The organism is Gillisia sp. Hel_I_29 (assembly GCF_000744275.1).
Lineage (GTDB): Bacteria > Bacteroidota > Bacteroidia > Flavobacteriales > Flavobacteriaceae > Gillisia.
Map to the genome: position 1 here is coordinate 1,787,819 of NZ_JQLP01000005.1, position 461,373 is coordinate 2,249,191.

Here is a 461,373-nt window from a genome sequence, read left to right on the forward strand (position 1 = left end):
GCTCTTAATCTATAATATTTTGTGCTTTCGCAGTCCTTAAAAACTACTCTTTCCTTTCACTTTCATATATGCGTTTAAAGTAATTTCAGGGCGGTTTTTTGCCTGAGGTTACTTAATAAAATTAGGACGATCATATCTTTTGATTCTTAGCTAATTATAAGAAATAACTCTTAACTGGACAATTTTACCAATCATATAAATATAATATAATGAGTGCAAATAGAAGAGATAGAAGAAAAAATAAAAACCGGAAAAAGACAAAATACAAGAAAGATACTATTTCTAAAAAAGATAAAATTTATGGTATTCTTGCTTTGGTTATTTTATTTTTCGCAGCCTTATTTGCTGCCATTTCTTTTGCTTTTATGGCTTAGAGTATATATTTAAAACCTAAATTATGATTAATACTCTTTATCGAGTTATCAATTTAAGTTCCATTTTAAATGACCAGAATAATGCGGGTACTTCTAAATAATTTAAGATGTTTGGGCCTAATGAATTTACCTTAAAGACATATTTATATTATATTATGCCACTAATCCACGAATACTTTCTACAATTTATTGGTGGATTCGTGGCTCCTTTGCGCATTTTTGGGCAGACTAAGAATATTCTATGGTCCCGGTAATTAACTTTATAACTCCAACTCTTTATATTAAAAATATGGTGTGTGCACGCTGTATAAGCTCAGTCGCGTTTATCTTAGATAAGTTGAAAATTTCTTACAGTGTCATCAAACTGGGCGAAGTATATTTAGAATAAGAATTAAATGAACAAACAAAAACCTTTTGAAAAAAGAACTTCGGAATTCTGGTTTTAGTCTAAAAACCGATCGAAAAAGTCAACTCATTGAACAAATGAAAAGCCTGGTAGTGGAAAAAATTCACCACTCCAATAAGTTACTCGATATAAAATGGCCAGAATTTATAAGTGAAAAATTACATCTTAACTATAAGTACCTTAGCTCTTTTTTTCTGCTGTAGAAGGCATAGCATTTGAGTTATACATCATCAACCAGAAAATTGAATGTGTTAAAGAATTCATTGATTATTATAAATTGACTTTAAGTGAGATAGTTTTTAAACTAGATTATAGTAGCGTTGCCTATTTAAGCAATCAGTTCAAAAAAGTAATGTACTGAGCGTCACCGGGTTTTACCTCGCACGTAATATGAACGTGGATGTATTTCCAGACCTTACCGCGCCTACCGTGACCATACTAACGGAAGCACACGGAATGGAAAGTGAAGAGGTAGAGAAACTAGTGACCTATCAGCTCGAAACCGCGATGAACGGTTCGCCGAATGTAAGAAGGATTCGTTCTTCCTCAGCCGCCGGGATCTCCATCGTTTGGGTTGAATTCGACTGGGGTACTGATATTTACAAGGCAAGACAGATCGTAAGTGAACGTATTCCAATGGTTCGTGAAAACCTACCCACAGGAAAAGGAGCTCCTACTATGGCACCCATTTCCTCGATTATGGGAGAAGTAATGCTATTGGGAGTCACTTCAGATAGTTTGAACCCAATGGAACTAAGAACATTATCTGACTGGCAGATACGTCCACGGATCAAAGCCATCGGAGGGATTGCAAACGTGGTGGTGATTGGAGGAGATTATAAACAATACCAGGTTTTTGCCGATCCCGGAAAAATGAAATATTACGATGTAAGTCTCGAAGAATTAACCGAGAAGGTTAAAGAGGCAAATACGAATGCTCCCGGTGGTTTTCTGAATCAATACGGAAATCAATACATCATCAAAGGAAGTGGTAGGGCTTATGCGATAGATGATCTGGAGGAAGCTGTGGTAAAACAGGTAAACGGTCAGAGTATTAAAATAAAGGATATTGCGGAAGTACAGATAGGCGCTGCCGATAAGATCGGGGATGGCTCCCTGAATGCGGAACCTGCGGTTATTTTGACAATTTCCAAGCAGCCCGATGTCAATACGCTGGAACTCACGGAAAGACTGGATGAGGCCATTGCCGAACTGAAAACAAGTCTCCCTGAAAGCGTGGAGATCAAAAGTCAGATCTTCCGACAGGCAGACTTTATTGATGCTTCCATCAGTAACCTGAATATGACCCTGCTGGAAGGTGCCTTTTTCGTGGTCATCGTGTTATTCATATTCCTGATGAACTGGCGTACTACCCTAATTTCGCTATTGGCGATCCCAATTTCGTTACTGGTATCGATTATCGTATTAAAAATGCTGGGCTATACCATCAATACCATGAGTTTGGGTGGAATGGCAATTGCAATTGGAGCACTGGTAGATGATGCTATTATTGATGTGGAGAATGTTTATAAACGCCTGCGCGAGAATATTCGAAAACCTAAAGCTGAAAGGCAGTCGGTGATCACCGTGGTAAGGGATGCATCGGTGGAAATTAGAAGTTCCATCATCATAGCAACCCTTATCATTATCGTCTCTTTTGTGCCGCTGTTTTTCCTTGGCGGAATGGAAGGCCGATTGCTGAAACCTCTGGGAATTGCTTTTATCACTTCAGTATTGACGTCGCTGATTGTAGCGGTAACCGTTACTCCCGTGCTGTGTAGCTATCTTCTGAAAAAGGAGAAAATGCTGAAAAAGCAGTCCGAAGGAACAAAAGTGGAAAGATGGTTACAGAAGGCCTACGCCGATATTCTAAATCGTGCCTTAAAGATCCCTAAAACCGTGATCACGGTAACAGTGGTTGCTTTTTTACTGAGTATTGCGTTATTTACGCAATTAGGAAGAAGTTTTCTTCCTGAATTCAACGAGGGATCACTAGTGATAAGTGTGGTGGGGCCTCCATCCATGTCGCTAGAAGAAAGTAATAAGACTGGAAACCAGGTAGAGCAATTATTGCTTGAAATGGCTGAAGTGGATGTGGTTACCAGAAGGACTGGTAGGGCTGAACTGGACGAGCATGCCCAGGGAGTAAATGCCGCCGAGATCGATGTACCATTCACCCTGGAAGATAAATCGAAGGAGGAGTTTTTTGAAGAGGTACGGAAGAAATTAAGTATCGTTCCGGGGGTTAATATTACGCTGGGGCAGCCCATTGCTCACCGTATCGATCATATGCTTTCAGGTACGAGAGCCAATATCGCAATTAAGATCTTTGGACCCGATCTTCAACAGCTATATGAAATAGGTAAAAACGTGGAGGAGAATATTACTCCTATCGATGGGCTTGCCGATGTAGCTGTTGATCAGCAGATCGAAGTACCACAGATCAAGATAAGCCCAAAACGACAGATCCTTTCAGCTTATGGAATGACCGTAGGACAGTTAATGGAGCAGGTAGATATCGCCTTTGCCGGTCACGAAGTTGGTGAGATTTATGAAGGTCAGAAGTATTTTGACCTGGTGGTGCGTTATAAGGAGGATGTTAGAAACAGCATTGAAAAAATCAGAACTGCCTTGATAGGATTGCCAAATGGTTCACAGGTTCCATTGGAACAGCTCGCTAGTGTTTCTTCTGTAAGCAGTCCTAATACCATTAGCCGGGAAGATGTGCAAAGGAAAATCGTTGTTGCTGCCAATGTGCAGGGTCGGGATTTAAGAAGTGCGGTGGAAGAGATCCAGGTAACCGTGAATTCTTCAGTGACTATTCCCGAAGGTTACAGGGTACAATATGGCGGACAATTTGAAAGTGAATCCAGAGCTTCACAAATGCTGTTGATCACTGCCATTATTGCAATCTTCGTGATTTTCCTCCTGTTGTATTTTGAATTCAACAATGTGAAACTCGCTTTTGTTGTGCTTATCAATTTACCCCTGGCTTTGATTGGTGGAATCTTAATCGTATACTTTACTTCAGGAATTGTAAGTATAGCTTCCACGATAGGTTTTATCAGTTTATTTGGGATCGCGACACGAAACGGAATTCTGCTGGTTTCGAGATATGAAGATCTGCGGAAGGAAGGCCTTAGGGGTTATGAGCTCATTAAATCTGGTGCGCTCGACAGGTTAAATCCAATTCTGATGACCGCGTTTACCACAGGACTGGCACTTATTCCGCTAGCTTTAAAAGGAGGCGAACCGGGAAGTGAGATTCAAAGCCCAATGGCGGTGGTGATACTTGGAGGATTGCTCTCAGCAACGGTACTAAACCTGGTTGTGATACCTTGTGTGTATGAATTAGTTACGAGGGAAGATTAATTCATTTCTAAAATTTTAAAAAAAATTGGCGGGCTCGATGTAGAGTCCGCCATTAATTAATGTTCTTTAAAACTCCCTTTTTCCGGCTAATAAACCTGGGTGATATTTAATTTCCACTTATTAGTTAAATTACCGTCTTCTTCATCCTGAACTATCCCTTTTACTTTTACAATTCCGGGTTTTAACCTGGAACGTAAGTTGGTAGAAGTTGCTTCAGCTATCTTAAAAGTTTCTTTCCCGGTTTGTATTGCATAAGTGCCATCCTGCTCAACGAAGTTGCCCTTTATAACTATTTCGGCATTCTTAGCTGAAAAACCATTCTTTTTTACTTCCTCCTGAATTTGCCTAAGGCTCAAGTTATTGTTATTTGCCAAATCAAGATAAGCTTTACCGTCATTCAGGCTAACCTGCACTTTTTCCAGGCCATCCAATTTTTCAAGACCTCGCTCCAGTCCATAAGCACAGGGGGCACAGTCCATTCCAAACACTTCCTGATCTATTTTCTGAATCTGGGCATTGGAACTAAAACTTCCAAATACAACAACTACAATTAATAATACTATTTTTTTCATCTGTTTATTTTATTAAATTTATTTATACTATAACCAATAACTTAAATTAATGGATACCCGATAGTTTTCTTTGATTGCCTTTGGGGTTAAATCCTGTACCACTGGAAACAGCGCTCCGAAAGAAATACCCCAAGCCCCGTAAAGTCCTAAGAATGAAGGTCCCACTAATACTTTTTTGCTACGTTCGTCTGTAAAATTTTGTTGACCGGTATATTTATTGTCTCCTGGAAACTCGACTAATGATTCAATAAAAACCCGCCAATCGGGTTTAGGATAATCCCCCATAAAAACATCGGGACGATAACCTATCACCATGCTTGCATAGGGTAAATCGCCTAATTGCTCGTTGTCCTTTTCAAAATAATATTGGTAACCGCCACCTAACCAGGCGTACCAGGTACGTGAGGCATATCCCGTAGAAATGGCCCCATGGATAGAGTTCCCTACATTCACCTGTCCGCGAACATCCTCAGTAGGGGCAGATACACCTAAAATTGCTGTGGATTCAAACCTCTTTCCTACCCCAAAAGCATTTGAAAAAAAACGATACCACAAAGCAGCCTCGATATCTCCATTGGAAGGCATCATACTATTTCCACGGGTTCGTGGAGCATTTTCCAGACGCTCAATCACAGTAGGAGTGGTAAGGGTAACCTGTAAATCTTCCGTAATGCCATAGAAAAATGTATACCGAAGCATATAAGAGGCCTCGTCTTCGGTCGCTATACTCATTCCGGAAGCGTTCATGTTTATACCGCCTTTTGCCAGGGTGGGGGTTTGTAATCCATAAATTGGGCCATGCCCCTGGGCTTCTACTTTATACAGTGTCGATAACCCTATGAATAGGATCAAAAAATAATTTTTCATGTTTTGTAAATTTAAACTTCTAAAAATCTTTGAATGGGCAATAGTAAATAAGCAGCAAACAATCCAAGGACATAAAGGCCAAAGGAAAACCAAAGAATGGCTTTGCTCCATCTTGTTGCTGTATCACATGCGGTCTCATTTCCGTTTTCATCGATCTCGCAGGTTTGGTTTCTTTTTCTTCCGTAGAACAACCAGAAATTAAAGCCTATCATAATCCCGGCAATCAGGAAGGTCCAGTCTTTATATTTGCTCATGGTAATGAGCCAGGGCAGGTCAGAAGCCAATCCCGCAACCACAGCTCCCATTCCCAGGGCAACCAGTAGCGAAGGCAGGGCGCAACACAGTAAGGTGGAAACCGAGGTAAAAAGGGATCCTATACTTACGAAGTCTTCTTTTATTTTAGCAAACATCTTTATTGTTTTTATACAGGTATCTCTATCCGTTTACAGAAGCCCCCTTTTCGGTTACAACTTCCACTTCAAACCCACGGTCTTTGATAAGGGAGAGTATCTTTTCTTCTGAAATCTGCTTTGGATCATATTCAATTATCGAGGAGCTTTTATCAAAGCTTGTTTCACTTTTAATAATGCCTTTTTGCTCCTTCAACATTGAATCGATACCATTAGCACAACCGGACTGGCAATGCATGCCTTTAATTTTTAAGTGTAAGATTTTTTCCGTCATCTCCTTTTGGATTTTAAATTCAATTTGATTTTCATTTTTCTGATCCATAGCGCTAGCGGTATTTCCAGAAAACGCAAGGGTCGTTCCGGTTAACAATACCGCGAATAATTCTTTATGTAAACCTATCATCTTATAATTGATTTTTAAAAATTAACTATGTCAAAATTAGGGGCAGCAGGGGGGTGGTAACCAAATTAGATTTTATTTTTTTCTTTAAAAAAATCCTACTGCTTAATCTTCTAAAAATCTGAAATATTCTTTTTTCATTTTTTCTTTCGGATAGTATAATGAATGGTCTGGGCAATTATCAGCCCCTCGCGCACTATGTAGGAATCTGCTCCGTCATCTATTTGTGAACTGTCTGAATATGCAGTCCATTCCAGAAAAGCTATTTCATCTTCAAAAAGAAAATTGATATAGTTAAACTCCGCTTCGGGGAAATCCTTTATCAGCATTTTATTTAATTCCCTTAGTCCTTCATGTCCTTTATAAATACCATGCGTAGTAAGCAGGATCAAATCTTTGGAAAAGTTTTTCTGCAGATCCTCTTCTATAGATCCCTTTTTAGAAAGTTCTAGATGATCTTTTAATACTTCTTCTGTAGTTCTCATAGGCTAAAAATTTTAAATTTAAACTAGGCTTTAAAAAATTGTTTGCAGCACATTCTATTTTTCGGGATTAGCCCTTATGGATACCTTATTTGTTGTTGAGACCCAAATATTGATCACTGCTGCCAGTATAATTATATTTTTCATTACATATTGACCTTTCATAGTTAATACAAATGGGAAATGGGAGAACATTTTTTCGGGAAAAATGAAGAAGGTTGAAAAAGTTCCTAACATATGCAGGAAAAGTAAGCCTAAAGCCCATTTCAAAAACTTCCCCGATAACAAGCATATGCCAATAAGGCTTTCACAAATAGCCAATACAGGCATACAACTTCCTTGTGGAAAGAAATGGCCGCTCAGGGTACAAATGGTTGAGGAAGCTAAATCTTCCGCCGGGCTCAGCCCAACAAAAAATTTAACCATCCCAAACCAGATGAAAATTATGCCAATGCTCCACCTTAAAAAGGTTATGGCCTTACCAGAATCTAAATGGTTGTTGTAGCTTATCATTTAGTTGATAATTTTATTTCTGTCTTTAAAAGTTTTGCGGCTACAATCGTAAATACTACCTGTACAACCGCAAAAATAATTAACGCCTGATCTAACCCTAATTTCAATAATTCCCCAAACAATAAGCTCCCAAGGCCAAAGCCGGTAAACAATGCAAAAACATTCAGTCCCATGGCCTGGCCTCCCTTTGTTTTACCACCCAATTCGGTTACTATACCTGCAAATAGAGGTTGAGTGAGGTCGTATCCCAAAGAGATCAAGGTGACTGCAAGGGCCGCGACAAGAACGGGTATTTCCAGGGCGAGACTGGCTGTTGCTATGGCCGCTGTTGCCAAGCCTGTTAAAATAATAGGATATCGCCCCCTGCGATCGGCTGCGCGCCCTATAAGGGAACCAAAGAAAAATCCTGGCAGGCCATAACCCAGAATGGCCAAACCAATTTCTATTGGCCCCAGATCATACTTTTGTACAAAATAGACCCCTAACCAGGTATAAATACCTGAATGGAAGATCCCATTCCAGAATACAAATAAATAGGTCCTTAACCCGCGTGGGAAAGCAAGTAGCCTGTAAAACCCACCTACCATTTTTTTGAATGAAGTACGATTGGATTTATGAGGTTCCTGTTTCCAGCCCATTCGGGCTACCTGTATCCACAAAGCCAAAGCGGCCAAGAGGGCAGTTGCCAAAAATAACATACGCCAGCCTGTATAAGGTTCCAACATTACCCCGGCGGTAGAACCTAAAGCCATTCCCCCTTCCATAGCGGCAAATAAAAGTCCCAGGGGTCTCCCTCTCTCTGAAGGTTTGAACATATCTCCTACAAGTGCCAGGGACATTGGCACCACACCGCTTGCCCCTAAACCCGTTAGCAATCGTAACAGGATGAGTTGTGAAGCAGATTGCACCAGGGCGGTTATCGCTGTTAATACAATAAAAGCCAGTAGGGATATTTGAAGTATGCGTTTTCTTCCAAATTTATCGGATATGAAACCATAAAACAGGACTGAAACTCCGTAAGCCAGCATATAAGCTGGTACTATAAGACCAATCCGCTGTTCTGATACATTAAAAATAGTTGCCAGTTTAGGAATAAGTGGCGCTATCATATACGCCTGAAAAAATATTAAACCCGCTGCCATGGCCAGGGGAGCAAAAATGGTTTTTAAGGGTTTATTTAGATTGTCCATTATTGGAAGGTTTTGAAATTTATATTCATTTGGCTTTTTGAATAAACTGCCATCTCACAATTAGCAGAACAATCCCGATGATCCCAAAAATAATATTCAGATAAAAAGTATGGGAATTGGTATCAAAACTTAGCATGTTTTGTAAAGATTCAGGGCGTGCTGTGGGAATTGCATTAAAAACGGCAAAAAGATAATGTACGGTTATCCCGGCAGCTACCATACATACGTATAGCAATAGAGACATATAGATGGTAAATTTCCAGCCGTAGTACTTTGCATTAAGATATATTACCGTAGCCGCAACCAGGTCTGCTCCCAGGAAAGCCATTACCCCGGCAAAAGAAGCATTTTTTGACCATAAGATCGCCGCCAATGGTATATTGCCCAGGGAACCAACAAAAGTAAAGACAGCCAGGATAGGAGCTACCAAAGCATGTTCCACTATTGCGAGGAAAGACTGGGTTTCGGCACCACTTTCAAGAAAAATTGAATTCCAAAAACTGTCGGGTACAAAAGCCGAAACGATTCCTGCAATGGTAAAACCTATCAATACTTCTTTGTAGGCCATTTTCCATTCTCCAAGAAATTTATAGCTGATGATTTTAATCCCTTTCTTAGAAGTAAGCTTTTCATACCATTTCATTCCCTCGGGAGAAGGGTGTTTCAATTCTTCGGCTTCCAGTTTTTCGGCATGTTCCTTTCCGGCCCGGGCAACTTTTTTTGATATAAAAAAGCGGTACAATAAATAAGCATATATAATCATTATTGTCCCGAGTGCGAAATTGGCAACAACAAATTTCCATCCTACCAACAGCCATAATACTATTCCTGTTTCTATTACAAGATTGGTAGTGGCTATTAAAAAAGAAATAGCATTTTTAGGATGGGCACCCTTTACCATTACTGATCGCGTGGCCGCCAGAGAAGCGAAAGAACACGAAGAAGATATAAAACCAAAAAATCCGCCAAGACTCATTTGCTTTATCCCGGTTTTACCTAACACATTGGACATTTGTTCCCTGGTGACCAAAGTTTGGATAGCAGCGGAAAGGATATAGCCTAAAATAAAAGCCCATAAAGTATACCATATTAATAATCCGGTAGTTTTTAAAGATTCGACAAGGAGTTGTAAAATATTTGATTCCATAATGGGTTGGTTTTGATAAATATTTATTTAAAAATGCATTAAACAAAAATTAAAGAGGTGCCAAACATAAAATCGAACATAGGGTGGTATCCTAATGTTAGCTTTCTTTATTAAAAAAAAGGAGCAACTTTTTAGCCGCTCCTTTTTACATTTTTTTTAAGCTGCCATTTCTTTACAGCTTTCGGCACAGGTTCGACATTTTTCTGCGCATTGCTGGCAAACTTCACTGTCAAACTTTGCACATTCATCAGCACAGGCTTTACATAAGTCGGCACAAATGGCACATAGACGTTTTGAATAATCAGACTGGCTTGCAAGTAGTTGAACACAGGCTGTGCATAAAGCAATACAATCCAGACAAAATTTGTGGCATTCTTTCATGTCTGGTTCCCCCAAATGTTGGTCAAGGCAAATTCTCGCCGCAGTAATGCAGGCGTTGCAATCATCGATACATTTTTGCATTTCTGAACTTAATGGTTTCATAATTTAAATGGTTTTAGTTACTTCCTGATTTGCTCGGAAATCAGAAATAAAAGATTAAGAGCCGAACCTCTTTTCAAATATCGACTCATAGCCCGGGGGGTAGGCAAGCCGATTAATAAAGATTTAACATTTTAATTTGATTAAAAAAAAAGGCAGCCAAAAATGGCTGCCATAAAAAGTTTCAGATTTTAATTTCAGTACGATGGTTTTGCTAACTGGCTTTTCCTATTCCTGCTTCGATAAGTTTTTCTTTGCTTATACCATTGTTTGTACAGCACTCAAGCAATTTTCCATCAACCGCCACCGCGGGAATTCTCTTTACACCGTACTCCTGCACTTTGTCTATACAGGTCTTATCCTCACATTGTTCCACCAGGTTATAGGTGGTAATCTCGCAACTATCGCAGGACAACTCTTTCACCATTTTTACAACCGGATCACAAACCGGACAATTTGCCGTAAATATTTCTATTTGTCTTTTCATTTTTTTTTGAATTTAAATTAACAATCAGTTTTATCCTTCTTATTAAAGAACAATCCAAAGATAAGAGCGGAACCGGGGTGGTCTCCAAATAAAAAAACCTGCTTTTTTACGACAGATTTTTATTAGTATTAAAATTAAATGGAAAATTTTTGAATGTTTTACTCTGATCTATTTTCGGAAATGTAAGATTCCAGCCTTCGTTTAAGTTCATCAATCTCCTTCATTTTATCGGTAAGGCTGTTAAGCTCAAGGTCGGGAAATTGTTTGCGAATAAATTCAATTCGCTCTTCATTACCGCAATTACCGGGACAGGCTTCCACAGTTTCTGAAATTGTGATCGCCAGCGCTTTGCGGTACACTTCATCTAAAAGAAGAAAATGCGCCTTATCAAGTCCTTTTTGCGCCGCTTTGAACTGGATCAGAATCTTTTCTGGATCTTTATTTTCATCCAGCATTTTTATAAGTCCGTTAAGCTGGCCGCTGATGCTCTGCAAGCGAGTTTTTATATCTTTACTTAGATCTCTAGGAATCATACTTTTAATTTTCAGCAAGATACATCTGGAGTGGGGGAGGTCACCAAAAGTATTTTAAATTTTTAGCAGCAATTTGTTCCTTCCTGAATGGGTGGACAGGCAACATTACCATAAGAACAATAAACACAGCAATCACCTTCTTTTGGTTTTAATAAATGCTTGCAATTATCACATTGGTAAAAAAACTGACAGGCTGTTGTGGGCATTTCCTCTTCTTTTGTGTGTCCGCAACCAGGACATGTAATGGTAGAAACTAGTTCTATTTCCATAATCTATTTATTTTTAAAGCATATGAGGGATATCTGATGACAGAGTTGGATACGTAAATATCATCGTCCTTAACTCATTAATTTTCATTTTGGTCTTTATCGCCATGGCGAATAAATTGATGGTTTCTTCCGCGTTAGGGCCTATTAGATGTGCGCCAAGAATAGTCTGATTTTCTTTATTAATGATGGTTTTATAGGCATATTCCTTAACATTCAGTCTTTTTGCATTGAACCAGCTTTCCGCATGGTTATAATTGACCTGATATTCTATCTGTTTTGATTTGGCTTCTGCTTCGGTTAATCCTACTGATGCCAGGGTAGGCAAAGTAAAAACTACAGAAGGCATTGGGGGATAATTGACTTTTTTCTTGTTCCCGTTGATGATATTTGATGCCACAATATGCCCTTCCATTACTGCAACAGGTGTAAGGGGTAATCCTCTTGAATCTGCCGAATCTCCCGCTGCATAAATATTAGGGTTAGAGGTACTTTGAAGGTATTCGTTTACCGTAATTCCTTTTTTTGAAAAAGAGATGCCAGCTTTTTCCAAATCTAAATCAAAGATAGCGGGAGGACGACCGGCTGAGTTAAAGACAGAGTCAGTCCTATAATTGACCTCTTTTCCATTTGATTTTCCTGTTACTACGTAATGGTCTTCTTTCTTTTCAATTTTAGAAACTTCGGTTTCCAAAACCAGTTTAATTCCTAGCTTTCGGGTTGCATGCACAAGATGTTTAACAATGTCACGATCAAAGTTTTCCAATGGATGATCACCACGATGTAATATGGTTACATCGGCACCGGCCCGCGCAGCGATATGGGCAAATTCAAAGGCAATGTAGCCACCACCGATAAAGAGCAGTGAGCTGGGCAATTCCTCCAAATTAAGGAAATCTGTACTTGAAAGTGCCAAATTTCCACCTTCAAAATCCAATACCCGTGGTTTTGCTCCGGTTGCGATCAGGAATTTATCAGCTTCAATAACTTCATCTCCTACCTGCAAGGTGTTATCAGATAAAAATTTAGCTGAAGTGTGATAGGTATCTATGTCTTTATTCTTATATCCTTTTTCAATTTTAGGAGGCATGGCATCCACAAAAGATTGCTTAAAAGCCATAATATCTTCCCAATTGACTTCAGGCACGGTATCTATTCCATTTCCTTTAAGTCTTTGGGCAAAATCACGTACTTCAGTTGCTCCTATGATCACCTTTTTAGGATCACAGCCTCTTAGGGCACAGGTTCCACCGTAGGGAAGTTCATCGGTAATGCCAACCTTAAGGCCTTTGGAGGCACATTTATTAGCAACGGTCATACCTGACATCCCGGAACCTATTACAAATACATCATATTTTTTCATCTACTTCTCTTCTTTATTTTCTGTATCGATTGCTTTATAACCAGTTTTATTTATTGCTTCTCGAATTGCGACCAAATCAACTTTAGCTTTATCATATTCCACTACGGTATTAGTATTTGCGTAACTCGCCTTGACTGATAAAATACCATCCAGATTATTTACCTCACTTTCTACGTGGGCTTCACATCCTGCGCAGGTCATTCCCTCAACTTCAAAGGTGTGCTTTATTATGTTTGATTGAGAAACATACACTATATCCTTGCTGGGCTGTGCATAAAATATATTGGAATAATAAGGGAAAGCCAGCATCAATCCGGCAAATACTGTAACTATGAACAGAAAATTTTTGGACTGCCAAAAAGATGGTTTTGCTTCCTCGTCGCAGGCACAATCTATTTCTTCTTGTGTTTTCGGTTTTAATTTTAAATACCAGGCCAAACCAAGAATTCCTATGGTAAGTGCAACCAAATAGGGACGAAAAGGTTCTATCCATGAGAACATGGTTACAAATCCACTACTACCTGCTAAAATCGCCAGGAGGGGAGTAATACAACATACGGAAGCAGTTACCGCAGTAAGTAAACTAACAAAAGCTGTGCTGTTTGACTTATTGGACGATTTCATTTTAGGCAATTTTTTTAACCATTTTGATTGTAGTGAAAACAGCATCAAGTACAGCTGTTTTATCCTTCATTAATGAATAGTACAAGGTTTGTCCATCTCTTCTTGAGGAGATAAAACCTGCATCTTTAATTTTCCGGATGTGTTGAGAGATTGCTGGTACGCTCATTTCTAAAATATCAGCAATATCACAGGGACATAATTCGTCTTCCATGTTCAAGAGGAATAAAATTTTTAAGCGTACCTCGCTACCAGCAATCGATAGTAGTTTGGTCATATCCTGAAAATTATCATCCATTCTTTCCAAAGTGTTTTTGCAATTAAGAAGTTGTTGATGATCAGCCTGAGCTCTTGTACACGAAATTTCCATGGTTAATCTATTATTTAGAGATCAAAAGTATAATAAAATACGTATTTAAGCAAATTCTTAAATAATAGTTAGTATAAATATTCTGCTTCATACATTTAAGAGATTATGACCACTAATTTCAAAGACCTTCTGGTTGTAAATCGGTCAGCACATTACCGCTTCATTCTGCGAAATGCTCCATTTCGGGTAAAGAGCTTCCCTAAGAATATCTTGGGCATCCTTTTTATTTTCCTAATGATGTATCCGCTATATAGTAGTTACCGCTCTTCGTGTAATCTTATACTTAATTAAGTAAAAAAGGACGCCCGCTAAATCGGAATTCCATTCTTGCATTTACTTCGCTTCCAGTTGTTTTTCAATTTCAGTATTTCCATTTCCTTCCCGGCCGTTGCTGTCCCTACCTTTTTTGTAATGCAAAATACCAATATTTAGAAGTTAGTCCAGGTTGCATAAGCCAGTCGCTTACTCCTTTTTATAAACCTTCCCTAATTCTAAATATTGAAAATGTATCAGCATCAAAAAAGGTAATAGCAAACGGCGCTATAGGAAGTAAATCAACAAATAAAAATTATGAAATCATTTCAAAACAACATACCCGGAAGCAAAGTGAAAAAATCAAAAAAGGAAAACGCTCCGGATATAATAAGTAAATCAATGTTTAATCAATCTGCTTAGAAAGCAGGTATCTAAATCTTTTAATTATGAGTAATCTAAGAAACCAAGTACAGTTAATCGGAAATGTGGGGAATGCCCCGGAAATCAAAAACTTTGAAAGTGGTAAAAAAGTAAGCAGTTTTTCACTGGCTACCAATGAGTACTACCACAAGGAAGGGGAGAAAATTCAACAAACCGACTGGCACAATGTAGTGGCCTGGGGAAAGCAGGCTGAGCTTATCGAGAAATATGTTGATAAAGGTAAAGAAGTGGCCATCCGCGGAAAACTAACTTCCAGATCCTATGAAACCGAAACAGGAGAAAAAAGATATGTAACTGAAATTTTAGTAAGTGAAATCCTGTTTTTAGGTAGTAATGAAAGTTCATTTAATTAAAATATCGAAGATCTTTTAATTCTTAATTATCAAAAAAATAAAGAGGGCGCTCCCTTCGAAAGTTGCACCCTCTTTTAATTAGTAACCCTTTAAATAAGATAATAATGAAATCCAAAGTTAATGAAATAGCGATAAGCTACAACGGAAGTTTAAAAACAAATTTGCTACCCAAAATTTCAAGTTCCAGAAGTGCAGCAGATTTAGCGTTCGCACAATGGAATAAAAATGATATAGCACTGCAAGAGACTTTTAAAATAATGCTACTTAATAATGCTAATAAAGTAAAAGGTATTTACGAAGTTTCTAAAGGAGGTATTACCGGGACACTGGTCGATGTTCGAATCTTATTCGCAGTTGTATTAAAGTCTTTAACCACGGCACTAATCTTATTGCACAATCACCCCAGCGGAACCCTTAGACCAAGTGAAGCGGATAAAAGCCTGACCAGGAAAATTAAAAATGCGGCATCATTTTTTGATGTGAAAATCCTGGATCATATTATCCTTATGCCTGATGGTAATTACTACAGTTTTGCAGATGAAGGAATTTTGTAATTTACCTGGCACATTCTAACTAGATTGTAAGCACTTCTAATTTTAGAAGTGTTTTTTTAGGCTCAAATATTTCAATGAATCTTCTAAGCAAAGCAGTTCTATAAAAGGTCATATAAAAATAGCTTGGTTGGTAGTGCTTAACAGTAAGGAGCATTTCAAGCTCAATCAATTAAAAAAGGGAAAATTCGCTGTTACCTGAATTTTCCCTTTCTTTTTAGGTCATTGAAACCTACTCAATAAAGATAAAAAAAATCTTGAATCCGGACACCCTTTTGAATAAGAATTATTTATTACTCGCTACCTGTTACTAAAAAAATCCTTATATTTATTTCGCTGAACTTCAGCATTCAAATTTACGCAGGGCTATCCATTTTTGACTTTCGCCGATAAACCTGCACAGCAAAAAATTATTAATTCGGAAATTTTTTCCGGGAATTGGCAAGTGGCTTTTGACTGTCTATTAGGACAGGCAACAGGTCAAATTGTACGGAATTTTTGTCCCGCGCTGCGGGACAAAAAGGAGTAGCAAGAGGGTAACACGCTGCGCGATGTTAAGCACTCCTTTTTGTTTTTAAGTAACTGTAAATCAGTTGCTTAAAATTTATTTAGATTCCTGATTTTAAGCAATTTGCGACAAATGGCCTGCCAACGCCCATTTTTAGGGAAGAATTTGCGACAAATCGGCGAATTATGGACTCATTTATCGGCATCAGGTTTAAAAAGGAAACAGCAAAACGTTTTCAGGAATTTTCAAGAACACACTTCAAATCACACACCGAAGCCCTGGAAACAATGCTCGACTTTTTCTTCTATAATGAAATTTCCCCCCACGAAAGATTGGGTCCAACCGGCAGGACTATCGAAGCTTCTTTTAAGAAACGTATCAATGCAGTTATTGCCATTATGCGAGATATGGAGAAAACCCAAACCAAACCCACCGCAGCGATGATCGCCTCACTCTTCCAAACCGAAGTGCCCAAGCAGAAACCCTTGATCCTGGAAAAGAAAATCCTCCGGGAGAAAAAGGATGGTGTTTCAAAGCAGGAACAAGTTGGGTTCGGCTCGAGTGATAATTCTGATAATAACCTGTAAAATTTTCTGTTATGTATATCACGATCACACCTCAAAAATTAGGTGGGAATTACTCCCAAAGTTCGGCCGGTTTTGTTAGCTACCTGGAAAAAGAAAATGAAGGGATAGAAGAAGGGGTAAAGGAACATTTCTTTAATCAATATGAGGATGCCATTACCCCTGAGAAAGTCGTCAAAGAAATTGATAATAATACCTCCAAGCTCAAAAAGAAAGAACCCAAGTTCTATTCCATTACCGTTAGCCCTTCCAAATATGAATTAAAACGCCTACAAAGCAGTAGTAAGGATCTAAAAAAGTACACCCGGGAATTGATGAAGGATTATGTGGCCTGCTTTAACCGTGAAATAGACGGAAGGCCAATTAATGTCAATGATATTAAATATTACGCTAAAATTGAACATAGCCGGAGTTTTAAAGGTACAGATCGCCAGGTTCGTGAAAACCAGCCTTATGCCACTAAAATCCTTCAACTCAAAAGTGAAATCCGAAAAATAGAAACCGGGCTGATGCAGGGAAGTATTCAGAAGCGGGAAAAGGAAATTGAGAAACTGGAAGCAAGGGCTCCACATCGGCAAGATGGTAAGCGAATCGTACAGGGAATGCCCAAATCGGGAAACCAAAGCCATATTCATATTATCGTAAGTAGAAAAGATGCTTCCAATTCGGTTAGCTTATCCCCGGGAAGTAAATACAAAGCTTCGGAAGTTAATTTTAAAGGTAAGACCGTTAAACGCGGATTTGACCGGGACCGCTTTTTTGAAAAAGCAGAAAAGACCTTTGATAAAACCTTCGGCTATCAGCGCAATTTTGTGGAAACCTATACGGCTCGAAAGGAATTTATTAAAAACCCGAACCACTATTTTACCGCGCTAATGGGATTACCGGCTAACGAAAAAGCACTTGCTTTTAAGCTTATCCGGGAATCAGGGATCCCGATGATGCCCAGCATTCCAACTTCCCAGGCACAACTTGCCCTCAAAATTTTTAACAGGCTTAAGAAAGGGGTGGAGGTAGCCGTTAAATCAAGTTCAATCGGTATTTAATTTTAATTATTATGGACATAGAAAATCTTGTTAGACTGCTTCTGATCATCGGGCCGGTAAGCATATTGTTCTATATATGTTTTAGGCTGATCAACCGCTTTGCTTTTATTTTGAATTTATTGCTGATGGTGGCCCTTGGCATTTATGGGGTCCAGGATAACCAGTGGATTCCGGCTTTGTTATTCCTGGGTTGTCCGTTGCTCCTGATCAATACCCTGATGTATGTTTTTTTACATACTCACCAGGATAATAAAAAGATCAATAAAAAATACCAGGTCGGTTTTGCAACCACCAAAGGAAAATTTAAACTGGAAAATATTAAACGGGGCGCTTCCGTTATTGGCTCTGCCGGAAGCGGGAAGACCGAAAGCGTAGTGTATGGCTTTTTAAAGCATTTTCAACAGGAAAATTTTTGTGGGGTGATCCACGACTATAAGGACTTTGAGCTCACTGAAATGGCCTACCCGCTTTTTAAAGACCGGGAAATTCCTTTTAAGGTGATTTCCTTTGATAAAATCATCCATAGGGTGAATCCCATCGCTCCAAGATACCTGGAAAACGAGGAAAGCGTCAATGAAGTCTCCCGGGTACTAGTGGAAAACCTCCTCGAACAACGGGAATCAGGTACCTCGGGGACTACAAAATTTTTTAATGATGCCGCAGAAGGGCTAATCGGAGGATTGATCTGGAAATTAAAAACTGATTATCCGAAGTTTTGTACCCTCCCGCACCTTATCGCTATCTACCAATACCTGGATACCGATAGCCTGATCCAGTTTTTGGAAACCAATACCACCTCCCGAGCGATGGCCGATGCCTTTATTAGCGGTAAAGATTCTGAGCGGCAAACGGCCGGGGTAAAAAGTACCCTGGCCAATGCCCTTAAAAGGATCAGTACCCAACAGATTTTTATGGTCCTTTCTAAAGATGAAGTACCACTTCATATTAATAGTGAGCAAAACCCTTCGGTTATTTCCGTAGTGAACAATCCCAAATACGAAGCTTCCTACTCTCCGGTCATAGCCACCATCATCCATACCATAACTAAGCAAATGAGTGTGCGTAATTCCAAAGCTTCCTTCCTGCTGATGGAAGAGGCACCGACTCTTCGTTTGCTGAATATGCACCGCATTCCGGCCACTTTGAGGAGTTATGATATCGCTACAATTTATGTAATGCAGGATAAGATCCAAAACGATATGATGTATGGGGATAAAGCCAGCAAGGCTATATTAAGTAACCTGTCCTATCAGTTTTTTGGGAAGGTTAATGATCCCGACACCGCGAAATACTACGAGCGCTTTTTTGAAATTGTGAAGAAACCCACCACCAGTGTGAATCGCGGGTACAGTCTTGATTTTGATACTCGGGTAACCACCGGAGAGAAGGAAATCCCAAAAATCCGTGCCGATGTTTTCTTCCGTCTGAAACAGGGAGAGTTTATAACCTACGCCGATGGTAAGGATAAAAAAATACAGTTTAAACTGCAGAAGATTGGGCGAGATCTACCTTCGGCTAAAGAACAAAAACCTTATTCTAAAGCTGATTTGGAATCTAATTTTGAAAGAGTTTATAAGGAGGCCAGGTCTATATTTGAGTAAGCGGAAATAGTTATTAATTATTACTATTCATTTTTACAATATGTCAAGTAAATACTGTAAAAAACTTGACATTTTATATTTTAATTCACTATCTTTGTGGTGCTATGAATATTGCGACATCCATAAAGTCTAAAGTAGATCGTATAAATACCGGAAAGGTATTTACCTATGATAGCTTATCTATTCCCCAAACCGAATTTTCTGCTGCTGCAAAAGCTTTAAGCAGGATGGCTGCCAGGGGTGTGATTAAAAGATATAAAAATGGGATGTATTATAAGCCCAAACAAACTATTTTTGGGGAAATAAAACCAAGTGAGGAAGAATTACTTTATAGTCATCTTTTTGAAAACGGTCAGCCAATGGCATACATAACAGGCACTCGGTTATATAATGAACTTGGCCTTACTACTCAAATCCCTACTACGGTAAGAGTGGCCAGTTGGGATAAGGTGATAAAAACCAAGATAGGAAACCTTGTTGTAAAGCCTGCTAAAAGTTATGCACCTGTATCCAAAGAAAGTATTCCCTTCTTGCAATTACTGGACGTAATGAAGGATTTTAAGAAAATTCCAGATTTGGATAAAAAGAAGGGGGTTAATTTTTTAAAGAAAAAAATCAAAGGGCTTTCCGATACCGATAAAATACAACTAGTTGATCTTGCTAAATCTTATCCTCCCAAAGTAAGGGCATTGTTAGGCGCTCTTCTTGAGGCACTCTCATTTAACGAGGTGAGTGAACCTCTTAAAAACACCCTTAATTATTTAAGTAAGTATGAATTCGGAATACCCGAAAATATATTGCCCACCATTTCAAACTGGAAGATCTCCTGATGAATTTACATAATTATAAAACTGCATTTCAGGGAGCTATTGTAGCTACTGCCCAACACTTTGGGATTTCTGAAATCTATGTAGAAAAGGACTATTGGGTTACTTTAGCACTTAAAGAGATTTTTACTAATAAATCAACCAGGCAACTCGCCGTGTTTAAAGGTGGAACATCCCTATCTAAATGCTTTGGCATAATTGAGCGCTTTTCCGAAGATATCGATTTGGTCGTTATAAAAGAGGAGGGGGAATCCGATAATTCCTTAAAGCGAAAACTCAAAAAAGTCACTGGTGCACTGGAACCTGTTATGACTGTTATTCCCGACCATCCTTTAGAAAATAAACGGGGCAAAATTAGAAAAGTGGTTTATGGTTACGATAAAGTAGGCGTGGCGGGTGCCTTTGGCCAGATCCGGGATCATATTGTAGTGGAAGCTTCAAGTCTGGGCAAATCCCATCCATCGGAAATAGTCAGTGTCCATTCCATGATTGCGGCTTTTATTGCCACGACTAATAATGTAGACCTTATCAATGCGTATCACCTGGAACCTTTTAAGGTTACGGCATTAAGTATAGAACGTACATTTTGTGAAAAAATAATAAGCCTGATCAGGTTTTCCTATACTGAAAATCCTTTAGAAGATTTAAAAGATAAGGTTCGCCATACCTATGATATCCATCAACTGCTGCAACGAGATAGAATTTCATCGTTTTTGCAATCAGATGATTTTGAAAAAATGTTGCTGCAAGTGGGGAAAGATGATGATAAGGCCATCCCCAATGATAAGGAATGGTTATTGGCACATCCATCCCAGTCCCTGTTCTTTAACCAAACAGAGATGGTTTGGAAATCCTTGGGCAAAACCTATTCTGGTTCGTTTAGGGAGCTGCTAACCGGAGATCTTCCTGAAGAGGGGAAGGTATTAAAATCCATGATGAGGATTTCCGTAAGGTTAAAGGAAGTGAAATGGGAAATTTAAAACTACCTCCGTTCAAACAAGCCAACAACTAGTTAATATTTAAATTAACAACCTATGTGCTAATCCGGTAACCAAATTACCCTGCAAGAGACCCCGCAAGTCACCCCGCAAGTTCAAGACCTCTTAAATGTGATTAATGGTGAAGATAGCAGAAGTGAGATGCAATATCATTTAGGACTTTCCGATAGAGAAAATTTTAGAAAAAATTATTTGCAACTTACCCTTGCCGAAGGCTTGATTGAAATGACCATTCCCGAGAAACCACAAAGTAGTAAACAGCGTTATAGGCTGACTTCCAGGGGTGTAAACGCCAGAAAAATTTAAACTTTTAAAGTCGGAATTTTTCAAAATTATCAATTAGGGTTATTAATAAACCGATGGGAGATCTTTAGTTTTAAATTACGTTCCCCATCCTTTTCATTAAGTTCCAATATCGCCCTCCTTTCTTTAGACAAGGAAAATTTTGGCAACACATAAACCAATCTTGCGGTTTGGTTTTTTCCAATCTTAGCCGGTAAATTATAGCTGAAAACCGGTTCCTGGTATAAGCGTTGTAAGGATTTCTTCTTTCCTTTTTTACGGGTTTCAATCGCCAGGTTTAAGAAATTAAGATCATAATCCAGGCTGGATCTATTCTCAATTTCGATCACAAAATAGAGCTGCTCCTTATTAAAAACGATATTCTCAACACTTAAAATAATACCGTTCTTGCTTTTTTTTATGCGGCCCAGGCGCTGCTTTTTACTAAGCAGGTAGCTGCAGAATCTGCGGTAATGATCTTCCTTCTTGTTTAAGTTCTTTTGCGGTTTTTTGTCCTTAACTGAATCCTTGACAACTGGCTTTTCTTTTCCAATACTTTCCGCTTCAGGGATAAAATAGTTCAGCCGGGAAAGCTGTTTTTTATACTTCAGGATATAGGAGAATACCGAACCATTTGTTCCGATAACAAGTAAATTACTTTCTCTGCCGGGCTTGGCCTGCAGCAGTCCGAAGTGTTGCTGCTTTTCCCGGTTGTAGGTAAAGACAAAATGCTCAGCACCGATAAGCCCCTGGCTAATCGCTTCAGGAAAAAATAGCGCAACATTTTTATGATCATTAGCGTAGATAGTGTCCAGTTTTTCCTGGGTTTGTGCACTGGTAATAATAAAAACTAGTAGAGAGGCCTTGGTTAAAATATACTTTTTCATAATGATTGTTTTATTGGTTAGCCAATCCCCAGTTTGATTCAGGTCTGCTGGCCTTGAGAATTAATCTGTAATTATTTAGAATGGTTACTTTTACATTTCGGTTATTTCTGCGAAATACTTTGCTTATTCCACTGACCTGGGGTACACTTGGGATATTAATATCACCGATTACATCATCCAGGACTTCCGTGGCTACTTCCGCCCGGAAATTATTCTCGATGTAAATACCTTCGCTACCATCTTCAAGGTCAAAGGCTTTTAAGCTAGTTTGATGCTTATTGATATTTTCGATCTCGATCAGGACCCGATTTGGCTGAAAACTCACAAAGCCGAAAACCGGGGTGTTTTTGGGGATAAATTTGTCACCAATACTGGCAGGCTGGGCAAGCCGCATTCGAAGCCTGGAATTGGCTTTGACTACCTGGGTGCCATCGATCACCACTTTAATTTCCTTATCGGTAGTACTTGTTATACGATCCTTAGCTTCTTTGGGAGCAGATGCAAAGAATAATTGATGTTCCAAACCCATTTCTTTGGCTTCGATTTCTCGCTTTTCTTCAATTTCCGCAGTATCTACTTTTGGTACTGTTTTTATTAGGCTCGGGCTGCTATTCTCCGGAGGGCTGGTTAGCCGGGTTTGTGTAAGGTTTGCAATTTGTGCTTGCCGGGCTTTTCCCAATTCATAAATACTATCGATCTTGCGCTCTTTTTCTTTTTCCAAAAGCTCGGTGTCGTAATAGCCTAAAGAGTCCAAAAACGTTTCATCATAAATACTTGGCGCATTCTTATCCCGAACTTCTTTGAGGTTATCAATAGCCTCCAGTTTAGAATCATAGGTTTGCTGGCTTTCTTCTTCAAGGGCTGGGATTTCCGTTTGCCTGAGGTTTTCCTGTTGCTCTTCATCCTCCCCGGTGATCATTATGGTATAGGTGACAAGAAAAATCACAATGACCACCAGGACGCTAATGAATACGATTTTGTTCTTTTCAATTTTCATCGGTTCTAATTTTAATTTTGTGAGGGTACTTTTCTTAAACTGTTTTCGAAATAATCCGTAATGAGGAGCCCGTGTGGGTTATGGGGGAAGTGACGATCTACGATGAGTAGTTTTCCCGTGGTAACCAGTTCGTAGGTATCCACAATGCTGCCGCGGTTGATCTCGAAAATAACGGTAGTTTTAAAATGAAACGATTCCTCCTTTTCTTCCAGCTGCGAATCGATCGTTAATACCTTTTGGACCAGCGAGTACTGCAATAAGCGGTTGTAAACCCCTTCGGCCTTTTTCTGCCTGTATAGGTTGTCTACCGAACTATTGCCCAGCCATAATGCTTTTTCCAGGTTTTTCTCATAATTGCTGGCATCAATATTATAGAAGTAGGTGTGAAACAGCTCCAAATGAGCCAGGGCTTCTACTCGGAAGTTTTCTTTTTGGGTCACCAGCTTTAAGGGAATGATGCTCCCATCGGTATTGATGGCAAAGGCGCTGTTTAATGCCATATTCCTTGTGGAGATGGCCATCCAAATAGCAAAGACACTACAAAACAGCGAACAAAGTACTACGGCCAGTACTATAAAGCGGTTGAGCCTTAATATCGAATAGATATTTTTATATGGTGTTTTCATTTTTGAACTATTTTTTATGACTAAATAGGTTATATCGAAGCTTATTAAAAGAACCATTTTAGATTCTCTTTATAGGCTTCACGTGGTGAACAGTCTTAGGGTAAAAGAAATGGCCCGTCGGTAGAGTTTGAATTTTAAAAACACGATAAAAACTATCGAACCCATTTCTATAACCGGGGCGAAAAAACCGCTCCCGTAATCTGTACCAAATAGGTTTTCCCAGAAATTGGTGTTGATTTCCGTATAAAGGGCGTTGATAAACACATTAACCAGGAAGAAAGCCGGAACCAGCATATACACTGCGGCATACAACCTGAAAAATCCATAGGCCATCGAACGGAACTTTTCAATTACCGCCAGACTAAGCACCAGCGGAAAAAAGGCTTGCATAATTCCAAGGAGGAAATAACGCTCTGCCAAAAATAGCGGGTAGATGAATAAATCAAGGATCCATAAAAACAGGCTGATTAGAAATGCAAAGGTTTTAAAGCCGTAGAGGGGAGTCACCAGGGCTTCATAAAGTAAAGCCATGGCTTTACGCATCGCCCCCATAGGGGAGACATCTTCCTCGATGGGAATTTCCTGCATTTGCAAGGGGAGAAGGGCAGGGGCGGTATCGCGGTACTGATTTTCAATAGCTACGAGAATACTGTCAAAGAACCCCAGGATTTGGGTTGAGAAAATAACCAGCAGTACCACTGCAAAATTTTTAGCCAGATCCCCGGGTGAAAGCCCCCAGGTATAGCCCTGTCTATCAGCTACGCCTTCATTATACTTTTTAAGGATGTTTACTAAAAAGAAGAGTACCGCCAAAGTTTTCATGCCCACGATGGTGTACTGTGAAAACTCGCTCTCCTGGATGGTTTGGAAAACGCTATCGAGATATTCGACGCCTACAGCCAGTATGATTACCCCGCTAATCATCAAAAGCCTGTTTCCCGGTTATTGATCTTATCCTGCATTTTCCTAAAGGAAATGATCTCGCGGTAGCGTTTAGTCTTTAACCGCACATCGATGACCATTTCTTTGGACTCGAGTTCTTTTTGTTTTAAAACTTGAGCCCGCTCGGCATCACTCATTTTTAAATGATCACTCGATAAAATCTCATCGATAAAGCTTGCGGTCTCCAGGGAGTTTTCAACCACGGCACTGAAGGATTCGGTAACACGGCTTACTTCTTCTGGCTTGATATAGGGGGAGTTCAAAATATCCCGAAGGTCGTCCTGCATCACCGCAATAAGACGCTGATTGTTACGACCGATCTCGCGCACAGCTTTTAAATTCTGTACCACGCTATTGACTTTTTCAATATTTTCCTTCTGTGCTTTTAAGAAGTTAACGGTCTTGACCAGGTTGGCGGTTTGCTTGGCCGATTCCACCAGGGATTTGACCAGGCTGACAAAGTTCGTGTTATCGTACACCGGCATCCCCTGGCAGGCAGCGCCTGCGGGCAAGCATAATGCTAATGCCAGTGTGAGTAACCAGGTTTTGTGATTGTTTTTCATATCGAATTGTTTTAAATATTAAGGAGTGTTTAGGATTGCCTGATGAATTCCTTGATAGCCTTTTCCATATTTTTTGTCTCATTATAAATGGCCATGATGGCCTCGTTTTCGGTTCCGTCGGTGAGATAGGCAGCATAAACTTCGGGTGGTACTTCCAGGCGGAAAATGTTGCTTTCCTTGCCGATCTTAATGAAGATCTCGGTGTACTTGCGCTTGCCGGTCAAATTATTCCTGATCGATTTCAACTGGTTGAGATCGTGGCTGGAGAGGCTTAAGCGCCTAGCTAGTTCTTCATAACCTTTTTCATTGTTCAGGCTGTAGACCACCTGGGTGTTTTCCAGGATGCTTGAGGAAGTAGCGTTATTAGGGAGCTGGTTTATGGATTGTAGGATGATTCCAATGGCCCCGTTTTGTTTACGAATCGCCTGGTAATAGAATTCCACGCTTTCCAGGACATTTTCAAACTTGAGTTGTTTGGCAAATTCATCAAAGAGGATAATTCCTTTTTCGGCCCGGTTTTTCCAGATGGTGCGTTGGATGGCCGATTTTATCAGTTTGAGCATCACCGAGAGGATCTCTTTATTGTCTTTGACTTCATCGAGTTCAAAGACAATCAGCCGCTTATCTTCGATCTTGTAAGTTTGATCTTCGCTAACTTCAAATAAGAAACTGTATAGACCATCGCCGACATACTCCGAGAGCACGTGCAAAAAGTTGGTTACATTGAAGTAGTCGGGATGGATTTTAAGGGGTTCCAGCAGCTCATCTTTTCGCTGCTCGATAAAACGGTAAAAACTATCTAAGGAATGGTTTTTCGTGGTGTTTTTGTAATAGTAACGGAGGATCTTTTTAATGGCTACGGATTGTGCTTTGGTAACTTTATCATTTGCAGCAATGAGTTCTAATAGAAACACCGAAAGATCTTCCAGCCACTCAGGACTTACATCGTCGGGATTGGATATGTAAAAAGGATTGATCCCTAAGTTCTTTCCGCTCTGGTAGCGCAATACAGTGTAATTATCAGGATAGAGTTTAGCGAACTTGGTATAAGAACCCCCAAGATCGATAATCACCAGCCGTACCCCGTTTTCAAAATATTGACGTAGAATGTTATTGGCCAAAAAGGATTTTCCTTCCCCGGTCGGGGCAAAAATGGCAAAATTGCGCGCCTTGATCCGTTTCTTCCCCTTGTCCCATACATCTTTTAGTACTGGAATGTTATGCTCACGGTCATTAAAAATGATGCCGGTAGGGTCCGATTTGTAATTCGTGTTATTGATAAGGAGGCACAAGGCATGTTTCAAATCGGTCACATAAAGATCTTCATCGGAAAAATTGGAAGCGTGGCAGCAGTAGCTGTTCAGTAGGTAATTCTTTCGTTCCTCGCCGCGTGGAGCATAAGGGATGATATCCAGTTCCTTGAACTCAGCCTTAATTTTAGAGGCAATGCCTTCCAAATTACGAGGATCCCGATCCCAAAAAATGACATTAAGATGGCCCCGGATAATCCGCGCGTTCTCATCGCTATTGATCTTCTCCAGGATTTCCTGGATCTTTCCAAGAACAACTTTGTTATGAGAGCCAAAGTTGGAACTTTTGCTAAGCTCTTCTACTTTTTTATCCAGTAGCTTGCGCCACTTGTGTTTATCATCCAGGTAGAGGATATGGTTGACTATATGGTTCTCTCTTAAATGAAGCCCCAGCCCATCAATAAACCCCTGGTGAAATACAAAATCATCGGATGTGAATTTCTCATTGGTTTTGCTCGACTGTACCCTTTCGCCAAAGCACAGCTCGCTATTGATAGCCAGGGCATCAAAATAATTGTCCCCCGTTTGAATATGTTGTTTTTGGAGTAGGAAATCGGTATCGAAACCCTCATTGAAACCATTGAAGTACTCGGAAGTTAGGCTGGTGATTTCTTCTGATGGTATTGCTTTTATAGAAACCTTTCGGCTGTTAGCAATAAAGGAAACACAATCGTTTACCGAGCCGATAAAGCTTTTAACGTTGGCATCCAGTTCCCTGACAATTTCTTTGGAAACTTTTCGAAAAGGATTTACATATTTGGAGTTGTTTAAAGCTTTGTTCCTGGTCAGGGTAAAAAATATTAAAGAGCGGTGTGCTATATACTCCCGATCTTTAAAATAATCACTGGTGGCCTTTTCCAAAAAGGTTTTGTTTGGTAGTGTCGCTGCAGTGAATGCCTTTTTCTCATAAATATCCTGCTTATGCACTACTGTACCCACCGGCAGGGATTTAAGCGCCTGGAACCAGGTGGCGTGCAGGTCTTCAAAATCTTTTTCCGATAAGGAGTAAATTTCAGGTAGGTCCAGCTGATAACACAGCACAACGTTACCGTTTCTGGAAAAAATGATATTATCCCGGATATCGGCAATTGGCCAGTGGGAGGAAAGATTAATCTTCTTCATAATCGATACCTGAGTTTCTTTTATTACTAATCATTTTTGGAAATACCCCGGTCATCTGTAGAAAATCCAGGAGCCTGCTGATAAGGTTTAACCCGATATACAAGAATGCATTAAAGAGCAGGGCGCTGATAATCACACCCAGACTGAAGGAGAAAATGATCACCAGTAGGGACGCGATTATCGAAAGCATCATTAGTGCAAATAGGGGAAGGGAAAGCCCAAAGATGATGGCACCCTTTCGAATATTCCTATAAGGAGTATATTTTTTCATAATTGTTCCTTTATTTCTTTAAATGTCGCTTAGCGACCGACTTAAACTACAATGCTGATCAAATAAGTGAAGATGCCTACCACGGCGCCTGCGATAAGTACAAAGACCAACACCCGGGTTATTCCTTTTTTGAGATCGGAATTTTCCCCAAAGAAATGGCCGGCATTAAAAAGGAACCCGACCAGGAAGATTACTCCAAGGATGATTGGAAATATATTCCTTATAGTATCGGAAATATCGGCAACGGAATCTTCGATCCCACCGATTTGCGCAAAAACGCTCGTAGAAAGCAACGATAAAACAGTTGCCATAGAGATAGATTTTTTCATAACTGAAAGTTTTAAGTTTTGACTCGTTTTCGTTATGAGAAAATTAGAAATTTAATGTCTTAAATAATTGAAAATCAGTAAATTGTGAATAAAATATTATTTATATAAGATTGATTTTCAATGATTTCATTTGGCATTAAATTTTATGGGATTATAGAAGGAGGTGGTTAATAACTCGGAAAATGAAAATGAAAAAAGTGCTCAAAAACGTCAGTTTTATGATTTTGCTTCTGAATATGTGCATCATTTTTAGACAGGAAACTGGATTAAAAAAAAGAATAGTAATTAATGTGGGTCAGGGTGGAAAAGATTCCGGTGCCATCGGAATAAATGGAATTAAAGAAAAGAATGTTGTGTTGAATATTGGCTTGGAAATTTTAAGGCTCAACGAAAAGTCAGAGGCACCATTGAATTTATACTTGATTCGGTATAACGACACGCTTATTTCATTATCGGATAGAACAAAACTTGCTAAAGTTCTGAATGCTGACTTGTTTCTTTCGTTGAATTGTAATCATTCTCATAATGCTATTGCAAGGGGGATCGAGGTGTACGTTGGAGAAACTCACTCTGAATATTCAAAAGAGTCTGTTTGGTTTGCCTATCAATTGCAGAATCAAATTAAAAAGCATTTAGGCTTTGATGTAGGGGCTTGAAGTTTACTAATTTTCAGGTATTGCGGGAAACGATTAATTATTTTCCTTCGGTATTCGTAGAATTGGGGTTTTTGAGTAATGGAGAGGAAAACGGTTATTTTCAAAAGCCTAAGAACCTTCAAGTTTTGGCATTCGTGATATGGGAAAGTTTAATCAAAAATTTAGAAAGTTATGAGAGAATTGGGAATTGAGGTGATAAAATGTATTCGCAAAATAGTACTAGAAATAATAGGGCATATTAGAAGTCGGAAGGTCTTATGAATTTTTGCATTCGCTCATGTTCTGCGTGATTATGTTCTGATTGAATTATCTTTTTTATAAATGCTTTGATTGGAATGATCTCAATCACCATTTTGGATTTTTCGACTATGGCCAGAATCCTTTCCCACCTTTTTGCGTGTAATACACCCCAATTAACCTCACCCATTTGTACTCCTGGATTTCCTGGCCAATCTATTTGTTTGAAAAATTCTACATTGCTATTTAAATCAAGAAAGAAAAGTAGTAATTCTTCAAATTTATCATTGAATTGCTTTCTGATTATATCAAATATGACTTCAATCTGTTTACGATTTTCTTGATTATTTGTAATATATGATTTCAAGAAATTTAAGGCGTTTTTAGACTGTATTGTATCCAATTCATTAAATAATACGGATACGGAATGACCACCCAAACCAAAATAAGGTTCTGCATCTACTAGAAATTCGATTACAGCAGATATTTCTTTAAATCTATCTGAAGTGTCCCATATAAATCCAATTTTCAAATTGTCATTCCTACGCCCCAAATCATATTTCGAATAGAACACGTTGAAGAAATCAAATAAGAATTCAGGATAGGATACATAGAGGTTTTTAAATCCTTTCTTTTCATAATCAAAAGTAAAACTGGTCTTACCTAGTGTGTATTGCTGAAAATATAGTTTGCTCATTAGAGCGTAATCATCCTTAAGTTGATCAAAGCCATCCGTATATGGATATTCTGAGGTTCGTAAATTAATCCCTTCCTCAATTTTCTGCGATATAATATATAAAATTTCTTTTATGGCATCCGTTTTAACCAAGTTGAACTTTTTGTATTCTTGAATATAGAGATATGCGTTACAGTCGATGCTCTTAAGAGTGGATTTTAAATTATCGTAATAATTATTGTTGACGAAATCCGAAGGGAGTCGTTCGAAAAAAGTCAATTTCCAATAAATGGAATTCTCACCGCTCCAATTTTCTAATATGCTCCAGAGTTTCTTAGAGTTTAGTTTGGAACTTTTTACAATGACACTAATAGTTCGGTAAAGGCATCTAATCTTATAATTCTTGTTTAAATATTCTTCTAAAAGTTGCAATCCTATATCTTCGTCTTGCAAAAAATTTTCTTCGAAAATTACCTCTAGCGACTTTTCTATCTGCGAATGATTTCGATCAATAATTGCCTGAGAATTATTTATACAATCAAAAAAAGCAGGAAAATCATTAATTGATTGAAAGGTGAAATTCTGTTTTAAATCATCTGACTTTACTCTCTCATATTCACGCCAATCTTCAAATTCATATTCCTCTTTGTCCCTGAACCTATTCCAATCCAATTTTCTAAAATTTTTGTAGGCTTTTGTATTAAATGCAGATTCTAATTCATTAAAAATCTCCCCATCAATTCTATCTTCATTTTTTAATGATATTGATAAGTCATTTGCCGAATGAGATTCAATAAATGATTGGGGGGAAAAATTTTCTAGAATAAAAGGTATAAGAAACGACAGGTCATATTCCAATAGCTTGGGAGTTCTTTTTCTATATCCAGGGCGAAAATTATTTATTGATTTAATAACCTTGCTTCGGTAGTTGTCAAATAAAGTAAAGAGCGTTTTCCAAATTGTAGCCCTTAGTAATTCTATTTCTTTAGTCTGAGGTATAGGATAATCGTAAAAGGTAATTGTGTGTTTTCTTCCACCGTGTACTATATGAAATGAATGTTGAAGAAATGTTTCGGAAACAGCAAAAAAAGCTATACAGAAATGCTCTTTTCCTTTGGCAATTCTTGAACACATAAGTTCTATGAATTTACTTTGGCGGGCAAAGCCATACCGTTCGTCACGTTCATCGAATAAAAGAGTTTCCCGAATCCTTCGAATGAATTCTGGCAGATGTTCTGGCTTCTTTCTTATATATTCAAATGCCAGTATTACTGCGGGTTCAAAAGATTCAGTTTGATGGCGAAAGAATCTGGTTAGAAAATCAAGAGTTTGTTCTTTACTATGTACAAAATCATTCGTTTCATATTCTGTAAGATATTTTGGATTCTCTGGCTCCGATAGATTATTTATTTTCTGCCCGAAATAACTTAATACGTCTTCAGGTTTATAAAACCAAAATTGGTCCAAAAAAGTCAAAGTTTTGTTTTCATCATTTTGAATTCTTACCAAATATTTATCTAGTGCAGGATTTATTTTTGAAAAAACCTTATCGTATCCAAAAGAATTGTTGGCTGGAATTATTGTATCGGTATACCTATGTTTGTAACCATCAAAATAGTTAAAGAGTAATTTGTCAAAAGATAAGAGACCATCTTTAATAAAGACCAAGTAGAAAAAGTATGTGGCCATTACCTGTTCAGATATCCGAATGTGGTTGTATTGAACTTCTACTAATTCTTTTTTATGCAATTCCTCTACAGCTTCATTAAATTTATAGTAGTCAATCTCAAAATTCTCTAAAATCGTTTCAATTACATCTTTGTCTTCCCTATTTATTGTGAAAAAGAATGAAATCAAACCAAGAACTTGCATCTGAACCTTATTCTGAAATATATCTAAGTCTGAAGTTACATTTTTAAAATATGTATCATAGAGCTCGGTAACATCTCCTGCTAAGAATTCATATTGTTTATCGAGTGCGATTTTAGCACCCATTATGGCTAGTCTTGCATTGCCATCGGATAATTCGACGATTTTCTTCTGATACTTAGAATTCTGAATACCAAATGATTCACTTTCAAGTAATTGAACAATCTCTTCGTCTGAAAATTTTGGAATGTCAATTGTTTCATTATCAAAAACAAACGATTCTTTAAGAATGTCTGTTAAGGCATAATTTCTGACAGTTAAAACTAATTTAATTTTCCCTTTTCGGACTTCTTTAAAGACACCAAAAAGTTGTTGTAGGTTTATAAGTTGTCTGTTAGCATCATCTACAAATAAAATGTAGTCATTATCCTGTTGTAATTGTATTTTTAAATCTTCGTAGATATCCACATCCTTTTTAACAATAACATAGGGAGTATATGAGGTATTCTGCTCTAAAAACTGGTCAATTGATTTAAGAGCAATCTTTGTTTTTCCAACTCCTGCGGCTCCAGAAATAATTACGAGGTCTGATTCATTAATCGCATCATTTATCTGTTTCAATTCATTTTCACGATGCAGAAATACGTTATCTAGTGGAGTAGATAAATTATTCGCTTTGTTATTGTATTCTGCTATAAATCCTGAAAGTGTTTGTATTTGTCCTGTTTCTAATTTTATGTCCAAAAATTCTCTAGCGAGGAGGAGGTATTTGGAGAGTATTTCAAGAGCTAATGTATCGACTCCAATCAATTCCAGTTTTATATTTTTGGATTGAGCATATTCCTGTATTTTAACCTCTTGGGCAGTTTTTAATCTTCCGTTAAAACAAATTATAATTCTGTCTATTTGTTTAGAGGCAACTTTGGTAATTGATCCGTCCAAACACTTATCAATATCCTCTTTCATTTTTTCTGGTAATGAAGAAGATTGCGTTGTGTGTTCAACATAACCCAATTTATTGTTAGACAAACGGATAAATGAATCCGGCGTACCTTTTACGGTTTTCTCTTTCCCAAATTGGCTGCCAGTACGTTCAATACTTGTAAATTCTCGCTCTCTTAGGACTAAGTATGTATCGCAAAGATTTTGAAATCTTGCACTGTTTATTTGGTGAAGTCTATTCTCAATATCTTGAAGTCTACCAGACATAATATTCAATATTTGAAATTAAAGATAGATCCAAGTTACTAAAAACTCATCTACTTCCTCTTATCCCCAGCATTCCTATCAAAAGCTACTAAATTAAATAATTCACGCATCCGGCTACGAACACGGTTACCATATCGTTCTTCCAGTTCTTCTGCATTTAAATTCGTAGTGGCGTGGGTCCTTAGCTTTTTACGGGTCTCAAGGAAGAGTTCATACCGGGATAACAGCACTTCACCCATAACGTTTAGATCCTTACCATAGAATCTTCCAGGGGGTTCTACGCCAAGGTCATCAAAACAAAAAAACTTAGTATCGCCATAATCCTTAATAGTTTTATAGCCTATATGGTTGAAACTAAATGTAACATTTCGGCAGGGAATCATTTCATAAGGACGCTGCCTGGGAGCCAAATGCCTTAGGAGCTTCATTAGAGAAGTCTTACCACATCCTACAGGCCCGGACAGTAATATTCCCTTTTCTAGATCGAGACCATATTTTTTACAGATTGCTTCATCCCGGATGAAATAGGAGGTGAGTTTTAAGAGAATAGCCTTGTCTTCTTTGTAAATCTTAAATTGCTTTCCAAAAAGTAGCTTGCCCTTAGCATCGAGATATTTTAAAATTTTGGGAAAGTCATAATGAACGCAAGTCCCATCGAATTTCCCCAGGGAATACTCCACACCGCCTTCGGTTATTTTAGAGGGGTTGTCCATAATCTTTATTTTTAGTGGTTCGCAAGTTGTCCCGGAAATGGGACACCTCCTGCTTTTTATTTAATCTATTTTTTTCTTTCATAAACGATTTTTGTTCGACCCAATATTTTGCTAGAGCTCTCCAATCTCTCACGTCAGAACCATCGCTTGTCTGCCACTGCCTGTCTTCATAGTACTCGTAAAACTCTTTTCCATCATCAGGATTAAAATTTTTATCATTAAAAAAATCTAAAACTATCTGCAAGCTGTTTGGTTGTTTATTATGTTTTATTGGTTTAGTATTGTTTATAGTAGATACCAATACTTGTCCACCTGAGGGACGCTGCGAGTACACAGCTTGTTCATTATTGGGAGGGTACCGGTTCACTACTGGTTCTCGTATGGGATGGTAGCGTTCCGCAAGATGTTCTAATTTGGGATCGTAATAGTCTTCTGCAGGTTCATCACCTGTCCCAATAATGGCCATCTTAATTTTACTGCCTTTGTAAGGATTATTTGATGGGAAGTAGCAAAGGTATTCCCAGTTATCAAGATCGGTTACACACCTGTGATAGGTAGATTTAGAACCGATCTTGGCTACTTGCATTAAATCCCTGCGGTTTACAAAAAAATCCTTTGCAAACCGGCTACTATTCCATTCCTGGAATAAGGCCATATATAAGCTAATATGGGTAGGATTCAAGCGATCATCATAATAGAACTTCTCAAAAGCGGCGTTTAATTGCTTGATATAGTTCATTGCTATAGATCTAAATTAAGTACACGATTCTCTTCCATGACCTTTTGAATTTCAGCAGCATCGTAATAAATAATACCTCCTATCTTAGTATAGGGTAGCGTCCCATTTATTCGTAAATTTTGAAGCGTTCCCGGGCTTATTTGTAAATAATCCATGACCTCTGCAGATTTCAGGTATTTTTTTATTTTACCTGATTTTTGCTGGTTCAACAGTTGTTTAATGTCTTCGAGTAATTCCATTTTGAAATCCTGAAGATCGTCTGTAGTAATAATTGATGTTGGCATAATAGAACAAATTTTATGGCTCGGAACATTTCATTTGTTTGTTCCTGACCTGGTTTATAATTGTTCTATAAAATTGAAATTGTTTGCAGGAAATAATTCCCTAGGTTTTTCGTAGTACGAAAAAGTTTAACGTTTAATAGAAAATGACGAGGATTGCTATAATTTGAGGTAAAGGTAGGAGGGAAGTAGCAGAAATTCTTTGTAAAATTAATGTAGAGCTGATTTTCGTAGTTACGATTTACTTCGAAAATTCACCTTTCATCATCCTGGCGCATTTTTGCTTCCAATTTTGCAGCTATTTGGTGAAGATATTTACTTCTAGGATCTTTTCTGGCTCTCATCTCACCATATGTTTTATGATAGTTATCGAGCTTAATATTAAAAAAATCTTCAAAGGCAGAGATAAGCGTTTTAAGATCCGCAGTCCCATGGTTGATATCTCCTTTAAGATATAAACTATAGATTACCTCTACTAAAGAAGTTTTGGATCCGGACCATCGTAATAAATTTGGTTGGCGTTCCCGGAAATTCCCAATGCTTCCGGGCTGTATCAATTCTAATTTCTCTCGGATATAATGGATGTACCTGTATAAAGCCTGGACTTTAGACCAAAGCATATCGTGGCTGGTCGAAAATTCAGGATTTTGATAATAGTTAATAGTTGGGCTAAAGGAGAAATCCATTTTTCCACTGCGACTGAAAAATTGTGGATCCAGGTAATTGTGGTTTTGCTCCATATAGTTGACAAAACTGTTATTTTCAGAAAAAAATCTATTGATCTTTTTAATCTCCTTTTCCAAATAACGAACTTTATGAGAGTTACCGACTTTCGGGAGCTTTAATTCACAAGACCTGACTTCGGTAAAATAAATAAGATAGCTCATCGGGAAAGGTTTTATATTTTTAAAAAACTCAATTTCCGCTTGAGTATTTTCAAAATCATTCTTATCAACTTGCTTTTGTAATTTGGAAAGAATTTTAATACATAAACTAATGCCATCTTCAGCTTTCTTCAAATCAGATTTACCTGACTGAATTAGGCTTTCAACATTTTCGCTGAATATAGACATTGTTTTCTCGAACATGAGATTTGTATTTAATAAAAACAAATAATGCCTTTGCTGTGCTATTTTCAATACGGCTTTTTATAGGGTAAATATTAAAAAATATGCTTCAAAGGGGGGGTGTTAATCTTTACGTAACCAATCTAAAGCTTCAAGACTAAAGTTGTCATCCGCTTGAACATAGGCTATTTTAGGTATTAAAGTGGCTCCCAATTTCTTTTTTTCAAAACTGGCGCTAAGGCCAAAATTAATTTTTTCGAACTTTAAAATCCCGGCCGTTTTTATTGCCTGGAGTAAAAGCTGGCGATAGACATTTAATTTTTCATTATATTCATAATCCACGCCTACAAAAGCGGGTATGAAAGTTTTTCCAGATCGCGTTATAAACATCACACCTACGATCTTATCCAATGCGTCGGGATTATCTGCTTTAAGATATAATGTTAGAAAATCCCACTTCGGACTTTTAACCATTTCAGTAAATAGCTTTTTAGGAAATTTAAAAGTGTTAATTCCTAAATTGTTACTCCAAACCTCTTCAAATAACTGGTAATATTTGTCAATTTGTTCTGGGGTAGGGGAGCATACGATCCTGGTTTTAAAATAGTTCTCAAATGCCTTGATATCCTTTCTGAAATGTTTCCTGGAGCGTTTACTGAGTGTGGAAATATATTGTTCTTCATTTCGCCAATTGAAATTGGCAATTTCACAGGAATCGGGCATATCTATGGAAATAAAACCTTGTTTGTGAAGAAAAGTGTTCAACGTATTTGTTTTTTTAAAATCCCTTAAAATGATGAGTTTAGCCCTCACCTTGGCCTTTATTTCATCAATTTTCTTCAGAAATAACCGCATCGAGCGAATATGTAATGGATGATCATCGTCTAAAAACAAATGGGCTCCCTCTGAAAAAACCGAGCCTAAGGATAGAACGACATCGGTCATATAATAGGGATCCTGTTCACGAATTTCTTCAATGGCTTTCGAGGTATTTGCATCAGAAAGCATATCATTTTTTAAAAGCGCACTGGTAAGGGGTGCCGCCAATATCATTTTTCCTGTTTTGTCCTTTATCGTAATGTAATGGAAGCCCCAGTTATGCTCCTGTAAATTATTATTGGTAAACACTTTCTCCAAAAAATCAAGACCATCCCAGTCAAAAGTACCTTTCCCGGAAAAGCAGGTATCCCATTCCAGTTTATTTGTTTGTTGAATGGTTTCGAAGTATTCCAGGTTTAGCTCATCCATTTGAGTAGTTGGAAGATTGGTTTTTTCGGTTGTTTGAATTCCAAATGATTTGTAAATCCTGTTTAAATCAGTATGGGTTTCTTCCATTGCTATGGGAAAGTAAAAGCTCATCGCATCTACCAATGCTTTTATATTTTTCATTTCATTATGTCTGGAAATCGTCACCCTAACCCCGGTATTTTTAACCGGAACTGCCGGAAACAAACCAAGATTGACAAAAAAACCGGCCTCCATCATTTTGCTTACAAAATTATACCCTGTAGCCGGGAGCCCTGTACCAATATAAAATACCGGGGAGGTATTCTTATGTACCAGGGGTAAATTCGAAGTCTCTAACAGTTGATTAAAGTAATCAATTTTAGCAGCTAAATCTGACTGTAGTTCATAGATTTCAGGGGAGAGATGAATCTCCGCAGAAGCAGTGGCAGCAGCAACTGAAGCAGGTTCTAATTGGGCTGAAAATGTAAGGGGTCCTCCGAAATTTTTAATTTTTTTATGCAATTTTTTATCAGGACATACCAGCACCGCACCACTAGCCCCAAAAGTTTTACTCAAAGTGCCGAATAATAGTATATTCTGCGGAAGCTCTTTCAATTCAGACATAACATACCCCGAACCGTGTTTTCCTTTCCAACTCATTCCGTGAACATCATCAATGTAAAGATGTAACTGCGGGTACTTTTTGGATAACTCCATTAAGTCTTGTAAAGGGGCATAATCCCCATACATGGAATAAACCCCGTCTGCCATATACCAAATTTTATTGGCCTTATTTCTTAAGTCTTTGATATAATGTTCCAACATATCCATATTGTTATGCCTGATCATCCTTACTGTTACCCCTTTTGATTTTAAAACCTCCGTGGCACTTTGTACACTCCAGTGTACCTGGTGATCCAAGATCACCGCATCACCAGCTCTTACAGCAGTGGGAATGACTGCTAAATGTCCAAGTGTACTATTTTTTGTAATGAGTATGGGATGCTCGTACATTTGGAAAATTTTTTCTTCTAAGGGCGCATAGAGCGGGTGCGAAATATATGTTTTGGACAAAGGAAACTGGGTTCCGTATTTTTCAATAGCATTTATTGCTGCGCTTTTTAACCTTTTATCTTGTTCAAGGCCTAAATAACCCGTTGTACCGAAGTGATAAGAAGGTTTCCCGTTGATGGTTATACGCCGTCCGTTTAATTCATTGCCTTCTGCATGGAGATGGATTACCCCGGCATTTGTTGCATTGGTGATTACTTCATCAACCGTATCCAGGAAATTATTGTGTTTAACCTTAGCCATAACTTTTGATATGAAAATTTCCATTTCAAGCTATGATAAATATCTATTATAATTCTGTGCGTTATAATAAAAAGTCTTTTCAGAACAGTTATTCGGCTTTTCGTTCAAATGCCATTAAAACCTATGAGAATAACTTTATAACATAGTGCATAAAATCAAGGAAAATGTTCTGGTAAGACGTATTGAAATTTTGTTTTATATTAGTGATATCCAAATTATTACGGGATGGTTGTGGATGGTACCTATGCAAAAATGTGGATTTCCAGGGGGATCCTTTACTTTGTCTATAAAGAAATTTATGAGATCAATAGGAGTATGGCCAAACAGATCGTAAGCCAGCGGTTACAGCTGCAAAATGAAAATTCATATCCTATATTTTGTGACCTAAGGGCTGTCACCATCGCACAAAAACAAGCCAGGGATTATTTGGCTATTGAAGGTGCATATATGACAACGGCACTCGCCCTACTCGTTGAAGATGAGCACGCCATGGCAATCGCCCAGATGTATATTAAAACAAATAACCCGGCTTATCCTACCCGAGTATTTACTGATAAGGAAAAGGCGCTTGCGTTCTTGCAGGACTATAAAAAGTAACCATTAATAAAATAATAATTATGGAAAAGGAAATCAGCAACGAAGAGAAAATGAGATTCAATTCTTTGTACCAGCAGATCATTGAAATTGCCTGTGGTAATTTTATGTTACGCCAGGAACCGTCCGGTCGTAGGGATCCGCTAGACACTATTGGTGTATTGCTAAATATGATGTCCGAAGAAATTTATAATTCCTGTTTCAAACCCCAGCAGCGGGAAGAACACCCGGAATTCCATTTTTCAATATTCCTGGATGAAAATTATCATATAACTTCCTATACTAGCGAAACTCCCAAGATCCTGAAATGGGATGAAAAGAAAATTAATAGGCCAGTTTCAGAAATTCTTTCCAGTAATTCGGTAAAAGTTTTAAAAGAGGAATTGGAATCAAATGGTGAAAAACCTTATCAGCGATTAATCCCTTTAGACTTTCTAACTGAAAATAAAAGCCTTTACAGAGCTTCTTGTACGATTCAGAAGATGACGGGCATTAATTCAGACTGTTCTTTTGCAATTACCGCTTTTCGTTTCGGAAATAAAGATGAGGAGGATGAGAAAGATAGGAATACCGCCCGGTCTTCAAAACCAGGAAAAAAGGAAAGTGCCGCAACAAAATTACTCCTAAAACAAGTGCGTCTCTATATTCTCCGGAACCTGCATACGGAGCTGCCCTCCCTTAAGGAATTAGGACTTATTCACCGTACGAACAAAACTAAACTCAAAGAAGAATTCAAGAAAATGTATGGGACTACGATACCCAGGTTCCATATGAAAAAAAGACTTGAAAAAGGTGCCCTTTTAATTCGAAGTACGGAATTGCCTATATCCATAATTATGCAAAAATGCGGTTTTAAGGATCATTCACATTTTTCTAAAAATTTCAAGCTCCAATATGGTCCGACGCCTTCGCAATATAGAATGGAGAATGCCTGGTCAATTCAATAACAGAATAGTTTTTCGGCTTTAGCGACCATTTTCTTTGAGCTTATTTGATGAAATTTACTATTGTAAATGATAGTAGCCATAAGCTTATACTACTTTCAATTTTCAGTAATGCACTGGAATATTTACACCATAAAAGAAACGTTATAAATCTTTTTGCGCAGAAAGTAGGAGAAGCCGAAAATCCTTCAAAGAGTAGGTATATATTAAAACTTTATATTATGAAAAAGTTATTTTTAATTCCAGCAATGGCCCTTCTTGTTGTTCTAGGCATGTCCTTTACAAGCGAGAATCCAGAACCAGAAGTTAAAGACCAGGCAAATGATTATTTGCTGATTAATGGTGAATGGGAAGAAATTGCCGAGCAACCGTGTACAACTTCCGGGCCTGAGGATTGCCGGGTACAACTTGGTGAAAATGGACCGATTTATCGCGTTTACGACGAGATGGACACCTCTACCTTAAAAAAGAATGACACAGGTGATCCAATTGTGATCGCTCCACCATTCTAATGGTCAGGTAGAAGTTTAATGATAGCACATTGTATCTTCATACAATGTGCTATTTTTATTTTAAGGTACTTTAAAATTGTTGCTTACTTTTACTTTTCAATTCATATTTAAACTCGTTTTTAAAATATTTTTGCGCTGTTTCCTCAATATCCTCAACAGTTAAAGAAGATAAAAAATTCTGGATTTCGTCGACCTTAATTATTGGCTCATTATATTTATAATGACGATACAAGGATTCATTATTCCAAAGAGATAAATCTTCAAATTGCTGATATTGAGAAATCAATTCTTCTATTGCTTTTTGTAAATAACTTTCCGAGAAATTGCCCCGTTGTATATCATCAATAATATCCTTCGTTTTCTTTTCTACCAGGGACAGTTCTTCTTGAGTACAGTTAAGCCTAAACTTTAATTCATATCGGCCCATAGCGCGGTTGTAATATCCCCCAGCTGAAAAATAATATAATGCGAGTTCCTCCTCATTTCGCAACCTGTATAATAAAGCATTTGCAACTTTTCCTAGTACCTTTACTTTTAACTCCTCTTTCCAATCACCAATGCTTTCTTTTCCCTTTATATAAGCCAAAGCATAATATGCATTATCCGCATTTTGTGAATTTTCCAGGTTAATACTTTTTGAAATAGGACCCTCCGCTAAACTTATAGGTTTCCCAGGTTCGCATACTATTTCAGAATCTGATTTAAAATGTGTAGGTAGATTGCCAAGATATCTTTGGATGATAGGAAGTAATTTTTCTTTCTCAAAATTTCCGGTAATAATAAAAGTTAATTCTCCGGGACGAGTAAAAAGCCCATTGTATATATCTAAGGCTTTATTCAGCTCAACCTCTTTTATCGCCTCAATCCTTTTGGCACCAATTGGTGGCGCACTTTTATCTTCAATTAATTCGTTGAGTTTGTTATTTAAGTCATTTATCGGGTTGATTGCTGTTTCAGAAAAAAGTAACTGCTCTCTTTTCCAGTGCTCATAAGCCAACTGATTCTGATGGGGCTTGGATAAAAATAGATAAATCAATTGCATAAGGATTTCTAACTCGTCGTTATTTACACTTGCCTTCAAACCCGCTTCGTTATAATTAACATAAAGATCCACACCTTTTTTTAAAGAGGTGGTAGTTTGATAGAATCGGTTTAATTCAAATTTATCAAATTGTCCTGCTCCAGAATTTTTAACCAAAGAAGGAGCTAGAATCGCCGAATTATGATCTTTTTCTGGAAAACAAGATGCTCCATTTTTAGAAAATCCACGAATTGTCATTTTATCACTTTGCGAATATTTATCAGGCTTTAGAATTAATTTTATACCATTGGATAATACATACTCTTTACTTTCTAAAACACCATCATTTATGGACATTGGATTACCAATCTTCAAGTTTTGTTTTTCCTCTGGAGAGATTAGATAGTCAATAGTTTCAGGAAGTTCGTAAGCAGTAACTGGCTTACTAAATGATTTAGAGATATAGTTTCTAGTGAATTTTTCAGAAATTAATTCAGTCTTATAGTATTGAGGAAGAATTATACCTATATCTTCAGGCATACCGGAAACAAAATCATAGGCAAATTTATTGATTTCCTCAAGCGATAAGTTTTTTATGAATGATCTTATCTTGGAGTTCTTATGTTCTGGAAGCGATTCTCCCCTGATAAAATGATCCCTTATTTGTTGCTGCCAATAGCCATAATTACTATCGCTAATAAGCGGATACTCACTTAAAAGTTCTTTTTTCGATTCTTGGAATTCAGATTTTTTAATCCCGTATTTTTTTAGCTGTTTCAAATGTCCAATACCATCCTGTAGGGCTTTCTTTTTTTTTAGCGTATCTGTCCTAATAACAACTTTGAAATTGTTATTGATTTCTCTCTCCTCCAAAAGTTCGACAAACGGCCTATACATACTATAAAATTCTGAGGATTTGTGGAAAGAGTTTTGTAGTTCCTTGAAACGCTTATTTAACACCTTACTAAGTAAGTCGGCTTGTATTTTTTGTTCGATACCTGACATCATTCTGCTATCTTCCGGTGTTATTTTATTTGCGTAATTCAGGTGAATTTCAACCGAATGTTTTCCCGAATTATTAGTATGCTGTACTTGACTTTTCACGATCCCGAATCCCGGTCTTTTTTTCAAAGACCTAGTAACCACATCATTTTTCGAATTTGGTGGTGTTGTTGATCTTGGGGTTTCAAATTGTTTTTTAATAAGGCTTTTTAACTGTGCTGGATTTTGAATCTTCCCAATGATACTAAGAGCCGCCCTATCCGACCTGTACCATTTTTCATAAAACATCTGTAAATCCTCATAGGGAAAATTTTTATTATGCCAGACAAAATTTTTCCTATCAGAGATCCAGGGAAATAACATTGATTTTAACTGGTTCTTGATTCTATTGCTTCCACTTTCATTTTGTTTTAATAAATATTCCTGTAAGAGCACCCCCCTTTCTCTATCAACACTTTGCTTAGAAATATCAAGACCAGACATAATATCGCTAAACCAAAGAATACCGGTTTTCAGAGCTTTTTCAGTTACCGGGGCTTTTAAAAAATAATTAGTCTGATCAGCACCAGTCATACCACCTAAGTCTTCCGTACTCATTCCTAAAGCTGACAACAGCTTTGTATTCCCGGCTAAGCCTTTTTGCTTCCGAAAATTTTTTGTGGCTCTAAAAGACAGGTGTTCAACGGCGTGGGCGAAATTTACCTCTTCATCGCTTTCATAGTATGAGCCTACTTTAACCATCAAATTCATTTTTATATCAGGTAATGAATCAACTGGTTTTATATAATAAGTAAAACCATTATCTAACACCCCATAGATGATACCCCCATCAATTGTACTGGGATCCATTGGTAATTGTGTTTCTTTGTTTATCTGGGCATTCACGGAAGAATAAACCAAGAGGAAGAATGGTAAAAAGCATTTATAAATAATTTTCATATTTTTAAATTTAATATCCGGGATTTTGTGAAAGGTTGGGGTTTTTTAAACGCTCCTCCTGGGGAATGGGGAATAATAAATTTGTTTGCTCCCAGGAGGGTTTGTTATCGCCTAAAACTTTTTCTGCCATTTCTGTACGTTTTAGGTCCAACCACCGATGCCCCCATTCGGCAAACAATTCCCTTCGTCGTTCTTCAAGAATAATGGCTATTAATTCTTCCTCCTCGGTATTGATATTATCAAGAGAAAGGGATCCAATTCCTGCTCTATCACGTAATACATTTAAATCTTCCAGACCGGCTGATATATCATTTTGTTGGAATTTTGCCTCAGCCCTTATCAGGTATTGTTCAGCAAGTCGAAATACCATGGAGTATTCTACTATAGGAAAGTCACTGCTATTCCTTATTTTATATTTATGAGGGAAATATGCGTCAACAGGTTCGCTGTAACCGAGCCATTCCATTAGTCTTTTATCCTCAGAACCGAAGGCAGCATATAGATCTCCGGATATTTTAACCGAGGCAAAAAAATAAAGTACCGGATCAATGATAAAAAATTACCCTCACGTGTATGTGTGGTCATCTCTCCATTCCCAATAGGCGAGATCTGCCAAATTGCCTCCGAACTATTTGCAAGAAATACCTCATTAAGATTATTTAAAATTTCATAGCTGGAATTCGCCTGAATAACCTCCGTGCTTAAACTTTCTGCCAGACTCCAGTTTTCCAGGTATAAATACACCCTGGATAATAATGAAGTAGCCGTGTAATAGTTCGCGTGTATTCTTTCACCTGTAGGGTACTCACTCTCCAGGACTTCCCTGGATATTTCCAAATCTGCGATTATCTGGTTATAAATTTCATCGGAAGGAGTACGGGATGCCAACTCATTATTACGATAATTCGAAGAGAGTACCAGCGGAACATCCCCATAGAGGTTAACCAAATAAAAGTAGGCAAAGGCCCTCACAAATCTCGCTTCGCCCTCCAGGCGTAATTTCAGGTCAGTAGGTAAATCTTCGGCAGATGCAACGCCTTCCAGAAATGAATTGGTAAGATATATTATCTGGTAGGCTCCCTGCCATAATTCGAAATTGCTCTGGTTATCAGGCGTAAGCTCATTTTCCTGAAATTGCATCCATTCTACATTGGAGGTTCTTAAGCTCTGGATATTGTCTGCAGATAAACCAGCCAATACTGTGACGCTACTTTTCGACCCATTACAAAAGGCCGCAACAAATAATTGATTGTAGATGCCTTTCAGGGCACTAATTGCAGTTTCTTCACTTCTAAATACATCATCGCGAATTAGTTTATTATTAGGTGCTGGAACTTCAACGAAATCGTCACACGAGAATAATAAAAAACCAAGCAATGCGATTACAGTCTTATAGGTATATATTTTAATTTTCATCTTTAGTGATTTATAAATTAATTTGAACTCCTGCCGTGATAGTTCGCAGGTTCGAAAATCCTGCCCCCGATACGGCCTCGTCGGGGTCAAGTCCATCGTAAGGGGTAAAGGTTAGTAGGTTCTGTCCGTGAAGAAATAACCTGAAGTTCTCTATGGCACTTTTTCCTATTAGGGCCTCAGGTAAATTATATCCAAGCGATAAGGTCTTCAGTCTCAGATAAGAAGCATCCTGTATTGAAAAATCGGTATTAACCACATTCATAAAGGCAGTTGAAGCCTGGGTTGATTGGGAATATTGTTGGTAGCCTTCGTCGGTTAAAACCTTGTCTATTGGGTTGGAATCCCTGCCTGCATTAAATAATGTATGGCTCCCCTGCTGTTTTACAAACTGCCATAGAAATTGTAAAGAAAAGTTCTTGTAAGTAAGGTTATTATTAATCCCCCCGTAAAATTCCCTATTAAGATCCTGGATATTTATTCGATCTTCATAATCTATACTACCATCCTGGTTTACATCACGCACGGTATAAAATCCTGTTTCGGGATCTAAACCTGTATAATCGTATAGGAGGGAAATATTTAACGGATGCCCAATGCGATAAGTATTGGCATAGGATGATTGCTCAATACCGGGATAGCTTATTAACTCGTTCTTTGGGAAAGTTAGGTTAAACGAAGTTTCCCATTGAAAATTCTTATTGGAAAAATTTCGGCTGTTAACCTCAATCTCCCAACCTGTATTTTCTACGGTGGCAGGTAAATTGGCCTGGACGGAATTAAAACCGGTAATATAAGGTAATGCGTATCCAACTAGCTGGTTGGAAGATCGATTTCGATACCGACTAAGATTTACCTGTAAATGATTTTTTAGAAAACCCAATTCAATACCTACTTCCAGCTTTTTATTGGTTTCCCAGGAATAATCAGGATTAGATAAGGCGGTAGGGTACAAACCGCCAGGACCTACGGTAGCTTCATAAGCATCCAAAAAACCATAATCCCCAATCTGGTCATTGCCTGTTATCCCATAACTTCCTCTAATTTTGCCAAAGCTTAGAAATGAGAGGTTGTCACCTATAAAATTTTCATCGCTAAATATCCAGGAAGCACCAATAGCTCCAAAATTTGAAAATCTTTTGTTAGGTCCAAAGCGGGAAGAACCGTCCCTTCTGCCGGTTAAATTTAGATAGTACTTCCTATCCCAATTTATTCCCACTCGTGAAAAGAGGGCAGCATACCGGTAAACTGAATTTGCATTGCTGGCGTTTATAATATTTTCAGCCGCAGCTATATTCCCGATAAGTGCTTCAGAAGCATAACCGCTTCCCTGAAAGCTTACCCTGTCTGTTGTATTTTCCTGGAAAGTAGCTCCTACAATTGCATTTAGATTGAATTTTGAAAATGCTAAATCATAAATTAACTGGGGTTCTACAATCCAGGATTTCCGGGTTGAACTAGTATGGGTAGATATATTGGGGAAACTACTATCAGGACTGTAAGACCTGCTGGGCAGCATCCAAAATTCTTCGCTGTTATAATGCGTATAGCCCAAATTGGTTTTAAGCCTTAATCCTTTAAAGAACTGGTAGGACAACGAAGCGTTGGAAATAAGGTTATTGGTCTTGGTTTCACTTTTATTAAAATTCCCTTCAAGAGGGTTGTTTAAACCAGCTACAGCCCAATCCTCCCAATTCAAGGAGCCATCACTATTAAATACTTCCGGTGCATTTGGGGGGAGGCGGGATACTGATGAATTTAAACTAAGGTTACCCACCAGGTTATTAATATCTACCCCGTAATTTACCGATAGGTTTAAATTGAACCTGTTGTTTGCCGATCTATGGTTCAAGCTAAAATCTCCAGTGACTTTATTGTAATCATAATCTCCCGGGTAAACCGTTCCCTGTTTAAAATAAGATCCCCCAAAGCGGAAAGAGGTATTATCATTCCCACCAGAGAAGGTAATATTTGCATTGGTGGTTTCCGAGGTGCCCCCATAAAGAAAATCCTGCCAATCGGTATAGCGGTCCTGGTCCCATAAAACTAAATCATAGGCATTGTATTGTGTAGGTTCCACGCCGTCATTTTCAAAAGCAGCCCTCCTGACTTCAAGGTATTCCTGGGTATTCAATAAATCCAGCCGGTTGGGCACGGTTCCGGCACCCTTAAAAAACCTGGCTTCCAGACCTGTTCCACGTTGTTTCTCGGTTTTAGTTGTGATCAAAACAACCCCATTGGCCCCACGCGACCCGTATATAGCAGTAGCATCAGCATCCTTTAAGACTTCTATGCTTTCAATGTTGGAAACATTTAAATTGTTTAGTGGGTCTAAACCGGCAGTACCTATTATTGAATTGGTTTCTACCGGGGTAGAATTAATAGGAACCCCGTCAATAATATATAAGGGGTAGTTCCCTTCGTCACGAAGGCTGTTTGTACCCCTTATTCGAATTGTTGAAGCTGTACCCGGATTACTGCCTCCCAGAGTTATCTCTACCCCAGCCATTCTCCCTTGGAGTGCCTGAATAGGACTCACCACCGGTTGTAGTTCTATTTCCTCAGCAGTTACCCTAGAAATATTACCTGTACTCTCGCGCCTGGTAGTATTATAGTAACCAGCATTAATTTTTACTTCGCCAAGCGCAGAAACATCCTCCTCTAATTGAATGCTAATTTCTTCGTTGTTATCTACCAGGATTTCTACAGTTTTATATCCTATATAGGAAAAGACCAAAATGCCATTGGCAGGAGCAGTGATGTTGTACTCGCCATCCAGGTTAGTTATTGTTCCTCTGTTGGTATTTTTAACTGTAACGGTCACCCCAGGTATAGGAATCCCGTTTTGATCTTGTACTACACCTGAAATTTCTTGCTGTTGCAAGGGCAGTGGGGCAGTGGTTGCCGCATTAGCAGCACTAGCAAGGAAGAAGAGTATCCCGCCTATAATAATTAGCGCCACCCATTTAAGGCGCGAGTAATTATTTTTCATAATTTTACGTGTGATTTTAAGTGAAACATTGTTTTACTTAAGCTTAGGCCTTCCCCTCCAGACGCCAATCTTCAGGGAAGGCTTTGAGCTTAATTCAAATAGTCCCTTTACTCTCGATGGAGGAGCAAGGGTATCCCGGCTCCCTATAGCCGAAACTGCAAACCTATTACTAATGTTCCCAAGCCCTTTTAAGGCTTTTCCCAACCCACGCTGTAAAAAAAAATAGGGTATCACAGCACCCACGGGATTGTAAAAATTTTGGCCTGTCCCGCAACAAGCCTAAGATTAGACATACTTTAAGATAACCAAAACAGTTGTTTTGGTGTTGCGAGACTTAAAAAATTGTAGAAAATCACTTTGAAAATTAAGAAGAGAAATGACGTAGTTCGAACTAAAAAATAGACGTGGAACTCAACTTATTGTATAGGAGGTACTGGCGGTACCTTTACCACAAATAAGTGAGCCCACGCCGTTTTATGAGCGTGAGCATGATCACTTATCATCCCGTGGTAATATTAAAACGCCAGTTTTCCTATACGAGATTCAAAGCGTATGCTTCTATATTTTTAGAAGTAAACGCAAATATAATATCACTCAAATATATATAAAAATTTTTAAGTGCGTACGATCGTGCGCAATTATTTTTCAAAGTTCCTCTTCTTTTGTTATATGGCTGGTATAAATTTTATTATTTGTGATTTTATAAATAGGGAGTGGATAAAGCCATGGCTTGATCAGAAACGATCGCAACGTTCTTTCGCTGATAAATGTAACGTAGAAGAAGGAATCATAAGAAAAATTAGAGGAAAAGCAGAATATCGTATTCCGGTGGAAACTCTCGAAAAAATTTGTGATGGTCAAGGAATTACCCTTCATAATTTTTTCAAGAAATTGGGGAAATAATTATTCAATTTCGAAAAAATAAGCTTCACTAACTGGTCTAATTGTTTTTGTAGAAATAATTCTGGTATACCTCAACTTCAAATTGAAAAGTCTATAGTTCCAACTGATTGCTTATTCTCTAACTATACTCACAACTCTTTTCTTTACGGTTTTCCGTATTCTTCTATTATTTTAAGGTTTTATATTTAGTAAAACTGGGTTTATCCTGGTATTTTTTTTAATTAAAAGGGTATTTTAGGTGGGGAGTTGTGCAACATATTTAATGAAAATTCAACTTCAATATAAAATAATTGTATTTTTGATTTGTGGAAAAAATTGGTGACATAGAAATTAGAGTCGTAGGAAAGTCTGGAAATCTTGAATTAAGTCCAGACAACTATGATATTAAGCAGATTGCATCCATTTTGCAAAATGTCGAGGATTTGTTGTATCCAAATAATAAAAAAGATAGACCGATTATTACCTATGATATAGAAGAAGGATCGGTTCGCCACATTTTTAAAACTTCTATTCAAGCGGTTATTGGATTTAGTGCTTTACTTTCTCAAGTTCAAGCGCAAAACAATATTGATTTTTTAGAATTAAAAACTGCAAGGGCCTTAGAGGAAATTCAAAAAATGTCTCGTCAAAAGAATTATGAATTTCAAATTAAGACTTCTTTAGAAAAGGACTATGAATTAAAGATTAATCCCTCCACAAAATTCTTTCGTACAGAAAATATCTGGTCGGATGCAGAATTTTATTTCTATGGTGTTTTAAAAGATGCAGGAGGAAAAAGTAAGGCTAACATACATCTAGATACAAAAGATTACGGTTACTTATCAATAGAAACTGGAGAAGAATTTTTGAAAGAAAGAGAAGAAAACCTTTTATATAAAAAATTCGGTGTTAGAGCATCTGGAAAACAGAATGTGGAAACTGGAGAAATTGACACAAAATCTTTGAAATTACTAGAATTAATAGATTACAATCCAAAATTTGATAACGATTATCTGAATACATTAATTAATAAAGCAAAAAATAATTGGAGAGGAATAAATGCAGATGATTGGTTGTTAAATATGCGGGGAGGTTATGAAGCATAGCGTTTTATTAGACACTAGTTTTTTTATTCGATTACTAAATGACGAAGATCCCCTTCATAGAAATGCAGTAGGTTATTACAAATATTTCTTGGAGAACGATGTAACCTTGAAAATTTCAACAATTTCAGTTGCAGAATATTGCGTTTTAGGCAAATTAGAAGATTTACCCTTAAAAGACCTTCAAATTATTCCATTCAATTTAAAAGAAGGAGAAAGAACTGGCGAATTTGCCAAAATCATTTTTAGTGAAAATAAAATTGAAACTGAAAAATTAACTCCTAGGGCTATAATTCCAAACGATTCAAAATTATTTGCGCAAGCCGATTTAGATAAAACAATATCCCATTTTGTGACGTCTGATGTGCGATCAAAAAACACTCTCGCACTATTAAAAAGAAGGGTGACTCCAAAATTTTCGATTATTTCCATTGATGTACCTCACACAGAAGCTTTCGGTATTTTAGATTTATAGTAAAAATACGTTGCACAACAAGTCGGTTCATCGCAAATAAAGACGGGTGTTGTCGAAAAAGCGTAATTTAGAAAACCAGGAAACAAAAACGGTAAGTCGGCAAATCCGCTTCCCTACTCCGCCAACTTGCGATAGTGTGCCGACCAAGCAATGACCGGCAATTCAGGCAAGAATCTGCTCAATCTTTAGAATCCTTTAACATTAGAAAGATTTTTCCTAAATTGCTGCGGCTTCTTACCCTACTTCATGAAGCTATTGAAATATTTACTTGTAAGACCCGAATTTTAATAATGGCCAAAAAGAAAACGAGCAAAGAAAAATCGATTGAGGAAAGTCTGTGGGATGCTGCCAATAAACTTCGTGGCTCCATTGAACCTTCAGAATACAAGCACGTAGTACTCGGGCTTATCTTCCTGAAATTTGCTAGTGACAAATTTGAGGTCCGCCGCGAGGAGCTTATTGCCGAAGGCAAAGAAAAGTACCTCGAGATGAAAGACTTCTACAATATGAAGAATGTCTTTTTCTTAGCTGAGACTTCCCGGTGGAATTATCTTATTAAAAATGCAAAACAGGACGATATTGCCTTGAAGATTGATACTGCCTTAAACCGGATAGAAAAGAACAATCCTTCTTTAAAAGGTGCATTGCCGGATAATTATTTTTCCCGTTTGGGACTGGATAAAAGTAAGCTGGCTTCCCTGTTGGACACCATTAATAAAATCGATACCCAAAAAGACAAATCCCAGGATATTGTGGGGCGTGTATATGAATATTTCTTATCCAAATTCGCCTTGGCGGAAGGAAAAGGAAAGGGAGAGTTTTACACGCCAAAAAGTATTGTAAACCTTATTGCCGAAATGATCGAACCCTATAAAGGGATTATTTATGACCCGGCTTGTGGCTCTGGTGGTATGTTTGTGCAGTCTATCAAGTTTATAGAAAGCCACCACGGCAGCAAACGGGAAATTTCCATTTACGGCCAGGAATACACAAATACTACTTACAAACTGGCCAAAATGAACCTGGCCATTCGGGGAATATCGGCAAACCTGGGGGATAAAGCTGCCGATACGTTTAGCAACGACCAGCATAAGGATCTGAAAGCAGATTATATTATGGCCAACCCGCCATTTAATCAAAAAGACTGGCGCGGACCACAGGAATTAATCGATGATCCTCGCTGGCAGGGCTATGAAGTGCCTCCAAAAAGTAATGCGAACTATGGTTGGATCTTAAATATGGTTTCCAAATTATCAGATGATGGGGTTGCCGGATTTATTCTGGCTAACGGATCGCTTTCGGGTGGTGGTGAGGAATATAAAATACGGAAAAAACTAGTGGAGAATAACCTGGTGGAAGCCATTATTATCCTGCCACAAAATATGTTTTATACCACGAATATAAGCGTAACTGTTTGGATCCTGAATAAAAATAAAACTGCCCATACCCGTTCCATTGGAGACGAAGTCCGCCACTACCGCAATCGGGAAGAGGAGGTGTTGTTTATGGATTTGCGGCAAATTGGAGAGCCATTTGAAAAGAAATTTATCCAGTTTAGTGGAACGCAAATTAAAGATATTGCCAGGACTTACCACGATTGGCAACAGGAAGACACGGATTATAAAGATATCCCGGAATATTGCTACAGTGCCACTAAAGCCGATATTGAAAAGAAAGATTTCTCCCTGGTGCCCAGCAAATATATTGAATTTGTAAACCGGGATGAAAACATCGATTTTGATACCAAGATGGCAGGTTTACAAACCGAACTTACAGACTTACTACAACAGGAAGAGCAATCTAAAAAAGAATTGTTGGACGTTTTTAAAGAGCTGGGGTATGCCATCAAACTATAGGCCTATAGGCGATTATATACAATTGGTTGATGAACGTAATAAGGAGTTAAAAGTCACTACACTTTTAGGCCTAAGCATATCCAAAGAGTTTATTCCTTCCGTGGCCAATACGGTAGGAACAAATATGCGCAACTATAAAATTATTCGTGAAAATCAATTTGCCTGTAGTATTATGCAGGTTAGGAGAGATGGTAAAATGCCCGTGGCATTACTTGAAGATATTGAAGAAGCCATTATTTCTCAAGCTTATCCTGTGTTTGAAATAATAGATACGGAGGTTTTACTCCCCCAATATCTAATGATGTGGTTTTCCCGTTCTGAATTTGACAGACAAGCAACATTTCACGCAGTTGGAGGTGTTAGGGGGAGCTTGGAATGGGAAGATTTTTTAGCTTTTGAACTTCCCGTTCCTTCCATAGAAAAACAGCGGGAAATTGTAAAGGAATATAATGTGGTTAAAAACCGTATAAAATTAAATGAAGAAATAAACCAGAAGCTGGAAGAAACTGCCCAGGCCCTTTATAAACATTGGTTTGTTGATTTTGAATTTCCTAATAAAAAAGGTAAGCCTTATAAATCTTCCGGTGGAAAAATGGTTTATAATGAAGAGTTGGATAAGGAAATTCCAGAAGGGTGGATCGCTGGTAGCATTGATGAAATTTGTGACATCGAAGATGGAGATAGAGGGAAAAATTACCCCAAAAAAGAAGAATTCTCAAATGATGGTTATTGCCTATTTCTAAATGCCGGAAATGTAACAAAATCAGGTTTTGATTTTAGTAATAATAGTTTTGTGACTAAAGAAAAGGATGAATTACTGCGAAAAGGAAAATTAAAAAGAAAAGATGTCGTAATGACCACTAGAGTTACGGTTGGGAATATAGGTTACTACAATGATAAATTAGATTTTGAAAATGTCAGGATTAATTCGGGAATGGTGATTTTAAGAAATCCCAGGATTTCATTCTTTTTATATACAAAAATGAAAAGTGCGGAAATGAAAGATCTTATTATAAATCATTTATCTGGATCTGCTCAGCCACAATTGCCGATAACAGACATTAAAAGGATGAAATTTCCAATGCCTGGAAACCAAAACAATCTAACAGAAAATTTTAATTCAAAAGTCACTCCATTGCAAAATTCAATAGATGATAAAAATTTGCAAATTAGATATTTAAATCAACTTCAAAATCTTCTGCTTTCCAGAATTGCAAGGGTAAAACAAGAAAAAATATCTCTTGCCTATGAGTGAAAATTTACAAAAGAATCAGGAAATTAAGGATAAGAAACAAAATATCCCTTTTAACTCCCTTTCTCCAGTTAGTGATCCAGAAAAGCATGAATTTTACTGTGATTCTTTAGAATGGGCTCTGTCTAATCGGAAAGAAAAAGACATAAAAAATATCGCGCTATCTGGAACCTATGGTTCCGGCAAAAGCAGCATTTTAAAAACTTTTCAGAAAACCAATAAAAATGAAAGTTTAAAATTTTTAAATGTTTCATTGGCGACTTTTAAAGAAGAGAAAAGGAATGACACTGATAAATATGCACATTTAAGAAGTGAAAACATAAATAGTGACAAACTTTCAAAAAATGATCAGCTTCGATTAGTAGAATTAAGCATTCTTCAACAAATCTTTTATCACGAAGAATATGATAATATACCTGATTCCAGGTTCAAGAAAATAAGAAGTTTGAATCCCAAGGAAGTTCAGGAAACTACTTGGTTAGTATTCGGACTTATCTTTGTATTATACACTTTTTTTAATTTCCATTTCCTTAGAACCCTAATTAATTTGCCAGAACCAAAATTATGGTTCGCATATATTGTACAGGGCTTATTGGCTATTGGAGGTTTAGTTCTTTCATTTTACTTTCTACGTGCTGTGGTAGGATTTTCTCAAAAACTTACGATTAGTAAATTAAATTTTCAGAATCTTGAAATCCAGGTAGCTGATAAAATAGACAAATCTATCCTGAATAATCATCTGGATGAAATTTTGTATTTTTTTGAGGTAACAGATTATAATGTTGTAATCATTGAAGATCTGGACCGTTTTGAGCAAACAGAAATTTTCACCAAGCTTAGAGAAATAAACCTTCTAATTAATAATTCAAAATCGATTAATCGTACCGTAACATTTATTTATGCTATTCGCGATGAAATGTTTAAGGACAAAGACCGGACTAAATTTTTCGATTTTATAATCCCCGTTATACCAGTTATCAACTACTCTAATTCCAATGAACAATTAACCCGGGCATTAGAAAAATTTGATTATTCTTTATCCACAGAATTGATAGATCAGGTCGCATTTTATGTAGATGATATGCGGCTTCTGTATAATATTGTAAACGAATTCCATATTTACTTTCAAAAATTTAAAGGTGAAAAATATCAGAATAAACTTTTTGCAATAATCGTTTATAAAAATATTTATCCTGAAGATTTTGTTATGCTAGGAAAAAATCAAGGCATTCTTTATAAAAACCTTGTAGAGAATAAGTTGGATTGGGTGAATAGTGCAATAGAAAAGATTGAAGAAGACAATTCTAGCTTAAAAATAGAATTAAAAACGCTAGAAGAATCTTTACCTAGAAATTTAGAGGAATTAAAACGCATTTATCTTTTTGAATACATACAAAAGGTTCCAAATCTCATGTATTTTAAAATTCAAAATAAAAATTATACTGTTCAGCAAATGCTTGAAGAGGAAAATTTTGAAAAATTAAAAAGTGGATCTATAAGCTATCGAGAAAGTCAATATACCAGACCGTTCAACTTTAAATTTTCTGATGTAGAATCTCGTCTTGATCCGGAAAAGTCTTACTTGGAAAGAAAAACTGAAATTGAAAGCAAAAATACCGGGAGGGTAAAAGATATTAGAGATAAATTAAAGAAGAATGAAGAAGAAAATAGAAGAATAAAAAATGCAAAGATAAAATATCTTTTAAAGGACAAAAAAATTGCATTGTCTTCAGAGCCCTCCAAACAGGAACAGTTAATAATTTTATTAATTCGTAATGGCTATATAGCTGAAGATTATCTTAATTATATTTCCTATTTCTATCCGGGAAGTATTACTGAAAGAGATCACTGGTTTTTGATGAATGTAAGGAATGAAATGGATAGTAAATTTGATTATAAGCTGGATGAAGTAGAAAATGTTATCAAAAAAATAAGTGAATCAGAATTTGAAAGGAGATTTGTTTTAAATTATAGTCTTCTAGACCAGTTTTTAAAGAGTAAAAAATTTCCCTTGAAAAAGGAATTATTTTTGAAGCAGCTGTCAAACGAATCAAATGATTCTGTCAAATTTATTTACTCTTATATCAAAGAAGGTAAAAATTCCGGATTGTTCATAAAAGCTTTATGTAAAAGTTGGATAGACATTTGGAAGTTTATTGAAGAAGATAGCTCGCTTTCAGAGGATGATAAATCAAATTATCTCTCTCTCCTTCTTAACAACGCAGAAATTGAAGATATAGAAAAAATAGCTTCTACCTCCCAATTAGAGGCAGTTTTAAACCAAAAGGCAGATTTTTTATCAATAGTCAATGATCCAAAGAAACAGATCCAAATCATCGACCAATTTGACCTGAAATTTACATCCTTAAATTTGGATGAATCCTCTGAGGAAATAAAGGAATATATATATTCTATGAATAACTATGCGATCAATACATACATGTTGAAAAGAATGATCAAGGAATTTGGAGAATATAGGGAGGATGATTTTAATCGGAGTAATTATGCAGCCATTCATTCGTCTGGCTGTGATAAATTAATTGAGTATATAGAAAAGAACATAGAGAAGTATATCAGTTCGGTATATTTAAAACTCAAAGATAACTTCAATGAAAAACAGGAATATCTACTTAAGCTACTAAACAATTCAAACATCAAAAAAACTAGCAAAGAAGATATAATATCTCAAACTGAAACTCTGTTGCCTTCTATTTCTGAATTAGAAGATTCTAAGGAATTGAGTGATTTTTTGCTTAAGAATTTAAAGATAGAACCAACCTGGAAAAATGTTATTTTCAACTATCAAGAAAATGAAAATAAATTTTCGGAAACACTAACTGGTTATTTAAATAATCCAAAAATTGCTGAAGTCCTAGTAAAAGAATCTATACCAACAGATAAGGAATTAGTAAGTTTTAGACGTGATTTCTTGTTAAACAATAAGATTCAAGATGAATTGTACAACTCTTATCTAAAAACAGTACCGCTAGCATTCAAAGATTTAAACTTTGAAGATTTATCGTTTAAAAAAGTAGAAGGATTAGTAAATGAGCTAAAATTATCATTTAATCAAGAAAATTATACCAAACTAAGATCAAGTTTTTCTCCCACACATCTCATCTTTATTATCCTGAATATTTCAGAGTTTTTTAAAATATTTTCAGAAATAGTTCTATCAGAATCAGATTTGGCGGAAATCCTGGAAAATTCTATGTTATCTGATTCTCATAAAATAAAATTAATAGAAAAATTCGAAGCTGATAACGCTATTTCGGATCAGAAGGCACTTTCTTTAATAGGAAAAATGGCCTTAAAACACAAAGAACTAAAATTGTCTGATTCAAATATTTCTTCAATTCTATTAAAATCTGCTTTAAAGACTAATGAGAAAATTGAGCTTTTTATGAACAATCTTACTTCCTTTGATAAGGAATTTATAAAACCGTTTTTGAATTCGTTAGGGGGAGATTATAAGCAATTAAATGCAAAAGGTCCTATGCCGTACTTTAAAAACTCTGCCCTTTTGCTCAGTTTTTTTCAATATTTAAAACAAGAAGATAAAATATCTAAAATCAAAGAAAAAAAAGACCATATCCAAGTTACAACATTTAGAAAATAAATGATGCCCGAAACCAACCGTATAGAATATAAACGAAAACTTTCCGGAAATCTGGAAAGAAGATTAAGAATAAGGTGAAAAAGGATTAGCAAAGTAATTTTTGATACGCTTTCCCATAGCACAAGATTAAATACAACATGAAAAACGGCCTACATAATAACCTGGTAAAGGAGTTAAGCCAGCTTATAGAACAGGGAAAACATCAAATCGCGGTACAGGTAAACAGTACCATGACTTTAGTGTTTTGGGAAGTAGGTAAACGTATAAATAAAGAAATACTGCAATATGTACGGGCAGATTATGGCAAAAACATTGTGACAACAGTGTCGTCACAATTGAAAAAGCGCTACGGGAATAGCTTTGGAACATCTAATAAAAAAACCGGAATAAAAATAAATACTGCGATGGTCGCAGCGCGCGAACGTATAGCACAGAAAAAATTGCAATAAACCAGGAATGAGTAAAAAGTTTACCGAAGCACAACTGGAAAGCGTTTTTGCCACACAGCTGGAACAGGAAGGTTATCAGCATCAGTTAGGAGGCAGCATATCCCGAAAGGAAGATGAAGTTCTTATTGAAAGTGACCTTCGGGAATTTCTGATGTCAAGGTACCGGGAAAACGGGATCACCAAAAATGAAGTAGAATCCATCATTCTCAGGCTCAAAACCCTTCCGGCTTCAGACCTTTATGAAAGCAATAAAGGATTTATGCAAATGCTTTCTGATGGTTTTTCGCTAAAGCGGGAAGACCGTTCCCAAAAAGATATCTGGACCTATTTAATTGATTATTCAGCAGAGAACCGCAACACTTATAAATTCGTCAACCAGCTGGAAATTACCGGAACCCAAAAACGTATTCCTGACGGGATACTTTATATCAACGGAATTCCGGTGGTTGTTTTCGAATTTAAAACCGCCATTCAGGAAAACACCACAATTTATGATGCTTACAAACAATTAACCGTTCGTTACCAAAGGGATATACCCGAACTTTTTAAGTATAACGCGTTTTGCGTGATCAGTGATGGCGTAAATACCAAAGCAGGTTCCTTTTTTGCCCCTTATGAATTCTTCTATGCCTGGCGCAGAATCGCAGGGCTGGTAAAAGAGGTTGATGGCATTGATAGCATGTTCACCCTTATCCAGGGGATGTTGCATCAAAACAGGCTTCGGGACATCATTAAAAACTTTATTTATTTACCGGACAGCTCCAAAAAGGATGAAAAAATAGTATGCCGTTATCCTCAATATTATGCGGCGCGGGCTCTATTTGAAAATATTCAGAAAGCTCAAAAACCGGCCGGAAACGGAAAAGGAGGCACCTATTTTGGAGCCACCGGTTCCGGTAAAAGTTTTACCATGCTTTTTCTGACAAGGCTTTTAATGAAAAGCGACCACTTTGAAAGTCCCACTATTATTCTAATTACAGATCGAACTGATCTGGATGATCAACTTGCAGGACAGTTTACCAATGCAAAATCATTTATTGGCGATGATGCTATCGCCAGTGTGGAAAGTCGTGTAGATCTTCGGAAACGCATAAGAGGAAGGGAAAGCGGCGGCGTATTCCTTACCACCATTCACAAGTTTACGGAAGACACAGAATTGCTTACCAATAGAAGCAACGTAATTTGTATATCTGATGAGGCTCACCGGAGCCAGACCAATCTTGACCAGAAAATAAAGATTACCGAAAAAGGGGTTCAGAAAACTTTCGGCTTTGCCAAGTACCTTCACGATTCTTTACCTAATGCTACTTTTGTAGGTTTTACCGGAACGCCAATCGACGCTACTTTAAATGTTTTTGGAAAAGTAGTAGATGAATACACTATGACGGAATCTGTAAAAGACGAGATTACCGTTCGCATAGTCTATGAAGGAAGATCGGCGAGAGTGGCCCTGGAAAACCGGGAATTGCAAAAAATTGAAGATTATTATAGAGTAGCTGAGGAAGAAGGTGCCAATGAGTACCAAGTGGAAGAGAGCAAAAAGCAGTCGGCCAACATGAACGCAATTCTGGGTGATCCCGATCGTTTACAGGCCATAGCAGAAGATTTTATCCAGCATTATGAGAAAAGGCTGAAGGAAGGCGCTACCGTAAAAGGAAAAGCAATTTTTGTAAGTAGTAGCCGGGAGATAGCTTACGAGCTTTATAAGAACATCATCGAACTAAGGCCGGAGTGGGCAAAGATCAGAAAAGCAGAAGAAGGTGCCGAATTAACCGAAAAAGACAGGAAGCAGCTTAAGCCTATTGAGCGCATAAAAATGATCATGACTAGAGGAAAAGACGATCCCAAAGAAATGTATGATCTGTTAGGTACAAAAGAGTACCGGAAAGAGCTGGATCGTCAGTTTAAAAATGAGAAATCGAATTTTAAAATTGCCATTGTAGTCGATATGTGGCTCACCGGTTTCGATGTTCCGTTTTTAGATAGCATCTATATCGATAAGCCCATCCAGCAGCATAACCTAATCCAGACGATTTCCCGGGTAAACCGGAAGTTCCAGGGTAAAAACAAAGGACTGGTAGTAGATTATATTGGCATTAAAAAACAAATGAATTTAGCACTTGCCAAGTATAATAAGGGGGAGCGGCAAAATTTTGAAGATATTGCAAAGTCCCTGAAAATAGTAAGGGACCACCTGGATTTATTGGGAAGGATTTTCCACAAATTTGACAGCACCGATTATTTCCGGGGCGACCCTTTGAGCCAGTTTAACAACCTAAACAAAGCCGTTGAATACGTACAACAAACCAAAGAGTTGGAAACGCGCTTTATGAATTTGGTAAAACGCCTGAAAGCCGCCTATGATATTTGCGCTGGAAGTGAAAAGTTAACTCAGGAAGAACGGGATTATACTCATTTTTATTTAGCTGTAAAGTCTATAGTCTTTAAGCTTACAAAAGGGAACGCACCGGATACCGCCCAAATGAACGCCAAAGTAAGGGAAATGATCAAAAATGCCTTGGCTAGTGAAGGCGTAGAGGAGATCTTTAAAATGGGTGACCAAACCAATAGCCAGCAGGACATTTTTGATGAAGATTATCTGGCAAAGATCGATAAGATCAAACTGCCTAATACAAAAATCAAACTTTTACAGCAATTACTGGCCAGGGCCATTGATGAGATAAAGAAGGTGAACAAGGTAAAAGGAGTTGATTTTTCCAGAAAAATGGAGGGCCTGGTCTCCAGGTACAATGAACGAAAAGGAGATGTGTTACGCAGTGAAGTTTATGAAGAAATGGCGGAACAGCTTACCGATCTTATTTGGCAGGTACAAAAAGAGTTTTCGGCCGGGGAAATGCTGGGAATTGATTTTGAGGAAAAAGCTTTCTACGACATTTTAAAAGAACTATGTATAAAGTATGACTTTCAATATCCGGAAGATAAGCTTATCGAGCTTTCGAAAGCAGTAAAGGATTTGGTGGATGAACAGGCAAAATTCCCGGACTGGAGCAAGAGAAACGACATTAAATCTGCTTTAAAAGTCGGGCTTATCCTATTACTCGATGAGCACGGTTATCCCCCGGTGGAACGAGACGAGGTCTATGAAGAAATCTTTGAACAGACTGAAAATTTTAAGAAGAATAGACCAGCCTAGAGGAATTCCTAAATTTTAAGGCCTGGCACTAACGGTGTAAATATTTAACCGCTTAAATAGTAAAAATACGTTATAAAAAGTTTTTGAATTTGTATTACTTTGGCTTTCGATAAGACCATTCAGGGAATGGTTCATAAATTTTAAGTTTTTCCATGAACCTCTCCAGGTTATTATATATGTACCCAAGATCTTCATTATCGTATAAATATTCTTCAATATCTGAATCCCAAAAAAAATCACGAAGAATCGCTATCTTTCTCAAAAATGGCATTCTTGATCCCCTTTCAAGATGTTCGAGTAAAACTAATTGACGGTGTAATTCAAGTAATTTGTCAATGACCTCTTTCCTGAATTCATCGTGAAATTGTACTTCTTTAAATGCTCCCTGCTCTTCCATAATTATTGAAAATTTGGTGATTACTAAATATACTACATTGATTTAAATGGTGATATTTGAAAAAGAATACATAATTTTGAATACTTTTTTATGCTTCAAAGTAACCCAACCAGGAAAGGGACAGGAATAGAATTATGGGGTGATTACGGTGACTTAACAAGCCTGTATGAAACGATTCACAAAATAGGAGAGCGTTTAAATGAATATAAGAAAGAAGAGAAGGGACAATCAGATATAATAATGGGCTTTGCTTATGAGGTTCGAAAGACTTTCCAGCATTCCAGGTTGAAAGAAAATTTTGTTTTTGATTCGGAGAATAAGGTTGAATATTTAGGCTTTAGATACCTATGGACAGACTTACTTTATTTGATTTCTGTTCTTCGTTACAATGCAGGTTATGTAGTGTTGGATGCCCTGGATCAGGCGAACCTTTATATCCTCGAATTTAATTGTAAGAAAGCCTTATTTGATTATGATCCCCAGGGCGCACAACGAATTCAAAACTTTATAGGTCAAAAAATTGACATACATAATGACCTGGTTTTTTTAGTGCTCCAGGCTATTAATATAGAATATTTGAGCAAGACCCCGGGAAAAAGAAGATTTCGGGGACTACCAGATTTATTAATTGCATATTCCCAATTTTCGCCAGCCTATAAGATGTGGAAGTCTGATATGGAAAGTAGTGCTAAGGCTTTAAAATGTGAAGTGCACGAAATAAGTTATGATAATTACCCTGAAATAGTTTGGTAATGGAAAAAAGCAGCTCATCAGAAAGATTTGATTTTTGAAAATCTACAAACTATCTAAAGCTGCTTTTTTAAACCTTAAACCGTCGCGTAAGGAACTGCAATCCAAAGTCGCATTTAAGGCTTATATAATAAGTCTTATACCATCACTAGGGAAATACCATTGGAGGCTGAATATAAGACTTAAAATTTTAACTGCCGCTCCAAACAAAAAAGGCATCAGTGTAAAATCTTCTTTTTTGGAGGTAATTTAATCCTCGTTTAGAAAAAGGAGCGGCTTGGAGGCTTTCACCTCCGCGCCACATAAATTTAAGCCCGCACTTAACACGGGACTTAACTGTAGATTAATATCAGATAGCGCCGTCCTTATCAGCCGAAAGTTGCCCCCGTCATCTGCCAGGTGTTGGCCACTCCTTAACCGCTATCTTCAACTTAGGATAAATATAATAATTTTACTAAATAGTTTATATATGTTTTTTAGTGGATAAGAAAAAAGAGAAGAAGATATTATTCAGCCTGCCATAATTAAAATCTTACCTTTTTGATTTTAGAAAAATGTGCTTAGAAGTAGGAGAATTTACCGTTGCATGGTGGGGGAGTGGGAAATAATGATCTTGGGTATATTCAATAACGACTATAGGTTACATCGCGAAACTGTTTGGTGGTACAAGTTTTCTCCTGGTAAACCCATAGTTATATTGAAAAAGATTGCCTTCTAAATTAGATTTTCCAGAATAAACCTAAAATTCAGTTTCAATTGCTATCAGTTGGTAATATTTCAAATGACTCCTAATGAATTATTGAAAATAGATCAAATTCTGTACTTATTCTGTACTAGGTACAAAAATAAAAAGCCTCACATCTCTGTGAAGCCTTGTTATTACTGTAGCGAGACCGAGATTTGAACTCGGGACCTCCGGGTTATGAATCCGACGCTCTAACCAACTGAGCTACCTCGCCAAAAGGTAAATGATTTCAAACTAGTATTTTAACAGAGAACCTTTATGAATAAAGAGCTTCGCTGCTCAAAGTTTGCGGCTGCAAATATATAAACAATTTGAATTGAGGCAAACTTTATTTTAAAAAACTTTTAAAATCTTTTCTTTTAATGTTTCCAATTAATATTTATATTGCCCAAAATCTAACAAATACAGCATGGAAGATAAAGTTAAGTACGAAATGGAATTTCCTATTCAGGCATCTCCTTCGTTATTATATCAATATATTTCAACCCCTTCAGGATTAAGTGAATGGTACGCAGACAACGTAAACTCTCGTGGAGAACTATTTACATTCATCTGGGATGGCTCTGAAGAGAAGGCAAAGCTGGTAAGTAAGAAGAATGGAGAGCGCATTAAATTTAGATGGATAGAAGATGAGGATACCTCATATTTCTTCGAAATTAGAATCCAGGTAGACGATATTACAAAAGATGTTTCAATTATGGTTACAGATTTTGCAGATGATGAAGATGAAATTGCAGAAGGAAAAATGTTATGGGAAAATATGATCTCTAACTTAAAACAGATATTAGGTTCGGTTTAGAAATCCTTATATAAATAGTATCTTTGCCCCGTTTCTAAAAACGGGGTTTTTTTATGATGAATTTTAATGGAAGTTTAGTAGAGAAAGAGCAAGCAACAATTTCACCAAATAACAGAGGTTTGGCTTACGGTGATTCTGTATTTGAGACCATTCGTGTAATATCAGGAAAAATAATGTTTTGGGAAGATCATTATTTTAGACTTATGGCTTCTATGAGAATCATGAGAATGGAAATTCCTTCAAATTTTTCTCCGGAATTTTTAGAATCTGAGATTTTAGCGTTGGTTAAGGCTAATGATCTGGAGACTTCACCTGCTCGCGTAAAGTTTACAGTTTGTAGAATGGAAGGTGGATATTATAGCCCAACAACCTTAGAAGTAGATTATTTTATCCAAGCATCACAACTGCCCAATTCTTTTTATCTATTAAATCAGGATCCATATGAAATTGAACTTTTCAAGGATCATTACATCACAAGCGGACTTTTATCTACAATCAAGTCTAATAACAGAGCTGTAAACGTTCTAGGAAGTATCTACGCTAAAGAAAATAGTTATAACAACTGCTTGCTGCTAAATGAGAAAAAATCTATTGTAGAAGCTTTAAATGGGAATATATTTCTAATTAAAGATAATAAGATCAAAACGCCTCCTCTTACTGAAGGTGCTTTAAACGGTATAGTGAGAAAACAGCTTTTAGCTATTATTAAAACTCTTCCAGAACTGGAAATTGAAGAAGCTGCTATTTCACCTTTTGAACTGCAAAAAGCAGATGAGCTTTTTATTACTAACGTTATTGTTGGAATCCAGCCAATAACAAAATATAGAAAGAAAGAATTTAAGATCGAGGTAACAAAAGAAATACTTTCTAAACTTAACGTAAAAGCTAGATTAGGTTAAAAGATCTTAGTTATAACTTGGATTTTCTGGTGCATTGGACCAAAGCATATAATTTCCACCAAGTTCTATCATCTTATCTTTCCAGAAAGATCTATAGGGTCTTTCTATAATATCTTTAGCGTCTTGGTGAGCGGTGATTATCCAAGAATTAGAATTTAATTCTTCCTGTAATTGTTCTGCGTCCCAACCTGAATATCCTAAGAAAAAACGGATCTGTTTTTCTGTGATCAGACCTTTAGAAATTAATTCTTTTACCGCATCAAAATTTCCTCCCCAATAGATGCCATTTGCTATTTCTATACTGTCGGGAATTAGGTCTGGAATTTTATGAATAAAATATAAATTATCCTGTTCTACAGGCCCGCCATTATATATTTTAAAGCTCTTGGTAAGGTCTGGAATTAGTTCCTGAAGGGTAAAATCTAAGACTTTATTTAAAATAAAGCCTATAGATCCATTTTCTGAATGTTCTGCTAGAAGTACTACAGACCTATTAAATGAGACATCTCCAATTATTGAAGGTTCTGCAACTAATAGCAATCCCTTAGTTGGTTTTAAAGCTATCATAAGCCTATCTTTTGTTTAAAGCTAAAGATTTATTTAACAAATTCAAATTTTAACTAATTTTTTTTCCAAAAAAAAACTCTCCCGGAGGAGAGTTGTACTTTATAATTGTGGTAAATTCTTAGTTTACAGCTTTTTGTAAATCTGCTCCGGCTTTAAATTTAACTACATTCTTAGCAGCAATTTTAATAGTATTTCCGGTTTGTGGGTTTCTTCCTTCACGTGCAGCTCTTTTAGATACTGACCAAGATCCGAATCCTACTAAAGATACACGATCACCTTTTTTAAGAGACTTTTCAACGTTCTCTAAAAATGATTCTAATGCTTTTTTTGCGGCAGCTTTCGAAATTCCTGCATTCTCAGCCATTGCATCGATTAAATCTGTTTTGTTCATAATTTGAATTTTAAATTACTTGTTGGTTAAACATTCTGTTAATTTGCTTTACAAATTTATGTGGATATTTCAGCCGTGCAAGTAATATCAAGGGAAAAGCGAGTTTTTGTTAATAACTTAGGTAAATTGTTAATAACATTTGCTTTAAAAATCTAAAATTTGTTCATTTCACTATTTATAAGGGTTCACAGAACTTTCGCCTCTTCTTCAAAATTAAATCCGTTTAAAAGCTGCTTCACTTCCATTTTTCGTTTTCCGGGTAACTGAATTTCTTTAAAAATTATATATGCATCTTTAACACTCACTTTTAAGGTCTTATTCTCTACTACTAATCTTCCTAAAGGCTCATTGTGATCCACATCTTCGATCTCAACTTCAAAAACTTTTACCTTCAACTCTTCATTTCCATTTTGTATCAATGTCCATGCAGTTGGGTATGGGTTTAGTCCTCTTACGTGATTCTTGATATCTTTCGCATTTCTACTCCAATCTATTTGAGTGTTCTCTTTAGTGAGTTTTGGAGCTTCCTTGAGATCGTTATTATCAATTTGTTTGGTAGTGCTAATCTTATCTTGTTTCAATAGCTGTAATGTCTCTGTTACGAGCTTAGCTCCTGTGTTCATCAATTTATCGTGCAGATCTCCTAAATTATCTTCCGGTAAAATCTCAACCTCCTTTTGTAAGATCATCTCTCCTGTATCTATCTTTTCATCTATAAAAAAGGTGGAAACACCTGTTTTGGTCTCCCCATTAATAATAGCCCAATTAATTGGAGCTGCACCGCGATATTGCGGTAGTAGTGAGGCGTGAAGGTTAAAGGTTCCAAGTGCCGGCATCTGCCATACTGCTTTTGGAAGCATTCTAAATGCTACAACTACCTGTACATTTGCATTCAGTTCTTTTAATTCTTCTAAAAAACCTTCAGATTTTAAATTGGTAGGTTGCAATATTTTTAAGTTGTTGGCAACAGCAAACTCCTTTACAGCACTTTCTTGAAGTTTTCTTCCTCTTCCCGCAGGTCTGTCTGGGGCGGTAATAACTCCAACTACGTTAAATTTATGTTCTATGATCTCCTTAAGGGTTGAAACCGCAAACTCCGGAGTACCCATAAAAATTATTCTTAAATCTTTCATGTATTTTTTATTTTGAATGTTTTATTGGGGTTTAAAACAATGATATCTTTATCTAATAATAGTTGAAGAACTTTTAAAATGCCATTTTCTGGATAGGGTAAAGATGCTACCAATTCTCGAGAATTTTTCTCCTGCATTTCTAAGGCTTTAATAATGGCCTCATATATCCGTTTAATCGTTTCTTTTTTAACCTTTTTTTCCGGAGTTAGGCATACCGAGCAAATACCACAATTGGTAGTGACCTTTTCACCAAAATAGGATAATAGCTGCCGGCTTCTACAGATCTTATCATTTTCTACATAATTTAAAAGCGCTGTAATCTTATCTTTTTTATTCTGGCTTTGGGATTTTATATATTTAGAATAGGGGTAAATGCTGCTTTCATCTTCTCTTGGAACAAGAAATGTAATGGAAGCATCATTTTGTTGATGTTCAAATTCTGCAATCCCATCTTTTTTTAACTGCTGAAGTACTTCAATAGCTTCTTTCTCTATAGTGCCAGCTTTAGAACAAATTGCAGCCAGGTTTATAGCTACTTTATTTTCAAATATTCCTCCGTATGTTCTTAGAATTGATTTTACTATTGTGTCAAACTTTGGATTTTCCTCAAGATAATAGAATAATGCTTTATTGGAAATTATAAACTGAAGCTTTGCTGACTTCTCAAATTGTTGAGATAATTTTAATACACTAATTCTATCAAGTAGCTGAAGGGTATTATAAGCTTTGAGATAGTTAAGTTGATATCTATTGCAAAATTCTGAAAAATTAAAATCATGCGTTGTGTCTAAACCCTCTCCAAACGCAATTTGAAAATAGGAGGTAAGCTTCTTATAAACCAATAACACAAACTCAAGATCTGGTAAATTATTTAAGAACTGACTTTTTAAATGAGGAATATCGCTATTATTTGTGATAATTGTAGCTGTAGCGGGTTTTTCATCTCTTCCTGCTCTTCCTGCTTCCTGAAAATAACTCTCTATACTTTCCGGAAGATTTAGATGGATTACATGCCTAACATTTGCTTTATCTATTCCCATCCCAAACGCATTAGTAGCTACCATGATCTTGGTTTTTTCCTGTAGCCATGAGTTTAATCTTAAAGATTTCTCAGAAGAAGACAATCCACCATGAAATGCCTTGGCAGTGTAACCATAATGGGTTAATTCTTGAGCGATCTCTTGAGTAGCATTTCTACTTCTTACGTAGATTATGGAAGATTCTTCTTTATTATTTAAGATAGTTCTTAGCCTATATGTTTTATCTTCAGTTCTCAATACCTGAAATGCAATATTCTCTCTCAAAAGGGTTTTTTTATAAACCTTAGGAGAAGTTAGAAGTAATTGTTTTCTAATATCTTCCACCACTTCTTTTGTGGCAGAGGCTGTTAAAGCCATTACAGGCGTTTCCGGATGTAGTTCCCTTAGAAGCGAAACATTTAAATATGCAGGTCTAAAATCATGGCCCCATTGGGAGATACAATGGGCTTCATCTATAGCTATTAAATTAACCGGCATTTGTTTTATACGCTGTTGAACTAGATCTTGCTGAAGGCGTTCTGGAGAAAGATATAAGAATTTATAATTTCCGTAGATGCAATTATCTAAAAGCGTATCCAATTCAGAATAAGAGATACCGCCAGTTATGGCAAGTGCTTTGATGCCTTTTTGATGGAGTGTTTTTACCTGATCTTCTATTAATGCAACTAAAGGGGAGACAATAATGCAGATTCCTTCTTTTAATAATGATGGGATCTGGAAACATATGGATTTGCCGCCACCTGTAGGTAAAAGCGCAATAATATCATCCCCCTTATAGGCCGCTTCTATAATTTCTTCCTGTAACGGTCTAAAAGTGTGATGTCCCCAATATTTTTTTAATATGTCTCTTGCTTCCTGCAAATTTATTTTCCCAGGTTACTTAAAATAAAGTTACTACGTTCATCTACAGAGAGTTTTGGAACTTCAATAGGATCGTAGCCGTAGTTAATATAAGCTTTTTTTAGAAACTCATGTATTAGAACGGCTTGCTCAAAAGATTCATAGCGCTCATTGTCAGTTTTATAAATTTCTTGCCAAGGTGGCATCAGGAAGATCTTAGTGTAGGTATGATGCTCACAGGCTTTCGTAAATTCTTTAGGATATTCTGTTCCAAAGTAATCCATATAGGCTACTACATCTGGGATACCGCGATCTATAAAGATTATTTCTTCTGAAATCTCTTTAGCCTGCAGATGTTGATTTACCCTGGCTTCTAATAATTTCTCGCTAAATAATAGCGGTTGGTCTAAAAATAATTGCTCAATTCCTTGTCTTTGAGCTTCAAGCGTAATCTCTCTAGAAACTTCATGAAGGCATGAAAAGCCTTTATTTTCTAGATCTACTATTACTGATGATTTTCCGGTACCGGGACCGCCGGTAATTACAATTCTTTTATTTTGCACTTTGCAAATTTCGGTAATTGTAATTGATAAAAAAAATGAATCATTACTTGTATATTTGTAACCTAACAGATTAAATAAGATTATGGAACCCTCAAAGAATCCTGAAGATTTTTACGCAAAGTTAAAATTGCAATTGCAAGACACAGCGCTTTGGCCTACAGAATATCTATATAAGTTCATAGTGCCAACAAGTGCTTCTAAAGTAGAGCAGATACATGATATTTTTGATAACCTTGGAGCTGTAATTACCACTAAGAAATCCAAAACAGAAAAATATACCAGTGTCTCTGTAAATGTGAGAATGAAAGATGCAGATGCTGTGATAGAAAAATATAAACAAGTAGGTTCTCAGGTAGAAGGGGTAATATCTCTATAATATTATCGTTTTGGGAATGATAAGGTTTGATTTTTATTCATTTTAAACAATAGGGCAGTTGAATAATATTTAGTATTTTGCAGCCGATATAATTTCTACCAAGTTAATTATCACCTTTAAATTTCAATTTTGACATACGAATTAGAATATAACTCTGAAAGGAGCAAGTTGATCATTCCAGAATATGGAAGGCATCTCCAAAAAATGGTGGAACACGCCGTTGCAATTGAAGATGAAACCGAACGTAATAAAGTTGCCAAATCTATTATTGCGGTAATGGGTAATATGCAGCCGCACCTTAGAGACGTTCCAGATTTCCAACATAAATTATGGGATCAGCTTTTTATAATAAGTGATTTCAAATTGGATGTAAATTCTCCATACCCGAAGCCTTCAAAAGAGCTTTTAGAGGAGAGGCCGGAAACAATGACTTATCCTCAAAATTTCCCTAAATATCGTTTCTACGGAAATAATATTAAGAGAATGATAGATAAGGCGTTACAATGGGAAGATGGAGATCTTAAAGAGGCTTTGATCTATGCTATTGCTAACCATATGAAGAAATCTTACCTTAATTGGAATAGAGAAACGGTAGATGATGAAGTGATCTTTGATCATTTAAAGGAATTGAGCGGTGGCAAAATAAATCTTAAGAATAAAGAAGAAGATCTTAGTGAAGCAGCAAATCTATTGCGCGGTAATAAGAAATTCAAGAATACCCCTAAAAAGAGTACACGTAACAACAATCCACGCGGACGCAAGCGTCATTAAAATATTATTACCCTATGGGAACTTTTCAAATTGAAGGGGGCCACGCCTTAAGCGGAACTATTCAGCCTCAAGGTGCCAAAAATGAAGCCCTACAAATTTTATGTGCCGTTTTATTAACACCAGAAAAGGTCATCATCAATAACATTCCAGATATTGTAGATGTGAATAAATTGATTACCCTTTTAAAGAATCTTGGTGTTAAAGTTGAAAAACTTAAAAAAGGCAGCTATTCTTTCCAAAGCGATGCTATCAATTTTGATTATTTAGAAAGTGAAGCTTTTAAGAAAGATGGGAGTGGATTAAGAGGATCTATTATGATCGTTGGTCCGCTATTGGGGAGATTTGGAAAAGGATATATTCCTCGTCCCGGTGGAGATAAAATTGGAAGAAGAAGACTCGATACCCATTTTGAAGGATTTGTTAATCTGGGTGCAAAATTTAGATATAATAAAGAAGAACGTTTTTATGGAGTGGAAGCTCCAGACGGACTTCATGGTGCAGATATGTTGTTGGAGGAAGCTTCTGTAACAGGAACTGCTAATATCCTAATGGCTGCAGTTTGGGCTAAGGGAAAGACAACAATTTACAACGCTGCTTGTGAGCCTTACTTACAACAACTATGTAAGATGTTGAATTCTATGGGAGCCAAGATTGAAGGTGTAGGTTCTAATCTTTTGCATATTGAAGGAGTAGAAAGTTTTACAGGTTGTGAGCATACTATTTTACCAGATATGATAGAAATTGGTTCTTATATAGGTCTAGCTGCTATGACCAAAAGTGAGATCACTATAAAGAACGTAGGTTGGGAACATTTAGGAATTATCCCTAGAACATTTGAGAAATTAGGAATTACCTTAGAGAGAAGGGGAGATGATATTTTTATTCCTGCGCATACCAATGGTTATGAGATCCAGAGTTTTATTGATGGTTCTATAATGAATATTAGCGATGCTCCATGGCCGGGATTTACTCCAGATCTTTTGAGTATTATGTTGGTAACAGCAACTCAAGCAAGAGGAAGTGTGCTAATACATCAAAAAATGTTTGAGAGCAGATTATTCTTTGTAGATAAATTAATTGATATGGGAGCTAAGATCATTTTGTGTGATCCACATAGAGCCACTGTTATCGGTCATGATTTTCAATCTCAGTTAAGAGCAACAACTATGACCTCTCCAGACATACGTGCGGGAGTGTCATTATTGATCGCTGCCCTTTCTGCAAAAGGAACTTCTACTATTCATAACATAGAGCAAATAGATAGAGGATACGAAGATATTGATGTAAGATTACGTGCTATAGGAGCAAAGATCACTAGAATAGATTAGATAATAGCTCTTATAATAATAACATAAAAAAAGCGGTTTCAATTTGAAACCGCTTTTTTTATGCACTAAATAGAAATAATCTATTTTGCTTTTTCTTCTATTTTGGCCTCTTGATATCCAAATAGATGTTGATCCTTGATCATTGATGTTGTTCTTTCCGGTAACATATTTTCCCAGCCAGATTTTCCTTCAGAAATCATTTGCAATACTTCTCTAGAGAAGATCTGTAGAATATCCGGATTGAAGTTTTCTATATCTACAACTTTTCCGTTGTATTTAAAGAATTTATAGAGTTCCTTCATTCTAGGATGTACCTTAAGGTTTTCACTTGTTATAAGCTCCCCAGTATCTGGATCTTTTAGCGGATATAGATAAACTTTAAGATCTTTAAAGAATAGCTTTCCAAAAGCTTCTAAGATTCCACCACTTAAGTGACGGTAATATTTTTCATCAAATATATCTACCAGATTATTAACTCCCATGGCAAGACCCATTCTCTCTTTAGAGTATCTAGAGAAATATTCTACTACTTTATAATACTCCTGAAAGTTGGAGATCATTACTGTTTGGCCGAGTGAGCATAATAATTCTGCTCTATCCATAAAGTCTCGTTCATCTATTTCTCCTTCAGCACGTAAATTTGAAAGCGTAATTTCAAAGATAACTTCAGTATTTTCTTCTTCTACCTTACGCTCTTTAATGAATAACTCTAAAGAACGTTTATACATATCCATGTTCACCTTTGTTACAGGTCTGTAACTTCCTCTTAATGCAAGGATATTCTTTTTGTAAAGAATCTTAGCAGGCAAAACGTTATTTCCATCCGGGGCAAACATAACCGCTTCTGTCATACCATTTTTAACAAGTTGCAAACTCATAAGTCTGTTATCTACTTGCTCAAATCGAGGTCCGGAGAAATTGATAGTGTCAATTTCTATTTGATCTTTATCTATATGATCATATAGATATCTCAATAATTTCTTAGGATTATCATACTTATAATAAGCACCGTATATGAGGTTTACTCCAAGAATTCCTAAGGTGTTTTGTTGTAAACGAGCATCATTTTCGTGAAAACGAATATGAAGACTTATTTCATTATATGCTTCATTAGGATCTACCTGATATCTAATTCCAACCCAACCATGACCTTTATATTGCTTGGCAAAATCTATGGTTGCTACGGTATTTGCGTAACTAAAAAATAATTTATTGGGATGTTTCTCTCGGCTAATGCGTTCTTCGATCAAATTGATCTCATGAGAAAGCATCTTTTTAAGTCTATTTTCTGTTACATAGCGCTTATCATCCTCTACACCATAAATAGCATCACTAAAGTCTTTATCATAAGCGCTCATAGCCTTTGCTATGGTACCGGAAGCACCACCAGACCTAAAGAAATTCCTTACAGTTTCCTGACCTGCACCAATTTCTGCAAAGGTCCCGTAAATATTCTCATTTAGATTAATGCGTAATGCTTTACTTTTAATTGAAGGAACATTTTCAAATTCTCTGTCCCCCATAATGGTAATGGGCATATATATATCTTTTAATAACAACGTTATGTTGGACAAAGGTACTAAAACAGGATACTATAGAAAAAAATTATATTTACTTTTGTAGAAAAATAAAACTTTTGGAAATCATATTTTTAGGAACAGGTACTTCACAGGGCATCCCTGTAATAGGAAGCACTCATCCTGTATGTTTAAGCACAAATTCTAAGGATAAGCGCTTGCGGGTTTCTGTGATGGTTAAATGGGAAGACTATAATATTTTAATAGATTGCGGGCCAGATTTCAGAACTCAAATGTTAAACCATAATATAGATCATTTAGATGCCATTCTCTATACTCATGAGCATAATGATCACACGGCAGGTCTGGATGATATTAGACCTTATTTTTTTAGACAGGGAGATATTCCTATATATGCGCATAAGCGAGTGCTTATATCATTAAAAAAGAGATTTGAATATATCTTTCAAACAGAAAATAAATATCCAGGTGCACCTAGTGTAGCGGTGAATGAGATAACCAATTCAAACTTTACTTTTAAAGATCTTACTATAACTCCTATAGATACTATGCATAACCGTTTGCAGGTATTTGGTTTCAAAATAGAAGAATTTGCATATCTCACAGATGTCAAAACCATCGAAAAGGAAGAAATAGAAAAATTAAAGGGAGTAAAAGTATTGGTAATAAATGCTTTAAGGAAAGAATCTCATCATTCACATTTTAATTTGAAAGATGCTCTAGAATTTATAAATAAAGTGAATCCAGAAAGGGCGTATCTCACTCATATAAGTCATTTAATGGGATTTCATGATGAAGTACAGGCAGAGTTGCCAGAGAATGTTTTTTTAGCTTATGATAATCTTAAAATTAAAATGTAATGCGCAGTAAAATTTTTATGTATATGTTCATTTTTATGTTGATGCTTACGATCTTCATCTACGTAAATGATAAAAAAATATTGGAAGCTAAACAAAACACCATAGAACTTTTAGATGCAAAAGTGAAAGGCTTGCAGACAGAAAATGACTCTTTATTAAGCAAAAATTTAGATCTCAATTATTTCTCTCTAGATCAAAATGAAGAGGCTATTACGTATTTTGAAGATAGAGGTATTGATGCAAAAGAATTATCTCAAAAAGTTGAAGATGCTATCATAAGTCGAAATCGTGCAGAAGATGATAATGAGTTGATTCCATTTGCAGGAATGGAAGGGGTAATGCGAATAAATAAAGTAAAGATCTTAAACCATAAATGGATCATTGCAGATTTCACTGATGGAACTTATTGGGGAGAATTGTTGCTCTCATACGATTTGGATGAGAACAACAATCTTATTCTTAATACTGAAAAATCTTTCTTATACCCTCAGGATTAGAGACGCGTTCTCAGCCATTCTTTTAGTTCCATAAAATTTTGTGGAGCAACACCATGGCCTACGGGAAATTCTGAATATTTATGTTCAATATTTAATTCTGAAAGTAGTTCTGGAGCCTTCCTAGCCCAATCTATAGGAATTACCTGGTCTTGACTTCCATGAGAAGCATAAACAGATAACTTTGAAAAATCATTTTGTTTAAAATTATCTGCTATAATATCAAAATTCACATATCCACTTAGGGCAATTAAATTCTTAATTTTCTCTGGATGGCTTAAGGCCACAGCATAGCTAAGAATTGTTCCCTGACTAAACCCTAACAAGGAGATATTTTTCGCATCTATTGGATAATATTCTAAAGCTTCATCTATAAAATTTGCAATCTTATCTCTAGATTCAATGGCTTGTTCATTGTTGCTAAATTTATTCTGATCTGCATCAAAGTTAATTGCATACCAAGCATTCCCGTATGGCTGTAATGGGTAAGGTGCTTTTACAGAAATAATGAATAGTTCTTCGGGAAGTTCACCTGCAAAGGAAAATAGATCATTCTCATTACTTCCATATCCATGAAACATGAATAAGACTGGAGCTTTTTCTAGCTGCCCGATTGGAGCTTTAATTATGTGTTGTAAGGAAAGTTGTTTTGTAGTCATAAATTAATGTATTGTACTAAACCATTTTTGAAAATGTTCGCCTAAGAGCGGAATTGGTCTATGCTCTCCTTGGATAGCGGTTATTAAACCATAAATTCCTAAAACTAGTATAAAGATCCAAAAAGAATAAGTGATCATCCAGTTATCAAATATGCTTACCAGCGCTCCTAATAGATAGAAAGCTAGATGTATTCCTAAAGCTTGTCTTATATGAAAACTGGCAAATGGATTTTTCGAATCGTTATTTATAAAATAGGCTATAATGGTACCTACAATTGTAAAATAAGCTACAATTGCAGCGGTTTTTCCATCATTTGCAACAGGACTGTTCATAGATGATAATTTTTGATTGATTATTGCACAAAGTTACGTAATCTAAAAGATTAATCTACCAGTACTATCCTATCTCTATGCACAATACCGTAAGACTTACCCTTTAAGTTTCTTTGTAGAAATAAACTATTCTTAGAAGTAGAAAAAATATCAGATTCCTGAAACTGAAATGACACTAGCGGATTGAACAAACTTAAATTGGCTGAAGCGCCTTCTTTAATTTGAGGTTCAGAAATATGGAATCTACCTCTTCCTTTAGTGAGTAGATCTATAGTTTCTTCTAATGGTAATATAGAATTTAGTGCGCCAAAAGAAGATTCCAAACCTAGAGTTCCATTCAAGGCATTCTCAAATTCTACTTTTTTATGCTCAATGTCTATTGGTGCATGGTCTGAAGTAACCATGTCTATAGTTCCTTCTTTAAGCCCCTTTAGCAAGGCTTTAATATCTTTTTTAGTTCTAAGTGGAGGAAGCACTTTGGCAGCCGTTGGAAATTCTGCTAAAACATCATCTGTAAAAATAAGATTATGGATAGCAACACTACAACTTACATTAAGCCCTCTTTTTTTGGCCTCTTTTATAAGCTTTACAGATTTTTCAGCAGAGATCGTAGGAATATGTAATTTACCACCTGTATATTCTAGTATGGTAAGATCTCTAGATATTTGCAATTCTTCAGCAAATGCAGGTATACCTCTTAATCCTAACTTGGTACTATTATTTTCTTCATTAACCAGTCCATGTCCAGCAATGTCATTATCTTGAGGATAAGATTGTACTAAACCATCAAAATTCTGAGCGTAAAGTAAGGCAAGCTTAAGTAAGTTGGGATGCATTACTGCACTCTTATAATCACTGAAAGATACAGCTCCGGCCTGATACATATCATACATTTCTGCTAGATCCACCCCTTGAGATCTTTTTGTTAATGCACCAATTGGATAGATTCTTACCGCCAGATCTTTGGCTTTTGATAGCACAGAAGTTATGGAACTATTATTATCTAGAACAGGGTCTGTATTCCCACTTAAACAAATTTCTGTATAACCACTAAGGGCTGCGGTTCTTATTCCGTTTTCTATTGTTTCTCTTTCTTCAAAGCCCGGTTCTCCAAAACTTACGCTGCTATCAAACCATCCTTTAGATACATGAAGATCTTTTAAGTTGATCTCTTTATCAATATTTTCAGCTTTTATAGAATTTCCAATTTTTTCAATAATACCATTAATGATTAAAATATCTACTTTCTTTTTATGAAATTCTGAGGTACCATCTATAATGATAGCAGATCTAATTAGTAGCTTCATTTAAAATATTTTAAGAGTAGTGTTTCTATTATTAAAAAGAACAATGCAAAAGTAACAAACCATTTCCAAAAAGAATCTACTTCTTTTGTAAAGCCGGAGATTTTAGTGAATTCTGGAACTGATTTTATTTCCTGTATTTTACTATCATTTTCTAAACGTATCGTATTCAAAATACTTTCTTCTCTATCTACATTATAACTAAGATCATAAACTACAGTATTTCCATAAATAACCTCATAATTTCCAGCTTGTTCGGGAAGTTCTTTGGTGTTGATCTTAATTTGGTCTTCAAACTGTTGCTGCCTAGGAATAAAGCTTTGGCTTTCAGCTTTTAGAGTAAGTATATTATCACCACTTTTTTTAATTGGGATATCTATAACATTATTTTTTCCAAGAGAATAGTAAAGTTGAGTTGGTTGTAATGCAGAAAGGCCAATATTGTAAAAGCTTAGGACTATGAGTGGAGATTGCTGGAAATTAGAATTATCAATATTTAAAGGAGCTGTAAACGTATAGTTATTATCTGATGCAATCAGGAATGGCTTTAGATCTTCATAACCTAAGATTGGAGAGCCAAAATTGGTATTAACTATAAAAGATTTTTTTACTGTAGGATAGTCAAAATTCGAGATCTGTTTATCAAAAGCATTTTTAAAAACAGGATGTTGGAAAGTTATTTTGGTAATTAATTTTTCCTTTTCATAAATTGAAGTGAATTCTGGTAATTTCAAGTTTTGATAAAGCGTCTTTAAATTACTGTCTATTAATTTTAAAGAAGGAATAGTAATAAAGACAACATCATCCTTTGCTTTTTTTATCAAATTATTCTTGAGAGAATTCGAAATTTCTGAAAGTTCATTCAGTATCACAACCTGAGCATCCTCTAACTCATTGTAATCTACGTTTTTTGATGCAGCTGAAATAAAATTGAACTGGGGTTGAGTATAGATATTCTTTAAAAATGAATCTTCAACTTCAGTAATGCTAATAACTTTAATTGGTGCAGGTTTATTAATATTAAAATAGAGCGTGTTATCAAACGCCAGATTATTATCTTCAATTTTAATGATTCCCTTAGTAATAGAGCTATTTTGAAATTCAAATTGAAGAAGTGTATCGCTCTTATTTTCAAAATTCACACTGCTTTTGCCAAGAAGTTTATCCGCATTATAGAGTGATAATGAGGTAGTAGATTCATTAGTTCCGTAAGAAGTGAGCTTTACAATTAAAGTTTGTGTAGTTGGATTGGAATTGGATAGATATGCGGTATCTATCGCAATATTGCTAATAGTCTCTTTTTCTAATTCTAATTTAAAGAGGTTTATATCATAATTTTTTAAAGATATGTTTTCGTCTGAAAATTGGAGATCTGAGATAAGCAGAAGATTGCTTTGGCTAGTAGCTTTTGGTGTAATTGATTTTGCATTCAATAAAATAGATTCTAAATCTAATTGATTCGAGGAAAATGAGATATTCTGAATCTCATTTTTGGTAACGTCTTCAAAGATTTCATTATTGGTAATAAGTGCGACCTGTTTATTCTCTGGTAAAAATCTAATAAGTTGACTTTTACAAGATTCCAGTAATTGTCCGGATTTGCCATTGGCTTGCATGCTATAGCTATTATCTAAATAGATAATTGTATTAGCATTAGGAACGGTGTTATCAGAACGAAAATAAGGCTGCGCAAATGCAATTATTATTGAAGAAAATAGGAGAAGCCGAGTAGCAAGAATCAGCCATTTTTTAATACTAGAGCTCCTACGAGTTTTTGCACTTACTTCTTTTAAAAATTTCACATTAGTGAAATCTACTTTCTGAAATTTTCTAAGTCTGAATAAGTGAATTAAAATAGGAATGATCAGCAGGAAGAGCGCATAAAGAATTTCAGGATGACGAAACTGCATAGAAATCTACTATTTCATCAAATATACAAAAGCTAAAAGAATTTTGATCGCTATAAGCGCTTTACACTAAAGTCAAAAGTGCTTCCTTTTCCTATTTCTGAAGAGACCTTTATCTTACCACCCATATTGGTTACCAACTTCTGAACGGTGGCAAGGCCAATACCACTTCCAGGATTTCCATCTCTATCATTAGTATCCAACGTAGTGAAAAGTTGAAAAATCTTATTAATATCTCCTTCCTGTATTCCATTCCCATTATCTATCACTTTAAAACGATAATAATATGGAGAGTCTTCAAATTGAATTTTTACATTTCTTTCTTTCTTGTTATTATATTTAAGAGAATTGCTTACTAAATTCAATAATACTTGGGTAAGTGCAGATTTGTTGACTTTATGTAAAGTTATATTCTTAGGATATTCCATAGAAACATCTGTAGATATATTAAAGAGTTGTACAATGGTTTTAACGATCTCTTCAAGGTTTACATTTTCATAATCTTTATCGAGCATTTGCTCACTCTTATAGAAAACTAAGATCCCATCTACATAATTTCTAAGTGAATAGGAAGATTCTACAAGGTAGTTTAGGTATTCAACATTTTCGGCATCAAGTTTTCCTTTATTCTCTTCTCTCAACAATTCGGTGAGGGAAATAATGTTGGCTAATGGAGATTTAATATCATGAGAAACTAAGCTGGCAAACTTTTCTAGTTCCTGATATTTCTCTTTTAAACTGTTTTGGATCTCCTGAAATTTTTGATTTTGAAAACTAAATTCTATAAGCTTGTTGCATTGATTTGCAAGTGCGTGAAAAGCCTTTAGATCGCTTCCGTCTAAAGATCGTTCCTCAGAATCTAAGATGCTAAGAACGCCAATCTTCATTCCTAAATTATTCTTTAGCGATACCCCGGCATAAAATTTAATATCCCTGTCATAACTAATCCCAACCTGTTTAAATAATACTGGGTCTTCAGAATAATTAAGTACCGTTACTTGATTGCTGGATTCTAAGGTGCGGTGAGAAAAAGAATTTCGAAGTTCTTCCTTATCAAAGTTGATTCCTGTAGAATATTTACAATGCATATAATCTTCTCCTATCAAACTCATGCATGCCATTGGCACATTACACAATTTTGAAGCTAGAAATATAATTTGATAGAAATCATTGTCTTGAGAAGACAGTAATTGCTTTAATTCTTTGGAATTATGGGTAGGGTTTTTCGTTTCAATAGAATAGTCATCTTTCATACAGCGTTGCTCTACACATTTGCAATATCAATAATAACACTTATTTTTTATCTATTATGTTGTAAATCAGTTATTTTTTAAGAAAACAGATTGCGTTTAATCGAGAAATTGAACGTTGTGCCGATATTTACTTCAGAAATCAAAGATATTTCTCCTCCCATAGATTCTACAAGTTTTTTTACGGTAGAAAGTCCTATTCCATTACCTCGATTCCCGCTACGGTCTGATTCTGCTAAAACTGTAAATAAATTAAAGATTTCCTCTTGCTTATCTTTTGGAATTCCAATCCCATTATCTTTAATAGTAAAGTTGTAGTAATCTTCCTGCCTTATGCACATTACATCTATTACTATTTCGTCTCGATTATTGTATTTTAAACTATTTCCAATAAGATTTAGAAAGATCTGTTCCAAAACAACACGATTGGTCTTGATCATAATATTCTCTTCAGGGAGATTTATAACACAATCATAATTAATATTCAGAAGATCTATTATTTCTTCTAAAAGATCATGAATATCAAACTCAACTTCTTTAGATTCTGTGAGAGTATCGCTCTCATAATGTTCTAAAATGGAACTGATATAATTACTGAGCTTAAAAGAAGATTGTTTTAAGTAGCCAAGATATTCCATTCCCTGAGCATCTATCTTACCAGCATATTTGGCCTTTAACAGATCTGTTGTAATGATCATATTCGCCAGTGGCATCTTCATATCGTGAGAAACCGTTCCTGCAAATTCTCTCAGCTGATTATTTTTTAACTTTAGCTGATCCTTTACCTTTTCTAAATGGAGATTCCTTCTATGAAGTTCAAAAAGTTTCTCTACTTGTATGGCCAATGCTTTTAGCGCAGATTTTTGAGAATCATTTAGTTTATTTGGTTTAACATCTAAAACACATAGAGTTCCCAAAACTACCCCATTATCAGCCTTTAAGGGCATTCCCGCGTAATACAAAAGTGGGGGATCTGCTAAAGTATATGGGTTATCAGAAAATCTTTCGTCGTTACGAGTGTCTTCGATCTCTAGAAGTGTATTCGGATTTAAAATGGCATGAGCACAATGCGATAAACTTGGATCTCCTTCACAAATATCTGTTCCTACTTTAGATTTAAACCACTGCGTGTTTTCTCCTATTAGCGATATCAAAGCTATAGGAACCTTACAGATATAAGATGCCAAAGCTGTGATATTATCATAACTATCTTCCGCTTCAGAATGCATTATATTAAGGTCGGCAAGAGTCTTTAATCGCTGCGTTTGATTTTCTGGTTTCTTAGGATATATCATAACAATATTAAGTAAGGAACTCTCAATAGATACGCCTGTATTTTACGAAAGTCTTCTCAAAGTTAAACATTTTTAAATAGGAGTAGGGGGATTGTTAGTATTTCTCAAAAACTCCTAGACCAAATAAAGCAAAATCATACTTAACCGGATCCAAAGCATCCAATTTTCTTAAGCTAAGATCTAGCTCTAGTAAGGCTTTGGCATCGTTCTGTTTTCTCTTTAAAAGCCCTAGCTTTCTAGCAGTATTTCCGGAATGAACATCTAAGGGACAGGACAATTGATTTGGTTGAACCTTTTCCCAAATTCCAAAATCTACTCCCTTAGAATCTTTTCTTACCATCCACCTTAAAAACATATTTATTCTTTTTGCAGCAGAATTCTTCAATGGATCGCTCACATGTTTTTGAGTACGAGGCATGTGTTGCAGTTCAAAAAAAATGTTTTTAAATTCGTGGATTGCTTTTTGAAGGGAATTCTTTTCTGCATGATTAGAAAAAACGGTTTCTAGGCCTCCATGATTTTTATAAATATTTTGAAGTGATAAAATGAAATATTGAAGGTCAAGGCTATTAAAAGTTCTATGTACAAAATTGTCTAGATTATTGAGATCTTCTTTAGTATGATTGAGAACAAAATTATAAGGATCAAAATCCATTCTTTCTAATAGCGAATTGGCATTGGTTAAGATGCTCTTTCTATTGCCCCATGATATAGTTGCTGTAAGATATCCAGCGATCTCTATATCTTCTTTTTTACTGAATTTATGCGGAATTTGTATGGGATCTGTTACTATAAATTCCGGAGAATTATATTGCTCTACTTTATAATCTAAAAATGATTTTAATTCTGATCTCTTTAGCATTCAAAAATAATTCTAATATATAATTAAATGATCTCCCCGTCTACCATCGTTAATTTTCTATCTGCCATATTTGCCAATTCTTCATTATGTGTAACAATAACAAAGGTTTGGTGAAATTCTTCTCTTAGTTGAAAGAATAATTTGTGTAAATTTTCTGCAGACTCACTATCTAAATTTCCAGATGGTTCATCTGCAAATATCACTGCAGGATTGTTGATTAATGAACGGGCTACTGCAATTCTTTGTTGTTCTCCACCGCTAAGTGCTCCGGGTTTGTGATGAGCCCTCTCTTTTAATCCTAGAAAATCTAACAATTCATAAGCCCTTTTTTCCGCTTCAGCCTTGCTGGTATTCTTTATGAAGGCGGGTATACAAATATTTTCTAAGGCTGTAAACTCTGGTAATAACTGATGAAATTGAAAAATAAAACCTACCTGTTCATTTCTGAACTTGGAAAGTCTATTTGCACTTTGAGCATATATATCTATATCATTAATTTTTAAAGAGCTATCAGGCTTTTTATCTGGATTGTCTAAAGTTCCTAAAATTTGAAGTAAGGTGGTCTTTCCTGCTCCAGAAGCACCTACTATAGATACAATTTCACTTTTTGCAATATGAAGATTAACCCCTTTTAAAACATGTAGGTCTCCATAGTATTTATGAATGTTATTAGCGTAGATCATTTGCTTTACTTAAAAAAGTGAAATTACTTATAATCTTTTAAAGAGTACGTACTCCATTTTAAAAATACAGCTAAAATATTCTGGTGCACAATTCAGAAAGTAAAGGTGATAGTGTATAGATTGCATGATACTCGCCCTAAAGCTGATATTGTTTTTATCTTGATATCAATAAGCTATATAGCAAATAATTATTTTGTTGGTTTCAATACTAATTTAAAGATCTTTTGGAGTAATTTGTGATATAAGGTTAAGCCTAACAAATGAACGAATTTTAGGAGCATAAGAATAGTTTATATAATAGATCTAATCATTATTTTTTTGCATGTAATAAGCCTTATCATATTTAACACTATTATAAGGAACCTAATCTTCGAAAAAACAATAATATTGCGCATTATTGTTTAAAAATTACTTAGTTTTATTAAACAAAATTTAGAGATCATTATGAATGATATAAATACAGAAGTAGCTATTCTGGCAGGTGGTTGTTTTTGGTGTACAGAGGCAGTTTTTGAAAGGGTAGATGGAGTAAGAAATGTAATTCCAGGATTTAGTGGAGGCGCTATTAAAAACCCTGCATATAGAGAGATTATTACCGGAAGAACAGGACATGCAGAAGCTATTAAAATAGAATTTGATCCCAAGGTTACAAATTTTGAAGAATTACTGTATATTTTCTTCAGTACTCACGATCCTACTACTTTAAATAGACAGCAATATGATGTGGGTACCCAGTATAGAAGTGCTATCTTTTATACTTCAGAAGAGCAGCATAAAGTGGCTAATAGCGTTATAGAAAGGATCTCTTCAGAAGATATCTTTAAAGATAAAATTGTCACCGAAGTTTCAGAAGCAGGACCCTTCTACGAGGCAGAAGAGGAGCATAAAGAATACTACAGCAATCATAGACAGCAACAGTATTGCCAAGTTATTATAGATCCAAAGATCAAAAAGCTTACAGAGCTTTTTTCAGAAAAATTGAAAAAATAAGGTTATGTATAAATATTTTGAAGAATACGATCTGGAAGTAAGCGAAGCGCTAAAGGATAATTTTAAGAATATTATCGAAAAGATAGGTGAAGATCCTAAAAGAGAGGGTATAGTTAAAACTCCGGAAAGAGCGGCTAAGGCGATGCAATTCTTAATGCAAGGTTATGATGCTAATCCAGAAGAGATCTTAAGAAGTGCTATGTTTAAAGAGACCTATAACGAGATGGTTCTGGTAAAGGATATTGAGTTATATTCTCTATGTGAACACCACATGCTACCCTTTTTTGGGAAGGCTCACATTGCGTATATACCAAACGGACATATTGTAGGACTTAGCAAACTTCCTCGAATTGTAGATATTTTTTCGAGAAGAATGCAAGTTCAAGAGCGCTTAACTCATGACATTTTGGAGTGCATTAATTCAACATTAAAACCGCAAGGGGTAGCCGTAGTTATTGAAGCGCAACATATGTGTATGATGATGAGGGGAGTACAAAAACAAAATAGTGTTACCACAACGTCAGGGTTTAGAGGTCAATTTGAAAAAATAGAAACTAGAAACGAGTTTATGAATTTAATTAGTTCTCACTTAAGATAATGGCATCTTATTTGTTTTAGAGTTCTTATAAAACAGAACTAAATTATGAAAAATTCAAAAAATAATTTATTGATCAAAGGAGTTCTTTTTGATTTAGCAGGAATGGCAACATATGCTATTCCTTTTGTAGGGCCATTTTTAGATCTTGCATGGGCACCGGTTGCAGCTAAACAAATGCGAAATATGTATCCTGGAAAAAAAGGGAAATTAGCATCTATATTGGTATTTCTTGAAGAGATATTACCGGGAACAGATCTTATTCCTTCTTTCACATTAATGTGGTTGTATACTTTTGTGTGGAAAAGTAATCCTTCTAGTAAAGAAATTATCTTAGAAGCAGAAGTTGTATAAATTAATTAGTTGATTAAATAAAAAGGAGGTTGTCTTTTAGGCAACCTCCTTTTGCATTTATATGGATGTTCTTAAGCTAAGTGTAATATTTCTACCTCTATCTTGTATCCCATCTGGTTTTAATCTAGACAGATGAGAGATATAAGATTTATTGAATAAATTATTTGCACTAACATTAAAATCTACTCCTAATTTAGAAACCGCGAACGCTCCACCAAAACCTGCGCTAAATAAGGTATATCCTGGAGTTCTTGTTTCAAATGTTGAGAAATGATCTTGATCTAGTACGCTTTTCGAACTGATAAAAGCATAGCTATTAGCTATCCCCTTCACATTACTAAATTCTGTTCTTAATGTATTGGTAATTGATGCAGCTGGAATTAAAGGAAGGTCCTCTCCATCTTTCTGTTCGCCTCTAACTATCTCAAAATTGCTTTCTAAATGTAGCCAGTCTATAGGGTGTGGATGTAAATGCAATCCGGCTTCCCCTCCATACAATCTCACATCATTCTGTACATAATCAAAAACAGGATTTCCGTCTATTAATTCTCCGCTCGGGTTAATGAATATATAGTTGGAAATAATGTTGTAAAACGGATTCGCAAAGATCTCAAAATGTTCATTTTGATATTCAAAAGCTACATCAATTTGAAAGTTTTGCTCATTGTCCAGATCAGGATTTCCAATTTCATATCTATTTGTTCCTTCATGTGTACCGTTAGAAGTCAGTTCAGCTAAGTTAGGTGCTCTAAATCCTGATGCAAGATTTATTCTAGTAGACAGTTTTGTAAATAGATCAAATTTCGCTCCTATTGCTCCATTATAACTGGTAAAACTTCTATCTAATGGCGCAAAGTATTTTTCTTCACCTACAATTCCCATTTCCTGAGAATCTATATTTCGAGTATCAAACCTAAATCCACCCTGGAAATCTATTTTCTCTAGATGATAATGTGTGGTAGCTAGAATTCCAAAATCGGTTACTGTAGCATCTGGAATAAGAACTTCTTCTCCTAAGTTTTCATTAGTTTGATGCATTCCTTGAATTCCGAAAATAGTCTGAAATTTCCCCCATTTAGCTGTGTTATATTTCACATCATAGTTTAAGGTGTTTAAGTGCAATTCTAAGGCAGGATCTAAATTTGTAATTTCTGCTGGTACTGCATCTTCTCCCTCTTCTTCTTCAAACTCCTTTCTGTTATTGAATAGATAACCAAGTTTAACGTCTATACTGGAATTTTTAAGGTAAAACTTATTGTCTAAACTTAATACATGATTGTCTACCTCTTGGTTGGGTTGCATTTGATCTTTAGAAGTACTTTGAGCTCCAATCTCTTCAGGAATTCCTAGTTTTGAGTTATTATAATTGTATCTCAGATCTCCTTTATAAGACTGGGTTTGAAATCCTACACCTGTCTTTAGGTCTAGTTCCTTAAATCTTGTATTGGTTACTCTAATGTCAGATCCCGTTTCATAATCGCTATGAGTAGCGTAATTTCCTCGAGCTAAAAATTTTAAATTTTTGCCGGAAGTTTTTACACCCAAATTATATTCAGATCCAAGGGTATTGGTTTGATATGCATATTTAGCATCTGCATGGGTGCTCTGTTGTGGAGCATATTTCTCGGGGTTTAGGTATAATACTCCACCAAGGGCGTCACTTCCATAAAGAAGAGAGGCAGGCCCTTTAATAACTTCTACACTTTCCACACCACTGGCACTTACTCCTAATCCATGTTCATCTCCAAATTGTTGATTTTCTAATCTAACTCCTTGGGTGTATACCAACACTCTATTTGAACTAAGCCCTCTAATAACTGGTTTTCCGATACCTGCACCGGTGGTTACGCTTTCTACTCCAGGAATTTGCGTTATCCCTTCAGCTAAATTAAGTGCACCTCTTTTTTTAAGGTCACTTACGTTCTCTCTTTCCACTTTCATTACATTATCACTTTGTAATTGATGAAATGGAGTGGAAACAATAACCGTTTCCATTTCTATGGCAGAGGCCTGTAATAGAATTTCAAGATTTTGAGAATTTGGAATAGTAAGGTTTAGGGTCTTAGAACTATACCCAATGGAGGTAATTATCAGGTTAAAATTTCCATCAGGGATATTTTTAAATTCAAATTCTCCGTCTAGATTGGAGCTGGTTCCTTTTTCTAGTTGAGGAAAATATAATGTAACACCCGCTATTGGTAAATTTGTTTCTGCATCTTTCACTTTTCCGATTACAGGATTTTGGGAATAGGCATTTGTTGCTATTGCAAGCGCAATTAGCATATATAATATTTTATGCATTTTAGTATTATTAAGGAATTAAAGTATGATGGCTTAATAGCCATATAAGAATTTATACGATAGAATTCCCTTGAGGAGGACCTCTTAAGGCAAAGGAGAGTTTTTGATATTCGCTTAAGAAAATATAGTTGTTGAAGAATTTCTTTTCTACAAAGAAATCATTCGTTAACTCATAGGTAAAAGGAGTAAAACTACTAAAAGGAGCAAAGTGAAATTTACAAAGCTCACAGCTTAGTTGATTTTTGTGAATGTGGGCATCATTATGATCACTACAAACGGGATGATCATCATGAGCATACATGTGGGATAGTTTAGCACCCGGCGGAAATAAAATTGCCAGGGTAAGAAAAATTAAACTATATTTTTGAAATAAACTCACACTGTAAAACTAGTTCAAAAATCTAGAGAACCCAAGTCGCGTGAGCATTTTTTTCTCAAAATTCCAGAAGAATTCAAATTGACCAAATAGCCATCCAAATCCTACCAATAATAATTGATATATTGGAAAAACCAGTAATATTCTTATAGGCCAAAATACATACCACGGAGAAGTTTCTTGATATACTCCAAAAAAATTACAAATTGGAGCTGCAAGCCTTACCGAGGTAGATCCTGTTACGGCAAATACCACAAGAATCATGATTAATTGAAAATTAGAACTTATGCCCCAGCGTTGCTTTAATTTATTCATGCCACAAAGATATCATATAGAAATTCAATAGCGAAATTCCGTACTTAAATTCGGGTAGGGACAGAGAACTTTTGATTGTATTCTCTAGAAATGAAGACAAAATAGTTATATATTAAATAATTAACCTCGTATCCATAATCAATATTAGGATCATAATTAATCTCTTGAATATATAAATTAGAATTAAATCTTTGTGGCTGCATGACTCTTGCATTATAATCTCTCACAAGAAATTGATTCTTATTTTCTAAATAAGTTTGAGAATAATACGCTCTTGGTCTAGCAATACTATTTAGGAAAAGGTTAAAGCCAGGCTCTATAACTATTACTTCATATTCTAAACTATCATTTGCAATCCTTACAGTATCATTCACTGCAGCATTAGCATCTGTTCCTTTAAAATTTCTATTTCCCGTACCACAGCTATAAATAATAAGTGCTAATAGGAATATATAAAAAAGATTTTTCATAGATATAATTTTATTTTTTTCGAAGTCTTATGGTTTTAAACGTTAGAGATCAAAAATAATTATTAAACATATTAAGATACGACTTTTAATTTTCAGTTCTAAAAAGAAAATCTACAAATCAGAATCGCCTTAAATAAAAAATGCTCAAGAAGTTCGTGCTTCCAGAGCATTCTTATAATTCCGTTTTATTTTAAGCTGAAAGTTCTTTCTGAATTGCTATAATTTGGTCTGCAAGTTCCAAACCAATTCTTTCCTGAGCTTCTTTGGTGGAAGCTCCAATATGCGGACTAAGCGATATTCTTTCTTCCATTAACACTCGAATTGCCGGGGTAGGTTCTTCTTCAAAAACATCCAAACCGGCAAACCTTATTTTTCCACTTTCTAAAGCATCAATTAATGCTACTTCATCTACAACACCACCTCGCGAAGTATTTATTATAGCCGCACCCTGCTTCATCATTTCCAATTCATTTTTACCAATAAGTGGCTTATTTTGAGCGGGAACGTGCAAAGTTATAAAGTCTGAATCCTTTAAAATATCCTTTATTGGTTCTGTTTTTATTGGAATAGTAACGGACTGATCATTATAGAAATTTAAGGTGATCTTAGTTTCTCCAACAGTATCATCACTGGCAATAACTTTCATACCAATTCCCAAAGCTATCTTTGCCACTTCATGACCTATTTTACCCATTCCGATAATTCCCAGAGTTTTGCCTCTTAACTCGATACCACCAGCATAATTTTTCTTGAGATCCTTAAACATAGAATCTCCACTTAAAGGCATATTTCTATTAGAGTCATGTAAATAACGTACACCACTAAATAGATGTGCAAAAACCAATTCTGCTACAGAGCAAGAACTAGCAGTAGGAGTATTGATTACTTTGAGGCCTTTTTCTTTGGCATACTTAACATCTATATTGTCCATTCCAACACCAGCTCTTCCAATTATTTTTAAGCCAGGGCAAGCATCTATAACATCTTTTTTTACCTGAGTAGCACTTCTAACTAAGAGAATGTTGATCTTTTCATCATTAATAAATTGTATCAATTGCTCTTGAGCAACTTTAGTGACAGATACCTCAAAGCCTGCATTCTTCAATTTGTTGATACCAGATTCTGAGAGTCCGTTGGTAGCTAATACTTTCATTAAAAAATAATTTTCATTATTATTTACTCCGATTTTTAAATTAAAAGGAGTTCCTTAAAATTATGCGTTGCGTTCAAGATCACTCATCACATCTACTAACACCTCAACGCTTTCTAGCGGTAATGCATTATACATGGATGCTCTGTACCCACCTACACTTCTGTGTCCATTAATTCCATTTATGCCAGCTTCCTTGCACATACTATCAAACTTTTCTTTTAATGATTCATCATTTAGATTGAAAGTAGCATTCATAATAGATCTATCTTCAACAGCGGTATATCCTTTGAATAAAGGATTAATATCAATTTCAGAATACAGCAGTTGTGCTTTCTTTTCGTTTCTCTCCTCAATAGCTTTTATCCCACCTTGAGCCTTAAGCCATTTCATTGTTAATAATGATACATATACTGCATAAACAGGTGGAGTATTGAACATACTTTCTTTTTCTATATGTACTTTGTAATCCATCATAGAAGGGATCTTTCTGGTAACTTTTCCTAATAGACTTTCCTTAACGATAACCAAAGTTGTTCCTGCAGGTCCCATATTTTTCTGAGCTCCCGCATATATTAGATCAAATTTTGAAAAATCCATGTCTCGTGAAAAGATATCACTACTCATATCACACACCATTGGCTTTGGTGTATTAGGAAATTCTTTCATTTGAGTACCAAAAATGGTATTGTTACTGGTGCAATGAAAATAGTCTACATCTGTAGGGATCATGTATCCTTTTGGGATATAACTAAAATTCTTGTCTTCAGAAGATTTTACAACATTTACCTCTCCAAATAATTTTGCTTCTTTTATAGCTTTACTAGACCAAGTTCCTGTATTTAAATATGCTCCCTTTTGTTCTAATAGGTTATAAGCAACCATTAAAAACTGCATACTGGCGCCACCTTGCAAGAATATAGCCTTATAACCTTTATTTTGTAGTCCTAGAAGTTCTAATGATATACTTCTAGCTTCTTCCATTACAGCAACAAAATCTTTGCTTCTGTGAGAGATCTCTAGTATTGATAAACCTGAATTATTATAATTAAGAATTGCTTGCGAAGCCTCCTGAAATACCTCTTGAGGTAAAATGCAAGGACCAGCGCTAAAATTATGTATTTTCATATAGAATGTATTTGAAACAAAGATGATAAAAAGTAACCGAATCTTGTGTTATATTAATTGTATAAAGTCTTGCCACAAGGTACAAAACGGCAGAATTAAATAAAAATAGGGTAGAGGTGTTACCTCAAAATAAATTAAAATAAAAATGATTATTACAACCTGATCTTAATTAAGATTAGAAAGAAAAGATAAAATATCTACATTATCTGCGTAATCCCATAATTTTGGGTGTTGAGTTTCTCCAAATTTAACTTCCTCTTCTAGCAAGTTATTTGCTACTATACATTGTAAATTTTCTTTATTGTCTTCTAGATTCTTTTTTAAAGCATCTAGATCTGTATAGCTTTCCCAAAAGGTAGTAGCAATAGGGGAGCCAAAGCTCTCATCTTCTTTAAGAACTAAAAATCCATTATCTAACATCTTAAACTCACTCATTAGATACACAGCCTTGTTGTAGTCATAATTATTAGCATATTTGGCATGGTTCATAAGTGAATCATAAGGTTGTAAAGCTTTGTAGAAGCTATCAAAATCATAATTTTTAGGGACATATAGTTTAGAAACATTTCTACATCCTAAACCAAAATATCTAAAAATATCTTCTCCTAGCGCTTGTAACTGGTCTGTGGTTTCATTTCCTGTAAGTACCGCAACAGAATTTCTATTCTTTCTTATTATAGAAGGTTTATTAGCAAAATAATATTCAAAATATCTTGCGGTGTTATTGCTACCTGTTGCAATTACGGCATCAAAACTTTCTAATCTTCCGGTAGTGAAAGTAATTCTATCATTATATTCTGAATTTATTGCTTTAAGATAATCTGCTAATATTGGCAATAAGATCTTATCATTAGAAGATTGTTTAGCTACCACATTATGCCCAGAAATAAGTACAGATATAAAATCATGAAAACCTACTAGCGGAATATTTCCAGCCATGATAATAGCTACTGTTTTTGGAGTTATAGCATCAAGACTATAAGGAGTTATCCATTTCTCCAAATTATCTAAAGTTAAGGCTTGAGCCCATTCTTCAAGAGAGAATAAAACATTGTCTTTAGTAAACCAACCATTATGATGCACGGCCATTTCAATTTGCTCATTCATTCTATCAAAGAACTCATCATTATGAGGCAAATCATCTTGCTTTACTAAGCCCTCGCGTCGAAATTGATTTAAAAACAGACCTAGCTGATGTAAGTGAAATTTTCGCTGCTCGATTGTCATGGGCTTATTTGGTTATGAATTGTTTTGGCTTTAAATTTGTAACGGCGAAATTAAAAGTTATCAGTTAAAAATCGCCTATAAATCCTTGAAAAATTAAAATTTGTGAAGGAATTTTTTTCAGGATGTAAGTTTAAATTTACTAATAAAATAAGCTATGGCAATTATAATAACAGACGAATGTATTAACTGTGGGGCTTGTGAACCAGAATGTCCCAACACTGCGATCTATGAAGGCGCAGATGATTGGCGTTATACCGATGGTACAGATCTTGAAGGAAATGTAGTGCTGCCAAATGGTAAAAAAGCAGATGCTAATGAAGCACAAGAACCTATAAGTGATGAGATCTATTACATAGTTCCAGATAAGTGTACAGAATGTAAAGGTTTTCATGAAGAACCTCAATGTGCTGCAGTTTGCCCTGTAGACTGTTGCGTACCGGATGATGATCATGTAGAAACCGAAGAAGAATTACTTGCTAAACAAAAATTCATGCATGAAAATGCGTAGAGAATCTTATTTATTCTTGTATAATCCCGTTCAATCTTGTTGAGCGGGATTTTTTTTTTTGAATTATATTTTTTTTAGATAAAATCTTGATGCTTGGATCTTTCCTGAAAATTAATATTTGTTGTAGTTCTAATCTAAATATGACGTATTATAAACGATCTTATCAATTTTAGTAGACCCAACTAAAATTTTGTATGTAAATTAATTGAGCTAAAAAAATAGATCTAGAAATGAGTGATCTTCATTACAAAAGAGTCTCAGAAGATTCAGAATTAGAAGAAATTTTGAAGTTACAGAAAAGAAATCTTCCAGAAGCTCTTACTTCCAAGGAGATGAATTCTCAGGGATTTGTTAGCTTAAAATATACTTTTGAAAATTTAAAGGATCTAAACTTGGAAGAAGCTGCCATTATCTGTAAAAGTGATTCTGGAGTTGTAGCTTATATATTAGCAATTAGTAAAGGTTCTGAAATTTCAATGCCTTCTTTAGAAAGACTTAAAGCTAAATTAAGTAAAAGTTTATATAAGGATAAACCTATATCAGCTTATAATTATGTACTTATAGGGCAGGTTTGTGTTGATAAAAATTATAGACAACAAGGTGTTTTTAAATCTTGTTATGAGTTATATAAACATACTTTTCAAAATAAATACGAATTTGCAGTAACGTTCATTTCTGATAGAAATCATAGATCATTGCAGGCTCACAAGAAATTGGGCTTCCAATTTATATACAAGTATAAAGGTAATGACAACGAGGTTTGGAACATCGCATTACTATCTTGGTAAAAGATCTATTGCGGATCTTTCTTAATATTACGCTGAATTTTTTCTATGGCATTTTGTATTGATTTCTCAGGTTCAATAATATTTTGATCGCCCCAAAAATCTCTATCTGTAAAGCCTGAAACATCATCTACCATAACAACAGATGAACTTATAAATTGATCTGTATTCTTTAGGTTACCATTGCTAAATTTTTCCCGATCTGTCACGGCCATTTCTCCAGTAAGCGTATATCTGGAATTAAACAATTTATTGTCCCAGTTCACAACAAATTCTAATTGTGCTCTGCTGTAACTGTAATACCATTTCCCATTACTTTCTCTATAATCTACTTGATAAACTACATCTACAGGGTATACATAAGCTGCACTTGGTTTCTTTTTAACAAAAATCCTACTTGCCCTATCTCTATCTTCCACGTTCATACTGAAATTGGCTTTTATCAATGCTAAACTCTCAGAATCGATATAAAGCTTTCCAGAGTACCAGGGTTGTGAGGTATCATTTTCATTAAAATTGACTATATAGACCAATTTATTATTAATGCGTGTAACATTATCTAGTTTAAAATTAAAATTATCTGAGATAACACCGGTAAATAGAAACTCAGGATATTTCATTACGTCTAGAAAAACGGTATTATAAGGTCCTCCACGAAGTTTTAAGGCTAAAGTATCTAACCTTTCATAATCTGTTCTCTTTCTAGCTTTAAAGATTGATATTTGATCTTTCTTACCGCTGGTATAAGGTTGTTTTAGAACTTTTACTACCGCTTCAGAAAGAGAAACATTTCTTCTCCTTTTTTGAATAGACTCTCTATAAAATGCAGTAATTATATCTTTTTGATCTGAATAGTTTTCACCTCTCTTATCCATCATTGCCCTAACTAATTCTGTAGCATTGCCATGATCTAAAAGGCTAATCTCAGGAAGTTCTTCTACAACTTCACTAAGTTCTATCTGAGTATTTTCAGTTTTAAAATCACTTAATGGTAAAATTTTGCTCTGATATCCTAGATAAGAGATCTTAATGGCGCCTTCTTTTATTGATATCGGTATCTTAATAGAAAATTCTCCATCAGAATTGGTTATGGTAGATATATTGGTGCCTTGTAAATTTAATACTGCTAGTGTAATATCATTCCCGGTGTTGCTATCTACTACCTTTCCTTTAAATTCTCTATATTGATTTTGTTGCTGTATCTCTACTTGAATAAAGGTACTAGCAAAAGAATAAGGTCCTGTAAATACTAAAAATAGTATTAAAGCATAAATATAGTTAGATAAGGTGGGAATTTTATGGAATTTCATAGCGATAGGGTATAATATTTAAACAGTATAGTAAGTGCTACTAATTTAGTGATTTTTAGTAAATTAATACTTTAGAATTAACGGCTCAAAATATAAATATGTAAAATGAAAGATAACTTTTCCTCACAATCTAATCTATATGCTAAATATAGACCTACCTATCCTAATGAGTTGTATAACTTTATTCTAGCTAATTGCTCTAATTTTAATTCCGCATGGGATTGTGGAACCGGAAACGGACAGGTAGCGGGAGTTCTAGCAGAATACTTCCAAGAGGTTAAAGCTACAGATATTAGTGAGCAACAATTAAAAAATGCTATAGCTAAACAAAATATTTTATACTCGAGACAAGCTGCAGAGAAAACTAATTTTAAAAACGATTCGTTTGATCTGATCACAGTTGCACAAGCTATTCACTGGTTTAATTTTGAGGAATTTTATAAAGAAGTAGAACGATGTTTAAAGCCAGAAGGAATATTTGCGGTAATTGGATATGAGCTATTTTCTAGCAATGAAGAGACAAATAGAGTAATTGACGAGTTGTATAGAGATCTATTGGGGCCTTATTGGGATAAGGAAAGATATCTTTTAGAAGAGGGGTATAAGACCATTCCATTTCCTTTTAAAGAGATCGAAACTCCAAAAATTAGTTTAGATCTAAATTGGAGTTTCGATGACCTTATAGGTTATTTAAAAACATGGTCTGCCGTTAAGCACTATGAAAATGATAAAGGGGTGAACCCGGTGGATATCTTATCTAAAGAATTGAGGCAAGCTTATGGCGAACGTGGAGTTATTCATTACCCAATCCTATTCAGACTTGGTAAGCTCTCCTAGAATTTCATAAGATCTCAATCTTGCTTTGTGATCAAAAATATGAGAAACCACCATGATCTCGTCTACTGCTGTATCTTCTATAAATGCAGCTAGTTTTTCTTTGATGGTAGCCTTACTTCCTATAAAACTGTAATGTATCATTTGCTGAACAGCTGCTTTTTCAGCCTCATTCCAAATATGTTCCATATTTTCTACAGGAGCTTGCATAGGTCTTCTCGTACCTCTAATTAGCCCTAAGAACATTTGTTTCTGGCTTGTAGCTAAACGTTCTGCCTCTTCATCTGTAGCTGCTGCAATTACATTAACACAAGCTATAGCATATGGTTTATCTAATTGGTCTGAACTTTCAAAGCCATCCTTGTACAGTTTCAATGCCTGATGCAGATAGGCTGGAGCAAAATGACTAGCAAAAGCATAAGGCAATCCTTTATGAGCTGCTAATTGTGCGCTATATGTGCTAGAACCTAATAAGTATAATGGAATGTCAAGGCCTTCTCCCGGAATAGCTCTAACATCAGAATGTCTGTTATCTTTAGAAAAGTATCTCTGCAATTCCTGAATGTTATTTGGAAAATCGTTTACAGATTCCTGTGCATTTCTTCTAAGTGCCATGGCAGTTCTTTGATCTGTACCCGGTGCTCTACCTAAACCAAGATCCATTCTACCAGGGAATAAGAGTTCCATGGTACCAAATTGCTCTGCTATAACTAATGGAGCGTGATTTGGAAGCATAATCCCTCCAGAACCAACTCTAATAGTTTTGGTGCCCTGTGCGATGTGTTGTAATAAAATTACAGTGGCAGAACTGGCAATACTTTCCATATTGTGATGTTCTGAGATCCAAAATCTTTTATATCCCCAGTTTTCTACATGTTGAGCCAGATCTAGACTATTCCTAAATGAATCTGTTGGAGTATTTCCCTGAGTAACAGGTACAAGGTCTAAGACGGAAAAATGAGTATTTTGAAATATATCTTTCATATAATTTTAAATATTGAAGAATGAATATTACCAATTTCGATCAATTAAAAATTGAATTGTGGAAATTGTAATCATTGCAATTTCTGTCGCTATCAAGTCGTTAAAATTACATAAGGGTGTATTTCTCCATATTCATGGTAGGAAATGAAAATAATTATATTCGTTTTTTTTCAATTGATCTTTCGCGGCATAAAATATGATACGCTGTAAAATTTTACCAACAAGTAAATTCAAAGTTTTAAGGGATGAAAAAATCAATCTTCAAAATGTTATGTATAGGAATGCTATTTCCTTCAGTTATAATAGCTCAGGAGAATTTAGAAAATCATAGCGTAACCTCTTTGGTATTAACAGAACTTAATCGAGAACGTAACCTTCAAAAAGAAAACTTAGATCTTAAGATCAAACAATTAGATGCTAAGATTGATAATCTAGATGTGAGTATTAAGAATACTAGCTCTTCTTCAGAGAAAGTAGATAAGCTTTTAGAGCGAGTACAAATATTAGAAGAAAGACAGCAAGAGCTAGATAAAAACACGGTTAGTGTTTATAAATATAACTATAGTTCTGCGGTATTAAATCTTGCTTCTATGGAGCGTGAGATAAAACCATTAAATCTATTTAACAGTTCTAGAGATTTTTATGGAACCTTAGAGAAAACTAGTAATCCTATGAATTATGATGGATATGCAGAATGGTTTAAAGAATTTCAGAAATATATAGAAGAGAATAAAAAAGACGAAGCCAGACTGGCTGCTTTAAGTCATATTATAGATGTCACTGGAAATTTGGCTGAAGGTACACCTTTTACAGGCATGTTTGCGGGTAGTTTATTTGATGGTATAGGATCTTTTATAAACTCATTGGGTAGGAGAGATCGCAACCTTAGGGAGAAAAGCATGAAGATGTTTAATCTTACTACGTCTGTATCACAATTCACTCATGATAAGGATCTAATAGAAACAGAGTGGAAAGGCATTACAAAAAGTTTGAATGAGCTTACAGAATTGCAGAATCAGGCTATGGAGGCTAACGTAGTTAATTTGTTAGGGATAGAGAAAGAAGTATTTAATAAACGATTTACCAATGAGACCGATGCAAAAAAGAGAACTCAATATATTATAGATATCTCTAAAATTGCTGAAAATAAGATCGTAGAAGAAAGAGCAAAAAATCCTGAAAATTGGAAACAACAATATTTCAACCAGATGGAAGCTGTTCAAAATTTAAAGATCCGTTTTGGAACCATTACCTTTAGGATTTTAGAAAATCTAGATAAATACAAGGTTTTAATTGATAAATATAAACAAGACGAATTCTTAAAAGATAGAATGAATCAGTTAGAATTAAAATTAGATCTAGTAAAAGGTAGTTTTGAATCCACATTCAATCCCCAAGAATACATAAGAGCTTCCAATGAAATGTATATTGTAGAATAAGAAATGATATCGTAAAAAAAAGGCAAGGATTTTATCCCTGCCTTTTTTTTTGATGATAAATAACAAATTAGAATTGCATGTTTAATTTAGCGTAGTAATACGCTCCACCAAATCCCATTTGTACAGAATCCCAATATCCACCACCTTCACTCCAATCATCTTGTTGATCTGGATATACATTAAAAAGGTTATTAGAACCTACGTTTAATTTTAATTGATCGCTTATTTTGAATCCTAAATTTAGATCTGTGGTGATCTTAGCGCTATATGTATCTGTAGCAGCATCAATTTGATTTTCAAAACTACCATAATCTGCTACATCTTCGAATGTCTGGAAATCTAATAATTTAACTTCGCTAAACCTGTTCAATCCTAACGCAACGTCAAATCTTTTGATGTCATATTTTAAATTCAATAGTAACTTACTATCGGGAGCAGAAGCTAAAAGAAATGCCTTATCTCGTTCTCCAAAAAATGTTTGTTCATCTAGCATCCCATTTTTTACATCGGTTATACTCATGTCATTAAAATTTCCAATAAAGCTTGAGGTAAGTGTACCAGCTCCTAAATTAGCCTTATGAGATAGTACGATATCCAATCCGTACGTCTCCGTATCTGCACCATTGGCAAAAAACTGCGCTGCTTCTACATTTTCTATCTGTGGAGCATCAAAGTTTCCGGTAAGTACAATTCTATCTTTAACTTTGATGTAATAACCATCTATAGTTGAAGTAAAGCTTCCGAAATTTGCGGTGAAACCAAGGGATGCGTTTAGCGCTGTTTCTTCTTTTAGAGGTCCAATTCCAAAAGAAGCAGTTACAGGACTATTATTTGGAGAAAGCTGCGTATCTAATGCAACACCATTAACAAAATTTGTGAATTTTAAATTATAATATATTTGAGCCAAAGAGGGAGCTCTAAATCCTGTACTCACAGAACCACGTGTGTTTACGTTATCAGAAACTTTGTATCGCGCTGCTAATTTACCATTTATGGTACTTCCAAAGTCGGTATAGTCTTCAAATCTTGCAGCAGCCGCAAGTAAAAATTTCTCTGTAAATTCAAATTCTGAATCTAAATATAGGGAAACATTAGATCTGCTTCTATCAACCTCGTTTGCTGGTCCATATCCTGGGAAACCTTGAGAACCACCCGGTCTTAATTCTCCTGAATTTGGATCTATTGGTTGTACCTGAACATTAGGATCTGTAATTATTCTACCATTTTCATCAAAGGTTCCATAAGAGCCTTCTTCTCCAGAAAATATTTCAAAATTCTCTGTTTTATACTCAATACCAAAGGCTAGGTTGGTACCGGCAAGTACATTTTCATAATAATTAGAGAAATCTAAATTAACTGTGTTTTGACTTAAACTATGTCCACCTGCATCAAAATCTGTAGGAGAGTTTTCCTGTAAAGAAGCATTTAATGTTCCTTTAATATAGTAATGGAAGAAATTCTTTCCCCATGTATTGCTAACGTCTATTTTCCATCCGCTATTGGTTTCGGTTCTAAATCCTGCCGCCACAGAATTATCTGTGATAATGGAGGTAATTCTTGGTGTAAAGCCGTTTGGATAAATACTTACAACATTACGCTCTGTAGGATTATTTCTTGTAAAAGCATAAGCATCGGTATCTCTATAATTTCTACCTCCAAAGGCATAGAACTCTGTTTTATCTGAGAGCGGAATTGCAAGATTTCCAAAGAAATTAAAACCATCTATTGCCGCTTCTCCAAAACCTCTTCTAAAATCGAAGCCTGGTCTTAGTGTCTTATTTTTACTGATGTATTCTGTAGTAAAATTAGCAAACCCACTTTCTCCAATTCCTACTCCATAGTTTGCAGTTACTTTAACAGAGCCTCCATCAAAGTTCTTATCATCACCAATCTTATTGCCATCTCTTTCTGTATCTAATCTATTTCCATCTGTATTTGGAGTGCCATCTGGAAAATCTCCATCGGCATTGGTGTTGTAAAAGCCATAATTTATGTTAGCAGTAAATTTATCAACTTCATCATTCAAAACAAGATTGATCACCCCTGCAATAGCGTCTGATCCATATTGTGCGGAAGCTCCATCTCTTAATATTTCTATTCTTTTTATGGCAGCAGCGGGTATGGCGTTAAGGTCTGTTCCTGTATTTCCTCTTCCACGTGTACCAAATAAATTAATTAGCGATGATTGATGTCTTCTTTTTCCATTTATTAAAACTAAAGTTTGATCTGGTCCTAATCCTCTTAAAGATGCTGGATCTATATGATCTGCTCCATCAGATCCAGATTGTTTATTGGCATTAAAAGATGGTGCTGCGTACTGCAAAAGTTCATTCACCTCAATTCTACCGGTTTGGGTAGTTACAGAACTAACATCAATAACATCTATTGCTACCGGAGTATCTGTAGCTGTTCTTTTAGGACTGCGGGATCCAACCAGCTGCACCTCACTAAGAGAAACACCATCTGCTAAAATAACGTTGATGGATGTTCTATTTTCAACATCAACTTCTGATGTTTCAAACCCTACATAACTAAATACTAAGGTGGCAGAACCATCTACCGATATGGTGAAATTTCCATCAAAATCTGTGGTTGTTCCATTTTCAGTATTCTTTTCAGAAACATTAACCCCGGGTAGAGGTAAACCTGTGGCATCTTTAACGGTTCCAGAAACCTGTTGTGCGATTAAAAAATAAGGGCAACCTGCAAGAAAAAGTAAGAGTAAAATTTTTTTCATATTTAAAGGTTTAAGATTTATTATAGTAATTTCTATAATTAAAAAATAACTATTGAGAATAAATTATTGATTACCTATTTGAAGGGGGAGATGTAATAATATTAAATGGTAAAGAATAAAAATACTTAGTGAAAGTACACAATTTTTTATCAAATGCATATTTTATTATGAATTGATGTTGTTTACATTATCAAGAAATTTATAAAACTTCCTTAAAATGTAACATTGATCTTTTGCGAGCAATCCACAGAATTTGTTTCATTCTTGAATCCTACTATTAAATAAGCTTTTTTAGCATTTTTAAATAATAAGGATGTTAGGCTACTAAATCTAAAACAGATGGTCATAGATATTTCTATCAACTATATATAAAAAAACCGCTCTATTCAAAAGAATAGAGCGGTTTATGAAATTTAGAAATTAGTAATTTAATTATCCACACTTAGAAGATCCGCAGTCTTTACAAGTAAGACAACCTTCTTGATAAATGAGGTTTGTAGAATTACAATTGGTACATTTTTGTCCTTTAGCCTCTGTTCCATCTGCAACATAACGTTTAAGAGCTCTAGCAACACCGTTTTTCCAAGTGTTTATAGATTCGCTATTTAATTGCAAGCTGTTAATAAGATCTACCGCATTTTCTATTGGCATTCCATGTCTTAACGTACTTGAGATCAATTTGGCATAGTTCCAGAATTCAGGATCAAATTTATGAGAAAGTCCTTCTATGGTAGTTTTATAACCTCTTTGGTTTTTATATTGAAAGTCATATCTCGTATTACCTTGTTCATCTTTATTTTTGATGATCTTCCCATTATCTACCCATCTAGGAATTAGAATTCCATCTTCATCATCTGCCAAACCGGTAAAGATCTCATAAGGTTGATCTCCAATAAGTCCAATAAAAGCAATCCATTTCTCTTTATTGTTTTGAAATCTAATAACATCTGCCTCTAACTCATGAGGCCTTTTAGTTGGAAAACTCGAATTACTTTCTGAAGATTCTTTTTTCTCTTCATTAGAAATAAGCACCCCACTTCGAGATCCATCTCTGTAAACGGTAACTCCTTTACAACCTACTTTCCAGGCTTCCATGTAAAGTGTACCTACCAGCTCTTCTGTAGCGTCGTTAGGAAGGTTTATGGTAACACTTATAGAATGATCTACCCATTTTTGAACTGCACCCTGCATTCTTACCTTACTCAACCAATCTATATCGTTAGAAGTAGATTTATAATATGGAGATTTCTTTACTAATTCATCAAGATCTTTTTGAGTATAATCATTGCTTATCTCATGCCCATTAACTTGCATCCATTCTTTAAAACGGTGATGGAAAACTACGTATTCTTCCCAAGAATCTCCTGTTTCATCTACATAATCTACCGTTACATTCTTATCGTTAGGGTTTACTTTTCTTCTTCTTTTATAAACCGGCATAAATACTGGCTCTATTCCAGAAGTAGTTTGCGTCATCAAACTTGTTGTTCCTGTTGGAGCAATAGTTAACATGGCAATATTTCTTCTACCATGTTCTAGCATTTCATAATAAAGCTTGTCATCTGCTTCTTTAATACGCTGTATAAATGGATTGTTCTTTTCTTTATCTGAATCATAAAAAGCAAAAGCACCTCTTTCTTTAGCCATGTTTACAGAACCTCTGTAAGCCTCAAGCGCTAAAGTTTTATGAACTTTTACAGAGAAATCAATTCCTTCAGGGCTTCCGTAAGCAATTCCAAGTGCAGCTAACATATCTCCTTCTGCAGTAATTCCAATTCCTGTACGTCTTCCTTCGTTGGCTTTCTTCTTAATTTCTAACCAAAGATTTTTCTCTACTCTTTTAATTTCTTCATTTTCTGGATCTGCATCTATCTTACCTAGAATATCGTCGATTTTTTCTAATTCTAGATCGATTATATCATCCATCATTCTTTGCGCTGCAGCCACGTGTTTCTTGAATAAATCGAAGTCGAAAGTTGCCTCTGCAGTAAATGGATTCTCTACGTAAGAAAAGAGATTAATAGCTAAAAGTCTACAAGAATCATAAGGACATAAAGGGATCTCGCCACAAGGGTTTGTAGAGACTGTGTTGTAGCCCAGATCTGCATAGCAATCTGGTACAGACTCATTGATAATAGTATCCCAAAATAGAATTCCCGGTTCCGCAGATTTCCATGCATTATGAACGATCTTATTCCATAAAATGGAAGGATCTATCTCTTTAGTTTGCTTAGGATCTTTACTGTGAACTGGAAATTTTTGAATGTAAGGAGTCTTGTTATCTAAAGATTTCATGAAATCATCATCAATTCTTACAGAAACATTGGCTCCAGTAACTTTTCCCTGTTCCATTTTAGCATCTATAAAACCTTCAGAATCTGGATGATTTATAGATACAGACAGCATAAGTGCACCACGTCTTCCATCTTGTGCAACTTCTCTGGTAGAGTTGGAATAACGCTCCATAAAAGGTACGATACCGGTTGAAGTAAGTGCAGAGTTTTTTACAGGAGATCCTTTAGGTCTTATATGAGAAAGATCGTGCCCAACTCCACCACGGCGTTTCATCAATTGCACTTGCTCTTGGTCTATCTTCATAATGCTTCCATAAGAATCACTATTACCGTTATTACCAATAACAAAACAGTTTGAAAGAGAAGCTACCTGAAATTTATTTCCGATTCCAGCCATTGGACTTCCTTGAGGAACAATGTATTTGAAATTTTCTATCAACCCCATAATTTCCTCTTCACTCATAGGATTTGGGTATTTGGCTTCAACTCTTGCTATTTCTTTAGCAATTCTTACGTGCATATCCTGAGGGGACTTCTCATAGATATTATCATAAGAATCTTTTAATGCGTATTTATTAATCCAAACTCTAGCAGCTAATTCATCTCCTTTAAAATATTTTAAAGAAGCTTCAAAAGCTTCATCCTGAGTGTAGATTTTTTCTTTAGTGGGAGTGGTTTCAACTTTCATTAAGTGATTTTATAGATGTTTTATAAGGGTGTTTTAAAGAATGTAAATGTAGTAAAAATTAAAGGATAAGTAAAAATTTAAAATTCAAAAAGTTTGCAAAATAAATTATTTAATATACTGATATTTAATTAGTTATAAATTTATAAACAATCAATTGTTTACAAATTTATATAACAATTTCAAAAATTGATTATTTGATGTTTTCAGTGTAAGATTAAAAAATGTAGAAAATTATTAGAGAATTTCTCAATAATTGGATTTTAATACCAAGATTATTGTACGAGTTGCAAAGATAAAATTACCAGCGTAATCTAGCCCTAATTAAAGTTAATTCTCAAGAATTTATTCCTACCATTAATACTCAATAACTGCGCGTTAATTCTCCATTCAAATTTATATCTTTGCAGCCGCAAAATATCAGTATCAAATAATAAAGTATGAAAGCAGGAATAGTAGGCTTACCAAACGTAGGGAAATCCACACTTTTTAATTGTTTATCTAATGCTAAGGCGCAAAGTGCAAATTTTCCGTTCTGTACCATAGAGCCAAATATTGGAGTAGTAAATGTTCCAGATCATAGATTAGACAAATTAGAGTCTTTAGTAAATCCAGAAAGAGTAATGCCTGCAACTGTAGAGATTGTAGATATTGCTGGATTGGTAAAGGGAGCTAGTAAAGGAGAAGGTTTGGGAAATCAGTTCTTAGGAAATATTAGAGAGACAGATGCTATCTTACATGTGCTACGCTGTTTTGATAACGATAATATTGTTCATGTAGATGGTTCTGTAGATCCTGTAAGAGATAAAGAGACCATAGATATGGAGCTTCAGTTAAAAGATTTGGAGACTGTAGATAAGAAATTAGAAAAAGTTAAGCGTGCTTCACGTACTGGAAATAAGGAAGCTCAAAAAGAAGAAACAGCCCTTTTAAAGGCTAAAAAGGGTTTAGAAGCTGGTGTTTCTGTTAGAGCTATAGAATTCTCAGACGAAGAAAGAGAAGAATTTATAGCTAACCTACAACTCATCACAGATAAGCCTGTGATGTATGTTTGTAATGTAGATGAAGATGCAGCAACCTCTGGAAATGCTCACGTAGATAAGGTGAAAGAAGCTGTAAAAGACGAAAATGCTGAGGTTTTAGTATTAGCTGTAGGTACGGAGGCAGATATTACAGAACTTGATGATTACGAAGAGCGAAAAATGTTTTTGCAAGATATTGGTTTAGATGAGCCAGGTTCTGCTAAACTTATACGCTCTGCTTATAGTTTATTAAATCTTCAAACTTATTTTACTGCCGGTGTTAAAGAGGTAAGAGCATGGACAATTCCGGTTGGTGCTAGTGCGCCACAGGCAGCGGGAGTAATACATACAGATTTTGAAAAAGGTTTTATTCGTGCAGAAGTAATTGCTTACGAAGATTTTTCAACTTTAGGAAGTGAAGCTAAAGTTAAAGAAGCTGGTAAAATGAGAGTAGAAGGAAAAGAATATATCGTTAAAGATGGAGATGTAATGCATTTTAGATTTAATGTTTAAATTCTAGATCATATTGCTGATTCTTCAGTAAATTTCAAAGAATCCATTTGTACATATGTATAAATGGATTTTTTTTAGATTATAAAATAAAATTTTTGCAGTTAACATTTCACATTAAATCTTTGTTAATTACTTTGCGGGTTAGCTGTTTCAGTTTTTTGCGGGAAACCTTATATTAGCAACTCAACGGCACCTATTACTTATGAGTGAAGAAACCAAATATACCGAAGACAATATACGATCTCTCGATTGGAAAGAGCATATTAGAATGCGCCCGGGAATGTATATCGGGAAACTTGGGGATGGCTCTACTGCAGATGACGGTATCTACATACTCTTAAAGGAAGTTTTAGATAATAGTATAGATGAATTTGTAATGGGTTCCGGGAAAACTATAGAGGTTTCCGTTCAAAATCAGCGTGTTATAGTTAGAGATTATGGTAGAGGGATTCCATTAGGAAAGGTGGTAGATGTTGTTTCTAAAATGAACACCGGGGGTAAGTACGACTCGAAAGCTTTTAAAAAATCTGTAGGTCTTAATGGAGTTGGTACAAAAGCAGTAAATGCTTTATCTTCTAGTTTTAGAGTAGAATCTACCAGAGACGGTAGGTCTAAATCTGCAGAATTTGAGCAAGGAAATCTGGTTAGAGAAGAAGAATTAGATGAAACTTCTAGAAGACGAGGAACTAAAGTAACTTATGTTCCGGATGAATTGATTTTTAAAAATTTCAAATACCGTGATGAGTATATTGAAAAAATGCTCAAAAACTATGTATACCTAAACCCGGGGTTGACCATCATTTTTAATGGTGAAAAATTTTATTCTGAAAATGGATTAAAGGATCTTTTAGGTGATAGTATAAAAGAAGATGACCAGTTATATCCAATAATTCATCTTCGAGGAGAAGATATCGAAGTTGCTATAACGCATAGCAAGACTCAATATTCTGAAGAATATCATTCTTTTGTAAATGGTCAAAATACTTCTCAAGGTGGTACGCACTTGTTAGCCTTTAGAGAAGCCGTGGTAAAAACTATTAGAGAATATTACGGAAAGAATTACGATGCAGCCGATGTACGAAAATCTATCGTAGCTGCAATCAGTATAAAAGTGATGGAACCGGTTTTTGAGAGTCAGACAAAAACTAAATTGGGTTCTACAGATATGGGTGGAGAACTCCCAACGGTTAGAACGTACATCAACGATTTTTTAAAAACTCAACTTGATAATTATTTACATAAGAATCAGGAAACAGCAGAAAAGCTGAATAGAAAGATCTTGCAGGCAGAAAGAGAGCGTAAAGAACTTTCAGGAATAAGAAAACTTGCAAAAGACAGAGCTAAAAAAGCTAGTTTACATAATAAAAAACTTAGAGATTGTAGAATTCATTTGGGAGATAGCAAGAAAGAGCGCTATTTAGAATCTACGTTATTTATTACAGAGGGAGATTCTGCGAGTGGGTCTATTACAAAATCTAGAGATGTAAATACTCAGGCAGTTTTCAGTTTAAAAGGAAAGCCTTTAAATAGTTATGGTCTTACAAAGAAGATCGTTTATGAAAATGAAGAATTCAATTTATTACAAGCGGCTTTAAACATAGAAGAATCTATTGAAGATCTTAGATATAATAACATTGTAATTGCTACCGATGCCGATGTGGATGGAATGCACATAAGATTATTACTGATTACATTCTTTTTACAATTCTTTCCAGAATTAATAAAAGAAAATCATTTGTATATTCTTCAAACTCCTTTATTTAGAGTTAGAAATAAAAAAGAAACTATTTACTGTTATAGCGAATTTGAGCGCCAAGCTGCTGTAGAAAAATTAACAGGAAAGGCAGAGATTACTCGATTTAAAGGTTTAGGAGAAATTTCTCCAGATGAATTCAAGCATTTTATTGGAGATGATATTCGATTAGATCCGGTAATGTTGGATAAAGATATGTCTATTGAAGAATTATTGAATTTCTATATGGGTAAGAACACTCCAGACCGACAGGAATTTATTATCGATAATTTAAAAGTTGAACTAGATCTGATCGCGGAATAGCCTATGAGGTTTAAGAATACTACAGAGACTAAAATTGTTCCTTCTATCTACATTCTAATTGTAGCTGCCTTTGTAACCAATATTTTTGTAAATATTGAGTTGATGAATTCAGACACAGAATCCACCATAAAGTTTAGTCACTTTCTGCCAAATATTCTTTTGATCTTATTTGCCATTTATTTTCATAGAATAGGACAGGTGTTCGAATTTGACAGTGATGGTGAAACTTTAAATTTTAAGAACAACGGTGTATTCGTTTCAAAATTTATGGAATATAGAGTAAAGCGTGCAGAATTTCCAAAATCTAAATTGGTGAATTTTGAAGTATCAGATTACGGAATTTATGCAAGTTTAAAAATATATATTAGCAGTAGACGAAAGTCTGGTGTTAGATCTTATCGATTTAATATTACATTCTTGGGAAAAAAGAAAAAGAAGGGAATGATAGAATCTTTAAATAAAGTTCTACAAAAAAATAAAGCAATCTCTTAAATGGATATAGAAAATCAGGACTTATTGCCAGAAGAGCAGGATAATCAGCCAAAAGAGCAATTAATTCGAGTTACAGGAATGTACAAGGATTGGTTTCTGGATTATGCCTCTTATGTTATCTTGGAGCGAGCTGTACCTGCAGTAGAAGATGGGTTTAAACCAGTACAACGTAGAATTATGCATTCTATGAAAGATCTGGATGATGGGAGATACAATAAAGTTGCGAACATTGTAGGACATACCATGCAGTATCATCCACATGGTGATGCCAGTATTGGAGATGCCATGGTGCAAATTGGTCAAAAAGATCTTTTGATAGACACTCAGGGAAACTGGGGAAATGTTCTTACAGGAGATAGAGCAGCGGCACCTAGATATATTGAAGCTAGACTTTCTAAATTTGCAACAGAAGTAATTTACAATCCAAAAATTACAGAATGGCAATTATCCTATGATGGTAGAAAAAAGGAGCCGGTAAACTTACCGGTAAGATTTCCACTTTTATTAGCTCAAGGTGCAGAGGGTATTGCCGTTGGATTGAGTACAAGAATCTTACCTCATAACTTTAATGAATTAATAGATGCTTCTATAAAACATTTGAAAGGTAAAAAATTCACACTTTTCCCAGATTTTCCTACAGCAGGAGAAGCAGATGTTTCTAATTATAATGATGGAGAACGTGGAGGTAGAGTACGTATTAGAGCAAAGATTTCTCAATACGATAAAAATACGTTGGCAATTACCGAAATTCCTTTTGGTACTACCACCTCTACACTTATAGATTCTATTCTTAAAGCAAATGATAAGGGTAAGATAAAAATTAAGAGAATAGAAGATAATACTGCAGAATTTGTAGAGATCTTAATTTATTTGCCTCCAAACATATCTCCAGACAAAACTATAGATGCTCTATATGCATTTACAAATTGTGAAAATTCTGTAGCGCCATTAGGTTGTGTTATTATAGATAATAAACCAATTTTTCTTGGAGTTACTGAAATGTTAAAGCGATCTACAGATCACACTTTAAGTTTATTAAAGAGCGACCTAGAGATTAAGTTAGACGAATTGGAAGAGCAGTGGCATTTTGCTTCATTGGAAAGAATTTTTATTGAAAATAGAATTTATCGAGATATTGAAGAAGAGGAAACCTGGGAAGGTGTTATAAATGCTATAGATAACGGGCTTAAGCCTCATGTAACTCATTTAAGAAGAGCAGTTACAGAAGAAGATATTACCAGACTAACCGAAATTCGAATTAAGAGAATTTCGAAATTTGATATAGATAAGGCTCAGCAAAAGATTGATGCCCTGGAAGAGGATATTGCCAAGATAAAACATCATTTAGATCACTTAGTAGAGTATGCAATCGCATATTTTACTAGACTCAAGAAAGAATATGGTGAGGGAAAAGAGCGATTAACTGCTTTAAGACTTTTTGATGATATAGAGGCTTCTAAAGTTGCAATGCGCAATACCAAGTTATACGTAAATAGGAAGGAAGGATTTATTGGAACCTCGCTCAAAAAAGATGAGTTCGTTACAGATTGTTCTGATATAGATGATATAATTTGTTTTACCGGAGATGGAAAAATGATGGTGAGCAAGGTAGATGCAAAAACTTTTGTGGGTAAAGACATAATTCATGTAGCTGTATTTAAGAAGAAAGATAAAAGAACTATTTATAACTTAATATATAGAGATGGTAAAAATGGTGCCTCTTATATAAAAAGGTTTGCCGTTACTTCCATTACCAGAGACAAAGAATATGATCTTACTCAAGGTAAAAAAGATTCTAAGTTATCATATTTTTCTGCTAATTATAATGGAGAAGCAGAAGTAGTTACCGTTTATTTGAGACAAGTTGGAAGTATAAAGAAATTAAAATTTGAAATTGACTTTGCAGACATGCTTATTAAGGGTAGAAATGTAAAGGGAAATATAGTAACCAAATACGCTATTAAACGTGTAGAGCTTAAAGAAGAGGGTGTCTCTACTTTGAAGCCAAGAAGAATTTGGTTTGATGATAGTGTTAAACGTTTAAATGTTGATGAACGTGGAGAATTGCTTGGAGAGTTTAAAGGAGAAGATAGACTATTAATCATTACTCAAGATGGAATAGCTAAAACCATTAAACCTGAGCTAACTACGAGATTTGATGAAGAGATTATAATCCTTGAGAAATGGGCTCCGAAAAAAGCAATTTCTGCTATTTATTGGGAAGCAGATAAAGAGCGATACTACGTTAAGAGGTTTCAAATTGAACATCCAGACAAAGAGGATTATTTTATTGGAGGAGATAATGAAAAATCTTATCTAGAGCTAGTTTCTACAGATTATATACCGCAAGTAGAATTGGTTTATGCAAAACTTAGAGGCAAAGATCAGAAAGAAAGCGACATAGTTAATATTGAAGAATTTATTTCGGTAAAAGGTATTAAAGCTCTTGGAAATCAATTAACTGCAGAAAAAATAAAACAAATAAATCTTTTAGATCCTGTGCCTTACGAGGTGGAAGAGGAAATAGAGGAGGAACAAGAAGAGAGTGAAGAAGAAACTCAGTCTGATACTTTAGAAATAGGGGAGCTTAAGAAAGGTTCATCAGAAAGTCAGATAACATTATTCGACGAATAGATCATGGGAATGCTAAAAGAATTTAAGGAGTTTGCCATTAAAGGGAACATGATAGATATGGCTGTTGGTATCATCATTGGAGCTTCATTTAATAAGGTAGTAGATGTATTGGTGAAACAAGTAGTAATGCCGCCATTATCAATTTTAACAGATGGTATAAATTTCTCTGAAAGAAGGATTGTATTGCGAGATGGTGTAGATTCTACGGTAGAAGGTGTAGATGGTATCAAAGAAGTTGCTATAGGATATGGAGCCTTTATAGAAGCTATGATAGACTTTGTTATAGTTGGATTTACCATTTTTATAGTGGTAAAACTTATGAATAGATTTCGAAGAAAATCTCAGGATCCTAAAGATAAGACCGTGGAAACCCCAAAAGATATTCAGTTGCTATCAGATCTTACAGAACTTATGCAGCAGCAAAATGAGCTGCTCAAGAACAAGCAAGCTTAAACTTAATAAAATTCATTAATCTATCTTGGTAACGGTGCCTCGTTGTCTCTTAGCGTCGCCAACTTGTCCATATTCAAATGTATAGGTATTACCTTTAGTGGTTAAGATCTTAATATTTAAGGGTTTTTTCTCCGCCATGCTCTTAGGGTGTAGATTTGTGATAATGTATTCACAATTATTTATCCAACGTATAGAAGAGGTATCTGTTTTACCTTGAAATTGATCGATCTCTAAAGTATCATTTCTAACAAAAGTAGAAGTCACTAATTCTCCATTCAGATAAGATTGAAACTCGAATGTTCCGGTTTTAAATTTTCCGCAATCTCGTTCAGGAGAGAAACAGGAATATAGGGATGCAATAAGTAGAAGTAATAGAATTCTTTTCATATTACAAAATAACGGAATCTAGGCTTTAAAATCAATTTTCAAAGGCCTCAAATGTTCCGTCTTCGTAAAATAGAACAATCCTTTTAATTTTCTTTGTAGAACCTGCAAAAGGCTTTATATCATCATTATCAATTGGAAGTGGTCTGGTAGCTTTTATGTCCACATCTCTAGTTTCATCTTTTTCTTCTGCTTGTTTTTTAATAGAATGCACTTCTGTACTAACAGATTTTGGGAAACTTTCTTTTCCATTTAAGAGCCAATACAATTCTACTTCAGGATAGATCTTAATAATCTTCAGAACAAAATCTAGACTAGGTTTATTTCTACCTGATAGGATATGGGAGATGGAGGAGCGTCCTACTTCAATAGAATCTGCAAAGGATGCTGCAGATAAATCATAATAATTTATAATGGTTTGTAGTCTTGTTGCAAATTGATCACTGTTTACCATTGTAAATTTAATTTTGAAAATATGATGTTTACAAATGTAATTCAATCTATTTTCATCTGCAAATTACAAATGTAAATTTATTATTTACTACTAAATAAAAAGGTTAGGTAATATTGCTTAATTATCTAAATAATAGTATTTTAAGTTCTAAATATTCCTGATTAGGAATAATTCCAGAGATCAATTGGGTCGTTATTTAATTACTGTATACATGTGTAAACAATTAACAGTATTTAAACTGTTTACAATTGTAAATTATTGATTATTTACTTTTGTAAACATGAAATCAAGTATGGAAAATCTAAAAGAAATTTTTAAGAACTATCCTTCTTTTAAAGAAGAGGAATTGTTTGGGAGATATATTACCTACGCTCATATAGAGAACTTATTGATAAGATTAGGTAGTAGTTTTGAAGTGATAACAATTGGTCATTCCAATAATGCAATTCCAATTAGGTCTATTAAGATAGGAAAGGGTGCTACCAAGGTTTTAATGTGGTCTCAAATGCATGGCAATGAATCTACCACTACAAAAGCTGTTTTTGACCTATTAAATGTATTTCGAGAAGCATCTAACGTTTCTTTTATTAATTCTATCTTAGAGAAAGTCACAATTCTAATTATACCTATGCTTAATCCTGATGGGGCAGAAGCCTATACCAGATTAAATGCACATGGTGTAGACCTTAATAGAGATGCAAAAGATCTAAAGGAGGTAGAAAGTGTTTTATTAAGAAAGGTCTTTGATAGTTTTAAACCAGATTTTTGCTTCAATCTTCATGATCAACGAACCATATTTGGTGCGGGTGCAAAGTCTGTGCCTGCTACAATATCTTTTTTAACACCGTCTATGGATGAACAAAGAAGTATTAAGCCTTCTAGGATCATATCTATGAAATTGATAGTAGCTATTTTTAAAGATCTTGAAGAATATTTAATAGAAGGTATAGGTAGATACGATGATGCTTACAACGAAAATTGTACAGGAGACACTTTTCAGGGATTAAAGGTTCCTACTATTTTATTTGAAGCAGGGCATTATCCTCTTGATTACAATAGGGAAGAGACCCGCAAGTTCATTTTTTATGCAATACTATCAGGGTTAAATTCTATTGTTTCAAAATCTTATGAGGCTATAGAATTTCAAGAATATTTTAGAATTCCTCAAAATGAGAAGAATTTTTATGATGTGATCTTAAGGAACGCGGTGATTAACGACAAAGTTAAGGATGTTGCGATACAATTTAATGAAGTTGTTTTAGACGGGAAGATAAATTTTGAACCTGTGATCGTTAAAATGAAGTTCAATATTAACGAATATGCTCACAAAGAGATAGATTGTAAAAACTATAAAGTGACTACTGTGGAAAAAGAGGAGCTCGCCGAAAACGTTATAGTTGATAAAATTGCTATAAAAAATGAGATTTTGGTTATAAATTATGAAAATAATTGAATATCATTACTAATTATCTAAAGAGTTTGTATTATTTTTGTGTTTTAATTAAAGACAAGGACTATTATGGCCAAGTATAAACTAGATGAAACTGATCACCAGATTTTGGATATGTTGATCGAAAATACGAGAACACCGTTTACTGATATAGCTAAGAAATTAAATATTTCAGCTGGAACTGTTCACGTTAGAGTGAAAAAGATGGAAGAAGCACAGATCATTTTAGGATCTACTTTAACCTTGAACTATGAGAAATTAGGATATGCTTTTATCGCCTATGTAGGTATTTTTCTTAAAAATACGTCTCAAACCAAATTTGTATTAGAACGTATAAATGATATTCCATTTGTGACTGTAGCTCACGTTACTACCGGGAAATTTAATGTTTTCTGTAAGATTAGAGCGCGCAATACACAACATGCTAAAGAGATCATATTTCAATTAGATGATATTGAAGGTGTGTATAGAACAGAAACAATGATTTCTTTAGAAGAAAGTATGAATGATAAGAAAAGATTGATGCATTCTATATTTAAAGATCTATAGATTTAGCTAATATTTTATTAAATACCCTTTAAGCTTCAAAGTTTAAAGGGTATTTTTATACACTATTGTCAGATATCATACTATGAAATTAAGTAGCTTAAGACCTGGAGATCATTCCCCATTTTATCAAACCTATTTAGATTATTTACCGAATGAAGATGTAATAGATCTTCTAAAACAAACTAGAGATGAATTCCTTTATTTTTTAGATCATTTAAGTGAAAAAGATCTTAAACATTCTTATGCTGAAGATAAGTGGACGGTAGCGCAGGTTCTTCAGCATCTATTAGATACAGAGAGAATTTTTCAATACAGAGCATTAACTGTATCAAGAAATGATAAAACTTCTATTCCGGGTTATGATCATGATTCATATGTTCCTGCCTCCAGAGCAGATGGAAGAAGTTTAGTGAGCTTTAAAGTAGAGTTTGAGTTAATTAGAAATAGTGGAATTGCATTGTTCGAAAGTTTTGATACTGAAATGCTCACTATTCAAGGAAATGTAAATGACTCTAATTTTATACCACTGGCAGCAGGTTTCATAATATCGGGTCATCAAAAACATCATCTTCATCTATTCAAAGAACGTTACGGATTATGAAAAGACTAAAAACGTTTCTAAATCTTTTAAAGAAATCTTACACAAGCTGGATGGATAATGAGCCTTTTCAAAAAAGTGCCATTATAGCCTACTACACACTTTTCTCATTACCTTCATTATTGATTATTGTAGTAACTATTGCAGGTTATTTCTTTGGGAAAGAAGCTGTACAAGGGAGAATTACAGGACAGATCTCACGTTTTATTGGGGAAGGTGCTGCTGAAGCTATTGAGAATATGATCTCGAGCGCAGCATTAGATAATAATTCAACTTTAACCGTGGTTTTTGGGGTAGCAATGTTAATATTTGGTGCTACGGGAGTTTTCTTTCAGCTTAAAATAGCAATGAATAACATTTGGAATGTTGCAGAAAAGAAAGCTACGTTTTTTAGAATGGTAATAGATAGAATGATTTCTTTTGGGATGATTCTAGTAATTGGCTTTTTATTATTAATGGCTTTAATCGTTTCTGCTAGTATTAGTTATTTAAGTGATTTTATTGGAAGTTCTGCGCAGATTGCTAGCGTTTCTGTAATACAGTTAATTAATTATGTGATCTCTTTTATGTTTATCACAACATTATTTGCCTTCATATTTCAGTTGTTACCAGACGTAAAAATTAAATGGAGGATCACTTTAAAAGGAGCAGGACTTACTACTATATTATTCTTAATAGGAGAATCTCTAATAGGATTCTACTTTGGTAATACAGATCCTGGTTCTGTATACGGAGGAGCATCTTCTATTGTTCTTATTTTATTATGGGTGAACTATACATGTTTAATTATGTTCTTTGGTGCAGAATTTACAGTGCAATACGCTTTGTACAAGAACGAAAAAATTAGCCCTAACGAATTTTCTGAACCAGCCATTCATCAGGAAATGGAAAAATTAGAAGAAAAAAAGCAAAAGCTCAAGGCAGATCATAAAACGATGGAATGTCTAGAGAATAATACAGAATCTGAAGAAGTTGTCGCGAAATAGTGGGATTAATAAAGGTTTAACGAAAAGCTGTAATATTTTATAAGGTTCTTAATACAGTTTGCTGTATCTCTGAAGTAATTTTGAAAAAGAATATTATTACTAATTATAAAATCAATATTATGAAAAAGAGAATAGCAATTTTAGCTACAGATGGATTTGAAGAAGTTGAATTAACCTCGCCAAAAGAAGCGATGGAAAAGGAAGGATTTCAAGTAGATATTGTAAGTTTAAAATCTGGATCTATTAAAGCCTGGGATGGCGATCATTGGTCTAAGGAGTATAAAGTAGATAGAACTATAGATGAAGTGTCTTCTAAAGAATATAACGCGTTAATGCTTCCTGGTGGAGTTATTAATCCAGATAAATTAAGACGTGAAGAAAAAGTTCTAAAATTTGTACAAGATTTCTTTAAGGAGAAAAAGATTGTAGCTGCTATTTGCCACGCACCATGGACGCTAATAGATGCTGAAGTAGTAAAAGGTAGAACTATGACATCGTTTAATTCTATAAGAAAAGATGTTGAAAATGCAGGAGCGAATTGGGTAGATAAAGAAGTAGTGGTAGACGAAGGATTTGTTACAAGTAGAAATCCTGATGATCTTCCACCGTTTAATGCTAAATTAATAGAAGAAATTAAAGAAGGAAAGCATGAATTACAACATGCTTAAATAAGAGTATTTTCAAGTATAAAATCCATCTAAATAGAATTCACATTTATAGAATTCCGATTTAGATGGATTTTTTATTTATTATATTTCTTCTTCCTCTTCCTCTTCTTCTTCAATATTCTTCTCTGGAATCTCTACAATAGGCTCGTTAAAATCTGAATCTTCGTAATCATCTTCATCATAATTAGCCATGGTGTTTTCCAATCTGGTACTAACTTTTACGAGGTAGATTGAGTCTTCTGTTCTTACCTCAATAGCTTCTACAGTTTCATTCTTTGCGTTCTTAAAAGAGATAACTTGATCGTCGTCATATCCATCAGGATATTTTTCAACCAGCAAGCTCAAGATCTCTGGAGTTAACTTTTTGTAATCTACAATGACTCTTTTCATAGCGTATTTTTAATCGTGCAATTATAACAAAATTTGTAATAAAATCAATTGGTAATTAATTTAAATAAAAAAATTTATATCCCGGTGAATATCAGTAAATTAATTTTCTTGATAATATTCAAAAGCATTGATAATTAGATCATTATTAACCTTTTGATCTAAAATAGGCTTTCCTATATCTTTCAATAATACAAAATTTATCTTACCATATTCATTCTTTTTATCAAATTTTAATAGCTCGATAATATGTTCGATATCATCTGCTTCAAAATTAACTTTAGGATAGATATCACTTAATTTTTCTGTTATATTCTTTAACTTATTTTCTGGAAAGTCAAGTAAATTAGATGATATGTGGGTAGCTAGGATCATTCCTATTGCAATTGATTCTCCATGGAGTAAAGTATTCTTATCTTCATGAGAAAGAAAATAAGACTCTATAGCGTGTCCTAATGTATGTCCATAGTTTAAAGATTTTCTAACATTCTTTTCCAAAGGATCTTCTGTAACAATTGAAGATTTAATGCTCACAGATTCTTTAATAAGCGCTTCTAGATCATCTAAGCCTAAATTTTCCAGATTTGTAGCTTTTTGCCAGTAAGCTTCATTTGCTATTAACCCATGTTTTAAAATTTCAGCTAAACCACTTCTCATTTCTTTAGCTGAAAGAGTAGAAAGATAAGTTGGATCTATAAGAACCATTTCTGGTTGAGTTATTACTCCGATCTGATTCTTCAGAGTACCTAGATCTACTCCGGTTTTACCACCAACAGATGCATCTACCATAGCGAGTAAAGAAGTTGGAATATTAATATAAGAGATGCCTCTTTTAAAAGTGCTAGCTACAAATCCGCCTAGATCTGTTACTACGCCGCCACCCAAATTAACGATCAAACTTTTCCTGTCACCATTTAATTCTGACAGTACATTCCAAATTCCTGAACAGGTCTCAATATTTTTAAATTGCTCTCCAGCATCCATTTCAATCACTTCTATTGGCGATTCTGTCACCATCTTTTGAAGAAATGCGTTTAAACAGCAATTTTGTGTATTACTATCTACTAAAATAAAGATTACGGAATGGTTTGTGCGCTTTAAGAAATAGTTTAACTGCTGATATGCATTTTCAGAAAAGTAAACTGGAGCTTGATGAGTTGTAATGGCCATTAATATGGTTTTAAGCTAAATTTAGAAAGCTCGAAAATAAGCAGAAATTTAATAAATAATCACTACTCAATAATTATATTTGCGAGATTAATACATTAAGAATGATCACACAAAAGATTTTTAACGATACCGAAACTGCCTTCAAACTTAAATCTGACGATGAGCTTAATAGAGCTTTACTGATGTTTGGTATGATAAATAGACCAAGTTTAGTTAAGATCGGTACGTATCTTACAAAGATTTCTCTAAAGTTACATCTACCTGTAGAGGGATTGATTAAAGCTACTATATTTAATCAATTTAGCGGTGGAGAATCTATGGAAGATTGCTTACCTAATATTGAAAAAATGTATACTAAGAAGCTTCATAGTATTTTAGATTACTCGGTAGAAGGTAAAGAGGAAGAAGAGCAATTTGATGCTGCAATGAAAAAGAAGATAAGCATCATAGAATTTGCAGCTAATAGAAAAGAATTACCATTTGCTGTTTTTAAACCAACGGGAATCGGACGATTTGCAATCTGGGAGAAAGTTAGTTCAAAATTAACTTTGACTGCTGCAGAAGAGGAAGAATGGAAAAGAGTTCAAAGTAGGGTAGAGCAGATATGCGAAGCTGCATATCAGAATGATATTAGTGTGTTGGCAGATGGAGAAGAGACTTGGATGCAGGATGCATCTGATGAGCTTATGGTGAGAATGATGCAAAAGTATAATCAGGAAAAAACTATCGTTTTTAATACCTTGCAATGTTACCGTTGGGATAGAATGGAATATCTTCAAAATTTGCATGAGAAAGCTAAAAAAGAAGGCTTTAAAGTGGGCGCTAAAATTGTGCGTGGAGCTTACATGGAAAAGGAAAATGAAAGAGCTAAGAAAATGGGTTATCCATCTCCTATATGTGAAAGCAAAGAAGCTACAGATGTTAGTTTTAACGGAGTACTATCATATTGTTTATCTAATATAGACGACATTTCTCTATTTGTAGGAACTCATAATGAAGTTAGTAATTATTTAGCATTACAGATATTAGAAGATAAAGGTTTGGCAATAGATGATTCTAGAGTTTGGTTTAGTCAGCTTTATGGAATGAGTGATAATATAAGTTATAACCTGGCAAGAAAAGGATACAATGCAGCTAAGCTAGTACCATTTGGTCCTGTTAGAGATGTAGTTCCCTATCTTATTAGACGTGCCCAGGAAAATACATCTGTTAAGGGGCAGACAGGTAGAGAGCTCTCTTTATTGATGGAAGAACGCAAAAGAAGAAAAGGAGAGGATACCAGTAAAAGGTCTAATGAGAGTTCTTCACAAAAAGATCAGCCTAAACATCACGCAGAATAATCTTTAATGAGGTGGCTCTATAAAATAATATTTTTCAAAATTCTGGGTTGGAGTCTAAACGGTACAGTAGATCCTGCTATAAAAAAATGTGTTTTTATCGTTGCCCCTCATACCAGCTGGTTCGATTTTTATTTGGGCTTATTAATCCGAAAAATATTGAATATAGAAATAAACTTTGTAGGTAAAAAGGAGTTGTTTAAGCCTCCTTTTGGTTGGTATTTTAGATGGGTTGGTGGAGCTTCCTTAGATAGAACCCCGGGACAAGATAAGGTTGAAGCGATAGCTGCTGTTTTTCCAACCAAAGAAATATTTAGATTAGCGTTGTCTCCAGAGGGCACCAGAGAAAAAGTTGATAACTGGAGAAGCGGTTTTTATTATATTGCTCAGAAAGCAAATGTTCCAATAATTAAGGTAGCTTTTGATTATGGTAGAAAGGAAATAAAGATTGCAGCGCCTGTATTTTATAACAAAACATTTGAAGAAGATATTTTAGAGATCGAAAAATTCTATGCCGGAGTTACCGGAAAATATCCAGATAAATTTTAATAAAAAGAAACCGAAGATTAATCTTCGGTTTCTTCCATTGTATGGTAAACGTTCTGAACATCATCATCCTCTTCCAGACGTTCTAACAATTTTTCTACATCTGCAGCCTCTTCTGCAGTAAGCTTCTTTGTTACTTGTGGAATTCTTTCAAAACCAGAAGACAAAATTTCCAGGTCTCTACTTTCAAGCTCCTTTTGTAAAGTTCCAAAACTTTCGAATGGAGCATAGATCATAATTCCGTCTTCATCTTCAAAAACTTCCTCTGCACCAAAATCTATTAATTCAAGTTCCAACTCTTCCGGATCTAAACCGTCTCCATTAATTCTGAAATTACAGGTATGATCAAACATAAATTCTACAGATCCTGAAGTTCCTAGATTTCCATCACTTTTGCTAAAATGCATTCTCACATTTGCAACGGTTCTATTATTATTATCTGTAGCGGTCTCTACAAGAACTGCTATTCCGTGTGGAGCATATCCTTCAAAAAGAACGATCTTATAGTCTCCCTGACTTTTATCGCTAGCGCGTTTAATGGCTCTTTCGATATTATCTTTAGGCATGTTAACACTCTTGGCATTTTGTATAACTGCTCTTAATCTAGAGTTACTGTCTGGATCCGGTCCGCCTTCTTTAACGGCCATCACAATATCTTTGCCTATTCTAGTGAATGCTTTGGCCATTGCAGACCAACGTTTCATCTTACGTGCTTTTCTAAATTCGAATGCTCTTCCCATAAATAATTTTAATTCTACGGTAAAAATAAAAAAAACGTTCCATAATCTACTAAAAAATGGAACGTCAATTTATGTATGTGATTATCGCTTATTCAGCATTTACGATTCCTTCAATAGCTTTTGCCATTTTAAAATCTTTCTCTGTAACTCCATCTGCATCGTGAGTAGAAAGAGTGATCTCTAATTGATTGTAGACATTAGACCAGTCTGGATGATGTTGTTGAGCTTCCGCTTCAAAAGCTATACGCGTCATTAAAGTGAATGCTTCTTTAAAGTTTTCAAATTCAAATGAGGTATGAATTGCATTATCATTGTAATTCCATCCTTCCAAAGATTCTAATTTTGATAGGATCTCATCTTCAGTTAATTTTTTCATATCATTCATATTGTTAGAAATGTTTATAGTCTTTCCCATAATTCTTAAAGTTACCTTATTTGCAATAATTACCCACAATTTTGTTAGTGGTTTAAATTTATATTAGCATTCTTATTTTATTAGGGTGGCATTTATTACGTCTAGTACAGATACCTGTAAATTCTTTGGTAAGAGATTATCTTTAGGAAGTACCGCTAAAAATCTATCGAAATTTGAATCATAGACCTGTTTCAAATGTGGATTTTTAAACCCCAACTCTTTAGCTATATCTGTTACAAGATCATGCTGATGTATTAGGTCATTACTCCCTAAATGAAATACACCCTGCTTTTTTCTATTTATAATATAATGAATTTGTTGTGTTAATTTAGAAATATCTGTGGCATTTATAACCACGTTAGGAAACACTTCTATAGGCTCACCAAATTCAATCTTATTCTTAATTTCTAATACTCTTGGAGAGTTAGCGCCAAAAACCATAGGCAATCTAAGAATATTGTATTTATGATTTGGTAATCTTAAAAGTGCATTTTCTATCTTAATCTTAAACCTTCCATAAACACTCATGGAGAGTGTTTTGTCATATTCATACGAGGGAAAGTTCGTAAATCCATCAAACACATTAGAAGATGATAGAAATACTAATTTACAATCATTTTTAGCGATGTAATCAATAATAGAAAAGTGGGTGATCACTTGAGAAGTAAAATTTCCTCTAAGCGCAGAAACTATTACAGTGGGTTTTAAGCTTTGTAATAAGATCTCAACATTTTCTGTTTCATGATCAAATTCATAAAATTTTTGATTCTTATTAAAACCTTTTTCATTGGTATTATAGGTTCCATAAGTATCAAAATAGGAGCAGAGCTCTTTATATAAGGCATTGCCTATAAAGCCACTCGCTCCTAAAATCAATATTTTTTCCAATAGTTATTCTCCTTTATAAAAGGGCAACTTCACCAGGCTTGCTGGAATGGCTTTCTTACGTATCTGAATAAAGATCTTCTCATTATTCTTTGCCATTACAGTAGGAATGTATCCCATTCCTATTCCTTTATCTAATGATGGTGACATAGTTCCCGAAGTTACTACGCCAATTATCTTGCCATTTTCATCTACGATATCATATCCATGTCGAGGGATTCCACGTTCATCTAACTCAAAAGCAATTAACTTACGTCTGGCACCCTCTTCTTTTTCTTTTAATAATGCTTCAGAATTCACGAAATCTTTGGTGAACTTTGTAATCCAGCCCAATCCGGCTTCTATAGGAGACGTATTGTCATCTATATCATTACCATATAAGCAGTAGCCCATTTCTAGTCTTAGTGTATCTCTGGCAGCCAATCCTATTGGCTTAATACCATAATCTGCACCAGCTTTCATTACTGCGTCCCATACTTGTTCTGCATCTTCATTCTTAAAGTAGATCTCAAATCCACCACTTCCGGTATATCCAGTAGCAGAAATTATTACATTTTCTACCCCAGCGAATCCTGCAACCTCAAAAGTATAGAATTTCATATTTGCAAGATCTATATCTGTGAGAGATTGCATAGCTTCTGCAGCTTTAGGACCTTGAATTGCAAGTAATGAATAATCGTCTGATATATCTCTTGTGGTAGCATCCATAGTATTGTGCTGCGCTATCCAATTCCAGTCTTTTTCAATATTTGAAGCATTTACCACTAGTAAATATTTCTCTTCATTAATTCTATAGATAATAAGGTCATCTACAATTCCACCGTCTTCATTAGGAAAACAAGAATATTGAGCTTTTCCATCTACTAACTTGGAAGCATCATTAGAACAAACTTTTTGAATGAGTGCTAGTGCATTCTTTCCGGTGATCAAAAACTCACCCATATGAGATACATCAAACACTCCCAAGTTCTTACGAACATTCTCATGCTCTATATTAACTCCTTCATAGGATACAGGCATATTATAACCCGCAAAAGGGACCATTTTTGCATTTAAGGCTTCGTGTTTATGTTTTAAGGCGATTTCTTTCATACGGTTAAAATTTTGGCAAATTTATTTATTTAAGATTGAATACTGATAATTTTAAGTACTTTTTATTAAGAATTTGTTAGTGAAATGTATTGCGATAATTAGAAGGTTTATATTTGTTCATAACCAACAAGGATTAAAAAATTAGACAATGAAGATTTTTGATGTTAAGCAATTAGCTGAAGCCGATAAGGTAACTATGGAAAAGCAAAATATTAGTTCATTAGAACTAATGGAGCGCGCTGCAGGACTTGTATTTGAAGATATTCATTCAAAGCTGCAAAGCGCTCAAATACCTATAAAGGTTTTTTGTGGAATAGGTAATAATGGAGGAGATGGTTTGGTAATTGGAAGGTTACTTTTAGAACATGGATATCAAGTTACTATGTACGTAGTAAACTATTCAAATAATAGATCAGACAATTTCTTACAAAATTACGATAGGGTAAAGGATATAACCAATGATTGGCCAAAGTTGCTAAAAAGTGAAAATGATTTCCCTGAAATAGGAAAAAATGACTTTGTAATAGATGCTATTTTTGGAATTGGTTTAAATAGAGCAATGGAGAATTGGGTTGGGAAATTAGTAGAGCATATAAATATATCAAATGCATTTGTTCTTTCTGTAGATATGCCTTCCGGACTATTTTCTGATAAGATTCCGACTCAAGAAGACCGTGTGATCAAAGCAAACGTAACCATCTCTTTTCAAGCTCCTAAATTTGTTTTCTTCTTACCTCAAACTTCAGATTATGTAGGAGATCTTCAAGTTATTGATATAGGCCTAGACAGAGAGTATTTAATAAAAACGCCTTCTAATATTCAGCTTATTAACAAGGAAGAAGCAAAAGCAATGTTTCAGCCTAGAAAGAACAACACGCATAAAGGTAATTACGGGCATACTTTAATAATTGGAGGAAGTTATGGAAAAATAGGAAGTATAGTGCTTGCTGGAACAGCTGCATTAAGAACAGGAGCTGGATTGGTCTCTGTATATGTGCCTAAATGTGGGTATGACATTTTACAGATTTCTGTTCCGGAAGCTATGGTTCTTACAGATGAAAATGACCAGGAATTGATTACTATAGATTTTGAACTAGACCCAGATGTGATTTGCTTTGGAATGGGAGCCGGAACATCGAGCAAAACTGCCTTAGCATTGGAAGGTCTATTAAAAAAGACGAAAAATGCCATGGTTATAGATGCAGATGGCTTAAATATATTGTCTAATCACAAAGATTATTTATCATTATTGCCAGAAAATTCTGTATTAACTCCACACCCTAAGGAGCTGGAAAGATTAATTGGATCGTGGCAAGATGATTTTGATAAATTAGAAAAGGCCAAAAAATTCACAAAAGAATATAAAGTTATCTTGGTAATTAAAGGTGCTCACACCATGGTAATAAGTGGTGAGAATATTTATATTAATAATACTGGGAATCCGGGTATGGCAACAGCGGGTTCTGGAGATGTACTTTCTGGAGTTATTGCCGGCTTAATCTCCCAAAAGTACGATACACTAACAGCCGCAGTTTTCGGGGTATATCTTCATGGTAGAACAGGCGATATTTTAGCTGATAAGAAAAGTTATCAAGGTTTGATCTCCGGAGACATTGCGAATAATATGGGAGAAGGATATTTAGATTTGTTCAAAAATTGATATTTAATAGGACTTCAAATCGTAATTATTAATTTAATTTAGCATTTGTTTAACGATATGCATAATAACGTTAGAACCTTATAACTATTAAATCGCTATTCACATTATTACTATGGATTCATTTTATATAAGCTCTGCAGTTCTTGATCTTCACATAATTCATGAGATCTTACAGGAAAATAAAAAATTAGAGCTTAGTGAAGAGGCGAGGGTGAATATTGAAAAATCTAGGAATTATTTAAATGAGAAAATAAAGAACAATAACCTACCAATCTACGGTATTAATACGGGGTTTGGATCTTTATGTAACGTTAAGATATCAACAGAGAATTTAACCCATTTGCAAGAGAATTTAGTGATGTCTCATGCCTGTGGAACCGGAGATGTAGTGGCGAAACCAATTATTAAGTTGATGCTTTTGCTAAAGATACAGTCTTTGAGTTATGGTAACTCTGGAGTAGCACTAGAGACAGTTAATAGATTAATAGAACTCTATAATAATGATATCCTTCCGGTTATATTTGAACAAGGATCACTGGGAGCTTCTGGTGATCTGGCACCACTGGCACATCTAGCATTACCGCTTATTGGTGAGGGTGAAGTCTATTTTGAAGGAGAAAGAATAAGTGCAGCAGAGCTTTTAAAGAAGTTTGGTTGGACTCCATTAAAATTACAATCTAAGGAAGGTTTGGCTCTATTGAATGGTACTCAATTTATGAGCGCCCACGGTATATATGCATTGCTTGAATGTTATAAACTTAGCTACTTAGCAGATCTTGTGGGTGCCATTTCTATAGATGCCTTTAACTGCAATATGTCTCCCTATGATGAATTAGTTCATATGGTAAGACCTCACAGGGGTCAGGTTAAAACTGCTGAAAGAATTCGAGAGTTTCTGGCAGATAGTGAAATAGCAAAAATAGAAAAGGATAGTGTACAAGATCCATATTCATTTAGATGTATTCCACAGGTGCACGGGGCAACTAAGGATACCATCTCCTTTGTAAGAAAAACATTTAAGACAGAAATAAATTCTGTAACAGACAATCCTAATATCTTTATTGAAGCTGATAAAATTATTTCCGGGGGAAATTTTCACGGGCAGCCTTTAGCCTTAGCACTAGACTATTTAGCTATCGCAATGTCTGAACTTGGAAATATTTCTGAAAGAAGAACCTATCAAATGGTTTCTGGTTTAAGAGGCCTGCCTAATTTTTTAGTTGAAAATCCTGGGTTAAATAGCGGATTCATGATTCCGCAATATACGGCAGCAAGTATTGTGAGTCAGAACAAGCAATATGCAACACCTTCCAGCACAGATTCTATAGTCTCATCTAACGGGCAAGAAGATCATGTGAGTATGGGAGCTAATGGAGCCACCAAATTATTGAAGGTTGTTGAAAATATAAATACGATACTCGCCATTGAGTTATTTAATGCATCTCAGGCATTATATTTTAGAGAGCCACTTAAGACCTCTAATAAGTTGGCAGAAATTATCACTAAGTTCAGAGAAGTAGTGCCTATAATTAAAGAAGATCAGGTGATGTCTATACACATTCAAGAAGCAAAAAGATTTTTAAAAGAGTTTAAAATGGATGAAAAATCGTTGCAGGATTAGAACTAATATATATTTTCTTTAACCCAATTTGTTGCTTCTTCCAAAGTTTCAAAAATTCCAAACGAATTGCTGTCATTGTAAAATTGTTTTTCTAGCATAGCATTTTTTTGTCCGATAGAATCATTAGTAACTATAGCTATTGCCTTAAGATTTGTTTCTGCTGAGGAATTTTTATATATAAGAGGATTTACAGCATAAGAATTTATCCTGTTAGAAATATATCCATAGGGTTGACCCTTAAATACTTGAAGACCTAGTTCTAATAATACATTATTCTCTTCTATATTGAATAACACACCTTCGTTTAACTCTGCAACAAGGATATTATCTATTATTTGAACTCTTCCAAAACTAAGATTAATTACTTTTTTAGCCATATCCAACTGCGCTAATTAGATACGAACATATATTCGTAATGAAGTTACACACAAATTATTTAAAAAGATACGACTTTAACAATCTGTTGATAATCAACACGATAACTTTTAGTAGAAAACTAAAAAAAGCTGCATTTAGAAAATATTCTCTAAATGCAGCTTAGAATAATTGTCATCAAAAACTTAAGACTCTTTTTCTTTTTTAGCTTTCTCTATTTTAATAGTAAGTTCAGATTTCTCATCATTTAGATCCATAAAAATCTTATCTCCTTCTGTAAGGTGAGAGTTAATGATCTCTTCTGCCAAGGCGTCTTCAATATACTTTTGAATAGCTCTATTTAAAGGTCTTGCTCCGTAATCTTTATCAAATCCTTTCTCAGCAATATAATCTTTCGCTTTATCTGTTAAATTCAATTCATAACCTATAAGGTTAATTCTATCATACAATTTAGCAAGCTCAATATCTATAATCTTATGAATATCTGCTCTATCTAGAGCATTAAAGATAACTACGTCATCAATTCTATTCAAGAACTCTGGTGCAAATGCTTTTTTTAGTGCATTTTCAATAACACTTCTAGTATTTTCATCGATCTGGGATCTTTGAGAAGCTGTACCAAAGCCAACTCCCTGACCAAAATCTTTCAGTTTTCGAGATCCAATATTAGAAGTCATTATAATAATAGTATTTCTAAAATCTATCTTTCTACCTAAACTATCTGTTAAATAACCATCGTCTAATACCTGCAATAACATATTAAAAACATCTGGATGAGCTTTTTCTACCTCATCAAGAAGAATCACAGCATAAGGCTTTCTTCTAACTTTCTCGGTTAACTGTCCACCTTCTTCATATCCAACATATCCCGGAGGAGCACCAATTAATCTAGAAACAGCAAACTTCTCCATGTACTCACTCATATCAATTCTAATAAGAGTGTCTTCATTATCAAAAAGTTCTTTAGCAAGGATTTTCGCTAACTGTGTTTTACCAACTCCAGTCTGTCCTAGGAAAATAAAGGATCCAATTGGTTTGTTCGGATCTTTTAATCCGGCACGATTTCTTTGGATAGCTTTCACCACTTTGTTAACAGCATCGTCTTGACCAATTACTTTTCCTTTTATTCTGGTTGGTAATTCTGCAAGTTTGTTAATTTCAGTTTGAGCAATCCTATTCACAGGTACACCTGTCATCATTGAGATAACATCTGCAACGTGATCTTCAGTTACAATTTCTTTATGCAACTTAGATTCTTCTTCCCATTTTTCTTGAGCTACTTCTAATTGCTTTTCGAGATTCTTTTCATCATCTCTAAGCTTAGCAGCTTCTTCATATTTTTGTTTTTTAACAACAGCGTTCTTGTTCTCTCTAACTTCTTCTAGTTTTCGTTCTAATTCAAGAATCTGTTTAGGAACCTCAATATTTGTAATATGAACTCTAGCTCCAGCCTCATCCAAAGCATCTATAGCTTTGTCTGGCAAGAATCTATCAGACATATATCGATTAGTAAGTTTAACACAAGCATCAATAGCCTCTACAGTGTAAGAAACATTATGATGTTCTTCATATTTAGCTTTAATATTATTTAAGATCTCTAAAGTCTCATCTACAGTAGTAGGTTCCACAATAACTTTTTGAAATCTTCTTTCTAAGGCTCCATCTTTCTCGATGTATTGTCTGTATTCATCTAGAGTAGTAGCACCAATACATTGTATTTCACCTCTAGCCAATGCAGGTTTGAACATGTTACTAGCATCCAAACTTCCAGTAGCGCCACCTGCTCCAACTATGGTATGAATTTCATCTATAAATAAAATGATATCATCATTCTTTTCAAGCTCATTCATCACAGCTTTCATTCTCTCTTCAAACTGTCCTCTATACTTGGTTCCTGCAACCAAGCTTGCAAGGTCTAAGGTAACCACACGTTTGTCAAAAAGAATTCTTGAAACTTTGCGTTGTACGATTCTTAGCGCTAGCCCTTCTGCAATTGCAGATTTTCCAACTCCAGGTTCACCAATTAATAATGGATTATTCTTCTTACGTCTACTTAAGATCTGGCTAACACGTTCTATTTCTTTCTCACGTCCCACCACAGGATCTAATTTATCTATTTCTGCAAGAGCTGTAAGATCTCTACCAAAATTGTCTAGAACAGGAGTTTTAGACTTTTTATTGGTCTTATTTCCTCCAGTATTGCTAAATGGATTTTCTTTTGTAGTATCATCAGACGCACCATCGTCATCAGAAAAAGACTCTGCTCGTGGGGCTTCTAAATAATCGTCATCGTTAGTTATCATATACTTGAATTGATCTTTAACTCCATCATAATCTACATTCAATCTATTCAATAATTTCGTTGTAGGATCATTCTCATTTCTAAGAATACACAACAAAAGGTGAGCGGTATTAATAGAAGAACTTTGAAAAAGTTTAGCTTCTAAAAATGTTGTTTTTAAAGCACGCTCCGCCTGTCTGGTTAGATGCAGATTCTTCTTTTCATTAGAAATTACTGTAGTATCTGGATTGGCAGGGCTTAAAATTTCAACTTTACGTCTTAAATGACTAAGATCTATATCCATGGCATTTAAGATATTTATAGCTTTACCGTCTCCATCGCGCAAGAGACCTAACATTAAATGCTCGGTTCCTATAAAGTCATGACCAAGCCTAAGAGCTTCCTCTTTGCTGTAGGCAATAACATCTTTTACTTTGGGTGAAAAATTATCATCCATCTTATTTTCCTTTCTCTATTATTAATTTACTCCAAAGGGTTCAAAAATTATACCTTAAAGTGTGTGTATTAGTATGTCGTAAGCTAATTGACAAAATTACTTTCAATTATCAAAATGGAAGTTAGCGAACTTATTAACGAAGCGACTATAAATATTTGTTAATAAAATTTATCAAATGTATAGCGCTTTACCCTTAAAACATTACAGAAATGCGTAAATTGGCACGTTATATTTTTGAACTAAAATAAAATATTTTAATATGGCTGAAGGAGAAAATTTAATTCCTATCAACATTGAAGATGAAATGAAATCGGCCTATATCGATTATTCGATGTCGGTCATTGTGTCACGTGCTTTACCAGACGTGCGTGATGGATTAAAACCTGTACATAGAAGGGTTTTGTTCGGAATGCATGAATTGGGTATTAGAGCTACCGGTGCTCACAAAAAATCTGCTAGAATTGTAGGGGAAGTTTTAGGTAAGTATCACCCTCATGGAGATACTTCTGTTTACGACGCTATGGTGCGTATGGCTCAAGAATGGAGTTTGCGTTATATGCTTGTTGATGGTCAAGGTAACTTTGGATCTGTAGATGGCGATAGTCCTGCTGCGATGCGTTATACCGAAGCCAGAATGCGCAAGATAGCAGAAGACATGTTAGCAGATATCGACAAAGAGACTGTAGATTTCAGACTGAATTTTGATGATACACTTCATGAACCTACTGTACTTCCAACCCGAGTTCCGAACTTATTAGTTAATGGAGCCAGCGGTATTGCTGTAGGTATGGCTACTAATATGCCCCCACATAACTTATCTGAAGTTATTGATGGTACGATAGCTTATATTGATAACAACGATATTGAAATTGAAGAGCTAATTACTCATATCAAAGCTCCAGATTTTCCTACTGGTGGAACAATCTACGGGTATGATGGAGTTAGAGAAGCTTTTAAAACAGGTAGAGGTAGAGTGATGATGAGAGCAAAATCTGCTCTAGAAGAGGTGAATGGAAGAGAATGCATCATTGTTACCGAGATTCCATATCAGGTGAATAAGGCTGATATGATCAAGAAAACTGCAGATCTTGTTAATGATAAGAAGATCGATGGAATTGCTTCCATACGTGATGAGTCTGATAGAAACGGGATGCGAATTGTATATATCCTTAAGAAGGATGCAATTCCAAACATTGTTTTAAACACCTTATATAAGCACACTGCATTACAAACTAGTTTTAGTGTTAATAATATTGCGCTTGTTAAAGGGCGTCCTGAGATGTTGAATCTTAAGGATATGATCTATCATTTTGTTGAGCATAGACACGATGTGGTTGTAAGAAGAACTCAATATGAGTTAAGAAAAGCAGAAGAAAGAGCGCACATTTTAGAAGGTTTGATCATCGCATCAGACAATATAGACGAAGTAATAGCGCTTATTAGATCTTCTAATAATGCAGATGAAGCTAGGAATAAGTTAATTGAAAGATTCGAATTATCAGAACTTCAGGCTAAGGCTATCGTAGAAATGAGATTGAGACAGCTTACCGGGCTGGAACAAGATAAGTTGCGTGCGGAGTATGATGAACTTTTAAAAACCATCGAAGACCTGAAGGATATTCTTGAACGTAAGGAAAGAAGAATGCAGGTTATAAAAGATGAGCTTATTGAGATCAAAGATAAATATGGAGATGAGCGTAGATCTGTAATAGAATATGCAGGTGGAGATCTTAGTATTGAAGATATGATCCCAGATGAGCGTGTAGTAATTACAATCTCTCACGCTGGTTATATAAAGAGAACATCTTTAAATGAATATAAAACTCAAAATAGAGGGGGAGTAGGGCAAAAAGGTTCTACTACCAGAAGTGAAGATTTCTTAGAACATTTGTTTTCTGGTACCAATCACCAATACATGCTGTTCTTTACTCAAAAAGGAAAATGTTTCTGGATGCGAGTTTATGAAATACCAGAGGGAAGTAAAACTTCTAAAGGTAGAGCTATTCAAAACCTTATTAACATTGAGCCAGATGATAAAGTGAAAGCCTTTATCTGTACTCAAGATCTTAAGGATGAAGAATACATCAATAGCCATTTTGTTATTATGGCTACCAAAAAAGGACAGGTTAAAAAAACGGCATTGGAGCAATATTCTCGCCCAAGAATAAACGGTATTAACGCTATTACCATTCGCGAAGATGATGAATTGTTAGAAGCGAAACTTACTACAGGGAACAGCCAAGTTATGCTAGCTGTTAAGAGTGGTAAAGCTATTAGATTCGAAGAAGAAAAAACCAGACCAATGGGTAGAAGTGCCTCTGGAGTTAGAGGTATAACTTTGGCAGATGATAAGGATGAAGTAGTTGGAATGATAGCTGTTAACGATATGGATGCAGATATTCTTGTAGTGTCTTCTAATGGTTATGGTAAACGTTCTTCTCTGGAAGACTATAGAATTACCAATAGAGGTGGTAAAGGAGTAAAAACTATTTCTGTAACGGAAAAAACTGGTGAACTTGTTACAATTAAAAACGTAACAGATAATGATGATTTAATGATCATTAATAGATCTGGTCTGGCAATAAGAATGAGCGTAGAGAATTTAAGAGTTATGGGTAGAGCTACACAAGGAGTTAGACTTATTAATCTTAAAGGGAATGATGCTATTGCAGCTGTAGCCAAAGTGATGAAAGATGAGGAAGTTATTGAGGAATTAGAAGAGCTAGAAAGCTCTGAAAGTATCGATTTACCTGACGAAATTACAGATGGCACAACAATTGTAGATGACAGTGAAGAATAAATAAAAACCTAATAAAAAACAATACGAATGAAAACCAATCTTTTATCAGTAGCCCTGTCATTTGCTTCGATAGTTGCTATAGCACAAAAAAAGGAAATTAAAGATGCCGGTAAGGCAGTAGAAAAAGGTAACTATTCAGAAGCTAAATCTTTTTTAGATCAGGCAAAACCAATGTTATCTGAAGCTAAAGATAGTTACAAAGCAGACTTTTACTTATTTAAAGGTCAGGCTTATTTAGGAACTGGAGAAAATATTGCTCTAGAAGATTTAATGACTGCATCTGAAGCATTTAAGCAAGCGCAGGAAATGGGTAGCGCAGAGGCGGCAGACGGTTTAGCTGCAGTTACCAATTCTTTAGTACAAAGTGCTATCAATGATCAAAATGAGCAAAAGTTTGAAGAGGCTTCAAAGAAGCTTTATGCTGGATATCAAATAAATACTAAGGATACTTTATACTTATATTTTGCAGCTTCTAACGCTATTAATGCTAAAAATTATGATACGGCTTTAGATTATTACTCTCAGCTTAAAGACCTTAAATATACCGGAGTAGAAACTCAATATTTCGCTGTAAATAAGGAAACCGGTGAAGAGGAGATGATGAACAAGAATCAAAGAGATCTTATGATCAAATCTGGAAGCTATATAAAACCAGAAGATCGTACTACAGAATCTAGAGCAGGAGAAATTGCTAAGAACATTGCACTTATCTATATTCAAGAAGGTAAGAATGATAAAGCAATTGAAGCTATGAATGATGCCAAGGCTGCAAATCCTGGAGATCTTACATTACTTCAATCTGAAGCTAACATTTATTATCAAATGGGAGATAAGGCTAAGTATAAAGAGATCATGGAGGACATAGTTTCTAAAGATGCTAAAAATCCAACGCTTTATTATAACTTAGGAGTTACAGCTTATGAAATGGGAGATACGCAAGCAGCGATTGACTATTATAAAAAAGCTCTAGAATTGGATCCAAAAATGTCTGAGGCGCGTTTAAATATTGCAGCGGCTATTCTTGGGAAAGAGAGTTCTATCGTAGAGGAGATGAATGGTCTTGGAATGAGTAAGGCAGATACTAAGAAATACGATGAACTTGCAGCAGAACGTAAACAAGTTTATAATGATGCTTTACCTTATTTAGCTCAGGTAATTGAAAATGATCCTGAAAACAAAGAGGCAATAAGAACTTCTATGAACATTTATTACCAATTAGGTGAGAATGACAAAGCAGAAGCTATGAAAGCTAGAATTGCTGAATTAGAGAAGTAATATTATTTCCTAAATAGGAACAAAAAAGGCTGCCAATTGGCAGCCTTTTTTGTTTATTACGTTTCAGCTAAAATAGATAAGTTAAAGCAGCTAAAGATAGTAAACTATATTATTTTCTTGATCACCCTTAGTTGATGGGTATGTCTCTTAAGATCAATATTAAAGATTCCGGAATGATCTAGCATATCTATTCTCACCTTCCCGTTTACATGTATTATATAATTATCTTTCATGATCATTCCTACATGAGTAATATTACCTTCGTTATCATCAAAAAAAGCCAGATCGCCAACTTCGCTCTCTTCAATAAAACTAAGTGCTTCTCCTTGAGTTGCTTGTTGAGCAGAATCTCTTTTTAATGAATATCCATTTAGAGCGTAGACCATTTGTGTAAGTCCACTACAATCTATACCAAAAGGTGTTTTTCCACCCCACAGATATGGAGCGTTGAGATAAAGTAATGCAGTTTCTATTAGATAGCTTTTATCTGTTTTACCCTGATGATATATTCCATCAAAAGTATCATTTAAATAAGAAGCGCTTCCAATTGAAGATCCCATTGGGATAGAAGTTAATGCTCCTTTTTTATCGGTTATAAAATCGATAAGATCTGCAGAATAAGAATTTTCTACCTGAGAGAGATTACTATATATATCTTCATCAACTAACATAAATTGACGATTATCTACCCAGCCTTCATAAGCATCAAAAGCAATGCGAATTCTGCTCCATTTTCCTCGAGCCTCTAAAACCTTAAAATAATCTCCGTATAATAGTTGAGTAACCATCTCAGAGGTATCTGCCGGTTGAATTCTAACCGGCACGATACTTAGATTGCATATCCCGTATTGCATTAACTAAATCTTGCAATTAATTTATTACTTAATCTCTTTCTATAACAATTGCTGATGCTCCACCGCCACCATTACAGATAGCTGCAGCACCAATTTTACCATTATTTTGTTCTAGAACATTCATAAGCGTGATCAATATTCTTACTCCTGAACATCCTAGTGGGTGCCCTAAAGATACAGCACCTCCATTAACATTAGTGTTCTCATCAGAAAGACCTAGAATTTTCATGTTAGCAAGGCCAACTACTGCGAAAGCTTCATTAAATTCGAAGAAATCTACATCATCTTGAGAGATTCCAGCTTTAGCCAAGGCTTTTGGTAACGCTTTAGAAGGTGCCGTTGTAAACCATTTTGGTTCGTGAGCAGCATCAGCAAAACTTTTAATGCTCGCCAAAACTTTTAATCCAAGTTCGTCTGCTTTTTCACGACTCATTAGAACTACTGCTCCTGCACCGTCGTTTATTGTTGATGCATTTGCTGCTGTAACGGTACCATCTTTAGAGAATGCAGGTCGTAAAGAAGAGATCTTATCCATTTTTACATTTTTAAACTCTTCATCTTCCTTAAAGATTATTGGATCTCCCTTTCTTTGAGGAATTTCTACAGGAACTACTTCATTATCAAACTTACCTTCTTTCCAAGCTTTTGCAGAACGCTCATAAGATTTTATAGCAAAAGCATCTTGATCTTCTCTAGAGAAATTATGTTCTGTTGCGCAAAGATCTGCACAGGTACCCATAGCATTATGGTCATAAGCGTCTACAAGACCGTCTTTTTGAAGACCATCAATCATAGTAGCAGGTCCAAATTTATGACCGTTTCTTAAATGAAGATAATGAGGGATCATACTCATGTTTTCCATACCTCCTGCAACTACAACATTAGCATCACCCAACATAATTGCTTGTGCACCCTGCATAACTGCTTTCATTCCACTTGCACAAACTTTATTAACAGTAGTACAAGGAACTGTATCTGGTATACCGGCACCAAGAGCGGCTTGTCTTGCAGGAGCCTGTCCAACACCAGCCTGTACTACATTACCCATTAATACTTCATCCACCAATTCTGGTTTCAAATTAATTTTATTTAAAGCGCCTTGTATGGCTATAGAACCTAATTTTGTGGCAGGAACTGTAGATAAACTTCCTAAGAAACTACCTATTGGAGTTCTTGCAGCACTTACTATTACAACTTCTTTCATAATTCAAAATTTTTATTTCACTAGTTGCGAATTTAGTGATTTTATAAAGAACAAACCAAGGCTTCTAACAGCACCATGAATTTTTAGTACATTTGAATATTAGTACCCAATTAAATGAAGAACTTCATCAATAGTTTCTATAGACATCAAGCTTTATTCTACAAGATCTTTTTGTTTGTTATTACTGCAGTTTTAATTATCTATTTGCTTCCTAAAGGTGGAAAATTCAAGTATGAAATTACTAAGGGAAAACCTTGGCAATATGAGAATCTATATGCTCCTTTTGACTTTGCTATTTTAAAGAATGAAGATGAGATCATTAAGGAGAAAGATAAAATTATCAATAATAATATTCCTTACTATACATATAGTGAAGGAGTAGTAGAAAAGGTAAAGACAGAAGTACCAAATCAGATCAATCAGATATTTCCGGATAGCGTCTTAAGAAAACGTGGATTATCTATACATTCTTTTGTAAATAAAAGTTTAGATGATCTATACGAATATGGTGTTCTAAAAGATGCACGTAAACCTGGAAAGGATGTACTAGTGTATCTTAGAAAAGGGAATGTTGCCTTTGAAATAAATTATAATAAGATCTACTCCCAAGAAGATATAAGATCTTTTGTAACTTCAGAATTAAATACTACAAATCTAAAAAGTTTTCAGCCGGAGATTTTAGAGGTTTTCTATAATAGTGTAAAGCCTAACGTAAGTTTTGATGGAGCTTTAACTCAGAAGGAATTGGATGGTAAATTGAGAGCGATTTCTTATACTAGAGGAAGTATAAGTAGAGGTACCATTATAATATCTAAAGGTGAGATCGTTGAAGGAGAGAAGTTAGATATTCTTAATTCTTTAAAAAATGAATATGAAGCGCAAGTATGGAGCACCTCTAGCCACAACTGGATCTTACTTGGTTATAGTTTATTGGTGTGTCTTGCCTTATTAATGTTGCTTTTGTTCATTAGAAAATATAGAAACGATATTTATGAGAACAATGTAAAAGTAACTTTTATATTTTTCAATATTTTATTGATGGTCTTTCTTACCACATTGGTAATAAAATTTGATCCTAAATATGTCTATATAGTTCCACTATGTATTCTGCCTTTAACTCTAAAAGCATTTTTTGATTCAAGACTAGGACTTTTCTCTCATGTAATTACAGTACTTATTTTAGGCTTTATAGTGCCAAATAGTTATGAGTATATGTTCCTTCAAATCATTGCCGGAATAGTTACTATTTTAACTGTTTCTGAACTATATAAAAGAGCGAATTTATTTATTTCTGTAGGACAGATCACCTTTATATATATTCTTGTTTATTTCGCTTTTAATGTTATTCAGGAAGGAAACGTATTAGAATTGAATTCAGAAATGTTCTTAACGTTTATTCTGGGAGGTTTAGCAACGCTTTTCGTTCAACCGCTCATCTATATCTATGAAAAATTATTTGGTCTGGTTTCAGATATGTCTCTTTTAGAGCTTTCAGATACTAATTCAAAATTATTAAAAGAACTTTCAGAAAAAGCTCCAGGTACTTTTCACCATTCTTTAAACGTGGCAAATCTTGCAGAAGCTGCTGCAAATGAAATTGGCGCTAATGCTATGTTGGTTAGGGTAGGAGCTCTTTATCATGATATTGGTAAAATGGAGAATCCCACGTATTTTTCAGAGAATCAATCTACCTCTGTGAATTCTCATGATGAGCTTTCTCCAAAAGAAAGTGCTCAGATTATTTTTGATCATGTTATTAATGGGGTAGAAATTGCAAAAAAGAATAATCTGCCAGATAGAGTAATAGATTTTATTAGAACTCATCACGGTACAACATTGGTCTATTATTTTTATATAAAAGAAAAGGAGTTGAATGAAAATGCCTCTCCAGCAGATTTTAGATATCCCGGTCCAATCCCTTTTAGCAAGGAAACAGCTATTTTAATGATGTGTGATAGTGTAGAGGCTGCCAGTAAAAGCTTAAAAGAGCCTACCACTGTTAAGATTAATGATTTTGTAGAAAAGATCATTAGTAAACAGATGGAAGAGGCTCAATTTTTAAATGCAGATATTACATTTAAGGAAATTCAGCTCATAAAAAAAATTCTCAAGCAAAAGCTTAAGAATATTTTTCATTTAAGGGTGGAGTATCCGGAGTAATTAATGAACTTCTTCAATTTCAATCTCTTCATCTCTCCATGAAAAGGAATCTCCTTGTTTTTTATTTTCTAGCTCCTTATAAATAGGAGCTTCAGTAGAGATCACATTTATCTTAGTATCATGCAATACTACTTCTCCCAATGCTACAGCTATAAAATATAAGTGCTTAGGAGTTTTTACTACACTACCAAATTTCACATGTTCTGAATAATGTTCTCTATCAACTTTACTCAGTTGCAATTTCATGCTTTGTGCATTATCTAAATACTTAGCGTATTTTTCAAAGTCACCTAACAATTCTCCTTTACTTCCTTCTTCATCATAATCTGTATGAACATCATTAGCCACCATAGACTCTTTGATGTTATCCATTTCTGATTTGTATTTATCTATTTGACCGTTGATCTTGGCTAAACAAGTTTCAAATAATTCTTTCTTATTAATTTTCATTTCAGTTGTTTTTTTAAATGTAGTTATACCTTAGTAACTGAAAGAAATTTTTACAAATATTTAATATTATTGATATATTACCTAATACGTATTATAAGTCTATAAACTTATAATAAATCTTTATAAGCTTGAAGACTTATAATTATGTAATATAAGTTTTTAGACTAATAAAAAAGCTTATATTTGAATATGATAGCAGTTCTAACAGCAGATTTAATAGATTCTACTCATTATGAGGAGGAAATCTTGAAAACCGTATTAAACAGTCTCTCTGAAGAATTTGAGAAGCTTGTTGCGCAATATGGTAAAGAAAACGTACGCTTTAATATTTATAGAGGCGATAGTTTTCAGGGAATCATTAATCAGCCAGAAGCGGCATTGGAAATAATGATGCAAATAAAAACTGCGGTGAACAAAATTCATCTAAAAAAGACAAAAAAGAATAAAAGCTATTCGAAAATAGCAGATTTTAAAATGGCCATTGGAATAGGAACTTTGGATTTTGAAAGAGATTCTATATCTGAATCTAATGGACAGGCATTTTTATATTCTGGAAGAACATTAGATACAATGAATAATGACTCCAGAAAAACCATGATAAAAACAGAATATGAAGAAATAAATGAGGAATTTAATACAGCTTTCTATTTAATGGATACTTTAACCGAAAAGTGGAGCACAGCATCTGCAGAAGTTGTATACTATTTGCTCAAAAACCTCAAAGAAAGAGAAGTAGCAACAGCAATAGGTATTAGTCAGTCTGCCGTTAATCAGCGTAAAAAGGCAGCGGGTTGGGATGCAATAGAAGGTTTATTAATAAGATTTAAAAATGTGGTAGAAACAAGTTTTGTAAATAGAAAATAATATGATGATCTTATTGCAATTATTAATAGCCCATATTTTAACCGACTTTGTTTTACAGCCAGGTAGCTGGATAACTCATAAAAGAAAATTTAAACAAAGATCTTATTTATTAATTATTCACTCCTTAATCGCTGGGGTCCTAAGCGTGGTTCTTCTTCAAAATATCCAATTTTGGTATGTAGGTTTATTTATCACAATTACACACTATTTTATAGACTGGTGGAAATTAACACAAAAAGAAGATACGCTAAAATATTTTTTATTAGATCAATTATTCCACGTTGTCATGATAATGTTAGCATGGTTATACATCAGTAATAATTTTAATGAAATCCTTCCCGGTATACAATATGTTTTAAATTCAACAGCAATTTTAGCTATAATTAGCGTTTATCTAATAGTGATCTTTCCTACCGGTTTTTTGATTGGAAAGGCAACAAAAATATGGCAATCTGAAATAGAGATCACCCATCAAAAAAATAGTCTAGAAGCTGCAGGAAGATATATAGGTATTTTCGAAAGAATATTGGTTTTAACCTTTATTCTAACCAATAATTTCTCTGCTATCGGATTTCTAATCGCGGCCAAATCTATTTTGAGGTTTAGCGAAAAGTCTGAAACAGGAGCAAGAAAGCAAACAGAATATGTGCTCATAGGAACACTAATGAGTTTTGCTATTACTATTATCTTAGGATTGCTAGTAAGAAACCTGATTTTCTAAAAGCTGAATATTGCTAAGAATCCTTTCTTTTACCAAATTCATCATTCGTTTATTTAGAGCAGAAGAATTCTCTATATAAGTTAAATATTCATCGATGGTGAATTGGCCAATAATAATTCCCTTAAGGCTATTTCTGAATTTTATATCTCGTTGAATAGCATTTTCTATAAAAAGAAATTTCTTTTCGATACTAAAATTATGAAACGCATTTTTATGCTTTTTAATATAGTTTCTAAAGACTTCTATGAGTAAATCATTTTGAAGTTTTGCTATGGGTCTAAGAGTTTTATTCTGAAATTGTTCCTCCAGGCTCATGTTATCTGAAACTTTAGCAGATGTAATAATTGGCCTTGCCTTTAGTAATTCTAAATCTCGTGGTGTCATAGTTTTAGAGTTTTTTAAATGTAATTAAATATCTTTTGAGATATCCAGCCAACTACTACAAATTGTGAACCAGTTATAAACATTTAATGGTGCAGTTAAAATCATCTTAATCGGACTAAAGGATCCTGAGCTTCTTTTTATCTTTAAGAAAATTAAAAATTGAATTATGATAACTTCTAAGAATCCATACAACGGAGAAGAAATAGCTCAGATAAAAGAATTTGATCAGGCTGATATTAACAAGGCCTTAGATCTTGCAGATAATACCTTTAAGACTTGGCGAGAAACATCCTATAAGCATAGATCTGAATTAATGATGAAAGCTGCTACAGAGTTGAAAGAGAATAAGCAGGAATATGCAAGGATGATCACTTTGGAAATGGGGAAACCTATTTCTCAATCTATTTCAGAAATTGAAAAATGTGCATGGGTTTGTGAATATTATGCAGAAAATGCCGAGAAGCATTTGGAAAATGAGATTATTGAAACAGATGCAGATACTAGTTACGTTTCTTACGAACCAATAGGAGTAGTGTTAGCGGTAATGCCATGGAATTATCCATTTTGGCAGGTATTTAGATTTGCAGCTCCGGCACTTATGGCAGGAAATATTGGGGTATTGAAACATGCCAGTAATGTTATGCAATCTGCAGAGAATATTCAAAAAGTGTTTGAACGTGCAGGATTCCCAAAAGGATGTTTTCAAAATCTTCCAATTTCAAGTTCAAAGGTAGAAGGGATACTACGCGATAAAAGAGTGAAGGCAGCAACTTTAACAGGTAGTAAACCTGCAGGTAGCTCTGTGGCTTCAATTGCAGGAGAAGAAATTAAAAAAACGGTTCTAGAACTGGGAGGAAGTAATGCGTTGGTAATTTTTAAAGATGCGAATATTGAAGAAGCTGTAAAGACCTGCGTACAGGCGAGATTTCAAAATACAGGACAAAGCTGTATAGCGGGTAAAAGATTAATTGTTCATGAGGATATTGCAGATAGTTTCATCAAAAAATTTAAAGAGCAGGTAAGTGAATTAAAAAGTGGAGATCCTTCAGAAGAAGATACTTTTATAGGTGTATTGTCTAGAGAAGATCTAGCAGAAGATCTAGAAAAACAAGTTAATGATTCAGTAAAACAAGGGGCTAAAATAGTGTTAGGAGGTAAAAGAAAAGGAACTTATTTTGAGCCGACAATCATTTCTAATGTTAACAAAGAAATGCCAATATTTAAAGAGGAAACTTTTGGGCCGGCTATTTCTATAACTACATTTAAGGATGATGAGGAAGCAGTATCTTTAGTAAATTATTCAGATTTTGGATTAGGAGTTTCCATTTTCACAGAAGATGTTGAGAGAGCTAAAAGATTGGTGCCTATGTTTGATGATGGTGCTGTTTTTGTAAATGAACTTGTAAAAAGTGATCCTAGATTACCATTTGGAGGAACAAAGATCTCTGGATATGGAAGAGAATTATCTGCAGATGGAATTCGTGAATTCGTAAACAGAAAAACTGTTTATTTTAATAGCTATTAGTAAATTAATATGAGACCGCAAAACATCGCAATTACTGTAGATACAGTGATCTTTTATAAAATTGATAAAGCACTGAAGTTATTACTAATTCAGAGAAAAAATTCGCCTTTTAAAGAAAAATGGGCATTGCCTGGAGGATTTTTGGAAGAAGATGAAACTTTGGTAAATGCTGCTGCTAGAGAACTTGAAGAAGAAACAGGTCTTACCAACGTTAACCTTATCCAAATGGAGGCTTATGGAGCTATTGACAGAGACCCTAGAGGCAGGACAATATCTATCGCGTTTATGGGATTACTAGATAAAGAAGAAATTGTAGCCGGAGCAGATGATGCTATGAATGCAAGATGGTTCGATATTAGAAATTTACCCGAGTTAGCGTTCGATCATGCAGAAATAGTAGATGCAGCGCTTTCTAGATTATAGGAATTGATTAATACCTATTATAAAAAAAAATAGAAATTATAATTTATGAGATTTCATACAAGAAAATGGATTAAGCCTGAAGATTTAAATCCAAATGCTTCCTTATTTGGTGGCAGGTTATTAGAATGGATAGATGAAGAATGTGCGCTTTACGCTATCATTCAGTTAGAGAATCAAAAAGTTGTGACGAAGTACATGAGTGAGATCAATTTCATAAGCTCTGCTACACAAGGGGATATTATTGAAATTGGTATTGATGTAGTAAAATTTGGATCTTCTTCTTTAACATTAAAATGCGAAGTCAGAAATAAAATGACGCGTGAGACCATTATATCTATAGAAAATATAGTTATGGTTGGTTTAGATGAAATTGGAAAACCAAAACCTCATGGAAAATCTAAAATTGAATTTGTAAAAGACAGATTGAAAGATTAAGATTTCTTAGGAAGATTCTCTTTATTTCTATCAGATATAGTAAAAGGGAAATCATTTTCTTTACCATAGAGCTTGATTTCCTGTATATCTGCAGGCATGTAATATCCATGATCTTCCAAGGTTTCTTTTACCGCTCTTACCACATTACCTTTTGTAATTAGGGCAGTTCTTCTAAAATCTTTGGTATCTACCCAAAAGAAAACTTTAAGATTTACAGTACTGGTATCTAATTTGTCTTCTATCACAAAATTTTCATGCTCCTCATCCTCAATAACATTCGGTTCATTTCTTAATGCTTTAAGTACAACCTCTTTGGCCCCGGTTATATTATCTTCATAAGCAATTCCGATGATAAAATCCCATCTAAAGAAACCATCTTCAGTGTAGTTGGTTACAGGTTTTGTGAGTACATCGCTATTTGGTATATAAACATCTTTTCCATCAAATGTTTTTAGCTTGGTATATCTAAATTCCATCGCTTTTACTTTTCCAAAATTCGCTCCTATCTCTACGGTATCATTTACATTAAATGGTCTATTAAAGGCTAGAATTACTCCTGCTATAAAATTTTCTCCAATATCTTTGAATGCAAAACCAAGAACTAAAGCACTTGCCCCGGCAGCAGTTAGAATACCGGTAGCTATTCCCCCTAATCCTGCGGCTCTAAGTCCTAACATAATTCCTACAGTAGTAAGTAGTAATCTTATTACTTTCCCTAGAAATTTACTCATCAGAGGATCATGAGTATGAGCCGAAATCCTACGTCTGGCAAATCCTCCAACCCACATACCGATAAGAACACCAAGAATAATGATTAGAAGTCCAAAACCAATGCCTGGTAATTGTTCAATTAGGCGATCGTAGAAGTGATTAAACGATTCACCTACATTTGTTATTTTATCGGTTTTGGTTTCTTGCATGATCTTAATTTTCAAAAAGACTTAATTATTTTCTAAGGTTATGATCTGTAGAGCAATATATAATTATAAAATATTATTCTCCCAGTTTTTCTCCCTTCTTAGATTTTTCTTCTAGGAGATCTTTTATCTGCTCATTAGCTCGCTTTAGCTGACCTTCTGTTGGAGGTTCTGGTTTTTGTTCCTCTGCCAGATCTGTCTCTAAGCTCAAAGTAATAAAAAATGGATAATGATCTGATTTGATATTTTCGCCTGTTTTTATAGCTACAACTCTAAATTCTTCTGAAACCATAAAGTGATCTAAAGGCCATCTAAATAAGAAGCTACCCGCATCAAAAGAATTATAAAAACCTCTTCCCACTCGTACATCCAACAATCTCCCTGCATTCTTTAATAATCTAGAAGTGCTAGACCACGCTACATCATTAAAATCTCCTGCTACAAGGGTTGGAAGATTTCTTTCTCTTGCCATTTTTGCAACAAGCATCATTTCTCCGTCTCTATCTGCAGAAGAGGGATTTTCTTGAGGCATTGGAGGGGTAGGGTGAATAGCATGAAACATAATCTGCTTCCCAGATCTTAATTTTAGAATAGTATGTATTGAGGGAATTGAATCATCTACAAGAAATTTTAATTGTGGATTTATCATCTCTAATTTAGAATATAAAAGCATACCATATGTATTATCTATTGGTGCTTCAACTCTGTATGGGTATTTAGATACAGCATCTTCAACTTGATTCATCCAAATGCTATCTGTCTCCATCAATAAAATTACATCCGGATCTTTTCTTTTGATCTCATCATTTAATAGATCAAATTTTGCGTTTTTTTGAAGCACATTAGCAGAATAGAATTTTAATTCATCATTCTTATCTGCATCTTCTGATGCATTTCCAACTTCAAAAGGAGCAAAAGCTGTGTAAGGAGCGATCTTCATGATCTGATAAACCAGACAAGCAGAAATTATAGTTACAAAAACATAGTCTTCCCACCACTTCACATCAAACTTAATGAAGTAAGATACTAGTGCAACGAAGGTTAAGATAGTAAGTTGAATGTGAGGGAAATCAAACATTCGTATCCACCAAAAGTCAGCTGCAACTATGGGGATTAAGGTTAACACTATAGCCAAGATCCCAAAGGCTTGCAAAAATCTTTTAAACTTCATATTGATAGATTGGTTAGGTTAAAAAAGTGTGGAAGATAGCTAAAATAAGTTATATCCTAATTATTGAGATTACTAATGAATTTACCAAGATCCTGTATATCATCTCCGGAAGGTGCTTCAAAAAGTTTAAGATCAAAATAGGGTACTGCTGCTATAAGATGATCAAAGATATCTGCTGCTATGTACTCAAAATTTTCCCATCTTTTATCTCTGCTGAAACAAAGCACCTCTAAGGGAATTCCCTGAGGGGTAGGAGCTAGGTGCCTCACCATTAAATATAATTCTTTATGAACTGCAGAATGATCATGAAGGTAAGCATCTGCATACTTTCTAAAGATTCCCAAGTTGGTTTGATTCCTTCCGTTTATTGGTAGCGTAGTATCTATTTTGTTGGTACGGTTGTATTTGTCTATTTCCTTTTGACGATGCTCAAGATAAGGTGCTATTAAACTTATCTTCTTTAGTTTTTCATAATCTTCTGGAGTGATAAATTTTACAGAGTTTTGTTTAATGAATATAGATCTTTTAATTCTTCTTCCTGGAGATTCTTGCATCCCTCTCCAATTCTGAAATGAATCTGAGATCATACTATACGTTGGAATGGTTGTAAAAGTATTATCGAAATTCTGAACTCTTACCGTTGCTAGATTTATTTCTGTAACCGTTCCATCTGCACCATATTTGCTAAAGGTTATCCAATCTCCAATTCTTACAATATCATTCACAGAAACCTGAATAGAGGCTACAAACCCTAGAATAGTATCTTTAAAAATCAATAAAAGTATGGCAGATGCCGCCCCTAAAGATATTGCAAAACTTATTACAGATTCTCCGGTAACTTCAGAAAAAATGAACATAAAACCAACCACCCATATAAAGATCATTAACACCTGTATATAGCTATCTATAGGTTTGTCTTTAAAAGATTCCTGAGTACGTAGGTAGTTTTTGGTAGTTCTTAATACACTTCTACAAATCCAAACAATCAATATTATTACATAAACATTGGTAAAAAATAATACTCCTTTTAAAGTAAAAACATGATCTACCAATATATAAGGGATGGTAGCATAGATTATAAAGATTGGTATGATCTGCCCTACGTATTTTGGGAAATTACTTTTAATAAGGAAGTCATCAAAAGTTGTCTTGGTCTTATTGGTGAATGTTCTAAAAGATTCTATTACAAATCTTCTAATAATATAATTTACGAGAATTAAAAGAAGTACAAGTGCTACTAAGTTTATTGCTAAATTAAGATAACTGGCGACCACAGGATGCATTCCCTGATTTATAAAGCTTTCCTCTAAAAAGCAGCTTATATATTTGAGATTGATGTTATTTGCCATATGCTACAAATATTTCTTTTCTATATAGAAAGGACCTAATGGAATTACAGAACAAAGAATTATTATTGATAGCGTTTTAAGCTTCCAGTTTAGTTGCTTAAATAGTAATAAAGCTCCAAGTATATAAGTTATAAATAATACTCCATGAGCCATTCCAACAACTCTAACATATATATCCATGTGATAGATATATTTTAAAGGCATAGCTATAAGTAGCAGAATTAAAAATGAAAGTCCTTCTAATATGCTTATGATCTTAAATATTTTAATTTGATGCTGTAAATCCATTCTGATTTAATTTCTTACAAAGATAATTTTTATAGGGAGAGAAGGTAATAATTGAAGGTAATTAAAGGCATTTGTATCAAAATATATTGAAGCGTAGTTAAGACGAATTTGGATAATAAAGAAAAATATAATTCATGTCTACTGTTTTTGTTATTTTGCACCCACTTAGAAATAAAGAAAATGAAATCTAAAATATTAGTTACAGGAGGTCTTGGTTTTATAGGTTCTCATACGGTAGTTGCTCTAATAGAACAAGGCTATGAAGTAGTTATCATAGATAATCTATCAAATTCATCTATAAATGTTTTGGGAGGGATAACGAAGATAACTCAGGTTACTCCAGAATTTGAGAACATAGATCTTAGAAATAAAGAGGAAGTACTAGGTTTTTTTGAGAAACATACCAATATAGCAGGTGTAATTCATTTTGCAGCATCTAAAGCGGTGGGTGAAAGTGTTGAAAATCCATTATTATATTACGAGAACAACCTTGCTACCTTAATCTACTTATTACAAAGATTAAGCGAGAAGGAAGATGCAAATTTTATCTTTAGCTCTTCTTGCACTGTATATGGACAAGCAGACACACTTCCAATAAGTGAATCTGCTCCGGTAAAGAAAGCTGAATCTCCTTATGGAAATACGAAACAAATAGGTGAAGAGATCATTAAAGATACCTGTAAGGTTCATCCTAATTTAAAGGCAATCTCTTTAAGATACTTTAATCCAATAGGAGCACATCCTAGTGCAGAAATTGGAGAATTGCCTATAGGTACTCCGCAAAATCTGGTGCCTTTTATTACACAGACAGCAATAGGAAAAAGGGAACAACTATCTGTTTTTGGAAATGATTATCCAACCAACGATGGAACTTGTATAAGAGATTATATTCACGTAATGGATCTTGCAAGAGCACACGTGGTTGCGCTAAAGAGGCTTATGAATAATGAAGCTGAATCTAATTATGATGTTTTTAATTTAGGTACAGGTAAAGGGAATTCTGTATTAGAAGTTATACAATCGTTTGAAAGAACAACAGGGAAGAAGCTTTCTTATAAGATTGCAGAAAGAAGAGAAGGAGATATTACTGCGGCCTATGCAGATACTATAAAAGCAAATTCTGTACTTGGTTGGAGATCTGAAAAAGATCTAGATGAAGCTTTGGAAAGTGCCTGGAAATGGGAGAAAAAAGTTACAGATTCTGAGAAGAATTAAAGTGAATTTTTATAATATTAAAAAAGGGTTTAGATAATTTCTAAACCCTTTTTTGTTTTTTATTTAGTTCCGTTTACCAAAAATGCATGGATTACTCCAGGTATCCAACCTAAGGCAGTTAGAAGTACACTTATTAAAAAAGTTACCCCAAGTCCATGTTTCATAAATACAGCTAATGGTGGTAAAAGAATGTTTAAAATTATCGTTAATAAAGACATATAATTAGTTTTTTTGGTTTGGTGGAAAGGTATCAAAACCCTTATCTACCATCAAAATATCGGTCTATATTAGCTATTATTTAACTAGGTACAGGAATGTTTATTAAAATTTTTAAGAAGCTTAAATAAAGTATCTTTGTCGATCTAAAAAAAGTTAAAGAATGAGTTTTATTGAATTAGGAGTATCTGAAGATATAAATAAGAGTTTACAAGAAATGGGGATAGTCCACCCTACAAAGATACAAAGTGCAGCTATTCCTGTATTGTCTAAAGAAAATATAGATTTTATAGGTCAGGCGCAAACCGGAACTGGTAAAACTGCTGCCTTTGGGTTACCATTATTAGCTAAGATAGATCCAGATAATGTAAATATTCAGGCTTTAATATTAGCTCCTACTAGAGAGTTAGGTCAACAAATAGCAAAGCAACTTTTCAAATACACGAAATACACCAATAAAGTATTTACAGAAGCTGTTTATGGCGGAGAGAAAATAGATATTCAGATTCAAAGATTGAACAGGCCAACACAAATAGTTGTTGCTACCCCTGGGAGACTATTAGATCTTCTCACTAAGAAAGCTTTAGATATTTCGAAAATTAATACTCTTGTCTTAGATGAAGCAGATGAAATGCTTAGCATGGGCTTTAAAGATGAGTTAACTCGAATTTTAAAGAAAACAAAGGGGAATAGAAATATCTGGCTTTTTTCTGCAACCTTGCCTTCAGAATTAAACGAGATCATAGAAATGTATGTTTCTAAAGATTGTTTAAGAATTTCTGTTGATAAGACCGAGGCAGTGAACTCTAATCTCCAACATCAATTTGTTGTTGGAGATGACAACAATAAATTAGATACACTTGCTCAATTCTTAAAGACGCAAGGAAAAAATAGAGGTATAATTTTCACAAAAACGAAAGCTGCTGCTAAATTGCTCACCAAACAACTAGCTGCCAAAAATTACGAAGTAGGTCTGTTAGAAGGAGATATGCTCCAGAAAGATAGAGATAGAGTAATGAGAGCTTTTAAGAAAAAAACATTAAAAATTCTAGTTGCTACAGATGTAGCAGCCAGAGGTATAGATGTAGATAATTTAGCGTATGTTGTTCATTACCAATTACCAGATCAAACAGAATATTACACTCATAGAAGTGGTAGAACCGCACGAGCGGGAAGATCTGGTCTATCTTTGGTGCTTGTAAATACTAAGGAACAAAGAAGGATCTGGGAATTGGAAAAAGAACTTGGTATTAAATTTCTTAAGATCAAATAGATTATTAGGCGCTAAACTTTCGATATTTTGCCATCATAAACATATATATAGCATATCCTATCAATCCTGCAGCCACCGCGCCCAGTAAATAAGCTCCATACGCAGAATCTTCTAAAAATGAAAAAGCGTCTGAAGTGGTTTTAATGTCTGCAGGATTGGATGTGATGGAAGCTTTTAATAGAAAAAATCCTATTATAATAAATAGAACACCTTTAGATCCCATTCCAAAATAAGCAGAATTTTTAATCGTTTTTCTTCGCTTCTCATCTGTCATAGATTTTAATTCAAACTTCTTGACAAAATCTGCCTTATATATTCTTACAAATTGATAAAGCCCTGTAGCTATAGTTATACCACCTACAATTCCTAATACAATCAATCCCCAATCGTTACTTAAGATAGTGGCTTTCTTTCCAGAAGAACCTCCAGAACCTGCAGAAGAATTAATTACTCTAAGCACAGCATAGATCGCTAATCCAAGATAAATGCAGCCACTAACAAAGAATGCTGCTCTTTTTACTTTTCCTTTTTTATCTGAACCTATATTTTCTGGATCACTAATAGCCTGGGTAAATCTCCAATATGCATAACAGATAAGACCAAGAGCTAAAATAATGAGTATGATATTTCCAAAGGTTTGCTTGTCTAGATACTCTACAACTTTAAACTTTCCTGCTTTTTGTCCGCCTTGATTAAAAGCAGCTAATAGTGTTAAAATTCCTGTTATAGCATAAACAGCTCCCTTGGCAACATATCCAATACGTGCCGTTTTCTTTAATTTATCATTCATTTTTTTAAAAAATTGGTTGGATTCTAAAAATAATTAAATACCGCTAGAATAAACTCGTATTAAAAAAACTTTATGATAATAACTGTAGATACTAGAGAAATGTGAGAATATTAAACCATTCCGAAGATAACCAAAGCGTAAGCATAGAATCTTACAAATCTTAATAAACCGAACATTAGGTAGCTCATAAAAGGGAATCTAATAATACCAGCGGCAATACTGCTCATGGCGAACGGAATTGGAAGCAGAGCTCCAACTATAATTAAAAAACCACCCCATTTTCGAGCGTTTTTAATATGCTGTGCTAAATTTATTTCCATTTGCTTATGTACAGCAGGAATTTTAGTGATTCCAACGCCTATAAAGTAAGACACTATTCCTCCTAAGTAAGAAGCAGCAGCAAGTAAGGATAAATAGAAAATTGGCAATTCAGATTTTCCTGCCCAAGCAATAAAGAGTTCTGGGGGAACCAATCCAAGAAGAGATTCTGAAGCAAAGAATACAGATAATATTCCTGCCGGAGAATAAGTTTCAGTAATAGTGACCAAAACCTTATTTAGATCTAAAACGAAATAATCTATTGCGAAAATGGAAGCAATAAAAACTAAAATAGGAATTATTGCCTTTTTTAAACTTTTACCCACAAAACTATAGAAACCGGTATAGTCATAATACTGGTGCAATAAACGCAAGCGCGATTTCTTTTTAGATTTCGCATCCTTTTTCATGGAGTATTGTAATTAGGTAGATTATTTAAAAAAGGCAATCAAAAAATTAATAGAGAAGCTTAGTTCTCTTCAGCATACGTCTGTAATTCTTTGCTATATTCTCTAAGGTCCATTTCGTTATTCTTAATAGAAGTATCAGACATTAGGGACATCAAATAATCTAAACTTTCTTGTGGATCAGATTCTGGAGTTGCAGAAGCTTCTTCCTCTTCATCTAAAGGCTCGTCATCCGGAATTGCAATTGCAAAAGTTTGATAAGCTTCAATATGCTCATAAGTTAAGCGAATAACCTTAGCTAATAATGGATTTTCATCTTCCACAGCAAATGGGCGAAGTTTCTTTAGATCTTCCACAACAGTGTTGATGATTATACCATTACGCATTAAGTCGCGTTGAATCTTATCGATTAATTTTTGACCTTTTGGATTTTTCAACTTTTAAGAGATTTTGAAGTATTAAAACTTTAATTAATAGAAAAATTACACATTAGAATGTGTTTTTTCGATGAAAGCAAAGTTAGTTTATTAAAGTATTTTCAAAAGAGTTTTGGCGAATTTTTATCAAGATTTTAATATAAAATTTAAAGCATTCAGTCTTAGTGGTATTGAGAAGAAATAAATAGAATTAACAAAGTCTTAGTTCTCAAAATTTTATTAGCAAAAGCATCTTTGTTAGCTTTAAACCATTAAAAAAATAAAAATCTATGGAATCATTTAAATCAAAAGTCGCATTTATAACAGGTGGAAGTAAAGGAATAGGGTATGGCGTTGCAGAAGCCCTTTTAAAGTTAAATATGAATGTTGCTATAACCAGTAGGTCTAAAGAATCTGCAGATAAAGCTGCAAATGAACTTTCCAAATTGGGAAATGGTAATGTTTTAGGCTTAGAAGCCGATGTACGCGATTATAAAAGTCAGCAACAAGCCATAAATAAAACTATTGAAAAATGGGGGCAATTAGACGTGTTAGTTGCTAATGCAGGAATTGGGCATTTTGGTAATATTGCAGAGTTAAGTGTGGAAGATTGGAAGGAAACTATAGATACTAATCTTTCTGGTGTTTTTTATAGCCTTAAAGCAGCAATAGATGGACTAAAAAAATCTAAAGGGTATGCTATTACCATTTCTAGTTTGGCAGGTACAAATTTCTTTGAAGGTGGTACAGCATATAATGCTAGTAAATTTGGTGTAACCGGATTAACTCAAGCAGCAATGTTAGATCTTAGAGGTCATGGTATAAATGTAAGTACTATTATGCCAGGTTCTGTAGCAACACATTTTAATGATCATACTCCAAATAAAGAGGATGCTTGGAAAATTCAAAAAGAAGATATTGGAGAATTAGTAGTTGATTTATTGAAGATGAATCCTAGAACATTGCCAAGTAAGATCGAGGTTAGGCCATCTCAACCACCTACTAAGTAGGTTAATAATTTATAGATATTTTAGAAAAGCCAGTTATTAACTGGCTTTTGTTATTTTCATCAAAATGTAAAACAGATACGATTATTACAGAAATAGTGGCTCGGTTTAAAGTTTTTTGTAAAACTTTAAACCGAGCCAGACTAATAGTTTAGATACTATAATATTCTTAACATCTATAAAGAATCCAGTTAAACTCAAGCTAAATAGCGCTATAAATTATATAGAAGCCTAATGCTATTTTAAATTTGCAAAAAAAATTAATGTTATGAGTATTAAGGGAAAAGTTGTAATAATTACAGGAGCATCTAGTGGAATTGGAGAAGCAACAGCTAAGAAGCTTGCTAAAGAAGGAGCTAAGGTTGTTTTAACTGCCAGAAGAAAAGAGAAGTTGAACAAACTTAAAGAAGAAATAGAGAAAGATGGTGGATTGGCAATGGTTGTAACCGGAGATGTAACAGAGAAAGGAGATTTCAAAAAAATCGTATCTCAAACTTTAGAAAAATTCAAAGGAATAGACGCCATTATAAACAATGCCGGTTTAATGCCACTATCTTATATTAAGAACTTACATACAGATGAGTGGGATACCATGGTAGATGTAAATATAAAAGGAGTTATGAATGGTGTGGCCGCAGTGCTTCCAACTTTTATGGAACAAAAGAGTGGAAATATTATTAATATTTCTTCTAGTGCAGGTAGAAAATATTATCCAGGAGGAGCCGTTTATTGCGCTACTAAAGCTGCAGTAAAAATGTTTTCTGAAGGATTAAGACAGGAGTTGGCGCCTAAATATGGTATTAACGTTACATCCATAGAACCTGGATTTGTTGCTACAGAATTAACAGAGACCATTACAGACGATGAAATAAAGAAAGATCTAATTCCTATGGTTAAAGATCTTACCACTTTAGAGGCAGAAGATATTGCAGAAGCAATTTTTTACGCATTAGCGCAGCCTAAAAGAGCTAATATCAATGATATATATATTATGCCTACAGATCAAAAGGAATAGTAAAAATATAATTTTATAAGGAAAAGGCATTGATTAATTTCAATGCCTTTTTTTATATAGCTATTATTGATAATTAAAATTAATTTGAATACAGGTTTATGTTCTCAATCTATAAATCGGAATATTTTTCGATAACATTAACGATAGTAAATTTTGTAGCAGTTATATTTGTTTGAAGCTCAAAAAACTTAATATTGAAGATTTTAAATATAGATGTGAGTGCGGGAATACAGGATTTTTTATCATTTCTAAAATCTACAGATTTTTCTAAAGCCATTATTCTTGCTCTGGCTATTACCATACCTATAATACTTGGTGTATATACAGAGCATTTAGAGATGGGTATTGCTGTAGGATTAGGAGCTTTACTAAGTTCTCCCAGCGATGTTACAGGAAGCGTAAGACACAAGTATTTTGGAATATTATTATCGTCTTTAATTGCGATTCTTGCAACATTGATAGGTGGTTATAAACCAGATGAGTTTTGGATCATTTTATTGATCTTAGGGAGTACCACATTTTGTCTATCTTATCTCGCAGTGTATGGTTTTAGAGCTTCCTTAATTAGTTTCTCCGGACTTTTTGCACTGGTTTTAAGTTTTGCCAGTTTATCCAAAACTTTGGAGGTCTATGAAAAAGCCCTGCTCATTGGTTTAGGTGGATTATGGTATTTATTATTATCTGTAGTTTGGAATAATATAAATCCTAAAGGACAAACAAATCAATTCATGATCCAAAATCTAGAATTGACTTCCAGGTATATAAGATTGAGAGGTAGATTGTTAGAAAATGGGATTGATAGAACAGATCTGCTAAAAGAATTGCATAATCTTCAGAATGATCTAAATGAGAATCATCAAAAACTTAGAGAAATTCTAATATCTTCACGAAAATCTTCAGGTTATTCCAACTTTCAGCGTAAGAGGTTATTAACTTTTATTCAAACTGTGGATATTTTGGAGCTTGCCATGGCTCACCCTGTAGATTATGAAAATATGGATAAGATCTTGAAGGATTATCCGGATAGGATTAAGCCTTTTCAGGAGCTGGTCTTTACACTTTCAGATAAATTGAATGACCAGGCTATATATCTACAAAAAAATAAAATTTATAAAAGCGCCAAGAGTATCGGGGAGATTCGATTGGATCTTAAACAAAAACTAGATTCTTATAGAAACGAGAAACAATCTATTCATACAGAAGGTTTTCTAATTCTATTGAATTACTATGAATATTTAGAACATCAATCTGAAAAGATCGAGAAGATAGATGAATTGTTGGTAAATCCAGATCTCACAAAATTAAGGTTGATAAAAAGCGATGATGCTCTCAAGTTTTTGAGCACTCAAGAATACAATCCTAAGATCTTATTAGAAAATCTAAATCTTAGATCTTCCATCTTTAAACATGCATTAAGAATTTCTCTAGTTATGATGGTGGGGTATTGCATAGGAGAATACTTTTCTTTTCAAAATGCTTATTGGATACTACTTACCATTATTGTAATAATGAGGCCAGGGTATGGTCTTACCAGAGATAGGTCTAAACAACGTATTATAGGTACGGTAATTGGCGCTATTATTTCTATAGGTTTAGTTTTACTTATACATAATGTAGTTGTTTATGGTATTCTGGGAATAATTTCTCTGGTAATGGCCTTTTCCATGATACAAAAGAACTATAAGACTGCTGCCGTATTCATTACCTTAAGTGTAGTTTTTGTGTATGCACTTCTAAGGCCAGATGTGTTAAACGTTATTCAATTTAGAGTAGTAGATACTTTAGTAGGTGCAGGTCTGGCCGCATTAGGTAATTTCTTGCTTTGGCCTTCTTGGGAGTTCTTAGGAATTAAGACAATAATCCTACAAAGCCTTAAAGCTAATCAGAAATTCTTGATGGAGGTAAATTCTTATTATCTAGAAAAAGGGGCTGTTTCTAATAGTTATAAGCTTAGCAGGAAAGAAGCTTTTTTAGAAACAGGAAATCTTAGTGCTGCATTACAACGAATGACTCAAGAGCCAAAATCCAAACAACAAAATTTAGATAATATTTACCAGCTCGTAGTGCTAAATCATAGTTTTCTAACATCATTAGCCTCCATAGGTTCTTACATTAAAACGCATAAAACTACACCTGCCTCTAATCACTTTAAAAATTTAATAGAGGCTGTAGACCAAAATCTAGAAACGGCTATAGAGCTGCTCTCTGGTTCTGAAGTTGATATAGACCTAGAGCATCCTGAAAAGTTAAAAGAAGCACTAGATTTTTTCAATAAAAATTACAAGGCTTTGGTAGAAGAAGCGAGTACTTTTAATATGTCTGGAAATCTTCAGGAAACACAGCTTATTTTCACTCAATTAAAATGGCTGTTGAATTTATCTCAAAATATTGTCTCTACGATTTACAAGACAAAATTCATCAATTAAGCTTATAAAATTATAATAGCTAAACTTTTGAGGTGGCTCGATTTTTTAATTGATAGATTCTTATGTCAGATAAAGTTCTTTTTGAAACATCCTTCTTCGTTTCTTACTTTTTTAAATGTTGTTTTGGTTGAGATTTACTGGGATTAACTTATTGCCTTTCCATAATATTAAAATTTAAATTAATAATAATTTTAATGTAGTATATAGATCACATAATTAGTTGTTCGTTAGAATGTTAACATTAATTTTAACTATTAAAGTTTATAGCTTGAACTCCATATCATAGACTTATACAAAAACCCAAATTCTTCCAAAACTAGCATATCTTTATAGGGCAATTCCCTAATTTTGATTTATAAGAATTTCAGTATGTTATTATCTAGCTTTAGAATCGACCTATTTCATGAGAAGAACATATTAGCTGCATCAAATTTAGTATATGAATAAAGAACAGGTCATAGATAAGATCAAACTTCAAAAGAAGTTACCAAATTTAAAATATGCTATTAAACAAAGAACCGAAGCTTTTACCAGCAGGTTATTTTTAACGCTATTCGATCAGGATACGGAGGTTGAGAAAAATCTAAATCTTCTTGAAATTGAATTTGGAGAATTAGCAGATCTTGTATGTTGGAAACCAGAATCTCCATGTAGTAAAATATGGAAATCTTATTGTGAACTGTTACCAGATCTTTTAGAGAAACTAAGTAAAGATGCTGCCTGGATCGCAGAAAATGATCCTGCAGCAAACTCTGTAGAAGAAGTATACTTATCTTATCCCGGTTTTTACGCTATCGCAATTTATAGACTTAGTCATGAGTTTTATAAATTTGGACTTCCATTAGTTCCAAGACTCATGTCTGAATGCGCTCATCGTACTACAGGTACAGATATAAATCCGGGAGCAGTAATTGGAGTTCCATTCTTTATAGATCATGCAACTGGAGTAGTAATAGGGGAGACCACCATTATTAAGAATAATGTAAAGATCTATCAGGGTGTTACCTTGGGTGCGCTTTCTGTGGATAGATCTTTAAGAGCTTCTAAGAGACATCCCACTATAGAAGATAATGTAACTATTTATGCAAACAGCACCATATTAGGGGGTAAGACTATTATAGGTGCTAATAGTATTATTGGAGGAAATGTTTGGTTAACCAAGTCTGTTCCTGAAGGTTCCATGGTTTCACATACACCACAAATCAATATAAAAAATTCAGTAAAAAATGAGTAATTCTATTATAGATTTAATTGGAAATACACCATTAGTTAAGGCAGAAACTTTAATTAAAAATCCGAAGGTTAGTTTATACTTTAAATTAGAAGGGCAAAATCCTGGGGGCAGTGTAAAAGACAGGGCTGCTTATAATATGATAAAAAGCGCTCTAGATAGAGGAGCTATTAATAAAGAATCAAAACTAATTGAAGCAACTAGCGGTAATACAGGAATTGCTTTAGCTATGATAGCAGGAATATTTGGATTAGATATAGAGCTAGTAATGCCGGAAAATGCAACTATAGAGCGTGTTCAAACCATGAGGGCATATGGAGCAAAGGTTACGCTTACAAGCTCCGATGTTGGAATTGAAGGCGCTAGAGACTATGCAGAATCTAAATTGAAAGATCCAGCTTATTTCATGTTCAATCAATTCAGTAATGATGATAATTGGAAAGCTCACTATAAAACCACTGGGCCCGAGATATGGAGAGATACAGATCATAAGGTAACTCATTTTGTATCTTCTATGGGTACAACCGGAACTATTATGGGAACATCAACTTATTTAAAAGAGCAGAATAAAAATATACAGATTGTTGGGGTGCAACCCTCAGATAACGCTAGTATTCCTGGAATTAGAAAGTGGCCTAAAGAATATCTGCCTAAGATCTTTAATCCTTCTAAGGTAGACCAAGTAATTGAAGTAAATGAAGAAGAAGCTATTGCAATGAGCAGAAGGCTTGCAACAGATGAAGGGATCTTTGCAGGAATGAGTAGCGGTGGAGCTACCGCAGCAGCAGTTAAGCTATGTGAAGAATTAGAAGAAGGAATTGTAGTGAGTATAATTTGCGACAGAGGAGATAGATATCTATCATCAAACCTGTTTAAATAATTGAAAAAGAGGAACCAAATAGTTGGTTCCTCTTTTCATAATCCTTAGAATTCTATTTCTTAATTAGAAACAATTACGGAGATCTTTGCATTATTCGGGCTCAGTTTTACATTTTGTTTTTTGTTCCCACGTTCCAATCTAATCTTATATTCTGCTTTGTCAATTTGATCTAACTTACCGCTAGCAACGTATTTGTTCTTTAAAACAGACCATCCTGTATAGTTAAGATATAATGCATCTCTAATTTCCTTGGGCATATATACATTTTTAAATTGTTGAAAAGTAGAAACTAAGTTTCCATCTCTGTCATAATTTGCATTCAAAAACCCTTTGGAACTTCTAAAGTTTACCTTATAAGAATCATATTCCTGATTTTCTACTTCAGCAATAAACTTATTGATGATAAAATTATTCTTAACATATTCAATCGGGTTTTTGGTAAATTTTCCAGCATGCTCTTTGTCAATTTTAAATTGATATTCATTCAAACCGGTCTTAACGAACGTGGTTTGAGAATAATTAACATTTGCTGGATCTAGTTCGATAATCTCCTGTGCTTGCAAGCTAATAATACCGCTTATTACAAGTAAATAAAACATAATCGCTTTCATAATATCTATATTTAATTGGTTTATAAGCCCAATTTACAGCCAGAATAATTTTGAATTTTCTACCTGGGTAGCATAGATATTTATTTTAACATCTGTAATTCACAAATAATTTTTCCCACCTTGATTTTCTAATAGATGAAGTAGTAAATTAAGATCTTTTATCTCCAGCCTATTTCTAGATAATTTTATACACCCGTTCTTCTTCAATTTTTGCAAATGTCTATTTACTACTGCTCTTGTAGAACCTATTAGGTTCGCCAATTCTTTATTAGAAAGATCATTAATGAGCTCTAAATTCTTGGAACTTTTATTTACATTTTTAAGAATCAACTTTATAAGTCGGGTAGAAATATTGGTAAATGTCATATCAGAAACTGTATTTTCTAGCATTCTCAACTGGGAACCTGCATAAGGAAGAAAATTTTTATAAAGTTTTGGATTTTTGTTTAACCAATCTCTTAAAGTGTCCATAGGAGCGGCAAGCACTTTAGCATCATCTAAACACTCGTAATAAACATTATGTTCACACCCGTCTAGTAAACAGAACAGATCGAAAACATCATTATTTGTCAAAAGGAAAAGAGTTAATTCTTTGCCATTAAATGTGTCTACCTGATACATTTTTATTCGGCCTGAGAGAATGATATGAAAGTGGTAAAATAGTTTTCTATGATTAATAATACACGTTTCCTTAGGCCAATCTTCTATATGGAACAATTCTAATAAGGATGTTATCTCTTTAGAAGATAATTTCTTAAATAGTGTACATTCCTTTATAGTAGTGCTAAAAAATACTTCGTTTTGTTTTGCCCCTTTCATACCGCATCAATTAAAGGGGGAATTATTATATCAAGATCATTTGGAGAATTATAAAGATACTGAATTCCTGATTTTAAAGGAAGTAAAAAACTAAAACTTAAAAAGTGATTAAACATTTTAAATTAGCTTAGAAATCCACTATTTTTGCAAACTTGCTGAAATACTTGATATATGGCCGTTGAAACCTTTGGATTAGAAGAAAAGAAAAATGATAAAGTACTTTATGATTACCAACAAGCAGACATAGATAAGATTTTTAATGTTATTGATGCTCACCCATCAAAATATAATTTACTTTATCAATTACCAACTGGAGGAGGAAAAACCGTAATTTTCTCCCAAATTGTTAGAGAATACATACAACGCACCAATAAAAAAGTTTTAATTCTTACTCACAGAATTGAGCTTTGTAAGCAAACCTCTAAAATGCTTGCAGAATTTGGAGTACTAAATAAGATCATTAATAGTAAAGTTAAAGAGCTACCGGACCAACAAGATTATATGTGTTTTGTGGCAATGGTAGAAACTTTGAATAACAGATTGAATGATGAAAAGCTAGAAATTGATGATATAGGTCTTGTTATTATTGATGAAGCTCACTACAACTCTTTTAGAAAATTGTTCAAATTCTTTGATAACAGCTTTATCATGGGAGTTACAGCAACTCCATTAAGCTCGAATATCAAACTTCCTATGAAGGATAACTATAGAGAGCTTATTGTGGGTGACTCTATTACATCACTTATAGAAAAAGGATTTTTAGCACAAGCTAAAGTTTATAGTTACGATGTAGGACTGCAATCTTTAAAAGTAGGTATCAATGGAGATTATACCGTGAAATCTTCAGAAGAGCTGTATTCTAACATGTCTATGCAGGAAAAACTTTTGAATGCTTATTTACAGCGATCAAAAGGTAAAAAGACCTTGATCTTTAATAACGGTATTAATACTTCTAAAGAAGTTTATGAAACCTTTAAAAGTGCCGGTTACCCTGTTAGACACCTGGATAATACTACCAGTAAGAACGATAGAAAGGAAATTTTAAAATGGTTTAAACATACTCCAGATGCAATTGTAACCTCTGTGAGTATCTTAACCACAGGTTTTGATGAACCTTCTGTGGAAACCATTATTCTTAACAGAGCAACTAAATCTCTTACGTTATATTTCCAAATGATTGGCCGTGGATCGAGGATCCTTAAGCATAAATCTGAATTTTCTGTTATAGATCTAGGTAATAACGTTGCCAGATTTGGGCAGTGGAGCGCTCCAGTAGATTGGAAACAACTATTTCGCTCTCCAGATTTCTATTTTGAAAATTTATTGAGTGATGAAGAGATAGAGCGAGAATTTAAATATGTGATGCCTCCAGATCTTCGAAAACAATTTTCAAATTCAGAGTCTGTAGATTTTGATGTAGAGGGGGCTTATGATACTGTTATTAAGAAAGGACTTAAATCTAAGGCAGTATTAGAATGGTCTTTAGATCAGCACGTTAAGATATGTGTTGAAAATTCTGAAGATGTATTTGATGCTCGTATTCTTGCAAAGGAACTTAAAGATGATATCTCTTCAAGAATTAAACAATATTCTTACTGTATAAGTAAGAGTACCAAGAACTATAGAGATTGGCTGGAAGAAGATTATTCAAGAAAATTACGTCTACAGATCAATCAGGAATTTGCATAATAAATTCTCCCTGAAAAGTAATTTTCAGGGATTTTTTTTACAATTTTAATTTATCAATCTTGCAACGCAAACGCTTTTTTTATCTTATTAAGTTACAATATCTAGGATATCGCTTACATGGATGGCAGCGGCAACCTGGGATTAAAACTGTGGAAGGGCTTTTAAAAAAGACCTTGAAATTTATTCTTCCAGATAGAAAATTTAAAATTCTAGGTTCAAGTAGAACAGATGCTATGGTATCTGCAAATTTGGCGGCATTTGAATTATTCTTAGATGAAGAACCACTTTCAGATAAAGAGGAATTCATGAGATTATTCAATTTTAATCTTCCCCCAGATATTAAGGTGTTAGAAATAGATGAGGTAGATGCAAAGTTCAATATCATACAGCATCCTAAGCAAAAAGAATATTGTTATTTGTTCTCTTATGGAGAAAAGAATCATCCGTTCTGTGCGCCTCTAATGGCTAATTTTCAACATGATCTGGATATTGAGCTAATGCAGAAAGCAGCCAAGATCTTTCAGGGAACTCATTATTTTGAGAATTACTGTGCTGCGCCTACAGAGAAGACAATATTTGAGAGAGAAGTTCTGTTGTCTGAAATTGAAGTGAATACCATGCTTACAGCAAATTTCTTTCCAAAGACTAGTTATGTCTTCACCATTAAAGGAGCCGGGTTTTTAAGGTATCAGATAAGGCTTATGATGGGATCATTAATTCAAGTAGGGAAAGGTGATTTAACCCTGCAGCAATTAAAAGAGAGTCTATCTCCAAACAACAATATTATTACCAATTATATAGCGCCAGCATCCGGCTTGATCTTACACAAGATTGACTTTGAATAAACTCGAAAGTTTATTTTAATCTATAATTTGGTTTCACAGTCTTACTCGTCTTCGCTCGAACTGAAAGTTTACATTGTAAATATTTTAATTATCTTCTTTTTCCAGCACTGTCAAGGCGAATCTTATAGTCCAATAATCTAAGGCTTCATTAAAATGCTCGTAATAAGGTTTTAGTGTCTTTGGATCTTCTAGTGTCACTTTAGCTTTTTTCACCGCATCTAGATCTGCTTTGGTTAGGAACTTGTGTAAATCGATATCTTTTCCATCTGCATAAAGTTTTGCCAGATGAGAGTAAACAGTAGTACTAGCTAATTCTCTCTTTTTAGAGATCTCTTCTACACTTAGCCCTTCATTATAAAGTTCATAAGTAACAAGGTGCGTATTCCCTTTTTTAGACTTTTTTTTTTGTCTTTTCTCTTTACTAAATGCTATTATTTCCTTGATGAATTGGTATCCATAATCTTGCATTTTCTTTTGCCCTACACCGTTAATGGCCATAAAATCTTCATCGGTCATTGGTCGCTGTTTTTCCATTTCTTTTAAAGTGGCATCATTAAAAATAAGGTATGCCGGAATATCTTCTTCCTGGGCGAGTTTTAAACGGAGCTTTCTCAGTTTTTCAAATAAAGAATTATCAGCTTTTTGCGTTTTCTTTTCTCGAGTTTCCTGAATTTCCTTTTGATCTGGAATATGTGCCAATTGCACTTTGGCCTTTTCGAACAGAACATTTTTAGCCAAAGGAGTTAGCTGAAGGTGATTGTGTTTATGAAAAGCAATTTCTATATATCCAATATTTATAAGCTGAATGATATATTGCTGAAGATCTCTCCAAGATAAATCTTTAGCTATGCCGTAAGTAGACAGTTTATTATAATTTTTCTGAAGTACCGCTTCATTTTGTGCTCCACGTAGGATATCTATAATTACCGATATTGGTTCTTTTCCCTGTAATCTATAGATACAGGATAATGCTTTTTGAGCAAGGATGGTCCCATCAAAGAATTTTGGAGGATTTCTGCAAATATCACAGTTTCCGCAATCTTCTTGTTTGAGTTCTCCAAAGTAGCTTAGCAAGATCTTTCTTCGGCATGTTAATGCTTCAGAATACTGTTTCATCCTATCTAGCTTAGCCAATTGTACATCTTCATTCCCGGAGTTGGAGGCAAATTTTTGTAATTGTAATACATCCGCATAACTATGGAATAGCATAGTGTCTGATGGTAAGCCATCTCTTCCTGCACGACCAATTTCTTGATAATAGCCTTCTAAATTCTTGGGCATGTTATAATGTATTACCCACCTAATATTAGATTTATCTATCCCCATACCAAAAGCTACCGTGGCACAGATAATCTGTTTTGTATCATTGATGAAATCGTCCTGGATCTTGGTTCTTTCATCATGGCCTATCCCGGCATGATATGCTTCTGCTTTTATTCCTGAAGCTTTAAGTTTAGAAGCTATTTCTTCTGTAGTCTTTCTGCTCAAACAGTAAATAATGCCACTTTCGTTTTTTCGACCTTCAATAAAATCCTGAATTTGATCAAAACGCTTTATTCCTGGACGAACATCTAGACTTAAATTTTTCCTGTCAAAAGAAGCAATATGTTTCTTTGCATTTGGAATATTAAGCTGATTGCATATATCCTTTCTAGTTGCTTTATCTGCAGTAGCTGTTAAAGCAATTATTGGAGTAGAGGGGAAGCGATTCTTTAAATATCCAAGCTGAGTGTACGCTGGTCTAAAATCATGACCCCAGCTAGAAATACAATGTGCCTCATCTATAGCGATTAAACTTACTTTCCCGTCACTTAAAAATCTGTCTATAACCTGAAGACTTTCTGGAGCTACATATAATAATTTTAAATGATTGGTATCTATTTGATGAAAGATCTCTTGTTGCTCTGTTTCAGACTGACTGCTATTTAGGAATGCTGCCGGAACTCCATTGGCGGTAAGACCATCTACCTGATCTTTCATTAACGCAATTAATGGGGAGATCACCAAGGTAATTTGTGGCAACAAGATTGCTGGAAGCTGGAAACAAATAGATTTTCCACCACCGGTTGGCATGATCACTAAATTGTCTTTTCCCTCAAATACCGAATCTACTATGCTTTTTTGTAAAGGTCTAAAACTATCATATCCAAAATATTCTTTAAGTGTGCTTAAAAGTTTGGTCTCTTCCATAATGCAAAAATAGGAGTTCCTTTTCAAAATAATCTATACAGACATCAGAGTTTCCTAGCTATTTTCTAATTGTTTAAGTATCAGATTTAAAGTAAATAGAGAACCAATATAAAACCAAGAACTAATCATCGTCTAACCTTATAACATGAAAATGTTTTATACTTTTATAGAAATTTAATTTTATGGCTAAACGCAAAAGGCATTTGCTACGTAGACCTAAATCTACCAAAGCGCTAAATCAAATGCCGGGAACGGTTACGTACATTGGGAGAAAAGAATCTGCGGAGACCAAACTGGATGTTATAGATTATAACAAAAAGAATTACGAGCGTTTTAGCTCCAGCCATCCTGAAGACGCCTTTAAATTTGAGAACAAAGAAAATAATACCTGGATTAATATTGATGGGTTATATAATACATTAGAAATTGAAAAGCTGGGGAAGTATTATGAACTTCATCCTTTAATTCTAGAAGATATTGTAAACACTAATCAACGACCAAAAATAGATGAATATGAAGATTATATCTTCGTGGTGGTAAAGATGCTCTATTTTCCTAAAGACAGCGTAGATAAAGATAATAAAGATCTTGTGATAGAGCATCTAAGTCTGGTTTTGGGAAAAGATTATGTACTTAGTTTTCAGGAAGCTAATGGAGATGTATTTGATAGTATTAGAGACAGATTGGTGAATGCCCAGGGAAGAATTAGAAATAACGGTACAGATTATTTGCTCTTCTGTTTATTAGATGCCATTATAGATCAATATTTTGAAGTTATAGATCATATTGGAGATAAAATAGAAAATCTAGAAGATGAACTATTTCAAGCTCAACCTAATGATGATATTACTTTTGAGATACAGGAGCTAAAAAGAACAATTTTAAGAATTAGAAGAGCTGTATTTCCATTGCGAGAGGTAATTAGTAGATTAGAGAAAATTGATAGCGTTCTAATAGAAGATAAGACTCGCAATTATATTAGAGATCTTTATGATCATACCATTCAGGTTTCTGAAAATATTGATATTTATAGAGAAATGACCTGGGGATTAATGGATATGTATATGACCACTATATCCAATAAAATGAATGAAGTGATGAAGGTACTTACCATTATGGCTACTATCTTTATTCCATTAACGTTTATTGCAGGTATCTATGGGATGAATTTTGATTATATCCCAGAGCTTCATTATAAATATAGTTATTTTGTTCTTTGGGGTATAATGATCACTATATTTCTATTAATGATCATCTATTTCAAACGTAAAAAGTGGCTGTAAATTCAGCTAATATTAAGATCCTTTAAATTAATAATTCAATGAAAATTTTTAAAAGCAGTTACATTTTTGCAGTTGCATTTGCTATTTATTCACAAACTACATATTCACAGGAAAATAAAATTTCAAATTGGATGTATGTTGGAAGTTATACCGAAGATGAAGGATTTGTAGATGGGAAAGCGGAAGGAATTTATACTCTTCAACAAAACATACAGAATGGTAAACTTACTTTAGGCTCAACAGTAGCTAAACTTAAAAATCCAAGTTTTGTGCGCGCATCTACAGACGGCAAGTATCTACTTTCTGTAAGTGAGCTTAATGATAAAGAAGCGGAAAGTGGTTTCGTTCTTTCTTATAAGATCAATAAAGATCATAGCTTAACCAAGATCAATCAACTTTCTACACATGGTTTTGCTCCTTGTCATATTGAAATAGATAAAACAGGAAAATTTGCCTTCGTTTCCAATTATATGGGCGGAGTTGTGATGATGTATGAGATAGAGGAAAATGGAAATCTGATAGAGAAACAGAAAATAGAACTTGAAAATCCTAAAGAATCTCATGCACATTCAGTTAATATTACTGCAAATAACAAGCATGCTTACATAGCAGATCTAGGAAATGATAAGATCTGGATCTATGATCTGGATGCTCAGAAAGGTACTTTCTCTAAAAATGCGCAGGAGTTTGCAGAAGTTGCAAATGGTGCAGGACCAAGACATCTATCTTTTTCTAGAGATGGAAAGTTTGCTTATGTTATGAATGAATTAAATAGCAGTATAAGTACATTCCAAGTTTTAGAGACTGGCGGACTTCAATTGCTTCAAAATATTTCGTCACTTCCTTCTGGATTTATAAATAATAATTCTGGAGCAGAGATACATTTGCATCCTACAAAAGATTTTCTTTACAGCTCGAACCGAGGAGCAAACAATATTGCTGTTTTTAGAATTAATATTGAAACTGGAGAATTAAGTTTGATAGCTCACACTTCAACAGAAGGAAAAACACCACGCAATTTCAATATTTCACCAGATGGGAATTTCTTATATGCAGCAAATCAAGATTCAGGAAGTATTAGTTCTTTTAAAATAGATTTAGAAACAGGAATGTTGAACTCTTTAGGGGAAGTATTAGAGGCAAAGACACCTGTTTGTTTAGAGTTTGTAGAATAATCTCTAATATTCGCTTAAAATTATTTTGAGATAAGAATTGTGTGCTTTTATATCATAATAAATTAGCCATTTAAAATGTATTCATTTAAAATGGCTAATTGAAGCTTTTAAAATTTGAATTTGGAAAACTACATATTCAAATTAGAGTATGATACAACAGTTGTAAGCCTATTTAACTTTATATTTGACGGGTCAATACTTTTTCAAAACAAACGCTTGTGTTAAGACCTTTATATTGCTCATAATTGGGAATTATTAGATATCCTGCTTTCTTATAAAATCCTAAAGCTTCTATCTGGTTAATTCCTGTTTCCAGCACACATTTAGTAAATCGCGATGATCTTGCCCAGGATTCCAATTCAGTTAGAATAGAACCTGCTATACCTTGACTGCGATAGTCTGGTACTACAAACATTCGCTTAATCTCTACTGTGTTTTCATCAAATCTTTTGAAAGCACCGCATCCAATAGGTTTATCATTCTTATAAGCAACAATTACATTCTTGATTAGCTTCAGATTGTTAAACTGATTGTAGAAGCCATAATCTTCTCCATCTGTAATTCTTAAGCTTTCATCTAATAAACGGATAAGATTTAAGAAATCTTTATTCTTGGAATTTGTTTTAAGAAGTTTCATGAGTTATAACCAAAACCAATTTTACCAGATATAACGGTAATCACTCCAAATCCTACTAATGCACCCGCAAAAAAGTGAAGAATAGAATTATCTGAAAAATAAAGTATGCTAATTCCTAAAATTAAACAGTATGCTGCTAGAATTTGAAATTTAGTAGTGTTTCTCATGCCAATAAATTTATTAAAAAACATTAAAATTTGAGCATAAAAAAAGCTCCTAAAAGTAGGAGCTTTAATTAAGAAGTGATCGCGCCAGGATTCGAACCTGGGACCGCCTGCTTAGAAGGCAGGTGCTCTATCCAGCTGAGCTACGCGACCTATTTCGCGCTGCAAATATAGTTGACTTTCTCGGTAAAACAAGACTTTTTTAAAGGAAAATTATTTTTTTTATAGCTTGAACTTCTAATTACTTAGTATTCAGAACTTACGAGTTGAAAAAAAAATTAATTTTTTTAAGCTATTTAAATCGATATCTAATTTTTGGTAAAATTATAAGGTCTCACTCAAGTTTTATAGCATTTATAGGCTTTCATAGAATTGCTATCTGATATTATTTTCAAAATCTTATATAGCAAGTCCTTATCACAGCTATTGCGTTTTTACTATTTTAATGCCAGAGCTGGTACCAATTCTGCTCACACCTAAGCTTATATATTCTTTTGTAGTTATGGCATCTCTAATACCTCCAGAGGCCTTAATTTTTGCCTTTCCAGCTACTGCCAAGCTCATAAGAATTATATCCTGAATACTCGCGCCATTTGAGCCAAACCCAGTAGAGGTTTTAACAAAGTCTGCTTTAGCATCTACCGCAGCTTTGCACGCTATTTTTTTCTCTTCATCTGTAAGATAACAGGTTTCAATAATTACTTTAAGAACCTTATCTCCAATTGCTTTTTTTAGACCTCTTATCTCTGAAGTAACCTTATCTATTTCTCCAGATTTTAACCAACCTATGTTAATAACCATATCAATTTCATCTGCACCGTTCTTTAAACATTCTTCTGCCTCAAATATTTTGGCTTTAGTGGTCATGGCGCCGAGCGGGAAACCTATTACTGCAGCAATTTTTATATCTGTTTCTCTAAGAATTTCTTTACAGAAATTTACATGAGAACCATTAACACACACTGCATAGAAATTATATTCCTGAGCCTCTTTACAAAGGGTCTTGATTTCTTCTTGGGTTGCCGTTGGCTTAAGAAGGGTATGGTCTATATATTTTTCTAAGTTCATGAGTTTTCTTTTAGGATTTGATTAAATATAATTTAATAAAAAAAGCCAATCAATTTAAGATTGGCCATAAGGTTAACTTTAGTATAGTATCGTTAAATTAGTTTAACGGCAATCTGTTCTGGTTACAATGGCATTAAGACCTAAAGCAGTATCTCCACCTTCTATCACTGCCTCCTTATCATTCAAAATAATTTTTAGAGAAGTAGAATCTTCACGTCCTTCTTGAGTAAATATATAATTAGCGGTCACTACATTGTCTTCCATAGTTCCACGTATACTACCTTTTCTTTGATCTTTAAGTGCGGGTCTCCAATTGTAAAATCCTTCCACATTCTTACCTGTTATATTTAGAATTAGCTCTAAAACATCTTTTTTGGAAGCATCGTCTTTGTAAGGTTGCTCATTTAAATAGCAGTAAGTTCTTTTGATTTCCGCTTCAGATTCTAATTTAGATTTAGTAAATGCCGGATTTTCTTGATCTATATTTTTTAAAGAATCTTCAGGTTTAGATTTATTACAGCTTAAAATAGTTAAAGCCATAATTAGGAGAAAGCTGATTTTTAAAGTAGGTATTTTCATAATAATCTGTCCTAAAATATGGTTCAAAAAGGACGTGATGAAGGTACTGCTTTTTGAAATATGTCAAAATGAATTGATGTTTAAAACCTTCATTCTTAACATTAAAATCATTTAAAAATTTATAAACACCTAGTGTTCAATTTATTATAAATTTATATACTTATTGAAATAATAAGAGAACCAATTTTATGTTTTGAAAGAGAAAATGATTTTCATATATTTTAAGAGAGAATAAAACACATTTAATTTAAGTTGCAGTCATTAAAATTTATTTGATTATGGAATCTAAAAAGAAAGATATTGCAATTATTGGGGGAGGAATTTCAGGCTTAGTTGCTGCATTTGAGCTTAGTGAAGAGCAGGATCTAAATATAACCGTGATTGAAGGAAGTGACTCGTGCGGTGGGAAAATGAAAGGATTCTATAATAAAGAGAAAGATCTCTTCGAAGAACATTCTATACGTGCTTTAGCATCAACTTATTTTGCGCTTTTTGATGTTTTTTATCGTGCAGGAATTTTAGGTACTCTTACAGCAGTAGATACCTATATCTTTTACGAAAGTAAAACCGGTAAAAAGGTAGCTGTAGATAGAACAGAACCAATAAAATTAGAGACATTTAAGGATTTAGTAAAGACGTTCGATCTGTCTTTAATTGATATGATGACACTTGCAAAAAAAATAGCTCATCATACCAACGCATCTCAAGAAGAGCGAGATCAGCTCGCGTACAAAAATGCCGGAGATGTTATTGGAGTGGAAGACTTTAACGAGCATACCAAGCAATTCATTATTAACTGGTTTGGGATTTTAACGGGAGCTAGAATGAAAAGTAAAGCTGTAGATATTATGGATAGCTTTTTACTTATGTTCTTACCTATGACGGAGAGTCCGCATTTGCCACCTGGTAAAAAGTCTAAGTCTTATTGTTTTAATCGTCCAACATCCGAAGTTGTAAAACTCCTGGTTCATAAATTAGAACAGCGTGGAGTAAAATTTATTTATAACACCAGATTGACCAACATAAGACATAATATAACAACAGATAAAGTAGTTTTAAAAACGCAAAATCATTGTGCCATTAACGAATTTGATGCATGTATTATGGCAGTACCTCATGAAGTTATGTGGAAGGTAGGCTTGCTTCCGGAAATCAAGAAACCTTTTGATGACGAGTGGTCTTTTGGAACGCAATTTCTTATGAAAGATATTCCTGAAACTTTTAAAGATTTTACAGGCAAATCTTATAATTTAAGTTTTGATGCTCCCTGGAATATTGTATTTCAAATCCAACATCAGGATGGTTTCTGGAAAGACGTGGAGTTTCCAAGATCCTATCCTTATAATTTATCGGCTACCTGTAGTTCTCCCTTTAATAAAGGTTCCTTATACGGAAAACGCTTTATGGAGTGCACACCTTTAGAAGCAAAAAATGAAATCTTGTATCAATTAGGAATTACCTCAGCATCAGAAAGAGAATTAATGATGAAATATGCTAGCATAGATTCTATATATCTCAAATACACAGAGAACTGGGAGGATTACTCTAATTTGGAGACTGCATCTTTAGGAATTTTACAAGAGAATGGAAAACGATGGGTAGATCTTTCTCAAATTTATGTGAGATCTGCAGGAGATGAAGAAGTTTCTGTGACTACTGCTACAAAAGGAGTTTTTCTTGCAGGAGAAGTAGTGAGTGTTCCGGGAAAATGGAAGATACCAACTATGGAGCAGGCAGCAATGTCTGGAAAACAAGCTGCTCAAGAGGTATTTGGATATATTAATTTTAAAAGATCTGTAAATATGGATCATGCTACGCTAGAAAATACAACCAGCTTTAAATTAATGGAGGGTGTATTAAGCGGATTGACCGCATTAGCTAAACTTGTTCCTACACAAAAAGGTTCCAAAAATCATTAGACATTTCAAATTTCAGCATTCTCTAAATTTTTGAATGTATACTAGATGAAAGTAATTAAAATAGAGTGTTTAAATATATTCAATCTGCTTTTCTTATAAAGTGAAATTGAACGATAAAATTATTGAGGAAACTTAATTTTATGTCGAAATAATGCAACGCCTTAAACAATTCATAATTTTTTTATTATTATTGAACATTGATAAATAAGTAGTAGATTAAGAACTAATTTGATGTTTAAAGTCTGTTACTAGAATAATCACTCATTTTATGAGCAAATCTCATTTCCCTAATATTTTTCTTGATCAAAATAAAGATCCTATATGGATGATCGATTTAGATTACCGATTGATTTACGCTAATCAACGATATTTAGACATAGTAAGAAATATTACTGGAAAAGAACAACAACTTAATGAAACGGCTTTTATAGAAGACTTTGATGAGAATTATACCATAAAATGGCGACAGTACTACAGAAGAGCTCTACATGGAGAAGCTTTTGAGATTGAAGAACACTACTCTCTGCCAGATACCAATGAAATTTATTACGGCCAGATTTCATTTGAGCCTTTATTAGGTGATGATGATAAGCTTTTTGCAATAGCTTGCCAATCTCGCGATATTTCAAAGATTGTTAAGCACAAATCTGAAGTTAATCAATTAATAGATGCCTCTTTAGATGTATTTTGTACGGTAAATGAACAGGGACGTTTTGTATATATAAGTGGAGCTGCATTAGATATTTGGGGCAATACGCCAGAAGAACTTTTGGGAAAACCTTATAAGGATTTGATAATGCCGGAAGATCTACTTGAAACTAAACAAAAACTTATTTATATTCAAGAAGGCCAAACTGTAACAGCTTTTAAGAATAGATATATAAAGAGAAATGGGGATATTGCTTACAACCTTTGGTCTGTAAAATGGGATCCAGCATCCAGGCTATTCTATTCTACGGCAAGAGATGGTAAAGAGATCATGGAGCAGGAAGAGAAGGTCCAACAAAGTGAGCAACGTTTTAAAGCTTTGGTACAAGAAGGTTCAGATCTTATAGCCATTTTAGATGTACATGGAAATTATAAATATGCAAGTCCTACAAACTCTTCAATAGTAGGGATTTCACAAGAGGAATTTCTCTCAAAAAATATAATAGATCTTATTCATCCAGATGATAAAGAAAAGATTTTAACCTGTTTAAAAAAGATCAAGGTTGAAAATAAATTAGTTTTAGACACTTTCCGAATTCAGAATCATAAAAAAGAATGGCGTTGGATAGAAACAGTTTTTACCAACATGTTAGATAATCCCGCCGTAGAGGGGATTGTTGCAAATTCTAGAGATATTACCGAAGAAAAGATTTTAATAGAACTTAATCAACAAACCAGTCAGTTAGGTAAAATTGGAAGTTGGGAAGTTGGTTTTTTAAATGATGAAATCTATTGGTCTGAAGAAGTTCACAAATTGCATGAAACAGATCCTGAAAATTTTACTCCAAGTGTTTCTAAGGCTATAGATTTCTATCGTCAAGATTTTAAGGTATTTGTAGAAACAACAATTCAAAAATGTATTGAAACCGGAGAGCCTTTTGATTTTGAGGCTGTAATTCTTACCACTACAAAAAAGGAGCTGTGGGTACGTGTAATTGGAGCTGCAGAGTTTGTAGATGAGAAATGTAAGCGTATTTATGGGAGTACTCAAAATATCAACGATAAGAAAGAGGCAGAAATTAGACTTAATTCTTTGGCAGATAACTTACCTGGAGTAGTATTTCAGTATCTCATCTTTCCTGATGGCTCAGATAATTTCAAATACATAAATAAGGGTTCTCAAGAAGTATGGGGATTTCCTGCGGAAGATTTAATTAAGAATTCAAGATTGATCTGGGATGGAATTATTGCAGGAGGGGAGATTAAAAAAGTAAGAAAGAGTCTTGCACTTTCTATAAAATCTAAATCTAAATGGACTACCAGATTCAAATATATAATGCCCAATGGGGAAGTTCGAATTCATTTATGTAATGGTACGCCAATATTTTTAACAGATGGTACAATTCTTTTTAATGCGGTTATATTAGATGTTACTCAAGAAACAAAAGATGAAAAATTATTAGAGCTTGTTACTAAAATTGCAAGAATAGGTAGTTGGGAACTAGATTTGGTAAATCAAACAGGAGATAACATGTATTGGTCCCCCATGCTGTTCGAAATTTTAGAAATAGAAGATAACTATAATCCTACGCTCACCGGAGGGATAGAATTTCATATAGGAGAGAGTAGAGAAAGAATAAAAAAAGCAATAGAACATCTCGTTGAAGATGGAATTGAATTTGATGAAGAGATCTTATTGCGTACAGCTAAAGGGCATAAACGCTGGGCCAGAGCTATAGGTAAATGTGACAGAGTCCATAATAAACGCACCAGAATATACGGAAGTTATCAGGACATCACAGAGCGTAAGAAATCTGAATTAGAAAATAAATTTAAAGCCAATCTATTAAGTACTATAGGGCAAGCTGCAGTTGCAACTAATATTGAAGGAGAAGTTACCTATTGGAACAGGGCTGCAGAAACTATTTATGGTTGGAAAATGGAAGAAGTATTAGGAAAAAATATAATGGAGCTCACAATTCCTGATACTAATGCGGAACAAGCTACAGTTGTCATGGAAATGTTGAAAAAAGGTCAAAATTGGTCTGGAGAATTTGTAGTTCAAAGAAAAGATGGTTCTAGTTTTCCAGCTCTAATTACCAATTCTCCAACATACGATGAAAATAATAAGTTATCTGGAATGATAGGAATTTCTTCAGATATTACTCAAAAAGTGAGATATGAGAAACTCTTAGAAAAACATACTCAAGAACTTGAGCGCTCTAATTTAGCTTTAAAGAAAATAGCATGGACACAATCTCATGTGGTACGTGCACCTATAGCCAGAATATTAGCGGTTATTAATTTATTAGAAGAGCAACCAGAGAGTTTTGACGAGATTTCATTTTGGTTGAAGCAATTAAAAATCTCTACCCATGAGATGGATGCTATTGTTAAAAAGATAATAACAGAAACTTACAGCCTGGATCAAGAATAGATTAGCTTAATGAAAAAGAAAATTTTTATAATTGATGATGATCTTATCTATAGGATGATTGTCGCTAAAACCATAAAAAGTATAGACGAATCTATTCTAATTTTTGAATGCGATAATGGAAAAGAAGGATTAGAAAATCTGCAGAATTTAGAAATCAATAGAAATTTTGAAATTACTATTCTACTAGATATAAATATGCCTGTTCTTGATGGTTGGGGATTTTTAAAAGAACTTAGAAACTCTAAAATATATGCTGATACTAAATTTTCTATCTTTTTGGTGTCTTCTTCTACAGACAAAAGTGATATGTTGAAAAGTGAAGAACATGATCTTTTAAAAGGCTTTTTCAGTAAACCGTTACGAAGAACAGATATATATAATATTTTGAAATAGTCTTTTTTTTCTGAATGTTTTATTATCTATGACCAGTACCTTAAGATTGAATTTAAGAATGGTGAAATTGAAAGAATCAATAATAACTTAGAATCAACTATAAAATCTATAATTACTTTAATATAAAAGGAAAGTAAATAACGCTAATAACTAGTATTCTTTGAACTAGTAGTAAAATTATAAAATCAAAAAAGCCTTGAACTTTTGTTCAAGGCTTTTAGTGGTCGGGGTGGCAGACTTGATCGTACCTCCCCGTATCCCTCTAAATTCAATACGTTCCTTAATTTCTATTCCTTCAGGTGACCGATTAGGTAACTTCTAAAATGATATGAAATAGGTTTATTTAACTGTAAATTAAATAAAAAGATTTTATAAACCAATTTTGAAATACATTATTGAAAATCATATTAATTAGAATATTGAAAGCAAAAATTTCTTCTTTACCATTTAAGGTTTTCGTAATCCATATGTTCGTCGTTAATTTCCAATTCTGAGATTTTACATCCCAAAAGGTCAGCGTCTTCTTTTAACTGCTTAGAATACTCATCATATTCCCTATTATAGAAAACAGCCTTCTTCATTAGTACTGGGAGTTCTCTAAAGGCCTTTTTTCCTCCTCCCATTTGTAAATATTCAATATTTATCCTTCTCATAAATAGATAAATATATTCATTCGCTGAATAAATCGAATCTGAAATATAAGGTTTTAAGTTTGCAGCTCCCTTGCTGTCAAATTGATTCATTGCTTTTTCTAGCCAAAATTCAATTTGCAGGAAAATGGATAAATCAAATTTATTTGTTTCAAAATATTTCATATTATAACGGAGAGCTGAGAATGTAAATAGTGCATGCACCCAATATATTTTGAAACCCATATATTCAATAGGCTCAAGAGAAAAATGACTATATTCTCTTTTTAATCTATTTTTCTCAAACGCTTTCCTTAATTCATATGAGAAACCACTAATAACTTTGTCGCGACTTTCAAACCCTTGTTTATATAAGTAATCATCCTTATTCCACAAGTTTCCAATTACAGAATAGATATTTCGTAAATCATCAGGAGTTCCCCAAAATTCAACTCCTAATCCATTTTTGGTGGGAATTATATAAAACATAGAAATTATTTCTTATAAGTGAATGAATAATTAAAATTCAGGAAACTTTATCTCGACTCTTTTTATTTCATTTTCGTAGAGGCACTTACGTATTCTATACAAATTTTTATGACTGGATATACCTTTGTATTCTAGGTTCCCATTTTCACGACCTTCATTTTTTATATCTTCTACATAAATATTCAGAACTGGGATTACACCTTCCTCTTTCATCCAGATTATGTGACTAATTAATTCCTCATCGGAAATTCCAATAATTTCATTAAAGAATAAATCCAATTTCTCACTGGGTATAAAAAAATGATCTATAGGAAAAAGTTCTATGATCATACCATTTTCAATTCTTTTTGCAAAGGAATCTTTTTTATCAAGTTCTTTTAGTTCCTCATTCATTTTTTTTATTTCATTCATTTCCTTTCTATAGGATTTAAAATCATCCCTTATGTTTTTAATAAAAGTCCCCCCGTTTAGAATAAAATCAATCTTTCCTTGAAAATAGGGAAGATCGATTTCCTGTTTAAATTTTTTTAGCTGCTCTCTTATGTTATTTTCTTTTTCGCTATTCTCAATAAACTGATAAAATTCTAAAAGAGTTTGCAAGGAAAAAAGTTGATTCTCAAATTGCTTAATTTCACTAAAAAAGGTTGAGGCCTGAATTACTAATTTCTCAATTTCTAACCAATAATTATCTGGATGTTTAATTTGAAAAGCATAGGTTGCAATAGCATTGAAGTGAATTAAAAATTTAAAATGTCTTAATGCTAAAACATAGATGTCAGACTCATTATTTGCCAAATCAAGTTGTTCCCTTTGAATTCTAGTGAAATTTTGACTGATTATTTTGAATCGTTCATCAATGGTTGAAAATAAATTTTTTCTAGATAATTGAGGAATTAAACAAATAAATTGATCAGCATAGTAAGTGGTCAATTCCAAGAGTGCCATTAATTCAAATCTTTTCTCTAGCTTAGGTTGCTCTAAGTATACTTTTATTTCATTTTCAAATTCATTCGCTACGAAATTGTCATCTGAATACATATTGTTTTTCAAAGAAACAATACTTTCAAGTTTTAGATGATATTTTAAAGAATTATCTAAATCGGATGAGGACAAAATATCTTCGTAATCTATTTTTTCAATAAATCCAAAAATATTGTTGAGTTGTAGTTTATAAAATTTTAAATGTGGAATTAATATCGGAGCAATTTCTGAGATGTTTTTCTCTGCTTCTCTCAGTTGGATTCTTGACTTGAAAAAATTTCCAGTATTAAAATAAGCTATCGCAACGGTTAAATAGTATGTGGGTGATTTTAATGAAGTTTCAGAAATTTTTTCATGTAATTCAATAACTTTCTTCCAATTGAGGGATTGATTTAGATACAATCCTTTTTGTTCAATAAAAAGAATATTTTCTATATCTGAGTAGGTATCTCCTTTTTGATTAATTATAAATTTATAATCATTGTCAAGATGATGACTTTGATCCGTAAGAAACAGGGACTGTTTTCTTTTATTGAAACCTTCTTGCAAAGTTTCCTTGAAAATTTTTTCAATCGCCTTAGAATCTAAAATTTCTTTAAAACGTACGGTTATAGATTCCTGCTTGTCCCAAGATAAGTTTTTGCGATTTAATGTAGTCAATAGCTCATAGAGACTCTGATAATAAAATTTCTTTTCTTTATTGTCGTAAAAGCAATAATACGCCGGTTGAGCATTATTAACTAAGTATTCAATATTGCTTACCTCAATTGATTTACTAATGCTACCATCCTTATTTTTTTCAATCGACTCAGAACTTTTTAACTGTAATAGAAAACCAAAACCAAGTTTAAAACCATCTTTTTTTATTTCAGCACGAATATCAACGCCATTATCTATAATCTCTCTTTTTAGTATGAATTGATCCTCTGGAAAAAGAGGAGATAATTTTGTCAGAGATATAGCTTCTAATTGTTCATTTCTCGAATCTTTAGGTAACTGCATAAATAAGACTTTGATTATTTTCTTGGGTGTAATTAAATAATTGCTTTCTTGCTTATTATCTTTCTAAGTGCTCTTTAAACTGTTTATTAATCAGTTTAATATCTTCCTCAGAAATAATTACCTCTTCCCTTTTTATAAGATATAAATGATCCATAAAATCATTTACGGTAAGAATTAATGGTTTAGCTTGAAGCGTTCCTTTCATATCGCCAGCCTTGAACTTTTCCCTAATTGTATAACCTATATAAAATTGATCTCTTTGTTTATGAATTTTTAGTCCGTGTAATTGTGATGTATAAATAGTCATATACTGGGCCGCAAGATAGCTTTCTTCAAAATGAAAAAATTTGGTGAGCCATATGCTATTAATGGATAGAAGAGAATAGTACTCTGAAAGTACTTCGTTCTTTTCGGCTGCAATAATCTCTTTTAAAATATCCAAATCAATTTTTTGAATCTGCTTTTTCTCCAAATTAAGGATAGGTTGTCCCAATTTTATTTTATCGGATATAATTTTATGTGTAAGGAAAGGGTTGGTGTTATGCTCTGCAGAATAATTTGTTGTGATCATTTATAAAAATTTAAAAGCTTATATATAAATAGAAGATTGAAATTCATTTTTCAGGAAGAATTAATTTCAAAAAATCTACTTTAAAAAAAATTAGTACTTCGTGCTGATGAGCCAGATGCTTAGAATAAACTAAAAACATCTGCTCCTACTTCTTAAGGACCTTAAAAGTTAAGCCTACTCCTCTGGTAACATCTATAGAAATTGATGGATCTGATTTAAAGTATTTGCGAAGCCTGCTAATAAAAACATCCATGCTTCTACCTGAGAAAAAATCATTGCTCTCCCAAATGGTATTAAGAAGATCTTCCCTTTTTATAAGTTCATTTTTATTATTAATTAAATACTGAATTAAACTTGTTTCTCTCGCCGTCAATGGCTGAATGTTTCCATCTATACTCAATAAATGATTTTTTGAATCAAAAATATAATTGCCAATATTATAGCTCTGTAAATTATCTTCATTAATAGTTAACCTCTGTACTCTTTTCAAAATATTACGTAATCGTAATACTAAAATGTCTGCATCAAATGGTTTAACTATATAGTCGTCTGCACCAAGTTTCAATCCTCTTATTTTATCTTCTTTCATTTTTTTTGCGGTTAAAAAAATAAAAGGAATTTCTGGATTTATATCTATTATTTTACTTGCCAGCGTGAACCCGTCTATACCATTCATCATTATGTCAAAAACACAGATGTTAAAGGTTTCAACTTTAGAAGAATTATCATATTTGAATGTTTCTAAAGCCTCCTTTCCATCTTTAGCCCAACTAACACTAAAATTATGGATTTCTAAATATTGCTTTAAAATATTGCCAAAGTCAAGATCATCTTCCGCTAATAAAACTTTTATATTTTTCATTATTTAGCTGGAATTTTTATAGTAAAGCAGACTTTGTTCTCTTCATTTTGTACAGATATAATACCGTCGTGAGCTTTGACTATCTGTTTGGTATAATAAAGACCGAGACCCATTCCTTTTACAGTATGTAGATTACCAGAATTCACCCTATAAAATTTTTCAAAAATATGCATTTGATCTTTTTTATTTATTTTACTTCCACCATTACATATTTCTATTGTGTATTCATTTTGTTTTAAATAAGTTTTAAAAATAATTTTTGAAGATTTACTTCCATATTTCAATGCATTTTCCATTATATTTCTTAAAGCAGTCGTAAAATGAAATTTATCGATTTTTAGGACTACTTCTGATGTAAAAAGAATCCTTTCAATCTTCTTCTTAGGTATATTGGAGGATAATTCAAAATCTTCGATTACCTGTTTAAAATATTCATTGTCAAATACGTCTTCTTTATCTAAAATGATTTTTTTGGAACTTAAACTATTAGTCATTACTTCATCCACAAGTCTTTGAAGCCTAATATTTTGTCGTTTTATGATTTCTATGGTGTTGTTTAAAAAATTTGGTGATTCAAGAATAGTTTTATTTTCTAAACTCTTAACAGCAATTCCCAAGGTAGCTAGGGGGGTTTTGAATTCGTGGGTTATATTATTGACAAAATCAGTTTTAATCTCGGCTATTCTCTTTTGAGTAATTAGGCCTCTAATAGAAAAGAATAAAAGAAGAATAACAAATAAAAAAATGAAAATTGAGATTATAAATAAACTTGCCATTCTCCTAAATAAGATATTTTTTTGATCCTCAATAAGAACTACATCTTCCGATACTACATCAAATTTTAAGACCTTTTTTGAGGTTAAATTATTACCCGCTGAATCTAAAACTCTTGCTCTAGAAGAAAATATGGAAGTGTTTACAATAAATGCTTCGGAATTTTCAAAGTTGTCCCCTAATATTTTGATTGGCTTATCTACACCTGTTTGGTATATAGTATCTATAATACCTTCTTCTATGATTAGAATACTTTTTAAAACACTCTTATGTTTTATCTCATAGCCTAATTTAGCTTCCTGTATTTTCTGATTGAAGTATTGTCTATAGGAGGAATTTATATAATTGGCTCTTTCTTTTATCCTGGAAATGAGTGCTGGTTTAGAAGTTCCATTGTTATTATAACCTGCTATTATAGCTGTTAGATTATCCTGCCAAACTTTCGTAAGGGAATCAATTTCTTGACTACTCCGGATTTGAGAACTCAAATAATCTATTTCCGCAATTATAGCATCCTCTTCCAACTCATAAGTATTTCTAATCAAAAAGGCCTGAATAGCCGATAGGGCAATGAGGGCAAGTACTGAAAATGCGATTAACAAACCAATTTTATTTTTCAAATGTGAGCTTTTTTTGTGAAAGAATATACTTTAAAAATTAGATTAAGAAGTATTAAAGCCCCCCATTAACCTTCAATTAACCTAAAGTTCAAAAAAAGCCCTGCTAATACTGATAAGTGAAAATCGTCGAAAAAACTAAAGAACTCCTCTTTAAAGCATTAACCTATTAATGACTTTGGATTAACCATAATTTCAAAAAAACAAATTCATCTTTGAAAATAAGAAAGGAAAAATTTTTAAAAGAAAAACCCCCGGTTGAAGGAACATAACGCTAATTATTAACCTTTAAAAACCTGCTTATGACTTGACAGATTCTTACCCAACCAGAGGATACTATTACAAAAGTAATATTCCTCGCAGACTCAAGAAAACTAATTTTTATTAAACATTAAAATTTAAAAAAATGAAAAATTTTATATTAAGTGCAGCTCTTGTTTTAGGAGCATTGAGTGTAAATGCGAGCAACTCTTTAGATGCTCCAAATGAGTTAATTGTGGAAGACGGATGTACAACTACAACTGAAACTACAACAACGCAGACTCCAGGAGGAACAGTTGAGATCAAAACAACAACTGTGACAACCTGTGATTAAAAGAGAATTTTAACAAATAGAAGGGGCAATTTAAAATGCCCCTTCTATTAAATAAAAAACTATGAAAAATTTTATAATAATACTTCTTGTTTTGGTCTTTACTGACCTTCACGCCCAAGAATTGAAAGTAACTTATAATAATAGGGTTTTAATTGACAGTACACAACTAGAGAAGGCAGACAGAAAGATAAGAGAAATACTTCTTACAAGTGCTAAGGGTGAGGATTACGAATTAATGATCTATAATGGAGTTTCTTTATATGAACCAATGACCTTGATAGAAGATAAATCAATTAATACTTCCAGCACAAATAGTATGACCAATTATAATTATTATGAGACAATCTTTAATGACTATAACGGGAAAGAAAGAACTTCAAGCATAAAATATTCAGGAGAAACTTTCTTAATTATTGAAAAGCTGGAACCTATTGATTGGCAGATAATGCAAGAAACAAAAAAAATAGATTCTTACGATGTAAAGCGCGCCGAGGCAGTGGTAGATGGCAGTAATGTAACAGTCTGGTTTACAGATAAAATACCGGTGAGTGCCGGCCCTAGTAACTTTTTTGGTTTGCCCGGTCTTATTTTACAGGCGCAATTTGGTAAACGGTTAATCACAGCAAAGAAAATTGAACCCCTAACCGGTAGTATAAGTTTAGTCCCACCAGTTAAGGGAAAAAAATATTCCCGCAAAGAATACGACGACCTTATTGATGCTGAAAATAACGTGAAAGAGGGGACTACTAGAAAAGGGAATACCACAACTACAGTTACCCGTAATTGATTAAACAAAAGTTTAGCGAAAAAAGCAAGGACTGTTCTAAAATAGTTCTTGCTTAATTGTTAAAAATTTTAAGAGAGGATTAATTGTAGTTTTCATTATTCCATTTTGATAAAACTTGTTCCTAATATAGTTACAACGTTTACAACAACCCGTAATTCTTATAATCTAGAAGATAATAAATTGATGAAATTAATTCCTTTTACATCCCTATTCCTCCTTTTTAACACTTTCGTTTTTAGTCAAACAACCATTAAGGGAACTGTTAAAGATAGTTTGGGTTTTCCTTTAGCGTATGCCACAGTTCAGGTATTGGACTCATTACAAAATAATCTATTGGCCTATGCAATTAGTAACGAAAATGGAGAATACGCAATAGATGTTGAAGAAAAAGGTGTCCTTTTTATAAAAACTTCATTTTTAGGATTTGAACCTACAATAAAACAAATTACAATCATTTCAGAAGATAATCTGAATTTAGATTTTCGGCTGAAAGAACTCGCTTCCTCACTGGAAGAAGTAGTCATACAATATGACTATTCCTTGGCTGATGTTAAAAAGGATACTATTATTTATAATCTAAAGAATTTAACCAATGGCCAGGAAAATAATTTGAAAGATATTATAGGAAAACTACCTGGGGCTGAAATTGACGCAAATGGAAAAGTGAAAGTAAATGGGCAGCAGGTGGATAAACTGCTTATTGATGGCGATGCTTTTTTCGGAAACCAGCACCAGCTCGCCACCGAAAATATTACCGCCGATATGGTGGGAGGAATAACTTTTTTTGAAAAATATCAGGATTTTACCAATATCGAAGGTTTTGAAAGCAATTCCACAGCCCTGAATATTACCATAAAAGAGGGATATAAAAACAGGATTACCGGAAATATGGAAGCAATGGGCGCAGTTGAGGACAAATATTTAGCGCACACCAATTTATTCCGGTTTGGAGGAGAATTTAAACTTACTTTTATTGGTGATCTTAATAATATTGGAAAAGAAGCTATTAGCTTTAGCGATTATATTGAGTTAAATAGCGGGGTAGGCCAATATACCAGCAATAAGAATACGGGAGTTCAAACCCGTAGTTGGGATAATGATGATGTTCCCGTTTTTTTACAGTCATCACTGGATGTTGCAAACAGGGATATACAACTTGGTGCCCTCAATTTTACCTATGCACCTACCGAAAAAATTAAATTGTCAGGCTATAGTATTTTTAATAGTGCTGCACAAAATCAATTTTTTATGATTGACAGGTATTATTTAAACCAGCCCAATTTAGACCAACAGGAAAGGCAGGAAATTTTTGGCGATTACTTTTTTAACAGTTCAATGGTCAATGCAGATTATAAAATAGATGATAAAACATTGCTCAATTACACCTTAAGTTATAATTCTGGAAAGGATGATCAACGGTCCTTTATAAACATTCAAAGGCAAGAAGAAAATATCTACGACCAGGAGAGCATCATAGAAAGGTACAGTTTAGGCCAGCGAATAAGCTTGACAAGAAAAATAGGTTCAGGAAAATTGTTAACATTAAATGGTATAGTAGAGTTTTCGGACACTGATGGAAAGTTAAATCTAGATTCCAACCGGCCTTTTCTGGGGTTAGATTTCAATGCTTCTAATTTTTTTGCCAACCAGAAGAAACTTGAAAAACAAAACAGGTATAGGGTAGATTTTATGTTGGAGAGCGATATTAAAAAAGGTAATATTACACTTTCAGGTGGTTCCACCATGTTCGAGGAAGAGTTTAGCTCTTATATAAATGATGACACAGCTTCCTCCAATTTTTCGAATGATCTAGAAAGAAATAGGTTTGATCATTATATTGGCTTCGATATTTTTTACGAAACCACCAAGTGGCTTTCGCTTTCCGGGGGTTTATCTTATCATTATTATATGTTTGATCATAAAGATGGTGATAAAATTGACTATCAGGCTCTTTTTCCCACAGCAGGCTTTGTGATAAAATTCAATCAATTAAACAGGCTTAATTTCAGCTATAGATACACTAATGCATTTCCGGGATTACAGGAAACTATAGACAACTCGTTTATCGAAAATTATTTGAGCATAGTTAGAGGAAATTCTATTGCGATGGACGAAGCCTTGCCGGAACACAATTTTAACCTTTATTTTAGCAGGACAAAATTTTCATCAGGCACCAGTATAGTTTTGATGATGGATTATTCAGAAAAATCAAAAAATATTACCTCAAATACAATTTTCCAGCCCGAAGGATATTTAGTGCGCGAATATAGATTAGGGAATGCTTACCAACGATTTTCCACTACGGCAAGTTTTCAGAAAAAATTCAGGAAACAAAAATTATCTTTAGATGGCCAATCCTCTTATTTTCAGTCTGCCTATGAAAATTTTATCGGTTCACAATTGAACAATGTAGATTTATATACCTTCAAACAAGACTTAGGGGCAAGTTCAAACTACAAAACCGCTTTAAATTTTTCCACAGGTATTTCATTTGTTTACAGGGAGTATGAAAATTCAGTTAACGATACCCGATTCTCATCAACGCGCATCAATCCTTATTTTGATCTCACTGGGTATCATTATGATGGAAAATTTTATTGGAGTTTAGAATCAACCTATAGAAGTTTTGAATCAAATACTATAGAAAGGTCATTTTTAGAAATTAATCCTGCATTTAATTATAAATATAATAACTGGAGGTTTTTTATCGATGGGAATAATATACTGAACCTAAACAGCCCTGAAATAGCCGAAATAATAAATTCTGGTAATTTTTATGAGGAAAGAGTGAGTAAATCCCTAGAAGGCTATTTAGGTATAGGTGTCAATTATAGTTTTTAAAATTTTTCTGACCCAACAAAACCTTTCACAATCTTTCTTAGAACACCATTACCTTATTACCTTTTCGATTAAAAATAAAAATTTATAATTAGCCGGATTGCATAAACCGCCTTGCTTTTTATAAATCCTATCCTAATTCTAAATTTTATAGATACGTGTATCGAAAAGGTAACAGTGATGGCTCTATAGGAAGTAAATAAAATTGAGAGTAATTTTATGCAAATTATTCCAAATCGATTTCTGTTGGATAGGATAATATTTTGTTTTTCAGAAGATAAAAGAAAAGGAAAACGCTCAGGATATAATAAGTAAATCTATTCTTTGTTTCGAGATATATTCTTAAATCCTTTCTTCGATTTCATGCTTATTATTCCATTAAAAAAGTTGTACCTTCTAGTATTAATTTTTAGAATGGTTATCTAAAATGATTTGATTTTCGCTGGTAACTGTGTCATTAAAAAAACTACAAATTGAAATTTTAGTTCCGAACAATGTAATGGAATGGTAAGAAAATTTGTCCCGTCTGGCGGGACGGATTTGATTAGCAAGAGGATAACACGCAGAGCGATGTTATAAATCCGTACAAATTGTTTAACTAATTGAATTTCAACCAATTAAATTTAATTTTTTTGACGCACTAATTTAAGTAATTAACTGTTTTTGACGCAAATGAACTGGGAACCCCAGTAAAATGGTAAGATTTTGCGGCAAATACTTGAAAATCTTTTCAACTATGGACAATTTTGCAACTATCCGCATTAAGAAAAAAACTGCACAGAGATTTCGTGAATACTCAAGATTTGTAGCTAAATCACATACAGAATCTGTAGACGTGATTTTGGATTTTTTTGAAAAAAACCAAATTTCTCCACACGAAGATCTAGGACCTAAATTTGAACGTCTGGAAAAGATTATTTCAAAAGGAATAAATTCTATAATAGCAATCATTAAGAATATAGAAAAGACACAATTGCAACCTACTTACGTAATGGTGTCTTTACTTTTTGAGGAATATGCCAAACAGAAAAAACCTAAACCGGTGGTAAAAACTTTAATGGATCATATGGATGAAATGGAGAAAACTGAATTTGAGAATATTTCAAAACTTCAATATGATAGAGTCGTTAGTGAGCTAAGAAAAGTTAAACGTGAATATTTACAGGTGATGGAGAAAGTTAAACCTGTGGAAAATTTGTTTGGAAAAAATTATCTTAAGATTGATCTTCCACCATCCGAACTGAATAAAATAAAAATAGCTTTAAAGAGAGAGGATTATTATTAAATAATCGAAGATTACATGATAGGGTTAATAAGCTTTCCTTGTCTTTTAGATTTAAAATGGTATTTTCATAGCTCCTCAGAAAAAATTGATTAACACTACTTTTATAATCTTTTGAGGAAATTATAATTCCACTCATGGGTCATCCCTTAAGTGGAATTGATGGGGAATATACAGGTAACAGCGTATTCCCCTTCTTTAGTTTAAGAGAACTTTTTTAAATTCGCGCAACCTGTTACCCTCTTACTATTGCCACATAGTTTCACGAATATTTTAGTTTAAAATCGAAATTTTTAGACTTAAACGTTAAAATTTAGAAATATTAATAATAATTTAAAAATTATATATAATTTCCGGAGCTAACTATTTGAATTTTCTACAATGCGTATAAGCAAAATCTTAATTTTATTATTTTTTTCCTGTCTAATTGCATGTTCACAAAGTGAATCAACTGAAAGTGAATGTGGTTGTTTTTCAAAAATTCAAAATAGCATCTCAATGAATGAAAAAATTCAAGGTAGAATTGCTTATAAATATCAAATTAACCCTGATGACAATTTTTATAATGAAACTTTTTGGATAAACATAGAAAACGGTAATTGTGAAAGTTGCACAACTACATACATAATTTGTAATGAAGAATTCTTAGGAGAGAATTTTTTAGAGCTGAAAAACTCTCTGGAAGTTAAGAATGTAGAATTTTCAGGTGATATAAAGGAGTTGTGTAAAAAAAATAATGATATCACCGAACGTAATTACAATTTAATGACTCTAACCTCAATTGACTTCATATGAAAAAAGCACTACTATTAATCAGTATCCTCATTTTATTTGCATTTTCTGGTTTCTCTCAAGAAAATATTGAGTACAGTATAGAAGGTAAAAATGTTAGGTTACGTATTTCGAAAGAAGAAATTTTTGTAAGTTCAAATAGTTCTACAAATCTAAATTTCTCTGAAGAAATGATATCCAGTAAGATATCTCCAAATTCAATAATTGTTAGAAACAAGAAAAAATTTGATGATTTTAATTACTTCAAAACCTCTTTTCTAAATAAAAATAAGGGAATCGAAGATGTAAAACCAATTTTTATTAATGATGATGGAGTGAAACAAATTATGACAGGGGAAATTAATATAAAATTAAAACCTGGTAACTCAATTGAAAAAATTTTCAATGAACCTTTTATAAGTTATCAAAAAAATGACTTTTTGAAAGATTTCTATTCAGTGAAATTTAATCTGCCCTATCAAGGTTTGATTAGTATTGTTAATAAATATAAAGATGATAAAAGAATAGAATTTATAGAACCTAATTATATAAGATTGTTAAAGCCAAGTACTGACGATGATTTGTTTCCTTCACAGTGGTCAATAAATAATCAAGGTTTCATGGGAGGAGATGTCGATGCGGACATGGATGTAGAGGAAGCATGGAATTATTCTACTGGAGAAGGAATAAATATTGCAATCCTCGATGAAGGTGTTGATTTGACACATCCAGATCTTACTGGAAATTTACTGCCATGATTCGATGCAACAGGTAACGGATCCAACGGAGCTCCTAACGAAGGCAATGATGATGCTCATGGTACAGCTTGCGCTGGAATTGTAGCAGCAATCGCAAATAATGTGGAAGGAATTGCTGGAATAGCCTATGACAGTAGAATCATTCCGGTAAGAATTGCATTTTCCAATGGTTTTCCCCGTGGCGATCCTAGAAGAGCATGGATAAGCAACGATACGCAAATAGCTAACGGAATTCTATGGGCTGAACAAAATGATGCTGATATCTTAAGTAATTCTTGGGGTGGTGGAAGCTATTCTGCAACAATTGCAAACGCTATAAATACAGTGATAAATAACGGTGCTGTAGTTTTATTTGCCGCAGGAAATGATAACAGCGGCGTTAGTTTTCCAGCAACCTTGAACGATGTTATAGCAGTGGGTGCTACTTCACAATGTGATGAAAGAAAATCTCCAGCATCTTGTGATGGAGAAAATTGGGGTAGTAATTTTGGGAGCCAATTAGATATAGTTGCACCAGGAGTTGAAATTTTCACTACTGATATTTCTGGAGGAGCTGGTTACGTTGTAGGGGATTATGAAACTGATTTCAATGGAACTTCTTCCGCGTGTCCAAATGCTGCTGGAGTAGCAGCCTTAATTTTATCGATTAATCCAGATCTATCTCCTCTTGAGGTTAAGACATTAATGGAAGAAACTGCCGAAAAAGTAGGAGGATACAACTATTCATTCATTTCAGGCAAACCTAATGGAACTTGGAATAATGAAATGGGATATGGTCGTATCAATGCTGAAGAGGCTGTTAAAAAAGCTTACAGAAGTGAGATTTTAGGTACTGATTTATTTTGCACTTATAATCAGGAAACCTTTGAATTAATTAATATTCCTAGTGGAGCGACTAATTTAACCTGGAATTACCCAGGATTTTTATCTTATATAAGTGGGCAAGGTACTGATGAATTAGTGCTTGGAGCGTATGGAGCAAATAGACCTGGTGATTATTATATTTCAGTTGAGGCTTCTGTGAACGGAGAGACAATTGTACTTGCAAAAAAATCTCTCTTAGTTAGAAATACTACTTCTCAAACTCCTTCTTCTCCATATATTACTCTTCATCAAGATAATCCGGACGATTTATATTGTTGTGGACAAGTACAAACATTTTATCAAGGAAAATGCGCATATAATTGTAATGATTTGGAATGGAGTTTTGATGTAGAATACCAAAATGCCCAAGATAATTATAATTTTAATATAGACACTGGATTAATAACTGCAGTAAAAAATACATACAGCCCTTTAATTTTAAATATTAAGGCTCGAAATAGGGCGGAGGGTTGTGGAAATCCTTCAAATTGGAGTAATGAAATAAACCGATATTATGGAACGATTGGCTCTAATTCTTCCTTTAAGACAACCTCATCTCAATATTCCTTATCTAATTCTGATGAAAATTTACCATTAGAAATAATATATTTAGTAGCTGCAAATGAAATCCAAGTTAATAAAATCAGTCTGTTAGAATGGTTAAATTACAAGTTTTCTAATAGAAATCTAACAAAGGAGGAAGTCTCTGTAATTAAAAATTTATTATATCATTACGATGATAATTCTAAATTCAGTTTCTCTATTTACAATATGAATGGAAAAGAAATATTATCAAATCAAATATTGGAAGATTCAAAAATAAAACTTAGAGATTATATTCCAAGCAGAAAAACTCTAAAAATTGTCAAATTGAGAATGGGAGAATTTGAAACAAACATTAAAGTAATCTATTAAAAAGTTGGGATAAACTTCAACTTAAATTAGGATGTTCCTCCTAATTTAAGTTGAAGTTTATCCATGTCCTCTCCGATTTTTTGTTCAACAACACGGGCATAAATTTGAGTTGTGGATAATTTTGTATGCCCTAATAATTTAGAGACCGTTTCAATTGGAACACCATTAGAGAGTGTAATGGTGGTCGCAAAAGTATGCCGAGCTACATGGAAGCTCAGTTTTTTATGAATACCACACTGGCTGGCAATATCTTTAAGGTACTTATTGGTTTTCTGATTTGAATATATAGGTAATAAGAATTCAGATTCTTGATTGTTAGGATATTTATCCAGTATTGTCTTAGCCTTTTCCAATAAAGGGATTTTCATGGAAGTCTGACTCTTTTCCCGAATACAATGTATCCAGTCTCTCCCGTCAATTCCTTTCACTAAATGATTTCTAGAAAGTTTCTTTACATCAACATAAGATAAACCTGTATAACAGGCAAATAGGAAGATGTTCTTCGTCTTTTCCAAGGTGATACTGGTAAATATAGTTTCTTCCAATTTTTGGAGCTCTAATGTGCTTAAAAAAGCTCGGTCAAATTTTTTGAATTTCATCTTATAGTCCCGGAAAGGATTTTTTATCATCCATTCTAATTTTATAGCTAGGTTCAATAGTTTCTTGAACCGCTCCATATGCTTCATAATACCATTATTGGTTAGTTGAAGCTTTCCATTTTTATCTTTTTTCCGTCTGAGATATTTTTCGAAATCAATCACAAAAGAATAGGACAGGTTCTTAAGATAAGCATTGGAAGTTCTAACTTCCTTCTTTAGGTAATCTTTCAGATAGCGTTCTGTGGTCGTATAGTTTTTTAAAGTACCCGGTTTTAGAACATCTTTCATGTACTCATTGTGGTAATCAAGAATATCAAGCAGTGTTTTACTGGTATCATCCAGACCTAAAAAACGTGACTTAATAGCTTTGGCGGTGACAAGCTTGTTTTCTTTCTGAAGGGTTTCCTGGCAATCCAGTAATCTGGAATACGTTCTATCCAAATATGCGTTAATAGTTATTTTTTCTGCCTTTCGGCCTTTAATTCTATGCGCATCGTGATCCCAGGAATCAACCGGGCAACTCCGTTTTAAACTGATCTCCGCTCTACGTCCATTTACTGTTACCCTTGCATAAATAGGCGCAACACCATTTTTAGATTTTGTAACATTGAGCCAGAATAAAATACTGAATGTGATTTTTGTTTCCATTGCCGTCTCTTTTAAAAGTTAATAAATTGAGATAAACGAAAATCAAATCACTTTAAAAAGTCTGATAGGACACAGAAAGTTAAGAAAAAAAAGGTAACCGAATAGGTGACCGATTAGGTCACTTTAAGGATGGTTTTAAATGAAAACAAATGACCTTCAATTTTATTAAAGCATTGAAAATCATTTGTTTAGGCATTATTTAATGTCAAATGAAACATTAAAAGTCGGGGTGGCAGAACGCTTTTAAAACGCTGAAAACCCCAGTATTTGTATGGTTTCACGCAGTTCTAGTTTTTTGAACTCACGATTAACTCACAATTTAAATAGAACGTATTGGTGCAGTTTGATATTCTGACCTAATCAAATATACAAATAATTAGATTATGAATCCTGTCTAATTTATTGAGGAAGTAAAAGATCCGACTCCAAAAAAATCAAAGATTTTGCATCGAATCTGGTCAATCCGGAAAGTTTAGAACAAAAACCAATTTACTTTTTTCATCTGGAGCATTTTCCTTTTGCCGGCGAAAAGAAAAAATAGTGAGATCAGGATGAAATGGTTTATTCTCAATTTTATTTACTTCTTCCAGCGCCATCGCATTACCTTTTGATGCTACTTCATTCAGTTTTAAAATTATAGAGGAGCTATAAATAGCAAAGCGGTTTATGCGCTCCGGTTAATTTTTAAGCTTGATTTTTGCATCGAAAGGTAAGGTGATGTAGGAAGGATTTTTAAATAATTCTGAAAACCTGATCGGTGAATTTTAGTTACCGCCTAGCGGACTTGAGTCAAAAAGCTTTTTCGATCGTATTCTTTTAATATTTTAAGCTTTTTGGCTCGTGTCTAAGACAAATTGTAATAAACCTCTTTTGCTGAAATGGAGCTTTTGCGAAGTGGAGGTAAAAGTGGTAAGTGGGTTTGAATTTCAGTTTTCCGTGAAATTTGTCGCAAAAAACCACCTATTTACGGGGGTTGCGAGTGCATTTGTCGCAAAATACGTGAAAAATGATAGGATTTAAATTCGTAATTTATTGAATTTCAATGTATTAATGATCTGTAACATCGCTTCGCGTGTTACCCTCTTGCTATTCCCCCTTAGTTTTACGAACACACTTATTTAGGAATTATATATATGTTAGTGAGTTTCTGTAATTGTTAACTTTCTATCGGGGAATACTTCCCCATAATAATAAACTGTGACCGAACTGATAGGAACGAATTATACGCTATTCAAAGCTTCGGGCTGATACTTATTTGATAAAAGCCCTTGTTAGTTATCTCCGGAACGGCATCAGATGGAAAATCAGGTTTTAAGACCTTTTAATTTAATAGGAGTTCAACATCCTTTTCGTTAAAGAAAATTTCAACATTTTAAAGGGTAATCGTATATAGACATATAATTATCCTTTTCTTTTAAAGATAACGAAAATTTCGCCTGGGTTACTCATAGGTCTATTTTATTCAAGGGATTATTAAAAAGCTCACATAAAGTTTTATTTCGGCAAGTTCCAGACAGGACATCCACCTCTTGGCAATGGTTAGAGGAAATTCAGAATAAATAGAAAAATTACAGTATACGAGAACCGTAGGTATTTTTACGTGGAAAGAGGTAACGGAAATTAATCCCGTGTCTCCTCTCTCATTCATTTAAAATACCTCGCTAAATTAAAAATGAATTTAATTATTCATTTTTGCTCACCACCCCGGTCTGGTTAAGAGCCGTTTTCAGACCGTGGGCGAGTTTCTCGGCTGGGCCCACACCCCAATAATGTAAAAAGAATATTCTTGGTTCTTCATACACCATGTGATTATGTACTGCCACTACTTCAATACCGTTTTCTACAAGGGCTTTTATAACAGGGGCAATTTCATCGGCAAGCATGGTGAAATCTCCTGCAACAGCAGCTTTTTCTGGAGTCCCCTGCCAGCTGGCCCAGGTATTAAATCCCATAAAAGTACTAACAGGAGCTCCGTGCTCCCTAAGATCAACATCTGGCCTCCCTATTGTAATCTTATAAACTCCATTGTTAAGATTACCTGAATGTCCTATAATATTATCTATTCTATCAGTATCCAGCGTATTCTCGACTTCACTAGGTTCGGAAGCTGCAGGATTCCCACCACGCACTTCCACAACCTTATCGAATAAAGCTTTTACTTTTTCTGCAAGTACTCCTTCTTCACCCATACCTCCAATATGCATGTACATGACATTGGGATTATTCCTCACAAAATGATTATGGATGGCGGTAATAGTCAATCCCTGTCTTATTACTTCCTGTTGTACCGGCCACAAATCATCTTCAGTCACCACTATATCGCCCATGACCATTGCTCCCTCTTTAATCGCAGAAAATGCTGCCCAGCTGCCTAGTCCCATCGGGGGGATGATTTTAAAACCATCAACCATTATCTCTAGATCATTTTGGGGAACTACTACTTTATATTCCCCATTGTTTTCCGTGCCCTTAATGCCAATAACCTCCCGGATAGCTGTAATATTCAGGGGATGCCGTTCCATATCTTCCTGTTGTTCTATCTCCTTTTGTTTTTCAGAAGATGGGCGAGAACTGTCAGCATTCTCTTTTTTACCGTCATGGCCATTGCACGAAAGCAATAAAAAAACTGTTGAAATCAATACGTATTTACTTTTCATAATATGTTTGTTTTATTATTTAAATTCTTCTAATCAATCTAATGTTTTTATACTGAAATCATCAAAGTAAGTTACAGCATCTTCTTTGGTCCATAAACCCACCTTACCAGCTTTAGTGAGGGTGGTATCTTTAACTTTAAATACTCCTTATTGTTCAAATAAATGGTAAATCATCACTTTTAATATTAATTCCAGGCTCTTCCAGTTATCACCTAGAGCGGCAACATCTAAGCCATAGGTTTTTCCTTTTCCTACAAGGGGCAAATCTCTGCGTTAGCCATCTTCTACTTTGTACACACCACGTTATCCTCGAGTGGATTTGCCCGTACTACATAATAATTGTTTTATCCATAAACCGCCGCCCTTGTCGTGATTGCCGGTTACACCTTTTAAACATACCGTAAGTGCCATATCCTTTGTTATCATGCTGTTATCGACAATAGGGTTACAGCACATAATCAACCTAATTCCTTAAATATGAAGAAATAGATGATACCTGATAAAACACTGATCAGGATAGTTTTCAACATATCCCATTTCAAAATGAAATATACAAAAGAGGCTATTAGAGCAATAATTAATGATCCAATATTAACTGTGCTCCATTCGGGAATCAACCACCTTGCTCCGTACAGATATTTTTCGTTAACCTCAGAGAAAAGGGTGTGGATTGCAAACCAGACACCCAGATTAAGTACAACCCCTACTACGGCAGCTGTAATTCCTGATAGTGCAGTGGTTAAACTTTTATTGCCCCGTAGGTATTCTATATAAGGAGCGCCTGTAAAAATGAATAGAAAGCAAGGTACAAAGGTAACCCAGGTAACCATCAGGGAAGCTAAAATTCCAGCTGTTAGAGGATCGAGAGAGCCGCTTAATCTATAGGCCCCCATGAAGCCTACGAACTGTACCACCTGTATCAGCGGACCCGGCGTAGTTTCGGCCATACCCAGTCCATCCAACATTTCACCGGATTGTAACCAGCCATAATCTTCAACCGCTTTTTGAGCGATATAGGCTAATACAGCATAAGCCCCTCCGAAAGTTAGAACGGCCGTTTTACTGAAAAATAAGCCTTCCGAGAAGAAAATGTTTTCGACCCCAATCACCAGTCCAAGGATCAATAGTGGTAAAGACCATAGCGTTAGGAAAATAAAAATAGTCTTGAATGTTTTTTTTAAAGACGGCTTTACAGGTTGTATTTTGCTGTCAATCAATGTATTTTCATTATTGTCCTTGTCTTTATGTTCTTCAGCTAATCTATGCCCTTTAATGACATGGAATTTTTCTTCCCAAAGTTTTCCGCCAATAAAACCTGTCAATCCCGCTGCTATTATTATATAAGGAAAATCTACCTCAAAGAAAAATATAGCTATAAAGGCCAAAGCCGCCAAAACAAACATGAGCTCATTTTTGATGGCCTTTTTACCTATTTTAATGACGGCTCCAACAACTATGGCTAAGACGGCAGGTTTAATACCGAAGAATATAGCTTCGACAATACCAACATCTCTGTAAGCAGCGTAAAGAATACTGAGAATTAGTATTGAAACAAATCCAGGTATTACAAATAAAATACCTGCAGTTACCCCCCCTTTCGTCCTATGCAGCAACCACCCAATATACGTGGCCAGCTGCTGGGCTTCCGGCCCAGGCAGCAGCATACAGTAATTGAGCGCATGTAAAAAGCGGTCCTCACTTATCCATTTTTTTTCTTCGACCAGAATTTTATGCATCACCGCAATCTGCCCGGCAGGTCCACCAAAGCTATAAATGGCTACTCTAATCCATACTTTTATGGCTTCTTTAAAGGGTAATTGCTCCATTAAACAATTTTTATGGCCTTATTATATCGTTCTGCTACATTATCCCAATTAATGATATTTAAAATCGTATCGACAAAATCCCCTCTTTTATTTTTGTGTTTCAAATAATATGCATGTTCCCACACATCAATAACCAATAACGGAATCACGCCCCACTGGGTCAGTTTCTGATGATTCTCACATTGCAAGATGGTTAGCGATCGGGAAAAGGGTTGATAACCCAAAATACCCCAGCCGCTTCCTTCTACGCCTTTAGATACTTTTGCTATATATACCTGGAGCTTTTCAAATGAGCCGAAATCTTTTTCTATCTGTTTCAATAGTTCTGCTTTGGGCTGTGTTTTTTTATTGGAAAGGTTTGTCCAGAAAATGGTATGTAGCACGTGGCTTGAAAAATGATACGCCAGTTTGCGTGTCCACAAATCAACCTGGTCTAAATCTCCTGATTTTAGGTGTTCTTTTATTTTAATCAAATCTTTGTTTGCACCTTTAACTGCTCCACCATGATGAAACTCATAGTGTAAGTGAAGGGTTTCTTCGTCCATATGTGGTTCCAAAAATGTTTTGTTGTAAGGAAGTGATTTCTGGATAAAGTTACCGTTTTTGTCGACCAACTTATCTATTCCATTTTCAGTCACATTCTGCGAAAATACATTGTTAGTAGGGAGTATGGTTGCTCCACCTAAAATTGCTGAGTTCCTTAAAAAATCTTTTCTGTCCATAATTTTTTCTTTTATATGATTAAAATGCTATTCCAACTTGAAAACCAAAAGTTACTGAAAAAGGTAAATCATTGCCGAATCTAAACGGAATGGGCGTAGCGAGGAAATAAGTTACTTTTTCCTTTTTAATTATAGGTCTAACCATAACGGCCGTTGGTATTGAATGCAAGCCTGGTTAAAAAATTAAAACCTCCAATGTTTCGGTAGATAACACCTGGGTGAAAAAGTAATCCGGTTACCCTACTCGCACGATCATTAAAAGAAATCATAGGTGCAAACTCGATACTGTAAGCTATTTTGTCGCTCTGAAGAAAATTTATACCAACTGGAAAGCCTACTGTATAACTGCCATCAAAATTAAAGTGATTCCCGTCTTTTGTTATAGTGGCAATAGGATGCATAATACTAAAATAGTTTTTTATCTTAGGATAATTTGTTTCTTTATTTTCTACCTGTGAAAAAACAATTTTAGGGGTTAAAAAGGATAAAAGCAAAATAAGAATGATTTGGTTCCCGGCTCTGTTCATTATAGTTTCATGATTTTATTAAATGCAAGTATATGAATGGAATCTGTAGAAATTTGGGAAGCTGATTGGTTACCCGAAATTCACTTCAAAAATGTGCAATCCTTCTTCTTTATAATAATGAAGTCCCCATCCACTCGTTTCAGCTACCTTTAGAGCAATGGCTAATCCCAACCCCCAAGTATTGGGATTCCTGGATTGTTTGTAAAAACGGTTGAACAATTTATCCTTCTCAAATACTTTTCCTATTTCTTGCTTTTGCCCGGTATTGGCAATAATGAGCTTGTTTTCCATTATTTGAACGCTTACCATTCCATTCTCAATATTATGCAGAAAGGCGTTTTTAAGTAGGTTCTGTATCAGTATCTCCGTAAGCATAATATTTCCCTGCACTTTCAAACTATCTCGTGTTTCGGCTTTCACCGATATATTCAAGGCGGCTTTATGTTCTTCATAAAATTCCATGGATCGGCATAAAATTGTTTGAATATCAACCTGTTCCGAAAGGATAAACTGCCGGTTTTCGATTTTAGATAAGAGCAACAGAGTTTTACTCAGTTTTTTTAAGCGTTGTGTTGAACCGATAATGCCTTCAATAATTTCCGCCTGCTTCTTTGAAAGTTCAGCCTGCCCAATGAGTGCTTCCAGCCTTGACTGGATAATGGACAAGGGCGTTTGCATTTCATGTGAAGCGTTTTCAATAAATTGCTTTTGGCTTTGAAAGACTTCAGTATTTTTTCGGACCAGCTCATTCACAGCTTCATTCAGCATCCGGAACTCATCAATATTTGTAGATGGTAATTCGGGCATTTTCTCTTTATCAAAGCGCAAGAGCCGGAGCCTTTCGAGCATTTCAAAAAACGATTTCCATATTTTTTTGGAGATAATACGTTGGGTTAAGTAAAAAGAAAGCGCCAAGCCCATAAATAGGCTGCCGAGTGTAATGGCAATGGTACCTATCATTTCTCCCGCTTCCAGATGTGGCTTTATAATTTCCAGCCGGTAGTTATTATTGTGTAATTTCACATAAGCTGTAAGCTTTCGGTACTCATCAAACTCATCATCAACAGGCTCATAAATAAGAGTGTCAGTGTAGCTTTCATAGCTTTCCTGAAACACCTTCTTTTCAACAGGAAAAAAGGTAAAATCGTCTAGTGGGTTATCCTCTTTAAAAGGAGCTTCAGGATTTTCTTCTAGATAAGCTAGCAAGTTGACTTTGCGGTTGTTCAACACTTCATCTACATTTTGAAGTACATTCCAGCTAAGTACCAAATAAAACAATATCGAAAAAATCCCGAACAAGACGAGGAAATACAGCATTTGAAGGCGGGATGTGTAGGTAAGCAGCTTCATAAAGCCTGAATTTGATAACCTACCCCATAGATGTTATTTATTTCTACTTGTGCCCCGGCATCTTTCAGCTTTCGTTTGAGGTTCTTAATCTGAGAAAACAAAAAATCAAAACTCTGGGCCTCATCTACATAATCACCCCATACGTACTCTGCGAGCGCCATTTTAGAAATAATACGTTTATTATTGTTAATGAGGTGGATGAGTATAGCATATTCTTTTTTAGTAAATGAGATTGGCGTAGAAAAGTTATCTATTCTCACTAGGTATTGGCCTAGATCTATTACCATATTGGCAAAGCGGATAGGCTTATTGGTTTTAAACTGTTTCCTACGAATGACGGCTTTTATCCGGGCATTAAGTTCTGAAAAATAAAATGGTTTTATCAGGTAATCATCAGCTCCTAATTCGAGGCCAGTTAACTTATCATCTAGGGAATCTCTTGCAGAAAGAATAATAACACCATCAGTCTTATCTTCTTTTTTAAGAATTTCAAGAATTTCGAACCCACTGCCATCCGGTAAATTAATGTCTAGAATTAGACAGTCATAATCGTATAAATAAACACGTTCTTGGGCTGTTTGAAAGTTGCCTGCCGAATCATATAAATAGCCTTCTTTGGCCGCGAAATCCTCAAGGCTTTTTAACAGGTACGGTTCATCTTCTACAATCAGTAATTTCATAATAAATACAAATTAAGAAATTAATTCTGTAGAAATACTGGCTGAGCAATATCTTCTTCGCTTCAGTTCGATCTCAAAATCCATTGGCAAATAAAAAAATATGATCGGCAACCAAAACAATAACAGCTGAATCAAAGCCCCCAAAGTTTCTCAGTATAACGGACAAAAGTTTTTTAAAAGATAAATTTGGATTGGTGATAAATTTATGACCAAATACTTTGCTCTCAACGGCTTCCGGTAAATAGAAGCTAAAATGGAAAAAACAAAGGATTTTAAGGATATCAAATAGGTTAATTTTTATTAATAGGTTGATCAAAATTCCTAGACCTGAAATGATCCACCCAGTTTCGAAGAAATTCTGCGACAAATAAAGATATAAGCTATTTTAGAAGTAGTTTCTACTTTCTTCAGTATTTGAAAACAAAATTTGAACAAAAAACTTGAATCCGAATTGGTGACCTTGAAACAAGACTATTACAAAGTCTCTATTAATAAAGGTTTATAAATAAAAGGTACGGTCTGTTACCATTTCTGTTTTTTCATCGTTCAACTTTTCTCTTAAATTATCAATATCATTAGAAATTTTAGAATCAATTACTCGTGCATAGATCTGTGTAGTGGATAATTTGGTATGGCCTAAAAGCTTGGAAACTGTTTCTATGGGAACGCCATTAGCTAAAGTTATCGTTGTGGCAAAAGTATGCCTGGCGGTATGAAAACTCAGTTGTTTTTTTATTTTCACCTCTTTAGCTATTTCTTTTAAATACTGGTTGGTTTTCTGGTTGGAATAAACCGGTAGCAATTTTTCCGTTCCGTCTATTTTAGGATGAGTTTTATATCTTTTTAGAATTCGTTCCGCCTCTGCGAGTAATGGAACTCTCACAGCAGTATTCGTTTTACTCCTTCGGGTATAAATCCATTTATTGCCATCCACTCCAATTTGCAAATTGTTTTTATTTAAGGCTTTGGCATCAGCATAAGCCAGCCCGGTATAACAGGCAAAAACAAAAATATCCCGGTTAATAGTTAATACCGGTTTTTCAAACTCTTCGTTTTTGATCTTTTCCAGCTCGGTCTTGTTTAAATAAACCATATCCACCTGATCAAAGCGTAGCTTGAACCTTTTGGTGGGGTTCTTTTCAATCCAATCTAAATGTTCGGCCAGGCGCATTAGTTTTTTGAACCGCTCCATATGCTTCATTACTCCATTATTTTGAAGGCCCGGCAAAACACGTAAATAACTTTCAAATCCCAGGGTAAACTGGTAATCAATTTGCTTTAGATAAACATCTGAAGTATGATGCTGGGCTTTTAAATAATCTTTTAGGTAATTTTCCGTAGTCGTATAATTTTTCATGGTACCATATTTTAACACCTTATCCATCTTTTCTTTGTGATAGTTAATCAAATAGGTAAGCGTATAATGTTGCTGGTCACTACCCAGGTATCTAGCTTTGACTGTTTGTGTGGTTACCAGCAGTCCTTCTTTTAAAAGGCTATCATAGGTTTTATATAATTGCGCTTTGGTTTCATCAATCTTTTTATTGATCTGCCGACTTTCAGAAGTGTTACCGGTAAGTTTACTGGCTGATTGGTTCCACTTGTCTACCGGAATAGTTCGTTTTAAACTTATTTCTAATGATTTACCGTTAACGGTGATTCGGGCATAGAGGAGGGCTAAGGCTGGTTGCTTTTTCTTTTTGCGAATAAAAAAAGAAATGGAAAAGGTTTGACTGGTACGCATCGTTATGTTATTTTAATGAAACAATTAATTAAGGCGAAAGTCAAACTACCAATACGCAATTATGGAGTATCGGTAAGCTAAAAATACAAAAAAATAACTCACGATAAACTCACAAATTCCCAGTGAACTCACGGTGAACTCACATAAAATTTAACACTGTTTGTTAAAATTTGAGCAAAAAAGAAAGGGCAACTATATGAAAACCATATAATTACCCTTTAATTATGTTAAAATATAACTTGTTAAAGTCGGGGTGGCAGGATTCGAACCTGCGGCCTCCTGCTCCCAAAGCAGGCGCGATAACCGGGCTACGCTACACCCCGAATAATTCGGTTAGAATTAAACGTTTTGCGGAGAGTATGAGATTCGAACTCATGCGACAATTGCTCGTCGACAGTTTAGCAAACTGCTCCATTAACCACTCTGGCAACTCTCCATTAAAATAAGAACGATTGCAATTATTTTGCGGTTGCAAATGTAGCTTTTACCTTCATACCATGCAAACCTTTTTAAACATTTTTGAAGTAAATTCTAAACCTTTTTTATAAAGCCTTTGACATCAGAATTTTAACTTTAATTTTTTTTTAAGTCTTTTTCTTCCATTTCTATGAGATGGACAATATTTTTAATGATCCTGGAATGTTTTTTTACAAAGGGATTAGTTTCATCCCAAACATAACCTGCAAGAACAGCACAAATTTGCTCTTTAATATCTGTTCGAGGAGATGGATGAAAAATGATCTTTTGCAAATTTCCTGTATACCATTCTTTTACATAACTCGAAAATACATCTACTCCTTTCTTAATATAAGATGAGTACTCGTCATCCCAATTTACCTGTTCTCCCGATAGTTCTTTTGTTGCCAATTTAGAAGCCAATAAACCAGATTCTGTAGCAAATGAAACTCCTGAAGAGAAAACAGGATCTAAAAATTCTGCACTATTTCCGGTTAATACATATCCTGGTCCATGAAGTTGGGTGACATTTTTTGATATATTTTCTACTTGAATAGGATCAAAGAGAAATGCATGCTCTTTAAATCGTCCTGAGTAGAATTTTAATTCTTTAAGCATTTTACGGAATCTTTCCTCATTGTTACCTTCAAATTTCTCAAACCACTCGTTTGGACCAACAAACCCTAAGCTAGAATTTCCATTGGAAAAAGGAAAATACCAAAACCAAATCTTAGTCTCTAGAACCTCAAAGGTTATTAATTCTCCTTCTTTTCCTTGTGGTCGATCTTTTTCATTTATATGAGTAAAAATAGAAGAGTGAGAGGCTATTTGAGGTGGCGCTTCAAGATTTAACTGTTTTGCCAGCACTCGTCCAAATCCACTAGAATCTATTATAAATCTGGCCTGAATTTCGGAAATTGCATCATTCTGATCTTTGATGGTAGTAACAGAGAACTCTTCTTTAAATTCTACATTAATAACTTCGGATTCAAATAAAATATCAACCCCCTCATTGATTACTTCTTGAGCCAGAACATTATCAAAATCGGCTCTTGGTACTTGCCAGGTCCAATCCCATCCTTTACCGTGTTTCTTTGAGAAATCAAATTCCCCTACTAAATTGTCTTTAATAAATCGAGCACCAAATTTCTTCTGAAATCCAATTTTTTTAAGCGCTTCCAGCAATCCGGCTTCTTCAAAATTATCCATACATCGAGGAATCAAACTCTCGCCGATGCTAAATCGTGGAAATTTAGATTTTTCCACTACTTTAATTTTAAATCCTTGGTTATGAAGATAAGAGGCAGATACCATTCCAGATGGGCCTGCGCCAATTATAAGGATATCTGTAATTTCCCTTTTCATTACATTTTATTAACGCTGTAAATATAGTACATTTGTTAAGAGTTTTAACAACTCGAACATCCATGGTAACCCCGATTTTGAGTATATGTTACATATAAAAGAAGCCCTAAATTTCGATGACTTTTTTCAAGTGCTCTTGCATGATGAAAAGATAGAATTAGATAATAGCCTACTTAAAAGGGTTTTAGAAAGTTTTGAATTCTTAAAGGAGTTTTCAGAAAACAAAGTTATTTATGGAGTAAATACTGGCTTTGGGCCTATGGCTCAATATAAGATCAAAGAGAAAGATCGTGTAAAACTTCAATTCAACTTGATAAGAAGTCATGCCTCGGGAATGGGCAAACCAATGGAGCCTATGTATGTAAAAGCATTAATGCTTGCCAGATTAAATACGTTGGCCTTGGGTAAATCTGGTGTGCATCCATCGGTAATTGAAACTATGACCAGTTTGATCAATAAAAATATAACGCCTGTTATCTATGAACATGGAGGAGTAGGTGCTTCTGGTGATCTGGTTCAATTAGCACATCTTGCATTGGTGTTAATTGGAGAAGGAGAAGTTTTTTTTGAGGGTGAACGAAGAAAAACAAAGGAAGTTTTTAAGTCAGAAAATATAGATCCAATAAAAATTGAGTTGAGAGAAGGACTTGGATTAATGAACGGAACTTCTGCAATGACAGGTATTGGAATTGTTAATGTGATCTACGCAAAAAGATTATTAGATTGGTCGATCTTCTGTTCTTCAGCGATCAATGAGATCGTGCAAGCTTATGATGATCATTTGTCGGAAGAATTGAATAATGCAAAGTTACATGTAGGGCAACAGAAAATAGCTAGAAAAATGAGAAGTCATTTATCTGATAGTCAACTTACCAGAGATAGGAACGAGCATTTGTATAGTGGCAATCATTCTGAAAAAGAATATTTTAAAGAAAAAGTGCAAGAATATTATAGTTTACGATGTGTGCCACAGGTTTTAGGTCCTGTTTATGATACTATTGAAAATGTAAAAAAGATCTTACTGGAAGAAGTAAATTCGGCTAATGATAATCCAATTATAGACGTTAAAAGTAAACAGGTATATCATGGCGGGAATTTTCATGGTGATTATGTATCGCTTGAAATGGACAAGTTAAAATTGGTAGTTACTAAACTGAGTATTTTAGCAGAACGTCAGCTAAATTATCTTTTAAACAATAAGTTGAATAATATTCTTCCTCCATTTGTAAATCTTGGAGTCCTTGGGTTAAATTTTGGGATGCAGGGTGCTCAATTTAGTGCAGTTTCTACTACGGCAGAAAACCAAATGCTATCTAATTCTATGTATGTGCACAGTATTCCAAACAATAACGATAATCAAGATGTAGTAAGCATGGGAACTAATGCTGCTAATATTACTAAAACGGTGATAGAAAATTCCTTTCAGGTGATCTCTGTAGAACTTGTAACTATAATGCAGGCATTGAAATATTTAGATTTTAATGATAAGCTATCCAGTAAAACCTTGGAAAAAGTTAAGGTATTTGAAAATATAATTCCTGAAATAAGAGAAGATCTATCGCTTTCAGAAACTTTAGAGCAAGTGAAGGTCTACCTTCAAAATAATGATGCTTACTAATTTAAGGAACTTTTAAAATGAACAATAAGTATGCATTAATAACAGGAGGTTCCAGAGGAATTGGAAAAGCAATCGCTATTAAACTGGCTTCAGAATTACATTATAATATTCTGCTTAATTATGCGGCTAATGATGTTGCAGCGAAAGAAACTCAGGTATTGATAGAAGCTGAAAATGTTTCGTGTACTTTATTAAAGTTTGATGTAGCTAATACAGAACAAACTTCTCAAATTTTAAAAGAATGGATGGAAGAGCATTCTGAAGCTAAAGTGGAAGTAATAGTAAATAATGCAGGAATTACCAGAGATGGATTATTTATGTGGATGAAACCAGATGACTGGAATTCTGTAATAAACACGAGTCTACAAGGCTTTTATAATGTTACTCAACCTTTATTAAAGGACATGCTTACCTCTAGATTTGGTAGAATAATCAATATAGTTTCTCTTTCGGGAGTTAAGGGAAATGCAGGGCAAGTAAATTATTCTGCAGCTAAGGGAGCCGTAATTGCTGCAACGAAAGCATTGGCACAAGAAATAGGTAAAAGGAATGTGACCGTAAATGCTGTAGCTCCGGGTTTCATAAAGTCTGATCTTACTGCAGATTTTGATGAAAAAGAACTAAAGAAACAAATCCCTTTAAATAGATTTGGAGAGGCAGAAGAAGTTGCAGAACTCGTGGCTTTTCTAGCTTCTAAAAAGGCATCTTATATTACCGGGGAAGTTATTAATATTAATGGAGGTTTATATTCATAAAAATGTCAGAATGGAAAGGCCAATCCAGAGGAACCGTTCTTGGTTTTAAGATTTATGTTCTTATCATTAAGACCTTTGGCTTATTGGTGGCTTATTTTGTACTTCTCTTTGTTGCGGCTTATTTTATCATATTTTCTTACACTTCAACAAAAAGTACCTATTATCTTTTCAGAAAAAGACTAGGTTATTCAGTATTAAATTCAGCATTTCAGGTGTATAGAAGTTATTTTACATTTGGGAGAATTCAGTTAGATAGAATAGCAATTGCGGTAGGTTTAAAGAAGAAATTCACTTTTGAGTTTGACGGTATTCATTATATCAAAGAAATGCTTTCAGAAAATAGAGGAGGAATTTTACTTACGGCTCATATTGGAAATTTTAATCTGGCAAAACATTTTTTTGATGAGAAGAACAATCCAGCGGTGGTGAATTTGGTGATGACAGATCTGGAACATCGTGAGATTAAAAATTATCTGGAATCTGTTACCGGAAAATCCATGATAAAAAGCATTGTTCTGCAAGATGATCTTTCTCATATTTTTAAAATGAATGAAGCGCTGAAAAATAATGAATTGCTCGTTTTTGCAGCCGATAGATATTTACCAAATGCAAAAACATATTCGGAGGAATTTTTAGGAAAAGAAGTTCAATTTCCACAAGGACCATTTAAATTAGCCATCAGAAATAAAATTCCGGTCTTGTTTGTGCATATTATGAGAGAGCAAAATTTTCATTATCATTTCTATGCAAGACCCTATATTGCTAAAGAGCACAGCACAAAAGAATTATTAAAAGCGTATCTTGGAAACCTTGAAACCATGGTGAAGCAATATCCTCATCAATGGTATAATTATTATGATTATTGGAAGGATTTCAAATAAAACCTATATTCATGGCAGAAAATTTACTGAAAGAGCCTATAAAATCTCTAGATAGAATTTTGCAATTAATTCCGCAGAAACCTCCATTTGTAATGGTAGATGCGTTGTACGATTACACTAAACTTACCGGCACTTCCGGCTTTGATATTTTAGAAGATAATATTCTTGTAGAAGATGGAGTATTTTCTGAACCTGGACTTATAGAGCACATGGCGCAAAGCATGTCTTTACATAGAGGGTATCAAGGATTTTTAGAAGGTTTAGATAAGCCAAGAACAGGGTTTATTGGTGCTATTAAAACTGTTGAGATCTTAGAGCTACCTAAGGCCGGCACGCATCTTACTACGTATGTAGAAATACTTCATGAGATCATGAATGTAACTTCGGTATCTGCTATTACTAAGAATGAAGAAGGAAAAGTTATTGCAACTTCTGAAATGAAAACAGTTACCGTAGATTAAGATGCAAAAGCAGTTACTCACATCTCGATTAGAAAGAAGAGTTCAGTTCTACGAATGCGATCCTTTACAGATTGTGTGGCATGGAAACTATTTGAAATATTTTGAAGAGGGCAGGGAGGCGTTTTGCAGAAAGCACGGTTTATCTTATTTAGATGCAAAGAGTAATGGCTTTGCAACGCCTATTGTAAAATCTATATGCGAACATAAATTGCCTTTGCAATATGGCGATGTTTTTACCATTGAAACTACTTTTCAGCCTTGTCATGCCGCAAAAATGCATTTTAATTATAAGCTAATTTTAGAAAATAAGGTTATTTGTATAGGGGAGACAGTTCAAGTATTTTTAGGAGAAAACAGAGAATTAATATTGACCAATCCTCCATTTTTCTTAGATTGGAAGAAGAACATGGAATTTGAATAAATGAAGAAGATCTACCTGCATGAAGATGCAATTATCTCACCCTTAGGCTTTACCACTGCTGATAATATTCAATCTATTTTAGCAAAGCAATCAGGATTAAAATTACATCCAAACTCAAGGTTCGAGCATAATAGCTTTTATGCGGGGATTATAGATGATGATATCTTGACTAAGTCATTTTCTAAAATTGGAAATTCTGAGGAATATACCAAGTTAGAAAAAATGATGATCTTGGCGGTACAAGCAGTTTTAGATCAGAATACACAGATCAATTTAAAAGAAATACAGCTGATAGTTTCAACTACCAAAGGGAATATAGACGTTTTAATGGTTGATTCTAAATTCCCTGAAAAACGGGTGCTGCTTTCTGAATTAGCAAATGTCATTCAACAATTTTTCCATTTCTCTAAAAAACCAATCGTTATCTCTAATGCTTGTATTTCCGGCGGACTTGCCTTGGCTGTGGCGAGAAGATTTATAAACTCTGGTAAATTTAAAAAAGCCATTGTTGTTGGTGGAGATCTTGTTTCAGAATTTGTTGTTTCCGGTTTTAATTCTTTTCAAGCGATTAGCAATGAGCCGTGCAAACCATTTTCGGCAAATAGAACAGGAATAAGTTTAGGAGAGGCTGCAGCAGCGGTTCTTGTTTCTAAAGAGAAAAATATAAATGAAGCTGTAAGTTTAATAGCAGATGCTTCAGCCAATGATGCCAATCATATTTCTGGACCATCTAGAACAGGAGAAGGACTTTATAAAAGCCTTTCAACAGCTTTGAATGAGGCTGAAGTTTCATCTTCTCAAATAGATTATTTGTCTGCACACGGAACCGGAACCTCTTTTAACGATAGCATGGAAGCCATTGCCTTTACTAAAGCAGGACTTCAACATACGCCTATTAACAGTTACAAGGCTTATTATGGTCATACGTTGGGTGCAGCATCTTTATTAGAAAGCATTATATTAAAGCATGCGATGTTGAAAGATCAACTTTATGAATCTTTAAATTTTGAAACTTCAGAAATAGAAAACCCTATCAATATCATACAAAAGCATCAAACTAAAAATTTGAGGTATGCTATTAAAACGTCCTCAGGTTTTGGAGGATGTAATTTAGCGATGGTATTTAAAAAGGAAATAGATGGGTAAACAGTTTTATATTAATAATGTTGTAAGAATTAAAAACCGTTCCATTTATAATAATCAGGAATTGCTATTTAGGTCTGGGTTAGATATTGCTGAAATTGATCTTTTCTTTAAAGAAGTCTATCAATTTTTACAGCTTTCATATCCAAAATTCTTTAAAATGGATAGGATGTCTAAATTAGGAATTCTGGCTACAGAAATACTTTTTAATATAGAAAAACAAGATATAAATACCGCCTTGGTGTTCTCCAATAATTCTTCAAGTTTAGATACAGATAAAATACATCAAAATGCTTTATCTCAAATAGTTTCACCGTCTGTTTTTGTCTATACCTTACCTAATATTGTTTTAGGAGAAATAAGTATAAGACATCAGTTGCAAAGTGAGAATATTTTCTTTTTATCAGAAACTTTTGATGCAGAACTTATTGGAGATTACACACAAGTTTTGCTTGATTCTGGAAAAGCTAAAGATGCGGTTTGTGGATGGATAGACCTTAAAAATGCTGAATATGATGTATTTTTGTGCCTAATTTCTGAGGTAGGGGAAATTCCTTTTACCGTTAAGAATTTAGAGCAGTTATATTATTTTGAAAATGAGTGATTTACGTACAGAGTTGAAAGTTAGTATTATCGAGCAATTAAATCTTGAAGAATTATCTGTAGAAGATATTGAAGATAATGAACCCCTCTTTGGGGATGGAGTTGGTTTAGATTCTATAGATGCATTAGAATTAATTGTACTACTAGAAAAGGATTACGGTATTAAACTTACAGATCCGCAGCAAGGAAAAGATATCTTTATATCCATAAATAAAATGGCTGAATTTATTGAAGCTAACCGCACTAAATAATCTATGAGGAAAGGAATTGCCATTACCGGAATGGGAATCATTTCTTCTATAGGAAATAACTTAGAAGAGACCTACAGTTCACTTAGTTCTGGTAATAACGGACTTTCATTTTCAGAGATCCTTCAAACCACTCATACAAATTTACCTGTTGGAGAGATAAAGCGTACTAATCTTGAGCTGCAACGATCTCTTAATATCACCATTTCTGAACCAATTACCAGAGCTTCATTATTGGGAATTATAGCCGTTAAGGAAGCAATATCTCATGCTAAATTTAATCTAAAGGATTTAAACAGCTGTGATTTTATTTCTGGTACAAGTGTGGGAGGTATAGATGCTACAGAGAGGTTTTATTCAGATTTTGAGAATGGCGGTCACACGCAATTTATAAAAGCTCAGCATCCAGGTTATACTACTTGTCAAATTGCCAAGTATTTTAAAATAAATGGCCAAGTATCCACTATTAGTACTGCCTGTTCTTCAGCTGCTAACGCAATTATGTTAGGTGCTCGATTAATTAATAGCGGTAGATCTAAAAGAGTGATCGTTGGAGGTACAGATTGTCTAACAAAGTTCACCTTAAATGGCTTTAACTCCTTAATGATCTTGTCTGATGCTCCATGCAAACCTTTTGATGAAGAAAGAAATGGATTGAACCTGGGAGAAGGTGCTGCATATTTGATTTTGGAGGCAGATAACTGCTTAGATGGGAAGAAAGTTCTAGGTAGAGTAACCGGATATGCTAATACGAACGATTCTTATCATCAAACCGCTTCATCTCCTGAAGGGGATGGTGCCTATCTAGCGATGAAAAACGCTATAAATTTTGCTGAAATAGATTTAGGAGAAATAGATTTTATTCATGCACATGGTACGGCTACTAAAAATAATGATCTCTCAGAAAGTGCAGCCATGAAAAGAATATTCAAAAATCATATTCCAGATTTTGCTTCTACAAAGGGATTCACCGGTCATACCTTGGCAGCAGCTGGTGCAGTACAGGCAGTTCTTAATTTGTTAATGCTAGAAAATCAGCAAATATTTCCTAATCTTAATTTTGAAAAATCAATTTATGAGACCGAATTAAGTCCAGTAACAAAAATTAAAGACAGGAAAATAAAGAATATTTTATCCAATTCCTTCGGTTTTGGAGGTAATTGTACTTCTCTAATCTTTAGTAAAGATGAAAAATAGAATCTTTATCAGTGGAGTTTCAAGCATTGCAGCTCAAACAGAAGCTTCGGTATTTAACGAAGCTCCAAATGTTTACTCAGATCCAATTTTTGAAATAGTGCCATTCAACCATAAAGAATATATTCCTACAAAATCTTTACGCCGACTCTCCAAGGCTTTAAAAATGAGTATTTCGGGAGCAATTATGGCTCTTAAAGATGCAGAAGTAACATGTCCAGACGCTATAATTACCGGCACTGGACAGGGCTGTAAGCAAGATACAGAACGTTTTTTAGAATCTGTAATTAAACAAAAAGAACTATTATTATCTCCAACAGCCTTCATACACTCTACTCACAATACTATTGGGGGACAGATCGCTCTACACCTTAATAGTAAAGCTTACAATGTTACATATTCACAGAATTCTGTTTCATTAGAATGGGCACTTTTAGATGCCATGATGATATTTGATGAAGGTAAGAATAGTAAAAATGTACTGGTAGGAGGTGTAGATGAAATTTCTGAAACCATCACTGGATTTATGGAGTTTGATCATCAACTTAAGAAAGAGAGAATTTCAAATTTAGAATTATTTAAAAGCGATTCTCGTGGAACGATTACCTCTGAAGGGGCTCATTTTTTCAATTTAACTTCTGAGAATAAGAGCTCCTTGGTAGAATTATTGGATATTTCTATAATTGCAACTTTAGAAGTAGAAAATATAACTAATACAGTTGAAGAGTTTTTAGGTAAAAATCGCATATCCTCAGCAGATATAGATCTTGTGATCTTGGGTAAGAATGGGGATGTAAATTTTGACCACTTTTATGAAGCTTTAACTACGGGTATTCTCAAAAAGACACAGCAATTAGCTTATAAGCATTTGGTAGGTGAATATAATACGGTTTCTGGATATGCCCTTTGGCTAGGATGTAAGATCATAGAATTGCAAACTATTCCAGAGATCTTAAAAGTTAATAGTGTTACCGCTGGTAAAATAAAGTATGTGCTTTTATATAATCAATATCAGGGTGAAGACCATAGTCTTATTTTAATTAGGAAGCGTTGAAATTTAAAGTAGCACATATAATTATGATTCTCCTCATAGCTTTTGGGGTAGTACTGGCATTTCTAAATCTCATTTCTTTTTGGATGATTATTGGCGTTGCGGTTGGTTATCTGATCTTCTTACTTGTTATTTCTACCAATGTTAGACTTAATTTTTTTGTTCGTGCTCATAACGCTAATCCCATAGTAGGAGATAGAAGTATTGCCATAACTTTTGATGATGGCCCTGTAGAAAATACGAAAGAGATCTTAAGTATCTTAAAAAAATATGATGTTAAAGCTAGCTTCTTTTGCATAGGTCAGCATATAGAAAATAATCCGGAAATTTTTCAATTACTTATAGAGGATGGTCATTTTATAGGAAATCATTCTTACTCTCATACCAGAAAAATGGGTTTCCTGTCTTCAAAAGATATCGTTAAAGAAATTAAAGCTTGTGATGCTATTATCTACAAAATTGCAGGAATTAATTCTAGAACATTTAGACCTCCCTTTGGAGTAATAAATCCAAATACTCAAAAAGCGCTAGTTGAGACCGGACATGTGGTAGTAGGGTGGAATGTAAGATCTTATGATGCAGTTTTAAGCTCTTCCAATTTTGTTCTAAGAAGAATTTTAAGAAAGATAAAACCTGGTGATGTTATACTTCTACATGATAACAACCTTAAGACCGTACACATATTGGAACAGTTGTTGATATTTTTGAAAGACAACAATTACACACCAGTTAGAGTTGATACTTTATTTAATATAGATGCGTATAATTAAAATTTTATTCTTTTTGTTTACTGCAGTCGGAATGGCTCAGCAAAGACAAATTCCGGTTTCGGCAACTTCCAACTTTCGGAATTCTGTAGAGAATCGTGCAGATGAGATCAAAACCATGTCTGGAGATTTTGTGCAGGTAAAATATATACAGATGATGCAAGCCGAATCTGTTAGCGCAGGTAGATTGTATTTTAAGTCTCCGGAGGTTCTAAAATGGGAGTATTATAAGCCCTATAGTTATCAGATGTTATTTAAAGAAGGGCAGATGTTCGTGGACGATGAAGGAGAAAAATCTGTTACTAATTTAAGGTCTAATAAAATATTTGAAAAATTGGTAAGTCTTATTTCTGGGAGCGTTAATGGTAAATTGATGGCAGATACAGATAATTTTGATATTACCTATATTCGCGTGAATGCAGATAGGATGGTAGTACTCGTGCCAAGAGATGCGATGCTTAGACAAATGTTTGCTCAAATTGTACTTAAATTTAACAGGCAAAACCTGGTAGATACTGTGAAATTAGTTGAAGAATCTGGAGATTTTACGGAGATACACTTTAAAAATATTAGTATAAACAAACAAATTGATCCTAAAGTGTTTAAGGAATAAGACTTGGTTATTCTTATTAGAGTTTATTATAAAATTTAATGATTCGACTGTAAACATTATATTTTCTCTCTATTTTAGTATTTCTTTAAAAAGAGAGATCACATGCAATTAAAAGATTTTTATACAGAAGTTAGTACTATAGAAGATCACGGTGAGATCATAACCGAAATTTCTATAAACAAACATCATGAGATCTACATTGGTCATTTTCCGGAAAGACCAGTAACTCCCGGAGTTATTCTTATGCAACTATTTAATGAAGAGGTTGAAAAGAGAACAAATAAGAATCTTCAATTAGAAAAGGCGTTGAACGTAAAGTTTATGGCTGTTGTAGATCCTAATCTTTCAGCCAATTTCACCATGTATTCCCATATATCAGAAAATAATGGTGTTATTGAGTTAAAGGCAATTGCAAAACATCAAGATAAGGTTGCGCTAAAGATCAATTCTATTTATAAGATAATTTCAGATAGATAATATAGAACTGAAGGTGCTATCACTCCATTTATAAACAATACTTTTGTAGTCTAATCTAGACTCTATATTTGACTTCTTCCCCAATATATCAAGCAAGATTTGATGCTCTTAAATGTTGCATCATAATGCCTACATATAATAATGAGAGATCTTTAGGTATAGTCCTGAAAGATCTTGAGCATTACACTCATAATATTGTTGTTGTTAACGATGGTTCTACAGATAGTACTAAAGCTATTCTAGCTGCAGATCCATATATAACAGTAGAACATTTTAAGAAAAATTGCGGAAAAGGTATTGCACTTAAAAGAGCGTTTAAGGTAGCTCAAGAATTAGGATATGATTATGCTATATCTATAGATTCTGATGGACAACATTATGCAGACGATCTAGAAATTTTCTTATCAGAATTAGAAAATAAAGCTCCTGAAGAAGAGATCTTATTGGTTGGAGATAGAAACATGGGGAGCGGAAATGTTCCAGGTAAGAGCAGTACAGGTAACAAGTTTTCCAATTTTTGGTACATGGTGGTCACAGGGTCAGAATTACATGATACCCAGAGTGGCTATAGGCTTTATCCATTAAAAATAGTAAATGATATTCCTCTATATACTTGGAAATTTGAACTAGAGATAGAAGTGATCGTTAAAGCATCCTGGAGAAAGGTGAATGTGAAGAATGTGCCCATTAAAGTTTATTATGATAAGGAAAATAGAGTTACTCATTTTAGGCCATTTTGGGATATAACCAGAATCGTACTATTGTATATGTGGTTTGTGCTGGTAAGTTTTTTTTATATCCATCCACAAAACAAGTACAAAGATTTTAAAGAAAAAGGGATCAAAAGATTTTGGAAGGAAGATATTCTAAAAAGTCAGGAATCGCCTAGCAAAAAGGCTGCTGCCATAGCACTGGGAATTTTTGTAGGAATTTCGCCCTTTTGGGGACTTCATACATTGTTAGTTTTTTTATTAGCTGCAGTATTTAAATTGAATAAGGTTTCAGCTTTTGTTTTTTCCAACATTAGTATTCCTCCCTTTATACCTATTATCATTTATTTAAGTTATCAGTTAGGTTCTTTGATCTCCGGGAAAGGAATCTCCTTAGATCTAGATATTTCACAAATAGACTCTGCAGCTGCTATATATCAAGGTTTAAGACAATATATAATAGGTAGCCTTTGTCTTGCCGTAATAGCATCTTTACTAACGTGGGTTGTCTTTTATTTATTATTTTCGGTGTCTAATCAAAAGCAAGTAGTAGAGCCTTAATGTTAAAGATCTATACTCTTATAAATCAGAATAAAAAAGCGGCTATTGTAATTGGGCTTATAATTCTTGGTATCATTACTTTTCTAGCCTCACGAATTACTTTAGAAGAAGATATAACTAGTTTAATTCCTAGTGGAGAACAGCAAAATACCTTAAAAAAAGTTTTAGATCAAACCGAATTTTCTGATAAGATAATAATTACCGTATCTGCAGATTCCAGCCTTTTAGAACCAGAAGATCTCATTCAATACGCGCAGCAATTTATAGATTCTATAGATCAGGAATTACCAGAATATGTAGAACAAATTCAAGGCAAGGTTCCAGAGGAGGGAATACGGGAGATCTATGATTTTGTATATCAGCACATCCCTTTATTTTTAAATGAATCTGACTATTCTGAAATAGAAAAAAGACTTGACAAGGATAGTCTGAAAGATAGGTTAAGAGAGAATTATAAAAGTTTGATCTCTCCAACAGGACTAGTTACTAAGCAATATCTTTTTAAAGATCCATTATCTATATCTGCATTAGGTTTAAAAAAATTAGAAGAACTACAGGTAGGTGAGGATTTTGAGCTTTACAATAACTTTTTGGTTACTAAAGATCACAAACACCTATTACTGTTTTTAAGCCCAAAGTATCCTGCTTCCGAAACAAATAAGAATACCATTTTCGTTGAAAGATTAGAAGAAATTCAATCGCGATTAAATAAAGAATTTAAAGGTATTTCGGGCGAATTTTTTGGTGGTGTACGTTATTCCGTGGCAAATGCCAATCAGATCAAAAAAGATATACAACTTACCTTAGGTATAGCAACTATCATTCTACTTTCTCTGTTGATCTTTTATTATAAGAGAATCTATGTTCCAATCTTACTATTTATTCCAAGTGTAATTGGAGCAATAACCGCTTTAGCAATACTTTATTTAATCAAAGGAAATATTTCTGCAATTTCCGTAGGTATTGGGGCAGTTCTCTTGGGTATAAGTATAGATTATGCGTTGCATATTCTCACACATTATAGAAATAACAACAATATTCCAAAGCTTTATAAGGAAGTTACAAGGCCAGTTTTAATGAGCAGCAGTACTACTGCAGTCGCATTTTTATGCTTAATTTTTGTGAAGAGTAAAGCTCTTAATGATCTAGGGATATTTGCAGCTATTAGTGTGATGGTAGCTTCAATATTAGCGTTGATTCTTATTCCACAATTATACAAAATTCCTAAAGGTAATGGTGCAACCAGCTCTAATTTTATAGATAAACTGGCATCCATAGAGTTTCATAAAAAGAAACCTTTAACCCTTATAATTTTCATTCTCTTTATCATAGGATTGTTCTTTTTTACCAAGATTAAATTCAATAATGATCTTTCTGCGTTAAATTACGAACCACAAAATATTAAACAGGCAGAACAACATGTTCAAGAGATAGCTGGAAAAGCAGCTAAATCTATTTACCTAGTTTCTTACGGAAATACGGTAGATGAAGCATTAGAATTCAATAATGAGCTTTATAAAAAGCTTACAAGACTTAAGAAAAGTAATAAGATCATAAATTATAGCAGCATTGGTGGGGTAGTGCTTTCTACTAATACGCAGCTCGAAAAGATAGAAAGATGGAAAGAATTCTGGCCGGAGCATAAGAAACAGTTAATTCAAGAAGATCTTATAGAACAGTCTGATGCCTTCGGGTTTAGACCGGAAAGTTTTAATACCTTTTATGAGCTACTTTCTTCTGAATTTAACCCGATATATTTAAAAGATTATAGTGGTACCACAAATTTATATTTAGACGATTTTATCTCTTCTAAAGAAAATTTTGCTACAGTAACTACTTCTGTTAGTGTTAACGAAGAAGACATACCTAGATTGACCAAAGAATTTAAAAGTGTTAGGAATGTTGTAGTAATAGATAGAAAACAGATCAACCAAAACTTTCTTGGGCATTTAAGATCAGACTTTAATATCTTGATTGGCTATTCTATAATTGCGGTATTTCTTATTTTATTATTGGCTTATAGATCTATAGAAATTAGTGTTCTTACGCTTATCCCTATTGGAATTACTTGGGTAATAGCCTTAGGAATCATGAGCATTTTAGGGATAGAATTTAATATCTTGAACATTATAATTTCTACATTTATATTTGGTCTTGGCTTAGATTATAGCATTTTTATTACAAATGCTTTTCTAAAGGAGTATGAGACTGGTACCAAAGTTTTAATTACTTATAGAACTTCAATTATTCTATCTGTGTTTACAACACTTTTAGGTATAGGTGCATTATTCTTTGCTAAGCATCCAGCTTTGGAGTCTATTTCGTTGGTCTCTATTATAGGAGTATTATCTGCGGTGCTGGTTGCATTTATCCTACAGTCATATTTTCTAAATATGTTGTTCCTAGAAAGAATAGCGCGAGGAAAGCCCGCATTTAATATAAGAACGATTTTACTAAATATTTTTGATAAGAAAAGTATCGATAAGTTATATTATAAGAATTTGGTTTTGGACAATTATAGATACAAAAGCGTATTTCCTACTGTAAAAAAAATGTTTGAAAGTCAAAAAGAGCGATATCTCAAACTTTCCGCTTTTATTGAAAATAAAGAAACTGTTATTAACATTTATTCTGGTTGTGGATTACTTGAAATCTTTCTTGGTTATAAGAATACAGAAATAACTATTACGGGAATAGAGCCAGATATAAATGAACTGGTGATAGCTCAAAATTGTTTTGCTTCCAGATCATCAAGGCTTCATTTTTATCCAAGTGTTCCAGAAGAAGCTAAAAAATATGACGTAGTTATTATCTCTAAAATACCGACTTTAGAGATGGAAAAAGAAATTAAAAAAATGGTGAATAGATATGCTAGTAAGGTCATTATTCTAGATCCAAAATATTCTTACAGGTGGATCGTAGATCTTAATTTCCAAATAGATTATAGGCAAAATGATGTAGTTGTTCTAAAGAAAATGGAATAGCTATGAAAACATCTATTTTACAACTTCTATACTTGGTTCTCCTTTTTTCTATAACTTCTTGTGGAGTAAATAGATCTTTAAAAGATAGACCAAATCTCGATAGCATCTCTGAGATCGATACCGTTAGAACTGTTCATAATGATAGCTTACTTACTATAGGTAAGAATACGCTATTAAAAAATAAATATGGAGTTTGGGAACTCTATCTAGAAGGAGATGCGCTAGAACGCGGACTCATAAATGGAAGTCTTACTAAAGAGTTAATGGCAAAACAAGAAATTGCTATTATGACCAAGATTGAAAGTCTTGTACCTTCCAAATCATATCAGAAATTTCTAAGCAAAATGGTTAAATTCTTCAATAGGAAAATGTACAAGTATGTTCCGGAAGAATATAAACAGGAGATCTATGGTATTTCCAGATTTTCACTTGAAAAATATGATTTTTTTGCACCTGCTTATGTTAGAGCTATGTACTTGCATGGTGCTCATGATATTGGGCACGCATTGCAGGATCTAATGCTGGTTGGTTGTACGTCATTTGCTGCCTGGGATGGTAAAACCAGTGACGGGAAATTATTACTCGGTAGAAATTTTGATTTTTATGCGGGAGATGATTTTGCGGAAGAAAAAATAGTAGCATTTATCAATCCAACTGAAGGTCATAAATTTATGATGTACACATGGGGAGGATTTATTGGTGCGGTAAGCGGTTTAAATATTCAAGGATTGAGCGTTACTATAAATGCCGGAAAATCTAAAATTCCCTTGCTTGCTAAAACTCCAATATCTTTGGTTGCTAGAGAGATCTTGCAATACGCCGGTACTATAGATGAGGCTGTTGCTATAGCTAAGAAACGAAAAGTGTTTGTATCTGAAGCCATCATGATTGGAAGCTCTAAGGATCATAAAGCCGTTCTTATAGAAGTGTCTCCAAATAATTTTGGTGTTTTTGATGTTGAGAATAGCGATCATTTAGTATGTAGCAATCATTTTCAAAGTGCTGCTTATAATTCAGATAGAAGAAATACAAAAGCAATTGAAGAAAGTCACTCTGCATATAGATTTAAGAGAATGCAGGAATTATTAGATAGTTCAGATAAACTAGACCCAGAAAAGGCTGTGGCTATTTTAAGAAATAGAAATGGATTGAATGGTAAAAAGATAGGTTTGGGTAATGAAAAAGCAATTAATCAATTATTGGCTCATCATGGAATTATATTTAAACCTGAAGAACTGAAAGTATGGGTATCTGCAAATCCTTATCAATTAGGAGAATTTATAGCTTATGATCTTAATGATGCTTTTAATAAATTTGAAAGGGGTAATGTGAAAAATTCTGTATCCAATGTTCAGGCTACAATTTCCAAAGATGAGTTTGTGAATTCTCAAGAATTTTCAGATTATGAAGTGTTTAGAAAGTTAAGTCAGCAAATTGAGCTGAATCTTTTAAGTGGTCAAGAGATTAAAGAACGAGATCTTCAAAAGCTTCAAATCTTAAATCCCTATTATTGGAAATCTTATAGTATAACAGGAGATTATTATTATGAGCGTGAAGATTATAAAATGGCGATCATCAATTATAAAAAAGCGTTAAGGTTAGAAATAACTACATTGTCAGATAGAAAGCGCTTAATCAAAAGAATTAAAAAGAGCTATAGAAAATTATAACTTATGAAGAACATTCAAACGGCTTCTAAAGAGGAAATAGCAGAAATACAATGGCTTAGATTAAAGAATCAAATGCTATTTTTAGATCAGAATTCTAAATTCTATCATAAGCGTTTCAAAAAGAACGATATAGAACTTAGTGATATCCATACTTTGGAAGATCTAAGGAAGATTCCTATCACTACTAAAGAAGAGCTACAACTATATAACCATGACTTTATATGTGTTCCTAAAGAAGATATTATAGATCATGTTACTACTTCTGGAACTTTGGGTAGACCGGTAAGTTTGGCCCTAAATAATGCAGATCTAGATAGACTCGCTTTAAATGAGATGCAGTCTTTTCAGATAATTGGAGTAAAGAAAGAAGATGTGGTGCAAATTACGACCACTTTAGATAGAAGGTTCATGGCCGGGATGGCATATTTTCTAGGATTAAGAATGTTAGGTGCCGGTGTAATTAGAACAGGTAGCGGATTGCCACAATTACAGTGGGATTCTATAGAGAGATTTCAGCCCAAATATTTAATTGCTGTACCTTCATTTCTTTTAAAAATGATAGATTATGCTCAGGAGCATCATATAGATTTTAAAAAGTCCTCAGTAAAGGCAGCTATTTGTATAGGTGAATCTATTCGAAACATGGATTTGGAATTTAATGCATTGTCAAAAAAGATAAAGCAGTTATGGGATATTGAGCTATTTTCTACCTATGCTTCTTCAGAAATGGCTACCGCCTTTACAGAATGTGAGTTGCATGTTGGTAATCATGCACAACCCGATCTTATCTTCACCGAAATTTTAGATCAGGCTGGAGCACCCGTAAAGCCCGGAGAAGTAGGGGAGTTGGTTATTTCCACTCTTCAAAATACCACCATGCCTTTATTAAGATATGCCACCGGAGATATGGTTTCTTTTATTGATGATCCATGTAAATGCGGAAGAAATACCATAAGATTAAGTCCGGTAATTGGTAGAAATAGACAAATGATCAAATTAAAAGGAACAAGTCTATATCCTCAAAATGTTATTGATACTATTAACGAGTTTGATAAGATCTCTCTTTTTGTAATTATAGCAGAAAGAGGAAATTTGGGAATTGATAATTTAATAATAAAGATACCTGATACTTCTACGTTGACATTAATACAGCTTTTTAAAGAATTTTTAAAATCCAAGTTACAGGTTACACCAACATTAGAAATGGCTTTACCTTCTGATATAGAAAAATTAAAGTATCCCGAAGATGGAAGAAAACCGAGAGTATTTATTGATAATAGGTATTAAGTTTCTTATATCTTTTTACAACTAATTATAATCTTTCTATTATTCATATCTGTAGTAAAGAATAAATAAAGTACTCCGCCATCTTTAATTTTTAATTCCTCTCTTAGTGCCTCTACAGATTTGGGGAAATTTCTAGTAGTAATATTGGCTTTTTTAGACTTAAAGTATTTCTTTAAGTACTTTTTGTTATATTCCAGTATTTCAATGATTTCAAATCTTCTACCTGGAAATTCTACCAAACTCTGTGAAGTATATAAATGAGAATTTTGATGCAGAGTAGAAGTCTCTGTCTCTTTTGATAAAGTACCGAATAGTCCGCTTTTCATTATAGCAGGATTTGGTTCAAATAGATAATTAAGAGGGAGACATAGATTGTAACTTTCTTCATCTGCATTAAACCAACCTTCAAATTTCTGAATTGATTCTTTTAAAAAGTTAACGGTCTTTATTTTAATAGAATCATTGTAATTCTTCTCTATAACCCAAAGCAGTTCTTTAACCTCATTATTTACTGAAACTATATGAACTTCTTTTACATTATCTAATTCCAGAATACCTGCCTTAATATCGAGGAGTGGAGAGGTCTTAATAAGAATATTATTGGTTCTACTCAATACAAAATCTAGCTGTTCCACAATATTGGGAGTGCACTGATCTAAACGAAAAACCTTCCCACCATGATCATCTCTTCTTGCAGGATCTAAATAGATCCAAGTATATTGCTTTTCATGTTCATTCAAGAATTTAATACTGTCGCAGTTAATGGTTTGAATATTCTTTTTAGCTAACACATTGAAATTATGCGTAACGATCTCTGAAAGTTCTGTATTAATTTCGCAGTGTGTCACTACCTTAAAATTATCCGCGAAATAATAGTCATCTATACCAAAACCGCCCGTAAGATCTATCAAATTATCTCCATAAATAAGCGAGGCCTTATATTTTGCAGTAGTTTCTGATGAAGTCTGTTCCAGATTCAAGGCTTCCGGATATATTATAGAAGATTTGGAATACCAAGTAGGCAACTTTTTTTGAGCTTTTTTAAATGCTGCAATTTGTATAGCGATCTCCTGTATAGTAATTTCAGGAAAGGGACTACCCTTCAAAATAAGCTGTGGTAAATCCACTTTCTGATTTTTCAGAATAAATTTCTGTACCTCTGGATGTAAGATGGCCTTATTCAAGCTTTTCTATTTAAAGATCTCTTGTAAGCCTTTTAACGATCTTATATTCGCTTAAAGATTCTTTGGCGATCACTTTTAATGCCGTATAAAATGGAATGGCTACAACCATACCTAGAACCCCAAAAATCAGCCCCGAGATAAGTATGATCAAGAATATCTCTAATGGATGAGATCTTACACTAGCACCAAATATAAGCGGCTGACTTATAAAATTGTCTATTAACTGGCAAATAGCATATCCCAGCATTACATATATTAATTTAGGGAGAATGATCTCTTGAAAATCTGCTCCTAAATTACTAGAGATCACAAATAAGCTCATTAAAATACCAGCAGCAATAGGTCCTAAATAAGGAACAAGGTTTAGCGTGGCGCAAATAAATGCTATTGCAACTGGATTGTTAATTTCAAATATACTTAGTAAAAGCATGTATAAAATGAACAGCACGGTTACTTGCATGGTAAGTCCTACAAAGTATCTTGATAATAATATCTTAATTTTGTTGAATACTCTCTGAAATTTGTCTTCCTCTCCTTTATTAGCAAATACCAAAATACTATTTAGCATCAGCTTACTATCTTTTAGTAAGAAGAAGGAGATAAAAATGATAGAGAAAACTGCGATTAATGTAGCTCCTAAGATTCCAAAAACACTATTTAAGAATTTAGGAACCATTTTAAGATTGAGGCTTTGTGCAAATTCGCTTTGTTTTAAGCCTTCAATGATATTTATATCGTTAACACCAAGATATGCATTAATTTGAGTGTTAAGCTCGGAGATATCGCTTTTAAAGGCTTCAATATCAATTTGTCCTAAATAGTAACTCTGTTCTATCATAATAGGAACAAAAACAAATATTATTCCTACGAAAATCGAGAGTACGAGCAGTAATACCATAATCACCGCCACTTGGTTTGGTATACGAAGTCTAGATCTTAAAAAGATCACCACAGGTCTACCAACAAGAGAAATAACACCGGCAACTGCTATATAAATAAGCACCGATTGAATTTGATATAAAAAATAGAGTAAAAGGAAAATACCAGATAATATTCCTAATGCACGTAATATTCCGTAAGAAAAAGTTTTCGCGTTCACCGTGTAAATATATTATTTATTCGGAAAGGGAAGAAGGGTTTTAGTAATTTCATATAAAGCTATTCCTGTAGCTTGTGCAACATTCATACTGCTATTTTCTCCAAACATATTGATATGAAGATGTTTATCAGACAGTTCTAACAATTCTGAGCTAATACCGGCGCTTTCATTACCCACTATTAATAACAATTTAGTTTCATTTTCATAACTAATGCTATCTATACTCACGCTATTGGATGTTATTTCTATAGCTAGAGTTTTATAACCCTTTTCTATAAATGATCTAACAACACCTGCAGCCTCTTCCATATATTCGAAATCTACATACTTGTAAGTAGATCTTGCGGTTTTTTTTAACCTATTGCTTTTTAAATTAATGGGGGAACCGGTAAAAATGATTTTATGAATGTTAAAAGCATCTGCAAGTCTAAAAATACTACCAATATTGGCTTCACCTATAATATTATCTGTTAGTATAATTAAAGGGAATTTTTTAGTGGTACTGGAGTGATCTGGATGAGCTAATTGCATAATTAATCTATAAAAGCATATTTAATAATATTAGCACCCATTTTCAAGGCTCTACTTCTTACTTCTTCCGGATCGTTATGAATAGCCGCATCTTCCCATCCATCTCCAAGGTCGCTTTCAAATGTGAATAATAAGATAAGTCTATCTCCTTCAAAAAATCCCAAAGCCTGAGGTGGTAATCCATCATGTTCATGGATTTTAGGTAATCCGTTGGGAAATTGATACGCAGTACTAAAAATTAAGTGATTTGTGGAGATCTCTTGTAAAGTTTTATTCGGAAATAATTTCTTTAGCTCTTTTAAAAGATACGGTTTCATTCCATAATTATCGTCTATGTGTAAAAACCCTCCACTCAATAAATAATTTCTAAGATTTGTAACTTCCTGATCATTAAAGATCACATTTCCATGCCCCGTCATATGCACAAATGGGTATTGAAAAATAGCGCTACTTCCTGGAGTAACAGTAGCTGGTTTAGAATTTATTACGGTATGAATATTATCATTGCAAAATTTTATAAGATTTGGCAAAGCTGTGGGGTTTGCATACCAATCTCCACCACCATTATACTTTAAAAGTGCTATTTCCTGAGCGTTGGACGCTAAAGAAAAAATAAGTACCAATATAACTATCAAGTATTTATAGAATATCATGGGCATTTAAAATAGAGTACGTCTAAAAAGTAATTTCTTAGTTTTCAGTTATTCTAACAATATTAATCTTCATTAGCTAAAGCTACAGTATGACATGCTACTATTGCTGCAGTTTCTGTTCTCAATCTGCTATTTCCAAGGCTTATAGCTTTCCAATTATTTTCTAATGCGAGCCGAATTTCATTTCCAGAGAAATCACCTTCTGGGCCAATAAGTATTATCGATCTTTCTCCTTTTTGAATAGAGCGTTTTAAAGAGACCTTATCTTTTCCTTCTTCACAATGAGCAATAAATTTGTGTTCTGCAGTATTATTCTTAATAAAATCTGAAGCTTTTACCGCCTCGTTCAATTTGGGAATGCTTAGATGTAAAGATTGTTTCATAGCGCTTTGAATCACTCTTTCAAACCTTTGTAACTTTACAACCTTTCTTTCACTATGATCACAAATAATTGGTGTGATTTCATGAACACCAATTTCAGTAGCTTTTTCTAAGAACCATTCATATCTATCATTCATTTTTGTTGGTGCAACTGCCAAATGCAAATAATAGTCGGGTTCAGGCTGTGTTTCAACTTCCAATACCTTTGCTATACATTGCTGTGGAGTGACCAAAGTGATCTCCGTTTTAAAAATATATCCCTTACCATTGGTAACATTCAAAATATCACCTTCTCTCTTACGAAGCACCTTTACAATATGTTTGCTCTCATCTTTAGGAAAAATGATCTCCTTAGCGTCAGCATTCACATTAGGATTATAGAATAACTGCATAGAATTAAATTTTTAAACGAGCGGTAGCGGTTACAGAAAGGTCTGAGAAATCTTTATTTAAATATTTGTAATAACCAACAATACCAATCATTGCTGCATTGTCTGTAGTGTATTCAAATTTAGGAACATAGGTTTTCCAGCCATATTTTTGTTCAGCTGCTTTTAGCGCATTTCTAATTCCACTATTAGCAGAAACTCCTCCGCCAATGGCAATTTGATTGATTCCGGTTTGCTTTACTGCCTTTTTCAGTTTATCCATTAGTATTTCTACAATAGTATATTGAATAGAGGCGCAAATATCATTCATATTATCTTGAATGAAATTAGGATTATCTTTCACCTGCTTTTGAATAAAATATAGAACCCCTGTTTTTAGTCCGCTAAAGCTAAAATCAAGATCTCCAACTTTAGGTTTTGTGAACTTATAAGCTTTAGGATTTCCTAGTTTAGCATATTTATCTACCAAAGGACCTCCAGGATACGGCAGCCCTAAGATCTTTGCACTCTTATCAAAAGCTTCTCCCACCGCATCATCTATAGTTTGGCCAATAACTTCCATTTCAAAATAGTTAGAAACATTAACTATTTGAGTATGTCCACCACTAATGGTCATTGCTAAAAATGGGAAGGTTGGTATATCAAAGCCTTCCTCTTTAATAAAATGAGCCAAAATATGGGCTTGCATATGGTTAACTTCAATAAGTGGTATATCTAAGCCCATAGATAAAGACTTTGCAAAGGAAGTTCCTACTAAAAGTGAACCCATAAGACCAGGACCTTTTGTAAAAGCGATTGCAGATATGTCTTTTTTGTCGATATTTGCTTGAGAAATAGCCTCATGAATTACCGGCACAATATTTTGTTGGTGAGCTCTAGATGCTAATTCTGGCACCACGCCTCCATATTTTTGATGTACTTCTTGAGTAGCTACAATATTTGATAATAAGGTATCGTTTTTTAATACCGCAGCGGCGGTATCATCACAAGAAGATTCTATTGCTAAAATGTAAATATTTTGGGAAGCCATTATGAAAAAAAGGGCGTATAAATAGTTAATATTGTTCACAAAGTTATAACATTAAAGCGTATCAAAAAATTCTGGAAAATACTAATTAGAACAGTCGCTGCACTGCTTTTGTTTTTCGTGTTTTTATTGATTTTATTTTCCGTGCCCGCTGTGCAAACATCGGTGGCAAAAAGGTTAACAAATTCTCTTCAGAAAAACTCTAACGTGGTGGTTTCTGTAGGAAGGGTAAGTCTATCTTATTTCGGTAAAGTAAAACTGAACGAGATTTATGTAGAAGATCATCACCAAGATACACTCTTAAACATTCAGGAGTTACGAACTTCAATTCTGGGTATTTCCAATATTATTAATAATAATCCTAATCTAGGTGCTACAACTGCTAAGGATTTCACTTTAAAGATGAGACGGTATAAAGGTGAAGATCAGGATAATGTGAGTGTACTTCTAGAAAAACTAAAAACAGAACCATCGGGAGACCCTAAAACTTTTGAGCTCTTAATTAATACTATTAGCATTGAAGATGGGTATTATAGTTTTGTAGATGAAAATAATCAAAATCCGGAGATCGTACGTTTACGAGAGCTTCAAATAGATGCAGAAGAACTGCATATTTTAGATAGCGATGTAAGTGTAAAGATAAATTCACTAAAAGCTAAAGAAGGGCGAGGCTTTGACATTCAGAAGTTAGCCACCAATTTTTCTTACAGCCCTACAAGAATGCAGCTTAAAGACTTAGAGCTTATTACGCCTTATTCTAATGTAGAAGGTGAGATAACAATGAACTATGTTCTAGAAGATTTTTCAGATTTTCTGAACAAAGTTAATTTTGATGCCCAATTTAATCAATCTGAAATCTCTACAATAGATCTTCAAAACTTCTATCCTCCCTTTGGCGATAATCAAGACCTAAATATCACCACTCATTTTAAAGGAACTTTAAATGATTTTGTTTTAGAAGACCTTGAACTTACCGGTATGGATAGAAGTAGGTTGGTAGGGAAAATTGCTTTTAAAGGGGCCTTTACTCCAGAAGATTTTAAAATTACTGGAGATCTAAACGATCTTACTTCCAATTATTATGATCTCGTAAACCTACTTCCGGGTATCTTAAAAGATAAACTTCCGGCTTCTTTAACAGAGTTTGGAAACTTAAGTGTAAAGGGGAAAACCACGGTTACCAAGAATTCTTTAGACGCCAATATTTTTGTAAATACGCAACTAGGATCTGTGAAAGCAGATATGATTTTGAGAAATTTTGATAATTCTAATCAGACCACCTATAAAGGGAATTTAGTATTCAATGAATTCAATATAGGAAGATTATTAGATCAGAAAACATTAGGTAAAGCCAGTTTAGATTTAAATATAGACGGTAAAGGTTTTACTTCAGAAAGCTTAAATACCAAAGTAAGAGGAAGGATCTCCAAAATAAATTATAACAATTATAACTATACCAATATTCTGGTACTGGGAACTGTTAGGAATTCTATTTATAATGGAAGTTTGGTATCTCAAGACCCAAACCTTAAGATGGAATTTAATGGATTGGTAGATATATCTGGTAAAGATGATGTGTATGATTTTGAAGCATCTGTAGGCTATGCAGATCTTAATAAACTTAATTTCATAAAAAGAGACAGCATTTCGATATTTAAAGGAGATGTTATTATGAATATGAAAGGAACTAACATTGATAACGTTTCTGGTAATATTTTGCTAATAAACACTTCCTATAACAATCAAAATGACCTGTATTATTTTGACGATCTAAGTGTAACTTCTAGTTTTGATTCTACCAATGTTAGAACGATTGCTGTGAATTCTCCAGATGTAATAAACGGAGAAGTAACAGGAAACTTCAAAATTTCTGAAGTTCCTGCGCTTATTGAAAATTCTATAGGTAGTATCTATACCAATTATCGTCCAAATACCATTACAAATAATCAGTATATGGAATTTGACTTCAATATTTATAATAAGATAGTAGAGGTTTTTTATCCTGAAATTACGTTAGCTCCAAATACATTTATTCGGGGTAGAGTAGAATCTGATGAGTCTGAATTTAAGCTCACATTTAGATCTCCAAAGATAGAAGCCTTTGGAAATATGATGAAAGATATTAATGTGCAGGTAGATAATACCAACCCTATCTATAATACATTCGTAGAGGCAGATAGTGTTTCTACAGAATATTATAATTTTTCAGAATTTAGCTTAATTAACGTTACTCTTAGAGATACTTTATTTATAAGGTCTGAATTTCAGGGAGGTAAATCTAATGATGATGTTTTTAATTTAAACTTTTTTCATACCATAAATGAGAATAACAAATCTGTAGTAGGTATTCAAAAATCTGATGTAAAATTTAAAGACAATGTTTGGTTCTTAAATGAAACTAATAACAAGAATAATAAGATCGTTTTTGACAATAGTTTTAATGATCTGGTAATAGACTCTTTGGTATTAAGCCATAAGAATGAACTCATAAAAATGAGCGGATCTTTGAGGGATACAACCTATAAAGATTTTAGAATAGAATTTGAAGATGTAGATATAGGCAAGATCACTCCAGATATAGACAGTTTAGATATTGCGGGAACTCTTAATGGGAAATTGCATTTACTTCAGGAAAAAGGTGCCTATTTTCCTAACACGGGCTTAAAGATAGACAGCTTAACAGTTAACGAGACGCTTTTGGGGAACTTAAGATTAAATGTAGATGGTAATGAGAATCTAACCTATTATAACGTAGACGCCACCCTTAAAAATCAAGGGTTTGAATCTTTAAATGCGAAAGGTGGAATAGATGTAGGTAGAAATAATCCAACCATAGATCTAGACGTTGCTTTAAGGGATTTCAATCTGGTTGCTTTTAGTCCGTTAGGAGGAGAAGCTATAGATAATATTAGAGGTTTGGTTACAGGGGATGCCAAAGTTACGGGTAGTTACAAAAACCCAGATATTACAGGAAAATTAAACCTTGCAAATGCAGGATTTAGAATTCCTTATCTCAATGTAGATTTTGACCTTAAAGATGATGCAGTTATAAATCTAACTAAACAGCAGTTCAATTTTGATAAAATTGATATGGTAGATGTTAAGTATAAGACGGAAGGAGTTTTAGACGGTAACATTTCTCATAAGAATTTTAGAAAATGGTTTTTAGACCTTACTATAAATAGTGATAGAATTGTGGTTTTAGATACCAAAGCAGAAGAAGATGCCCTGTATTATGGTACTGCCTATATAGACGGATTTGCTAGTATAGTAGGACCTACAGATGAACTTGTTATAGATGTAAATGCCTCTACAGCTAAGGGAACGCTTTTTAAGATCCCGCTTAGCACCAAGGAATCTATTGGAGATAATTCTTATATACATTTTTTAAGTCCGGAGGAGAAGGCAAATAGATTAGCAGGTAGAGAGTTAAAGATCCCAGATGTAAAGGGATTAGAACTAAATTTCGATCTAGATGTTACTAATGAGGCAGAAGTTGAAGTGGTGATAGATCAAACTAGTGGAAGCACGCTTAGAGGAAGAGGTGCAGGTAACCTTTTGATAGAGATCAATACCAAGGGTAAATTTAATATGTGGGGAGACTTTGTAGTCTATAAAGGAGTATATAACTTTAAATATGCTGGACTGGTACAAAAATCATTTCAAGTTAAATCTGGTAGTAGCATAAACTGGGATGGTAACCCTACGCAGGCAGATCTCGATGTGAGTGCTATTTATGAAGTAGATGCAAATCCTGCTGTATTATTAGAAAACCCTTCAATAAATAGAAAGATCCCGGTAGAAGTGATCATACTTTTACAAGGGCAGATCGCGCAACCAGATATAACATTTAATGTTCAATTTCCAAATGCGAGTTCTGCAGTAAGATCAGAATTAGAATACAGAATGAATGATCGCGCCAGTAGAGAATTGCAAGCTTTGTTCTTAGTAACTCAAGGTTCCTTCTATAGTGAGTTTGCTATTGGACAGAATGCCATTACTGGAACTCTTGTAGAAAGAGCTTCTAGTTTAGTAAATGATATTTTTGCAGATGAAGATGGAAAATTTCAGGTGGGTGTAAACTACGTTCAGGGAGATAGAACTCCAGATCAACAAACGGTAGATAGATTTGGTCTTACACTATCTACTCAAATTAGTAATAGAGTGCTAATAAATGGGCAAGTAGGTATTCCGGTTGGTGGTGTTACAGAATCTGTAGTTGTTGGAGATGTAGAAATAGAATTCTTACTTAATGAAGATGGGAGTTTGAGAGCAAAAGTTTTTAATAGGGAAAATAATATTCAGTATATAGGAGAAGAAATAGGTTTTACACAAGGTGTTGGTCTTTCTTACTCTGTAGATTTCGATACCTTTAAAGAATTGATCAGAAAGATCTTAAATAAAGAAATTGCTAAATCTTCCGAAGAAAAAGAGCAGGAAGAGTCTGCGAAATCATTAGCTCCAGATTATATAGTTTTCCCAAAACAATAGAGTTTTTTTAATTTGCTTTAAATTAAATTTGTATGAAACTCTTTAATATCAACTATAATTATTACTAATACTTTGTAATTTTAATATATAATTTTTAAAAAATGTCAAAAAAGATCAAACGTATTGGTGTAATGACTTCCGGCGGAGATTCTCCTGGAATGAATGCCGCTATTAGAGCTGTTGTTAGAGCTTGTGCTTATTATGATACAGAATGTGTTGGATTCTATAGAGGATTTCAAGGAATGATTGAAGGAGATTATGAAATTTTAGATGCCCGAAGTGTTAGGAATATTATTACCCGTGGAGGAACCATCCTAAAATCTGCTAGATCAAAAGAATTTTTAACCCCAGAAGGAAGACAGAAAGCGGCAGATAATCTTATTGAAGCAGAAGTAGACGCTATGGTTCTAATTGGTGGTGATGGAACCTTTAGAGGAGGAAAGGTATTTAGTGAGGAACATAATATCTCTATTATTGGTGTTCCGGGAACTATAGATAATGACATTTATGGAACTCAATTTACGATTGGGTATGATACTGCATTAAATACAGTAGTTGAGGCTATTGATAAGATACGAGATACCGCAAGCTCTCACAATAGATTATTCTTTGTAGAAGTTATGGGGAGAGATGCCGGGTTTATAGCGTTAAATAGCGGAATTGGAGCAGGAGCCGAAGAAATTTTGATTCCTGAAGAAGATCTGGGATTAGAGCGATTATTAGATTCTTTAGAGCGAAGCAGAAGATCTGGAAAGACTTCGAGCATTGTAGTAGTTTCTGAAGGTGATAAAATTGGAAAAAACGTTTTTGAACTTGCAGAATATTTTAAGCAAAGCAATTTAGATTATGATGCAAAGGTTACCGTTTTGGGTCATATTCAAAGAGGAGGGAGCCCATCTTGTTTTGATAGAGTACTTGCAAGTAGATTATGCGTAAAAGCAGTAGAATTAATATTGGATGGGAAAAGTGATTTGATGGTTGGCTTGGTTAATAATAAAGTAGAATCTTGTAGTTTAGAAAAAGCTTTGAAAAGTAAACACGATATAAATAAAGAACTACTCAGAATTTCTGATATTTTATCTACTTAATTATGACAATAGCAATAATTGCCCATAATGGCAAGAAAGCAGAAATGGTACAATTCTTAAACGAAAACAAGAATGTGCATTACGTGCCAAAGGTTTAAATCTGGTAGCTACAGGAACCACCGGAGCTAAGGCGGAAGCTGCAGGTTTTGAAGTGGAAAAGTTGCTTTCCGGACCTATAGGAGGAGTTGCGCAAATAGCATCTAGAGTTGCAGAAGGGTAAATAGACATGGTGATCTTTTTTGGAGATCCATTAGATAAGCATCCTCATGAGGTTATGTGATGTTCATAATATACCTATTGCTACAAATCCTGCTGCAGTAACATTATTGTTAACGGCTATTTAACAGCAATAGCACTAATTTCTACATTTACAAATTTTGGTAAATTTGCTACTTCAACCGTTTCTCTGGCAGGAGCAGTTTCAGCATTAAAATAGTTGGCATAAACTTCGTTTATTTGAGCAAAATTATTCATGTCGCTTATAAAAATTGAAGTTTTAATCACATTGTCAAAGGTCATTCCTGCTTCGGTTAGAATAGCCTTCAAATTTTCCATGACTAAGGCAGTTTCTTCTTTAATGTTACCTAGCTTAAGTTCTCCTGTTTTAGGATCTAAAGCGATTTGCCCAGATGTATAAAGCATGTTTCCGGAAAGTACCGCTTGGTTATAAGGGCCAATAGGAGCAGGGGCATTAGAGGTATTAATTATCTTTTTCATAATATTATTTTTTGGTGTATGTAGCTATATTATTTTAAGATGAAGAATCACTATAATCTTCTATCCGGTTCACGTCGTTTATCATATTTAATATCGCTAAGAATAGAAGATTTAATTCCAATAAAGAAATACCAAGAGCTTCTTTCGCTAAAGGGAACCCAGTTAAAGCTCATTCTCCAACTATCTAAATCTCGTTGAAATCGTAACTGAGTATAAGTAAAGCCACCGTCTTTTATATCAAACCCGGAAGAACCTCCTACAACCCATTTTGGAGATAACTCAACATCTCCAGAAAACATGATGGAATGAGAAGTGATTTCGCTTTCTCTAGTCCTGTTACTATAAGTCATGGTATAAGCTAAAGTAAGGTTCCATGGAATATCATAATTGTACCAAGTGTTATTAGAAGATTCATCTCCATCTTTAGCAAATACATCCTCTTCTTCATCATAGAATCTACCATCTAGATCTGTTCCTTTTCCAAAAAGATCATCTGGTCTTCCACCATTTCTAAACGTATCATTCTCTTGTTTGTCCTTATTTTTAGTGTCCTTGTCAAAATCTGTACTTGCAAATGAATACCCAAAACTTACATTGGCAGAGGTAAATCTAAATAAACTACCTCCATTATTAATATTCAATTTGTCTATTCTACGGTTATTATTATCTAAAGCATATAGATCTAAATTTGCCGCCAAATTGATATCTAATTTGTTCTGAATTACCGGAATACTTCCTCTAAGCGCAATAGGAGATAATTTAAGCGAATCTCCAGCTAAATTGTAGGCAGTACTCATGCTAAAGTTATTTAATAGCGTGATCTTCTTAGGTTCTGTAGCAGTGCTATCTTTATCTCTTACTTTGGCCTCTAAGGTATTATTGATAGACAATCCTATAGAGCTAGAAAATTGTCTTCCCGGAGCACCATAAAGGGAACCTTGAAATCTTGAATAATCTACCACGCGTTCTGTAAGCGTTTGATCCTGCTCATCAAAAATGGTATATTGATCGTAATATTGATCAAATCCAGGATTGATATTGTAACTAATATTAGGTCTTATAACATGGCGTAGCGCCTGTATTTTACTATCCTTTTTAAAATTCACTTTTCCGTAAATAGTGGTACCAATTCCGGTGCTAAATCCATAGGTTCTATAAGAATCAAAACCAGAAACGGTATCTATAACTTCTCTTCTTAAATTTTGATCATAGGTTTTCTCATAAGTTTTGAAAACCCAATTTTCTTCATAATTAGCATTAGCACTAACACTTAGAAACTTAAATAGTTTAAAGTTTGTTGAAACGGGAATAGTGTGTTGAGCTCCAAAATTTGCGTCTTTAAACATTTCTGGTTTAAAGAATAAAGAGTCTGTGGTTACAAATCTATTCTCTCCTCTAAAGTTATATTGAAAGTTTATATTCTCAATCAATCCTTTTTTAGCACCTAATTTTGGTGCGAATGGATATACTCTAGAAACACTGGTTTGTACCGTAGGTAAAGTCATATTTATAACCTTGGTATTAGTATTCTGAGAATGTGTGGCTGTGGCGCTAAAATTAACTTGCGGCTCTCCCGGAAATGTCTTGGAGTAAGACACTGTAGAATTTAAAGAGTTATTTAAAAAGTTACCCGTATTAGCCTGATTAACAGATTCTCTATAGTAATCACTACTTCCAAGGTTTACAGAGGCAGAAAATCTCGAATTTGGGTTAGCTTTAGAATCTTGACTGTGGGACCATTGAATGTTATAATTTGTTCTCTGAGCAAAATCGGGAAAGCCGCGTTCACTATCTAATAAGTTCTCATACCTGAAGTTTAAATTTCCTCTAAAGCTGTAACGCTTAGCGTAACTAGATTGTAACCTCAGGCCGTAACTTCCGTTTGTATAATAATCTCCTAATGCTAAAAGATCTACATAATCACTTATAGCAAAATAATACCCCCCATTTTGAAGAAAATAACCGCGATTATTACTATTTCCAAAAGAGGGTAGAATAAAACCAGAGGTTTGCTCATCTGTTAATGGAAAATATGCAAAAGGTAATCCTAGAGGTGTTGGCACATCTGCTATATACATATTTACTAATCCTGTAACGATTTTTTTGTTTGGAACAAATTTTATTCGCCTAGCATAAAAATAGTAATCTGGATTTTCTTCGTTGGTAGAAGTAGTAAATTTTACATTCTTCATAAAGTAAACAGAATCATTCTCTCTTTTAGTGATTTCTCCTCTCACTTTAAAGGCACCTTCTTCTGTTCTAGTATTATAGATCAAGGCCTTTTCAGTATCAAAATTGAATCTGATAGAATCTGGCTTTACTGTATTTTGAGCCTGAGTAAAAACTGGAAGTTGAGAATAGGTACCTGTAGAATCTGGTATACCGTAAGCATAAATTTCTTTCTTTTCGTTGTCTAAAATGATCATACCAGCAGTTATTACCATGTCATCGTAGGTAATTTGTGCATTATCATAAAGATACATTCTATTCTCTTTTACGCTTAAGCGCATATAATCTTCAGCTGAGTAGTTTACGATATCAGTTAATAGTGCAGGAGCTTTTTTAACAGTATCGGTTTTTATAGTGTCTTGTTGAATGATTTGGCCGGCAATTGAAAGAGAATCACTTACTGTTACAACGTTATCTCTATCTTTTTCAAGAATAATATTACCACCTGGTTTAATTTCTTGCGCCAATGAGTATATTGGAGCTAAGAGCAAAAAAACACAAGAAAAAAGTATATAATGTGAGTATGTTCGCAATGCTTTAAGTGCTATTTTTGTAAAGAATGGCTTGCTTTTTGAATATCCAAAATTACATATATTTTTTAAGCTTCCTTTTCGGAATACAAAAAAAGACAGAATAAAATAATAAGCCTAATTCTATCGTTACTATTTTTATGAAAAATAACCTACTTACATTTATTGCAATACTCTTTATTTCAACCTTATTAGTTGCATTTACACCTATTTCTAATACCAAACCTAAACCAAAATTTGTTGTGGTTTTAGACGCTGGTCATGGTGGAAAAGACCCTGGAAATAGGGGGGGAGGTTTTAATGAGAAAGATATAGCCCTAAGTATTGTCCTTAAGGTGGGAAAAGAACTGGAGAAAAATGATAACATTAAAGTTATTTATACCAGAAGTAATGATGTTTTTATTGAGTTAGATAAGCGGGCAGATATAGCTAATGATGCTAAAGCAGATTTATTTGTATCTGTGCACTGTAATGCTCATAATTCCCAGGCTTACGGTACCGAAACTTTTGTACTTGGATTACACCGTAACCAGGCTAACTTTGAAGTTGCTAAGCGAGAGAACTCTGTGATCTTTCTAGAAGAGGATTATGATATTACCTATGATGGTTTTGATCCTAATTCTCCAGAGTCTTATATAGGTATGCAGATAATGCAGGAAGAATATCTAGATCAAAGTATATTATTGGCAGATTATGTACAGAAGAAATTTACCAAAGAACTAAGAAGAAATGATAGAGGTGTAAAACAGGCTGGATTCTTAGTTCTGCGCCAAACCTATATGCCAAGTGTACTTATTGAAACCGGATTTCTTACCAATAGGGAAGAAGGACCTTTTTTAAATAGTTCTAACGGGCAGTCTAAAATGGCAGATGCTATTGTAGATGCTATCAAAGACTATAGCGGAAGTATAAACATGGCTGCTTTAGATAATTTAGAATCTAATGCTCCCGTTGCAGTAACAACTGTAGATGCTCCTACAGCTTTTGAAGACGCTTTTGAGGGAATTACCTTTAAAGTACAACTTGCTGCTAGTTCTAAGAAGTTAGAACCAAAATCTTCTAATTTTAAGGGCTTAAAACCTGTATTTAGAGAAGAAGAAGGTAAATTCTATAAATATTATTACGGGGCTACTTCAAGTTATAATCAAATTCAAGATCTTCAGAAAAAGGCAAAATCTAAAGGTTATAAGTCTTGTTATGTGGTTGCATTCAAGGATGGTAAGAAGATTACCGTTAATGAGGCGTTAAAAAGCCAAGGCAAATAGCAGTACTTTCCTATATTTATTTCTAAATTTGCAATCATTCTAAAAAATAGAACTTTTGAAATATACTAAAGAGGTTAAAACTGGCATCCTGGCCATTGTTGCTATAGTAATATTAATATTTGGATATAGTTTTCTTAAAGGTAAAAATCTCTTAGATTCAAGCCGGAAATTTTATGCTGTGTATGCAGATGTAGAAGGATTATCTCCATCTTCTGCAGTTACTATTAATGGTTTAAAGGTTGGGAAGATAAATACAATAGATTTCTTAAATGAAAGTGGTCTCTTATTAGTAACCTTTAGCGTGGATAGTGATTTTAGATTTTCTAAGAACAGTCTGGCTCAAATATATGGAGGTGGGCTTATTGGAGGTAAGTCTTTAGCTATTGTTCCTGAATATGAACGAGGCCAAATGGCTCAAACAGGGGATACATTGCCAAGTGATATTGAAGAAGGAATCATGGAATTGGTAAATGAGCGCCTAACACCCTTACAGGTAAAAGTAGAGAGAACAATAGTTAGTGCAGACTCTATGGTTACTGCATTAAACCAGGTGTTGAATCCACAAACTCGTAACAACATAAAAGCAACTTTTGATGATCTTGCTTTAACAGTAGCTTCTTTTAAAGCTACTGCTCAATCTTTGAATGGTATTGTAGATGGTAATTCTCAAAAATTAGATCATACATTTACCAATTTAGATGAAATGTCTACAAACTTCAATAAGTTTTCTGATAGTCTTTCTCAAATTGATCTAAGTGGTATGGGAAGAGATCTTGAGAAAGTTATAGCAGATTTTGAAGAGATCTCTAATAATTTGAGTAGCGGAAAAGGAACTGCAGGTAAATTGCTTACAGATGATAGGGTTTATGATAATCTAGACCGTGCTACCAAACAAATGGAACAACTACTACAGGATATCAAATTAAATCCTAAAAGATATGTTCACTTCTCAGTTTTCGGAAAATCTCCGGGATCGTATGATAAGCCAAAAGATTCTTTAAAATAGAGATTATGCAAATTATTACTCAGATTGTTTTTTTAATTGGACTTGTTGCCGGAATCCTTTTTTTTGCCAGAAATATTCGGAGGGTTATTCGAAATATAAAACTTGGAAAAAAGATAGATAGAAACGATCAACCAGGAGAGCGTTTTGCGAAAATGGCAAGAATTGCACTAGGGCAATCTAAAATGGTTAAAAAGCCAATTTCTGGTTTCTTGCATATTATAGTTTACTTAGGATTTATAATTATTAATATAGAAGTTCTCGAAATCGTTATAGATGGTGTATTTGGAACTCATAGAATTCTCTCCTTCCTTGGTGGAGGATATAATTTCTTAATAGGTACTTTTGAAATTTTGGCATTCTTAGTATTTGTTGGTGTAATCATCTTTTGGATAAGAAGAAATAGCTTAAATATTTATAGATTTTTAAGTAGAGAATTAAAAGGGTGGCCAAAAAATGATGCTAACTATATCTTATACTTTGAAATGGTCCTAATGATACTTTTCATCGTTATGAATGGTGCAGACTATCAATTACAATTGAACGGAGCGGCTCATTATGCACAAGAATCTGGAATTGTAGGTTCTTTTCCTATCAGTCAATACTTAAGTCCTTGGTTTGAAAATTTTAGTACAGATACTCTTATAATAGTTGAAAGAGCAGCATGGTGGTTACATATAGTTGGAATTCTTTTCTTTTTGAATTATTTATATTATTCTAAGCATTTACATATTCTATTAGCATTTCCTAACGTATACTTTTCCAAACTTGCTCCTAAAGGGGAGATGGATAATCTCGAAGCTGTTACTAATGAAGTTAAGCTAATGATGGATCCAGATGCAGATCCTTATGCTATGCCAGAGGAAGGTACAGAAGAGGAGCCAGCAAAATTTGGAGCTTCCGATGTGATGGACCTCAATCAGGTTCAATTATTAAATTCATATACCTGTACAGAATGTGGTAGATGCACAGAGCAATGTCCTGCAAACCAAACCGGGAAAAAGCTTTCACCAAGAAAGATCATGATGGACACCAGAGATAGACTAGAAGAAGTTGGTGAGATCATTAACACTAAAGGGAAGTTTAAAGATGACGGAAAACAACTTTTAGATAATTATATCCTCAGAGAAGAGTTATGGGCTTGTACTACTTGTAATGCCTGCGTAGAGGCTTGTCCAATAGGTATTGATCCACTTTCTATTATTTTAGATATGCGACGTTATTTAGTAATGGAAGAAAGTGCTGCGCCTAATGAATTGGCAATTGCATTACAGAACATTGAAAATAATGGTGCTCCATGGCCTTACAATCAAATGGATAGATTGAATTGGGCAAATGAAAAATAAATAGGTTAAATTAATTATTTAGTTGATCTTCCCAATTTGCTAAATATCAATCTTTTGATAGTATTTACTATCAATTTTATTTTCACAAAATTAAGAATTCTAAGTAAAGTTTATAAAAATGTCAGAAGCAATTAAAGTTCCAACAATGGCTGAGTATATGGCAGAAGGTAAGAAACCCGAAGTATTATTTTGGGTAGGATGTGCCGGAAGTTTTGATGATCGTGCTAAAAAGATCACCAAAGCTTTTGTCAAATTATTACATGAATCTAAAGTAGATTTTGCTGTTTTGGGAACAGAAGAAAGTTGTACAGGGGATCCTGCTAAACGTGCTGGGAATGAATTCTTATTTCAAATGCAAGCAGCAACTAATATTGAAGTTCTTAATGGATATGAAATTAAGAAAGTTGTTACCGCTTGTCCACACTGTTTTAATACGTTGAAAAACGAGTATCCGGCATTAGGTGGTAATTACGAAGTAATGCACCATACCACTTTCTTAAAGTCTTTACTGGAAGAAGGTAGATTAAAGGTAGAAGGAGGAAAATTTAAAGGAAAGCGTATTACTTTTCACGACCCATGTTATTTAGGTAGAGCAAACAATGTTTATGAAGCTCCACGAGATTTATTGCGAAAGCTGGAAGTGGAACTGGTAGAAATGAGAAAGTGCAAGAGCAATGGATTGTGCTGCGGAGCTGGTGGAGGACAGATGTTCAAAGAACCAGAGCCAGGAAATAAGGATGTAAATGTGGAGCGTACAGAGCAGGCTATGGAAGTTAAGCCGGAAATTATAGCAGCTGGATGTCCATTTTGTAATACTATGATGACAGATGGTGTTAAAAATAAGAATCAAGAAGATAAGATTGAAGTAATGGATGTTGCAGAGATGATAGCAAATGCTCAAGATCTATAATAGGTATTCAAACTTTTAAAATATAATATCAACTAAAACCTTGAGACCAAGTCTTGAGGTTTTTATTTTGTAAAAAGTATCGTAGGTAATGTCTAATTTTAACAGGTATTAGGTGTTAATAAGAAGAATTTACTTGTACTAAATTTGAAGCTAATCTTATAATCAAGTAGCTTTGTAAAAATATAATCTCAAAAAAAATGTTAGTACCTTTTAAGGAATTATCAGATTCATCTAGAGTGTGGATCTACCAGGCAAATAGATCATTCTCTGAGCAAGAGCTTCAGGAAATTACAACCAAGTTAGAAGATTTTATTTCTCAGTGGACGGCACATGGTGCTAATCTTAAAGCTTCCTTTGAAATTAGATATAAAAGATTTATCATCCTAGCTTTAGATCAGGAGTTAAATGCTGCCACCGGTTGTTCTATAGATGCATCTGTTCATTTTATTCAAAAATTAGAACAAGATTACAGTGTAGATCTTTTAGATAAGATGAATGTGAGCTATAAGCAAGGAGAACATGTGGCTTATAAGAATTTGATCGATTTCAGAAAGATGGCAAAAGATAAAGCTGTTTCTCCAAATACCATCGTATTTAATAATCTTGTAACTAATAAATCTGAATATCTAACAGATTGGGAAGTCCCTGCTTCAGAAAGCTGGCATAATCGCTTTTTAAAATAGAGAGTTTGTATGAAGCCCCTACAGACATCTCTCATTTTAATTTTATTCTTCACTTTTTCCATATCAATCTTTGCTCAACAGGATCCATTATTAACTAAGGATGTGTTGCAACAAAAGGCATGGGTGGATAGTGTATATAACAAAATGAACCTTCAGGAAAGAATAGGTCAATTATTTATGGTTGATGTTTTTTCTAACCAGTCTCGAAAAGAGACAGAGAAGATTAAAGATCTAATAAGAGATCACCATATTGGTGGGGTCTTGTTTTCTAAGGGAGGGCCCTTGCAGCAAGCAAAATTAAATAATGAATTTCAAGAATTGGCGAATGTACCTTTGCTCATTGGTATGGACGCAGAATGGGGTTTAGCAATGCGCCTAGATTCTACCTTTGCCTTGCCGTGGAACATGACACTTGGAGCTGTAAAAGACCTTAAACTTATTGAGAAGGCTGGTGCAGCCATATCACGTCATACCAAGAGATTAGGGGTTCATATAAACTTCGCGCCAGATGTAGATGTTAATACCAATCCCAAAAATCCAATTATTGGAAATAGATCTTTTGGAGAAGATAGAGAAGAAGTATCTAAGAGAGCTATTGCTTTTATGAATGGGATGCAAAGTATGGGTGCACTTACCTGCGCTAAGCATTTTCCGGGTCACGGAGATACTCAAAAAGATTCTCATAAAACTTTGCCTACTATATCTTTTAGCAAAGAGAGGATAGATAGTATTGAGCTATATCCTTTCCGAAAAATTATTGATAGAGGGGTTAATAGCATTATGATTGCTCATTTAGATGTTCCTGCACTAGATCCAGAAAAAGACGTGCCCTCTTCGCTATCTAAACCCATAGTGACAGAGCTTCTTCAGAATAAAATGAATTTCAAAGGCTTGATCTTTACGGATGCTCTTAACATGAAAGGGGCTTCAAATTTTAAAAATCCAGGTGAAATTGATCTAGCAGCTTTTATGGCAGGGAATGATGTTCTTACTATGTCTGAAGATGTTCCTAAAGCTTCTATTAAAATATTTGATGCTTTTAATAATGGAAAAATAACAGATACCCGCTTAGCATATTCTGTAAAAAAGATTCTTTCAGCCAAATATCAGGCAGGACTTGCACACTATACTGCAGTAGATACTACTAACCTAATTAACGATCTAAATACTGTAGATGATAAGGCTCTTTACGAAGAGCTTATAGAAAATGCTATCACCATCGTTAAAAATGATTCAGGAATTCTCCCTATTAAAGATCTAGAGACTAAAAAGATAGCTTACGTTAATTTTGGAGATTCAGAAAGTACTCCATTTCTGCATCAACTTTCACGATACACTAAGGTAGATTGGGTTAAGGCAGAAAATTTAGACGAATTACAAGAGAAATTAAAAGCGTATAATTTAGTGATCATTGGTTTCCATAAATCTGATGCGTCGCCTTGGGCACGCTACAAATTTAGTAGTGAAGAGGAGCGGTATATAGACGAAATAGCTAGAAGTAATCATACAATACTAGATGTTTTTGCCAGACCTTATGCTTTAACAGACCTTAGATCTACTAGCAATCTTGAAGGTATTGTTATGAGCTATCAAAATAGTGAAGCTTCACAACAAAAATCTGCTCAGATTATCTTTGGGGCATTAGAAGCTAAAGGGAAGTTACCGGTAAGCTTAGGGGATAATTTTCCTGTTGGAACAGGGTATCAAACCAAGAGTTTAGAAAGATTGGCTTACGGCATGCCACAATCTGTAGGTATGAATTATGAGAAACTTCAGAAAATAGACTCTCTTATAACTTTGGCTTTAGATAGTAAAATGACTCCAGGGTTACAGGTAATAGTTGCTAGGAAAGGAAAGATTATTTATGAAAGAAATGCTGGTTATCACACTTACGATAAGACATTTCCAGTTACTGATACCTCTGTTTACGATCTTGCATCTTTAACCAAGATTCTCGCTTCGCTGCCTCTAATCATGCAATTAGAAGAGCAAAAAGTTATTAGCTTCGATTCTAAACTTGGAGATCTTATTCCATTTTTTAAAGGATCTAATAAAGCAAAGATCAGATTACAGGATATGCTCATGCATTACGCAAAATTAAAAGCCTGGTTGCCTTTTTACGTAGGAACTTTAGATAGCAAAACAAAAAGGCTCTCTACTTCATTTTATCGTGATGAAAAGAGAGAAGGATTTGGACTTAGAGTGGCAGAGAATATGTTTATTAGAGATAATATTAGAGATACCATTCTAGCAGAAATTAGAGATAGTAAACTAGAGCCTAAGCTGGGATACAAGTATAGTGATCTCCCTTTTTATTTAATGAAGTATTATTTGGAAGGTCATTTTAAATCTTCTTTAGCTTATATAACTCAAGAATATATATATCAACCGTTGGGCGCAAATTTTACAACTTACTTGCCTTTAGATAAATTTAATCCAGATCAAATTGTACCTACAGAGTATGATAATCTATGGAGAAAACAACTGGTTCATGGCTATGTTCATGATCAGGGCGCTGCAATGCAGGGAGGTATTGGTGGACATGCAGGATTATTTAGTACCGCTAATGATGTTGCTAAGATTATGCAAATGTATTTGAATCATGGTTTCTATGGAGGCAAGAGATATATAGGAGCCGAAACCATAGAAAAATTTAATACCTGCTATTATTGCGATAAAAATGTAAGGCGAGGTGTAGGTTTCGACAAACCACAACTTGGAAAGTCCGGCCCTACATGTGGTTGTGCTTCGGTTTCTAGTTTTGGTCACAGCGGTTTCACCGGAACTTTTGCCTGGGTAGATCCAGAGACAGAGATCTTATATGTGTTTTTATCTAATAGGGTAAATCCTGATGTTAATAATCGTAAATTGATAAGAGAAGATATTAGGTCTAAGATCCAGGAAGTTATTTATGAATCTATTGAGAATTAATTTATGAAAATAGGGATTGTTTGCTATCCTACCTTTGGTGGTAGTGGTGTTGTTGCCACAGAACTTGGAATGGCATTGTCTAAAAGAGGGCATTCTATTCATTTTATAACCTACAAACAACCTGTTAGATTAGAACAGCTTAATAGGAATATACATTTTCACGAAGTAACTGTACCAGAGTATCCTTTATTTCATTTCCAACCTTACGAACTTGCGCTTAGTAGTAAATTAGTGAATATGGTAAAACTTCATGAGATTGATGTTTTACATGTACATTATGCCATCCCACATGCTTACGCAGGATATATGGCTAAAAAGATGTTGGAAGAAGAAGGAATTTCACTTCCAATGGTTACTACTTTGCATGGTACAGATATTACTTTGGTAGGAAATCATCCTTTTTATAAACCTGCGGTTACATTTAGTATAAATCATAGTGATGTAGTAACCTCCGTTTCTGAAAGTCTTAAGAAGGATACTTTAAATCTTTTCAAGATCACCAAGGATATCGATGTGGTTCCAAATTTTATTGATACTTCTAAATTTCGAAAAGGCTTTACAGATTGTCAACGTCATTTAATGGCAGATGAAGACGAGCGAATAATTTCTCATGTTAGTAATTTTAGAGCTGTAAAAAGAATAGGAGATGTAATTCGAATTTTTGATGTTATTCAAAAAAGTGTAAAATCTAAACTGATCATGGTGGGTGCCGGTCCTGAAAAGGAAATGGCAGAAGCTTTAGTTGCCAAATTAGGACTTCAGGAGAAGGTAGTATTCCTTGGAGAAAGTAATGAGATAGATAAGATTTTATGCTTCTCAGACCTGTTTCTATTACCTTCAGAAAAAGAGAGCTTTGGGTTGGCTGCTTTAGAGGCTATGGTAAACGGTGTTCCTGTAATTTCCACCAATAGTGGTGGAATCCCAGAAGTAAATATTCACGGAGTTTCTGGATACCTTGCAGAAATTGGTGATGTACAGGCTATGGGAGATTTTGGGGTAAAGATTCTTGAAGATAATGATACCCTTAAAAGATTTAAAGAAAATGCTTTAGAACAAGCAAAAACTTTTGATATTGATATTGTTGTGCCGCAATATGAAGCACTATATGAAAAGGCATTGGCAGAAATAAAAAAAGCGTAAAATTTAATTTACGCTTTTAATTTATTTTGTTGTTTTTTAGAATTGGTATCTAACTCCAACCGCGATATCTGGTGATAATTTATCGATATCATCGTTATCATTAATAAACCCAACTTCTGGTCTAAAGTCTAAAGAAAGCAAAAGTGGAATATCAAAGTTATATTCTATACCTATGTTACCTGCTAAGAATACAAAAGTTTCATCTTTATACCTGTAATCTCTTTTATCATAGTAGCGATCGTCTTTAGCGCTAATATTTCCAATACCACCACCGGCACCTGCATACCAATTAAAACCACCATCAATGTTCCATACCCATTGGTACAATGCCGCTAGTTTTACAGAGTTATATCTAGAATCGTCATTTCTCCATCCAAGATCAAACTCTAATCTATTATTGTCTCCTCCAATAGCACGTTGATAAGAAACTTCTGCTCCATATCCATTTCCACCACCAATTCTAAGACCTAGTGCATTCTCAGAAATTGTTTGTGCGTTAGAAGTTGTACCTAATCCTATGGCAAACAATGCTAATAAAAATACTTTTTTCATATCTGATTTATTTAATTTGTAAAAGCAAATTTAATTGTAAAATTGAAATGCAGACACCCCATTAAGCCAATGTATTGTTAATAATCATTAATGATCTGTTAAGCAAAATTCGGCTAAATTCGTACTTTTAGAGTCAATATGAAAGCAACATTAGAAGAGTTAGGATTATCTATTGAAGGGGAATTACTTCAGGATAAATTACATAGAAGCATATATGCAACAGATGCCTCTGTATATAGAGAATTACCTTTAGGAGTATGTTATCCAAGATCTGAAGCAGATATAAAAACCATCATTAACTTTGCTCGAAATAATAACATAGGTTTAATTCCTAGAACGGCTGGAACATCGCTAGCAGGACAATGTGTAGGTAGCGGTCTGGTAGTAGATGTTTCTAAATATCTTACTAAGATAATAGCTATTGATGCTGAAAAAAGAACCGCTATTGTTCAACCCGGGGTAATTAGAGACGATCTTAACAGACAACTTCTGAAATATGGTTTGTTTTTCGGTCCTAATACTTCTACTTCCAATAGGTGCATGATAGGAGGGATGGTTGGCAACAACTCTAGCGGAACTACTTCAATAAGATATGGTACCACCAGAGATAAGGTCTTGAGTTTAAAGACTATTTTAAGCGATAGTTCTACCGCAGAGTTTTCAAATCTTTCCGCAGAAAATTTTAGGCAGAAATTAAATGGTGATCTTTTGGAAAATAAAATTTACAGTTCTATTTATCACCTTTTATCTCCAGAGACCGTTCAGGAAGAAATAAAACGAGAATTTCCACAAGAAGCTATACACAGAAGAAATACGGGATATGCTATAGACGAATTAATTAGAACTGAACCTTTCTCTAGTGGTAAAGAGAATTTTGACCTTTGTAAGTTATTGTCAGGTAGCGAAGGAACATTGGCCTTTACTACAGAGATCACTTTGCAATTAGATGTGCTTCCACCAACACATGCTGCCATGGTTGCCGCGCACTTTACAAGTATTGAGAACTGTATGCTTGCAGTAGTACCGTCTATGAAAAGCCCATTATTCACTTGTGAAATGATGGATAAAGTGATCTTAGATTGCACCAATGAAAATTTAAAATATAAAGAGAATCGTTTTTTTATTGAAGGAGATCCTAAAGCAATTTTAATGCTGGAACTTCGTGCAGAGACTGAAGAAGACTTGCAAAATAAGATCAAAATCTTGCTTAACAGATTAAGGGAATCTAATTTAACCTATGCTTTACCCGTTTTAACGGGAGATCAAATAGAGCTCGCATTAGAACTTAGAAAAGCAGGCTTAGGATTGTTAGGTAATATGGTTGGAGATAGAAAGGCGGTAGCATGTATAGAAGATACCGCTGTAGCTATTCCAGATCTTGCCAACTATATTCTTGAGTTTACACAAATAATGAAAAATTATGGGCAGGAAGCTGTGTACTATGCCCATGCTGGTGCCGGTGAATTGCATTTAAGACCTATACTTAATTTAAAGATAGAACAAGATGTAGTGCTTTTTAGAAAGATCACAAAAGATGTTGCTACTTTAGTGAAGAAATATAAGGGTTCTATGAGTGGAGAGCATGGAGATGGGAGGCTTCGGGCAGAATTTATTGAAATGATGGTGGGGTCTAAAAACTATCAACTCTTAATAGAAATCAAGCATATTTTTGACCCTGAAAACATTTTTAATCCCGGAAAAATTGTAGACGCTCCTGCAATGGATACTTCGCTGAGATATGTACCTAATAGAATTGAGCCTAACGTTTCTACTATAATGAATTTTGAAGATTCTGAAGGTATATTAAGACTTGCAGAAAAATGCAATGGGAGTGGAGATTGTAGAAAATCTGTAGAAGCGGGTGGAACTATGTGCCCAAGCTACAGAGCGACTAAGGATGAAAAAGATACTACGCGAGCTAGAGCAAATGCCTTAAGAGAATTTCTAACAAATTCTGACAAGCCTAATAAATTTGACTATAAAGAGCTAAAAGAAGTTTTTGATCTTTGTATAAGTTGTAAAGGCTGTAAAAGCGAATGTCCTTCTAATTTAGATGTTGCTGCATTAAAAGCAGAATTTCAATTTCAATATCAAAAAGCTAATGGAAGATCTTTTAGAAGTAAGGCATTTGCTAATAATGCGAGCATGAACCAACTAGCTTCAAAAGTTCCAAAAATCTCTAATTTTTTATTTACAAATAATATTACCTCAGGGATTGCAAAAAAGGTAATGGGAGTTGCTAAACAAAGAACCTTACCTAAACTTTCTAAACAAACTTTGACAAACTATTATAAGGAAAATAAAGACAGGCTTATTGTTACAAATCCCATTAAAACGGTTTATCTCTTTACTGATGAATTTACGAATTACTTAGATGCTACCATTGGGATTGATGCCATAGAATTATTATTCAAGCTAAAGTATCAAGTCAAAATTATAGCTCATTCAGAAAGTGGAAGAAGTCATATTTCTAAAGGATTTTTAGAGGAAGCCAAAGAGTTGGCAAACAAAAATATAACTATCTTCAAGGATCTTATTTCTGTAGATACGCCACTTATAGGAATAGAACCATCTGCTATCTTAACTTTTAGGGATGAATATCTAAGATTGGGGGATGATAAAGCTTCAGCTATACAACTTTCAAAGAATTGTTTTCTAATAGAAGAATTTCTAAAGAAAGAAATGGCTTTAGGGAATATTGATGTTTCCGCTTTTACTTCAGAATCTAAAAAGGTTAAGATACACGCGCATTGTCATCAAAAAGCATTATCTAATTCTGCCGTTACTTTTGATGTTCTTAATTTTCCAAAGAATTATATGGTAACCATTATTTCATCAGGTTGTTGTGGGATGGCAGGTTCTTTTGGTTATGAACAAGAGCATTATGAGATTAGTATGAATATAGGAAATCAAAGTTTATTTCCCGCAGTTAGAAAAAGCGATTTAGACACCATTATTGCCGCTAATGGAACAAGTTGTCGTCATCAAATCTTTGATGGGACCAAAAGAATTGCAAAACATCCAATAACAATTCTTAGAGAATCTTTAGCTTAGATTTTTCATTAGGTAAGAGACCTCAAATTTAGTTCTGAGGTCTCACTTTATTTAGAATGGTTATTGCTGTAATGAGATCTAAAATTCGCTCCATTGGCGCAGTCTCGATTTCCTTTTTAGTCAGGGTATTTTCATCAAATTTGTTCAATTCCCATCGTTTATTATTATACTCTAGAGTAGTTAAATTCTCTATCCATTTACCAGAATTAAGATAAAGACAAGTACCATATATATTAGTTTTTCTTATGATCTTTGGTTGATGAGTATGACCAGAGATTACATATTTATATTCATTTTCTATGGCAAGATCTGATACTCTTTTTTCGAAAAGTTGAATATCTTTAATATTAAGTTCCAGATTGTTCTTATTTTTTTTAGACTTGGAGAATTTTCTCTTCTCAGATGTAATCAAATTCCAATTAAAGAGTTTATTGATTTTCAGAATAACATTATAGCTCCATACATCAATATTTGCAAGCCACTTAGAATATAGAAAAGAAAAATCTAGAACATCACCGTTAAAGAACCACGCTAATTTTCCGTCCAGATCCAGAACAAGTTTATCTACTACAACAAAATTTCCAAGTTTCAGTCCGCTAAATTGCATCTCATTATGACTGCCGGTAATATAGATCACTTCGGTTCCATTATTGCTTAACTTAATGATCTTGTTTATCACTTCTAAATGATCTTTTGGAATATGGCTTTTTATAAATTGCAAGCGCTCCATAAAATCACCTATTAGAATAAGCTTTTTCGGCTGTATAGAATTAAGGTAATGCAATAGTCCTTTTGCATTGCATCCTAGAACACCCAGATGTATATCTGAGATTACTACGAGTTCAATATCTCTTCTCTTTTGCAATTTCGAATTAATTATATCTCAAAGAAACCTTATTAATCTTTTAATTGGATTAGGCATTTTTTAAAGTATTCTTATCAAAAGATTAATTAATGATTAGTTTGTTAAGAGAATATTAATAGGGAATAGACTTTTAAATATGTAGTTAAAAAATTACATTTGTTCAAAATCGATTTTATGGCCGGAAATACTTTCGGAAAGCTTTTTAAATTAACCACTTTTGGAGAATCACATGGCGCTGCCATTGGTGGAATAATTGATGGTTGTCCTGCAGGAATAAAAATAAATCTTGAGAAAGTTCAGCAAGATCTTAATAAGAGAAAACCGGGGCAATCTGCAATTGTAACTCAAAGAAAAGAACCAGATACAGTTGAATTCTATTCAGGGATATTTGAGGGACAAACTACTGGAACTCCTATTGGCTTTGTGATTAAAAATGCAAATCAAAAATCTAAAGACTACTCTCATATAAAAGATACGTACAGACCCTCCCATGCAGATTATACATATGATGAGAAATATGGAATTAGAGATTATAGAGGTGGTGGCCGTTCTTCTGCACGCGAAACAGCTAGTAGAGTTGTAGGTGGTGCCATAGCCAAGCAAGTAATACCTAATATCTCATTTCACGCTTTTACAAGTTCTGTGGGAAATATAAGCTTAGATAAAAATTTAGAGACTATAGATCTTAATTTAATAGAGTCTAACCCTGTAAGATGTCCAGATACGGCTGTTGCACAGCGTATGGAAGATTATATTAAAGACATAAGAAGTCAGGGAGATACCGTTGGCGGTACGGTGCAGTGCGTTATAAAAAATGTTCCTAAGGGTCTTGGAGAACCTGTATTTGATAAGTTACATGCAGAACTAGGAAAAGCAATGCTTTCTATTAATGCGGTTAAAGGCTTTGAATACGGAAGTGGATTTGAAGGTACCAAGATGAAAGGAAGTGAACATAATGATCTTTTCAATTCTGATGGCAGCACAACTACAAATTTGAGCGGTGGCATTCAGGGAGGAATCTCTAATGGTATGGATATTTATTTTACCGTAGCATTTAAACCTGTGGCTACCATCATGCAAAAACAACCAACCATTAATTCTCAAGGTCTGCAAGTTGAAATGCAGGGAAAAGGCAGGCATGACCCTTGTGTGGTACCACGAGCGGTACCTATAGTAGATGCTATGGCTGCGTTAGTAATAGCCGATTTCTATTTACAAAACAAAATTTCAAAAATATAATTGCAACAATACTTTACTATGAAAAAATTAGCGCTGCACTGGCAGATTTTATTGGGAATGGCTTTAGGAGTTCTTTTCGCATTAGTACTAACTAATTTTTCATGGGGACCAGATTTCGTTGGAGATTGGATTAAGCCTTTTGGGAATATCTTTATAAACTCGCTTAAATTAATTGCGGTTCCTTTAATTCTAGCCTCTTTAATTAAGGGTATCTCAGATCTTAAAGATATTTCTAAGCTATCCAAAATGGGAACTAGAACTATTCTTACATATATTGGAACTACCGTTATAGCTGTTTCTATAGGATTAGCATTAGTAAATTTAATAAAACCAGGTAGTGCCATAAATCAAGATACTAGAGATGATCTTATCTCTAGTTATGAAGGTGATGCTAATGTTAGAATTGCAGATGCTCAAAAACAGAAGGATGCAGGCCCACTTCAGGCTTTAGAAGATCTTGTACCATCAAATATCTTTGGTGCAGCCAGTGATAATTCTAATATGCTTCAAGTTATTTTCTTTGCAATTTTCTTTGGTATTGGACTAATCTTAATTCCTGAAAAGCAAAGTAAACCGGTAAAAGACTTTTTTGATGGCTTTAATGAAGTAATTCTCAAAATGATAGATCTCATAATGCTTACTGCTCCTTATGGTGTATTTGCATTGTTGGCTGCATTGGTGGTAGAATCTCCAAGTACAGATCTATTTGCAGCACTAGCTATGTATGCCTTAACAGTACTAATAGGATTAGCATTAATGATCGGTTTTTATGTGCTGCTGGTATGGATCGTTACAAAAAATAAACCTTCTTTCTTTCTTAATGGAATGGCTCCGGCACAACTACTAGCATTCTCAACAAGCTCTAGTGCTGCAACTTTGCCTGTAACTATGGAGAGAGTAGAAGAGCATATGGGCGTACATAAGGAAGTGGCAAGTTTTGTACTTCCTATTGGAGCTACTATTAATATGGATGGAACAAGTTTATATCAGGCGGTAGCTGCAGTATTTATTGCACAGGCCTTTGGGATGGACCTTTCATTTGGTACTCAATTAGGAATAATTGCTACAGCAACTTTAGCCTCTATTGGTTCTGCGGCTGTTCCTGGAGCAGGAATGGTAATGTTGGTTATTGTTCTAGCACAAGCAGGAATTCCGGAAGCTGGATTGGCATTGATCTTTGCTATAGATAGACCATTAGATATGTGTAGAACAACGGTAAATGTAACCGGAGATGCTGCAGTAGCAATGATCGTTGCAAAATCTGTAGATAAATTAGGACCTCCTAACGTAAAAGATTGGGATGATAATTACGATGCTGATGCTACAACCACTCCTGTAGAAAGAGAAGAGGTATCTACAAAAATTTAGCTTTAAGTTCTGGTGTAGGAATCATACAAGCATCTTTTTTACCAAACCATTGGTAGCGATTCTTGGCAATAAAATCATACACCAGGTTTCGGAAGCCCTCCGGTAGTACAGAGAAAAATCTCAATAAAGAAATACTACCGGATAAATGCTTTGCTATTTTAAGTGCAGCAGTAGATTTATTGTAATAAGCAATACCAGGCTCAATCAATATTATAGAATCTATAGCATTAGGATCAATTCCACGTTCTTCCATAAGCTCAATTCCTGCTTTACTCTGTAGGGAAGCAAATCTAAAGAGATCTTTTGCGTCATGCTCAATTACATAATTTACAGCAGAATTACATAGATTACACACTCCATCAAATAAGATGATCTTCTTATTAATATCTATTGAACTTTCCATTATTTCTTCTTTTTAGCAGCTTGTACCAATTCTAGTTGATCTAAAGAAACAATGGTTGTAAAAATACCATAGTTAACTGTAGCTTTTCCTTTTTCGATATTATCTATAGAACCTACCGCTTTACCATCTTCCATTCTTACACGATCTCCAACTTTTAAGAGCGCTTTTGTTTTATTTGCTTCTTTAATTTGTTGAGTTTCTATCTTCTTTTTTTCCTCTTTCTTACGCTGTCTTATTACTTCAACTTTCTTCTCAGCCTCTTGAACAACCTTCTTTTCTTTAGCTTTCTTAATCTTAACCTGTTTTGCAGTTTCTTTAGTTCTCTTAGAATTTTCGATCTCAACGATCTTAATGAATTCTCCTATTAACTCTTTCTTCTGCTTATTATTGAAATATTTCTCGCTTATATCATTAATTTTTTGTCCAAGATAAATAAGCCTTTGATTTGAGTCGTATAATTCTTGATAGCTTTCTAACTTCTGCTGGATCTTTGCATTGGTCTCTTCAAGCTTATCTTTTTGCTGAGCAGTTACAATTTCTTGATTTTTAAGAGAATCTGTAGTCTTTTTGAGCTTGCTTCGCTCTTTTTGCAGATCTGCTATGCTCTTATCAAATCTAATTTTTCCTCGCTCTACTTTTTTCTTAGATCTGTTGATCAAACTATATGGAATTCCATTTTTCTGTGCGACTTCAAATGTAAATGAACTTCCTGCTTCTCCTAACTGAAGCTTATAGATAGGTTCCAGCGTTCTAGAATCGAACATCATATTAGCATTGGTCATATTAGGCAACTCATTTGCCAACATCTTTAAATTGGTGTAATGTGTAGTTAAGATCCCAAAAGATTCTCGCTCATAAAAAACCTCCAAAAATGTTTCAGCCAAAGCACCTCCCAATTCCGGATCACTCCCGGTTCCAAATTCATCTATAAGGAATAGGGTTTTATTATCACATTTCTTGAGAAAAGAATTCATATTCTTTAAGCGATAACTATAAGTACTTAAATGATTTTCTATAGATTGGTTGTCACCAATATCGGTTAAGATCTTATTAAAAAGGCACATCCTGCTATATTCATGAACCGGTATTAGAACACCGCTTTGAAGCATAACTTGAAGTAAACCAACAGTTTTTAGGGTGATACTCTTTCCTCCGGCATTAGGTCCGGAAATAACAATTATCCTATTATCTGAAGAAAGACCTATACTCTGTGGAAATGTTTTTTCTCCTCGTTGCTTATTATTTCTATATAAAAGAGGGTGGTAGGCATCCTTTAGACTAAGCTCTCTTTCTTTGGTGATCTTTGGCAGTATACCGTTGATCTCTCTGGCATATTTTGCTTTTGCAGATATTACATCTATCTCACTTAGCAGATCTTGGTATTCTAAAAGTAGCTCTTTATAAGGTTTTAAAAAATTGGTGAGCGCTTTTAAAATTCTATTGATTTCTTCTTTTTCTTCATATTCCAGATTGTTAAGCTCTCTGGTATGGTTCATTGTAGCTTCAGGCTGAATGTAAACGATACTACCTGTTTTAGAATTCCCTAAAATGCCACCTTTAACTTTTTTCCTATACATTGCTTTTACGGCAAGCACTCGTACATTTTCTACTACACTTTCTTTAATTTCATCTAAATATCCATAGCCGTTATATGTGGTAAGTGCGCTTCCAAAACTAGTGTTTATCTTACCCTTTACTGCGTTCATAGAACGTCTGGTATTCAATAAAAGGGGAGTGGCTTCATCTTTAACTTCCCCATATTTACTAATGATCTCATCGATCTTTTCAGTTATAGCCTTTGTATATTCTATAGGCTCTGTTGTTTCAAACAAAGAAGGATAAAGTTCTTGAAATTTGTTGAAAAATCTAATCTGAGTATTCGCTGTTTCTGCTAATGAAGAAATTTTACGAAAGCTTCCAAGCTCTAGCACTGCTTCTTCAATTCCAAGCATTCTAATCTCCTTATTGATACTATCAAAACCATGATTAGGTATTCTACTTTCTTGATTGTAGGAGTCTAAGTATTCATTAGTTTGGTGAAGTCCGAACAATGCCTCTTTGGGAGTGGTATATGGTACTATCTCGAGGGCTTTATCTGTTCCCATTTGCGTAATACACATTTCGCTTATCTGTTTGCAAACGGTAGGAAATTCTAGATCGAGAAGAGTTTTGGCTGCAATTTTTATCATAGGTAATTTTCCCTAATTTTGGGTTCTACAAATTTACTTAAATAATATGAAGGTGGATATCCATAATAGCTGGAAAAAGGTTTTAAATTCTGAATTTGAAAAACCCTATTTTGAAGATTTAGTGAGCTTTGTAAAATCAGAATACAAAAATTTCATCTGCTATCCTGAAGCTTCCAACATTTTTGAAGCTTTCAATTTAACTCCATTTCATGAAGTGAAGGTAGTTATAATAGGACAGGATCCATATCATGGGCCTAATCAAGCTCATGGTTTATGCTTTTCCGTTCCAGAGGAAGTTGCTATACCACCATCTTTGGTAAATATTTATAAAGAAATAAATGAAGATCTGGGAAAGAATATACCTAGCACCGGCAATTTAGAGCATTGGGCAAAGCAAGGAGTACTTTTACTAAATTCGGTACTTACTGTTAGAGCTCACGAGGCTGCATCTCACAAGAATAAAGGCTGGGAAAAATTTACAAATGCCGTTATTAAGAGCATTTCTGAAGAAAATAAAAATGTTGTATTTCTACTTTGGGGTGGTTATGCCAAAAAGAAAGGTGCGAAAATAGATCCAAATAAACATTGCATTCTTACTAGCGGACATCCATCACCTTTAAGTGCTAATAGAGGATACTGGTTTGGAAATAAACATTTCAGCAGAACCAACACCTATCTAAATGCTCATGGAAAAAATGAAATTGAATGGTAAGATCTAAAATCTAAATCCTAAATTCACGTTAAATTGACCTACAATAGTTGGAGAGTTATCATTAAATAAATTTCTACCTATTCCTGCATTCAGATCCAAAAAGAAACCTTGTTTAGAGACAAACTTCCCTCCAAGACCAAATCCTAAGGCAAGATCTGTATAGTTATTGTAATCTCTTTCACTCTGGTAATAACCATCATTATAGATCTCTCTATATTTATAATATTCACCGGAAGAAACCATGGCAAAGCCATTTACATAAAAACCCCAAGCTGTTCTTCTTTCACTAAAGAAATATTTATATTTTCCCGTAAGCGAAAAATCTTTAGTAAAAGCATCGCCTACATCTTCACTATCACGATCTAGCGCTAATACAAATCCCTCAACAGCCCAACTAGAATGTGGTGTTAGTATTCTTTCATATGCTAGATCTAAAGCTCCAAAAACAACCAGATTAAAAGTTCCAATACTCAACTCATTTTTAGCAGTATCTCTTTTAAAAACCTCTTCAGAATCCAAATTAGGATCATCAGTAATTTCCTGAGAAAACGAAATTGAAAAGCATAATAATAACAGAGGAAGTAATAGTTTTTTCATATTAGTTGTGGATGTTATTCTAACATTTTATTGCTCACAAGTTATAAATAATGTTAGAACTATCAACTTTTTTTGAAATTAACTTAAGATCTATTAAACTTTCCTGAACATTTTCAATTTCCTGCTCTGTTAGATTTGTCTGACTCCATTCGGTTATTTGTAGCCATTCCTCAATATCTTCGATCTTTTGGTCATAACGTTTAGCTAGTGTTCGTTCTATATTTGAGATGTTTTTGAAACTCACTGTTTTTTTATTAATAACCTTAATAAGCTTTTCTATTTCTATTTCATTTGATTCTAAAATTTCATTTCTAACCGCTATTACAAAACATGGCCATGGAGTAGGGCAGTCTGCAACTCTTCTAAAGGTTCCATTATCTACCAAAGGTTTTGTGGTAAAATGCTCCCACATAAAATATTGAGCGGTATTGTCTTGTAAAGCACTAACGGCTCCGTCTATGTTCCCAACTATTTCAAACTTAAGATCACTTGAATTCCATCCTTCATTCTTTGCGTTTACATAGGCCATTAACTGAGATCCCGAACCATTTCTACTTATAGCTACTTTGGAATGTTCTAAATCCTTTAACGAATGATATTTAGATCCTTCGGCTACATGAATTCCCCAAATTAAAGGAGACTGCACATAAGTTTGAACAATTTTAGATGGATTTCCTGCAATTATGTCTTTTATAATACCCTCTGTTAGTATTACAGCAACGTCTATTTCTTTATTTCTTAGAGCGGTGTTAAGATCTCCAGTACCTCCTGGAAAGTCTGTCCATTCTATTTTTAAGCCTTCTTTTTCAAAATCATTTTCTTCCATTGCTAAATGCCAAGGCAGATTGAAATGTTCTGGTACACCACCAATTCTTATAGTTCTCATATACTATGCTTTTCTTTTAGATATTCATAGATCTCAAATTGAGATCTCACCTCTTTGTCTCCTTCTTTTTTCTGAACGTAAGTATTCGTTTCTTCCGAATCCTGAATTCTAGCTTTTACATTATCATTTAGTTGAATTTGAAAGATATCTTTGAATTCTTGAGCTATATCTTCTTCTAAAATTGGTGCAATCACTTCAATTCTTCTGTCTAAATTACGCGTCATCCAATCTGCACTTCCAAAAAATACTTGTTGATCTCCGCCATTCTCAAATACATATATTCTACCATGCTCCAAAAATTGATCTAATATACTTGTAATATAAATATTTTCGCTAAGCCCCTTAACTCCAGGTATCAAACAGGTAAAACCTCTAATTAAAAGTCTAATTTTTACGCCGGCATTGCTTGCTTTATATAGCCATTCTATAATTTGTGGATCTTCAAGACTATTCATCTTAGCAGTGATCTCTGCTTTAATTCCATTCTCTGCATTTTCAATTTCTTGCATGATCATTTCTGTAAACCTTCTTCTAGTAGAAAAAGGAGAAATAAGTAAATGCTTCTCTCTTGGTATAATTAATGAGCCTTCCAAGACCTTGAATACTCTAGCTAGTTCTTTGGTTATGTATTTATTTGCAGTAAAAATTGCATGATCACAATATAGGGAAGCGGTTTTACTATTGAAATTTCCGGAACCTATATAAGCATATTTCTTAAGCTTTTCACCTTCACGCCTTCCAACCATCATTATTTTAGAGTGAACTTTTATCTTAGGGTAACTGTAAATTACATTTGCACCTTTCTCTTCAAATTTCTTTCCCCATACAATATTGTTCTCTTCATCAAACCTAGCTTTAGCTTCTACAAATACAGTAACTTTCTTACCATTCTTTAATGCTTTTAGCAAACTTGAAGTCAATTTAGATTCATCTGCGATTCTATATAGTGATATTTTTATTATTTCAACATCAGGATCTACAGCAGCTTGCTCAACAAAATTTTCCACATAATCAAAACTCATATATGGGAAATGGACAGATTGATCTTTTTCTGAGATCACCTTAAAGTAATTTTCAGCAAATTCTAATATTTTATGTTTAATTACAGGACGTGCCTTAGGATGAAGTGCTTCTTTTTTGCCAGGATCTGGAAAAGAAAAGAAATCGCTGAAATTATGATATTGCCCACCAGGCATCATATCTATCTTCCCTAAATTAAGTAGTTTTCTTATGTTTTTCTGAACGTCATCCGGCATTTTTGCATCATATAGCAATCTTGTAGGTTGGCCATCTGTTCTTTGAGCTAATGAAGCATAAATCTTTTCTGCGAGAACCCCATTAAATTCGTCTTCTATATAAAGCTCTGCATCTCTAGACATTTTAATTTCATAAACACCCAATATTTCCTCCTTTAGAAATAAACTCGGTATTTCATATCTAATAATATCATCTATATAAGTGATTGCATTATCGCCAAATTCTACAAATCTACCGCACTCTTCTGCAGGAATGTTCACAACCCCTAAATGATCACTGTTTTTAAAAGTGATAGCAAAATAAAGTATATTATTTTCAAGAAATAGATCTGAATCTTGAGTAAGGTCTATTTTTTGGGGTTTTAGGTATTGAGCAATGTTATCTTTATACAGGGCAGCAGCAAATTCTTTTTGTTTACTGCTATAATCATTACTTTCAACCAAGTATATTCCATTTTCAGCAAGTTCTGGAATTATCTGTTCGTGATAAATGTTTCCAAATCTATTTAGATGAACCTTTACCTCGGAAAGTATCTGTTTGGTGATCTTATTAGGTTTTAAAGCAAGCTTCTTTCGAATACTTTTTTCAACCCTTTTTATCTGTCTAAGTTGTGAAACTCTAACTCTAAAAAATTCATCTAAATTAGATGAAAAAATTGCAAGGAATTTAATTCTCTCATAAAGAGGATTATTCTTATCCTCAGCTTCTTGTAAAACCCTCTCATTAAAACTTAACCAATTAAGGTCTCTATGTCTTAACTGGGTCTCAGGATCTGATAGCATATATTGTATAGTTTCAACAAAAATACAAAGATGAGAGAGTTGAGAAATTTAATGTTGTGTTAAAAGCAAAACTATTAGCTCACCAATTTCTCCAAGCTTAATTTAATAAGATCATCTACTAATTTACCTGGATCTGCACTAAAAGCTCCGGTAGCTCTATTAGCAATAATAGCGTTTAAAGAAACTGCACGGTGACCTAGCAATTTTGAAAGACCATAAATACCGGCTGTTTCCATTTCTAGATTGGTAATTCTTTTTCCGTTAAATTCAAAAGAAGCCATAAGATCATTAAGATCTGGCATGCTTAGCGGCAATCTTAATTCTCTCCCTTGAGGGCCATAAAATCCGCAGTTAGTTACAGTAACACCTTTAGAATAACCATCACTAAACTTAGAGGCAAGATCTTTATTGCAAGCCACTACATATGGCAAACCATTGGTATCTTTTAGTTGAAGCTGCTTTTTTAGGGCTTGAGCAAAATCGATATCTAAAATCTCATCCGCCTTATAAAAATGTAATAAGGAATCAAATCCTACTCCCATTTCAGAAACTAAAAAGCTATCTAAGGCCACATCCTTCTGAATAGCTCCTGATGTTCCAATTCTGATAATATCTAATGATGTAAGATCCTTTTTGATCTCTCGACTTTCAAAATCAATATTAACAAGGGCATCCAATTCATTAAAGACAATATCTATATTATCGGTTCCAATTCCGGTGGAGATCACGCTTATGCGTTTACCTTTGTAATATCCGGTTTGAGTATGAAATTCTCTTTTATGAACCTTAACTTCAACTTCATCAAAATATTTAGTTACTTGAGCCACTCTATCAGGATCTCCAACCGTAATAACAGTATTTGCAAGTTGATGTGGTAATAAATTTAGGTGATAAACACTACCATCTGGATTTTGTATAAATTCTGAAGCCTTTAAAGTCATGCTATAGTTTTAAAATATTATGTGAGACAGAGTCATATAAAAAATCATACATTTTAACTCCACCAAAAAATTCATCGTTTTTAAGTACTTGATAAAAATTGCGCGAACCATTAAGGGCTTCCGTACCCTCGGCAGTTAATTGAATCTGGTTATTCTCTTCTTTATAAAATCGATCTAATTTATCTAAGATTCGCTGCATTTGAGAATCTCCATAACCAAAATAACCTTGATACTCCAAAGCGTATCCTAATAGCTGATTTTTACTGGAGATGTTATTTCTATCAATAAGTTTTAGAATATTCTTTTCTAGGGTATTAATTCCTGTTGTTGAGTTGGGAAAACGTTCAATATGCGCTCTAATACAGCTAGAAAGATATTCAAAGTTGGTTTTCTTTTTAATAAGCAACTTTAATTTCTGTGGATTTTCTCCATTATATAATTGCCACATTAAAGCAGCCATTTCTAGATCATCTTCATTAAGATGTATTCGTTTTACATAATGATTATTAAGATCTTTAAGACTTAATTGAGAGAGAGGATTAAATTCTGCTTCTCCTTTAAGCTTCTTACTACACACTAGGTAAACAGGAACATTAAGTTTAAGATTTTCCAAATGGCTTATCATAGCCAGCATATTTATATGAGAAAACAGATCGAACTCGAACCACAGCACAACTTCATCAAACTCATTAACCTTAGACAATTTATAAAGCTCTTCTAGAAATTGAGTTTGATAATAATCTTTCGTGATATTATAATGTGAAGTTAGAAAATTAGTACGAAGCTCAATAAATTCTTCAGATCCCAGTTCATAAACCGTAGGACCTTCACAAAGCATCTCGCGCCAAACTACAGTTTCTCCACCTAGATTTAGCTGTTTAATAGTATCGGTTAACCCATCACCGTTGGTAATATGCAATTGATTTGCCATGTTTTTATAGTTTAACCGTAATAAATTTAGCCACCCACTCTCTTTACCTTATAACCATCATCTTTTAGGAATTTTATGATCTTTTCTCTCACATCTCCCTGTATAATAATTTCACCATCTTTCACAGATCCTCCCACACCGCATTTCTTCTTCAGCAATTTTCCTAACATATTTAGATCTTCATCGCTACCTTCAAAACCTTTAATGACTGTTACAGTTTTGCCACCGCGACCTTTATTGCTAAAATGAGCTTCTAATCGTTGATCTTTTGGCGCGGGAGTCTCATCATTTGAATTCTGACTATTTATATCAGGGTCAAAATCGTCATTAGTTGAAAATACGAAACCGCCAAGATCTTCCAATCCTAACTTTTTCTTTGCCATAATTATTTTTTGATAAGTCCTATTTCTACAAGTCTTTGATGTAAAAATTCCCCTGCAGTTATATCTTCATATTGCTTTGGGTTATTTTCATCTATACACTCCTCAAGACAATTTAGTGGCATCTCACTTCGTGGATGCATAAAGAATGGTATCGAGTATCTAGGTTTACCCCATTGGTCTTTAGGCGGATTAATAACTTTATGTATAGTAGATTTTAATTTGTTATTAGTAAGTCTTTCTAACATATCACCTACATTAATAACCAATTCATCTTCTGATGGAATGGCATCAATCCACTCTCCATCTTTACGCAATACTTGCAGTCCTCCTGTAGAAGCCCCCATAAGTAGGGTAATGAGGTTTATATCTCCATGTGCACCGGCACGTTCAGCTCCTTTAGGCTCTTCATTAATTGGAGGATAATGAATAGGTCTTAATATACTATTACCATTACTTGCCCAATGATCAAAATAATGCTCATCCAAACCAATATATATAGCTAGAGCTCTTAGAACATAAATTCCTGTTTTCTCTAACATTCTATAGGCTTCCATACCTGTATGATTGAAGTCCATAAGTTCTTCAACATGTACATTTTCTGGATACTCTTCAATTAAAGCTGCATCTGCCGACGCTTCCTGACCAAAATGCCAAAATTCTTTAAGATCTCCTTCTTTTTTGCCCTTAGCATGCTCTTTTCCAAAAGAAATATAACCTCTCTGTCCTCCAAGACCTTCAATTTCATATTTCTCCTTAATCTCTAAAGGTAGATCAAAGAAAGACTTTACTTCTTTATATAATTCATCAACAAGATCATCGCTTAAGAAATGATTTCTCAAGGACACAAAACCTATCTCCTCATAGGCTTTCCCAATTTCATCAACAAATTTTTGTTTCCTTTTGGGATCCTCAGATAAAAAATCTGATAGATCTACGCTAGGTATATTATTCATTGCCATTTCAGTGCTTTTAAATTAGTGAACTAACAAAGTTAATTAAATTTACGGTAGTATTTATTTTTCTATACGTTAAACAACTTAGTTTTAAAATTAATTACATTTGGTTAACTAATCTTAATTATGGCAACCATAACTTCTCCCAATACAATGATGAAATTTTCTAGAATGAATCTTAAAGATTCAGAACTTCTCGATCTATATAAAAAAATGCTAAAGCCACGACTCATAGAGGAGAAGATGCTTATCTTATTAAGACAGGGAAGAATTTCTAAATGGTTTAGCGGAATTGGCCAAGAAGCGATCTCTATTGGAGTAACTAGTGCTTTAGAAGAAGATGAGTACATACTGCCAATGCATAGAAACCTTGGAGTATTTACTACCAGGGAGATACCATTATATAGACTGTTTTCTCAATGGCAAGGAAAGGCCAATGGGTTTACTAAAGGACGTGATAGAAGCTTTCATTTTGGAACCCAAGAGTTTAAGATCATTGGGATGATATCTCATCTTGGTCCACAATTAGGAGTAGCAGATGGAATAGCCTTGGCTCATAAGCTACAAAATGAAAAAAAAATTACCGCTGTTTTTACAGGAGAAGGTGGAACTAGTGAAGGTGATTTCCATGAAGCTCTTAATATATCATCGGTTTGGGATCTTCCGGTATTATTTTGCGTAGAAAATAATGGGTACGGGCTTTCTACACCAACTACAGAGCAGTTTCGTTGCAAAAATATTATGGATAGAGGGATAGGATATGGAATGGAAGCTCATAAAATAGATGGGAATAATATTTTAGAAGTCTATAATAAGGTTTCAGAAATTGCCGCAAGCGTTCGAGAAAATCCAAGGCCAGTATTATTAGAATTCGTAACGTTTAGAATGCGTGGGCATGAAGAAGCGAGTGGTACAAAGTATGTTCCTGAGGAATTGATGACAGAATGGGCAGACAAAGACCCAATTTTAAATTTTAAGAATTTTTTGGAAGAAAATAATATTCTTACTGAGGAGATACATACAAAATACCAAAAAGAGATAAAATCTGAAATAAATGAACATCTACAAATGGCTTTTGATGAAGCAGTTATAACTGCAGATCTGGAAACAGAGTTAAATGATGTGTATAGCTATTATGAGCATGAAGAATTTTCTGCAGGTAAAGAAGTAGAAGAAATTAGATTTATTGATGCTATATCGCTAGGATTAAAACAATCTATGCAAAAGCATAAGGATCTTGTTCTAATGGGGCAGGATATAGCAGATTATGGAGGGGTATTCAAAATAACAGATGGATTTCTTGAAGAATTTGGAAAACACAGAGTTAGAAACACACCTATATGCGAGTCTGGAGTTGTAGCAGCTGCCATGGGTCTTTCTATAAAAGGAATAAAATCTATGGTAGAAATGCAATTTGCAGATTTTGTGAGCTCTGGCTTTAATCCCATAGTTAACTATTTGGCTAAAGTAAATTACCGCTGGGGACAAAATGCAGATGTAGTTGTGAGAATGCCCTGTGGTGCTGGAGTAGGAGCAGGGCCATTTCATAGTCAGACAAATGAAGCCTGGTTTACTAAAACTCCGGGATTAAAAGTTGTTTATCCCGCATTTCCATATGATGCAAAAGGTTTATTAAATACAGCATTTAATGATCCAAACCCGGTATTGTTCTTTGAGCATAAAGGCTTATATAGAAGTATTAGACAGGAAGTTCCAACTAATTATTATACCATTCCTTTTGGCAAAGCGGCGTTGCTGAAAGAAGGAAGTACTGCTACAATTATTACTTATGGAGCTCCAGTACATTGGAGCCTGGAGATTTTAAATAATAATGAAGAGTACAGTGTAGATCTATTGGATCTTAGAACTTTACAACCTCTGGATAGTGAAGCAATCTATAGTTCTGTGAAGAAAACTGGTAGAGTTTTAATTATAACAGAAGATTCCGGCTTTGGAAGCATAGCTTCAGATATATCTGCCATGATAACAGAAAATTGTTTTGAACATCTAGATGCTCCGGTATTAAGATTGAGCAGTTTAGAGACTCCAATACCGTTCGCATCTATGCTAGAAGAGCAGTATTTATCTAAGCAGCGTATTAAGGAAAAGTTAGACGAATTAATATCATATTAATAAAACATTATGATGATTTATTAATAATTAAGACATCTTAACGCAATCATTGTTAAATAATTAATAATCTTTTGTTCAGGGCCTAGACGAAGAGTAATTTAGTTTCAGCTAATCAATAAAACTAATATTATGATACGATTAATCGTTATTTTCTTAATTATTGCTCTTGTAGCCGCAATCTTTGGATTTGGTGGTATTGCTGAAGGATCAGCAGACATAGCAAAAATAATTTTTTATATTTTTATCGTGTTACTTGTAATCTCTTTAATAAGTAGATTATTTAGACGATAATTAGTAAACAACATAAAAATCCAATCAGTCATAAATTTATGATTCGATTGGATTTTTTTAATACCTAAACTAAACTTATAACTCATGAAAAAATTGTTATTTGTAATTGCTGCGGCGTTACTTATTGTTTCTTGTGGACCTAGCAAGGTAGCCACTCAAGCAAGAAAATCATTTGACGGGAATTGGATGCTAAACAGCGTTACTTACCCAAACAATACCGGAATTTTTGACGTAACATTATTTAACGATGCTTCGGCTGCATGTTTTAAAGGTAGTTCTTGGACATTTGTATCGAACAACAACCAAGGTAACTATTCTGTAGCAGGAGCAGATTGCACTGCTGGAGAACGTTATTTCAATTGGGCTGTAGATGAAGAGAATTCTGCTGCTGGAAGTTTTGATTTCTTATTAAAACCAACAGATAGTAAGCATAAATCTACTACTGGAAACCAAGGATTTAGATTAAATCTTGTTTCATTATCAGAAACTTCAATGATCTGGGAACAAACCGTTACTTTAGAAGGGAAACCTTTTGTAATTAGAATGAACTTTACTAAAATTTAAAATTAGATATTATGAAAAGAGGATTAAATACAATCGCAGCTGTTTTTATGTCTGCCAGTTTATTGGTAGGTTGCGAGGCTACAAAAAATGCAAACAATAAGCAAAAAGGTGCTGTAATAGGTGCAACAAGTGGAGCTGTTTTAGGTGGAGTTATAGGTAACAATACTAAAGGAGGAAACACTGCACTAGGTGCTATTATTGGTGGTGTTGTTGGTGGTGCTGCTGGTGGATACATTGGTAGTAGAATGGACAAACAAGCTAAACAAATAGAGCAAGAAATTCCTGGAGCAGAAGTAGAAAGAGTTGGTGAAGGAATCAACGTTACTTTTGATGAAAGTAGTGGAGTTTATTTTGATTCAGAGAAATATAGTGTTAACGCTAAATCTCAAGAAACATTAAAAAAACTTATTGGTATTTTTAAAGAATATCCAGACACCAACGTATTAGTTGAAGGTCATACAGACGATACAGGTAGCGAAAGCTATAACCTAACATTATCTAAGAACAGAGCACAAGCTGTAACTTCTTATTTAGTAAATAATGGTCTTTCTCGTGGACGATTTGATACTAAATGGTATGGTGAATCTCAGCCTAAATATGATAATACTACTGAAGATGGTAGAGCTAAGAACAGAAGAGTAGAATTAGCGATTGTTGCTAATGAGAAAATGAAGCAAGAAGCTGAACAGGCTACTTCTGAAGAATAAGCATTTATTTTATATTATTAATAAAAACCCGGGAACTTCCCGGGTTTTTTTATTCTTTTAAGTATCTTCAAAAGGTGAAAGAACAAAAAAAGGTGACCGTATTAGGTGGTGGATTAGCAGGACTTACTGCAGCTATTCATTTATCCAAATATGGTTTTGAAGTTTGCGTAATAGAAAAGGATGCATACCCACGTCATAAAGTTTGTGGTGAATATATTTCGGCAGAAATTCTGCCCTATCTAAAATCTTTAGAGGTAGATCTGGAGGAACTCTCTCCGGAGCATATTTCAAAATTAATATATAGTACCACCGCTGGTAATAAAATTGAAACTGAGCTTGATCTTGGTGGAATTGGTTTAAGTAGATATGCTTTAGATCATTTCCTATATCAAAAAGCAGTTAAGATTGGAGTGAAGGTATTGCAAGATACTGCTGTTGACGTTGTTTTCATTGAAGAAAAATTTAGGGTAGATACTTCAAATTCTAGATCTATTGTAAGTGATTTGGTGCTTGGCGCTTATGGTAAAAGATCAAATCTTGACAAGAAATTAAAAAGAGAATTTATTGAGAATAAAAACGGATGGTTAGGAATTAAATCGCATTACTCAAATTCAAATTTTCCTGAAGACACAGTGGCGTTACATAATTTTGAAGGTGGATATTGCGGACTTTCAAAAACCGAAACAGGCGCTGTTAACGTATGTTATCTGGCAACCTATAAAAGTTTTAAAAAGCATAAAGATCCTGAAGCCTTTAAGTTGAATGTACTTTACAAGAATCCCTACTTAAAAGAATTCTTTGAAAATTCTACGCAGTTATTTGATAAGGATCTAAGCATAGCACAAATATCTTTTGAAAGAAAATCAATTGTAGAAGATCATATTTTAATGTTAGGAGATGCGGCTGGTTTAATTCATCCGCTATGTGGAAACGGTATGGCTATGGCTATGCATAGCGCAAAATTAGCTTCAGAAGCAATTATAAATAATTATAACGATTTTAAGTTAGATCGTATGGCACTGGAACAGGAATATTGCTCCCAATGGAAATCTAATTTCAGCTCAAGGTTAAAATTTGGTGGAATACTTCAAAGAGTATTACTAAACCCAATTTTAGCGGAGAGCACTCAAAAAGTAGTGAGTATTATTCCTTCAATCTTGCCATTCATTATAAAAAAAACCCACGGTAGCCCCATTGTATGAATAAAATAAATACTGATAAAAGAACAGAGGAAGCAGAGATCATGGACGATTTCGATCTTCAAGGTGAAGAGCTAGAAAAGACACTCAATGATCTCGACAACATAAATAAATGGTTGGGTGGAAATAAGATTACCTTAGATGGAGTGAAAGAATTGCTTCAAGGTCTTCCAAAAGAGGTTACCTATAGCATTGCAGATGTTGGCTGCGGAAATGGGGCTGTACTTCGAGAAATAGCGAAATGGGGCAGAAGTAATAGCTATAAACTTCAATTATTTGGAATTGATGCCAATGAATATGCTATGGATATTGGCCGAAAATTATCTGTTGAATTTCCCGAAATTAAATTTAAAGCATTAAACATTTTTAGCGAAACCTATAAAAATGAGAGATTTGATGTAGTACTTTGTACCTTAACCCTACATCATTTTAAAGATGCAGAAATTGTGCAATTAATGCAACTGTTCATAGAGCAGTCAAGGTTAGGGGTGGTTATAAACGATCTACAAAGAAGCAAAATTGCGTATAGATTGTTTCAGGCGTTCTGTTTTGTTTTTATCAATAATGAAATTGCCAGAAAAGATGGACTTATCTCCATTTTAAGAGGCTTCAAAAAGGAAGATTTAGAAAAATACTCCAAGCATATCAGTGCTAAAAATCAAGAAATCACTTGGAAATGGGCTTTTAGATATCAATGGATCATTCAGAAATAAAATTATATGAGCGTAACTATAGTTAATGTTGGAAAAGAATTACCAAAATATTCACGTGAAACCAAAGATGTTTTACCTTTAGTAGAGGCATGGTTGGATGGGCAAGATGATAGATTCAAAAGGAAGATCTTAAAGATATTTGAAGCTGCAGCCGTAGATAAAAGGTATTCTATTATGGCTCCTGAAGAAGTTTTTACAGCTACTTCTTTTGAAGATAAAAATGATATTTATATACGTGAGGTTAAGAAATTAGGAACCTCCGTTTTAACCAACGCGCTGAATAATACAGATTGGGATCCAAAGTCGTTAGATTATATCATTACTGTAAGCTGTACTGGTATTATGATCCCTTCTTTAGATGCGTATCTAATTAATGAACTGGAATTAAGACAAAATATTACCAGATTACCGGTAACCGAAATGGGTTGCGCGGCAGGAATTTCAGGAATGATCTACGCTTATAACTTTTTAAAGGCAAATCCTGGAAAACGCGCTGCAGTGATTGCCGTAGAAAGTCCAACGGCTACCTTTCAATTAGAAGATTTTAGCATGGCTAATATGGTGAGCGCTGCCATTTTTGGAGATGGCGCTGCCTGTGTTCTATTATCTTCAGAAGAAAATATTGAAGGCCCTAAGATAATAGGCGAAGAAATGTACCACTTTTTTGACGCTACACATTTAATGGGATTTAAAGTGGTAAATAGCGGACTCCAGATGATCTTAGATGAAAGTGTTCCCGCTACAATTTCAGATCATTTTCCACAGATCATACATCCATTTTTAGAGAAACACGGTACGAATATTCAAAATGTAGATCATCTAATTTTTCATCCGGGAGGTAAGAAAATTGTACAAACAGTTTCTGATCTTTTTGGTACCTTAGGAAAGAATATTGACGATACACGCGAAGTTTTACGATTATTCGGAAATATGAGCAGTGTAACCGTACTTTATGTTTTAGAAAGATTTTTAAACAAAGAGATGGCCAAAGGAGAACAAGGCTTAATGCTAAGTTTTGGACCCGGATTCTCTGCACAAAGAATTTTAATAGAATGGTAGAAGAATTTAAGGGAACTAATTATTGGGCACTTATTTTAGGTGGAAGCAGTGGGCTTGGCCTTGCTACAGCTAGGAAATTGGCGCATCATGGTATGAATATTATCATTATTCATAGAAATCGAAGAAGTGAAATTCCAGATATTGAAGAAGCCTTTGATGATATTAGAGGTACCGGTGTAAAATTTGAAAGTTTTAATGCTGATGCGATTCAAAAGGAAAAAAGAGGTGAGTTAATTGAGCAAATTACAGCGGTTCTAGGTTCCGAAGGTAAAATTAGAACGTTGGTTCATAGTATTGCTAAAGGAAATCTGAAACCAATGACTGGTGAGGGTCCTTTTTTGGAAAATATAGATTTTGCTTTAACCATAGATGCAATGGCCATTATTTTATATGATTGGACTGAAGCTGTTTTTCAAGCAAAACTATTTGCTAAAGATGCTCGTATCATTTCTTTTACCAGTGAAGGAAATAAAAAAGCATGGGCTAATTATGCTGCAGTTTCAGCGGCAAAAGTTGCCTTAGAATCTATAACGAGAAGTATGGCTTTAGAATTTGCTCCTTATGGAATTAGAGCGAATTGCATTCAGGCGGGAGTTACAGTTACCAGATCTTTCCAAATGATTCCCGGCAATGAAACTTTGAGAGTGCATGCATTAAAGCACAATCCGTTCAAAAGATTAACCGTTCCTAATGATATTGCTAATGCGGTTTATCTCTTAAGTAAAGATGAAGCAAGCTGGATTACTGGAACCATAATTCCTGTAAATGGTGGGGAACATCTTAAATAGCATTTTTTTCTGAAATAATCTCATCAAATTAGAACTGTGCAATCAAAAGACTTACTTAAAAAACTTCCATATACTTCTCCATTTCTCTTTGTAGATGAGCTCTCCAAGGTAGATGAAAATGGGGCCACAGGAACCTATTGCTTTCCCGAAGATTCATTTTTTTATCAAGGGCATTTTAAGAATAATCCCGTTACACCAGGTGTTATTCTAACAGAATGTATGGCACAAATTGGTTTGGTATGTTTGGGTATTCATCTATTAGATCCTGAAAATAAGATGCAAGAAGGTCAAGATGCTTCTAATCTTCAAATTGCTATGACTTCTACCAATGTAGAATTTTTTCTTCCAGTTTATCCCGGTGAAAAAGTTACAGTGATCTCTAAAAGAATCTATTTCAGATTTCAGAAATTGAAATGTGAAGTGGAAATGCAAGATTCAGAAGGAAATTTAATTTGCAAAGGAGAAATTGCAGGAATGTTTAAGACTCCTGAATGAGAAAACGTGTTGTAATTACAGGTTTAGGAGTAACAGCACCCAACGGCGTTGGAATCGAAGATTTTGAATTCGCTTTAAGATCTGGTAAAAGCGGTATTGAATTTCATCAAGAATTAAAAGATCTCAATTTCAGTTGTCAGATAGGAGGAAAACCTAAAGTTTCAGAAGAATTGAAATCTCACTATTTTACACCACTTCAATTAAGAGGATTAAATAGCAGTGGGATTGTTTACGGCGTTATTGCAGGCACAGATGCCTGGAAAGATGCAGGCTTACCTATTTCTGAAGATAATGAACCAGATTGGGATACAGGGATCATCTTTGGAACCGGAATTTTGGGAGTAGATAAATTTAGAGAAGCCATACATCTTATTGACGAAGGTAAAACCCGAAGACTTGGTAGTACCAGTGTATTACAAACCATGGCGAGTGGAATTAGTGCTTATTTAGGTGGCATTTTTGGATGCGGAAATCAAGTAACCACCAATTCTTCAGCGTGTACTACCGGAACTGAAGCTTTGCTCATGGGATTTGAAAGAATCAAGAATGGCCACGCTAAAAGAATGTTGATAGGAAGCTGTAGCGATCATGGGCCTTATGTTTGGGGCGGATTTGATGCTATGAGAATACTTCCGGGAAATTACAATGACGAGCCTTCCAAGGCATCAAGACCATTAAGTGCTTCAGCTTCAGGATTTGTTCCCGGAAGTGGGGCAGGAGCAATGATGTTAGAAGAGCTAGATTCGGCATTAGAACGAGGAGCTAACATCTATGCAGAAGTTATAGGAGGGAATGTGAATAGTGGCGGTCAAAGAGGTGGTGGAAGTATGACTGCTGCCAATGATACTGCTGTTCAACGTTGTATAAAGAGTGCTCTCCATGATTCAGGTATCGCTGCAAAAGATATAGATCTTATAAATGGCCATCTTACAGCGACTTCCAAGGATAATGTAGAGATTCAAAATTGGAAATCTGCCTTAGAATTAGAACGAGAAGATTTTCCTTTTATAAATTCATTAAAAGGCATGACGGGGCATTGTTTAAGTGCTTCAGGCAGTATTGAGTTAGTTTCAAGTATCCTTCAGCTGAAAAAGAATTTTATATTTGGTAATGTAAATTGTGAAGACTTGCATCCAGATATTACAAATATGATAAGCACCTCTAAAATACCTTTAACTACAATAGAGAAAGAGCTAAACATCATTGCAAAAGCAAGTTTTGGGTTTGGAGATGTAAATGCGGTAGCTATTTTAAAAAAATATAACAATTGAAAGAAAATAATCAAGCTATTAATTGCTAGGCTTGATACCTATTTAAAATGAAAAAGAATGACAGATAAAGAAATTGTAGAAAAGATAAAAAAGATCGTAACTCCATATACTCAGAATAAACCTGCTTTGGAAAACTTCGATGAGAATACCGACTTTATTAATGATCTAAAGATAAACTCTGCCAATTTAGTAGATGTAATTTTAGATGTTGAAGATGAGTATAATATTGAAATAGACAACGACTCTATGAACGAGATGTTGACCGTTAAAGATGCAAAACGAATTATAGAAAGCAAATTGGCCGCTCGTTGATAGGTAATGATATTATAGATTTTACGCTGTTTCTTAAAGAAACCAATTGGAAGCATCCTAATTTCTTAAATAAGATCTATACTGTAAAGGAGCAAGAACAGATATTAAATGCTCCAGACCCACCAGTTTTAATCGCAATTTTCTGGGCGATGAAGGAAGCAGCTTATAAAGCGCACCATCGAAGATTTAATCTACCACGAAAATATAACCCTATAAACTACTCCTGTACTTTAGATGCGTTGGGGACGACTGATACTGTTTTAGGAAGTATTGAAATCTTTGATAATTACTACACTGCTAAAATATTGAGGAGTTCAAAGTTTATTCATTGCACAGCCAAAGCTTTTGATATAAGCATACTTCAGAAAATTTATAAGGATGATGTAAATTTAAGATCAGAATTAGTAACTCATTATTCTGATATTCATTATCTTAACAAGGATGAAATTTATATTGAAAAAGACAAGAACTTTATTCCTCGAATTTTTCAATTAGAAAAAGATCTAAAAATATCGTTTTCATTATCGCATCATGGAAGGTATGCTGCCTTTGTACTAGCGTTAACGAACTCCTAAATGCAGGTTAAACAATATTAAATATAATTGTCTAAAAAGAGTGCATTTGTAAATTGGTATAACTAATTAAAAAAATACATATATGAAGACCGTAGATAAAATGGAAGTGTTGCATAGCCAATCGGCAGAATTTATAGCACAGGGAGAGATCGGAAAATTTTTGAAATTAATACCTGATACTTTTATTATTAAAGGTGATGATTCTGAAGCAGGTTCTAGTCAGGGTTATGCTATTAGGCACTTAAATAGACAAGATATAATTCTTATTGATGTTGTTGAGAAATCTTCTAGCGATGCCGTTAAAAAATTGATTACCGATGGATATAATATTAAAGCAATCTTAATTTCTAATGGTACGATTTTAAAGAATGCACATACCAGTTTAAAAACTCTTTCTGAAGATGCAGGTGGCGCACCTATTTATACGCATCCAAGAAATTCTATTCAAGACGATTTTCATACTAAAGATATTACAGCTAAAAACGAGATCTTTAAGCATTTTGCTTTAAAGATTTTTGATCTACCTGGAGATGGTGGAGGGTCTGTACTGATCTATTCTGAGATCAATGACGGAATGTTATTTACAGGAGAAGATGCCATTGGTTCAAAGTATGATTCTGAAGAAAACACTTTTCACAAACCTAAGCTGAAGAGTAAAAATGACGAATTTGGAATGGCGGAAAGTTGGGGAGCTTTTGATGAAGAATTCACCTATCTCTTTCCATTACACGGTAAACCGGGATTCAATTTAGAAGAAGGAAATCAAACTGATATTTTGAATAAATTAAGTAGAGTAGAAGAATAAAAAATATTATTTTGATGAAGTTAGAGACTATTTCTGAAGTATTTTCTCGTCATTCCCAATTTAACGAGATATTTCTAAGTGAAATATTTATAACTTAGATTCCGCTTGACGAACTGAAGTAACTTTTCGAATAGTCTCATTCTTTATCCAAAATTATAATGCTCGCTTTAGGCGAGCATTTTTTATAGTATCAAATTCCTAAGTACGGCATATAATCCAGTATTTTTTTTATGATCAGGTCACAATATTCGAAACATTTCACGAATAAAGATTTTAAAATAAGTTTATAAGGTATTGTTAAACCTAGCTTTAAACTGAATTATAAATGATATTTTAAATGAAAATATACACTCTATGACTTCATATAATGTTACACAGAAACTTATCAAAGATCATCTATTGCATGGTGAAATGATTGCCGGAAAAGAAATTGGTATTAAAATAGACCAAGCGCTATTACAGGATGCTACCGGTACACTTGTGCAATTAGAGTTGGAAGCTATGGGTTTAAAAAAAGCCCAGACGGAGGTAGCAGTTCAATATGTAGATCATAATCTATTACAAACCGATTTTAAAAATGCAGACGATCACCTGTTCCTCCTCTCTGCAGCCCAAAGATTTGGTTTATGGTATAGTAGGCCGGGTAATGGTGTAAGCCACCCGGTACATATGGAAAGATTCGGTAAACCCGGAAAAACCATGGTTGGTTCAGACAGTCATACCCCTGCAGCAGGATCTCTAGGTATGTTGGCAATAGGAACTGGAGGTTTGGACGTAGCTGCAGCTATAGCCGGACAGCCTTACTTCGTAAAGATGCCTAAGATAATGGGGGTAAAACTTACCGGTAAATTACCAGATTGGGTGAGTGCAAAGGATGTTATTCTAGAGATGCTAAGACGTTATGATGTAAAAGGTGGAGTAGGAAAGGTAATTGAATATTATGGAGATGGATTAAAACATCTAAGCGCTATGGATAGGCATGTTATAGCAAATATGGGAGCAGAGTTGGGTGCCACTACAACCGTTTTTCCTAGTGATAATGAGACAAAAAGATTTTTACGTTCACAAAAAAGAGAAGAAGACTGGATAGAATTAGTTGCAGATGAAGGTTGCACTTACGACTTTGAAGATGAGATTATTCTCGACGATCTTATTCCACTTATAGCGTTGCCAACTAGTCCGGGAAATGTAGTTCCTGTTAGTGAAGTGGCAGGCAAACCAATAAGTCAGGTTGTAATTGGATCTTCAGCCAACCCAGGATTACGAGATTTTTGGATAGCAGGCGCCATTGTGAAAGATAGAAGTATTAATAGTGATGTTTCTTTTGATGTGAATCCAACGTCAAGACAGATCATTCAAAATATGATAGATAATAAAGCTTTTGCAAATCTTATTAAAGCAGGAGCAAGGTTCCATCAATCTGGTTGTATGGGATGTATCGGGATGGGAGAAGCCCCCGCATCAAACACCATCAGTTTAAGAACAATGCCAAGAAATTTCCCTAGTAGATCTGGAACCGAAGATGATATGGTTCATTTGTGTAGCCCTGAAACAGCAGCGGCTTCAGCATTAACAGGAAAGATTACAGATCCTCGGGATCTGGAAAAATTATATAACATGAGCTATCCTCAGTTTATTCATCCGGAAATCGATATAATAAATACCGATATGCTAGTGGCTCCAATGGAAGATGGTACGCATATCGAGCTTAAAAAAGGGCCGAATATAAAAACCTTACCTCATATAGATCCGTTAAAAGATGAGTATAAAGTTCCTGTATTATTAAAGATGGGTGACAATGTTTCTACGGATGAGATCCTTAAGGCAGGAGCAGAGGTGCTGCCTTTTAGAAGTAATCTACCCGAGATTAGTAAATATTCTTTTACCGTAATAGATGATACTTTTTATGATAGAGCACAAAAAGCAAAGTCTGAATATGGAGGTCATATTGTAGTTGCAAAAGAAAATTATGCGCAGGGTTCTAGTAGAGAGCATGCTGCACTAGCTCCTAAATATTTAGGCCAAGTAGCTGTTATTGCTCAAAGCTATGCGCGTATAGCTTGGCAAAATTTGGTGAACTTTGGAATTCTCCCATTAGAATTTATCAATATTGAAGACTACGAAAAGATAATGCAAGGAGATATGGTTCAGTTTAAAGATCTTACTGCGGATATCAAAAATAGAAAGAATATACAAGTAAAAGTTCAGAAAAATTCCGGAGAAATTCTAGAGTTTGAAACTAAACATACTTTAAGTGATAGACAAATAGAGGTTCTTTTAAAAGGAGGAATAATTAATGAATTCAAAGAAAAATTAGGCGAAAAAAATTTAAGAGCATAAAATAATATTAATAAACTAAAAATTGAAGATTATGAAAATTGGAGTAATAGGAAGTGGAAATATTGGAGGTAATTTAGGCAAACATTGGGCGCAAGCTGGGCATGAAGTTTTGTTTAGTTCAAGGCATCCAGAAGAGCTCAATGATATTGTAAGAGATGCCGGGGGCAATTCAAAAGCCGTAAGCATAGAAAAAGCTTTTGAAGCAAATGCTGATGTTTACCTTTTGGCGGTACCTTTTATGGCTATAGATAGATTATCTGAATTATATGCAGGAGAATATGGTGGTAAGGTAATTATTGATGCTACAAATCCTTATCCGGAAAGAGATGGAGATATGGCTCAAGAAGTAAGAGATTCTAATAGAAATGCGTCGGAATATACCGCTATGAAATTTAATACGGCTAAAACTTCAAAAGCATTTAATACTATTCACGCAGAACATCTTAAAGATAGAGCTTTTAGAAATGTAGATAAACTTGCGGTTCCATATGCAGCTCAAGATCAGGAAAGCAAAGAAACTACAAGAAAATTAATTGAAGACATCGGCTTTGAAGCTGTGTATGTTGGAGATCTTTCGAAGACCAAAATAATGGATCCAGATCAAAAAATTTATGGACAATCTGTTAGTAGGCAGGAATTAGAAAAGATGATATCTTAGCTTAAAATTAGAAATACCATTTACTTAAGGCAATAGCTTAAGAAAGGTAATAGGTAACACCTTAAGTATTTATGAAAGAAGATAAGGAAAAACATCTTGAAGATGTGGAGCAGGAAAAGAAGCAAAAACAAATAGATTCTGAGCTCAAAGAAAATGAAGATAAAAGTGATGAAAGTAAGCCTAGAAAGCATGGTGAGATTCTAAATGAGCAACTAGAAGAAGGCAAAGAGGTATTTAATAATAGTACAGGTAGCATTTTATTATGTTCTTTCACTGCCGGCTTGGAAATTGGCTTTAGTTTTTTACTGATGTGTTCAGTTTTCACGTTCTTTAATGGAAAAGTTGCAGAAGACACTATATTTAAATTATTAACCTTTGTTTATCCTGCAGGTTTTATAATGGTTATTTTAGGTAGATCGTTATTATTTACTGAGCAAACCTCTTTACTAAGCTTACCGGTTTTAAACAAAAAAGAATCTGTTTCAAGTTTATTAAAATTATGGGGACTCGTGATCTTGGGAAATCTTGCGGGTGGTTGGGCTATGGCCGCATTACTTATATGGATAGGACCAGCGTTGGGAATATTCGATCTTATAGCAGTAGAGAAAATTTCTATGCATGTTACATCCTTTTCCCCTCCGGTGATTCTAGTGAGTGCTATTTTAGCCGGATGGTTAATGGGTTTGTTATCTTGGTTGCTGTCCTCAGCTCAAGAAACCGTAAGCCGGATTTTGTTGATTATCATGATAACAGGAATAATGGCTTTTACCAGTTTACATCATAGCATAGTAGGAAATGTTGAAGTATTTGCTGGACTATTAAGTTCCTCAAAGATCTCTTTTTCAGATTATTTAACCTTTGAGAGTCTTTCCCTTTTGGGTAATGCTATTGGAGGAGTAGTTTTTGTAGCCTTGCTTAAGTACCGAGCCTTTGTTTATAGTGTAGAATAATCACTATAATTTTTTAATAAAAAAAAGCCCTTATAAATTAGTATAAGGGCTTTTCTAAATCTCAACTATCAATACTAGTGCGTTTGCATTTGAGATTTACGTTTAGCTAATTGCTTTTCTAGATCTCTTATTGTTTCTGCAACTGCAGCTTCAAAAGAGTTTTCATTAGATTCAGCAAAAACCTGAGGGCCAGGCAGGCTTAGTTTAATGTTACATATAAACCCGTTAGGATCCATTCCATCCTGTTTTTTAATAAAAACTTCTGCGCGAATAACGAAGTTATATTTATTCTCTAATTTATCTAATTTTTCCTGTGTGAATGCTTCTAGACTTTCACTTCTAGTAAGCTGCACAAATTGAAATATTGCTTCCATATATGTTGATTTATTTTTAAAGCAAGAACGTTTATATACTATCCTTAGCCAAGATTTTAAAAGAAAATTATATGTTATTTAAGATATTTTTATAAGTGGATGTGCGTCTATTACAACATCCTCAATATAGTCATATTATTAATGAAAAAAGAATAAATTTGCATTTAGTCAATCTTCTTATATTTATTCAAATAGATCAATCCGGGTTATATATAGTTGAGCTTAAACTATAAATCTCCTGCTGTTCTACCAATGGCTTGTTCTAGATTAAGTTTATTTGTGGTTTGAATAAAAACCTGATTGATCTTAGGATATTTGCCCTTGATTTGTTGTCTCATTGTCTGAATGCTTTTTTCTGCAGTTAGAAGATCAATATCCTCTTTAATGTCTACTTCTATTACTACAAGAATATTGTCTGCTCCTAAGTGCATAGTTTTAGGAAAGTTCCATTTCTTAATATCCTTGTTATTAGAAAGTATACTCTCTATACCTTCTATAACTTCAGGTCTTGCACTTTCTCCTAATAGTAATCCTTTGGTCTCTTTAGCTAAAAAGGTAGCAACCCCTAAAAGTAGAACACCAATCAATAATGACGAGATACCGTCTAGATAGGGGTTATTTAATTGTTGAGATAGAAAAATACCTATTAATGCGATAAATAAACCAATTACAGCAGCAGTATCTTCAATGATCACCGCAAAATTCGCAGGATCTTTACTTTTAATAATATTTTGTAACAATTTTCCCTTGGGATTAGATTTTTTAAAGGTTTTGACTGCAATTATCAATGATGCACCCTCAAATACTATAGCGGCAGCAAGTACCCAATAATTCCAAGTTGGATCCTCAATTACGCTAGGATCTTCGAGTGCATGAATTCCCTCATAGATAGCAAAACCACCTCCAAGTGAAAATATTAAGATGCTCACCACAAAACTCCAGAAATAAATCTCTTTACCATAACCAAATGGGTGTTCGTGATCTGCTGGCTTTTTAGCTTTTTTAAGGCCTAATAATAGCAAAAGACCATTACCAGTATCTATTAATGAGTGAATTCCTTCTGCAAGCATAGCAGAACTCCCAGTAAAGAAAGACGCCACAAATTTGCTTATTGCTATTAGCGTGTTGGCAGCAATTGCGCCATATATTGCTAGTTTAGATCCTCCAGCCATATTATTTTTATTGATTATTAGAACGAAATTACAATAATCTACCAGAGTAGATTCTACTCTATACGAACTTTAAATATTATTTGACATTTAAAAAATTGATAGTAAGCTAGAAATGAGTTATTTTAATTATATTAAGAAGGGGAGAGGCATGCAACAAGATAATATTTAATATGTTATACCTAAAACCTGTAAGGATGGTGTATAGATCATTGATATTGAGGTGTACTTCAAATTAAAATTATATTTTTAAAAGCTATGAAGAATCAAGCATATCTAAATATTGCGCGTAAGGCATTCGTTTTATCTTTAAATCTGGTATTGTTATTAGTAGTAGTATCTTGTGGAAGTTCTTTCCAGACTAAAGAATCTAAAGAAGCAGAGCTTAAGAAAATTTCAAGAATTATGGAGGGAGGTACTTTTAGTATAGAAAATGAATGGACGTATCCTTTTAGTGGCAGTAGAATTGATCTTATAGGCAATCCAAACTTTTTCAAAATAGATGGAGACAGCGCAGATGTAAACCTTCCGTATTTTGGAGTTAGACAATTTGGAGGTTTTGGAGACCGCGGCGGAATTATTTTTAATGAACCTATTACAGATGTAAGTATAGAACAAGGAAAGAATGCTAAAAGTATGGTAATGAAATTCAATGCAAAACAAGGCACTGAAAATCTTCAGTTTTATGTAACTATATTTCCCAATAATAGAACTGATATTTCTGTGAATAGCTCTCAAAGAGACATAATTTCATATCAGGGACATATAAGATCTACCCAAAAAGATGAATAATTTATAGAAGGTTGGATTTATTTAGATGCAGGTAATAGAATAAGACAATCACCATATTTTAAATATATAAGAAGAAAGATGCTTTTAACTCCAATCTTAAATATTCTATTTTACATAATATAAATTATAGTACAAATATGTTTGTGTCTTAAAAACGGCGTATAGCTCTGCTATCTGATATTATGTCAAAGCCGTTTTACTGGAATGTTCTTGAATATTTGATAGCTATAATTAATTACTATGTAAAATATCCCAGTATATCAATTACATAGTATTCCATCTGGGTCCTCCCCTGCTACAATTAGAAAGATCTTGTATAGCTGGCAGAGTATTGGAGCAACAGCACATACGTTGCAGGATTGTGAAACACTAATTAATAGCGAAGTAGATTATATTGGTTTAGGTCCATACGCTGGTGATGATTACGTTGCTGCGGCACTTGGTATTAATGGATACAAAGCTATAACCGATGTTTTAAAGACCAATACGGTAATACTAGCTTATGGTAATATTATGACAGCAGACGTACCAAGTCTATTAAATAGCGGTGCCTCTGGAATAATGCTCTCTACTGAAATTAGCGATAATTTTAATCTTATCAGGAAATATAATCAACTATTGTCAGCTTCTGCTGTTGCAGAGCAAAAACATACTTTTAAGTAAAAACAGTATCCAATTTTTAAAAATTTTATATGAAGGATTAATCTGCTGTTAGGTTTTAGCACGTTCCACTACCAACGTACCATACTGATCTCCTTCCAGTAGCAGTATAAATTTTCTCCCTTTCTAATCAATTTAACTGGAGTTGAAATGAAACACGTTAAATTTGATTTAAAAAAAAGAATGAACGTTCATTTTTAATTATCTTTGTCTCAGATTTGAACAGATGCTTGATTTGTAAATCATCTACCGTTCAGAAACTTAAAAACAACAATTTTAAATAAGAGATAGCATGGAATTATTAAATAAATTAAACTGGAGATATGCTGCAAAAGCCATGAATGGTGAAAAAGTAGCTGAAGATAAAATTCAAAGAATATTAGAAGCAGCAAGATTGGCTCCTACTTCTAGCGGACTACAACCTTTCGAGATCATGGTAGTAAAAAATCAGGAGATCAAAGAAAAAATTAGACCTATAGCATGGAATCAATCTGTAATTACAGACTGTTCTCATTTATTAGTATTCGCAGCCTGGGATACTTATACAGCAGATAGAATAAATCATATGTTCGATCTTACCAACGAAATTCGCGGATTTAAAAATGAAGGTTGGGAAAATTACCGCCAGATGCTCTTAGATTCCTATCCTCAAAAAGATGAAGAAGAGAACTTTAATCATGCCTCTAAACAGGCATATATAGCATTTTCTCAAGCAATTATTGCTGCCGCCTTTGAAGGTGTAGATGCAACTCCTGTAGAAGGTTTTGATCCAGCCGCAGTAGATGAGATTTTAAATTTAAGAGAAAAAGGACTTAGAAGTGCGGTGCTTTTACCATTGGGATATAGAAAAGAAGAGGAAGACTGGCTGGTAAATCTAGTTAAGGTTAGAAAATCTATGGATGAACTGGTAACCGTAATCGAATAATATTAAGATTAAATTCTACATCAATTCAGAATAAAAAAAAGAAAAAGAAAATGAACAATTTTGATTTTAAAAATCCAACCAAAATTATTTTTGGGAAAGATAGTATAGAAAAAATTACAGCAGAAATTCCCGAGAACGCAAAAGTTCTTTTGCTTTATGGTGGTGGAAGTATTAAAAAGAATGGTATCTATAATAAAGTAACCGCAGCTCTTAATAAGTATGAATTTATAGAATATGGCGGTATTCCGGCTAATCCTGAATATGCGGTATTAATGGATGCCTTAAAGGTGATTAAAGAAGAAAAAATTACCTATCTATTAGCTGTGGGTGGTGGTTCTGTTATAGATGGAACTAAATTCTTATCTTCTGCTGCTTTGTTTGAAGGTGATACTCCTTGGGATATCTTAACAAAAAACATAAGAACAGAAAAAGGAATGCCTTTTGGAACGGTTCTAACCTTGCCTGCAACAGGTTCTGAAATGAATTCTGGAGCGGTGATCACCAGAAAAGAAACTCAGGAAAAGTTAGCCATGGGCGGACCTGGATTATTTCCTGAATTCTCCATTTTAGATCCTGAAGTAATATCTTCTATCCCTCAGCGTCAATTAGCAAATGGTTTAACAGATGCTTTTACACATGTTCTTGAGCAATATATGACGTATCCTGTTGGAGCTTTACTTCAAGATAGATTTGCTGAAGGAATTTTGCAAACTCTTGTTGAAATAGCTCCAAAAATACTTGAGGACCCTACAGACTATAAAGCTGCGTCTAACTTTATGTGGAGTTGCACTATGGCTTTAAATGGATTGATTCAAAAAGGAGTTCCTACAGATTGGGCGGTACATGCTATGGGACATGAGCTTACTGCATTGTATGGAATAGATCATGCTCGTACGTTAGCGATAATTGCACCTAGCCATTACAAATTCAATTTTGAAGCTAAGAAAGAAAAATTAGCTCAATATGGAGAGCGTGTTTGGAATATTACAGAAGGAAGTGTAGATGATAAAGCAACTGCTGCAATTGAAAGAACAACAGCTTTCTTTCATGAATTGGGAATAGATACCAAGCTTTCAGATTATACCAAAGATTATGAAGGAACCGCAGAAAAAATCGCTAAGAGATTTACAGATCGTGGTTGGGTAGCTTTAGGTGAGCATCAATCTTTATCTCCAGATAAAGTGGAGAAAATAGTTAAGATGGCGTATTAATAGGCCTTTTGAAAAACCGAAAATAATAATAAAGCCATCTATTTAGATGGCTTTATTTAATTAATATCAATTCAATAAATCATTTACTTTTTAGAAGGATCTACTTCTGTAGATTTGATCTCATATTGATTGTTCTGATATTTTTTACTCATTTCCACAAAGTCTTCTGGTAAAATGGTTCTAAATTCATGAGAATCTAAAGGTATAACCTCCACCATCTTATCTATCATTTCCTGAGGATCAAATTGGTTCTCTGCCATATTCTTAGCCGCTTCTTCAATTTTCTCTTTTGGAGTAAAATGGAAATCTTCATCGAACCATTGCAAATAAGAATCATAAACTCTATCGTTAAATCCTGTTTTATAGGGACCCGGATTAATAGCAGCCACAGAAACTCCCATTGGTGTTAGCTCATCTCTAAGAGATTGTATTATCGCTTCCAATGCATATTTACTGGCATTATAAGCACCTAAATATGGAAAGGTAGAAAGTCCTGCTACAGAAGATACAAATACTAATTTACCCTCTCCCTTATCTACCATCTTATCTATAAATGGTTGTGCAAATTCTAAACTAGAGAATACATTGGTTTCCATCACTTCTCTAATTAATTCAACAGGCATTTCCGAGACCGGTCCTGAATGTCCAATTCCCGCATTGCTAACTAAAATATCTATATCTAGATCCCATGCTTTTTGACAATCCATAGCATCTAAAATATCCAATTTAATGATCTCGATAGTATCTTCCAATCCCTCTTTCTCTATTTCTTCTAAAAGCCTGGTTTTCTGCTCCCATTTATGAACTCCTGCAATAACATGATGTCCTTTTCTTGCTAATCCTAAAGCAGTTCCTTTTCCTAATCCGGATCCTGCACCTGTAATTAAAATTGTTTTCTTGGTCATGATTTTTAATTTTAAACCAATATAAAATGATAGCTATTGACACTATTATATTTTGGGACATTTTAGGATAGGTATTAACTAGATTTTATAGATTTTGTCAAAATTAATTTAGGTTTTCATTGTTTCATTTAAAATCAACTTATTTAATTTTTTATCTAGCACAGGCATTATAAATATTTAACTGAAATAATCCTGCCTTATATCATTATTAAAGCCAATTATCTTGAGATGTATCGTAACTTAAAAAAAATCCAATGATAATAGTTACCTGCTAAACTCCACAAACGTGGAAGTAATTCAGTATTATCTGGAAAGTAGTAAAACGAGTGTTTAAACATCATCTGGATATAATTATCTATAAATAAAATATTATGAGCGAGATAGCCACTTCAAAAAAACAGATCACATTTTATTATAACTCTAATTCTGGATTAGCAAAGCAAACTTTGGCCTATGCAAAAGCTGAAGGATTACCTATCCAAACCATAGATCTTATAAAAACCAAACTTACCGGAACTCAGATTGTAGAATTAGCAGATAAATTAAACATACGTGCTGCCGATCTGGTAAATCAAGAACATCCATTCTATAAAACCAATTTTGAAAACCATAATTTCTCTACAGATGATTGGATAAAAATGATCCAAAACAATCCTGAAATTATGAATCAACCCATTGCTATAAGAGGTGATATTACTATTTTAGTAAAAACTCCAACAGATATTATTAATATATAGATTAAAAGTTAATGACCAGTAAGCCAACTAACAAAGCCATATACATTACCACTACAGAACCCAACAGCGGTAAGTCTATTGTCTCTTTAGGTTTAATGCAAGCACTCCTAGGAAAGGCTGCAAAAGTGGGATATTTCAGGCCAATTATAGACGATTCTAAAACCGGGAAGATTGATAATCATATCAATACGGTTTCCACCTATTTCAATTTAGATATAGATTTTAATGATGCTTATGCTTTTAGAAGAAGTGAGGTCATTAAGATGAAAAATGATAATAAGGATGAGGAGATCATTAGAATTATTATTGAAAAATACAAAGCGATAGAAAAGCGTTTCGATTTTGTACTGGTAGAAGGGACTAGTTTTGTTGGAGAAGGTTCTATAATAGAATTTGATATAAATGTATTGATCGCCAAAAATTTAAATGTTCCTGCCATTATTTTAGCTAGTGGTGTTGGCAAAACATTAGATGAATTAGTAGGTAACCTTCAAATGGCCTTCGATTCTTTTAAGGATAAAGGTGTAGAAGTACTTAGCATCATAGCTAATAAAATTGAAGAAAAGAATCAGGAACTAATTATTTCATCATTAAAGAATAATTTACCTAAAGGAGTACTTGTAAATGCCATTCCGCTAAATCCTATTTTGGGGTCTCCATCTATTAAAGAGATCGTAGATGTTTTGGATGGGAAAGTGCTCTTTGGAGATGCCTTTATTAATAATCAGGCTGGTAATTTTAGTGTGGGAGCCATGCAATTGCCTAATTACCTTAAGCACTTAAAAGAAAATGGATTAGTAATTACACCTGGAGATAGAGCAGATATCATACTTGGTGCACTTCAGGCAAATGTCTCTGAGAACTACCCTTCTATTTCCGGTATTTTATTAACCGGAGGATTAATTCCAGAAGACTCTATAATTAAGCTTATTGAAGGATTGTCCGACATAGTTCCTATTGTTTCAGTTAATGGTGGAACCTATGCTGTTACTAATACTATAGGAAATATAAAATCTCAGATCTATGCAGGAAATACGCAGAAGATCACCTCCTCCATTCAGGATTTTGAAAAGTATGTAAGTGTAGATGCTTTAGTAGAAAGGCTTATTACTTTTAAATCGAATGGAGTTACACCACGAATGTTTAGATACAATCTACTGAATCAAGCTAAAGCTAAGAAAAAACATATAGTGCTGCCGGAAGGACTGGATGAGCGAATTTTAAAGGCCACGAAGCAGCTTATAGATCTAGATGTAGTAAATATTACACTACTTGGCAATAAGAAACAAATTGAAGAAAAAATAGCTACGTTAGAAATTGCATTAGATGTAGATAAGATCAACATTATAGATCCTATTGAATATAAAAATTTTGATGATTATGCCAATACCTTATATGAATTAAGAAAACATAAGAATGTAAATCTTGCCATGGCTAAAGATCTTATGGAAGATGTTTCATATTTTGGAACCATGATGGTGTATAAAGGAGATGCAGATGGAATGGTATCTGGAGCTATTCATACTACGCAACATACTATAGTTCCTGCACTACAATTTATAAAGACGAAGCCAGAAGCTTCTATTGTCTCTTCAGTTTTCTTTATGCTCCTGGAAGATCGTGTTTCGGTTTATGGTGATTGTGCTATTAATCCTAATCCAACATCAGAACAACTGGCTGAAATAGCAATTTCATCTGCCGCTACCAGTAAAGCATTTGGAATAGAGCCTAAAATAGCCATGCTCTCTTATTCTTCTGGTACATCTGGAGTTGGAGAAGATGTTGAACGTGTTAGGAGAGCTACGGAAATTGTAAAATCTAAAAGACCAGATCTAAAAGTAGATGGTCCTATACAATATGACGCTGCAGTAGATATTAAAGTAGGTAAGTTAAAACTACCAAATTCTGAAGTTGCCGGCCAAGCCAACGTTTTTATATTTCCAGATCTAAACACCGGAAATAACACCTATAAAGCGGTTCAAAGAGAAACAAAGGCATTAGCTATAGGCCCTATTATTCAAGGTTTGAACAAACCGGTTAATGATCTTAGTAGAGGTTGTACCGTAGAAGATATTTTTAATACAGTAATAGTAACAGCTATACAAGCACAAGAAGTTCAAAATAATTAATAAGAATGAATATTTTAATAATAAACTCTGGAAGTTCATCTATAAAATTCCAGTTAATACAGATGCCTTCAGAAACTTTAGTTTGTAGCGGTTTGGTAGAGCGAATTGGTAATAAGGATGCTGTTCTAAATTACAAGAACGAGACCATTAAATTAAAGCAGATACATTACATCAATAATCATAAACAAGGTTTACAGATTATAATAGATCTTTTGCTAGATGCTGAGAATGGCGTTATTGAAGATATCAAAGAAATAGCCGCTGTAGGTCACAGAGTGGTACATGGAGGAAATACTTTTTCTAATACTGCACTGGTAACTCCAGAAGTAAAGCAAAAGATACAGCAATATGCTCCATTGGCACCATTACATAATCCTAGTAATCTAGAAGGTATTGAAATTGCTGAAGAGTACTTTCCACATGCAAAGCAAATAGCTGTATTTGATACCGCCTTTCATCAAACAATTCCTACAAAAGCGAGAAAATATGCAATTCCAAATGATCTTTATGAAGATAAGGATATTCAGGTATATGGTTTTCACGGTACAAGTCATAAATACGTTTCTGAAAAGGCCATCGAATATCTGAAATTAGAAAGATCTAAGATCATTAGTATTCATTTAGGCAATGGTTGCAGTATGACAGCTATTCAAGATGGAAAAAGTATAGATCATAGCATGGGATTTGCTCCTACTAACGGACTCATTATGGGGTCTAGAAGTGGAGATATAGATCATTCTGTCATATTTTATTTGGTGAACAGCTTAGGCTATAGCTTAGAGAACGTAAATAATCTTCTCACAAAGAAGAGTGGAATGTTAGGACTAACTGGTTATAATGATCTTAGAGATATTGAAAAGGAGGCCGAAAAAGGGAATATAGATTGCTTACTGGCTTTAGAGATGAATGCGTATAGAATTAAAAAATTTATTGGAACTTACGTTGCAGCCATGAATGGATTAGACGCCATTATCTTTACTGCTGGGATAGGAGAAAACTCTAGCCTAATAAGAGAATTGGTATGTAAGGATATGGATTTCTTCGGAATAGAATTGGATAAGGATAAGAATAATGGAAAAGCAAAATCTATAAGAGAAATTAGTACTTCTACTGCTGAAGCTAGAATTCTAATAATACCAACCAATGAAGAATTAGAGATCGCTAAACAGGCATATTGTTTACTTAACTAAAATATTACAACAATCATATTAAATAAACGTTGTCTTATCAATAGTTAGATAGTTAAAGAAATTAATAAGAGGTTTATTAGGTAACTTTTTATTTTCTATTTTTCTCTCTATCTGTTTCACTCATTTGTTTTTCTGGCATCATTCCAGAAACTTTTTCTGGATTGAATTGTGTCTTTTTTCCTTTATTATCTTGAATAAGATCATGATCCTTTTTCTCAGGACTTTTTCTGACTAACATAAAAATTGCTATGGCAGCTATTATTCCTATAACGATATATATTCCTAGGTACATATTTGATTTTTAGATTTGAATAGGTAATTTACAAATTATATATTTCTACTTAATATAATAATTAAAAAACCCCGCATAATAGCGGGGATTTTACTTATCTAACTAAATTTAAATCTTAGTTATTATAAAGATATAGAGAAGATGCTGCTGGAAGATCGTTACTTACCGCGGGAGCAATATCTCCTGTGGCACTCAACACATTGCTAAATGCTAATACTTTTCCATTTCCAACTTCAGCAATATAGACGGTCTGAGTTTTGTGATCATAAGCGATATCTATAGGATTACCTAACATTGTAGAAGGTCCTGCAACTCTAGTTTGATTTGCTAACGTTATACTTCCACCGGTAGCTGTCATATTTAATTTAGAACTAAAATTTTGAATTACCTGAAATCCTCCATCATTGGTTGCATTAGCTGCATCCCCAATATCTGTCATTACTAAAACATCATCTGCTTCACTATAATCTATACCATGAGTTCTAACAATACCAGCAATGGTTATTCTTTTATCTGCAGCTAAATTGCCATCTATTGCATTATTTAAAAAGTCATTAAATATTGCTAAATCACTAGACCCATCTACAACGGCAAGAAGATCATCTCCTTTAAAAGTTATTCCCCAAACATTAAATCCTGGAGTAACTGTATTTTCTAACGTAAAGGCAGAACCATCAAAAGAATAGACAAAGAATTTATGCATTGCATTATCAGACACCACCACTCGATTGCCTTTAACGGCTATTTCTCTTGGGCTAGTGAGATCTGCGTTAGAGGAAAAATCTGCAGTATTTACTGCACCGCTAGAAAGGTTAGAGAAATTATTATAATAAGCCAACATCAGATCTGATCTTGATGCCTGAATTAAAACATCATTAGCACCAGAATAAAAAATTCCTTCTGTAGCTGTAGAAGATGAAGTAATAGTTTTAGTTAACATTCCTGAGGCATTGTAAATATTAATGTTACCATTAGCATTATTAGTGGTGTAAAGTTCAGTTCTTAAACTTCCCATAGGAGTAGCACTGCCAAAATTACCATCGGTCTCATCACTAGAGAAATAAATGGAAGAAGCTCCGGCAAGATCTTTCATATAAGTTGGAGCAAGGTCTCCCCCATTACCAATAGATGTAAATCCTAGAACAGTTCCATTCCCAACTTCAGAAATATATACCGTGTTATCTTGAGAATCATAAGCCACATCAATAGGATTTCCTAGTCTTGTTGATGGTCCTGCAACACGTGTTTGCATGCCTAAGGTTATCATTTCTCCATCAGATAAAGCATCAAACTTATCTGAGAAATTGTCTATAATATGAAAACCACCATCATCTGCTGTATTTGCTGCATCTCCAATATCTGTCATTACAAGAACATCATCAGTACCATCATAAGTAATTCCGTGGGTACGTACTATCCCTTCAATAGAAACTCTTTTAGAAGGAGACATCATTCCATCTTCTGAAGAATTGACAAAATCATAAAAAACAGCAAGATCATTTGTTGTATCTACCACAGCATAAAGATCATTTCCTTTAAAAGTTATTCCCCAAACCGGAAAATTAAGTTCTACCGTATTTACTAGCGAGAAACTATCTCCATTTTTTGAATAGACAAAAAACTTATTAGAGCCATTATCTGAAACAACATAGGTGGAACCATTTACAGCAAGCTCTCTAGGACTCTCTAGATCTGCACCGCCAGTGTAAGCTGGTGCCAACGAGGCATCTGCCATAAAAGTTGAAATATCTGAATAAGCTTCCAAATGTAAATTAGATCGAGATGCTTGCACCAAAAGATCTGATGCTGCATCGTAATAGATTCCTTCTGCTGCTGAAGATGGAGTTGAAAAGGTTATTAGAGAATCACCAGTCACACTATATTTTGTAATGTTTCCTGTAGCGTTGCTTGTTACATAAAGTTCAGATCTTCTACCTAATGGAGTTCCATTATTACATGGAGCACACATAGTACCTCCACAATCTATCCCTGTCTCATCTCCATTCATGATCCCGTCTGAGCAGGTGTCTATAGCTGTCATGGCATCATCATCATCTGAGCAGGATACTGCAAATACAAATGCCAGCGGAAGTATCCCTAGCTTTAAAAATAATCGGTTTGATAATCTCATATTATTTATTTTATTGATTAGTAGTAATTTATATACGAAGAGATTATAATTCCGGTTTGTTATGTAATATTAAATATTTGTTAAAGAAACATAATGAAAATTAACAATTCTAAAGCTAAAATGAAAAAATAATGGATTTATCTATTTTTTGATTAGAGTAAGAACAACTTAGACTGAATGATCTACTAAGTGAAAAAAGATCCGAAATATCTTTGAGGAAGTAGCTTTAAGATATTAAATAACTATTGTTATGGTAATGATTAGATTTGTAATCTTTACTTTAAGTTTATTAATTAACATCATCACAAATATGACACTGACAATAATTTTGGTTCTAATTTCAACAATATCTTTCTTATTCTTTGGAATTAGTTGCTTTGTAACTGCAGAAATGAAGACAGAATTTATTAGATACGGTCTAAGTGACAAATTAAAATTGGTGGGTACTCTACAAATAATAGGAGCGTTAGCCTTAGGTTTAGGATATCTTTATTTACCAACATTAGCAATTATAGGAGCCATAGGACTTTCCATTCTGATGCTCTTTGGTTTTGGAGTAAGGATAAAAATTAAAGATAATTTTATTCAATCTGCACCATCAATAATATTTGCATTTCTTAACGCTTATATTGCTATTGTTCTGATTATGAATGATTAACCGATTTATAGCACAAATATCAATAACAGGCATAACACTAAAAATAAGAATGCCGGAAGGGATTTTTTAAGAGGATCGTTGATCTTTAAATGCATTAATATAGAACCTGTTAGCAACACTGCTAATCCAATAGCAGCAGGTTTAATAAGTTCTGAAAACCATATTCCGAAGATAAGAGCGATTGCCAAAGTAACCTTTAAAAACCCTATAACATAGAGACTCCAAACAGGTAAACCATAAGCAGCAAATTCTTCCTTTATAGTTGTAGCATTACCACCTCTCCATTGCGTATTCTTATTATATTGTATAAGCCAAACATTTAGGATACTTAAACCCACAATGAGTTGAACCGCGATAGTAATATATTCCATATTAGAAGATTTTAATTAAAAACAGATTTAATCACAATCTACTAAGATTATTTTACTTAATGAGTAATTTTAATTAATCTGTATAGAATTTATAAATGTTTTAAGATAAATTATTGCAACAGGTATCCTGTCGTGAATATGAAGATGTATTAGCAGAATAACATACCAAATCTATTTTTGCAAAGCTGTATATAAATTTTAATGTGCAATATTTTCTATTTGGTAGCATCTAGTTTAGTTGTTCTACCTCTAAATCTTGAAAATAGCACCAATCTCTTCTTTGTATTTATAAAATATACTCCGGTTAATAATACCATCGCTGCAAGTATAGACTGTGATGTGATTTGTTCATTTAAAAAATACCAGCCTAAGCTCATGGCTATTATTGGATTTACATAAGTAGAAGTAGCTACCTTTTCTGGGGATACCACCTTTAATAGATAATTGAAAGATGTAAATGCTACAATGCTTCCAAATATTATTAATAAGATCATAGAAAGTTGAACTTCCCCGCTCCATGTGTTTGGTAGAGACCACTGTTCTCCAAATAATAAACTCATTATCATTAACATAATGCCACCGGTAATCATCTGGTAGCCGGTATTCACAAAATAATTTAAAGGTATTTCTGCTTTGCTAACAAAGATGCTTCCATAAGCCCAGCTTACCAGACAAACAAAGATCATAGCCATTCCCAAAAGTGAATCTTCCCCAGATAATACCTGCTTTTGATTTACTAATAGATACATTCCCAATATTCCTAGTCCTACTCCAATCATAGACATAACTTTAATTTTCTTATTATCTATGATCCTTAATAATATTAGAACAATTAAAGGTTGAGCAGATATCTCTAAAGCAGCAAAACCGCTGTCTACATATCTAAGTGCCCACACCACTACTCCATTTCCAAAAGATAAAAATAAGAAACCGGCTATGATCGTATTTAAAAACTGCTTTTTAGAGATCTTTAAGTTGATCTTCATTATTTTACAAAGAAGAAAAATTAATAAGCCAGCTGTAATAAATCTAAATGAAGCCAACATAAATGGAGGCAACTCTGTAACCGCTATTTTATTTAAAAGGTAGGTAGATCCCCAAATAACATAGATGGAAAAGAAAGCTAGAATTATTAATAAGGTTTGAGAAGATCTAGGCATTAAGTAACTATTTTTTAGCCCGCAATATTACACAATAAGTAGCATTATAGATCTAGATTATCCGTAAACTGTGATAATAAAATTTGAAGCTTTGGAGCTATATAGGTTCTACAAAAAGGCTTATTAGGATCTTTATTGTAGTAATCCTGTATCTCTTCTCTAGATTCTTTAAATTGATGGAGAGGCAAAGCTCTTGTAATTATATTTTTATTGAATTTTTTTTGATGATAGAGTAGAATTTTATCTACTTCTACTTTTTGACTTTGAGTATAATAATAAACTGCAGATCTATACTTTACTCTGAAGCTATGATTGGAAGTACTTTTATGAGTATATAAATGAATTTCTATAAGCTTTGAGAGCGAAATGATTTCAGCATCATAATGAACGATTATCGCCTCAGAAAAATTAGAATTTTCACCCGTAGACCTAACGTAGCCTTGGCACACTTGCCCTACTCCTCTTAGTTGCTGAAATACTGCTTCTGTACACCAATGGCAACCTCCACCAAGCGCCACCTTTTGTATTGACATTGTAATAGTATTTATTTAGTTCCTAGATTTCAATTGAGTAAATTAATAGAAACTTGCTAATTCCTTTAACGGATCAGGTTAAATAAATCATAAACACCAATCTAAAAATGAACGTTCATTCTTTAAACCTTATCTTTGTGTCAGATTAAAAAAATATGTCCACAGTAAACAAAAGTCAGTTAAAAAGAGAAGCATTAGTTAAAGCTACTATTAATTTGGTGAACAATAATGGTTTTCATGCCACGCCAATGTCCAAGATAGCAAAAATGGCCAATGTATCTCCCGCTACGATTTACTTATATTTTGAAAATAAACAAGACCTTATTAATAAGGTATATATTCAAGTGAAAACTGCATTTACAGAATATGCTTTTAAAGACTATGCTCCTACCATGGATGTTGAAGTAGGTTTTAAAGTTATCTGGAATAACATAGCCAATTTTAAACTGAGTGATGTAGATGAAGCTTTTTTTCTATCTCAATGTGACAATACTCCAATGGTGGACGAAGATAGTAGACAAGAGGGATTGAAACATCTACAACCCCTATTAGATCTTTGGCAACGTGGAATTGATGAAAAGAAAATAAAACCCCTATCTGCATATCTTCTTTATGCATATACCGTATATCCTGTAGCATTTTTAATGAATATGCAACAACGAGATATTCTGAAAATGGATAGCAAAAGTTTAGAAGATGCTTATACTGCAGCTTGGGACAGTATCAAATTATAATAAAAAATTTAATAGTTATGAGTAATACAATATTATTAGACAAAAGACCCGAAGGAACACCAAAACTTTCAGATTTTAAATTTACAGAGGAAAATGTAGCCGAGATTAAGGACGGCGAGATGTTGTTAGCAACAAAATATGTTTCTGTAGATCCTTATTTAAGAGGAAGAATGAGCGATGCCAAATCTTATGTTCCACCATTCGAATTACATAAACCTATTTCCTCAGGAGTAATTGCAGAAGTACTAGAATCAAAAAATGAAAAGTTTAGTAAAGGAGATTTTGTTTCAGGAAGATTAGACTGGAAGAAGAATCAGGTAAATGATGGAAAAGAACTTATAAAAGTAGATTCAGAAAAAGCACCGCTGTCTGCATATTTAGGAATCTTAGGAATGACTGGATTAACAGCATATTTAGGTTTAACACAAATTGGAAAACCTAAAGAAGGTGAAACTTTAGTAGTATCTGGAGCAGCTGGTGCTGTAGGTAGTGTAGTTGGTCAGATAGGAAAGATCATGGGATTGAGAGTAGTAGGAATTGCAGGAACCGATGAGAAAGTAGAAATGCTTAAATCTGAATTTGATTTTGATGCAGGTATTAACTACAATACCACAGAAAATATGAAAGACGCCATTAAGGAAGCCTGTCCAAATGGAGTAGATATTTATTTTGATAATGTAGGAGGAGAAATTTCAGATGCTATTCTTTTCAATATCAATAGATTCGCCAGAATGATTATTTGTGGTGCAATCTCTGTCTATAATGAAACTTCAGTTCCAAAAGGTGTGAGTGTACAACCATTTTTAATTAAGAACAGTGCCTTAATGCAAGGTTTTATTGTCTCTAATTATGAAGATAAATTTCAGGAGGCTATGCAACATCTAGGCACATGGCTAAGTGAAGATAAATTAAATTATTCTGAAACTATTGTAGAAGGTTTTGATAATATACCACAAGCCTTTTTAGACCTTTTCTCAGGTAAGAATAAAGGAAAAATGGTTGTCAAAGTTTAATTTAACTATTGAGATTAAATGAAGAAATTACATATTTTATTATTTGCGATAACCTTTGGAAGTATCGCAGCACAAGAGAAGAAAGAGAATATTAATCACAAAAAAGAAAAAGATATGAAAGTATTATTTGTATTGACCTCTCATGATAAATTGGGAGACACAGGGAAAAAAACAGGATTTTGGATTGAAGAATTTGCAAATCCATATTATACATTATTAGATAAAGGTGTAGAAATTACTGTTGCAACGCCAAAAGGAGGTAAAGCTCCTATAGATCCTAGTAGTGATAGTGAAGATGCTCAAACTGAGGATACAAAGCGTTTTCACAATGATAAAGATGCACAACAGGTAATTAATACTACAAAAGTTCTTGCAGACATAGATGCAAGCGATTTTGATGCTGTTTTCTATCCTGGTGGACACGGTCCGCTTTGGGATCTATCTAAGGATAAAACTTCAATTAAATTAATTGAAACCTTTAACGCTAAGAAAAAACCTATAGGATTTGTATGTCATGCTCCGGCTGCATTGAAAAATGTAAAAGGTGAAAATGGAGAACCCTTAGTTAAAGGAAAAAAAGTAACAGGATTTACAAATACGGAAGAAGAAGCCGTACAACTTACTAATGTTGTTCCTTTCCTAGTAGAAGACATGTTGAAAGACAATGGAGGAATATATTCTAAATTAGGAGATTGGGAAGAATATGCTATAGTAGATGGAAATTTAATTACTGGTCAAAACCCTGCATCTTCAGGATTAGTTGCTGAGAAATTATTTGAGATGCTAAAGAATTAAGATTTGCATCACATCATTTTAAAAAGCCTGTAACTTAATTGTTACAGGCTTTTTATTTTTAAGACAAAGATCTGAGTACCAGCAGCCAAAGAATTCTAAATTTTTTTCTTAATACTTAATTAACAATACTTTACGGTATCCTTAATTCCTCCGTATGCGTGTTCTTACTACTTTAGAACTGCGATAAACAACTAACCAATCCACTAAAAATTAAAAGTATGGCAGAGATTAAAATTAGAAAAAAGAGCCCAATATGGCCATGGATATTACTAGTGCTTATAATTCTTGCAGCACTTTGGTATTTCTTCATTTATCTAGATACGGCAGACATAGATGATGCAGACGAGGTTGATGATTTGAATACAGAGCAAATTGATGACGAATCTTATAATTCCGAAGACAATACAAATTCAGATGCTTATTCTGAAACAGATTCTACTTACAACACTTCTGGATCTAACCAATTATCTTCACAACCAGTTACCACCACCATCGCAGATGCTAATAAATCTATGATCGATCTTATTGATGCGGTAAGAACAAAATCTTTACAGACCAAAGTAACTGTCAATAATGATTTAAAGGCTCAAAGAGAAAAGTTGGTTAAAACCACTTCTTCTACTTCAGAAAGTTCTTGGATGAATACGATGAAGTCTAGCGGAGATCAAATAATTGCGGCGATGCAAACTTTGCAAAAAGAAAAATATCCTCAATTAACTAATGAAGTTACAAGTGCACAAAATTCATTACAAATGGTTGATGCTTCTAAAACTTTTGAAGATCAAAAAGCGAGAATAGATACGTTTATTAGAGACGTTGTAACCACACTAAATAAAATGCAATAATTTATAATTTGAGAATTATGGAAAAAGAAAATAAACATTTGTATTATCTGGAAGAGTTGTCTGATTATAAAGTAGATAGTCATTATTCTGATGTTACCGGATGGCCAGTAAAAGACCTTAACAACAGAGTAATTGGTAAAGTAGACAATCTTTTGGTGAATAAAGAGCTAGAAAGAGTAGTTTACTTAGATGTAGAAGTTGATAGATCTATTATAGAAGCAAATCACGATCCATACGGTAGACCTGCAAATATCGAAATTCGTGAATTTGTAAATAAGGAAGGAGAAAACCATATCATCATTCCAATTGGGATGGTAAGTATAGATGATGATCAAAAATTTGTTTATACAGAGAGTATCGATCATCAAACTTTTTCAGAAACCAAACGTGTGAATAGAGGTACTTTGATTGATAGAGATTATGAAAAGGTAGTTCTAGGATCTTATAATAGAGAACATTCTGATAGAAGAACAAATCCGCAGTTTGTAGATGATACTAAGATCATTCAGGAAAGAGAATCACCTTATAGATCTGATCGAGATATTAGTGTTAATGATCATAAAAGTGAAACCCATGATCGAAAGATTGATAAGAATCAGGATGATTGGTCTGCAGAAAGAAGAGCTTTGGAAGATGAAAGAAAGAAATTGAGAGAAGAGCGTTTGAAACTTAAAGAAGAAAGAGAACGTTTAAAGGCTGAAAGAGTTCGATACGATAATTATAGAGAGCGTAGCAGCGCTAATGAAGATCTTGATCTTGATGATACCAACGATGATCTTTTATATGATAAAAATCTATACGAGAACGATAGAGCATTTTATGATAGAAAAGAATTTGGTAATAGTAATTATAAGAATGATTAGAACATTCTTTAGATCAAAAAAGATCCCTGAGACCAAAAGTTTCAGGGATCTTTTTTGTTATTCTGTTACGCTTTCCACTTCTTTTAAAGTTGCTTTTTTATTCATCCTAGATATCAAATAACTGCTTGTAATAATTAAACTACCTCCAAAGAGAATATTCCAAGTTAATGGCTCGCCCAGCACTAAATAGCCCAGTAAGATAGCACTTACCACTTCAAGATACATTAGTGTTGTAGCTGTAGAGGCAGTTAAATGACTTAGACCGTAGAAGAAAAGTTTGAAAACTACGATCCCAATAAGAAATCCATAAAATACACCCATACCAATATGAGATAAATCAGCTTCCGGTAAACTCATCAAAAAAGGTACAAAAACAATGGCACCAATTATATTCTGAAAGAACACCATTTGGTTCTTACTATACCTATGATTTTCAGCTTTAAATAGCACAACAGTTGTAGCATAACCAATGGAAGCTCCTATGGCTGCTAGCATTCCAATAAAATCTCTAGAGTAAAAACTGAATGGTTTTCCTATATACGTAATTACAATACCTACAAACGCTAAGAGTAATAATAAAACTTGTTGTCTCTTGATCTTTTGCTTAAAGAAAATTATTTCTATCGCTGTCACAAAGAGTGGATAGGTATAGAAAAGCACTACCGTATTTCCAATAGAGGTGTACATATAGGCCAACAAATAAAGATACATTCTAATAGCATTAATAAATGAAGCCAATAACATTTTCTTATTGTTGCCTTTAAAATGCAATTCTCCATCTTTATATAAAAAAGGAATTAATATAAGAATAGGAATAGCTGTTCTAAACCATGCGATAGAGCCGGTAGTCATGCTGCTCATATATTTTATAAGCAACCCATTGGCACCCGCTAAGATTGCACATATAATTATAGCGTAGATAGGTTTTTTATTCATCTAAATATTCAATTTTACTATTTTTAATTATGCAGTTCTTTCCTGCTAGAAAACTTCCAATTTTAATTTTGAACGATTTAATGTAGGCAGTCATTAATATTTTAAAACCTTCCACTACCCTACTACTATTTAGAATTCTAAAATGAGTTAATTGGTAAAGGACAATCCTAAAAACAGAAAATTCCAAAAATCTATAAGACTTTTGGAATTTGTAGTATTAAAACGCAGGGTTTTAAGCAGTTTGCATTTCAAGATCTTTCTTAGATTTTCTATAAAGAAAAGAGTTGAAAATATTTCTTTTGGCAAATCTAAATTGACGATCAGAATTGATCAATTTTACAAATAAAGCTTTATTAACACCAAAATACTCGTAAGTAGTTCCGTCCATAAAACTAATTTCTAAAACATTCCCTTTATGCTGAAAATCTGAAATTCCAGATTCGCTAATAGTTTTATTATATTCATCTAAGTTAGCTGCAATAGTTTCTGGAGCAATACTTACTAAAAAGTGGTATCCATCTATAATCTGCTTACTTTTAATCTCGGCTTCGGCGTGCTTTTCATCACTTTCCTGAAATTTATCCGGATGCCATTCTTTAACTAAATTTCTATAAGAAGTCTTTAATTGCTTAAGATCTATATCTTTCTCAACATTAAATAATTTCTTGTATTCGTTTACACGCTTCATAAATGCCTCATTTTTAATGAGGCGCGAAACTACGCCTTTTTTCTGTATAAACAAGCTATCTAATTACTAGCGACTAAAATTTATCTGTTTCATAACACTGCATAAAGAATTTGCAACCCATAAACATTCTAATAATCTATAGAAACTAAATAGTCTGCCCTACACTTTTACATGTAAGCAGACTTTTTAGCTATTACTTCTAATAAAATATTATTGCTTTATAAATTGTGCGTCAACAATCATTCTTACCTTATCTGAAACTACAATATTTCCGGCTTCTGTAACTCCATTCCAAGTAAGGTTAAAATCTTTTCTATTGATCTCTCCTTTAAACTCAAATCCGGCTTTCGTTTGTCCGTATGGATCTACAGCAGTTCCGTTATATTCCACTTCTAAACTAACAGGTCTAGTTACATCTCTAATAGTTAAATCTCCTTTTAAAGTATCTCCATCAAAAGAAGTTGATTTAAATTTTAACTTTGGAAATTTTTCAGCATTAAAGAAATCGTCCGATTTTAAATGCGTATCTCTATCTTTATTCTTAGTGGTAATTGATGCTACCTCTAAAGAAAAGTCGAATTGAGCATCTTCAAAATTCTCTTTGGCAGCTTCTAGACTTCCTTCAAATTTTTCAAATTCTCCTGAAACTGTAGAGATCATCATATGTTTTACTTTGAAAGTTACATTAGAGTGTGACTCATCAATTTTCCAAGTATTCTTTGTGTTTTCCATGTTTGTTATTTTTAATTATTAGACCTATTATATTAATTCAGTTGCATTGGAACTTCCATTAGTAACACCTTGGCATTACTATTTGCAGTAACATTAAATTCGTTTATTTCCCAAATCCCAAAGCCATCTCTTTTATTAAGTTTTTGATCATTGATACTCACATCACCTTCCAGCACAAAAACATAAACTCCATTTCCTTCCTTATGTATTTTATAATCTTGAGACATGCCTTCATCGAGATCTCCCATGTAGAACCAAGCATCCTGATTTACCCATACTCCAGCATCATCAGCATTTGGAGAAAGCACTTGATATAATTCATTTTTCTTCTGAAGATCTCTTACAGAAACCTGATCGTATCTTGGAGCCAGATTTTTCTTATTTGGAAAAATCCAGATCTGTAAAAATTTAACTTGCTCGTCTTTATTCTTGTTATGCTCAGAATGCATGATACCGGTTCCGGCACTTAAAATTTGAACATCTCCTTGTTTTATAACCGTTTGGTTTCCCATATTATCTTGATGTTCTAAGTCTCCTTCTAACGGAATCGAGATAATTTCCATATTATCATGAGGATGTGTTCCAAAACCTTTTCCGCCGCTCACTGTATCATCATTTAAAACTCTTAATACTCCAAAATTCATTCGTTCTGGATTATGATAATTTGCGAAACTAAAACTGTGATAACTATTTAACCAACCATGGTTTGCATGGCCTCTTGTCTCTGCTTTGTGCAATATTGATTTCATATCTATTCTGAATTATTTGATTACTAAAACCGAGTATAGAACGTCGCTTTTATTGATAGATCAAATTTAGATAGATATGAGCTAGGGAGAAATATTAAAATACCAGCAAGGCTTATGAAAATCCGAGATATGCTTTAAATTTCAAATTTTGAAGGACTTATTCCGGTGTGCTTTTTAAAGAAAATACTAAAGTTGGCAGGGTCAGAAAATCCTAGCTGGTAAGAGATCTCTTTGGTATTAAGATCTGAAAACTTAAGAAGTCTTTTTGCCGCGATCAAGATCCTGTTCTGAATATGTTCTTTGGCACCGGTACCTGTAAGCGATTTTAAAGATGCATTTAAATAGTCTGGAGTGATATGCAATTCTTCGGCGTATTGCGAAACCATATGCCAACTTTCAAAATTTGTTTCCAGTAATTCTTTGAAATTTCTTAGGAGCGAAACTGAAGCTTGCGTATTTTGGGTGTTACTGTCTTCAGAAAGAGAACAGACATTATTACTTTGAATCAGCAATAGCTTAAGCAATGCACCAATGGCCTGATATTTAAATTTTCTATTGGTAGCTTCAAACTCATAGACCTCCTGGGCAATTAAACTGAACTTTTCAAATTCTATATCTGTAAGCTGTAATGGAGGATTCATTCCATAATCATTAAAAATATAGAGATCATCTATAAAACATTTTTCTATTCCGTTTTCAATTAGAAATTGCGATGAAAAGGTAAGGATATGTCCATACGACTTTTTATTTTCTATGATTTGATGTACCTGCCCCGGACTTAGAAAATACATCTGATTATTTGAAAGTTCGAATTCGTTGAAATCTATAATATGTTTTCCGGAAGCCTGTTTTACAAGTAAAATAATATAATAATCATGCCGATGCGCTTCATCTGGTCTTCCTTGAGTAATTTCATAAACATCTTCCATTCTTTTAATATTGAATGAAAGTGCCTCGTTTTCAGGATGTGTATGTGAATATTTTTTTATCAGCTCCATGGAGTAATAAAGATACAGAAGTGAATTTCAATATTCAATTTGTAAAGAGCTTAAATTTATAAAATTGAATACCTTCTAAATGAATTTAAAAATCTAAAAAGCCAGAAGTAATGTTATTCTGGCCTGTTTAGTTATATAGATTTTAAATACAACTGCTCTACTTTTTCTCGAGCCCATGGAGTTTTCCTAAGAAATTTAAGGCTAGATTTTACAGACGGATCATGCGTAAAACATCTAATATTGATGCGACTTCCCAACTCTTCCCAACCATATACTTCTTGCAGAAATTCTAAAATATCGGCCAATTTCTTCCCATGAAGCGGATTATTTGCCTGCTCATTATTCATAACTCTTAAATAATATTTAATCTTACTTTCTTCTTTTTTAGTTTGCTATTATTCAATTTGGCAATTAATTGACCAGCTAGATCTGAGGGAACAGAAACAAATGCACAATCTTGCTTTAGCTCTATAGTACCAAGTTGCTCTTTCTCTAGATTTCCTTGTTTTAGAAAGAGTCCGGCAATATCTCCTTTAGAGATCTTATCCTTTCTTCCTCCTGAAATAAATATAGTTTTCCAACTATTGCTTTCAGAAGAATGATTTTTTGTCAATTCTTCTGTCTTTGTATTTGGGTGAATAAATTCTGGTAAATCCTCTTTTACCCATTTAAGAACATACGCAGTTCCATTATTATCTACTCTTGCTGTTCTACCGTTTCTATGGGTGAATTCCTGGCTTTTTAGCGGAAGCTGATAATGAATGATGAACTTCATCTCTGGAATATCTATTCCACGAGCTGCAAGATCTGTAGCGATAATAAGCTTATGAGTTCCGTTTCTAAATTTTATAAGCGCACGTTCGCGGTCTTTTTGATCTAATCCACCATAAAAACACCCGTGTGTAATATTCTTATCATTCAAATGATCACTTACTCGCTGTATGGTGTCTTTAAAATTACAGAAGATGATCCCGGGTTGATCTCCTATATGATTCAATAGATCTACTAACGTATTCAGTTTATCTTTTTCTGGAGAGATCACCGTTTTGATCTCTAATTTTGAAACTCCTTGATCTAAATAATCTATATAAACTTCATTTTTAAGACCAGCAAATTTTGGTATTTTGATCTCTTGTGTTGCAGAAGTCAGCACTCGTTTTTTAATATTGGGAAGTGCTTCTAAGATCTCCGTCATTTCATCTTCAAATCCTACTTCCAGCGATTTATCAAATTCATCCAGAATTAGAGTCTCAAGAAAATCTATAGAAAAAGTTCCTTTTCTTAAGTGATCTGCAATTCTACCAGGTGTACCAATTAGGATAGCTGGGGGATGACTTAATTCTATCTTGTCTTTAGACATGGGTCTACCGCCATAGATAGCATTGGCTTTAAAACCTGCTCCCATTTCGCGAACAACCTGTTCTATTTGAATAGCAAGTTCTCTAGATGGAACCAATATCAATGCCTGAACTTCATGTAGATCGAGATCTAGCTCGTTAAGAGTAGGAAGTAAAAAAGCGAGCGTTTTTCCTGTTCCGGTTGGAGAAAGTAATACCACATTATTGTTTTCGGCAATAATTTGATGCGCTTCTTCCTGCATAGGATTGAGTTTTTCAATACCTAATTTATTCAGGATCTCCTGATTGTTTTTAATAGAATTTGACATTTGGCAAAAATACGTTTAAAAAAAACTGAAATCTTCGCTTAAAGCTAAATTCTTAAAAATCTACCAATCTATTGGCATATAATCTTTTAAGAATTTCCCGCTCCAATGTTTACCGGAATTAATTCCGTCTATAAGTGGATCCATAACACGAGCTGCACCATCTACAATATCTAAAGGAGGTTGAAAATCATGAACTTCCACTTTCTTTTTAGACAATTCTGCAGGATCTTCATCTGTAACCCAACCAGTATCTACGGCATTCATAAAAATTCCGTCTTTGGCTAAGGTTCCTGCAGAAGTATGCGTAAGCATATTCAAAGCAGCCTTCGCCATATTGGTATGTGGATGACGATCTTCTTTTTTAAAGCGTTGGAATTTTCCTTCCATGGCAGAAACATTTATAATATGCTTCATACCCGTATTTTCTTTCTTCATCAATTCTGAAAGACGGTTACACAGAACAAATGGCGCAACAGAATTCACTAACTGCACTTCTACCATTTCGGTGGTTTCTATCTGCCCTAATTTCAATCTCCAGCTATTGGTCTTTCTAAGATCAACCTGTTGTAGATCTGCATCTAACTCACCTTCCGGAAACACTTCTTTTGCAGATAATGAATTATCAAAAGTATAAGGAATTTGAGATAATTTAGCCGACGCTCTTATACCAATTCCTGGTTCCGGCCCATGCCACGTAACTGGAAGTACATTATTTTGAGTATCTGAAGCGCCATCTGTAAGCGATCTTAATTCGCTTAAACAAGCTTTATGATCTTGAAGTAAGTTTTGAGCAAACTGAGGTAAAGAATCTATAGGTGTTTCTTCCTTCGCCATTAAATGTTGATAGAATCCGGCTGGTCTTCTTACTGTTTGTGCAGCATTATTAATGAGAATGTCCAACCTGTCATACTTCTGCTCTATATAATTACAGAAGATCTCTACACTTGGTATATGTCTTAGATCTAGTCCATGAATTTTTAAACGGTCTCCCCAATCTTGAAAGTCATCCTCTTTAGAAAAACGCAGTGCAGAATCTGCAGGGAATCTTGTAGTTGCTACTACCGTTGCTCCAGCTCTTAAAAGCATTAAAGTAATATGGTAACCAATCTTAAGCCTAGAACCTGTAATTACTGCAACCTGCCCTGTAAGATCTGCGGTTTGAAATCTCTTTGCATAATTGAAATCTCCACATTCCTGACACATCGTATCGTAAAAATGATGAAGTTTTGTGTATGTTTTTTTACATACATAACAGTTTCTTGGAGACTCTAGTTCTAATTCTTTTTCTTCTGGAAGTTCTAATAATTTAGGCGCTATGAAAATAGTTGCTTCTCTGGCACTTCTAATTCCGGTTTCTTTACGTGCATGCTTATCACGCTCTATCATCTTGCGCTTAGCAGCTTTTTTGGCGTCTTTTCTACGTCTTGTAAATTCGTCTTTTTGAGGTCTGGTTAGTTGTCCCGCAGCTTTCATTAAAGCAATACGCTTTTCTTCCGGTAGCTCAAAAACCTGATTGGTATTACCTACCAACTGCTCTAACATGGAAATACAAGAATCTATTTCTTCCTGACTTAGTTTCGCTTTCCCTTCCATTTCTTTATGCACTTTTTTTGATGAATTTCAGGCTGCGAATATAAGTATAAAATCTAATGCTGAAATTGGAAGTTTTATTAGGATGCTATATCGAAATATGAGCGACTTTGAAATGAATTAAAAGCATAAAAAAAGCTTCAATTTAATTGAAGCTTTTATAAAAATTATTTTTTGAGCAGAATTAATTAGATCTTTTTCACTCTAACTGCATTCATTCCTTTCATTCCTCTTTCAAGTTCATAAGTTACTTTGTCATTTTCTTCGATCTCATCGATTAAACCACTTACGTGTACAAAGTACTTCTCTTGATTAATAGAATCCAGAATAAAACCGAATCCTTTAGAATGATCAAAGAAAGAAACTTTACCTTCTTTAGGTGCGTTTTTATCTTCTTCATCACCCTCTTCTTTTTTAGGAACTCCCAAAACTATATCTTCTGCCTCAACCTGTATTTTATTAGATGGATCTGGAGGAGTATCTGTTAAATTACCATACTCGTCTACATAAGCTATCTCAAAAGAACTACCTTTTCCTTCGGCTTTACGTTCTTCTTTTTTCTTATTCTTCTCCTCACGTTTCTTCAAACGTTTTTTCTCTTTTTCTATTTTATTAAAGGTTTGTTGCGATTTTGCCATTCGTTTATTTTAGTTATACTGATATTATACAATTTAAGTAACGTGATATTTTTAGGAAAGATTGAAAATCTTTTAGTGGTAAATTAAAAAATTTTCGAAAGATTTCTCCGGTATCTTAGCTGCCGGATATCATGATGCTTAAACTACTGCAAATATAAGTCTTAGAATTTAATTTTTTGAATAAGAAAGTCATAAAATGTTTTAAGAATATATAAAATTTTAAAAAGTTTAGTTAAAATAACTTGTAATCCTTCCAAAAGGTTTTATTGTTTACACCATAACTAAACTATTAGCGTGATTATTCATCGTATCTTTGAGGTCCATTCCTAATATTTACAATTTGCATCCAAAGAACATACACATAAAAGGTTACGACCTTAGAGAGCTTGCTAAATCTCATTCTGCTTTAAATAAGTATATAAAGATCAATGAACACGAGAAGGAAACCATCGATTTTGCTAATCCAGACGCGGTCTTTCATTTAAATAAAGCCATTCTAAAAGCAGATTATCAAATTTCAGATTGGAAAGTTCCTGCAAATTATCTTTGTCCTCCAATTCCTGGTAGAGCAGATTATATTCATTTTTTAAATGACCTAATTGAGGATGAAACATCAGGTAAATCTAAAATTAAAGGTTTGGATATTGGTGTTGGTGCTAATTGTATCTACCCTATTCTAGGAGCCCAGATCTATAATTGGAAAATGTTTGGGTCTGATATTAATCTTGCATCAGTTGAAGCAGCTAAGGCAAATGTTCGCCTAAATCCTGCGCTTTCCGATAAAATAGAAATTAGACATCAGGGAGACGCCTCAAACATATTTAAAGATATCATTAAACCAAATGAGTATTTTGACTTTACAATGTGTAATCCACCTTTTCATGCTTCAAGAGAAGAAGCAGAAAGCAGCAATTTGAAGAAGTTGAAAAATCTGGAATTATCTGAAGATATACGATTGAATTTTGGTGGTAAGTCTAACGAACTTTGGTGTAATGGTGGTGAGGCACTTTTCATTAAAAGAATGATCAAAGAAAGTATCAGTTATAAAGAACAAGTAGGTTGGTTTACTTGTTTAGTTTCAAAAAAGGAAAATTTGGTGAAACTTAAGAAGCAACTCACTAAGTTAAAAGCAGAATTTAAGGTAATTCCTATGAATCAAGGTCAGAAGAAAAGCCGAATTCTAGCCTGGAAATATTCAAATTAATTATACTAAAATAAGGCTTAACTTTAGTGCTAAGCCTTAATTAGATGTTCCAATTGATTTCTACTCAATTATTCATTTATAAATTTGAATATTGAAGAAAAATCTAAGTCCCCCTGCCCTTTTTGTTTTGCTTGTGCATAAACTTCTTTTGCTGCATTAGTAAGAGGTACAGCCTGATTTAATTCAAATGCAGTTTCTGTAAAGAGGTGAAGATCTTTTTGAAGATGCTTCAACGGGAAGTTAGGCTCGTAATTCTCTTCATCTAATCTATATCTAAAAACATTTAATATAGGAGCAGTTACCGGAGTATTCAGAAGTACGTCCATTGCCATTTTCTTATCCAGTCCCAAAGCCATACCTAACGAAACACTTTCCGAAAATGCAAGCATACTTTGCCCTAGTAATTGATTTATCATGATCTTCATCGCAGAACCTTTACCATGATCTCCCATATGAACTGCTTTTTGACCCATAAGATCAAAAAGGGGGTTAAGTTCTTCCATATCTGTAGCCTCACCTCCTACTAGAAAGAGTAATTCTCCTTTTTCTGCAGGAACTTTAGAACCGGAAACGGGAGCATCTAAAAATCTAATATTATTTTTAAGAGCTATTCCCGCCATTTTCTTGGTGAAACTTGGGTTTACGGTACTAGAATCAATCCAGATGCTTCCTTCTTTCATTTCATTCACAAACCCATCTGTTCCTATTGCAAGATTTTCAACCGCATTTGGATCTTCTAGCATTGTAAATAAAACATCAATATCTTTAGCCAATTCTGCCGGAGAATCTTTCCAGATAGCTCCTTTCTCTATTAGTGTATCTGCTTTATCTTTAGTTCGATTGTAAACATACAATTGATGATCAGACTTTAATAGATTAGAAGCCATAGCGCTTCCCATTATTCCTAAACCTATAAACCCTATTTTCATAGTCTAAATTTTAAATTAATTATTATCCTCGTGTTCTTTTATATCTTTTCTAAGATCTAATTTTCTAAAAGATGGTAATGCTATTCCGGTGGTTACAACCGTAAATAATGTCATAGTTCCACCAAATACAACAGCAGTAACTGTACCCATCCATTTAGCGGTTAATCCACTTTCAAAAGCGCCAAGTTCATTAGAAGAACCTACAAACATTGAATTTACAGAGGCTACTCTACCTCTCATGTGATCTGGTGTTTTAAGTTGTAGGATGGTTTGTCTTATGATCATAGAAATACCATCTGTTACTCCACTTAAGAAAAGTGCTATTACAGACAACCAAAACCAGGTAGATAGACCAAATACTATAATGCAGAGCCCAAATCCAAATATTGCTGCCAGTAATTTCATTCCTGCATTCTTATTTAAAGGAAAATAGGCAGATGTAAACATAGTTATTAAGGCTCCTACCGCTGGAGCAGCTCTTAAGATACCAAACCCTTCTGGTCCAACCTTTAGTATATCCTGCGCATAGATTGGTAATAAAGCAACCGCACCGCCAAACAGAACCGCTATCATATCCAAAGAGATTGCTCCTAAAATGATCTTGGTACTAAATACGAACTTTATCCCTTCTTTTAAACTTTGTAACACCGGCTCACCTATTTTAGGATTGAGTATAGGTTTTCTAGGAATTTGAGATAAAAAGATAAGAGCCATTAAAGAAAAACCAAAGATCAAGCACATAGACCAATGTACTCCCATCCAGTTTATAGTGAATCCGGCTAGTGCAGGTCCTAACACTGCTCCCATTTGCCAGACAGAACTACTCCATGTTGCAGCATTAGGGTATATCTTTTTTGGAATAATTAGCGAGAATAAAGAAAATATAGTTGGACCAAGGAAAGCTCTTACAATTCCTCCAAGAAACACTAAAAAATATATACTATATAGAATGACCTTTGTAGAAATATCTTGTACCATTTGGGGCCAAGTAAGCAAAAATAAGCCGAAGCTTACCACCGAAAAGCCCAAGATACATTTAACCAATAATCCTTTTTTCTCTTTTTGATCTACTATATGCCCTGCAAAAAGCGCGAGTGAAACTGCAGGAATTACCTCCATCAATCCTATAATACCAAGAGATAAAGGGTTTTTGGTAATACTATAAACTTCCCATTCTATAACTACAAATTGCATAGACCAAGCAAAAACCATAGCGAATCTTACTGCTAAAAATATATTAAACTCCTTATATTTCAATGCAGCATACGGATCATAACTTCTCATTTTTTAACTTCAATCTTTAAATTGTAACAACCAACCTATAATTTCAACATAGATTGGCTGTTCATTATTCTATTTTTACTAGCATTTAAATCAACGGTAAAACCATCATTTAAAATAATCTCCCCGAAATCCTGCTATTTCTACAGGTCTAACATTTTAGAGGAGTTTGCTTAAAAGTAATTGTCTAAATCAAAATTAATATATATAAGTTCAAAGTTGTTGATTAAGTCTTTTAATTTATAGAACTTATTGAGTCACATTACAGGTGTATACTGGAAGAAGCCTTTAAATTATTTACATTAATTAACAAAAAGTATTAAAAGCTTCTCAATTTGGATACAATTATGAACCAATCTTGCATCCATAGACTATCTTTAACTTATCAATTAAAAAATATATAACCACAAAATTATTTTATGGAAACTACAAGAGAAAAATCGAGAGAAGAAAGTCACAAAAATTTAGTGAACAACCTTCAAGAATTATTAGAGAAGAATTATGATGCAGAAAGAGGATTTAAGAAAGCCCTAGAGGATGCGGATAGCCATGGATTAAAAGAATTCTTAAAGATGCAAGCGGTTCAAAGAAATAGATTTGCTACAGAATTAGATAAACAAATTCGTGATCTTAATGAAGAACCTAAAGAAAATGGCAGTGCAACTGGAAGTTTACACCGTGCATGGATAGATATTAAAACTGCTTTTACAGGACAAGATGATGAAGCTGTTTTGGAAGAGTGTATTAGAGGTGAAAAAGCAAGTGTTGAAGAATACGAAGACAAATTAAAAAATAACAATTTTCCTGTACAAACTACAGAATTATTAGATAGACACTTGGTTGAAATTAGATCTACGCTATCTGAAGTTAGATCTTTAGAAGATCTTGCAGATCGTTTTAACTAAGAGATTGATTGTTAGTTAGTTTGAAATCCTGTAGTTCCCTCGGACTGCAGGATTTCTTTATTATAGACGTACCTATTAAAATTATCAATGCTTAATCTTTTATTATAGGTATCATAAGAACTGGTATTACTGTTCTTTCCAAAACCTTTGATGCCACTGTGCCCATTAGCAATTTTTCTAAAACAGAATGACTATGAGTACCCATTACAATTAGATCTGCTTCCCATTCTTCGGCATAGTTTAAGATTCCACTAGAGGTTTCACCTTCCGCCAAATGAGTGGTGATAGTTGAGTCATTTAAATGTTCTGCAGCTTTCTGTAGAAAATCTTCTGCAATTTTCCTTAGGTCTGAGATCAAATTTAGATCTGCATTCATCGAATTATATCCTTCATAACCCAAGAAACTTGGATATTGAATTCCATAATAACTTATTTCTGCAAGTGTGTGAAGCAAACAAACTTCTGCATTCAAAGTCTTTGCTAATTTATAACCTGCCTTTGCTACTTGTTCTGCAACAGGATTATAATCTAAGGCAATCAAGATCTTTTTCATTTCTATTTATTTATAACTTAAAGCTACAAAAAGTAATTATTCGAAAGGTGGAGAATCAAGGAAAAACTATAAATAACATAAAGCTTCATATTTATCAGCAACTGATAATTCTTGTAGCAATACTTTTATTGGAATGATTAAAAAGTGCTGTTATGAAAACTGCTATGGAAGATGCTAAAGAGAAAATTCACAATAAACTCGTACGTAACTTACAAGAATTTTTAGCCAAACAATATTCCATTGAAAAAATAATAAAGAGACAATTTCAGATAGTAAGAATGAAAAATTAAAAAGTTTTTTTTTAAAAAAATCTCGCTAAAAGACTTAATCACTTTGCTACAGAATTAGTTAAAGAGATAAGATTACTAAATGAACATCTAGTTGAAAGAGATACTTCACCAAAAACATTTCAACAAATTTGGAAAGATTTTTTTTCTAATTTTCGTGAGCGAAATGACAAATCTATTTTAAAAGACAGCTTATCAGCAATAAAACGAATGGAAAAAACCTATGAATTAAGTTTGGCAAATGATATATTCCCAGCGACTATAGAAGATGTTCTTAGAGCTCAATTAAATGAAGTTAAAATCAATATTTCTAGAGAAGATTCCTTTATTAATCTAAATAGTCGTTGAGAAGTATTTTTTATGCCAATGATATTAAAATCTACGTTTTCCTTATTTATCTCTCCGCCAAAGCTAAATTATTTATAAATGAACCTATTTCTACACTTGGGTGAATACTTTCATAAGATTTATTTTCATGATTTATATTCTTAAAGATAAGCGCTCTATTTAATTTTTCTAAAGTATCACAACCTGCACCTGCCAAGAGATCTCTAAAATCTTCTAATGTCTGCTCATGGTAATTTTTAACTCTTTTCCATTTATCCTCTACCACTAAACCGCGCATTAAAGTTGGATCGTTCGTAGCTACGCCGGTCGGACACTTATTACTGTCACATCTAAGTGCTTGTATACAACCTAGCGCCAACATCATTCCTCGTGCAGAATTACATATATCTGCACCTAAACTTAGCGCCTTAAAAATATCGAAAGCTGTAAAGATCTTTGTTGCGGTAATAACTTTAATATCTTTTTTCAAATTAAACCCTCTCAGCGTATCCACTGTAAAAATTAAGCCTTTTTCCCAAGGCATACCTACATAATTCGAGAAATCTATAGGAGCTGCCCCTGTACCTCCTTCTGCTCCATCTACCGTTATAAAATCTGGTTTGATACCGGTTTCCACCATTTTCTCACAGATCTTAATAAATTCTGATTTACTTCCGATACAAAGTTTAAATCCTATTGGCTTACCATTAGATAATTCACGCATTTGCTGCACAAATCTTAAAAGGCCTTCAGCATCATTAAATGCACTGTGCCCCGGAGGAGATAGCACTGCAGTATGGGGCTTTACACCTCTTATTTGTGCAATTTCCTCATTATTTTTGGAAGCAGGCAAAACCCCTCCATGTCCCGGCTTAGCTCCCTGAGATATTTTAATCTCAATCATTTTCACCTCCTTTGTTGCAGCTATCTTTTCAAATTTTTCGGGAGAAAAACTACCGTCATCTGCTCTACATCCAAAATATCCGGTACCTACTTCATATACCAGATCTCCCCCATTTAAATGATATGGAGAAATACCACCTTCTCCTGTATTATGAGAAAAGTTCCCCGCTTTTGCACCTAAATTAAGGGCCTTAATTGCATTTTTACTAAGTGCGCCATAACTCATGGCGGAGATATTAAATATACTTGAAGAATATTTTTGTTTACAATCTGGCCCACCAACTTCTACTCTTGGAGTTTCATTTAAAATTGAAGACGGATAAATGCTATGTTGCATCCATTTGTAATTTTCTTCTTCTACATTTAATTGAGTCCCAAAAGGATGAGTTTCTCGCTGTAATTTAGCTCTTTGGTAAATGTATGTTCTATGATTTCTATCTATAGGTTTACCATCTGTATTAGACTCTATAAAATACTGATGAATCTCCGGACTTATCATTTCTAAGAAATATCTCATATGCCCAATAACCGGGAAATTTCTTAAGATAGTATGCTTTTTTTGAACAATATCGTATATACCAACCGAGAATATAATGATGCCAAAACACACAAAACCGTAAACCGGCCAAAGGATAGTTCCTACAATTAATAAGACAATAAGTAAACAGATAAAGGTAAAGCGGATAGCTTCTCTCATGAGGAAAATTTTAGATACTATTAAAGCGAAAGAATTGCTTTTGTATTTATTAGCATCTAAAGTTACAAAAAAGTATAGCTTGGATGCTGTTAAGGATATCTCAATAGATTTGAAATACCTTGAGAATTAAAAGATTAGTAGTAGAATAAAAAAGAATTTAAAAAGTTATAATCTTAATAATTAGACGGTAAGACTTTAATAAAAAGCGTTAAAACAGATATGTTGAGCTAAATAAGTATTCTTAATAACTAGTAATTATTGCTTTACTATAATCATACTAGCTTTAGCTCCGGTTAATAAATTCCATTCACTTGTTGAGATAAGTTCTCCTAATTCACCTAGAACTTTTAATGCAGCAGTATTAGGCCCAGATGCGCCTTGATTTAGAGCTTCGAATTCTATAGTATTGAATCCCGGTTCTAATGTTACAAGCACTGGAGTAAAATTACTTCCTAATTCGAGGTTGTTCATTATCAATTTCCCATTAACTGTAATTCTAACTCTATCTCCATCTACATATTGATAATCTCTGCAATAAACTTCTACAAACTTGCCTGAAGTTATATGATCCCCTAAATATTGATTTTCCCTATGACCTTCTTTTGCAGCTGCATCTTCCGTCCATTTTTTTTCTACAAAATCTCCCGCCGTCATTAAGCCATTATCTGTTCTCATACTGAATTCTTCTTTCTTGGGAGTAGGATAATTTTCAGCTTTCTGTGTTCTGCTAATGAATGGATTTTTAGAGGTAGCATTTGGAATATTATTAGATGTAGGGATAGAAGAGCCACTACTACGCTGAATTGGAAGACTTTTAGTAGAACTTTCTACCTGAGCATTAATTGAGCTTGTAATAAATGTTACTAATAGTATAGAGAATAAATATTTCATCGAATTAAAAATAAGGAACGCTGATTTATTTTATAAGTATCAAATATAAAACCAATTTTCTCCATTCTTGTAGGAATTATAAATATGACTTGGAGAGAACTAAGAATTCTACTTAACTTTATCAAAAAACAAAGCAATGCAGATCATCAATCTTCAAGATAACAACTCTATATTAAATAAATTCATTTCACAGTTACGCGATGTATCACAACAAAATGATAGAATGCGCTTTAGAAGGAATATAGAACGTATTGGAGAAATTATTGCTTATGAAATAAGTAAAGATTTACAATATGAAATGAAAGCAGTTGAAACCCCATTGGGAACTTCACATATTAACTGCCCAAAAGAAGATATTGTTATTTGTTCTATACTTCGTGCCGGATTACCATTACATACTGGAATTTTAAATTATTTTGATTCTGCAGAGAATACTTTTATCTCAGCCTATCGTCATCATATTAATGAAAAGGATTTTGAAATTAAAGTGGAATATCTAGCTTCTCCATCTTTAGAAGGAAAAACATTGATCTTAGCAGATCCTATGCTTGCAACTGGAAGTTCTTTTATCAACGTTTTTAATGCCTTAAAGACAATGGGAACTCCAAAGAATATTTATTTAGCCTCAGTAATTGGCGCACAGCCGGGAGTGGATAACCTACAAAATGAACTTCCAAAAGATGTTAAATTATTCATAGCTACGGTAGATAGAGAATTAAATGATCAAGGGTACATTGTACCAGGATTAGGTGATGCCGGGGATCTTTGTTATGGTTCTAAGTTACAGCATTAGAAGTAAGTATAAATTTATCTCCTTCATTAGATTCAACCTTTTATTGAACAGTTTTACTGCATTGATATTATATTAAAAAATTGTTAAACAGCAATTTGTTATACTAGATAGAAAATCAGGTCGTTTTCTGTGAAAGACTCTTCAACCCAAATTAAATAGGAGTCATAACTAAAATTACCTAGAAATGAAAAAAACCTTATTAGTAACAGTTTTATCGGTAGCAATGTTTACCTCTTGTGTCTCGAAGAAAAAATATGTAGCCTTAGAAGGTCAATTATCAGACACGCAAAGTAATCTACAGCGTACCACTGTAGAAAAAGAAGAAGCTCAAAGAAAATTAGACGCTATTGAAGCGAGAGTTTCAGATTACAATGCAAAGATCAATTCTTTAAAAGAATCTAATGACGCTAAGATGGAAATGAACGATCTTACCGTGATGTCTAATAACACGAAAGAGAAGATGCGAGCTACCATTGCAAAAATGGATTCCTCAGAATTTGAAGGAGCAACTACTCTAGAAGATTCCATTAATTTGGCAGTTTCTTATAATCTTAAGCAATCTATTTCATCAGAAGGAGAAAGTGATGATGTTAATATTACTGTAGATAAGACGGTGGTAATGATCAACGTTTCAGACAAACTTTTATTTAATAGTGGAAGCTATAGAGTAAATAGTAAGGCGAATGGCTTATTAAAGAAATTGGCAGAAGTTATAAATTCTGAGCCTAGTATGGAAGTGATGGTGGAAGGTCATACAGATGATAGAAAGATGGTAAAAGAATCTTACCTTCAAGACAACTGGGATCTAAGCGTAAGACGTGCAACTTCAATTGTAAGATTATTACAAGATAAGTATAATGTAGACCCGTCAAAATTAATTGCTGCAGGTAGAAGTAGTTATTCTCCTTTAGTTGAGAACACTTCAAAAGATAATATGGCTAAAAACAGAAGAACAAGAATTGTGATCATTCCAAATCTTGATAAATTCTTTGCTATGTTAGATTCTGAAAAGTAATACATGTAAATAAAATGAAAAAAGGCCCTAATTTAATTAGGGCCTTTTTTTTATACAGCAGATAGAATTTCTATTTTTTTGATATCTGGTTCTTCCTCCAATAATTCTGAAGATTTTTCTTTTAAAGCATTTGCTATCGCTCCGTTTAAGTGAGCCTCTCTTCCCGCTTCTGTTTCAAAAGTATCAAAGATGCCAAAAGTACTTTCATCTATTTTAAATGAGTACCAAGTTATGGTCTTCTCTTCTTTCCTCGCTAAATTAACAGCTTCTTTAATAAAATTTGAAACTTCCATTTCCTTCCCTGGCTTCGCTTTAAGGGTGGCTAGTAAACCTAATTTTTTCATAATAACATTTTTTTTAATTAGAAGAAATTCTTCAATTCCCTATTCCTCTAATTTATTACTATAATAAGCGTTGAAACCAATATTGGCAAAATTTTAATTGTAGGAAGAAAAATTTAAGATATATCTTTAATTAACTGTTTTTAAGATATTTATCTATTATCTAGACGAGAAGCTCTTAACTATATCTTAAAGTTTTATGTATTTCATCGATTATTTATGTATTTAATCGGATAACGGGAATATATTTTTATCTTTAATCAAGCTAATAATAAATAGCATTTATGCAAATTCGCTCTCTTTACATATTCTTCTCTTTAATAATCCTATCTGGAGTAGGTTATGCCCAAGCGACTGCAAATTTCACAGCCTCTGCAACTATAATAGAACCTATTACAATTACTACCACTTCTCAAATGAACTTTGCTAGTATTGACGCTAAGAATGGTGGTGATGTAGTTCTAACTCCAGATAATAACAGATATACTATAGGAGAAGTTGAATTAGAAGATGCAAGCACTGTTGCGGCAGCAAGTTTTACGGTAACAGGACAAAAAGGATATACGTATGATATCTCTTTACCAAAATCTGAACATGTGCTTACCAACGGTTCTGAAGAAATGATCATAAAGAATTTTACCACAGATCTAAATAGTGGTTCATTAGCAGGTGGCAGCCAAACTTTTCGTGTGGGTGCCACTCTACAAGTGAATCCTAATCAACAACCTGGTATGTATGCTACTCCTGGAAGTTTAAATGTTACAGTAAATTATAATTAATAATCTTTTAGCTAAATTATTAGACCTCCTCTTTTAATTTTAGAAATAAGTAAAGATTACGCTATTTCCTTCCTTCAGTAATACTATTTTCTCTTACTCTATCCTATTTCCTCCTAAATTTCATGTTAACCAACTACAGTTAAATGCATTTCAACGAGTATAAATTGCCGCTTAACGAATATATTTTGACGGTGATGACATTTAGTGTCATATTTGCCTTGTTAAAAAAAAATAACAAACCCCAAAACCTACTTAACATGAAAAAAATTACTTTTATCCTACTAGCACTTATTTCAGGTACAACTTTCGCACAAAACTCATCTAAAGAAGCTGCTGATGTTTTAGCTGTTATTGCTCAGCCATTAGCTCTTACAACTTCTGGGAATTTAGATTTTGGAACTATCGCTTCTCCAGAAGCAGCAAGTGATGTAGTATTGTCGCCTGCAAATGAAAGAACTATGTCGGATGCTATGAAAATTCCAGGTAATTTAACTACATCGGTTCCTACTTTTACCGTTACTAAAGAAACTGGTTTAACTTATAAGATCGTTACTTCTAAAACAGATCTTGAATTGGATGGTGCAGATGATATCGTTATTAAGAATATAGTTACAAGTTTAGAATCTGATAGTGGGGTAACCGCTTCTTCTTTTACCGTAGGTGCTACAATAGCATTAGGAGCTAGTCAAGCACCTGGTAATTATAAAGGTGAAGTTGCTGTAACTGTGAGTTACGAATAACATATATAGATTAATATATTATAAAACGCCGCCCATTGTGGCGGCGTTTTTCAGTTTTAAAGAATCTTTGTCTAACCGTTATTGCGAGTCAAAATGAAAAATTATATTTTCATCATACTTATAATCTTATGCGTTTTTAACGTTACCGCACAAAATTCAGCTTCAGCAGCTATAAATAGTAGAGCAACTATTATTGATCCAATTAAAATAGACAAAACTGTTGATCTTGATTTTGGAAATGTGATTAGTGCTTACAATCCCGGTCAGGTAATTCTATCTCCCGATGGTTCTAGAGTTGCATTTGGTGTAGAGATCTCGAGTTCGATGCCTGGAAATGTTAATCCTGCAGAGGCTTTGGTTACCCATGGTAATAATAATTATGCAATCACCCTTCCTGACGAATTCACTTTGTATAATCAGGAAAATCCAAACCAGATCTTAACAATCAATCGTTTTACCGTAAAACCGCAAGAAGGGAATATTATGGACCTTATTAAAATTGGAGGCACCTTAAACCTTGAAGCAAATCAGGTTTCTGGTACCTATACCAACTCTTCTGGGTTCAACATTACAGTATCCTATAATTAAATTAGTATTTTCTTAACAGGTTATAACTAATTTATTACCTTTGAAACCAACCTACTAACATTAATCCAACCCCAAGGATATGCTAAAAACTATACCCTATACCCTATTATTAATCCTTATATTTTCTTCATTAACTACATTTGCTCAGGGTGATCTTATGATCATGCCTAAACGTCTGGTTTTTGATGGATCTGAAAGATCTCAAGAGATTAACCTCGCTAATACAGGTAGTGATACTGCTGTATATGCCGTTTCTTTCGTGAATTATATAATGACCGAAAAAGGGAATTTTGAACAGGTGGAAGAACCAATTGAAGGGCAGCGATTCGCTACAGATTTTTTAAGATACTTCCCTAGAAGAGTTAGTCTGGCACCAAATCAGGCTCAGACAATTAGGGTTCAACTTACTAAAACAGGAAATCTTAAACCGGGAGAATATAGGTCTCATATGTATTTTAGAGCCGTAGAGGAGCAAACTGCTTTAGGATCTGAGACTAATGAAAGTAGTGAAGGTATTTCTATAAATATCAAAACTGTATTTGGTATTAGTATCCCTATAATAATTAGAGAAGGTGAATCTAATACTATTATTAAACTGTCAGATTTAGAATTAAGTAAGCAAGGCGAATTTCCAAGATTATCTTTAACCCTTAACAGAACTGGAAATATGTCTGTCTACGGAAGTTTGATCGCCAATCATATAGCTAATGATGGTAAGAAAACAGAGATTGGCATTGTTAAAGGTGTTTCTATATATACTCCAAATACAAAAAGGGCCTTTAGTTTTGAACTTAGAGAAGCTTCAAAGGTGGATCTAAACTCTGGTACTTTAACTGTTAGTTATATGGAAGACAAAGATGAAGTTTTAGCAACTAGCGAATTAAGCCTATAGGTTTACGCTTATGAAGCAAAACTATTCTAAAATTTTCTTATTTTTAAAACCAGGCCTACTCCTGGCTGTCTTTTTGTTTTTTGGAATTAGTGCTCAGAGTCAAACAATTATAAATGTAGATCCTGGTGAAATTAGCTATTGCCAAGGTAAAACTTTAGATTTCCAATTTACCGTAAGAAATGGTGGAGGTGGAAGTGTTGGATTTGATACTGAGTCAGTTTATACCTTACAAATTGGTTATACAACTCGAAGTGGTAATAATCTTATTTTCACAACTTTAGACGAATTTAATTTTACCAATAAACAAGGTCCTGCAAAAGTGGCCTTTGAACAACAATTAATTCAACATTCAATAAATATTAGAGCTGATCTTCCTATTAGATCCGATTATCAGTTACTTATATCTTCTACCAATCCTAATGTACCTATTTCAATAGAGAGTTTATCAGCTGATAAATTTCAAATTTTAGCAAATAGTAATATACAATATCAAGAATCTGATATAGGGCAAAATAGTTGGATTGGTCATGTGTACGACGGAACAAATCAAAATAGAACTTTCACTCAGAATTTCACTAATTACATAGGAGGTTACCCAGAGTCTTTGAGTTTCGATCAAAATTTTGGAGGCAATACCACCTTCTTTAATATAGGTAATGGTGCTTGCGTAGATCAAGTTCAAACTGAAACCTTTTCGGTTCGATATAGAATGTTATCTTCCCTTAAAGGGCTGTATTATGCTAATATTGGTTCTGATGATGGTACTCGTTTGAACGTCGATGGAAACTTGATATATGATGATTGGAATAATCATGCCTATAGGAATCAGGATATAGTTTTAAATCTATCTGGGAATAGCACTTTAACTTTAGAATATTTTGAGAATTCTGGTGGTAACAGAGTGAGTTTTGGAACACCTATCAAAATAATTGAGAATAAGCTCTCTACTAACATTAGTCAAACCATTAATTCTAGTAACAATCCTCGAGTTATATCTGGAGATAGTTTTAATAATTTGCCTTCAGGAATTAGTACAAGTGGAACAGGATATCAATGGGTGTATAGTAATTCAATAAATGGTGCCACTACTACAATACAGGGAGCTACTCAGGCAACTTACACACCAAATATAAATGTAGCTCCATTTAATACGGCTGGCACATATTATATATATAGAATTGCAAGCTTAATTGGTAATAACAGAGGCCAAAATAATTATAGCACTTCTTTAAAATCTAATCCAGCAACTATTTTAGTAGAAGAGCAAATTCTTATAACAGGGCAACCTCAAAACACCATTTCCTGTTCTAAGGATCAAGTTACACTAAATGTAACAGCTCAGGGCCAGGGATTAAGCTATCAATGGCAAAGGAATGATGGAGGAAATTCAAATAATTTCTTTTCTATTTCTAATGGAACAGATTTTTCAGGTACTACTACTCCAACGCTAAAAATAAATGCTGCAACTTGGATGAACAATTTTAGATTTAGAGTTGTTATAACTAATTCTATTGGGGTATCTAAAACATCAAGTGCCGCTTTATTAACTGTTAACCAAAGTCCCCAGGGAATAAATGCTCAGCCTACCAATAAAGTAGTATGTGTTGGGAACAATATTTTCTTCCAAACTTACACTTCTAATGATTCTAGACAATGGCAGGTAAGTAATGATAATGGTAGTAACTGGACTAGCTTAACAAATAACCAAAATTACAGCGGAGTTAATTCAGAACGTTTAACTATTACTAGTGCTCTGGCAAGTTTTAATAACAATCTTTATAGAATAGCTGTTTCCAATCAAAGTTGTACTGTATATTCAAATGCTGCCAAACTACAGGTAGATTTGGATCCTATAACTGTTCAACCAAAAGATGTAACCGCTAATTTTGGAGATAATGCAATTATTGAAGCTGGAGTAACTGGAAATAATCTTTCCTTCCAATGGCAAACTTTTAGCTCTAATTGGTATGATATTGGAAATGATGAAAATTACGGAGGAACAAACACAAAGAGGTTAGAACTAAAAACTGTTGGTTACTTCCCTGTTGATGGTTCAAGATATAGATTGTTTGTGACTAATAGCAATGGTTGTGTATCTATTTCTAATGAAGCGGTTTTAAACGTAAATCAAAATAATTGTAATAATAGTCCCACTATTTCATTAAACGCTCCTAGCGTTATTTGTGCTGGAAATGTAAATATTAGCGGTATTCTAACCGGAGTGGCACCTTGGACTATTAGTGGTACGATTAACGGAGCGGCTTTTGAATTAAATTTCAATGATCAAACTTTCAATTTCCCCATTAATCTTAGAGAAACAACTCAAATAAATATTACTAAGATCTCAGATGCTACTAGATGCACAAACACTGCTCCAAATACTTCTATTACTGTTAATGTTATAAATAGCATAGAGAATAACGTTATTATAGGAGATCAGCAGAGTTGCGGTACTTTGCAACCTAAAACTCTAACAGGAGAAAACTTAGGTGCTGGTTATATTTATGGATGGGAAGCTAGTACTACTGGTCCAGATTCCGGATTTATTGCAGCTTCTGGGAAAAATAATGAAGCTAATTATACTCCTGGAGTTACAACAGTAACAACATGGTATCGTAGAAAGGTAAATGTTCAAAACTGCAATTCAAATATTTCAAATTCGGTTAAAATTACCATTGATCAGGAAATCTTAGATAATAATATCTCATATTTTAATGGAACCTCCGGACAAGTAAAAGGTACCGTTGCAGAAAATGGAATTTTAAATCTAAAAGCACCTGGTAGTGCTGTATTTACTTATGTGAATTTTGCAAGCTACGGTACTCCTCAAATTGAGAACGGAAATTTTAAAATTGATAATTCCTGCCACGCTGTAAACAGTAGAGCAATATCAGAATCTCTAATTTTTGGGGAAAATGGGGTTGAAATAGCCGCAAGTAATAATTCTTTCACAGACCCATGTGTTGGAACAGTCAAAAGCCTATCTATTTTAGCTACCTATTCAGAAGCATTTTGCCAAGGTACTGAAGATGGTTTAATAACAGGTTCTGAAGTTAAAGGCGCTAGTGTCTCCTACAAATGGCAAATTAGCACACAAGGGCCATCAGGGACTTTTGCTGATGCTCCAGGAGTAAATAATCTAAAGAATTATAATCTAGAAACTTTGGTTCAAGATATTTGGGTAAAACGTATCGTTAATTCTGGATCTTGTAGTAGTAACTCTCCAGTATTATATATACCAGTTATTGAAGAAAACACTTGGACAGGAACGGCAAATTCAGATTGGAATAACACTGCAAATTGGAGTTGCAATTTACTACCAACACTTAAAACTGATGTTAGAATCCCTGAAGATCTGGTCTCTAATAATTATCCTGTGGTTTCATCAGGAGCAAATGCACTTGCCAAGAGCTTATTTATTGAAAGTAATGCAAGTATAGAAGTAACTAATAACTGGTTAAGGATTGCCGGAACTTTAAAAAATTCTGGGAGCTTAATTGCTGAATCAGGTAGTATTTCTTTTGAAGGGAATTCAGCTCAGATCATTCCGATTGCCGCTTTTAAGAATAATAGAATTGAAAATCTAAGAATTAGTAATACATCTGGAGTTACTTCAGAAGCAATTATTGAAATAACAGGTATCTTAAAAGTAGAAGTAGGAAATTTTAATGCTGGGAATCTAGTTTCCTTAATTTCTAATAAAGACAAAACTGCACTTATAGACGGAAGTGGTTCTGGTGAGGTAGTAGGATCTATTAAAATGCAACGATATCTCGATAAAGCTTTTGGTTATAAATATTTTAGTACGCCCTTCAAAAATTCTGTAGTTGGAGATTTTTCTCCTTATATGGATTTCAAAGACCCAAGCAGTAATTTCCCTAACTTCTATCGTTATAATGAAAATAGAAATATCAATATTAATAATGTTGTTAGAGATGCTACAGGATGGGAAGATTATTCTACCATATCAAATAGTTTAAATGTAGCTGAAGGTTATGCTTTAAATTTTGGAACTAATACTTCGGCACAAACAATAGAATTAAGTGGTGTAGTTAACAATGGCGTAATTCCTACTCTTACTTTAGAAAACAATCACAGGGATTATACTAAAGGATTTCATTTAGTTGGAAATCCATACCCTTCTCCTATAGATTGGCTAGCATCTAATGGATGGACAAAGACTAATATAGATAATGGAATCTACTTCTTCACTGCAAGTGATACAAGTCAATATACCGGTACCTATACCGCATACGTTAATGATATTTCTACAGGAGATCCTGTAGTAAGTAACGTTTCTCCTAACATTATACCTTCTATGCAGGGCTTCTTTATCAAGGTTAGCGATTCTGATAGTAAGGATTTGGTAGTTGGTAATTTTGGTATGAATAACAATGTTCGTGTTAATGATTTTGATCAGCAATTCTACAAGTCGGCAATAAATAATACCAAACCTATTATTCGCTTAGAAGCAGGTTTTAGAAAGTCTGCAACTAAAGATCCATTAGTATTATATTTTTCACCATATGCATCTCGTAATTTTGAGAAAGAATTAGATGCATATAAATTGATGAATACAGATCCTTACGTTCCGAGTTTCTATACTATTACGGAAGATAAAAAAGATCTAGCCATAAATGCGATCCAACCGCCAATTGGAAACGATTACTCAAAAATTCCTTTAGGGATAAAAGCTGAAATAGCCGGTGAGATGTCTATTCATTTATCTTCAATAGAAAATCTAGCTTCAGATTTCAATATCTATCTAATAGATCTTGACAAGAAAAAGGTTCAAAATTTAAGAGAAAATGATACCTACACATTTATGATGTCTGCGGGAATTATAAATACTAGATTTGAACTTATGTTCTCTGAAGAAATTATGACCAGCCGTGCCATTGCTTTTGATGAACCTTTTGACATCAAGATTGAAGATGGTGAAGTTAATGTGCAATTAAATTTGAAAGATCAGGAAAAAGGAATCTTGAGAGCTAGTACAATTGCAGGGCAAATGCTTCAGATTAAAGAAGGATACGGTAAAGAAAAAGTTGTATTTGAAGGTATTACCAGTAATGGTGTATACATTATAAATCTTCAAGTGGGTGATGCCTTTTATGCTAAGAAGATCATTATTAATAGATAATTCTAAATTATGCAAAATAGTAGCTTTTATAAGAAGATATTCTGTTCGATGTTTTGCATAATTTCCTTTATAGAAATTAATGCCCAAGAGCAACCTCCTATTCCAGTGCAAGTTGAAGTTAGAACGTCTAGAAATTTGAACTTTGGAACATTCACCGTTGGAAATTCTGGTGGGAATGTTAGTGTAAGCTATGATGATCAAAGAACAGTAGATGGAGACATATTCGAACTTAATTTTGGTCAGCCAGTATCTGCAGCATTATTTGACATTTATGCGAATCCCGGAACCATTATTCAAATAGAAGATATGGGAGTATACAAATTAAAAAATGAAGATACGGGAATATTGATAGATCTAGAAATTAATAGTTTTAGTACTGGCCAAAGAACTTTTATTACTCAAGCCCAGAATGCACAAATACCTAATGAAGTTTTTGTAGGAGGAACGCTAAGAATTCCTGCAGATAACTCCTCTAATCTTCCAGGCAGATATAACGGAACCTTTACCCTTAATTTTATTCATCAATAGAAAGTACCCCCTAATTTAATGCTTAAATCATACTGTTATTTTTTAACTGGATTTCGCTTAAATCTATTTTTAGTAGTAATACTTAGCATTCTATTAAATTCTTCTTCCTTCGCTCAGGAGGATATTCCTGATTATGATGAATTGGGCGTAGAAATGAATATTCCAGATTTAGGAGTGTATGAGATTTTAATTGCCATCAAAGGTCAGGATGCATATATTCCAATTTCAGATCTATTTGATCTATTAAAAATAAAGAATGAAGAAACTACCAAGGGTGTAGAAGGTTTTATAATACATCCAGATTCTACTTACATTATAAACCCTAAAGCAAACTTAATTGAGTATAAAAATAAAACTTTTGAATTAAAGCCTGTAGATTTTATTCAGTCCCAATCTACCCTTTATCTAAGATCTAATCTGTATGGTGAGATCTTTGGCTTAAATACCAATTTCTCTTTTAGGAGTCTTTCCATTAAACTTGATACAGAAAAGGATCTTCCTGTTATAAAGGCAATGCGATTATTAAAGTTACGAGATAATTTAGACAGGGTACAAGGAATTACGGTACCAGATACCATCATTAGTAGAAATTATCCGTTTTTTAAAGCCGGTTCTCTAGATTGGGGTTTAGTGAATACCAAGCAAAGTGCTTACAGGAGTGATACCAGGCTTTCTCTTGGTCTTGGTACTATGTTTCTAGGAGGAGAAACCAATCTTTTACTAAACTACTCCACTCAGGTTCCTTTTAATTCTCGAAACCAATTCTACCAATGGCGATTTGTAAATAATGACAGTAAATTTTTTAAACAAATTACCGCTGGCCGAATCTTCACTCAGGCTACATCCTCTCTATTTGCGCCAGTTAGTGGTGTGCAGATAACTAATAGTCCTTTTCAAAATAGAAGATCTTTTGGTACTTATATTTTAAGCGACTATACAGATGCAAGGTGGACCGTAGAACTTTATGTGAATAATGTTCTTGTAAGTTTCACAAAAGCAGACGATTCTGGCTTTTATACATTTGATGTGCCTCTTATGTATGGAAATACTGCAGTTCGATTAAAATTCTACGGTCCGTATGGTGAAGAGCGAATTGAAGAAAGATTGATCAATATTCCATATAATTTTGTTCCTAAGAATGAATTAGAATATACCTTAAGTGCCGGAATCGTTGAGAACGAAACTTTAAATAGATTTTCTCGTTTAAACTTTAATTACGGATTAGGTAACTCCATGACCATTGGAGGAGGTGCAGAATACTATAGTGGAATTATAAGTGCAGAGGTGATGCCATTTATTAATACTTCTATTAGACTTGCTTCCAATCTACTATTTACTGGAGAATATATGTATGGTGTTAAAGGAGAAGCCTTTTTAAGTTACCGCACTCCCAAAAATCTTCAGATCGATTTTAATTACATTAAGTATGATGAAAACCAAACCGCTATCAATTTTAATTATTTAGAAGAAAGAAAGATCAGTTTTTCAGCACCTATTCGATCTAAGAATATCTCTTTATTCAGTAGATTTAGTATAAATCAGATCATCATGCCCACTACAGAATTTACAACCGCACAGCTATTACTATCTGGAGTTATTATGGGTGTAAGTACTAATTTAACCACTTATGGTATCTATAACGATAGAACTAAAGAACCAACTATTTATTCTGCACTTTCTCAAAGTTACAGACTGCCTTATAATTTTTTATTTTCTCCTCGAATTCAATATGACTTTAGTAGAAGTCAGTTTAATAATATAAATTTAGAAATTGAACGAAGTGTTTTTAACAAAGGTTTTATCAATTTAGCCTATGAAAACAATCTTCTTAGAAATGCCCATATATTTGAAGTTGGTATAAGATATGCCTTCGATTTTGCACAAACTTCTGCTACGGCAAGACTAAGTAATCTTAACACCTCCTTTGTTCAATCTGCACGTGGTAGTTTAATGTTAGATGATAATGATGGATATGTACTTGCTAATAATCGCTCTGCAATGTCTAAAGCAGCACTTACTCTTATTCCATTTTTAGATTACAACGGAAATGGTTTAAAGGATGCAATGGAACCAGGTGTTAGAGGAGTTCAATTAAAAAATAGTACAGGTAGAACTACTTATAATAAGGATGAAACCGTGATAAGAATTACCGAGCTTCAACCCTATATTAATATAATTTTAGAGGTAGACCCTAACAGTCTTGATAATATTGCCTGGAAAGTAAAGCATGAAAAGATCGCAATTCAAACTTTGCCTAATCAATTTCAACAAATTGAAGTACCAATAGATGTTCTTGGGGAAGTAGCGGGAATGGTATATTTTAAAGAAAACAAAAGTATTAAAGGTCTGGGAAGAATCTTAGTGAACATACTTAATAGTAAGGGTGAAATTGTAGCTGAAGTTTTATCAGAAGGTGATGGTTATTTTACTTATTTAGGGCTTAAACCAGGAACATATACCGCTCAAATAAATAAAGATCAGTTAAACACGTTGAACTATTCTGTTAAAGCTGAAAATGCAAACTTTGAAATTGAAGTTTCTGAATATGGAGATATTAAAGATGATCTTGAATTTACGCTACAAAGTCGAAATCAGGAATAGGAAATATCTAAGATTTCAATTTGTTGATTTTTGCCACCTATAAAAACTACGGTACTATCTCCTACTTTTTTCCCTGTAAGGCCTCTACTTATTGGAGCTACGAATGCTATTTTATTTTGTTTTATATCCGCTTCATCCACACCAACAAGTTGAAATTTTTGTGCGGGTTTGCCTTCTAATTTAAAAGTTACTGTGGCTCCAAAACGCACTTCATCTTGCGCCTGCTCTTCTAATTGTAAAATCCGAGATGAAACAATTCTCTCGTTCAATAAATTTAAAGACCCGGTTAGAATAGCTCTTTGGTGGCGCTTTTCTTTTTCATCTTCAATATCAAGGTGAGATAATTTATTTTCAATAGAATCTCGCTCGTTTAATAATTTTTGATAACCATTTGGGGTTACATAATTTATTTCTCCCGCAGGCAATGCGGCTCTTGGAGGAATAAATGGTGCTTCTTCCTGATCATCTTCTTTTACAAATCCTCTACTCATATATTTCTAATTCTTAAATTTGGATAAACTTTAAATTACCCAAAAATTATATGGCAAACGGTGCTATTAAGAATACTTTATAAAATTATTTATAGTTGAATTATCTAATTCTGGAATTTTAGACTTTTCTAATACGCTAGAGCATAATAAAAGGTTAAAAAAAATAATTCGACAAAGGATTAATTGAAATCTTGTAAATTAGGAACGAGAAAAACATGGTTTAGATAGTGATATAAAATCCACATTTTTCGCGAATTAATTTATTAGCTTCAAACTAAATACCCCATGGCATTAAATTTTCTTAAAGGTTTTAATAAGACAAATATTGTCTCTCAAACCTATGACCATTGTATTGAAATTTTAGAAAATAGCCGTTGTAAACATTTGCCATTTCATAGTGTTCAACACACAAAGGAGGTTTACAAATATGTAAAGACAATAGGTAACTATGAGGAAGTATTTGGTTCAGAATTAGAGCCAATTCTTATAGCTGCGTTATTTCATGATACCGGAATGGCAGAAACCTATTTAGATCATGAGGATAAAAGCGTGGAATATGCTTTGGATTATCTTCAAAAACATGACTATCCAGAGGCTAAATTGAAGATAGTAATCAATTGTATTCTTGCTACCAAGATTCCTCAAAATCCTAAAACACAAGCGGAAAAGATTATTTGTGATGCAGATCTATATCATTTAGGAATAGAAAGTTATATTTTTAGAAATGAGCGTTTAAGAGCAGAATGGGAACAATTCTTTGATAGGTCTTATACAGATGAAGAATGGTTTGCTTTAAATTTAGACTTTTTAGAGAAGCAGAAATATCACACTTGGTTTGGAAAAACAGTTTTGATGAATAGAAAAAATCTTAACTGTGAAATGCTTAAAGAACGTCACAAGAAATACAAATTTGAATCTCAATAGTAAAGCCTTCTATTTTTTATCTTTTCATTTATTAGACATGTATAACTAGATTCCTCAAATTTCAGGTATTTTTGAAAAAATTAAATACATGAATACTCTTTTGGTGATTGGTTATGTTTGGCCAGAACCTAACTCCTCTGCGGCAGGAAGCAGAATGATGCAATTATTGCAATTCTTTCTTTCCCAAAATTATAAGATCACTTTTGCTACTACTGCTGCAGAAACGGTACATATGGCAGATCTTGGGGAACTAGGCATCGAAAGTGTTACAATAGCCCTTAATAACGCTAGCTTCGATAGCTTTATTAAAAAATTGAATCCCAATATAGTTCTCTTTGATAGGTTTATGATGGAAGAACAATTTGGATGGCGCGTTAGTAATGAGTGTCCAAATGCTTTAAAGATATTAGATACCGAAGATCTTCATTTCTTACGAAATCTAAGGGAACTTGAATTTAAAAATCAACTTTCTACAACCACTTTTCTTTCTGACCTTGCTAAAAGAGAACTAGCTAGTATTTATAGGTGTGACCTATCATTAATAATTTCTGAAAAAGAGTTGCAACTCCTTGTTGAAGATTACAATATTCCCGCATCCCTCCTATTTTATTTACCTTTTTTGCTAGAACCATCTAATGCGGTTGATCTACCAGAATATGAAGAAAGAAAACACTTTGTAAGTATTGGTAATTTTAGACATCAACCAAATTTTAATGCTGTTCTATATTTAAAGGAAGAGATATGGCCATTGATCATGAAAAAACTTCCAAAAGCTGAAATGCATATCTATGGTTCTTATCCTTCCCAGAAGGTTACACAACTTCAAAATATAAAAGATAGGTTCTATATTAAAGGATGGGCCCAAGATTCACGTAAGGTGGTTTCTAATGCTAAAGTTAGTCTAGCAGCATTAAGATTTGGAGCCGGATTAAAAGGTAAACTAGTAGAAACAATGCAATGTGGAACACCATCTATAACCACAAGTGTGGGGGCCGAGGGAATTAACGATAACTTGCCTTGGAATGGTTTTATAAAGAATTCTCCAGAAGCTTTTGCAGATACTGCTATAACCTTATATACGGAAAAAGATATTTGGTATGATGCGCAACAAAAAGGTTTTGAAATCCTGAACATAAGATTTTCTAAAACTGAACATACGTTACGATTTGCAGATAGATTGAAATATGGTATTGAACATCTAGAAGCTGAAAGGCATAATAATATATTCGGGCAGATCTTAGATCATCATTTACTAAAAAGTACCTATTACTTATCTAAATATATAGAAACAAAAAATAAGTTAGAGTCTACACAAAATAAATGATCACCCAAATGAGGGTGATCATTAAAAACAACAAATAAACAAACATCTTAAGCAAATCGATCTTAAAATAGAACTGGTTCGTTTCTATTTTCAAATAATTTAATATGTAGTTCCTGTAGGGTTCTAATCTTATTTTGAGTAGATACTAGCAATGAGACATTATTAATACTTCCTCCGTAAGAGATCATTCGCACCGGTATATCTTTCAGAATTTCAAAAAGATTGGCGGTGTTTTTCTCATCTATTAAACCTTCTCCTACAATACAAATAATACTATGATCTGTTTCTACGGTTATCTCACCATAACTTTCAAGATCATTTAGAATTGCATCTAGATTTCTGGTATCATCTATAGTTAAACTAATTGCTATTTCAGAAGTAGTAATCATATCTATAGCGGTTTCGTGAAGATCAAAAACTTCAAAGATCTTTCTTAAAAATCCATGTGCCATCAACATTCTATTAGATTTAATTTTAATGGCGGTAATGCCATCCTTGGCAGAAATTGCTTTTAATCCGTGAGAAGTGACTTCTGATGAGATTCTTGTTCCATCTTCCTCCGGAGTAAAAGTATTTTTTAAATATATTGGAATATTTTTTTCAATAACAGGAGAAACTGTTTGTGGGTGTAAGATCTTAGCGCCAAAGTATGCAAGTTCTGCAGCTTCTTCAAAACTGAGCTCTTTTATAGCATGAGTGTTCTCCACATATCTGGGATCGTTATTATGGAAACCATTAATATCTGTCCATATTTGAATTTCGGTAGCATTTATGGCTGCCCCTAAAATTGTAGCAGAAAAGTCGCTTCCTCCTCTTTTTAAAGTACTTATCTTATTGAATTTATCTATTCTAACAAAACCTTGAGTAATATACAAGGCATCTGAAGATGTATTTTTAAGTAATGGTTTTAAAAGCCTACCAACCTTTTCTGTATCAGGGAATTCTAAGTTTGCAACAACCATGAATTTTTTGGCATCTAATAAAGTATTTTGGAAATCAATAAATTCTAAATACTTAGAAAATATCATTGTTAAAATGGTTTCTCCAAAAGTGAGAATTTTAGCTTCTGCAATTTCAGAATAATCCCTTTTCAAAATTTCTTCTAAAATAGTAAAATGGGTATTTAAATCTGTTTTAGTGTTTTCATTATTTTCTGAAGAACTAATAAGTTCATCGAGCAAATTCTCATGCTTTATTTTTAACTCATTAATTATAATATGGAACTGATCTGAATTCCCATCTTTGAAAAATAAACATAATTCTACAAGTTTGTTAGTCACTCCGCTCATAGCAGAGAGCACTACAATCTTCTCTCCTTCAATAGAACTAATAATACTACTAACATTCTTGATACTGGTAGCAGATCCAACAGAAGTTCCTCCAAATTTTAATATTTTCATCTTCATTTAATTATAATGCATAGGTACTCAAATCTTAAATTTCAGTAAAAAACCAAATAGAATTTATATACATTTGCACAAAATGTATATTATTTAACAATGAATACCATTACCTCTTGCGTTCATAATATGTTAAGGCATCAGCCATTCTTAGATGACGCTATTTCCAAAGACCTTATAAACTATAGTTCTCTAGCAGCTTATTTGCAACCAGAAATAGAAAAAGAACTCAGAAAAACTGTTAAGCAAGGTTCTATAATTATGGCGTTGAGACGTTATGCGCCTCAGCGAAATTTAAGTAAGCAAAACAATCTTCGTGAAATGGGAGATATTGTAGTTAGGTCTGGTATAACAGAATATACCTACCTCAACTCTAATACAATTCTGGCTAGCCAAGCAGAGTTATTAAATATTGTAAAGGATCAAATAGGTATTTACTTTAACTATTCCAGCAATTATAGGGAAAGCAATATATTGGTTTCAGGAGAATTGAATGAAACCGTTCAGAATTGTTTTAAAAATGAAAATCTAGTCACTGTAAAAAGTGAATTATCTAGTATTACTATAGAATTACCAAAAAATAGTGCGAAGTCTGTAGGTTTATATTTCTATATTTTTAAATTACTAGCATATGAAGGTATACCTGTTTTTGAAATGATCTCTACATCTAATTATTTTGCTTTGTTCTTAGAAAAGGAATATGTGAACAATGCCTTTTTACTTCTAAATGAAATTAAGATCTCATAAAAAAATTACCATAGATCTACCGAGATCCCTAGTAAATAGGTTAGACTAAATGCGATGATTAGTAACATGACAATAATGGTCTGTTTCAATCCTGAGGGTTTCTCTAAGTGCGTTTCCATAAAATATCAGCTTTAGGTTAAATCAATTTATATGAATTAGAATTGGAAAATTCCAACCTATTAAATTTAATGATTTTCTAATGTCAAAATTAAAAGCATCAATAAATTAACACAGATTTGAGAATTAATATTTTCCTAAAATTGAGTTAGGAAATCTTGAAAGAAACTACTTTTATTTCACTAACCAAAAGATGAATATCAAATGAAAACTTTATTGAGAGCATTACTTGCAGGCTGGGGTGCTAAAAAATTTGGCGGAGGCTGTGGATGTGTAGGAATAATTGTTGTTTTTATCCTATTGTGGATAGTTTTAGGTTATCTGGGTTTGAAATAATTGATTTTAGAATTTAATTATATTCACTAACCAACTTATTCCACTTAACAGTTTTAAGGGTACTTATCAATAAGGGATCTATAATCTTTACCAACTTAGATCCCTTAGGGAAAGTATAACTGTAATAATCTTTCTTTAAGTTTTTTTCAAGTATTTCTAACTTATCGCCTAGGTTTCTTTTGGAAATCTCATAAGTCAAAATTGGCTTATCATATACAAACACATTTGCTTTTTTGGATATCAATGCATCTATACCTTCTTTTTGATTAAAAACAACGTCATTCTGAATACCATAAAGCTCTAATAATTCCTGAGCACTAGAACTACCAACGGTAATAACATTAAATCTATCTAGATCATTTACTTCTGTGATCTCATTATTCATATTTTTCACGGTAAGTGAAGAAGCAATTCCTGCAGTTAAGCTCGAGATCATTATTATAGCTAGAAACATCCATATAAGTCCGATAATTCTTCCCCCTAAAGTTCTTGGCGATTTATCTCCATAACCAACAGTTGTCATAGTTACTGCACTCCACCAAAACCCCTCCATAATACCTTTAGTGCCATTACCAAATTCTTCTGCGTTATGTTTTCTTTCAAATAACCAGACTAAAAATCCGAAGAAAAAAATCACTCCCAGTAAGATTAGAATTGCTGAAATAAAATTCCAGCTCATTAAATTTTTCAGATAGTTCCAGACCTCAGATTCTTTATGCTTTACAATTCCTGTATGAGATATAAAATAGGGTTGTGAAAATTCTAACTTTTTCATCCTATTATCTGTAACTGTGATAGGATTTATGCTTAGATCTACCTCATTGCTTTCTACAGCTAAGAGCAAATCGCTTAAAGAGGAGTAATATTTATATCTGAAGTTAGCGTCTAGTTCTTTATTCACTAATTCCCAAGATGAAATGCTCAATCCGGAAAATTGATCTCCCGTTTTAATAATAAAAGGTGGAGCTTCGGTTAACCCTATAGTTAAAACCTTTGCTTCATTGCTACTATCAGTTTGCGCGAAAAGTGTAATTAAATTAAATAGTAAAATTGATATGATAAGAGAAGATCTAAAACTTCTTGGCATAATAGAATTATTAATTACGATATGAATTCATTCAAAATTCAAAGATTATTAAAATTATTTGACTTGCTCTTTTCGTCTAAAAAGATCTACGATATTAAAAACAGTGATACAGAAAACTACCCATATAAAACCGGCTATATAACCACCTGCAATATCTGAAGGGTAATGAACTCCTAAATATATTCTACTAATACCTATTGCCACAATAAGAAAACTAAAGAGAAATATTAGGCTATACTTAAGCCAGTTACTTTTGATAAGTACAAAGCTTAGATAGATCATAAATCCATAAAAAGCAATAGCGCTCATGGCATGCCCACTAGGATAGCTAAGGGTTTGTACAGAAACGAGATGTAATGCATCTGGGCGAGCTCTATTAATTACTTGTTTAAGTGCGGAATTTGAAAGAGCGGCCATACCCAATACAATAAGCATTTGTATAACGTAGCGCCAGTTCTTAAATTTTAAATAGAAGAAAAGTGTAAATACAGCAGCTAAGATTAGGTAGCCATAGATATCTCCCACATTAGTGATAAACTGCATAAATTTATTTAGGCTTGGAGTTCTATATGAAATAACATAATTAGTAATAGCACTGTCATAATTAATAATTACTTTACTGGTAAGCTCATCTGTTAATTCTATAAAGATGTTAATTCCAACTACAACTACAATCAGTAAAAAGAAGATTAGCAGAAAGTAAGGCCATTTACTATTCTTCTGATTAAATTTCTTATAAATGAACTCTTGAGAGTTCATGATAAACTCATAAATATATTGTCTCATAAAACGAAATCTCTATTTCTTATTATTAAAAACCGCAAGCTTACTCATTAATTAAATCTTTAACTACTAAATAATGAATTAGCACTTTCTTCCTTCCCCAAATTCTGGCGGAATCTACGTTCTCACCCATATAAATATCTATCTTATTTCTCCATCTATGGTGCATTTTATCCTTAACAAAGTAGATCCCTTGCAAACCATCAATTCTTACCGGTGTATTATATGTCAATCCCTTTTTTATTAGATCTCTAGATACTGCAATAGATCTTTTACCTGGTTTTAAAGTATCTCCAAAAGCTGTAATCAAAGGGTTTCCTACATTAGTAGTTTGATTTGGTAAGGAGTTATATGCACTAGCAGAAACAGAGACTTCCTTCCAATTCATGGCATCATGAATTATAGGATCCTTTTTCTTACAACTTAGGCACAAAACACAAACTACTCCAAGTAAAATAGCTTTATCAACCTGAAAAAATAACTGATATAGAGCTTTAATAGTAGTATTGACGATTTTACCTGACATATTTTCCGACTCTTATTTATATCTATTTCAAGATCAAATTATAAATGCAAAGTACGAAATTCCTTTGTCTAAAGGGGCTAACCGCTTTTTTATCTAGTTATCTGCTTATATTGCAAAGATAAGAAGCGACAATTATTCAAAATTAAACTTTGGCCTGGTTTTAGCACCTTCTATAATAACTAAGTAAAAATTAAGATGTGACTTGCAAAATAATTTGCAGGAGCTATTTTTAAAATTGAAAATATATTATGAGTCAAGTAAAAGCGAACGACACGGTAAAAGTACATTACACAGGAAAACTTGCAGATGGGCAGGTATTTGATAGTTCTGAAGGAAAAGAGCCTATTGAATTTACCCTTGGACAAGGACAATTGATTCCTGGTTTTGAAAAAGGCCTTATCGATATGAAAGTGAACGAGAAGAAAACTGTTACTATTCCGAAAGAAGAAGCTTATGGTGAGCCTCGTGAAGAATTGATCCAAGAAGTTCAAAAAGATCAATTACCAGAAGAGATTAAGCCAGAAGTTGGAATGGGATTAGTTTCTAAAACTCCAGACGGTAGAGAAATGAACTTACTTGTTGCTGAGGTAAAAGATGATACTATTGTTGTAGATGGTAATCACCCATTAGCAGGTAAAGATCTTGTTTTTGATCTTGAAGTTGTAGAGATCAAGTAATTTAAGAATACTAGATTATAGAATAACCCTGAGCTTTCGCTCGGGGTTATTTATTTTAAGACATTTTGAATAGCGTTGAATATACTCTTAGCTATACAAGGATCTATCTTATTTTTACTACTGTATATCTGATTTACTTCGATCTCAATTCCGATATAATTATCAGGAAACTTTGTTCTTAAATGTGTTGTAAAACCATCTGCTGTTCCTAAATATGGATAATTGAATTTTACCCTCAAATTAGGACTTGTAGCAATTAATTCGGTTTTAAGATGCTCGCAAATTTTCTTTTCAATATAAATTGATGGATCAAATAATAAACCCAGATCAGCATTTCTAACTTCACCATTAAAGATAGGGGTGAAAGTATGAATTGATAGATGTAGCAAAGATTCTCCCCTACCTATTAATTCTGCTATACGATTTTCTACTACATTCCTATACGGTAAATAGAAATTCTTAATAATATCTTCTTTTTCTAAATTACTTAGACTTTGGGTGAATTCTGAAAATAAATCAGGTTTTCCTATAGATCTATTAAGTTCTATTAACAATCTGCTAGTTGTACTAGCTATTGAAAAATCTGAAAGTTTTTGAAAGTATTCAAAAAGATCTAAGGCTCCTAGGTCATAACCTCTATGACTATTTAAGACTTCTTCTGCTTTGCTAAATAAATCCACAAATTGCTCCGGAATCTCATTACCCCCGTGCTCGCAGGTTAAGATAAGTTTCAAGGGATGAAAAGTTCATTATTTTGTAAGCAATCTCCAAGTTCAGAATAAATTTCTTTTAAGTGATCTTCGGAAAAATCTTCATTCACAGCTTTTAAAATTCTACTAGATAAACTTCCATTTTTAAGTATAATCTCTATGGTAGCTTGATGTTTCGCTGAAATTTGATCTTTAACTCTTGCATAGATCTTCTTCCAAATATGGCCAGCATTGGAGGTTTCTTTAATATCGAAAATATCTAAATATTTAATATTATCTATTACCCCCTCTTCTGCATTTTTTACTGAAATATTAAAGATAGTTAACAGGTCTTCTTCATGCCATGATTTTTGATCTTTTAAAGTGATCCATTCTTCAGATACTAAAAGTTTTAAAGCTTCCACAATTAAAACAGCTATCGCAATGTCTGCCTTAGGGCATTCTTGAAGGTCTATAACTCTAATTTCTATCGCATTCCTATCAAATCTTGCTATTGCTCCTCTAGAATTTAAGAAGTGATGATCTAGAATGTTTTCAGTATCAAAAGGTTTAATTGCCTTATTAATAGGCTCAAAAATCGTCTTAAAATAATCCTCTCTATTAAAAACTGCTTCCGGAATTAATCTTCCTGTCATCTCTGGGATCTCTTTTTGATTTGTTTTATAAACTTCCATTCGCATATCTCGAATACCTGAATATTGGCCCTCAAAAATTGGCGAACTAGCACTTAAAGCAGGAATTATTGGCATCAAGATCCTAATGGCAGCATGTAATTTTTCAAATTCACTATCATCATAGAAAGGTAAATTTATATGCATGCTCTGTACATTGCTCCAGCCATGACCAGTACAATTAAATATTCTATTATATAGAGAATAGATATCACTGTAGTTATGCTGCCAAAGTTTCATCTCCTCTTTTGGCTGCATTAAGGGGTGAGAAGCTGTAGGCCAAAGCACTGCATTCATGGGTTTTAAAAGCGTATTTATCTCTCCAATATTTTCAGCAAAATAAGTGTCTAAATTCTCAAGATCACTAGTAGGACCATTCGTCTTCAACTCAATAACGTGAGCTACCAATTCATTGCTCCATTCTATAGCACCGTTATCAATATCAGAAGTTAGACTTCCATTTTTGGCGGTGAGTAATTCATCTACTATAGGAGTAATTTTTAAGCTATCGCTATTAACGAGCATATATTCCAATTCAATCCCAAAAACTTCAAATAAGTGATAGCTCATATTATTTCTTTTCTATTCTGTTCTTTAATGCGGTAATAATATCAACATACACCTTATCCCCATAAAACCTATCTTCCACACCAAAATCTATGTTTGGATTATCATTGATCTCTATCACCAGCGGCTTTCCATCTACTTCTTTTACATCTATACCATAAAGCCCCTTCCCCATTAATTTAGCCGACTTAAGCGCTGCCGATAAAATTTTCTTCGGAACTTCTTCTATTGGTAAACAATCTGCATTACCATCTTGATCATCTTTCTTTTCTGCATCCCAGTTATAGATCTGCCAATGTCCTTTAGCCATATAATATCTACAAGCAAAAATTGGCTGGTCATCGAGAATTCCAACCCTCCAGTCATATTCAGAAAATGTAAATTCCTGAGCAATAATGAGATCAGATTTTTTTAACATTGCTCCTACTAGTTCTTCAAACTCTTCAATAGTTTCAGCTTTTTTTACACCAAAGGAAAAAGTAGAGTCTGGAGATTTTAAAACGCAGGGTAGACCTATGTAAGGAATAACCTGGTCTATATTATTCTTGTGAACAATAAGAGTCTTAGGAGTTGGAATATTGGCATTGGTTAAAGCCTCTGCCATATAAACCTTATTACAGCATTTTAAAATAGCATCTGGATAATCTACAATAGCAATTCCTTCTTGCTGAGCTTTTCGCGCAAAAGCATAGGCTTCATTGTTAACCTCTGTACTTTGGCGTATTAATAATGCATCAAATGAGGAAAGTCTGGAAAGATCTTTAGGTAAAATTACTTCGACATAAAAATTCATCTTTTCAGCAATTTCTACAAATTTCTTAATAGCTTTTTGATTGCTAGGTGGGGCAGGATCATTTGGCTGAACCAGAATAGCTAGGTCATAATCTGTGCTATGTGTTTTAGGAGTATCATATCGCTTCTTCGCAAAATATTCTTTTGCAAAAAACTTCATGCTTTCTTTATGATCTTCCGGTATTTCTGATTCTGAAATTGCCTTTACGCTTTTTATATTCCATTTGGTGGTATAATTGAATTTTACCAGTAAGAAGGGAATCTGAAAATGCCTATGAAACATGGCACTAAGCTCTTTGTATTTTTGTGCTACATTTTGACCAAAATAGATACTTAGCGTAAATTCTTTAGACTTTAAGTTCTTCAAACTTGTTTGAATAAGATCATCAAAATCGTCTGAAACTATCTTTACTAATTTTGGCTCTCTTAAATCTACAATGTTCTTTACTGTAGGTATCGCCATATGCCCTCTAGCTTCCGCTAAAAGAGAAACATAATAACCTTTAGATTGATACGAATAATCTTTGGACAGATTGAAAACCCTGGCATTCTTTAATCTTGAAAATTCGGGATTTGTTAAGTAATCTTGGGCGGAGATGATCTTTATATTCTCTACAGAAATATCCCAATTTTCAGGTTGATTAACAACTATATATTTATTCATTAGCCTTGCTAAATTTTATCAAATGTAAATGATAATTATGTACCATTTTAAAGATTTTAATTCTCTTAACTTAGATTTATAATATAAAAAAAGGCCTGCACACAGCAGACCTTTTTTCTATCTATTTTGAGAGTTATTTAATGGAAAGAGTATTGTAATCCTAAGGTAAGGGTTTCCTCTTTTTCTAGCTGAATTCCATTCATATCCTGATATACAGGAAATGCGTATTCCAATCCAAATCTCAAATTCTTAAAGCTACCCGTTGGAATATAAGTATTGATTCCAACTCCGGTAGTTATAGATTTAGCGCCTGAATTCTTGGTATTTGCTGCCGGAATCATCATTGGATTTAAACTACTATCATTTCCAGAAATTTCATCGGTTATACTTCCTTCAACTCTTGCACTCATGCTCAGCCATGATGCAGCTTTATAAGCCATCCAAGAATTCAATGTATAATTATTACCAAATCTATAATCTCTATCATTTTCTCCAAATCTTAGAGTACTTTTAAGTTGTGTTCCAAAAGATAGATAATCAGATTGAGCTAAGTAATTAATAGCGATCAATCCATCTAAGGTACCGCTTCCTAATTGCATTGGATAAGGTAAAATTACTTGCATTTTATTAGACATAGCAGTAACATCCTTTACTTCTATATTACCTGTTGGAATAGTAACTCCAAGTTGCGCATGAACTTGCTGGCGATTCTTATTTAAGAGTTGGTACAATCCGGAAATTTTAAGATCACTAAAGCCAGAAGAATTTGTGGTAAAATTCATCCCCATTTTAGTGGAAGCATCCATTTCCTTATCAAGAACGCTAGTCATCACCATAAGTGTCAGTTTATCGGTTGGAGCGTACATTACTCCCAGCATATGCATTTGCATAGTCATCTTTTTAGGAGCCACCATATAGCTATTAAAAACTTCAGAGCTTTTGATATTATCTTGCCCATGTTGAAGTCCTTCCATATTCATATTCATAAATTTATAACCAAACATCCACTCTCCTTTATGGTGTGTATGATCTCCCATTACAGAAATTGGAGCATGCCCATCTGGTCTTGCAGATGTCCATTTTTGAGAATTGGTAGATGGATCTTCTTGCGCTATAGCAATATTTGTAGCTATTACTAGAATAGCTAATACTTTTAATATATTCTTCATTTTAAGGTATAAGTGTTGTGAGCTCGATGCTATTTCGAACTCTATTAATTTTAATTTAAGATGATTAGAAATTAAAATGAAGCGTTGGGCGGATGCTCAAAAGCATTAATCACAGTATACTTGTGGAGATTTAGATCACCCCAATTATCAAGTTTAAAAAAGAGCGCTGTTGCTTCTAAATTAGGATAAGATACATTTTCAAAAAATGCAGGAATAAAGGTTTTACTTAGAGCTATTCCTTTATTATCTTTTGAAGTAGGATTGTCTAATTTATTTAATTGAGAATTCAGAAAACACTTCCCATCACAATGCATTTCTGGTTTGGCTTTATTCACACAATACTTCTCTATTATATAATCTATATTAAGCTCGTAATAGGCAACATTTGCAACTTCATAAGCAGGCCTAAAAAGGAAAGATGATAATAATAGTATAGCGTAAAAAAGTTTCAACAATCAAATATTAGGGATTACAAAGATATTCTATAAATAGGATATGAATGTAACACTAGTAACATTTAGCGTTAATTTTATCTCATAAAACTTATAAGTGAAATCGCAATTAAATTCTTAAATTAACACTTTATAAACCAATTCAATTACATATGAAATTAACGTTAACAGGACTAGTAACTATTTTAATTGTTCAGGTATCATTTTCACAAAAATTAACCGAATCTGAAATAAATGAAAAGGCTTCCATAATTCATAAAAAAGTAATTACCATAGATACGCACAACGATATCAATATTAAAAATTTTACCGAAGAAAAGAATTACACGCAAAATTTGGATACTCAAGTGAATCTTCCAAAAATGATAAATGGAGGATTAGATGTTTCATGGTTAATTGTTTACACCGGTCAAGGTGATCTTACTACTGAAGGTTATAAGGAAGCATACGAAAATGCAATTTTAAAATTTGAAGCCATCCATAAACTTACTGAAGAACTAGCTCCAAATGAAATGGGGTTGGCTACTAATTCCGAAGAAGTACGAAGTCTATTAAAACAAGGTAAAAAAGTGGCAATGATAGGGGTAGAAAATGCCTACCCAGTTGGAGAAGATCTAGCCAATATTGAGAAATTTTATAATCTAGGCGCAAGATATATGTCACTATCCCATAATGGCCACAGTCAATTGTCTGATTCTAATACGGGAGAAGAAGATAATGTTTGGTTACACAACGGGCTAAGTGAAGAAGGTAAAAAAGCGGTGCTTGAAATGAATAGATTAGGAATGATGATAGATGTTTCTCATCCTTCAAAAGAGGCTATCAAACAAATGTTCGAGCTTTCTAAAGCACCTTTAATCGCTTCTCACTCTTCTACCCGAGCTTTATGTGACCATAGCAGAAATTTAGATGATGAACTGTTAATGTTGTTTAAAAAGCATGGAGGAGTTGTACAAACCGTAGCTTTTAGTTCTTACGTAAATACCGAAAAACATAATGCCTATAACGATGCTAAAATGGAACTATTAAAAAAGCACGCAAAGCAAAATAGTTTTACTGTTTTAGAGAGAGATAGCGTCCATAAATTAGACCACAAAGCACAAGAACAATATTATGAAGCTTATCAAAAATTGGAAAATAAAGTTAAGCCAGAATTAGAACAACTTAAAAAAACGGTACCTCCAGTAAATGTTGCAGATTATGTAGACCATATAGATTATTTGGTAAGTAAAATAGGACTTGACCATGTAGGTATTAGTTCAGATTTTGATGGTGGTGGTGGAATTGAGGGTTGGAATGATGCTTCAGAATCTCTAAATGTTACTAAAGAATTAGTTCGTAGAGGTTATACTGAAAAACAGATAGCAAAACTTTGGGGAGAGAATCTTTTAAGAGTTTTAGATGAAGTTGAAGCAGTTGCTCAAAAACTTCAAAAAGTTTAGGAGACATTAATTAGATTTCAAAAAATAAAAAAGCCTGAAGAAATTCAGGCTTTTTTTAGTTTTTTATCGAACCAACTTATTATTTCAGGGTTAATTTTATAATATTTCCAGGACCACCATGACCTTCGTTAGAAATGAAGATCTCTCCTTTAGAATTAAAGGTAACACCTTCAGGCTGCGCAAATTGCTTCTCTTTTAAAACATATAATTTTTCTGGAGTACCATTAGTTGAAGTAATTAAAAGTTTTGGGTTAGAACCTTCTGTAATATATACCTTTCCATCCTTCGGATTAATTGCCAAATCTGAAGGTCTCATTAGTTTATTAGATCTTTTCTCTTCTAACTTGTCGAATACGTTACTATTAAAAGGAATTGTAAAGACAGGATCTTTTTTAAGTGTATTCGTGTTTAAATCAAAAGCGTAAACAGGTTTAAAATCATCTGATGCCTTGTCTTTAATAGCTAATAAAAGCTGATCATTTTTTTTATCATAGCACAATCCTTCAAAATTATATTCTGATTTTAGAGACGTTTTAATTTTAACTGTTTCTTTAGGATCGCTATCAAGATCTTCGATTTTAAATAAAACTCCATCGCTTCTCAAAACATAACAGGTAGTTCCAACCATAGTAATACCTTCATAATCTCCGGAATCTCCAAAATCTATTTTTTTCTCAACTTTTGACGTCTTTAAATTATAGATAAACACTACTCCTTTTTCATCTTGAACACATGCCACTCTATTATCATCTATAAATGAGATCCCGCTAATTTCTTCTAATTCATCTGGCATATCCCATTGTTTAATAATGGTCATAACTTGGGAACCAGGCATGTTTCGCTCTGGAGCGTTACCCCTAAAAGCAACGTATATACCTCCCACTACCATAAAAACTCCTGCTATAATTAAAAGAACTGTTCTTTGCATTTTCATACTGATTTTGATTAGAGCTTTCCAAATGCTGTTCTATTTCTGAAAACTACTTTCTACACTGCAATTTAAAAACAATGAGTATATGAATAGAATTTTGTGTGTCAATATTATTATAAGACTTTAATAAAATTAGTTAAGGACATAATCTTCTAAAACAAGCAAGACTGATATTAATTGTTAATTAAATGTTAATATAGTACTATTTTATACATAGTACTGTAACATTATAAGTTTCTGATAGTCTATTAGATATAACCTTTAAACTTTTAAATCATGACAACTTTATCTAACATCATCGAAAACTACAATTCACAAAAAGTAGGAGTTCTAAGTCATCGTAAAGGATATTTAAACTCAAGCTCATCTGTTCGGGATAATTGGAATAACAGAAGACGATTTGACTACTAATATTTCAACAAAAGAATTCAAATTTGAAGGCATTATTCAACAATAATGAAAACTTTAGCATGATTGACCTAGAAATAGCTTCAAGAAAGATGCTTTTCAACACTGCATCATCAACCAGAAGTTGTTGGAATGGCAGAAGACGTTTTAACCATTAGATAATAATATAATAAATTTTCAATTATGAAAATATTAGAGGGCACCCTAAACGGAGAAAAGAAGAGTATTAGAAAGATCTTTCTAAACTTAAGAGACACTAAACGTGTGAATACTTTTAATAGTAGATGCTACGGTTTTTAAAAATAACTAAAATTAAAATATCATGACAGCATTAGAAAACATCGCAAGCAATCAAAATGTTATTAAAGAGGGTGATCTAACACACCACAAACATTTTTTAAACAGTACGGGATCTACCAGAGATAGTTGGTATAGCAGAAGAAGATTCGGATATTAATCCTTAAACTTCATCAATATGATCAAAAAATTAAAAATCTAGTCGGTTCTCAAGTTTGAAAACCGACTATTATTTTTTATTCTTTCTTATGATATCTTACTAAAAATCTTAAAATTACGTAAAAACCACATTTAGATTTTTTAAGTATTCGTTTATTTGTTCTGCTTAACAATAACTATGCTAGAAAGAATTAAAAATTCTCCCAAATTAAAATGGGTGATCCGAATCATATTGGCGCTTGCAGCCATTTTTGTATTATTTTTTGCTGCTATTTATTTTGGATTATTTGGTAAAATTCCTTCCACCAAAGATCTGAGTGAGCTTAAACAAAATGAAGCTACTCAAGTTCTTTCTGCAGATGGTAACCTAATTGGTAAATACTACATCTTCGATAGGCAGCCCATAACTTATGAGCAAATACCTCAAAATCTTACCAATGCCTTATTAGCAACAGAAGATATTCGATTTTTTGAACATGACGGTATTGATAATCGCAGTTTAATGCGTGTTTTTGTCAAGTCTATATTACTGCAAGATAGATCTTCGGGAGGTGGAAGTACCCTTACATTACAATTAGCAAAGAACCTATATGGTAGAAAAGATTATGGATATTTAGGAATAGTAATTAATAAACTTCAAGAATCTATAATTGCTTCTCGCTTAGAGGATGTATATGATAAAAAGGAAATCCTAACGCTTTATTTAAATACCGTTCCTTTTAGTGATAACACATTTGGTATAGAAAGCGCTTCCATGAAATTCTTTAACAAACATACCAAAGATCTTAAATTGGAAGAATCTTCTGTACTGGTAGGAATGCTAAAAGCTTCTCATTATTACAACCCTAGGCTTTTCCCTGAAAGGAGTAAGCTTAGACGTGATGTTGTTCTTGTTCAAATGAAGAAATATAAATTTATTTCTGAAGAGCAAATGGTGAAGGCTAAGACTTCTCCCCTAGAACTCGACTATCAATATTATGGGCATGATCAAGGTATAGCTCCATATTTTAGAGAGCAACTTAGAAAAGATCTTACAAAGATCCTAGATACTTTAAAGAATAATAGAGAAGAACCTTATAATATTTATAGAGATGGCTTAATTGTTCGAACCACTCTAGACTCCAAAATGCAACAATTGGCAGAGCAGGCTGTAAATAAGCATATGGCAGAACTTCAAACTGCTCATGAAAAATCTTATGGAACTAAAGGCCCATGGATTACTAATAATGCTATTTTATTAGATGCTTTAAAGCGTACAGCGCAATACAAAAAATTGCAAGAGAAAGGACATTCAGATAAAGAGATCTTATCTATTTTAGATAAGAATCCTCATGAAATTGAAGTCTTTAATTACGGTAAAAATAAAGTCATAAAAGGAACTGTTTTAGACAGTATTAGATATTATCAAAAGTTCTTAAACGCAGGTTTCATGGCTGTAACTCCAAAAACCGGTGCTGTTATGGCATGGGTAGGTGGAGTAGATTTTGAACATTTTAAATATGATCATGTTGCACAAAGTAAACGCCAGGTAGGTTCTACCTTTAAACCTATAGTATATACTGCTGCCTTAGAGAGTGGAATTGAACCCTGCTCCTATTTTTCTATAAATGAAGTTACATACCCAGGTGGATGGACTCCAAAAAACTCCGGATCTTATGGTGATGATCCTTTTATGAATTACAATATGAAAACTGCATTGAGTAATTCTATTAATACCATAGCTGTTAAAGTACTTATGGAAACTGGAATTAGCAATGTCATCAACCAAGCTCATAAAATGGGTATAGAATCTGATCTTCCTAAAGTTCCATCAATAGCACTAGGTACAGCAGAAATCAGCTTAAAAGAAATGACAAAAGTCTATACAAGTTTTGTAAATGATGCGAAGCCAAGTACCCCTTATTATATCACAAGTATTGAAGATGGACAAGGAAACGTTTTGGTAGAATTTAAACCAGAAGTACAAAAGTCTCCAGCATATTCTGAGCAAAATCGAGAGATCATGATAGAAATGATGAAGGCTACAGTAAATGAAGGAACTGCAACACGATTAAGATCTACATACGGACTTAAAAATGACATTGCTGGTAAAACAGGGACCACGCAGTCTAACAAAGATGGTTGGTTTGTAGGTATAACTCCAAAAATGGTTGCTATTACCTGGGTAGGAACAGATGACCCTAGAATAGGATTTAGAAATACCAGAATTGGTCAAGGAGCAAATTCTGCTTTACCTGTATTTGCGCTCTTTATACAAGCTTTAAATAAAGATTCAGATTTTGATGGTATTACAAAAGCTAGATTTGGCAGCCCATCGTCTCAGGTAACAGCCATGATGGATTGCGAATCTTCCAGCAGAGACAATTTTTTCAGTAGGATTTTCAATAACCCAGATAAGTCTAAAGTTAAAAAGGATAATAAAAAAGAAAAGAAAGGCTTCTTCAAAAAACTATTCGGTAAAAAGAAGAAAGATTAACATGCAGTTAATTAAAGCTTTCTGCCCAATTTTTAGCTTCTTCTATACAACTAAAAAAAGCAAAAGCATGGTCATACTTATCTTGTTCCAATAATGCTCTTTCTTTTACCTTCGGATTAGTGGAAACTACTGCAAAAGATTTTACCTTTTTCAATATTTTAGAAGAGTAAGCATCTAGGTCTAATATATATTCATTTACTCTATTAGAGATAATTGTAAAATTTTTTCCATCTAATGATCCATTATAGATTTTAGCGTAATTTGAGCTATCTCTCTATCTACGATAGCACCGGTAATTCCTTCAACAATAACATACTTATCGAAGAATTCTAATTTAAAATGCTGCGTAGTTTTAATATTGGTCATAATTTATCTGAATAGTTGATCAAATTTATACGAATAATTCTAAACAATTGTTTGATTGTTTAAAACGTTAAAAATATAATCTAAATTGTTAAAATTTAAGTTCTACTTATTGTTAATTCTTTGAGTAATTCTTATTTAGCTTTGCTATCTACTGTTTTCAAAGGTGATTCAATAAGTTCCATGCAAGACATTTACCATGCCAAGTCTAAAAACAAATATTATCAATAGCCTAAACATATTATGCAGAACTCCTTATACTATCAATTTATAGGTTTCCTTCAGACTCCTTCTCTTTGGAAAAACGAAGAGATATTTAATTTGGAACAGTTTAACACTCCGCAAATTAAGCTATCACCATCTCATGATTTTAAGAGCGTTTTGCCGGAATTAGACACCCAATATGTAATGGGAAAAAGAATGGAAATCTTTTTTAAAGAATTTATCTCTCTTTCTCCTACTTATAAAATATTAGCGAGCAACCTTCAAATATTTAGGAAAAAAGTAACACTTGGGGAAATAGATTTTATACTTCAAGATCTGCCCTCACTTCAAATTATCCATTTAGAACTGGTTTATAAATTTTACATCTACGACCCATCAATACCTAATGAAATAGACAGGTGGATAGGTCCAAATAGAAAAGATACCTTACAACAGAAAATAAATAAATTAAAATCAAAACAGTTTCCATTAGTAGAAGCCGATGAAACGCGCTCAGCATTAGAGAGTTATCAAATTGATATTTCCAAATTAGATCAGAAAGTTTGTTTCAAAGCCAAGCTATTTGTTCCAAAAGAGATGTTAGAGAATGGATTTCCATTTATAAATAATGAATGTATTGAAGGCTATTACTTAAAATCAAAAGAATTTGAAACAAAAGAGTATAGTGCAAACCTCTACTTTATTCCGTCAAAACGTAATTGGCCCGTTCATCCAAAACACAATGATCAATGGTATTCTTATTCAGAAATTCAGGAAGAACTATCAAGGTCACTTGAAAAGAATAAGTCTCCACTAATTTGGAGAAAAATAAGTGAGGATACTTGGGAAAGTTTTTTCTTAGTCTGGTGGTAAGAAAAAACTATAATTGGCTTTGCTATTTTATTTAAAATAGTTGTGATAAAATGTATCTGTTTTGTTGTTACCAATTAACTTTGCGTCTTAAAATTATCGTCTGCAAATGAACTCCAATACCCAAGAAGCTATTAAAACATCTTATTTAAGTATTGCTGGTAATTTGGCACTAGCAATAATTAAAGGTGTTGCCGGAATATTTGGAAATTCATATGCTTTAATTGCAGACGCTATAGAATCTACCACAGATGTATTCTCTTCACTATTAGTCTTACTAGGTTTAAAATACTCAAGTAGACCTCCAGATGAAAATCATCCCTACGGACATGGAAAAGCAGAACCTCTTATAACATTTATGGTGGTAATGTTCTTGATAATTTCTGCAGCCATCATCATTTATGAGAGCATACAACATATCAAAACTCCGCATAAGGTTCCAGAGCCTTTTACTTTGCTGGTCTTGGCAGGAATTATAATAACAAAAGAGATTTTCTACAGATTTGTATCGAAGAAAAGCGAGCTCACCAATAGTACCTCGCTTAAAGCGGATGCTTGGCACCATAGAAGTGATGCAATTACCTCGTTAATGGCATTTATTGGTATTACCATAGCCCTATTAATGGGAAAAGGATATGAGACCGCAGATGATTGGGCCGCCATATTTGCTGCCGGTTTCATTCTTTATAACGCTTACCTAATACTTAGACCTGCTCTGGGAGAAGTGATGGATGAACATATGTATGATGAAATGATCGTGGATATTAGAAAAGTAGCAGAAGAGGTACCGGGAGTTGTAGAAACCGAAAAATGCTTTGTCAGAAAAACAGGAATGATCTATCACGTAGACCTTCATATTGCAGTAGCAGCCGAAATTACTGTTAAAGAAGGGCATGATATTGCTCATGAAGTTAAAAACGATCTTTTACAGGAATTACCAGAAATTGCAGATGTACTTATACATGTGGAGCCAGATGATGAATTATAAGAGAGATAATTTGATTTTAAACTTTTTAGATAGACTAGGAAATTTATCTTCTGATAGTAATTCTAAGTAAAATTTTTCGCAAATTTATTGCTTACTGAATTTACAAATGCAATAGTCTTAATCGGCTAAAGATTAATTATATACTTAAATTAAAATGGAATCAAAACTAGCAGTTCTAATAGACGGTGACAACATACCTTCTGCTTATATAAAAGAAATGATGGAAGAGATCGCTAAATATGGAAATCCAACTATTAAACGTATTTATGGCGACTGGACTAAGCCTCATTTAGGGAAATGGAAAAATGTGCTTTTAGAAAATGCTATCAATCCAATACAGCAGTATGGGTATACACAAGGTAAAAATGCAACAGATTCTGCAATGATCATCGATGCAATGGATATTTTATATTCAGATAAAGTAGATGGTTTTTGTTTAGTTTCTAGTGATAGCGATTTTACTAGACTTGCAACAAGATTAAGAGAGGCAGGAATGAATGTTATTGGGATAGGAGAGAAAAAAACTCCCGAACCCTTTATAGTAGCTTGCGATAAATTTATTTATATCGAGATCTTGAAATCTCAATCTAATAAAGATTCAGAATCTACAGATACTAAAGATAAAGCAGAGAAAAAGAACGAGGTAGATAAGATCACTCCTAATGTTATAAGATTGATTTCGAGCACTATTTCTGACCTTGCTGATGATGATGGATGGGCATTTTTAGGAGATGTGGGTGGATTATTACAAAAAAAACAACCCAACTTTGACTCAAGAAACTATGGCTTCCAAAAGTTAACTCCAATGATTAACTCTATCAATAAATTCGAGATCGAATCTAGAGAGAATCAAAAAGGGAGATTTAAGCTTATATACGTTAGAAACAAAATGTAAATTTTGGATTATGAGATCTATCAAAAAAATTTATTCTGCAGAATGCCGTCCCATAGCAGATTTAATTACCTACTCCCCTATGCCAACGAGAGATCTGGAAATGATAGATCCCTTTTTATTTATAAATCATCACGGGCCGCAAACCTTTGGCGCTTTAAATAATGGATTACCCTTTGGTCCTCATCCTCATAGAGGTATGGAGACCGTTACTTTTATAATTGCAGGAGATATTGCCCATAAAGACTCTAATGGCAATGAGAGCGTAATTTTTAGCGGAGGAATACAATGGATGACTGCCGGCAGCGGACTTATACATACAGAATTATCTTCTGATGATTTTAAGAAGTTTGGAGGAGATCTGGAGATATTGCAATTATGGATTAACCTACCTGCCGCATTAAAAATGACACCTCCACAATATAAAGGCTTGCAAGAAAATAAGATACCTGTGCTCTCTCTAGATGAAGGCAAAGTTAAAGCTAAACTTGTTTCTGGTAAATTTGAAGATCACGATGCCGCCTTCAAAACTTTAACTAATATCAATTTAAGAACATTTAGCATTAAAAGATCTGGAATTTTAAAACTGAATATTTCAGTAGAAAATAATATCCTATTCTATTTGATGCGTGGAGAACTAAGAGTTAATGGAAGTTTGGTTACGGACCGTCAGTTGGTAGATTTTGAAAATGATGAAACTCAATTATTAATTGAAGCAACAGAAGATTGTTTGCTACTCTTTGGTGACGCTAAACCATTTAACGAACCCGTGGTTGCCCGCGGGCCGTTTGTAATGAACTCTCTGGAAGAAATAGACCAAGCATACACAGATTTTCAAAATGGAAAACTAGGTAGCTGGCATTGATCATAAACTTAATGTCTTCCTTTAAGTGTTTTCTCTATATCCTTAAGGGTGAATCCTTTGGCTTGCAATAAAATTAGATAATGAAATAAGAGATCTGAACTTTCATTTAAGAAAAGATCATCGTTATTATCCTTTGCCTCTATAACAGTTTCTACTGCTTCTTCTCCAACTTTTTGAGCGATCTTGTTCATTCCCAAATCGAATAGTGAGACAACGTAACTCGAATTTTCTTCTTTTCTAAGTTCCGGAGATACCTCACTGGTTTTCTTGCGTTCTTTGATTATTTCTTCAAGTTCAGAAATGAACCCAAAATTAGCTTCATTTTTTTCTCCCCAACAAGTATCTGTACCTTTATGACAGGTTGGACCTTGAGGCTTCACCATGATCAAAAGACTATCATCATCACAGTCATTTTTAATAGATACCAATTCCAGAAAATTTCCGCTTTCCTCGCCTTTGGTCCACAATCTATTCTTACTTCTGCTAAAAAATGTAACTTTTTTTAATTCATTGGTCTTTAAAAAAGCTTCCTCATTCATATAACCCAACATCAAAACATTTTTAGTTTCCTGATCCTGTATTATCGCCGGCACTAAACCGTCGCCATTTTTATTAAAATCGATATTCATAATTATAATTTTATCTTATCTTGATATTAGTATATGGTTATTAACACTAGAGTCTAACAGCAATTCCATTTTTTCTAAGTTCTTCTTTTAGATCCACTATTTCAATTTCTTTAAAATGAAATACGCTAGCTGCTAAAGCTGCGTCTGCTTTTCCAATGGTAAAAGCATCAGAAAAGTGCTGTATATTTCCAGCGCCGCCTGAAGCTATAATTGGAATATTCAGTTCTTCAGATAATTTTGCTAAAGCTTCATTAGCAAACCCATTTTTAGTACCGTCGTTATTCATAGAGGTGAACAAGATTTCTCCTGCTCCTCGCTTTTCAACTTCCCTAGCCCATTCAAACAGATCTAGCTCTGTAGGTACCTTACCTCCCACCAAATGCACTATCCATTTATCATCAATCATTTTAGCATCTATTGCTACGGTAATACATTGACTTCCAAATTTTTGAGCTAGCTCATTTATAAGATCTGGATTCTTCACGGCGGAGGAGTTTATAGAAACCTTATCTGCTCCGTTTTGTAATAGAATATCTACATCTTCAATAGAAGAAATTCCGCCGCCAACGGTAAACGGAATATTTACTTCTTTTGCCACGTTAAAAACAAGGTCTGCCAAGGTTTTACGTCTCTCTTCTGTAGCAGATATATCTAAAAATACTAGCTCATCTGCCCCAGCTTTTGCATAAATCTTAGCTAACTCTACAGGATCTCCTGCATCTCTAAGATCTACAAAATTCACCCCCTTAACGGTTCTACCATTCTTTATATCCAAACAAGGAATTATTCGTTTTGTAAGCATAGTTTAGTATGAGTTCATGATATATTTTTCCAACTGCTTCATCTCAATTCTACCTTCATAGATAGCTTTTCCAATTATAACACCCTCACATCCAATTTCCTCTAATTGAGGAATTTCATCAAATGTAGAAATTCCACCAGATGCGATAAGATTTAGCTTGTTTGATCCTTCTAGTTCTGGAGAAGATATTCCCATTTCAATCCCATTAGTTTGGGCTAAAATTTTTTTATAAAGTTCGAATGAAGGTCCCTGCAACATTCCATCTTTTGAGATATCTGTACAGATCACATTTTTAACTCCTAATTTTTGAAACCTTCTAATAAATGGGATCAATTCTTCCGTAGATTCTTCTGTCCATCCGCTTATAGCCACTTTTTCATCATTTGCATCTGCACCTAAGATAATCTTATCAGATCCATATAAGTTTAACCAAGAAATAAAAGTATCAGGATCTTTTACCGCAATACTACCTCCTGTTACTTGCTTCGCTCCACATTCAAATGCTACTTGCAGGTCTTTATCAGATTTCAAACCACCGCCAAAATCAATACTTAGCTTAGTTTTACTGGCGATCTTCTCCAATATCTTATAATTGACGATGTGCTTGGATTTGGCACCATCAAGATCCACTAAATGTAGATGCTTAATTCCATAAGACTCAAACTGCTTAGCAACCTCTAAAGGATTTTCGTTATAAATTTTCTTTGTATTGTAATCACCCTTAGAAAGTCTTACACATTTTCCATCTATTATATCAATGGCAGGTATTATTCTCATTTTTGTTTTTTTATAGGTCTAAGAAATTCTTTAAAATTTGTTCTCCTGCATCGCTACTCTTTTCTGGGTGAAATTGAACCCCATAAAAATTATTTTTCTTAATTGCTGTGGTATATTCAATACCATAGGTAGAACTAGCAATAGTTTGAGCGCATTCTGCCACGTAATAACTATGTACTAGATACACAAATTCATTTACCTTAACATTTTTAAAAAGCTCCGATTCTAGATTAAATATTGTGTTCCAGCCTATTTGAGGAACTTTTAGCTGATTTGAGAACTTGATAACTTCTGCATCAAAGATGCCTAAACCTTTTGTATTTCCTTCTTCTGAAGTATTACACATTAATTGCATTCCTAAACAAATTCCAAGTACAGGTTGCTTTAAATTGGGAATTTCTAGATCTATACCGGTAGATCTTAACATTTTCATTGCACTGCTCGCCTCGCCTACTCCCGGAAAAATCACTTTGTTTGCAGCCTTAATTTCAGCTATATCACTAGATAGATTAGCTTCCAGACCTAATCTCTGAATTGCAAATTTTATACTCTGAATATTTCCAGCACCATAATCTATAATAACGATCTTTTGATCTTGATTCATCTGTGGTAATTTTAACTCCTGTTATAACATTCCCTTGGTAGAAGGAAGAATCATTTTATTTGCATCTCTTTTAACAGCTACCTTAATGGCTTTTGCAAAAGCTTTAAAAATTGCTTCGATCTTGTGATGTTCATTAGATCCTTCAGCTTTGATATTTAAATTTGCCTTTGCACCATCTGTAAAAGATTTAAAGAAATGATAGAACATTTCTGTTGGCATCTTACCTATCATCTCTCTCTTAAATTCGGTTTCCCAAACCAACCAGTTTCTACCACCAAAATCTATTGCTACCTGAGCCAGGCAATCATCCATTGGTAAGCAAAATCCGTATCGCTCTATACCCAGCTTGTTTCCTAAAGCCTGCGCAAATACTTCTCCTAATGCAATAGCTGTATCTTCAATAGTATGATGTTCATCTACTTCTAAGTCTCCTTTTACAGCTACCTCAAGATCCATATTACCATGACGCGCTATTTGATCTAACATATGATCAAAAAAAGCAATACCCGTAGAAATCTTACTTTTCCCAGTACCATCAAGATTAAGTTTAATATGGATATCTGTTTCATTGGTCTTTCTAGTGATCTCTGCAGATCTATCTTTCAATTTCAAGAATTCATAGATCTCTTTCCAGCTAGTACTTCTTAAAGCGATAGTGTCTTCTATTTTTGAAGTATCATTTTCCAATTCATTGGTAGCCAGATCTGCATGAGAATCTATAAAAATTCCCTTCCCTTTAAAATTATAAGAGAACTCCATATCCGTCATCCTATCACCAATCATAAATGAATTTTCTAGATCATAATCTTTATTGCCAAGATATTTAACTTCTAACAATCCTGTTCGAGGTTTTCGAGTTGGAGAATTATCTTTTGCAAAAGTTCTATCCATTAAAATCTCTTTGAAACTGACACCTTCATTCTCAAAGGTTTTAATTACAAAATTTTGAATAGGCCAAAAACTTGTTTCTGGATATACTTCTGTACCAAGGCCGTCCTGATTGGTTACCATAACCAGCTCATAATCTAGCTCTTTTGCAATTTTGGAAAGATAATATAGAGCTTGTGGATAAAACTCTAATTTTTCGATGGAGTCAACTTGATAATCGTCTGGCTCCAAGATCAAGGTTCCATCACGATCTATAAATAACACTTTTTTCATATTCTTAACTCATAAATCTTCAATTTAAATTGAAGAGGGATTTGTTTAAACAATTATTTCACTAATCTAACTCTTTAAGAGCATCGATTAGCTTCTTATTTTCTTCGCTCTTACCAATAGTGAACCTTAGAGTATTATTACAAAGTGGCTGTGTAGTTCTATTTCTAATAACTATGCCTTTATTTATTAACTCATTATATCGTTGCGTAGCATTGTCTACCTTTACCAAAACAAAATTAGCGTCTGTAGGATATATCTCATTGATAAATTTGACCTGAAGTAATTCTTTAATCAATACTGCTCTCTGATCTATTAATGAGGATATTTCTAATTTTACTTCTTCTTTGCTCAAAACTCTCTCTAACGCTCTTTTCTGAGTGAGTTCATTTACATTATAAGGTGGTTTTATTCTATTTAAAATTGTAATAATTTCTGAAGATGCGTAACATATTCCCAATCTTATTCCTGCTAAACCATAGGCTTTAGACAAGGTTTGGGTAATGATCAAATTTGGATAATTCTCCAATGATAATAACCAACTTTCTTGGACTGCGAAATCTATATAAGCTTCATCTATTACAACAAGTCCAGAAAAATCAGTTAAAATTCTTTCTACTTTATCCTTAGAAAAAGAATTTCCCGTTGGGTTATTTGGAGAGCATAAAAAAATGATCTTCGTATTTTTATCTACAGAATTTAATATCTCATCTACATTTGGCTGAAAACTATCATTAAGTAGAACTTCTCTATTTTCAATATTATTAATATTGGCAAGCACCGAATACATACCATATGTTGGAGGAAGACTAATTACATTATCCATTTTAGGCTCACAGAAAGCTCTATACAACAGATCTAAAACTTCGTCACTTCCATTCCCTAGTAATATTTTTGAAGTATTTATACCTTTTAAATTACCTATTGCCGCTTTAAGATCTCTTTGTTGTGGATCTGGATATCTATTAACATCGGTTTGAAATGGATTTTCATTAGCATCCAAAAAGACCATTTCAGATCCTGTAGCCTTAAATTCATCTCTAGCAGAAGAATAAGGGTTTAATTTTGCCACGTTTTCACGAACTAAATTATTTAAATTGAATTGCTGCATACCTTATTTTAAATCGTTTAACCTTAAAGTAACGGCATTTTTGTGCGCTTGCAAACCTTCTGCTTCTGCCATAATCTCTATTGCCCTACCAATATTTTTAATACCCGTTTCATCAATTTTCTGAAAGGTCATACTTTTCATAAAACTATCCAAGTTAACTCCGCTATACTGCTTTGCATATCCGTTGGTAGGTAAGGTATGATTGGTTCCACTGGCATAATCTCCTGCGCTTTCTGGAGTATATTTTCCAATAAAAATAGAACCGGCATTTTCCACACCATCTATAAAAAAATCCTCTTCTTGGGTATTGATTATAAAGTGTTCCGGACCGTATTCATTAATTAGCTCCAAAGCCTCTTCATTACTAGTTACATATATCAATTTAGAGTTTGCAATAGCTTTGCTCGCAATATCCTTTCGAGGCAATTGTTCTAACTGCTGTTCTATTTCAATCTCCACCTTATCTATTAGCTCTCGAGAAGTAGACACTAAAATTACCTGACTATCTGCTCCGTGCTCTGCCTGACTCAGAAGATCTGAAGCTACATATGCCGGATTAGATAACTTATCTGCTACTACTAAAAGTTCAGATGGCCCTGCTGGCATATCTATAGCTACATTGTATTTCGTAGCTAGTTGTTTAGCAACGGTTACAAACTGATTTCCTGGTCCAAAAATTTTATAAACTCCAGGAACCGAATCTGTTCCAAAAGTTAATGCAGCAATGGCTTGAATTCCTCCTATCTTAAAGATTTCGGTTACACCACATAGTTTTGCTGTATAAAGTATGGCCGGATTTATATTTCCCTGTTTATCTGGTGGTGTGCACAGCACTATTTCTTTACAGCCGGCAAGTTTTGCTGGAATAGACAACATAAGAATAGTTGAGAATAACGGAGCACTACCTCCAGGAATATATAAACCTACCTTTTGAATAGGTCTTTTTTCCTGCCAACATTTTACTCCATTAGAAGTCTCGACCTCTATCTTTCCTGTTGTTTGTGCTTTGTGAAACTTTTCAATATTACTTTTTGCAAGTAAGATTGCTTGTTTCAGCTCATCAGTAATTTCCTTTTCTGCGTTGTTTATTTCACTTAAAGTTACTTTTAGATCTTCTAGCTGAATTCCATCAAAGAGATTCGTGTATTTCTTTATTGCCTCATCTCCCTTACTTCTAACTTCTGCAAAAATATCAGTAACCGTAGCTTCAATATCTGCAACGGTTTGGGTAGGTCTTTTTAAAATATCTGCCCAATCTGCTTTCGTTAAGTTATAAATCTTTTCCATCGCTTTTATATTACCATTTTTTCGATTGGAGCAACCAAAATTCCTTCAGCACCATTCTCTTTTAACTCATCTATCACCTCCCAAAAACGTTCTTCTTTAATTACGGTGTGTATTGAACTCCATCCTTCTTCAACCAATGGTAAAATTGTAGGACTTCTCATTCCGGGAAGTAATTTTAAAATGTTATCAATCTTATTATTAGGAGCATTTAATAAAATATACTTAGACGTTCTTGCATTCAAAACAGATCTTAATCTGAATTCTAATTTGCTAAGAATCGCTTTGCGCTCTGCCGAAATCTTAGGAGATATTGCTAGTACCGCTTCACTCTTTAACATCACTTCCACTTCTTTCAGATTATTCTTAAAAAGTGTGCTTCCGCTAGACACAATATCGCAAATAGCATCTGCCAAACCTATATTTGGAGCTATTTCTACAGAACCGTTAATAATATGCAATTCTGCACTTATACCTTTTTCTGCTAAGAAATTCTTAACGGTATTTGGGTAAGAAGTAGCTATCTTTTTTCCATTTAGATCTTGGATATCCTGATATTTCATTGATTTTGGTACCGCCAAAGAAACACGACATTTTGAAAATCCTAGTTTATCTCCTCTTAGAATGTCATCACCCTTTTCTATTAGTACATTTTCTCCTAGAATAGCTATATCTACTACTCCATCTCTAAGATATTGTGGAATATCTCCGTTTCTTAAATACATAACTTCTAAAGGGAAATTTTGAGCAGATGCTTTAAGTTGCTCTTTACCATTATCTATAGATATTCCTGCCTCTTTTAAGATCTTTAAAGAATCTTCATTAAGTCGACCTGATTTTTGAATTGCTATTCTTAATTTTTCTTTACTCATTTTTAGTTTTTTTTTGAATTGGTAGTTTTAGTTTAATTAAAATGAGCAGTTACAAAAAGGAAATAAAAAACCCGTTTGAACTACTCAAACGGGTTTTTGAAAATATGTAATACTACAACATATCAAATTCACCTCGCCTGAGCGCAGTAATGAAAATGATGATGATGTAATTGTATTGTTCTCATTTGTGTTACAAATCTAAATATTTATTTTAAATTTCAAACTAGCTTTGCTAAATTTTATGATTTGTTCCTATTAATTATTTCCAAGAATTATTGGTAATCCGCTATCACCAGATCCAATAACTATCACTTTAGCATTTGGAGATTTAGATAATTCCACCGTTGCCTGTATCCCTTTTTCTCTAAGAATCTGGTCATTTAAAGACTCACTCAAAATTCGGTTGGCTTTGGCTTTACCCTCAGCATCAATACGTTGTCTTTCTGCTTCTTGTTGAGCTTTGGTTAATCTATATTCATACTCTAAGGATTCCTGTTCTTGTCTTAATTTACGTTCAATCGCCTCTTTAATATTTTGAGGAAGAGAAACATCTCTTACTAGAACTTCATTTACCTGAACGTATTGATCTTTCAACAAAATTTGAGTTTCATCGAAGATCTCTTTTTGAATCGCTTCTCTCTTACTTGCGTAAAGTTGCTCTGGTATATACCTTCCTACTACTGCTCTAGTTGCAGATCTTACCGCAGGTTGTAATACTCTTTTTACATAGTCTTCTCCTTTTTCTTGATGCAAAGCGCCTAATTTATTATAAGTTGGCTGAAACCAGATAGATGCATCAAGTCTAATCTCTAAACCGTTTGAAGAAAGCACTTGCATTTCTTCATCTAAAGATTGTTGTCTTACTTCATATATAAAAACTCTATTCCAGGGTGCAATAATATTAAAACCTTCACTTAATGGAGGTTCATCTGTAACAACACCATCATCAAAAGTTCTATAAAGAACCCCAGCCTGACCGGAATCTATTGTTACAGTAGATTTAGCAACTATTATGATTAGAATTACTAAAATGATAAGCGCAGGTATTCCAATTTTTGGAAAATTATTCATAAGTAAATTTTATTATTTATTATTAAATTAATCCGATATATTTTCTGGTAAACCACTCAATTCCAAGACTTAAAATAAGTATAGTTAAGAGAATTTTCCAATTGATTAAAGATACAATATTTATACGGCTTTTCTGCACGCTTACGAAGCGTTTCTCCTTTAAAAGCTGATGTTTCCAAGTTTCATAGTGATCAGTTGTATAAGCAACACCAAGATTATCGTGAGCCAATTTTTTAAGTCTATTAATATCTGCACTAGTAAATTGTTCTTCTACATTATATTCAATGATAGTGAAGGATTTCTCTAAACTTAACCCAGATTGCAGTTCATTTAAGTAGAGCGAATATGCTCCAGGAGGTAATTGTGAAGCATTAAAAACGTATTCATTCCCGCGCAACACCATAGCAGATTCTAAAATCTCACCAGAGTTATTTATTAATTTTAAATTAAGTTCTCCCCCTGCATCAAATTGAAAATTCTTATCAAAATAAAGAGCAGAAAATTGAATATCTTCATTCTGCTTATAAGATGACGCTACCTCAATATCTAGTCTTTTCTTATTGGAGGTAGAAGATAGATATTGAACAAATTTTCCGAAAAAAGTATCAAAAGCTTTAAAATCTCCAGATTTTACAAAAGATTGAGTTCTCCATTTCCATATATTCTCTCCTAATAAAATTCCATGTTTCTGATTATCACTGAGAAATGTAAATAATAAAGGTTCTTGAATTTCTATTCCATCTATTGCCTTAAACAATAAAGTTTGATAGTTCCTATTTTTGAAATTAAGTCTTCCAAATTTATCTTCTAATGGCGGAAAAGAATTAAAATCAATATCATCAAATTGAAATTGTGAATAGCTATTATTATATATTGATTGGTAATCCTGATTTTGATTAGAGAAAGCTTTGCTGATAAAAATATCCATAGAATTTAAGAATCCCCAGTCAGTCTGAACTCCGGTAATTAACAGATTATTAATTTTCTTTTCCTCAATTTCCTCAAAGAACTGCTTAAATAAATTATTTGGCTGGTATAATATAACTAGTTCAAATTCAGATAATTGAGTTTTATCTAAATCTTCAATAGAACTAATTTTGACTTTTCTCTGTGGATTACTTTCAATAGATCTTTTTAACATTCCAAGATCTGGGTGTAGTACCGAGCTTACTATAAGTATAGAAGTACGTTCATCTATTACCTCCAACGCAAAATTTTGAATGTTATTGTTGAAATTCTTTTCTTCTGATATAGGCTCTAAACTAACTTTATAAATATGAGTACCAATACTCTTAGCGTTCATATTTAAAGATATCACCTTAGAAGATTCTCCTTTATTAAATTGTATTATTTGGCTTTTTAAAACCTTCTCTTCAGAAGTTACAGTAAGAGTTGTAGTCATTGAATTCTCCCCGGAATAATTTATAATTAGTTCAACCGGAAACTCATTGTTCAAAAACGTGTACTTATTTACATTTAAATTCGAAATAAATAGATCTGGGCTGGAGGTAGTATCTCCAACAATAATAGGATAAACGGAAGTGTTAGCTTCTGCTTTAAAATAACTGTAATCTTCTCCTACAGTTTGATTGCCATCTGTAATTAATACTATGGCAGAATTACTCTGGTTAGTAGTTTTATTTACCTCTAATAATGCTTTATTAATATTCGTCTGATGTTCTTGGAAGCGCAAAGAATCCTTGATAATTAAATTTAAAGATTCTCCAAAGCTAAAAGATCTCAATTCAAATTTTTCACTGATTTCTTTATCTTTTATGATTTTATTATAAAATGAGGAAACTATTTCTACTTGTTTAAGATGCGCTATAGATAAAGAATTATCTACCAATACATCTAATCTAGGCTTTACGATTTCAAATTGCTCGTCTACAACCTTTGGATTTATTAATAGCAAGAGCAAGGTAAATATGCTTATAAAAGATAAAGTTGATAAGAAATATAAACTAGCTGATCTTTTATTATTACTATAGAAGTACTTAAAAAAAACAAACCCTAGTGCGAAGATCGCGGCTAGGGCTATAAATAAAATAGTAGTTAATGACATCTACCTAAGTTAACATTCCTCCATTAACCTGTAAAACCTGCCCTGTAATATAATTGCTGAGATCGCTTCCAAGAAAGACACATGCATTTGCAATATCTTCCGGGCTTCCTCCTCTTTTTAATGGAATAGAATCTCTCCAGCCTTGCACCGTCTTTTCATCCAACTTATCTGTCATCTCTGTTTCAATAAAACCAGGTGCAATTATATTAGTTCTTATATTTCTAGAACCTAATTCTAACGCCATAGATTTTGAAAATCCTATAATTCCTGCTTTTGAGGCCGCATAATTAGACTGTCCGGCATTTCCTTTAACTCCAACTACAGAACTCATGTTAATAATACTTCCACTACGTTGCTTAAGCATGGTACGTTGAACTGCTTTAGTCATATTAAAAACTGACTTCAGGTTCACATCTATAACCTGATCAAAATCTTCCTCAGACATTCTCATCAGAAGATTGTCTTTTGTAATTCCAGCATTATTTATCAAAATATCTATCTGCCCAAAATCTGCAGCTACATTTTTTATTAACTCTTGCGCTTCTTCAAAATTGGCTGCATTAGATTGATAACCTTTAGCTTTTACTCCAAGAGCGGTTAATTCTTTTTCCAATTCATTAGCCGCACTTACAGAAGATGCATACGTAAAAGCTACGTTAGCTCCATGTTTAGCGAAAACTTCAGCAATTCCTTTTCCAATTCCTCGGCTTCCTCCGGTAATTATGGCGTTTTTCCCTTCTAATAATTTCATTCTTATTACTTCTTTGGTTAGTTCTATCTCCAAATGATCTCTTGGAGCTATAATTTCTAAATATCAATTTTACATCTAGATCTCCACTCAGAGTTCTCTCAGAACTGCAAAACTTTCAATCTTAATTCAAATATAACAAAAGCCAAATGCTTTAAAATAAAAAATCCTCTTGAATTGCCTATTTTTAGCATTTCAAGAGGATAAATCTATATAAATATACTGTGTCTTAAGCTCCTTTAAGAACTTCAGCAACTTTTTTACCAATTTCTGCAGGAGAATCTACTACATGAATTCCGTTCTCTCTAAGAATTGCCTTCTTAGCTTGAGCAGTATCTTCGCTTCCTCCAACAATAGCACCAGCATGTCCCATAGTACGTCCTGCTGGAGCTGTTTCTCCAGCAATAAATCCTACAACAGGTTTCTTATTTCCGTTAGCTTTAACCCATTGTGCAGCGTCAGCCTCTAATTGTCCACCAATTTCACCAATCATAACGATGATCTTAGTTTCATCGTCATTCATTAAAAGCTCTACGGCTTCTTTAGTGGTAGTTCCAATAATTGGATCTCCACCAATACCAATAGCTGTAGTTATACCTAAACCTTGTTTTACAACCTGATCTGCAGCTTCATAAGTTAAAGTTCCAGATTTTGAAACGATACCTACACTACCTTTTTTGAATACGAAACCTGGCATAATACCAACTTTAGCTTCTCCAGGAGTAATAACACCAGGACAGTTAGGACCAATTAATCTACAATCCTTGTTTTGAATATAATTTGCTACTTTAATCATATCTGCTACAGGAATTCCTTCTGTAATAGTTATAATTACTTTTATTCCGGCATCTGCAGCTTCCATAATTGCATCTGCAGCAAAAGCTGGTGGTACAAAAATGATAGAAACATCTGCGCCAGTTTCATTAACAGCATCAGATACAGTATTAAATACAGGTCTGTCTAGGTGAGTTTGACCACCTTTTGAAGGAGTTACTCCCCCAACCACATTTGTACCATATTCTATCATTTGTTCAGCATGAAAAGTACCTTCACTTCCAGTAAATCCTTGAACAATTATTTTTGAATCTTTATTGACTAAAACACTCATAGTTGTAATTAATTTTTGCGCTACAAAAGTAGTTTTTTAAATATAAACCCTAAAGGCTTTTTATTAGTTTGTTTCTAGAAAAGAGCTCAAATTATCTGGAGTTTCATCTCCTGGCTGACTTATTTGATAACCCTTATATAATTTATTATCCTTGATCTTCCAAATAGCTATGAAATGAGCCATAGGTATTTCTTCATCCGGATTCTCAATGGTTTTAATGTAATAGGTAAACCTTATGGTTACTTGATCCTTATCCTGAAGCAAATGGCTAATTTCTGCTCTTAATGAATCAAAAGATTTAGACATCTCTGTACTAAGATTCATCACATCATTAAAAGTCATTTTATTGAAGCCTGCTCCACTATTCCAATAAAGCTCAGCGTCTTGATGCAAATAGTCTTTTACTTCGTCTGGATTTTTATAAAAATTTGACAAGTAAAATTCTTCTACTAATTTCTTTTCGCTAAAACTCATAGTTTTCCTATTTTAATTTATCTATTATACTCGGTAATTTTTTTACCGCAGCAAATTCTTTCAGCTTTGTTCGAGATTCTCCGTGAGGTGTTCCCCAATATGTTGTATTCTCATCTGTAGATTTAGAAACTCCGGTTTGAGCTAATAGCACTGTACCTTTTCTAATTCTTACATCACTTCTAATTCCAACCTGACCCCAAATAGTAACTTCATCTTCAATAATAACACACCCTGCAATTCCGGTTTGTGAGGCTATTAAACATTTTTTACCTACAATAGTGTCGTGACCTATCTGAACCTGATTATCAATTTTAGTACCGGCGCCAATAAAGGTATCGCCTGTAACTCCTTTGTCTATAGTGCAAAGAGCTCCAATCTCTACATCATGATTAATTACAACTCGTCCGCCAGATTTTAATTTATCAAATCCGTTAGGCCTGGTTTTATAATAAAAGGCATCTGCTCCAAGCACGGTACCGGCATGAATAATAACATTATTACCTATAATAGTATCATCATAAATACTTACGTTGGCATGAATTAAACAATTATCGCCAATTTTTACATTGTTACCGATAAAAGTACCAGGTTGAATAATAGTATTATCTCCAATTAAAGCAGATTCAGAAATCTCTTCTGAAGACTTTTCGAAGGGTTTAAAATATTCTGTAAGCTTATTAAAATCTGTGAAAGGATCATTAGAAATAAGTAACGCTTTCCCAATCGGGCAAGGTACTTCTTTGTTGATCAAAATAATTGTTGCAGCAGAATTAAGTGCTTTGTCATAATATTTTGGATGATCAACAAAAACAATATCCCCTTCTGTCACAACGTGGATCTCATTCATTCCGTAAACCGGAAAATTTGCATCGCCCACATATTCCGAAGAAATTATGGTAGCAATTTGCTTAAGCGTATGCTGCTGGGGAAATTTCATGATCTCTGAGGTATTAAATAACGGTTGTTATTCTTTAATTCTTTCTTTATAAGTACCTTTATCTGTCTCAATTCTTACTTTATCACCTTCATTGATAAAAAGTGGAACGTTAACTTCTGCTCCGGTTTCTAAAGTTGCAGGTTTAGTGGCGTTGGTAGCCGTATTTCCCTTAACACCTGGTTCTGTATGAGTTACTTCCAAAACAACACTTGCAGGCATTTCAACAGAAAGTGGCATACTATCTTCTGTATTAATAAGAATAGTTACAACTTCACCTTCTTTCATAAGCTGAGGCATATCTAAAGCGCTTTCTACTAATCTAATTTGCGTATAATCTTCAACATTCATAAAGTGATAGAATTCTCCGTCATTATATAAGAATTGAAATTTATGAGTTTCTACACGTACATCTTCAATTTTATGTCCAGCAGAAAAAGTATTATCTAGAACTTTACCGGTAGTTACACTTTTCATTTTAGTTCTTACAAATGCTGGTCCTTTTCCAGGTTTTACATGTAAGAATTCTATAATCTTATAAATATCATGGTTATATCTAATACATAAACCATTTCTAATATCACTTGTACTTGCCATTATGTGTATTTATTAATTTGAACTAAAATATCCTTTCATGATACCTCTTTGAGAATTCTTTATAAATTCTAAGATCTCATCTCTCTCTGCGGTGGCTTGCATTTCAGCTTCAATAATAGCTACTGCCTGAGAATTATTATAATTTTTTTGATACAAAATTCTGTAAATATCCTGTATCTCTCTTATTTTTTCTGTGGTAAAACCTCTTCTTCTTAAACCGATGGAATTAATACCTACATACGAAAGTGGCTCTCTACCGGCTTTCACAAATGGAGGCACATCTTTTCTTACCAAAGAACCACCAGTTACAAAAGCATGATTACCAATACTGCAAAATTGCTGAATTGCAGTCATTCCTGCTAATATAACATGATCTCCTACATTAATATGCCCTGCTAAGGTACTATTATTAGAGAATATGCAATTATCACCAATTATACAGTCATGCGCAATATGACAATACGCCATAATCCAACAATTCTTACCAATAACTGTTTTCATTCTATCTGAAGTACCTCTGTTTATGGTAACACACTCTCTAATAGTAGTATTATCACCAATTTCTGTAGTGGTCTCCTCTTCATTAAACTTCTTATCTTGTGGTATAGCAGAAATTACTGCCCCAGGAAAAATATTACAATTCTTACCAATTCTTGCACCTTCCATTATGGTAACGTTAGATCCAATCCATGTTCCCTCGCCAATTACCACATTATTGTGTATAGTGGTAAATGGCTCAATAACCACATTCTTTGCTATTTTGGCTCCCGGATGCACATATGCTAAGGGTTGATTCATTTTAATTTATTTAGATTTTACTATTTGGGCCATTAAAATAGCCTCTGTTGCCAATTTCCCATTAACATAGGCATAACCTTGCATTTGGCAAATTCCGCGTCTAATTGGAGCTAACAGTTCTAGCTTAAAAATTAACGTATCTCCAGGAACTACCTGTTGTTTGAATTTTACGTTATCAATTTTCATGAAGTAGGTAAGATAATTTTCAGGATCGGGTACAGATTTTAATGCTAAAATCCCTCCTGTTTGAGCCATTGCCTCTACTTGTAGTACTCCAGGCATAACTGGTTTTCCCGGAAAGTGGCCTACAAAAAATGGTTCATTCATAGTAACATTCTTCATTCCCACAACACAATTTTCCGTTAGGGTGTAGATCTTATCTACCAATAAAAATGGGGGCCTGTGAGGTAAGATGTTCATGATATCATTAACATCCATTAATGGTGGCTTATCATAATCTATCCTTGGAAAATTATTTCTACGCTCTGTCTTTATATGTTTTGCAAGTTTCTTTGCAAATTCAGTATTTACCTGATGTCCTGGCTTATTAGCTATAACTTTACCTCTAATTCTAGTTCCTATAAGCGCAAGATCTCCAAGAACATCTAATAATTTATGTCTAGCAGCCTCATTTGGATAATGCAGGGTAAGATTGTCTAAAATTCCATTTGGCTTTACTGAAATATTATCTTTATTGAATGCTGTTCTAAGCTTATCCATAGTTTCCGGACTAAGCTCTTTATCTACATAAACAATAGCATTATTAAGATCTCCACCTTTTATAAGACCGTGTTCCAGCAACGTTTCTATTTCATGAAGAAAACTAAATGTTCTTGCATTCGCAATTTCAGTTTTAAATTCTGAAAGATTTTGAATAGAAGCATTTTGAGTTCCAAGTACCTTAGTCCCAAAATCCACCATAGCGGTAACCTGATAATGGTCACTTGGCATGATCATGATCTCACTACCGGTCTCTTCATCTTTATATGATATCACCTCAGTAATGATAAACTCGTCTCTACAGGCATCTTGCTCTACAACTTCAGCCTTTTCTAATGCTTCTACAAAGAATTTTGAAGAACCATCCATAATTGGAGGCTCTGAAGCATCTAGCTCTATAATTATATTATCAATTTCCAAACCTACACAAGCTGCTAATACATGCTCTGAAGTTTGAATGCTCACTCCATTCTTTTCAAGATTTGTTCCTCGCTGAGTATTTACCACATAAGAAGCATCTGCCTCAATAATTGGTTGATCATCTAGATCTACTCTTTTAAATACATACCCAGTATTTACCGGAGCAGGTTTAAAGGTCATTTTTACCTCTTTACCTGTATGAAGTCCTACTCCTTTTAAAGTAACTTCATTTTTAATGGTGTGCTGTTTTGAATGAATATCAGCCATTCTATTGTTTTTTTTCTAGTTTGTTTAACCTATCTACTATTTTCGGTAAATTCTTAAAGTGTACATAAGATTTATTGTAATCTCCATATCCAATTGCGGGAGATCCTTGAATCATTTCATCATTGTCAATATTTCTACCTATACCACTTTGAGCTTGAATTTTCACTCTATCTCCTATAATTAAATGACCAGCAATACCAACCTGACCTCCAATTAAACAGTTCTTGCCAATCTTGGTAGAACCAGCAATTCCTGTTTGTGCAGCTATAGCGGTGTTACTACCAATCTCTACATTATGCGCAATCTGGATCTGATTATCTAATTTGGCACCTTTTCTAATTATAGTAGAACCTAATGTTGCTCTATCTATTGTTGTACCTGCTCCAACATCTACATTATCTTCAATAATAACATTCCCAATTTGTGGAACTTTGTTATATTCACCCGTTTCTCCAGGATTAAAACCGAAACCATCTGCTCCTACCACGGCTCCACCATGAAGCGTACAAGAATTTCCAATTACAGTTTCAGAATAAATTTTTACACCGGCAAATAGTACTGTATTATCTCCAATTACTACATTATCTCCAACATAACAATTTGGATAGATCTTTACATCATTACCAATTTTCACATTCTTCCCTATATATGTAAAAGCTCCTAAATAAAGGTTCCCCCCGTAACTAGCAGAATCTGCAATAAAATTAGGTTCTTCAATACCACTCTTATTAAGCTTTACCTGATTGTAATATTCTAATAAGGTTGAAAAAGCCTTATATGGATCTTTCACTCTTATTAATGTGGTCTCTATTTTATCCTCAATAAAAAAGTCATATTTTACAATTGCTACAGAAGCATTTGTAGAATATATGTAGGATGTATATTTAGGATTGCTCAAAAAGGTTAGTGAACCCTCTGTGCCTTCTTCGATCTTTGCCAATTTATAAACTTCCGTTTCTGGATTCCCATCAACAGTTCCTTCTAAAATCTCGGCTATTTGTGCTGCAGTAAATTTCATTCTGGCAAAAGTAAAAAAAATGCGTTAATGTTTGGTCTTTGGATAACAGATATAATATTTAGTGACCGGAGCCGATAAGGCTTTCAGATTCAATTGATCTGATGCGATAGCCACATCGCTAGTTTTTCCATTTTTATGCAAGATCTGAATTTTGTCATTTCCGCTGGAATATGCCACATTAGTGATGTCTCCGCTAAAAACGAAATATCTAGCTTCGTTCTCACTTAATGAATATTTCTCTTGAAAAGCTAGTTTATGCTTTTCTAATTTCTTCTTATTAATTGGCTTTTTCTTCAGCTTAACTTTTAAAAGATCTCGAGTAAGAAGCATTTCGCTTAAATTTCTAAGCACAAAATCTTCATGATCTGTCCATATTTTCATTGCTGAAATAATGTCGTAATCATCAAGTTTAGAGAACGTATTCAGAACATCATTGTTAAAATCTTGTAAGCTTATCTTATTTTGAAGAAAGAACTGAAGTGGCTTGCTACAATTTAGTTCTTCACCCTTTTCAATAAGTTCTTTAGCTCTCATTAAAACTCTAATTAATAATTGCTCTGCCGCAACCCCTGTTTTGTGCAAGTAAACCTGCCAATACATCAATCTTCTGGCAACTAAGAATTTCTCTACAGAATAGATTCCTTTTTCCTCAATAACCAGCTCTTCTTTTACAACATTAAGCATGGTAATTATGCGTTCACTATTAATATTCCCCTCAGGAACACCCGTGTAAAAACTATCTCTCTTTAAATAATCTAATCTATCCATATCTAGCTGACTAGATACTAGCTGATTCATAAACTTTCTGGAATACGTGCCCTTAAAGATCTCTATGGCTAGCGTTAAACTTTGGTTAAATTCGGCATTTAAACGCTCCATAAAAAGCAATGAAATACGTTCGTGAGACACTCCTTCTACTATACTATGTTCCATAGCATGAGAAAATGGGCCGTGACCTATATCATGTAATAAGATAGCTATCTCTAAGGCCTCTTCTTCATCTTTAGAGATCTTAACACCTTTAATTCTAAGCATCTCTATAGCTCTTTGCATTAAATGCAAACCACCCAATGCGTGGTGAAATCTTGTGTGATGAGCTCCCGGGTATACTAAATAAGACATACCCATTTGAGAAATACGGCGCAATCTTTGAAAGTACGGATGTGCAATAATCTTAAAGATCTGCTCACTCGGAATAGTAATAAAACCGTAAATTGGATCGTTAAATATTTTGAGTTTAGTAGTTGCTGCCAAGCTTAAAATCGTTTATTATTTAAAGCAAATATACATATATGTAGTCCATAATGGACTTTTATAACAAAAAGCACTACGCTTCATATATAATATGACGTGAGACGCTATAAAATTTAACAAAATGAATCAGATAAAAATACTTTGGGCAGACGATGAAATTGATATGCTTAAGCCACATATAATTTTTCTTGAAGGAAAGAATTACAATGTTACCACATGTAGAAGTGGTATGGAAGCCATAGAACAAATTGAGAAGGAGAATTTTGACATCGTTTTCTTAGATGAAAATATGCCCGGTTTAACAGGATTGGAGACCTTATCTGAAATTAAAGAAAAGCATGTAGATCTTCCTATTGTGATGATCACAAAAAGTGAAGAAGAATTCCTTATGGAAGATGCTATTGGATCTAAAATAGCAGATTATTTAATTAAGCCTGTAAATCCCAATCAGATTCTATTAAGTTTAAAAAAGAACTTGGATCATTCTAGATTGATCTCAGAAAAAACTACTTCTAATTACCAACAGGAATTTAGAAAAATAGCAATGGACATGTCTTCTATAAATTCTTTTGAAGGATGGGCAGAATTCTATCAGCGACTAATATATTGGGAAATGCAGTTAGAAAATATTGAGGATAGTGGAATGTTCGAGATATTAGAATCACAAAAATTAGAAGCTAATAATCAATTCTATAAGTTTATAGATCATGAATATCCTTCTTGGTTCGAGAAAAAAGCAGATGCACCTATAATGTCTCATACGATCTTTAAAAATAAGATAGTTCCACAGATAAATAAAGAACAACCCACTCTATTAATAGTAGTAGATAATTTAAGATATGATCAATGGAAATCTTTTGAACCTATAATAAATAACTATTATAAGAAAGAAGAAGAATCTGCTTATTATAGTATTTTACCTACTGCCACTCAATACGCCAGAAACGCAATCTTCTCTGGATTAATGCCAAGTGAAATGGAAAAACTATTCCCAGATTACTGGTTAAATGATACAGAAGAGGGAGGCAAGAACATGCATGAAAAAGAGTTTCTGGAAGCTCAATTAAAAAGACTGGGATTAGATCTTAAATGTGAATATCATAAGATCTCGAGTTTAAAAGCAGGTAAGAAATTAGTTGAAAATTTTAAGACTCAGAAAGATAATGATCTCACTGTGGTTGTTTATAATTTTGTAGACATGCTTTCCCACTCCAAAACAGAAATGGAAGTGATCAAAGAATTGGCATCTAATGATAAATCTTATAGATCCTTGACCCAAAGCTGGTTTAAGAATTCCCCGCTATTGGAGATCATTCAACAGGCGCAGCAATCTAATTTTAAATTAATCATTACTACAGACCACGGAACCATTAATGTGAAAAATCCTTCTAAAGTTATAGGAGATAAGAATACCAGTCTTAATTTAAGATACAAAACGGGAAAAAGTCTTACTTATGAAGATAAGGATGTATTAGCAGCAAAAGATCCTAAAACCATACATCTACCAACTATAAATATGAGTAGCTCTTTTATATTTGCTAAGGGAGATATGTTCTTTGCCTATCCAAATAATTACAATCATTATGTACATTATTTTAGAAATACCTACCAACATGGAGGGGTTTCTATGGAGGAGATGATCATCCCATTTATTACGCTATCACCTAGATAATAATTAATTACATATCTTTACATCGCCAAAAATCTAATTCTTTATGACCATAACTTACGAGTTATCAGATATTGATAGTGTAGCAGAGCGCATTATAAACAATGCTAAAAGCAAAACGTTACTCTTCTACGGAGAAATGGGAGCTGGAAAAACTACGCTCATAAAATCTCTTATTAAAGCATTAGGATCTAAAGATTCTGTTTCAAGTCCAACATTTTCTTTGGTAAATGAATATGAATCTAAGGAAGGCAGTATTTATCACTTCGATTTTTATAGAATTGAAGATGAAAATGAAGCTTTAGATATGGGAATTGAAGATTATCTGAATAAAGATTCTTGGAAAATGATAGAATGGCCCCAAAATATTTCAAAATTACTTGATTTCCCTACCCAAAAATTAGAGTTAAGAATAGATGAACAAGGGTTAAGAATGTTAAAGTTGTGTTAATAAAATCTTAAAATTAATAAAAAAGCTAATTTTTGTGGTTGTAAGAATATTATTACTTTTATTGTTAATTTGAAAGCTATTAATTATTTTTAATCGTTGGTTAACGAAATATATTGATTTTTAACTTAGTTTTGTAAAGATTTTTTAACATAAAAATAGCTGTTTAGGGGCTCGAAAAAGGGCGCAAAGGTACAATTAACGTATTTAATATTAATGTTTTATAATTTTATAGGTTTGCTTCAGAAATCATAACAAAACAAATCATATAACCTTAAAACAATACTATTATGAAACTTAAAGCTATCATTTTCGCCGCAGCAATTTTTGGAGCAACTTTTTGTGTAACTTCAACTTCTGATAACTCAAATCATAATGACCCAATCAAAAAACAAGCGATCGATCGCTCGGCCATCCGCGTACCTACTAACGGGTAGTATCTTAGCTTTTATAATAGCTTTTTCACCTTATATATTTTATTTATACGAAATTTTCCCAGACGGTCAAGTCTGGGAAAATTCTTTTTTTACATATGAAAGTCTATTTTATAAAAGCGTTTTAGTTGCTGCTTGGACCTATTTAGGAAAAATTACACCACTTATTCTACTTTTAATTTGGTTTTTTACCTGTAAACATTGGTGGTATCATTCTATCATTATTCCAATTGCGATGTATGTTTATCAGATATTAAGCACAATATATGAGGATTTCTATGCCCAAGTTAATCCAATGGATACTAACCAACTTATCTATTTAGCTCCATTTTTCTTTATTGTTTTAGTTATCCTTTATATGGTAAGAACACAAATTTTTGACAGAATATACGGAATTGATCTTAGCGAATTGAATGAAACAGATGTACATGTGTTTTCTAAAAAGAATACCAAAGACGAGCGAGAATTAGAGGAGTTTAGAAATCAGAATATGGCTTATTCTGTAGAACCTACCGAGGAGTACTACCGCAAGCTGTAATTGGAATATTGGTTTATATTTGCTGAAAATTGTTGTAATTTGGTTTTTTAATAGCGCATCGGCATGATTAAACATAATTCACCTTTCACAAGGGAACAATTACTTCCACAAGAGGAGACCTTAGAGATTTATAAGAATAAAGGTGAACTCTTTATAGGATTACCACGGGAGACTTCTTATCAAGAGAAGAGAGTTTGTCTAACTCCAGATGCTGTTGGTGCTATTACGGCACATGGCCATAGAGTGATTATAGAATCTATGGCGGGCAAATGGGCCGGCTTTAGTGATAAAGATTATTCAGATGCCGGAGCAGAAGTTACTAAAGACACTAAAAAGGTCTTCTCCTGCCCTACTATTCTAAAGATAGAGCCGCCTTCTAATGAGGAATTAGAGCTCATCAATCCTCAGACAATCATAATATCTGCGCTTCAACTTAAAACACAGTCAAAAGAATATTTTCAAAAACTTGCTACTAAACGTATCACTGCTTTAGCGTTTGAGTTTATTACAGACGATGATGGGTCTTATCCTGCCGTGCGTGCATTGAGCGAAATAGCTGGTACTGCATCGGTTTTGATTGCTTCAGAAATTATGAGCAATAACAAACAGGGTAATGGACTAATGTTCGGAAATATTAGTGGTGTTCCACCTGTTGAAGTGGTAATTTTAGGTGCCGGAACTGTAGGTGAATTCGCAGCAAGATCTGCTACCGGACTTGGTGCTAATGTAAAAGTTTTTGATAGTAGCCTAACCAGATTACGTTCCATCCAAACCAATATAGGACACCCTTTATATACCTCTACAATTCAACCAAAAAATTTAAGTAAAGCCTTAAAACGTTGTGATGTAATTATAGGAGCTGTTCGCGGGAAAAATAGATCTCCTATTCTTGTAACAGATGCTATGGTGCAAACTATGAAGAAAGGTGCTGTAATAATAGATGTAAGCATAGATATGGGAGGTTGTTTTGAAACTAGTGATATCACCTCTCATGATCAACCTATTTTTACTAAACACGGGGTGATACATTATTGTGTACCTAATATTCCATCTCGATACGCCAGAACTTCTTCAGTGTCAATCAGTAACATATTTACCCCTTATCTTTTGCACATTGGTGAAGAAGGTGGATTGGAAAATACCCTAAGATTTAATAAGGGTCTAAGAAATGGGTTGTACTTTTACCACGGAATTCTAACTAATAAATCTATAGCAGATTGGTTTGATCTTACCTATAGAGACATCAATTTGCTCATTTTTTAAATATGAAATTAATTCACCGTTTCGGTTATTTCTCTGTAGGACTTTTTTTTGGTATCGTATTATTATTCTTCTTTCTAAGCGGTAAAAAGACATCTTGCGATTATTTCCCAAATGCTAGAGTATTAAAAGAATTAAGAACTAATACTAGAACATATTCTGATGAGGCCTTAATCTTCTCTACTCAAAATGGTTTAGACACCGCAGAAATTTCCACTATCCTTAACAATGGAGATGTAGATTTTCACAAAAGTGAGACGGAAAGAGATTCTTGTAGAACCTATTTTGTAAATGGAACGGGAGAAGCAGATCTAAAACCTTTAGAATTAAAGGTTCAGACCTGCGACACTATTTCAACTATTCTACAAATAAAATTCTTTAAAGAAGTAAAATAGTAATTATAAGATCTGCGCTGCGTGATCTTTAGTCTTTACTTTGCCTATTACTTCTTGAATAATTCCTTGCTCATCTATAACAAAGGTAGTACGGTTAATTCCTTCATATTCTTTGCCCATAAACTTTTTAGGACCCCATACTCCATATGCATTAATAACTTCTTTGCTTTCATCTGCTAACAAAGGATAAGGTAATTCAAATTTGTTTTTGAAGTTTTGCTGGCGTTTTTTAGTGTCGGCACTTACTCCTAGAATTTCAAATCCTTTGCTTTTAAAGCGCTCCCAATTATCTTTTAAATTACAAGCTTCTGCAGTACATCCAGGCGTGCTCGCTTTTGGATAAAAGAACAAAACCAATTTCTTTCCAGAATAATCCTTCAAACTTATAGAATTTCCATCCTGATCTTCGGCTGTAAAATCTGGTGCTTTATCTCCTGCTTCTAATGCTTTCATAATTCTTATTTTTGTATAAAATTAAACAATATGAATAAAGAGCAAAAGGTACAATTTGTTATAGATACTTTAGAAGAAATTTACCCTCAAGTTCCAGTTCCTCTTGATCATAAAGACCCTTACACCCTCTTAATTGCTGTTTTACTTTCTGCTCAAAGCACAGATGTAAAAGTGAACCAGATCACTCCGCTATTATTTGAAAAGGCAGATAATCCATACACCATGGTAAAACTTTCTGTTGACGAAATACGTGAAATTATTAAGCCTGTTGGCCTATCACCAATGAAAGCGAAAGGTATTCATGGTTTATCTCAAATATTAATAGATTCATATAATGGAAAAGTTCCTCAAAGTTTCGAGGCCTTAGAATCTTTTCCTGCCGTTGGTCATAAAACAGCAAGTGTTGTAATGTCTCAGGCCTTTGGTGTACCTGCTTTTCCTGTAGATACTCATATTCACAGATTAATGTACAGATGGAATCTCACCAATGGAAAGAATGTGTTACAAACTGAAAAGGATGCAAAAAGATTATTCCCTCGGGAGACTTGGAATAAATTACATCTTCAAATAATTTTTTATGGAAGACAATATAGTCCGGCAAGAGGCTGGAATCTAGGTAAGGACATTATTACTAGCACCATAGGCAGAAAAACAGTGATAGAGGAATATTATAAAAAGAGTTCCAGGAGAAAATAAATTAATTAAAAATAAAAAAGACCTGCATATTACAGGTCTTTTTATAGCCCTTAGTTAAGGATCGTATCAAATTTCATTTCATTATATTCAAATATCTGTAGGGCTTTTGAATAATCTAATAAAAATTGAATAGTCTCTTTGTTAGGGTTCAAGCTTGATAAATGTTCTTCTTTCGAAGATTTAGTGTAAAGGTTCTCCATCAGGTTCTCTTTAAAATTATTTAAAAGGAGAACGCAAATTCAATGGAGATAGTATAAATTAATTTGTTAAAATTAAATTATGCTTTTCTATGATCTTTCTAAGATTTATAAGTGCATATCTCATTCTTCCTAGAGCAGTATTAATACTTACCCCAGTAAGTTCTGATATTTCTTTGAAACTCATATCTTTATAGATTCTCATGGTAAGAACTTCCAATTGATCTTCTGGCAATTCTTTGATTAATTCCTGTACATCCACTTCAATTTGATCTTTGATAAGTTGAGTTTCCACATTAAGATCTCCATCACTAAGAACAGAAAAAATATTAAAGTCGCCATTATTCTCAAATTTTGGCATACGCTTGTTCTTTCTAAAATGATCTATAACAAGATTGTGTGCGATACGCATTACCCATGGAAGAAATTTTCCCTCTTCATTATATTTACCCCTTTTTAAGGTATTAATAACTTTGATGAAGGTATCTTGAAATACATCATCTGCAACATCCTTATCGAAGACCTTCGAATAGATAAAACTATAAATACGCTGTTGGTGCCTAGAAATTAATTGGGAAAGTGCATTTTCATTACCTTTAAGGTAGGTACGTACTAAAAGAGCATCAGTTGCCTGGGTATTATCCATAATGTTACTTTATTAAAGATGCTTTAAGGACATCTTTTAGGTTAGGTTAAAAAACTTAAAAAGTAACTTTATGCAATAGGCAATAGATTTTTAGATTGTTCGTTTAATCGTCAAATATAGCAACATATTTTTAACCTAAACAAATCTCTCCTACTTTTTTTAACATTTCTTATAGAATTGCTTCACTTTTTACACTGATGCTTATTAAGTATCTTTGCAGATTATATAGAAGAAGAATCCATGACTATAGATATTGCAAGCGTAGATCCCAAACAAAATATCATCATTAAAGGTGCAAAATTGCACAACCTAAAAAATATAGATGTTGTTATTCCTAGAAATAAGCTAGTAGTAATAACCGGATTATCTGGATCTGGAAAATCTAGTTTAGCTTTTGATACACTTTATGCAGAAGGTCAAAGGAGGTATGTAGAGAGTTTATCTTCCTATGCAAGACAATTCTTAGGGAGATTAAATAAACCTAAAGTAGATTATATTAAAGGAATTGCTCCGGCAATTGCTATAGAACAAAAGGTTAACTCTACCAATCCACGTTCTACCGTAGGAACTTCAACCGAGATCTATGATTATTTAAAACTACTTTTTGCAAGAATAGGAAGAACGTATTCCCCAATCTCTGGAGATGAAGTTAAAAAAGATACTGTTACAGATGTTATTAACTACGTGAAGGCGTTTGCAGAAGGAGAAAAATTATTGCTTCTTGCTCCACTCCTACTTGAAGAAGGGAGAGAAATTGAAGATAAGCTAAAGGTACTTCTTCAACAGGGATACAGTAGAATAAAAATTAAAAATGAGGTTGTAAGAATTGATGAAGCTGTTACAGACAAGGTGAAGCTTGATGATATTTATCTGGTTGTAGATAGAATTGTAACCAAAGAAGAAGAAGATTTTTATAATAGACTCGCAGATGCATCTCAAACAGCATTCTTTGAAGGAAAGGGAGAGTTGTTCATCGAAAGTATTTCAGATAATAAAATAAGACATTTCAGTAATAAGTTTGAGCTTGATGGAATACATTTCTTAGAACCTAATGTACATTTATTCAGTTTTAATAACCCTTATGGTGCGTGTCCAAAATGTGAAGGTTATGGGGATGTTGTAGGGATAGATGAAGATCTAGTAATTCCTAATACCGGTCTCTCTGTGTATGAAAATGCAATCTTCCCTTGGCGCGGTGAGAGTATGAGTTGGTACAAGAATGAACTTATTAATAATTCTCATAAATTTAATTTTCCTATACATAAGCCTTATTTCGATCTTTCTCAAGACCAAAAGGATCTTATTTGGAATGGAAATGAATATTTTGAGGGATTAAATACATTTTTTGAATTTTTAGAATCGAAGGCTTATAAAATTCAGAATAGAGTAATGCTTTCAAGATATAGAGGAAAAACAAAATGTTCTCTATGTAAAGGAAAAAGACTGAGAAAAGAAGCCAACTATGTAAAGATTGGTGGAGCTACAATAACAGATCTTGTAGAAAAACCATTAGATAAAGTAAGAGCTTTCTTTAATGATTTAGAATTAAATGAGTATGATGCTCAAATAGCCAAACGTTTGCTAGCCGAGATTAAAAACAGATTGCAATTTCTTTCCAATGTTGGGCTAGATTATTTAACAATTAATAGAAAATCCAATACTCTTTCTGGTGGAGAATCACAAAGAATTAATCTTGCAACCTCCCTTGGAAGTAGTTTAGTTGGATCTATGTATATCTTAGATGAACCTTCTATAGGACTACATCCTCGGGATACAAAAAAGCTAATTGGAGTTTTAGAAGACCTAAGGGATCTAGGAAATACCGTGATTGTAGTGGAGCATGATGAAGACATTATGAAAGCTGCAGATGAAATTATAGATATCGGCCCAGAGGCTGGTACAAATGGAGGAGAATTAGTAGCTTCTGGCACCTATGCTGACATACTAAAATCAGATTCTCTTACCGCTCAATATCTTAATGATTCTATGCGAATTGAAGTTCCAAAGAAAAGGAGGACTACTAAGCAATTCGCAAAGATTCTTGGGGCTAGAGAAAATAACTTAAAAAATATTGATGTTACCTTTCCTTTAGGTGTATTTACAGCAGTTACAGGAGTATCCGGAAGCGGTAAAAGTACATTAGTTAAAAAGATTCTATATCCATCTATGCTTAAAGAGATTGGTGGTATTGGAGAAAAGGCTGGTCAGTTTTCTGCTATTGAAGGTAATTTTAAGAGCATTACATCAATAGAATTTGTAGATCAAAATCCTATTGGAAGATCATCACGTTCTAATCCTGTAACCTATATAAAGGCTTACGATGATATTAGAAATCTATTCGCAAATCAAAAATTGTCTGATATCAGAAATTTCAAGCCTAAACATTTTTCATTTAATGTAGATGGCGGAAGATGTGATACGTGTAAAGGAGAAGGCGAAGTGACCATAGAGATGCAATTTATGGCAGATGTGCATTTAGAATGTGAAACCTGTAACGGAAAACGTTTTAAAAAGGAAGTTCTTGAGGTAACTTTTGCTGAGAAGAATATAGATGATATTTTAAAAATGACCATCGATGAAGCTTTGGGCTTCTTTTCTGAAAATAATGAAAATAAGATCACTAATAAATTAAGACCCCTACAAGAGGTAGGACTTGGATATGTTCAATTAGGGCAAAGCTCTTCTACTCTATCTGGCGGGGAAGCTCAGCGTATAAAGCTTGCATCATTCCTAGTAAAAGGAATAACTAAAGATAAAGCCTTATTTATATTTGACGAACCGACCACGGGCTTGCACTTTCACGATATACAAAAACTACTAACCTCGTTTAATGCATTAATAGATAAAGGACACTCTATTATTGTTATTGAACATAATATGGATTTGGTGAAATGTGCAGACCATGTAATAGATCTTGGTTTAGATGGTGGAGAAAATGGAGGTTACCTAATAGCGGCAGGCACACCTGAAGAGGTTGCGAAGAATAAGAAATCTTACACTGCACCGTATTTAAAGGAAAAACTTTAATGAAATATGATAAGGTTCTCTATTAGGAGAACCTTATCTAGCTTATAGGTATATTTTTCTTTTGGCACGCACTTTGTATTAATTGATCTGGATTCCAACTAATTAATAATTTAAAACCGCTCCCATGAAAAAAATTACATTAATACTTGCCCTTTTCTTGGTTGGATTGAATGTTTCAGCTAAAGATTCAAATATTACGATTCCTTATAATTATGGTGAGGCGTTTATCTTTGTAGAACGCGGTGTTGAATTTGCCATTTTTCCAAATGGGGAATTTGATTTCTATTATAATCCTCAATTTTCAAGAACTGCAATTAGAAATATTCCAAATCCTGGATATAATATAAGTTATAATTCTGGTTATAATTATGATACGTTTGTACAGTACGATGATTTTGGCGCTGTAATCCAAATAGAAAGTGTTCCTATTTATTATGATTATTACGGTAGAATAACTCGAGCAGGTAATGTAGACATCGCTTATAATAACAGAGGGAATATTGCTCGAGTTGGAGACATGTTCGTTTATTATAATGCTTTTGACAGACCTGTAAGGTATGCAGGGTTTATAAATGCCTACAATACAAGATATATTTCTAGACCTTGGCATAAATATTACATGAGACCACATCCAAATTATCGCGTAGTCTACTATGAACCATACAGAACATATTATGAGCCTAATAGATTAGATTATGTGGTATACTCCAACAATTATAATAATTACTATTATAACAATGGAAGAAGATATGATTTCTATAGACCTGGACAGAATATTACAGTGTATAATTACGGAAGAAGAACTGCAGAAATAAGAGATGTAAATTCACAATATTCTTATGATACTTCTAGAAGTGAGAATAATTCAAATACTTCCAATGTTAGAAGCAATCAAAATTCTGTAAGATCTTATCCCCGAGCAAGAACTTCTTCTTCATCACGAAGAGAAAGATCTCTTGTGAACAAACACGAGGAAGCTGTAAGAAATACCAGAGGAGCATCAACGACACAATCAAAGAGTACCAATGTTAATAGTTCAGTTTCTTCTAGCAGAGGAAGAATTTCTCAGACAGAAGTTGAAAATAGCAGAAATCCTGTTAGCAGAACTTCTAATACAGCTACTAGAGAAACGAACTCAAGAAGAAATACTGCTGTGAAAGCAGTCGAGACTACAACAAGAAATTCAAACAGTTCATCAGAAGCGAGAACAGAGCGAGGAAGTACGAGATCTAACCAGCCTCAATCTATCCCTGTCTCAGAAAAAACAGAAAATACTAGAAGTTCTCGAGGAAGAGATAAAATCTAAATAATTTTTTGGTTGGTTAGTTAGTTAGAAAATCCTCAGTGTTTGTTTATATCACAACGCTGAGGATTTTTGTATTATATAACTCTAGCTTTCTTTAAATATTTCTGCATTAAGATGGTTATATCATCAGAAAAATTAAATTTTAGAGTTACGAACAAATATATTATGCTTACTACGATAGATTTCAGTGCTATATTGATAAAGGGATGGAAAGGAAACTCCCATATATAAAATGCCCCACAAAGTGCAGCAGAGAAAAGCAGAATATATAAAGTCTTATTGGTAAACGGATGCATTTTAAACTTTGAAATTACTATAAAAATTTTGGCAGTATTGAATATAAAAAATGCTAAAAAGGTAGCAATAGCTGCTCCCATTATTCCATAAGTAGGTATTAGAATAAGGTTAAAAACATACGCAAGTATGGCTAATGCAACTCCTATTACGAGTACCAAGCGGTAATAATCTGAATTAAAAAGTATACTATTATTACTTCCTAACATATTATCGTACAGTTTAACCAGTGAAATTAAGAGAACAATAAAGCTACTAATTTGGTATTGGGGAGGCATTAAGGAGTATAACTGATTTAGATTTACCATGATGAGAATAAATATCAAAGCACTCACAACTAATAGGCTTAGAGAACTTCGCTTATAAAGATCTCTCATCCCTACCCTATCTCTTTCATTTAGCATAGTTGCAGTAAGGGGATGAATAATTTGATGCATGGCTTTCTGAGGAACAGAGATAACCGTTGCTATATATACCGCTATTCCATAGATCGCAACATTTTCTATAGGTAGATAATGCTCTATCATTACTTTATCTAAATCTAATAAGATCATAGCTACCGATCCCGCAATTAAGATTAAAGCAGAATATTTTAAAACCGTAATAAAGTTGATAGGCATCTGTAAACTAAATGTTGGTCTATAAAGACGAAACGCATAAAACATCATAGCAAAAGCTCTAAAAATGAATACGCCAGCCATCCAATAGATAAATTGAGAAACCGAGATCAACTTTAAGTAAACCGCAAATAATAAAAGGGTGATACAAATTCTATGAAAGACCTCTTTCATAAAGTTACCAAAAACACTCTGATAATGAACTTTAGACCACGCAAAGAAGATTTCAAAATAGGCGGTTGCTAAAGCAATTACAAAAATTAACCAAATATAGGGTTGTACTAATTTGTTACCAGACTCAAAATAATCGAGTAACATACTGTAACTAAACAAGCTTATTAAACCTATAATGATGGATACAATAAGCGGAAGAAACACTATCAGATTTAATAACTTATCTCTATCAAGTTTTGTTTTATAAGACGAATAAAACTTAACTAATGTATTATGCACACCAAAATCTAAAATTGGCCATATCAAATTAGCTGCTGAGAGTAGAAAACCTACCAATCCATAATATTCTTTTTCAAGAAAATAGGTAAAAAGAAATAGCGTGTTTATTGCACCAATTCCAAAACCAAAATATGTGGTTATTATGTTTTTAAAAGACTGATTTAGAATAACTCCCATGGTTTATCTAATCTATTTATTTAAGAGCTCTACTAATTTAGCAGTAAGTGATCTTCTACTATATTGTTCAATATTGTAGCTGTGCGAAGTAAGCTTATTCTGGTTATAGAGTTGATATAGTTTTAAAATATATTCCTTTAATTTTTTTCCCTCTTTGTAATTAAAAAATTGCCCTGCATTGGTATTTTCTAACAATCTTATAACATCCCACTGTTCAGGACCTATTGCAAGAATTGGCCTTTTGGCCATCATATATTCAAACAGTTTCCCGGGAATTATACCTCTTGTATCTATACTATCTATTTCTATAAGTAATAATACACTAGCACGCTTTTGTATATTGATTGCCTCTTTATGAGGTACGTAACCTAAAATTTCTAAATTATTATCAAGTTTAAAATTTTTGATACTATTTATCACTTCTTCGCTTACTGTACCAATGAGTTTTAATTTAAAATTCTTAGCAAAATCTGTATCTTCCATGATCAACTCCTCGAGCACTTTCCACAGATTAATTGGATTTCTTCCGGAAAGAAGTGATCCAATATGAGATATAGTAAAATGTTCATCTAAAGCTTTCAAAGTATCATTTAGTTTTCCATCATACCCATTAGTAATAATAGAAATAGGCTTCTTAGTAATTTTACTAAATTCATTCTTTGTGGTATAACTAGTTACTATAATTCTGTCTGCCGTATTTAAAACTACATTTTCAAACTTGAGATGTTTTTTTCTAGAGCGTTCAGAAAGCTTAAGCTTTTCATGGTATCCAATCTGAGTCCAAGGATCTCGAAAATCTGCGAACCATTTAATATCATATTTCTGTTTGAGTTTTAGGCCTATTAAATGCACGCTATGTGGCGGACCGGTAGTAATAACGGCATCAATATTATTTTCTGAAAGATACTTGGAGAGATAGCTAACTGATGGCTTCACCCAAAATTTTCTGGCATCCGGAATAAAAAAATTACCGCGAATATAAAGCATCAATTTTTGAAGGATACTTTGCTTCTCTTCATCTGCGATAATACCAGAACTTATCTTTGTTGCACCTTTCTTAGAAAATATCTTTGCCAGAAAATAAGGTTCAAAAATCCTCCCTTTTAAAATGGTAATATCCTTCGGAACTTCCTTTAGAAAGGATTCATCAAGCATAGGATAATCTGGGTCTTTCGGGATAAAAACAATGGGTTCAATTCCAAATTCTTTAAGATACTTAACAAATTTCAACCACCGCTGCACTCCCGGTCCGCCGGCAGGTGGCCAATAATAGGTAACAATTAGAACTTTCTTCATTAGTTAATTGTCTATTATGATTGTTTCTTGAAGAAATCTTTTTCCTTGAAACCATAGAAAAGCCCACCCAAAAGTAAGCCGAATAACAATATTGAACTTATTAAAGATATCGTACCACCTGTTTGAATAACCTCAGGTTCAAACTTAAAAGTAATAGTATGATCTCCAGCAGGTACTTTTAATCCTCTTAAAATATAGTCTACTCTAAAATTAGGGACTTCTTTGGTATCTATAAAAGATTTCCACCCATGTGCATAGTACATTTCAGAAAAGACAACAAGCTGTGAATCATTAGATTTAAAACTATATATTAATTCATTAGGTTCATTCTTTTTCAATTGAATAGAACCATCTGAAGTAGTTAATTCTTCTGTACCCACCAAGTCTTTAAATTTAGTATCTATTATTGCGGTATTTGTCAAATCTGTATCGCCAAGCGCTATTATTTCTTGATTAGAAGTTTCTACCCATGACACATCATTAACAAACCACGCATTCCCAAATGCACCTGGGTTTTCCTGTGCTACAGGTTGTGCCTCTGTAGGCACTATAAAATATTTCACATTTAGCATGTTTAATATTTTCATATTATTATTTGCTATATAAAAATCAAATAGATCTTGCATTCTTGCAGGCTTAGCCGCATGATATCCCCCTATTGAATTATGGAAATATGAAGTTCGTGCACTGTTAAAAGGACTCTCAGAAACATCAAAAACTCTGAACCTAGAATTATCATTAAGTATATTAACGTCTGCCTGTCTCTTTTGAAATGGTTCATTAACCACTCTAGAGGCTACAAAGTTCTCATTATTAACATATCTTCTGTCAACAATTACTAAATCTGCTAGTATTAAAACTGCAAACCCTAAAATAATTAGATTTTTAGATGCTTTTTCTTTCAAGTATGCCCAAATGAATCCGGCAGATAAAAGAACAAAAATTAGTGATCTGATAGTATCTGAAGTAAATATAGATTTCCTATCATCTTTTAGAGCACGAACAAATTCTGCTCCCATTTGCTGAATATATACATTATCACTACCTCCACTAAAATTGAATAACATAGATTTAAATAAAAGAAAAATAAGAGCAATTCCTCCAGTAATAATTGTTGCCCATTTTAAAGCATGCTCTTTTTCCTCTTTCTTCTCAAAATCATTAAAGAGTCTATATAAGCCGAATATAGCTAAGACAGGAACACAAAGTTCCACCAGAATTTGTATAGAAGAAACCGCTCTAAATTTATTATATAAAGGCACTATATCAATAAAGAACTGAGTTAAAAACTCAAAATTCTTACCCCATGAGAGCATTAATGCTAATACAGTTCCTCCTACAATCCACCACTTCAATCTACCCTTAATAAGAAAGAGTCCAAAGACGAATAAAAATATTATCGTTGCACCTATATAAGCCGGAGCACCCACAAAAGGCTGAGAACCCCAATATGTTGGAGCGCTTTCTGCAAAGTCTTTCGCTTGAAGAGGACTAGCTCCCATTTTTAATAATTGCTGATACATCTCCGATTTCTCATTCAATTTCTCTGAGCTAGAGCCTCCCATGAATCTTGGAATGAATAAATTGAAGGTTTCTGCTATTCCATAGCTATATTCTGTTATATAATCGAAATCTAAACCACTAGCTTTTTTCTGACTTCCATCAGGACCAATTGTTAAACCATTATCACCACGCGTGCTAAATTCTGTATATTCTTGAGTTGCCATTAAATTGGTAGCATTAGCTCCAATAGCTAAAACTACAGCTAAAACCATTACGCCTAATGCTTTAAAATACTGAGGTAACTGTTTCTTTCTAAAAGCATCCACTAAATAAGCACTTCCTAAAATCACCACTAATATTAATAAGTAATACGTCATTTGAAAGTGATTGGCACCAATTTCAAGCGCCATAGCAAATGCCAAGAGCAAAAATCCTGCAATATATCTGCTTCTAAAGCAAAGCAATATTCCTGCAAGAACCATAGGCATATAAGCAATAGCATGTGCCTTTGCATTATGTCCCACTCCTAAAATGATTATAAGATATGTTGAAAAACCAAAAGCTAAAGCACCAACAAAGGCGAGCTTATAGTCTAGCTTTAATACTAGTAGAAGTATATAAAACCCTAAAAAATACAGGAATAAGTAATCTGCAGGTCGCGGTAAAAATCTTAGAGCTAGATCCAGATCTTTAATAAAATTATTTGGATAATAAGCACCTAACTGATAAGTAGGCATTCCACCAAAAGCAGCATCTGTCCAATAGGTTTCTTCTCCAGTTTCAGCTTTAAAATCTTTTTGTTGCTTGCTCATCCCGATATATTGAGCAATATCACTTTGCAAGATCTCTTTACCTTGCAAAACCGGATTAAAATAAGCAAGAGAAATAATAATAAATCCTAAGAATACTAAAAGATGCGGGAGAATAGTTTTTACAGACCTAAACATTATGAAGTTTTTAATAGGCCCGAAAATTAATCAATTTCTTCGTAATCGATATACTCCCCTACCTTTTTATTGGCCTTTCGAGAATTATTTGGCTTCTTCTCAATTACCACATCACCTTCTTTCTTAGATCTTTTTGAAGGTTGTTGATTAAATTGTTGCTGAAATTTGCTACCTATTCTTTTAAGGAAGTATTTCAGTATCATTGGCCCAAACCATTTTATTAAAAGTTTGAAACCAAAATAGATCAGCATTATGATCAGAACCGTCTTTAATATGCTTTCAAATGAAGCTTCGTACATCTTTCTTCAGTTTGTGCAAAATTACTATTATAGCCAGACAAATTCCGTATTTAACTCCTAAAAAATTAATAAAATCGTCTATATTTGATTGTTTAAAAAGCACCACACATGCGTAAATTCAGCAATAAAAATCTACAGCTTCTCATATTCACATTTTTAGGAATTACAGCAAATGCGCAGTATACCGAAACCATTAATTCAAACAGACCTGGTAATTCTCAAGGGGCATTTTCTGTAGGTACAGGAGTTCTTCAATTGGAAGCTGGTGGATATTATGGCAATGACAACCATGAGATACTTGGTACAGATACTAATATTTTGGGTACAGATTATGAATTAAGATATGGTTTCCTATTTGAAGCTTTAGAAATAAATCTTAGCGGGTCTTTTCAAGCTGAGACCACAACCATTAAAGTTGGGGCCAACGATGTAGATTACAAAAGAAGCAATTTTAGAAATAACACTTTAGGAATAAAGTATCTAATTTTTGATCCGTTAAAAAGTATTACTCCAGATAAGGTAGATATTAGAAGCTGGAAAAATAATCAAAAATTTAAATGGAAAACTTTGATCCCTGCAGTTTCGGCTTATGCAGGAGCCAACTTTTATATGAAGGATAATCCCTTTTTATATGAAGGCGAGGGTCAGATCTCACCTAAATTCGCTTTAATTACTCAAAACAACTGGAGAGGCGGTTGGGTTTTGGTTATGAATTTTATTGCTGATAAAATGACAGAAGATTTTCCAACATTTCAAGGTATTATAACTCTTACACATGCTTTTACTCCACAATTTGCAGGATTTATTGAATACAATGGCCTTATAAGTGATATTTATGCAGATGATCTTGGTAGACTTGGCGCTGCCTATTTAATATCAGACGATTTTCAGGTAGATATTTCTGGATTGATGAATTTTAAAGATACCCCATCTCGCTGGCAAGTGGCAGCAGGAATTTCTTATAGATTAGATATGCATAAAAAAGATGAATTCTTAGATGATTCTTTTGAGGGTTCCCGACGAAGAAAAAGAACAGAAGAAATGCAAAATAAAGCGGCTAAAGATGCTCCCGCTTCTTCTACTGACAAAGAATAAACATACATTTCAAGAAAATAAAAAAGCCCATCAAATTGATGGGCTTTTTCTATTTATAGACTTGTAAATCTATTGCTCTGTAGAAGCTGTAATAGCTGCAGACAATCTTTTATAAGTTCCGTTTTCTAGACGCTCTCTAATTGTAGAAAAGGCTTCTAAGGTCTCTTCTATGTCTTGTAGCGTATGAGTTGCAGTAGGTATCATTCTTAAAAGGATTAATCCTTTAGGAATTACAGGATATACTACTATAGAACAGAAAACCCCATGATTTTCTCTAAGGTCTTTTACAAGCGCCATAGCTTCAGGAATACTTCCTTTTAAATAAACCGGAGTTACACAACTTTGAGTAGTTCCTATATCAAATCCTTTAGCTTTTAATCCATTCTGTAAAGCATTTACATTCTCCCAAAGCTTATTCTTAAGTTCTGGCATGGTTTTAAGCATCTCAAGCCTTTTGCGAGCACCAACTACCAATTGCATCTGTAAAGACTTTGCGAACATTTGTGAGCGCAAGTTATATTTAAGATAATCCATGATCTCTTTGTCTCCAGCAATAAATGCTCCGGTACTGGCCATAGATTTTGCAAAAGTTGCAAAATAAACATCAATATCATCCTGTACCCCTTGCTCTTCTCCAGCACCTGCTCCTGTAGCACCTAAAGTTCCAAAACCATGAGCATCATCAACAAAAAGTCTGAAATTATATTTTTTCTTAAGTTCAACTATTTCTCGAAGTTTCCCTTGTTCTCCTCGCATTCCAAAAACTCCTTCAGAGATCAATAAGATTCCTCCACCGGTTTGTTCTGCAATTTTAGTAGCACGTTGCAAGTTCTTTTCGATACTTTCCATATCGTTATGCTTATATGTAAATCTTTGACCAAGGTGTAATCTTACACCATCAATGATACATGCATGTGCGTCTACGTCATAAACTATAACATCTGCTTTAGACACTAAAGCATCTATAGTAGATACCATTCCCTGATATCCAAAATTAAGAAGATATGATGCTTCTTTACTTACAAATTCCGCAAGCTCTTCCTGTAATTTTTCGTGAAGATCTGTATGCCCGCTCATCATTCTAGCTCCCATAGGATAGGCGGAACCATAATCTGCTGCTGCCTGAGCATCTACTTTACGAACTTCAGGATGATTAGCTAAACCTAGATAATCGTTAATACTCCAAGTTATAACCTCTTGCCCTCTAAACTTCATTCGGTTTGAAATTGGTCCTTCAAGCTTTGGAAATACAAAATATCCTTCTGCTTGTTCAGCCCATTTTCCTAAAGGCCCTTTGTCCTTATATATTTTATCAAATAAATCTCTCATAGATCTTTTATTTACGAATTGCAAAAGTAGTTAAATACAACTCAATTTTAAAAAATAATCTTAATTGCTCCAGAAGCAATAAAAGTAAAAGCACCCTGTAAGATAAGGATGCTTTTTGTTATTATGTATACAGAAATGATTTCATTTATTTTATAAACTCTATTCGCTCTGTCTCTGCAAAGTTTTTAGTATCAAAAAAACCTTGCTCTGTCATCCAATCATCACTAAAAACCTTGCTCATATATCTAGAACCATGATCTGGAAATATTACTACTACATTAGAATTTTCGTCAAATTCTCCCTCCGCATTCAATTGCTTTAAGCCTTGCATTGCTGCACCACTGGTGTATCCAACAAATAAACCTTCTGTTTTAGCAAGTTCTCTAGCAGTATGAGCACTTTCCTCATCTGTTACCTTTACAAATTTGTCTATTATATCAAAATCTGTTGCACTTGGGATCAAGTTTTTCCCAAGTCCTTCTATTCTATAAGGATAGATCTCATTAGAATCAAATTCTTTAGTTTCATGGTATTTTTTCAACACAGAGCCAAAAGCATCAATTCCTATAACCTTAATATTTGGATTTTGTTCCTTCAAAAATCTAGCAGTACCAGAAATAGTACCTCCTGTTCCACTACAAGCCACTAAATGTGTGATCTTTCCTTCAGATTGTTTCCAAATCTCAGGCCCTGTAGAGTTGTAATGAGCATCCATATTCAGCTCGTTAAAGTATTGATTAATGTACACAGAACCTTTACGTTCTTCGTGTAATCTTCGAGCTACCTGATAGTAAGATCTAGGATCATCAGCAGAAACATTAGCAGGACAAACATAAACTTTTGCCCCCATAGTTTTAAGCATATCTATCTTATCCTTAGAGGATTTAGAACTAACAGCAAGAATGCACTCATAACCCTTAATAATACTCACCATTGCAATACTAAAACCGGTATTCCCAGAAGTAGTTTCAATAATAGTATCACCAGGCTTTAATATTCCCTTTTTTTCTGCCTCTTCAATAATATAAAGTGCAATTCTATCTTTTGTAGAATGTCCTGGGTTAAAAGCTTCCACCTTTGCAGCGAATGAGCCTTTAAAATCTTTAGTTATAGAGTTTAAATGTATCAACGGGGTCTTCCCTATTAATTGCAATACATTGTCATAAACCTGTATCTCTTCTTTCATAAATGAAATTCTTTTGCAACTTTAGTTTGTTTCTCCATTATTCTAAAAACTTAAAATAATCTTAATCACAAAAACCGCCCAAAGTTACGGGAAATTTTTTAATTATAAGGTAATTCCTTCAAGGTCCAATAAAAAGGCATACTCTTCAGCTACCTCTTTCAAGGCTTCAAATCTTCCAGAGGCGCCTCCGTGGCCTGCATCCATATTAGTATGGAACAGTAATAAGTTATCATCTGTTTTCTTTTCTCTTAGCTTAGCAACCCATTTTGCCGGTTCCCAATACTGTACTTGAGAATCGTGCAATCCAGTTGTAACAAGCATATTTGGATAGTCCTGACTTTTAACATTATCATAAGGCGAGTATGTTAGCATATAATCATAATATTCTTTATCATTAGGATTCCCCCATTCATCATACTCACCTGTGGTTAATGGAATACTATCATCTAACATGGTAGTTACAACATCTACAAAAGGAACTGCAGCAATAATACCATTGTATAATTGTGGCGCCATATTTATAATAACCCCCATCAATAATCCACCTGCAGATCCACCCATGGCATACAGATGTTTATTAGATGTATAGTTTTGATCTATTAAATATTTGGAAACATCTATAAAATCTGTAAAAGTATTTCTCTTCTGAAGTAATTTTCCTTCTTCATACCATTTTCTTCCTAGGTACTCACCCCCTCTTATATGCGCAATTGCATAGATAAATCCTCTATCCAACAAACTTAACCTTGTAGTAGAAAAATAAGGATCTATAGTAGATCCATAAGAGCCATAGGCATACTGTAATAATGGATTAGATCCATCTTTCTTAATACCTTTTTTATAAATCAATGAAACCGGAATTTTAGTTCCGTCTTCTGCATCTGCCCAAATTCGTTCTGTTTGATAATTATCTTTATCGAAATTACCTCCTAAAACCTCTTGCTCTTTAAGAACGGTTTTCTCTTTGGTAGCCATATTAAAATCAACTACAGAGGTAGGCGTATTTAAGGAATTATAAGTATACCTTAAAATATCAATCTCAAAATCTGGATTTATACTGGTATAAGCAGTGTAAGTTTCATTATCAAAAGGAACAAAAAAGCTTTCTCCAGTATCCCATCTTGTGATCTTTATTTTATTGAGTCCGTTATTACGCTCACTCACCACTAAATAATCTTCAAAAATATCTATATCCTCTAGTAGATAATCATCTCTATGTGGAATTACCTCTTCCCAATACTGAATTTCTGTATCGGTAACAGGTGTTTTCATCAATTTAAAATTAATCGCTCCACCCTCGTTGGTAAGAACATAAAAATGATCTTTATAATGACTTATTCCATATTCCAAACCTCTTACTCTAGATTGAAAGACTTTGAATTCTCCCTCTGGATCATTAGCGTCCAAAATTCTATATTCACTAGTTAAGGTGCTGTGAGATCCTATAATTAAATATTCCTGAGATTTAGATTTGTAGATGTAGGTATTAAAAGTTTCATCATGCTCTTCATAAACCAAAACATCATGTTTAGGATCTGTTCCCAGAATGTGTTTAAAGATCTGGTTAGATCTTAAAGTTTGTTCATCTTTCTTGGTGTAATAAAGTGTTTTATTATCATTAGCCCAAGTTGAACCTCCGGTGGTGGTATGAATTTCTTCTTTTAACAGTTCCCCAGATTCCAGATCTTTTATTCTAATTGTGTACTTTCTTCTACTTACGGTATCTACACCAAAAGCTATCAATTTATTATCCGGGCTCACATTTAAACCACCCAAACTATAATAATCAAAACCTTCAGCCATTAAATTAACATCAAAGAGAATATCTTCTGAAGTTTCTAAGGTTTCCTTTTTTCTAGAATAGACCGGATAGTCCTTTCCTTTTTCAAATCTGGTTAAATACCAATATCCATGTAGCTTGTAAGGTACAGAAGAGTCGTCTTCTTTTATTCTACCCTTCATCTCTTTAAAAAGACTTTTCTGAAATGCTGCGGTGTGAGCCGTCATCATATCATTATATTCATTTTCATTTTCAAGATAATTAATTACTGCAGGGTTCTCCCTATCATTCATCCAGTAATACTCATCTATCCTCGTTTCATTATGAGCTTGAAGCTCTTTCACTTTTTTAAGAGCCTGAGGGGCTAGAATTTCTTTTTTCAATTGCTTGTAATTTATGCTGGTGCAAAGGTAAAGCTTCCTAACAAAATAACTAAGACAATGGGCACAATTAGCTTATTTATCCATTGAATTCACTAATTTTGAAGCTCAATATTTAAAAATAAAATTTATGTTTGGAGATATGATGGGGATGATGAATAAAATCAAAGAAACCCAACAAAAAGTAGAAGAAACAAAAGAGCGTTTAAAAACTGTTCTAATAGATGAACAATCTGCAGATGGTCTTCTTAAGATCACTATTACTGCTACCAGAGAGATTAGAAATGTTTCTATTGCAGATGAGCTGATGGAAGACAAAGAGCAACTAGAAGATTACCTAGTTCTTACTTTGAACAAAGCCATTAATAGAGCACATGAAATTAATGAAACAGAATTAGCGGCAGTAGCTAAAGATGGAATGCCGGATATTCCTGGGTTGGATATGTTCAAATAAAATAAAAGCCGGTTTAATAACCGGCTTTTTAATTTTATATTCTCTTTATAAACTGATGTTATCTAGAACTTTTAAGAATCTTTGGTGACTTTCTTCAGGATAATCATGATGTGTAACTATCCTTAATTTTCCATGTCCCATATTACTTATTCTAATATTTTCCTTTTGTAGTTGCTCCATAAAACTCTTTTCATAGGAAGCTTCTTTTAGATAAAAAATAATGATATTGGTTTCTACAGGCTCAACTTCATGAATATATTCTTGCCTTCTTAGAGATCTGGCGATATCATCTGCACGCTTATGATCTTGCTCAAGCCTTTCAACATGATTATCTAAAGCATAAATTCCAGCAGCTGCCATAAATCCCATTTGACGCATCCCACCTCCAAGAACTTTACGAACTCTAATCGCATTTTTCATAAGGTCTTTATTTCCTATTAATACAGAGCCCATAGGGGTACCCAAACCTTTAGATAAACAAACAGAAATGGTATCAAATAACTTCCCGAAATCTTTGGGGTCTTGCTTTTTAGCAACTATCGCATTAAATAATCTTGCACCATCCAAGTGCAATCCTAAGCCATGCGTATTACAAACTTTTCTAATCTCTTTGATGGTCTCTAGATCATAACACGCTCCTCCTCCTTTGTTAGTAGTATTTTCAAGACATACCAAACTAGTAAGTGGGCTATGATAAAAATCTGGTGGATTGATGCTTTCTTCTACGAGATCTGCGGTTATCAAACCTCTATTTCCATCTACTAACTTACAGGAGACACCACTATTAAAGGAAACTCCTCCCCCTTCGTAATTATACACATGTGCCCATTTATCGCAAATTAATTGCTCTGCGGGCTGGGTATGTAATTTAATGGCTGCCTGATTGGCCATACTTCCGGTAGGAAAAAATAAAGCTTCATCCATACCAAACATCTTGGCTAATTTTTCTTCTAATGCATTAACCGTAGGATCTTCCTTATAAACATCATCCCCAACTTTAGCACTTATAATTGCTTGTAACATTCCTTTTGTAGGTCTGGTTACCGTATCACTTCTTAGATCTATTTCTATTGACATCATTGTTATAATTTCTTTTACTATTACATTCATTTTGAGCCAAATAAAATCTATATATAGATTCTTAACTCTTCAGTTTAAATTTGGCATAAAAATTAAGTAATTACACCGCATTATGCTGAGCTAATTTCTTTGCCTAAATCTATAAAATTATCGTTAAATACTTTCCTGAAGCCACCTTTAATTCTATTTTTACATCTAAAACACACTATTATGACTACAACAGATAATATAAAGGAACTCAAAGATCGCCTGGTTGCGTTAAGGAGGTATCTTTGACGTTGATGCCAAACAAATAGAAATCACCAATTTAGAAGAAAAGACTTTTGCTCCAGATTTTTGGGATGATCCTAAAAAGGCTGAGTTAATGATGCGCGAACTAAACACTGAAAAGAAGTGGGTAGATGACTATCATACAGCAGAAACTTTGGTTGAAGATCTTGAAGTGATCTTTGAATTTTATAAAGAGAAAGAAGCTACTGCAGAAGATGTAGCATCTAGACATACCAAAGCATTAGAGGTTATTGAAAATATGGAATTTAAGAATATGCTTTCTGAGGAAGGTGATAGCTTAAGTGCCGTACTGCAAATAACTGCCGGAGCTGGAGGTACAGAAAGTTGTGATTGGGCAGAGATGCTTATGCGCATGTATCTTATGTGGGCAGAAAAACATGGTTATAAAATAAAAGAGCTTAACTATCAGGCTGGAGAAGTTGCAGGTATAAAAACTGTAACTCTAGAGATTGATGGAGATTTTGGTTTTGGTTGGCTTAAGGGAGAAAATGGCGTTCACCGCTTGGTAAGAATTTCCCCTTTTGACAGCAACGCTAAAAGACATACTTCATTTGCCTCTGTATATGTATATCCTCTTGCAGATGATACTATAGAGATAGACATCAATCCTTCAGACATATCTTGGGAAACCATGAGATCTTCCGGAGCCGGAGGTCAAAATGTTAATAAGGTTGAAACTGCCGTTAGACTTAAGCACGCCCCTTCCGGTATTGTAATAGAAAATTCTGAGACTCGATCTCAGTTAGAAAACAAAACCAAGGCTATGCAGCTATTAAAAAGTCAGCTTTACGAGATCGAACTTCAAAAACAGCAAGCTCAACGAAGAGAGATAGAAGACTCTAAGATGAAGATAGAATGGGGATCTCAGATAAGAAATTATGTAATGCATCCTTATAAACTTGTAAAAGACGTTAGGACAGCTCAAGAATCTGGTAATGTAGAAGCTATTATGAATGGTGATATAGACCAATTCTTAAAAGCGTATTTAATGATGATGGGGCAACGGCATGAAGATTGATTTAAAACTGATCTATTACAAACTAAAGTGAAATTTATTACGTATTTTAAAGCCAAGAATTAATGGGAATACTTACAATTTATCACAATCCAAGATGTTCAAAATCTAGAGAAGGCCTTGAACTCATCAAAAATTCTGGAAAAGAATTTAAGATTAGAGAGTATTTAAAGGAACCATTAACAGAAGAAGAACTCAAAAAATTATTAGATAAATTACAGATCGAGCCCCAAATGTTGATAAGAGTTAACGAGAAAATTTGGAAAGATAACTTCAAAGATAAAAATTTTGAAAACCCTGAATTGATCAAGATTATGGTTGAGAATCCAAAGCTTATAGAAAGACCTATAGTTGAAGACGATCTTCTTGCTGTAATTGGAAGACCTCCTTCCAACATTCAATACTTACTAAAAGATACTTTATAATAAACTAAATCATCAAATCATGAAACTACAAAACAGACTCCTTTTATTAGGATTATCCACGCTGCTGGTTGGGGGATTTGTTTATACGCATATTTTCTTACACCGCAGAAATAGAAAAGATCTTGAAGATATTGCTAAAGAAATTGCACTTAATTGGAAAGATACATTAAGCTTAACAGAAGAACAATCTCTTCAATTAGAAGATATTATTGTGGAGTACACCATCAGAAAAAATGAGATCATTAATGGTGAACATAGTACCAATAAGATACAGCGTTTACAAAAGGTACAATCAAAAGAGCACAGAAGACTAAGAAAATTGATGAGTCCAGATCAATTTGATGCGTACGTAGGAATAAATAAAAAAATTCCGAACCGCATTATGGATTCATAATCAATACAGTAACATTCTTATTTAATATTTTTTGGTGGTTATAACAAGATTTTAACGATGGTTCATTAAACCATTGTTCTCTTAAGAGGTCTAACAACAAAAATATGTTATGACCACCAAAAAATTACTTCTCCTTAGCACGCTGTTGCTATTTATTGTTTCACTCCACAACACAGCTTTTGCTCAAAAGAAAGAATTCAACATCACGGGAAAAGTGATCGATGATGATCTTAAAGTTCCTTTAGAATACGCTACTGTAATTGTAACTAAAGTAAGTGATCCAAGTTATGTAAATGGTGGTGTTACAGATTTAAAAGGTAATTTTTCTATAGAAGTTCCAGCCGGAATCTATAATGTAAAGATTGAATTTATCTCATTTCAAAGCAAATCCTTCAATAATAAAGATATAAATGCAGATCTGGATCTTGGAACTATTCAACTTGGCTTAAGCACTAACAGTCTAGATGAAGTAGTGGTAAGAGCAGAAACAACTCAGGTAGAAGTTAGGTTAGATAAAAAAATCTATAACATTGGGAAAGATCTTACTACCGCGGGTGGAACCGTAAGTGATGCATTAAATAATGTACCAGCAGTTACTGTAGATGTTGAAGGTGCAATTAGCCTTAGAGGAAATCAAAACGTAAAGATTTTAATTAATGGAAAGCCATCTGCCATGGCAGGTTTTGGTTCTACAGATGTATTAGGTCAACTTCCAGCAGATGCTATAGAACGAGTTGAGGTAATTACTTCTCCATCTGCCAGATATGATGCCGAAGGAACTGCAGGTATTCTGAACATTATATTAAGAAAAGAAAAGACCTTAGGGTTTAATGGTTCTTTAACCACCAATATTGGGATTCCAGAAACTTATGGAGCAACGGCCAATGTAAATTTAAGAACAGACAAATACAACATCTTCAATACAACAGGTTATAACTATAGAAAGGGACCTGGTAATGCTTTCTTTGATACTAGATATACAAACGGAGATTTTGACCGAGTAATTGAAAACAGAGATTATGATAGATTAAATAGAGGTTTCAACACTAATCTTGGGGTTGAATATTACTTAAACGATATGTCTTCTATAACCGCTACCGGATTCTGGAGATTTGGAAACGATAAGGATATTACCGAGAATTTTACCCAGAAGTTTAACGATGGAACCTTAGAACTCGAAACTTTAAGAGAAGAAGTTCAGGAAGAGAAAGATAATAGCTTCCAATTTGCGTTAAACTACATTACAAAGTTCAATGAAAAAGGTCATAAATTAACTGCAGATTTTCAATATGAAAAAAGCAGTGATGAAGAGCCATCCTTTATTACAGAAACTCCATTATTTGAAAATACTCCGGGGTTAGCAGGGTTTTTACCTTCAGAAAAAGTACTTAATGAAGAAGATCAGACAGAATATTTAATACAAGCAGATTATGTGCTTCCGTTTGGCGAGAACTCTCAATTTGAAGCAGGTTATAGAGGGAATTTTAAAGAAGAGATCACAGATTATAGATTAGATGTTCAAGATCCAATAAGCGAGCAATTAGTTCTAAGCCCACTTACCAATATATTTTCATATACAGAAAATGTAAACGCTTTGTATACTCAGTATGGAACTAAATTTGGAGAATTCTCTTTCTTACTAGGATTAAGATTAGAAAACACGCAACTAAAAGGAGATATAGATAGTCCGCTTACAGATGCAGAGATAGAAGAAGAATTTGGCTTTCCTATAGATACAAATTTTGATAATAATTATTTAGGTTTATTCCCTACGGTAAACCTTATTTATGAACTAAGTGAAACTGAAAATGTTACCTTAGGATATAACAGAAGAATAAACAGACCTAGAGGTTGGTTCATTAATCCATTTCCATCAAGATCTAGTAGAACCAACGTTTTTCAGGGGAATCCTAATCTAGCGCCTTCCTATGCAAATGCTTATGACCTTGGTTACTTAAAAAGATGGGATAAATTAACTCTTACCTCTTCTGTATATTATCAATATGAAACAAATGCTTTCGAAAGAGTTCAACAAGGTACCGGGCAATTGTTTAATGGTACAGAGATCATTAGAACGATTCCTATAAATCTTTCTAGCGAACAAAGAATTGGAGCTGAAGCAGGAGTACTTTACAATCCGGCAAAATGGTTAAGATTGAATGGTAGTTTTAACTATTTTCAGTTTGAGAAGGATGGTGAATATAATGATATAGATTATAGTAATAAGAATAATAGTTGGTTTGCACGTTTTAGCTCTAAAGTAAGTTTACCAGCAAAAATAGATTGGCAAACTAATGCTTTCTATAGAGGGCAACAAGAGAATTCTCAAACCAAGTCTGACGGGATTTTATCTATAGACATGGCGTTGAGCAAAGATCTATTTAAAGATAAAGCAACACTTACTTTAAATGTATCTGACTTACTTAATTCTAGAAAACGTAACTCTACAACTATTACAGATAGATTTGTTCAAGACAGCGAATTTCAATGGAGAGAGCGTCAAATAACATTATCTCTAATGTACAGATTCAATCAGAAAAAAGAAACACAACGTAGAAGACCTGCTGGAAATGACGATGGTGGAGATTATGAAGGATAGATTTTAATAATACTAAATAAAAAAGGTGGTCTAAATTAGACCACCTTTTTTATTTTATAAAGATACGTTTGATTTAATAATGCCTTAGTTCAAATAAACTATGAAAGACAATAAAAAATCCAGGGAATTTTCTAAGATAAATTCTTTCTAGAATTTTCTTCTCTTTCCAGGCGTTTCTTTTCTTTCTTCATTTTATACTTTTCTAATAATGAACCTCCTATCCAGTAAGGTAGAATACTCATTAAAAAAATCATTAACCAAAATCCCATGGTTAAGATAATAAGAAAAGCTAAAAAGCCAAGGTATTGATCAAATTCAAACATAATTTCAGGAGATTTTCAAATAATAGCAAAGATAGTAACTCTATCTTGCCTATGCCAACAAAAATAAAAGTTTTTGCTTATTTTTTGTGATATCAATTAAAATTAAAATTTTTACTAAAATTGGACTTTAAATATTGAAATTTTGTAAATATTTTAAAGCTTTAAAAATCATGAAAATGTAAATTTGTAATCTAACATTATAAAACTATGGACTACAGAATAGAGAAAGATACTATGGGAGAGGTTAAGGTTGCTTCAGATAAACTCTGGGGAGCCCAAACTGAACGTTCTAAAAATAATTTTAAAATTGGAGCCCCGGGAAGTATGCCGTTAGAAATTGTATACGGTTTTGCTTATTTAAAAAAAGCTGCTGCATTTACGAATTGTGAATTAGGGGTACTTCCGGTAGATAAAAGAGATCATATTGCAAAGGTGTGTGATGAAATTCTAGCGGGTAAGCATGATGATCAATTCCCTCTTGTGATCTGGCAAACCGGTAGTGGTACTCAAAGTAACATGAATGTGAATGAAGTAATTGCCAACAGAGCTCATCAACTTGACGGAAAAGTTATTGGTGAAGGCGAGAAAACGCTTCAACCAAATGATGATGTAAATAAATCGCAATCTTCTAATGACACCTTTCCAACCGGAATGCACATTGCTGCATATAAGAAGGTAATAGAGGTTACCATTCCTGGTGTTAAGAAACTTAGAAATACTTTAAAGAAAAAATCTGAAGAGTTTAAAGATGTAGTTAAAATTGGTAGAACTCATTTTATGGATGCTACTCCCCTAACCCTAGGTCAGGAATTTAGCGGATATGTAGCTCAACTAGATCACGGTATTAAGGCTCTAGAAAACACCCTTCCACACCTTTCAGAATTGGCACTTGGAGGAACTGCGGTAGGAACAGGACTTAATACACCAAAAGGATATTCAAAGCGTGTGGCAGAATTTATAGCAAAATTCACTGACCTTCCGTTTACTTCTGCTCCTAACAAGTTTGAAGCACTTGCTGCTCACGATGCCTTGGTAGAATCTCACGGCGCATTAAAGCAACTTGCTGTTTCTTTAAATAAAATTGCTAATGACATAAGAATGCTTTCTTCAGGACCCCGCAGTGGAATTGGAGAAATTGAAATTCCGGCAAATGAGCCAGGATCTTCTATTATGCCAGGAAAAGTAAACCCAACACAATGTGAGGCATTAACAATGGTATGTGCACAAGTGATGGGGAATGATGTTGCAATTAGTGTTGGAGGAATGCAAGGGCAATTTGAACTAAATGTATTTAAACCTGTAATGGCAGCAAACTTTTTACAAAGTGCACAATTATTAGGAGATGCATGTGCTTCTTTTGATGAACATTGTGCCAGCGGAATAGTACCAAATAAGAAAAGAATTAAAGAGCTGCTAGATAATTCATTAATGCTGGTTACCGCTTTAAATACTAAAATAGGTTACTATAAAGCTGCTGAAATAGCTAATACTGCTCATAAGAACGGAACTACTCTTAAAGAAGAAGCCGTGAATTTGGGTTATGTTACTAAAGAAGAATTTGATGAATGGGTACAACCTAAAGATATGGTTGGAGGAATGAAATAATCCGTTCCAATTTAAATCAATCAAAAAAGCCACCTTTATTAAGGTGGCTTTTTTGATTGATTTAAAATTTTCTATTTAGTATAGTATTTTTTATACTTCCAGTAAGAGACAGCTCCAAGAACTGCAACTCCTGCCATAGTGTAATATATAAATGTTGGTGTAATAACTTTATCACCACTAGCGTAAGAATGCAGACCCGATAAATAGAAATTTACCCCAAAATAGGTCATCATGATACTTGAATATGCAATGATAGACATTAGGTTAAAGAACCATTTACCGCGCAGCCCTGGTACCAACCTCATATGTATTACAAACGCATATACCATAATACTTATTAGTGCCCATGTTTCTTTAGGATCCCATCCCCAGTATCTACCCCAGCTTTCATTGGCCCATTGCCCTCCTAAGAAATTCCCTATGGTTAACATTACCAAACCTACGGTTAAGGCCATTTCAGTAATTATGGTAATCTCTCTAATATTCAATTCCATTTTCACCTTATTATCTTCTGTAGTAAGAATCATAAGGATCAAAGAAACTGCTCCTAAAATCATTCCTAGGGTAAAGGGTCCATAACTACCTACAATTACAGACACATGTATCATTAACCAATAAGAATCTAATACCGGCTGTAAATTCGCAATAGCAGGATCCATCCAGTTCCAGTGAGCTATCATTAATATCATAGATGCAACAAATGCCGTAGAAGCTATGGTTAGAAAACTTTTTCTTCCAAAAGCCAATCCAAAGAACATAGTAGCCCATGCTACGTAGATCATAGACTCATAAGCATCACTCCACGGAGCATGGCCAGAAACATACCATCTCGCCGCCAATCCAAGCGTATGAAGTATAAATAAGCCTAGAACAGCAAAAGCACTTACTTTAACTAAAGTTCTTATAACTTTTGAATCTCTAAATATTTGAACGATCACAAAAATGAACATTATCGTCCCGGCATATAAATACCAACTGAACAAACCTTTAAAAATATCGTATTTGTTATATAAGATCTCTGCATTTACCTTGCTTTCAGAAGGCATTACTTCGCTTCCATACTTTTTCTGGTAACCCTGAATACTTTTCAGAAGATCCTCTGCTTGAGTATAATCTCCAGAATCTCTAGCTGCATTTAGCGTACTCATATAAATTGGAAGCACTTGTTTTGCGTAAACAGAGTCTATTCCCGTAAACCCAGCTTCCTCAACTTCAGGAAAAGAAACCCATTTGTTATTCTTATCTCCCGGAATAGGAAAGATTCTTAACATTTTGCCATTAAGAGCATTGAACAATAAATTCACTTTTTTATCTGTTTCAACAAAGTCTTTCTCGAAGTTATTTGGAACAGTTGCCTTATAAGCATCTTCAAGATATGGCGATAATTTATACGCTCCCGTAGCATCAAAGAAATCTGTCATAGAAAGATATTCTTTATCCTTATCAACTTCTAAGATTTTTCTAATACTATCATTTCCCGTTTTTATATAAACCAAAGGAGCATTATACCACAAGCCTGGATTTTCTGTCATAGATAACAGTACCTGATCTGCATTTAAACCTTCATAGGTATCCTTTTTGCTTAATTTTCTTATTAATTCTGAGGAAAATGTATTTGCCGGCTTCATTCTACCACCTGCATCCTGAATGATCAATCTACCAAACATTGCTGCGTGTTCTTTTGGAACAGCAATACTTTGAAGCAGCGAATCTAAAGTAGCCTGATTATTATCCATGTGAGCATGGGTATCTGCATCTTCAGAATTTGCTGTTTGTGAAAAACCACCAGTAGAGATCAACAGAAAAGCTACTATGGTTATGATCTTTGCTTTCTTCGCTTTTACTTTATCAAGCATCGTCTTTAATTTTCCAAATCTGCTTCCTTTATCAAATAAGATCAGCATTAATCCTAAGTATAATAGATAATAACCGGCATAAGTAATATTAGTTCCCCAGAAATCGTGATTTACAGATAAGACTGTTCCTTTTTCATCAGGATCAAAAGATGCCTGAAAGAATCTATATCCATCCATATCTAGTATATGGTTCATAAAAATTTCATAGGGCATTTTTTCTCCTGAAGCTTTAATTACTTCAACTTTACTTTTAAATGCAGAATATCTAGGAACGGCATTATCTTCCGTTCCGGGGTATTTATCAGCAATAAAATCATTAAGTTTAATAGAAAACGGAAGTTCCATTTCTTTTGAACCATAGTTAAGATGAATATCCAATCCACCTAATGTTAGATCTTCCGGAGGATTAATGATCCCCTTTTTACCCATTATCGTTACGGTCTTAGATTCTCCGCCAGTAGAAACTTTAAGGCTCACTGCATCTGGCTGATTCTTATCTTTAACTTTGGTAGGAACAATTTCATAAGTTCCACGTGCCACTGGCTCTGGAACAACAAATTGCATTCCCCCCACATTATATAGAGATCTTAACATAAGAACCTGGGTGCTATCTGCAACTACAGTTCCCTTAAACTGATCTGCCATGCGCATAAAATCTCCTTCAAATGGAGAATTTATCTTATACGTTCCCTCGTCTCCATCTATACTAATATTTACAGCACCGTCTGTAGGTTTATTGTAAGCAAAAAGAATATTGTGCAAACTGGTGATCTCACCTTCTTTTAGATAATGATCATGTCTTTGACCACTCCCAGCTTCTACGATCTTAAGATAGTTATCTCCATTTTCGCTAAGCACCAAACCATTTTCGGCCCCATGAATAAAACTAACTACCTCAACTTTTACCGGCTGACCGTTAAAATCTGTATCGATCTCAATATCATTTTCAGTTTCTATGGCTAAGAGCACAGATTCTTCAATGGTTCTTCTTCTAGGCTCCCCCTCTATCTCTCCATCCATACTCACCCTTAAATAGGTTCTTTCAGAAAAGAATTTATTAGTGGTTACACCTTCTCTTATAGGCATAATACCCTCATAACTAATGTATCTAGTTATAAAAGCTCCTAAAAGAATAAATATAAATGAAAGGTGAATTACTAAAGAAGACCATTTTTCGCGTTTGTGCATGTTAAAACGCACAATGTTACCACAGAAGTTAATCACAAAAAACACCATGATTCCCTCAAACCACCAAGTGTTGTAAATTAAGACTCGAGCGGTGTCTATAGTATACCAATTTTCGATAAATGTTCCTAAAGCCATAGAGATGGCGAAGACAATGAACAAGACTGCCATAATTCGAGTAGAGAACAGGACAGACGCTATTTTATTTTGCATTTAAAACTTCTTTAAAACAGTGCAAATTTAACTAAATTTAAACACTTAACCTCCTTTAAGAAAAGACAATTCCTATATACTAAGCAAATATTAAGATTGCAAAGAATATAGCAATATCAGGGGTTAATGAGATTTTTATCATGTTTAATTCATATTAAAAAGAAAAGTATTTAGAGGATTCTTAAAATTGAAAATTAAATATCATATTTTAACATATAAATAAAGATACTTCGTCATAATTAACTTTCAACTTTTTATTTATGAAGGCTCAAGGAAGTGATAAAAAGTAAAGTGATACATATCAATTCTGTGCTTATAAATTTTGGTATTTTTGTCTTATGATTAGTATTGTTATTATTGGTGCCGGTAATGTTGCCACGCATCTTTTTAGAGCTTTAATTTCTTCTAAGAATTTTCAAGTGGTACAAGTGTACAACAGAACTAAAGAAAACCTCGGTTTTTTTAAAGACAAGGTTGATACTACCTCTAATATAGAGCAACTAAAAGTTGCAGATATTTATATTCTGGCTCTCAAAGATGATATAATCTCTACAGTAGCTAAGACTCTGCCAAATAAAGATGCGCTTATTGTTCACACTTCTGGGGCAACATCTATGAAAGCTCTTACTGGCATGGAGAGAGGCGGAGTTTTCTATCCGCTACAAACCTTCTCAAAAACAAAAGAGGTAGATTTTTCCCAAATTCCTATTTGTATAGAAGCAAGTCATAGGGATGATGAAGTTATTCTCGAGAAACTTTCTATGGATATCTCTAAGAATGTATATAAGATAGATTCAGATCAAAGAAAAAAATTACACGTAGCCGCTGTATTTGTTAGCAATTTTGCAAACTATATGTATACTATAGGGGAGGATATTTGCAAGAACAACAATATCCCATTTGAGATCTTACACCCATTAATAATAGAAACGGCAGAAAAAGCTACTAAAATAGGTCCGTTAAGTTCTCAAACGGGTCCGGCAAAGAGAAATGATGAAGCTGTTATAGAAAAACATCTATCTCTTATTAGTAATGAACAACGAAATATTTACAAAATAATAACTCACGCAATCCAAGGCCTTTATGGAAAAGAATTATAAAGAATACCTAAATCATATCGATACCTTTATTTTTGATGTAGATGGAGTATTAACCGATGGAACCATTCAAATTAGTACAGAAGGGGAACTCTTAAGAAGTATGAACATTAAAGACGGATATGCACTTAAAACTGCGGTTAAAGAAGGCTTTACAGTTTGTATAATCTCTGGGGGAAAAAATGAAGGAGTACGCAAAAGATTAAGAGATCTTGGAATTACAGATATCTATCTTGGAGTTCAGGATAAAGTAGAAGTATTAGATGAGTTTATAGATATTTACAATCTTAATAAAGATAATGTGCTTTATATGGGAGACGATATTCCAGATCTACATGTAATGAAGCTAATTGGAATGCCATGTTGCCCTCAGGATGCAGCTCCAGAAGTAAAAGAAATTAGCCGATATGTATCTCATAAGAAAGGCGGCAAAGGCTGCGTTAGAGATGTAATTGAACAGGTATTGAAAGTACAGGGGAAATGGATGAATAACACAGACGCATTATGAATTGGTTATTGTTAATTGTAGCCGGTCTCTTTGAAGTTGCATTTGCCTTTTGTTTAGGGAAAGCAAAATTTACTACTGGAGCAACTAGTAATTATTGGCTTTTAGGTTTTCTAATAGCTCTTACCTGCAGTATGACCTTACTTTATAAGGCAACGCAAACTTTACCAATTGGTACTGCCTATGCTGTATGGACAGGGATTGGAGCAATTGGAACTGTAATAATAGGTATTTTTTTCTTTAAAGAACCTGCAACCTTTTGGAGGATCTTTTTTCTAAGTACTTTAATTATGTCTCTTATCGGGCTAAAATTTGTTTCCAACTAATACCATGATTTACAGTTTTCTTAAACTTGTGAGATTCCCTAATCTTATCTTAATAATTCTTACTCAGGTTTTTATTAAATATTTTCTATTTGAAAGATTTGGTATTGCAACAACATTAACAGATTTTCAATTCTTATTATTATGTCTTTCCACTTTATGTATTGCAGCTGCAGGAAATATAATTAATGATATTTACGATCAGGAAGCAGATTTAATTAATAAACCGAATAAGATAATAATTGGAAAAAGCATCTCAGAAAAGTTAGGTTTCAATTTTTATATTGCCTTGACCATCTTAGGTGTGGGGATTGGATTCTACCTTTCTAATATTATTGAAAGACCAGGATTCTCTGCGATGTTTATTATTATTTCAGCCCTATTATATCTTTACGCTACGTACCTAAAAAATATTATAATTTTAGGTAATATTTTAATTAGCTGCTTAGTAGCTATGGTTATTTTGATAATAGGTTTATATGATCTAATGCCGGCCATCACCCCTCAAAATCAACCCACTCAGGCGGTGATGTTCTCTATTATTTTAGATTACGCACTCTTTGCTTTTCTTATTAACTGGTTGAGAGAAATGGTAAAAGACCAACAAGATGTAAATGGAGATTTTAACACAGGCCGTAATTCTATTCCTATAGCTATTGGAAAAGATCGGGCTAATAAAGTAATTGCTGCAATTGCATTAATCCCCTTTATTCTTATAATCTATTATATGTATGAATATCTGTATGATAATATTTATGCCGTTCTATACACCTTACTTTTATTAGTAGGGCCATTACTCTACTTTATTACGAAAATCTTTTCAGCTAAAACCATCAAAGAATTCTCACATTTAAGTTTCACTCTAAAACTAATCATGCTATTTGGCCTTTTCTCTATAGCGATCTATCAATTCATATTATTATAAATTATGCTTAAAGATATTTTAAAACGACACCAAGTTATTTTAGCTTCCGGCTCACCAAGAAGACATCAGTTTTTAAAAGAGCTTGATATACCTTTTACCGTAAAATTAAAATCTGTTGAAGAGATCTATCCTCCAGAACTAACATCATTTGAGATCACGAATTTCCTTTCAGAATTAAAAGCAGAAGCATTACGAGAAGACCTTAAATTTAACGATATTCTAATAACTAGTGACACCATTGTTTGGAATGAGGAGAAAGCCCTAGGCAAACCTATAGATGCTACAGATGCCTTTACAATGTTAGAATCGCTTTCTGGAAAAACGCATGAGGTTATTACTTCTGTAACCTTTACCACCAAAGAAACTCAACGTACGGTTCATGATATAACCAAGGTTACTTTTAAAGAATTTAGTGCAGAGGAGATCATCTACTATATAGAGAATTTCGAACCTTTTGATAAGGCCGGAGCTTACGGTATACAGGAATGGATAGGTCTTATAGGCATTACTAAAGTGGAAGGTAGTTATTTTAATGTGGTAGGAATGCCAACTCACCTTGTATATAAAAATCTTGCGGAGATCTCCCAATTCTGATTTTTGTAAATTTAGGTAAAACTGCCGATTATGAGATTTTTAAATTTTATACTATTTCTAATAATCTTTGCATTTATTAATGCTTGTAAGCAAAAGGCAAATGAGAACGAGAATAGGAATGAGACGAGCGTGGCACCAAATAGAGAGCTCTCTAATGATTTTAAGGAATATTGGTTTTCTGGCGAGGCGGAGATAACTACTTATAAGTTAGATCAATTTAGATATAACGAACAGCGCGAAGGCACCGTCTCTCTTATCTACGTAACTGAAGATTTCAATACTGAAGCGCAGGTAAAGGCCGATAAGAAAACTAATAATTCAGAACCAATACTCAAGCTTAATGCCATTAAAAAGTTCACTACCGGAATTTATCCGTATTCTATTATGGAAAGTACTTTTTATCCATTAAATGAAGAGGAGCACGCTTTAAAAGTTACTGCTTCCTCACAAGAATGGTGTGGGCAGATGTATTTACAGTTAAATAATAACAAAAATTTTAAACTTATAGCTCATAGCTATTTTGAAGATCTTGCAGATATAGCATTAAATTTAAAAAAGATCTGGTTGGAAAATGAAATATGGACTCAGGTAAGAATCGCTCCCAATAAATTACCAACAGGAGATATAGAGATATTGCCATCTTTTGAATACTTATTATTAAATCATAAGACCATACATCCATACACTGCTCTTGCAGAGTTTTATCAAAAAGAAGAGCTTTCTGTATATAAGATCTCATATCCAGAATTAGATAGAACCTTAAAGATCTATTATCATAATGAGTTTCCATATAACATAGAAAAGTGGGAAGAAACCGTTATAATAAATGGTAAAGAATACGTGACATCTGCTATAAAAATGAAAACTATAAAATCTGATTACTGGAACAAAAATTCTAATAAAGATTTATCTTTGCGCGACACGCTTAATTTAGATTGATGTACGAACTAGTAACGGTTTATAAAAATGAAATTGGCTATACTATTGCCATCTTCGTGCTATTGATAATTTTTCAATTTCTCTTAAAGCAAGCAGCTCATAGAGTTGGAAAGAGAAGTGAGATAAATATTACACGTACCAGATTAATGTTCAAATACATTAATATTTTGGTGATCTTAATTGCATTCTTCTTATTATCTATAGCATGGGGAATGGGTATGCAACAGATCTCTTTAATTTTCTCGTCTGTATTTGCTGTTATTGGTGTTGCCTTGTTCGCCATCTGGTCTATACTAAGCAACATTACGTCTGGAGTTATTCTATTCTTCTCTTTCCCTTATAAAATTGGTGATAAGATTAGAATTCATGATAAAGATATTCCAATAGAAGCAGTAATTGAAGATATTAAAGCATTTCATCTGCATTTAAGAACAGATGAAGGTGAGCTTACCACCTATCCAAATAATTTGATCTTACAAAAGGCAGTAACACTTATTCAGAAAGATGTTTACTTAGATGAGGGTAAAGATTCACTCTAGGAAACGCTAAATCTTATGGACTGGCAGTTATAAAGTTTATATATTTGAAGGACTTGAAAAACAACGCTTTCAAATGAAAAAAATTTTTGCGCTTTTAATCTGCCTCTCCTTCACTAGTTTACATGCTCAAACTCCCCAGAAATTAAACGCTGCAGAGATACATGAGTCTATTAAAAAACTAAATTTTCTCGGAAGCGTGCTTTATATAGCTGCCCATCCCGATGATGAAAATACAAGATTAATATCCTATCTCTCCAACAAGATACATGCAAGAACAGGGTATTTGTCATTAACTAGAGGAGACGGAGGGCAGAACCTTATAGGTCCCGAAATTAGAGAGCTTCTTGGGGTTATTCGAACACAGGAATTGTTGGCGGCAAGAAGAATAGACGGAGGAAATCAATTCTTTACACGAGCTATTGATTTTGGATATACCAAGACTCCAGATGAAACTTTGAATATTTGGAATAAGGATAAGGTGTTAAGTGATGTAGTTTGGACTATAAGAAACTTTAAGCCAGATGTAATTATAAATAGGTTTAATCATAGAACTTCCGGGGATACTCATGGGCAGCACACCGCTTCTGCCCTACTTAGTGTTGAGGCTTTTGATCTGGCAGGCGATAAAACAGCTTTTCAAGATCAATTAGCGCTAGCACAAACACATTATCCAAAAAGATTATTTTTTAATACCTCTCCGTGGTTCTATGGCAGTGACAAAGCGTTTGAAAAAGCAGATAAATCTAATTTCCTGAAGTTTGAAACCGGCGTTTATTTTCCGTCTCAGGGATTATCAAATCCTGAAATTGCAGCTCTAAGTAGAAGTTCCCATAGATCTCAAGGATTTGGTAGTGCGGGTTCAAGAGGAAGTCAGTTAGAATATATAGAACTAATAGCCGGAGAAATGCCAAAAGACACCTCAAATCTTTTTGATGGAATTGATACGTCCTGGAATAGAATTGAAGGAGGAAAAGAAATAGGTGAAATTCTTACGAACGTCCAGGCAAATTATAATTTTAAAGATCCATCTGCAAGCTTACCAGAACTGGCAAAAGCATACTCATTACTAGATCGATTAGATAATGGTTATTGGAAACAGGTAAAAATTAAAGAGATCAAGGAAATAATTGCAGCCTGTGCAGGATTATATTTAGATGCAAAAGTCTCGAGTGCTAACGCTTCTCCGGGTGAAGATATAGAAGTAAGTCTAGAGGCTATTAATAGAAGTAATTCTAGTTTAAGACTGGTATCTGTTAATCTAAGTACTGCTAAATCTAGTAGTAAGCCAGGAATTGATCTTACTAATAATATTGGCTGGTCTAGAAAGCTAAATCTAAATATTCCTGAAAATGTAGAATATACAACTCCATATTGGTTAAGATCGCAATTTGGTATTGGAATGTATAATGTAAAAGACCAAAACCTAATAGGTTTACCGGAAACACCAAGAGACTTAAATGTTGAATTTAAAATCATGGTAGAAGGGACAGAGATCCCTTTCACTAAAAATATTCTGTATGAATATACAGATGATGTTAAGGGTGAAATAATTCAGCCATTTGAAATCGTTCCTGCAGTATCTGTAAAATTTAATGAGAAAGTGATGATCTTTCCAGATGAAGCTTCCAAAAAAATAAGTGTAGTTCTTACTTCTCAAAAAGAAAAAGCTGCTGGTACGCTCAAACTCCAAGTACCAGATACATGGAAACTTACACCTGAGGTTGCAGACTTTGAAATTGAAGGTAAAGGGGCCTCCAAAACTTTTCAATTTAATATAACACCTCCTAATGGTGCAAGTGAGTCTGAAATTATTCCAATAGTAACTATAGGAAATAAAAAATATTCTGACGAGGTAGTTACTATAGATTATGATCATATCCCATTTCAATCTTTAATAGTACCTGCTAAAACTAAATTGGTAAAGCTGAACATTAAAAAGAAAGGGGACCAGATTGGATATATTGCCGGTGCCGGAGATGTAGTGCCAGAAAGTTTAGAACAAATTGGATATAAAGTTACCTTACTAGACGTTCATACTATTACCGCTAAAAATCTCGCAAAATTTGATGCTTTAGTTATTGGAATTAGAGCCTACAATATTGTTGAAACTTTGAAATTCAAACAAGCTGAGCTTTTGAAATATGCATTCAACGGTGGAACATTAATAGTTCAATACAACAACAATCGAGGAATTGTAACCAATAAGCTTGCTCCATACAAACTAGAACTATCTAGAGATAGAGTTACAGAAGAAGATGCCGAGGTAAGTTTTTTAGAACCTGAAGCCTCCATTTTGAATACTCCAAATAAGATCACAGCTGCAGATTTTAATAATTGGGTGCAAGAACGGGGTTTATATTTTCCAGATTCTTGGGGCAAAGAATTTACACCTGTTCTTTCTATGCATGATACTAATGAGGAACCTATGAAAGGAAGCTTATTAATTTCTGAATATGGAAAAGGATATTTCATCTATACCGGATTAAGCTTTTTTAGACAATTTCCGGAAGGTGTACCTGGAGCTTACCGCTTATTTGCTAATTTGGTTTCAATAGGAAAGTAAATGCAAAAACCTGAAAAATATATCTGGAAAAAAAGTTACACTTGGATGTTAGTTGCCAACATGGCGTACATTATTATCTTTTATGTAATAATGAAATCATTTTCTTAAAATGCAATTATTAGACTGGGTAGTACTTATTGGAACATTAACATTTATTGTAGCCTTTGGGGTTTATAAAACTCGAAATAGCAAAAATGTAAAAGACTATATAAAAGGAGGTGGAGATGCACAATGGTGGACCATTGGTCTTTCTGTTATGGCAACACAGGCTAGTGCTATTACCTTTCTCTCTACACCTGGGCAGGCATATCACGATGGAATGGGCTTTGTTCAATTCTACTTTGGATTACCAATTGCCATGGTGATTATTTGTATGGTATTTATTCCTATATATCATAAACTGCAGGTATATACTGCTTACGAATATTTAGAGACCAGATTCGATCTTAAAACTAGAACCTTAACAGCACTACTATTTCTTACACAGCGCGGCCTTTCTGCGGGAATTACCATTTTTGCTCCTGCCATAATCCTATCTGCTGTATTAGGGTGGAATCTTACCACACTAACTATTTTAATAGGAGTTTTAGTAATTGTTTATACAGTTAGCGGCGGAACCAAGGCTGTAAATGTCACCCAAAAACAACAAATGGCGGTGATCTTTGGCGGAATGTTCGCTGCATTTTTTCTAATTATAAGCTACTTACCAGAAAACATAAATTTTAGCAATGCCTTACAAATTGCCGGTGCAAATGGAAAAATGAATGTGTTGGATTTCTCGTTCGATCTTAGCAATAGATACACCTTTTGGAGCGGAATTATTGGTGGAACATTTTTAGCTTTATCCTATTTTGGAACAGATCAAAGTCAGGTGCAAAGATATCTTACCGGTCGCTCTGTAAAAGAAATGCAACTTGGCTTATTATTTAATGGTTTATTAAAAGTGCCCATGCAATTCTTTATACTTCTAGTGGGAGTTATGGTATTTGTATTTTATCAATTTAATCAGGCGCCGCTTAATTTTAATCCAGCTGCAGAAAGAGCAGTACTAAATTCTGAATACGCTTCAGAATATCAAAGATTAATGGATAGAAATGAGCAGCTTCAAAATGAAAAGCATAATGTTGCCATTCAATATGGAGAAAGTCTAAAGTCTCCTTCTTCAGAAGAAACCACTATTTATAAAGATAAAATGATGCAGCTTGATGTTGCTGAAAATGATACGCGAGAAAAAGCCAAAAAAATTATTGCTGCTACCAAACAAGATGTAGAAACCAACGATAAAGATTATGTCTTTATCCATTTCATTTTAAACAACTTACCTCGAGGATTGATCGGTTTGTTGCTTGCTGTAATCCTATCTGCCGCAATGTCTTCAACGGCATCAGAATTAAATGCACTTGCCTCTACCACAACTATAGATATTTACAAGAGAAATCTTAAGTCTGAAATTTCAGAAGAGAAATTAGTAAAAGCCTCAAAATACTTCACTTTGGGATGGGGGATCATCGCGATTATATTTGCAAGTTTTGCCAATTTATTTGATAATCTAATTCAGCTTGTAAATATTATAGGATCCATTTTCTACGGAAATGTATTAGGAATATTTCTTTTAGCTTTTTTTATAAAATATGTGAACAGCAATGCCGTTTTTATTGCGGCAATTATCACTCAGATCATAGTGATCTTTGCCTATGTTTTTGATACTATGGAGTATTTATGGCTTAATTTATTGGGCTGCGGATTGGTTATTTTAATAGCTATTATACTTCAAACAATTATATATTCACCAAACAAGAAATTGATCGATGACAACTAAAAGTTATAAATGGGGAATTATTGGTCTTGGTAAGATCGCACATAAATTTGCAGAAGATCTTCAAAGAGTTGAAGGAGCAGAATTATATGCCGTTGCCAGTAGATCTAGTGAAAAAGCAGAAGAATTTGCAGAGAAATTTGAAGCAGCTAAATCTTATAATTCTTATGAAGCCTTGGCGCAAGATCCAGATGTAGATATAATTTATATAGCTACCCCACATGTTTTTCATCATGCTAATACTATAATGTGTATTCAAAATAAAAAAGCGGTTCTGTGTGAAAAACCAATGGGAATTAATGAACATCAGGTTCAGGAAATGATAGCTGCCGCCAGAACCGAAAATGTGTTTTTAATGGAAGCTTTATGGACACATTTTTTACCTCATTTTGAATATATTTTAGATCTTGTAGAAACCAAAAAATTTGGAAAATTAAAAGAACTTACTGCAGATTTTGGATTTGAAGCTCCCTTTAATTCTGAAAAAAGAATATTCAATAAAGAACTTGGTGGAGGTAGTCTTTTAGATGTTGGGATTTATCCTGTTTTTGCTGCTATGACGTTATTAGGAGAGCCGGATGCAATAAGTGCTACCGGAACGATAGGAAAAACAGGAGTAGATGAAGACTGTACCATCAATTTCAGCTATAAAAATGCTAAGGCAGAGTTAAGCAGTGCTATTAATAAAACTACTAATACAGAAGCAAAATTAATTTTTGAAGATGCAGAAGTGCTTATTAGAAGTAGATTTCATGAGCCTACTTCCCTATTTATAAAATCTAATGGGAAAGAAGAAACCAGAGGTTTTGATGTAGAATCTATAGGCTATAATTTTGAAGCTGCGCATATTCAAAAGATGCTATCAGAAAATAGAGTTGAAAGTACCGTTATGACACACAAAAAAAGTCTGTTACTAATTTCTTTATTAGATAAAATCAGAAAACAGATAGCACTAGAATATTAAATAGAAAAGCCTCAATAATACATCTTAATTATTATTATTGAGGCTACCTTTAAATTTAAATGTGGGCTTATTATTTAGCTCCCCATTCTTTCAAAGAATCCTGATTCATTTTTACGTAGTCTTTATTATTAGCTTTTTGTGCTAGATCTAATGATTTATTAGCACTAGAAATCGCTTCTTTTTTCATTCCTAATTCTGCTTCTATTAAAGAACGTCTTCTCCACATCCAATAAGCATCATTATTCCCTTCTGTAGCTTTTAATACCCATTCATGTGCTTGCTTAAGATCTTTCCCAGATTCATGATAATAACTAGCCGCTGCAAAATAATCCTCTTTTGTAGGACCGCTCATAACTTTTTCTATACTGGCCATCGTATTCTGTTCTGTAGGTACATTAATAGTAAGAGATGCAGCAGTATTCTCCCACACAAAATCCAAAACCATAGAATTGGTTAGTATATCATTGGGAATGATCGTAAAAGTTTCCATTTTAAAAGGAAGCTCGCTAACTTTAGCTTCAGCCTTAAGAGCTACTTTAGATTCTTCCCATTTCTCTGGAGTACCCCAATTTTTAGAATCTTTATAAAAGATAACTTGCCAGGAATCTTTATTTGGTATTGTATAAATTGCATATGTTCCTTTTTCCAAGCTTTTTCCTTCTATAGTCACATCATCACTAAAACTAATGATGGTGTTAGAGTTTGCACCCGTACGCCATATTTCACCAAATGGAACAAGGTCACCAAAAATGGTTCTGCCTTTCATATTAGGTCTTGAGTATTCAATTTTCACATCGGTTAACCCAACAGTTTGCTCTATCTTCCCAAACGCACTTGGCTGCGGAGATTTAATTTGAGCGTAAGATGGTAACGCTAATAAAGCGGTAAATAATACGAGTATTGATTTTTTCATAATTTCAGATTTAATTCATTCAAATATAATCATTAAAACTTCAAAATTTTTGAACTTAGAAAGTTCAAATAGATAAAAATGTAGATTCTCAATAAAAAATAAAACAAAATAACAAGAACAATCGATTTAGTTTTTGTTTAACTTTTATTATTTTTAGTTAAACATAATAAGACCTAAATTTACCATACAATATCATATTATGAAAATATACAACCTTCACTCCAAACAAAAACTGCCTATTACTGTACAGCAAGCTTGGGACTTTTTATCAGATCCAAAGAATTTAAAAACTATAACTCCAGATTATATGGGATTTCATATTCTTTCTGGTGCAGATAGACCAATGTTTCAAGGTCAGATTATTCAATACATAGTAACTCCGGTAGCTGGAATTAAAACTAAATGGGTAACAGAGATCACTCATGTTAGAGATAAAGAATATTTTGTTGATGAACAGCGCTTTGGCCCCTATGATCTTTGGCATCATAAACATTTTATAAAGGAAATTCCAGGAGGTGTAGAGATGGAAGATATTATAGACTATAAAATTCCACTAGGAATTCTGGGGCAGTTAGTTCATCCCGTTTTAGTGGCTCCAAAATTAAAAGAGATCTTTACTTATAGAAAAAAGAAATTAATCGAATTGTTTGGAGAATATGATGAAAGAGCTGCTCCTCAACCCACTTTAAAACAAGATGTATTAAATTAATACATCATTTTATAAAACATTTTATCATGAAGAAAAATATATTATTAATTGGAGGATCTAAAGGAATTGGACTGGAAACGGCAAAAATCTTAGCTCCAGATCACAACGTTATTATAGCTTCTAGAAGCTCGGATAATCTTTCAGATCTTAACGTATCTCATCTAAAATTTGATGTTACTAAAGACAACATAGAAGATCTTGAACTTCCCGAAACTATAGATGGATTGGTATATTGCCCTGGAAGCATCAATCTAAAACCTTTTAAAATGCTTAAACCGGAAGCTTTTGTAGAAGAGCTACAATTAAATTTTATATCATTAGTTAAGGTAGTACAAGGACTCTTGCCTAAACTAAAAAATTCTGACCAGGCTATTTTGGTCTTCTTTAGTACCGTAGCAGTTAAGGTAGGAATGCCTTTTCATACCAGTGTTGCTGCTGCTAAGGGAGCTATTGAAGGTTTTGCCAAAGCGTTGGCTGCAGAGTATACACCTAGCTTTAGAGTGAACGTAATTGCACCTTCCCTTACAAATACAGAATTAGCAGCTAAGCTTCTTTCTAACGAAGATAAGATCAAGAAAATGAATGAACGCCATCCTTTAAAAAGAGTTGGAGAGGCTGTAGATATCGCAAATATGGTTACCTTTCTCCTATCCGAAAAAAGCAGTTGGATGACTGGTCAAACAATAGGAATGGACGGTGGAATGTCTACGTTAAACGTTAATTAATGCAAGAAAAAGTTTCCATATTTTGGTTTAGAAGAGATCTTAGATTAGATGACAATGTTGGCCTTTTAGAAAGTTTAAAAGGAGACCTTCGAGTTTTACCAATTTTTATCTTTGATAGTGAAATATTAGAAAAATTACCCGAAGATGATGCTAGGGTAACTTTCATTTTCAATACACTACAGGACATGAGGAAAGAACTACAAGAGGTTGATAGCTCTCTTGCTATGTATCATGGTAAACCTATAGACATCTTTGAAGATCTTCTCGAAAAATATGATGTAGCAAAAGTAGTTACAAATAGAGATTATGAGCCTTACGCTAAAGAGAGGGATAAAGAAATCCGAGATCTTTTGAAGAAGCATGAGATTGATTTTGAAACCTACAAAGACCAGGTATTTTTTGAAAAAGATGAAGTTGTAAAAAGTGATGGAGACCCCTACGTAGTATATACTCCATATATGAAATTATGGAAAGAGACCTTTAAAAATACAGATCTTACTATTCATTATACAAGTCAGTATTTAGATAATTTCATCAAAAATTCTAGGTTACCAAATCTGAGTTTAAAAGATATAGGATTTAAGAATTCAAACATTGAAGTTCCTGAATATGATGTCACTCCTACTCTCATACAGAACTACGAAGCTACACGAAATTATCCTGCAAAAGACGCTACTTCTCGTTTAGGTCCGCATCTTAGATTTGGAACTGTAAGTGTTCGAAAAATGCTTAAAAAGGCGATAGCGGAAAAGAATGAAATTTTTTGGCAAGAGTTAATTTGGAGAGAGTTTTTTATGCAGATCTTATGGCACTTCCCAAATACTGTAACAGATGCTTTTAAAGCCAAATATGATAGAATTGAATGGAGAAATAATGAAGATGAGTTTGAACTATGGAAACATGGCAAAACTGGCTATCCTATGGTAGATGCAGGAATGAGACAATTAAATGAGTCTGGCTTTATGCATAACAGAGTGAGAATGCTAGTTGGAAGTTTTTTATGCAAACATTTGTTAATAGACTGGCGCTGGGGTGAAGCCTATTTTGCCGAAAAGCTATTAGATTATGAAATGTCTTCTAACGTGGGAAACTGGCAATGGGTTGCCGGTAGCGGTGTAGATGCTGCTCCATATTTTAGGATCTTCAATCCTACAACTCAAATAGATGATTATGATAAAGATCATAAATATTTAAAGCAATGGATACCGGAATATGGTACAGACGAGTATCCGGAAAAAATGGTAGATCACAAAGAAGCTCGAGAAAGAGCATTATCCACATATAAAGCGGCAGTTTCTAATTAGAAGCTGCTTTTTTTTACATTATTAGTTTTCTAGCTTTTTCAAGATCTTCAGGTGTATCTATTCCTATTCCTTTAAAATCTGTTTCTACCATTTTAATATTCTTACCGTATTCCAAATACCTAATACATTCAATCTTTTCTGTAGCCTCCAAGGGTAACATAGGTAATCTATAAAAATCCATAAGTGCTCTTTTTCTAAAAGCATAAACCCCAATATGTTTGAAATAAGTTATTCCGGTAGAAGTGTCTCTAGGATATGGAACTGGAAATCTAGAAAAATACAAAGCTAGATTATCTTTATTAGTAATCACTTTTACATTATTTGGATTAGTGATCTCCTCACTATCCAACATTGATGTTTTTAATGACGCTAGATCAATTATTTCTTCCCTGTCTGATTGGAAGACCTCTAAAAGTTTATGAAGGCTTGGCTCGTCTATCAATGGTTCATCTCCCTGCACATTTACCACAATATCTACCTCCATATGCTCCACAGCTTCCGCAATTCTATCACTTCCGCATTCATGTTCTTTTTTACTTAAGATAACTTTTCCTCCAAAGCTTTCCACTTCTTTAAGAATAACTTGGCTATCTGTAACTACAAAAACATCATCAAAAAGTTTCGTGTTAACAGCTGCTTCATAAGTTCTTCTAATTACAGTTTTCCCATTTAGATCTTGCATAAGTTTCCCAGGAAACCTACTTGCTTCAAATCGGGCGGGGATCATTGCAATCGTTTTAAGTAAAATATGTGATTTCATCATTAAGATCTAATTTCTGGATTCTTCAATTTTCGGTAAAAAAATCATCTTTAAAACCAATAAGATATAATTTTTTTTGAGCACGGGTTACTGCCGTATATAGCCAACGAAGATAATCTTTATCTACACCATTAGGCAAATATGGCTGTTCAATAAAAACCGTATCCCATTGTCCACCTTGAGATTTATGACAAGTCATTGCATAAGAGAACTTTATTTGCAATGCATTAAAGAATTTATTGCCTTTAACCTTTAGAAACTTCTTGTATTTAGTGGTTTCATCCTGATAATCTAACATCACTTCTTGATAGAGCTTATTAGATTCATCATAAGTTAGGGAGGGTGTATTGCTTTCTAATGTATCGAGCATCACCACTGTTTCAAAAGGTTTCATTTTAGGATAATCTACCATTTGCACTTTTACTTCTGCAAACCTAAATCCGTATAATTCCTTAATTGCAAAGATTTCAAGCACTTTTATAATATCTCCATTCGCAATAAACCCAGCTTCAGAAGATGGTTTTATCCAGAAATAATTATTTTTTACCACCATTAAATAATCTCCAGTGGCAATTTCATCTTCTTGAAATAATATTCGAGATCTTATTTGCTGGTTATATTGATTAGCTCTTTTATTTGATCTTACAATAATACTGGTGTCTTCATGCCCTAAATTATCATAAGAATCCTGAATGGCGTCTAAGATATCCTGCCCATCGGTAAGTCTCACGAGGTCTGCCTGTTGCGTTAATTTAAATTTGAAAGAATCATAGAACTCTTCTGCCAATGCCTCTCTAATGCGAGTAGCATTAAGTAAGATATCACTTTCTTCACTTTGTCTCACAACTTCATCTAGCTCTATATGAATTACTTCTTTATCATAATTGGCTCCAAGCGTATGTTCTTCCAACGCCGGGCTTAGATCCAATTTTACAGGAGGTAGCTGTGCAGTATCTCCTATAAAAATCAACTGGCATTTATGGCCGGAGTATACATATTGAATTAAGTCTGCCAAAAGACCGTTGTTTTCAAACAATTTAGAATCCTGACTTTCATCTGGTATCATAGAAGCTTCATCTACAATAAAAATGGCATTTTTATGTTTATTAGGCTGCAGAACGAACTGTACGCCAGATCCTCCCGTCTTTTTCGGAAAATAGATCTTTTTATGAATTGTTTGAGCTTCTTGATTGGAATAAAGGGAGATCACTTTTGCCGCTCTTCCTGTTGGTGCTAGTAAAATTCCAGAGCGTCTTAACTTCCATAAATTCTTTACCAACGCACTAATAATGGTAGTTTTACCAGTACCTGCAAATCCTTTTAAGAGAAAAATTGCATTTGGTGAAGGATCTACCACAAACTTAGATAATTGCTGTAATGCAATATCTTGTTTTAACTTGGCCTGAAAACCTAATTCGTTGAGTAAGAGTTTATAAAATTTATCGGCAGTAAGGGTTTCCATAGGCTTTTTTGCAAAACTCAAAGATAACAATGGATTTTTAGGGTAGAAACTTTTACGAATAAAAAAAAATTGTAGATTTGCGATGAACTCTAATTAATTTAAAAAATTCTAAAGCATGAAACTTTTATTTCAATTACTCCTTTGGATTGTAATAATCTTTTTGGGATATCTCGTTTTCAACGCAGTGTATGACCCAATCCAATTTAATAAAGTTAAAGAAAAGCGTTACTCCAAAGTAATTGACAGACTAAAAGATATTCGTGCTGCGCAATTAGCGCATCAAGAGATCACCGGTTCTTTTGAAAAAGATTTTGATGGTTTGATCAAGTTTATTGACACTGCAGAGTTTGTATTAACTCAACGTAGAGATACTACTTATCTTGATGAAGAATACAGAAAAGCATATGGTGTAGATAAATTGAAAGATGACTACGTTATAGATACCTTAGGATATGCTTCTGTAAAAGATTCATTATTCAAAAATTCTGACAGATATAAGAAAATGATGATCATTCCAGTAGAAGGAGTTGATGCTAAATTTGAAATGAGTGCAGGAACCCTTGTGAAGAATGATTCTAAAATCCCTGTTTTTGAAGTAAAAGTTCCTAAAAAAATTCTTTTGTTTGACCAAGATAAAGATCTTATCATGCAAGAAGAGCAAGTAGTCTCTGTGGAAGGAGTTAACGGTCCATTCATCACCCTTGGTTCTATGGAAGAGATCAAGACAGAAGGAAACTGGCCAAGAGCATACGATGATAAAGAATAAGGAAGAAATAAATAATAGAATAAAGTTGTCCATTCAAGTTTGCTTGAATGGACTTTCTTTTTGTATCCTAAATTTCAATACTAATGAAGTGATATGGTTCAAAAAGACAGAATTTCCAAAAGAATATAACCCTGTTAAGATCTTGGAAAAAATTGAAGAGATCTACAATTCTGAAGATATTCTAGATAGAAAATTTACGGAGGTTAAAGTTCTCTTTTCTCATGACCTTTATAGCATGGTACCTAAAGAGTTCTTTTTAGAAGATGAAGCCTCTAATTATCTTAAATACAATACTAAGATCTTAAAGACAGACGTGGTGGCACATGATGATCTAAAAGAGCAAGATCTTATTACTGTATATATTCCGTTTACAAATATCACCAACTATTTATTTGATAAGCATGGTGAATTTGAATATGTACACTCTGTTTCTGTTTTGATAGAAAGTATTTTTAGCCAAAGGCCTATTAGCGGAACTACGGTGTATTTAAATAATTACAAGACTTATTTTGATCTGGTTGTAGTTAAGGATAATGAATTGCTACTTAGCAATAGTTTTAATTATGACACCAAGGAAGATTTTATATACTATTTACTTTTTACCGCAGAACAACTAGAACTAGATCCTTCAGATTTTGAATTAAAGCTAATGGGTGAAATAGATATTGATTCTCCTTTTTATAAAATAGCATATCAATATATTAAAAATATAAGCTTCATAAAGCTAGACCTACATTTAAAACCACAGGAGTACAATGCTGAAAAATTTCAACAAGAAGCATTCTTACTCATAAAATCCATGCAATGAGAATAATTTCGGGCACTTTTAAAGGCAGAAGATTAACTGCACCAAAAAAACTTCCTGTTCGCCCTACTACAGATATGGCCAAAGAAGCTTTATTTAATATTCTTAATAACAAAGTTCACTTTAGTGGACTAAGTGTACTTGATCTATTTTCCGGAACTGGAAATATATCTTATGAATTTGCATCTAGAGGCTCGGCTCCAATAGTTTCTGTAGATGGCCATGTTGAGTGCGTGAAATTTATAAAAAAGACTAGTGATGAGCTAGAAATGAATATTCTGGCAATTAAGAGTGATGTTTATAAATATCTTGAGAAATCTGGTGCTAAAGCAGACATTATCTTTGCAGACCCACCGTATGACTTTACAGATGAGCAATTTAATAATATTGCAGAATTAGTTTTTGAACATGATGTCTTAAATGAAAATGGAATGTTAATAATAGAACACTCCAAACATACCGATATTTCTAGTGGAAGAAATTTTAATGAAGCTCGTAGATACGGAAATTCTGTATTTAGTTTTTTCTACGTATCTTAACGTGATGAGTGCACCCATTAAAACTTTAGAGTTAGAATTTACCACCTTAGAATTTTATAGCAATTATGTAATTTCTAGAGTGCATGAAGAAATTGTTTTCAGCAAACAACACATTCAAGAGCTAGTTGAAATTTGTTCTGAAGCTTTTAAAGATACCAAGTTTGCATATATCTCTAAACGTGATCATGTCTATAATGTAGACCCAAATGTTTATAGAGAACTTGAAATAGTCCGAAAAAACTTAATGGCTGTAGCAATTGTTAGTGATCGCGTTTCTACCTTGAATATTGCTCATTTTGAAAAAACATTCGCAAAAGTGAATTTTGAAATATTTATTTCTCTTGAAGATGCCATAGATTGGGCAACAGGAATATTAAAATAAAAAAGCAGATCTATAAGCCGGATTCTGTATCTCAGTAAAACTAAGATCCTTATCATTTATCTGAAATTTTTGTTGCCAAAAATCTTTAGCTGCCTACCCTCCAACAACGAGCGAGCCGCCCTTAAAAGCTGGTATACATGGCATTGCACCGCATAGAGTTTACCTGGTTTCACTACAGCATTACCTGTACATACTTTCTGCTGCACTTGTCCTGATCTTTCGACCGGTGGGCGTTACCCACTATGCTGCCCTATGGTGTCCGGACTTTCCTCTACTTCACCTAAGCGAAGCAGCGATAAGGCGATCTGCTTTCGGGCAAAGATACTTTACCATATCTAATTTCCTAACATCAACTTTAAAATTCCTTTTAAAAATTAGAAGATAAGATTTACCTATTAGCAATGGTATTTCTATATTTGTTCTTCAATAATTATCTATGGAGCATTTTGTTGTATCGGCACGAAAATACCGTCCTCAAACATTTAAAGATGTTGTAGGGCAGCAGGCAATTACCAATACGCTGCTTAATGCTATAGAACATAATCATCTTGCCCAAGCATTGTTGTTTACCGGTCCAAGAGGTGTTGGTAAGACTACCTGTGCGCGTATTCTGGCTAAAATGATCAACCATGATGGAACTCAAAAACCGGATGAAGATTTTGCCTTTAATATCTTTGAGCTAGATGCTGCTTCCAATAACTCTGTAGATGATATTCGAAATTTGATAGATCAGGTTAGAATACCACCACAAGTTGGAAAATATAAAGTTTACATTATTGATGAGGTGCACATGCTTTCTGCATCTGCCTTTAATGCTTTTTTAAAGACTCTAGAAGAACCACCTAAGCATGCTATTTTTATTTTAGCAACTACAGAAAAGCACAAGATCATTCCAACTATCCTTTCAAGATGCCAGATCTTCGATTTTAAAAGAATTACCGTTACAGACGCCAAGAATTATCTAGGCTATATTGCTGAACAGGAAGGAGTGAATGCAGAAGAAGATGCTTTACATATTATCGCTCAAAAAGCAGATGGAGCTATGCGTGATGCTCTTTCTATTTATGACAGAGTGGTAAGTTTTAGCGGAGCCAATCTTACCAGACAATCTGTTACAGAGAATTTGAATGTTTTAGATTATGAGACCTATCTAAACATGACGCAACTTATTCTTGACAATAATATCCCGCAACTACTTACAGATTTTAATGAGATATTATCTCATGGTTTTGATGGGCATCACTTTATATCTGGTCTGGCTTCTCACTTTAGAGATCTCATGGTATGTAAAGATCCTAAAACAATCAATCTATTAGAGGTTGGAGAAACTAGTAAAGCAAAATATTTTGATCAATCTCAGCAAACCACAATGCAATTTCTGCTTAAAGGAATTGAAATGGCAAATGATTGTGATCTAAAGTATAAAAGCAGTCGCAATCAACGACTACTTGTTGAACTTTGCCTAATGCAGCTTGCCTCTATCACTTTTGATGGAGAAAAAAAAAACTCTGAGCCCTTCATAATTCCTGCAGCAAATTTTGCTGAAGCTTCTTCTCCTACTGCATTATCTCCAGAGAAAAAATCTCTTGTACGAGATAACGAACATTCTTCTGTGTCTGCGACAGAAACAGTACCAACTATAACCAGTGAAGTGCAACCCACTTTAGAAAAAAGGGAGCAAGAGAAAATTTCTGAAAATCCAAATAAAGAGAAAGAAGAAATTTCTGAAGCTAAAGCAGAAACTGTAGCGCATGAATCTATACCTCTTCCAAGTCCTCCTTCAGAAGTTAGATCTGAAAAGGTTTCCGGACTTTCCTTAAAAAGTATTAGAGCCAAAAAAGAGATCCTTGCTAGAAAGAGTGAGGTAAATGCCAATACTGTTGAAGAGAAGAATGAAGAGTTTACAGAAAATCAACTTCAGGCCGGCTGGGATGAGTATATACATAGGCTTAAGCATAAAGGCTCGAAGATATTGGCATCTATCATGGAAACAGATATGCCAAAATTAAAGGGTAAGGTAATAGAGGTTACCTTGCCAAATGAAACTATGAAAAATGATCTTGAAAAAGGTCAACATCAGCTCATGAGTTTTTTGAAAAAGAAACTCCAAAATACTTTTATAAGTCTTGAGATCACTGTTAATGAGCAAGCCGTTAAGAAGTATGCTTACTCTAATATTGAGAAATTCAATAAGCTGAAGGAGAAAAATCCGCTGATAGAAAAATTAAGAACAACTTTTGATTTAGACGTATAACTATGCTTGGTTTAAAATTACCTACAGACCCTAGATGGGCTCATATTGCAGAAAAGAATATAGAAGAGATCTTAATAGATCATGCTTATTGTGAGCAAAAGGCCGCATCTACGGCTATTTCTCTTATCGTTTCTTTTCCGGAGTATTCTGAACTTGTTACAGAAATGACCTCTTTAGCTAGAGAAGAGATGGGACATTTTAAAATGGTTCATGATAAACTTTTAGCCCGTGGTTATGTAATGGGGTGGGATCGAAAGGATGAATATGTAATTAAGCTGAGAGCGTTTTTTCCTAAAGGTGGTAGCAGAGTAACACAATTAGTACATAGATTATTGATTGCTGCTTTAATAGAAGCAAGAAGTTGCGAACGCTTTAGATTGTTATCTGAAGAACTACAAGAAGCAGAATTAAGAGATTTTTATAAGCATCTAATGATAAGCGAAGCAAACCATTATACGCTATTCTTAAATTTCGCTAGAAAATATGGAGATAGAAAAGAAGTAGATCAAAAATGGCAGGAACTATTAGTCTTTGAAGCAGAGATCATAAAAGATCTCGGCACTAAGGAGAGCATCCACGGATAAATTTAACTATCTAATTTCTCCTGATATAAAGATTTTATGATACCATCTGCCAATCCAATTTTTGGAACATAAATTCTTCTTGCCTTGGTCCATTTCATAGCAGAAAGATAAATTTTTGTAGCGGGTATAATAACATCTGCTCTATCTGCATTTAAATTCAATTCTGTGATACGCTCTTCATAAGTAAAAGAATTTAAGAGCTGATAGTAAGAACTTAGGTACAAAAAGCTTAGAGGTTTTCCAACGGCCTTTCCGGAACTTTTAAAGATGTTATTGATATTTCCTCCAGATCCTATTAGATCTATTTTGTGATAAGGATGCGTTACTTTCTTGATCCATGATTCTACTTCTTCCCACAAATCTGGTTCTACTATATTTTTTAGCAATCTTACCGTTCCTAATTTAAAAGATCTAGATGCTATAGTATGCCCTTCAGAATATAGCGTAAACTCTGTACTTCCTCCTCCCACATCTACATAGAGATAGGTCTTATCACTGTGTATCAATGCATGTAGATCTGTTGCAGCAATTATGGAAGCTTCATGATTACCGTCTATAATATCAATCTTAACACCTGTTTCTCGCAAAATAAGATCTGCAACCTCTTGCCCATTGTTTGCCTCCCGCATGGCAGAAGTAGCACAAGCCTGATATTTATCAATTTTGTGAGATTTCATTAATAACTGAAAAGCCTGCATAGTATCTACCATTCTACTTGTATTCTCTTCAGAAATTATTTTATTCATAAAAACATCAGACCCTAGTCTAATTGGAACTCTTACCAAAGAAGTCTTCTTAAAAATAGGTTCTTTATCTGGTTGCTCTGTTATAGTAGATATTAATAACCTTACGGCATTAGAACCTATATCTATAGCGGCATATTTTCTTTGTTGGATCACTGTTGGTAGTTTTCTAATTTCTTCTGATAATATTCATACAAAGCAAATTGAGATCTTATCTTAGGTTGATCATTTCTTCTATACGCGTTATCCTGATCTAAGCAATAAATTCTTGCCTTTACATTGTCTTCCCAGCTTATATTAAAGGTATCTAAGATTTCATTCTTTATATCTTCATCGTAGATAGGACATGATACTTCTACTCTAAGATCCATATTTCTTGTCATCCAATCTGCAGAAGATATATATATCTTATTATTTCCAGCATTTTCAAAAATATAAACTCTCGGATGCTCCAGAAACTTATCTATGATACTTATAGCTTCAATATTTTCGCTCATTCCGGGAACACCGGGAATTAACGAACAGATTCCACGTACAATCAATTTTATCTTGACTCCCGCTCTACTGGCATCATAAAGCTTATCTATCAATGTAAAGTCAGACAAACTATTCAGCTTTAATTTAATTCCGCTAGGTTTACCGGCTTGCGCATTTTCGATCTCTGTAGTAATAAGCTTAATAATTGCAGTTCTGGTATAATGTGGAGATACTAATAAATGTTTGTACCTACTCACTTTATAGTTAATTTCAAAAAAGTCGAATACCTTATTGATTTCTTTTAAAAGCTCTTGATTTCCTGTAAAAAGAGTATAATCTGTATAGATCTTAGAAGTAGATTCATTAAAATTCCCGGTGCTTAAAAAGCCGTATTTAATAAGTTTTCCATTCTCTTCTCTTTCTATAACACAGGTTTTACAATGAACTTTTAGTCCGGTTACACCAAAAATAAGTTCTACTCCCTCTTGCTGCATCTGTTCTGCATACCTAATATTGGCAACTTCATCAAACCTCGCCCTTAATTCTATTTGGACAGTTACTTTTTTTCCATTTTTCACCGCATTTATAAGGGAGCTTGCAATGTGAGAGATCTTTGCCAATCTATATATGGTGATCTTAATGGTTCTTACCTTAGGATCTAGCGCTGCTTCTCTAAGAAACTTTACTACATATTGAAATGTTTGATATGGCGTATAAAGTAAATAATCCTTTTTAGCAATAAAACCTAACAAGCTCCCCTGAAGCACTAATCCTGGAATTGGAAGTGGGTCTATAGGCTTGTACAATAATTTATCATTTCCGAGACTAGGAAAATCCATATAATCTCTTCTGTTATGATACCTACCCCCAGGAATAATACTATCTGTAGAATCTATTCCCATTTTGCTCATTAGGTAACCAAGTGTATCTTCGTCTATATTCATATCATAGACAAATCTTACAGGATCTCCTTTTATCCTGTCTTTAACACTCATAGAAATCTTTTCGATAAAACTCTTACTAAGATCACTATCAATATCTAATTCTGCATCTCGTGTGATCTTTATCATATGTGCAGAGACACTCTCATATTCAAAAATGTTGAAAATAGTCTTAAGATTAAATCTTATAAGATCATCTAAAAGGATAATATATTGCTTGCCATCTTCTTCCGGAAGCACCACGAAGCGATTAATACTTCTTGGAATTTCTATAAGTACATACTTCTTATCTCGAATATGTCTATTTAATAATTTTGAGATACCTTGTTGAGGAACTTCTTCCTTCATCACCATCTTTACTGCTAAATAGGCTGCACTATCTTTTAAACTAGGTACTCTAACTAGATCATTAAGAATTATAGTTACCAATGCGGGACTCACTTTGGTTAGAAAATAATTCTTTATAAAGATCTCTTGAGATTCTGAAACTTGTTTTTCATTGATAATAAAAATATCATGATCGCGAAGATTGTCCTGAATTTTATCTAAAACTCTTAAACTCTCAGATTGCTGTTCTATCACTATTTGTGTGATCTCCTCTAATAATTTACCAGCTTTTATACCTCCAAGAACGCTTTTTGCACTTTTCCCTGCCAGATCAATTCTTTTAATAGTAGCATAACGCACCTTAAAAAATTCATCTAAATTATTTGAAAATATTCCTAAAAATCTAAGCCTTTCAATAAGTGGAACAGACTCATCTTCTGCTTCCTGAAGTACTCTTGCATTAAACTGAAGCCAACTTAATTCTCTATTAATATATTGATTATGATTCATGTAACTTATCGTACGTTTTTGGGGAACAAGTGTAAAATTATTTTTCCTTTTTTAAGGCCTTTCCAGGTATTTACTTCAAAATCTAATATAACAAGTCCTGTGGTTGGTATATTCTCAAAATATATATCTCCGAGACTATTTACTAATTCTGTAATTGCTGGATTATGGCCAAATACCATGAGCACATTCACAGAATCATCACAAGATTCTATTTGAATCTTAAGATCTGGTTTGCTAAAAGTATATAATCTACTTTTCACAAAAAAATCTGAATCTTCAATTTGCAATTTATTCTTAAAGATCTTTGCAGTTTCTAATGCTCTTACAGCATCACTAGACCAAATTACATCCGGCTTATTTTGCGACATGTTATAAGTTCTAAAGACAACTTCTGCATCTTTATAAGCTCTTTCTTTAAGGGGTCTTTCATGATCTGGCAAACGCTGTTCCCAGGATGATTTACCATGTCTAACCAAGATCAGTCTTTTCATAATTAGGGTGCTAAACGTTTATAGGACCAAGAATTTTCGTCTTTTTCGAATAGAATTCTATCGTGAAGCCTGCTTTCTCTTCCTTGCCAAAATTCAATACTTACAGGTCTAACTAAATAGCCACCCCAGAATTGTGGTTTGGGAATTTCTTTCCCGTTGAATTTTGCTTCTAACTCCTCTAGTTTTCTTTCCAAAACTTCTCTAGATTCTATTTTAGAACTTTGATTAGAAGCCCATGCTCCAAGCTGGCTCCCTTTTGGACGAGATCTAAAATATTCTTCTGCTTTCTCTTCAGAAGATCTTTCCGCTAAGCCTTTAATTATTACTTGTCGCTCTAATGTAGGCCAGAAAAAAGATATACAAACCTGGGGATTTTTAGCAATAGCCAATCCCTTTTCTGAAGTGTAATTGGTATAGAAAATAAAGCCATCTTCACTATATTCCTTTAAAAGCACCACCCTACTTTTAGGAAATCCATCATCACCAATTGTAGAAACAGTCATAGCATTTACTTCATGCTGATCTTTTTGAGCTTCCATTTCTTCGAACCAGTTGGTAAACAATTGATAAGGATTACTTGAAATTTCAAACTCTAAGAGCTTACCTTTAGTATAATTTCTTCTGTAATCTGCTAAGTTCTTACCCATAAAAAAAGTTTAATGCAATTTACAAGTTTAGAAAATAAGAGGAGTAAAAAAATACAAAGTTTAGAGGTCCTAATATTTTCTTAAAACCAAATTACACTGTTAACCGTAATATTTTAAAAATCAACACTTTAAGATTTTAACTTCATAAATATGTAGTTCTAAAGAAGTATTTTAACTATTATTTCAACCTTTTATCTAAAAGTTAAAATAATCTGCAATTAAAAGACTCTTTTAGTTTACTTTCGTAAAAATCAAATGATTCCCCCCGGATTCTGATTACGAAATTCTTAACCTACTATTAAAATTTAGCTAACTAATTTTAAAGTAGATTTCTAATGACATTTTTAAAACTTGAAGATTCCTCAAATCGCTCAATTTTATCCTATTTATGTCTAGCATTGATTTTAATCTCATTTTCTAGTTGTTCTGTACCTTCCATGTTGGATACAGATAATTACGCTAGAGATCATACTGTATATGCTGTTGATTTTGATCCTAGAAATTTGAGCAGTATCACTATCTCCAAAATGGATGAAGGGAATTGGGAAGATCTGGGTAAAGTTAGAAATAACGAAGAGGCGCGCTTTAATATCTCTATAGAAGGAGATTTTATGATTGTAAGTGCTAATAGCAAACAGATGGATGAGCCAACCTACCAGACTTGGATAAATCATGCACGCCAAGATTTAGGAATGTCTGTTGATGAAGAATATCATTTATTTTCCACAGTAGAAGATGGTTGGATTTATGAAATAGACTTAATAAAGTATCCTCTCTTAGAAGAAAGTGCTCACAGAATTTTAATGTATGAACAACGATAATCCCTACTTTGTTGTTTATTCATGGCTGCCTAATTTGGCGGCCATTTTTGTACAAAAATAATAACTCCTACATATTAAATTTACTTATTTTCCCCTATTTGAAGTAGTAATTAAAATATTGTAACTACCTGACTAATAAATTAAAATAGGGGAAATCCCTCCCTTATTTCTCAAAAAAACATGTATTTCATAGATGAAATTTAACATTACATCTAATAAATTTCATATTCCTTTTTTAACTAAATTTTTAGAATAAATTTACTTTAGAATTAAGGCGAAAACGCAATTGACCCCAAATCGATTTGTTAAGATCTCCCCTAAAAATATCTTCAGCTTCAATTCTATTTCGAGAATACTAATTTATTGAACTAACATCTTTAATGAATATAATTTTAGTCATTAAGGAGATAAATAATTAAATAGCTAGTTGATATTATTTCAACAAATCATTCCTAAAGAAAATATTATGATCTGGAAAACTACTCTCTCCCTACTCTTTTTACTTCCAAGTTTTTTTGCTCTTTCTGCTCAAAATATAAAGGCTTACGAAATAACGGAGTACCTGGCACAAAATTCTAATAAAAAGACTAGTGTTAGTACAATGAAAACAAAGAGCAGTGCACAAGCAGCAGTGCCGCTTCAGGTATTAGCTTACGATTTGGTTCCAACAGTATTTATTGAAAGTAATGAGATCAACGCTTATGATGAAAAGTCTCCAATTAAAGCTGAGGTTGATTTTAAATCCTTTTCAAAACTTTTAAAAGCGAACTCCCTCTTTGAAAAAGTGGAGATTTTAGTTATAAAATTTGATGATGCTGCTTCATTACCATCAACTATAGATTTTTCTAAAATATCAGGATTTAGCTCTTTAAAATATATCTATATCATTTGTCCATTTAATTGTTCAAATACCGAGATAGAAAAAATTGCTATGGAACTTCCTTCTGGAGTTGTATTGCTTTACTCCACCTCTATTCCTCAATAAATAGCATTAAACGTTTACTCTAATACGGCGTATTATGAAACAAAATTACTATCTAAAAGCTGAAAGATCGATGTTGAAAGTATATGTAGCCTTGCTACTCTTTATTATCGGAGGTATTTTCAATATCAGTGCACAGGTTAGAACAGATTTTACACAAAGAACTTCTGTAGCATCTCCAGAGAAAAAAGTTTATAATGTAAATGGAGATTTCGCCATTATTGGAAATACCAACATGACGTTATCTGCTTACAGCGACAGTAAGAATAACAGTAACAATTCTATGCAAAAAGTGGATAAGGATGGTATTTCAAGTACCAATAACTCTTCTTCTGCAGAATTGCTATTTTCCAATGAAAATAATGCTTCTAAAGAATGTTCTGAAGTAATTTATGCCGGACTATACTGGACCGCGCGTACTAACGATATTAGTACTACTAGCAATAAGAGAAAAATAAAGTTAAAAGGTCCTAATGATACATCTTACAAAGTATTTAATGCAGCAGCATCAGACATAAAGTTTCCTGGAGATGATAATATGTATGTTGGGTACGCAGAGGTTACAGATCTTGTAAAAAGTAATGGATCTGGAGAGTATTGGGTAGCAGACATGGAACTATCTGAAGGAAATGGTGGCTCTACCGGATATTATGGTGGATGGGGAATGGTTGTGATCTATGAGAATGCACAAATGAATCTTAGAGACATTACTGTTTTTGACGGTTACGCATATGTAAGAGGTCAGGTAACTCAAAATTATGAGATTCCTGTTTCCGGTTTCAATACAGCTCAGTCTGGTCCTATCAACATGAAATTGGGACTTATGGCTGGGGAAGGTGACAGAGGTATATCTGGGGATTATTTTGAAATTAAAAAACTAGATGGTTCTTGGTTGCGCTTAAATCATAGCAACACCACCTCTAATAACTTCTTTAACTCATCAATTTCAACTTTTGGAAATCGCAATCCAAACTTAGTGAACAACACAGGTTTGGATATCAACATTTTAAATATTCCTAACTCAGATAAGTCGGTAATAACAAATAATCAAACTTCAACTAAGTTTAGATATGGTACTACTCAAGATACCTATGTGATTTACAATATGGTCTTGTCTGTTGATGCATATCAGCCAAATATTGAAGGTATTAGTGCTTTATCGAGTATAAACTCTAACAATTCTCCTTCTGCAAATACAGAAGCTTTTCCTGGAGATGTTATTACTTATAAAGTACAAGTAAAGAATAAAGGTAATGAGCCAATTAAAAATTCTAAACTGGTTATTCCTGTACCTTACAACGTGTCTTATGTAAATAATAGTGCAGTTGGAACTTTTAACTTCACTCCTACTACTCCAAATTCTATTACTTACGATCCTAGCTTAGGAGCTACCGGATCTATAATATGGAATATAGGAACTTTACCAGTTGCCTCTAATACCAACTCGGTTCTAGGAGAATTAACAGTGAAGTTTAAGATAACAGAAGATTGTACCATCTTAAAGAATTCTATTTGCGGTGATGGAAATAACATCACGTTTAAAGGTTCTTTAAGCGGAATTGGAGAGATCACAGATATTCCTGTGAATGATAAAGATCTTATTCAAGGTTATACAGATAATACTACGTGTGAAGGTCAACCAATTACAGCACCTTTAAAAACTAAGATTAATGCTACTTATTTCATAGCGAACAACTGTCAGAACACTCCAGATAAAAGAGTCTTTAATTACTGTAATAGAGAAAATCCAATTTCTATTACAGAAGTTAATTCTGCTTTTCCAACTGGAACAAGATTCTATAATAGCTATCCGGTAGAAGACAATACAACAGAATATACTATTAACAATCCATTCCCGAATACTTCCGGTACGAATAACTATTATGCCATAGTTCCTGGTTCTCAAGATTGCTACATAGCATTCGATATTGTTATTGAAAATATCTCATCAATCCCTACAACTACGAATGTAGAATATTGTGTGAATGTTGAGGCGCAGCCATTAAGTGCTGATCCAAGTAAAGCAGGTTACCAACTTTTTTATTATACTAGTAATGACGAAGCGGCTTCGCCTCAAACAAGTATAGTTCCAAGTACAGATATTGCCGGCGATTTTACGTATTACGTTGCAGAAGGACCTTCTGCTAGCTGTATTAGCAAAAATAAGGTTGCAATTAAAGTAAAAATCAACGCAAAGCCAATTGTTGATAAACCTTCAAATGTTGAGACTTGTGATTCATATACTTTACCGGAATTAACAAATGGTAAATATTTTGCACAACCAAACGGTGTAAATTTAATTGAGGCAGGTACCAAAATCATCGAAACTAAAACAGTTTATATATTTGCTCCTGCAAATGGATCTTGTGAAGCTGCTCAATATAATTTTAATGTTAGCATTAAGAAAAGCACTACTACAACAGAAAATGTCACTTCTTGTGATAGCTATTCTTGGAACGGAAAAACTTATACTGAATCTGGAGCGTATACTTACGAAAGCAAGAATGATGCTGGTTGTACAAATGTTGCAACACTGAATCTTACCATTACTAAAAGCACTACCACTACAGAAGATGTAACTTCTTGTGATAGCTACGCTTGGAATGGTAAAACTTATACTGAATCTGGAGCGTATACTTTCGAGAGTAAAAATGATGCAGGTTGTACCAATGTTGCAACACTGAACCTTACTATTACTAAAAGTACTACTACTTCAGAAGATGTAACTTCTTGTGATAGCTATGCTTGGAACGGAAAAACTTATACTGAATCTGGATCGTATACGTTCGAGAGTAAAAATGACGCAGGGTGTACCAATGTTGCAACACTGAATCTTACTATTACTAAAAGTACTACCACTACAGAAGATGTAACTTCTTGTGATAGCTATTCTTGGAATGGTAAAACTTATACTGAATCTGGATCGTATACGTTCGAGAGTAAAAATGACGCAGGGTGTACCAATGTTGCAACACTGAATCTTACTATCACTAAAAGCACGACTACTTCAGAAGATGTGACTTCTTGTGATAGCTATTCTTGGAACGGAAAAACTTATACTGAATCTGGAGCGTATACTTACGAAAGCAAGAATGACGCAGGGTGTACCAATGTTGCAACACTGAATCTTACTATTACTAAAAGTACTACCACTACAGAAGATGTAACTTCTTGTGATAGCTATTCTTGGAATGGTAAAACTTATACTGAATCTGGATCGTATACTTTCGAGAGTAAAAATGACGCAGGGTGTACCAATGTTGCAACACTGAATCTTACCATTACTAAAAGCACTACCACTACAGAAGATGTAACTTCTTGTGATAGCTATTCTTGGAACGGTAAAACTTATACTGAATCTGGATCGTATACGTTCGAGAGCAAAAATGACGCAGGGTGTACCAATGTTGCAACGCTGAATCTTACAATTACTAAAAGCACGACCACTACAGAAGATGTAACTTCTTGTGATAGCTATTCTTGGAACGGTAAAACTTATACTGAATCTGGAGCGTATACTTTTGAGAGTAAAAATGATGCTGGTTGTACAAATGTTGCAACACTGAATCTTACCATTACTAAAAGCACTACCACTACAGAAGATGTAACTTCTTGTGATAGCTATTCTTGGAATGGTAAAACTTATACTGAATCTGGAGCGTATACTTTCGAGAGTAAAAATGATGCAGGTTGTACAAATGTTGCAACGCTGAATCTAACTATTACTAAAAGCACTACTACTACAGAAGATGTAACTTCTTGTGATAGCTACACCTGGAACGGAAAAACTTATACTGAATCTGGATCGTATACTTACGAGAGTAAAAATGACGCAGGGTGTACCAATGTTGCAACGCTGAATCTTACAATTACTAAAACTACTACCACTACAGAAGATGTCACTTCTTGTGATAGCTATTCTTGGAACGGAAAAACTTATACTGAATCTGGATCGTATACTTTCGAGAGCAAAAATGACGCAGGGTGTACCAATGTTGCAACGCTGAATCTTACAATTACTAAAAGCACTACTACTTCAGAAGATGTAACTTCTTGTGATAGCTACACCTGGAACGGAAAAACTTATACTGAATCTGGATCGTATACTTACGAGAGTAAAAATGATGCAGGATGTACCAATGTTGCAACGCTGAATCTTACTATCACTAAAAGCACGACTACTTCAGAAGATGTAACTTCTTGTGATAGCTATTCTTGGAATGGAAGAACTTATACTGAATCTGGATCTTATACTTTTGAGAGTAAGAATGATGCAGGGTGTACGAATGTTGCAACACTGAATCTTACCATTACTAAAAGTACTACCACTACAGAAGATGTCACTTCTTGTGACAGCTACGCTTGGAATGGTAAAACTTATACTGAATCTGGATCGTATACTTTTGAGAGTAAAAATGATGCTGGTTGTACCAATGTTGCAACACTGAATCTTACCATTACTAAAAGCACGACTACTTCAGAAGATGTCACTTCTTGTGATAGCTATTCTTGGAATGGAAGAACTTATACTGAATCTGGATCTTATACTTTTGAGAGTAAGAATGATGCAGGGTGTACGAATGTTGCAACGCTGAATCTTACAATTACTAAAACTACTACTACTTCAGAAGATCTAACTTCTTGTGATAGCTACACCTGGAACGGAAAAACTTATACTGAATCTGGAGCGTATACTTACGAAAGTAAAAATGACGCAGGTTGTACCAATGTTGCAACGCTGAATCTTACCATTACTAAAAGCACTACTACTTCAGAAGATGTGACTTCTTGTGATAGCTACGCTTGGAACGGTAAAACTTATACTGAATCTGGATCGTATACTTTCGAGAGTAAAAATGATGCTGGTTGTACCAATGTTGCAACGCTGAATCTTACTATCACTAAAAGCACGACTACTTCAGAAGATGTCACTTCTTGTGATAGCTATTCTTGGAACGGAAAAACTTATACTGAATCTGGAGCGTATACTTACGAAAGTAAAAATGACGCAGGTTGTACCAATGTTGCAACGCTGAATCTTACCATTACTAAAAGCACTACTACTTCAGAAGATGTGACTTCTTGTGATAGCTACGCTTGGAACGGTAAAACTTATACTGAATCTGGATCGTATACTTTTGAGAGTAAAAATGATGCTGGTTGTACCAATGTTGCAACGCTGAATCTTACTATCACTAAAAGCACGATTACTTCAGAAGATGTCACTTCTTGTGATAGCTATTCTTGGAACGGAAAAACTTATACTGAATCTGGATCTTATACTTACGAAAATAAGAATGACGCAGGGTGTACCAATGTTGCAACGCTGAATCTTACTATCACTAAAAGCACGACTACTTCAGAAGATGTCACTTCTTGTGATAGCTATTCTTGGAACGGAAAAACTTATACTGAATCTGGAGCGTATACGTTCGAGAGTAAAAATGACGCAGGGTGTACGAATGTTGCAACGCTGAATCTTACAATTACTAAAACTACTACCACTACAGAAGATTTAACTTCTTGTGATAGCTACACCTGGAATGGTAAAACTTATACTGAATCTGGAGCGTATACTTACGAAAGTAAAAATGACGCAGGGTGTACCAATGTTGCAACGCTGAATCTTACCATTACTAAAAGCACTACTACTTCAGAAGATGTGACTTCTTGTGATAGCTACGCTTGGAACGGTAAAACTTATACTGAATCTGGATCGTATACTTTCGAGAGTAAAAATGATGCTGGTTGTACCAATGTTGCAACGCTGAATCTTACTATCACTAAAAGCACGACTACTTCAGAAGATGTCACTTCTTGTGATAGCTATTCTTGGAACGGAAAAACTTATACTGAATCTGGAGCGTATACTTACGAAAGTAAAAATGACGCAGGTTGTACCAATGTTGCAACGCTGAATCTTACCATTAATATTACACCAAAAGATCCGGATATAATTTCCGTATCAAACACAACCTGTAATCTAAATAACGGTTCAATTTTAATTAATGAGATAGCTGGAGTTGAATTTAGCATTAATGGTGTAGATTATCAATCAAGTGGATTATTTAGCAACCTTAAGACAGGAATTTATAACATAACTGCTAGATTGGTAGGTGGAGATTGTATCTCATCTCCTTCCGAAGTAGAAATAGAAGCAATTCCAGATACTGAAGATCCAACTTTTGGACCTGTGGCTACTATTGAAGTTGACACTGATCCTAGAAAATGTGGTGCGGTAGTTTCTTTTGAAGCTCCAATAGCAACAGACAACTGTGAGGGTACTATAGTAACCTTAAATGAAGGAAGACTTGCTTCTGGAAGTGAATTCCCTGTTGGAACTAGCATAGTAACTTATACTGCAACAGATGCTGCAGGTAATACTTCAACTGTTTCTTTTGATGTGATCGTAACAGACAATCAAGATCCTACAATTGCTTGTCCTTCCAACATTTCGCAAACTACTGCTTCTGGTGAGAATTTTGCAATCGTAGAATTTGAAGATGCTACAGCTACAGACAACTGTGAGGTAACCGTAGAACAAACTGCCGGACTTCCTTCTGGAAGCCAGTTCCCTATCGGAATCTCTATAGTAACCTTTACTGCTACAGATGCTTCTGGAAATACTGCAGAATGTAGCTTTACAATTACAATTACAGATCAAGATCCTCCAGTTATTGTATGTCCTGAGAATATAGATGTGAATGTAGCTGCTGGAATTTGTGGCGCTTTAGTTTCTTTTGAAGCTCCTATGGCAACAGATAATTCTGGAGCTAATGTTAAAGTGACTCAAACGGCTGGTCCTACTGCGGGAGAATTATTCCCTGTAGGAATTACTACAGTAACTTTCACTGCTGAAGATGCAAATGGAAATGCAGCTTCTTGTAGCTTTGATGTGACGGTAACAGATACAGAAGATCCAACATTTAAGTCTGTGGCCACTATTGAAGTTGAAACCGATCTTAGAGAATGTGGTGCGGTAGTTTCTTTTGAAGCTCCAATAGCAACAGACAACTGTGAGGGTACGATAGTAACCTTAAATGAAGGAAGCCTTGCTTCTGGAAGTGAATTCCCGGTTGGAACTAGCACAGTAACTTATACTGCAACTGATGCTGCAGGTAATACTTCAACTGTTTCTTTTGATGTGATTGTAACAGACAATCAAGATCCTACAATTGCTTGTCCAAGTGATATTATAGTAACTAACGCAATCGGTCAAAATTATGCAATAGTAAATTATCAAGAAATTACTGCTACAGATAATTGTAATGTTACTATTGAAAGAACTACAGGTTTAGCTTCGGGAGAACAATTCCCTGTAGGTATTACTGTTGTAATACATGTTGCTACTGATGCATCTGGAAACAAAGTAGAATGTAGCTTCACTGTAACCGTGAAGGGTGCTCCAATTGCTGTTGATGATGCAGTTTCTACAGATGAAGATACTGCGGTAACTATTTCAGTTCTTGATAATGATTCAGATCCTGATGGAGACGTTCTTACGGTAATTAGCAACACCAATCCTTCAAACGGAACTGTAGTTCTTAATGAAGACGGAACTTTCACTTATACTCCTAACCCAGACTTTAACGGTGTAGATTCTTTTGAATACACAATTTCAGATGGAAACGGAGGAACAGATACTGCTACTGTAACTATTACTGTGGTTGGTGTAAATGATGCTCCAATTGCTGTTGACGATGCAGTTTCAACAGATGAAGATACTGCGGTAACAATTTCAGTTCTTAATAACGATTCAGATCCTGATGGAGACGTTCTTACGGTAATTAGCAACACCAATCCTTCAAACGGAACTGTAGTTCTTAATGAAGACGGAACTTTCACTTATACTCCTAACCCAGACTTTAACGGTGTAGATTCTTTTGAATACACAATTTCAGATGGAAACGGAGGAACAGATACTGCTACTGTAACTATTACTGTGGTTGGTGTAAATGATGCTCCGGTAGCAGTTGATGATGCAGTTTCAACAAACGAAGATACAGCGGTAACAATTTCAGTTCTTAATAATGATTCAGATCCTGATGGAGACGTTCTTACTGTAATTAGTAACACCAATCCAAGTAACGGAACTGTAGTTCTTAATGAAGATGGAACTTTCACTTATACTCCTAACCCAGACTTTAACGGTGTAGATTCTTTTGAATACACAATTTCAGATGGAAACGGCGGAACAGATACTGCTACTGTAACTATAACTGTGGTTGGTGTAAATGATGCTCCGGTAGCGGTGGATGATGCAGCTTCAACAAACGAAGATACTGCGGTAACAATTTCAGTTCTTAATAATGATTCAGATCCTGATGGAGATGTTCTTACGGTAATTAGCAACACAAATCCTTCAAACGGAACTGTAGTTCTTAATGAAGACGGAACTTTCACTTATACTCCTAATAACAATTTCAACGGAGTAGATTCTTTTGAATACACAATTTCAGATGGAAACGGCGGAACAGATTCTGCTACTGTAACTATTACTGTGGTTGGTGTAAATGATGCTCCGGTAGCGGTGGATGATGCAGTTTCTACAGATGAAGATACTGCGGTAACGATTTCAGTTCTAGATAATGATTCAGATCCTGATGGAGACATTCTTACGGTAATTAGCAACACCAATCCTTCAAACGGAACTGTAGTTCTTAATGAAGACGGAACTTTCACTTATACTCCTAACCCAGACTTTAACGGTGTAGATTCTTTTGAATACACAATTTCAGATGGAAATGGTGGAACAGATACTGCTACAGTTACTATTACTGTAATTGGTGTAAACGATGCTCCGGTAGCGGTGGATGATGCAGTTTCAACAAACGAAGATACAGCGGTAACAATTTCAGTTCTTAATAATGATTCAGATCCTGATGGAGACGTTCTTACTGTAATTAGTAACACCAATCCAAGTAACGGAACTGTAGTTCTTAATGAAGATGGAACTTTCACTTATACTCCTAACCCAGACTTTAACGGTGTAGATTCTTTTGAATACACAATTTCAGATGGAAACGGAGGAACAGATACTGCTACAGTTACTATTACTGTGGTTGGTGTAAATGATGCTCCGGTAGCGGTGGATGATGCAGTTTCAACAGATGAAGATACCGCGGTAACGATTTCTGTTCTTAATAACGATTCAGATCCTGATGGAGACGTTCTTACGGTAATTAGCAACACCAATCCTTCAAACGGAACTGTAGTTCTTAATGAAGACGGAACTTTCACTTATACTCCTAACCCAGACTTTAACGGTGTAGATTCTTTTGAATACACAATTTCAGATGGAAACGGCGGAACAGATACTGCTACTGTAACTATAACTGTGGTTGGTGTAAATGATGCTCCGGTAGCAGTTGATGATGCAGTTTCAACAAACGAAGATACTGCAGTAACAATTGCAGTTCTTAATAATGATTCAGATCCTGATGGAGATGTTCTTACGGTAATTAGCAACACAAATCCAAGCAACGGAACTGTAGTTCTTAATGAAGATGGAACTTTCACTTATACTCCTAATAACAATTTCAACGGAGTAGATTCTTTTGAATACACAATTTCAGATGGAAACGGCGGAACAGATACTGCTACAGTTACTATAACTGTAATTGGTGTAAACGATGCTCCGGTAGCGGTGGATGATGCAGCTTCAACAAACGAAGATACAGCAGTGACTATTTCAGTTCTAGATAATGATTCAGATCCTGATGGAGATGTTCCTACGGTAATTAGCAACACAAATCCAAGCAACGGAACTGTAGTTCTTAATGAAGACGGAACTTTCACTTATACTCCTAACCCAGACTTTAACGGTGTAGATTCTTTTGAATACACAATTTCAGATGGAAATGGCGGAACTGATACTGCTACTGTAACTATAATTGTGGTTGGTGCAGATCCTGTTTCTCCAGAAGCACCAGTGGTAATATCCATAGAGAAACCTTCATGCGCTGTTCCAACTGGAGCTATTACAGTTCAGACGGAAATTGGATTAACCTACAGCATTAACGGAGTAGATTATCAAGATAGCGGTGTATTTATTAATCTTGAACCTGGTACCTATAATGTAACTGCTAGAAACGCAACAGAAATGGTTTCTGAAACAACTGTTGTAGTTCTTAACGGGGTAAGTGCTCAGGTCATAGACACACTCACTGTTGATCTGTGTATAGAGGATGTGGAGTTTGATCTTTTCGAATTATTAGTTGGAGATTATGAAACCTCTGGAATTTGGTCTGATCCTGCAGCTACAGACGCACTTTCTGGTAATAGTATAGATCCATCGAAATTAACTGTAGGCACCTACACATTCAATTATACTATAAGTGGAGCTTGTAGCAGCACAACTGCGGTAACTGTCTTTATTAATGATGATTGTATAGTATTACCTTGTGGTCAATCTGATGTGAGAGATAGTATTTCAAAAGTGGTAACTCCAAACGGTGATCAGAAGAATGATACATTTAATATTGGACAAGATTTAGATTGTGGTTTCACTTACAGCGTTAAGATCTTTAATAGATGGGGTGCAGAAGTGTATAGCCAAAAAGACTATAGAAATAACTGGGATGGCTTCTCAAATAAATCTGTAACTAGCTCTAATCAGTTACCTTCCGGAACTTACTACTATATTGTAGAGGTTGTAGGTAGTGGTTTAGAACCAATTCAAGGATACATCTACTTAGGAACAAAATAAAGCTCTAAAAACATGAAAAATTTCTATATCCTAATATCGATAGTTTTTGCTGGTCTGTCTTCAACTCAGGCTCAGCAATTACCACAGTTCACCCAGTATATGTATAATACCATATCTGTAAACCCTGCGTATGCCGGGAGTAGAGACGGATTTTCACTTACTGCATTAAACAGAAACCAATGGGTTGGTATAGAAGGTGCTCCTCGTACCCAAACTCTCTCTCTTCATTCTCCCTTAAGAAATGAACGAATTGGGGTTGGACTGTCTGTTATAAATGACAAAACAGGTTATGAGAATTACACGTATATCTACGGAGATGTTTCTTATACAATTCCTGTAGGACAAGAAACAACATTATCTTTTGGTATAAAAGGTGGATTTAGCTATTACGATCTGGATGAGGATCTATTTACAGATCCTCAGGTTATGGATGATCCTTTTTTTAGAGATCAGTTTAACAAATGGACTCCAAATGTAGGTGCAGGATTGTATCTATCTGCTCAAAACTGGTACGTGGGTCTTTCTGCTCCAAAATTGATAAATAACGATAATAACGACTTTAATCAATATGTAGCTTTGGAACAAGTTCATTATTATTTAACCGGGGGTTATGTTTTTGACCTTAATGACACTTGGAAATTAAGACCAACAGCTTTAGCAAAAGCTACTAGCGGTGCTCCTTTATCTGTAGACATTTCTGCAACTACCATTTATGATGAAAAGTTATATTTGGGTGCTACTTACAGAATAGATGATGCAATTGGTGCCTTTGTAGATTTTAGAGTATTTGAACCTCTACGTATTGGATATGCTTATGAATATAGCATTTCAGACCTTAGACCTTACACCTCTGGCTCTCACGAGATCATTTTGATCTATGAATTTAGATTTAGAAACACCAGATATAAATCTCCAAGATTTTTCTAACATTAATAAAACTATTATGAAGAATTTCAACTACTTAATACTTCTGCTCATTATTGGAAATAGTTTTATAGCTTCAGCTCAAAACTCCAAACAGAGAAAAGCAGACAGGTTATATAACGATCTTGCTTACCTGGAAGCTGTAGATATCTATAAAGAATTAATTGAAAAAGATTTTAATACAGCTTATAATAAACAACAACTTGCAGATAGTTATAGCAAATTAAGACGTCCAGAAGATGCAGTGTACTACTACACCGATGTTGTAAAACAGGCAGATGTTTCTCCAGAGTACTATTTTAAGTTCGCTCAGGCTTTGAGAGGTGTTAAGAGATATGATGAGTCTAGAACATGGTTAGCTAAATATCAGGAAACAGGAAAAAACACTTCAGACGTAAAAGAGCTTCTTTCTGATGATATGTCTAAGATAAAGAACCGGGATGATTACACTTTAGAAAAAGCTAAATTCAATTCAGATCTTAGTGATTTTGGAGCTTATGAAAAAAACGGTGTTACCTATTTAATATCTGCTAGAAATGAAGCGATGCCAAAAAATAAAAAAGTTTATTCCTGGAATGGGGAACCTTTTTTAGATATCTATATAGTAAAAGATGAAATGGTTTCTCCTATTTCTGGAGATGTAAATAGCGTATTGCATGATGGCCCACTTAGCATCACCAATGATGGAAAGTATCTATATTTCACCAGAAATAATTATATAAACAATAAAGAAGGGAAAAAGGATAAAAAATCTACCAACAATTTAAAAATCTATAGAGCAACAAATATTAATGGCTCTTGGAAAGAGGTGGTAGAACTTCCTTTTAACGATAATGAATATTCTGTAGGCCACCCAAGTTTAAGTTCAGATAATAAATTGTTGTATTTTACCTCAGACATGCCTGGTGGACAAGGTGGAACAGATATATATAAAGTGGAGATCACGGGAGATAATACCTATGGTGTTCCTGTTAATTTAGGGAAAGAGATCAACACTAGCTTAGATGAAGCTTTTCCTTTCTTAACTACAGAAAATATTCTTTACTTCTCCTCCAACGGTCATTTAGGATTAGGATTAATGGATATTTTTAAAACAGATCTTAACACTACAAGTTTAGAAATAACCAATCTTGGCGCTCCTATTAACAGTAGTAAAGATGACTTTGCCTATTTTCAAAAATCTGAAGAGAATACTGGCTGGATAGCATCAAATAGGGATGGTATTAATGATGATGTCTACGAATTTAATCTCCTTAAACCACTGGTTCTAAAAGGTACGGTAACAGATGATGTGAACAATCTTCCTATTGCGAATGCTACTATTAGATTAATGGGATCTGATAATTCTCAATTTGCATTTCTTGAAACCGATAATGATGGAAAATATACTACCATTATCAGTAGAGATACAAAATATCCATTTGAAGCAAAACATATAGAATACACCGAAAAATCTGGAGAAATAAGTTCTTTTGATCTGGGCAAGAAAGAAGAGTTGATCTATGATATACAGTTAAGTCCTATTCCGGATGTAGAATACTTAGCAGAGATCAATAACATCTATTTTGATTTCGACAAATCTAATATTCGTAAAGATGCAGCTACAGAACTAGATAAGTTGGTGGCATTAATGACAGAAAAATATCCTAATCTGGTAATAGAAATTGGATCTCATACAGATTTTAGAGGAAGTGATGCATACAATGAGGCATTAGCAATTAGGAGAGCAGAGTCTACTTATAATTATTTAGTAAGTCATGGAATTGCTCCAGAAAGAATAGTAGCTTATAAAGGTTATGGAGAAAAGCAACCAGCTGTAAAATGCGATACTTGCAACTCAAAACAACATCAATTAAATAGAAGATCGATGTTTAAAGTAGTTAAAATGAAGTAAGATTATAAAATTCCTTCAACATAAATATATTAGTTATAGATCCCGCAAATAGCGGGATCTTTTATTTAGTAGCCTTAATTAATGAATTACCAACAGCAATTGAACATTATTTCATACCATAAGATTGCTTCACAATTCATCTAAAATTGGTAAATTATAGAAAGAGTTATTAAATTAAAAAATTAAGAATATGAAATTAGGTGCGTTCTCGGTAAGTCTAAATGTTAAAGACATTGAAGTTTCTAAAAAATTCTATCTGAACTTAGGATTTAAAGTAATAGGTGGTTCAATGGAGCAAAATTACCTTATCATGAAAAATCAGAATGCTGTAATCGGTTTGTTTCAGGGAATGTTTGATAAGAATATTTTGACCTTTAATCCCGGATGGGATGCAAATGGAGAAACTGTTAAAGATTTTGATGATATCAGAAAGGTTCAGAAAGAATTAAAAGCTAATGGAATTACTTTAGAAAAGGAAGTGAATGAGGACACTACGGGACCTGCAAATTTTATACTTACAGATCCAGATGGAAATTTCATACTTATAGATCAACACATTTAATAACCGTTCTTAAGATATCATATAAATATTTTGAGAGTATTAGAAACACCATGATAATAATTAATTTAAGCTTACCTAATAGCTTTTGAAAGATAAGGAGTAGCTGTCTTATCTAAAGTCATTATCAAATCTTATAAGGACAAAGAAACTCTTAGAAGAAAAGGTTTTATGAAAATAAAAAGATCCCGCTAATGCGAGATCTTTATTCTAATTAAACGTATGCTAAAGGCTAACTAATTATAATAAAAAAATTATTCTAAGTACTAACAATTATCTCTTTACGAAAATATTCGTAAAGTAATTCTTTCCATTATCGTCACTATCTACAGCGATACCAAAATGTGTAAAGTCTCCTTCTATATTTGCTTTATGTCCTTCGCTCGCTAACCAAGCCTGAACTACTGCAGCTGCTGTTCTATAACCATACCCTACATTTTCACTTACAGAAGAGGCACCCACATCTTTAACCAAAGCATTAAATCTTTTGTCAAAATCTGAATGATTAACTAATTTATTCTCTACCATATAATCTGTATGGTCTTCCGCCTGAAAAGTAATGTCATCTATTCTACCAAGCTTGTTCAATCCTAAACTTTGGCGGTGTGCATTAACTGCGGTAAGTATTTCAAGTTCAATATTGCTATAAGAAACATTATCAGAAAGAATTTCTGCTTTAAGGTTACTTTGTTCCTGCAGAACATCGGTATCTTTTGAACATGATGTAAGCGTAAGAGCGCAAATTAATACGGCACAAAGGTGTTTGGTAATTTTCAACATATGCTAGTAGATTAGTTAGATTTGGGATTACTAAAATACTAATATAATCGACTAAATACACGATGAAATACACCTTTTATCGATATTGTGCGAATTTTAACACTTTTTGTAAGACTCTACTGACAATATTTACGACAATTAAGCGTTGAACGACTTACTTGTAAGAAACGACTTACAAGTATTTTTTAAAATTCGAATGATTTTCCATCATCTGCAAGTTGAACTCGAGGAAATACGGTTTCAGCCTCGCTTTTAAACGGTAAAATGCTGCCATATCTGGTAGAATAATGGCCTAGTATAAGATTCTTAACCTCAGCATCTTTTGCGATAGTTGCCGCTTCTATTGCTGTAGAATGTTTAGTAGGTTCTGCCAGTTCTTTATTCTCTTCTAAAAAGGTAGATTCATGATACAGGACAGTAGCATTTTTAATTTGTGGAATGATCTCCGGATAATACATAGTATCACTACAGTATGCATATGATTTTGAAGGATCCGGTTCTGTAGTAACTAGATGATTAGCAATGGTCTCTCCATCATTATTAACAACATCTTTTCCCATTTTCAAACTTTGGTAAAGGGCAACATCAATGTTACGTTCCACCGCTTCGTTGATCAGCAATTTTCTAAGTCCAGGCTTTTCTTTAAAAAGAAATCCGTTGGTATAAATTCTGTGTTTTAACGGAATGGTCTCTACAGTTACTTTGTCATCTTCATAGATAAGCTGAGATTCTTTACTTTCCAACTCATGAAAATAAAGCGGATAATTAGTCCAAGAACTCGATAATTTTAATTGAAGTGTAATGATCTCTTTTATTCCTTTAGGGCCGTAAACATGCAATTCTGTATCTCTGTTAAGCAATCTAAATGTTGAGATAAGCCCAACAAGCCCAAAACAATGATCTCCATGAAGATGAGATATAAAAATGTGCTTTATCTTTGAGAACTTTATTTTATTTCGCCTCAACTCCACTTGAGACCCTTCTCCACAGTCTATCATAAATAGATGATTATTAATATCTAGAACCTGTGCTGTTGGATTTGTAAAAGATCGTGGCGTGGCTGCGTAACAACCTAAAATAGTAAGTTTCATGCTTTTTTATTTTGGAACTCTAAATAGAGTTTGAAGACTACAGAAATACTCTAGAAACCTAGCTCTCTCTCCAGTTCTTCCATTTTTATTATATCTGTAGCTTCTAAAATGGTAGGCACCACAATAAGTTCTTCAGGAACCTGGTCTATATCTACAGCATCATTAACTATTACAAAAGATCTCTTCTCTGCTCTATGAATATTAGAGATCTCTAAGAACATAAGTAATTCTTCTAATTCAAGATCTCCTTTTTTGAGGATATCTATAATTACATTATCATTCTGAAATTGCGAATGGTTATGAGACATGTAATTTGCAAACTCTGCTATCTCATTCTTTTCATCTCTAAGGATCTTATAATCGTCTTTATTAATGATCTTCATATGTATAAATTTATATCGCTTTTTAATGTTTGATTTTGGATGCTAAAAGATAAATAACAGCCATTCTCACTGCCACACCATTCTGTACCTGATCTAGAATTATAGCCTGTTTAGAATCTGCTACATCACTAGTGATCTCCACTCCTCTATTAATTGGCCCTGGATGCATCACCACGATTTCTTTATTTAAAGAATCTAGGATCTTCTTATTCAACCCAAATTGTTGTGTGTATTCTCTGGTACTTGGAAAATAACTTATCTCCATTCGCTCATTCTGTACACGCAACATGTTTGCCACATCACACCATTCTAATGCTTTTATTAAATTGGTCTCTACTCCTACTCCTAAAGATTCTATATATTTTGGGATCAGTGTTTTTGGGCCACAAACCTTTACCTCAGCGCCTTGAAGTTTCAAAGCAAAAATATTTGAAAGGGCAACTCTACTGTGCAAAATATCTCCCACTATCAATACTTTCTTCCCTTTAACTTCGCCTAATTTTTCTCTGATAGAATAAGAATCTAGTAAAGCTTGGGTTGGATGCTCATGAGTTCCATCTCCTGCATTTATAATACTTGCATCTACATGTTTAGAAAGAAAAATTCCTGCTCCCGGATTAGGATGACGCATTACCACCATATCTACCTTCATGGCAAGAATATTATTTACGGTATCTATAAGCGTTTCCCCTTTTTTCACTGAAGAAGAGGCGGCAGAAAAATTAATTACATCTGCACTCAATCGTTTTTCAGCAAGTTCAAAAGAAAGTCGGGTTCTGGTACTATTCTCAAAGAATAAGTTGGCTATGGTAATATCGCGTAGAGAAGGAACTTTTTTAATGGGCCTATTGATCACTTCTTTAAAATGATCTGCCGTTTTAAAGATAAGCTCGATATCTTCTGGCTTCAGATATTTAATTCCCAATAAGTGGTTTACACTTAATTCGCTCATGGATTACTTGCTTTTAAATTATCCCATTTTCAGGATTCATTTTATTTTGAATACACATAAACAGCATCTTCCCCTTGAATTTCTTTCCAGTGCACTTTTACCTGCTCATCATTAATAGCATCCACCTGTCTCCCATTATAATCTGGCTGAATTGGTAAATGTCTACTAAATCTTCTATCTATAAGGGTAAGCAGTTCTATTTCTTTAGGTCTTCCAAAAGATTGAATGGCAGTTAGTGCGGCGCGAATGCTTCGGCCTGTATAAAGAACATCATCTATAAAGATCACATTCTTATCTTCTACTATAAAATCTATCTTGGTTTTATTGGCTTCTAAAGGTTTATCACCTCTTCTAAAATCATCTCTATAGAAAGTGATATCTAATTGCCCGTGTGGAATATTCTTCAGTTTATATTCCTCCTCTAGAATAGTTACAATTCGGTTTGCCAGAAAGGTTCCTCTTGGCTGAATTCCAATAATAACGGTATTTTCAAGATTAGGATGATTCTCAATTAACTGACAGGCCAAACGATGAAGTATAATGTTGATTTCTTTTGCATTAAGAAATACTTTTTGGCTCATAATCTATAGTGCTGAAGTTGTAAAAACAAAAGTAAGATTTTTTTGATAGAAGAACATAATCACATTCTAACTTTTGCACACACCAATTGATGTTTTCAATAAAAAATGATTTTTTACTTTTCTAAATTGCATATGCCCATTGCCCATTTTAAGCTATCTTTGCAGCAACAAATACTACATGAGTTTTACACTTCTTTCATCCCCATTGCAGGGTTTCACCGATTTCAGATTTAGAAATGCACAACACCACTATTTTGGTGGAATTGACACTTATTATGCGCCATACATACGTTTGGATGGGAAGCTGATTGTAAAAAATTCTTATAAGCGAGATCTGTTACCGGAGCATAACAATACCTTGGAAGTAATTCCGCAGGTTATCACCAACGATGCTGAAGAATTTCTATTTGTGGCTAAATATGTTCGGGAACTTGGGTATAAAGAACTCAACTGGAATTTGGGTTGTCCTTACCCGATGGTTACCAAACGCGGAATGGGTTCCGGATTGATCAATGATCCTGAAAGAATAGATAATATTTTGGACCGTGCTCATTCTGAAACCGACATTTTGGTTTCTATGAAAATGAGGATGGGGTATGAAGACAGTACCGAGATCTTAGACACTTTACCTATTTTAGATAAATATCCACTGAAGAATATCGCCATTCACGCCAGAATTGGAAAGCAATTATACAAAGGTGGTGTAGATCTGGATGCATTTCAGCGATGTTTGGATAATACCAAACACAAGATGTATTATAATGGAGATATTACTACCGTAGACGGATTTAAGGAGATGCAAAAACGCTTTCCGCAGATAGACCATTGGATGATTGGCCGCGGTTTAATTGCCGATCCTTTTCTTCCTTCTATGATAAAAGCTGATACTACCGAATATCCTAAAGATAGATGGCAGCAATTCAGAGAATTTCATGATACCATTTATAATCAATACGACGAGGCGTTAAGCGGCCCTACTCCTATCAAGATGAAAATGCAGGGATTTTGGAGTTATTTCTCACAAACCTTCTCCAATCCGCAGAAAACCTTTAAAAAGATCAAAAAGGCAAATAATCAAAAAGCATATTTACAAGCGGTTACAGAGATCTTAAAGAGCGAACAATAACTTACCTTTGTTGCTTCAATTTTAATTTGCAATGCAGAAAGATCTCCTACTTATTACCCCGCCTTTTACTCAATTAAATACGCCATATCCTGCAACGGCTTATTTAAAGGGCTTTCTGAACACCAAGAACATCAGTTCTTATCAGATGGATTTGGGGATCGAAGTTATTTTAGAGCTATTTTCTAAGCATACTTTAAGCGAATTATTTGAGATCGCTGCAGAAAATGAAACCATTACTTCAGAAAATTGTGAGCGTATCTATGCTTTACGAGCAAATTACCTCAAACCTTTAGATGATGTTATCAGATTTTTGCAAGGAAAAGACCAAACCCTAGCAAGACAGATCTGCACCGGAAATTTTCTACCCAAAGCTTCCAGGTTTGAGCAGTTGGATGATATGGAATATGCTTTTGGTTCTATGGGAATGCAAGATAAAGCCAAGCATTTAGCTACTTTATTTCTCGAAGATCTTTCAGATTTTATTATTGAATGTATCGATGAGAATTTCGGTTTTAGTAGATATGCAGAAAGGTTAGGAAGAAGCGCTAATTCTTTTGATGAATTGTATGAGCATCTTCAAGAAGAGATCAGTTTTATAGACGATATCAGTATAGATATTTTAAGCAGAAGAATAGAAGAAGTTCAGCCAAAGCTTATCTGTTTTTCGGTGCCATTTCCGGGGAATCTTTTTAGCGCTTTTAGAGCAGCGCAATATATCAAAGAAAACTATCCTGAAATAAAGATCGCTATGGGTGGTGGTTTTCCTAATACCGAATTAAGATCGCTTACCGATGTTCGCGTTTTTGAATTCTTCGATTTTATTACGTTGGATGATGGAGAATTGCCTATAGAAATTCTTATTTCAAATGTTTTGGATCCAACTTCAGCAAATCCAGATCATCAAAAATTTAAACGCACCTTTTTACTTCAAAATGGAGAAGTAACTTATAACAACACTTCGCTGCGTTCAGATTATAAACAAAATCAATTAGGTACTCCAGATTATGGAGACTTGCCGCTTTCAGATTATATTTCTGTAATAGAGATCGCCAACCCTATGCACAGTCTTTGGAGTGATGGCCGATGGAATAAACTTACCATGGCACACGGATGTTATTGGGGAAAATGTACTTTTTGCGACATCTCTTTAGATTACATAAAGCTTTATGAACCAATTGCTGCCAAAATTTTGGTGGACAGAATGGAGCAACTCATTGCGCAAACAGGAGAAACCGGATTTCACTTTGTAGATGAAGCCGCTCCCCCAGCCTTAATGAGATCTTTAGCTTTGGAAATCATCAAGAGAAAACTAACGGTTACTTGGTGGGCGAATATCAGGTTTGAAAAGAACTTTACTAAAGATCTTTGTTTGTTGCTGAAAGAATCTGGGTGTATTGCAATTTCCGGCGGCTTGGAAGTAGCTTCAGACCGACTTTTAAAGCTTATAGACAAAGGCGTTACCGTGGCACAGGTGGCTCAGGTTACCCGCAACCTTACCGAAGCTAACATTATGGTGCATTCTTACCTTATGTACGGCTACCCTACTCAAACCGTTCAGGAAACGGTAGATAGCCTTGAAATGATGAGACAATTGTTTGAAATTAGCATTTTGCAATCTGGCTTCTGGCATCAGTTCGCTTTAACCGCACAGAGTCCCGTTGGATTAGATCCAGATGCTTATGGAATTATTCCGCAGTATAATGAGATCAGTTTTGCAAATAACGATGTAGATTTTGTGGATAGTACAGGAATAGATCATTCCAAATTCAGCTTCGGATTAAAGAAATCTCTGTTCAATTATATGCACGGAATTGGATTTGAACTTCCGCTTCAGGAATGGTTCGATTTTAAGATCCCTCAAACCACTATTAAATTCGATTTTATCGAGCAATGCTTGGAAGATGAAACAAACTTCAGCGTTAAACCAAATGCGAAAGTGGTTTGGTTGGGTGGAATTCCTCAAGTAGTAGAACAAGTAAAAACTAAAAAAGGATTAACCAACCATCAGTTAGTGATGAAGTTTCATGATATTTCTGAAAGTTTCAGCATTATTATAGAAAAAGAAACTGGCGAATGGCTGCTAAATGCTTTAGAACAATTATCTCCTTACGAAGAAAAATTACTTACTTATAAGCAGTTAAAAACAGATTTTGATAGTCAGTTTGAAGATTTTGAATTGTTCTGGTTCTCAAAACCAATCCGAATTTTAAAAGATCATGGGTTGTTGGTTCTTTAGACCACCAAAAAATTATTAGAGACCTGAAATTTTTCAGATAATTTAATAACTTAAGATTCTTATTTTTAGTACTTTAACTCATTATTCTTTAAAGATGGAGCAAGTACGACTATTTCCGCTAAATCATAAGAGGGCCCTGCAAATTGGGATCGCTTTTAAATTTGATAATGAGCTAAAAACTCATATTAAACAACTTACAGACCTTAATTGGAGCAAAACACATTCTTGCTTTTATGTGCCATTCACTCAAAAGAATAAAGCTGAATTGTATTGGCATCTTAAAAAAGTGAATTGTGAAATGGACTATTCCAGATTGCAAAGCTATAAACTTGAGGTTACAGAAACTCAGGAAATTTTAAAATTTTCTGCCTCAGATCATGTTGATACGATGAGAGAGTTCGAAAGTTATCTAAATGGAAACAGGTATAGCCAGAGCACGGTGGATACTTATTGTCATTTTGTTTCTATGCTCTTAAAGTTTTTGAAGAAACCGGTTTCAGAATTTACCAATAGAGATATTGAGTTGTTTGTTGAAAAGGAGATTGCAGCACCGGGATATTCTATAAGTACACATAGGCAATGTATAAGTGCGTTAAAGCATTTTGCAGATCTGCATGAGCAATCTCAAATTGATTCTGATAAGTTAAAACGACCCGATAAGAGCAAATATCTGCCGGTGGTACTATCTAAAGAACAGGTGATAGATCTATTACGTGCCACTAGAAATTTAAAACATCGCGCTGTGTTAGCGCTTATCTATTCTTCTGGACTAAGGGTTGGGGAATTGCTGAGTTTACAGATCAAGGAAATTGATGTAGATAGAAAGCAAATTTTGATTAAGAACGGAAAAGGTAGAAAAGACCGTTATGTGATGTTAGCTGAAAGTTTTATTCCGCTGCTTTTAAATTATCTGGGAACTTACAGACCGGAGAAATACTTTGTAGAAGGTCAGGAAGGTGAGGTTTACAGTTCGTCTTCGGTACGGATGTTCTTAAAGATAGCCTGTAGAAGAGCTAAGATCAACAAAAAAGTGACACCCCATACATTGCGACACTCTTACGCTACCCATATGTTGGAGAATGGTATAGATCTAAGATACATTCAGGAACTCTTAGGCCACAGCAGACCGGAAACTACGATGATCTACACACACGTAACTCAACGCGATCTAATGAAGATTAGAAGTCCGTTAGATGTAACACTAGGCGCCTTAGCCAAAACTGCTAATACCGATGAAAACCTGCGCTTATCCCGGAACATTCTCGAATAAATAAGTATATTGCTGTGGATATAACACGTTGGCAAAAATTTATAAATGAGCTTTTTAATTCCTAAGTCATATTTAATCAAACACAAAATTCTTAAGTTCTTAAGCAATGAAAGAATGAAAAATGGAGGGCTTAATACTAAAGAAGATTGGCGCTTTACTGTCAAACAAATTTCGAAAAATATTAATGAAAATATAGAAGATGTAAATAAGCAATTAGATTATCTGTTCTACAAAAAATTAATTTACTGTGAAAAAAATGAAAGTGAAATAACAAATCCGTATTGCTGGGTAAGGGATAAAGGAATTGAGAATTATACCTCTTTTACATTTATAAATGACGGAAAACTTCTACAATCAACTCTGTTTAACAATATTTCAACTGGATTTTTTCAAATCATCGTAGGTATAATTGCGGTGTTGACCATAATTTTCAGTTATATGGATTCGAAACGGTATCGAGAAGAAGTTCTTGAATTAGAACGAAAAATTGAAAATACGAGAATGCATTTATCGAATTTGAAAGCAGATTTAAGAATTGTAAGAGAAATAAATGACTCACTATCAAACAACAAGAAACTCAAGAAAGTGAATTAAATTATGAATTGGAATGCAATAATAGAAAACTTAGGGATATTTGGAATATTAGCTGGTTTTATTACTTGGCTCATAAAAGCTATAAGTCAAAAAGCCTTAGATAAAAACTTAAAGGCTTATGAACTACAACTACAGAATCAAGCTAATGCATATAAAAATGAATTAGATCAGTCACTCGAGAAATTTAAAAATGAACTACAACTATTATTTGAAAAAGCTAATAAATTACATTCTAAAAGGTTAGATAGGATAGAAAAGATTTATGAAATGCTTATAGATTTTCAAAATGATATGACCTGGTTAGTAAGTGGGAGATTGATAACAGGTATGACTCCTGAAGAAGTAAAAGAGGAAGAATTCCAAAGAGCTGTACAAGCGGAAAAAGCAGGTGCTAAATTATTCGATTATTATTCCAAACATAAACTTTACTTTAATAATGAAACTTGTTCAATATTAGATGAAATTATTAAGCTTCTAAGAGATAGTCATATTGATTTTTCTTTCAAATATATTTTTGGAACCGGTTCTGCAGAGTTTGAAATTGATAGAATTAAGAAGGTAACAGAAACTGTAAGAGAAAAAGTACCTAAAGTAAGAAAAGAGTTGGAAGAAAATTTTCGAAAAATTATAGGAGTAGAATAAACTTTTGCCAACAACGGTTATCACAAATAACGGGTATTATCGAAAAAGTGTAATTTAGTATCCTAAGTAAAAAATCAACAAAACCGACAAGTCCGTATCCCTACTCCCGCAACTTGTGTTAACCGAGACCGTTGGCAATAATTTTTAAAACCGTGTTGTTAGTATAGAATTAAATAAAACTAAATTAAAATCTATGAAAAAATTAAATTTAATCTTATTACTATTATTTATCAGCTTTTCATCATTCTCACAAGGAGTAGCTAAACTAAGAACCGAAAGTATATCCATCAAATTTCAAAATGATAACGGAACTTGGAAAGATTGGACAGATTGGAAGAATGCAGATGTTCTTGCTATAATGGACGAAGATGGCAAAAAACTGACCTTATATACTGATCCAAAAGAGGTTTATGAAATAATTAAAATGACTCAAGAAATCACTGATGAGGGTGAAAATATTTTAAAAATGTTCTGTGTGGATAATGATGGAATAGAATGTAATATTAGATTACAGCATAATAATGGTGAAAATTTACAATTGTATATTAAATACAGTAATGTTATAATAGCATATAATGTAAAATATTTAAAATAAAATGGGTCATCCTACAATATACTTTAGACTTGAAGAATTACAACGACTTCAAAATCAATATGCAGAGCAAAAGATTATAGTTGACAATCAAATAGAGAATTTCCTATCCAATGTCAATAATAAGCAAGAATTATATAATGAAATTTCGAAATTAGAAAATTCACAAGAATACTTCAATGGTTTTAAAAATACAGCAATAGCAATAGAAAATCTTGGAGCAAATTCAGTTTTAAATAATCGAAGTCTATACGTTGATCCATTCTCCTATACAAATTTTGGGGGTTTTGATATTACTGACCCTGAAACTACATTTCATTTTGCAATTGGATTAGGAGTAATATTTCTCTTATTATTATTTACAAAATTTAAAGATTTTAGAAATATAGTTTTTCTTTTATTAATAGGTTTCATAGGTTGGAATCTATATAATTACCAAGTAAAAGAACCGGAATATTTAGCTCAAATAGAAGAATCTTTAAATTTAGAAGATTATCGAGAAATGGAATTTGGCAGAAAAGCATCTGAAAAATTCGTTGAATATTATAGACCAATTTCGAACTACACTTACGAAAAAACTTACTCATATGAAGTTGAAGGTTATGATGAAAATTACAATGATTTCTATGGTTCTGTCGAAACTTCAGGTAAATTTGGAAACGGATATCTAATAGATGTTTACGGAAATGAAATTGTTATTGAAACAGAATGGATTAATAAGGGTGAAATGATAGGAACAGACGAAAATGGTAATGAATTTCAATTGAGAGTTGCTCACTAAAAAACTATTGCCAACAACGGTTATCACAAATAACGGGTTTTATCGAAAAAGTGTAATTTAGTATCCTCAGTTAGAAAATACTTAAACCGACAAGTTCGCATCCCTACTCCCGCAACTTGTGTTAACCGAGACCGTTGTGCGTCATTATCTATTATAATCAATATTTTAAATATTATTCTTATATGCTGAATCCAAAAGATATTATCGTTACTACCACTCCAACTTTAGAAGGTAAAAAAATTATTAAATACCTGAAACCTATTTCCTCACACATTGTAGCGGGAACAAATTTATTTAGTGATTTTTTAGGTGGATTATCTGATGTTTTCGGTGGTCGTTCAGAATCTTATCAAAAACAACTTGGTTCAATTTACAATGAAGCAATAACTCGTATAAAATCAGCAGCGTATGAAAGTGGTGGAAACGGCGTAGTAGGTTTAAAAATAGATATTGATGAAATTTCTGGAAAAGGCAAATCGATGTTCATGATTACAGCTGTAGGAACATCGGTAATTTTTGAAAAACAATTAGATGCATCATTAAATCAAAACATCAACACCGACTTTTCTAAAATATCTTTTGAGCAAATTCAAAACTTGAAAAAGAAAAATGATATACTTAAGAAAATTGAATCCAAAGATTTAAAATTAAATCTTGAAATATGGAAGTTCATCATTGAAAATCAAGTGATAGATATTTATCCAGAATTACAAAAAAGAAATTCTGAATTTATAACAAATCCTTCAACTCATCCTGTGACTGTAGTTAATGAATTCAATGATAATTATAATATTTATTTAAATTCTTTACCAAGGGAAATTTGCGCTGAGTTACTATTTGAAAGTATTCTAGAAACAGATGATATAAGTATTTTAAAAAACCTGATTGATCGTATTAAAAATTTAAATTTATTAAACTATGATTTTATAACACAGTTACTAAAGAATAATGAATTCGTAAAACAAAAAGTGGGATTAAAACTTGCTACCTTCAATAAACCATATTACGATAAAGCTGATATTCAACATTTAACCGAATTAGTAGAATTGATTCAAAATTCCTTTCCTGAACGTGGAGAAAAGACCTCGAAAAAACAAATGTTATCGTCTAAGGAAAAAGAAATTTGGATATGTAAATGCGGGAAGAGTAATAACTTAGAATATAAATATTGTAACGATTGTTATAATGATATATATGGTTTCAAAATGGATGAAACTAATCCGAAAATGGCTCAAGATATTATTGAAGAAAGAATAAGTTTAATTAAAGAAATAGTAAGATAACGTCCGCACAACAACGGTTATCACAAATAACGGGTGTTATCGAAAAAGTGTATTTTAGTATCCTAAGTAAGAAAATACTTAAACCGACAAGCCCGCGTCCCTACTCCCGCAACTTGTGTTAACCGAGACCGTTGTAGCGCATTCAAGAGGTTTCAACTAAAAAGACAATTATAAATCGAACCTATACAATTTGGAATACATAAAATTGAAAAAACTAATAGATTTTATAATACTAAATGAGGAAATTATATTTCCAGATTCTAAAGAAACGCTGATTAAAAGGATTCAAAATAATGAGAAAAAGTTTCGAATTAAATGGTTAAACATATCATCTTTTAAATTTTATTCAAGGTTCTCAATTGGAACATTATATCTGCAAGGTTTTCCAAGAATAATGGAGGGAATAAGTGGATTTGGAAAAATAATAGAAATTGATAATAAATCGACAAAACTAATATTAAAAACTAAAATCAGATTTGAATTATACTTCATACTTATTTTATTTCTTATTATAAATATTACCCAAATAATAAATGGCTGTGAAATTTCATTATGGAACATATTAATTTTACCAATAATTTTATTATGGTTTTGGCTCGTTCTACGAATTCAAGAAAAAATCCTGTTCAAGAGACTAAAAAAGAATATTAATTACTAAACGCGCAACAACAACGGTTATCACAAATAACGGGTTTTATCAAAAAAGTGTATTTTAGTATCCTAAGTAAGAAAATACTTAAACCGACAAGTTCGCATCCCTACTCCCGCAACTTGTGTTAACCGAGACCGTTGCCAGCAATTATGAAGGAAAGTCAACTAAAAATAATATTTGAATTTTTATCGATATTCCTCTTAATTACCCTGATTTATAAAATAACACAGATTCCAGGAGGAATGATTATGCCTGGAATACTTTTAGGATCAATTTTGATAATTGGTGTGATAATTAGTAGTTTAATTATAACGACCATTTTTTATTTTATCTTAAGAAGAAAAGCTTTTATCAAGTTATTCGCTATTATAAGTACATTTTCATTTTTAGGTTTACACTACTATTTTTATTCACCGACTTTAGAAATTATAGTTCCAAACGGATATTCTGGTAAAATAAATTTAGTGTTGTCCGATGTAGATGAAAATATTCTAAAAGTTGATAAAAATGGAATTGGTTATTTAAATGAATGGACTTTTAATAAAACTTATTCTAAACCTATAGTAAGACAAGTAAATGGACAAAAACTAGAAAATTATGCGATAGGATTTAACTCATCTTCATTTTTTGCAAAAGAGAAAAGCTGTTGTATTGGAAATAAGGAAATTGAAAGTTTATCTTTCAAAATTGAAAATAAATCAAATAAAACACTGGAAGAATTTAAAAGTAGAAATTTGATTAATCTTGTTGATAAAAATAAAATCTTGCTAAAAGAAAAAGATACATATTCAACAATAAATACAAAATTTACAAAACAAAAATCGGGAACATAACTGCAGGCAACAACGGTTATCACAAATAACGGGTTTTGTCGAAAAAGTGTATTTTAGTATCCTAAGTAAGAAAAAACTTAAACCGACAAGTTCGTGTCCCTACTCCCGCAACTTGTGTTAACCGAGACCGTTGTAGCGCATTAAATTCGAACAAAAATGAAATATTTATTTATAATTATTTTGTCAATATTGCCGTTAAAGCTAGACTCTTTTGATATTGATAATTTCCGAATTGAAGAAGGAAAATTAGTATGGCAAAAAGTTTATCAAACTGAATTAAGTAAAGATGAATTAATTAATCAGATTAGAAACTCTGGAGAATATGAAAATATTGAATCTAACGGAGAAAATCTTACCGCAAATATTTCAAGAAAAGAATTAGATTTTAAAGAAATGGGAGAATCAAATTCTTCAGTTCCAATTTACATTGTTAATAGCGACATTAATGCTTTTATCCTTTTCGAGTTTAAAAATGCAAAATATAGAGTCACAGTAAAGAAAATAGTTCTTGTTCAAAAATCTACAAACGCCTTAAGTGAAGAAGGAGAATTAACAAATATTGAAACTTTTGCATTAAGAAATCACAATACTGAACTAAGAAAATCCTTTTTAAATAAACCCTCTGAAATTTTAGATTATACTCTAACAAAACTGACTAAAATTGAAAAAGTTCAACAGAATGATAAATGGTAAGAAGTAACGCGCAACAACAACGGTTATCACAAATAACGGGTAGCTTTTCAAAGAAAATAATTAAATTAACCAAAAATTAAAACCTAAGCCGACAAGTTCGCGTCCTTACTCCCGCAACTTGTGTTAACCGAGACCGTTGGCAGTAATATTCACAAAACCTTAGATATGTACAAGATTCTTATTCTTTTATTTCTTTTAACAAAGATTAATTCTTTTGCTCAAAACGAATACCAATTAAAAGTTAGGGTTAGTGGAAACATGCCTGAATTTGAATATATAATTGATGTTCATAGAAATAGTGAAAATTCTAAAATCTATTTTTCAGAATATACTGGTAAAGAAACTTATACTAAAACTGATAAAATAAGAATTACGGAATTACTTCATAAAAAAGATAGAACTGCAAATGAAAATATGGAAATAATGAAATTACGTGATAATTCAAAAAATTATTCAAAAGAGTGTTTCATTTTTTCAAAAAAAGATCCAATTATTGAATTAAGTGATTTAATTATAAGCTCGAAAAAAACAATTTTAAATGAAATTGAGACAAATAAAAATCGAGTTGTTCTTGATGCAATTCAAGTTAAAGTCACAATAAAAAATAAAAATGAAGCTGAATATTCATATAATATTCATGCTCCAGATGACGAACATTACAAGTTATTCAGACAATTGGTCAATGAAAGTTCTAAAGAATTTAGGGTGGTATATTATTAGCAAGAAAAATTTAGTTCCGAATAAAATACTACAGCCAACAACGGTTATCACAAATAACGGGTATTATCGAAAAATTGTAATTTAGTATCCTAACAAGAAAAGAACAAAACCGACAAGTCCGCGTCCCTATTCCCGCAACTTGTGTTAACCGAGACCGTTATGCACAAGCTTTACAGTGAGTTGAATAAAGAATTATAAATATGAAAGAAAATTTATTGCCAAATTATTACAAGAAAATCGGATTAACTTTTGGTTTGTTATCATTGATCTTCTTGATATTAAATCTCTATTATCCTGATTTGATAAATTCTAATAAAGAACTTATCAAATGGATATGTAAAGATATTTTTTTGACATCACTTTTATTACTTGTATTTACCAAAGAAAAAGTTGAAACCGATGTAATAAAGAAAATAAGATCCGAAAGATTAAAACAATCTTTAATATTCGGAGCAGCAGTATTAATTTTAGACTCTATTTCAGAATTATCATTTAATATTGGAGATATAGAAATGAAAAGCGGGTATGAAATAATGATTATGATACTTTTATTTTATCTAATCACTTTTAGTTATAAAAAAAAATATAATTACAATAAAGCCAGTGCATAACAACGGTTATCACAAATAGCGGGTAGCATTTCAAAGAAAATAATTAAATTAACCAACAATTAAAACCTAAGCCGACAAGTTCGCGTCCTTACTCTCGCAACTTGTGTTAACCGAGACCGTTATGCACAAGGCTTAACCAAAATTTGAACTATGAAAGATGGCATATTTTATTGGAATACTGATCCAGTAATCATTTGGATAACAGAATCCTTTCCTTTGAAATATTACGGACTATTATTTGCTATCGGTATTTTAATAGGATACCAAATAGTCAAATGGATTTATGAACAGGAAAATGCTCCTACAGAAAATTTAGAAAAACTTACAGGTTATATCATTGTTGGAACATTGCTTGGTGCTAGACTAGGCCACGTGTTATTTTATCAACCTGATTATTACTTTGATCATCCTTTAGAAATATTCCTTCCAATACAAGAAATTAATGGATCTTTTAAATTCATCGGATTTCAAGGATTAGCCAGCCACGGTGGTGTAATAGGAGTTTTTATTGCCATAATATGGTATTCGATAAAATTTAAAACAAAATTATTATGGATATTGGATAGAATTGCTATTGCAGGTCCTATAGCCGGAGCTTTCATAAGATTAGGAAATTTTATGAATTCAGAAATATATGGAAAGCCCACAAATGGAAATTGGGGAGTTGTTTTTGAAAGAGATGATTTAATACCAAGACATCCAACGCAACTATATGAGGCTTTATCATATTTTTTAATTTCAGCAATTTTGATTTACACTTATAAAAAATCAAAGAATAAAGAATTCAATGGAACCTTATTTGGAGTTTTTCTTATACTTCTATTTTTAGCAAGATTCATAATTGAATTTTTCAAAGAAAATCAAGTAGCATTCGAGAATCAAATGACTTTGAATATGGGGCAGTGGTTAAGTTTACCTTTTATTCTTGCAGGAATTTTATTGATAACCCTAAAACGCAAGCCCAGTGCATAACAACGGTTATCACAAATAACGGGTTTTATCGAAAAAGTGTAATTTAGTATCCTAAGTAAGAAAACAACTAAGCCGACAAGTTCGCATTCCTACTCCCGCAACTTGTGTTAACCGAGACCGTTAGGCGTAATTATTCAGAAAAATTCAGCTTTAATTTAAATTGTACGGATATTTTAATTATTTTTGTACGTATAATTAATTTGCTATGGACACAAAACTGACTTTAAAGCTTAATCAAGAAATAATTGAACGAGCGAAAGAATACGCATCTGACAAAAAGATGAGTTTGTCGAGAATTGTTGAATCTTATCTTCAATCATTAACAACGGATAAAAAAGACTCAGATTTTCAAATTTCTCCATTTGTTAAAAGTTTAGCTTCCGGAATAAAAATTCCAACTGACTTAGATTATAAAAAAGAATATTCGGATCAATTATTAGAGAAATATAAATAGATGAAAAGAAGACTATTTCTGGATACGAACGTAATTCTTGATTTACTCGGTGAGAGAGATCCGTTTTATGACTCTATTGCTAAATTAGCAACATTAGCTGACAAAGAAATTTTAACCCTCGTGGTATCCCCTATATCATTCGCTACTCTAAATTATTTCCTTACAAAATTTGAATCAGCACAAATTGCACAAGAAAAACTGAGAAAATTTAAAATCATATGTGAAATCTGTAAATTAGACGAACATATAATTGAAAAGGGATTAAATTCATCTTTTTCCGATTTCGAAGATGCACTTCAATATTTTAGTGCAGTAGATTCTGATTGCGGGATTATAATAACCAGAAATGGAAAAGATTTTAAAAAGTCTTTATTACCAGTTATGACTGCTGATGAATATTTGCAGAGTATAAAAACAAAATAACTCCGCCTAACAACGGTTATCACAAATAACGGGTATTGTCGAAAAAGTGTATTTTAGTATCCTAAGTAAGAAACTACTTAAACCGACAATTTCGCGTTCCTACTCCCGCAACTTGTGTTAACCGAGACCGTTGTGCAACATTTTTAAACAAAATCGTGAATGAAAAAATTAATTATTTTACTATCCCTAATATCTTCTTTAAATATAAATAGTCAAGAATTAAAAATTTATGAAGGCTCTTATGAAGATAATTTTAACGGATATGGTCAAGGATTCGTCAAATATGAATATTATGAAAATGAAAATTATGAAAGAATATACGAAGGGGAACTAAATTATGAATCAAATTACCTTGATGAAAAAAGTGTCTTTATTAAAGGTGATTTTGTAAATAACAAGAAGAATGGAAAGTGGGTTTTTGTTCTAACAGATAAAAATAGTAAAACGGTAAATCAGATTGACGGTAAGTATTTAAACAATAAAAAAAATGGATCTTGGTCATTCAATCAAAAGAGAATTGGTAATGATCAAATTAAAGAAAATTCTTTTTCTCTATTCTTCGCCAATGACATTTTAATAGGGCAAATCCGATTAAAAGATATAACTGGACAATTTAATGACAAGGGACTGTTTGTGGGAGATTGGAATATACAAGATGGGAATACGGAGTACATAGCTAAATTTGAAGAAGGAATATTAATTGTTCTAGTCGTCAGAAAAATATCAACAGGAGAAATACTTTCAAAATATAATCCTGATTTTTCTAATAAAAACTTTCAAACTGACAACGATGCCTCCAGTTCAATTTATGGAATATCTACAGAATATGATGAGAATCGTAAGCAAAAATTGAGTTATGAAACCTTTCATAAAAGATTATCTGACAAAATAAATAGTCTAATAGAAGATGTAAATGTCTCTAATTTTTTAGATCCAATAGTTATCCCTAGAATACAATTCTATTATCAAAAACAAGAACTATCATTATCTTCTAGCTCAATAAGTTCTAGTGATAATTCCGAAATAAGTTCTGCTTATTATGGTAATGGTTCTGGATTAGATGGTGATGGAAATTATAGGTTAGGTGGAAGAAAGGCTTTGAATAAAGAAAAAATACCTCAGGATTGTAATGAGTCTGGCCTTGTGGTTGTTCAGATTAAGGTAAATCAAGCTGGGCAAGTCATAAGTGTAATTCCGGGGCAAAGAGGAACAACTAATAGCGCAACTTGTTTGACGGAACCAGCTAGAAGAGCTGCATTAGCCACAAGATTTAACAGTGATAGTAACGCTCCTAGTGTCCAAGTAGGATATATTACATATAATTTTAAGCTATCAGAATAAACAAAGTAATAGATTATTTTGCAACATCATGAAAAATAAAATTACATTTTTGATTATATTTTCTTTATTGGTATCCTGTTCTGAAAACTCAAAATTTACTGGAACTTGGTATAGTAATTCAAATATTTGTGATTCTTTAAAAATTTCAAAAGGAGAGAATAATTTAGTTGTAGAATATTTTGATTTGAAATTTCCTGCAGAAATTAAGAACGGATATCTAGAAATATATAGAGAAGAAATCACAAAAGTTTCTTTAGGTGAGAAGGAAGAGCTACTTATTAATGGATCTGTATATTCTAAAAAAATATCTGATAAAATTATATTATTAGATGGAGATTGGAAAATACATGAATGTACAACGAGGTATGAATGGAGTAACATTTCAATTATCAAAGACACAGTACTAATATCATATGGGGCACCAATTGAAATTATTGGAAAGATTAGTCAGATTAACGTTGATACCTTTGCTGTTAATTATGAATATGCAAGAGGTACAATTCACATGTCAAAATTAATTGATGAATTAGAAGATAAAATTAACTACGACAAACCTATTGCATATATTTTACCTATATCCAAGAATCATTTCTCATTTAAATGGTTAGGAATTACTTTAAAAAATGAGAAAGAAAAGTATTTAGATAAATTAGATGATGACCTTTATTGGGGAGAAAAAGCAAATGATTTTGAACATAAATTAATATTTATAAAAGAATAAAAACGTAGCACAACATCGGTTAAGCGCAAATAGCGGGCATTCTGGTGAAAATTATTATTTTAGAGACCAAGTAAAAACAACAAAGCCGACAAGAACGCGTCCCTACTCCACGCCACTTGCCTTAACCAAGACCGTTAGCTGCAACCTAAAAAAACGAACAACTTATCAGATGAACAAACTATTCCACATATTCAGAGTTGACGAAGAAGAAGCAAAAAAGATTTCTGGACAACCTGACGAACCCCACAATCACGAGTTTGAAGAGTTATTAATTGGCATTGAAGGTGAATTGGAGCATTTCATTGATTTTAACACTACCAAAATCCAATCTCCTTTTGTGAGTTTCGTAACCAAAGGAAAAGTACACAGAGTAGTTCCAAAGCTACATAATGGCAAATGCGATATTTGGGCAATTCGTTTTAAAAGCGAATTTATTCCAGAAACCACATTTCAACTCTATTCGTTTTATCACACTCAAGCAAATTTAGAACTTGAAAAAGGACATTGTTTTCAGAGACTGGTTACCCTTTGTGAGATGATTTATGCCGAAACACAACAAGACACAACAGACCTTTCCATAATAAGGCAACTATTGGGTGTCCTGTTCACGATGATAGAAGCCGAACGAAAAAAGTTAGAACCACAAGACGAGCCTATTCAAAAAACGCAACATATATCCTTCGGAAACTTCCTGACGATTCTTGAAGAAAATTACCGAAGACCATTTGGTGTGGAATTCTATGCGGAAAAACTTTTTATGTCGTCAAGGAATTTGAACATCATCTGCCAAAATATTTTAGCACAGAGTGTTTCAGAAATAATCGAAACCCGAAAATTAATTGAAGCTAAAAACCTATTGATCTCTACAGAAAAAACCATATCTGAAATAGCTTATGAATTGGGCTACAATGAGAATTCTTATTTTTCTAACGTCTTTAAAAAAAAGGCAGGTCAATCGCCAGGTAAGTTCCGTGAAGAGATGAAAAATAGGTTAATTTCCTAAATCTACACTCCTCTTACCGAAAAGTGTAATTTGCTTCATCGTAAGTGCTACTATCTTTGTAAACAAATATTATTAACAATTAAATTTTATATGATTATGAAAAAAGTACTGATTTTATTAGCAATTACATTTTTGAATGTAAACGTATTCGCACAAGCAAACTGGAAGGTAGACCCTTACCATTCGTCCTTAAATTTCAATATTTCACATTCCGGAATTAGTATCGTGAATGGGAAATTTATGGAATATACCGGAAACCTTACTACAAATGGGGAAGCTTTAGAAGGGGCAAATGTTGATTTTACTGTTAAAGTAACAAGTATCAATACCAATGTAGAAGACAGGGACAACCACTTGAGAAGTGCTGATTTTTTTGAAGTTGAAAAATATCCAGAAATGACTTTTAAAAGCACGAAAATCTTAGCTACTGGAAAACCTGATCAGTATTTATTATATGGCGACCTAACCATAAAAGATGTAACCAAACCCGTGATTTTTGATGTGTACTATGGCGGAACTGCCAAAAGTGACCAGGGCGAAAAATTAGGATTGAAAGCCAAAACCACCATTAACAGATTTGACTACAATATTAATTATGATCCTACCGCAGCAGGTATTGGCAAAGATGTAAACATAGTGGTGCACTTACAGTTTGCCAAGCAGTAATACGTTTAAAAATTATCCAATAACATTAAAAATATAAGAAAATGGAAACAACAAAATGGGCAATAGACCCAACACACAGCGAAATTACATTTAAAGTAAAACACCTGATGATTTCTAACGTAAAAGGAGAATTTAAAACCTTTCAAGGAACCATAGATGGCGAAGATTTTACAAAAGCAACCATTTCGGCAAACATTGATGCAAGTTCTATATCAACGAACAATGATGATCGAGACACGCATCTAAAAAGCCCCGACTTCTTTGAAGTTGAAAAATATCCGGAAATTACATTTGTGAGCAAATCCATTAAAAAAGTAGATGATGATGAATACCAATTAGTAGGTGACCTTACAATTAAAGGTACTACAAAAGAAATCACACTAGATACCGAGTTTGGAGGTTATATGAAAGACCCTTACGGAAACGAGAAAGCAGGTTTTTCCATAAATGGTAAACTGAACCGAAAAGACTTTGGCCTTAATTGGAATGCCGCCCTGGAAGCCGGAGGTGTAATGGTTGGAAATGAGATAAAAATTAATGCAGAAGTTCAATTTGTAAAACAATAAGTCATGAAAATAGGAATAACAGGTGCTACAGGCCAACTGGGCCAATTAGTAGTACAAAAGCTAAAAGACAAGAATCCCGATGCCAAATTAGTGGCACTCGTGCGAAATCCCGATAAGGCAAAACCTTTAGGTATAGAGGCCAAAGCTTTCGATTATGAACAACCAGAAGCTTTACCAAAGGCTTTAGAGGACATAGATCGTTTGGTTTTTATATCGGGAAGCGAGATAGGTAAACGTGAAACCCAACATAAAAATGTAATCAATGCGGCAAAACAAGCTCAAGTTAAGCAAATTGCCTACA

Annotated in this window: 427 protein-coding genes, 4 tRNA genes, 1 other RNA gene and 3 pseudogenes (1 of these 435 running past the window's edge); 230 read left to right on the plus strand and 205 right to left on the minus strand. The window is 33.9% G+C overall.

Translation table 11 applies throughout. The features are described from left to right. Positions 1-209 precede the first annotated feature (209 nt). Together P163_RS18490 and P163_RS13315 are read left to right on the plus strand one after the other, a co-directional pair. A complete protein-coding gene (locus tag P163_RS18490) occupies positions 210-374 on the plus strand; it encodes a hypothetical protein (RefSeq protein ID WP_166636578.1) in 165 nt (54 codons plus the stop codon). Between the two features lie 763 nt (positions 375-1,137). Next, positions 1,138-4,152: an efflux RND transporter permease subunit gene (locus tag P163_RS13315; protein ID WP_262489667.1), complete on the plus strand. Its 3,015-nt coding sequence runs from the start codon at positions 1,138-1,140 to the stop codon at positions 4,150-4,152. Positions 4,153-4,238: 86 nt separating this feature from the next. On the opposite strand, the gene P163_RS13320 is transcribed toward P163_RS13315, so the two are convergent. From P163_RS13320 to P163_RS13340, 5 genes are all read right to left on the minus strand, one after another. Further along, positions 4,239-4,724, minus strand: a complete 486-nt coding sequence (locus P163_RS13320; protein WP_034892175.1) for a heavy-metal-associated domain-containing protein — start codon at positions 4,722-4,724, stop codon at positions 4,239-4,241. A gap of 27 nt (positions 4,725-4,751) precedes the next feature. Further along, positions 4,752-5,591 carry a hypothetical protein gene (locus tag P163_RS13325; RefSeq protein ID WP_034892178.1) on the minus strand — a complete coding sequence of 280 codons (840 nt, stop codon included), beginning with the start codon at positions 5,589-5,591 and terminating at the stop codon, positions 4,752-4,754. 11 nt (positions 5,592-5,602) lie between these two features. Further along, complete coding sequence (locus tag P163_RS13330; protein ID WP_013073423.1) at positions 5,603-6,001, minus strand: hypothetical protein; 399 nt, start codon at positions 5,999-6,001, stop codon at positions 5,603-5,605. 25 nt (positions 6,002-6,026) lie between these two features. After that, complete coding sequence (locus tag P163_RS13335; RefSeq protein WP_197055441.1) at positions 6,027-6,404, minus strand: heavy-metal-associated domain-containing protein; 378 nt, start codon at positions 6,402-6,404, stop codon at positions 6,027-6,029. Between the two features lie 134 nt (positions 6,405-6,538). Then, positions 6,539-6,886, minus strand: a complete 348-nt coding sequence (locus tag P163_RS13340) for a nuclear transport factor 2 family protein (RefSeq protein WP_034892182.1) — start codon at positions 6,884-6,886, stop codon at positions 6,539-6,541. A gap of 205 nt (positions 6,887-7,091) precedes the next feature. Here P163_RS13340 and P163_RS13345 point away from each other — a divergent pair, with 205 nt between their 5' ends. Further along, positions 7,092-7,388: a hypothetical protein gene (locus tag P163_RS13345; RefSeq protein WP_034892184.1), complete on the plus strand. Its 297-nt coding sequence runs from the start codon at positions 7,092-7,094 to the stop codon at positions 7,386-7,388. Positions 7,389-7,392: 4 nt separating this feature from the next. Here P163_RS13345 and P163_RS13350 read toward each other — a convergent pair whose 3' ends face one another. The 9 genes from P163_RS13350 to P163_RS13380 all read right to left on the minus strand — a co-directional run bounded on the left by P163_RS13350 (position 7,393) and on the right by P163_RS13380 (position 13,853). After that, the gene (locus tag P163_RS13350) at positions 7,393-8,586 is read right to left on the minus strand and encodes an MFS transporter (RefSeq protein WP_034892187.1); all 1,194 of its coding nucleotides are present in this window, start codon (positions 8,584-8,586) and stop codon (positions 7,393-7,395) included. Between the two features lie 25 nt (positions 8,587-8,611). Next, positions 8,612-9,733: a permease gene (locus P163_RS13355; protein WP_034892190.1), complete on the minus strand. Its 1,122-nt coding sequence runs from the start codon at positions 9,731-9,733 to the stop codon at positions 8,612-8,614. Between the two features lie 131 nt (positions 9,734-9,864). After that, a complete protein-coding gene (locus P163_RS18350) occupies positions 9,865-10,080 on the minus strand; it encodes a hypothetical protein (RefSeq protein WP_156100711.1) in 216 nt (71 codons plus the stop codon). 347 nt (positions 10,081-10,427) lie between these two features. Next, a complete protein-coding gene (locus P163_RS13360; protein WP_013073416.1) occupies positions 10,428-10,700 on the minus strand; it encodes a thioredoxin family protein in 273 nt (90 codons plus the stop codon). Positions 10,701-10,858: 158 nt separating this feature from the next. Continuing rightward, positions 10,859-11,233, minus strand: coding sequence for a metal-sensitive transcriptional regulator (locus P163_RS13365; protein WP_011709211.1), 375 nt, complete (start codon positions 11,231-11,233; stop codon positions 10,859-10,861). Positions 11,234-11,295: 62 nt separating this feature from the next. Further along, positions 11,296-11,502: a GDCCVxC domain-containing (seleno)protein gene (locus P163_RS18200; protein WP_075325753.1), complete on the minus strand. Its 207-nt coding sequence runs from the start codon at positions 11,500-11,502 to the stop codon at positions 11,296-11,298. Between the two features lie 13 nt (positions 11,503-11,515). Next, on the minus strand, positions 11,516-12,862 hold the full coding sequence (locus P163_RS13370) for a dihydrolipoyl dehydrogenase family protein (RefSeq protein WP_034892196.1): 1,347 nt from the start codon (positions 12,860-12,862) through the stop codon (positions 11,516-11,518). Then, positions 12,863-13,486, minus strand: a complete 624-nt coding sequence (merTP, locus tag P163_RS13375) for a mercuric transport protein MerTP (protein ID WP_034892199.1) — start codon at positions 13,484-13,486, stop codon at positions 12,863-12,865. Position 13,487: 1 nt separating this feature from the next. After that, complete coding sequence (locus tag P163_RS13380) at positions 13,488-13,853, minus strand: ArsR/SmtB family transcription factor (protein ID WP_034892202.1); 366 nt, start codon at positions 13,851-13,853, stop codon at positions 13,488-13,490. A 701-nt stretch (positions 13,854-14,554) separates the two neighbouring features. Here P163_RS13380 and P163_RS13385 point away from each other — a divergent pair. The 8 genes from P163_RS13385 to P163_RS13420 all read left to right on the plus strand — a co-directional run bounded on the left by P163_RS13385 (position 14,555) and on the right by P163_RS13420 (position 21,323). Continuing rightward, on the plus strand, positions 14,555-14,902 hold the full coding sequence (locus P163_RS13385) for a single-stranded DNA-binding protein (protein WP_034892206.1): 348 nt from the start codon (positions 14,555-14,557) through the stop codon (positions 14,900-14,902). 104 nt (positions 14,903-15,006) lie between these two features. Beyond that, on the plus strand, positions 15,007-15,456 hold the full coding sequence (locus P163_RS13390) for a RadC family protein (RefSeq protein WP_034892209.1): 450 nt from the start codon (positions 15,007-15,009) through the stop codon (positions 15,454-15,456). A 690-nt stretch (positions 15,457-16,146) separates the two neighbouring features. Next, positions 16,147-16,548 (plus strand): BfmA/BtgA family mobilization protein, encoded by a 402-nt coding sequence (locus tag P163_RS13395; RefSeq protein WP_034892213.1) that lies wholly within the window; start codon positions 16,147-16,149, stop codon positions 16,546-16,548. Positions 16,549-16,559: 11 nt separating this feature from the next. After that, positions 16,560-17,591 (plus strand): MobB family relaxase, encoded by a 1,032-nt coding sequence (mobB, locus tag P163_RS13400; protein ID WP_034892217.1) that lies wholly within the window; start codon positions 16,560-16,562, stop codon positions 17,589-17,591. 11 nt (positions 17,592-17,602) lie between these two features. Then, positions 17,603-19,192, plus strand: coding sequence for a type IV secretory system conjugative DNA transfer family protein (locus P163_RS13405; protein WP_034892220.1), 1,590 nt, complete (start codon positions 17,603-17,605; stop codon positions 19,190-19,192). A gap of 65 nt (positions 19,193-19,257) precedes the next feature. Next, the gene (locus P163_RS13410; RefSeq protein WP_231556202.1) at positions 19,258-20,022 is read left to right on the plus strand and encodes a DUF6088 family protein; all 765 of its coding nucleotides are present in this window, start codon (positions 19,258-19,260) and stop codon (positions 20,020-20,022) included. Beyond that, complete coding sequence (locus tag P163_RS13415) at positions 20,022-20,999, plus strand: nucleotidyl transferase AbiEii/AbiGii toxin family protein (protein ID WP_034892227.1); 978 nt, start codon at positions 20,022-20,024, stop codon at positions 20,997-20,999. The genes P163_RS13410 and P163_RS13415 overlap by 1 nt, the downstream gene beginning before the upstream one ends. A gap of 81 nt (positions 21,000-21,080) precedes the next feature. After that, positions 21,081-21,323, plus strand: a complete 243-nt coding sequence (locus tag P163_RS13420; RefSeq protein ID WP_197055455.1) for a Fic family protein — start codon at positions 21,081-21,083, stop codon at positions 21,321-21,323. Positions 21,324-21,352: 29 nt separating this feature from the next. Here P163_RS13420 and P163_RS13425 read toward each other — a convergent pair whose 3' ends face one another. The 8 genes from P163_RS13425 to P163_RS18205 all read right to left on the minus strand — a co-directional run bounded on the left by P163_RS13425 (position 21,353) and on the right by P163_RS18205 (position 28,346). Beyond that, on the minus strand, positions 21,353-22,186 hold the full coding sequence (locus P163_RS13425; RefSeq protein WP_034892232.1) for a DUF4138 domain-containing protein: 834 nt from the start codon (positions 22,184-22,186) through the stop codon (positions 21,353-21,355). 10 nt (positions 22,187-22,196) lie between these two features. Continuing rightward, positions 22,197-23,183: a conjugative transposon protein TraM gene (traM, locus tag P163_RS13430; protein ID WP_034892235.1), complete on the minus strand. Its 987-nt coding sequence runs from the start codon at positions 23,181-23,183 to the stop codon at positions 22,197-22,199. Positions 23,184-23,194: 11 nt separating this feature from the next. After that, positions 23,195-23,809, minus strand: a complete 615-nt coding sequence (locus tag P163_RS13435) for a conjugal transfer protein TraK (RefSeq protein WP_034892238.1) — start codon at positions 23,807-23,809, stop codon at positions 23,195-23,197. A 78-nt stretch (positions 23,810-23,887) separates the two neighbouring features. Continuing rightward, positions 23,888-24,733 (minus strand): hypothetical protein, encoded by an 846-nt coding sequence (locus tag P163_RS13440; protein ID WP_369794081.1) that lies wholly within the window; start codon positions 24,731-24,733, stop codon positions 23,888-23,890. Beyond that, positions 24,733-25,314: a hypothetical protein gene (locus tag P163_RS13445; RefSeq protein WP_034892241.1), complete on the minus strand. Its 582-nt coding sequence runs from the start codon at positions 25,312-25,314 to the stop codon at positions 24,733-24,735. Before P163_RS13445 ends, P163_RS13440 begins: the two co-directional genes overlap by 1 nt. Positions 25,315-25,343: 29 nt before the next feature. After that, entirely contained in the window at positions 25,344-27,746 is a 2,403-nt protein-coding gene (locus P163_RS13450) for a TraG family conjugative transposon ATPase (protein WP_034892244.1), read from the minus strand. Beyond that, positions 27,733-28,017 (minus strand): hypothetical protein, encoded by a 285-nt coding sequence (locus P163_RS13455; RefSeq protein WP_034892247.1) that lies wholly within the window; start codon positions 28,015-28,017, stop codon positions 27,733-27,735. Before P163_RS13455 ends, P163_RS13450 begins: the two co-directional genes overlap by 14 nt. Before the next feature lie 41 nt (positions 28,018-28,058). Next, entirely contained in the window at positions 28,059-28,346 is a 288-nt protein-coding gene (locus tag P163_RS18205) for a hypothetical protein (protein WP_081891338.1), read from the minus strand. 182 nt (positions 28,347-28,528) lie between these two features. Here P163_RS18205 and P163_RS13465 point away from each other — a divergent pair, with 182 nt between their 5' ends. Both P163_RS13465 and P163_RS18770 read left to right on the plus strand, forming a co-directional pair. Beyond that, complete coding sequence (locus tag P163_RS13465) at positions 28,529-29,002, plus strand: N-acetylmuramoyl-L-alanine amidase (protein ID WP_316930078.1); 474 nt, start codon at positions 28,529-28,531, stop codon at positions 29,000-29,002. Between the two features lie 20 nt (positions 29,003-29,022). Further along, positions 29,023-29,193, plus strand: a complete 171-nt coding sequence (locus P163_RS18770; RefSeq protein WP_316930079.1) for a hypothetical protein — start codon at positions 29,023-29,025, stop codon at positions 29,191-29,193. 47 nt (positions 29,194-29,240) lie between these two features. Here the strand turns inward: P163_RS18770 and P163_RS13470 are convergent, their stop codons facing one another. The 6 genes from P163_RS13470 to P163_RS13495 all read right to left on the minus strand — a co-directional run bounded on the left by P163_RS13470 (position 29,241) and on the right by P163_RS13495 (position 38,334). Beyond that, positions 29,241-32,993: an ATP-binding protein gene (locus P163_RS13470; RefSeq protein WP_034892253.1), complete on the minus strand. Its 3,753-nt coding sequence runs from the start codon at positions 32,991-32,993 to the stop codon at positions 29,241-29,243. A 50-nt stretch (positions 32,994-33,043) separates the two neighbouring features. Then, positions 33,044-33,706 carry an ATPase gene (locus P163_RS13475; RefSeq protein ID WP_034892256.1) on the minus strand — a complete coding sequence of 221 codons (663 nt, stop codon included), beginning with the start codon at positions 33,704-33,706 and terminating at the stop codon, positions 33,044-33,046. Continuing rightward, positions 33,690-34,292 carry a hypothetical protein gene (locus P163_RS13480; protein WP_316930080.1) on the minus strand — a complete coding sequence of 201 codons (603 nt, stop codon included), beginning with the start codon at positions 34,290-34,292 and terminating at the stop codon, positions 33,690-33,692. Before P163_RS13480 ends, P163_RS13475 begins: the two co-directional genes overlap by 17 nt. Positions 34,293-34,447: 155 nt before the next feature. Next, positions 34,448-34,729 carry a helix-turn-helix domain-containing protein gene (locus P163_RS13485; RefSeq protein ID WP_034892262.1) on the minus strand — a complete coding sequence of 94 codons (282 nt, stop codon included), beginning with the start codon at positions 34,727-34,729 and terminating at the stop codon, positions 34,448-34,450. A gap of 251 nt (positions 34,730-34,980) precedes the next feature. After that, entirely contained in the window at positions 34,981-35,814 is an 834-nt protein-coding gene (locus tag P163_RS13490) for an RteC domain-containing protein (RefSeq protein WP_034892266.1), read from the minus strand. A 102-nt stretch (positions 35,815-35,916) separates the two neighbouring features. Further along, positions 35,917-38,334 carry a bifunctional aminotransferase class I/II-fold pyridoxal phosphate-dependent enzyme/GNAT family N-acetyltransferase gene (locus P163_RS13495; RefSeq protein WP_034892269.1) on the minus strand — a complete coding sequence of 806 codons (2,418 nt, stop codon included), beginning with the start codon at positions 38,332-38,334 and terminating at the stop codon, positions 35,917-35,919. A gap of 225 nt (positions 38,335-38,559) precedes the next feature. Here P163_RS13495 and P163_RS13500 point away from each other — a divergent pair, with 225 nt between their 5' ends. The 3 genes from P163_RS13500 to P163_RS13510 all read left to right on the plus strand — a co-directional run bounded on the left by P163_RS13500 (position 38,560) and on the right by P163_RS13510 (position 40,384). After that, on the plus strand, positions 38,560-38,931 hold the full coding sequence (locus P163_RS13500) for an STAS/SEC14 domain-containing protein (RefSeq protein ID WP_034892272.1): 372 nt from the start codon (positions 38,560-38,562) through the stop codon (positions 38,929-38,931). A 20-nt stretch (positions 38,932-38,951) separates the two neighbouring features. After that, positions 38,952-39,875, plus strand: coding sequence for a helix-turn-helix domain-containing protein (locus P163_RS13505; RefSeq protein ID WP_034892277.1), 924 nt, complete (start codon positions 38,952-38,954; stop codon positions 39,873-39,875). Between the two features lie 218 nt (positions 39,876-40,093). Further along, positions 40,094-40,384 carry a DUF6520 family protein gene (locus tag P163_RS13510; RefSeq protein WP_034894404.1) on the plus strand — a complete coding sequence of 97 codons (291 nt, stop codon included), beginning with the start codon at positions 40,094-40,096 and terminating at the stop codon, positions 40,382-40,384. A 70-nt stretch (positions 40,385-40,454) separates the two neighbouring features. Here P163_RS13510 and P163_RS13515 read toward each other — a convergent pair whose 3' ends face one another. The 4 genes from P163_RS13515 to P163_RS13525 are packed head-to-tail and all read right to left on the minus strand — an operon-like array spanning position 40,455 to position 47,751. After that, a complete protein-coding gene (locus P163_RS13515) occupies positions 40,455-43,346 on the minus strand; it encodes a M16 family metallopeptidase (RefSeq protein WP_034892280.1) in 2,892 nt (963 codons plus the stop codon). Between the two features lie 10 nt (positions 43,347-43,356). Continuing rightward, positions 43,357-43,812 carry a RagB/SusD family nutrient uptake outer membrane protein gene (locus P163_RS18775; protein WP_316930081.1) on the minus strand — a complete coding sequence of 152 codons (456 nt, stop codon included), beginning with the start codon at positions 43,810-43,812 and terminating at the stop codon, positions 43,357-43,359. Beyond that, the gene (locus P163_RS13520) at positions 43,812-44,762 is read right to left on the minus strand and encodes a RagB/SusD family nutrient uptake outer membrane protein (protein ID WP_316930082.1); all 951 of its coding nucleotides are present in this window, start codon (positions 44,760-44,762) and stop codon (positions 43,812-43,814) included. Before P163_RS13520 ends, P163_RS18775 begins: the two co-directional genes overlap by 1 nt. Positions 44,763-44,772: 10 nt before the next feature. Continuing rightward, positions 44,773-47,751 carry a SusC/RagA family TonB-linked outer membrane protein gene (locus tag P163_RS13525; RefSeq protein ID WP_034892283.1) on the minus strand — a complete coding sequence of 993 codons (2,979 nt, stop codon included), beginning with the start codon at positions 47,749-47,751 and terminating at the stop codon, positions 44,773-44,775. A 669-nt stretch (positions 47,752-48,420) separates the two neighbouring features. Between P163_RS13525 and P163_RS13535 the strand changes: the two genes are divergently transcribed. The 8 genes from P163_RS13535 to P163_RS13570 all read left to right on the plus strand — a co-directional run bounded on the left by P163_RS13535 (position 48,421) and on the right by P163_RS13570 (position 60,541). Beyond that, a complete protein-coding gene (locus P163_RS13535; protein WP_034892288.1) occupies positions 48,421-48,654 on the plus strand; it encodes a hypothetical protein in 234 nt (77 codons plus the stop codon). 305 nt (positions 48,655-48,959) lie between these two features. Continuing rightward, positions 48,960-49,739, plus strand: coding sequence for a hypothetical protein (locus tag P163_RS13540; RefSeq protein WP_034892291.1), 780 nt, complete (start codon positions 48,960-48,962; stop codon positions 49,737-49,739). After that, positions 49,729-50,211, plus strand: coding sequence for a hypothetical protein (locus P163_RS13545; protein ID WP_034892294.1), 483 nt, complete (start codon positions 49,729-49,731; stop codon positions 50,209-50,211). The genes P163_RS13540 and P163_RS13545 overlap by 11 nt, the downstream gene beginning before the upstream one ends. 290 nt (positions 50,212-50,501) lie before the next feature. Continuing rightward, positions 50,502-52,067: a type I restriction-modification system subunit M gene (locus tag P163_RS13550; protein ID WP_034892297.1), complete on the plus strand. Its 1,566-nt coding sequence runs from the start codon at positions 50,502-50,504 to the stop codon at positions 52,065-52,067. After that, a complete protein-coding gene (locus P163_RS18210; RefSeq protein WP_034892300.1) occupies positions 52,051-53,322 on the plus strand; it encodes a restriction endonuclease subunit S in 1,272 nt (423 codons plus the stop codon). The genes P163_RS13550 and P163_RS18210 overlap by 17 nt, the downstream gene beginning before the upstream one ends. Continuing rightward, positions 53,315-56,938, plus strand: a complete 3,624-nt coding sequence (locus P163_RS13560; RefSeq protein ID WP_034892302.1) for a hypothetical protein — start codon at positions 53,315-53,317, stop codon at positions 56,936-56,938. The genes P163_RS18210 and P163_RS13560 overlap by 8 nt, the downstream gene beginning before the upstream one ends. 137 nt (positions 56,939-57,075) lie before the next feature. Beyond that, entirely contained in the window at positions 57,076-57,387 is a 312-nt protein-coding gene (locus tag P163_RS13565; RefSeq protein ID WP_034892306.1) for a DUF1016 N-terminal domain-containing protein, read from the plus strand. 7 nt (positions 57,388-57,394) lie between these two features. Further along, positions 57,395-60,541, plus strand: a complete 3,147-nt coding sequence (locus P163_RS13570; protein ID WP_034892308.1) for a type I restriction endonuclease subunit R — start codon at positions 57,395-57,397, stop codon at positions 60,539-60,541. A gap of 94 nt (positions 60,542-60,635) precedes the next feature. Here P163_RS13570 and P163_RS13575 read toward each other — a convergent pair whose 3' ends face one another. Then, positions 60,636-60,938, minus strand: coding sequence for a hypothetical protein (locus tag P163_RS13575; RefSeq protein ID WP_034892311.1), 303 nt, complete (start codon positions 60,936-60,938; stop codon positions 60,636-60,638). A 90-nt stretch (positions 60,939-61,028) separates the two neighbouring features. On the opposite strand from P163_RS13575, the gene P163_RS13580 reads away from it, so the two are divergent. Continuing rightward, positions 61,029-61,691, plus strand: coding sequence for a DUF6904 family protein (locus P163_RS13580; RefSeq protein ID WP_034892314.1), 663 nt, complete (start codon positions 61,029-61,031; stop codon positions 61,689-61,691). Between the two features lie 882 nt (positions 61,692-62,573). On the opposite strand, the gene P163_RS13585 is transcribed toward P163_RS13580, so the two are convergent. Beyond that, a tRNA-Met gene (locus P163_RS13585) sits at positions 62,574-62,647 on the minus strand. Positions 62,648-62,842: 195 nt separating this feature from the next. On the opposite strand from P163_RS13585, the gene P163_RS13590 reads away from it, so the two are divergent. Further along, positions 62,843-63,232, plus strand: a complete 390-nt coding sequence (locus P163_RS13590) for an START-like domain-containing protein (RefSeq protein ID WP_034892317.1) — start codon at positions 62,843-62,845, stop codon at positions 63,230-63,232. Positions 63,233-63,285: 53 nt separating this feature from the next. Next, complete coding sequence (locus P163_RS13595) at positions 63,286-64,131, plus strand: aminotransferase class IV (RefSeq protein ID WP_034892320.1); 846 nt, start codon at positions 63,286-63,288, stop codon at positions 64,129-64,131. Positions 64,132-64,137: 6 nt separating this feature from the next. On the opposite strand, the gene P163_RS13600 is transcribed toward P163_RS13595, so the two are convergent. The 5 genes from P163_RS13600 to P163_RS13620 all read right to left on the minus strand — a co-directional run bounded on the left by P163_RS13600 (position 64,138) and on the right by P163_RS13620 (position 68,665). Continuing rightward, complete coding sequence (locus P163_RS13600; RefSeq protein WP_034892323.1) at positions 64,138-64,698, minus strand: YqgE/AlgH family protein; 561 nt, start codon at positions 64,696-64,698, stop codon at positions 64,138-64,140. Between the two features lie 118 nt (positions 64,699-64,816). Next, complete coding sequence (locus P163_RS13605) at positions 64,817-65,089, minus strand: HU family DNA-binding protein (protein ID WP_034892326.1); 273 nt, start codon at positions 65,087-65,089, stop codon at positions 64,817-64,819. 185 nt (positions 65,090-65,274) lie between these two features. Next, on the minus strand, positions 65,275-66,222 hold the full coding sequence (fmt, locus tag P163_RS13610) for a methionyl-tRNA formyltransferase (protein ID WP_034892329.1): 948 nt from the start codon (positions 66,220-66,222) through the stop codon (positions 65,275-65,277). Further along, entirely contained in the window at positions 66,219-68,123 is a 1,905-nt protein-coding gene (locus tag P163_RS13615) for an ATP-dependent DNA helicase RecQ (protein WP_034892331.1), read from the minus strand. The genes fmt and P163_RS13615 overlap by 4 nt, the downstream gene beginning before the upstream one ends. 2 nt (positions 68,124-68,125) lie before the next feature. Next, entirely contained in the window at positions 68,126-68,665 is a 540-nt protein-coding gene (locus tag P163_RS13620; RefSeq protein WP_034892333.1) for an AAA family ATPase, read from the minus strand. 82 nt (positions 68,666-68,747) lie between these two features. Between P163_RS13620 and P163_RS13625 the strand changes: the two genes are divergently transcribed. From P163_RS13625 to murA, 3 genes are all read left to right on the plus strand, one after another. Continuing rightward, the gene (locus P163_RS13625) at positions 68,748-69,041 is read left to right on the plus strand and encodes a DUF493 family protein (protein ID WP_034892336.1); all 294 of its coding nucleotides are present in this window, start codon (positions 68,748-68,750) and stop codon (positions 69,039-69,041) included. 129 nt (positions 69,042-69,170) lie between these two features. Beyond that, positions 69,171-69,812: a DUF4290 domain-containing protein gene (locus P163_RS13630; protein WP_034892339.1), complete on the plus strand. Its 642-nt coding sequence runs from the start codon at positions 69,171-69,173 to the stop codon at positions 69,810-69,812. Between the two features lie 14 nt (positions 69,813-69,826). Next, positions 69,827-71,140 (plus strand): UDP-N-acetylglucosamine 1-carboxyvinyltransferase, encoded by a 1,314-nt coding sequence (murA, locus tag P163_RS13635; protein ID WP_034892342.1) that lies wholly within the window; start codon positions 69,827-69,829, stop codon positions 71,138-71,140. Positions 71,141-71,220: 80 nt separating this feature from the next. On the opposite strand, the gene P163_RS13640 is transcribed toward murA, so the two are convergent. Next, positions 71,221-72,678 (minus strand): nicotinate-nucleotide adenylyltransferase, encoded by a 1,458-nt coding sequence (locus P163_RS13640; RefSeq protein WP_034892345.1) that lies wholly within the window; start codon positions 72,676-72,678, stop codon positions 71,221-71,223. A gap of 98 nt (positions 72,679-72,776) precedes the next feature. On the opposite strand from P163_RS13640, the gene P163_RS13645 reads away from it, so the two are divergent. Beyond that, complete coding sequence (locus tag P163_RS13645) at positions 72,777-73,538, plus strand: MBL fold metallo-hydrolase (protein ID WP_034892348.1); 762 nt, start codon at positions 72,777-72,779, stop codon at positions 73,536-73,538. Further along, on the plus strand, positions 73,538-74,035 hold the full coding sequence (locus P163_RS13650; protein ID WP_034892351.1) for a hypothetical protein: 498 nt from the start codon (positions 73,538-73,540) through the stop codon (positions 74,033-74,035). The genes P163_RS13645 and P163_RS13650 overlap by 1 nt, the downstream gene beginning before the upstream one ends. Here the strand turns inward: P163_RS13650 and P163_RS13655 are convergent. The 8 genes from P163_RS13655 to P163_RS13690 all read right to left on the minus strand — a co-directional run bounded on the left by P163_RS13655 (position 74,032) and on the right by P163_RS13690 (position 82,325). Beyond that, the gene (locus tag P163_RS13655) at positions 74,032-74,691 is read right to left on the minus strand and encodes an alpha/beta hydrolase (protein ID WP_034892354.1); all 660 of its coding nucleotides are present in this window, start codon (positions 74,689-74,691) and stop codon (positions 74,032-74,034) included. The genes P163_RS13650 and P163_RS13655 overlap by 4 nt on opposite strands. A 3-nt stretch (positions 74,692-74,694) precedes the next feature. After that, positions 74,695-75,024, minus strand: coding sequence for a DUF4870 domain-containing protein (locus P163_RS13660; protein WP_034892357.1), 330 nt, complete (start codon positions 75,022-75,024; stop codon positions 74,695-74,697). A gap of 50 nt (positions 75,025-75,074) precedes the next feature. Continuing rightward, positions 75,075-76,331 carry a dihydroorotase gene (locus tag P163_RS13665; RefSeq protein WP_034892360.1) on the minus strand — a complete coding sequence of 419 codons (1,257 nt, stop codon included), beginning with the start codon at positions 76,329-76,331 and terminating at the stop codon, positions 75,075-75,077. Continuing rightward, entirely contained in the window at positions 76,328-78,238 is a 1,911-nt protein-coding gene (locus P163_RS13670) for a BatA domain-containing protein (protein ID WP_034892363.1), read from the minus strand. The genes P163_RS13665 and P163_RS13670 overlap by 4 nt, the downstream gene beginning before the upstream one ends. 50 nt (positions 78,239-78,288) lie before the next feature. After that, positions 78,289-79,488 (minus strand): sensor histidine kinase, encoded by a 1,200-nt coding sequence (locus tag P163_RS13675; RefSeq protein ID WP_034892366.1) that lies wholly within the window; start codon positions 79,486-79,488, stop codon positions 78,289-78,291. A gap of 77 nt (positions 79,489-79,565) precedes the next feature. Next, positions 79,566-80,780 carry a GAF domain-containing sensor histidine kinase gene (locus tag P163_RS13680; protein WP_034892369.1) on the minus strand — a complete coding sequence of 405 codons (1,215 nt, stop codon included), beginning with the start codon at positions 80,778-80,780 and terminating at the stop codon, positions 79,566-79,568. Positions 80,781-80,874: 94 nt separating this feature from the next. Beyond that, complete coding sequence (locus P163_RS13685; RefSeq protein ID WP_034892372.1) at positions 80,875-81,642, minus strand: TIGR02757 family protein; 768 nt, start codon at positions 81,640-81,642, stop codon at positions 80,875-80,877. 23 nt (positions 81,643-81,665) lie between these two features. Beyond that, the gene (locus tag P163_RS13690) at positions 81,666-82,325 is read right to left on the minus strand and encodes an ABC transporter ATP-binding protein (protein ID WP_034892374.1); all 660 of its coding nucleotides are present in this window, start codon (positions 82,323-82,325) and stop codon (positions 81,666-81,668) included. Between the two features lie 444 nt (positions 82,326-82,769). On the opposite strand from P163_RS13690, the gene msrA reads away from it, so the two are divergent. The 3 genes from msrA to P163_RS13705 are packed head-to-tail and all read left to right on the plus strand — an operon-like array spanning position 82,770 to position 84,264. Further along, positions 82,770-83,315, plus strand: coding sequence for a peptide-methionine (S)-S-oxide reductase MsrA (gene msrA, locus P163_RS13695; protein WP_034892395.1), 546 nt, complete (start codon positions 82,770-82,772; stop codon positions 83,313-83,315). A gap of 4 nt (positions 83,316-83,319) precedes the next feature. Then, complete coding sequence (folE, locus tag P163_RS13700; protein ID WP_034892396.1) at positions 83,320-83,913, plus strand: GTP cyclohydrolase I FolE; 594 nt, start codon at positions 83,320-83,322, stop codon at positions 83,911-83,913. A gap of 45 nt (positions 83,914-83,958) precedes the next feature. After that, entirely contained in the window at positions 83,959-84,264 is a 306-nt protein-coding gene (locus P163_RS13705) for a hypothetical protein (protein ID WP_034892397.1), read from the plus strand. A gap of 57 nt (positions 84,265-84,321) precedes the next feature. Here P163_RS13705 and P163_RS13710 read toward each other — a convergent pair whose 3' ends face one another. The 7 genes from P163_RS13710 to P163_RS13740 form a co-directional block, all read right to left on the minus strand. Further along, positions 84,322-86,565 carry a TonB-dependent receptor gene (locus P163_RS13710; protein ID WP_034892398.1) on the minus strand — a complete coding sequence of 748 codons (2,244 nt, stop codon included), beginning with the start codon at positions 86,563-86,565 and terminating at the stop codon, positions 84,322-84,324. 52 nt (positions 86,566-86,617) lie between these two features. Continuing rightward, positions 86,618-86,866 carry a hypothetical protein gene (locus tag P163_RS13715; RefSeq protein ID WP_231556204.1) on the minus strand — a complete coding sequence of 83 codons (249 nt, stop codon included), beginning with the start codon at positions 86,864-86,866 and terminating at the stop codon, positions 86,618-86,620. A gap of 87 nt (positions 86,867-86,953) precedes the next feature. Then, positions 86,954-87,256, minus strand: a complete 303-nt coding sequence (locus P163_RS13720; RefSeq protein ID WP_034892400.1) for a DUF6787 family protein — start codon at positions 87,254-87,256, stop codon at positions 86,954-86,956. A 44-nt stretch (positions 87,257-87,300) separates the two neighbouring features. Then, positions 87,301-87,726, minus strand: coding sequence for a DUF6146 family protein (locus P163_RS13725; protein WP_034892401.1), 426 nt, complete (start codon positions 87,724-87,726; stop codon positions 87,301-87,303). Between the two features lie 190 nt (positions 87,727-87,916). Then, entirely contained in the window at positions 87,917-88,879 is a 963-nt protein-coding gene (locus tag P163_RS13730; protein WP_034892402.1) for a D-2-hydroxyacid dehydrogenase, read from the minus strand. A 60-nt stretch (positions 88,880-88,939) separates the two neighbouring features. Beyond that, the gene (serC, locus tag P163_RS13735) at positions 88,940-90,004 is read right to left on the minus strand and encodes a 3-phosphoserine/phosphohydroxythreonine transaminase (protein WP_034892405.1); all 1,065 of its coding nucleotides are present in this window, start codon (positions 90,002-90,004) and stop codon (positions 88,940-88,942) included. A 165-nt stretch (positions 90,005-90,169) separates the two neighbouring features. After that, positions 90,170-91,231, minus strand: coding sequence for an acyl-CoA reductase (locus tag P163_RS13740; RefSeq protein WP_034892406.1), 1,062 nt, complete (start codon positions 91,229-91,231; stop codon positions 90,170-90,172). A 154-nt stretch (positions 91,232-91,385) separates the two neighbouring features. On the opposite strand from P163_RS13740, the gene P163_RS13745 reads away from it, so the two are divergent. Both P163_RS13745 and P163_RS13750 read left to right on the plus strand, forming a co-directional pair. Further along, on the plus strand, positions 91,386-91,739 hold the full coding sequence (locus P163_RS13745; RefSeq protein ID WP_034892407.1) for a 4Fe-4S dicluster domain-containing protein: 354 nt from the start codon (positions 91,386-91,388) through the stop codon (positions 91,737-91,739). A gap of 230 nt (positions 91,740-91,969) precedes the next feature. Continuing rightward, on the plus strand, positions 91,970-92,527 hold the full coding sequence (locus P163_RS13750; protein ID WP_034892408.1) for a GNAT family N-acetyltransferase: 558 nt from the start codon (positions 91,970-91,972) through the stop codon (positions 92,525-92,527). Between the two features lie 5 nt (positions 92,528-92,532). On the opposite strand, the gene P163_RS13755 is transcribed toward P163_RS13750, so the two are convergent. Continuing rightward, positions 92,533-93,834: a carboxypeptidase-like regulatory domain-containing protein gene (locus P163_RS13755; RefSeq protein ID WP_034892409.1), complete on the minus strand. Its 1,302-nt coding sequence runs from the start codon at positions 93,832-93,834 to the stop codon at positions 92,533-92,535. A gap of 105 nt (positions 93,835-93,939) precedes the next feature. On the opposite strand from P163_RS13755, the gene P163_RS13760 reads away from it, so the two are divergent. Further along, the gene (locus P163_RS13760; RefSeq protein ID WP_034892410.1) at positions 93,940-94,671 is read left to right on the plus strand and encodes a class I SAM-dependent methyltransferase; all 732 of its coding nucleotides are present in this window, start codon (positions 93,940-93,942) and stop codon (positions 94,669-94,671) included. On the opposite strand, the gene P163_RS13765 is transcribed toward P163_RS13760, so the two are convergent. Continuing rightward, positions 94,645-95,652 (minus strand): LLM class flavin-dependent oxidoreductase, encoded by a 1,008-nt coding sequence (locus P163_RS13765; RefSeq protein WP_034892413.1) that lies wholly within the window; start codon positions 95,650-95,652, stop codon positions 94,645-94,647. The genes P163_RS13760 and P163_RS13765 overlap by 27 nt on opposite strands. Before the next feature lie 245 nt (positions 95,653-95,897). On the opposite strand from P163_RS13765, the gene P163_RS13770 reads away from it, so the two are divergent. Next, the gene (locus P163_RS13770; RefSeq protein WP_034892414.1) at positions 95,898-97,091 is read left to right on the plus strand and encodes a hypothetical protein; all 1,194 of its coding nucleotides are present in this window, start codon (positions 95,898-95,900) and stop codon (positions 97,089-97,091) included. A 67-nt stretch (positions 97,092-97,158) separates the two neighbouring features. Here the strand turns inward: P163_RS13770 and P163_RS13775 are convergent, their stop codons facing one another. Next, positions 97,159-99,828, minus strand: coding sequence for a TonB-dependent receptor (locus P163_RS13775; protein ID WP_034892415.1), 2,670 nt, complete (start codon positions 99,826-99,828; stop codon positions 97,159-97,161). A gap of 432 nt (positions 99,829-100,260) precedes the next feature. Further along, positions 100,261-102,810, minus strand: coding sequence for an adenosylcobalamin-dependent ribonucleoside-diphosphate reductase (locus P163_RS13780; protein ID WP_034892416.1), 2,550 nt, complete (start codon positions 102,808-102,810; stop codon positions 100,261-100,263). 437 nt (positions 102,811-103,247) lie between these two features. Here P163_RS13780 and ychF point away from each other — a divergent pair, with 437 nt between their 5' ends. From ychF to mscL, 5 genes are all read left to right on the plus strand, one after another. Further along, the gene (gene ychF / locus P163_RS13785; protein WP_034892417.1) at positions 103,248-104,342 is read left to right on the plus strand and encodes a redox-regulated ATPase YchF; all 1,095 of its coding nucleotides are present in this window, start codon (positions 103,248-103,250) and stop codon (positions 104,340-104,342) included. Positions 104,343-104,544: 202 nt separating this feature from the next. After that, entirely contained in the window at positions 104,545-106,398 is a 1,854-nt protein-coding gene (locus P163_RS13790) for a DNA topoisomerase IV subunit B (RefSeq protein WP_034892420.1), read from the plus strand. 3 nt (positions 106,399-106,401) lie between these two features. Further along, the gene (locus P163_RS13795) at positions 106,402-106,890 is read left to right on the plus strand and encodes a hypothetical protein (RefSeq protein ID WP_034892422.1); all 489 of its coding nucleotides are present in this window, start codon (positions 106,402-106,404) and stop codon (positions 106,888-106,890) included. Next, on the plus strand, positions 106,891-109,524 hold the full coding sequence (locus P163_RS13800; RefSeq protein ID WP_034892425.1) for a DNA gyrase/topoisomerase IV subunit A: 2,634 nt from the start codon (positions 106,891-106,893) through the stop codon (positions 109,522-109,524). It begins immediately after the preceding gene. A 3-nt stretch (positions 109,525-109,527) separates the two neighbouring features. Beyond that, positions 109,528-109,977: a large-conductance mechanosensitive channel protein MscL gene (mscL, locus tag P163_RS13805; RefSeq protein WP_034892427.1), complete on the plus strand. Its 450-nt coding sequence runs from the start codon at positions 109,528-109,530 to the stop codon at positions 109,975-109,977. Positions 109,978-109,992: 15 nt separating this feature from the next. On the opposite strand, the gene P163_RS13810 is transcribed toward mscL, so the two are convergent. Then, positions 109,993-110,364 carry a hypothetical protein gene (locus tag P163_RS13810; RefSeq protein WP_034892429.1) on the minus strand — a complete coding sequence of 124 codons (372 nt, stop codon included), beginning with the start codon at positions 110,362-110,364 and terminating at the stop codon, positions 109,993-109,995. Between the two features lie 31 nt (positions 110,365-110,395). After that, entirely contained in the window at positions 110,396-110,815 is a 420-nt protein-coding gene (locus P163_RS13815) for a helix-turn-helix transcriptional regulator (RefSeq protein WP_034892432.1), read from the minus strand. A gap of 292 nt (positions 110,816-111,107) precedes the next feature. Here P163_RS13815 and P163_RS13820 point away from each other — a divergent pair, with 292 nt between their 5' ends. The 5 genes from P163_RS13820 (at position 111,108) to P163_RS13840 (ending at position 115,066) form a co-directional block, all read left to right on the plus strand. Continuing rightward, the gene (locus P163_RS13820) at positions 111,108-112,268 is read left to right on the plus strand and encodes a M14 metallopeptidase family protein (RefSeq protein WP_034892434.1); all 1,161 of its coding nucleotides are present in this window, start codon (positions 111,108-111,110) and stop codon (positions 112,266-112,268) included. Positions 112,269-112,334: 66 nt separating this feature from the next. After that, positions 112,335-112,814: an Lrp/AsnC family transcriptional regulator gene (locus tag P163_RS13825; RefSeq protein ID WP_034892436.1), complete on the plus strand. Its 480-nt coding sequence runs from the start codon at positions 112,335-112,337 to the stop codon at positions 112,812-112,814. Positions 112,815-112,896: 82 nt separating this feature from the next. Next, the gene (locus P163_RS13830; protein WP_034892438.1) at positions 112,897-113,415 is read left to right on the plus strand and encodes a DinB family protein; all 519 of its coding nucleotides are present in this window, start codon (positions 112,897-112,899) and stop codon (positions 113,413-113,415) included. Further along, positions 113,412-114,398, plus strand: a complete 987-nt coding sequence (locus P163_RS13835) for a YihY/virulence factor BrkB family protein (protein ID WP_034892440.1) — start codon at positions 113,412-113,414, stop codon at positions 114,396-114,398. The genes P163_RS13830 and P163_RS13835 overlap by 4 nt, the downstream gene beginning before the upstream one ends. Before the next feature lie 119 nt (positions 114,399-114,517). After that, on the plus strand, positions 114,518-115,066 hold the full coding sequence (locus P163_RS13840; protein WP_034892442.1) for a type 1 glutamine amidotransferase domain-containing protein: 549 nt from the start codon (positions 114,518-114,520) through the stop codon (positions 115,064-115,066). 81 nt (positions 115,067-115,147) lie between these two features. On the opposite strand, the gene P163_RS13845 is transcribed toward P163_RS13840, so the two are convergent. After that, on the minus strand, positions 115,148-115,456 hold the full coding sequence (locus P163_RS13845; RefSeq protein WP_034892443.1) for a hypothetical protein: 309 nt from the start codon (positions 115,454-115,456) through the stop codon (positions 115,148-115,150). A 99-nt stretch (positions 115,457-115,555) separates the two neighbouring features. Then, positions 115,556-116,623: a 3-dehydroquinate synthase gene (gene aroB, locus P163_RS13850; protein ID WP_034892445.1), complete on the minus strand. Its 1,068-nt coding sequence runs from the start codon at positions 116,621-116,623 to the stop codon at positions 115,556-115,558. 101 nt (positions 116,624-116,724) lie between these two features. On the opposite strand from aroB, the gene P163_RS13855 reads away from it, so the two are divergent. After that, positions 116,725-117,963 carry a proline dehydrogenase family protein gene (locus tag P163_RS13855; protein WP_034892447.1) on the plus strand — a complete coding sequence of 413 codons (1,239 nt, stop codon included), beginning with the start codon at positions 116,725-116,727 and terminating at the stop codon, positions 117,961-117,963. 6 nt (positions 117,964-117,969) lie between these two features. Beyond that, entirely contained in the window at positions 117,970-118,509 is a 540-nt protein-coding gene (locus tag P163_RS13860) for a 1-acyl-sn-glycerol-3-phosphate acyltransferase (RefSeq protein WP_034892449.1), read from the plus strand. Between the two features lie 17 nt (positions 118,510-118,526). Here the strand turns inward: P163_RS13860 and P163_RS13865 are convergent, their stop codons facing one another. From P163_RS13865 to gcvT, 4 genes are all read right to left on the minus strand, one after another. After that, entirely contained in the window at positions 118,527-119,246 is a 720-nt protein-coding gene (locus P163_RS13865; RefSeq protein WP_034892452.1) for a YebC/PmpR family DNA-binding transcriptional regulator, read from the minus strand. Between the two features lie 88 nt (positions 119,247-119,334). Continuing rightward, positions 119,335-119,622 (minus strand): 4a-hydroxytetrahydrobiopterin dehydratase, encoded by a 288-nt coding sequence (locus P163_RS13870; RefSeq protein ID WP_034894408.1) that lies wholly within the window; start codon positions 119,620-119,622, stop codon positions 119,335-119,337. Between the two features lie 111 nt (positions 119,623-119,733). Then, positions 119,734-120,549, minus strand: coding sequence for a sugar nucleotide-binding protein (locus P163_RS13875; RefSeq protein WP_034892455.1), 816 nt, complete (start codon positions 120,547-120,549; stop codon positions 119,734-119,736). A 3-nt stretch (positions 120,550-120,552) separates the two neighbouring features. Continuing rightward, entirely contained in the window at positions 120,553-121,638 is a 1,086-nt protein-coding gene (gene gcvT / locus P163_RS13880; RefSeq protein ID WP_034892458.1) for a glycine cleavage system aminomethyltransferase GcvT, read from the minus strand. Positions 121,639-121,786: 148 nt separating this feature from the next. Between gcvT and P163_RS13885 the strand changes: the two genes are divergently transcribed. Then, a complete protein-coding gene (locus tag P163_RS13885; RefSeq protein WP_034892461.1) occupies positions 121,787-123,298 on the plus strand; it encodes a bifunctional ADP-dependent NAD(P)H-hydrate dehydratase/NAD(P)H-hydrate epimerase in 1,512 nt (503 codons plus the stop codon). Between the two features lie 112 nt (positions 123,299-123,410). Beyond that, positions 123,411-124,919, plus strand: coding sequence for a histidine ammonia-lyase (hutH, locus tag P163_RS13890; protein WP_034892463.1), 1,509 nt, complete (start codon positions 123,411-123,413; stop codon positions 124,917-124,919). A gap of 2 nt (positions 124,920-124,921) precedes the next feature. Here hutH (P163_RS13890) and P163_RS13895 read toward each other — a convergent pair whose 3' ends face one another. Together P163_RS13895 and P163_RS13900 are read right to left on the minus strand one after the other, a co-directional pair. Then, the gene (locus P163_RS13895; RefSeq protein ID WP_034892467.1) at positions 124,922-125,296 is read right to left on the minus strand and encodes a hypothetical protein; all 375 of its coding nucleotides are present in this window, start codon (positions 125,294-125,296) and stop codon (positions 124,922-124,924) included. Between the two features lie 183 nt (positions 125,297-125,479). Then, complete coding sequence (locus tag P163_RS13900) at positions 125,480-128,032, minus strand: ATP-dependent Clp protease ATP-binding subunit (RefSeq protein ID WP_034892470.1); 2,553 nt, start codon at positions 128,030-128,032, stop codon at positions 125,480-125,482. Positions 128,033-128,291: 259 nt separating this feature from the next. Between P163_RS13900 and gyrA the strand changes: the two genes are divergently transcribed. Both gyrA and P163_RS13910 read left to right on the plus strand, forming a co-directional pair. After that, complete coding sequence (gene gyrA / locus P163_RS13905) at positions 128,292-130,832, plus strand: DNA gyrase subunit A (protein ID WP_034892473.1); 2,541 nt, start codon at positions 128,292-128,294, stop codon at positions 130,830-130,832. 27 nt (positions 130,833-130,859) lie between these two features. Beyond that, positions 130,860-132,107, plus strand: coding sequence for a tetratricopeptide repeat protein (locus P163_RS13910; RefSeq protein WP_034892476.1), 1,248 nt, complete (start codon positions 130,860-130,862; stop codon positions 132,105-132,107). Between the two features lie 104 nt (positions 132,108-132,211). On the opposite strand, the gene P163_RS13915 is transcribed toward P163_RS13910, so the two are convergent. Next, positions 132,212-132,961: a C40 family peptidase gene (locus P163_RS13915; protein WP_034892479.1), complete on the minus strand. Its 750-nt coding sequence runs from the start codon at positions 132,959-132,961 to the stop codon at positions 132,212-132,214. A 28-nt stretch (positions 132,962-132,989) separates the two neighbouring features. Continuing rightward, a complete protein-coding gene (locus P163_RS13920; protein ID WP_034892482.1) occupies positions 132,990-134,168 on the minus strand; it encodes an acetyl-CoA C-acyltransferase in 1,179 nt (392 codons plus the stop codon). 111 nt (positions 134,169-134,279) lie between these two features. Here P163_RS13920 and P163_RS13925 point away from each other — a divergent pair, with 111 nt between their 5' ends. Then, on the plus strand, positions 134,280-136,325 hold the full coding sequence (locus P163_RS13925) for an HD family phosphohydrolase (protein ID WP_034892485.1): 2,046 nt from the start codon (positions 134,280-134,282) through the stop codon (positions 136,323-136,325). Here the strand turns inward: P163_RS13925 and P163_RS13930 are convergent, their stop codons facing one another. Next, complete coding sequence (locus P163_RS13930) at positions 136,326-136,775, minus strand: hypothetical protein (protein WP_034892489.1); 450 nt, start codon at positions 136,773-136,775, stop codon at positions 136,326-136,328. It lies immediately after the preceding gene. A 189-nt stretch (positions 136,776-136,964) separates the two neighbouring features. On the opposite strand from P163_RS13930, the gene P163_RS13935 reads away from it, so the two are divergent. Continuing rightward, positions 136,965-137,639: a SatD family protein gene (locus P163_RS13935; protein ID WP_034892492.1), complete on the plus strand. Its 675-nt coding sequence runs from the start codon at positions 136,965-136,967 to the stop codon at positions 137,637-137,639. Position 137,640: 1 nt separating this feature from the next. Continuing rightward, positions 137,641-138,360, plus strand: a complete 720-nt coding sequence (locus P163_RS13940) for a DUF3307 domain-containing protein (RefSeq protein ID WP_034892495.1) — start codon at positions 137,641-137,643, stop codon at positions 138,358-138,360. Here the strand turns inward: P163_RS13940 and P163_RS13945 are convergent. Further along, positions 138,337-138,744, minus strand: a complete 408-nt coding sequence (locus P163_RS13945) for a hypothetical protein (protein ID WP_034892498.1) — start codon at positions 138,742-138,744, stop codon at positions 138,337-138,339. The genes P163_RS13940 and P163_RS13945 overlap by 24 nt on opposite strands. Positions 138,745-138,910: 166 nt before the next feature. Here P163_RS13945 and P163_RS13950 point away from each other — a divergent pair, with 166 nt between their 5' ends. Genes P163_RS13950 through P163_RS13960 form a run of 3 tightly spaced genes read left to right on the plus strand, consistent with a single transcriptional unit; the run spans position 138,911 to position 141,127 of the window. Then, on the plus strand, positions 138,911-140,269 hold the full coding sequence (locus tag P163_RS13950; RefSeq protein ID WP_034892501.1) for an NAD-dependent succinate-semialdehyde dehydrogenase: 1,359 nt from the start codon (positions 138,911-138,913) through the stop codon (positions 140,267-140,269). Between the two features lie 9 nt (positions 140,270-140,278). Next, positions 140,279-140,692 (plus strand): NUDIX domain-containing protein, encoded by a 414-nt coding sequence (locus P163_RS13955; protein WP_034892504.1) that lies wholly within the window; start codon positions 140,279-140,281, stop codon positions 140,690-140,692. Positions 140,693-140,737: 45 nt separating this feature from the next. Next, positions 140,738-141,127, plus strand: coding sequence for an acyl-CoA thioesterase (locus P163_RS13960; protein ID WP_034892507.1), 390 nt, complete (start codon positions 140,738-140,740; stop codon positions 141,125-141,127). On the opposite strand, the gene P163_RS13965 is transcribed toward P163_RS13960, so the two are convergent. The 4 genes from P163_RS13965 to P163_RS13980 all read right to left on the minus strand — a co-directional run bounded on the left by P163_RS13965 (position 141,124) and on the right by P163_RS13980 (position 144,852). Then, positions 141,124-142,047: a mechanosensitive ion channel family protein gene (locus tag P163_RS13965; RefSeq protein WP_034892510.1), complete on the minus strand. Its 924-nt coding sequence runs from the start codon at positions 142,045-142,047 to the stop codon at positions 141,124-141,126. The two genes, P163_RS13960 and P163_RS13965, sit on opposite strands and share 4 nt — an antisense overlap. A 73-nt stretch (positions 142,048-142,120) precedes the next feature. Next, entirely contained in the window at positions 142,121-143,215 is a 1,095-nt protein-coding gene (locus tag P163_RS13970; RefSeq protein WP_034892512.1) for an endonuclease/exonuclease/phosphatase family protein, read from the minus strand. A 56-nt stretch (positions 143,216-143,271) separates the two neighbouring features. Continuing rightward, positions 143,272-144,564, minus strand: coding sequence for a mechanosensitive ion channel family protein (locus tag P163_RS13975; protein WP_034892515.1), 1,293 nt, complete (start codon positions 144,562-144,564; stop codon positions 143,272-143,274). A 3-nt stretch (positions 144,565-144,567) separates the two neighbouring features. After that, complete coding sequence (locus tag P163_RS13980; protein WP_034892519.1) at positions 144,568-144,852, minus strand: DUF3817 domain-containing protein; 285 nt, start codon at positions 144,850-144,852, stop codon at positions 144,568-144,570. Positions 144,853-145,032: 180 nt separating this feature from the next. Between P163_RS13980 and galE the strand changes: the two genes are divergently transcribed. Continuing rightward, positions 145,033-146,067, plus strand: a complete 1,035-nt coding sequence (galE, locus tag P163_RS13985; protein WP_034892522.1) for a UDP-glucose 4-epimerase GalE — start codon at positions 145,033-145,035, stop codon at positions 146,065-146,067. Positions 146,068-146,126: 59 nt separating this feature from the next. Here galE and P163_RS13990 read toward each other — a convergent pair whose 3' ends face one another. Beyond that, positions 146,127-146,285, minus strand: coding sequence for a YqaE/Pmp3 family membrane protein (locus P163_RS13990; protein ID WP_034892525.1), 159 nt, complete (start codon positions 146,283-146,285; stop codon positions 146,127-146,129). A gap of 161 nt (positions 146,286-146,446) precedes the next feature. On the opposite strand from P163_RS13990, the gene P163_RS13995 reads away from it, so the two are divergent. Next, entirely contained in the window at positions 146,447-147,556 is a 1,110-nt protein-coding gene (locus P163_RS13995; protein WP_034892528.1) for a DEAD/DEAH box helicase, read from the plus strand. Positions 147,557-147,560: 4 nt separating this feature from the next. Here P163_RS13995 and P163_RS14000 read toward each other — a convergent pair whose 3' ends face one another. The 3 genes from P163_RS14000 to P163_RS14010 form a co-directional block, all read right to left on the minus strand. After that, positions 147,561-148,346, minus strand: coding sequence for a DUF1206 domain-containing protein (locus P163_RS14000; RefSeq protein WP_034892531.1), 786 nt, complete (start codon positions 148,344-148,346; stop codon positions 147,561-147,563). A gap of 110 nt (positions 148,347-148,456) precedes the next feature. Then, positions 148,457-149,074, minus strand: coding sequence for a YqaA family protein (locus P163_RS14005; protein ID WP_034892534.1), 618 nt, complete (start codon positions 149,072-149,074; stop codon positions 148,457-148,459). Between the two features lie 59 nt (positions 149,075-149,133). After that, positions 149,134-149,508 (minus strand): hypothetical protein, encoded by a 375-nt coding sequence (locus tag P163_RS14010; protein WP_034892537.1) that lies wholly within the window; start codon positions 149,506-149,508, stop codon positions 149,134-149,136. Between the two features lie 269 nt (positions 149,509-149,777). On the opposite strand from P163_RS14010, the gene P163_RS14015 reads away from it, so the two are divergent. From P163_RS14015 to cysM, 5 genes are all read left to right on the plus strand, one after another. After that, the gene (locus tag P163_RS14015; RefSeq protein ID WP_034892540.1) at positions 149,778-150,497 is read left to right on the plus strand and encodes an SDR family oxidoreductase; all 720 of its coding nucleotides are present in this window, start codon (positions 149,778-149,780) and stop codon (positions 150,495-150,497) included. 265 nt (positions 150,498-150,762) lie between these two features. Continuing rightward, positions 150,763-151,509 carry an SDR family oxidoreductase gene (locus P163_RS14020; RefSeq protein WP_034892543.1) on the plus strand — a complete coding sequence of 249 codons (747 nt, stop codon included), beginning with the start codon at positions 150,763-150,765 and terminating at the stop codon, positions 151,507-151,509. A gap of 194 nt (positions 151,510-151,703) precedes the next feature. Beyond that, on the plus strand, positions 151,704-153,935 hold the full coding sequence (locus tag P163_RS14025) for an FUSC family protein (protein ID WP_231556205.1): 2,232 nt from the start codon (positions 151,704-151,706) through the stop codon (positions 153,933-153,935). 439 nt (positions 153,936-154,374) lie between these two features. Beyond that, positions 154,375-155,169 (plus strand): serine O-acetyltransferase, encoded by a 795-nt coding sequence (locus P163_RS14030; RefSeq protein ID WP_034892546.1) that lies wholly within the window; start codon positions 154,375-154,377, stop codon positions 155,167-155,169. Beyond that, positions 155,162-156,046: a cysteine synthase CysM gene (gene cysM, locus P163_RS14035; protein ID WP_034892550.1), complete on the plus strand. Its 885-nt coding sequence runs from the start codon at positions 155,162-155,164 to the stop codon at positions 156,044-156,046. The genes P163_RS14030 and cysM overlap by 8 nt, the downstream gene beginning before the upstream one ends. A 59-nt stretch (positions 156,047-156,105) precedes the next feature. Here cysM and P163_RS14040 read toward each other — a convergent pair whose 3' ends face one another. Both P163_RS14040 and P163_RS14045 read right to left on the minus strand, forming a co-directional pair. After that, on the minus strand, positions 156,106-156,657 hold the full coding sequence (locus P163_RS14040) for a hypothetical protein (RefSeq protein WP_034892553.1): 552 nt from the start codon (positions 156,655-156,657) through the stop codon (positions 156,106-156,108). Between the two features lie 99 nt (positions 156,658-156,756). After that, positions 156,757-157,476, minus strand: a complete 720-nt coding sequence (locus P163_RS14045) for a Crp/Fnr family transcriptional regulator (RefSeq protein ID WP_034892556.1) — start codon at positions 157,474-157,476, stop codon at positions 156,757-156,759. A 171-nt stretch (positions 157,477-157,647) separates the two neighbouring features. Between P163_RS14045 and P163_RS14050 the strand changes: the two genes are divergently transcribed. Both P163_RS14050 and P163_RS14055 read left to right on the plus strand, forming a co-directional pair. After that, positions 157,648-159,165 carry a DEAD/DEAH box helicase gene (locus tag P163_RS14050; protein WP_034892559.1) on the plus strand — a complete coding sequence of 506 codons (1,518 nt, stop codon included), beginning with the start codon at positions 157,648-157,650 and terminating at the stop codon, positions 159,163-159,165. 59 nt (positions 159,166-159,224) lie between these two features. Beyond that, positions 159,225-160,010, plus strand: a complete 786-nt coding sequence (locus tag P163_RS14055) for a tRNA pseudouridine synthase A (protein ID WP_034892562.1) — start codon at positions 159,225-159,227, stop codon at positions 160,008-160,010. 84 nt (positions 160,011-160,094) lie between these two features. Here P163_RS14055 and recQ read toward each other — a convergent pair whose 3' ends face one another. Further along, the gene (gene recQ / locus P163_RS14060; protein WP_034892565.1) at positions 160,095-162,200 is read right to left on the minus strand and encodes a DNA helicase RecQ; all 2,106 of its coding nucleotides are present in this window, start codon (positions 162,198-162,200) and stop codon (positions 160,095-160,097) included. Between the two features lie 182 nt (positions 162,201-162,382). On the opposite strand from recQ, the gene corA reads away from it, so the two are divergent. Together corA and P163_RS14070 are read left to right on the plus strand one after the other, a co-directional pair. Further along, positions 162,383-163,483: a magnesium/cobalt transporter CorA gene (gene corA, locus P163_RS14065; RefSeq protein WP_034892570.1), complete on the plus strand. Its 1,101-nt coding sequence runs from the start codon at positions 162,383-162,385 to the stop codon at positions 163,481-163,483. A 38-nt stretch (positions 163,484-163,521) separates the two neighbouring features. Then, positions 163,522-164,658, plus strand: a complete 1,137-nt coding sequence (locus P163_RS14070) for a lactonase family protein (protein WP_051931251.1) — start codon at positions 163,522-163,524, stop codon at positions 164,656-164,658. 178 nt (positions 164,659-164,836) lie between these two features. Here P163_RS14070 and P163_RS14075 read toward each other — a convergent pair whose 3' ends face one another. The 5 genes from P163_RS14075 to P163_RS14095 form a co-directional block, all read right to left on the minus strand. Then, the gene (locus P163_RS14075) at positions 164,837-165,295 is read right to left on the minus strand and encodes a GNAT family N-acetyltransferase (RefSeq protein WP_034892575.1); all 459 of its coding nucleotides are present in this window, start codon (positions 165,293-165,295) and stop codon (positions 164,837-164,839) included. Further along, on the minus strand, positions 165,292-165,462 hold the full coding sequence (locus tag P163_RS18215; RefSeq protein ID WP_156100712.1) for a hypothetical protein: 171 nt from the start codon (positions 165,460-165,462) through the stop codon (positions 165,292-165,294). Before P163_RS18215 ends, P163_RS14075 begins: the two co-directional genes overlap by 4 nt. A gap of 76 nt (positions 165,463-165,538) precedes the next feature. After that, positions 165,539-165,612 (minus strand) — tRNA-Arg (locus P163_RS14085). A gap of 270 nt (positions 165,613-165,882) precedes the next feature. Further along, positions 165,883-166,527 carry a deoxyribose-phosphate aldolase gene (deoC, locus tag P163_RS14090; protein WP_034892581.1) on the minus strand — a complete coding sequence of 215 codons (645 nt, stop codon included), beginning with the start codon at positions 166,525-166,527 and terminating at the stop codon, positions 165,883-165,885. A gap of 102 nt (positions 166,528-166,629) precedes the next feature. Further along, positions 166,630-167,067, minus strand: coding sequence for a hypothetical protein (locus P163_RS14095; RefSeq protein ID WP_156100713.1), 438 nt, complete (start codon positions 167,065-167,067; stop codon positions 166,630-166,632). Between the two features lie 317 nt (positions 167,068-167,384). Between P163_RS14095 and P163_RS14100 the strand changes: the two genes are divergently transcribed. From P163_RS14100 to P163_RS14110, 3 genes are all read left to right on the plus strand, one after another. Further along, complete coding sequence (locus P163_RS14100; RefSeq protein WP_034892587.1) at positions 167,385-169,025, plus strand: FAD-dependent oxidoreductase; 1,641 nt, start codon at positions 167,385-167,387, stop codon at positions 169,023-169,025. Positions 169,026-169,293: 268 nt separating this feature from the next. Next, entirely contained in the window at positions 169,294-172,110 is a 2,817-nt protein-coding gene (locus P163_RS14105; protein WP_034892591.1) for a PAS domain S-box protein, read from the plus strand. A 9-nt stretch (positions 172,111-172,119) separates the two neighbouring features. Continuing rightward, the gene (locus P163_RS14110) at positions 172,120-172,503 is read left to right on the plus strand and encodes a response regulator (protein WP_034892594.1); all 384 of its coding nucleotides are present in this window, start codon (positions 172,120-172,122) and stop codon (positions 172,501-172,503) included. Between the two features lie 440 nt (positions 172,504-172,943). On the opposite strand, the gene P163_RS14115 is transcribed toward P163_RS14110, so the two are convergent. The 5 genes from P163_RS14115 to P163_RS14135 form a co-directional block, all read right to left on the minus strand. Then, positions 172,944-173,621 carry a DUF6904 family protein gene (locus P163_RS14115; protein ID WP_034892598.1) on the minus strand — a complete coding sequence of 226 codons (678 nt, stop codon included), beginning with the start codon at positions 173,619-173,621 and terminating at the stop codon, positions 172,944-172,946. Positions 173,622-173,651: 30 nt separating this feature from the next. Continuing rightward, positions 173,652-175,604: a DUF4365 domain-containing protein gene (locus tag P163_RS14120; RefSeq protein WP_034892601.1), complete on the minus strand. Its 1,953-nt coding sequence runs from the start codon at positions 175,602-175,604 to the stop codon at positions 173,652-173,654. 55 nt (positions 175,605-175,659) lie between these two features. Next, positions 175,660-176,175, minus strand: coding sequence for a hypothetical protein (locus tag P163_RS14125; protein ID WP_034892604.1), 516 nt, complete (start codon positions 176,173-176,175; stop codon positions 175,660-175,662). Positions 176,176-176,320: 145 nt separating this feature from the next. Then, entirely contained in the window at positions 176,321-177,037 is a 717-nt protein-coding gene (locus tag P163_RS14130; RefSeq protein WP_034892607.1) for a response regulator transcription factor, read from the minus strand. Continuing rightward, the gene (locus P163_RS14135; protein ID WP_034892610.1) at positions 177,037-178,431 is read right to left on the minus strand and encodes a sensor histidine kinase; all 1,395 of its coding nucleotides are present in this window, start codon (positions 178,429-178,431) and stop codon (positions 177,037-177,039) included. Before P163_RS14135 ends, P163_RS14130 begins: the two co-directional genes overlap by 1 nt. Before the next feature lie 403 nt (positions 178,432-178,834). Here P163_RS14135 and P163_RS14140 point away from each other — a divergent pair, with 403 nt between their 5' ends. The 7 genes and pseudogenes from P163_RS14140 to P163_RS17945 form a co-directional block, all read left to right on the plus strand. After that, positions 178,835-179,023, plus strand: a complete 189-nt coding sequence (locus P163_RS14140) for a hypothetical protein (RefSeq protein WP_034892613.1) — start codon at positions 178,835-178,837, stop codon at positions 179,021-179,023. Positions 179,024-179,084: 61 nt separating this feature from the next. Beyond that, positions 179,085-179,810 (plus strand): GLPGLI family protein, encoded by a 726-nt coding sequence (locus tag P163_RS14145; RefSeq protein ID WP_034892616.1) that lies wholly within the window; start codon positions 179,085-179,087, stop codon positions 179,808-179,810. Positions 179,811-179,993: 183 nt separating this feature from the next. After that, complete coding sequence (locus P163_RS14150; protein ID WP_156100714.1) at positions 179,994-182,651, plus strand: carboxypeptidase-like regulatory domain-containing protein; 2,658 nt, start codon at positions 179,994-179,996, stop codon at positions 182,649-182,651. Positions 182,652-183,384: 733 nt separating this feature from the next. Then, positions 183,385-183,933, plus strand: a complete 549-nt coding sequence (locus P163_RS14155; protein WP_051931252.1) for a BfmA/BtgA family mobilization protein — start codon at positions 183,385-183,387, stop codon at positions 183,931-183,933. A 495-nt stretch (positions 183,934-184,428) separates the two neighbouring features. After that, the gene (locus tag P163_RS14160) at positions 184,429-184,725 is read left to right on the plus strand and encodes a hypothetical protein (protein WP_034892622.1); all 297 of its coding nucleotides are present in this window, start codon (positions 184,429-184,431) and stop codon (positions 184,723-184,725) included. Beyond that, a complete protein-coding gene (locus tag P163_RS17940; protein WP_051931253.1) occupies positions 184,722-185,459 on the plus strand; it encodes a hypothetical protein in 738 nt (245 codons plus the stop codon). Before P163_RS14160 ends, P163_RS17940 begins: the two co-directional genes overlap by 4 nt. A gap of 42 nt (positions 185,460-185,501) precedes the next feature. Beyond that, positions 185,502-187,238, plus strand: a pseudogene (locus P163_RS17945) (S8 family serine peptidase); the annotation flags it as partial. 26 nt (positions 187,239-187,264) lie between these two features. On the opposite strand, the gene P163_RS14170 reads toward P163_RS17945, so the two are convergent. The 12 genes from P163_RS14170 to P163_RS14225 form a co-directional block, all read right to left on the minus strand. Further along, complete coding sequence (locus P163_RS14170; protein ID WP_034892625.1) at positions 187,265-188,485, minus strand: site-specific integrase; 1,221 nt, start codon at positions 188,483-188,485, stop codon at positions 187,265-187,267. A gap of 458 nt (positions 188,486-188,943) precedes the next feature. Further along, positions 188,944-189,081: a hypothetical protein gene (locus tag P163_RS18495; protein WP_008615551.1), complete on the minus strand. Its 138-nt coding sequence runs from the start codon at positions 189,079-189,081 to the stop codon at positions 188,944-188,946. A 1,086-nt stretch (positions 189,082-190,167) separates the two neighbouring features. Then, on the minus strand, positions 190,168-191,142 hold the full coding sequence (locus P163_RS14175; RefSeq protein ID WP_008615549.1) for a DUF1259 domain-containing protein: 975 nt from the start codon (positions 191,140-191,142) through the stop codon (positions 190,168-190,170). 458 nt (positions 191,143-191,600) lie between these two features. Then, positions 191,601-192,968 carry a chromate efflux transporter gene (chrA, locus tag P163_RS14180; RefSeq protein WP_008615548.1) on the minus strand — a complete coding sequence of 456 codons (1,368 nt, stop codon included), beginning with the start codon at positions 192,966-192,968 and terminating at the stop codon, positions 191,601-191,603. Beyond that, positions 192,968-193,690 (minus strand): superoxide dismutase, encoded by a 723-nt coding sequence (locus tag P163_RS14185; RefSeq protein WP_008615545.1) that lies wholly within the window; start codon positions 193,688-193,690, stop codon positions 192,968-192,970. The genes chrA and P163_RS14185 overlap by 1 nt, the downstream gene beginning before the upstream one ends. Before the next feature lie 137 nt (positions 193,691-193,827). Beyond that, positions 193,828-194,217: a hypothetical protein gene (locus tag P163_RS14190; protein WP_008615543.1), complete on the minus strand. Its 390-nt coding sequence runs from the start codon at positions 194,215-194,217 to the stop codon at positions 193,828-193,830. Positions 194,218-194,286: 69 nt separating this feature from the next. Then, positions 194,287-195,567: a sensor histidine kinase gene (locus tag P163_RS14195; RefSeq protein ID WP_008615542.1), complete on the minus strand. Its 1,281-nt coding sequence runs from the start codon at positions 195,565-195,567 to the stop codon at positions 194,287-194,289. Continuing rightward, positions 195,564-196,247, minus strand: coding sequence for a response regulator transcription factor (locus P163_RS14200; protein WP_008615540.1), 684 nt, complete (start codon positions 196,245-196,247; stop codon positions 195,564-195,566). The genes P163_RS14195 and P163_RS14200 overlap by 4 nt, the downstream gene beginning before the upstream one ends. A 499-nt stretch (positions 196,248-196,746) precedes the next feature. Further along, positions 196,747-197,991 carry a site-specific integrase gene (locus P163_RS14210; RefSeq protein ID WP_008615538.1) on the minus strand — a complete coding sequence of 415 codons (1,245 nt, stop codon included), beginning with the start codon at positions 197,989-197,991 and terminating at the stop codon, positions 196,747-196,749. Positions 197,992-198,239: 248 nt separating this feature from the next. After that, positions 198,240-198,314, minus strand: a tRNA-Pro gene (locus tag P163_RS14215). Positions 198,315-198,342: 28 nt separating this feature from the next. Further along, positions 198,343-198,427 (minus strand) — tRNA-Ser (locus P163_RS14220). Between the two features lie 137 nt (positions 198,428-198,564). Continuing rightward, a complete protein-coding gene (locus tag P163_RS14225; protein WP_034892634.1) occupies positions 198,565-199,812 on the minus strand; it encodes an NAD(P)/FAD-dependent oxidoreductase in 1,248 nt (415 codons plus the stop codon). A gap of 85 nt (positions 199,813-199,897) precedes the next feature. Here P163_RS14225 and hutH (P163_RS14230) point away from each other — a divergent pair, with 85 nt between their 5' ends. The 17 genes from hutH (P163_RS14230) (at position 199,898) to P163_RS14310 (ending at position 217,256) form a co-directional block, all read left to right on the plus strand. Continuing rightward, the gene (gene hutH, locus P163_RS14230; protein WP_034892637.1) at positions 199,898-201,430 is read left to right on the plus strand and encodes a histidine ammonia-lyase; all 1,533 of its coding nucleotides are present in this window, start codon (positions 199,898-199,900) and stop codon (positions 201,428-201,430) included. 17 nt (positions 201,431-201,447) lie between these two features. Beyond that, the gene (fabG, locus tag P163_RS14235) at positions 201,448-202,185 is read left to right on the plus strand and encodes a 3-oxoacyl-ACP reductase FabG (protein WP_034892640.1); all 738 of its coding nucleotides are present in this window, start codon (positions 201,448-201,450) and stop codon (positions 202,183-202,185) included. Positions 202,186-202,187: 2 nt separating this feature from the next. Beyond that, positions 202,188-203,066 (plus strand): lipid A biosynthesis acyltransferase, encoded by an 879-nt coding sequence (locus P163_RS14240; protein ID WP_034892643.1) that lies wholly within the window; start codon positions 202,188-202,190, stop codon positions 203,064-203,066. Positions 203,067-203,077: 11 nt separating this feature from the next. Next, a complete protein-coding gene (locus tag P163_RS14245) occupies positions 203,078-203,527 on the plus strand; it encodes a hypothetical protein (protein WP_034892647.1) in 450 nt (149 codons plus the stop codon). Between the two features lies 1 nt (position 203,528). Next, positions 203,529-203,948 carry an acyl-CoA thioesterase gene (locus P163_RS14250; RefSeq protein ID WP_034892649.1) on the plus strand — a complete coding sequence of 140 codons (420 nt, stop codon included), beginning with the start codon at positions 203,529-203,531 and terminating at the stop codon, positions 203,946-203,948. Further along, complete coding sequence (locus tag P163_RS14255) at positions 203,949-205,094, plus strand: beta-ketoacyl synthase N-terminal-like domain-containing protein (RefSeq protein ID WP_034892652.1); 1,146 nt, start codon at positions 203,949-203,951, stop codon at positions 205,092-205,094. After that, positions 205,087-205,695, plus strand: a complete 609-nt coding sequence (locus tag P163_RS14260; protein WP_034892655.1) for a hypothetical protein — start codon at positions 205,087-205,089, stop codon at positions 205,693-205,695. Before P163_RS14255 ends, P163_RS14260 begins: the two co-directional genes overlap by 8 nt. Further along, positions 205,688-205,945 carry a phosphopantetheine-binding protein gene (locus P163_RS14265; RefSeq protein WP_034892658.1) on the plus strand — a complete coding sequence of 86 codons (258 nt, stop codon included), beginning with the start codon at positions 205,688-205,690 and terminating at the stop codon, positions 205,943-205,945. The genes P163_RS14260 and P163_RS14265 overlap by 8 nt, the downstream gene beginning before the upstream one ends. A 3-nt stretch (positions 205,946-205,948) precedes the next feature. Continuing rightward, positions 205,949-207,139 carry a beta-ketoacyl-[acyl-carrier-protein] synthase family protein gene (locus tag P163_RS14270; protein ID WP_034892661.1) on the plus strand — a complete coding sequence of 397 codons (1,191 nt, stop codon included), beginning with the start codon at positions 205,949-205,951 and terminating at the stop codon, positions 207,137-207,139. Beyond that, entirely contained in the window at positions 207,129-208,190 is a 1,062-nt protein-coding gene (locus P163_RS14275; RefSeq protein WP_034892664.1) for a beta-ketoacyl synthase chain length factor, read from the plus strand. Before P163_RS14270 ends, P163_RS14275 begins: the two co-directional genes overlap by 11 nt. Then, entirely contained in the window at positions 208,187-208,957 is a 771-nt protein-coding gene (locus P163_RS14280) for a polysaccharide deacetylase family protein (protein WP_051931255.1), read from the plus strand. The genes P163_RS14275 and P163_RS14280 overlap by 4 nt, the downstream gene beginning before the upstream one ends. 13 nt (positions 208,958-208,970) lie before the next feature. Continuing rightward, the gene (locus tag P163_RS14285) at positions 208,971-209,567 is read left to right on the plus strand and encodes a LolA family protein (RefSeq protein ID WP_231556206.1); all 597 of its coding nucleotides are present in this window, start codon (positions 208,971-208,973) and stop codon (positions 209,565-209,567) included. Positions 209,568-209,669: 102 nt separating this feature from the next. Continuing rightward, positions 209,670-210,044: a hydroxymyristoyl-ACP dehydratase gene (locus P163_RS14290; RefSeq protein WP_034892670.1), complete on the plus strand. Its 375-nt coding sequence runs from the start codon at positions 209,670-209,672 to the stop codon at positions 210,042-210,044. A gap of 125 nt (positions 210,045-210,169) precedes the next feature. Further along, positions 210,170-211,315 (plus strand): DUF2062 domain-containing protein, encoded by a 1,146-nt coding sequence (locus tag P163_RS14295; RefSeq protein WP_034892674.1) that lies wholly within the window; start codon positions 210,170-210,172, stop codon positions 211,313-211,315. Next, complete coding sequence (locus P163_RS14300; RefSeq protein WP_034892677.1) at positions 211,315-214,299, plus strand: MMPL family transporter; 2,985 nt, start codon at positions 211,315-211,317, stop codon at positions 214,297-214,299. The genes P163_RS14295 and P163_RS14300 overlap by 1 nt, the downstream gene beginning before the upstream one ends. A gap of 2 nt (positions 214,300-214,301) precedes the next feature. Beyond that, the gene (locus P163_RS14305; RefSeq protein ID WP_034892680.1) at positions 214,302-215,969 is read left to right on the plus strand and encodes an acyl-CoA--6-aminopenicillanic acid acyl-transferase; all 1,668 of its coding nucleotides are present in this window, start codon (positions 214,302-214,304) and stop codon (positions 215,967-215,969) included. A 3-nt stretch (positions 215,970-215,972) separates the two neighbouring features. Next, entirely contained in the window at positions 215,973-217,256 is a 1,284-nt protein-coding gene (locus P163_RS14310) for a phenylacetate--CoA ligase family protein (RefSeq protein ID WP_034892683.1), read from the plus strand. A 5-nt stretch (positions 217,257-217,261) separates the two neighbouring features. Here P163_RS14310 and P163_RS14315 read toward each other — a convergent pair whose 3' ends face one another. From P163_RS14315 to tsaD, 6 genes are all read right to left on the minus strand, one after another. Continuing rightward, a complete protein-coding gene (locus tag P163_RS14315; RefSeq protein WP_034892686.1) occupies positions 217,262-218,440 on the minus strand; it encodes a THUMP-like domain-containing protein in 1,179 nt (392 codons plus the stop codon). A gap of 10 nt (positions 218,441-218,450) precedes the next feature. Beyond that, positions 218,451-219,539, minus strand: coding sequence for an AI-2E family transporter (locus P163_RS14320; RefSeq protein WP_034892689.1), 1,089 nt, complete (start codon positions 219,537-219,539; stop codon positions 218,451-218,453). A gap of 12 nt (positions 219,540-219,551) precedes the next feature. Then, on the minus strand, positions 219,552-220,070 hold the full coding sequence (locus tag P163_RS14325; RefSeq protein WP_034892692.1) for a TrmH family RNA methyltransferase: 519 nt from the start codon (positions 220,068-220,070) through the stop codon (positions 219,552-219,554). 2 nt (positions 220,071-220,072) lie between these two features. Further along, the gene (locus tag P163_RS14330; RefSeq protein WP_410503399.1) at positions 220,073-220,723 is read right to left on the minus strand and encodes a DUF4159 domain-containing protein; all 651 of its coding nucleotides are present in this window, start codon (positions 220,721-220,723) and stop codon (positions 220,073-220,075) included. A 62-nt stretch (positions 220,724-220,785) separates the two neighbouring features. After that, on the minus strand, positions 220,786-221,496 hold the full coding sequence (locus P163_RS14335; protein WP_034892706.1) for a 16S rRNA (uracil(1498)-N(3))-methyltransferase: 711 nt from the start codon (positions 221,494-221,496) through the stop codon (positions 220,786-220,788). Between the two features lie 4 nt (positions 221,497-221,500). Then, on the minus strand, positions 221,501-222,523 hold the full coding sequence (tsaD, locus tag P163_RS14340; RefSeq protein ID WP_034892709.1) for a tRNA (adenosine(37)-N6)-threonylcarbamoyltransferase complex transferase subunit TsaD: 1,023 nt from the start codon (positions 222,521-222,523) through the stop codon (positions 221,501-221,503). 162 nt (positions 222,524-222,685) lie between these two features. On the opposite strand from tsaD, the gene P163_RS14345 reads away from it, so the two are divergent. The 3 genes and pseudogenes from P163_RS14345 (at position 222,686) to P163_RS18625 (ending at position 228,443) form a co-directional block, all read left to right on the plus strand. Then, positions 222,686-227,011, plus strand: a complete 4,326-nt coding sequence (locus P163_RS14345) for a translocation/assembly module TamB domain-containing protein (RefSeq protein WP_231556207.1) — start codon at positions 222,686-222,688, stop codon at positions 227,009-227,011. A gap of 101 nt (positions 227,012-227,112) precedes the next feature. After that, a complete protein-coding gene (pfkA, locus tag P163_RS14350) occupies positions 227,113-228,099 on the plus strand; it encodes a 6-phosphofructokinase (RefSeq protein ID WP_034892715.1) in 987 nt (328 codons plus the stop codon). Between the two features lie 2 nt (positions 228,100-228,101). Further along, positions 228,102-228,443 (plus strand): annotated as a pseudogene (locus tag P163_RS18625) (methylglyoxal synthase). Here the strand turns inward: P163_RS18625 and P163_RS14360 are convergent. Further along, the gene (locus tag P163_RS14360) at positions 228,436-228,816 is read right to left on the minus strand and encodes a RidA family protein (protein WP_034892721.1); all 381 of its coding nucleotides are present in this window, start codon (positions 228,814-228,816) and stop codon (positions 228,436-228,438) included. The pseudogene P163_RS18625 and the gene P163_RS14360 overlap by 8 nt on opposite strands. A 50-nt stretch (positions 228,817-228,866) precedes the next feature. Beyond that, a complete protein-coding gene (locus tag P163_RS14365) occupies positions 228,867-231,521 on the minus strand; it encodes a putative LPS assembly protein LptD (protein ID WP_034894424.1) in 2,655 nt (884 codons plus the stop codon). Between the two features lie 194 nt (positions 231,522-231,715). On the opposite strand from P163_RS14365, the gene P163_RS14370 reads away from it, so the two are divergent. The 7 genes from P163_RS14370 (at position 231,716) to bshA (ending at position 240,853) form a co-directional block, all read left to right on the plus strand. Beyond that, positions 231,716-232,840 (plus strand): N-acetylmuramoyl-L-alanine amidase, encoded by a 1,125-nt coding sequence (locus P163_RS14370; RefSeq protein ID WP_034892724.1) that lies wholly within the window; start codon positions 231,716-231,718, stop codon positions 232,838-232,840. A gap of 55 nt (positions 232,841-232,895) precedes the next feature. Further along, positions 232,896-233,846, plus strand: a complete 951-nt coding sequence (locus tag P163_RS14375) for an MlaD family protein (RefSeq protein ID WP_034892727.1) — start codon at positions 232,896-232,898, stop codon at positions 233,844-233,846. Positions 233,847-233,851: 5 nt separating this feature from the next. Then, positions 233,852-235,189 (plus strand): 4Fe-4S dicluster domain-containing protein, encoded by a 1,338-nt coding sequence (locus tag P163_RS14380; protein WP_034892730.1) that lies wholly within the window; start codon positions 233,852-233,854, stop codon positions 235,187-235,189. A gap of 118 nt (positions 235,190-235,307) precedes the next feature. Next, positions 235,308-236,099 carry a (Fe-S)-binding protein gene (locus tag P163_RS14385; protein WP_034892733.1) on the plus strand — a complete coding sequence of 264 codons (792 nt, stop codon included), beginning with the start codon at positions 235,308-235,310 and terminating at the stop codon, positions 236,097-236,099. A gap of 197 nt (positions 236,100-236,296) precedes the next feature. Beyond that, entirely contained in the window at positions 236,297-236,782 is a 486-nt protein-coding gene (locus tag P163_RS14390) for a hypothetical protein (protein WP_034892736.1), read from the plus strand. Between the two features lie 9 nt (positions 236,783-236,791). Next, positions 236,792-239,713: a glycoside hydrolase family 3 N-terminal domain-containing protein gene (locus P163_RS14395; RefSeq protein WP_034892739.1), complete on the plus strand. Its 2,922-nt coding sequence runs from the start codon at positions 236,792-236,794 to the stop codon at positions 239,711-239,713. Between the two features lie 3 nt (positions 239,714-239,716). Further along, positions 239,717-240,853, plus strand: a complete 1,137-nt coding sequence (gene bshA, locus P163_RS14400; protein WP_034892742.1) for an N-acetyl-alpha-D-glucosaminyl L-malate synthase BshA — start codon at positions 239,717-239,719, stop codon at positions 240,851-240,853. Between the two features lie 36 nt (positions 240,854-240,889). Here the strand turns inward: bshA and P163_RS14405 are convergent, their stop codons facing one another. Further along, a complete protein-coding gene (locus P163_RS14405; protein WP_034892745.1) occupies positions 240,890-241,405 on the minus strand; it encodes a hypothetical protein in 516 nt (171 codons plus the stop codon). Positions 241,406-241,543: 138 nt separating this feature from the next. Between P163_RS14405 and P163_RS14410 the strand changes: the two genes are divergently transcribed. Beyond that, positions 241,544-244,459 carry an FAD-binding and (Fe-S)-binding domain-containing protein gene (locus P163_RS14410; protein ID WP_034892748.1) on the plus strand — a complete coding sequence of 972 codons (2,916 nt, stop codon included), beginning with the start codon at positions 241,544-241,546 and terminating at the stop codon, positions 244,457-244,459. A gap of 28 nt (positions 244,460-244,487) precedes the next feature. Here P163_RS14410 and P163_RS14415 read toward each other — a convergent pair whose 3' ends face one another. After that, entirely contained in the window at positions 244,488-245,324 is an 837-nt protein-coding gene (locus P163_RS14415) for a UDP-2,3-diacylglucosamine diphosphatase (RefSeq protein ID WP_034892751.1), read from the minus strand. A gap of 174 nt (positions 245,325-245,498) precedes the next feature. Between P163_RS14415 and aroC the strand changes: the two genes are divergently transcribed. Together aroC and P163_RS14425 are read left to right on the plus strand one after the other, a co-directional pair. Further along, positions 245,499-246,563: a chorismate synthase gene (gene aroC, locus P163_RS14420; protein ID WP_034892754.1), complete on the plus strand. Its 1,065-nt coding sequence runs from the start codon at positions 245,499-245,501 to the stop codon at positions 246,561-246,563. An 18-nt stretch (positions 246,564-246,581) separates the two neighbouring features. After that, positions 246,582-247,931, plus strand: coding sequence for a dicarboxylate/amino acid:cation symporter (locus tag P163_RS14425; RefSeq protein WP_034892756.1), 1,350 nt, complete (start codon positions 246,582-246,584; stop codon positions 247,929-247,931). On the opposite strand, the gene P163_RS14430 is transcribed toward P163_RS14425, so the two are convergent. Both P163_RS14430 and P163_RS14435 read right to left on the minus strand, forming a co-directional pair. Further along, positions 247,918-248,334 (minus strand): thiol-disulfide oxidoreductase DCC family protein, encoded by a 417-nt coding sequence (locus P163_RS14430; RefSeq protein ID WP_034892759.1) that lies wholly within the window; start codon positions 248,332-248,334, stop codon positions 247,918-247,920. The two genes, P163_RS14425 and P163_RS14430, sit on opposite strands and share 14 nt — an antisense overlap. Continuing rightward, positions 248,334-250,523 carry an endonuclease MutS2 gene (locus P163_RS14435; protein ID WP_034892762.1) on the minus strand — a complete coding sequence of 730 codons (2,190 nt, stop codon included), beginning with the start codon at positions 250,521-250,523 and terminating at the stop codon, positions 248,334-248,336. The genes P163_RS14430 and P163_RS14435 overlap by 1 nt, the downstream gene beginning before the upstream one ends. A gap of 46 nt (positions 250,524-250,569) precedes the next feature. Here P163_RS14435 and ung point away from each other — a divergent pair, with 46 nt between their 5' ends. Continuing rightward, positions 250,570-251,235, plus strand: a complete 666-nt coding sequence (ung, locus tag P163_RS14440; RefSeq protein WP_034892765.1) for a uracil-DNA glycosylase — start codon at positions 250,570-250,572, stop codon at positions 251,233-251,235. Positions 251,236-251,238: 3 nt separating this feature from the next. Here the strand turns inward: ung and P163_RS14445 are convergent, their stop codons facing one another. From P163_RS14445 to P163_RS14475, 7 genes are all read right to left on the minus strand, one after another. After that, complete coding sequence (locus tag P163_RS14445; protein WP_034892768.1) at positions 251,239-251,832, minus strand: hypothetical protein; 594 nt, start codon at positions 251,830-251,832, stop codon at positions 251,239-251,241. 34 nt (positions 251,833-251,866) lie between these two features. Further along, positions 251,867-252,718 carry a substrate-binding domain-containing protein gene (locus tag P163_RS14450; RefSeq protein WP_034892771.1) on the minus strand — a complete coding sequence of 284 codons (852 nt, stop codon included), beginning with the start codon at positions 252,716-252,718 and terminating at the stop codon, positions 251,867-251,869. Next, positions 252,715-254,757 (minus strand): polyphosphate kinase 1, encoded by a 2,043-nt coding sequence (ppk1, locus tag P163_RS14455; protein ID WP_034892773.1) that lies wholly within the window; start codon positions 254,755-254,757, stop codon positions 252,715-252,717. The genes P163_RS14450 and ppk1 (P163_RS14455) overlap by 4 nt, the downstream gene beginning before the upstream one ends. 74 nt (positions 254,758-254,831) lie before the next feature. Then, positions 254,832-255,698: a nucleoside phosphorylase gene (locus P163_RS14460; RefSeq protein WP_034892776.1), complete on the minus strand. Its 867-nt coding sequence runs from the start codon at positions 255,696-255,698 to the stop codon at positions 254,832-254,834. A gap of 1 nt (position 255,699) precedes the next feature. Continuing rightward, on the minus strand, positions 255,700-256,629 hold the full coding sequence (locus P163_RS14465; protein ID WP_034892779.1) for a DUF1835 domain-containing protein: 930 nt from the start codon (positions 256,627-256,629) through the stop codon (positions 255,700-255,702). Positions 256,630-256,655: 26 nt separating this feature from the next. Further along, positions 256,656-257,012, minus strand: coding sequence for a translation initiation factor (locus tag P163_RS14470; RefSeq protein ID WP_034892782.1), 357 nt, complete (start codon positions 257,010-257,012; stop codon positions 256,656-256,658). Between the two features lie 2 nt (positions 257,013-257,014). Then, positions 257,015-257,965 (minus strand): isopenicillin N synthase family dioxygenase, encoded by a 951-nt coding sequence (locus tag P163_RS14475; protein ID WP_034894427.1) that lies wholly within the window; start codon positions 257,963-257,965, stop codon positions 257,015-257,017. A 126-nt stretch (positions 257,966-258,091) separates the two neighbouring features. Between P163_RS14475 and P163_RS14480 the strand changes: the two genes are divergently transcribed. The 16 genes from P163_RS14480 (at position 258,092) to P163_RS14555 (ending at position 272,825) form a co-directional block, all read left to right on the plus strand. After that, positions 258,092-260,098: a dehydrogenase E1 component subunit alpha/beta gene (locus P163_RS14480; RefSeq protein WP_051931257.1), complete on the plus strand. Its 2,007-nt coding sequence runs from the start codon at positions 258,092-258,094 to the stop codon at positions 260,096-260,098. 129 nt (positions 260,099-260,227) lie between these two features. After that, complete coding sequence (locus tag P163_RS18225) at positions 260,228-260,389, plus strand: DUF1328 domain-containing protein (protein ID WP_034892785.1); 162 nt, start codon at positions 260,228-260,230, stop codon at positions 260,387-260,389. Between the two features lie 84 nt (positions 260,390-260,473). Then, positions 260,474-260,953 carry a lipocalin family protein gene (locus P163_RS14490; protein ID WP_034892788.1) on the plus strand — a complete coding sequence of 160 codons (480 nt, stop codon included), beginning with the start codon at positions 260,474-260,476 and terminating at the stop codon, positions 260,951-260,953. Positions 260,954-260,964: 11 nt separating this feature from the next. Next, positions 260,965-261,660 carry an OmpA family protein gene (locus P163_RS14495; protein WP_034892791.1) on the plus strand — a complete coding sequence of 232 codons (696 nt, stop codon included), beginning with the start codon at positions 260,965-260,967 and terminating at the stop codon, positions 261,658-261,660. A 74-nt stretch (positions 261,661-261,734) separates the two neighbouring features. Beyond that, positions 261,735-262,862: an NAD(P)/FAD-dependent oxidoreductase gene (locus P163_RS14500; protein ID WP_034892793.1), complete on the plus strand. Its 1,128-nt coding sequence runs from the start codon at positions 261,735-261,737 to the stop codon at positions 262,860-262,862. After that, entirely contained in the window at positions 262,859-263,572 is a 714-nt protein-coding gene (locus P163_RS14505; RefSeq protein ID WP_034892796.1) for a methyltransferase domain-containing protein, read from the plus strand. The genes P163_RS14500 and P163_RS14505 overlap by 4 nt, the downstream gene beginning before the upstream one ends. 6 nt (positions 263,573-263,578) lie before the next feature. Continuing rightward, positions 263,579-264,631: a type III polyketide synthase gene (locus P163_RS14510; RefSeq protein WP_034892799.1), complete on the plus strand. Its 1,053-nt coding sequence runs from the start codon at positions 263,579-263,581 to the stop codon at positions 264,629-264,631. Beyond that, positions 264,625-265,419 carry an SDR family oxidoreductase gene (locus P163_RS14515; protein ID WP_034892802.1) on the plus strand — a complete coding sequence of 265 codons (795 nt, stop codon included), beginning with the start codon at positions 264,625-264,627 and terminating at the stop codon, positions 265,417-265,419. Before P163_RS14510 ends, P163_RS14515 begins: the two co-directional genes overlap by 7 nt. A 36-nt stretch (positions 265,420-265,455) precedes the next feature. Continuing rightward, positions 265,456-265,914, plus strand: coding sequence for a 3-hydroxyacyl-ACP dehydratase FabZ family protein (locus P163_RS14520; protein ID WP_034892805.1), 459 nt, complete (start codon positions 265,456-265,458; stop codon positions 265,912-265,914). Beyond that, positions 265,911-267,185, plus strand: a complete 1,275-nt coding sequence (locus P163_RS14525; protein WP_034892807.1) for a beta-ketoacyl-[acyl-carrier-protein] synthase family protein — start codon at positions 265,911-265,913, stop codon at positions 267,183-267,185. Before P163_RS14520 ends, P163_RS14525 begins: the two co-directional genes overlap by 4 nt. Before the next feature lie 57 nt (positions 267,186-267,242). Further along, complete coding sequence (locus P163_RS14530) at positions 267,243-267,497, plus strand: acyl carrier protein (protein WP_034892810.1); 255 nt, start codon at positions 267,243-267,245, stop codon at positions 267,495-267,497. Beyond that, positions 267,494-268,072, plus strand: coding sequence for a 4'-phosphopantetheinyl transferase superfamily protein (locus tag P163_RS14535; protein ID WP_034892814.1), 579 nt, complete (start codon positions 267,494-267,496; stop codon positions 268,070-268,072). Before P163_RS14530 ends, P163_RS14535 begins: the two co-directional genes overlap by 4 nt. 82 nt (positions 268,073-268,154) lie before the next feature. Continuing rightward, positions 268,155-268,877, plus strand: coding sequence for a hypothetical protein (locus P163_RS14540; protein WP_034892817.1), 723 nt, complete (start codon positions 268,155-268,157; stop codon positions 268,875-268,877). Between the two features lie 354 nt (positions 268,878-269,231). Beyond that, positions 269,232-271,217 carry an aconitate hydratase gene (locus P163_RS14545; RefSeq protein WP_034892821.1) on the plus strand — a complete coding sequence of 662 codons (1,986 nt, stop codon included), beginning with the start codon at positions 269,232-269,234 and terminating at the stop codon, positions 271,215-271,217. A gap of 31 nt (positions 271,218-271,248) precedes the next feature. Next, entirely contained in the window at positions 271,249-271,875 is a 627-nt protein-coding gene (locus P163_RS14550; RefSeq protein WP_034892825.1) for an NADPH-dependent F420 reductase, read from the plus strand. Between the two features lie 71 nt (positions 271,876-271,946). Further along, positions 271,947-272,825, plus strand: a complete 879-nt coding sequence (locus tag P163_RS14555; protein WP_034892829.1) for a formate/nitrite transporter family protein — start codon at positions 271,947-271,949, stop codon at positions 272,823-272,825. 74 nt (positions 272,826-272,899) lie between these two features. Here the strand turns inward: P163_RS14555 and P163_RS14560 are convergent, their stop codons facing one another. Next, on the minus strand, positions 272,900-273,199 hold the full coding sequence (locus P163_RS14560) for an HPF/RaiA family ribosome-associated protein (protein WP_034892832.1): 300 nt from the start codon (positions 273,197-273,199) through the stop codon (positions 272,900-272,902). Between the two features lie 227 nt (positions 273,200-273,426). Then, a complete protein-coding gene (locus tag P163_RS14565) occupies positions 273,427-274,371 on the minus strand; it encodes a cation diffusion facilitator family transporter (RefSeq protein ID WP_034892834.1) in 945 nt (314 codons plus the stop codon). A 255-nt stretch (positions 274,372-274,626) separates the two neighbouring features. On the opposite strand from P163_RS14565, the gene P163_RS17950 reads away from it, so the two are divergent. The 4 genes from P163_RS17950 to P163_RS14585 all read left to right on the plus strand — a co-directional run bounded on the left by P163_RS17950 (position 274,627) and on the right by P163_RS14585 (position 277,956). Beyond that, a complete protein-coding gene (locus tag P163_RS17950; RefSeq protein ID WP_051931258.1) occupies positions 274,627-275,160 on the plus strand; it encodes a DUF4251 domain-containing protein in 534 nt (177 codons plus the stop codon). 300 nt (positions 275,161-275,460) lie between these two features. Next, positions 275,461-275,823, plus strand: coding sequence for a thiamine phosphate synthase (locus P163_RS14575; RefSeq protein ID WP_262489668.1), 363 nt, complete (start codon positions 275,461-275,463; stop codon positions 275,821-275,823). Positions 275,824-276,112: 289 nt separating this feature from the next. Beyond that, the gene (locus P163_RS14580; RefSeq protein ID WP_034892840.1) at positions 276,113-276,745 is read left to right on the plus strand and encodes an NAD(P)H-dependent oxidoreductase; all 633 of its coding nucleotides are present in this window, start codon (positions 276,113-276,115) and stop codon (positions 276,743-276,745) included. 50 nt (positions 276,746-276,795) lie between these two features. After that, the gene (locus P163_RS14585; RefSeq protein WP_034892843.1) at positions 276,796-277,956 is read left to right on the plus strand and encodes an iron-containing alcohol dehydrogenase; all 1,161 of its coding nucleotides are present in this window, start codon (positions 276,796-276,798) and stop codon (positions 277,954-277,956) included. 83 nt (positions 277,957-278,039) lie between these two features. On the opposite strand, the gene P163_RS14590 is transcribed toward P163_RS14585, so the two are convergent. Beyond that, positions 278,040-278,861 (minus strand): SDR family oxidoreductase, encoded by an 822-nt coding sequence (locus P163_RS14590; RefSeq protein WP_034892846.1) that lies wholly within the window; start codon positions 278,859-278,861, stop codon positions 278,040-278,042. A 371-nt stretch (positions 278,862-279,232) separates the two neighbouring features. Here P163_RS14590 and P163_RS14595 point away from each other — a divergent pair, with 371 nt between their 5' ends. From P163_RS14595 to P163_RS14605, 3 genes are read left to right on the plus strand one after another with little or no spacing between them, the layout of a single operon-like run. Further along, positions 279,233-279,598, plus strand: coding sequence for an arsenate reductase family protein (locus tag P163_RS14595; protein WP_034892850.1), 366 nt, complete (start codon positions 279,233-279,235; stop codon positions 279,596-279,598). A gap of 11 nt (positions 279,599-279,609) precedes the next feature. Next, positions 279,610-281,727, plus strand: coding sequence for a phosphate acetyltransferase (gene pta, locus P163_RS14600; RefSeq protein WP_034892852.1), 2,118 nt, complete (start codon positions 279,610-279,612; stop codon positions 281,725-281,727). 5 nt (positions 281,728-281,732) lie between these two features. Further along, positions 281,733-282,917 carry an acetate/propionate family kinase gene (locus tag P163_RS14605; protein WP_034892856.1) on the plus strand — a complete coding sequence of 395 codons (1,185 nt, stop codon included), beginning with the start codon at positions 281,733-281,735 and terminating at the stop codon, positions 282,915-282,917. 88 nt (positions 282,918-283,005) lie between these two features. On the opposite strand, the gene P163_RS14610 is transcribed toward P163_RS14605, so the two are convergent. Continuing rightward, on the minus strand, positions 283,006-283,209 hold the full coding sequence (locus tag P163_RS14610; RefSeq protein ID WP_034892860.1) for a hypothetical protein: 204 nt from the start codon (positions 283,207-283,209) through the stop codon (positions 283,006-283,008). A gap of 115 nt (positions 283,210-283,324) precedes the next feature. Beyond that, entirely contained in the window at positions 283,325-285,340 is a 2,016-nt protein-coding gene (locus P163_RS14615; protein ID WP_034892863.1) for a hypothetical protein, read from the minus strand. Positions 285,341-285,650: 310 nt separating this feature from the next. Between P163_RS14615 and P163_RS14620 the strand changes: the two genes are divergently transcribed. Continuing rightward, entirely contained in the window at positions 285,651-285,998 is a 348-nt protein-coding gene (locus tag P163_RS14620; protein ID WP_034894436.1) for a DoxX family protein, read from the plus strand. A 5-nt stretch (positions 285,999-286,003) separates the two neighbouring features. Here the strand turns inward: P163_RS14620 and P163_RS14625 are convergent, their stop codons facing one another. The 3 genes from P163_RS14625 to P163_RS14635 all read right to left on the minus strand — a co-directional run bounded on the left by P163_RS14625 (position 286,004) and on the right by P163_RS14635 (position 288,062). Then, a complete protein-coding gene (locus P163_RS14625) occupies positions 286,004-286,369 on the minus strand; it encodes a DoxX family protein (RefSeq protein ID WP_034892866.1) in 366 nt (121 codons plus the stop codon). Between the two features lie 215 nt (positions 286,370-286,584). Continuing rightward, complete coding sequence (locus P163_RS14630; RefSeq protein ID WP_034892870.1) at positions 286,585-287,529, minus strand: EamA family transporter; 945 nt, start codon at positions 287,527-287,529, stop codon at positions 286,585-286,587. Between the two features lie 44 nt (positions 287,530-287,573). Continuing rightward, positions 287,574-288,062 (minus strand): peptide-methionine (S)-S-oxide reductase, encoded by a 489-nt coding sequence (locus P163_RS14635; protein WP_034892874.1) that lies wholly within the window; start codon positions 288,060-288,062, stop codon positions 287,574-287,576. 155 nt (positions 288,063-288,217) lie between these two features. On the opposite strand from P163_RS14635, the gene P163_RS14640 reads away from it, so the two are divergent. The 5 genes from P163_RS14640 (at position 288,218) to P163_RS18360 (ending at position 292,312) form a co-directional block, all read left to right on the plus strand. After that, the gene (locus P163_RS14640) at positions 288,218-288,796 is read left to right on the plus strand and encodes a TetR/AcrR family transcriptional regulator (RefSeq protein ID WP_034892877.1); all 579 of its coding nucleotides are present in this window, start codon (positions 288,218-288,220) and stop codon (positions 288,794-288,796) included. Positions 288,797-288,813: 17 nt separating this feature from the next. Beyond that, positions 288,814-289,809: an NADP-dependent oxidoreductase gene (locus P163_RS14645; protein ID WP_034894439.1), complete on the plus strand. Its 996-nt coding sequence runs from the start codon at positions 288,814-288,816 to the stop codon at positions 289,807-289,809. An 18-nt stretch (positions 289,810-289,827) separates the two neighbouring features. Further along, on the plus strand, positions 289,828-290,604 hold the full coding sequence (locus tag P163_RS14650) for a type 1 glutamine amidotransferase domain-containing protein (protein WP_197055442.1): 777 nt from the start codon (positions 289,828-289,830) through the stop codon (positions 290,602-290,604). Positions 290,605-290,822: 218 nt separating this feature from the next. Beyond that, the gene (locus tag P163_RS14655; RefSeq protein ID WP_034892880.1) at positions 290,823-291,449 is read left to right on the plus strand and encodes a hypothetical protein; all 627 of its coding nucleotides are present in this window, start codon (positions 290,823-290,825) and stop codon (positions 291,447-291,449) included. 17 nt (positions 291,450-291,466) lie between these two features. Then, positions 291,467-292,312, plus strand: coding sequence for a hypothetical protein (locus P163_RS18360; RefSeq protein WP_156100717.1), 846 nt, complete (start codon positions 291,467-291,469; stop codon positions 292,310-292,312). Positions 292,313-292,369: 57 nt separating this feature from the next. Here P163_RS18360 and P163_RS14665 read toward each other — a convergent pair whose 3' ends face one another. The 9 genes from P163_RS14665 to P163_RS14710 form a co-directional block, all read right to left on the minus strand. Further along, positions 292,370-293,248, minus strand: coding sequence for a DMT family transporter (locus P163_RS14665; protein ID WP_034892883.1), 879 nt, complete (start codon positions 293,246-293,248; stop codon positions 292,370-292,372). Between the two features lie 232 nt (positions 293,249-293,480). Continuing rightward, positions 293,481-293,936, minus strand: a complete 456-nt coding sequence (locus P163_RS14675; RefSeq protein ID WP_034894448.1) for a KTSC domain-containing protein — start codon at positions 293,934-293,936, stop codon at positions 293,481-293,483. A 210-nt stretch (positions 293,937-294,146) separates the two neighbouring features. Then, on the minus strand, positions 294,147-294,668 hold the full coding sequence (locus P163_RS14680) for a YceI family protein (protein WP_034892889.1): 522 nt from the start codon (positions 294,666-294,668) through the stop codon (positions 294,147-294,149). A 32-nt stretch (positions 294,669-294,700) separates the two neighbouring features. After that, positions 294,701-295,417 (minus strand): pirin family protein, encoded by a 717-nt coding sequence (locus tag P163_RS14685; RefSeq protein ID WP_034892892.1) that lies wholly within the window; start codon positions 295,415-295,417, stop codon positions 294,701-294,703. Positions 295,418-295,551: 134 nt separating this feature from the next. Then, positions 295,552-296,415, minus strand: a complete 864-nt coding sequence (locus P163_RS14690; protein ID WP_051931260.1) for an AraC family transcriptional regulator — start codon at positions 296,413-296,415, stop codon at positions 295,552-295,554. Between the two features lie 131 nt (positions 296,416-296,546). Continuing rightward, on the minus strand, positions 296,547-296,762 hold the full coding sequence (locus P163_RS14695) for a VF530 family DNA-binding protein (protein ID WP_034892895.1): 216 nt from the start codon (positions 296,760-296,762) through the stop codon (positions 296,547-296,549). Positions 296,763-296,767: 5 nt separating this feature from the next. Beyond that, positions 296,768-298,081 (minus strand): DEAD/DEAH box helicase, encoded by a 1,314-nt coding sequence (locus P163_RS14700; RefSeq protein ID WP_034892898.1) that lies wholly within the window; start codon positions 298,079-298,081, stop codon positions 296,768-296,770. Between the two features lie 60 nt (positions 298,082-298,141). Continuing rightward, entirely contained in the window at positions 298,142-299,674 is a 1,533-nt protein-coding gene (locus tag P163_RS14705; RefSeq protein ID WP_034892901.1) for an SDR family NAD(P)-dependent oxidoreductase, read from the minus strand. Between the two features lie 185 nt (positions 299,675-299,859). Then, positions 299,860-300,309: a cold-shock protein gene (locus P163_RS14710; protein WP_034892903.1), complete on the minus strand. Its 450-nt coding sequence runs from the start codon at positions 300,307-300,309 to the stop codon at positions 299,860-299,862. Positions 300,310-300,649: 340 nt separating this feature from the next. Between P163_RS14710 and rlmF the strand changes: the two genes are divergently transcribed. Continuing rightward, positions 300,650-301,513, plus strand: a complete 864-nt coding sequence (gene rlmF, locus P163_RS14715) for a 23S rRNA (adenine(1618)-N(6))-methyltransferase RlmF (RefSeq protein WP_034892905.1) — start codon at positions 300,650-300,652, stop codon at positions 301,511-301,513. 68 nt (positions 301,514-301,581) lie between these two features. Here the strand turns inward: rlmF and P163_RS14720 are convergent, their stop codons facing one another. Both P163_RS14720 and P163_RS14725 read right to left on the minus strand, forming a co-directional pair. After that, on the minus strand, positions 301,582-302,442 hold the full coding sequence (locus P163_RS14720) for an NAD(P)-dependent oxidoreductase (RefSeq protein WP_034892907.1): 861 nt from the start codon (positions 302,440-302,442) through the stop codon (positions 301,582-301,584). A 15-nt stretch (positions 302,443-302,457) separates the two neighbouring features. Next, positions 302,458-303,726, minus strand: coding sequence for an MFS transporter (locus P163_RS14725; RefSeq protein WP_034892908.1), 1,269 nt, complete (start codon positions 303,724-303,726; stop codon positions 302,458-302,460). 416 nt (positions 303,727-304,142) lie between these two features. Between P163_RS14725 and P163_RS14730 the strand changes: the two genes are divergently transcribed. Continuing rightward, the gene (locus tag P163_RS14730; RefSeq protein WP_034892909.1) at positions 304,143-304,628 is read left to right on the plus strand and encodes a ferritin-like domain-containing protein; all 486 of its coding nucleotides are present in this window, start codon (positions 304,143-304,145) and stop codon (positions 304,626-304,628) included. A gap of 91 nt (positions 304,629-304,719) precedes the next feature. On the opposite strand, the gene P163_RS14735 is transcribed toward P163_RS14730, so the two are convergent. Next, a complete protein-coding gene (locus tag P163_RS14735) occupies positions 304,720-305,181 on the minus strand; it encodes a universal stress protein (RefSeq protein ID WP_034892910.1) in 462 nt (153 codons plus the stop codon). 152 nt (positions 305,182-305,333) lie between these two features. Between P163_RS14735 and P163_RS18365 the strand changes: the two genes are divergently transcribed. Continuing rightward, entirely contained in the window at positions 305,334-305,471 is a 138-nt protein-coding gene (locus P163_RS18365) for a hypothetical protein (protein WP_156100718.1), read from the plus strand. Between the two features lie 207 nt (positions 305,472-305,678). After that, a complete protein-coding gene (locus tag P163_RS18370; RefSeq protein ID WP_156100719.1) occupies positions 305,679-305,816 on the plus strand; it encodes a hypothetical protein in 138 nt (45 codons plus the stop codon). A gap of 46 nt (positions 305,817-305,862) precedes the next feature. On the opposite strand, the gene P163_RS14740 is transcribed toward P163_RS18370, so the two are convergent. Continuing rightward, positions 305,863-307,395, minus strand: a complete 1,533-nt coding sequence (locus tag P163_RS14740; protein WP_034892911.1) for an FMN-binding glutamate synthase family protein — start codon at positions 307,393-307,395, stop codon at positions 305,863-305,865. 255 nt (positions 307,396-307,650) lie between these two features. Beyond that, on the minus strand, positions 307,651-308,286 hold the full coding sequence (locus tag P163_RS14745) for a hypothetical protein (protein WP_034892912.1): 636 nt from the start codon (positions 308,284-308,286) through the stop codon (positions 307,651-307,653). Positions 308,287-308,422: 136 nt separating this feature from the next. Here P163_RS14745 and upp point away from each other — a divergent pair, with 136 nt between their 5' ends. Both upp and P163_RS14755 read left to right on the plus strand, forming a co-directional pair. Further along, positions 308,423-309,079 (plus strand): uracil phosphoribosyltransferase, encoded by a 657-nt coding sequence (upp, locus tag P163_RS14750; RefSeq protein WP_034892915.1) that lies wholly within the window; start codon positions 308,423-308,425, stop codon positions 309,077-309,079. A 184-nt stretch (positions 309,080-309,263) separates the two neighbouring features. Continuing rightward, positions 309,264-310,094, plus strand: a complete 831-nt coding sequence (locus tag P163_RS14755; RefSeq protein WP_034892917.1) for an OmpA family protein — start codon at positions 309,264-309,266, stop codon at positions 310,092-310,094. Between the two features lie 50 nt (positions 310,095-310,144). On the opposite strand, the gene P163_RS14760 is transcribed toward P163_RS14755, so the two are convergent. Then, positions 310,145-310,438 (minus strand): putative quinol monooxygenase, encoded by a 294-nt coding sequence (locus P163_RS14760; protein ID WP_034892920.1) that lies wholly within the window; start codon positions 310,436-310,438, stop codon positions 310,145-310,147. A 281-nt stretch (positions 310,439-310,719) separates the two neighbouring features. On the opposite strand from P163_RS14760, the gene P163_RS14765 reads away from it, so the two are divergent. From P163_RS14765 to P163_RS14795, 7 genes are all read left to right on the plus strand, one after another. Continuing rightward, on the plus strand, positions 310,720-311,214 hold the full coding sequence (locus tag P163_RS14765; RefSeq protein ID WP_081891342.1) for a DUF4402 domain-containing protein: 495 nt from the start codon (positions 310,720-310,722) through the stop codon (positions 311,212-311,214). 257 nt (positions 311,215-311,471) lie between these two features. Beyond that, positions 311,472-311,954, plus strand: coding sequence for a DUF4402 domain-containing protein (locus tag P163_RS14770; protein WP_034892923.1), 483 nt, complete (start codon positions 311,472-311,474; stop codon positions 311,952-311,954). Between the two features lie 93 nt (positions 311,955-312,047). After that, a complete protein-coding gene (locus P163_RS14775) occupies positions 312,048-312,542 on the plus strand; it encodes a DUF4402 domain-containing protein (protein ID WP_034892926.1) in 495 nt (164 codons plus the stop codon). Positions 312,543-312,621: 79 nt separating this feature from the next. Next, positions 312,622-313,434, plus strand: a complete 813-nt coding sequence (locus P163_RS14780) for a molecular chaperone (RefSeq protein ID WP_034892929.1) — start codon at positions 312,622-312,624, stop codon at positions 313,432-313,434. A gap of 10 nt (positions 313,435-313,444) precedes the next feature. After that, positions 313,445-318,577, plus strand: a complete 5,133-nt coding sequence (locus P163_RS14785; RefSeq protein WP_034892932.1) for a hypothetical protein — start codon at positions 313,445-313,447, stop codon at positions 318,575-318,577. 48 nt (positions 318,578-318,625) lie between these two features. Then, complete coding sequence (locus P163_RS14790) at positions 318,626-319,105, plus strand: DUF4402 domain-containing protein (protein WP_034892935.1); 480 nt, start codon at positions 318,626-318,628, stop codon at positions 319,103-319,105. Positions 319,106-319,123: 18 nt separating this feature from the next. Further along, on the plus strand, positions 319,124-321,706 hold the full coding sequence (locus tag P163_RS14795; RefSeq protein WP_034892938.1) for a hypothetical protein: 2,583 nt from the start codon (positions 319,124-319,126) through the stop codon (positions 321,704-321,706). Here the strand turns inward: P163_RS14795 and P163_RS14800 are convergent. Then, positions 321,697-322,197: a GreA/GreB family elongation factor gene (locus P163_RS14800; RefSeq protein WP_034892941.1), complete on the minus strand. Its 501-nt coding sequence runs from the start codon at positions 322,195-322,197 to the stop codon at positions 321,697-321,699. The genes P163_RS14795 and P163_RS14800 overlap by 10 nt on opposite strands. A gap of 285 nt (positions 322,198-322,482) precedes the next feature. On the opposite strand from P163_RS14800, the gene P163_RS14805 reads away from it, so the two are divergent. Further along, positions 322,483-323,121: an HD domain-containing protein gene (locus P163_RS14805; protein ID WP_034892944.1), complete on the plus strand. Its 639-nt coding sequence runs from the start codon at positions 322,483-322,485 to the stop codon at positions 323,119-323,121. A gap of 88 nt (positions 323,122-323,209) precedes the next feature. After that, positions 323,210-324,445, plus strand: coding sequence for a glycosyltransferase (locus P163_RS14810; RefSeq protein WP_034892947.1), 1,236 nt, complete (start codon positions 323,210-323,212; stop codon positions 324,443-324,445). Between the two features lie 62 nt (positions 324,446-324,507). Here the strand turns inward: P163_RS14810 and P163_RS14815 are convergent, their stop codons facing one another. Next, entirely contained in the window at positions 324,508-325,845 is a 1,338-nt protein-coding gene (locus P163_RS14815; RefSeq protein ID WP_034894457.1) for an aspartate kinase, read from the minus strand. 99 nt (positions 325,846-325,944) lie between these two features. Here P163_RS14815 and P163_RS14820 point away from each other — a divergent pair, with 99 nt between their 5' ends. Then, positions 325,945-326,592 (plus strand): hypothetical protein, encoded by a 648-nt coding sequence (locus P163_RS14820; protein ID WP_034892950.1) that lies wholly within the window; start codon positions 325,945-325,947, stop codon positions 326,590-326,592. Between the two features lie 321 nt (positions 326,593-326,913). After that, entirely contained in the window at positions 326,914-327,045 is a 132-nt protein-coding gene (locus P163_RS18735; protein ID WP_034892953.1) for a hypothetical protein, read from the plus strand. A 13-nt stretch (positions 327,046-327,058) separates the two neighbouring features. Here P163_RS18735 and P163_RS14830 read toward each other — a convergent pair whose 3' ends face one another. Genes P163_RS14830 through P163_RS14840 form a run of 3 tightly spaced genes read right to left on the minus strand, consistent with a single transcriptional unit; the run spans position 327,059 to position 329,441 of the window. Further along, positions 327,059-328,132: a transporter substrate-binding domain-containing protein gene (locus tag P163_RS14830; RefSeq protein ID WP_034892956.1), complete on the minus strand. Its 1,074-nt coding sequence runs from the start codon at positions 328,130-328,132 to the stop codon at positions 327,059-327,061. A gap of 54 nt (positions 328,133-328,186) precedes the next feature. Next, entirely contained in the window at positions 328,187-328,918 is a 732-nt protein-coding gene (locus P163_RS14835) for a phosphatase PAP2 family protein (protein WP_034892959.1), read from the minus strand. Between the two features lie 40 nt (positions 328,919-328,958). Next, positions 328,959-329,441: a hypothetical protein gene (locus tag P163_RS14840; RefSeq protein ID WP_316930083.1), complete on the minus strand. Its 483-nt coding sequence runs from the start codon at positions 329,439-329,441 to the stop codon at positions 328,959-328,961. 248 nt (positions 329,442-329,689) lie between these two features. Between P163_RS14840 and P163_RS14845 the strand changes: the two genes are divergently transcribed. Next, positions 329,690-330,118 (plus strand): peptidylprolyl isomerase, encoded by a 429-nt coding sequence (locus tag P163_RS14845; RefSeq protein WP_034892962.1) that lies wholly within the window; start codon positions 329,690-329,692, stop codon positions 330,116-330,118. Positions 330,119-330,168: 50 nt separating this feature from the next. Here the strand turns inward: P163_RS14845 and P163_RS14850 are convergent, their stop codons facing one another. The 5 genes from P163_RS14850 to P163_RS17955 form a co-directional block, all read right to left on the minus strand. After that, on the minus strand, positions 330,169-330,852 hold the full coding sequence (locus P163_RS14850; protein WP_034892965.1) for an N-formylglutamate amidohydrolase: 684 nt from the start codon (positions 330,850-330,852) through the stop codon (positions 330,169-330,171). Then, a complete protein-coding gene (locus P163_RS14855; RefSeq protein WP_034892969.1) occupies positions 330,849-332,069 on the minus strand; it encodes a glutamate-cysteine ligase family protein in 1,221 nt (406 codons plus the stop codon). Before P163_RS14855 ends, P163_RS14850 begins: the two co-directional genes overlap by 4 nt. 1 nt (position 332,070) lies before the next feature. Beyond that, positions 332,071-333,522, minus strand: coding sequence for a RimK family protein (locus P163_RS14860; RefSeq protein WP_034892972.1), 1,452 nt, complete (start codon positions 333,520-333,522; stop codon positions 332,071-332,073). Positions 333,523-333,659: 137 nt separating this feature from the next. Continuing rightward, complete coding sequence (locus tag P163_RS14865; RefSeq protein ID WP_034892975.1) at positions 333,660-334,691, minus strand: transporter; 1,032 nt, start codon at positions 334,689-334,691, stop codon at positions 333,660-333,662. A 71-nt stretch (positions 334,692-334,762) separates the two neighbouring features. Beyond that, positions 334,763-335,143: a hypothetical protein gene (locus P163_RS17955; protein WP_051931261.1), complete on the minus strand. Its 381-nt coding sequence runs from the start codon at positions 335,141-335,143 to the stop codon at positions 334,763-334,765. Positions 335,144-335,295: 152 nt separating this feature from the next. Between P163_RS17955 and P163_RS14875 the strand changes: the two genes are divergently transcribed. Continuing rightward, positions 335,296-336,585 carry a dipeptidase gene (locus P163_RS14875; RefSeq protein WP_034892978.1) on the plus strand — a complete coding sequence of 430 codons (1,290 nt, stop codon included), beginning with the start codon at positions 335,296-335,298 and terminating at the stop codon, positions 336,583-336,585. 79 nt (positions 336,586-336,664) lie between these two features. Here the strand turns inward: P163_RS14875 and P163_RS14880 are convergent, their stop codons facing one another. Further along, complete coding sequence (locus P163_RS14880; protein ID WP_034894466.1) at positions 336,665-337,513, minus strand: SdiA-regulated domain-containing protein; 849 nt, start codon at positions 337,511-337,513, stop codon at positions 336,665-336,667. A 733-nt stretch (positions 337,514-338,246) separates the two neighbouring features. Between P163_RS14880 and P163_RS18740 the strand changes: the two genes are divergently transcribed. Then, positions 338,247-338,381, plus strand: a complete 135-nt coding sequence (locus P163_RS18740) for a hypothetical protein (protein WP_262489659.1) — start codon at positions 338,247-338,249, stop codon at positions 338,379-338,381. A gap of 177 nt (positions 338,382-338,558) precedes the next feature. Further along, the gene (locus P163_RS14885) at positions 338,559-340,856 is read left to right on the plus strand and encodes a penicillin-binding protein 1A (RefSeq protein ID WP_034892981.1); all 2,298 of its coding nucleotides are present in this window, start codon (positions 338,559-338,561) and stop codon (positions 340,854-340,856) included. Between the two features lie 7 nt (positions 340,857-340,863). On the opposite strand, the gene P163_RS18375 is transcribed toward P163_RS14885, so the two are convergent. Together P163_RS18375 and P163_RS18745 are read right to left on the minus strand one after the other, a co-directional pair. After that, positions 340,864-341,010 (minus strand): hypothetical protein, encoded by a 147-nt coding sequence (locus tag P163_RS18375; RefSeq protein WP_156100720.1) that lies wholly within the window; start codon positions 341,008-341,010, stop codon positions 340,864-340,866. Positions 341,011-341,087: 77 nt separating this feature from the next. Then, positions 341,088-341,222 carry a hypothetical protein gene (locus P163_RS18745; RefSeq protein ID WP_262489660.1) on the minus strand — a complete coding sequence of 45 codons (135 nt, stop codon included), beginning with the start codon at positions 341,220-341,222 and terminating at the stop codon, positions 341,088-341,090. Between the two features lie 240 nt (positions 341,223-341,462). Between P163_RS18745 and P163_RS14890 the strand changes: the two genes are divergently transcribed. The 4 genes from P163_RS14890 (at position 341,463) to P163_RS14905 (ending at position 345,038) form a co-directional block, all read left to right on the plus strand. Further along, positions 341,463-342,296, plus strand: a complete 834-nt coding sequence (locus tag P163_RS14890; protein ID WP_034892984.1) for a DUF1853 family protein — start codon at positions 341,463-341,465, stop codon at positions 342,294-342,296. A 106-nt stretch (positions 342,297-342,402) separates the two neighbouring features. Further along, positions 342,403-343,281, plus strand: coding sequence for a cation diffusion facilitator family transporter (locus P163_RS14895; RefSeq protein WP_034892989.1), 879 nt, complete (start codon positions 342,403-342,405; stop codon positions 343,279-343,281). 154 nt (positions 343,282-343,435) lie between these two features. Then, on the plus strand, positions 343,436-344,176 hold the full coding sequence (locus P163_RS14900) for an NYN domain-containing protein (RefSeq protein WP_034892992.1): 741 nt from the start codon (positions 343,436-343,438) through the stop codon (positions 344,174-344,176). A 10-nt stretch (positions 344,177-344,186) separates the two neighbouring features. Further along, positions 344,187-345,038, plus strand: a complete 852-nt coding sequence (locus tag P163_RS14905; RefSeq protein WP_034892996.1) for a pirin family protein — start codon at positions 344,187-344,189, stop codon at positions 345,036-345,038. 8 nt (positions 345,039-345,046) lie between these two features. Here the strand turns inward: P163_RS14905 and hisIE are convergent, their stop codons facing one another. The 19 genes from hisIE to P163_RS15000 all read right to left on the minus strand — a co-directional run bounded on the left by hisIE (position 345,047) and on the right by P163_RS15000 (position 363,749). After that, the gene (gene hisIE / locus P163_RS14910) at positions 345,047-345,667 is read right to left on the minus strand and encodes a bifunctional phosphoribosyl-AMP cyclohydrolase/phosphoribosyl-ATP diphosphatase HisIE (protein ID WP_034892999.1); all 621 of its coding nucleotides are present in this window, start codon (positions 345,665-345,667) and stop codon (positions 345,047-345,049) included. Positions 345,668-345,713: 46 nt separating this feature from the next. Then, positions 345,714-346,469, minus strand: a complete 756-nt coding sequence (gene hisF, locus P163_RS14915) for an imidazole glycerol phosphate synthase subunit HisF (RefSeq protein WP_034893002.1) — start codon at positions 346,467-346,469, stop codon at positions 345,714-345,716. Between the two features lie 3 nt (positions 346,470-346,472). After that, complete coding sequence (gene hisA, locus P163_RS14920; protein ID WP_034893005.1) at positions 346,473-347,246, minus strand: 1-(5-phosphoribosyl)-5-[(5-phosphoribosylamino)methylideneamino]imidazole-4-carboxamide isomerase; 774 nt, start codon at positions 347,244-347,246, stop codon at positions 346,473-346,475. Between the two features lie 10 nt (positions 347,247-347,256). Beyond that, the gene (hisH, locus tag P163_RS14925) at positions 347,257-347,850 is read right to left on the minus strand and encodes an imidazole glycerol phosphate synthase subunit HisH (protein ID WP_034893008.1); all 594 of its coding nucleotides are present in this window, start codon (positions 347,848-347,850) and stop codon (positions 347,257-347,259) included. A gap of 21 nt (positions 347,851-347,871) precedes the next feature. Continuing rightward, a complete protein-coding gene (hisB, locus tag P163_RS14930) occupies positions 347,872-349,011 on the minus strand; it encodes a bifunctional histidinol-phosphatase/imidazoleglycerol-phosphate dehydratase HisB (RefSeq protein WP_034893011.1) in 1,140 nt (379 codons plus the stop codon). Between the two features lie 61 nt (positions 349,012-349,072). After that, positions 349,073-350,119, minus strand: coding sequence for a histidinol-phosphate transaminase (hisC, locus tag P163_RS14935; protein ID WP_034893014.1), 1,047 nt, complete (start codon positions 350,117-350,119; stop codon positions 349,073-349,075). A 3-nt stretch (positions 350,120-350,122) separates the two neighbouring features. Beyond that, positions 350,123-351,406, minus strand: coding sequence for a histidinol dehydrogenase (gene hisD / locus P163_RS14940; RefSeq protein ID WP_034893017.1), 1,284 nt, complete (start codon positions 351,404-351,406; stop codon positions 350,123-350,125). Positions 351,407-351,411: 5 nt separating this feature from the next. Continuing rightward, positions 351,412-352,275 carry an ATP phosphoribosyltransferase gene (gene hisG / locus P163_RS14945; protein WP_034893020.1) on the minus strand — a complete coding sequence of 288 codons (864 nt, stop codon included), beginning with the start codon at positions 352,273-352,275 and terminating at the stop codon, positions 351,412-351,414. Between the two features lie 255 nt (positions 352,276-352,530). Beyond that, positions 352,531-353,346, minus strand: coding sequence for a prohibitin family protein (locus P163_RS14950; protein ID WP_034893024.1), 816 nt, complete (start codon positions 353,344-353,346; stop codon positions 352,531-352,533). Positions 353,347-353,368: 22 nt separating this feature from the next. Continuing rightward, positions 353,369-355,411, minus strand: coding sequence for a vWA domain-containing protein (locus P163_RS14955; protein WP_034893027.1), 2,043 nt, complete (start codon positions 355,409-355,411; stop codon positions 353,369-353,371). 4 nt (positions 355,412-355,415) lie between these two features. Beyond that, positions 355,416-356,162 (minus strand): 3-oxoacyl-[acyl-carrier-protein] reductase, encoded by a 747-nt coding sequence (fabG, locus tag P163_RS14960; protein WP_034894468.1) that lies wholly within the window; start codon positions 356,160-356,162, stop codon positions 355,416-355,418. A gap of 226 nt (positions 356,163-356,388) precedes the next feature. After that, positions 356,389-357,267 carry a succinate--CoA ligase subunit alpha gene (sucD, locus tag P163_RS14965; protein ID WP_034893029.1) on the minus strand — a complete coding sequence of 293 codons (879 nt, stop codon included), beginning with the start codon at positions 357,265-357,267 and terminating at the stop codon, positions 356,389-356,391. A gap of 63 nt (positions 357,268-357,330) precedes the next feature. After that, a complete protein-coding gene (locus P163_RS14970; RefSeq protein ID WP_034893032.1) occupies positions 357,331-357,741 on the minus strand; it encodes a nuclear transport factor 2 family protein in 411 nt (136 codons plus the stop codon). Between the two features lie 7 nt (positions 357,742-357,748). After that, positions 357,749-358,678: a UDP-3-O-(3-hydroxymyristoyl)glucosamine N-acyltransferase gene (locus tag P163_RS14975; protein WP_034893035.1), complete on the minus strand. Its 930-nt coding sequence runs from the start codon at positions 358,676-358,678 to the stop codon at positions 357,749-357,751. A gap of 27 nt (positions 358,679-358,705) precedes the next feature. After that, complete coding sequence (gene efp, locus P163_RS14980; RefSeq protein ID WP_034893039.1) at positions 358,706-359,272, minus strand: elongation factor P; 567 nt, start codon at positions 359,270-359,272, stop codon at positions 358,706-358,708. Between the two features lie 12 nt (positions 359,273-359,284). Next, entirely contained in the window at positions 359,285-360,070 is a 786-nt protein-coding gene (lpxA, locus tag P163_RS14985) for an acyl-ACP--UDP-N-acetylglucosamine O-acyltransferase (protein ID WP_034893042.1), read from the minus strand. Between the two features lie 6 nt (positions 360,071-360,076). Further along, complete coding sequence (locus P163_RS14990) at positions 360,077-361,477, minus strand: bifunctional UDP-3-O-[3-hydroxymyristoyl] N-acetylglucosamine deacetylase/3-hydroxyacyl-ACP dehydratase (RefSeq protein WP_034893045.1); 1,401 nt, start codon at positions 361,475-361,477, stop codon at positions 360,077-360,079. A gap of 1 nt (position 361,478) precedes the next feature. Further along, positions 361,479-362,495, minus strand: a complete 1,017-nt coding sequence (lpxD, locus tag P163_RS14995) for a UDP-3-O-(3-hydroxymyristoyl)glucosamine N-acyltransferase (protein WP_034893048.1) — start codon at positions 362,493-362,495, stop codon at positions 361,479-361,481. 24 nt (positions 362,496-362,519) lie between these two features. Then, complete coding sequence (locus tag P163_RS15000) at positions 362,520-363,749, minus strand: HD domain-containing protein (protein WP_034893050.1); 1,230 nt, start codon at positions 363,747-363,749, stop codon at positions 362,520-362,522. Positions 363,750-363,870: 121 nt separating this feature from the next. On the opposite strand from P163_RS15000, the gene P163_RS15005 reads away from it, so the two are divergent. The 6 genes from P163_RS15005 (at position 363,871) to P163_RS15025 (ending at position 368,493) form a co-directional block, all read left to right on the plus strand. Next, positions 363,871-365,421 carry a bifunctional response regulator/alkaline phosphatase family protein gene (locus tag P163_RS15005; RefSeq protein WP_034893053.1) on the plus strand — a complete coding sequence of 517 codons (1,551 nt, stop codon included), beginning with the start codon at positions 363,871-363,873 and terminating at the stop codon, positions 365,419-365,421. A gap of 43 nt (positions 365,422-365,464) precedes the next feature. Continuing rightward, the gene (tsaE, locus tag P163_RS15010) at positions 365,465-365,869 is read left to right on the plus strand and encodes a tRNA (adenosine(37)-N6)-threonylcarbamoyltransferase complex ATPase subunit type 1 TsaE (RefSeq protein ID WP_034893056.1); all 405 of its coding nucleotides are present in this window, start codon (positions 365,465-365,467) and stop codon (positions 365,867-365,869) included. 287 nt (positions 365,870-366,156) lie between these two features. Continuing rightward, positions 366,157-366,303 (plus strand): hypothetical protein, encoded by a 147-nt coding sequence (locus tag P163_RS18500; protein ID WP_197055443.1) that lies wholly within the window; start codon positions 366,157-366,159, stop codon positions 366,301-366,303. Positions 366,304-366,595: 292 nt separating this feature from the next. Then, entirely contained in the window at positions 366,596-366,838 is a 243-nt protein-coding gene (locus P163_RS18630) for a hypothetical protein (protein WP_231556208.1), read from the plus strand. A gap of 63 nt (positions 366,839-366,901) precedes the next feature. After that, positions 366,902-368,101, plus strand: a complete 1,200-nt coding sequence (locus tag P163_RS15020) for an alanine dehydrogenase (protein ID WP_034893062.1) — start codon at positions 366,902-366,904, stop codon at positions 368,099-368,101. Positions 368,102-368,103: 2 nt separating this feature from the next. Further along, complete coding sequence (locus P163_RS15025; RefSeq protein WP_034893065.1) at positions 368,104-368,493, plus strand: DUF4258 domain-containing protein; 390 nt, start codon at positions 368,104-368,106, stop codon at positions 368,491-368,493. Between the two features lie 3 nt (positions 368,494-368,496). Here P163_RS15025 and bcp read toward each other — a convergent pair whose 3' ends face one another. Continuing rightward, positions 368,497-368,946: a thioredoxin-dependent thiol peroxidase gene (gene bcp, locus P163_RS15030; protein ID WP_034893067.1), complete on the minus strand. Its 450-nt coding sequence runs from the start codon at positions 368,944-368,946 to the stop codon at positions 368,497-368,499. Between the two features lie 30 nt (positions 368,947-368,976). On the opposite strand from bcp, the gene P163_RS15035 reads away from it, so the two are divergent. Further along, on the plus strand, positions 368,977-369,642 hold the full coding sequence (locus tag P163_RS15035) for an endonuclease III domain-containing protein (protein WP_034893070.1): 666 nt from the start codon (positions 368,977-368,979) through the stop codon (positions 369,640-369,642). A gap of 258 nt (positions 369,643-369,900) precedes the next feature. Here P163_RS15035 and P163_RS15040 read toward each other — a convergent pair whose 3' ends face one another. Continuing rightward, complete coding sequence (locus tag P163_RS15040) at positions 369,901-370,485, minus strand: RNA polymerase sigma factor (protein WP_034893073.1); 585 nt, start codon at positions 370,483-370,485, stop codon at positions 369,901-369,903. 240 nt (positions 370,486-370,725) lie between these two features. Between P163_RS15040 and uvrA the strand changes: the two genes are divergently transcribed. Together uvrA and P163_RS15050 are read left to right on the plus strand one after the other, a co-directional pair. Next, positions 370,726-373,512, plus strand: coding sequence for an excinuclease ABC subunit UvrA (uvrA, locus tag P163_RS15045; RefSeq protein WP_034893076.1), 2,787 nt, complete (start codon positions 370,726-370,728; stop codon positions 373,510-373,512). Positions 373,513-373,636: 124 nt separating this feature from the next. Then, on the plus strand, positions 373,637-374,818 hold the full coding sequence (locus tag P163_RS15050) for a hypothetical protein (RefSeq protein WP_034893079.1): 1,182 nt from the start codon (positions 373,637-373,639) through the stop codon (positions 374,816-374,818). Between the two features lie 74 nt (positions 374,819-374,892). Here the strand turns inward: P163_RS15050 and P163_RS15055 are convergent, their stop codons facing one another. From P163_RS15055 to P163_RS15070, 4 genes are read right to left on the minus strand one after another with little or no spacing between them, the layout of a single operon-like run. Then, entirely contained in the window at positions 374,893-376,359 is a 1,467-nt protein-coding gene (locus tag P163_RS15055; protein ID WP_034893082.1) for a lipopolysaccharide biosynthesis protein, read from the minus strand. Between the two features lie 12 nt (positions 376,360-376,371). After that, positions 376,372-377,655: a glycosyltransferase family 4 protein gene (locus P163_RS15060; RefSeq protein ID WP_034893086.1), complete on the minus strand. Its 1,284-nt coding sequence runs from the start codon at positions 377,653-377,655 to the stop codon at positions 376,372-376,374. 14 nt (positions 377,656-377,669) lie between these two features. Beyond that, a complete protein-coding gene (locus P163_RS15065; RefSeq protein WP_034893089.1) occupies positions 377,670-380,105 on the minus strand; it encodes a YfhO family protein in 2,436 nt (811 codons plus the stop codon). A gap of 26 nt (positions 380,106-380,131) precedes the next feature. Next, positions 380,132-380,404 (minus strand): DUF4834 family protein, encoded by a 273-nt coding sequence (locus tag P163_RS15070; RefSeq protein WP_034893092.1) that lies wholly within the window; start codon positions 380,402-380,404, stop codon positions 380,132-380,134. Between the two features lie 108 nt (positions 380,405-380,512). Between P163_RS15070 and P163_RS15075 the strand changes: the two genes are divergently transcribed. Beyond that, positions 380,513-381,499 carry a transporter gene (locus P163_RS15075; protein WP_034893094.1) on the plus strand — a complete coding sequence of 329 codons (987 nt, stop codon included), beginning with the start codon at positions 380,513-380,515 and terminating at the stop codon, positions 381,497-381,499. 69 nt (positions 381,500-381,568) lie between these two features. Here the strand turns inward: P163_RS15075 and P163_RS15080 are convergent, their stop codons facing one another. The 3 genes from P163_RS15080 to P163_RS15090 all read right to left on the minus strand — a co-directional run bounded on the left by P163_RS15080 (position 381,569) and on the right by P163_RS15090 (position 386,177). Then, positions 381,569-382,828, minus strand: a complete 1,260-nt coding sequence (locus P163_RS15080) for an aminotransferase class I/II-fold pyridoxal phosphate-dependent enzyme (RefSeq protein ID WP_034893098.1) — start codon at positions 382,826-382,828, stop codon at positions 381,569-381,571. A 145-nt stretch (positions 382,829-382,973) separates the two neighbouring features. Then, a complete protein-coding gene (locus tag P163_RS15085) occupies positions 382,974-384,014 on the minus strand; it encodes a PLP-dependent cysteine synthase family protein (protein WP_034893101.1) in 1,041 nt (346 codons plus the stop codon). A gap of 102 nt (positions 384,015-384,116) precedes the next feature. Then, entirely contained in the window at positions 384,117-386,177 is a 2,061-nt protein-coding gene (locus P163_RS15090) for a S9 family peptidase (RefSeq protein WP_034893104.1), read from the minus strand. Between the two features lie 127 nt (positions 386,178-386,304). Between P163_RS15090 and P163_RS15095 the strand changes: the two genes are divergently transcribed. Further along, positions 386,305-386,628: a YbaB/EbfC family nucleoid-associated protein gene (locus P163_RS15095; RefSeq protein ID WP_034893108.1), complete on the plus strand. Its 324-nt coding sequence runs from the start codon at positions 386,305-386,307 to the stop codon at positions 386,626-386,628. Between the two features lie 45 nt (positions 386,629-386,673). Here the strand turns inward: P163_RS15095 and P163_RS15100 are convergent, their stop codons facing one another. Continuing rightward, positions 386,674-387,738 carry a threonine aldolase family protein gene (locus P163_RS15100; protein WP_410503400.1) on the minus strand — a complete coding sequence of 355 codons (1,065 nt, stop codon included), beginning with the start codon at positions 387,736-387,738 and terminating at the stop codon, positions 386,674-386,676. A gap of 180 nt (positions 387,739-387,918) precedes the next feature. Here P163_RS15100 and prfB point away from each other — a divergent pair. From prfB to P163_RS15120, 4 genes are all read left to right on the plus strand, one after another. Continuing rightward, positions 387,919-389,017, plus strand: a protein-coding gene (gene prfB / locus P163_RS15105) for a peptide chain release factor 2 (protein WP_156100721.1) whose coding sequence is annotated in 2 segments (ribosomal slippage) — positions 387,919-387,981 and positions 387,983-389,017 — 1,098 coding nt in all. Because the reading frame shifts where the segments join, the coding sequence is not laid out codon by codon here. A gap of 62 nt (positions 389,018-389,079) precedes the next feature. After that, positions 389,080-389,439, plus strand: coding sequence for an arsenate reductase (glutaredoxin) (arsC, locus tag P163_RS15110; protein WP_316930084.1), 360 nt, complete (start codon positions 389,080-389,082; stop codon positions 389,437-389,439). 19 nt (positions 389,440-389,458) lie between these two features. Beyond that, positions 389,459-389,833, plus strand: coding sequence for a hypothetical protein (locus P163_RS15115; RefSeq protein WP_034893111.1), 375 nt, complete (start codon positions 389,459-389,461; stop codon positions 389,831-389,833). Positions 389,834-389,942: 109 nt separating this feature from the next. Next, the gene (locus tag P163_RS15120) at positions 389,943-392,432 is read left to right on the plus strand and encodes a TonB-dependent receptor domain-containing protein (protein ID WP_034893114.1); all 2,490 of its coding nucleotides are present in this window, start codon (positions 389,943-389,945) and stop codon (positions 392,430-392,432) included. Positions 392,433-392,563: 131 nt separating this feature from the next. Here the strand turns inward: P163_RS15120 and P163_RS15125 are convergent, their stop codons facing one another. Further along, positions 392,564-392,755 carry a hypothetical protein gene (locus tag P163_RS15125; protein ID WP_034893117.1) on the minus strand — a complete coding sequence of 64 codons (192 nt, stop codon included), beginning with the start codon at positions 392,753-392,755 and terminating at the stop codon, positions 392,564-392,566. Positions 392,756-392,962: 207 nt separating this feature from the next. On the opposite strand from P163_RS15125, the gene fumC reads away from it, so the two are divergent. Continuing rightward, positions 392,963-394,360 (plus strand): class II fumarate hydratase, encoded by a 1,398-nt coding sequence (gene fumC / locus P163_RS15130; RefSeq protein WP_034893120.1) that lies wholly within the window; start codon positions 392,963-392,965, stop codon positions 394,358-394,360. A gap of 71 nt (positions 394,361-394,431) precedes the next feature. Here the strand turns inward: fumC and ccsA are convergent, their stop codons facing one another. After that, positions 394,432-397,614 (minus strand): cytochrome c biogenesis protein, encoded by a 3,183-nt coding sequence (gene ccsA, locus P163_RS15135; RefSeq protein ID WP_034893123.1) that lies wholly within the window; start codon positions 397,612-397,614, stop codon positions 394,432-394,434. A gap of 338 nt (positions 397,615-397,952) precedes the next feature. Here ccsA and P163_RS15140 point away from each other — a divergent pair, with 338 nt between their 5' ends. From P163_RS15140 to P163_RS15185, 10 genes are all read left to right on the plus strand, one after another. Then, positions 397,953-398,714: a Rossmann-like and DUF2520 domain-containing protein gene (locus tag P163_RS15140; RefSeq protein WP_034893126.1), complete on the plus strand. Its 762-nt coding sequence runs from the start codon at positions 397,953-397,955 to the stop codon at positions 398,712-398,714. Beyond that, complete coding sequence (locus tag P163_RS15145) at positions 398,698-399,219, plus strand: KdsC family phosphatase (RefSeq protein WP_034893129.1); 522 nt, start codon at positions 398,698-398,700, stop codon at positions 399,217-399,219. Before P163_RS15140 ends, P163_RS15145 begins: the two co-directional genes overlap by 17 nt. Beyond that, entirely contained in the window at positions 399,216-399,542 is a 327-nt protein-coding gene (locus tag P163_RS15150; RefSeq protein ID WP_034893132.1) for a DMT family transporter, read from the plus strand. The genes P163_RS15145 and P163_RS15150 overlap by 4 nt, the downstream gene beginning before the upstream one ends. A 4-nt stretch (positions 399,543-399,546) precedes the next feature. Further along, the gene (locus P163_RS15155) at positions 399,547-400,464 is read left to right on the plus strand and encodes a geranylgeranylglycerol-phosphate geranylgeranyltransferase (protein ID WP_034894480.1); all 918 of its coding nucleotides are present in this window, start codon (positions 399,547-399,549) and stop codon (positions 400,462-400,464) included. 3 nt (positions 400,465-400,467) lie between these two features. Beyond that, positions 400,468-401,058: a Maf-like protein gene (locus P163_RS15160; RefSeq protein WP_034893135.1), complete on the plus strand. Its 591-nt coding sequence runs from the start codon at positions 400,468-400,470 to the stop codon at positions 401,056-401,058. Positions 401,059-401,088: 30 nt separating this feature from the next. Beyond that, the gene (locus P163_RS15165; RefSeq protein WP_034893138.1) at positions 401,089-401,997 is read left to right on the plus strand and encodes a hypothetical protein; all 909 of its coding nucleotides are present in this window, start codon (positions 401,089-401,091) and stop codon (positions 401,995-401,997) included. Then, positions 401,997-402,536: a mechanosensitive ion channel domain-containing protein gene (locus tag P163_RS15170; protein WP_034893141.1), complete on the plus strand. Its 540-nt coding sequence runs from the start codon at positions 401,997-401,999 to the stop codon at positions 402,534-402,536. The genes P163_RS15165 and P163_RS15170 overlap by 1 nt, the downstream gene beginning before the upstream one ends. Positions 402,537-402,609: 73 nt before the next feature. Then, on the plus strand, positions 402,610-405,099 hold the full coding sequence (locus P163_RS15175; RefSeq protein WP_034893144.1) for a PIG-L family deacetylase: 2,490 nt from the start codon (positions 402,610-402,612) through the stop codon (positions 405,097-405,099). Between the two features lie 109 nt (positions 405,100-405,208). Continuing rightward, positions 405,209-406,918 (plus strand): sodium:solute symporter, encoded by a 1,710-nt coding sequence (locus tag P163_RS15180; RefSeq protein WP_034893147.1) that lies wholly within the window; start codon positions 405,209-405,211, stop codon positions 406,916-406,918. After that, positions 406,908-407,879: a Gfo/Idh/MocA family protein gene (locus P163_RS15185; RefSeq protein ID WP_034893150.1), complete on the plus strand. Its 972-nt coding sequence runs from the start codon at positions 406,908-406,910 to the stop codon at positions 407,877-407,879. The genes P163_RS15180 and P163_RS15185 overlap by 11 nt, the downstream gene beginning before the upstream one ends. 70 nt (positions 407,880-407,949) lie before the next feature. Here the strand turns inward: P163_RS15185 and P163_RS15190 are convergent, their stop codons facing one another. Then, a complete protein-coding gene (locus P163_RS15190) occupies positions 407,950-408,792 on the minus strand; it encodes a DUF2911 domain-containing protein (protein ID WP_034893153.1) in 843 nt (280 codons plus the stop codon). 199 nt (positions 408,793-408,991) lie between these two features. Between P163_RS15190 and P163_RS15195 the strand changes: the two genes are divergently transcribed. The 3 genes from P163_RS15195 to P163_RS15205 are packed head-to-tail and all read left to right on the plus strand — an operon-like array spanning position 408,992 to position 411,530. Continuing rightward, entirely contained in the window at positions 408,992-409,501 is a 510-nt protein-coding gene (locus P163_RS15195; protein WP_034893156.1) for an SRPBCC family protein, read from the plus strand. 26 nt (positions 409,502-409,527) lie between these two features. Next, entirely contained in the window at positions 409,528-410,226 is a 699-nt protein-coding gene (locus P163_RS15200; RefSeq protein ID WP_034893159.1) for an SDR family NAD(P)-dependent oxidoreductase, read from the plus strand. Next, entirely contained in the window at positions 410,226-411,530 is a 1,305-nt protein-coding gene (locus P163_RS15205) for a cryptochrome/photolyase family protein (protein ID WP_034893162.1), read from the plus strand. Before P163_RS15200 ends, P163_RS15205 begins: the two co-directional genes overlap by 1 nt. 13 nt (positions 411,531-411,543) lie before the next feature. Here the strand turns inward: P163_RS15205 and kdsB are convergent, their stop codons facing one another. Both kdsB and P163_RS15215 read right to left on the minus strand, forming a co-directional pair. Further along, positions 411,544-412,290 (minus strand): 3-deoxy-manno-octulosonate cytidylyltransferase, encoded by a 747-nt coding sequence (kdsB, locus tag P163_RS15210; RefSeq protein ID WP_034894483.1) that lies wholly within the window; start codon positions 412,288-412,290, stop codon positions 411,544-411,546. Positions 412,291-412,315: 25 nt separating this feature from the next. Beyond that, entirely contained in the window at positions 412,316-413,752 is a 1,437-nt protein-coding gene (locus tag P163_RS15215) for an ATP-dependent RecD-like DNA helicase (protein ID WP_034893165.1), read from the minus strand. 115 nt (positions 413,753-413,867) lie between these two features. Here P163_RS15215 and P163_RS15220 point away from each other — a divergent pair, with 115 nt between their 5' ends. From P163_RS15220 to P163_RS15235, 4 genes are read left to right on the plus strand one after another with little or no spacing between them, the layout of a single operon-like run. Further along, the gene (locus P163_RS15220) at positions 413,868-414,518 is read left to right on the plus strand and encodes a hypothetical protein (protein ID WP_034893168.1); all 651 of its coding nucleotides are present in this window, start codon (positions 413,868-413,870) and stop codon (positions 414,516-414,518) included. Next, positions 414,505-415,326, plus strand: a complete 822-nt coding sequence (locus P163_RS15225; RefSeq protein WP_034893172.1) for a DUF3822 family protein — start codon at positions 414,505-414,507, stop codon at positions 415,324-415,326. The genes P163_RS15220 and P163_RS15225 overlap by 14 nt, the downstream gene beginning before the upstream one ends. Continuing rightward, positions 415,323-415,862 (plus strand): RsmD family RNA methyltransferase, encoded by a 540-nt coding sequence (locus tag P163_RS15230; protein WP_034893175.1) that lies wholly within the window; start codon positions 415,323-415,325, stop codon positions 415,860-415,862. The genes P163_RS15225 and P163_RS15230 overlap by 4 nt, the downstream gene beginning before the upstream one ends. A gap of 4 nt (positions 415,863-415,866) precedes the next feature. Next, entirely contained in the window at positions 415,867-416,244 is a 378-nt protein-coding gene (locus P163_RS15235; protein ID WP_034893178.1) for a hypothetical protein, read from the plus strand. Here the strand turns inward: P163_RS15235 and rnpB are convergent. Continuing rightward, positions 416,242-416,556: RNase P RNA component class A (rnpB, locus tag P163_RS18000), an RNA gene on the minus strand. The two genes, P163_RS15235 and rnpB, sit on opposite strands and share 3 nt — an antisense overlap. A 124-nt stretch (positions 416,557-416,680) precedes the next feature. Between rnpB and P163_RS15240 the strand changes: the two genes are divergently transcribed. Beyond that, positions 416,681-418,498 (plus strand): DNA polymerase III subunit gamma/tau, encoded by a 1,818-nt coding sequence (locus tag P163_RS15240; RefSeq protein ID WP_034893181.1) that lies wholly within the window; start codon positions 416,681-416,683, stop codon positions 418,496-418,498. A 2-nt stretch (positions 418,499-418,500) separates the two neighbouring features. Next, positions 418,501-419,082: a tRNA-(ms[2]io[6]A)-hydroxylase gene (locus tag P163_RS15245; protein ID WP_034893184.1), complete on the plus strand. Its 582-nt coding sequence runs from the start codon at positions 418,501-418,503 to the stop codon at positions 419,080-419,082. A 2-nt stretch (positions 419,083-419,084) separates the two neighbouring features. Here P163_RS15245 and P163_RS15250 read toward each other — a convergent pair whose 3' ends face one another. The 4 genes from P163_RS15250 to pdxH are packed head-to-tail and all read right to left on the minus strand — an operon-like array spanning position 419,085 to position 423,218. Then, entirely contained in the window at positions 419,085-419,981 is an 897-nt protein-coding gene (locus P163_RS15250) for an exopolyphosphatase (RefSeq protein WP_034893187.1), read from the minus strand. Continuing rightward, on the minus strand, positions 419,978-422,080 hold the full coding sequence (ppk1, locus tag P163_RS15255; RefSeq protein WP_034893190.1) for a polyphosphate kinase 1: 2,103 nt from the start codon (positions 422,078-422,080) through the stop codon (positions 419,978-419,980). The genes P163_RS15250 and ppk1 (P163_RS15255) overlap by 4 nt, the downstream gene beginning before the upstream one ends. 5 nt (positions 422,081-422,085) lie before the next feature. Next, a complete protein-coding gene (locus P163_RS15260) occupies positions 422,086-422,571 on the minus strand; it encodes a SixA phosphatase family protein (RefSeq protein ID WP_034893193.1) in 486 nt (161 codons plus the stop codon). Between the two features lie 2 nt (positions 422,572-422,573). Then, the gene (pdxH, locus tag P163_RS15265; protein ID WP_034893196.1) at positions 422,574-423,218 is read right to left on the minus strand and encodes a pyridoxamine 5'-phosphate oxidase; all 645 of its coding nucleotides are present in this window, start codon (positions 423,216-423,218) and stop codon (positions 422,574-422,576) included. 335 nt (positions 423,219-423,553) lie between these two features. Between pdxH and P163_RS15270 the strand changes: the two genes are divergently transcribed. From P163_RS15270 to P163_RS15295, 6 genes are all read left to right on the plus strand, one after another. Next, positions 423,554-424,039 (plus strand): hypothetical protein, encoded by a 486-nt coding sequence (locus P163_RS15270; RefSeq protein WP_034893199.1) that lies wholly within the window; start codon positions 423,554-423,556, stop codon positions 424,037-424,039. Positions 424,040-424,505: 466 nt separating this feature from the next. Then, the gene (locus P163_RS15275) at positions 424,506-425,024 is read left to right on the plus strand and encodes a hypothetical protein (protein WP_156100722.1); all 519 of its coding nucleotides are present in this window, start codon (positions 424,506-424,508) and stop codon (positions 425,022-425,024) included. Positions 425,025-425,058: 34 nt separating this feature from the next. Further along, positions 425,059-435,729 (plus strand): Ig-like domain-containing protein, encoded by a 10,671-nt coding sequence (locus P163_RS15280; RefSeq protein WP_034893207.1) that lies wholly within the window; start codon positions 425,059-425,061, stop codon positions 435,727-435,729. 12 nt (positions 435,730-435,741) lie between these two features. Continuing rightward, positions 435,742-436,656 (plus strand): type IX secretion system membrane protein PorP/SprF, encoded by a 915-nt coding sequence (locus P163_RS15285; protein WP_034893211.1) that lies wholly within the window; start codon positions 435,742-435,744, stop codon positions 436,654-436,656. A gap of 16 nt (positions 436,657-436,672) precedes the next feature. Then, positions 436,673-438,547 (plus strand): OmpA family protein, encoded by a 1,875-nt coding sequence (locus tag P163_RS15290; protein WP_034894486.1) that lies wholly within the window; start codon positions 436,673-436,675, stop codon positions 438,545-438,547. Positions 438,548-438,737: 190 nt separating this feature from the next. After that, entirely contained in the window at positions 438,738-439,109 is a 372-nt protein-coding gene (locus P163_RS15295; RefSeq protein WP_034893214.1) for a VOC family protein, read from the plus strand. A 270-nt stretch (positions 439,110-439,379) separates the two neighbouring features. Here P163_RS15295 and P163_RS15300 read toward each other — a convergent pair whose 3' ends face one another. The 5 genes from P163_RS15300 to pyrR form a co-directional block, all read right to left on the minus strand. After that, positions 439,380-439,886, minus strand: coding sequence for a CAP domain-containing protein (locus P163_RS15300; RefSeq protein ID WP_034893216.1), 507 nt, complete (start codon positions 439,884-439,886; stop codon positions 439,380-439,382). Positions 439,887-440,071: 185 nt separating this feature from the next. Further along, a complete protein-coding gene (locus tag P163_RS15305; RefSeq protein WP_034893218.1) occupies positions 440,072-440,977 on the minus strand; it encodes a ribonuclease Z in 906 nt (301 codons plus the stop codon). A gap of 50 nt (positions 440,978-441,027) precedes the next feature. Continuing rightward, entirely contained in the window at positions 441,028-441,360 is a 333-nt protein-coding gene (locus P163_RS15310; RefSeq protein WP_034893220.1) for a hypothetical protein, read from the minus strand. Between the two features lie 22 nt (positions 441,361-441,382). After that, complete coding sequence (locus tag P163_RS15315; RefSeq protein WP_034893222.1) at positions 441,383-442,312, minus strand: aspartate carbamoyltransferase catalytic subunit; 930 nt, start codon at positions 442,310-442,312, stop codon at positions 441,383-441,385. A gap of 41 nt (positions 442,313-442,353) precedes the next feature. Next, positions 442,354-442,893, minus strand: a complete 540-nt coding sequence (pyrR, locus tag P163_RS15320) for a bifunctional pyr operon transcriptional regulator/uracil phosphoribosyltransferase PyrR (protein WP_034893224.1) — start codon at positions 442,891-442,893, stop codon at positions 442,354-442,356. 178 nt (positions 442,894-443,071) lie between these two features. On the opposite strand from pyrR, the gene P163_RS15325 reads away from it, so the two are divergent. From P163_RS15325 to P163_RS15430, 22 genes and pseudogenes are all read left to right on the plus strand, one after another. After that, complete coding sequence (locus tag P163_RS15325) at positions 443,072-444,019, plus strand: tRNA dihydrouridine synthase (RefSeq protein ID WP_034893226.1); 948 nt, start codon at positions 443,072-443,074, stop codon at positions 444,017-444,019. 31 nt (positions 444,020-444,050) lie between these two features. After that, a complete protein-coding gene (locus P163_RS15330; RefSeq protein WP_034893228.1) occupies positions 444,051-446,255 on the plus strand; it encodes a B12-binding domain-containing radical SAM protein in 2,205 nt (734 codons plus the stop codon). Between the two features lie 94 nt (positions 446,256-446,349). Then, on the plus strand, positions 446,350-447,525 hold the full coding sequence (xerA, locus tag P163_RS15335; protein WP_034893231.1) for a site-specific tyrosine recombinase/integron integrase: 1,176 nt from the start codon (positions 446,350-446,352) through the stop codon (positions 447,523-447,525). A 45-nt stretch (positions 447,526-447,570) separates the two neighbouring features. Beyond that, on the plus strand, positions 447,571-448,119 hold the full coding sequence (locus P163_RS15340; protein WP_034893234.1) for a hypothetical protein: 549 nt from the start codon (positions 447,571-447,573) through the stop codon (positions 448,117-448,119). A gap of 3 nt (positions 448,120-448,122) precedes the next feature. Next, the gene (locus P163_RS15345; protein ID WP_034893237.1) at positions 448,123-448,761 is read left to right on the plus strand and encodes a hypothetical protein; all 639 of its coding nucleotides are present in this window, start codon (positions 448,123-448,125) and stop codon (positions 448,759-448,761) included. Between the two features lie 193 nt (positions 448,762-448,954). Continuing rightward, entirely contained in the window at positions 448,955-449,356 is a 402-nt protein-coding gene (locus tag P163_RS15350) for a hypothetical protein (protein ID WP_034893241.1), read from the plus strand. Position 449,357: 1 nt separating this feature from the next. After that, complete coding sequence (locus tag P163_RS17960; RefSeq protein WP_051931262.1) at positions 449,358-450,134, plus strand: hypothetical protein; 777 nt, start codon at positions 449,358-449,360, stop codon at positions 450,132-450,134. Between the two features lie 182 nt (positions 450,135-450,316). Further along, complete coding sequence (locus P163_RS17965; protein WP_051931263.1) at positions 450,317-451,417, plus strand: YbjQ family protein; 1,101 nt, start codon at positions 450,317-450,319, stop codon at positions 451,415-451,417. A gap of 190 nt (positions 451,418-451,607) precedes the next feature. Beyond that, the gene (locus P163_RS15365) at positions 451,608-452,075 is read left to right on the plus strand and encodes a hypothetical protein (RefSeq protein ID WP_156100723.1); all 468 of its coding nucleotides are present in this window, start codon (positions 451,608-451,610) and stop codon (positions 452,073-452,075) included. Positions 452,076-452,218: 143 nt separating this feature from the next. Next, positions 452,219-452,902, plus strand: coding sequence for a hypothetical protein (locus P163_RS15370; RefSeq protein ID WP_034893247.1), 684 nt, complete (start codon positions 452,219-452,221; stop codon positions 452,900-452,902). Positions 452,903-453,058: 156 nt separating this feature from the next. Continuing rightward, positions 453,059-453,595, plus strand: a complete 537-nt coding sequence (locus P163_RS15375; RefSeq protein ID WP_034893251.1) for a hypothetical protein — start codon at positions 453,059-453,061, stop codon at positions 453,593-453,595. A gap of 165 nt (positions 453,596-453,760) precedes the next feature. Then, a complete protein-coding gene (locus P163_RS15380; protein ID WP_034893254.1) occupies positions 453,761-454,315 on the plus strand; it encodes a hypothetical protein in 555 nt (184 codons plus the stop codon). A 200-nt stretch (positions 454,316-454,515) separates the two neighbouring features. Then, on the plus strand, positions 454,516-454,926 hold the full coding sequence (locus P163_RS15385; protein WP_034893257.1) for a hypothetical protein: 411 nt from the start codon (positions 454,516-454,518) through the stop codon (positions 454,924-454,926). A gap of 150 nt (positions 454,927-455,076) precedes the next feature. Continuing rightward, on the plus strand, positions 455,077-455,898 hold the full coding sequence (gene lgt / locus P163_RS15390; RefSeq protein ID WP_034893260.1) for a prolipoprotein diacylglyceryl transferase: 822 nt from the start codon (positions 455,077-455,079) through the stop codon (positions 455,896-455,898). 205 nt (positions 455,899-456,103) lie between these two features. Continuing rightward, on the plus strand, positions 456,104-456,352 hold the full coding sequence (locus tag P163_RS15395) for a DUF6364 family protein (RefSeq protein ID WP_034893263.1): 249 nt from the start codon (positions 456,104-456,106) through the stop codon (positions 456,350-456,352). Continuing rightward, on the plus strand, positions 456,353-456,775 hold the full coding sequence (locus P163_RS15400) for a type II toxin-antitoxin system VapC family toxin (protein ID WP_034893266.1): 423 nt from the start codon (positions 456,353-456,355) through the stop codon (positions 456,773-456,775). A gap of 1,029 nt (positions 456,776-457,804) precedes the next feature. Further along, positions 457,805-458,116 (plus strand): annotated as a pseudogene (locus tag P163_RS15405) (energy transducer TonB); the annotation flags it as partial. 28 nt (positions 458,117-458,144) lie between these two features. Next, positions 458,145-458,837: a hypothetical protein gene (locus P163_RS15410; protein WP_034893269.1), complete on the plus strand. Its 693-nt coding sequence runs from the start codon at positions 458,145-458,147 to the stop codon at positions 458,835-458,837. Positions 458,838-459,006: 169 nt separating this feature from the next. Next, a complete protein-coding gene (locus tag P163_RS15415; RefSeq protein WP_034893272.1) occupies positions 459,007-459,840 on the plus strand; it encodes a helix-turn-helix transcriptional regulator in 834 nt (277 codons plus the stop codon). A gap of 96 nt (positions 459,841-459,936) precedes the next feature. Beyond that, positions 459,937-460,506, plus strand: coding sequence for a YceI family protein (locus tag P163_RS15420; RefSeq protein WP_034887811.1), 570 nt, complete (start codon positions 459,937-459,939; stop codon positions 460,504-460,506). A 41-nt stretch (positions 460,507-460,547) separates the two neighbouring features. Then, complete coding sequence (locus P163_RS15425; RefSeq protein WP_034893277.1) at positions 460,548-461,072, plus strand: YceI family protein; 525 nt, start codon at positions 460,548-460,550, stop codon at positions 461,070-461,072. A 3-nt stretch (positions 461,073-461,075) separates the two neighbouring features. After that, positions 461,076-461,373, plus strand: partial view of an SDR family oxidoreductase gene (locus P163_RS15430; RefSeq protein ID WP_034887670.1) — the 5' portion only. Its footprint extends 548 nt past the window's final position; only the first 298 of its 846 coding nucleotides appear in the window; it begins with the start codon at positions 461,076-461,078; the stop codon falls past the right edge of the window.

What these genes read in the sequence shown, in the direction of transcription:
- P163_RS14525 (WP_034892807.1), top strand. Translation starts at nt 265,911, where the DNA reads ATGAGAAAACGTGTTGTAATTACAGGTTTAGGAGTAACAGCACCCAAC.
- P163_RS14070 (WP_051931251.1), top strand. Translation starts at nt 163,522, where the DNA reads ATGAAAATTTTTAAAAGCAGTTACATTTTTGCAGTTGCATTTGCTATT.
- P163_RS13770 (WP_034892414.1), top strand. Translation starts at nt 95,898, where the DNA reads ATGAAAAAATCAATCTTCAAAATGTTATGTATAGGAATGCTATTTCCT.
- P163_RS13665 (WP_034892360.1), bottom strand. Translation starts at nt 76,331, where the DNA reads ATGAAGCTACTAATTAGATCTGCTATCATTATAGATGGTACCTCAGAA.
- P163_RS14620 (WP_034894436.1), top strand. Translation starts at nt 285,651, where the DNA reads ATGACACTGACAATAATTTTGGTTCTAATTTCAACAATATCTTTCTTA.
- P163_RS14725 (WP_034892908.1), bottom strand. Translation starts at nt 303,726, where the DNA reads ATGAGAAGTTATGATCCGTATGCTGCATTGAAATATAAGGAGTTTAAT.
- P163_RS14290 (WP_034892670.1), top strand. Translation starts at nt 209,670, where the DNA reads ATGCAATTAAAAGATTTTTATACAGAAGTTAGTACTATAGAAGATCAC.
- fumC (WP_034893120.1), top strand. Translation starts at nt 392,963, where the DNA reads ATGGACTACAGAATAGAGAAAGATACTATGGGAGAGGTTAAGGTTGCT.
- hisG (WP_034893020.1), bottom strand. Translation starts at nt 352,275, where the DNA reads ATGAGTAAAGAAAAATTAAGAATAGCAATTCAAAAATCAGGTCGACTT.
- P163_RS15215 (WP_034893165.1), bottom strand. Translation starts at nt 413,752, where the DNA reads ATGGAAACCCTTACTGCCGATAAATTTTATAAACTCTTACTCAACGAA.
- P163_RS14170 (WP_034892625.1), bottom strand. Translation starts at nt 188,485, where the DNA reads ATGGAAACAAAAATCACATTCAGTATTTTATTCTGGCTCAATGTTACA.
- P163_RS18735 (WP_034892953.1), top strand. Translation starts at nt 326,914, where the DNA reads ATGAAAACTTTATTGAGAGCATTACTTGCAGGCTGGGGTGCTAAAAAA.
- P163_RS15350 (WP_034893241.1), top strand. Translation starts at nt 448,955, where the DNA reads ATGAAAAAATTAAATTTAATCTTATTACTATTATTTATCAGCTTTTCA.
- P163_RS13535 (WP_034892288.1), top strand. Translation starts at nt 48,421, where the DNA reads ATGGCTGGTATAAATTTTATTATTTGTGATTTTATAAATAGGGAGTGG.
- P163_RS14175 (WP_008615549.1), bottom strand. Translation starts at nt 191,142, where the DNA reads ATGAAAAGTAAATACGTATTGATTTCAACAGTTTTTTTATTGCTTTCG.
- P163_RS14950 (WP_034893024.1), bottom strand. Translation starts at nt 353,346, where the DNA reads ATGAATAATTTTCCAAAAATTGGAATACCTGCGCTTATCATTTTAGTA.
- xerA (WP_034893231.1), top strand. Translation starts at nt 446,350, where the DNA reads ATGGAGCAAGTACGACTATTTCCGCTAAATCATAAGAGGGCCCTGCAA.
- P163_RS14020 (WP_034892543.1), top strand. Translation starts at nt 150,763, where the DNA reads ATGAGTATTAAGGGAAAAGTTGTAATAATTACAGGAGCATCTAGTGGA.
- P163_RS14040 (WP_034892553.1), bottom strand. Translation starts at nt 156,657, where the DNA reads ATGAAAGCGATTATGTTTTATTTACTTGTAATAAGCGGTATTATTAGC.
- P163_RS14845 (WP_034892962.1), top strand. Translation starts at nt 329,690, where the DNA reads ATGAGTCAAGTAAAAGCGAACGACACGGTAAAAGTACATTACACAGGA.
- P163_RS13395 (WP_034892213.1), top strand. Translation starts at nt 16,147, where the DNA reads ATGGACTCATTTATCGGCATCAGGTTTAAAAAGGAAACAGCAAAACGT.
- P163_RS14510 (WP_034892799.1), top strand. Translation starts at nt 263,579, where the DNA reads ATGAGCGTAACTATAGTTAATGTTGGAAAAGAATTACCAAAATATTCA.
- P163_RS13740 (WP_034892406.1), bottom strand. Translation starts at nt 91,231, where the DNA reads ATGACAATCGAGCAGCGAAAATTTCACTTACATCAGCTAGGTCTGTTT.
- P163_RS13925 (WP_034892485.1), top strand. Translation starts at nt 134,280, where the DNA reads ATGAAGAACTTCATCAATAGTTTCTATAGACATCAAGCTTTATTCTAC.
- P163_RS14580 (WP_034892840.1), top strand. Translation starts at nt 276,113, where the DNA reads ATGGAATTATTAAATAAATTAAACTGGAGATATGCTGCAAAAGCCATG.
- P163_RS14815 (WP_034894457.1), bottom strand. Translation starts at nt 325,845, where the DNA reads ATGAAAATATTAAAATTTGGAGGAACTTCTGTTGGATCTGCTACCAGT.
- P163_RS13525 (WP_034892283.1), bottom strand. Translation starts at nt 47,751, where the DNA reads ATGAAAAATAATTACTCGCGCCTTAAATGGGTGGCGCTAATTATTATA.
- efp (WP_034893039.1), bottom strand. Translation starts at nt 359,272, where the DNA reads ATGGCAAGTACAAGTGATATTAGAAATGGTTTATGTATTAGATATAAC.
- P163_RS15395 (WP_034893263.1), top strand. Translation starts at nt 456,104, where the DNA reads ATGGACACAAAACTGACTTTAAAGCTTAATCAAGAAATAATTGAACGA.
- P163_RS17950 (WP_051931258.1), top strand. Translation starts at nt 274,627, where the DNA reads ATGAAGAATCAAGCATATCTAAATATTGCGCGTAAGGCATTCGTTTTA.
- P163_RS15050 (WP_034893079.1), top strand. Translation starts at nt 373,637, where the DNA reads ATGAAAAAAATTACATTAATACTTGCCCTTTTCTTGGTTGGATTGAAT.
- P163_RS14865 (WP_034892975.1), bottom strand. Translation starts at nt 334,691, where the DNA reads ATGAAGAATATATTAAAAGTATTAGCTATTCTAGTAATAGCTACAAAT.
- P163_RS14785 (WP_034892932.1), top strand. Translation starts at nt 313,445, where the DNA reads ATGAAGCAAAACTATTCTAAAATTTTCTTATTTTTAAAACCAGGCCTA.
- P163_RS13720 (WP_034892400.1), bottom strand. Translation starts at nt 87,256, where the DNA reads ATGAATAAATTAAAGCAACGCTGGGGCATAAGTTCTAATTTTCAATTA.
- recQ (WP_034892565.1), bottom strand. Translation starts at nt 162,200, where the DNA reads ATGGAAGAGACCAAACTTTTAAGCACACTTAAAGAATATTTTGGATAT.
- P163_RS13340 (WP_034892182.1), bottom strand. Translation starts at nt 6,886, where the DNA reads ATGAGAACTACAGAAGAAGTATTAAAAGATCATCTAGAACTTTCTAAA.
- galE (WP_034892522.1), top strand. Translation starts at nt 145,033, where the DNA reads ATGAAATCTAAAATATTAGTTACAGGAGGTCTTGGTTTTATAGGTTCT.
- P163_RS14385 (WP_034892733.1), top strand. Translation starts at nt 235,308, where the DNA reads ATGTCAGAAGCAATTAAAGTTCCAACAATGGCTGAGTATATGGCAGAA.
- P163_RS14840 (WP_316930083.1), bottom strand. Translation starts at nt 329,441, where the DNA reads ATGTCAGGTAAAATCGTCAATACTACTATTAAAGCTCTATATCAGTTA.
- P163_RS15205 (WP_034893162.1), top strand. Translation starts at nt 410,226, where the DNA reads ATGCAAGAAAAAGTTTCCATATTTTGGTTTAGAAGAGATCTTAGATTA.
- P163_RS15345 (WP_034893237.1), top strand. Translation starts at nt 448,123, where the DNA reads ATGAATTGGAATGCAATAATAGAAAACTTAGGGATATTTGGAATATTA.
- P163_RS13495 (WP_034892269.1), bottom strand. Translation starts at nt 38,334, where the DNA reads ATGGCTAAGGTTAAACACAATAATTTCCTGGATACGGTTGATGAAGTA.
- P163_RS14300 (WP_034892677.1), top strand. Translation starts at nt 211,315, where the DNA reads ATGTTAAAGATCTATACTCTTATAAATCAGAATAAAAAAGCGGCTATT.
- P163_RS13500 (WP_034892272.1), top strand. Translation starts at nt 38,560, where the DNA reads ATGGTTGTGGATGGTACCTATGCAAAAATGTGGATTTCCAGGGGGATC.
- hutH (WP_034892463.1), top strand. Translation starts at nt 123,411, where the DNA reads ATGGATTCATTTTATATAAGCTCTGCAGTTCTTGATCTTCACATAATT.
- P163_RS14665 (WP_034892883.1), bottom strand. Translation starts at nt 293,248, where the DNA reads ATGAATAAAAAACCTATCTACGCTATAATTATATGTGCAATCTTAGCG.
- P163_RS14650 (WP_197055442.1), top strand. Translation starts at nt 289,828, where the DNA reads ATGAAGAAATTACATATTTTATTATTTGCGATAACCTTTGGAAGTATC.
- P163_RS14810 (WP_034892947.1), top strand. Translation starts at nt 323,210, where the DNA reads ATGAATACTCTTTTGGTGATTGGTTATGTTTGGCCAGAACCTAACTCC.
- P163_RS14705 (WP_034892901.1), bottom strand. Translation starts at nt 299,674, where the DNA reads ATGGAAGGGAAAGCGAAACTAAGTCAGGAAGAAATAGATTCTTGTATT.
- P163_RS15165 (WP_034893138.1), top strand. Translation starts at nt 401,089, where the DNA reads ATGAGATTTTTAAATTTTATACTATTTCTAATAATCTTTGCATTTATT.
- fmt (WP_034892329.1), bottom strand. Translation starts at nt 66,222, where the DNA reads ATGAAAGATTTAAGAATAATTTTTATGGGTACTCCGGAGTTTGCGGTT.
- P163_RS14585 (WP_034892843.1), top strand. Translation starts at nt 276,796, where the DNA reads ATGAACAATTTTGATTTTAAAAATCCAACCAAAATTATTTTTGGGAAA.
- hutH (WP_034892637.1), top strand. Translation starts at nt 199,898, where the DNA reads ATGTTACATATAAAAGAAGCCCTAAATTTCGATGACTTTTTTCAAGTG.
- lgt (WP_034893260.1), top strand. Translation starts at nt 455,077, where the DNA reads ATGAAAGATGGCATATTTTATTGGAATACTGATCCAGTAATCATTTGG.
- P163_RS14555 (WP_034892829.1), top strand. Translation starts at nt 271,947, where the DNA reads ATGAAAGAAGATAAGGAAAAACATCTTGAAGATGTGGAGCAGGAAAAG.
- P163_RS15230 (WP_034893175.1), top strand. Translation starts at nt 415,323, where the DNA reads ATGAGAATAATTTCGGGCACTTTTAAAGGCAGAAGATTAACTGCACCA.
- P163_RS13820 (WP_034892434.1), top strand. Translation starts at nt 111,108, where the DNA reads ATGGAAAATCTAAAAGAAATTTTTAAGAACTATCCTTCTTTTAAAGAA.
- P163_RS14225 (WP_034892634.1), bottom strand. Translation starts at nt 199,812, where the DNA reads ATGAAAAGGGAAATTACAGATATCCTTATAATTGGCGCAGGCCCATCT.
- ung (WP_034892765.1), top strand. Translation starts at nt 250,570, where the DNA reads ATGAAGGTGGATATCCATAATAGCTGGAAAAAGGTTTTAAATTCTGAA.
- P163_RS14655 (WP_034892880.1), top strand. Translation starts at nt 290,823, where the DNA reads ATGGCAGAGATTAAAATTAGAAAAAAGAGCCCAATATGGCCATGGATA.
- P163_RS13385 (WP_034892206.1), top strand. Translation starts at nt 14,555, where the DNA reads ATGAGTAATCTAAGAAACCAAGTACAGTTAATCGGAAATGTGGGGAAT.
- P163_RS14860 (WP_034892972.1), bottom strand. Translation starts at nt 333,522, where the DNA reads ATGAATAAATATATAGTTGTTAATCAACCTGAAAATTGGGATATTTCT.
- P163_RS15035 (WP_034893070.1), top strand. Translation starts at nt 368,977, where the DNA reads ATGAATAAAGAGCAAAAGGTACAATTTGTTATAGATACTTTAGAAGAA.
- P163_RS13600 (WP_034892323.1), bottom strand. Translation starts at nt 64,698, where the DNA reads ATGATAGCTTTAAAACCAACTAAGGGATTGCTATTAGTTGCAGAACCT.
- P163_RS13995 (WP_034892528.1), top strand. Translation starts at nt 146,447, where the DNA reads ATGAGTTTTATTGAATTAGGAGTATCTGAAGATATAAATAAGAGTTTA.
- P163_RS13405 (WP_034892220.1), top strand. Translation starts at nt 17,603, where the DNA reads ATGGACATAGAAAATCTTGTTAGACTGCTTCTGATCATCGGGCCGGTA.
- ychF (WP_034892417.1), top strand. Translation starts at nt 103,248, where the DNA reads ATGAAAGCAGGAATAGTAGGCTTACCAAACGTAGGGAAATCCACACTT.
- P163_RS13675 (WP_034892366.1), bottom strand. Translation starts at nt 79,488, where the DNA reads ATGAAAGATGACTATTCTATTGAAACGAAAAACCCTACCCATAATTCC.
- P163_RS14900 (WP_034892992.1), top strand. Translation starts at nt 343,436, where the DNA reads ATGGAATCAAAACTAGCAGTTCTAATAGACGGTGACAACATACCTTCT.
- P163_RS14325 (WP_034892692.1), bottom strand. Translation starts at nt 220,070, where the DNA reads ATGCAATTAGCTCATCCAGATCACTCCAGTACCACTAAAAAATTCCCT.
- P163_RS15040 (WP_034893073.1), bottom strand. Translation starts at nt 370,485, where the DNA reads ATGGATAATACCCAGGCAACTGATGCTCTTTTAGTACGTACCTACCTT.
- P163_RS18215 (WP_156100712.1), bottom strand. Translation starts at nt 165,462, where the DNA reads ATGAGAAACACTACTAAATTTCAAATTCTAGCAGCATACTGTTTAATT.
- tsaD (WP_034892709.1), bottom strand. Translation starts at nt 222,523, where the DNA reads ATGGCTTCCCAAAATATTTACATTTTAGCAATAGAATCTTCTTGTGAT.
- lpxD (WP_034893048.1), bottom strand. Translation starts at nt 362,495, where the DNA reads ATGAAATTTACTGCAGCACAAATAGCCGAGATTTTAGAAGGAACTGTT.
- P163_RS15175 (WP_034893144.1), top strand. Translation starts at nt 402,610, where the DNA reads ATGAAAAAAATTTTTGCGCTTTTAATCTGCCTCTCCTTCACTAGTTTA.
- P163_RS13965 (WP_034892510.1), bottom strand. Translation starts at nt 142,047, where the DNA reads ATGCAAGAAACCAAAACCGATAAAATAACAAATGTAGGTGAATCGTTT.
- P163_RS13325 (WP_034892178.1), bottom strand. Translation starts at nt 5,591, where the DNA reads ATGAAAAATTATTTTTTGATCCTATTCATAGGGTTATCGACACTGTAT.
- P163_RS14380 (WP_034892730.1), top strand. Translation starts at nt 233,852, where the DNA reads ATGCAAATTATTACTCAGATTGTTTTTTTAATTGGACTTGTTGCCGGA.
- P163_RS18490 (WP_166636578.1), top strand. Translation starts at nt 210, where the DNA reads ATGAGTGCAAATAGAAGAGATAGAAGAAAAAATAAAAACCGGAAAAAG.
- P163_RS13650 (WP_034892351.1), top strand. Translation starts at nt 73,538, where the DNA reads ATGCGCAGTAAAATTTTTATGTATATGTTCATTTTTATGTTGATGCTT.
- P163_RS14050 (WP_034892559.1), top strand. Translation starts at nt 157,648, where the DNA reads ATGGCCGTTGAAACCTTTGGATTAGAAGAAAAGAAAAATGATAAAGTA.
- P163_RS15020 (WP_034893062.1), top strand. Translation starts at nt 366,902, where the DNA reads ATGATTAAACATAATTCACCTTTCACAAGGGAACAATTACTTCCACAA.
- P163_RS15095 (WP_034893108.1), top strand. Translation starts at nt 386,305, where the DNA reads ATGTTTGGAGATATGATGGGGATGATGAATAAAATCAAAGAAACCCAA.
- P163_RS14610 (WP_034892860.1), bottom strand. Translation starts at nt 283,209, where the DNA reads ATGTACCTAGGAATATATATCGTTATAGGAATAATAGCTGCCATAGCA.
- gcvT (WP_034892458.1), bottom strand. Translation starts at nt 121,638, where the DNA reads ATGAAAGAAATCGCCTTAAAACATAAACACGAAGCCTTAAATGCAAAA.
- lpxA (WP_034893042.1), bottom strand. Translation starts at nt 360,070, where the DNA reads ATGAATCAACCCTTAGCATATGTGCATCCGGGAGCCAAAATAGCAAAG.
- P163_RS13960 (WP_034892507.1), top strand. Translation starts at nt 140,738, where the DNA reads ATGAGATTTCATACAAGAAAATGGATTAAGCCTGAAGATTTAAATCCA.
- P163_RS13690 (WP_034892374.1), bottom strand. Translation starts at nt 82,325, where the DNA reads ATGATCTACGCTAATAACATTCATAAATACTATGGAGACCTACATGTT.
- P163_RS15370 (WP_034893247.1), top strand. Translation starts at nt 452,219, where the DNA reads ATGAAGGAAAGTCAACTAAAAATAATATTTGAATTTTTATCGATATTC.
- P163_RS14735 (WP_034892910.1), bottom strand. Translation starts at nt 305,181, where the DNA reads ATGAAAAAGATCTTGATTGCCTTAGATTATAATCCTGTTGCAGAACAA.
- P163_RS13975 (WP_034892515.1), bottom strand. Translation starts at nt 144,564, where the DNA reads ATGGCAAATAACATCAATCTCAAATATATAAGCTGCTTTTTAGAGGAA.
- P163_RS14460 (WP_034892776.1), bottom strand. Translation starts at nt 255,698, where the DNA reads ATGACTTTAAAGGCTTCAGAATTTATACAAAATCCAGATGGTAGTGTT.
- P163_RS15005 (WP_034893053.1), top strand. Translation starts at nt 363,871, where the DNA reads ATGAATCAGATAAAAATACTTTGGGCAGACGATGAAATTGATATGCTT.
- cysM (WP_034892550.1), top strand. Translation starts at nt 155,162, where the DNA reads ATGAGTAATTCTATTATAGATTTAATTGGAAATACACCATTAGTTAAG.
- P163_RS14605 (WP_034892856.1), top strand. Translation starts at nt 281,733, where the DNA reads ATGAATATTTTAATAATAAACTCTGGAAGTTCATCTATAAAATTCCAG.
- P163_RS13780 (WP_034892416.1), bottom strand. Translation starts at nt 102,810, where the DNA reads ATGAAAGTTGAAACCACTCCCACTAAAGAAAAAATCTACACTCAGGAT.
- P163_RS13590 (WP_034892317.1), top strand. Translation starts at nt 62,843, where the DNA reads ATGGAAGATAAAGTTAAGTACGAAATGGAATTTCCTATTCAGGCATCT.
- arsC (WP_316930084.1), top strand. Translation starts at nt 389,080, where the DNA reads ATGGGAATACTTACAATTTATCACAATCCAAGATGTTCAAAATCTAGA.
- P163_RS13830 (WP_034892438.1), top strand. Translation starts at nt 112,897, where the DNA reads ATGAAATTAAGTAGCTTAAGACCTGGAGATCATTCCCCATTTTATCAA.
- P163_RS14075 (WP_034892575.1), bottom strand. Translation starts at nt 165,295, where the DNA reads ATGAAACTTCTTAAAACAAATTCCAAGAATAAAGATTTCTTAAATCTT.
- P163_RS18745 (WP_262489660.1), bottom strand. Translation starts at nt 341,222, where the DNA reads ATGACCAATATTAAAACTACGCAGCATTTTAAATTAGAATTCTTCGAT.
- P163_RS13505 (WP_034892277.1), top strand. Translation starts at nt 38,952, where the DNA reads ATGGAAAAGGAAATCAGCAACGAAGAGAAAATGAGATTCAATTCTTTG.
- pta (WP_034892852.1), top strand. Translation starts at nt 279,610, where the DNA reads ATGACCAGTAAGCCAACTAACAAAGCCATATACATTACCACTACAGAA.
- P163_RS14295 (WP_034892674.1), top strand. Translation starts at nt 210,170, where the DNA reads ATGCCTACATATAATAATGAGAGATCTTTAGGTATAGTCCTGAAAGAT.
- P163_RS13365 (WP_011709211.1), bottom strand. Translation starts at nt 11,233, where the DNA reads ATGATTCCTAGAGATCTAAGTAAAGATATAAAAACTCGCTTGCAGAGC.
- P163_RS14820 (WP_034892950.1), top strand. Translation starts at nt 325,945, where the DNA reads ATGAATACCATTACCTCTTGCGTTCATAATATGTTAAGGCATCAGCCA.
- P163_RS15140 (WP_034893126.1), top strand. Translation starts at nt 397,953, where the DNA reads ATGATTAGTATTGTTATTATTGGTGCCGGTAATGTTGCCACGCATCTT.
- P163_RS17965 (WP_051931263.1), top strand. Translation starts at nt 450,317, where the DNA reads ATGCTGAATCCAAAAGATATTATCGTTACTACCACTCCAACTTTAGAA.
- P163_RS15170 (WP_034893141.1), top strand. Translation starts at nt 401,997, where the DNA reads ATGTACGAACTAGTAACGGTTTATAAAAATGAAATTGGCTATACTATT.
- folE (WP_034892396.1), top strand. Translation starts at nt 83,320, where the DNA reads ATGTATAAATATTTTGAAGAATACGATCTGGAAGTAAGCGAAGCGCTA.
- P163_RS18740 (WP_262489659.1), top strand. Translation starts at nt 338,247, where the DNA reads ATGACAGCATTAGAAAACATCGCAAGCAATCAAAATGTTATTAAAGAG.
- P163_RS14105 (WP_034892591.1), top strand. Translation starts at nt 169,294, where the DNA reads ATGAGCAAATCTCATTTCCCTAATATTTTTCTTGATCAAAATAAAGAT.
- P163_RS13520 (WP_316930082.1), bottom strand. Translation starts at nt 44,762, where the DNA reads ATGAAAATTAAAATATATACCTATAAGACTGTAATCGCATTGCTTGGT.
- P163_RS13870 (WP_034894408.1), bottom strand. Translation starts at nt 119,622, where the DNA reads ATGAAAAAATTAACTGAAGATGAGATCCTATCAAAATTAGAATCTTTG.
- P163_RS14625 (WP_034892866.1), bottom strand. Translation starts at nt 286,369, where the DNA reads ATGGAATATATTACTATCGCGGTTCAACTCATTGTGGGTTTAAGTATC.
- P163_RS15340 (WP_034893234.1), top strand. Translation starts at nt 447,571, where the DNA reads ATGAGCTTTTTAATTCCTAAGTCATATTTAATCAAACACAAAATTCTT.
- P163_RS15075 (WP_034893094.1), top strand. Translation starts at nt 380,513, where the DNA reads ATGCGTAAATTCAGCAATAAAAATCTACAGCTTCTCATATTCACATTT.
- P163_RS14775 (WP_034892926.1), top strand. Translation starts at nt 312,048, where the DNA reads ATGAAAAATTATATTTTCATCATACTTATAATCTTATGCGTTTTTAAC.
- P163_RS13575 (WP_034892311.1), bottom strand. Translation starts at nt 60,938, where the DNA reads ATGGAAGAGCAGGGAGCATTTAAAGAAGTACAATTTCACGATGAATTC.
- P163_RS14805 (WP_034892944.1), top strand. Translation starts at nt 322,483, where the DNA reads ATGGCATTAAATTTTCTTAAAGGTTTTAATAAGACAAATATTGTCTCT.
- P163_RS13445 (WP_034892241.1), bottom strand. Translation starts at nt 25,314, where the DNA reads ATGAAAAACAATCACAAAACCTGGTTACTCACACTGGCATTAGCATTA.
- P163_RS14530 (WP_034892810.1), top strand. Translation starts at nt 267,243, where the DNA reads ATGACAGATAAAGAAATTGTAGAAAAGATAAAAAAGATCGTAACTCCA.
- P163_RS18495 (WP_008615551.1), bottom strand. Translation starts at nt 189,081, where the DNA reads ATGGCGCTGGAAGAAGTAAATAAAATTGAGAATAAACCATTTCATCCT.
- P163_RS13800 (WP_034892425.1), top strand. Translation starts at nt 106,891, where the DNA reads ATGGATATAGAAAATCAGGACTTATTGCCAGAAGAGCAGGATAATCAG.
- P163_RS13455 (WP_034892247.1), bottom strand. Translation starts at nt 28,017, where the DNA reads ATGAAAAAATATACTCCTTATAGGAATATTCGAAAGGGTGCCATCATC.
- P163_RS13345 (WP_034892184.1), top strand. Translation starts at nt 7,092, where the DNA reads ATGAAGAAGGTTGAAAAAGTTCCTAACATATGCAGGAAAAGTAAGCCT.
- msrA (WP_034892395.1), top strand. Translation starts at nt 82,770, where the DNA reads ATGAATGATATAAATACAGAAGTAGCTATTCTGGCAGGTGGTTGTTTT.
- aroC (WP_034892754.1), top strand. Translation starts at nt 245,499, where the DNA reads ATGGCCGGAAATACTTTCGGAAAGCTTTTTAAATTAACCACTTTTGGA.
- P163_RS13795 (WP_034892422.1), top strand. Translation starts at nt 106,402, where the DNA reads ATGAGGTTTAAGAATACTACAGAGACTAAAATTGTTCCTTCTATCTAC.
- P163_RS14015 (WP_034892540.1), top strand. Translation starts at nt 149,778, where the DNA reads ATGGAATCATTTAAATCAAAAGTCGCATTTATAACAGGTGGAAGTAAA.
- P163_RS15065 (WP_034893089.1), bottom strand. Translation starts at nt 380,105, where the DNA reads ATGTTTAGGTCTGTAAAAACTATTCTCCCGCATCTTTTAGTATTCTTA.
- P163_RS13595 (WP_034892320.1), top strand. Translation starts at nt 63,286, where the DNA reads ATGATGAATTTTAATGGAAGTTTAGTAGAGAAAGAGCAAGCAACAATT.
- P163_RS14970 (WP_034893032.1), bottom strand. Translation starts at nt 357,741, where the DNA reads ATGAGTTTTAGCGAAAAGAAATTAGTAGAAGAATTTTACTTGTCAAAT.
- P163_RS14360 (WP_034892721.1), bottom strand. Translation starts at nt 228,816, where the DNA reads ATGAAAAAGATAATTAATACCTCTAATGCCCCTGCTCCTATTGGCCCT.
- P163_RS15375 (WP_034893251.1), top strand. Translation starts at nt 453,059, where the DNA reads ATGAAATATTTATTTATAATTATTTTGTCAATATTGCCGTTAAAGCTA.
- merTP (WP_034892199.1), bottom strand. Translation starts at nt 13,486, where the DNA reads ATGAAATCGTCCAATAAGTCAAACAGCACAGCTTTTGTTAGTTTACTT.
- P163_RS13855 (WP_034892447.1), top strand. Translation starts at nt 116,725, where the DNA reads ATGATCACACAAAAGATTTTTAACGATACCGAAACTGCCTTCAAACTT.
- P163_RS14335 (WP_034892706.1), bottom strand. Translation starts at nt 221,496, where the DNA reads ATGCAGTTATTCTATAATCCTAATGTGAATGCTGACGCTAAGGAGATC.
- P163_RS14855 (WP_034892969.1), bottom strand. Translation starts at nt 332,069, where the DNA reads ATGAGCTATCACTTATTTGAAGTTTTTGGGATTGAATTGGAATATATG.
- chrA (WP_008615548.1), bottom strand. Translation starts at nt 192,968, where the DNA reads ATGGAGCAATTACCCTTTAAAGAAGCCATAAAAGTATGGATTAGAGTA.
- hisIE (WP_034892999.1), bottom strand. Translation starts at nt 345,667, where the DNA reads ATGAATATCGATTTTAATAAAAATGGCGACGGTTTAGTGCCGGCGATA.
- P163_RS13670 (WP_034892363.1), bottom strand. Translation starts at nt 78,238, where the DNA reads ATGCAGTTTCGTCATCCTGAAATTCTTTATGCGCTCTTCCTGCTGATC.
- P163_RS15180 (WP_034893147.1), top strand. Translation starts at nt 405,209, where the DNA reads ATGCAATTATTAGACTGGGTAGTACTTATTGGAACATTAACATTTATT.
- P163_RS14495 (WP_034892791.1), top strand. Translation starts at nt 260,965, where the DNA reads ATGAAAAGAGGATTAAATACAATCGCAGCTGTTTTTATGTCTGCCAGT.
- hisD (WP_034893017.1), bottom strand. Translation starts at nt 351,406, where the DNA reads ATGGAAAAGATTTATAACTTAACGAAAGCAGATTGGGCAGATATTTTA.
- P163_RS13490 (WP_034892266.1), bottom strand. Translation starts at nt 35,814, where the DNA reads ATGTTCGAGAAAACAATGTCTATATTCAGCGAAAATGTTGAAAGCCTA.
- P163_RS14540 (WP_034892817.1), top strand. Translation starts at nt 268,155, where the DNA reads ATGAAGACCGTAGATAAAATGGAAGTGTTGCATAGCCAATCGGCAGAA.
- P163_RS13950 (WP_034892501.1), top strand. Translation starts at nt 138,911, where the DNA reads ATGATAACTTCTAAGAATCCATACAACGGAGAAGAAATAGCTCAGATA.
- P163_RS18225 (WP_034892785.1), top strand. Translation starts at nt 260,228, where the DNA reads ATGATACGATTAATCGTTATTTTCTTAATTATTGCTCTTGTAGCCGCA.
- P163_RS15220 (WP_034893168.1), top strand. Translation starts at nt 413,868, where the DNA reads ATGAAACTTTTATTTCAATTACTCCTTTGGATTGTAATAATCTTTTTG.
- P163_RS13840 (WP_034892442.1), top strand. Translation starts at nt 114,518, where the DNA reads ATGAAAAAGAGAATAGCAATTTTAGCTACAGATGGATTTGAAGAAGTT.
- P163_RS15240 (WP_034893181.1), top strand. Translation starts at nt 416,681, where the DNA reads ATGGAGCATTTTGTTGTATCGGCACGAAAATACCGTCCTCAAACATTT.
- P163_RS13330 (WP_013073423.1), bottom strand. Translation starts at nt 6,001, where the DNA reads ATGTTTGCTAAAATAAAAGAAGACTTCGTAAGTATAGGATCCCTTTTT.
- P163_RS15305 (WP_034893218.1), bottom strand. Translation starts at nt 440,977, where the DNA reads ATGAAACTTACTATTTTAGGTTGTTACGCAGCCACGCCACGATCTTTT.
- P163_RS14765 (WP_081891342.1), top strand. Translation starts at nt 310,720, where the DNA reads ATGCAAATTCGCTCTCTTTACATATTCTTCTCTTTAATAATCCTATCT.
- P163_RS18200 (WP_075325753.1), bottom strand. Translation starts at nt 11,502, where the DNA reads ATGGAAATAGAACTAGTTTCTACCATTACATGTCCTGGTTGCGGACAC.
- ppk1 (WP_034892773.1), bottom strand. Translation starts at nt 254,757, where the DNA reads ATGCTATCAGATCCTGAGACCCAGTTAAGACATAGAGACCTTAATTGG.
- P163_RS13370 (WP_034892196.1), bottom strand. Translation starts at nt 12,862, where the DNA reads ATGAAAAAATATGATGTATTTGTAATAGGTTCCGGGATGTCAGGTATG.
- P163_RS14330 (WP_410503399.1), bottom strand. Translation starts at nt 220,723, where the DNA reads ATGATATTCTATAAATACTTGATAGTTATATTGGTACTTATTTTTTCT.
- P163_RS14095 (WP_156100713.1), bottom strand. Translation starts at nt 167,067, where the DNA reads ATGGCTTTAACTATTTTAAGCTGTAATAAATCTAAACCTGAAGATTCT.
- gyrA (WP_034892473.1), top strand. Translation starts at nt 128,292, where the DNA reads ATGGCTGAAGGAGAAAATTTAATTCCTATCAACATTGAAGATGAAATG.
- hisF (WP_034893002.1), bottom strand. Translation starts at nt 346,469, where the DNA reads ATGCTTACAAAACGAATAATTCCTTGTTTGGATATAAAGAATGGTAGA.
- P163_RS14800 (WP_034892941.1), bottom strand. Translation starts at nt 322,197, where the DNA reads ATGAGTAGAGGATTTGTAAAAGAAGATGATCAGGAAGAAGCACCATTT.
- P163_RS14000 (WP_034892531.1), bottom strand. Translation starts at nt 148,346, where the DNA reads ATGAATGATAAATTAAAGAAAACGGCACGTATTGGATATGTTGCCAAG.
- pfkA (WP_034892715.1), top strand. Translation starts at nt 227,113, where the DNA reads ATGTCAAAAAAGATCAAACGTATTGGTGTAATGACTTCCGGCGGAGAT.
- P163_RS14690 (WP_051931260.1), bottom strand. Translation starts at nt 296,415, where the DNA reads ATGGAGCTGATAAAAAAATATTCACATACACATCCTGAAAACGAGGCA.
- P163_RS15195 (WP_034893156.1), top strand. Translation starts at nt 408,992, where the DNA reads ATGAAAATATACAACCTTCACTCCAAACAAAAACTGCCTATTACTGTA.
- P163_RS15300 (WP_034893216.1), bottom strand. Translation starts at nt 439,886, where the DNA reads ATGTTGAAAATTACCAAACACCTTTGTGCCGTATTAATTTGCGCTCTT.
- bshA (WP_034892742.1), top strand. Translation starts at nt 239,717, where the DNA reads ATGAAAATAGGGATTGTTTGCTATCCTACCTTTGGTGGTAGTGGTGTT.
- P163_RS17960 (WP_051931262.1), top strand. Translation starts at nt 449,358, where the DNA reads ATGGGTCATCCTACAATATACTTTAGACTTGAAGAATTACAACGACTT.
- P163_RS13425 (WP_034892232.1), bottom strand. Translation starts at nt 22,186, where the DNA reads ATGAAAAAGTATATTTTAACCAAGGCCTCTCTACTAGTTTTTATTATT.
- P163_RS13860 (WP_034892449.1), top strand. Translation starts at nt 117,970, where the DNA reads ATGAGGTGGCTCTATAAAATAATATTTTTCAAAATTCTGGGTTGGAGT.
- P163_RS15080 (WP_034893098.1), bottom strand. Translation starts at nt 382,828, where the DNA reads ATGAGAGATTTATTTGATAAAATATATAAGGACAAAGGGCCTTTAGGA.
- hisB (WP_034893011.1), bottom strand. Translation starts at nt 349,011, where the DNA reads ATGAAAAAAGTGTTATTTATAGATCGTGATGGAACCTTGATCTTGGAG.
- P163_RS13970 (WP_034892512.1), bottom strand. Translation starts at nt 143,215, where the DNA reads ATGAAGTTTAAAAGATTTTTGCAAGCCTTTGGGATCTTGGCTATAGTG.
- P163_RS14250 (WP_034892649.1), top strand. Translation starts at nt 203,529, where the DNA reads ATGCAAAAGCAGTTACTCACATCTCGATTAGAAAGAAGAGTTCAGTTC.
- P163_RS14370 (WP_034892724.1), top strand. Translation starts at nt 231,716, where the DNA reads ATGAAAAATAACCTACTTACATTTATTGCAATACTCTTTATTTCAACC.
- P163_RS14590 (WP_034892846.1), bottom strand. Translation starts at nt 278,861, where the DNA reads ATGACCAAGAAAACAATTTTAATTACAGGTGCAGGATCCGGATTAGGA.
- P163_RS13755 (WP_034892409.1), bottom strand. Translation starts at nt 93,834, where the DNA reads ATGAAATTCCATAAAATTCCCACCTTATCTAACTATATTTATGCTTTA.
- P163_RS15325 (WP_034893226.1), top strand. Translation starts at nt 443,072, where the DNA reads ATGAGTTTTACACTTCTTTCATCCCCATTGCAGGGTTTCACCGATTTC.
- P163_RS13990 (WP_034892525.1), bottom strand. Translation starts at nt 146,285, where the DNA reads ATGTCTTTATTAACGATAATTTTAAACATTCTTTTACCACCATTAGCT.
- P163_RS13815 (WP_034892432.1), bottom strand. Translation starts at nt 110,815, where the DNA reads ATGGTAAACAGTGATCAATTTGCAACAAGACTACAAACCATTATAAAT.
- P163_RS13940 (WP_034892495.1), top strand. Translation starts at nt 137,641, where the DNA reads ATGATGATCTTATTGCAATTATTAATAGCCCATATTTTAACCGACTTT.
- P163_RS14475 (WP_034894427.1), bottom strand. Translation starts at nt 257,965, where the DNA reads ATGAATAATATACCTAGCGTAGATCTATCAGATTTTTTATCTGAGGAT.
- P163_RS14395 (WP_034892739.1), top strand. Translation starts at nt 236,792, where the DNA reads ATGAAGCCCCTACAGACATCTCTCATTTTAATTTTATTCTTCACTTTT.
- P163_RS14675 (WP_034894448.1), bottom strand. Translation starts at nt 293,936, where the DNA reads ATGAAGCGTGTAAACGAATACAAGAAATTATTTAATGTTGAGAAAGAT.
- P163_RS14615 (WP_034892863.1), bottom strand. Translation starts at nt 285,340, where the DNA reads ATGAGATTATCAAACCGATTATTTTTAAAGCTAGGGATACTTCCGCTG.
- P163_RS15060 (WP_034893086.1), bottom strand. Translation starts at nt 377,655, where the DNA reads ATGAAGAAAGTTCTAATTGTTACCTATTATTGGCCACCTGCCGGCGGA.
- P163_RS13895 (WP_034892467.1), bottom strand. Translation starts at nt 125,296, where the DNA reads ATGGCTAAAAAAGTAATTAATCTTAGTTTTGGAAGAGTTCAAATAATA.
- P163_RS18775 (WP_316930081.1), bottom strand. Translation starts at nt 43,812, where the DNA reads ATGGAATGGCTCGGTTACAGCGAACCTGTTGACGCATATTTCCCTCAT.
- P163_RS14425 (WP_034892756.1), top strand. Translation starts at nt 246,582, where the DNA reads ATGAAAAAATTAGCGCTGCACTGGCAGATTTTATTGGGAATGGCTTTA.
- P163_RS14880 (WP_034894466.1), bottom strand. Translation starts at nt 337,513, where the DNA reads ATGCAAAGAACAGTTCTTTTAATTATAGCAGGAGTTTTTATGGTAGTG.
- P163_RS14245 (WP_034892647.1), top strand. Translation starts at nt 203,078, where the DNA reads ATGGCAGAAAATTTACTGAAAGAGCCTATAAAATCTCTAGATAGAATT.
- hisA (WP_034893005.1), bottom strand. Translation starts at nt 347,246, where the DNA reads ATGAGAATAATACCTGCCATTGATATAATAGATGGAAAATGTGTAAGA.
- P163_RS15120 (WP_034893114.1), top strand. Translation starts at nt 389,943, where the DNA reads ATGACCACCAAAAAATTACTTCTCCTTAGCACGCTGTTGCTATTTATT.
- P163_RS14470 (WP_034892782.1), bottom strand. Translation starts at nt 257,012, where the DNA reads ATGGCAAAGAAAAAGTTAGGATTGGAAGATCTTGGCGGTTTCGTATTT.
- P163_RS15380 (WP_034893254.1), top strand. Translation starts at nt 453,761, where the DNA reads ATGTACAAGATTCTTATTCTTTTATTTCTTTTAACAAAGATTAATTCT.
- P163_RS13910 (WP_034892476.1), top strand. Translation starts at nt 130,860, where the DNA reads ATGAAAACCAATCTTTTATCAGTAGCCCTGTCATTTGCTTCGATAGTT.
- P163_RS13750 (WP_034892408.1), top strand. Translation starts at nt 91,970, where the DNA reads ATGAGTGATCTTCATTACAAAAGAGTCTCAGAAGATTCAGAATTAGAA.
- P163_RS14465 (WP_034892779.1), bottom strand. Translation starts at nt 256,629, where the DNA reads ATGGCAAATCAATTGCATATTACCAACGGTGATGGGTTAACCGATACT.
- tsaE (WP_034893056.1), top strand. Translation starts at nt 365,465, where the DNA reads ATGACCATAACTTACGAGTTATCAGATATTGATAGTGTAGCAGAGCGC.
- P163_RS15310 (WP_034893220.1), bottom strand. Translation starts at nt 441,360, where the DNA reads ATGAAGATCATTAATAAAGACGATTATAAGATCCTTAGAGATGAAAAG.
- P163_RS14005 (WP_034892534.1), bottom strand. Translation starts at nt 149,074, where the DNA reads ATGAAAAAGGATGCGAAATCTAAAAAGAAATCGCGCTTGCGTTTATTG.
- P163_RS14210 (WP_008615538.1), bottom strand. Translation starts at nt 197,991, where the DNA reads ATGCGTACCAGTCAAACCTTTTCCATTTCTTTTTTTATTCGCAAAAAG.
- P163_RS13485 (WP_034892262.1), bottom strand. Translation starts at nt 34,729, where the DNA reads ATGCCAACATCAATTATTACTACAGACGATCTTCAGGATTTCAAAATG.
- P163_RS15185 (WP_034893150.1), top strand. Translation starts at nt 406,908, where the DNA reads ATGACAACTAAAAGTTATAAATGGGGAATTATTGGTCTTGGTAAGATC.
- P163_RS13545 (WP_034892294.1), top strand. Translation starts at nt 49,729, where the DNA reads ATGAAGCATAGCGTTTTATTAGACACTAGTTTTTTTATTCGATTACTA.
- P163_RS14895 (WP_034892989.1), top strand. Translation starts at nt 342,403, where the DNA reads ATGAACTCCAATACCCAAGAAGCTATTAAAACATCTTATTTAAGTATT.
- P163_RS14700 (WP_034892898.1), bottom strand. Translation starts at nt 298,081, where the DNA reads ATGTCAAATTCTATTAAAAACAATCAGGAGATCCTGAATAAATTAGGT.
- P163_RS14545 (WP_034892821.1), top strand. Translation starts at nt 269,232, where the DNA reads ATGACTTCATATAATGTTACACAGAAACTTATCAAAGATCATCTATTG.
- P163_RS14955 (WP_034893027.1), bottom strand. Translation starts at nt 355,411, where the DNA reads ATGTCATTAACTACTATTTTATTTATAGCCCTAGCCGCGATCTTCGCA.
- P163_RS14770 (WP_034892923.1), top strand. Translation starts at nt 311,472, where the DNA reads ATGAAAAAAATTACTTTTATCCTACTAGCACTTATTTCAGGTACAACT.
- P163_RS15295 (WP_034893214.1), top strand. Translation starts at nt 438,738, where the DNA reads ATGAAATTAGGTGCGTTCTCGGTAAGTCTAAATGTTAAAGACATTGAA.
- P163_RS13480 (WP_316930080.1), bottom strand. Translation starts at nt 34,292, where the DNA reads ATGCAAGTAGCCAAGATCGGTTCTAAATCTACCTATCACAGGTGTGTA.
- P163_RS13605 (WP_034892326.1), bottom strand. Translation starts at nt 65,089, where the DNA reads ATGAACAAAACAGATTTAATCGATGCAATGGCTGAGAATGCAGGAATT.
- mobB (WP_034892217.1), top strand. Translation starts at nt 16,560, where the DNA reads ATGTATATCACGATCACACCTCAAAAATTAGGTGGGAATTACTCCCAA.
- P163_RS13465 (WP_316930078.1), top strand. Translation starts at nt 28,529, where the DNA reads ATGAAAATGAAAAAAGTGCTCAAAAACGTCAGTTTTATGATTTTGCTT.
- P163_RS14565 (WP_034892834.1), bottom strand. Translation starts at nt 274,371, where the DNA reads ATGGCTGGAGGATCTAAACTAGCAATATATGGCGCAATTGCTGCCAAC.
- P163_RS13360 (WP_013073416.1), bottom strand. Translation starts at nt 10,700, where the DNA reads ATGAAAAGACAAATAGAAATATTTACGGCAAATTGTCCGGTTTGTGAT.
- P163_RS14755 (WP_034892917.1), top strand. Translation starts at nt 309,264, where the DNA reads ATGAAAAAAACCTTATTAGTAACAGTTTTATCGGTAGCAATGTTTACC.
- P163_RS14745 (WP_034892912.1), bottom strand. Translation starts at nt 308,286, where the DNA reads ATGAAATATTTATTCTCTATACTATTAGTAACATTTATTACAAGCTCA.
- P163_RS15225 (WP_034893172.1), top strand. Translation starts at nt 414,505, where the DNA reads ATGATAAAGAATAAGGAAGAAATAAATAATAGAATAAAGTTGTCCATT.
- P163_RS14685 (WP_034892892.1), bottom strand. Translation starts at nt 295,417, where the DNA reads ATGAAATCAATATTGCACAAAGCAGAGACAAGAGGCCATGCAAACCAT.
- P163_RS15330 (WP_034893228.1), top strand. Translation starts at nt 444,051, where the DNA reads ATGCAGAAAGATCTCCTACTTATTACCCCGCCTTTTACTCAATTAAAT.
- P163_RS18500 (WP_197055443.1), top strand. Translation starts at nt 366,157, where the DNA reads ATGAAACTTAAAGCTATCATTTTCGCCGCAGCAATTTTTGGAGCAACT.
- P163_RS14695 (WP_034892895.1), bottom strand. Translation starts at nt 296,762, where the DNA reads ATGAATAATGAGCAGGCAAATAATCCGCTTCATGGGAAGAAATTGGCC.
- P163_RS13680 (WP_034892369.1), bottom strand. Translation starts at nt 80,780, where the DNA reads ATGATATATCCTAAGAAACCAGAAAATCAAACGCAGCGATTAAAGACT.
- P163_RS13660 (WP_034892357.1), bottom strand. Translation starts at nt 75,024, where the DNA reads ATGAACAGTCCTGTTGCAAATGATGGAAAAACCGCTGCAATTGTAGCT.
- P163_RS15025 (WP_034893065.1), top strand. Translation starts at nt 368,104, where the DNA reads ATGAAATTAATTCACCGTTTCGGTTATTTCTCTGTAGGACTTTTTTTT.
- P163_RS13335 (WP_197055441.1), bottom strand. Translation starts at nt 6,404, where the DNA reads ATGATAGGTTTACATAAAGAATTATTCGCGGTATTGTTAACCGGAACG.
- P163_RS14120 (WP_034892601.1), bottom strand. Translation starts at nt 175,604, where the DNA reads ATGCAGTTACCTAAAGATTCGAGAAATGAACAATTAGAAGCTATATCT.
- P163_RS13580 (WP_034892314.1), top strand. Translation starts at nt 61,029, where the DNA reads ATGCTTCAAAGTAACCCAACCAGGAAAGGGACAGGAATAGAATTATGG.
- P163_RS14270 (WP_034892661.1), top strand. Translation starts at nt 205,949, where the DNA reads ATGAGGAAAGGAATTGCCATTACCGGAATGGGAATCATTTCTTCTATA.
- P163_RS13550 (WP_034892297.1), top strand. Translation starts at nt 50,502, where the DNA reads ATGGCCAAAAAGAAAACGAGCAAAGAAAAATCGATTGAGGAAAGTCTG.
- P163_RS13625 (WP_034892336.1), top strand. Translation starts at nt 68,748, where the DNA reads ATGGAACCCTCAAAGAATCCTGAAGATTTTTACGCAAAGTTAAAATTG.
- P163_RS15055 (WP_034893082.1), bottom strand. Translation starts at nt 376,359, where the DNA reads ATGGGAGTTATTCTAAATCAGTCTTTTAAAAACATAATAACCACATAT.
- P163_RS15100 (WP_410503400.1), bottom strand. Translation starts at nt 387,738, where the DNA reads ATGAATGTAATAGTAAAAGAAATTATAACAATGATGTCAATAGAAATA.
- P163_RS15155 (WP_034894480.1), top strand. Translation starts at nt 399,547, where the DNA reads ATGATTTACAGTTTTCTTAAACTTGTGAGATTCCCTAATCTTATCTTA.
- traM (WP_034892235.1), bottom strand. Translation starts at nt 23,183, where the DNA reads ATGAAAATTGAAAAGAACAAAATCGTATTCATTAGCGTCCTGGTGGTC.
- P163_RS14890 (WP_034892984.1), top strand. Translation starts at nt 341,463, where the DNA reads ATGCAGAACTCCTTATACTATCAATTTATAGGTTTCCTTCAGACTCCT.
- P163_RS15085 (WP_034893101.1), bottom strand. Translation starts at nt 384,014, where the DNA reads ATGAAAGAAGAGATACAGGTTTATGACAATGTATTGCAATTAATAGGG.
- P163_RS14710 (WP_034892903.1), bottom strand. Translation starts at nt 300,309, where the DNA reads ATGGCAAAATCGCAACAAACCTTTAATAAAATAGAAAAAGAGAAAAAA.
- fabG (WP_034892640.1), top strand. Translation starts at nt 201,448, where the DNA reads ATGAACAATAAGTATGCATTAATAACAGGAGGTTCCAGAGGAATTGGA.
- P163_RS14100 (WP_034892587.1), top strand. Translation starts at nt 167,385, where the DNA reads ATGGAATCTAAAAAGAAAGATATTGCAATTATTGGGGGAGGAATTTCA.
- P163_RS14680 (WP_034892889.1), bottom strand. Translation starts at nt 294,668, where the DNA reads ATGGAAAACACAAAGAATACTTGGAAAATTGATGAGTCACACTCTAAT.
- P163_RS13355 (WP_034892190.1), bottom strand. Translation starts at nt 9,733, where the DNA reads ATGGAATCAAATATTTTACAACTCCTTGTCGAATCTTTAAAAACTACC.
- P163_RS15235 (WP_034893178.1), top strand. Translation starts at nt 415,867, where the DNA reads ATGAGTGCACCCATTAAAACTTTAGAGTTAGAATTTACCACCTTAGAA.
- aroB (WP_034892445.1), bottom strand. Translation starts at nt 116,623, where the DNA reads ATGGCCATTACAACTCATCAAGCTCCAGTTTACTTTTCTGAAAATGCA.
- P163_RS13515 (WP_034892280.1), bottom strand. Translation starts at nt 43,346, where the DNA reads ATGAAAATTATTTATAAATGCTTTTTACCATTCTTCCTCTTGGTTTAT.
- P163_RS13560 (WP_034892302.1), top strand. Translation starts at nt 53,315, where the DNA reads ATGAGTGAAAATTTACAAAAGAATCAGGAAATTAAGGATAAGAAACAA.
- P163_RS14635 (WP_034892874.1), bottom strand. Translation starts at nt 288,062, where the DNA reads ATGTCAATACAAAAGGTGGCGCTTGGTGGAGGTTGCCATTGGTGTACA.
- P163_RS13725 (WP_034892401.1), bottom strand. Translation starts at nt 87,726, where the DNA reads ATGAAAAATCTTTTTTATATATTCCTATTAGCACTTATTATTTATAGC.
- upp (WP_034892915.1), top strand. Translation starts at nt 308,423, where the DNA reads ATGCAGATCATCAATCTTCAAGATAACAACTCTATATTAAATAAATTC.
- P163_RS17940 (WP_051931253.1), top strand. Translation starts at nt 184,722, where the DNA reads ATGAAAAAAGCACTACTATTAATCAGTATCCTCATTTTATTTGCATTT.
- P163_RS15410 (WP_034893269.1), top strand. Translation starts at nt 458,145, where the DNA reads ATGAAAAATAAAATTACATTTTTGATTATATTTTCTTTATTGGTATCC.
- P163_RS13390 (WP_034892209.1), top strand. Translation starts at nt 15,007, where the DNA reads ATGAAATCCAAAGTTAATGAAATAGCGATAAGCTACAACGGAAGTTTA.
- hisC (WP_034893014.1), bottom strand. Translation starts at nt 350,119, where the DNA reads ATGCAGCAATTCAATTTAAATAATTTAGTTCGTGAAAACGTGGCAAAA.
- pdxH (WP_034893196.1), bottom strand. Translation starts at nt 423,218, where the DNA reads ATGGGTAAGAACTTAGCAGATTACAGAAGAAATTATACTAAAGGTAAG.
- P163_RS18365 (WP_156100718.1), top strand. Translation starts at nt 305,334, where the DNA reads ATGAAAACTGCTATGGAAGATGCTAAAGAGAAAATTCACAATAAACTC.
- P163_RS14975 (WP_034893035.1), bottom strand. Translation starts at nt 358,678, where the DNA reads ATGAAATTTCCCCAGCAGCATACGCTTAAGCAAATTGCTACCATAATT.
- P163_RS13915 (WP_034892479.1), bottom strand. Translation starts at nt 132,961, where the DNA reads ATGCAATACGGGATATGCAATCTAAGTATCGTGCCGGTTAGAATTCAA.
- P163_RS14110 (WP_034892594.1), top strand. Translation starts at nt 172,120, where the DNA reads ATGAAAAAGAAAATTTTTATAATTGATGATGATCTTATCTATAGGATG.
- P163_RS13470 (WP_034892253.1), bottom strand. Translation starts at nt 32,993, where the DNA reads ATGTCTGGTAGACTTCAAGATATTGAGAATAGACTTCACCAAATAAAC.
- serC (WP_034892405.1), bottom strand. Translation starts at nt 90,004, where the DNA reads ATGAAAATACATAATTTTAGCGCTGGTCCTTGCATTTTACCTCAAGAG.
- P163_RS15190 (WP_034893153.1), bottom strand. Translation starts at nt 408,792, where the DNA reads ATGAAAAAATCAATACTCGTATTATTTACCGCTTTATTAGCGTTACCA.
- P163_RS13835 (WP_034892440.1), top strand. Translation starts at nt 113,412, where the DNA reads ATGAAAAGACTAAAAACGTTTCTAAATCTTTTAAAGAAATCTTACACA.
- P163_RS14435 (WP_034892762.1), bottom strand. Translation starts at nt 250,523, where the DNA reads ATGATAAAAATTGCAGCCAAAACTCTTCTCGATCTAGAATTTCCTACC.
- P163_RS15400 (WP_034893266.1), top strand. Translation starts at nt 456,353, where the DNA reads ATGAAAAGAAGACTATTTCTGGATACGAACGTAATTCTTGATTTACTC.
- P163_RS13900 (WP_034892470.1), bottom strand. Translation starts at nt 128,032, where the DNA reads ATGGATGATAATTTTTCACCCAAAGTAAAAGATGTTATTGCCTACAGC.
- P163_RS14265 (WP_034892658.1), top strand. Translation starts at nt 205,688, where the DNA reads ATGAGTGATTTACGTACAGAGTTGAAAGTTAGTATTATCGAGCAATTA.
- kdsB (WP_034894483.1), bottom strand. Translation starts at nt 412,290, where the DNA reads ATGAAATCACATATTTTACTTAAAACGATTGCAATGATCCCCGCCCGA.
- P163_RS13685 (WP_034892372.1), bottom strand. Translation starts at nt 81,642, where the DNA reads ATGCTAAAGAGATCAGAATTAAAATCATTTTTAGATTATAAAGTAGAG.
- P163_RS14140 (WP_034892613.1), top strand. Translation starts at nt 178,835, where the DNA reads ATGAAAAATTTTATATTAAGTGCAGCTCTTGTTTTAGGAGCATTGAGT.
- bcp (WP_034893067.1), bottom strand. Translation starts at nt 368,946, where the DNA reads ATGAAAGCATTAGAAGCAGGAGATAAAGCACCAGATTTTACAGCCGAA.
- fabG (WP_034894468.1), bottom strand. Translation starts at nt 356,162, where the DNA reads ATGAAATTATTAGAAGGGAAAAACGCCATAATTACCGGAGGAAGCCGA.
- P163_RS13320 (WP_034892175.1), bottom strand. Translation starts at nt 4,724, where the DNA reads ATGAAAAAAATAGTATTATTAATTGTAGTTGTTGTATTTGGAAGTTTT.
- P163_RS14045 (WP_034892556.1), bottom strand. Translation starts at nt 157,476, where the DNA reads ATGAAAGGGGCAAAACAAAACGAAGTATTTTTTAGCACTACTATAAAG.
- P163_RS13475 (WP_034892256.1), bottom strand. Translation starts at nt 33,706, where the DNA reads ATGGACAACCCCTCTAAAATAACCGAAGGCGGTGTGGAGTATTCCCTG.
- P163_RS13945 (WP_034892498.1), bottom strand. Translation starts at nt 138,744, where the DNA reads ATGACACCACGAGATTTAGAATTACTAAAGGCAAGGCCAATTATTACA.
- P163_RS14310 (WP_034892683.1), top strand. Translation starts at nt 215,973, where the DNA reads ATGAAGAACATTCAAACGGCTTCTAAAGAGGAAATAGCAGAAATACAA.
- P163_RS14760 (WP_034892920.1), bottom strand. Translation starts at nt 310,438, where the DNA reads ATGAAAAAATTAGGTTTACTAGCCACCCTTAAAGCGAAGCCAGGGAAG.
- P163_RS13415 (WP_034892227.1), top strand. Translation starts at nt 20,022, where the DNA reads ATGAATTTACATAATTATAAAACTGCATTTCAGGGAGCTATTGTAGCT.
- P163_RS15070 (WP_034893092.1), bottom strand. Translation starts at nt 380,404, where the DNA reads ATGTACGAAGCTTCATTTGAAAGCATATTAAAGACGGTTCTGATCATA.
- P163_RS14875 (WP_034892978.1), top strand. Translation starts at nt 335,296, where the DNA reads ATGAAATTAACGTTAACAGGACTAGTAACTATTTTAATTGTTCAGGTA.
- P163_RS15145 (WP_034893129.1), top strand. Translation starts at nt 398,698, where the DNA reads ATGGAAAAGAATTATAAAGAATACCTAAATCATATCGATACCTTTATT.
- P163_RS14275 (WP_034892664.1), top strand. Translation starts at nt 207,129, where the DNA reads ATGAAAAATAGAATCTTTATCAGTGGAGTTTCAAGCATTGCAGCTCAA.
- P163_RS14130 (WP_034892607.1), bottom strand. Translation starts at nt 177,037, where the DNA reads ATGAAAAATATAAAAGTTTTATTAGCGGAAGATGATCTTGACTTTGGC.
- P163_RS13435 (WP_034892238.1), bottom strand. Translation starts at nt 23,809, where the DNA reads ATGAAAACACCATATAAAAATATCTATTCGATATTAAGGCTCAACCGC.
- P163_RS13705 (WP_034892397.1), top strand. Translation starts at nt 83,959, where the DNA reads ATGAAAAATTCAAAAAATAATTTATTGATCAAAGGAGTTCTTTTTGAT.
- P163_RS13885 (WP_034892461.1), top strand. Translation starts at nt 121,787, where the DNA reads ATGAAGATTTTTGATGTTAAGCAATTAGCTGAAGCCGATAAGGTAACT.
- P163_RS15115 (WP_034893111.1), top strand. Translation starts at nt 389,459, where the DNA reads ATGAAACTACAAAACAGACTCCTTTTATTAGGATTATCCACGCTGCTG.
- P163_RS14240 (WP_034892643.1), top strand. Translation starts at nt 202,188, where the DNA reads ATGTCAGAATGGAAAGGCCAATCCAGAGGAACCGTTCTTGGTTTTAAG.
- P163_RS14645 (WP_034894439.1), top strand. Translation starts at nt 288,814, where the DNA reads ATGAGTAATACAATATTATTAGACAAAAGACCCGAAGGAACACCAAAA.
- P163_RS14515 (WP_034892802.1), top strand. Translation starts at nt 264,625, where the DNA reads ATGGTAGAAGAATTTAAGGGAACTAATTATTGGGCACTTATTTTAGGT.
- P163_RS15245 (WP_034893184.1), top strand. Translation starts at nt 418,501, where the DNA reads ATGCTTGGTTTAAAATTACCTACAGACCCTAGATGGGCTCATATTGCA.
- P163_RS15125 (WP_034893117.1), bottom strand. Translation starts at nt 392,755, where the DNA reads ATGTTTGAATTTGATCAATACCTTGGCTTTTTAGCTTTTCTTATTATC.
- P163_RS13745 (WP_034892407.1), top strand. Translation starts at nt 91,386, where the DNA reads ATGGCAATTATAATAACAGACGAATGTATTAACTGTGGGGCTTGTGAA.
- pyrR (WP_034893224.1), bottom strand. Translation starts at nt 442,893, where the DNA reads ATGAGCCAAAAAGTATTTCTTAATGCAAAAGAAATCAACATTATACTT.
- P163_RS13450 (WP_034892244.1), bottom strand. Translation starts at nt 27,746, where the DNA reads ATGAAGAAGATTAATCTTTCCTCCCACTGGCCAATTGCCGATATCCGG.
- P163_RS18370 (WP_156100719.1), top strand. Translation starts at nt 305,679, where the DNA reads ATGGAAAAAACCTATGAATTAAGTTTGGCAAATGATATATTCCCAGCG.
- P163_RS13510 (WP_034894404.1), top strand. Translation starts at nt 40,094, where the DNA reads ATGAAAAAGTTATTTTTAATTCCAGCAATGGCCCTTCTTGTTGTTCTA.
- P163_RS14260 (WP_034892655.1), top strand. Translation starts at nt 205,087, where the DNA reads ATGGGTAAACAGTTTTATATTAATAATGTTGTAAGAATTAAAAACCGT.
- P163_RS15415 (WP_034893272.1), top strand. Translation starts at nt 459,007, where the DNA reads ATGAACAAACTATTCCACATATTCAGAGTTGACGAAGAAGAAGCAAAA.
- P163_RS15160 (WP_034893135.1), top strand. Translation starts at nt 400,468, where the DNA reads ATGCTTAAAGATATTTTAAAACGACACCAAGTTATTTTAGCTTCCGGC.
- P163_RS14450 (WP_034892771.1), bottom strand. Translation starts at nt 252,718, where the DNA reads ATGAGAACTATAAGAATTGGTGGTGTACCAGAACATTTCAATCTGCCT.
- P163_RS15425 (WP_034893277.1), top strand. Translation starts at nt 460,548, where the DNA reads ATGGAAACAACAAAATGGGCAATAGACCCAACACACAGCGAAATTACA.
- P163_RS14550 (WP_034892825.1), top strand. Translation starts at nt 271,249, where the DNA reads ATGAAAATTGGAGTAATAGGAAGTGGAAATATTGGAGGTAATTTAGGC.
- P163_RS14560 (WP_034892832.1), bottom strand. Translation starts at nt 273,199, where the DNA reads ATGGAAGCAATATTTCAATTTGTGCAGCTTACTAGAAGTGAAAGTCTA.
- P163_RS15150 (WP_034893132.1), top strand. Translation starts at nt 399,216, where the DNA reads ATGAATTGGTTATTGTTAATTGTAGCCGGTCTCTTTGAAGTTGCATTT.
- P163_RS13655 (WP_034892354.1), bottom strand. Translation starts at nt 74,691, where the DNA reads ATGACTACAAAACAACTTTCCTTACAACACATAATTAAAGCTCCAATC.
- P163_RS14490 (WP_034892788.1), top strand. Translation starts at nt 260,474, where the DNA reads ATGAAAAAATTGTTATTTGTAATTGCTGCGGCGTTACTTATTGTTTCT.
- P163_RS14410 (WP_034892748.1), top strand. Translation starts at nt 241,544, where the DNA reads ATGAAAGCAACATTAGAAGAGTTAGGATTATCTATTGAAGGGGAATTA.
- P163_RS13350 (WP_034892187.1), bottom strand. Translation starts at nt 8,586, where the DNA reads ATGGACAATCTAAATAAACCCTTAAAAACCATTTTTGCTCCCCTGGCC.
- P163_RS14200 (WP_008615540.1), bottom strand. Translation starts at nt 196,247, where the DNA reads ATGAAATTACTGATTGTAGAAGATGAACCGTACCTGTTAAAAAGCCTT.
- P163_RS15285 (WP_034893211.1), top strand. Translation starts at nt 435,742, where the DNA reads ATGAAAAATTTCTATATCCTAATATCGATAGTTTTTGCTGGTCTGTCT.
- P163_RS14390 (WP_034892736.1), top strand. Translation starts at nt 236,297, where the DNA reads ATGTTAGTACCTTTTAAGGAATTATCAGATTCATCTAGAGTGTGGATC.
- murA (WP_034892342.1), top strand. Translation starts at nt 69,827, where the DNA reads ATGGGAACTTTTCAAATTGAAGGGGGCCACGCCTTAAGCGGAACTATT.
- P163_RS14740 (WP_034892911.1), bottom strand. Translation starts at nt 307,395, where the DNA reads ATGAGAGAAGCTATCCGCTTTACCTTTATCTGTTTACTTATTGTCTTA.
- P163_RS13710 (WP_034892398.1), bottom strand. Translation starts at nt 86,565, where the DNA reads ATGCATAAAATATTATATATGCTAATTGCGCTTGCAATAGCAACAAAT.
- P163_RS14160 (WP_034892622.1), top strand. Translation starts at nt 184,429, where the DNA reads ATGAATGAAAAAATTCAAGGTAGAATTGCTTATAAATATCAAATTAAC.
- P163_RS13865 (WP_034892452.1), bottom strand. Translation starts at nt 119,246, where the DNA reads ATGGGAAGAGCATTCGAATTTAGAAAAGCACGTAAGATGAAACGTTGG.
- P163_RS14720 (WP_034892907.1), bottom strand. Translation starts at nt 302,442, where the DNA reads ATGAAAATAGGGTTTATAGGTTTAGGAATAATGGGAAGCGCTATGGCT.
- P163_RS13570 (WP_034892308.1), top strand. Translation starts at nt 57,395, where the DNA reads ATGAGTAAAAAGTTTACCGAAGCACAACTGGAAAGCGTTTTTGCCACA.
- P163_RS13980 (WP_034892519.1), bottom strand. Translation starts at nt 144,852, where the DNA reads ATGGATTTACAGCATCAAATTAAAATATTTAAGATCATAAGCATATTA.
- P163_RS18630 (WP_231556208.1), top strand. Translation starts at nt 366,596, where the DNA reads ATGGATACTAACCAACTTATCTATTTAGCTCCATTTTTCTTTATTGTT.
- mscL (WP_034892427.1), top strand. Translation starts at nt 109,528, where the DNA reads ATGGGAATGCTAAAAGAATTTAAGGAGTTTGCCATTAAAGGGAACATG.
- P163_RS14830 (WP_034892956.1), bottom strand. Translation starts at nt 328,132, where the DNA reads ATGCCAAGAAGTTTTAGATCTTCTCTTATCATATCAATTTTACTATTT.
- P163_RS13730 (WP_034892402.1), bottom strand. Translation starts at nt 88,879, where the DNA reads ATGAAAGTATTAGCTACCAACGGACTCTCAGAATCTGGTATCAACAAA.
- corA (WP_034892570.1), top strand. Translation starts at nt 162,383, where the DNA reads ATGGCTAAACGCAAAAGGCATTTGCTACGTAGACCTAAATCTACCAAA.
- P163_RS13790 (WP_034892420.1), top strand. Translation starts at nt 104,545, where the DNA reads ATGAGTGAAGAAACCAAATATACCGAAGACAATATACGATCTCTCGAT.
- P163_RS14155 (WP_051931252.1), top strand. Translation starts at nt 183,385, where the DNA reads ATGGACAATTTTGCAACTATCCGCATTAAGAAAAAAACTGCACAGAGA.
- P163_RS15280 (WP_034893207.1), top strand. Translation starts at nt 425,059, where the DNA reads ATGAAACAAAATTACTATCTAAAAGCTGAAAGATCGATGTTGAAAGTA.
- P163_RS14145 (WP_034892616.1), top strand. Translation starts at nt 179,085, where the DNA reads ATGAAAAATTTTATAATAATACTTCTTGTTTTGGTCTTTACTGACCTT.
- P163_RS13715 (WP_231556204.1), bottom strand. Translation starts at nt 86,866, where the DNA reads ATGTATGCTCATGATGATCATCCCGTTTGTAGTGATCATAATGATGCC.
- uvrA (WP_034893076.1), top strand. Translation starts at nt 370,726, where the DNA reads ATGACTATAGATATTGCAAGCGTAGATCCCAAACAAAATATCATCATT.
- P163_RS13640 (WP_034892345.1), bottom strand. Translation starts at nt 72,678, where the DNA reads ATGCCCATTACCATTATGGGGGACAGAGAATTTGAAAATGTTCCTTCA.
- P163_RS14790 (WP_034892935.1), top strand. Translation starts at nt 318,626, where the DNA reads ATGTTTTGCATAATTTCCTTTATAGAAATTAATGCCCAAGAGCAACCT.
- P163_RS14185 (WP_008615545.1), bottom strand. Translation starts at nt 193,690, where the DNA reads ATGGACAGAAAAGATTTTTTAAGGAACTCAGCAATTTTAGGTGGAGCA.
- P163_RS13565 (WP_034892306.1), top strand. Translation starts at nt 57,076, where the DNA reads ATGAAAAACGGCCTACATAATAACCTGGTAAAGGAGTTAAGCCAGCTT.
- P163_RS14305 (WP_034892680.1), top strand. Translation starts at nt 214,302, where the DNA reads ATGAAAACATCTATTTTACAACTTCTATACTTGGTTCTCCTTTTTTCT.
- P163_RS14190 (WP_008615543.1), bottom strand. Translation starts at nt 194,217, where the DNA reads ATGAACAGAGCCGGGAACCAAATCATTCTTATTTTGCTTTTATCCTTT.
- P163_RS13765 (WP_034892413.1), bottom strand. Translation starts at nt 95,652, where the DNA reads ATGAAAGATATATTTCAAAATACTCATTTTTCCGTCTTAGACCTTGTA.
- P163_RS13825 (WP_034892436.1), top strand. Translation starts at nt 112,335, where the DNA reads ATGGCCAAGTATAAACTAGATGAAACTGATCACCAGATTTTGGATATG.
- P163_RS14905 (WP_034892996.1), top strand. Translation starts at nt 344,187, where the DNA reads ATGAGATCTATCAAAAAAATTTATTCTGCAGAATGCCGTCCCATAGCA.
- P163_RS13935 (WP_034892492.1), top strand. Translation starts at nt 136,965, where the DNA reads ATGATAGCAGTTCTAACAGCAGATTTAATAGATTCTACTCATTATGAG.
- P163_RS14150 (WP_156100714.1), top strand. Translation starts at nt 179,994, where the DNA reads ATGAAATTAATTCCTTTTACATCCCTATTCCTCCTTTTTAACACTTTC.
- P163_RS14430 (WP_034892759.1), bottom strand. Translation starts at nt 248,334, where the DNA reads ATGGAAAGTTCAATAGATATTAATAAGAAGATCATCTTATTTGATGGA.
- P163_RS14505 (WP_034892796.1), top strand. Translation starts at nt 262,859, where the DNA reads ATGAATAAAATAAATACTGATAAAAGAACAGAGGAAGCAGAGATCATG.
- P163_RS13380 (WP_034892202.1), bottom strand. Translation starts at nt 13,853, where the DNA reads ATGGAAATTTCGTGTACAAGAGCTCAGGCTGATCATCAACAACTTCTT.
- ccsA (WP_034893123.1), bottom strand. Translation starts at nt 397,614, where the DNA reads ATGCAAAATAAAATAGCGTCTGTCCTGTTCTCTACTCGAATTATGGCA.
- P163_RS14595 (WP_034892850.1), top strand. Translation starts at nt 279,233, where the DNA reads ATGAGCGAGATAGCCACTTCAAAAAAACAGATCACATTTTATTATAAC.
- P163_RS14835 (WP_034892959.1), bottom strand. Translation starts at nt 328,918, where the DNA reads ATGAGACAATATATTTATGAGTTTATCATGAACTCTCAAGAGTTCATT.
- P163_RS14640 (WP_034892877.1), top strand. Translation starts at nt 288,218, where the DNA reads ATGTCCACAGTAAACAAAAGTCAGTTAAAAAGAGAAGCATTAGTTAAA.
- P163_RS13440 (WP_369794081.1), bottom strand. Translation starts at nt 24,733, where the DNA reads ATGATTAGCGGGGTAATCATACTGGCTGTAGGCGTCGAATATCTCGAT.
- P163_RS15260 (WP_034893193.1), bottom strand. Translation starts at nt 422,571, where the DNA reads ATGAAAAGACTGATCTTGGTTAGACATGGTAAATCATCCTGGGAACAG.
- P163_RS13845 (WP_034892443.1), bottom strand. Translation starts at nt 115,456, where the DNA reads ATGAAAAGAGTCATTGTAGATTACAAAAAGTTAACTCCAGAGATCTTG.
- ppk1 (WP_034893190.1), bottom strand. Translation starts at nt 422,080, where the DNA reads ATGAATCATAATCAATATATTAATAGAGAATTAAGTTGGCTTCAGTTT.
- P163_RS14405 (WP_034892745.1), bottom strand. Translation starts at nt 241,405, where the DNA reads ATGAAAAAAGTATTTTTATTAGCATTGTTTGCCATAGGATTAGGTACA.
- P163_RS15385 (WP_034893257.1), top strand. Translation starts at nt 454,516, where the DNA reads ATGAAAGAAAATTTATTGCCAAATTATTACAAGAAAATCGGATTAACT.
- P163_RS15200 (WP_034893159.1), top strand. Translation starts at nt 409,528, where the DNA reads ATGAAGAAAAATATATTATTAATTGGAGGATCTAAAGGAATTGGACTG.
- P163_RS15290 (WP_034894486.1), top strand. Translation starts at nt 436,673, where the DNA reads ATGAAGAATTTCAACTACTTAATACTTCTGCTCATTATTGGAAATAGT.
- P163_RS14030 (WP_034892546.1), top strand. Translation starts at nt 154,375, where the DNA reads ATGAATAAAGAACAGGTCATAGATAAGATCAAACTTCAAAAGAAGTTA.
- P163_RS14730 (WP_034892909.1), top strand. Translation starts at nt 304,143, where the DNA reads ATGGAAACTACAAGAGAAAAATCGAGAGAAGAAAGTCACAAAAATTTA.
- deoC (WP_034892581.1), bottom strand. Translation starts at nt 166,527, where the DNA reads ATGAACTTAGAAAAATATATAGACCATACCCTTCTTAAGCCAACGGCA.
- P163_RS14990 (WP_034893045.1), bottom strand. Translation starts at nt 361,477, where the DNA reads ATGGCTGATATTCATTCAAAACAGCACACCATTAAAAATGAAGTTACT.
- P163_RS18360 (WP_156100717.1), top strand. Translation starts at nt 291,467, where the DNA reads ATGGAAAAAGAAAATAAACATTTGTATTATCTGGAAGAGTTGTCTGAT.
- P163_RS14445 (WP_034892768.1), bottom strand. Translation starts at nt 251,832, where the DNA reads ATGAAAAAACTATTACTTCCTCTGTTATTATTATGCTTTTCAATTTCG.
- P163_RS15420 (WP_034887811.1), top strand. Translation starts at nt 459,937, where the DNA reads ATGAAAAAAGTACTGATTTTATTAGCAATTACATTTTTGAATGTAAAC.
- P163_RS18210 (WP_034892300.1), top strand. Translation starts at nt 52,051, where the DNA reads ATGCCATCAAACTATAGGCCTATAGGCGATTATATACAATTGGTTGAT.
- sucD (WP_034893029.1), bottom strand. Translation starts at nt 357,267, where the DNA reads ATGAGTGTTTTAGTCAATAAAGATTCAAAAATAATTGTTCAAGGATTT.
- P163_RS14195 (WP_008615542.1), bottom strand. Translation starts at nt 195,567, where the DNA reads ATGAAGCTGCTTACCTACACATCCCGCCTTCAAATGCTGTATTTCCTC.
- P163_RS13930 (WP_034892489.1), bottom strand. Translation starts at nt 136,775, where the DNA reads ATGAAAATTAATAAGAAAGAATTATTTGAAACTTGTTTAGCCAAGATC.
- P163_RS14480 (WP_051931257.1), top strand. Translation starts at nt 258,092, where the DNA reads ATGGCAACCATAACTTCTCCCAATACAATGATGAAATTTTCTAGAATG.
- P163_RS15315 (WP_034893222.1), bottom strand. Translation starts at nt 442,312, where the DNA reads ATGAGCGAATTAAGTGTAAACCACTTATTGGGAATTAAATATCTGAAG.
- P163_RS14630 (WP_034892870.1), bottom strand. Translation starts at nt 287,529, where the DNA reads ATGCCTAGATCTTCTCAAACCTTATTAATAATTCTAGCTTTCTTTTCC.
- P163_RS14255 (WP_034892652.1), top strand. Translation starts at nt 203,949, where the DNA reads ATGAAGAAGATCTACCTGCATGAAGATGCAATTATCTCACCCTTAGGC.
- P163_RS15275 (WP_156100722.1), top strand. Translation starts at nt 424,506, where the DNA reads ATGATCTGGAAAACTACTCTCTCCCTACTCTTTTTACTTCCAAGTTTT.
- hisH (WP_034893008.1), bottom strand. Translation starts at nt 347,850, where the DNA reads ATGAATCAAGATCAAAAGATCGTTATTATAGATTATGGTGCTGGAAAT.
- P163_RS13760 (WP_034892410.1), top strand. Translation starts at nt 93,940, where the DNA reads ATGAAAGATAACTTTTCCTCACAATCTAATCTATATGCTAAATATAGA.
- P163_RS13775 (WP_034892415.1), bottom strand. Translation starts at nt 99,828, where the DNA reads ATGAAAAAAATTTTACTCTTACTTTTTCTTGCAGGTTGCCCTTATTTT.
- P163_RS14780 (WP_034892929.1), top strand. Translation starts at nt 312,622, where the DNA reads ATGCTAAAAACTATACCCTATACCCTATTATTAATCCTTATATTTTCT.
- P163_RS14125 (WP_034892604.1), bottom strand. Translation starts at nt 176,175, where the DNA reads ATGATCACAACAAATTATTCTGCAGAGCATAACACCAACCCTTTCCTT.
- P163_RS14115 (WP_034892598.1), bottom strand. Translation starts at nt 173,621, where the DNA reads ATGTTTTATATAATTCCCACCAAAAATGGATTAGGAGTTGAATTTTGG.
- P163_RS18205 (WP_081891338.1), bottom strand. Translation starts at nt 28,346, where the DNA reads ATGAAAAAATCTATCTCTATGGCAACTGTTTTATCGTTGCTTTCTACG.
- P163_RS13810 (WP_034892429.1), bottom strand. Translation starts at nt 110,364, where the DNA reads ATGAAAAGAATTCTATTACTTCTACTTATTGCATCCCTATATTCCTGT.
- P163_RS14795 (WP_034892938.1), top strand. Translation starts at nt 319,124, where the DNA reads ATGCTTAAATCATACTGTTATTTTTTAACTGGATTTCGCTTAAATCTA.
- P163_RS13955 (WP_034892504.1), top strand. Translation starts at nt 140,279, where the DNA reads ATGAGACCGCAAAACATCGCAATTACTGTAGATACAGTGATCTTTTAT.
- P163_RS15270 (WP_034893199.1), top strand. Translation starts at nt 423,554, where the DNA reads ATGACATTTTTAAAACTTGAAGATTCCTCAAATCGCTCAATTTTATCC.
- P163_RS14885 (WP_034892981.1), top strand. Translation starts at nt 338,559, where the DNA reads ATGCTAGAAAGAATTAAAAATTCTCCCAAATTAAAATGGGTGATCCGA.